Source organism: Streptomyces sp. NPDC008001 (assembly GCF_042958085.1).
In the GTDB taxonomy this organism is placed as follows: domain Bacteria; phylum Actinomycetota; class Actinomycetes; order Streptomycetales; family Streptomycetaceae; genus Streptomyces.
Map to the genome: position 1 here is coordinate 671734 of NZ_JBIBIZ010000001.1, position 460274 is coordinate 1132007.

Sequence of the window (460274 nt, forward strand, 5' to 3'; positions counted from 1 at the left end):
GTGATGCCCGACAGGACGGCCCTGGACTGCTCCAGGACGTTGGGGAGCACCACCTTGTCCAGGAAGATCTTGTCGACCTTGCGGGGCGCGTCGGCGGTGGCCTTGAGGGGGTTCAGGCTGAACAGGCCCGTGCCGGACGTCGTGGCCTGGACGTCGACCGTCACCGCGATGTCCTCCTCGACGGGGTTCCCGCCGCCGGAGTCGACCTTCACGTGGACCAGGGGCAGCCGCACCTGGAAGGTGCTCGTGTCGAGCGAGTCGCGCAGAGCGGCGACGTGTTCCCCCAGTTCGGCCTCGGTGAGCCGGCCGGCGGCTCCGCCCGTGGTGAGTTGTGCCCGTAAGGCGTCCTCGGACTGCGCCGGCGGGGTCAGATGGAAGACCGGGGCCTCCTTGACGTCCCAGGACACCGTGAACGTGGTGCCCTCCACGTCGAACGGCTGGGAGCCGGTGAAATACCGCGGATAGAGCTGCCCGTAGACCTCCCTGGACGTCTCGTTCACGATGCCGACATCGGCTCCGACCATGAGGTCGTAATTCATGTCTGCTCCTTTTTCGAATCTTTGTCCGAGGTGGGGGTGGGGTGCGCAGGAGAAAAGCCGGATCGCGGGGGGCGAACCGGCAACTCCGGGCGTTCTCCGGGTATCACCCGGCGGCTCAACAGATCATCGAACGATGACGCGGGCCGGGCAAGACCGCGTGAATTCGGCCCGCTGCTTGGCGAAATATCGCCCGCGGCTTGATTTCACGGGCGCGCGGTTACGCGGCTCCGCCGGCCGGTCGTTGTTCCGTCAGCCGCTGCGCGTGGACGTCCTCGCCCTTCTGCCGCATCAGGTCGTCCAGGACCTCCTCGGTGCCCTGATAGCCGCAGACGGTGCCGGACAAGGCTGGTGCGGGGCGGGGCCGCCGCGAAAGGTGGGAGAGGGGGCGGAAGATCGTTCCTTGCCACGCGACGCACGCGGACGAAACAGGCCGCCGACCGCGGGGCGCCGCCGGAAAAACTATTGGAACGCATGATCTACGCATCGCTAAAGTGTGCTGTGCGGGGGCGGCTCCGCAGGCGTGCTTCCTTCTCACTCTCCGACATCCGTAGCGCGCCCACTCTCCGCCCCCGCCCTCACATTCCACGACCCCCCGGGGGACCTGCTTGTCCGTGCCGTCGTCGCTCGCGCCCGTCCTGTTCCGCCGTCTCCGGACGGTCTACGTCGACAGCGCCGGGCCGCGACCCGGCGACGCGCCGACCACGGAGGGCCTGGTCGCCCTCGAAGCCGAGCTCCTCGACCGGGGTTTCACCCTCACCGCAGCCCTCCACTCCGCCCTCGCCTGGCTCGGCCCGGCGGGCCTGGCGGAAGCGGGCAAGGAGCTGCTCGGCATCATCGACGCCGAACTGGGCGCCGACCGCCCCCACATGCCGCTCTTCCGCAGCTTCCCGGCCTCCGTGCCCGACGACACCTTCCGGCTCTACGTCGACCGGGTCTTCACCGTCCTCCTCCAGTGGCCCGAGCAGCCGTGCGTGCTCTGCGGCACCAGCGGGTCCGTGCACGCCGTATCGCCCTGCGCCCATCTGGTGTGCCGCAGTTGCCGGGACGGTGCCGACTACTCCGGCTGCCCGATCTGCCACCGCCGCACCGACCCCGGCGATCCCTTCCTGAAACCGTCCCCTCCCGCCCGGGCCGTCGAGACGCCCGGCGGCCCGCTGCGCCCCCTCGTCCGCGGCATCGACGCGACCGCCGACGCCGCCCGCGCGCTCCGGCGCCTGCTGGCCCGCCGCACGCCCCTGCCCCCGCAGGACCGTGCCGACGCGAAGGTGCTCCTCGCCCACACGCCCACGGATCTCGGCTGGCTCCCGGACGACATCCCGGTGCGGGAGACCAAGGCCCTCGTCCTGGGCACCCTGTTGAAGGACCGGCGCACCCGCGCGACCGTACGGCCCCTGCTGGCCGAACGGCTGACGACCGCCACCGACGTCCTGCGGCTGCTCGCCGTCTGGTCCGGCGGCGAGGCCGGCCTCCTCGACGACCGGCCTATCCGCTCCCTGCCCCGCGCGCTGCGGCGCGACCTCCTCGCCGTCCTGGACGGCCTGGACCCCGCCTCCCTCGTCGAAGACGTGCTGCGCCACTCCGTGCGGTGGAAGCGCGCCGCCGAGACGCTGCACCCCTACGAACAGTACGCGCGCCATCCGAAGGCCGCCCTCGCGTTCGCCGTGCTGCGCGCCACCGACACCTCCGCCGGACCTCTGGGCGCCGCACTGCTGCGCACCGCCGCCGCCCACCCGCGGGCGGTGCGCGCCGACGGCAACCGCATCAAGGCCGCCACCTGGCTGGGCCGCGTCGAGCAGGCCCTCGCCGGCCACGACCCTGACGCCGCCGTCGCCCTCCTCGCCCGGCGCCCCGGCGAACTGCTGCGCCGCCTCGACCACGTGCTGCGCTCCTCGCCCGGCGGCGCGCCCACCCCCGTCCTCACGGCGGTCCTGGCCGACGGGCTGGCCGCCGCAGGCCCGGGACCGCTGCTCGCCGCCCTCGGACGCCTGAGGATCCGGCACGTGCCCGGCGGGCGGAGGGTGTTCTTCCCGCGCGGCCGGGTCACCCACTCGTACACGACCGACGACACGCGTGCCCCACTCCCCGCCGCCACCGTCGAGCAGGTCTGCGGACTCCTGGAGCGGGAAGTGCTGCGCCGCCTGGGCCGCGGCAGCGAGGACGGGCGTGGCGGCGGGCGTTACGACATGGCCGTCCTGGACGAGGCGCTGAGCGGCCTCGCCGTGCCGTCCGCGGAGGGCGCCGCCGCCAAGACGCTAGTCTCGTTGCCCCGCGGCAGCACGCAACCGCTGCCCGCCGGCGAGGTGCTGCGGATGTTCCTGCACTGGACCGAGCCGGCGAAGACGCGGGTCGACCTGGACCTGTCAGTGGCGTTCTACGACGCCGACTGGTCGTTCGCCGGCCTCTGCGACTACACCAACCTCGTGTACGGGGAGCGAGCCGCCGTCCACTCCGGCGACCTGACCTCCGCGCCCGCCCCGCGCGGCGCGACCGAGTACGCCGACCTCGACCTGGCGGCGCTGGCAGCGGCCGGGGTGCGGTTCGCCATGCCCATCGTCTTCAGCTTCAACAACATCCCCTTCGAGCGGCTCCTCGACGCCTTCGCGGGATTCATGACCCTGCCCTCGGCCGGGAACCGCGACGCCCGGTACGACCCGCGGACCGTCCGCCAGCGCTACGACCTGGCCGGCGACTCCCGGATCCACGTACCGATGCTGGTCGACCTCCAGCAGCGCACGTTCCTGTGGACCGACCTCCACCTGCCGCAGTCCGAGGGCTTCCACAGCGTGTACCGGCACAGCGCCGACCTGGGCCGGGCCGGAAAGGATCTCCACCAGTACTTCACGGAGGGCCGCACCACGCTGTGGGACCTGGCCGTCTGGCACGCGAGTGCGCGGGCGCCCCGGGTGGCGGTCCTGCGCGGCGACGACCTGTGGCGTTACGAACGCGGCCCGGACGAGGACGCCGCCGGCTTCGCCGCACGGATCCGGACCCTCGCCGCACCGGACGCCGTCGAGCCCGCGGATCCGCAGTGCGCGTGCGGCCGCCGGGTGTTCCTCGCGCTCGTCGAGGGCGACTTCGCCCTCACGCAGGCCGAGGGCACGGTCTACCGGCTGCTGCCCGGCCCGGTGGACGGCTGCGGGCTGGACCGGGTGACGGCGGGCGATCTCGTCGCAGCCCTCGGCTGACCGTGCGTTCAGCCTCGCGACCGCGACGCGGAGAGGGGCGCTGGCTCCGGCGTTCGGCGGTGGAGTCGGCGCAGCGCGAGGAGGCCGCCGATGCCGGGGACGAAGGCGCTCGCCTTGGTGGCCGGTGAGGCGCCCGCGACGCGCCACGTCGCCACGACGACGAACAGGTACGCGCAGCCGTGGGTGGGCCCCATCAGGGAGGAGACGGGGCGCAGGTGGACGGTCGCGAGGTTGGCCAGCATGACGACGAGTGAGGCGAGTTCGGCGTTCGCGGCGATACGGAGGGGGCGGAGGTTCACGGTCACGCTCCTGTGGTGGAGCCGGGGCGGATGACCATCAGGACGGTGACCGTCGCCCACAGCAGGTTGAAGATGCCGGTGTGCATGGCCAGCCGGCCGGTCGTACGGCTGACAGGGCTCGCGACCGGGGATATGGCCGGGCTCGCGGCCGGGCTCCCGAGCGGGGGCGTTTTCGGGGGCGCGGCCGGGGTCGTGACCGGGCCGGAGTGCGCGTCCTGCACGGAGGCGAGTTCGCGCTCCTGTGCGGGCAGGACGAGCAGGGCCAGGACGCCCGCGGCCGCGGCGGTCAGGGCGATCGAGACGATCAGCCAGCCGCTGCCCAGCACGCCGAGACTGCCGGCCGTGGCGAACCCGAAGACGGGTACGGCGATGCCGGCGACGGCGTACACGCGGCAGATGCGGTGCAGCAACCGCAGCGTGGCGAGCGACGGGCGGCCGTCGCCGGCCTCCTGGCGGGCGCGGCGCAAGGCCGCCGGGAACATGCTGGCCGCCACGGTGACGGGCCCGACGGCCACGACGGCGGCCAGCACGTGCAGGGAGAGGAAGAGCTTCGTCATGTACCGGCCTCGGCTTCGGCTTCGAACATCATGGTGCTGGGCATCCTCGATCGTGGTTCACAGGCCCACCGGCACCGGACCGCTCGCCCGCCAGACCGTGCCCCGCCGCTCGTGGGCGAACAACTCCTCGACGGCGTGGGCGATCCGGGGGCCGGTTTCGCGCTCCAGCAGGTACAGGGCCAGGTCGAGCCCGGAGGTGACGCCGGCGCCGGTGACGAGGTCGCCGTCGTCCACGACGCGGGCGCGGACCGCGTGGGCGCCGGTGGCGGCGAGCGCGTCCATCGCCGTGTGATGGGAGGTCGCGTAACGGCCCTCCAGCAGGTCGGCCATCGCCAGGAGCAGGGAGCCGCCGCAGACGGTGGCGACGAGCACGTCCGTACGGTCCATCGCCTCCTTCAGCAGGCCGGGGAGGGCGGTGGTCAGGGCGCGGCCCAGCAGTACGGAGATGAATTCGTCCTGCCGTTCACCTGTACCCGCGCTGCCGGCTCCGGGCGCTTCGCCGTGCGCCTCGCCGAGTCCGCTGGGTTCGCCCAGGCGGCCCGAGGCGCCGGGGACGAGGATCAGGTCCGCCCGCGCGGGGTCCAGTGCGGCTGTCGCGCGCAAAGGCGTGCGCCCCGTGCCGCTCACCACCTCGCGCGGCCCTTCGGCGGACACCAGCTCCACGCTCACGGCTCCGCCCGACGCCGCGCCCCCGGCGTACAGCACCTCGTAGGGCGCGATGACATCGAGCGGATCGAAGCCGTCGAACAGGACGATCTGTGCGTGCATGGAATGTCCTTCATGTGAGGTGACGGCCGGTCCGTCCCGGCCCGGACCCCGACGATAGGCAAGCGCCGCAACGCCTCCCAGTGGCGGGAGTGACACCTTTCAACGGAAAATTGCCAGGCCGGTCGCAGCCAGGAATCGGCCTGACAGACCCGGTAGCAGCCCGGTCGGCAGGCTTCGGGACTGACCGCGCCGCACGGCGGTCACGTATGTTCCTGCCATGCACACCGTCGCCGTACTCGCGCTGGACCGGGTCATCCCCTTCGACCTGTCCACCCCGATCGACGTCTTCGGCCGCACCCGCCTGCCGGACGGACGCCCCGGCTACCAGGTCCGGGTCTGCGCCGCGCAGCCGGAGACCGACGCCGGGGCCTTCGCGCTGCGCGCGCCGTGGGGCCTGGAAGGACTCGAGGGCGCCGACACCATCGTCGTGCCAGGCACCACCGACCCCGCGGCGCCGCTGCCCGCGGACGTGCGTGACGCGCTGCGCGCGGCGGCCCGGGCCGGTACGCGCATCGCCTCCATCTGCACCGGCACCTTCCCCCTCGCCGCCACCGGCCTGCTCGACGGCCTGCGCGTCACCACCCACTGGATCGCCGCCGGCCTGCTGGCCGCCACCTACCCCGGGCTGTCGGTCGACCCGGACGTGCTGTACGTCGACAACGGGCAGTTCCTCACCTCGGCCGGAGCCGCGGCCGGCCTGGACCTGTGCCTGCACATGATCCGCCGCGACTACGGCTCCGCCGTCGCCGCCGACGCCGCCCGGCTGTCCGTGATGCCGCTGGAACGCGAGGGCGGGCAGGCGCAGTTCATCGTGCACGACCACACGTCGCCCGCCCCGCAGGGCTCCGCGCTGGAGCCCCTGCTCGCCTGGCTCCACGACAACCTCGCCCGCAACCTCGCCCTCGACGACATCGCCACCCACGCCGGCATGAGCACCCGCACCCTGATCCGCCGCTTCCGCGAGCACACCGGCACCACCCCGCTCCAGTGGCTCCACCGCGCCCGCATCCGCCGGGCCCAGCACCTCCTGGAAACCACGCAGCACTCCGTCGAACGCATCGGCACCCAGGTCGGCTTCGGCTCCCCGACCGCCTTCCGCGACCGCTTCAAACGGACGACCGGCGTCAGCCCCCACACGTACCGGCGGACCTTCAGCTGACGCCCGGCGAGACGACTCCGCAACGGCGAGGCACAGCAAACAGCAAACCAGAGCAAGGGAAGGCGGCCCGGCCCGTGCTGCGAGGCACCCTTGCGCCACGCACCGGCCGTGTAGTCCGCTGATTCCCATGGGGAAGAAGAGCATTGCCGCACTCGTCGCCGCCCTGACCGCAGGAACCCTCCTCGCAAGCGCCCCGGACCCCGCGGCCCGGGCCGCCGCCGGCCCCGGCAGCCCGCAGCCGGCCGGTCCGTTACGGGCCCTCGGCATCGACCTCGACACGGTCACGATTCCCGAACTCCAGACCCGCATGGCCGGCGGTTCCCTGACCTCGTCGGCGCTCACCGCCGCCTACCTGCAGCGGATCGAGGACGTCGACCCGAAGATCAACGCGGTGCTGCGCACCAACCCGGCGGCGCTGCGCCAGGCCGCTGCCAGCGATGCCCGGCACCGGCGCGGCGCCGCGCGCGGTCCGCTCGACGGCATCCCCGTGCTGCTCAAGGACAACATCGACACCCGCGACCTGCCGACCACGGCCGGATCGCTCGCCCTCGCCGGGCGCCCTCCGGCCGAGGACGCCGCCCTGGTGACCCGGCTGCGCGACGCCGGGGCCGTGATCCTCGGCAAGACCAACCTGTCCGAGTGGGCCAACTTCCGTGCGGCGAAGCCGACCTCCGGCTGGTCGGCTGTGGGCGGGCAGACCCGTAACCCGTACGTCCTCGACCGGAACCCGTGCGGGTCGTCCTACGGATCGGCCGCCGCCCTCGCCGCGTCGCTGGCACAAGTGGCGATCGGCACCGAGACGGACGGCTCCATCGTCTGCCCGGCCGGAATGAACGGGGTGGTCGGGCACAAACCCAGTCTCGGCCTGGTCAGCCAGTCGGGCGTCGTGCCGATCTCCGCCGAGCAGGACACCGCCGGGCCGCTTGCCCGCAACGTGACCGACGCGGCGCTCACTCTCGCGGTGCTCAGCGGCCGCAGCGCGTCCAGCGCCATCGGGCTCGACGGCCTTACGGGCGGTCCGGTGAGACCTGGTGGTCTCCGCGGCAAGCGCATCGGCCTGTGGCGGCTGCCCTCCCTCGGACCGCAGGTCGACGCCCTGATGACCCGTACGGCGCAGAAACTGCGCAGCGCGGGAGCCGAAGTCGTCGAGGTGACGCCCCCGCACCAGGAACGGCTCGCCCAACTCGAATACCCCGCCCTGCTCAGCGAGTTCCACCGCGACATCGACACCTATCTCGCCACGCGCAACGGCCCCCGCAACCTCAGGGAACTGATCGACTTCAACCGCACCCACCCCGCGGAGCAGACGTGCTTTGCCGGCCAGGAACTGTTCGAGCAGGCCCTCACCGCGCCTCCGACTACCAGCCGGGAATACCGGGCGATGCGCGCCGAGCTGAAGGACCTCTCCCGGCGCTCCCTGGACGAAACCCTCGCCACCCACCGCCTGGACGCCATTGCCTCGCCCACGAACCCGCCCGCCTGGACGACCGACTGCGCACGCGGCGACAACGACGTGATCCCGTCCTCCACCCCCGCGGCCGTGGCCGGCTACCCGTCACTGTCGGTGCCTGCCGGTTTCGTGAACGAGCTGCCCGTAGGCATCCTCCTCATGGCCGGCAACCACCAGGACGCCCGCCTCCTGTCGCTGGGAGCCGCAGTGGAACACCACCTGCACGCCTGGCGCGCCCCGCGCTACCTCCCTTCCGTGGGAACAGACCTGTAGCAGCCTGATCCGCGCCGCCGGGCCCCGGAAAATTCCTTGCCGGCCGTGCTCTGGGGCAGGATGTGCCCATGAGCATCGTGAAGATCAACGCCCTGACCGTCCCCGCCGAGCAGCGCGAGGTGCTGGAGCAGCGTTTCGCTTCCCGGGCGGGCGCCGTGGAGGGCTCCGACGGGTTCGAGTGGTTCGAACTGCTGCGGCCGCTCGAGGGGACCGACCAGTACCTCGTCTACACCCGGTGGCGCAGTGAGGAGGACTTCCAGAAGTGGATGGAGGGGCCCATGAAGGCTGCGCACCAGGGCGGTGGCGAGGGCGCGCCCAAGCAGCGCCCCGCGGCGTCCGGCTCCACCGTGTGGACCTTCGAGGTCGTCCAGCAGGCGGCACCCAAGAAGAGCTGACCTGCGGCCGAGTCCGCCTCCACACCCCATGGTTCGGTGCAGTGCTGCGGGGGTAGGAATGCTTTTCGATTCCGGTCCGGCAGTCCGATGGCACAGAACCCGGGAGGGCTCATGCTGTGCGCTTTTGGCTTCGAGCGTGTCGGTGTGGTCGCAAGCGACCTCTATTTCGTCGACCCGAACCCGATCCCCGGCCAGGAGGGCGCGGAGCGAGGCGTGCGCCTGGAGGTACGTCTGCTGGAGCGGGGGCCGCTGACGGGCACGATCTACGCCGCCCGGCCCATCGTCATCGACCGTCCCGTGTGGCGGGCCGACCTCCTGGGGTCCGCCTCCGGGCCCGCCGGCAATCTGGATCGCGCCCATCACCACCCGCGGTTCGACGACTGGAACCCGGGCGCGCGCGTCTTCGGCGAGGAGCTGTCGGCGGATCCCCTGAAGTGGGTGGCCGGCCGGCTTTCGGACCTCGACGGGCTCCTGGCCGAGGCGGGCGTCCCCGGCGGTCAGGCCGGCCCGAACGACCCGGCCCAGCTGCGCAGCGCGGTGCCGGACATCATGGCAGCCGTGCACAGGCTGCTGGACGGCGTGGCGAAGGGAGAGCTCGCGGTCCCGCCGGCCGAAGCCGCGAGCGGTCAGCTGACCAGCGCGCGCGTGAGCTGGCTGTGAGCCGGATGAACCGGATGTGCCGGGTGGACGCGGCGGCCGAGTGGCAGGGACCCGGGAACGGTCAGCCCTCGTCCAGCAGGTGAAAGTCCTCGAAGGCGAAGCCCGGTGAGACGACGCAGCTGACCAGGACCTCGTCGTCGCCGGCGGGCTGAGCGCGCTGCCAGGCGCCGGGGGGAACGACCGCCTGCAGTTGCTGGCCCCGTGACAGGTCGGGTCCCAGCACCACCGTGGAGGGCGCGGCATCCGGCTCCTTCCCGGTGCCCCCTATGTCGAGGTGCAGGGGTCCGCCGCGATGCCACAGCCAGATCTCGGCAGAGCGCACCGTGTGCCACCGGGACCGGTCTCCTGCTTCCAGGAGGAAGTAGATGGCCGTGCAGGCGCTGCGACTTCCTGGATAGCCCTCCGGGCTGACCTCCACATCGCTGCGCCAGGTCTCCCGGTACCAGCCTCCTTCCGGATGGGGACGGAGGTCCAGCAGTTCCGCGGTCGCCGGTCGGTGACTGTCCGTCATGGACGACTGCCCTTCGTGGGACGACTGTCCTTCGTGGGACGACTGCCGTTTATGCGCGCCCGCCCTCCCTCAGTGCTCGCGGAAGCCGCCGAGGAAGCGGCGGAAGAGGCCGCCCTCCCGGGGCAGAGGGGCGGACGGCGGGGGAGCGGTGGGCCGCTCGCGGGCGATCGGCTGGTCGTAGTCCGTCCGGGCGATCGCGTCGACGGTCCGGTCGAGGTCGAAGCTCCCGGAGTCCTCGATGGCCGGCACGAAGCCGACCAGGACGCCGTCCCGCATGACCTGCGCCTCAAGAGCGGCGGTGTCATCCGTATCCCAGACGGCCTCGCGGCCGTCGTGCAGGACCACCCGCACGCCGATCCGGTAGACGCCCTCGCGGGCCAGGTGGGCGTTGATGCCGCGCTCCCGCAGCGCGTCCACCACCCGGAGCGCTCGGTTCTCCTCCATACGGCCACGATAACGCCGCCCGGGCGGCGATACGACGGGGCTCGGAGGGCGGAGGCCTGCAGGCGCTGTCCCGCTTCGCCGGCGGGGCCTGCCCGTTTGCGCACGGCAAGCGCCCGCCTGGCGGAAGGAGTTCAGTGCGTACGGGTGAAGAACTCCAGGTTGTGCCCGTCGGGGTCGTTGACGTAGAAGCCGCGGCCCCCGTTCATGTTGTTCAGCTCCTGCGGCTGCTTGTGGTACGGGTCGGCCCAGTAGGGCAGTTCGCGCTCCTGGACGCGGGCGAAGATCGCGTCGAACTCCTCGTCCGAGACGTGGTAGGCGAAGTGCTGCATCTGGATCTGATCGGCCGGAATGAAGTGGTCGGCGTAGTCGATGGTCACGCCGTTGTCGAGGCGAATGGCGGCGAAGGGGCCGTTGACCTCGGGCTCGGACACTCCCAGGAGCTCCGTGAGGAAGCGGGCGCCTTCGAAGCGGTGGGTGCTGTTGACGACGGTGTGGTCAAGGCGGATGGGCATCCGGAGCTCCTCGGAGAATGTCTGAGGTAAGGGTCAGTATCGGTGAGCACCCCTGACATTAGCCAGCCCGCCACCCCGGCGCATCAGACCTTGGGCCTAGGTCCACTGCTCTGACATGGGAACTTCGAACTGCCCGCCCGCGCAAGGCATTCGCTTGTCCGGCAAGGCGTCAATCCCGGCGCCCGCTCACTCCCCGTACTCCGGGTTCTCCCCCGCGACCCGGCGGCGGACCTGGTCCTCCTGGGCGAGGCGCCGCAGCAGTTCGACGACGGGGGCGGTGAGGGCGAAGACGACCACGGAGTGCTCGGCCAGGGCCGCCGGGTCGTCGATGGCGGCCGCGTGTTCCAGGTCGAGGCGGGCGATGGAGCGGGCGAGCTCCGCATAGGCGACGAGGCCGTCCGCCTGGTAGCCCGCGCCCGCGCCGAGCCGCTTGAGCTCCTTCAGCGCCGTGGTCAGCCCCAGGGCGTGGGGGGAGGTCTCGGGGACCTGCCAGTCCATGGCGGCGATCAGCTCGGCGACGTCCGCCTCGGCCGCCGCCCGGGCCTCCGCCTCCCGGTCGCCGTCCCCGGTCGGGGACTCCGCGATGGGGACGGGCAGGGCGTAGCTGATCGCCCCGAGGGTGCCTTCGGTGGTGTGGGCCTTGTCGACCGCGGCCAGGGCCTCGCGCGTGGCGGCGATGGACAGGCCGCCGAGCGTGGTCAGTGCCTTGATCAGCCGCAGCCGCTGGACGTGCTCCTCCCCGTACTCGGCCAGCGTCGCGGCCGTCGCCCGGCCGGCGGGCAGCAGGCCTTCGCGCCGGAAGTACTTGATGCTGGCGACCGGCACGCCGGTTCTGCGGCTGAGCTCCGAGATCTTCATGCGGCTTCCTCGCTGGTGGTGCGACCGGGCGTCCCGCTGCGACGACTGGACACCTCATGCTAGATACTGCAACTATCTAGCAGCTGGATATCCTCACTATCTAGTTACTCATAGTAACCCTCCGGAGCGTCAATGCCTTCCCCCCAGCCCCCTTCCGTACTCCGCAGTCCCCGGCTGTGGATCGGCACGGGCCTCATCCTCGCGGTGATCGCCGCCCTGTTCTCCCTGCTCTATGTGGGCGGCAACGTGAACCCCAAGGGCAACCTGCGGGACCTGCCGGTCGCGCTGGTCAACAGTGACGCCGGCGCCGAGGTCAAGGGCAAGCCCCTCAACCTCGGGGACCAGGTCGTCTCCGGCATCAAGAAGTCCGCCGAGAGCAACCACAGCTTCTCCTGGCAGGTCATGAGCCGGCAGGAGGCCGACAAGAAGCTCGGCCAGGGCAAGGTGTTCGGCGCCCTCGTCGTGCCGCGCAACTTCACCGCCGCCGTGGCCGGGCTGTCCGCTCCGCAGCAGACCAAGGCCGTCCGGCCGGCCCTGACCGTGCTGACCAACCAGTCGGCGGGCAGCATCGGCTCCTCCATGGCCAGCCAGGCCACGCAGAAGGCCGCCCACGCCGCCTCCGCCCAGCTCGGCAAGGAACTCGTCGGCCGCGCCGAGAGCCAGGGAGCCAAGCTCGCCCCGGCCGCCCAGCTGATGCTCGCCGACCCCGTCACCGTGCAGGTGGAGGACGGCCACCCGCTCGGCACGCACAGCGCCATGGGCCTGAGCGCCTTCTACTACGCGCTGGTCCTGGTCGTCTGCGGCATGCTCGGCGCCAACGCGATCACCTCCCAGGTCGACACCGCCCTCGGCTACCTGCACACCGACTTCGGCCCGTTCCGCCAGCGCATGCCCCTCCGGCCCACGAGCCGGGTGCGCACCCTGGCCGTCGGCAGCGTCCTCATGCTCGGCCTGTCCGTCCTCATGGGCTCCCTGGTGGAAGGCGCCACGGTCGGCATCCTCGGCATGGACGCCTCCCACCTCGGCCTGCTGTGGCTCTACTCCGTGGGCACGATCGCCGTCGTCGGCGTGAGCGCCCTGGCGCTGCTCGCCGCCTTCGGCACCCCCGGCATGCTGATCTCGACCATCGTCTTCGTCGCCATGGCCGTTCCCTCCTCCGGAGCGACCGTGCCGCTGCAGGCGCTGCCCGACTTCTTCCGCACGCTCTCGGAGTTCGAGCCGCTGCGTCAGATCACCGGCGGCACGCGCGCCATCCTCTACTACGACGCGCAGGCCGACGCCGGCCTCTCCCGTGCCTGGATCTCCATGGGCATCGCCTTCGCCGCCTCCGTCCTCTTCGGCTTCGGCGTCACCCGCTTCTACGACCGCAAGGGCCTGCACCGCCACCCGCGCCCCGAGGAAGCGGCCGAAGGGACCGGAGCGGACGAGGCGGCCGGATCCGCCGACGCCGCCCCGGCACCCGCCACGGCCTGAGCCGTACGAGCGGCATCCCGCCGCTGAACCGCACCCCGTGAATGAGCGCCGTGCCCTCCGCACGGCGCTCATTCGCGTCTCCGCCACCGCGCGTGCGACCCCGGCCCATTCAGGCCCCCGGCCCATTCGAGCCCCCGTCCCATTCGGCCGCCCCCGCGTGGCGGAGCCCGTACGCGCGCTGAACGATGCTGCGCGCAGGCGTTCAACGGAGCCGGGCGGCACGCGGCAGCGGCGGCCCAGTCGGGAGACACGGTGGCGGACGGCAGCCCGAACAACGACAGCCCGCCCGGGCGCGGCCGGCACGCACGGTCGCCCCGGGGCCTCGCCCAGTGGTGGCGCCGGAGGTCCGTCATGCACCGTCGGTTCCTCGTGGCGGGCGTCTGCATGGCCGTGGGCGCGGTCGGCCTCGGCGGACTCATGACCCTCCGCGGGCTCGGGGCCCCGAGCGCGACCTGCGACGACAAACCCACCGACATCACCACCAGCGACTACGCGCTGGACTTCGCCGTTCCCTCGGGCCTCATGCCCGACCCGCAGTTCAACGGGCAGAAGGCGCAGGTGCAGGTGCACCGCGTGCAGCCCGTGTACGAGCACGGCAGGTGCGAGCAGACGCCCGCCCGGGCAGCGGTCCTCATCCACGGCCGTACGGTCACCGGATCGGTGGTCTTCGACCTCAAGGGCAAGGACCAGGACAACAACAAGCTGAGCCTGCAGCGGGAGCTGGCGGCGGCGGGCATCGACTCCTTCGCACCGAGCCTGCTGGGCTACGGTCAGTCCACGCGGTTCGCCAACGGCCTGGACGACCCCCACAACGCGAGCCTGAGGGCCTACAACACCGACGGCAGCTGTGCCTTCCCGGAGGGGTGCGACCGTACCCACAACCCCGTCTTCCCGCTCGACGACCAGGGCAAGAAGCTCGCGACCAACCCGTTCGCCGGGCAGAGGTTCCCCCACTCCAGCAAGGTGCGCTTCGCGACCACGGACACATGGGTGCGCGACGTCCGCCAGGTCATCGACGACGCCATCGCCAAGGCCGGGCCGACGGACGGCAAGGTGACCCTCCTGGGGTACTCGCTCGGCGGGAACCGCGTCGGGCGGACCCTGTACGCGGCCAACCCCAACCCGCTGCTGCCCAACAGCGCGGCCACGATCGCGAAGGTCAACCGTGCCGTCTTCGTGTCGTCGTTCTACGGCGGGCCGACCGAGGAGACGACCCCGGCGCAGGGATTCGTGTCCTTCCCCCTCACGCTCACCGACCGCAAGGGGTCGGACAGCGGGTGGAACCTGGCCTCGGGGACGAGCGAGGCGGACTGCTCCGGCCACGTCGTGGCGGGCAGCCAGGACGAGACCTGGAAGGAACTCATGCAGGAGGACGGCGCGGGAAGGGACTGGGGTGGCGACGATTCCCACCACCCCGCCGGCCTCTTCCGCTCGCCGACCTTCTCCACCTTCGGCTGGAACGACACGGTCGCGGGGCAGCTGTCCGTACCGACGCTGGTCATGCACGGCATCGACGACGGCATCCTGCCCGTGAGCACCTCGAACTCCCTCTACAACGCTCTCCCGGCGACGATGAACAACAAGGTGCTGGTCCAGGTCAAGTGCGCGAGCCACTCCTGGCCGGCCGAGGGCTGCACGGGCAGCCGCTGCAAGCCTGCGGCCCCCGCAACGGTCTACGGGCAGGCGCCCGGCACGTCATGGGCGGGGCCGCACGCCACGCTCAAGGCGGCCCTGATCGAGTGGATGACGAAGGGCACCTTCAACGGGAAGGCGAACGGCAAGTTCACGGTGGACAAGAGCGGAGTGGTCCAGTAGCCGCGGGCGGTGCCGGGCCGTGACCCGTACGGTGGCGGCGCGCTCCGCCACCGTACGGGACGGCTGTGCTCACCAGGTGACGGGCAGCCCCGCGGGCATGATGGCCATGCGGTTGGGCACCCAGGGGACCTCCTCCGCGGGCACCGCCAGGCGCAGGTCCGGCAGATGGCCGAGCAGGGTCAGGAACGCCGTCTCGGACTGGCGGCGGACCAGGTGCGCGCCCGGGCAGTGGTGGCGCCCGTAGCCGAAGCGCAGATGGGGGTTGGGCGACCGGGTGGGGTCGAAGTCCTCGGGGTCGGTGAAGGCCTCGGGGTCGAAGTTGACGGCGTCGAGGGCGAGCAGGAGCAGGTCGCCCTCCTTGACGGCCGCGGTGCCGAGCTTGTCGTCCTGGGTGACGAAGCGCGGGATCGCGTTGCCCAGGACGACGCTGCAGCGCAGCAGCTCCTCCACGCACTGCGGCATGAGCTCCGGCCTGGCCCGCAGGGCGGCCGTGAGCTCCGGGCGCCGGAGGAGGTTGAGGGCCGCGACGCCGAGGAAGCTCGCGAAGTCCTCGTAGCCAGTGACGAAGAGCATGGCCGCGATGTTGGAGAACTGCTTCTCGTCGAGCGCCTGCTGCCTGCCGTCGAGCTCGTCGCGGTCGTTGAGGTCGGCGAGGCGGTCCAGGAGGCCGCGGGGCCGGGCCGGGCGGGCGCTGGTGTACTCGTGCATGTAGAGGCGGAGCTCCTCCCAGTTGCGGGCGAGCTCCTCGTCGGTGGGCGTCTTCATGGTCAGGTCGAGGTCGGCGCGGGCGGCCAGCCAGTGGCGGTCCTCGAAGGGCAGGCCGAGCAGGCGGCACATGCACTGCGCGGCGACCCATTCGGCGAAGTGGTGCTGGAGGTCGCCGGGGGCGCCCTCGTGGACCATCGCGTCCAGGCCCTGGACGGTGACCTCGGCGACCCAGTCGGCCGGCAGGTCCGGCTGCTTGCGGCTGAGGGCCTTCAGGATCTCGTCGCGCAGCCCGGCGCGCTGCAGGTGGTTCATGGCGTCCAGCAGCTCGGGCGCGAGGATCGGGGCGTCCTGGGTGGGGCCGCCGGGCACGCCCAGCACCGAGCGGGCGAACTTGCGGTCCCGCAGCACCTGCTGGGCGAGCTCGTAGCCGGTGATCAGCCAGGCCTCGCCGCCCGCGTTGGTACGGACCCGGGCCACGGGGCAGCGGCGCTGGAGGTCGTGGAGTTCGGGAGCGAGCCGGTCGCCCCGGTCGCTGAAGGGGTAGTGGGGCAGAGCCTGTTCCGGTACGGACACGGTGCTGGTCACCTTTCGAGGGGCGTTCGAGGGCGGTACGGACGAGGGTGGGCTCCGGGCGCGGGCGGCATCACCAGCGGACGGGCAGCCTGGCCGGGGCGCGCAGCGGAGTGGACTCGTCCCAGGGCAGGGAGTCCGCCGGCTCGGCGAGCTCCAGGCCCGGCAGCTTCTCCAGCAGCACCTGCAGGGCGACGGACAGCTGCAGCCGGGTCAGATGGGCCCCGGTGCAGTAGTGGGGCCCGTAGCCGAACGCGGTGTGGGCGTTGGGCGAGCGGCCCAGGTCGAGCCGGTCCGGGTCGGGGAACGCGGCCGGGTCGCGGTTGGCGGAGGCGATCACCGGGAGGACCGCGTCACCGGCCCGGATCCGCTGGCCGTGCAGGGTGAAGTCCTCCAGGGCGACGAGGACGTTGATGGCGTTCATCAGCGGGACGTACCGCAGCAGCTCCTCCACTGCGATGTCGATGCCGTCCGGGTCGTCGCGCAGCCGACGGAGCTGACCGGGGTGGGCGAGCAGCGCCAGCAGGGCGTTCCCGGTGTGCTGGATGTTGGTCTTGTAGCCCGCCATGAGCATGGTGACGACGAAGCTGACGACGTCGTCGCGGGTCAGGTCGCCGCCCTTCCGCCGGCTCTCGGCGAGGAGGAGGCAGACGTAGTCGTCCCCGCCCTCCTTCTCCTTGCGGTCGATCAGGCCGGACGCGTAGTCCTGGAGGGCGTACAGCGCCGCGAGGATCTCCTCCATGGGCAGGCCGGCGGCGCTGAGCAGGGTGAGGGTGTGCGGCAGGTAGAGGTCGCGGTCCTCGTGCGGCAGGCCGGTCGTCTCGCACAGCACCCGCAGCGGCAGGGGCTCGGCGAAGGACGCCACGAGGTCCGCCGTCCGGTCCTCGGCGCCGCGCACCATGTCGTCGACGAGCTCCTCCGCCATGGCCCGGATCCGCGGTGCCATGAACTCCAGCCGCCGGCGGCCGAAGAGCGGAGACACGGCGCGGCGGACCCGGCTGTGGTGCTCGCCGGTCATCTCCAGGAAGGTGGGCAGGCACGGCGGCGGGGCGTCCGCGCCTTCCTGCGGCGGCCAGGCGGAGAGCAGGGGCCGGGTCAGCCGGGGGTCGGCGAAGGCGGCGCGCACGTCCTCGTGGCGGCTGATGAGCCAGCCGGTCTCGCCGTTGGGCATGAGCGCCTTGACGACGGGCTGCTCGGTGCGCAGGCGTGCGTAGGCGCAGGGCGGCCCGGGGTCGGCGGGGTCGAAGGCCGGGACGGGCATGGGGTCACCAGTGGTGCCGGTGGCGCCGCCGGTCTCTTCGATGGCTGTCGTGTCGGTCATCTCATGCCCCCTCGGAAGCCGCGCGTTCGGGCCGGGCGATGTAGCCGGACGTGAAGAAGTACTCCAGGTAGCGGTCGAGGAGGGCGGCGTCGACCGGCGGGCACTCCAGCCCGCTGCCGGCCAGTGCCTCCTCGGCGTTGCGCCGTCCCAGCACGGGGAAGACGCCGTTCAGGTACATCTCCTTCACGGAGATGTCGGCCTTGTTGCTCCGGTCGACACACAGGGAGACGAACGGGGCCGTGGGGCTGGTGGGGTTGCGGGCGACGTGGCGGACGAGTTCGCCGACCCACTGCTCGTACGGCAGCGTCCGTAACGCGAAGCCTGCCGCCCGCATGCGGTCGAGGACGTCGGCCAGGGTGGCCGGGCGGGGGTTGGTGACGTGGTGGACGCGGCCCGTGGCCGGGCGCTGCGTGGCGATGTGCACCACGGCCTCGGCGAGGTGGTCCACGGGCACGAAGTCCATCGGGAGGTCGATGTCCGGCGCGAGGCCCGTCTCGGCGATGGTCTTGAACAGCGAGCAGATGGCCGTCTCGGTGTTGCAGGCGCCGTGCTGCCGGTCGCCGGTGACCTCGTACGGCCGGTACACGGCGGTCGGCAGGCCCTGGGCCGCGGCGTTCCGCAGCACCTCTTCGGCGACCCACTTGCTCTCCGCGTAGCCCATGGTGAGCCGGTCGGCGTGGTCCAGGGGCACGTCCTCGTCGACCGTGCGCACACCGGCCGTGCCGAAGCCGGCGAGGACGGCGACGGTCGAGAGGAAGTGGACGGGGACGCGCCGGGGCGCGGCGAGCCGGACGATCTCGCGGGTGCCGTCGACGTTGGCGGGGCGCAGGGCCTCGTACGGGTAGAGGAAGTTGACCCGTGCGGCGTTGTGCACGATGAGGTCCAGGCGGCGCGACAGGTCGGCGGCGTGGCCGGGGTCCAGCCCGAGGCCGGGGGCGGCCAGGTCGGCGGGGAAGCACCGTACGCGCCGCCAGGCCGTCGCGTCCGGGCGGAGGCCGTAGCGCAGGAGGCCGGCCTTCACCCGCCGTTCGGCGTGTGCGGGGCTCGACGCCCGGACGGGGCAGTGGATGCGGGCGGTGGTGGCACGCAGCAGCCGGTCGAGGAGGAACGCACCGACGAAGCCGGTGGCGCCGGTGAGCAGCACGTCGTCGGGGCGGCCGGGCCGGGGCGCCGGTCCCTCGGCGGGCGGGAGCCGGAAGCCCAGCTCGGCCTCGCTGCGGAAGTCGACGGCGGCAGGGGCGGTGCGGGGCGTCCCGGGCGTGCTGCTGCCGGAGCGCACCTCGTGGACGGCCGAGGCGAATCCCGCCAGCGTGGGCGCCGCCAGCAGGGACCTGACGAGAGTGGAGCCCAGGCCGGCGTCGAGCTGCAGGACGGCCAGGGTGCGGGTGACGGCCTCGGCGGCCAGGAGGGAGTCGCCGCCGAGGGCGAAGAAGTCGTCGCCGGGTGCGGGGCGGACGCGCAGCACCAGCTGCCACACCTCGGCGAGCGCGTCGATCAGGCCGGCGACGCCGGGGCCGGTTGCCGCGGGCTGACCGGTCCCGCCGGTTCCACCGGTTTGAGCGTGTCCCTCGGCTTCGCCGTAGGCGGCGGTCGTGTCCGCTGCCAGCCGGCTGCGGTCCGTCTTGCCGCCGCTCGTCACCGGGAAGGAATCCCTGGCCACGAGCGCCGGGACGGCCTGGGCCGGCAGCCACTGTGCACAGTACGTGCGTATGGCGGAGAGGGGGAGGGGCCGGCCGGGCTCCGCCGGGGTGACGTAGGCGGTCAGGGCGCCCGCCTCGATCTCGACGGCGGCCTCGCCGACGTCGGGGTGGCTGCGCAGCCGGGCCTCGACCTCGTCCAGTTCGATGCGATGGCCGCGCACCTTCACCTGGCGGTCCAGGCGGCCGCGGTACTCCAGGGTGCCGTCGGCGGCCCGTACGGCCAGATCGCCCGTGCGGTAGAGCAGGCCGTGGGGCTCGGCCGCGGGCACGCTGACGAACCGCTCGGCGGTCAGCTCCGGATGGCCCGGGTACCCGAGGGCCAGCCCGTCCCCGCCGACGTACAGCTCGCCCTCCTCGCCCGGTGCCGCGGGGGAGCCGTCGGGGCGCAGGACGTGGCAGGTGGAGGCACCGAAGGGGCGGCCTATGGGAACGCTCGTGGCGTCGGCGGGCAGGGAGCGCAGCACGTGGGCCGTGGAGACCACGGAGTTCTCGGTGGGGCCGTAGAAGTTGACGACCGTCGTGTCGGGGCAGGCCTCCAGGACGGCACGGGCGAGGGCGGGGTCCATGGCTTCGCCGCCGGCCGAGACGAAGCGGAGGCGCTTGAGCGCGCGGGGCCGGTTGCGCGCGACGAGGTGGAAGACGCTCGTCGTCAGATAGGCCACGGTCACGCCGTGCGCGTGGAAGACCTCCTCCAGCGCCGCCGGGGACAACAGCTCCTCGCGGTCGGCGAGGACCAGGCAGGCGCCGGTGAGCAGGGCTCCCCAGATCTCGATGGTGGACGCGTCGGAGGAGAGGCCGTAGGCGTGCAGGACCCCGTCGCCGGGGCCGGGCGGCGGCAGTTCGGGATCGGAGAACACCAGGCGGACCACTCCCCGGTGCGGGACGGCCACCGGCTTGGGCCGGCCGGTCGACCCGGACGTGAACATCACGTAGGCGCAGTCGGTCGCGGGAACAGCCGTCGTGGGGAGGGCGGTTGCCGCGTCGGGCGTGTGCGGGGCCGCCGCTTCCGTGCCGACGGCGTCGACCTCGATCCAGGTGAGCAGCCCGCGCACGCGTCGTCCGCTGCCGGGGAGGACGGCGGCCGCCCGCAGGCCCGCGTCCTCGGCCATGGCCCGCAGCCGGGCCGGCGGGAGCTCCTCGTCCAGCGGTACGTAGGCGCAGCCGGCCTTGAGGATGCCGACGACGGCGACGAGCGCTTCCAGGGAGCGGCTGCCGCACACGCCCACCGGCGATCCGGGCTCGATGCCGTGGGCGAGCAGGCGAGCGGCGAAGTCATCTGAGCAGGCGGCGAGTTGACCGTAGGTCAGAGTGCGGTCGTGGTGCCGGGCCGCGAGGTCGTGCGGCCGGAGGGCCGCCTGTGCTGCGAACAGCTCGGCCAGGCTGCGCTCCCTCGGATAACCGTGCGGGGTAAGGGGAGCGGGGTGCGCCGGGACGTGCGTATCTGCCATGAGTGACTGCTCGCTTCCGGGAAGGGTGCCATGTCGTTCATCGCTTGCATCGCTTGCATCACTTGCGCCGTGTGCATCACGTGCGTCGCTTGCTCGTCGGGTGTCTCCGGTCTGTCACGTCGCATGTCCTTCACCCGTCCCGGTCCGGCCGGTCGGCCTCGGCGAACTCCGCGGCGAACGCGGCGAAGTTCGCGGTGCGCCAGCGCTGCGGTCGCATGCGGAAGGTGATGTCGTCCACGAGCTGGTCGGCAGTGGACTTCAGATAGGCGCGGGCCTCTTCGGGGTCGAGGTACCGGTGGGCGATGGTCTCGCGCTCGTCCGGATCCGCGGGGTCGGTGACCGAGGTGATGGGGCCCTCCACGCTCACGTACCGGTAGGGCGGCTGCTCGTCCTGCACGCAGAGGCTGAACCGGCCCGCCGCCCGCAGCAGCCGGGCCTTGACGGTGTCCCGGCCGGTCTGCACGACGACCTCGCCGCCGGGCTCGTACCGGTACCAGACGGGGACGAGCAGGGGCGCGCGGTCGTCACCGGGGTCGGTGATCCCCAGCACGCCGACGTGCAGGCCGGCCAGGAAGAGCCGGCGTTCTTCGTCGGGCATCGCAGGCACCATGAAGGGCTCCTTGTGTCGTTGCGGGTCGTTGCGGGTGTTGCGGGGTGTTGGATCAAGGCCGGATGTCGGATGGACAAGCCCTCCTGCACCCGATTGACGACTTCTTAGCGCGCTATATGCGGTTAAGGCGGGCGGCTTCGGCTTGCTCGTGTGACTGGTGCGGTCAGGGTTTTGTGCGGTGACCCGTCTTTGCACAGGTCTCCACGCAAAACCCCACGCAGATGCACAGGAACGCGCACATCCGCAGCCCGTCTACGCGCGGATACCTTGTATCTCACCCATGGCAGGGGGCGCGGCAGGTGGCAAACCAGCCATGAACGAAAACGAGCCGGACCGGCGTAGGGCGACAGTGGTGCAGGGCACGCAGCCCGACGGGGCCGGGCCGGGTTGCGGTCGCCGGGTGGCGGGCGTGAGCTGGAGGTACCGGCACGGCACGTACCGGCACTACTCCGTCATGCGGGAGGCACCGTCATGGGCAGGGCACGAGCCAAGGCCAAGCAGGCCAAGGGTGCGGTGAAGGAGACCCTCGGCCAGGTCGCCCGCGACCCCAAGCGGGAAGTCGAAGGCCACGTCGAGAAGCTCGAAGGGAAGGCGCAGGACGCGGCAGCTGCTGCCAAGCGTCGCAAGCACGCGAAGTAGAAGAATCAGAGGCAGAAAAGCAGGGGGGCGCATTGACGCGGCCCGGCCGACATTCGGCCGAGCCGCGCACAAGGCTATGAGACCTCAGGCACCCTCGGGCGGCTCCGAGACCTCGCCGGCCGTCCCGGGAGACCGAGCCTCCATGGCCGGTCCCGCAGGGACCCCACGGCGACCCTCACCAGCGATACCAGCGACCTCCGCCGGAACGCGCCAGGAAGCCGAGCAGCCAGATGACCAGGACCGCCAGGGCCACCCACCACAACACCTTCACCGCGAACCCCGCGCCGAAGAGAATGATGATGAGGACCAGTACCAGGAGCAACGGCACCATCTTGAACACCTCCTGCCGGCGGCCCGTCGCGGGTTGCCGGGTCGTCTTCCAGTGTCTCCCTCTCGCCCCGATTTGTCTCCCTCATCCCGGATAGCGGCCCGCCGGGCCCCGGACGACACTGGGCAGGACGAGGAAGGGCGGAGCCGTGACCGGTGCCGAGGAACGCTACGACGCCACCCCCTACGTGCCCCCGCGCGGCGGACTGAAGGCGGTCCGGGAGGCGGCGGCCGGCTGCCGGGGCTGCCCGCTGCACCGGGAGGCCACCCAGACCGTCTTCGGCGCGGGCGAGCCCTCGGCCCGCTTCCTGCTCGTCGGGGAGCAGCCCGGTGATCAGGAGGACCGCAAGGGCCGGCCGTTCGTCGGCCCGGCGGGCGGGGTGCTGAACCGGGCCCTGGAGGAGGCCGGCATCGACCCGGACGACACCTACGTCACCAACGCCGTCAAACACTTCAAGTTCGTGCAGTCCGGCCCCGGCAAGCGCCGTATCCACAAGGCCCCGGACCTGCGCGAGATGCGCGCCTGCCGGCCCTGGCTGGCCGCCGAGCTGCGGCTCGTCGACCCGGAGGTCGTGGTCGCGCTCGGCGCGACGGCGGGCAAGGCGCTGCTCGGCCCCTCGTTCCGGGTGACCCGCGACCGCGGCGTGGCCCTGCCGCTGCCGCCGCTGGACGGGGGCGAGGAGAGCGAGGGCGTCGTGGTCGCCACCCTCCACCCCTCCGCGGTGCTGCGTGCGGACGAGGAGCAGCGGGCGCAGGCGTACGCGGGCCTGGTCGCGGATCTACGGGTCGCCGGGCGCTTGCTGTCCTGACGCCTGCGGTCCCGACACCTGCTGCCCTGACGCTCGCCGTCCCGACGCCTGCCGTCCCGGCGCCGGCTGCTCCGGCGCCTCCCTCCCCGGCGGCCGGACGCCCCGCGTGTGACCTCCCGCACCACGCCCTGAGCAGGGCTTTTGCGCCGGGTGACCCACCCCACAGCCGCTGCGCTTCCCCGGCCCGGGAAGCGCTTGTGACGATGTTGAGGACATCGGAGCGCCGCCGTAAGCGTGCATGTGGGTGCCTCGGTGTCCTCCCGGCCCACGCCCCAGGGTTTCGTCGCCCTGCGGGCTCCTCGCTGCCCGGACAGGGGCGCGAACGTGCCGGCCCGCCGCCCCCGACCCCCGGACCGGACCCTTGCGCTTCCCCTTCCGCCAGCCCGCCATGTCTCCCGTGCCTGCAGACGCCGCAGACGCCGCAGCCGTGCGCCCCGTCCGTGCGCTCCTCGGACGCCGCTCGGCGACCGGTGACCGCTCGCCGTGGCGCTGCCTGCGCAGTCGCAGCATGCGGTGGTGGTCCGCCGCGAACCTGGTGTCCAACCTGGGCACCTGGATGCAGCTGACCGTGCAGAACCTCCTCGTCCTCCAGCTCACCGGCTCGGCCGCCGCCACCGGCCTGTCGCTGTCGGTGCAGGCCGCGCCCGGTCTGCTGTTCGGTCTCCTCGGCGGTGCCGTGGTCGACCGCTGGCCCCGGAAGCTGACCGCCGGGGTGAGCCAGGCCCTGCTGGCGCTGGTGGCCTTCACCACCGCCGTGCTGATCGGCCTCGGCATGCTCAGCGTCCCGGTGCTGATGGGCCTCGCGGCCGTCACCGGCCTGATCGCCACGGTGGACGGGCCTGCGACGTCACTGCTGGGCAACGACCTGGTCCCCGAGAAGGACGTCCCCTCGGCGATCGCCCTGGGGTCGGTCGTGCACAGCGTGGGCCGGCTCGCCGGTACCGCCCTGGCGGCCGTGGGCATCGCCGCGATCGGCACCGCCGGCGCCTATGCGGTCAACGGCCTGTCGTTCCTCTTCGTGACCGCCGTCATCCCGTTCCTGCGGCTCCATCCGGACGCCGCCGCGGTGGTTCCTGCCGAGCCGCAGGAGCGGAGCGCGGGCGGCCGGGCCGGCCTGGCCTTCTTCCTCGGCCGCAGGGGCCTGGTGGCGCTGGCCGTGATCGGTGCGGTGAGTGCGGTGCTCGGCCGTAACTACCAGCTCACGCTGGCCACGCTCGTCACGGGCCCGCTGCACGGCGGTGCGGGGGCGTACGGCGTGGTGTCGGCCCTGCTGGCGATCGGCGGCATCGTCGGCGCCGTGGTGGCCGGACGCCTGCAGCGGCCCACGGTCCGGCTGGTGGCGCTCCTGGCGGCCGCCGGCGCTGTGCTGCAGATGGTCGCCGGGCTCAGCCCGGCCCTCGCGATGCTGCTGGTGATGGTCGTGCCCATGGCCGTCGCCGAGTCCGTGGCCGACACCGCGACGGCCACCGTGCTGCAGACCGACCCGCCGCCGCACATGCGCGGCCGCGTGCTGGGCGTGTGGCGCAGCCTGAGCACCTCCTGGAGCCTGGCCGGGCCGCTGCTGCTGGGCCTGCTGGTGCAGGGCGCCGGTGAGCGCGGCGCGCTCGTGGCCGGCGGTGCCGTGATCGTGGCGGTCATCGGTGCGGGCGCCCTCGTCCACCGCCGGGCCCGGGTCCGGCCCGCCCCCGTTCCCGCCCTGGAGCCGGCCTTCCAGACGGCGGCCTAGGCGCTCCGCAGGGACTGCGGTCCGGTCGGTCCCGGGGCCGGTGGCCGGTGGAGGCCCGGCCGTGATCACACGATCGCGGCCCAGATGATGACGGTGACGGCGAAGAGCAGCACCATGGTGCCGATGACGATGACCGGCCCCTTGGCCCAGCCCCGCGAGAGGTCGTCGCGCGGGCCCGCGCCGCCGGTGCTGTCCTCGCCGGGCGGGGTCTCGCCGGGCGGGACTCCGCCGCCGGGCTCCAGACCGGGTGTGCGCTCGGGATCGGGATCGTGGACCGAAGCCATGGTGGTGCCCCGCTCTCTCGGGTCGAGGGTCCGTACGGGCCCGGGTCGGCCGGCCGCCCGGGCCGGGCCGCCCCATCGGGTGCCCCCTCCGTTTCCAGAGTGCCTCTCCGGCCGGTCCGGTGCAGTGCGTAGGAGGGGTGCGCACGCCCGGCACATCGAACAGTGCGTTGAAGAGCTATTCCTCACGGGCCGCCGCCATGACCCCCCGCGCGGCCGTGACGACCTCCGCGATGCCGATGCGCAGGAGGAGCGGGTCCGGTTCTCCGCCGTGCGGGTCGCCCGGCGGGCCCGCGTGCCAGAGGGCCGCGTGCCTCGGTGACGGCGGGGGACCCCACAGGGCGGGCGACACGGGACCGAAGAGCGTCACGCTGGGCGTTCCGCAGGCGACCGCGAGGTGGGCGAGGCCGGTGTCGCCGCTGATCACCGCCGACGCGTGGGCGACCAGGGCGGACAGCGTGCCGAAGGGCAGCTCGCCGCCGAGCGGCTCGGCCCCGGGGGAGGCCACGGCGCTCACCAGATCCTCTTCGCCGCGGCCACCGGTCACCACGACCCGGTGGCCGCGGCGCAGCAGCTCGCGGACCACGGCGGCGTAGCGCTCGGCCGGCCAGCGCCGGGCGGCCGAGGCGGCCCCGGGGTGCACCACGACGACGCCCGGCGCGGGCGAGGCCGCGGGCGGGTGCGGCAGGGCCAGGTCACGGGCGTCGGCGGGGATGCCGTACGCCCGCAGCAGCCGGCACCAGCGCTCGCGTTCGTGCTCGTGCGGAAGCCAGGGAGGGCCGTCCACCTCGGGCGTGCCCGGGTGAGCGAAAGCCAGCAGCCTGCCGGGGCCGAGCCGCTGCAGCAGCCGGTGGCTGGGCGGGCCGTTGCCGTGCAGGTCCACGGCGACGTCCGGCGGCGGGCCGTGCCAGGGCAGGGCGCTCGGCACGGCGCGCCCGGGGGCGGCGGCCGGGAGCAGCGTGTCCACGGCGCCGGTCGCCGCTGCGGCCTCGGTGAGCTCCTGCGGTGCCGCGAGGATCAGCTCGTGACGGGGGTAGGCGCGCCGCAGTGCCCGCAGGGCGGGCACTCCGGCGAGCAGGTCGCCCAGGCCGAGGGCCCGGAGGACCAGCACCCGGTGCCTCATGAGGCCCTGCGGCCGACGGCCGCCCGCGTCGCGAGCAGCGTGCTCGACCGCCCGTCGACGTACGGCAGCAGCACGGCCTGCCCGCCCCATGCGGACAGCTGCGCGGCCTCCGGCATCTGCTCCACCGAGTAGTCGCCGCCCTTGACCCAGACGTGCGGGCGCAGCTGGGCCACCAGCCGTTCCGGGGTGTCCTCGTCGAACGCCACGACGGCGTCCACGCACTGGAGGGCCCGCAGCACCCGGACGCGGTCGGGCAGCGGGTTGATGGGCCGGGACGGCCCCTTGCGGCGCCGCACCGAGGCGTCCGAGTTGAGGCAGACGATCAGGCAGTCGCCGATGCCCCGGGCCTGCTGGAGCATGCTGACGTGCCCGGCGTGCAGCAGGTCGAAGCAGCCTCCCGCCGCGACGACCGTGCCTCCGGCGGCGCGGACCCGGCGGGCCAGCTGGATGCCGTCGTCGGTCCCGGGGCCGTCGTGCTCCTGCCCCGCGGTGTCCTCCGGGGAGAGCGCCTGGACGGCGGCGCGGGGCCCGCCCTCGGCGACGTAGCGGGTGGCCGCGGCCACCGCGCCCTGCACGGCCTCCGCGGGCAGGGCGCCGTCGCCGAGCAGCCCGGCGGCCGTCGCCGCGAAGCAGTCGCCGGCGCCGCAGGCGTCACCGCCGTACCGGGCGGCCGCAGGGACGAGCAGGGGGCTGTCCCCGTTGGACAGCAGCGCGCCCCGCGCGCCCAGGGTGACCGCCACGCCGGCGGCCTGCCAGCGTCGTACCAGGGCCGCGGCCGTACGGGCCACGGTCCGCAGTTCGTCCCCGTCGCCGTCCCCGTCACTGTCCCCCTCGCCGTCTTCGTGGCCGGCGATGTGACCGAGGAACCGGCGGGCCTCCTCGCCCGTGGGCGTCACCAGCCGCGCTCCGGGGACCGGGGGCCCGCCGCGCGGGTGCGGGTCCCACACGAGCGTCGCGCCGCGGGCGCGGGAGGCGAGTTCGTCGCGCAGGACGTCGGCGGTGCCCCGCGCGTAGTCCGCGACGAGGAGTGCCGCCGCCTCCGCCACGGCCCGGCGTGCCGCGTCACTGGTCCCGGAGGCCCGGCCGGAGCCCCGGTCGAGCCGCACCACGGAGCGGCCGTCCGCCATGACCCGGGTCTTCTCGGGGAGTTCGCCGTCGAGGGGGAGTGCCGCCACGGTCACGTGGGGTTCCAGGAGGGCGCGCACGCGCAGGCTCGCCGGGTCCGAGCTGAGGGCGGTGACGAGCGTGACGGGGCGTCCCCCTCGTGCGGCGAGGTACGCGGCCAGGGCCGCGCCGCCGGGACGGAGGTGTTCCGTGCAGTCCTCCAGGACGGGCACGGGGGCGTCGGGCGCCAGCCGCTCGGCGGTGCCCATGAGGTCCCGGTCGAGCAGCGCGTCCCCGACGACCACCAAGGGAGTCGTCTCACTCGTACCCTCCATGGCAAGCAGTCCCTTCCTGGCTTTCCTGCGGTCGTGTCACCGGTCGTGTCAGATGCCCAGCGCCGCGTCGAAGGCGCCGCACATCAAGTGCACCGCCACCAGATGCAGTTCCTGGACGGTCGCGGTGGTGGCCGCGTCCACGCTCAGCGCCTCGTCGCCGGCCGCGGCCAGCGGGTTGGGGGCGGGGCCGGTCAGCGCCCAGACGCGGGCGGCCGATTCGTGCCCGGCCGCGGCGGCGGACAGCAGGTTGGGGCTGGCGCCGCTCGTGGACATCAGGATCAGCACGTCTCCGGGGCGGGCGTGCGCGCGCACCTGGCGCGCGAACAGCTGGTCGGCGCCGTAGTCGTTGACGATGGCGGTGCAGCTGGAGGTGTCGGCGTGCAGGGCGATCGCCGAGAACGGCGCCCGGTCCGTGCGGTAGCGGCCGACGAGTTCGGCGGTGAGGTGCTGGGCCTGGGCGGCGCTGCCGCCGTTGCCCGCCGCGAGCAGCCGGCCGCCCGCGAGCAGGGACGCGGCCAGCCGCGACCCCCAGCGCTCCGCGGTCGCCGCCTGCTCGGCACGGAACCGCTCCAGGGCGGCGAGGAGGCGGCCGCAGTGGTCGCTCTCCGGTATCGCGGCGGACCGGGTCGTACGCGTGGCGGTCATCGGGCACCTCCGGAAGGGACGGTGGCGGGGGCGGCGACCCGGTCGTAGACGCTCTCCACGCCGTCCGCCACCCGGCCCCAGGTGAACCGGTCGAGGACGCGCGTCCGCCCGGCGCTGCCGAAGCGCGCCAGCCGCTCGGGAGCCCCGAGGAGGTCCCGCACCGCTGCGGCGAGGAGGTCGGGGCGGCCGGGCTCGATCAGCAGCCCCGTCTCGCCGTGCGCGACGGTGTCGCGGTGGCCGCCGACGTCCGTGGCGATCACCGGCACGCCGCAGGCCATGGCCTCCAGCGGCACGATGCCGAACGGTTCGTAGACCGGCGTGCACAGGACCAGGTCGCTGCTGCGGATCAGTGCGGGCATGTCCTCGTGCGGCACGCAGCCGAGCAGCACCAGCCGTTCGGCGACGCCCAAGTGCCGTGCGAGGCCCAGCAGCCGGGCCGCTTCGGGATCCTCCAGGACGCAGTCGGCGGGCGGGCCCCCGGCCACCACCAGCTCGGCGTCCGGGATGCGGGCCAGTGCGCGCAGGGCCAGGTCCACGCCCTTGCGGGCGACGAGCCTGCCGATCGTCAGCAGCCGGTACCGGGCCCGGCGGCCGGGCGTGAGGGCGATGCGGCCGCGCGGGGAGAACTGGTCGGTGTCCACGCCGCAGGGCACGACGGAGCAGTGGTACGAGGGGATGCCCATGGCCGTCAGTTCCCGCACCTCGTCCGAGCAGGTGGCCAGGACCCTGGCGCAGGACATGCCGATCCGCCGCTCGATGTCCGGGCGTCCCGGCGGGCTGGTGTCGGCGGCCCCCTGGTGGCGCCGCTTGACGGTGCCCAGCGCGTGGTAGGTCTGCACGACCGGCACCGTCAGGTGGCTGGTGGCCAGCATCGTGGCGAGGCCGGACATCCAGAAGTGGGCGTGTGCCACCTCGGGCGGCTCCTGCTCCCACCTCCTGGCGAGCTGGGCGCCGAAGCAGGGCATGTGTTCCAGCAGCTCGTCCTTGGGCACCGCCCGGGCCGGGCCGGCCCGCACGTGTTCGACCACGGCACCGGACGGCAGTGGCACCCGGTCGGGCAGGTCGTCGTCGTCCCTGCGGGTGTAGACGGTCACTTCGTGGCCGCGGCCGGCCAGCCGGTCGGCCAGGCGCGCGACGTACACGTTCTGGCCTCCCGCGTCCGTCCCGCCGAGCGTGGCGAGCGGACTCGCGTGTTCGGACACCATGACGATCTTCATCCGGTCACCTCCTTGAGCAGCCGGTCCCAGTCGTCGAGGAACCGGGGCAGGCCGTAGCGCGCGAGCGCCGCGGCGCGTGCGGCCCGGCCGGTCTCCCGGGCCGTGCCGGGGTCGGCGATGAAGCCGCGGACGGCGTCGTGCAGGACGTCGAGCCGGTTGGAGACCACGCCGGCGCCCGCCGGGACGGCCTCCGTGACCTCGGTGGTGGCCAGGGCCACCACCGGCATGCCGAGGTGCATGGCCTCCAGGAGCGACAGGCCCAGCGAGGTCCACCGCACCGGGTGGAGGTACACCCTGCGCTCGGCCAGCGCCCGGTGCAGCCGGGACTGGGTCAGCTCCTCTCCGCGGCACCGCCCGGCGGGGATCCCCAAGCGCTCGGCCAGGTGCTCGGTGCCCATGCCGAAGACGTCCAGGGGGGCCGCTTCCGAGAAGTAGCCGAGCAGGTCGGTGCCGGTCGTGCGGCCCCGCCGCAGCGGCTCGTTGACGACGACCGCTGCCCGCTCCAGGCGTCCGGTCCACAGCGGCCCGGGGTCGACGATGCCGTGCTCGATGACGGTGGCCGGTGTCGTCCCGCAGTCCCACAGCAAGCGGTTGAAGTGGGTGACGTGGACGATCGTCAGGTCCGGCCGGTCCGCGGCCGGATGCCGTGTGTCGGGCACCGGCCCGCCGGGGGCGTTGTGCTCCAGGTAGACCGTGGGCACGTCGCGGCCGGGCACCCGGCCCAGCCACTGCCGGGCCAGCTCGAACTCGTGCGGGCGCTGCAGGACCAGCACGTCGATGCCGGTCTCCCGCAACTGCTCCGGGGTGAGCTCGATGACGGAGGCGGGCCAGTCGAAGGTGGCGGCGCGGCCCAGCCCGTCGGGCCCGCGGTCCTCCGTGACCGGCACCAGGTAGGTGTGCGGGCCCTGGACGAACGCCGTCGTCCACGAGCCGTGCACGTGCCACAGCAGGATCCTCATGGCGTCCACTCCGTTCGCTCCGCCTGTCCCGCCCGCTCCGGGCGGGACTCGAGTCCGGGGGCGCGCCCGGTGAGCTTCTCCACGGCGGCCAGCACGTCCTCCGGCGACACGGTGCCCAGGCACGGGTGCCCCACGACGGGGCAGACCCGTGCGCGGGTGCCCGCGCACGGGGCGTCGGGGTCGCCAAGCAGCACGTGCGGGACCCCGAAGGGGGCCCACCGCTCGGCCGGCACCACGGGTGCGAAGAGCGACACCACGGGAGTGCCCACCGCGGCGGCCAGATGGGCGGGCCCGGTGTTCCCGGCGACCACGGCGGCCGCGCGGGAGAGCACCCCGGCCAGCTCGTCCGAGGTGGTGCGGCCGCCCAGGTCCAGGGCCGCTCCGTTGGCGACGGCAGCCGTCAGCTCCCGTTCGCCGGGGCCGCCGGTGACGACGGTCCGGTACCCGGCCCGCTGCAGCAGCCGCACGGCGGCCGCGAAGCGCTCCCGCCCCCACTGACGGGCCGGCACCGCCGCACCGGGATGGACCACGACGTAGTCGTCCTCGCCGACCGGGTCGCCGAGGCCGGCCGGCCTTCGTACGGCCAGACGCCCGTCGTCGCCCTGCGGCAACGGGAAACCGGCGGCCTCGGCGAGGTCCAGGGAGGCCTCCACCTCGTGCCGGTGCGGCAGCCGGTGGTGCCGCAGGTCCAGCAGCGCACCCGGGTAGTCCTCGCAGTCGGCGGCCAGCCGCCGCACACCCGCCATGCGCAGCAACAGCGCCAGCGGCAGCGGGCTCTGGTGGAAGGACGTCAGGATGAGCGCCGCGTCGGGCGGATCCTGGGCGATGCGCCCGACGAGCCGTGCCACGTCGGCCTCCTCCACCGGCGGCGGGTCGAAACCCACCCAGGGCGCGTCCCACACGATCACCTCGTCCACGCCCGGCAGCATCCGTGCGGCGGGGGCGCCGAGGGGACCGCACAGCAGCGTCGTGCGGTCGGCGCGGGCGGCGACGGCGCGTACCGCCGGCCCGGCGAGCAGAACGTCACCGAAGCTGTCCAGCCGTGCGACCAGGGCCTTCACCGTCGCTCACCGTCCCCTGCCCCGGCGGGCACGCCCTCGCCCAGGACGGCGCGCACCGCGGCCGGCAGATCACCGGCCGACCGGAGCGCCCGGGCCACCTCCTCGGCACGGGTGACCGGGGTCGGCACCAGCACGCCCGTGGCTCCCGCCGCTGCCGCCGCATCCATGTCGCTGCCGATGTCACCGATCAGCACACACTCGCCCGGCGCCACACCCAGCCGCCGGGCGGCCGCCAGCACCAGCCCCGGCGCCGGCTTGCGGCAGCCGCAGCCCGCGTCCGGACTGTGCGGGCAGACCGCCCACACGTCGAACGGACCGAGGAGCTGCTCCACCCGGGCGTTGACCGCCCGCACCTCTTCCGCCGTGAGCAGCCCCCGGCCGATGCCCGACTGGTTGGTGACCACGCCGGTGCGCACCCCCCGCCGCCGCAGCGCCTCAAGGGCCCGGCCCACGCCCGGCAGCGGGACGACCCGGCCGGGGTCCCCGTTGTAGGGCACGTCCTCGACCAGCGTGCCGTCCCGGTCGAACAGCACGGCGGCGGGCAGCCGGCGGCCGCTCATGCCACCGGGCCCTTCTGTGCCGCCGGCCGCTCCGGGCACACCGGGGCCGGTGCGGACGGCTCCACCGGCAGCGGCTGCTGCCCGCGGTGACGCCAGGCGCCGCGCAGCCGGTGCCAGACGGCCAGCGGCGGGACGGCGACGCTCGTGGCCGCCATGGCGACGACCTCCCGGGGGGTACGGGGTCCGGGTGCGATCCGTGCCCACGCGAACTCGGTGGTTCCCACAGCCCAGACCAGCGCGGCAGCCGTGCTCGTTCGCGGCCGGCGGGCCAGGGTGAACGCGGCTGCCGCGGCCCCGGCCGCGGTGACCGCCGCGTGCCGCCGCAGCCTTCCCCGCGGCGCCTCCGCCCGCTGCCACCAGTCCCGTCCGTGCAGCCGCACCATCAGGGCGTCGTCGGCGTTGCCGGCCTGCTGACGCAGCGAAACCCAGGGACCGGCGGGCCGCACGGGGTGCCGCGTGACGCGCGTCCCCCGCTCCAGCAGCCAGCCCGCGGCCATGACCCGCAGGGCCAGGTCGGCGTCCTCCCGGAACGCCCGCGGGAAGCGTTCGTCGAAGCCGCCCGCACCGGCGAGCGCGGCCTTCCGGTACGCCATGTCGGCCGTCGCCCACCGGGCTCCGGCCAGCCCCGCCGTGCCGCGCTCCCAGTCCGTGGGGCGCCGGCCGGCGGGCAGCGGAACGTCGAGGACGCCCTGCACCCCGCCCACCCACGGCGGGACGCCGCTCAGGTCAGCGCCGAGCCGCTCCCGCCACGCGGGGGTGACCCGCACGTCGTCGTCGAGGAAGACCACCCACGGGGCGGAGACCGTCCGCCAGCCCGTGTTGCGCGCGGCGGCCGGCCCGCGGCCGCCGCTGCGCAGGAGGCGCGCCCTGCCGCGCAGTTCGCCGAGCGCCTCCAGGGACAGCGGCGGAAGCACGTCCGGGGAGCCCGGCCGGTCGTCCACGACGACCACCTCGTACGGCCCGGGGCCCGCCGAGCGGGCCAGCGCGGCGAGGCAGTCGCCGAGGCACGGGCGCCCGATGGTGGGGATGACGACCGCGTAGGTCGGTGCGGTGCTCATGACGCCTCCCGCGTCGCGTACGCACGGCTCCGCCGCACCGCGTACGGGCCGATCGCCAGCAGGTCCACCGGCGCCGAGCCGAAGCACTCCAGCGCGTCCCGGGGGTCGTCGACCATCGGCCGGCCCGCCGTGTTGAGGCTGGTGTTGACGACCACGGGCAGTCCCGTGCGCCGCTCGAAGGCGGCCAGCATCCGCGCCACCAGCGGCTCCCGCGCCGGGTCGACCGTCTGGATCCGCGCGGTCCCGTCGACGTGCACGACCGCCGGGATCCGGTCCCGCCACGCCCGCGTCACCCGGTGCACGAAGAGCATGTACGGGCTGGGGACGGGCCCTTCGAAGATGTCCGCCGCGCGGTCGGCCAGGACCATGGGGGCCACGGGACGGAACTCCTCCCGGCCCTTGACGTGGTTGAGCCGTTCCAGGTTCTCCGCACGCCCCGGGTGGGCGAGCAGGGAGCGGTGCCCGAGGGCCCGGGGCCCGTACTCGCTGCGGCCCTGGAACCAGGCCACGATGCCGTCGCGGGCCAGTTCCCCGGCCACCGTCTCGGCGATGTCCGGCGGGTGCTCGTACGGGATGCGCGCACGCTCCAGCCAGTCCCGCAGTTCCTCGTCCGACCACTCCCGCCCCAGGTCCGCTCCCTCCATCGGATCGGGCAGCCTGCCGCCGGACGCCGCGAGCTGGAGCGCTCCGCCCAGGGCGGTGCCGGCGTCGCCGGCCGCGGGCTGCACCCACATGCGGTGGAACGGGCCCTCCTCGGCGATCCGCGAGTTGGCCACGCAGTTGAGCGCCACGCCGCCGGCCAGGGCGAGCGACTCGGCCCCCGTCCGCCCGTGCAGCCAGCGCACCAGGTCGAGCAGCACTTCCTCCAGGCAGGCCTGGGTGCTCGCGGCCAGGTCGGCGTGGTCCGGCGTCCACTCCTGCCCCGGGACGCGCGGTTCGGTGAACGACTCCCACGGCACGCCGCGGGCCACGAACCCGCCGTCCCCCGTCGCGTGCAGGTAGCCGCGCAGCTCCGTCAGGAACCGGGGCTTCCCGTACGCCGCGAGAGCCATCACCTTGTACTCGTCACTGCTGCGCAGGAAGCCCAGATGCTCCGTCAGGTCTTCGTAGACCAGGCCCAGCGAGGACGGCAGCTCCTGGGCGGCCAGCACCGTCAGGTCCCCGCCCCGGTACCGTCCGGCCAGGTGCGAGGCGCATTCCCCGCGCCCGTCCAGCACCAGGACGGCGCTGTCGCGGTAGGGCCCGGCGAGGGCGGCGGAGGCCGCATGGGCGACGTGGTGGGGGACGAACCGGACCCGTTCCGGGTCCAGGCCCGGCAGCGCGTCCGCCAGGAAGTGCGGAGCTTCCCTCGCGTAGGTCTGCCGCAGGGTGTCCCACGGATCGTCCAGCCCCAGCGACGGGGCGGGACGGGCCAGCGCCGGATCGTAGGAGAAGGCGACCGCGTCGAGATCCGCCGGGCGCAGGCCCGCGCGCTCCAGGCACCAGGCGGCGGAGAGGACCGGCTGCTCCCAGGCCGCGAAGGGCACCGGCCGCTTGCCGTGCTTGCGCCGCGAGAACCGCTCCTCCTCGGCGGCGGCGACGGTCCGTCCGTCGATGACCAGGGCCGCCGCGGGGTCGTGGAAGAGGGCGTTGATTCCGAGGATGCGCATGGCCTTGCTCCGTCTCCGATGAGGACGAGTGCTCCCGCTCCGATTGCGGACGGGTGCTGCCGGCGAGGGCGCGTGCTCCGGCTGAGGACGAGCGCCCCGGCACGATCAGCGCGCCGGTGATCAGGGCGCCGGCGGTCAGGGCGTGAGGGACCGGGCGAACCACTCCACGGTCCGCTTGAGCCCTTCGGCACAGTCCACCCGTGGTCGCCACCCCAGCAGCCGGTGCGCCTTCGTGGTGTCGGGCCGGCGCTTGCCGGGGTCGTCCGCGGGACGGTCCACGAAGCGGATGGTGGACGCCGAGCCGGTCAGCCCGATGATGCGCTCGGCCAGTTCGAGCACGGTCGTCTCGTCGGTCCCGCCGATGTTCACGGGTCCCGGATGGCGGCTGGCGGCCAGCGCGAGGATGCCGTCGACCGTGTCGTCGACGTAGGCCAGGGACCGCGTCTGACTGCCGTCACCGGTGACCGTCACCGGATCTCCGGCCAGGGCCTGGCGGATGAACGTCGGCACCGCGCGCCCGTCGTCGGCCCGCATCCTGGGCCCGTACGTGTTGAAGATGCGGACGATCGACGTGTCCGTACCGTGGGTGCGCCGGTACGCGCTGACCAGCGCCTCGGCGTAGCGCTTCGACTCGTCGTACACGCTGCGCGGCCCCACGGGATTGACGTTGCCCCAGTACCCCTCGTGCTGCGGGTGTTCCAACGGATCGCCGTACACCTCGGAGGTGGAGGCGAGCAGGAAGCGGGCGCCGTCACGCCGGGCCAGGTCCAGCGCGGCGCGCGTGCCGCTGCTGCCGGCCTCCAGCGTCTCGATCGGCAGGCGGAGGTAGTCGGCGGGCGAGGCCGGGCACGCCAGGTCGAGTACCAGGTCGACCGGTGCGGGTGCGGCATCGAGGCTGCCGGGCCGTGTGACGTCCTTCTCGACGAAGCAGAACCGCCGGTCGCCCGTCAAGTGCCCGATGTTGGACCGGGAACCGGTGGCGAGGTTGTCGACGCAGAAGACTTCGGTCCCCTCGGCCAGCAGCCGCTCACAGACGTGCGAGCCGATGAAGCCGGCCCCTCCGGTCACTACGGCGCGCTTCCAGCCTGCACCCATGACGGCCCTCCTTCGGACGGCGGCCGGCAGAACCGGTGCGCAAGGGGCGGAACTCGTGCCCGGACCCCGTGCCGGATCTGTCGACGAAGCGGAGCAGATGACAGCCGTGTCCTCGTGCGTATCCCTGTCTCGGGGGCTCTGCAGGGTCTGCAGGCTCTGCGGGAGACGGCCCGGCTTCCGCCGCTTTCTCGGGAGGCTGCTCACGGACTGTGGCGTCCGGTCTGCGCAGCAGAACAACTCCTAGAAGCTTCGCACAGGGCACCGGACGTCTCCACCGGAGACGCGGCCTGCCCGGGCGCCCCTTGGGATGCCCGGCGCACCACCGGCCCCGATTGCCGTTCCGCGTGACCGGGGCGAGCCTGAAGCAGCGACCGTTCACCGGGCGGAGCGGAAGAGGACCGGGGGACAACCGGGGGACAGGAGAGGAGGGCGGGGACCATGCGTCTGTCCGTCATCGGCTGCGGCCACCTGGGCATCCCGCACGCCGCCGCCATGGCCGAGATCGGCCATGAAGTCGTCGGCGTGGACCTCGACCGCGCCAAGACCGACCGCCTCAACTCCGGGCAGTGCCCCATCCACGAGGACGGGCTCGCCCGGCTGCTGGCCACCCACACCGCGACCGGCCGTCTGCGCTTCACCACCGGCATCACCGAGGCGGCGGCCTTCGCCGACGTCCACTTCCTCGCGGTCGGCACCCCCATCGACGCCGACGGCCGCAGCTACGACACCGGGCAGGTCTTCGCCGCCGCCCGTGCCCTGGCCCCGCACCTGACCAGGCCGTGCGTCGTCATCGGCAAGTCCACCGTCACCGTCGGCACCACGGGACGCCTGGCCGCCCTCCTCGCTCGCCTGGCGCCCGCCGGTGACGGCGTCGACGTCGCCTGGAACCCCGAATTCCTGCGGGAGGGCCACGCCATCGAGGACACCCTCCGCCCCGACCGCATCGTCGCCGGCGTCTCCTCGCAGCACGCCGAGGATGTGATCCGCGCCGTCTACGCGCCCCTGCTCGCGAACAACGTCCCCTTGTACGTCACCGATCCGGCCACCGCCGAGCTGATCAAGGGCGCGGCCAACGCCTACCTCGGCATGAAGATCTCCTTCATCAACGGTGTCGCCGACATGTGCGCCGCCGCCGGGGCCGACGTCCAGCAGCTCGCCGAAGCCCTCGGCACCGATCCCCGCATCGGCCGCGGGAGCCTCGGCGCCGGCCCCGGGTACGGCGGCGGCTGCCTGCCCAAGGACCTCCGGGCCTTCACCGCCTCCGCGGAAGCGCTCGGCGCCCACGACGCCGCGGCCCTGCTCCGGGCCGCCGGACAGCTCAACGACTCCCGCCCGGCCGCCGCCCTGCGGCTCGTCGAGGAGACCCTCGGACACGGCGTCGGCGGGGTGAAGGTCACGGTGTGGGGCGCGTCGTTCAAGGCCGGCACCGAGGACGTCCGTGAATCGCCTGCCCTGGCCGTTGCCGCACTGCTGCACCGGCGGGGCGCCGCCGTGACCGTCCACGACCCCCTCGCGGGGCCCACGGCGCTCGCCGGCCACCCCGGCCTCGACTACGAGGAGGACCTCGAAGCGTCCGTCAAGGGCGCCGAACTGGTCGTACTGGCCACGGAATGGCCGCAGTTCCGGGAGGCCGACCACGAGCGCCTGGCCGGGCTCGTGGCCCGTCCCGTCCTGGTGGACCTCCGCAACCTCGTCGACGCCGGCACCTGGCGCGCGGCCGGCTGGACCGTGCGGCAACTCGGCCGCCCCGCCCACCGGTCCGCGCGGCGCAGCCCCCCGGCGCCCGGATGATCAGGCCAGCGGCGTACGGAGCGAACTGCTGCCCGACCTCCAGGCGCCGAGCAGGTGATCGGCGAGGCGGTCCTCCAGCCATACGGTGGCGGCGATCCCGAAGGCCACGTCCGGGGCCAGCGCGGGTTCCCCGGCCAGCAGATCACCGATGATGTCGTGGCGGACGAGCTGCTCGTGGACGGCGTCCGCCTCCACGTGCTCGGCGTAGAAGCGGACGGCCGCCGGCCCCGCCCCCAGCCGCCGCAGCGCCTCGACCAGCCGGCGCGAGCCCGGGGGAGAGGTGCACTCCAGGACGGCGAAGTGCCCGGCGAGAGCCCCCCTGCGGGCGCGGTGCAGGCCGAAGAGCGACATCAGGTTGACCGTGGCCAGGGTCACGGCGGGAGCGGCGTCCAGGTAGTGGCCGTAGGCGTCGTCGAGGTCCAGGTCCCGCAGCAGGTCGGCGAAGAGCTTCGCGTGGACCCGGTCGGCCCGGCCGGCGCCGAACTCCTCGTACTCGACCGTGGCCATCGCGGCCTTGGCCCGCCCGGTCAGCCGGGGGATCACCCAGGCGTGGGGATCGGCCTCCTTGAGCTGGTAGAGCGACCGGTGGGCCGCGTACTCCCGCACGTGCCACCGCTGTCCGTGGTCGCGCAGGAAGTGCGTGACCCCCCGGCCGTTCACCGGCTCCACGACCAACTGCTCCAGTGCGGCGCCGGCGTCGCCGTCGCACGGAACGTCGGCGCGCAGAGCCGCCAGGAAGCGCTGTTCGAGGGCCCGGCGCAGGCCCAGCAGCTGCGGATCCCACTCCCAGGCCTCGTCCACCCCCGCCCAGCCCCGGTAGTGCAGCTCGTAGCAGAGGTAGAGGGCCAGCTGGAGGTCGTCACCGTAGGCATCGGCCGTCCCGGCGAGCGTCTCCGCCGGGAGCCGTCCGCGGCCGGGACCCCGCACGAGGGCCTCGGTGAGCGCGGTGGTCAGCTCCCCGCGAGCGGGTGGGCAGGGCGCGGCGCCGGCCGGGCCCGGGAGCGCGCAGCCGGTGACGGTTTCAGGGCTCGTCATCAGTCCGTTCCGTCCGTTCCTCCGGAACTCAGGGGCACATCCGGTACCGGGTAACCGCATGCCTGCCCGCTGAAACCCTCAGGCGAGCCACGCCGGCCCGGGTTGCGCGAGGTTCTCGTCCGCGGGCGGCCGCGGGCCGGATCATGGCAGTGTGCACGAGAACCCGGAATGCGGCGGTGCCGAGCCCGCGGACGCCCTTGAGGTGGCGCCGACAGCCCGGACGGCGGTGGCGTGGCTGCCGCCGCAGGAGCTCTGGCCGGCGATCCAGGACATCCGCTGGGAGCACGATCCGCAGGTGCGGCGTTGGCCGCCGCACGTGAACCTGCTGTTCGGCTTCGTACCGGAGGAGGAGTTCGCACGGGCCTTGCGGCTGCTCTCCGCCGGGGCGGCGGAGTGCGCGGCGTTTCCGGTGCGGCTGGCCGGCGTGCGGTACTTCCGGCACCGGCACTACGCGACGGTGTGGCTCGATCCGGCCGCGGCGGACCCCGCACCGTGGGCCCGTCTCCACCGGGCGCTGGGGCTGCGGTTCCCGCTCTGCCGCGGGCGCGGCGGCCGCTTCACCCCGCATCTGTCCCTCGGCCGCACCCAGGACCCGCAACGCCTGGCCGCCGAGTGCGCCGCCCGGCTCGGCGCGCTGCCGGCCGTGGTCGGGGAAGTGGTCCTGCTCTCCCGGCGCGGCGAGGGCCCCATGCGCCCCCGGGCCACGATCGCCCTGGGCACGGGAGAGGTCCGCCGGCTGCCGGAGGAGGAGCGATGAGGCCGAGTATCCCGGCGACCGAACGCCGGTGCACGTGTGCCGGAAGCGGCGGCCGAAGGGGTCGGGAGGCGGCACCGGGGTAGGCCTGCTCGGGACAGGCACGGATCGTCGTCGAAGGAGTACGGCCACATGCGCACCCTGACATTCGTCGTCGGTACGGGCCGCAGCGGATCGACCGCCTTGTCCGGCATCGTCAACGAGCACCCGGATGTGCTCAGCCTCAACGAGCTGCTGTCGTCGGTGCAGAGCCGGGGCTTCCCGGAAGGCCTCCTCACCGGTGAGGAGTTCTGGCGGCTCCTCGCCGACCCCAACCGGCTGTTCGAGCGCATGATCCGCAGCGGGGTGCCGATGCCGGAGTTCGTCTACACGCGGCGTCCCGGACGGTTCGCGAGCGAAACCACCGGCATCCCCGCCCTGTGCCTGATGGTGCTTCCACACCTCACCGACGACCCGGACGGGCTGTTCGACGAGCTCGGAAAGCAGGTGTGCCGCTGGCCCGGCCGCACGGCAGCGGCCCACTACGAAGCCCTGTTCGGCCTGCTGTGCGCGCGATTCGGGCGCACGGCCGTCGTCGAACGGTCCGGCTACTCCCTGGACCGGGTGCCGCTCCTGCGCAGGGCCTTCCCGCAGGCGCGCTTCGTGCACCTGTTCAGGGACGGGCCCGACTGCGCCGTGTCCATGAGCCGGCACACGGGCTTCCGGCTGATCTTCCTCATGAGGGAGATCCTCGCGCGGACCGGTGCGGAGCGCGTCGAAGACCTGACCGAGGACCAGGTTTCCTCCCTGCCGTCCGAGCTGTCGGAGTTGCTGGCCGAGCGATTCGACCCCGCACTCGTGCTGGACCGCGACCTGCCGCTGACCGGATTCGGGGCGCTGTGGTCGGAACTCGTCACCCGGGGCGTCAGCCATCTCGGCGAGGTTCCCGCCCACCTGCGGACCACGCTCGCCTACGAAGACCTGCTCGACGAGCCCCGCGAGGAGCTGACACGACTGGCCCGCTTCATCGGCGTCGAGCCCCTCCGGCAATGGCTCGACGCCGGAAGCGCCCGACTCGACGCCGGCCGCCGCGGCGCCTCCCGGCGCCTGCCGGCGGATGAATTCGCCGCACTGCGCGAGTGCTGTGCTCCCGGCATGCGCGCGCTGGAAGGCGGCGAGAGGTCATGACGAACCCCGCAGCGCGGTGGTTGTCTTCCGGTCGTTGGTGGTGATCTGTGCCGGTGGAGGCGGAACCGTGCTGGTAACAGGCCGACTCCGCCTACGGCGGCGAACCATGAGGGCCCGCCGCAACTGCCGCGACAGCTTCTGACGGACAACGGGCCCCATAGCTGATCACGGTCGGCACGGGTGCCGGCCGTGGCGGAACATCCGGCAGCGCTTCCGCGTGGCGCAGGCCCTTGGCCCGGTCCGCGGACGCGCCGGAAACCGGAAAATGCAGCTGCACGAGCGAGCGTGCCGCGCTAGAACCGACTCATGGACGACGAGCAGCGTTTGCCCGGCGGCAGGACAGTGGGAGCGGTGCGCCGTGGTGGCGCGGTCCACCGGCCCGTCCAGCCGTGGACGCCCGCAGTGCACGCGCTGCTGCGCCATCTGGAGGCCGTCGGCCTGGAGGGCGTGCCCCGGGTCCTGGGAACGGACGGCCAAGGACGTGAAGTCCTGACCCACCTCGACGGCGAGACGGCGGGCGAGGACCTTCCCTGGCCCTCCTGGGTGTACTCGACGGCCGCGCTGGAGGACGTGGGCCGGTGGGCCCGGAGGCTGCACGATGCGACCCTCTCCTTCGTCCCGCCACCGGACGCGCGCTGGCTCGCAGGGCAGTCGTGGCGGCCCGGCCTGGTCATCGGCCACCATGACGCCGCCCCGTGGAACGCGGTCTGGCGCGACGGGCACCTGGCGGGCTTCTTCGACTGGGACACCGCCGGCCCGTCAACGCGTGAGTTCGACCTGGCCTTCATGGCGTTGACCTGGGTTCCCCTGCACGCGCGCCGGCTCGCCGAGCGGACCGGCTTCACCGCCTTCGAAGACCGCTCGCGGCGGCTGCACCTGCTGCTCGACGCCTACGGGTACGAAGGGGACCGCTCGGCGTTCGGAACCGTGGTGGCCGCGCGGGCGAGGACCAACGCGCAGGTCATCCGCCGCATGGCCGCCGACGGCGACCCGGTATACACGGCGCTGGAGCCGGTTGCCGCCGACCTGGACCAGGCCGCCCGTGAAGCCGGCATGCTGCCCGCCTCCTTCTGGCTCCCTCCGGTCGAATGCTTGCCGGCGGAGAAAATGCGGTGAGTGCCGGCACCATGCTGGTCAGACTCGCTGACATGACTGAGAAGATCACCCGCATCAACCCCGAGCAGCTGCATGAGACACCCGGCTACCACCACATCACCGTGGTGGAGGCAGGCCGTACGGCCTATCTGGCGGGGCAGTGCCCGCTTGATCGGAAGGGTGACCTCGTCGGTTCCGGTTCCCTTGCGACGCAGGTCGACCAGGTCGTCGCGAACGCGCTTGCTGCCCTGGCAGCGGTGAATGCCCGGCCTGAACATGTGGTGCGGTCAGTGATCTACGTGCGGAGCGATGAGAGGGACACTCTCGGAGCCGCATGGCGTCGGCTCACCGAGTCTGCCCTGGGTCCGGCGTTCACCACTGCCAGCACGCTCTTGGGCGTCGCCCAGCTGGGCTTTGAGGGACAGCTCGTCGAGGTGGATCTCACCGTGGCGCTGCCTGACTGACTTCGAACGGCGCATCGGACTGCGTAGCCCGGCTGGGCATTCGCGGGACGCTGGGGCGGCAGCTCGTGGTGCCCCGGTCCTCGCCGCCGCACGCCGGCGGCGAGCAGGCGGGCTACGGCCTGGCGGCTGTGCGCGTCCAGAGGGTGAGGTCGCTGCTGGTGGCGACTGCGAGGGTGTGGCCCGACGGGGAGAAGCCCGCGGCGCGGAACTCGGAGTAGTCCGCGTGGAGGACGTGCCACCAGTTCTCCTCGTGCGCTCCCCGGGGGAGACCGCCGGCCCTGGCGAGCAGGACCCGGTGGCACGGCCATTCGGGGCTGACGACGGTCACGGTCCACCCGTCACCCGTGCCCGCGTGGAGGCCGCCGCCGAAGAGGCCGGCGATGTGGATGCGGCTCCCCGCGACCGGACCGAGGCCGGGGCAGGTGAGGTCCGGGGTGTCCTCGGGCGTGCAGGAGTCGTCGGCGGGGTCCCGGTCGCGGGCGATCTTCTCGCCGGTGACCGCGTCGAAGAGCCCGTGACCGCTGGTGGAGACCGTCATGACCAGATCGTGGCCGCTGCGGGGATCGACGGCGAAGCCGATGCCGAGCAGCCCGCCGACGGCTATCCGGTAGTCGTACACCTGGCGCCAAGGGCTCGGCGCGGGTACGACGGGGGCTTCGAGGACCTTGTCGTGGAGCTTCTGCTGGTACGCGCTGATCAACGGTTCGCCTCGGCGTGGTCGTGGGACTCGGGCACTCTATTCTGCCCCGATGGCTGAAACAGATATGAAGGCATCTCAGGGCGGGACCGTGAGCCGCGGTGGATACCTGGTGTTCACCTTCGCCGTGGTGGGGCTCGGCTGGGCGATCGCGGCGGTCAACACGGGGATTTCCTACCTCGCACTGGGCACGGGCCTCGTCCCCATCATCACCGGCCTCGTCGGGTGCTTCGCCTTCGTGGTGGCCCTGCGCGTCCTCCACTGCGCGTGGTGGCTCGCCTTCCTCTCCTTCCTGCCGGCGCTGTTCGTCCTCGTGGGCTCGGTCCAGTACGCCCCTGAGGCCGCGCTCGACGACCGGGGCATACGCGAGACCGTCCGCGTCGCCGGCGACAGCGCCGCTGACGGGGGGACGGGCCACCACTTCACCCTCATCGGCCCGGCGGGCAAGCTGAAGGAGACCCTGGACCACGACGGGGACCACCCGAAGTGGAAGGTGGGCGACCGGATCGAGGTCGTCCACGACCCGCAGGGCGTCGTCCCGCTGGAGGCGGCCTCCGACGTCGACCCGGACACGCAACTCGGCTGTCTCGCCATGGGAGTCACGGGCTGGACGGGCATCACCCTGCTGGCCGGCCGGCGCGGTTTCGTGCGGCGCCGCGCCGGCCGGCGCCCCGTGTTCGAGGATGACTGAGCCGGCCCCCTCCGCGCCGCCCGGGCGTTTCTGCCCCGGGCGCGGGCGGATACGGTGGGTGATCCGGAGGAGGACCCTTCGGGATCGTGCCGGGATCACCCGTGAGGAGACGCGTTGGAGACCACCGGGAACGGTCCGGTGCGGTTGCCGCACCTCAGGCTGGACGAGTTACTGGGAGAGCTCCAAGCCCGGCTGGACGCCGCACGCGGCACCAGGGACCGGGTGCACAGCCTGCTGGAAGCGGTGCTCTCGGTCGGCCGCGGGCTGGACCTGGAGCACGTGCTGCGCCGCATCACCGAGGCGGCGGTGACGCTGGTCGACGCCCGGTACGGCGCTCTGGGCGTCATCGGGCCCGACGGGCGGAGGCTCTCGCAGTTCCTCACGGTCGGACTGACCGGCGAACAGATCGAGGCGATCGGGCCGTTCCCGTCCGGCCACGGTCTGCTCGGCGAGCTGATCCGGCACCCCGAGCCGCTGCGGCTGCCCGAGATCTGCGAGCACGCCTCCTCGTACGGCTTCCCGCCGAACCACCCGCCGATGCACAGCTTCCTGGGCGTCCCCATCCGGGTCCGCGACCAGGTCTTCGGAAACCTGTACCTGACCGAGAAACGCGGCGGCGCGGACTTCGACGGCGAGGACGAGGCAGTGCTCTCCACCCTCGCCGTCGCCGCCGGGGTCGCCATCGACAACGCCCGCTTGTACGAGGAGTCCACGCGGCGCGAACGCTGGCTGCGGGCCAGCGCCCAGGTCACCACCAGCCTGATGTCCGGCAGCCCCCGGGAGAACGTGACCGCGCAGATCGCCGAGCTGGCGAAGGAGATCACCGAGGCCCGGCTGGCCACCGTGTCGCTGCCGCTCAAGGACGGCTCCGCCCTGACCGTCGACGTCGCCACGGGCGAGCCGGCCGATGCCCTCCGCGGCCTCGCGCTCCCGGTGGAGGGCACCCTGGCCGGGGCGGCCTTCTCCGGGCGCGCACCGGTGTGCAGCCCGGGCGTCGCGGAGGATCCGAGGGTGACCGGGGTGCCCGCGGCGGTGGCCGGGCTCGGGCCGGCGGTGGCAGTGCCGATCACCTCCGGCGAGACGGTGAAGGGCGTGCTGTTCCTGGCCCGGGGCCTGGGACGGCCGGTGTTCACGGAAGCGGAGGTCGAGCCGCTGCTGCGGTTCGCCGGGCAGGCGGCCCTGGCCATGGAACTGGCCGAGCGCCGCATGGACGCCGAGCAGCTCACGCTCCTGGAGGAGCGCGACCGGATCGCCCGGGACCTGCACGACCTGGCGATCCAGCGGCTGTTCGCCACGGGCATGACGCTGCAGAGCGCCGACCGCTTCATCGAACACCCCGAGGCGTCGGAGCGCGTGCAGCGCGCGGTGGGCGACCTGGACGAGACCATCAAGATCATCAGGTCGACGATCTTCGGGCTGCGGTCACGCGAGACCGCGCCCCAGCACGGGCTGCGCTCGCGCGTCGTCCGGACGGTCGGAGAAGCGGCCGCGCCCCTCGGCTTCACGCCCAGCCTCCGGATGGAGGGCCTGCTGGACACCGAGGTGCCCCCTGCCGCCGCCGACGACGTGGTCGCCGTACTGGGAGAAGCCCTGGCCAACGTCGCCCGGCACGCGCGGGCGGCCTCCGCGGACGTCGCTGTGGTCAACGACGGCCGGTCCCTGGTGCTCACGGTCGCCGACAACGGTGCCGGCATGCCGTCCGGAGGCCGCCGCAGCGGCCTCCGCAACCTCGCCGAGCGGGCCCGGCACCACGGCGGCCACTTGCGGCTCGGTGCGCGACCCGGCGGCGGCACGCTGCTGACCTGGCAGATCCCCTTGTCCGCGGACGGCACGGAGACGGACCACCCCGGCACACGCGCAAACACGGCCCCTGACCCTGACCCTGACCCGGGTCCGGGCCGGACCGGGCAGGGCGTCCCGCACTGAGCGGCGCGCTCAGCAGCCCCCCGTGCGCTCGTCACCGGTGGCCGCGCCGGCCCCCGCGGTCCCCGCAGGCGTCCGCAGCCGCGTCCGGCGGGGCGGTGGCGGCCTGTGCGGCGATGACGGCCGCCTGGATGCGGCGCTCGACGCCGAGCCCGGCGAGCAGCCGTGAGACGTGGTTCTTGACGGTCTTTTCGGACAGGAACAGCTTCTTGCCGATCTGGCGGTTGGTGAGCCCGTCGCCGATGAGGGCGAGGATGTCGCGCTCGCGCGCGGACAGACCGGCGAGCCGCTCGTCCTCCCGTCCGCCGTGCCCGTCGCCTCCCCGCAGGCTGCCCATCAGACGCGTGGTCGTGGCCGGGTCGAGCATCGACTGCCCGGAGGCGACGGTGCGGACGGCCGCGACGAGATCGGCCCCCTTGATCTGTTTCAGGACGTAACCGGCGGCTCCGGCCATGACGGCGTCCAGCAAGGCGTCATCGTCGTCGAACGAGGTCAGCATCAGGCAGGCGAGCCCGGCCATCCGCGAGCGCAGCTCCCGGCAGACCGTGATGCCGTCGCCGTCCGGCAACCGGACGTCCAGGACGGCGACGTCGGGGCGGAGGGCGGGCCCGCGGGCGAGGGCGTGGTCGACGGTGCCCGCCTCACCCACCACCACGATGTCGTCCTCGGCCTCCAGCAGATCGCGGATGCCCCGCCGGACGACTTCGTGGTCGTCCAGGAGGAAGACCCTGACCGGCCTGCCCGGGGAGAACCGCCCTGTACGGTCCGGAGCTTGGTTCGTCACCTGGTCCACGTCCACAACCGGCTCCCGTCCGCCGTCGGCGCAGTGCTGCCTGCTTCGACCATGGGCCACGAGAGCCGGCGTCCGCCATGGGCCGGACGGCCCTGGGCGCCTGCTCCACCGCCCGGTTGAGGGCCGAGCGGCCCCCGCGCAGGGCCGGCCGGCTCATGGGGAGGGCGGCTGCTGCCGGGCACCCTGGGTCATGCCGAGCCCTGCCGTGGAGGACGTGGGCTCCGTCCGGGCGCGGGTACGCGTCGTACAGAGAAGCGCGCAGAAGCCGGCCCACAGGAAAGGAGGAGCCCGGAATGGACAGGCTGGACGAAACCGGGACGGAGGCGCCCCGGACGGACCGGGCCCAGGAGTCCCGGACGGAGGAGCCCCTGATGAAGCACACCCCGTACACCGTCAGCGACGTGATGACGCAGACGGTCGTGGCGGTCAGCCGCGCCGCCCCGTTCAAGGAGATCGTCAAGACGCTCGCGCAGTGGAAGGTCGGCGCCCTGCCCGTCCTGGAGGGCGAGGGCCGCGTCGTCGGAGTGGTCTCCGAAGCGGACCTGCTGCCGAAGCAGCAGTTCAAGGACCGCGACCCCTCGCGCATGGAGCAACTGCGCCACCTGGACGAACTGGTGAAGGCCGGCGCCGGTACGGCCGAGGAGCTGATGACCACGCCCGCGGTGACCGTCCACGGGAACGCGACGTCGGCCGAGGCCGCCCGCACCATGGCGCGCCGGCACGTCAAACACCTCCCGGTCGTGGACGACGAAGGGATGCTGGTCGGCATCGTGAGCCGCAGCGACCTGCTCAAGGTCTACCTCCGCGAGGACGAGGACATCGCCGCCGAGGTGCGCCGCGAGGTGATCGGCCACTTCTTCCCCAACCGGAAACCCACGGTGGAAGCCCGCGTGGAGGAAGGCGTGGTGACCCTCACCGGGACGTTGCACGACACGGCGCTGATCCCCCTGATGGCACGGCTGGTACGGGCCGTCGACGGCGTGGTGAACGTCGAACTCCGGCTCTCCGGCCCGGTCCGCCGCCACCGCCTCCCCGAGCCCCCGGTGGTCGGGCCCCAGTTCTGAGAGGAGGTGCCGGGACAGCTCTGAGAGGAGGTGCCGGGTCAGCCGGCTTCCGGGGGCGTGCCGGAGGCGAGCGAGGCCGCGTGGTCCGGGACGTGGGTCTGCTCGTCCCGCGGCGGCCGCCGGTATCCCGTGGACGGCGGGCGCGGAGGCAGGGTCAGCTCGGGCCGGGGCACCTCGCGGTACGGCACCGAGGACAGCAGGTGAGCGATCATGTTGATGCGGGCGCTGCGCTTGTCGTCGCTCTCGACGACGTACCACGGTGCCTCGGCGATGTCCGTGTGCACGAACATCTCGTCCTTGGCCCGCGAGTACGCCTCCCAGCGGGTGATGGACTCCAGGTCCATGGCCGACAGCTTCCAGCGGCGCGTGGGGTCCTCCAGCCGGCTGCGGAAACGCTGCTCCTGCACGGCGTCGCTCACCGAGAACCAGTACTTGCGCAGCAGGATGCCGTCCTCGGTCAGCAGCCGCTCGAAGACGGGGCACTGCCGCAGGAAGCGCCGGTACTCCTGCTCGGTGCAGAAGCCCATGACGCGCTCGACACCGGCGCGGTTGTACCAGCTGCGGTCGAACAGCACGATCTCGCCCGCCGTGGGGAGGTGCTCCACGTAACGCTGGAAGTACCACTGGCCGCGCTCGCGATCGGTCGGCACGGGCAGCGCGACCGTCCGTGCGACGCGCGGATTGAGGTGCTCCGTCACCCGTTTGATCACGCCGCCCTTGCCCGCGGCGTCCCGCCCCTCGAAGACGACGACGAGCCGGGCTCCCTCGGCGCGCACCCACTCCTGGAGCTTGACCAGCTCCGTCTGGAGACGGAACAGCTCCCGCTCGTACGCCTTCCGCGGGAGCCGCCCGCCCGGTGCACCGGCCCGTCCGCCGGCTTTCGCGTCGCCGTCCACCGTCTGTCTCCTTCGTCTCCCTGCCGGTGAGGGGCCGGTACGGGTCTCCCCGCTCCTCAGAGTCTGCGCGGCCGTGCGCCCGTCACGCCATCCGGCGCGCGGCGGAGGCGATCAGGTGTGTGCGGCCCGCCGGTAGAAGTCGAACTGGGTCACGCCGTTGTAGCCGTAGCTCTCGGGGTGCAGTTCGTGCAGCGCGACGCCGGACCGGGGGAGCGGACCGAGGACGTCCGAGAGCAGTTCACCGGCTTCGGCGATGAACGCCGCCTTCTCCGCGGCACTGTTCGTGCCCGCGGTGATGCTGGCCTCGACGTGCGCGTCGCGGCTCCCGGCCAGGGCCCGCCCGCCGACGTAGTAGCTGCCGGCCGGCACCAGGTTGATGTGGACGACGGTCCTCGCGGCGGACTTGCCCAGGGCCGAGACGGCCAGCCGGGTCAGCCCCTCGGCGAGGGCGCTCTGAACGTCGGCCGGAAGGCCGGGGTCGGGAATGGTCACCCGGATGTACGGCATGTCTCTCCTCCGTGGGCGCTGGGCCCGTCTCCGTCCGCCGGGGACCCGGCGGCACGGAGCAAGCCTCGCCGACCTGGCACGATGGATCCAACGCATGAATGTCATACGCATATGAGGCCGACGCATGACCGTGAACCTTCCCCAGCTGAGGGCCTTCCTCGCCGTCGTCGATGCGGGCGGCTTCAGCGCGGCAGCCGCTGAACTGGGCATGAGCCAGTCGGCGGTGTCGCACGCCGTCGCTTCCCTGGAACGCGAACTGGCCGCCCCGCTGCTGCTCCGCACCACTCCCGCCCGGACCACGGCGCTCGGGGAACGGGTGCTGCCCCACGCCCGCACGGCACTCGCGGCGGCCCGGTCGGTGGAGCGGATCGCAGCCGATGCCGCCGGCGCCATGACGGGGATCGTGCGCCTGGCCGCCACCCCGACGGTCTGCCAGGGGCTGGTCCCCGGCCTGCTGCGCCACTGGCAGGAGGAGCAGCCGCGGGTCACGGTGCGCGTGTTCGAGGGGGACAGCGCCGAAGTGTCGGCCTGGCTGGACGAGGGAACGGCCGACGCCGCCATCCTGATCGACCCGCCGCCCGGCCCCGGCACCCTGCTCGCCACGGACCACTACCGGGCCCTGTTGCCGCGGGATCATCCCCTCGCGGGCGAGCCGTCCGTCGACGTCCGTGACCTGGAGGACGACCGGTTCCTGATCTCGCCCAACGGTTGCGAAGCCCGCATCCGCACCATTTACGAGATGGCGGGGCTGCGCTTCACCCCGGACCACCGGGTGCGGGACCTGGCGACCCTGATCAGCATGGTGCAGGCCGGCATCGGCGTGACCATCCTGTCCGAGGTCTCCCGCCCGCTGATCCCCCCGGACCTGGTCCTCCTCCCGCTGGAGCCCCGGACCTCGCGCCGCCTCGTGCTGACCGGGCCGCAGGGCCGCGCGTGGCATCCGGCGATCCGCGCCCTGGCGGAGTCCGCCGCAGGCCACCCGGTTCCGGTGGCCACGGTCACCGGAACCACGGCGGTGCTCGGCTGAGAGGCCCCGCGGGCCGTCCTGCGGCTCGGTACGGTGCGTGTGTCCTGCGGCGCGTGTGTCCTACGGCTCGATGACGAGGACGTCGCGGACGGGGCGCCGGTGCGTGACGGGGCCTTTCGGGCCGTATCCGATGCGCAGGATCATCTGCACCTGTCCCGTGCCGGTGACCGGGTCGCGCAGGGGCCAGCGCAGGTCCGGCCATTCGAGGGCCTGGGTGGAGAACGAGGTGACGAGCCCCTTCGCCGTGGCCAGGAGCAGCACGCGCTCCATGGCCTGGCCGGCGACCAGCCAGTCGCGCGGACCGTCCTCCGCCGTGGTGAGCACGGCCAAATGGGGGTTGCTCTCGAAGGGCGTCGACCCGAGGCCGGCCGCCGGCTTCCCGCCGGAGTAGTCGCGCATGGGCGCCCGGCCGCCGTGTTTACGGGGGCCGAACGCGTAGTCGGGGACGCCGTCGGGCGCGGTGTCGGACTCGCCGGGCCCGGTCCTCGTCCAGCGGGCGAGGTCCTCCCCGCTGCCCTCGTCGGTGAGGTTGCGGGCCTCGGCCTCCTCGGCGAGCTCCTGCACCCAGTCCAGGTGCCAGGAGGCCGGGAACGCCAGGGCGGCGCCCTCTGCGGCGGCGGCGTCCACCAGGGCCGCCCGGAGGTTCTCCGGGATGTCGGTCTCCGCGAACGGGTACCGGCTGGTGTGCCGCTCGCGGATCGCGGGGTGGAGCAGCCTCAGGCCGGCGTCCTGCTCGTCACGCGCTGCCTCGTCACCCGCTGCGGTCACCCGCACGGCCGCGAGCAGCGACGGCTCGGAGGCATCGGGCAGCAGGGCGACCTCCGGGTGCAGGCCGGCGTTCGCGACGGCGACGCGGAGGTTGAACAGGGCGGCGCCGCATCCCAGGCGCAGGGCCCGGCCCTCGGGATCGGAGTGCGGCATGATCCGCTCGAAGTCGGCGTACACCCGGAAGGTGCCGCTTCCTCGCGCGTAGCGGAAGCGCCACGGCTGAGCGTTGTGCATGGACGGAGCGGCCGCCGCGTCCCCCACCAGTTCTGCCACGGAGGCGTCGTCCAGGGGCGGTGCTGTCACCGGAGTCTCCCTTCGGACGGCCGGGTGCCCGGCCGGGATCCCTTCCATGGTCCCTCCGCCGTCCGCTCGCGGCAGCGGCCGGGCGTCCCTCCCTTTGGGCCGACCGGCTCATTCCCCTGCCGTTCCGGCCCGGCGAGCCCGTTCCGGCGCCCGGGGCCGGCGGCGTGCACCGCGGCGGCGAGCAGCGCCGCGCCCGCCACGGAAACGGAGGCCAGGACCGCCGTCACCGCATCGGTGAGCAGGAGCAGCGCGGCGGCCAGGCCGGACGCGGCGACCGTGCCCAGGAGGGCCAGGGCGAGGAAGCCCCGGCGAGCGGTCGCGGTGTCGGGCGCGGGGGGAGTCCCGCGCAGCGCCGTCCAGCAGGCGTCCGCCTCGCGCCGCTCCCGTACGAGATGCGTACGGGCCCGGACGCGCAGCACGGCAGTCGTCGCGGCGCCGCCGCCCGCCACGGCGCACAGCGCCTCCCACGGCACCTGCCACGGCGCCGGGACGAACAGCAGCAGCCCGGCCGCGGCGGTGGCCGCCCACCCGGTCAGGCACGCCCGGGCGGCGAGCCGCCGGGAGCGCGGCCGGTCGTCACCGGCGCGGAGGTCCGCGACGGCGGGCAGGTACCAGGCACTGCCCGCCAGGCACAGCGCCGTCACTCCGACTGCCAGGACGACGTGGGACATGCGCTTACTCCTCGGATGGATATGGATTGCGCCGGACGTATGGGCCGGAGGGGGAATCCCGGGCCGGTCGCCTCAGTGCCGAGCCGGTTCGAGCGCCGCGACGCCGGGGTGGTGCAGGTCGAACGCCGGGGATTCGGAGCGGATGCGCGGCAGCGAACGGAAGTTGTGCCGCGGCGGCGGGCAGGACGTGGCCCACTCCAGCGAGCGGCCGTAGCCCCACGGGTCGTCGACTTCGACCCTCTTTCCGTACTTGGCCGTCTTCCAGACGTTGTAGAAGAAGGGCAGGAACGACATGCCGAGCAGGAACGAACCGATCGTCGAGACCGTGTTGAGCGCAGTGAAGCCGTCGGCGGCGAGATAGTCGGCGTACCGGCGGGGCATGCCCTGCGCACCGAGCCAGTGCTGTACGAGGAACGTGGTGTGGAATCCCACCGTGAGCGTCCAGAAGGTGATTTTCCCCAGCCGCTCGTCCAGCATCTTCCCCGTGAACTTCGGCCACCAGAAGTGGAATCCGGCGAACATCGCGTACACGACGGTGCCGAAGAGCGTGTAGTGGAAGTGCGCGACGACGAAGTACGAGTCGGAGACGTGGAAGTCCAGCGGGGGTGCGGCGAGGATCACGCCGGTCAGGCCGCCGAAGACGAACGTGATGAGAAAGCCCGTGGCCCACAGCATCGGGGTCTCGAAGGACAGCGATCCTTTCCACATGGTGCCGATCCAGTTGAAGAACTTCACACCGGTCGGGACCGCGATGAGGAACGTCATGAAGGCGAAGAACGGCAGCAGCACGCCGCCCGTGACGTACATGTGGTGCGCCCACACCGTCACTGACAGACCGGCGATCGAGATCGTGGCCGCGATCAGGCCCCAGTAGCCGAACATCGGCTTGCGGGAGAAGACCGGGATGACTTCGGAGACGATGCCGAAGAACGGCAGGGCCAGCACGTAGACTTCGGGGTGGCCGAAGAACCAGAAGAGGTGCTGCCACAGCAGCGCACCGCCGTTGGCCGGGTCGAAGACGTGCGAACCGAATTTGCGGTCCATCTCCAGCGCGAAGAGCGCGGCCGCCAGCACCGGGAAGACCAGGAGGATCAGGACGGCGGTCAGCAGGACGTTCCAGGTGAAGATCGGCATGCGGAACATCGTCATGCCGGGCGCGCGCATGCAGATGATCGTGGTGATGAAATTGACGGCGCCCAGGATGGAGCCGAAGCCGGACAGGGCCACACCCATGATCCACATGTCGGCACCGACGCCGGGGGAGTGCACCGAGTCCGACAGCGGCGCGTACGCGAACCAGCCGAAGTCCGCCGCGCCCTGCGGGGTGAGGAAGCCGGCCGCGGCTATCAGGGAGCCGAAGAGGAAGAGCCAGTAGGCCAGCATGTTCAGCCGGGGGAACGCCACGTCGGGCGCGCCGATCTGCAGGGGCGTGAGCCAGTTGGCGAACCCGGTGAACAGCGGCATCGCGAACAGCAGCAGCATCACCGAGCCGTGCATCGTGAACGCCTGGTTGAACTGCTCGTTCGACATGATCTGCGTGCCGGGACGGGCGAGTTCCGCCCGCATCAGCAGGGCCATGAGGCCGCCGATGAGGAAGAACGCGAACGCCGAGACGAGGTAGAGCGTCCCGATCTTCTTGTGGTCGGTGGTCGTCAGCCACTCCACCACCGGGCTGCGGGGAGCCCCGCCGGTTCCCCCGGCGCCCGCGCCGGCCACGGGGGACCCGTCCACAGGCACCTTCCCCTTCGTACGCACCGTGTCCACTGGACGGGGACCTCCGCTCTCGTGTTGCTGAAGACGGCGGCCGGGAAGGGCCCTGTGCGAGAGAGCCGTTGCTCTTCCCGGCCGCCATCACATGATCAGCCGCGACGGAGGGCCGCCGGAGGGGCCGGACAGGCCCCCGGTCCGGGGCCGATGGTCCCTGAGGGGTCCCGGGGACGTGAAGGTCCCGAGGGGCGGGCGCCGGGGGCAAAGGGCAACGTCCGCCCCGGACGGGACGGACGGGACGGACGGGACGGACGTTGCGGGTGGGGACGGCTGCTACGGGTGGGGGACCACCGCGACGGGGCACCGCGCGTGATGCAGCGCGGCGTGGGTGACCGAGCCGATCAGCGGCAGATCGCCGGGGCCGGGGATGCGGCGCCCGACGACGATGAGGGACGCCCGGGCGCCGTGGGTGAGCAGGACCTCGGCCGCGCTGCCGACCTCCGCGTGCTCGGCGACCGCCACCTGCGGGTACTTCTCGCGCCAGGGGAGCAACGCCTCGGCCAGCTGCTTGCGCTCCAGGGGTTCGAGGCCGCCCGCCTCGTCGGCCAGGTACATCGACCCCGGGCTCCAGGCGAAGACCGGCGGTACGCTCCAGGCCCGTACGGCCCGCACGCGCGCGTTGCGCGCCGCCGCCGTCGCGAAGGCGAACTCCAGGACGGGCTCGGCGGCTTCGTCCAGGTCCTGGACGCCCACCACCACCTCGCCCCCCTCCGGCCGGAGCTCCTGTCCACGGGGGTTCCGCACCAGGACCAGTGGCGCTTCCGCCCGGCGCAGCACCTTGAGCGCCACCGAGCCGATCAGGAAACCGACCGCCGCACCGTGGCCGCGCGAACCGAGGACGAGCATCTCGGACGCGGCCGCCGCGGCGATCAGGGCGGGCACCGGGTCCTCCGGCAGCAGTTCGGTGGTCACCGACAGATCGGGGGCGCCGGCCGTGACCCGTTCTTCGGCCTCGCGCAGCACGTCCACGGCCCACCGCCGCTGCACCTCGGCGTCCGTGGCTGCGGGGACCTCCAGGGGACGCCACACCCAGGCGTACACCAGGCGCAGCGCCATGCCGCGGCGCCGGGCTTCGGCGGCCGCCCAGTCCGCGGCGGCGAGGCTGTGGTCGGTACCGTCCAGGCCGACGGTGATGGTGCCGGGCATCGGAGCCTCCAGGAAGAGCAGGAAGGGGAGGGGAGAGGGAGCGAATGGGAACACTCTCCGCCGGTCCTCCGCCGCGTGGTCAGGGACCGAAGGTCCCGGGCGGCCGGACGAGGGTCCCTCGCGGAGCCGGCGGGCGTCAGGCGGACAGCCTCCGCGACCACTGCGGTTCGACGACTTCCCACTCCGCCGCCCAGTGCTCGTACCGCTTGCGGTCGAACCTCGCGGTGACCGCGGCCCTGGCGCCCAGGAAGACCAGGATCAGCAGCAGGGCCGTCACGGCGCCCGTGAACCAGGCCGCCTCCACGGCGGTCCGGCGCTCCAGCGGAGGCCGCGTCGGTTCACCCGAGGCGTCCGCCCAGATCCTCACCCGCTCGCCTAGGGCCGTCCCCGTGGGAACGTCCGCGAAGCCCATGCGGGACACGCCCCGGTCATCGGTCCACCGGACCGGCGCCGACTGGGTGCCGGAGCGGGACACGGTCCCGTACGCGTCCCCGGCCGACCGCACGGTGATCCGGTGCTTCGCCGCCGTCTGCTCCCGCACCGTGTGCATCTGCGCCTCGTAGGCGCCTTGGGCAGCCAGGTACGGCACGCATGCCAGTGCCGCCGCGAGCAGGAGCAGCAAGCACGCGCGGAACTCCCGCTCGCAACGGTCGCAGGGCCGCCGGGAAGGACGGCTGCGCTTCCGGCGGGCCGGGGAAAGGAACGGCCTGCGAGGACGCGGTGTGCGCTCCGTGGTCATGATGCGCCTCCGGGGGAAAGGAGCCGTCCGGCTCGCTCTCCCCACCATCGGTTCACCGCCGGACGGCGGTCACGGGGCCGAAGGTCCCGCGGCACAGGTCCGGAAGGGGGCGCCCGGCGCGCGGCGGCCACCGGGCACCGATGCCCGGCGCGCCTTTCTAGACCGTGTCAGGGGCCACCGGGTGGGAGCTGGTCCGGTAGCGGCTGCGGAACTCCGCCAGCAGTTCGTCGGTCACCTCGGCGCCGGCGCTGACTGCGGCGTGGACGTCGCGGAAATAGTTCTCGTAGCCGGCGGGCGTGTAGAGGCACAGGGCACGCGCGGGCACCGTGCCCGCGTTGCGGAATCCGTGCGGGGTGCCGCGGGTGGCGGCGAGCAGGTCGCCGGGGCCGGCCGTGACCTCGCCGTCCCCGGTGTGGAGCGTCAGCTCGCCTTCGAGGACGTAGAAGTACTCGTCGTGTCCTTCGTGCACGTGCGGCCTGGCTCCGATCGTGCCGGGAGCGAGGCTGAACTCCTCGAAGGAGAAGTGCCCGTCGGTGTGCTCGCCGGTGAGGCGGAAGAAGTGCGCGACACCGGCGACGTCTATGAGTTCACCGTCCTGCGGGCGGCGCAGCAGCGGACGGGCGGGAGCCTGAGCTTGATCGTCATGGGTCATGGGCACATTGTGGCCCAGGGGCCCGCCCGGTGGATCATGAACAGGGACCCGTGTCCGCGTCCTGCTCGCCCCCTTCCGCCGTGAACGACGCGAGCCCGCCCCTCAGCGTGCCGAGGGTCTCCTCCGCCAGGTCGTGGAGGAACGCGGGGCACACCCACGCGTCCAGCGGCTCCTCCTCACCCTCCTCGTCCTCGTCCTCGTCCTCTTCGTCCCACCCGTAGTACTCCGAGATCTCGGCCCGGCCGCCCGGACTGCGCAGCAGGTAGCCCACCTGGTTGGTGTAGTCCGGATCGCTGGTGTCGGGGTGCTCGCCGGGGGCGTGGGTGCACGGAGCGTCGCCCAGCAACGGGACCGCCGCCTCGATTCCCTTGATCATCGCGTCGAGCACGGCCCGGTCCGTGATCCGCTCGGACGTCGCGTACCAGCACGTGGCGTTCATGGTGACGAGGAATCCGGCCAGCGTTCCGCGGGTCGGCCGGGCGGCGGTGAGGACGGACTCGTCGATCAGGGCCTGCTGCGGGTCGACGTACGGGTAGTCGTTCACGATCCCGGAGAGCGTGCTGATGCAGCTCTGGTGGTAGCGCGGTGCGCCGACGGGTATGCGGCGCACGGTGAACGGGGAGATCACGTCCGCGGCGAGGCGGGCCCATCCGGCGACGTTGCCCGGGCAGAGGAGCCTTTCCTTGTCGCTGTCAGGGATACGGTCTTGCCCTGCGAGTCCGAGGGCCGGCAGGCCGGTGCCGGCGTTCCAGACCTCGTCCTCCAGCGCATCCATCTCGGCCTGGTACGGGTGGTCGCTGTGCGAGCAAGACCTGCTGCCCAGCGCGCCCACCGCGGCGTACAGGGCTTCGAGGGCGGCGCGCTCGGCCGTGGGACCGGGCCGCCAGGAGAGGTACTCCGACATCATCACCAGCCCGGAGACCCACACGTGGGCCTGGTCTCCGCCCGGGTCCGCCGCCAGCCTGCCGGCGCAGTCCAGGACCAGGGGGTCCGCCTCCTCCGCGGCGGACGTGCTGCTGACGCGCTGCCAGGCGTCCGTGAGCTGGGCAAGGCGGGGGCTGGTCATATCGATCATGATCTGCATGACGGACTGTGCGCGCGTGCGGTTCCCGCTCACGCCGGAGCGGTCCCACCGCACGGCGCCCGCCCCGAACGTCCGCCTGCCGCAGACCACGCGGCGGGGGCGCGGGCAGGCCGGCCCGCCGCTGCCCTGTTCGTCGTGTGCCCGCCGCAGTAGGGTGCGGCCCGCGTCTCCAGCGGATCCCGTGGGTCCGTCGGCTCGTGTACCTCTCTGCAGCAATCCGTACCGATCGCCGCCATCACGCACCTCCCGTAGCTCTCTGCGCAGGAAGGGCAGTCGTATGAGGAAGATGAGGAAGCGGCACAGACGCACGGTCCCCATGCTCCGGCTCGTCGTGCTCGCCGCCGTCGCGGCGCTGCTGGCGGCCCTGCCGGGGGTCGGGTCGGCCGCCGCCCGTACGGGGCCGGTCGCGCCGTTCGCCGTGTTCGGGTCGTCGATCGCCGCGGCCCGGAACGCGGACGGGCGGCTGGAGTTCTTCGGGACCAACCCCGGGGACGCGGTCTTCCACCGCGCCCAGACCGGCACCGTGGGCGGCGCCTGGACCGGCTGGGAGCAGTTCGACGGGGCACTGCGGGCCGTGGCGTCCGAGACCAACGCGGACGGGCGCGTCGAACTGTTCGGCGTCAACAGCGCGGGTGGCATCTTCCACCGCTGGCAGACGGCGCCGGGAGCCGGCTGGTCCGGGTGGCAGCAGTTCGACGGGAGCCTGACGTCGATCGCCGCGGCCCGGAACGCCGACGGGCGCCTGGAGATCTTCGGCTCGAACAGCGCTGGGAACATCTACCACCGCTGGCAGACCAGCATCGGTGGCGCCTGGTCGGCCTGGGAGCAGATGGACGGCCTGCTGACCCAGGTCGCCGCGGAGACCAACGCCGACGGACGCCTTGAGCTGTTCGGCGTCAACAGCGCCGGCGGCATCTTCCACCGCTGGCAGCTGGGACGGCCCGGCGGCCCCTGGTCCGGGTGGGAGCAGTTCGACGGGGGCCTCTCCTCGATCGCCGCGGCCCGCAATGCCGACGGGCGCCTGGAGATCTTCGGCGCGAACGGCGCCGGAAACATCTACCACCGGGCCCAGAACCAGATCGGCGGGGGCACCGGCTGGACGGGATGGGCGCTGATGGACGGCGGCCTGAGCCAGGTCGCCGCGGAGACGAACGCGGACGGGCGCGTCGAACTGTTCGGGGTGAACAGCGGCGGGTACATCTACCACCGCTGGCAGACCGCCATCGGCGGGCCCTGGTCGAACTGGGCCCAGTTCGACGGCGTCCTCCGGGGCTGACCGCCCTACGGCCACCAGGAACGGCGGGCCGGGCCGCTCCCGGGCGGCCCGGCCCATGCGGTCTAGCGAGGGTTGAAGATGACGCTGGCGAAGCGCGCGCGGCTCGGGGCGGCCTGTCCCGGGGCGAGGCGCGTGGGAGAACCCTTGCACCGCTTCCGGGGGTAGACGACGACCGTCTGCCGGGTGGCGTTGTGCGCGCCGCGCGCTTCCTGCCCCAGGTCGAAGCACTTGTTGTCCGGCGGGTTCTGGATCGAGTACGTCCTGCCCTCGGGCCCCACCCAGGCGAACGTACCGCTGGCGGCGTCTGCGGAGACCGTGCCGGAGACGGCGAGGACGAGCCCGCCGAGCGTGACGACGAACGGACGGAGAACATGCATGACGATGATGCCCTTCGTGAGCGGCGAAACCACTGATACCTGGACCAACGGTTCAGCTGCTCCGGGGGAAACGGTCTGATTCCGGCCGTGCGGTGTGACCCGGTCGTGCGGTGTCTTCAGCCCGGGTACCCGGACCTGGGGCGGAGTCCCGCCATCCGCCAGATGCGGATCTCCCGGACGATCCCGGGGAACTCCTTCACCAGGATGCCGAGCGTCACCGCACCGGCCACCACGGCCTGGGCGATCAGCAGTCGTCTGGCCATCGGCCGCCCTCCTTCCTTCGTCTCATTGCCGCGTCTCATTGCCGCGTGGTGCGACCGGTCCGTGCTCAGCCGGGCGGGATGTTCGGCATCGTCTCCGCGACGGCGTTGTGCTTCTTCCAGTGGATGCCCGTGGACTTCCGGGCGTCGGCGGTGCCGTCCTTGTGGTGCCCGGTCTGCCGGGTGCGCGGCCCCTTGTTGCCTTCGTGGATGCCCCGGACGTGTGCCGGGGCGTCGGGCTTGACGTCGGCCTTGCCGACGCGGATGCGGCCCATGATCTCTCCTCACTGCCGGGGATCCTCGCCTTGTGGGGCGAGGTCCGAGAAGAAGCGCTCGACGGCCGGCCAGATGCGGCCGCCGCCGGACAGGCCGCGCCACTCCTGGCGGACCAGGGCGACCAGCCGGAAACAGTCGTCGACGGGGGTGATCCAGTGGTCCTGCCGGCCGCGCGCGGTGTTGACGAGCAGGGCTTCCACGTCGGGGACGAGCGTGGCCAGCGGCGGGCACCGGCCCACGGTCTCGCGCCAGCTCTCCGGGGCCACGTCCCACTGCGTCGCTCCGGCCGGGCTCGGGTAGTGCGCCGTCACCTCGCCGCCCGCGCGGACGACGAAGAAGGCGAGTCCGACGGGCACGCCGAGACCGTCGGTGGGCAGCGGGGCGAGCCGGATCCGGCGCTGCGGGACCAGCCGGTAGTGACCGTCCCCGGCCGCCTCCCGGTTGAAGAGCAGGGCGCATGCCCGGCAGGCGCACAACACCTCGGCCCGTGCGGTGTCGTACAGGTGCCGGTGCCCGTCCTCGGCCGGGGCGGCGCACACATCGCAGTGCTCCGCGTCCCCGGCCGGCCCCGTACCCGGCCGGCGGGCGATGACGCGGGCCAGGGCGCCGCCGGTCGTGCCGGTCACCCCAGCCGCGTCCGTTGTGCCGGCCACCCCGGTCACCTCCGTCATGCCTGTCACGTCCGTCATGCCCGTCACGCGGGGCTCCCGGCGGCCGCCGGCCGGACGCGGACGGTGTCGAGCGGAACGAAGGCGCTGCGCCGGTCCTCCTCCGGCGCCTGACGGACGTCCGACAGCTCGGGCGCGAGGGCGAGGACGGCGTCCCGGACGGCGGCCGCGGCGCCGGCCGCCGTGGAGGGGCAGCCTCCGGCCTTGAGCCGGACGGTGGCGATGCCGCCCTCCACGCCGACCAGTTGCAGGTCACCGCCCCGCTCGCGGACAGCGGGCCGGAGCCCGTCGACGGCGCGGGCCACCCGCCGCTCGACGGGTTCGGGGTGCAGCCCGTGGAGCACCAGCAGGTGCCCGACGAGCTCGTCGTCGGCGAGGCGCCCGGCGAGCGCCGGACCGGCCGCGTCCACCACCCGGGCCAGGGCCTCGCCGTACACCTCGGTGAGGGCCCGCACGGACTCCAGCCCGGCCTGTGCCGTGGGGCCGGGAAGGGCTTCCAGCCGCCCGAGCAGCTCATCGGCGCGGGCGAGCAGCCGGACGGTCTCCGCGTCCCCGGAATCCTGCGCGTCAGCCATGGTCGGCTCCGAAGGTCGGGGAGTGCACCGTCCGCAGCTCCTTGCCACCGCCGAGATACATGTGCACGCCACAGGGCAGGCAGGGGTCAAAGCTGCGCACGGTGCGCATGATGTCGACGCCCTTGAAGTCGTCCGGGCCGTTCTCCTCGAAGATCGGCTGGCCCTGCACGGCGTCCTCGTACGGGCCGGGGGTGCCGTAGATGTCGCGCGGGCTGGCGTTCCACGGAGTGGGCGGGTACGGGTGGTAGTTGGCGATCTTCTTGTCCTTGATCACCAGGTGGTGGGAGAGGACGCCGCGCACCGCCTCGTGGAAGCCGCAGCCGATGGCTTCGTCGGGCACCTCGAAGTCGGTGAACGTCCGGGTCTCGCCGGAGCGGACCAGGCCCATGGCCTTGTCCAGGAAGTCGAAGGCCATGGCGGCGGCGTAGGCCACGAAGTAGGGGCGGGCCCGGTCGCGTTCGATGGTGTTGCTCCACTGCGGGATCGACCACTCCAGCGTCGTCTCCGGCAGCTTCTCGCTCTTGGGCAGGGAGATGCGCACGCTGTGCCCGGTGGCCTTGACGTAGGGCGTGTCGACCAGGCCGTTGAGCGCGGTGGACCACAGCCGCGCCAGCGGGCCGCCGCCGGTGTCGAGGGCCAGGTGCTGCCCGCTGCTCCCGTCGTACCAGCGGGGGCTCATCACCCAGCTGTAGTTCCCGGCGAAGTCGCGCTTCTGCGGTTGGGGCAGGGTCGTCTGGTTCCACGGGTGGCGGATGTCGACGGGGTTGCCGAGCGGGTCCTTGCTGACGAAGGGCTCCTCGGCGGTCCAGTCCTCGTAGAAGGAGCTGCCCAGCAGGACGCGCAGGCCGAGGTTGATGTCGACGAGGTTGTTGGTGACGAGCTTGCCGTCGACGATGACGCCGGGGGTGACGTACATGGCCTTGCCCCAGTCGTTCATCGTCTCGTAGCGGTAGTCGCAGACGTCGGGGTTCTGCCAGGCGCCCCAGCAGCCGAGCAGGATCCGGCGCCGTCCGACCTCCTCGTAGCCGGGCAGGGCCTCGTAGAAGAAGTCGAAGACGTCGTCGTTCATGGCCACCGACTGCTTGATGAAGTCGGTGACGCGCAGCAGCCGGGAGAGGAAGTCGGTGAAGGTCGTGGGGGTGGGCTGGGTGCCGACGCCGCCGGGGTAGAGGGTGGAGGGGTGGACGTGCCGGCCCTCCATGAGGCAGAACATCTCCCGGGTGATCCGGCTGACCTTCAGCGCTTCCTTGTAGACCTCGCCCTCGAAGGGGTTGAAGGCGCGCATGACGTCCGCGATGGTGCGGTAGCCGTGGACGCGTCCGTTCGGCGCCTCGGTCCGTTCCGCGCGGGCCAGGACGCCGGGGTTGGTGGCCTTGACCATCGCCTCGCAGAAGTCCACGAAGACCAGGTTGTCCTGGAAGATGGTGTGGTCGAACATGTATTCAGCGGCTTCGCCGAGGTTGACGATGCTCTCGGCGAGCGGGGGCGGTTTGATGCCGTAGGCCATCTGCTGGGCGTAGCCGGAGCAGGTGGTGTGGTTGTCCCCGCAGATGCCGCAGATGCGCGAGGTGATGAAGCCGGCGTCCCGCGGGTCCTTGCCCTTGAGGAAGACCGAGTACCCGCGGAACAGCGACGAGGTGCTGTGGCACTCGGTCACCTCGCGGTTGGCGAAGTCGATCTTCGTGTAGATGCCGAGGTTGCCGATGATCCGGGTGATCGGATCCCAGGACATCTCCACGATCTGCGGGGGCTTGCGCGCCTCCGTGGACCGGTCCGCGGTGGACGTCATGTCAGCTCTCTTCTCCTCATGTCAGCTCTCTTCTCCTCGCGCGTCCCTTGCCCCGGCCGCGCGTGCCGCGCGGCCGCCAGGTGGGGTCGTAACCCGTGGTGAGCTCGGGGCCGTTGTGGTGCCAGCGGGGCTCCCGGTTGACGGCCATGTTGGTGATGCCGCGCAGCCGCCGGACGAGCGCGCCGTACGGCTTGACGAGCACCGAGGAGACGGCGGCGCCGGCGGGCTCGTCCATGAAGGGCATGAAGGCGTCGGGGAACCCCGGCATGGTGCAGCCGATGCAGATCCCGCCGACGTTCGGGCAGCCGCCGACCCCCGACATCCAGCCCCGCTTGGGCACGTTGCAGTTGACCACCGGACCCCAGCAGCCCACCTTGACCTGGCACTTGGGCGAGCTGTAGTCCATGGCGAAGTCGGCCTGCTCGTAGTAGGCCGCCCGGTCGCAGCCCTCGTGCACGGTCCTGCCGAACAGCCACTGCGGGCGCAGCATGTGGTCGAGCGGCGGCGGAGGCGCCGATCCGGCGGCGTGCTGGAGCACCCACGTCAGGGTCTCCATGAAGTTCTCCGGCTGGATCGGGCAGCCCGGTACGTTCACGATCGGCAGTTCGCCCTGCGAGGTGTAGTCCCAGCCCACGTAGTCGGCCAGGCCCATGCAGCCGGTGGGGTTGCCGGCCATGGCGTGGATGCCGCCGTAGGCCGCGCACGTCCCGGCCGCGACCACCGCCCACGCGCGGGGCGCCAGCTGGTCGATCCACCAGTTGAGGGTGAGCGGCTCGCCGGTCTCGGGGTCGTTGCCGAAGGACGTCCAGTAGCCGTCGCCCTCGATGACGTTCTGGTTGGGCACCGAGCCCTCGATCACCAGGATGAAGGGGGAGAGGTCTCCCCGGGCGGCGGCCCGGAACGGGGCGAGGAACTCCTCGCCGCCCAAGGTGGGGGAGAGCACCTTGTTGTGCAGGTTCACCTTCGGCAGACCGGGGACGAGGCCCAGCACCAGGTCCTCGATGGAGGGCTGATCGGAGGCGGTCATGGAGACCGTGTCGCCGTCGCAGCTCATGCCCTCGGAGATCCACAGGATGTCGATCTCCTCGATGCCCGGAACCCCTTCGGCGCCGGCCGGTTGCTTTCCCGGGATGCCGGAGGTGCCGGGAGTGCCGGAGGTGCCAGGGGCGTCCGTGGCGTTGTCACCGGTCATGGTCGGGGCCTCCTCGGGCGGTGCACGTGGTGTCCGCTGACAGGGGCCGGACCTCGTCCGGCCGGAAGTAGTGGAACCGGCCGTACCAGCCGTGCAGTTCGGCCGCCGGATCGTCCTCGACGGTCACGGCCAGCTGCACCCCTCCGTCCACGTCGTGGAAGACCGCCGCCACCACGGCGGTGCGGCCTTCGAGGAACATGTCCTGCGCGTCGGCGCCCCGGCCGCGCGGCGCCAGCAGCACCCTGCTGCCTGCCGTCACCGTCACCCCGCCGACGAGCGTGGTGTCCGTGGCCGGGCACAGGCCGTCGTCCCCGCCCTCCCGCCACCAGGGGACCGGCTCCTGCCCTGCCGCGGCAGCCGGGCGGGCCGGGCTCGCCGGGCGGGCCGGCGCGAGCGAGCGGATCGCGCCGTGCAGGCGGCCGAAGACCTCCGGCGGCATGGTGTCGACCCGGTCGAGGATCGCCGCCGCGCGCCGGTCGGTGGCCCGGGCCTCGCGCTTCTCCTCGTCGGTCAGGAGCATCGTGCGCAGGGTGAGGATCTCGTCGATCTCCGCGGCGTCGTGCAGGTCGCCCGGGCTCTCCGGCGCCACCTGCGGGTGGTCGGGCAGGATGATGGGGGAGGAGAGGACCACGTCGCACGAGCCCGGCCCGCCCGCCAGTACGGGGAAGGTGTGCAGGTTGTGGCACTGACCGGCGTGCGCCTGTGCCCAGCGGGGCGGATCGAGCAGGGACAGGAAGCACAGTCCGTCGCCCCCGAGGAGCGTGTGGGTGGCGACCAGCGCGTGGCGCAACGCCTCCTCCCGCGGGCTCAGCGGCCCGGCCGCTCCCGTGTTCTCCGTGCTCAGCCGCAGCCTGAACAGGCTCCGCGCGCCGTCGAGTTGCTTGGCCCGCAGCAGCGCCCGGGCCCGCAGGGGGAGCCGCTCCCGCACGACCCGCCCGGCGCCCGCACCGAGCTGCTCGGTCGTGGTGCCGCCGGGCGCCGCCACGGGGAACTCGCGCTCGCGTACGAGGAGGTCGCGCAGCGGGACGGTGATCTCGCACTCCTGCGGGACGGCCTCGTCGAAGGACAGGTGGACCGTCCCGTCCGCCTCCAGGCCCTCGACCGGGACGTGGCCGCCGGTCTCCGTGCGCCGCTCGACCCGCTTCCGCTGCACCTGCAGGAACCGCACCCGTACGCGCACCAGCGGGTCGGGGGCCGTCACTCGTACCAGGCACTCGGTCCGCTGCCGCCACGCGTCGCAGGAGCCGGCGACACCGGGCACCTCGGGTCCCTGTGCCTCGGCCCAGTCTCGCGGGGCGAGCACCCCGAACTGCCAGCGCACCCGGTTCTTGCCCGAGGACCGGCGGTAGGGGTAGAGGAGGTAGCCCTCGTAGAGGACGGCGTCGGCGACCGGGCCCACCCGGGCGAAGGCGTCACTGCCGTCCGCCGGCCGCGCAGGGCCGGTACGGGTGCCCACCGGGTGCTGCGGCATACGGTCTCCTAGGGCTCCCTGGCGCTCCCTGGCGTGGCGCGACTCGTCCCACTTTCACACGGTTCGCTGCACCGTGCGCGTTGTGGCGTTCAGGGGTGTGACACGTGCTCGGGCACGCGGCCGGCCGAGCAGGCCTCCCACTTCACGAGCGCGTGCGTTCGTGCTCTTCACCGGGATGCCCCGGGCAGAACCGGAGCGCCCCGGCGGACCGGCGCTGTCAGCAGATCCGCGGCAGCTGTTCCCCGTCCGGCAGGTCCACCACTCTCGTCCCGCCGAGCCCCGTGCGGGCCACCACCATGCCCGGGTGTTCCGCCACGCACTCGCCGATGACCGCGGCCCCGGCGCCTTGCGGGTGCGCGCGCATCGCGGCGAGGACCGCGTCGGCGTGCTCGCGGGGGACGAAGGCGACCAGCCGGCCCTCGTTCGCCACGTACAGCGGATCGAGGCCGAGGAACCCGCAGGCGTTCGCCACCGCCTCCGGCACCGGCACGGCCTTCTCGGTGAGCACGACGCCCGTGCCGGAGGCGGTGGCGATCTCGTTCAGGGCCGTCGCCACGCCGCCCCGCGTGGGGTCGCGCAGCACGTGCAGATCGCGGGTGACGGCGAGCATGGCGGCGACCAGGCCGCCGAGGGGCGCGGTGTCGCTGGCGATCCCGACGCCGAACTCCAGGCCCTCGCGCACGCTGAGCACGGCCACCCCGTGCAGCCCGACGGGGCCGCTGACGATGACCACGTCGCCCGGCCGCGCCCGCTGCGGGCGGATGTCGACCCCGTCCGGGACGAGCCCGATGCCGGCGGTGGTGACGTAGATCCCGTCCCCGTGGCCAGCGTCGACGACCTTGGTGTCCCCGGTGGCCACGACGACCCCCGCGGCCGCGGCTGCCGTGCCCATCGCCCGCGCGACCCGCTCGACCACCGCCAGCTCCGTGCCCTCCTCAAGGACGAACGCGCAGGACAGGTACGCCGCCCGGGCCCCGCTCATGGCGAGGTCGTTGACGGTGCCGTTGACGGCCAGGTCGCCGATGCAGCCGCCGGGGAAGAACAGCGGCCGCACCACGTAGGAATCGGTCGAGAAGGCCAGGCGGGCCCCGCCCAGGGACAGCACGGCCGAGTCCGCGAGCCCGGCCAGGATCTCGTTGCCGTAGGCGGGGGCGAACACGTCGGCCACGAGCTCGGCCGACAGCGCCCCGCCTCCGCCGTGCCCCAGGACGACGACGGGCCGGTCCCGCAAGGGGGCCGGGCAGCTCCACACCGCCGGGTCGGGCAGCGCACCCGGCAGCCCGGTCGTCCCACCCGGGACCCCGATCGCCTCGTCCGGCGCCCCTGCCGTCCCGCTCGGCGCCCCTGCCGTCTCCGCGATGCCGTCAGCCAACGGAAGTCGCCTCCTTGCCGGTCGCCGCCGCTGCCGGATCCCGATCCGGATCCGTGCCCGGGCCCGGACTCAGGCGGCGGTAGAGGTAGTAGGCCGCGCAGGCGCCCTCATTGGAGACCATCGTCGCCCCCAGGGGCGTGCGCGGGGTGCAGACCGTGCCGAAGGCCGCGCACTCGGACGGCTTGAGGAGGCCTTGCAGCACTTCGCCGCTGCGGCAGGCCGCGGGCTCCTCGGTGCGTACGTCCGTCACGTCGAAGCGGTGCTCGGCGTCGAACTCCCGGTAGGCGCCGGACAGCCGCCAGCCGCTGGCGGGAATGGTGCCGATGCCGCGCCAGGCGCGGTCCGTCGTCTCGAAGACCTCGGACAGCATGCGCAGCGCGGCGGTGTTGCCCTCGTCGCGGACGGCGCGCGCGTAGGCGTTCTCCACCCGGTGCTCGCCGCGTTCCAGCTGGAGCACGGTGCGGCGGACGCCTTCGAGGATGTCCAGCGGTTCGAAGCCGGTCACGACGACCGGCACCCGGAACTGCTCGGCCAGGGCCGGGTACTCGCCCGTCCCCATCACGCTGCACACGTGCCCGGCGGCCAGGAAACCCTGCACGCGGCAGTGCGGCGAGCGCATGATCGCCTCGATCGCGGGCGGCACCCGCACGTGCGAGACGAGCAGGCTGAAGTTGCGAATGCCCAGGGCGCGCGCCTGGTGCACCGCCATGGCGTTGGCGGGCGCCGTCGTCTCGAAGCCGATGGCGAAGAACACCACCTCCTTCTCCGGGTTGCGGCGCGCGATCTCCAGCGCGTCCAGCGGGGAGTACACCACCCGTACGTCGCCGCCCGCGCTCTTGACCCGGAACAGGTCCCGGCCGCTGCCGGGAACGCGCAGCATGTCCCCGAACGAGCAGAAGACCACCTCCGGGAGGGAGGCGATGGCGAGCGCCTTGTCGATCACTTCCAGCGGCGTGACGCACACCGGGCAGCCGGGGCCGTGGATCAGCTCGACCTCGCCGGGCAGCAGCTGGTCGATGCCGTGCCGGATGATCGAGTGGGTCTGGCCGCCGCACACCTCCATCAGCGCCCAGGGCCGGGTGACGGTCGCGTGGATCTCGTCCAGCAGCCGCCGGGCCAGGGCGGGGTCCTGGAACTCCTCCAAGTACTTCACCGCGGCACCTCCGGCTCTCCCGCCTCGGCGGCCGCGCGGCCCCACGCGTCACCGAACTCCTCCTCCAGCGCGCCCATCCGGGCGAACAGCTCCAGCGTCGCCAACGCCGCCTCCTCGTCCAGACGTTGCAGGGCGAAGCCGACGTGCACGATGGCGTAGTCGCCGACCTCGATCTCCGGCAGATAGGCCAGGCACACGTCCTTGACGACGCCGCCGAAGTCCACCTTGGCCATGCGGGTTCCGTCCCGCTCCTCAACCCCGACCACTTTCCCGGGCACTGCCAGGCACACGGTCTCCTCCTTCCGCGCAGCCCCGTGCGGCGGGTGTCTGCGCATGGTCACCGGCCCTGGCCGCCACGAGCAGCTGGCCCAGAGCCAGCCCCCCGTCGCCGCAGGGCACGAGGCGGTGCCGCACCACCGTGAAACCGCCGCCGGCCAGCCGACTGCCGCACGCCTCCTCCAGCACGGCGTTGGCGAAGACCCCGCCGGTCAGCGCGACCGTGCCCACCCCCGACCACCGGCGCACGGCCGCGCATACGGCCAGGACCGCGTCGGCGACGGCGAGGTGGAAGCGGGCGGCCACGAGCTCCACGGGCGTTCCGGCCCGTACGTCCGCGACGACGGCGCGGAGCACGGGCGCCGGATCGATCAGGCACGGGCCGTCGCCCGCCGCCCCGCCGCCGCGCAGGGCGAAGGCGTACGGGCGGCCGCATCCGGCGTCCACGCCCCGGGCCGCGTACGCCTCCAGCTCCATCGCCGCCTGCGCCTCGTACCCCGCCCGGTGGCAGACGCCGGCGAGCGAGGAGACGGCGTCGAAGAGCCGCCCCATGCTGGACGCCGGCACGCACGCCACCCGGCGCTCCAGCTGCCGGTCCAGCAGCCGGAGTTCGCCCTCGCCGCAGGCCGCGACGGCCGGGAGCGCCTCGTCCCAGGGGACTCCGGCGGTCCGCAGGTGGGCGAGGGCCATGCGGTACGGGTTGCGGACGGCCGCGTCCCCGCCCGGCAAGGGCACGTACGCCAGGTGGGCGCAGCGCCGGTAGCCGGTGTAGTCGGCGAGCATCACCTCGCCGCCCCACACCGCGCCGTCGTCCCCGTAACCCGTCCCGTCGAAGGCGACGCCGATGACGGGCGAGGTGCCGTCCAGGCCCGCGTCGGCCATGGCCGACGCGATGTGCGCGTGATGGTGCTGCACCAGCCTCAGCGGGCGGCCCCCGGCGCGCTCGCGCGCCCAGGCCGCCGACCGGTAGCGCGGATGCTTGTCGGCCACGAGCAGTTCCGGGCGGACGCCGGTGAGGTGGGCGAGGTGGTCGACGGCCCGGCCGAGGACCCCGGCGGCGGCCGGGTCGCCGAGGTCGCCGATGTGCTGGGACAGCCAGGCCGAACGGCCGCTCCCCAGACAGAAGACGTTCTTCAGGTCGCCGCCGAGGGCCAGGGCGGGCGGCACCTCGAAGGGCAGGGGGAGGGGCTCGGGCACGTAGCCGCGAGAGCGGCGCAGCGGCAGAGTGCTGCCGTCGGCACGAACCCGTACCACCGAGTCGTCGCACGGCACGTGGATCGGCCGGTCGTGCGCCAGACGTGCGCCGGCCAGCTCCGACAGCCGTGCGGCGGCCTCCGCATCGTCGGTGACGATGGGCTCGCCCGACCGGTTGCCGCTGGTCATCACCAGCATCCGCGGACCGGGCGGGTCGCCGGGCAGCCCGAACAGCAGCCGGTGCACGGGGCTGTAGGGGAGCATCACACCGACGCCGGGGCTGCCGGGGCAGACGGAGGGGGCCGGCGGCGTGGTGGACCGGGTGGACAGGGTGGTGCGCCGCAGCAGGACCACGGGCGCCCGCGGGCCGCTCAGCAGCCGTGCTTCGGCCTCGCTCACGGGAGCAAGGCCGCGGGCCGTCTCCAGGTCCGCCACCATGACGGCGAAGGGCTTGCCACCCCGCTCCTTCGCCGCCCGGAGCCGGCCGACCGCGTCCTCGTTGCCCGCGTCGCAGGCCAGGTGGTACCCGCCGACGCCCTTGACGGCCAGCACCGCACCCCGCGCGAGGAGCGCCCGGGCCTGCGCCACGGCGTCCGCACCCTCGTGCACGGTGTCCGCGCCCGCGTGCTCCAGCCGCAGCCGCGGCCCGCAGGAGGGGCAGCACACCGGCTGTGCGTGGAAGCGGCGGTCGGCGGGATCGGCGTACTGCGCGGCGCACCGCTCGCACAGCGGGAAGCCGGCCATCGTCGTACGGGGACGGTCGTAGGGCAGGCCGGTGACGATGGTGAACCGCGGCCCGCAGTGCGTGCAGGTGATGAACGGGTGCCGGTGGCGGGCGTCGGCCGGGTCGGCGAGCTCCGCGAGGCAGTCGGCGCACACGGCCGCGTCGGGCGGCACCCCGGTGCGCCCGGCACCCGCCTCGGACGGCAGGATCGAGAAGCCGTCGCCGCCCAGGACCGGCAGGTCCAGCTGCGCGACGGAGGCGATCACGGCCAGCGGGGGCGGTGCCGCGGCGAGCCGCTCGCAGAAGGCCCGCACGGGCTCCGGCGCGCCCTCCACCTCGGTGACGACGCCTCCGGTGTGGTTGACGACGTAGCCGGAGAGGCCGAGTTCGCCGGCCAGACCGTGCACGAACGGACGGAAACCGACCCCCTGCACCGTGCCGCGCACGACGAGGCGGCGCCGGACGAAGGGCTGCCTGTCACGGGCCGTGGTCACGGCCGGGGGACCGCCGGGTCCTCCGGGGCCGGGAAGGCGACGGGGGTGGGGTCCGGCGGCTGGTGGGCGTGAACGTGCACACCCCCGCCGACGGGTCCCGCCGCCGCCATCGCCGGCCGGTGGACGCCGCCTCCCCGCACCACCGCCAGCACCCGTTCCACCAGCGCCTCGACGCCCTCCCCGGTCCGGGCCGACGTCTCCACGACGTCCACCCCCGGATTGATCCGCGAGACGTTCCGTACGAAAGCCGCCCGGTCGAAATCCACGGCCTGCGCGATGTCGGTCTTGGTGAGCACCACCAGGTGCGCGAGCCCGAAGGCCGCCGGGTACTTGAGGGGTTTGTCCTCGCCTTCCGTGACCGACATCAGCGTGATGCGCAGCGTCTCGCCCAGGTCGTAGGAGGCCGGGCAGACGAGGTTGCCGACGTTCTCCACGTACAGCACCCGGGTGCCGGCCGGCAGCCACCCCTCCAGGTGGGCGCGGAGCTGCGCGGCCTCCAGATGGCACAGTCCCCCGGTCAGCACCTGTTTCACGGGTGCCCCGGAGCGCGCCAGCCGGGTCGCGTCGTTCTCGGTGGCCAGGTCCGCCGTCAGGGCCGCCGCGGGGACGCCCCGTGCGGTCGTGCGGGCCAGGACCTGTTCGAGGAGCGCGGTCTTGCCGCTGCCCGGACTGGACAGCAGGGTCACGACGACCGTGCCCCGGGCGGCGAGTTCCTCGCGCAAGGCACCGGCCAGGGCGTCGTTCTTGGCCAGGACCGCCTGCCGTACGTCCACCACACGGCACATCACACGCCCGCCTCCTCGAGTTCGACGGCGACGACTTCCAGCTCCCGTCCGCCCACCAGCTCCTGCGACGGCCGGTCGCACCGCGGACACCACATCAGCGGCGGCGTCCCCACCGCGAAGTCGGTGCCGCACGGCGTGCAGCGGGCCCGCGCCGGGATCTCCTCCACCAGCAGGCGGGCCGACTCCAGGGCCGTGCCCTCCCGGGCCACCTCGAAGGAGAAGCGCAGAGCGTCCGGCACGGCCCCGGCCATCTCGCCCACCCGCACCCGTACCGCCGCGACACGGCCGCCGCCGTGGAGCCGGGCGGTTTCCTCCGCGTGTTCGACGATCGCCGTGGCGATGGACAGCTCGTGCATCGGCCAAGGTGCTCCCGTCGTCCTGCGGCCGCCGGCGTGCCCGGCACGGCACGTACGCGCTCCACAGTGCGGGGGCATCCGGGCCGCCGGACCGCACGGCGCGTCCGGAGCGGTCCATGCGGCCGTGTGCATTCACCTGCGCGGCGCAATCACGGGTGTGCCTGCGGCCGCGCACCACCGGGCGGCGGGCGGTGGTCACTGACGATCAATCAGGACAGCGACCGGTCGGGGACGCACCGCACCGGTCACGGACACGCCACGAGGAGACGGCCACCGTGCGCATTCTGCTTGTCGCCAGTGCGTTCAACAGCCTCACGCAGCGGGTCTTCGCCGAGCTCGGCGACCGCGGGTACACCGTCGCCGCCGCCGTGGTGGACGGTGAGGAGGCCGTGCGCGCGGCGGTCCGCCGCCACCCCGCCGACCTGGTCATCGCGCCCATGCTGCGCACGGCCGTGCCCCGGGACGTCTGGTCCCGGCACACCTGCCTCGTGGTCCACCCGGGGCCGCCGGGCGACCGGGGCCCGTCCTCCCTCGACCGGGCCCTGCACGACGGCGAGCGGCAGTGGGGGGTGACGGTGCTCCAGGCCGAGGAGGAGATGGACGCCGGAGCCGTCTGGGCGGACACCGGCTTCGCCGTGCCCGGCGACGTGGCCAAGAGCGACCTGTACCGCGGCGAACTGGCCGACGCCGCCGTCCGGGCCGTACTCCTGGCGGTGGAACGCTACGCGTCGTCCGGCTGGACGCCCCGGCCCCAGGACGGCCTGCCCGTACGGACCCGCCCGTACCTGCGGCAGGAGGAGCGGCGCATCGACTGGCGGACCCGGACGACCGCATCCGTGGTGCGCGCCCTGCGCGCCGCCGACTCACAGCCGGGCGTACGCGACGAACTCCTGGGCGGCGAATGGTTCCTGCACGGCGGCCACCCCGAGGACCGGCTGCGCGGCACGCCGGGGACGGTGCTGGCCACGCGAGCGGGCGCCATCTGCCGCGCCACCGCGGACGGAGCGGTGTGGATCCCCGAACTGCGCCGCTGCCGCACGGAGACCGACCCGCCCGGCATCAAACTGCCCGCCACCCTGGCCCTGGGCGAGCGGCTGCCCCCCGTCCCCGAAACGCCGCCGCCCCTGGAGCCGCCGCCCGGCAGCCGCACCTGGAGCGACATCCGCTACACCGAAAGCGGCGCGGTCGGTTTCCTCCGGTTCCGCTTCCCCGGCGGCGCCATGAGCACGGCCCACTGCCGGCGCCTGCTCACCGCCTACCGCCACGCCTGCCGGCGGCCGACCTCCGTCCTGGTGCTCGGCGGCGAACGGGACTTCTTCTCCAACGGCATCCACCTCAACGTCATCGAGGCCGCCGCGGACCCCGCCGCCGAGTCGTGGGCCAACATCAACGCCATGGACGACCTGGTCGAGGCAGTGCTCACCACCACCGACCGGCTGGTCGTCGCGGCCGTCGCCGGCAACGCCGCCGCGGGCGGCGCCATGCTGGCCCTGGCCGCGGACGAGGTGTGGTGCAGGGACGGCGCGATCCTCAACCCGCACTACCGGCTGATGGGCCTGTACGGCTCCGAGTACTGGACCTACACCCTGCCCCGGCGCGTCGGCGCGCAGCAGGCCGCGGCGCTGACGGAACAGGCCGCGCCCGTGAGCGCCGCCCGCGCGCTCACCCTCGGCCTCGTCGACCGCCTCGTCGCCGCCCCGCCCGGGGAATTCGGCACCGCCACCGCCCGCATGGCCACCGAACTCGTCCGCCACACCGACGTACCGGCACGGATCGCCGCGAAGAAGGCGGCTCGCGACCGGGACGAGCAGACCAGGCCGCTCGCCTCCTACCGCGCCGAGGAACTCCGCCGCATGCACGCGACGTTCTTCGCGCCCGACGCCCCCTACCACGCGCTGCGTTCGGCCTTCGTCCGCAAGCGGCCGGCGCCGGGCGCGGACGAACGCCTGGACACCCTCTCGGAATTGCGGTCCCATCCGCGCCCGGTGCGCAGGGCCGCGGAGCAGTCGCTGTGATCCCGCCGGCCGCCTCACGCGTCCTCGTCGCGGGCATCGGCAACATCTTCCTCGCCGACGACGCCTTCGGCCCGGAAGTGCTCGCCGTCCTGCAGGCCCGGCCACTGCCGGAGGGCGTGGATGCCGCCGACTTCGGGATCCGCGGCATGGACCTCGCCTACCGGCTGCTGGACGGCTACGATGCCGCGGTCCTGGTGGACGCCGTACCGCGCGGCGGCACCCCGGGGACCCTGTACGTCCTGGACCTCGACGGTACGGAGCAGGACCTCGTCCCGGCGATCCCCGAGGCGCACGGCATGGACCCGGTCAACGTCATCGCCATGGCACGGGACCTGGCGCGGTGGGAAGACCTCCCCTTCCCCCGCGTCGTGCTCGTCGGCTGCGAGCCGCTGATCCGCATGCGCGGCGACGAACCCGACGTCGTCTGCGGGCTCAGCGACCCGGTGCGCGCGGCGGTCGACGAGGCGGCGCGGCTGGTGGAGTCCGTAGTGGGAGACCTGCTGCAGCGCACGGGCGAACAGCTCCCCGGCTGACGCCGGCGGCGGGGACGGAGGTGACCCGGTGGATTTCGATGCCGTCGCCGACGAGCTGTACGGGATGCGGCCGAACGAATTCACCGCCGCCCGCGACCGGCACGCGGCCGCCGCGCGGGAGGCCGGCGACCGGGCGCTCGCCAAGAGGATCAAGGAATTGCGCCGGCCGACGGCAGCGGCCTGGGCCGGGAACCTCCTCGTGCGCCGGAGCCCCGAGCAGGTCGACGCCCTGCTGCGGCTCGGCGAGAGCCTGCGCCGCGCCCACCGGGAACTCGACGGGGCCCGTTTGAGGGAGCTGAGCCGCCGGCAGTACGCCCTGGTCACGACGCTTGCGCAGCAGGCCCGGCAGCTGGCGGCCGAAGCCGGGACACGGATCGGCGACGCGGCGCAGCGAGAGATCGAGGCAACGCTCCACGCGGCCCTCGCCGACCCCGGGGCGGCGCAGACGTGGGCCGCCGGCCGCCTGGACCGAGCGCTGAGCGCACCGGTCGGATTCCCCGGGGTTTCCAGCCTGTCCGGCGTCCCAGGCGCGGCCGCGGGCCGCCCCTTGCCGACCTCGACTCAGGCCCCGGCCTCCGCCACCGCGGCTCGCGGGCGGCGGCGGGCCGGCCGTACGGAACACGGCGGCACGTCGGCGGTGAGCGAACTCGAGGCCGCCCGGGCACGACGGCGGGAACGTGAGAACGCCGAGCGGAAGGAGAGGGCTGAGCAGAAGGAGCGGGAGGAGAGGGCCGAACGGATCGAGCGGGCCCGTCGTGACGCCGGCCGGGCCCGGGCCGCGTGCCTGCCCCCTCAGCAAGACTTCGACCGGGCCGTGCTGGCCGTCCGGCAGACCGCCGAGGAGATCGAGAACCTCAAGCAGCGCCTCGAAGAAGCGCGCACCCGCCATCGTGCGGCCCAGGACGACGAACGACAGGCGCGCGGACGCCTCAGGGAAGCCGAACGAGCAGCGCGCAAGGCGGAGCGGCACGCCGAAGCTGCCGAGGCCGGAGAGCACGAGGAATAGGCGGCGTGCGCGTGCGGCCCAGGAGGCATCCGTGGTCGTACCGGGGGAAACTGGAGTGAGGTGAGTGAGGCGACGATTTCGCGGGAGAGCAGCCGTGAGTGCCAAGGGGAACGGCAAGGAGAGTGACAAGGAGCTCGTGCGGGCGCTGATGCGCACGCACGGGCGGACCTTCGCCGAAGAGGCGGGCATCCGGCTCAAGGACACCCCGCAGCCGCTGTACCGTCTCCTCGTGCTGGCCATGCTGCTGAGCGCGCGTATCCGGGCCTCCGTCGCCGTCGAGACGGCACGCGCCCTGGCGGCCGCGGGGATGAAGGACCCCCGCCGGATGGCGTCCGCGACCTGGCAGGAGCGGGTGGACGCTCTCGGCGAGGGCGGCTACCGCCGCTACGACGAACGCACCGCGACCCAACTGGGCGACGGCGCCGAGCTGTTGCTGGACCACTACGGCGGTGACGTGCGGCGCATGCGCAAGAAGGCGGACGGCGACGTCGAGCGGCTGCGCAACGTGCTCAGGGAGATCCCGGGCGTGGGCCCGACGGGTGCGGACATCTTCCTCCGCGAGGTCCAGGGCGTCTGGCCCGAGGCCCACCCGTATCTCGATGCCAAAACGCTCCAGGGCGCCAAGAGGCTCGGCCTCCCCGCCGATCCCGGTGCACTGGCCCGCCTGGTGAAGCGGGAGGAGACCCCCGCCCTGGCCGCAGGCCTCGTCAGGGCGGCCCTGGACAAGGCGGTCGCCGAGGAGATCCAGGCGGCGGCCCGTTCGTGACGGTGGCCCGCTCGTGACGGCGATCCGCTCGTGACGGCGGCGCGCGCGTCCTAGGATCGGGCCCCATGGGCCCCTACCGCCGTGATCGCCTCGTCAGCTGGCACGCCCGTCTCCCCGAGCGCCGGCTCAGCACCGTGACCATGGTCGTGCTGCACGCCACCGAGCTGCCCGACCTCGAAGCGGCGGTGAAGGAGGCGGACAAGACGGCCCGGGAGAGCGAGAGCGGCCGCGGCATGTGCGGGCACCTCTACATCGACCGGGACGGATCCGTGGAACAACTCGTCCCGCTCGAACGCGTCGCCCAGCACGTCCGGGGGCACAACACCCCGTCGATCGGCATCGAACTGGTCAACCTCGGCCGCTACCCACGGTGGTTCGACGCCGACCACCAGACGCCGTCCGAGCCCTTCCCGGACCTCCAGGTGCAGGCGCTCCGGGACGTGCTCCGCACCCTGCGCGACACCTGCCCCGGACTCACCGACCTGCGCAGGCACAGCGACCTCGACACCGAGCGGATCCCCGCCGCGGACCGTCCCGAGGTACACGTCCGCCGCCGGATCGACCCCGGCCCGCTGTTCCCCTGGGCCGAGGTGTCCTCGTACTGGGCCGGACTCACCAGCTGACGAACCTCCGGACCCACCCTGTCAGCTGATCGGGTGGACTCGCCGTCGGCCACTCCGTAACTGTCCCGGGGGCGGACAGCCGAGGGAGACACTGCCATGTGTTCGAGCCCTTCAACGGACGGTTCGGAGGGTGACCGATGGCAGGCGAGGCTCCGGACGTAGCCCTGCTCCACGCCACGCTGCGCTTCTGCTCCGAGCGGCTGAAGTCCCTCGACCACGCTCTCGCTTCTCCGCGGGCCCTGGCCGACGCGCTCGGCTTGACCTTGTCCACCCCGGCGGCCACCGGGGTGGACGGCCCTCTGCAATCGGCGCGCGATGCCGTCGCCGGCCTGGCAGGGGACGTCGCCGCGGGCCTGCCGTGCCTGAACGACGCCGTCACCTATCTCGCCACGGCTGTTCGGCAGATCGACCTCGCCGCGCGCGCGGCGGATCCGGGCAAGGGGGCGGCGGACGTCCTCGGGCTCGCTCTCACCGGCTCCCTTTCGCCAACAGGGCCCATCGGCGAGCTCCTGGGCACGGTGACGCTGAGCCCTGGACAGCTCACCTGCGCCGACGGGCGGTTGACGTTTCTGCTGAAGACGACGAACAGGAAATTCTCCGCCTTCTTGAACATCGCCGTCGTGTCCCTGACCACCCAGCTGCTCTACGACGAGATGCAGGGGACGCCATCGCTCCGGGTCGACCTGAAGGCCACCGGTGCGCAGGTCAAGGTGCCCGTGAGCAGCCTGCTGACGGCCATCGGCGTGGCGGACACCTTGGCCGCCACGGACGTGTCGGTGTCCGTGAACTCCGCACACGGCGGCCTCACCTTCGGCGGCATCACGGCGGGCAACGCCGCATCGGGGCGTGTCGCCCTTCCTGCGTCCGCGCGAGGGAAGCCCGCACGCCCCGGGCTCGTCACGATCAGGGGCATGGTGCTGGCGTTCCCGGAGTCGGCACCGGGCTCGCTGGACCTGCTCCTCCTCGTGGAAGGCGGACTGGGCTCCGCCGTGCGGCTGCTGGTGGACGGGGCCGGAGTGCGTATCGGCTTCGCTTCCGGGAAGTCGCTGACGGTCGGCGGGCGGCTACCGGACGGCTTCGGGGTCGTCATCAAGGCCGGCCCCGTAGAGGGCGGCGGATACCTGCAGATCCGGCCCGACCAGGGCGCAACGACCGGCACACGCTACGGCGGGGTGTTCCGGCTGCGGCTCGGTCCGGTGGACGTCAAGGCGTTCGGGCTGCTCACGGACCGCGCCGACGGTCACTCGTTCGTCGTCGTGATGTCCGTCGAGTTCGCCCCGCCCATCGAACTCGGGCTGCTGTTCACCCTCAACGGCATCGGCGGCATCGTCGGCGCGGACGTCTCCGCGGACACCGAGGCGCTGCGCGCCGGCCTGCAGAGCGGTGCGACCGTGCGGCTGCTGTTCCCGCCGGATCCGGTCCGGGCCGCTCCCGCCCTCCTCGATGCCCTCGGCGCCTCTTTTCCGCCCCGGCCCGGCGGGTTCGTCGCCGGCCCGATGGTCAAGCTCGGATGGGGCCGCCCGGTCACCTTGGTGACCTTCGAGCTGGCGCTCGTCCTCTCCCTCCCGGACCCCAAGGTGCTGCTGCTCGGTCGGCTGCGCATGGTTCTTCCTACGCAGCGACTGGGCCTCATCGTCCTCAACGCCGAGATCTACGGGGAGTTCTGCGCCGACCGCGCTCTGGTCATCGCGTCGCTCGTCGACTCCTACGTGGGCCTGTCCGCGGTGAGCGGTGACATCGGCGTCCTTCTGCGCTTCGGCGGCGATCCCCTCCTCGCGATCAGCGCGGGAGGGTTCCACCCCCGCTTCCGGCCACCGGACGAGCTGGCCGGGCTGCGGCGGCTCACCGCGGACCTGGCGCCTCCGGTGGGCTTCCAGTTCCGGCTGGAGACGTACGTCGCGCTGACGCCCAGCACCCTGCAGTTCGGCGGCCGGCTGGAAGCGGTGTACGGGGTCCCCTCGGCCGCGGTGCACGGCCATCTCGCCCTCGACGCCCTCGTACGGTTCCTGCCGCACTTCGGGTTCGAAGCCGACGTCACGGCGGGCGTGTCCATCAGGGCCTTCGGCCTCACGATTGCGGCGGTGGAGCTGCGCCTCCGTCTGGAGGGCCCGTCACCGTGGCGCGCCTGGGGCACCGGGCGGGTGAGCCTGCCCTGGCCCCTGCCGGACGTGTCCATCGACGTCGGACCGATCACCTGGGGCGAGGACGCGGCAGCCCCACCGGAGAGCGTGGTCCCGCGGAAGGCCGTGAGCTCCGCCCTGTCCGAGCCGGCCGCCTGGTCCGCGCCCCCGGCGCCGGGGCTGCGTCCTCCCGTCCAGGTGCGTGACGAACCCGTTCCGTCCGCGCACGCCGACGACACCGCGGTGCTGGTCGTGAACCCTTGGTCGCTGTTGCAGGCCACCCAGGGCGTCGTGCCGCTGGACACCGACATCCAGCGGGTGGGAGGCGCCTCGGTGCCCGACGGCGAGGGCCACGTCACGCTGGGGGCGCCGTCCTTCGTCACCTCCGGCGGAGCCGCCGCGGGTGCGGTCGCCGCCTACTCGAAGGCTCCCGAGAAGTTCGCGCCCGGCCAGTACCTCGACCTTCCCGACGAGGAAGTGCTGCGGCGCCCGTCGTTCGAGGACTTCCCCGCGGGGGTGCGGATCGACCCCGGCGGCGTGAACGCGGGGGCCACCACACCGGTCCAGGCGGAACTGGCCTACGAGACCTCTTTCCCGCACCACCCGGGCCGGCCGCGTGGCGACGCGCGGCTCTTCACGCTGGTGCACGAGAGCGGGCTGGTCCTCTCGGCGACCGCCGCCGGCAGCAGCGACCTGCGGGCGGACGACCGGTACGCCGTGGCCGCCGCACCGCTGCCGATGACCGGCCCCGAGCACGTCCTGGTGCGCGGCACCGCGGACCTCGCGACCGCCGCCGGATTGCCGGACGGCCCGCTGACGTGGACCCACGCCGCTCAGACGGTCTCCCGTGCGCTGGCCGACGACCCGGACCGGGCAGGGACCCTGCAGGTCGTCGCACTCGGAGCCGCCCGATGAATCCGCAACCGGCCGCCCTGGACCCCCAACTGGTCCAGGACGCCTTCCGCCTCCACTCGCCGGTGCCGGCGGAGCAGGTCGTCCTGGGCACGTACACCTTCCTCCCGCACCACCGCACGGGCATCGCCGCGGCGCTGGGCACGCCCTTCACCACAGCCGCACCGGCGCGCGGAAGAGCCGCCCTGCGCATGCCGGTCCAGTCGCCCGGCGGCGAGGATGCGGTGGAGGTCACGCTGGAGGTTCGCGGGCCCGGCGACGTGACCGGCCTCGATCCCCGGCAGATCATCCGCCGCTGGCCGGTGCCGGGCACCGCGGACGCCGACCCCACCGAGTTCGCACACATCGAGTTCGACGCCCCCGACCTGCCGTGGATGTTCACCCCGGCAGCCCCGGACGGGGACGGCCACCTGCCCCCGTGGCTGCGGCTGATCGTCGTCGAGGCGCAACACGCGACGCTCCACCTGCCCGCACAGGGTGGACTCGCGCAGCTGTCCGTGCCCCGGACCGAACTCCCCGCCGCCCCGGACGCATGGGCCTGGGCCCACGTCCAGGTCCTCGGCGAGGCGGCAGGCACGCCCGGTCTCGCCGACCGGCTGGCACCCACGAGCCCGGAGACCAGCCTCTCCCGGCTGATCGCCCCGCGCCGGCTCCTCCCGCACTGCGACTGGATCGCCTGCGTCGTGCCGACCTTCGCGGCCGGGGCCCGGGCCGGCCTGGGCGCGGGCGGGCCGGCCGACCAGGACACGCTGGCCTGGTCGTGGGGAACGGAGGACACGGTTGTGCTCCCCGTGTACGACCACTGGACGTTCTCGACGGGCGAGGACGTCAACTTCGAGACGCTGGCCGGGCGGCTGTACCCGGTCGAGCCGCCCGGCACCGTGGGCGTGCGCGAGGTGGACACGTCCCGGCCGGGCAACGGCATCCCCGGCCTGCCGCCCGGTGCCGCCGGACGCACCCGGTCCGTCAAGGGCGCCCTCACCCGCGTAGGAGCCCCACCGGACGACGCCGCGTGGCCGGCCGCGACCACCCAGGCACTCCGCCTCCAGCTGGAGGCCCCCGACCGCCACCGCCACACCGGCAGTGAGCCGGCCGGCCGGGGCAAGGAACCGCCGGCGGTGGCACCGCCCCTCTACGCGGGCGCACACACCGGCCGCGCCCGCGTCGACGACACCGCACCCGCCTGGTTCCGCGGCCTGAACCTCGACCCCGCCGACCGGCTCGTCGCCGGGCTCGGCACCCGCGTCGTGCAGATGGACCAGGAACCGCTGATGGCGAGCGCCTGGGCCCAGATCGAGGGCGTGGAAGCCACCAACCGCCAACTGCGCGCCGCCCAGCTGGGACGCTATCTGTCCGAGTCGCTGCACCGCAGCCACCTCGCGCGGATGTCGCCCGCAGCGCTCCTCGCCGTCACCGAACGGGCCACGAGCCGCCTGCTGCACGCACCCGGGCAGACCGTTCGGGCCTACCTGCAGGGCAGCGTCCTGCCGGTGGCCGCCGCGGCCGGAACGCTGCGGCGGCTTGCCAGGCCGCGAGGGCCCCTCGCCCGCTTCGTCCGCCCCGAGGCGCAGCGCCCGGCCGGGGAGGCACGGGTCCGCGCCGTCGAAGGGCTGCTCGCCGACGGGACCGGGAACGTCCGCGACTGGGTCCGCCGGTACGCCGATCCCGACGCGGTCACCGCGCTCGCCGGCGCAACCGTCGGCCTGCTGCCGAAGGAGTGCCGGCAGCCCGTCACCGACGCCATGAACGGGCTCAGCCGCGTGCCCGCGCCCGAGGCGCTGCGCGACGCCGCCCTGGACGGGTCGCTCGCCGGCCGAGTGGCCGGGTTCGTCCAGCAGATTCCTCCCCGGAGCCTTTCCGACGCCCTTGAGACCCTGCTCGCGGCCCTGCCCACGCCGGAGGACTGTGCGCATGACCAGGAGGTCGCCGAGTACCTGACCGACCTGGTGCCCCAGGTACGCGCGGTGACGGACGAGAGCCACCAGCGTGGAATCACCGACTGGACCGTCCGCCGTGCCACGGCGGAACGGCTCTCCTTGAGCGAGCCACTCACGGAGGCCTCGCCCCTCGTCCGCCTCCACGCCGCCGACGTGCGGAACCTGCTGGCCACGTACCAGGGCATCGCGGAGCGGTGGGGCATCTCCCTTTCCTCCGAGGCCGACGCCGGCCTCGCGCGGCGGCTCCGGGGCCTGGCCGAGGTGACCGCGGACGACCTCGCCCGGGACCTCGGCGATCTCGCCGGCGTCCTCGTGCCGGCCGGTGGCCCCCGCGACACCGAGCGGACCGCCCGGACGGTGGCGGACCTGGACCTGCTCGCCTTGCTCCATCCCGCCCGCACGGTGACGAGACGGGTGCTCGCCCGGCTGCCGGAGCGTGAGCAGTGGCCCCCGTGGCTGCCGGCGGACTGGTTCGACGACAACAGGGCGGAACAAGTGCGGGCCGCACCGCGCTTCCCCCATGCGATGTACGAGGCACTGGACCGCTACGACCGGTCCTGGCTCATGCCCGGCGTTGAGGCGATCGAGCAGACGGACATGGTGACCCTGCTCCAGACCAACGCCCGCTTCGTGGAGGCGTTCCTGATCGGCCTCAACACCGAGTTCGCGCGCGAGCTGGTCTGGCGCGGCTACCCCACCGACGGCAGGGCCACGTCGTTCCGGTCCTTCTGGACGCCCGCCGACGAACTGCAGAACCCGGTCCACGCGCTCGGGGAAGGCGCCCTCGGAAGCCACCTCGACCCCCGGCTCGACGGCGCCGTCGTCCTGCTCGTCCGCGGTGAGCTGGTCCGCCGCTTCCCCAACCTGCTGGCGCACGCCGTGCAGCAGACCGACGGCGCCGACCCGCCCCAGAACTTCGCCCTCACCCCGGCCACGACGCTCTTCCGGCTCAATCTCGACCCCGACCTGCTGCTCGTCGGATTCCAGGAGACCGCGGCCGACATGACGGCACCGGCAACGGGGGTGGGCGCCTGGTGGTTCACGCTGAGCGAGCACGTCGGACAGCCGCGCTTCGGGCTCGACAAGGGACTCGGCGAGGGCCCGGACGAGGGAACGGCGCATCCGGCGGGCACGCTGGTGAAACGCGACGACCTCAGGTGGGGCGACCTCGCCTACGACGGGCAGATGCTCCGCGCGACGACGCCCCTCGTCGACCTCCAGCCCCCCTTCCGCGCGGATGCGGCGTACATCGCCTGGCTGCTCTTCCAGCAGCCCGCTCGCGCCGCGTTCAGCGCGGCGGACATGATCGGAAAGTTGAGCTGATGCCTGAGACGGACCCCTGGGAAACGGTGAACGCCGAGGTGCCGTTGCTGTTGCTCCCCGTGCGGGTCGAGACCCGGTCGGGCGAGGGCGGGAGCGTGCTGCGCGTCCGTATCTATCCCGACGACATCAGCGTGGACGCCTTCGACCCGGGACTGACGGAGGACAGCACAGCAGCCGACGGGAGTGTCGTACCCGGCGAGCGCACCGCCGGCATGGAGTACTGGAAGGCGGTGTGGCCGCACAGCCAGGACCGGGACCGGAACACAGACCAGGCGCAGGGTTCCGGCCCGGCCGATCCCTGGCGGGCGCTCGTCACCCGCGTCGGTCCCCGGCGGGCGCCGTGGGTCGCCGCAGCCCTGACCCCCGTCAACCTGGGCGGCACCTCCTCCGGCTCCGGTCCCGAATTCCCGGACACCGACCCACCGCAGCGCGGGGGCACCCGGGCCCGCCTGCTGCCGGACTGCTTCCTCGTGGTCGTCCGCCAGGGGACCGAAGTCCGCCGGCAGACCGGCAACCCCATCCCGCGCGAAGGGCTTGTGCTCGGACCCGAGAAGGGGGACCTGCGCCTCGCCGCAAGCCTGGCGGACGGCCTCGGCACCGCGGGTCGTGGCAGCGGTTCCGGCCGGGGCGCAGCCTCAAATAGGGGCACGGGCATCGACGCCGGCACGGGCACGGACACCGACGAGGACGTGGCAGCCCTGCGCGAAGCCACTGCCTGGCTCACCGACTACGAGAAGGCATGGAACGCGGGGATGGCGGTCACGGTGACCGGGCTGAAACCGGGAGAGCGGATCGACCGCCTCTTCGTCCTCGGCGTCCGGTCGTCCGACGCACCGGAGGACACGGCCGGGCACTTCGAGGAACTGCTGCGCGCCCACGCCTACGGGGACGGCCTGGCCTTCGTCCCTCCGGGCACCGCCACCAACAACACCGCCACGACCCGGTCCGCATGGAGCCGTCCGCCCGCCCTCCCGGCCCCGCCGTCCACCGAACCGGCCACCGCCCCCGGCGCCGGCACCAACGCGCAGGTCCTTGCACGAGCTCTCGGCATCGACCCCCTGCTCCTGGCCGGCCTCGACGGCGCAGACCGCACCGACCAGGAACAGGCCAAGGCCATGGCCACCGCGCTGTGGCCGGTGACCTGGGACACCCTGCTCGACCGGATGCTCACTTCGAACGCCGTCGGCGGCACGGTGCCGGCCCGGACCCGCGACGACGTCCGCGCCCACGCCGTCGCCCACGTCCGGGGCCGTGGGCCACTGCCCGCACTCAGAGTGGGCCGGCAGCCCTACGGGATCCTCCCGGTGACCTCCCACGGCACGTCCTGGCCTCCGGACGCGGAAGGCGGAGCCGCCGTCGGAGCGCTGGCAGAGCTGCTCGGCAGGATCCGGCCACTATGGCAGGAAGGCGCGAGGAGCGTGCCCACGGTCACCTCCGGCGACATCGAGAAGGACCTGCCGGACATCCTCGGTCAGACGCCCGTCTCCCGTACCCTGCGCGTCCGCTTCGTCCTCACCGGCTCACCCACCAGCCCCCTGCCCTACCGCGGCATCGCCGGCTCGGGCAACATCACCGCGCAGGAAGCCCTGGCCCGGGCGACCGACGCCCTCCTCGGGCTGCCGCCGGGGTCCACCCGGGGCTACGACCTGCTCGGCCAGGACGCGCGCAACCTCGCCCTGCCCCTCGCCCACGCCAGTGATCCCGACTTCTGCCGGGCCCTGCTCGAGCACGCCCCCCTCCAGGTCCTCGAAGTCCGCAGTGTGCTCCAGGCCCTCCTCGCCCTCTCCGAGGCCCGAGCACGGTACGAGGTGGAGCAGTTCGCGGCCGAACCCGCGACCGGCGAAGGATGGGGCCTGCTGCACGAGTGGCTGATCGAGGGCGCCCGGGAAACCATGCAGGGCACGCTGGACCCCGGCCCCGCATCCGAGCTGCTCGACAACCTCCGCAACCGGCGCTGGGACCGTCTGGAAGACTGCGCCGAGCAAGCGGAAATCATCGAAGAAAAGGTGCAGCCCCACGATCGCGTGCGCTTCGCCGCGCGCTTCCCGTTCGCCGGCCTCCGGCCGAACCTCGTCGAATGGGCGGCGGGGAAATCCCCCGAAGCACGCCTCCGTACGGTCGCCGCCGCACTGCGCGCCGGTGAACGCTTCGCCGAACTGCGCGCGGCCATCGGCACCCTGGTCGGCGTCCCCACGGAAGACGAGCGCGCGCTCCTGCTGGCGGAGACGCTCGACTGCGCCTCGCACCGGCTGGACGCCTGGCTCACCTCGCTGGCCACGTGCCGCCTGACCGGAGCCCGCACGGCAAACCCTCAAGGGCTGGTGATCGGCGCCTACGGCTGGCTGGAGGGCATCGAAATCGACACCGCGCCCGCGGAGAAGAACGCCGAAGGCGTCCCCTCGGACATCACGGAGCCGGTCTTCCGGGCGTACCACGACGGCGGCCACGTCCTCGCCCCGGGCCCCGCGCACGCCGCGACCGCCGCCGTCCTGCGCGGCGCCCGGCTCACTCACGACCCCGGCGACAGCGCGAACGCCGCCCTCGACATCGACCTGTCCAGCACGCGCGTGCGGCAGGCACTCGCCGTCCTGGACGGAATCCGGGCCGGTCAGCCGCTCGGGGCGCTGCTCGGTTACCGTCTCGAACGCAGCCTGCACACCACCTCCGCCGACGGCAAGCCGCTCGACCGCTTCATCTACTGCCTGCGCTCGCTCGCCCCCTTGGCGGCGGCGAAGGCGACCGACCGGGTCGCGGGCGCGAACCCGGCCCCGGCGGAACTGGAGTCGACCGCCGCGGCGGAAGTCGTCGACGGCGTCCGGCTGCTGGAGCTCCACCGCGCGGACGCCGCCACCTCGCAGCCCTTCTCCCAGGGGAAGATCGCGCAGCGCCTGTGCGAGGGACCGCGCGACTACGACCGGTACCTCGCCGGGACGGCATGGGCGGCGCCGACGACGGATGAGCTCCAGGCCGTGGCCGACGCGATCGGCGGCCTGGAGGGCCTCAACGACGCCGTCGCCGACCTGCTGCTCACCGAATCCGTCCACCAGCTCGTGAGCGGAAACGCCGGCCGGGCCGCCGCGGCCATGGACGCCCTCGCCGGTGACGGGCCCCCGCCCGAGCCCGACGTCGTGCGGACACCACGCTCCGGCACCGCACTGACCCACCGGCTGACCGCCCTGTTTCCCGGCCCGGACAAGGCGGGGGAAGCCGGTGGCTGGACCACGAGCCCGCGGGCCTCTGCCGACCCGGCGCTGGAGAACTGGGCACGATCCGTACTCGGCGACGCCTCACGCGTGCTCCTCCATGCCGGCGGCGACGGCGCTCGGCCGGTCACCCTGGCCGATGCCGGGCTCTCCGCCCTGGACTTCGTCAACGCCACCGCAGCCGTACAGGACGGTGGGAAGGACCGGAAGCCACCGGCCATCTGGGCCGTGCTGCGCCGGCGTGTGCCCGGACTCGCCGGCATCGCCGAGCCCTGGGACGGCGATCCGGCACAAGCGCCCGCCGGTGACCACATCACCCTGAGGTCCGCATGGGTGCTCGCCCGCTCCGTACGCGGCCTGCTCGCCGGCTGCCGCGCCCTGCTCCCGGCCGATCTGCTCGGCCCCGGCAGCACGGGAGGAGCGGGCGGAAAACCAGCCGCCGTGGACGGACTCGTGGACAGGGACGAGCTCCACCGGCGGGCGGTGAACGCCGTGGCAGGCCTGCGCAAACTGACCGATGAGGACCCGCCCCGGGACATGGCCGGTGCCGTGCAGCAGGCCGACGCATACGCGAGCTGGGGCCTGGCACCGGCCGAGGATCCGACGACGCTGTCCCAGGACGACCTGACGGCGCATCTGAGCGCCTTGCGCGAGGCGGCGCTGCACAGGCTCGGAACTGCGGACGCCGCGATGAAGGCGTACGACACGGCGTCGGCCGACCCGTCGCTGACGGATGCGGCCGTGGCGGCACCACTCACCGAAGCGATCGCAGCAGTCTTCGGCGACCGGCTGCCCGTGCTGCCCGTCCTGCAGCCCCGGACCGGTGACCCGTTCGTTCGAGCGGTCACCTCGGACACGACGGCCACCTCCGGCACGCAGCAAACCCCCGACGGCGGTGCCATCCGGCCGTGGCTGACACGCGCGTCCCGGGTGCGCCCCTCCGTACGCCGCTACAACGAGGTCCTCCTCCTGCGCGAGGCTCTCGGCCGCTGCCGGTCGCCGCTGAAGGTGGCGCAACTGCCCGCAGCGGCGTTCTCGAGCTGGATCGGGCTGCCGTTTCCCCAGGGCACCCGGCCCGAGGAACCGGTCACCGGCTATGTCGTCGAGGGCGCGGGCAGCGTCGGCCAGGCTGCGAAGTTCTGCGGGCTGATGTTCGACGAATGGGCGGAGATCGTGCCCCGGCGCGGCCCCGTGGGCACCGCAGGCACCGGCTGCTCCACCACCGAAGCCCTGGACGTCCACACCGCAGGACTTGCCCTCAACGCCCCCGGGCCCTCCGCCCGGGCACCCCAGGCCCTCTTGCTGGCCATGAGCCCCGGCGGGATGCCGTGGACGCCCGACAAGGTCGTGGAAATCCTCGACGACACCCTCGATTTGGCACGGGAGAGGGCCGTGACGCTCGAACGCGTCCCGCTCGCCGGCCGGCTGCTGCCCGCCACCTACGTGCAGGACTGGTCGCTCCAAGGCGAGCCCGCCCTCGATATGCGGCGGCTGATGGACACTGCCGACCGGTCGGCCGTCCTGACCCACGTCCTCGAAAAGAGCTGACCCATGCCCGCTGTGATCCGCGCCGACCGTCGCTGGCAAGCGGAGTCCACCGGCGTGCCGATGCTGTCGCCTTCGTGGACGCGCCTGGAGCCGCAGTCGTGCTCCGGCGACCCCGGGCCCGGACTCGCGGCGCAACTGCACGACCCGCTGTGGACGCTCACCCGGCAGTGGCAGTTCGGCGAGTTCGCCGGGGTGGACGCGGGAACTCCGCTGGCCGTACGGGTCGACGCCGTCGCCGCACCCGTGACTCAGTGGCAGCCGGGGGACTGGACCGCCGAAGCAGCCGCACCGGTACGGGAACTGCCGCCGGATCAGCCACTGGACGTCCTCGTGGAACGCGAGCCCGTCCACGGCCGGCCCGGCGCGCGAGCGCGGGCCGAGGCAGGGGCGGCCCTGCTCGCCGCACTGAGGGACGCGGGTCTGGACGACGCGGCCGATGCGGTCCTGCTGCGGAACCCCCTGCCGACCGGGGACACGACGGACAGCCCGGAATGGACGGACGTGGCGCTGGCCCTGGCCGGGCATGCCGCCGACGCCCACGAGGTCTGCGCCGCGTTGGAGGCGGAGCAGGGGGAGACGGGAACGGGAGCGGGGTCTCTGCCAGACTGGCTGCGGGACGCGATCCCGCAGGGCCGCCGGGACGACGCACAGGAGATCATCGCGCGCTGGCTGGCCTGGTACCGGCAGGAGATCGAACCGCAAACGGACGATTCCAGCTGGGTGGGTCGCCACCTGGAATACCGTTTCTCGGTCGCCGTCCACAGGACGGACGGCGACCACACCTTGCGGGCGCCGGAGTTCGGCGGCGCGGAAGTGGACTGGTGGACGTTCGACCTGGACACGGCAGGCTCGTCCGCGTCATCGTCCGAGTCGGCCGAACTTCCCGCGGCAGAGGTGGAGTTCACCCAGCGATGCCCGGCCACGCCCCTGCGCTTCTCCGGCATGCCGGCCGACCGATTCTGGGAGTTCGAGGACGAGCAGGTCGACTTCGGCAGCCTGGAAAGCGACCCGCACGACCTCGCCCGCCTGCTCGTCGCCGAATGCGCACTCGTCTACGGCTGCGACTGGCTGGTCCTCCCGCTCGACGTCCCGGCCCGCTCCCTGGTCACCGTCCGGTCCATCACTTACCGGACGACCTTCAACGAGACGCACCTGGCCTGGCCTCCGCCTCCCGGGACGCAGCGCAGCCGGTGCCGGATGTTCACGGTGTCGGAACCGGAAGCGGTGGGCAGGGCCGTGACGAAAGCCGAAGCCGGCACGTCCCGTACCGTCGAGGGCCTCCTGGTGCCCCCGCCCCTGTTGAGCCGCATCGAAGGCCCGGCCGTGGAGGAAGTGGCCTTCCTGAGGGACGAGTCCGCCAACCTCGCATGGGCCGTCGAGCGCGTCGTTGAGAACACCGCCGGCGAGCCCCGGCTCCGCGAGTCCGAGCGCTACGACACCGCAGTCACGACCGACGACCGACCGGAGGCGGAACTGAACTACCTCCTGCAGACCTCGGTGCCGGACTGGTGGATCCCCTATCTCCCGACGACGCGCGGCTATGCCACGTCGGAACTCGTCCGCAGCGTGCTGCTCCGCTTCGGCAACGATGCTGCCGGCGACAGTGAGGGCAAAGGCGTGGAACCCCAAGGCCGTCTGCTGAAGGAGGGCGGCAACGACGTGATCGCCGACGCCGAGATCCCCCGTGAAGGGCTGAGGATCCGGCGCGTCCCGACCCTGGCACGCCGGACCGACGGCTCCTACGACCTGTGGACCGCCCGCCGCGTCACGGTCGGCCGCGGCGAGGGCCGAAGCGGCCTGGCCTTCGACTCGGCCCTGCCGCGCTGAGCCACCACTCGACGCCGAGCCGTCACACGACGGCCGAGCCGCCGCGCGCTCACCGGGGCCCGGGAGAGCGGGGCCGATGCCGTGAGGCGCTTGCACACGTTGCCTGCACTTCCCCAATGCCCCCATGCCCCGGTGGCACTCGTTCCGGTGATTGAGGCCCGCGGGCTGCTCGTCGACGCTGGGCCCGGGAGAAGTGCCGTAGCGGGACGAGGGGGGCAATGCGGATGCCGGTCACCGCCGACGGAGCCGGTTCCGTGCCGGTGACCACACAGCACAACGACAACCGGCGGACCGGCGCCAATCTTCACGAGACCACGCTCACGCCGCTCACCGTGGGCCGCGAGACCTTCGGCAAGCTGTTCACCCGCGCCGTCGACGGCCAGATCTACGCCCAGCCCCTCGTCGTCCCCGGTGTCCATGTGCCCGGGGCGGGGCGGCGTGACGTCGTCTACGCGGCGACGATGCACAACAGCGTCTACGCCTTCGACGCCCACGACCCCGGCGCCGCGGCCCCGTTGTGGCGGACGTCGCTCGGGCCGTCCGTCCCGCTGCCCGACCCGGAGATAGGCCCGTCCGGCTACCGGGACATCGCCGCCGAGGTCGGGATCGTCAGCACCCCCGTCATCGACACGGCGCGCCAAGTCCTCTACGCCGTCGCCTTCACCAAGGACGCCGACGGCCACCACCACACCCTGCACGCCCTCGACCTCGCCACCGGCCGGCCGGTGCTCGGCGGCCCGGTCCGTATCGCGGCCGACGTCCCCGGCACCGGAGAAGGCAGCAGCGGCGGCCGGATCGCCTTCGTCAGCCGGCGGCACGTCCAGCGGGCCGCGCTGACGCTGGCCAACGGCCGGGTGTACATGGCGTTCGCCTCCTACGGGGACCGCCGCCCGTACCACGGCTGGGTCCTCGCCCACGACGCCGCGACCCTGTCCCTCGTGGGCGCCTATGTGACCACGCCGGGCACGCGCATGGGCGGGATCTGGCAGGCGGGGCAGGGCCTCGCGGTCGACGGCAGCGGCTGCCTGTACTTCATGACCGGCAACGGCGGATTCGCCGCCGACGGCAGCGAGCTGGGCGACAGCGTCGTCAAACTCACCCCGGACCTCACCGTCGCCGACTGGTTCTCGCCGTACGACAACGCGGCGCTCGACGCCCGGGACGCCGACCTCGGCTCGGCCGGCCCCCTGCTCCTGCCCCGCACCTCGCTGCTGCTGGGCGGCGGCAAGGAGGGCAAGTTCTACCTGCTGGACACCGGCAGGATGGGCCATTTCCACGCCGGAGCCGACACCCAGATCCCGCAGAGCTTCTACGTCGTGGCCCCGGACGACGAGCGCCACCACATCCACGGCGGGCCGGTGTACGGGGACTTCCCCGGCGGCCCGTGGGCCTACGTCTGGCCCGAGAACGCCTTCCTGTGCGCCTACCGCTTCGACGGCCGGTCCTTCGCCACCACCCCCGTGTCCACGAGCACCACCACCGACCCCACAGGAGTCCCCGGCGGCTCCCCGGGCATGCCCGGCGGCATGCTCTCCCTCTCCGCCCGTGGCCCCGACCCCGCCACCGCTCTGCTCTGGGCCACGCACCCCTACCGGGACGACGCCAACCAGGCCGTGGTGGAAGGCGTCCTGCGCTGCTACCGGGCGGCGGACCTCACCCGCGAACTGTGGAACAGCAAGATGAACGCCGCCCGTGACGACGTGGGCCTGTTCGCCAAGTTCGTGCCGCCCACCGTCACCGGCGGAAAGGTGTACGTGGCCACGTTCTCCGGAGGGCTGCACGCCTACGGACTCCTCACCCGGCCCTGACGACGGCCCCCGGAAGGCGCTCTGTGCTCGATCCGAAGGGTCAGCTGCACTGCCACGTGAACATGGCGCGGTCGAAGCGGCGGGCCGCCAGGTCCTCCGGGCGTATGAGCCAGTAGAGGGCGCCGCAGTCGCCCCACATCATGTCGGCGTCGTCGTCCGAGTCGAACTGGGCGAGGAGGACCCAGCGCAGCGCTTCCTCCTGGATGCGGGGGTCCGACCACGGCGGGTTGCCCAGGGCGCCGCGGGCGACCTCGGTCTCCACCTCGTCCTGCACCGGATTGGCGTGGCCGCCGATGCGGTGCTCGGTGCCCTCCGAGAGTTCCCACACGGCCTCGCGGAAATCCTCGTCCCACAGCGGGTGGTCGTCGGGCATCGGGTCGAACTCCCCGTACACCACCGGGTGCCACAGGTACGGCGCCGTCGGCTCCGCACGCGCCGTCAAAGACACCTCCGGGTAGGGCTGGATGCCCTCCGGCGCCGCCCGCTCCGCGACGGCGACGCCCGCCGGCACGTACAGCACGCGCGCGCCCGCCCAGCTGCCGGGCTCGTAGGGCGAGACCAGCGCGTCGCCGTCGTCCACCTGCCCGTCGAAGTAGAAGAAGGCCAGCGTGCCGTCCGGAGGGAGGGCGATGTCGAGGGCGGCGGACGGGAGAGCGGCACAGTCGAGCGAGGCGACGAAGGACAGCGGGCCGTGCCCTTCCCACACGGGCCACTCCTCGTTCTCCGGCAGCTCCGGCAGGCCCCCGAGCCGGCCGACGACCGGTGCACCACCCGCAGCCGAACCCGTGGCCCCGCCCTCGGTACCGGTCTTCTCCAGGCGCAGGCTCGGTCGCATCAGGCCGATCCATCGCTCGGCGATCCCGGCGGGAAGGTGCTCGCGGGCGAGCGTGTGCAGGGGGTGCGGGGCATGCGCGGCGTGCGGAGCGTCAGCGGTGCTCTGTGTCATGCCGGTGATGATGCACGAGGCCACTGACAACGAGTGACAACGACTAGGGACGGTGCGGGCCTCGGGAGTTACGCCGCCGCGCCGATCCGGTGCAGCGTCACGTCCCGGAGGCTGCCGCCGGTGACTTCCGCGGTCATGAAGGTGTGATGGGGCTGGCGGCGCCGGTCGGTGGGGGAGCCCGGGTTGAGCAGGCGCAGCCCGCCGGGAGCGGTGGTGTCCCACGGGATGTGGCTGTGGCCGAAGACGAGCACGTCCGTGCCCGGAAAACGCTCGGCGCAGCGCCTCTCCCGCCCTTGTGCGGGCCCGGTCTCGTGGACCACGGCGAACCGCAGCCCGCCGAGCTCGGCGCGCGCGACCTCGGGCAGCCGTGCCCGCAGCTCCGGTCCGTCGTTGTTGCCGTACACCCCGATGAGGCGCGCGGACCGCTCGGCGAACAGGTCGAGGGCCGCCAGGTCGACCCAGTCCCCGGCGTGGATGACGACGTCGGCCCGGTCGACGGCCGTCAGGAGTTCCCCGGGCAGAGCGCGGGCGCGCTTGGGCAGGTGGGTGTCCGATGTCAGGAGCAGTCGCATGCCGGTCATCTTGCCGAGCGCGTGATGCCGATGCCGGCCGGGGCGCGCTGCGGCGCCCCGGGTCATCGGTCCGGCGGCCCGGATCCACCCGGACATGCCCGAGTGAGGCCCTTCGCCTCGCCCGCGGAGCCCACGCTCTCGGGTCCGGCTCGTAGTGGCCGGAAGCCGATGCCATGTCCATGTATGTCGTTGAAGCCTCATCAGCCGGTTGACTACGGTGGCGTTTCGGCTCAATTACGGCATGGTCACCCAGGGGGAGCCAGTTGGGCAGCAACGGGGCCAAGAGGATCATTACCGCGCACCGCAGAGACGGTGCTCCACCCGGCCGGGAGGAGCGCGCGTGGTCGCTCGTCCCGGTGGCGCTCCTGCGCCACGCAGGGTTCCCCGTCTCCCTTCTCCGGCACCTCGCCGACCCCGCGGCCGCGGATGGCGCCGACGCGGTCATCGCCTGTTACGACGCGGTGCGCAGCCTCGCGCAGCAGGTCAAGGCAGAGCTCCGGGGCGCACGGGCCGGGCGCGAGGGCGATCTCGCCTCCGGCGTCGGGATGATGCGCCCCTTCCCGGAAGAAGCCCTCGCACAGCTCGGCGCCTGCCTCTCCGCGCCGGCCATGCAAGTCATCGAGCGCTACCAGTCCGCGGCGCTGCTCCTGGACCGCACGTGGCGGGCCTTCGAGGAAGGTTTCCCCGCCCGGCTCGGCGGCACCAGGCGCCACGTCGCCGGGCTGTTCCGCGACCCGGCCCTGAAACAGGTGCTCCTGCTGTCGAACGACGCCCGTTTCGCCGAGTTCGCGGCCTGGCTCGACGGGGGCTCCGGCGGCTCGGACGGCCACGTCCGGCGCATGACGGACCTGCTGGCGATGTACCTGCAGCGGGTGGCGACGAAGAACGAGACCCACTCCCACTTCGGGCCCCTGTCCGTGGCGCGCCTGGCCCCGGACGCCGACGGCGTCTCCTGGACCGAACGGCCCCTCCGCCGGATCGCGTTCCTGAGCCACTGGGCGGGGGAGCGGCTGGCGGAGGTGTTCAGCCGGCGGCCGGAGGTGTTCGAGCACGTACGGCCCCGCCGCCGTCCCCTCGCCTTCGCCGACGGCGCGGACATCTCCCTCTACGCCTTCGAGACCACGACCGGCATGCCCGGCGACTGGCGCTTCGTCGCCGTCACCACCGGCAGGCTCGACCCCGGCCGGTTGTGGCTGTGGGAGCGCTGTGACGGCGAGCACACGGTCGCCCAGCTGCGCGCCGCATGGGCCGCGCGGGCGCCCGAACGCACCCCCGCACCAGCCCGTGACCAGGACTCCTCGTTCGACGCCGCCCTCAACGAGCTGATCGCCGAGGACTGGCTCGTCGGCCGCTGGGAGATCCCCATCGGCTCCGCGGACCCGCTGAGCGTCCTCGAAAGCCACCTCCTCCGCGTCCCCGGCGGCGGATCGTCCGATCTCGCCACCGTCCACCGCCTCCGGACGGGGCTGCGGGAATTCGCGGAAGCCCCCGGCGACGAGCGCGCACCGCGGCTCGCCGAGATGAAGGAGACCTTCGAAAAGATCACCGGGACCGCGGCCAACCGCGCCGACGGCATGCACTACGCCGACCGCAGCATCTTCTACGAAGAGGCGTACAGCCCGGTCGCCGGCCTGCGGTTCGGTCGGGACGTCGCGGACCTCATCAGCCGCGAGCTCTCCCTCGTCTACGAGACGGCCCTCCTGGCGCCGCGGCTGCGGATCCGCCGCGAGCAGGACATCCTCCGCCGCTGGGTCGAACAGCGCTTCGGGCCCGGTGTGCCCGTACCTCTGCAGCACTTCTACGCCGGCTTCTACGCCGACAAGCCCGCCCTCGCCCGCGCCTGCGAGGACGTCGACCGGGAACTCGCCGCCCTGGACCGCGAGCTCACCGCCCTCCTGCTCCAGGGACACACCGAACACACCGAAGACACGGGGCACACCGGACACGCCGGAGGCACCGGACGCGTCGGCGGCGGCCACGAGGTGCTGGTGGAGCGCGACCGCCTCGAAGAGCTGCTGGACAGGTACCCGGCGGCGCCGCCCGCCCTGTGCAACCCCGACGTCATGATCGCCGCCCCGGACACCGCGGCGATCGCCCGCGGGGACTTCCTCGCCGTCGTCGGCGACTGCCACGCCGTCCGGGAAGTCCTGACCCACTCCAGCTTCGCCCCGCTGATCGAGGCCGAGGCGCCCGAGGTGCTCGCCGAGGTCCACTCCCGCTACCTGAGCCTCCTGGACGAGGACGAGGAACTCGTCGACCTCGCCCGGTCCCACCCGGACAAGACCGGCGCCCAACTGCTCTACCCCTGCCCCGACCTGGAGGTCTACGGGCTGTCCCCGAAGAGCCGGGACCGGGTGCTCCAGCCCCGGCAGCTGTACGTGACGGCGCGCGACGGCAGGATCGAGCTGCGCGCGCACGGCACCGGGAAACGCCTGAAACTGCTGGCCCCGCTCGCCGGCGGACCCAGCATCCGCCAGGACCCGCTGTCGCCGTTCGCCTTCCCCCGCCACTTCGGCGGCATCGGGCTGCGCGGCGTGGACCACGACCACCTGCCCAGGATCCGCTGCGGCCGCGTCGTCCTCCACCGCGAGCGCTGGCGGATCCCCGCACGGGCCTTCCGCGGCTGGAGCCCCGGCATTCACCGGGCGAACGGTGACGCCGCCGAGTTCACCGCGGGCCGCCGGCTCCGCCGCGGCCTCGGCCTGCCGGAGACCGGCTTCGCGAAGGTCCCGGGCGAGCCCAAGCCCGTCTACGTGGACTGGGGATCGCCGCTGCTCGTGCGGCAGCTCTTCCGGCTCGCCCGGAGGAGCGGGGGGACCGGATCCCCGGTCGAATTCACCGAGATGCTGCCCTCGCAGGACCAGCTGTGGCTGGACATCGGGGGACAGCGCCACACCAGCGAGCTGCGCTGCGCCGTCTTCTCCCGAGGCCGGTCATGACCCGGCTCACCGGTCACCACCGGCTCCGTCACCTCACCGGACACCACCGGCTCGGTCACCTCATCGATCACCACCGGCTTGATCACCTCACCGGCCACCACCGACCCGTCTCACCCACCACCGATTCCCCGTACAGGGGGCACCATGATCAAGAGTTGTATCGTCCAGTTGCCCTTCCCGTCCTCCCATGACCCCGATGCCCGGCTGTCCGCTTACTACGAGGACTACGACCGGCGATTCCGGGCCTTTCTTCCCGAATACTTCATCCCCTCCGACGGCCTGTGGGAAATGCCGCTGTGGGTGGCCCACCTGACCGCGCTCCTGGACACCGCCGGCATCGACTCCGGCTTCCAGGACCTCTCGCGGACCCCCGCCGACGCCGAAGCCTGCTGCGACCCGCTGCTGAGGGCGACGGCACGGGGGGACCTGGTGCTGATATCGCCGCTCGCCCAGAACTTCCGGCTCGCCCTCGACATCGCCGCGCGCCTGGAGGGCGCGGGGCGGCGCGTCGTCCTCGGGGGCAACATGGCCCCGCTGGCGCCCGAGGGGGCCGTGCACACCGTCCACAGGGGCCAGCTCGACGCCGGCCTCGTGTCGCGGCTGGTCCGCATCGCCGCGGCGGAGGGCGGCCGCACCGAGAAGCCCGCCGAGCGCGGGCTGTCGGCCGAGCGGATCACCTGGGCGCCGGACTACCGGCACCTGACGGGATACACCGGCAAGGTCCCGATGCTGCGGGTCAACGCCAGCCACGGCTGCCTCTACCAGTGCGCCTTCTGCGGGGACGCGTGGAGCAAACAGCTCACGCTCGTGGACCGCGACGCCCTGGCCGCCGAGGTGGACGAGCTCGCCGCCCGTTTCCCCGGCACGCGCCTCGTCTACATAGGGGACAAGACCTTCGGCCAGTCGCGCGAAGCCGTCGCCAACCTCCTGCGGGTCTTCCGCGACCGCCCCGGATACCGGTTCATCGTGCAGACCCACGTCATGCAGGTGAAGGAATGGATCATCGACGCCATGCACGAACTCGGCGTCGCCGCCGTCGAACTCGGCTTCGAATCCGCCGATTCCCAGATGCTCAAACGGCTGGGCAAGCTCTCCCGCGGCCTCGACGACTACACCGCCAAGATCCACGCCCTGAGCGACTCCGGCCTGAAGGTCGTCCTCAACATGATGGGCGGACTGGACGAGGAGACGGAGGAGGCACACACCCAGACCGTCGACTGGCTCCAGGAGAACAGCCGGGCCCTGTGGCTCTTCAACCTCTACAACTTCGTCCCGTACCCCCTCACCCCCGACTTCCCGCGCCTGCGGGACCGCATCTTCGACTGGGACTACGCCCACTGGCGCGAGGACGCCCCGGTCGTCTACCGGCCCCGCCACCTCACACCGGAACGCAGCTGGGAACTCTTCCAGGAGAAGATCGCCGCCGCCCACCGCATCGTCCGCACCTCCGCACCAGCCCCCCACGACCGGCCCGCACAGGAGAGCGCATGACCCGGCTGCCCGACCCGCCCGACCTGCCTGAGCTGCCCGACTTCGAGGCACTGCACCACAGCGTCAAACCGGAGGACTTCGAGCAGGACCCGCTGCCCGGCTGGGCCGGAATCGCCACCCTCTTCGGCGCCCCCGCCATCTCCGCCGCACTCGCCGACGCCGGCGAGGACGGCTGGGTGGCCGCCGGCGTCCCCTTCGACGCCACGGCCAGCTCCCGCCCCGGAGCCGCCGAGGGCCCCCGGGCGATCCGGCAGGCGAGCCTGGTCTTCTCCAGCTACCTGACCAGCCTGGGGCAGTGGCGGATGCTGGACACCCGCAGCGGGGCGACGTTCCGCTACCGCGCCCCGCGCGTGGCCGACGCGGGCGACCTGCACGTCTATCCCACCGACACGATCCGCACCTTCCAGGCCGTCGCCGCCGAGAGCCGGCGGCTCAGCGGGGCCGCCGGCCGCCTCCTCTTCCTCAACGGTGACCACTCGGCCACCTTCCCCACCTTCGCCGGCTTCCGTGCCGGCCGGCTCGACCGCGGCGCCGCACGGGTGGGCTTCGTCAACATCGACCACCACTTCGACTTCGGCAACTGGAGCACCCTCCACGGGCCGCTCTATCACGGCTCGAACTCCCGCCGGATCAGCGAACTGCCCGGCATGCGCCCAGAGGACATCGCCTTCGTCGGCGTCGGCGACGTCACCAAGTACGACCAGTTCAGGGACCTCCTCGACCGCGGATTCCATGTGGTGCCCGGCGCCCGCATCGTGCGCGACGGAGCCGCCGCGGCCCTGCGCCGGGTCGTGGAAGAGCTCGGCGAGCGCTGCGACACCGTGTACGTGTCCCTCGACATCGACGTCCTCGACAGCGCCGTCGCCACCGGCACCGGCCACGTCACCATGGGCGGCATCGGCACCGGCCACCTCCTCGACGTCTACGAAGAGCTGCGCGCCCTCCCCGTCGGCGGCCTCGACGTCGCCGAAGTCGCCCCCCGCTACGACCCGTCCGGCAGCACGGCACAGATCGCCGCCCGGCTGCTCTTCGAGTTCCTCTTCCGCACCGACTGCGAGGCACCGCAGCTCGCGCCCTGGACGGACCCCCTCCCCGACGGCTCCCCGGCGCGGACCGCCCCGGACAGCCCCCGGGAGGAGCAGTGAGGTTCGCTCCCGCCGAGGCCCAGCTCGACTGCGCCGAGCTGCTCGCCGGCCCGCCCGCCCGGCGCGCGGCCGCACTCGACCGGCTCGCCGCCGAAGCCGCCGGCCACCTGCACCGCACCGGCTTCGCCGTCTTCCGCATCGGCCGGCTGCGGCAAGGAGTCGAGGACAGCCGCCGGCTCGCCCGCGCCCTCGCCGAACGCCTCCGCGACGCCCTGGTCGCCCGCGGCGCCCCGGCCGGCATGCGCCTGGAAGCCGACAAACCCCAGCAGACGTACGTGCCCGAAGGCTTCCCCACCCGCACCCTGCTCCCGCACCACGACGGCCAGCACTGCTCGTACCTCACCCCCAGCCTGCTGGACGCGCCCGACTGGGACCCCGCCTGGCGGGAGTTCGGCACCACCGGCTACACCACCACCCCCGCCCACAAGATGTACCAGGGCATCTTCCTGTCCGCCCCCGGCGAGGGCCTCAGCGTCACCACGTACTACGACTGGCTCGGCATCGTCGAGGACGTCCTCGACCGGCGCGGCGTCCCCACCGGCGACGACCCGGCCGGCACGGCGGCCCGCTGGATCGGCGAGAACCTGCGCACCGCCCTCGCGCGCCAGCCCGAACACGGCTGCCCGTACCCGTCCTTCGGCGCCATGCTGGGCCTGCAGGAACCCCTGTGGCACGGCCTGTCGTTCCACCACGGCGAGGCGGACCTCACCAAGAAGGACCGCACCCGCCACCCCGCCGCCGTGCCGCTCGCCGCACGGTGCACCTGCGGGGAGTGCCGGGGCGAGGCGGCCCGCCTGTTCTGCCACCAGGTGGTCATGGCCACCGGCCTGACCTGGAGCGGATTCCGGGCCCGCTGGGAAGTGCTCGTACCGGGCGACCAGTGCGACCTGATCTTCGGGCACAACCTGACCACGCTCCACGGCGGCCTGGCCGGCGGGCCCGGCCGCGTCATCGAACCGTACTGCCTGGTCATGGACACCCCCTCCGGGCCCGGCTACGAGCGCTGGCTCGCCGCGTCCTGGCGGCGCTCCCTCCCGGAGGCCGGATGATGCCCGGCGTCCCCGCGCACCGTGCCACCCCCGCCGACCTGCACCTGCACACCCGCTGCTCCGACGGCGACGAGCCTCCGGAGGAGGTCGCCCGCCACTGCCTGGCCGCCGGCCTGCGCGCCGCCGCGGTCACCGACCACAACACCATGGCGGGCGTCGCCGCCTTCGCCCGGACCGCCGGCGACGCGCTCACCGTCGTCCCCGGCTGCGAGGTCACGGCCGAATGGCGGGGCGAAGAAGTGCACTGCCTCGCCTACTTCACCGACCCAGCGGACCGGCTCTTCCGGCGCAGGATCCGCCGCGTTCACGACGCCGAGCTCGACTGGTGGCGCACCTGGACCCACCGTGTCCAAGCCATCGGAGTCCCCCTCACCTGGGAGCTCGTGACCGAACGGCTCGGCGGGGACCGGGTCGCCTACGTCGGCGACTACCTCGCCCTGCTGGCCGCCACCGCGGGCGACGACCCCAGGTTCACGCCGTACGCCCCGGCGGCGGACGACCGCATCGCGGCCGACTGGTGCCGCCCGGGCCGGCCGCTCCACGTCCCCCAGCCCTGGCGCCCGGGCCTCTTCGACGTCCTGACGTGGATCACCGACGCGGGTGGCGCCGCCGTCCTCGCCCACCCCGCCCGCGTCCTGGACACCGAGGACGAGACGGAGTGCACCGCCCTGCTCAAACCCCTGTGCGACGCGGGACTTTCCGGGCTCGAAGCGTGGACCAGCTGGCACACCCCGGCCGAGAGCAGCCGCCTCGCCCGGGTCTGCGCCGCGCTCGGCATCGTGGCCACCGCCGGCTCGGACTACCACGGCCCGCGCGTCAAGTCCTGGGTCCGCAGGCCCGGTCTGCTGCCGGCACCGCCCGCCGACCCCATGGCGGTCCTGGACGCGCTGTACGAGCGGGCCTCCGCGCCCGGCGCACCGCCGGGGCCCCCGCCGCCTTCTCCCGTGTCCACGACGCCCGCCACGCCTCCTACGCCCAGGACGGGACCATGACCTCCGTGACTGCTCCTGACCCCGGCCCCGACGCGGACGCCGGCACCGGGCACCGTCCCGCCCCCGCCGCCCCGCCCGCACTCGCCGACCGCGCCTGGCACCTCGTCCCCGTCGTCGTCCTCCGCCAGGCCGGCTACCCGATGGAACTGCTCGCCCCGCTCGCGGACACCGCCGCCGCGGCGGAGGCCGACGCCCTCATGGACCGCCGGGCCCGCCTCACCGCCCTCGCGGACGACGTGAAGGCCCTGCTCCGGGACCACCGCGTGCCGGGCCGGCAACGGATGTCGTCATGGGTGGGCCAACTGCGCCCCGTCCCCGAGAGCGAGCTCGCCGGGCTGCCCGGCGACGCCGCCGGCACCCTCCGCGCGTACCAGGAGACCGCCGCCGCGCTCGCCGCCCAGTGGTCGGCGTTCGCCGCCCGCCACCGCGAACGCCTGGACGCGGCCGGCGCCGCCGTGGCCCGCGCCTTCGCGGACGAGCCGTCCCTGCGGGACGTCCTCCTGCTGTCCAACGACGCCGCCTACCCCGGATTCGCCGCCTGGCTCGACTCCTTCACCGGCGTCACCGGGCGGCGCACCCGCAAGATGACCGACCTGCTGGCCATGTACCTCCAGCGCATCACCACGAAGAACGAGACGCACGCCCACTTCGGGCCGTTCACCGTCGGCCGCACCACGACCGCCGCCGGCGAACCGGGCATCACCTGGTCGTCACGGCAGCCCCTGGAACGCCGCGCCTGCTTCACCCACTGGGCCGCGGAACGCCTCGCCGCCGCGGCGGGGGAGATCCCGGGGCTCGGCGACTGCGTCCGCCCCCGCAGGCGCCCCCTGGCGTTCCTCCGCGACGGGCGCATCGACCTGTACGCGTTCACCACCCGGGACGGGCTCGACACCGACTGGGACTTCCGCCACCTCGGCGGCGCCGCCGTCTCCGCCTCCGAGGCCTGGCTGTGGGAGCACTGCGACGGCGAGCGCACCGTGGAGGAACTGCGCACCGCCTGGGACGCCGAGCACGGCCCCGGCGAAGGCCCCGGCATCACCTCCTTCGACCGGGCCCTGAGGCGCCTGACCGACCACGAATGGGTGATCGCCGAGTTCGAGGTCCCCGTCGGCGATTCCCGGCCCCTGGCCGCTCTGCGCGAGCTGCTGTCCGGCGCGCCCGAAGAGCTCGCCGGCCCGCTCCTCGCCGCGATCGACCGCTTCGAGCAGGATCTGGTCCGCTTCTCGGCGCTGCCCCCGGCCGGGCGCCCCGCCCTGCTCGCCGACGCCAAGGACCGGTTCGAGAAGCTGACCCGCGGCCCGGCCAACCGCCACCAGGGCCTGCACTACGCCGACCGCAGCATCCTCTTCGAGGAGGCCCACAGCGAGCTGGCCGGCCTCACCGTCGGCCCGGACATCGCCCGGTTCATCACCGACGAGCTGTCCGTCGTCTACGAGACCGTCCTGGCGGGCCCCCGGCTGCGCATGCGCCGCGAACTCGGCATCCTCACCCGCTGGGCGACCGCCCGGTTCGGCACCGGCGCCGTCATTCCCCTCGACCGGCTCTACGCAGAATTCTTCCGCGACCGGGACCGGCTGGCCGCCGACTGCGCCGCCGTCGACGCCGAACTCGCCGCCCTCGACGCCGAGATCACCCGCGCCCTGCTCGGCGACGACACCGGCCGGCCCGAGACCGTCGTACCGCGCGAGCGGATGGAAGCCGTCCTCGGCGCCCACCCGGCCACCCCGTCCGCCCTCTGCAACCCCGACATCCTCTTCGCCGCCGAGAGCCGGGAGGCGCTGGCCCGCGGCGACTTCACCGCCGTCATCGGCGACTGCCACGCCGTGCGCGAAGTCGTCACCCACACCAGCTTCGGCCCCCTCGTCCAGGAACGGACCCCCGAACTCCTCCCCGAGGTCCACCGCGGCTACCTCTCCCTCCTGGACGACGACGAGATCCTCGTCAACCTTTCCCGCGGCCACCCCGACAAGTCCTCCACCCAGCTCTGCTACCCCTGCCACGACCTGGAGGTGTACGGCCGCTCCCCGCAGACCCGCGACAAGGTCCTCCAGCCCTCCCGGCTGTACGCGGTCGTGGCCGGCGGCCGCCTCGAACTGCGCGCCCACGGAGTCGGCGGCAGACTGCGTCTCATGGCCCCTCCCGCCGGAGGCCCCAGCATCCTCCAGGACCCGCTCTCGCCCTTCGCCTTTCCCCGCCACTTCGGCGGCGTCGGCCTGCGCGCGGAAGCACTCGACCACATCCCGCGCATCCGCTGCGGGCGCGTGGTCCTGCAACGCGAGACGTGGCGCATCTCCGCGGACGCCCTGCGCGGGCCCAGCCTGTCGGGCAGCCGCATGGCCGCCGACGACGCCGCGGAGTATCTCGCCGCGCGCCGGCTGCGCACCGCCCACGGCCTGCCCCGGCACGTCTTCGCCAAGATCCCCGGCGAGCCCAAGCCGCTCTACGTCGACTGGGACGCCCCCCTGCTCGTACGCCAGCTCAGCAGGCTGGCCCGCGGGACCGGCGGCACGGTGGAGATCTCCGAGATGCTGCCCGCCCCCGGCGAGCGCTGGCTGGAGGTCGACGGCCGCCGGTACACCAGCGAGCTGCGCTGCGCGGTCTTCTCGCCCGGACGGCCGCGATGACGACCGGCACCACCGGCACGACCGGACCGGCCGCACCCGCGGGCTTCGGCACCGCGTACCACCGGCTGACCGGCGCCGCCGGGATCTCCGCCGTCGGCGACGGCATGCGGTTCGCCGCCCTGCCCCTGCTGTCCGCCGCCCTGCTCCACGAAGCGTTCCAGGTCTCCGTGGTCACCGCGGCCACGACCGTGCCCTGGCTGCTGTTCGGACTCCCGGCCGGCGCGTACGCCGACCGGTTCGAAAGACAGCGGCTGATGGTCCTCGCCGACCTGCTCCGCGCCGGCACCCTGATCGTCACCGCCGTCCTCCTCGCCACCGGCCGGCTGACGTTCTGGCCGCTCGTGGCGGCGGCGTTCCTGCTCGGCGTGGGGGAGGTGCTCTTCGACTGCGCCTCCTTCGCGCTCCTGCCCGGCGTCGTCCCCAAGGACCGGCTCGAAGCGGCCAACGGACGCCTGTTCGCCGTCCAGACCGTGGGCCGCGACCTGCTGGGCCACGTCCTCGGAGGCATCCTCTTCGCAGCCGGCCGGGCCGTTCCCCTGGTGCTGGACGCACTGTCCTTCCTGGCCTCCGCGGCGCTGCTCCGGGGCGTCCGCGGGCCGCGCCCCGCGCCCCCGGCGGGCCGGCCGCACCTCCTCGGGGAGATCAGGGAGGGCCTGGAGCACGTGGTGCGCGACCCCCTGCTGCGCGCCCTGACCGTCTCCGCCGGGCTCATCAACGCCGTCTACCTCGGCCAGGTGGCCGTCTTCGTCATCCTCGTGCGCGACGTACTGCACCTCCCGTCCGCCGCGTACGGGGCGCTCGTGGCGGCCGGCGCAGTCGGCGGCGTGATCGGCGGAGCCACCGCGAGCCGCATCAGCCGCGCGGCGGGCCGCGTCCCCACCCTCCTGGGCGGCCTCGTCCTCATCGGCGCCGCGGGAGCGGCCGTGGCCGCGACCGGCAGCGTCGCCGTGGTCGCGGTGGCCTACAGCGCGAGCGGATTCGCCCTCATGCTGTGGAACGTCGTGGCGGTGTCCCTGCGCCAGGGCCTCATCCCCGACCGGCTGCTGGGGCGCGCGACGGGCGTGTACCGCCTGTTCGCCTGGGGCACGATGCCCCTCGGCGCCCTGCTCTTCGGCGCGCTCACCGAGGCGACCGGGCCGCGCACGGCCTTCGCGGCGGGCGGCGCGGTGATACTGGCCCTGGCCCTGGCGGTCGCGCCCGTCCTGTTCCGGGACGGCCGGGCCCGGTACGAGACGACAACCGGAGCGACCGGAGCGACCGGAGCGACTGAAGCGACTGGAGAATCCGCAGCGAACGAATCCGGGCTGACGCCTGAACCAGCATCCGAACGAGACGACTGAACGGAGCACCGCGCCCCGATGACCCGCCCCACCGATCTCCTCGGCAGTCTGGCCGAACGCTGGAAGCTCGACGACCTGACGCCGGTCGGCAGCGGCCTCGAATTCTCCGTCTACTCCGCCCGGGACCGGGACGGCCGGGACGTCGCCCTGCGGCTCGCGCACCGCCGCTTCGACTCCAACGCCAACGACCCGCAGGTCGACACGAGGGCCCTGCTGGTCCAGGAGTACGAGATCACCCGCCACTTGGCGGCCCACGGCTTCCCGGTGGCCGAGCCGCTGGAACTGCACCTCGCCGACGACCCGGCGTCCCCCGACGTCCTCCTGTCCCTCTACGTCCCCGACGACGCGTCCCGCGTGGACGGCTTCGGCCTCGGTGAGCTCCTCGCCCGCCTCCACCGCCTGCCACCGCCGCGCAGGCTCGTCCCCGTGGCGTCGGAGGGCCTGACCACCCGCCAGGTGCTCGCCACCCGCATCCGGCGCAGGTGGGTGGAGACCGGCCGGTACGTGGCCGACTGGCCCGCCCCACCGGACCCCGCGCTCCTCGCCCGCCACCTCTCCGGCATCACCGAGTCCGCACTCGTCCACCTGGACGTCCGCAGCGCCAACATCCGGCGCCGCGAGAGCCGGGTCGAGGCCCTCCTGGACTGGTCGAACGCCCTGCTCGGCGACGGCACCCTCGAATTCGGCAGACTCACCGAATACGCCCGCTATCCCGAGAACCAGCTCGACCCGGAAGCCCTGCGGGCGGGCTACACGACCCTGCGCGAAGCACCACCGGCCGCCACCGACCCGGCCGTGCTGGCCTGCCGCCTGGACACCGCACTCATGCTGGCCCTGGTCTTCCTCTCGGAAGCCCCGGACCCCGCTCGCGGCCCGTCGGCAGCGGACCACGCACGCGAACTGGCGGACGCCCTCACGAAGCAGGGGTGAGCCGGGCCGGCGGCGGCGCCCGGTGGCCGCCGCCGGCGTGGATCAGGCCTCCGCCACGGCTTCCAGCGGGCTCAGGGCAGCCGCCCGGCGGGCCGGGACGGCGGCCGCGACCGCGCCGACCGCGAGGGACACCAGGCACACGAGGAGCAGCGTCCCCCACGGCAGCGCGAGGGAGTACTGCTCCATCGCGCCGTTGGCCAGCGAGCCGACCGCCCAGGCGCTGAACAGCCCGCCCGCCAGGCCGAGGAGGGTGCCGAAGGCGGCGACGGTCACCGCTTCCAGGCGGATCATCCGCCGGATCCCGGCGCGGTCCAAGCCGATGGCGCGCAGGACGCCGATCTCGCGGGTGCGTTCGGCGACCGACATGGCCAGGGTGTTCACGATGCCGAGGGCGGCGATCACGACGCCGATGGCGAGCAGCCCGTACATCAGGGTCAGCAGGTCTCCCATGGTGCCGGCGGCCTCACGGACGAGTGTCTTCCGGTCCTGCACCTTCAGCAGCGGGTTGTTGCCCACGGCGGTGCGCAGCCGGTCCTCGGTGTTCTTGGAGACCGCGCCGTCCTCGGTGCGGACGAGGATCCGCTGGACGGAGCCGGGGTTGAAGCTGTTCTTCGCCACCTCGGTACGGGCGCCCAGCGCGCCGTGCGCGATGGGGTTGTCCTTGTAGACGGCCACGACCGTGTACTTCTTGAAGTCCTGGGAGCGGCCCATGCTGGCGTTGATCCTGCCGCCCGTGCTCACGCCGTTTTCCCGGGCGAGGGAGCTGGAGAGGGCGATCCGGCCCGGGCCGAGGTCCGCGAGGGAGCCGCTCGTGAGGTCGAGCTTCATGACCTCCTTCACGGTGGCGGGGTCGACTCCGGAGATCTCCCGGACACTGCCGCCGGCGAACAGGGTGGAGTCCGTGACGGCGGTCGCGGTCCGTACCCCGGGGGTGCCGGCCACGCGCTGGACGGCGGCCGGGTCGACGGTGAGGGTGGGGGTACGGGTGCCGATCACGTAGTCGGCGCCGAGGCCGGCCGCGGCCTGGTGGTCGAGGGCCTGCCCGGTGGAGTTGCCGATGACGGCGAGCCCGGCGACCAGCGCCGTGCTGATCATCAGGGCCGAGGCGGTGGCGGCGGTGCGCCGCGGGTCGCGCAGCGCGTTCTCCTGCGCAAGACGGCCGGTGACCCCGAAGCGGCGGGTCAGCCGTCCGGTCAGCCGCAGTACGGGGGCGGCGAGCAGCGGCGCCAGCACGATCATGGCGACGACGAGGGCGACGCAGCCGAGCATCGCGGTCTGCAGGTTCGCCTCCGAGGCGTCCTTGGCCCCCGTGAGCGAGATCAGCAGGCCGGCGCCGAGGGCGAGGAGGGCCAGGCCCGCGACGGCGCGGATCCGGGACCGGGTGGCGGAAGGCGGCTGCTCGGCCGAGCGCATCGCTTCGACGGGCGCGACCTTCGCTGCCCTGCGGGAGGGCAGCCAGGCGGCGAGCACGGTGACGCCCACGCCCACGCCGAGCGCCGCCGCGACGGAGCGCGGGCCGATCACGAGGGGGCCGCGGGGCAGCGGGTCCGAGCCGGTGCCGAGCACGTCGGGCAGCACGGAGGCGATGCCCAGGCCGAGGACGAATCCGGCCGCCGACGCGGCGAGGCCGACCAGGAGGGCCTCCAGCAGGACGGAGCGGACCACCTGGCGGCGCGAGGCGCCGATCGCCCGCAGCAGCGCGATCTCACGGGTGCGCCGGCTGATGAGCATGGTGAAGGTGTTGACGACGAGGAACGAGCCGATGAACAGGGCGACCCCGGCGAAGATCATCGGCATCTTCTTGTAGCCACGGGTCTGCATGTCGACATTGGTGGCCTGCTGGGCGGCCTGCGCGCTGCCGCTCGTGGCCACGGCCTTGTCGGCCGGGAGCACAGAGGTGACCCGCTGGGAGAGCTCGGCCTGGCTGGTGCCGGGCGTGGCGGACAGGTCGATCCCGGTGTAGTGGCCGGGGGTCGCGAAGAGGTGCTGGGCGGTCGCCTTGTCGAACAGGGCGAGCGTGCCGCCGGCGGTCACCCGCGAGTCCTTGGTGCTGACGATGCCGACGAGCCGCTTCGTCATGACCGGGCCGTCGGTGGCCAGCGTGACCATGTCGCCGATGCGGAAGTGACCGGCGGCCGCGGTGCCGCTGTCCACGGCCAGTTCGCCGCCGTTCGCGGGGGCGCGGCCCTTGACCAGCGGATAGCGGCTGTCCTTGCTGTCCTTACCCGGCACGTAGGCGGCGGCCGGATGGGCCCACGCCTTGTCGGCCCGCATCGGAGTGCCGTCGGCGGCGTTCAGAACGGCCGAGCCCTCGGCCGAGGGCCGTACGGCGGCGACACCGGGCACGCCCGCCAGTTTCCGCGCGAGGGCATCGTCGAGCACGTCGGCGTGCTCGTTCGCGGCGGTCCCCGGCGGGGGCTCCTTCGCGGTCACCGTGACCGCGACGCCCGCGAAGCTCTTCGACGCGGCGGCGCGGTAGGCCGCGGCGGACGAGTCCGCGAAGACGAGGGTGCCGGAGACGAACGCGACGCCCAGGCAGACCGCGAGGACGGTCATGACCAGACGGGCCTTGTGCGCCAGGACGTTGCGCAGGGCTGTTTTCAGCATGGGCAGCTTTCGGGAACGGGGAAGGACGAGGACGAACGGCGCGGGCGCGGGTCAGCCGGTGTGCGAGCGGGGGCCGGAGGCGGGGGCCTCGGCGCGGTTGTCCCGGGAGAGTCCCGCCATGCGGTCCAGGACCCGGTCCGGGGTGGGCCGTGTCATCTCGTCGACCAGGCGTCCGTCGGAGAGGAAGACCACGCGGTCGGCGTAGCCGGCGGCGACGGGGTCGTGGGTCACCATGACCACGGTCTGCCCCAGCTCCCGGACCGAGTCGCGCAGGAAGCCGAGGACCTCGCTCCCGGCGCGGGAGTCGAGGTTGCCGGTGGGCTCGTCGCCGAAGACGATCGCGGGGCGGGAGACCAGGGCGCGGGCCACCGCGACCCGCTGCTGCTGGCCGCCGGAGAGCTGCGCGGGCCGGTGGCCGAGGCGCTCGGAGAGGCCGACCATGGCGACCACGCGGTCCAGCCACTGCTGATCGGGCCGGCGCCCGGCGATGGAGAGCGGCAGGGTGATGTTCTCCAGCGCGGTCAGCGTCGGCAGCAGGTTGAAGGCCTGGAAGATGAAGCCGATCCGGTCGCGGCGCAGCTCGGTGAGCTGCCGGTCGTTGAGCGTGCTCAGTTCGGTGGTGCCGATGCGCACGGAACCGGAGCTGGGCGAGTCGAGCCCGGCGGCGCAGTGCATCAGGGTGGACTTGCCGCAGCCGGAGGGGCCCATGATCGCGGTGAACTCGCCCTCGCGGAAGCCGATGCTGACCCGGTCCAGGGCCACGACCTGGGTGTCGCCGCTTCCGTAGACCTTGGTCAGATCGGTGGTGGCGGCCGCGATCCCGGGCGTCGTGTGCGTCGCGTGCGGGGGAAAGGGGGCGGGGGCGCTCACAGGGACTCCTCTTCGGTGCGGAAACGTGCACTTCGAAGGGTGTCCGGGGAACGTATCGGGGCCTGGGCGGCCGTGTATCGGCGCCCGCGCCGGTTCGTAGCAGTTCTGTAGGTACTGAAGGTTCCGGAGGTTCTGCAGGGGTGGGGGCGGCAGCCCTCAACGGATGGACGCGTGCCGGGGCGGTCAGTCCGGCAGGTGCAAGGTGGCGACGGCGCCACCGTCCGGAGCGTTGTCCAGGCGCAGCTCGGCGCCCAGGAGCCGGGCCTGGCCCAGGGCGATGGTCAGGCCCAGGCCGTGGCCCGAGCCGCGCTCCGCCGCGCCCGTGTGGAACCGGCGCGGGCCGTGGAGCAGCAGGTCCGCCGGGTAGCCGGGGCCGTGGTCGCGGACGACGACCGTACGGCCGCCGACGCCGACCTGTACCGGGGTCGCTCCGTGCCGGTGGGCGTTGACGACGAGGTTGCTGACGATCCGCTCCAGGCGGCGGGGATCGGTCTCCACGGTCGTGGCGTCCTCGTCGCGCTGCGCCCCGGCATGGGTGTCGGCGCCGGTGACGGCCCCGGCTGCGGTGACGGTGACCTCGGTGTCGAGGCCGGTGCGCGCCACGGCCTCGGCGACGACCGCGCCGAGCGGGACACGGGCCCGGACCGGCTGTTCGGCGCCCGCGTCCAGCCGGGAGATCTCCAGCAGGTCCTCGACCAGGCCGCGCAGATCGCGCACCCGGGCCCGGACCAGGTCCTCCGTCTCACCGGGCGGCAGCAGGTCGGCGGCGGCCAGCAGACCGCCGACGGGGGTGCGCAGCTCATGGGCCACGTCCGCGGTGAACTGGCGTTCGGTGCGCAGTCGCCGGCCCAGGCTGTCGGCCATGAGGTCGACGGTGGCGGCGATGTCGGCCACCTCGTCGTGCCCCTTGGTGGGCCCGGTCCGGGCGTCCAGGTCACCGGCGGAGATCCGGCCCGCGGTCTCGGAGACCCGCCGCAGCCGGCGGCCGAGCAGCCCGGCGCCGTAGGCCGCCAGGGGCACGGCCGCTGCGAGCGCGATCAGCGAGGCTACCGCCATGCTCATGTCGAGCCGGCGCAGCCCGTAGAGCTCCGAGCTCATGTTGACCTGGACGGCCAGCACCCGGCTGCCCGGGCCGCCGGTCCGCTGGGCGGCCCAGACGCTCGGCCCCAGGTTCCCGTCGACGCGCCCGTCGTAGGCGGTGTGCCGGTCACCGTCGGCCGGGTGACGCAGGGCGGCGGGCAGATCGGGCGGATCGAGCTCGGCGCCGTTCGTCAGCGTTCCGGTGCGCCGGTAGACGTCCATGGCCGAGTAGATGCTGTTGAATGCCTGTTGATCGGCCCGGTCGTGGATGTCGCGCGCGGTCCACAGGTGCACGAGCACGCCCACCGCGATCGCCACCAGGCACGCCGTGGCCGCGGCCAGCGCGGCGATCTTCCAGCGCAGGGACGCGCGGGCCGGCCGCAGCCGGTGGAACGAACGCACCGCTCTCAGCGCCTGAACTTGTAGCCGAAGCCGCGGACCGTCTCGATCCGCTCCCGCCCCAGCTTCCTGCGCAGCCGCTGCACGCACAGGTCCACGACTCGGCTGTCACCGTCCCAGCCGTACTCCCAGACGTTGCGCAGCAGCGTGTGCCGCTCCAGCACCATGCCTGGGTGCGCGGCGAACTCGAGGAGCAGCTTCAGCTCGGTCGGGGTCAGCGCCACCGGGCTCCCGGAGACGGACACCTCCATGCCGCCGGTGTCGATGGCCAGGTCCCCGAAGACCAGCACCTCTCCTCCGGAGGATGACGGGCCTTCGGCTGCGGCGCGCCCGGGTTCCGGGGCGGCCGCGTAGGTCGCCCGCCGCAGGAGCGAACGGATGCGGGCCACGAGGACGTAGGTGTCCACCGGCTTGACCACGTAGTCGTCCGCTCCGGCCTCCAGGCCGGCGACGACGTCGAGCCCGTCGCCGCGCGCGGACATCATCAGGACCGGCACCAAGCTGGTCTCCCGGACCCTGCGGCACAGGCCGATCCCGTCCAGACCCGGCAGCATCACGTCCAGGATCAGCAGGTCGAAGGCTTCGTCCCGGAACAGTTCGAGCCCCGTGAGACCGTCGGCCGCGGCCTTCATCTCGTAGCCGTAGCGCTCCAGGGCGACGGTGAAGGACCGGCGCATCAGGTCGTCGTCTTCCACCAGCAGCACGCGAACGGGGGGCGAAGGGGCCCCGGCCGGGGGAGACGAGGACACGGGCGGGCAGCTCCTGTTCGGACGGTTCAGCGGTGCGGGTGAGACGCCGGCCCCGGCTGTACGCCCAGCCGGCACCTGAAAGGAACGATACGGCAGACACCGGGCGCGGCGGCCGTGTCGCAAGGGTCGTACGGGTCGTGCGGAGGGACACGCAGGGCGTTCCCTCCCGCCTGGCTCGCGCCCGCGAATACGCAGGTCAACTGGGGTGGGCGCCAGCCCGGACAGCAGGAGGGGACAGGGCGCTCCGGCGTCCTGCGCCGTGGGGCCGGCGCACCGATTCGATGGGCAACCAAGCGCTGCCTGATACCTGCCGGATACAAAACCCGCGGGGTGGTGCGGCGCGTCGATGATGCGCCCCAGCCTCCGCAGCCGATGGGGCGTGCATGCATGTCCATCGCACGCATCTCTCAACTGTGTTTGTTCGTCAGGGAATTGCCCTGTCGTACCCGTAGGGGGTCAATGCCGGGGACGTGATCACGAAGGAGGATGAACATACGGGCTGTTCGTAGCGCCAGCAGTTTTTCCTACGCAAGACTCGTTCTTGCCAGAGATTTTCCCCTGGCTTACCTCCCCCCTTCCACCTTTTGGAGAGAACCATGAGCATCCGCAAGGCCGCCGCCGTGACCGCACTCGCCGCTGCCGCCCTCGGTGCCGGCGCTGTCGCCGCCAGCGCGGACGGCCAGGCCGTCGGCGCCACGCAGAACTCCCCGGGCGTGGCCGCCGGCAACGTGGTGCAGGTCGCCCCGCGCGTCTCCCCGAACATCGGCGGCAACGTCGTCTCCGTGGTCGGCGTCGGCAACAGCAGCCACGACAACGCCCTGATCAACAAGTAAGCCCCGGTTCCAGCCGCCGAGGGGCCACAAGGCGAACAACGCCTGTGGCAGGCCGCGCGCCCTCCGACCTCCCGTCGGGCGCGCGGCCTTTCCGTCGTTTCCGCCGGTTGCTTTGTGCGTTTTCCCGGTTGCTCTATCCGTTGCCCTATACGGGGAGAACCTGTTCCGCCGTCTCCCGGATCGCGGCGGCCAGTGCGCCGGGAGCGGTGAGGTGGGCGACGTGCCCCTGGCCGGCGAGCGTGACGGTCCGCGCATGCGGCAGGGTTGCCGCAAGATCGGACAGGCGCTCGCGCAAGTGGGCGGGGCTGAGGTCGCCCTCGATCAGGGTCGCCGGCGTCGCGAGGCCCGCGAAGCGGTCGATGCCGACGCCGAGCGCGTCGATCGCCTCGTCGTCCGCGATCTGCGCCGTCGCGTAGGCGCAACACGCCGCTCGCCCCGCCTGGTCGGCGAAGATCGCATCGACCGTGCTCGCCGGCATGCGGACGATGTCCCGCAGGTGGATCCGCATCGCCTCGATTGGGTCGCCCCCGTCCAGCGCGGCCCGGGCACGGACGCCCGCGGCCCCGGCGATCGGCTCCCGGGTGGGCAGGGGCGGTTCGTAGAGGAAGAGCCCGGCGAACGCCGACGGGGCGAGCAGCGCCGCTTCAAGCGCGGCGACGGCACCCGAGGAATGCCCTACGAGAAGCACCGGGCCGTCGAGGAGCTCCGCGACGCGCACGATGTCGGCTGCCTCGACGGCCATCGAGTGGGGAAGTGCAACGTCCGCTCCGGGGGCGTATATCCGCCGGTTGACCCTGACGACGCGGAAGTCATCGGTCAGGTGACGGGTGACACCGTCCCAGGTCGTGGCGTCGCCGCCACCCGGGTGGACCACCAGCAGGTTGGGCCCGGACCCGTCGTCGAGAGCGGTGACGGGGCGGACGTCGTCGGGTGCTGCGAGAAGCTGGGTCATGCGCACCATCTTGTACGTGGCCGCCGACATCCCACCGGCAGGCCGCCGACACCACTGCGAGTGACAGCCGGACACCCACCGCATCTGGCGCTTTCTGCCGCCCAAAACATGAAACATGGCGCCTAGACTGGGTTCTACTTCCCCTCACGGAGGAGGTCGCCCCATGTCCACAGGGACACTTCTCGCGATCGTCATTCCCATCGTGGTGGTTGTCGCCCTGGTTGCGACGGGAGCCCTGCTGATCACCCGGCGGCGCCGTCTCCGCGACCGCTTCGGCCCCGAGTACGAGCGGACCGTCGAGGCGTCCGGCGGCCGGCTGGCCGGCGAGCGGGAACTCCGGGCCCGGGAGAAGCGCCACGACTCGCTGGACATCAAGCCCCTGCCGGATGCCACCCGGGGCCGGTACGCCCGGGAGTGGACCAGCGTGCAGGAAGAGTTCGTGGACCGGCCGGAGCAGGCCGTACACGATGCGGATCGCCTGGTGACCTCGTTGCTGCACGAGCGCGGCTACCCCACCGAGGGGTTCGAGCAGCAGCTCAAGGACCTGTCGGTCGAGCACGGCCGCACCCTCGGGCACTACCGCGACGCCCATGAGATCGAAACGCTCAGCACCCGGAGCAAGGTCACCACCGAGCAGCTGAGGGGGGCCATGGTCCACTACCGCGCCCTCTTCGACGAGCTGCTCTCCGACGGGGGACGGGCCCAGCGCGCCCGCACCTGACGCACCCGCTCACACCCGGCCGGAACAGTCGGGACGGCCGGGGCGGAGGAAGCCATGCGAAACAACGACGACCTGCCGGACCGCGAGGAAAGCGGTCTGTCGACCGATGATCTCGCCCAGCCGGCCGCCCGGCCGGCGGATACGGGAGCAGCGGATACGAAAGCGGAGGAGGAGAACAAGGTCCCGACCTACCCGGGCGAAGCCACGGGAACGGCATACGGACGGACCGAAACGGCATACGGGCGAGCCGAGCGACCCGAGCGAGCCGAGGAGCCCGCCGAAGCGGAGACGACGGAGGAGGAGACTCCCGCCCTGCTCTCCGGGGAGGACGAGAAGGGCTTCCGCGAGCGCTGGCAGCAGATCCAGAGCCGGTTCGTCGACGACCCCCGCGACGCCGTGCACGCCGCCGACTCCCTCGTCGCCGACGTGATGCAGAATCTGGCCGCCACGTTCGCCCAGCACAAGCACGACCTGGAAGGGCAGTGGAGCCAGGGCGAGCAGGTGGACACCGAGGACCTGCGCAAGGCCCTGCGCCAGTACCGGTCGTTCTTCAACCGGCTGCTCAGCACCTGACTCCGGACAGCGGCGGTGCGCCGGACCGGTCGGGCGTCCGAGGCCCCGTGGTCAGCCCCCGCAGCCGCCGCACCCTCCTCCGCACCCACCGCAACTGTGGCCCCCGCAACTGCTGTGGCCACCATCGTGCCCGCTGCTCGTGCCGCACCCGCTCGGGCCCGAGGGCGTGTACCCACTGGCGTAGCCGGCGGCCGCCGCGCCCGTGGCGGTGGAGGCGGCGGTTGCCGACCGCCGGGTGCTCTTGCTCGTCTTCCGGGTGCTCGTGCTCGTCTTCGCGCTCGTGTTGGTGCTGGTGGCGGCAGCCGCGAATTCGCTCAGGAGCGTTTGCACCTCACTGTCCTCCATGCCCGGAACGTGGTCGGTACTGCCCAGGGCGAAGGGCTCGAGCCTGGGGCCGATGGCCGCATCGAGCCCCACGTCGTGCGGATGCCAGGCTTCGTCGCCGCCCAGTACGGACGCGAGCCATTTCCGGCCGTCGGCGCGGCTCCTGCCGGTGTCCGGATCCCGGTAGCGGATCACCGCTGCGGAACCGAGCGCGAGCAGGAGGAGGAAGGCGAGCAGGGACCACACGCCCCCGCTTCCGGTCGTCTTGGCGGTGAGCGGTACGGTCACGACGCCGACGACGAGCGCCGCCACCAGCATCCAGCCGTGGAACGCGCGCGACGCGCTCAGCTCGCGGTACTGGTGCAATCCGACGGGCCTGTGGAGCAGCCCCGCGCGGTCCAGCCGTGCGCCGATCGCGCGGATGGCCTCGCTCGTGCGCACGCTGCGGGCCAGATCGCGCAGAGGCCGCTGACGGGTGGGCCCGGCCGCGTCGATGATCGCGGCTTCGACGGCGTTGCGCGGGTGGGGATCCGTCACCGTGACCGTGCCGGAGCGCGACACGATCAGCCGGCCATCGAGACGCATGGCCACGAGAGCGGTCACCGCCGCACGCGTCTGGCCGCCGGACAGGTAGGCGGCGTCGTACAGGGAGAGTTCCTGCGCCCGGAGGTCACCCGGAGCGGAGGCGCGCTGCAGGGACCGGAAGGTTCGGCGCAGGCGCCATGCGCTCGTGGCCACGAGCGCGGCGCAAATGAGGAAGGGTATGGTCCACATGAGTTCCCCTCGGTCCTCCGGGCGGTTGGTGCCGCGGATCAGTGTGGTGATGCCCGGTGGGCGGACGTTCACGCGTGAGCGGAGGAGGAGTGCATCACAGTGAGAGCCGGGCATTCAATTCAAATCCGGGCAGGACGGCGCTCTGTTCCCCTGCCGCATCCCCCTGGAGCGCCGTCCGGATCATTCCCAGTTCACCGGCCAGTTCGCGGGGCGGGGGATAGTTGCCGTCTCTCTCCAGCAGCACTCCAGGAGGTGTGATCCGCTCGCACAGCTCCGCCAGCAGGTCCAGTACCGGCCGGGTCAGGGCGTGTTGATGCGTGTCGTGCCACACTCCGTCGATCAGCCGGCCGCCCGCCACATGGACGTAGGAGATCGCCTCCACCGGCAGTGCGGCGATCTCGGCTACGGCGTCCATCCCCAGATTGACCTGACTGGTGTAAAGGTTGGCGACGTCGATGAGCAGCCCCACACCCGTCCGGTCGACCAATTCGGTGAGGAACTGCGCCTCGGACAATTCCTCTTGCGGCCAGGAGAAAAGCGGGGCGATGTTCTCGAGCGCAAGCGGCACAGGCAATTCCTGCTGGGCGATCCGTACGTTCTCGGCCAGTACGTCCAGCGCCTCACGTGTACGGGGCACCGGCAGCAGGTGTCCTGCCTCCATCCCTCTGCCCCTGACAAAGGCCAGGTGCTCCGTCACCAGCGGGGCGTCCAAGGCCGCCGCGACCCGGGCCAGCCTGTCCAGCCGTGCTTCGTCAGGAAGGTCCGCGCCGCCCAGGCCGAGCGTCACGCCATGAGGGATGACAGGGACATCGCGCCGGCGCAGGAGCCGGATCGACTCCGGCAGGTGGTCCGGGCAGATGTTCTCGGCGACGACCTCGACCCATTCGACGCCCGGGAGTTGCTCCACGACGACGTCGATCTCGTCCCGCCAGCCGATGCCCACCCCGAGCGCAGGCCAGGCCCCAGCAGATCCGTCCACCACCATCCCCCTTCGACCTCGCCCGCTCCGCCGAGACGGCTCCGGCCGTATGCCGGCGGCCGCAGGCGCCTTGCCGGCCTTTGAGGGCCGATGGGAACAGACTGCACGAGAAGCCGGTCGGGGACGAGAGCCCAGCCGCCATCGGCTGTGACCGCAACCGTGAGCGCGTACGAAGCCGCCGCCGTCGCGCCTCGAATTGGCAGTTGTGACCTTACGCCCCGCCGCACCGTACGCTCCGCCCCTCCTGCTTCGCATCGCACTGCACGGCTGCACAGCTTTTCGATCGTTGTACGTGCCCCGGAGTTGGGTACGACTGGGACGGGGCGCGCGGCCGGCCGTGACATCCGGGCGGCCCGGCCCGGGGAGTCCGACGATTCCGGGGGAATTCCGCAATGAACGAGCCCGTCCACGCATTCCCTGCGACCGCATTCTGCGGTGACCCGCCTCCCCTGCCGCAAGGCCCCGTCTTCCGGGCCCGCCTGCCGGGCGGCGACCTGGTGTGGGCGGTCACCGGCTACGACGAGGTGCGGGCGGTACTCAACCACCCCCTCCTCGGCCGTGACGTCACCGCCGACGACCCCCATATGGGAGCCGAGGCCACCATGGCCGGTGCCCTGCGCGACCGCAGCCTCCTCCTCGACGGGCCGCCGCACGCCCAGCTCCGCCGCCTGGCGGCAAAGCCACTGGCGGCCCGCAGAGTCACGGAACTGCGCCCCCGCATCCGGCAGCTGACGGATGAGCTCCTCGACGGCATCGAGGAGGCGGGGCCGCCGGCGGACCTGGTGGCGCGGCTGGCCTTTCCCCTCCCCATCGCCGTGATCTGCGAACTCCTGGGGGTGCCCGCCGAGGACGGCGCCGGATTCCGCGAGTGGGCGGACCGGGTGACCGCGATCGACGGGGCCACTCAGGACGAGGTGTTCGCCGCCCTCCAGACGATGTTCGAATACTTCGCCGAGCGCCTGGAAGAGAAACGCCACCGACCCGGCAGCGACTTGCTCAGCGCATGGTCGGCGGCGCAGGAGGCCGACGACCGGCTGACCGATTCCGAAATCGTGCAGCTCGCCTTCAGCGTCCTCTTCGCCGGTTACGAATCGACCGCCGCAGCCATCGGCGCGTGCCTCTACGGACTTCTGCGCCGGCCCGCACAGCTCCGCGCCCTGCAGACGGAACCGGAACTGGTCCCCAACGCCGTACAGGCACTCATGCGCTTCCAGCTGGCCACTCCGTACTACCGCGTCCTCGTGGCACGCCGGGATTTCGGCCTCGCGGGTGTCACCATCAGGCGCGGCGAGGGCGTCATGCCACTGACGTGGGCCGCCCAGCGCGACCCGGTGCGGTTCCCGGGCTGCGACACCCTCGACGTCCGGCGCAGTGACAACAGCCCGGACTTCGTCTTCGGCCACGGCCCGCACGCCTGCCTGGGGGCGGCCCTGGCCACCGCCCAGGTCGACACGGCCATCAGCGCGCTGATCCGCCGCTTCCCCGGCCTGCGCCCGGCGGTACCGCTGTCGTCCCTGGCCTGGCACACCGACCGCTTTCCGGGCGGTGGACTGAAGGAACTTCCTGTCTGCTGGTGACCTGCGCTTTGGTGCGTGTTGTCCGAGATCTCCGGCCACGTCGACGTGACGACGGGGCACCCCCTTGACCGATGAGGCCAATTCGGCCGGGGATTGGCCCGAGGGTCCGTGACGCGACAACCGCAGCGTTGTGTTCGGCCCTGGAACGGAGCGCTAACGCGGGACTTCGATCTTGTGCAGCAGGATCTTCTCGGAGACGTACCGCGCGGCCGCTTCCGGATCCGCCGCCTTGCGAGCCCGCATGCGGATCTTGCGGAGATGGTCGGCCGCCTCGGGAGTCCGATGCCTGACCAGGTCGGCCAATGGCGGGAGTTTGAGGTACTCCGGCCAGGTGACCCGGTCGACGCCGGCGACTGAGCGCAGGGCCTGGACGACCGCCGGGGGGACCCCGTCGGTGGCCAGGCTCGTCAGGTCGCCGTCCGTCAGCTGGAAGTGGTGGGGAAAGTCCGGGCTCGCCTCGGCCAAGTGCCGCTTGATGTCCTCCTCGGTGAGGTCGGAGCCGAACGGATGTGCGGCGTACCGCTCGCTGCCGCCCCCGGTCCCGTGGAACGTCTTGATCGCATGTTCGTACTGGAAGGGCGCCCTCGCGTAGGGGCTGCTGTTGAACCATGCGACGACGGAGCCGACCGGAGCCTGCTCAAGGGCATCGTGGTCGGGCTCCTTGAGCTCTTGTGCCTCCAATCCGACTGTTGGCGTTCCGCGGCCACCGCCGGTGCTGAAGCCGGCGAACTTGGTGTTGAACACCGGCTCCGGCAAGAGCTTCCTCCAGGCGTAGAGCTGGGCGAGCTGCGTGTAGAACAGGCACTCGCACGTCCACCGGTCCAGGTGCTGAAACAGCAGTTCCACGGCGCGGTAGGGGGATGAACCCTTGGGCACGAAGCGCTCCTGCCCCATGAACTGGTTCAGGCCCGTCTGGGACGAGCCGAAGTGCTCGGTGTCGGACCTGAGCTCACCCGGTCCCGGGAACGCGCACCCTCCGGCACTCTTGGACTTCTCCAGGAGACCGATCCCCTCCCGCATGGCCTCCTCCCACTGCTTGCGGAACGACTCGTCGTTGAGGTTCGGCGCCGCACTCAACCCTCCCGAGGGGGCGATCCGCCCTTGCATCGCCGCGGCGAAGCCTCCCTCCACCTGAAGGTCGAGCACGCGAACGAGCCGAGCGCGTTCCGCGCGGCCGAACGAGTCGTGCAGTTGCTTGGCCGTCACTCCATCTGCGGAGAAGACGGCGACGATGTCGGGCTTGAGACTGCGCTCCAGAAGAGTGAGGATCGCTTGGGCGTCCCCTGTGCTCACGCTGCCCAGATACAGCTCGCGCACCAACAGCTTCTTCAACCCGGGATCGAGGACGATCGACCGGTCGCCCGCCGCCCAACCGGCGATGAGTGCGCGCGCCTTGTTGTCGCTGTCGTAAGCGTCCTCCGGCTTCCCCGTGCGCCGCAGCTTCTCCAGGTACCTCTGGATCTCCTCCGGCTGGAACGTGCCCTCGGCGAAGAGGCGGGACGCCGCTTCTGCCGGCCCTCGGGTGAAGACATCCTTGAAGACGTCTTTGACGCCCTCGAGGAAGCCGAGCGGCCCGGAGCGCTGCACGAGCACCGGGCCCCCGGGCAGGGGTGCGGGGGCCTGCTGCACGACGTGGGCGAGCTCGTGAGCGAGCAGGAGCCTGCCGTGCGGTGTGTCGGGCCGGTAGTGCCCGGCGGCGAAGACGAGATGCCGCCCGGCCGCGTACGCCGCAGTGCCGAGCAGTCGTGCGGACGCGTCGGCGTCGGCACGGGTGTGGACGCGCACCCGGATGAAGTCGTAGCCGTGGTGCGACGCCATCGCCCTGCCCACGGCCGGATCGAGCGGGCGACCGGGGGAGCTGATCGCCCGCGTGATCGCCTGGGCCACGGCAGTACCGGAGGACTCAGTGAAGCCGGCGGGTGCCCCGGTGGTGCCGGGAACGACGCGTGGGACGCGTGGCAGTCCAGTACGCCTGCGCGCGGCGGCTGCCCAGGCCTGTTGTTCGTGGACGTCACCCGGCCGGCCGAGAAGGACGGAACGGCTGCGGGGAGGCGTTGTCTCGGTCCGTGTCGTCCGGGGCAGGTGCTCGGCCACGCCCTCAGTATGTCCACCGGCTGTCTGCCCGCCACCCGGTGACCGTGTCCGGTTGGCTGCCCGGTATCGCCCCTGCGGGTTGCGGTGACGCCGAGGCGGAGGACACCTCGGCTGAGCAGAGGCCCGCTGCGGCACGGCCTGCCGGGCGTGGCAGGCGCGCAGGCAACCGCCAAGCGTGCCGGCGCGGCCGTCGCGGGCGCCTGGACCCCACCGGCACCACCGCCTTGACCACTCGGCCGCCCGGGACCCGGGGGATCCCTTCGGAACGCGATGGCATGGTGCACAAAGGGGATGGGCGTCCGAGGGGGGCCTAGGCGGAGGGCTGTGCCCATCGTTTGACGATGTGCGGCTGCGAGTACGGCGCCGGCCAGGCCTGCAGCCGGAGCTGCTCCGTGGTCTCAGGGGCCTTGTACGAGTCGATGTCCGCGCGGGCGGCAGCGGCCAGGTTCCGTCGGGAAGCCCGTATGCGGACCCATCCGGCGGGCAGGTCGAACCGTGCCGCGTCGGGGAAGTAGTCGGTGCAGCCCAGGACCACGAGGCGTCCTGACATCAGGTTGAGGCTCGCCTCGACGACGTGGTCGAAGTCGTCGCTGTCATCGGCGGGCTGTGCCTCAAGGATATGGACGGCGACGGCCACGGTGACGTTGACGGCCGTGCCAATGGCCAGGGCGTCTTCGGTGACGCCGAGTCCGTCGAGGATGCTCTGGTCCGTCCACACGTCACTGAGGTCGCCGTCGGCCTCGTCGTCCAGAAGGTGAATCTGGAAGTAGTCCGCGAAGAGTGCAAGATTTGTTGCCACGGGCTCATCATCGCTGCTGCCTTCGCCGCGAACGCCGACGGGGTCCGGGCGGCGCCGGCTCCACCACCGCGGGAAGCCTGTGGGCAGAGGGCGCCGCTCCCGATCACGCGGAACGGGCTATCTGCATACGCACCCATTCAGGGTCGGGATTGACGTGCGGCCGGCCCGCGACGACGACCGTCGGCACGGTCTCATCGCCCCCATTGGCAGACCTCACCACTGCCGCTCCAGCCGGGACGCGCCAGATGTCGACCCAGTGCATCTGACGGGCGCTACGGCCCAGCCGGATGCGCAGCCGCAAGCAGTACTTGCAACCCGACCGCCAGAAGACCACCGGCCGACCGTCGACCGCACTGCGGCGTTCTGCCTCCAGGGCACCGATCGACTTGGGGAAGGCGAGAGGCGAATTCACGGCCGCGAGCAGCACGAACACCAACAGGAGCAGTGCGGCTGTGCCGGGACTCCCACCGGCGATCAGCCCAGCCGCGAGGACCGACCCGCAGAGAACGAGCAGTACCGGCAATATCCAAGCGCGCGTCATGAAGACGAAGGCTATCGATGAGCGAGATCCCCCTCGACGGGCGAGGCCCGCCGGGGCCGACCACGGCACCCCACGCGCCCGCACCCCGTTCCACGCTCCTGTCCGTGCGGTGCGGGATCCGCCCACCCCCGAAGTCGCCGCAGAATCACTCGTCTGCCTCGGGCGGCCGTCGCGGTGCTCGGGAGGGCGTGGTGCTGAGGTGGGAGGGGCCGGTACCTGCGTCAGCACAGTCCAGGGGAGACCGAGAGATGGAGCAGCATCCGCTTGTCACCAGCAGGGACACAGACTTCGACCGTCAGGACATCCGGCTCGCCGTGGTCATGAACGGCGGCGTGAGCCTGGCCGTCTGGATCGGTGGGGTGACGCTGGAGCTGCACCACCTCGCCATGGCCCGCCGCTGGGACGAGACGACGTACAAGCCGCTGCTCGACCTGCTGCACGCCGATGCGCGCGTGGACGTCATCGCGGGCACGTCGGCCGGCGGCCTCAACGGTGCCTTCCTCGCCCTGGGCCTGGCCCGCGGCCGCGACATCGCCTCGGTGTGCGACCTGTGGCGGGACAAGGGCAGCCTGGGCGCTCTGCTGCGTGATCCGCTGGAGAAGGCGCCGCCCTCGCTCCTGAAGGGGGACGATTACTTCCAACCGGCAGTCCGTGAGGCCCTCCGCGGCATCCTCACGTCCGCGCCTCCTCCCGGCCGCGCGGAGGAAGGAGCCGAGAGGCCGGTCGAGCTCATCCTCACCGGGACTCTGTGGGGCGGCCGGCGGACGTCCTTCTCCGACGACACGGGGGTGCGCATCACCGAGGTCGACCACGACGCCAGGTTCCGGTTCGGTGCCCGCGTCGCCGGGACCACCGCCGGTGGCGACCTGACCGGAGACCAGGTGATCGACGAGCTCGCGGCCGCGGCGCGGTGCAGTTCCTCGTTCCCGGCCGCCTTCGAACCCCACTGGGTCGAGGTCACCTCCGACGACGGCCGGGAAGGCGACAACGGTCGTTTCGGTGACCGTTTCTGGACGTCGACGGCCGGACCGGCCAACTTCCAGGCGTCGCAGTACGTCGTCGACGGCGGCGTCCTGCTCAACAAGCCGATCCGTCCGGCGCTGGAGGCCGTCTACCGGCAGACCGCCGAGCTCCAGGTCCGCCGGGTGCTCACCTACGTCGTGCCCGACCCGGGGGAGGAGGAGCCGCCCCCCGGGGACGAGGGCCCGCCCGACGCCCCCGGCGTTCTTCTCGGCGTCCTCACCCGGCTCCGCTCCACCGATTCCGTCTCCCGTGAACTCGCCGAGATCGGCCGCCGGAACGAGGAGTCGCGGATGCGGCGCCGGGGGAGGGACCGGTTCGCGGCAGCCATGTCCAGGGCCGCCGAGCCCCTCTCCGAGGCCGGGTGGGAGGCCTACATCGACGTACGGGTGGACACGGCCGCCCGCACCATCGGGCATCTGATCGCGACCGGACAGAACACCGAGGGACCGGGCAGGTGGAGCGAGCGCGAGCTCGTCGACCAACTGTGTCCGGTCCTCCGGGAGGGGAGGAACCGGCCGGATTCCTTCATTCCGCGGTCGGCGAAGCTCGCCGACGCGATGAACCGCCCGGACGAGGACTGGGACTGGGGCCAGACCACGGTCCGAAGGCTCCAGGACATGACCTTGGACGTGCTCAAGCGGGCGGTGTGGCTGGCACCGATGGGCTCCGCGCAGCGAGCGAGGATCGTGGAGGCGCGGGGAAGCCTGCGCCCGGTCTGCGAGGGGATCCAGGCGGACTGGGACGCTCTCGAGAAGTACTGGCTGACGGCCCCCGTCCAATCCCGCATCCCCATGCCGGCACGGAAGGAGGACGCACCCGGCACGGCGGACCAGCGGAGCATCCAGAGCCTGAGGGCCTGGCTCCGGGACGTCCTCAAGGACCGGAACGCGGCGGAGGCCGCAGACGGCGGTCTCGACGCCCGTCGTCAACGGCAGTCCGGGCAGGCCATGCAGCTAGCGTCCTGCCTGCACGACTGCGCCGAGGCGCTCCGCGACATCGTCCGGGCGGAGAACCCGGCGCTCGACCAGGGCAACGCGGAGAGGGAGCGCCTGGAAGCACTGACCGGCTATCTGGTCGCAGAAACCCCGAAGACCACGCTGCAGCACATGCTGCGCCTGGACGTCGTCCAGCTCGCCTACTCCGGCTCCCGGCGCGACGTCGAACAGGAGGTCGAACTCCTCCAGTTCTCCTCTCGGAACCCGGACCTCCTGACCGGCAGACAACTCCATCACTTCGGTGCCTTCTACCGCCCGTCCTGGCGGATCAACGACTGGATCCACGGCCGTATGGACGGCGCCGCCCACATCGTACGGATGCTGATGTCGACCGAACGGCTGCGGCAGATCGCGTCCCACCGCGACGACGAGGCCGCCACCGCCGCCGGGATCGCCGGGCTGATCCGCGCCTGCGCCGTGTCGGCCGCCGACAGCACGGACGGCGAATGGCTTGCCAAGCGGTGGGACCAGGGGTGCGCCGAGGCCTGCCTCGGCTTCGTCACCGACCACGTCGTCGGCGGGGGAGCCGCCGATCCGCTCTCCGCACAAACCGACCCCCGCCTGCACCGGTGCCTGGAGGCGGTCACGTACGGCCTTCAGACACACATCCTGAGGCAGGACCTCGGCCGGCTGGCCGACGCGGTGCGCGGCGAGGGCGCCGACCGCCCCCGGGCGAGCACCGCATGGCTGAAGGACTACGAGAGCGCCAACACCGGCACGGACCCCCTGCCGCCGGCCGACCTGTGGAAGCTGTGGCAGGGCGCCAAGAAGATCGGAACCCAGCGCATCCGTGAAGAGGTGGGCGGGGACCTCCTCGCGGACACCGCCGCCCGTACCGCGGCCGTCGCGGTGAGCGCCTTCGCCTCGTTCAAGCGCCCCAAGGTCGTCACCACGATCCTCGGCGCACTCCACGGCTACACCCTTGCCGTCTGGGCGATGGTCGCCTTCCTCACCCGTCCCGGCCGCTTCGGCAACCGGCTCGTGCAGCTCGCCGTGGCCACGGGAGGGGTGCTCCTCGCCACGTCGCTCCTGGTGCCGGGCCTGCCGCCCTTCTTCACGCTCGCGGGAGTCCTGGTGCTCCTGGCCGGCTGGTCGGCGGCGGCACTGCTCAGCAGGCGGGCGTGGCACGTCGGCCTGAAGCTCGCCATCGCCCTGGCGGTCACGGTCGGCGCGTTCGTACTCCTGTACGTGGGCGGGGGCGTCGAGGCACCGTCGGAAGCCGACGCGTGGCGGCTCCTGGCCAAAGCGGGCGTGGGGCTCCTCGTCGTCCTCATGGGGTGGTGGATCGCGTGGACACCGCGACGCAAGGAGCAGCCGTCCCGGCCGGGAGGAGACTGACCCCGGCCGAAGCCGTGCGTGGCCCCGGACCGCATGAGCAGGTGTATAAGCAACCGCATAAGCAGGTGTATAAGCAAAGGTGGACGTGTCGCCCGGGCCCACCCCGCCGGAGGTCGCCGTGAGCTTCGCCGACGGCTCGTTCTGCTCGGCCCCGCCCGGCGCGGAGCGGACCACCACCATCGGCGCGCAGAAGGCAGCCAACGACCCTGCTCGCCGCGCCCGACGAGGACACGTTCGTGGCCCAACTGCTCGCCGCCCGCGGCGCCCGGGACCTCGCCGTGCTGGTCGGCGGCGCCGGCGACCGGGCGAAGGCGACCGGCCACTCCCTGGAGACCGGGCCGTGACGACCCCCGCCCCCGCCCACGCGACCGGACCGGCCGCAGGCGGGCGGGATCCGGCTGGGTCTGCGCGCGAACGTCGCCTCTGAAGCCCCCCGCCCGCACCCGGAGTCGGCTGCATGCCCACACTGGGGAGTGCAAGCCGAGGTCCCTGCCCTGACGTGGTGTTTTACAGTGGCTCCGATCAGTTCTGGCGACACGACCTGTGAGGTATTCGCGAACATGCCGACTGAGACGTTTGAGTTTCAGGTAGAGGCCCGTCAGCTGCTGCAGCTGATGATTCACTCGGTCTACTCGAACAAGGATGTCTTCTTGCGGGAGCTCGTCTCCAACGCCTCGGACGCGCTGGACAAGCTGCGCCTCGAGAAGCTGTGGGACGACTCGCTCGCCGCGGACGTGTCCGACCTGCACATCGAGATCGACGTGGACGGGGACGCCCGTACCCTCACCGTGCGGGACAACGGCATCGGGATGTCGTACGACGAGGTCGGGCGGCTCATCGGCACCATCGCCAACTCGGGCACGGCGAAGTTCCTCCAGGAGCTGCAGGAGGCCAAGGACGCGGCCGGGGCCGAGGGGCTCATCGGCCAGTTCGGCGTCGGGTTCTACTCCGGCTTCATGGTGGCGGACGAGGTCACCCTGCTGACCCGGCGCGCCGGCGAGGACCTGGGCACCCGCTGGACGTCGCGCGGCGAGGGCACGTACACGCTGGAGACGGTCGACGACGCGCCGCAGGGCACCTCGGTCACGCTCCACCTCAAGCCGGCCGACCCGGAGAACCAGCTCCACGACTACGCCTCCCCGTGGAAGATCAGGGAGATCATCAAGCGGTACTCGGACTTCATCACCTGGCCCATCAGGATGGTGCCCGAGCGCTCCGCCGCGGCGGGCGAGGGCGACGAGGCGCCGGAGCCCGAGACGCTCAACTCGATGAAGGCGCTGTGGGCGCGGCCGCGCGACGAGGTGTCCGACGACGAGTACCACGAGCTGTACAAGCACATCGGCCACGACTGGCGCGACCCGCTGGAGACGATCCGCCTCCAGGCGGAGGGCACCTTCGAGTACCAGGCCCTGCTGTTCCTTCCGGCGCACGCCCCCCACGACCTGTTCGCCCGGGACTCCAAGCGCGGCGTGCAGCTCTACGTCAAGCGCGTGTTCATCATGGACGACTGCGAGGCGCTGCTTCCGCCGTACCTCCGCTTCGTGAAGGGCGTCGTCGACGCCGCGGACCTCTCGCTCAACGTCTCCCGCGAGATCCTCCAGCAGGACCGCCACATCGAGATGATGCGGCGACGGCTGACGAAGAAGGTCCTGTCCACGGTCAAGGACATGATGGCCAAGGACCAGGAGCGCTACGGGACGTTCTGGCGGGAGTTCGGCACCGTCCTGAAGGAGGGGCTGGTCACCGACCCGGAGAACCGCGACGCCCTCCTCGCCGTCGCGTCGTTCGCGACCACGCACCACGACACCGAGCCGACCACGCTCAAGCAGTACGTGGAGCGGATGAAGGACGGGCAGGAGGACATCTACTACCTGACCGGCGAGTCCCGGCAGAGCATCGAGAACTCCCCGCACATGGAGGCCTTCCGCGATCGCGGCATCGAGGTGCTGCTGCTCACCGACCCCGTCGACGAGGTGTGGGCCGACGCCGTCGGCGAGTACGAGGGCAAGAAGCTGCGGTCCGTCGCCAAGGGCCGGATCGACCTCGACGCCAAGGACGAGGACACCCCCGACGAGGAGCGGGAGAAGCAGACCGAGGAGTACGCGGGGCTGCTCGGCTGGATGAAGGAGCAGCTGGACGAGGACATCAAGGAGGTGCGCCTGTCCTCCCGGCTCACCGTCTCCCCGGCCTGCGTCGTCTCCGACGCGCACGACCTGACCCCGGCGCTGGAGAACATGTACCGCGCGATGGGCCAGGAGGTGCCCCGCGCCAAGCGGATCCTGGAGCTCAACCCCGGCCACCAGCTGGTGAAGGGCCTCAACCAGGCGTACAAGGAGCGCGAGGACCGCACGGCGCTCACCGAGACCGCCCAGCTCCTGCACGGCCTGGCCGTGCTCGCCGAGGGCGGTCAGCCGAAGGACCCGGCCCGGTTCGTGAAGCTGATGGCGGACCGCCTGGAGCGCGCCCTGTAACCGGCTCTACCACAGACGCCGGCGGCCTGCCCAGCAGACAGGGGCGGGCCGCCGCCGTATGTGAAGCCGCAGCAGCCCGGCGACGCCTCGATCGGTGGCTCCTGCTGTGCGTCCCGGCATTGAGGGTGCCACGGTGGGCACATGCAGAATTACGGGCACGAGAGACGAGCACGGGAAAGGGGGACCGACTTTGCTGCCCGGCCATGGCCGCCATCACGGATCAGGAGAGCGAGATGAGCCGACCGGCCCAGCAACAACGCGTACCCGGGACCGAGAAGGAACTGCGCCCCCAGGCCGACCACGGTGAAGAGAGCTACCGGGGGACGGGACGGCTGAAAGGGAAAGTCGCCGTCATCACCGGCGGGGACAGCGGCATCGGCAAGGCGGTGGCGATCGCCTTCGCGCGGGAGGGCGCCGACGTCCTCATCTCCTACCTCAAGGAGCACGAGGACGCCCGCGACACCGCACGATGGGTCGAGGAGGCGGGCCGGCGCGCCGTGCTGGTGCCCGGAGACCTCGCCGAGGCCGGCCACTGCCGTGCGGTGATCGCCAAGGCGGTGGAGGAATTCGGGCGCGTGGACGTGCTGGTCAGCAATGCGGCGTTCCAGATGACCCACGAGACCTTGGAAGAGGTCTCGGACGAGGAATGGGACCGCACGCTGGCCATCAACCTCAGCGCCATGTTCCACCTGTGCAAGGCAGCCCTGCCGCACATGGGGGCGGGCTCCTCGATCATCGGCAGTTCCTCGGTGAATTCCGACATGCCGCGGCCGCAGCTCCTGCCGTACGCCGTCACCAAAGCGGGCATCGCCAATTTCTGCGCCGCCCTGGCACAACTCGTCGGAGAACGCGGCATTCGCGTCAACAGCGTGGCTCCCGGGCCCATCTGGACACCGCTGATCCCCTCCACCATGCCCCCGGAGAAGGTCGAGCGCTTCGGCGACGACACCCCGCTGGGCCGGGCGGGCCAGCCCGCCGAGGTGGCACCGGTGTACGTGCTGCTGGCCTCCGACGAGGGGAGCTACATCTCGGGCGCGCGGGTGGCGGTCACGGGCGGCAAGCCCGTCCTGTAGGCGAGCCCGTCCGTCGCCGTGCGGGAGGCGGAAGGAGCAGAAGGAGCAGAAGGAGCAGAGGGAGAGGAGAGCTGATGCGCGCGCTGACCTGGCAGGGGCGGCGGGACGTCCGGGTGGAGAGCGTTCCCGACCCGCGCCTCGAAGAACCCACGGACGTGATCGTGCGGATCACGTCCACCGGCATCTGCGGATCGGACCTGCACCTCTACGAGCTGCTCGGTCCGTACCTCGATCCGGGTGACGTCCTCGGGCACGAGCCGATGGGGGTCGTCGAGGAGGTGGGGCGGGAGGTGACCTCGCTCGCTGCCGGCGACCGGGTCGTCGTCCCGTTCAACGTCTCCTGCGGCACCTGTTTCATGTGCGGGCAGGGACTGCAGTCGCAGTGCGAGACCACGCAGGTGCGTGCCCACGGCAAGGGCGCGGCGCTGTTCGGCTACAGCAAGCTGTACGGACAGGTTCCCGGCGGGCAGGCGGAGCTGCTGCGGGTGCCCTTCGGCGACACCTTGCCGATCAAGGTGCCGCACGGCCCGCCCGACGAGCGGTTCGTCTACCTCTCGGACGTCCTGCCCACCGCGTGGCAGGCGGTCGAGTACGCGGCCGTACCCCCGGGCGGCACGGTCGCCGTCATCGGCCTGGGGCCGATCGGGGACATGGCGGCACGGATCGCCCTGCACCGCGGTGCGGGCCGGGTCATCGGCGTGGACCTGGTCCCGGAGCGGCTGGCGAGGGCGAGCGCCAGGGGAGTGACCGTCCTGGACGTCGGCGAGCTCGGCAAGGGCCTCGCGGGAGCCGTGCGCGAGCTGACCGGTGGCCGGGGCCCGGACGCCGTGATCGAGGCGGTCGGCATGGAGGCGCACGGCGCGCCCGTGGCCCGGGCGACCCACCACTTCGTCGGGGTGCTGCCCGATGCGCTGGCGGAGAGGCTGATGGAGCGTGTCGGTGTCGACCGCATGGCCGCCCTCTACTCCGCGATCGAGATGGTCCGCCGGGGCGGGACGATCTCCGTCGTCGGCGTCTACGGCGGGATGGCCGACCCGCTCCCGTTGATGACCATGTTCGACAAGCAGGTGCAGCTGCGGATGGGCCAGGCCAACGTCCGGCGCTGGTCGGACGCGATCCTTCCCCTGCTGACCGAGGACGACCCCCTGGGCGTGGAGGGCTTCGCGACGCACACCCTTCCGCTGGAGGAGGGGCCGCAGGCCTACAAGACCTTCCAGGCCAAGGAGGACGGCATGGTCAAGGTGCTGCTGACCCCATGAGCCCCTCACGTGAGCCCCTCACCCACTGCCCCCTTAACTCCTGACCCCTGACCCGCTGGTGCGCGCACCGGCGCGAGGAGGAGCCCCATGAACCGCACATCTCCCCGCCGGACGGCAGCGGGCCGTTCCGTCCGGCCCGTCCGGCCCGTCCGGTCCGCCGGAGCCGGCTCCGGCGGGATGGCAGGGCAGTCCGCGGTCGTCACGGGCTCCTCCCGTGGCCTGGGGCTGCTGATCGCCCGCGAGCTCGGTCGCCGGGGCTGCCGGGTGATGCTGTGCGCCCGCGACGCGGAGGAGCTGTCCCGGGCCGAGGCCATGCTGCGCGGCGAGGGCACGGAGGCCCGCTCCCTGGCCTGCGACCTCACGGACGAGGACGCGCCGCGCCGGCTGGTCACGGCGGTCCGCGACGCGTTCGGCGGCGGCCCCGACATCCTCGTCAACAACGCCGGCGTGATCCAGGTCGGCCCCCTGGACGCCATGGCGGAGAACGACTTCCGGCAGGCCATGGAGACGATGTACTTCGCGCCGCTGCGGCTCGTCCTGGAGGCGCTGCCCGGCATGCGGGAGAGGGGCGGCGGCCGGATCGTGACCGTCAGCTCCATCGGTGGCCGGGTCGCCGCCCCGCACCTGCTTCCCTACGTCGGCGCGAAGTTCGCCGTGGCCGGGCTGTCCGAAGGGCTGCACGCCGAACTGGCGGCGGACGGCGTCAGCGTCACGACCGTCTTCCCCGGCCTGATGCGCACGGGATCCCACACGGCCGCGCGGTTCAGCGGCCGCCCGGAGAAGGAGTACAGCTGGTTCGCCGTCGCCGCGGGACTCCCCGTGCTGTCGATGGACGCCGAAAGGGCTGCGCGCGCGATCGTGCGCGCGGCTGAGCAGCGGAAGCCCGAGCTGGTGCTCACGCCCGCGGCCAAGGCCGCGGTCCGGCTGCACGGTGTGGCCCCCGCGACGGTGACACGCTGCCTGACACTCGGTGCCCGGTTGCTGCCCACCGCCGGCGAGAAGCCCGAGCGCAACGTGCCCGGACACGTGGCCGCCCGCTCGGTCCGCCCTCGCCTCGTCCACCGGCTCACCCGGCTCAACGACCGTGCGGCGCGCCGCTTCAACCAGCGGGTTTCCTGACCAGCGGGTTTCCTGAATCGAGGTGGCGTTTGCTCAGGGGATCGGGGGCTCGGATTCGGATTCGGGTTCGAGGGGTGAGGGGAAGTCGTCGATGACGTGCATGGCGGCTTCTTCCGCGGAGGCGGCTCCGCCGTCGATGCCCACGTCCCGGGCCACGACGTCGTTGCTGTGGCGGGGCGGGCCGTACTCCGCCTCCACCATCCGCCCCGCGCGTTCCCGGCCGGCCAGAGGGTCCACCACCTCGCCGTCCGTGCCGATCTGATCGCCGATGCCGTCGCCCTCGGGCGACGCGATGTCCGGGACCTCCCGGGCCAGGCGCTGCTCAAGGCTCTCGCGGTCGTGCTGTTCCTGCGCGGCGGTGCCGTGCCGGTCGACCGCAAGGGGCTTCTCCGGCGGCGAGTAGCCCTCGTCGAGGACTTCGTCCAGCCCGTCGCCGTCAAGGGCGTTCTCCAGGTCGAGCTCGTTCGGCTGATCCCAGAGGTCGGAGCCGGCCGGCTGGTACACCTCGTCTCCCATCGTCTCGCCGGACATGGGCCGGTCTCCTTTCTCGCCCCTTCGGGGGAGTGCCGCAGTGGGCAGCTGGTGCGTCGTGGGGCGTTTCACGGCCGTCAGGGCGCGGGGGCAAGGACCAGGTCCGTCCCCGGCTCCGCCGGAGTCTGCGCCTGGGGCTGCGCCTGTGCCCGGGGCTGAAGAAGGGGTTCCGCGGGGGCCCGGACCGGCCGGGTCTCCGTCTCCTTCCGCATCGCCTCCGCCGGCTCTTCTACCCGCTCTCGCGCGGATGTACGGATACGGGGTACGAGGGGGCGAGGGAGCGGCCCCGCCGGGTACTGGGTGCGGAGAGTGAACCAGACGGTCTTTCCGTCGGGCAGCGGCCGGACGCCCCAGCTGTCGCTGAGCGCCGCGATCATCGCCAGTCCGCGCCCCGGGGCGGCGGTCGGTCTCACGCCGAGCAGCGCTGCCAGGTCGGTGTTCCGGTCCGTCAGGGAGACCGTCAGCTCCCGGCCCGACCGGTGCAGTTCCAGGGTGCATCTCTTGTCGGGGCCGGCGTGCCGGTGGACGTTGGCCAGGAGTTCCCCCACGCCCAGCCGCACCGGTCGCATCAGCGGTTCCAGTTGCCAGTAGCGCAGGTGGGCGGTGACGATCCGCCCGACCTGGGGCACTCGCCCCGCGCGGGCCTCGGTGTGCAGGATGTAGCGGTGGTCGGCTTGGGCGTTCATGGTCGTGACTGCCTCCTTCGCCGCAGGGAGACCGCTGGGTGCGGTCCCCGCACCTTGCCGGAGGGGCAAGAGGTGTCCCCGGCGCGCGCCCTCGGCCCTGGCCCGCACCGGCCTTCCTCGCCGGCCGCCGCCGACGGCCGACCTCACCGGCTGTCTTCGTCCGGTGCCTTCCGGGCAGATGCCGGATACCGGATACCCCAGGGTCACCCGGCCCCCACTTTCCCGCAACGTCACGCCCGTGCCCTGCGCACCGTGACCCCCGCCGCTCCCCCCGCCGGGGAGGTTCCTCCAGCTGGTCCAGCTGGTCCGGCTGGTACGGCAGCGAAGGATGCGCAGGGTCGGCATGGAGTGCCGGGAAGGGGGTATCCGCTCCGCGCTGCGGTAGTCACTCGCTGTACGAAGGAGATTTCCCGATGCTGATGGCCCACCCCCTGGTTCTGAGCAGCCTCCTGGAGCAGTACGAGGCGCTGGCGGTGCTCAACGCGGGAGAGGGCGGTGCGAACGTCCGGCGGCGCATGGAGGACGTCGCCTACACCTTGTGCGTGTCAACCGGTACGCGCGACATCGAATCCGCGCTTGCGGCCGCACGGCAGCAGCTCGCCCACGCGGTCCCCATACGCCGGAAGGCGCCCGGCTCCTCGGAGGACCGTGCCGGAGCGGTGCCGGCGTAGGACGGCCCGCCGGAGAGGCCTGCCGCGGACGGGCCGCCTTACGGCGTGGGGCCCTGCCCCATGACCTCGGAAGCGGTGGGGGCTCCCGCAAGAAACCGCTACGTAGTGTGACGCTCTCGAATGTCTTAAAATCCATATATGTCCGTGCATCTGCAGGGGTCGCTGTTCGACCTCGCGGACGACATCGAGCTTCGGCGTCCACTGGACGAGGCCCGCCGTACCGAGCTGACCGAAGGGGCCTGGATCGACGTGCTGCCCGGCTGGCTCGGCGGGTCGGGCCTGCTCTTCGAGGCGCTGCTGGGCACGGTGCCCTGGCGCGCCGAACGCCGGCACATGTACGACAACGAGGTGGCCGTTCCCCGGCTGCTCGCCTTCTACGGTGCGGCGGACGTGCTTCCGCACCCCGTGCTCACGGCGGCCCGTGACGAGCTGAGCACGCACTACGCCGCGGAGCTGGGGGAGCCCTTCCGGACCGCAGGGCTGTGCCTCTACCGCGACGGCCGCGACAGCGTCGCCTGGCACGGCGACCGCCTCGGACGCGGCGCCGCCGACCGCACCATGGTGGCGATCCTCGCCCTCGGTGAGCCGCGCCCCCTCGTGCTCCGCCCGCGCGGTGGCGGCGGCGCCCGCATCCGGGAGCCGCTGGGCCACGGCGACCTGCTGGTCATGGGCGGCACCTGTCAGCGCACGTGGGACCACGCCGTGCCCAAGACCAGGAAGCCCGTCGGCCCCCGGATCAGCGTCCAGTTCCGCCCGTCGGGAGTGGGCTGACGGCGGGGCCGCCGCCCGGTTTGCGCAGCGCAACCAGCGGTTAACGGACCCCGAGCAGGGGAGCACGTCGGCTGAAGGGTGACGATGACCAGGACCTCACCCGGTACGGAGCACGGTGCAGGGGCTCTCGCGCCTCAGCCGTTGCGGCAGTACGCCCTGCTGGCCGACGGCGAGCGCGGCGTCCTCGTGGGCCCCCGCGGCGAATACGCGTGGATGTGCGCTCCCCACTGGGACTCGGGCGCGGTCTTCTCGACCCTGGTCGGCGGGACCGGCGTGTACGTCGTCACTCCCGTAGCGCGGTTCGTATGGGGCGGGTACTACGAGGAAGGGACGCTCATCTGGCGCAGCCGCTGGGTCACCGACGACGGCATCGTCGAGTGCCGCGAGGCGCTCGCCTTCCCCGGCGACCCGCACCGCGCGGTGCTCCTGCGGCGGATCATCGCCCTCCGGAACACCGCGCGGATGTCCGTGGTCCTCGAACCCTGCGCCGCCTTCGGCCGGTACCCGCTCCGTGATTTCTCCCGCAAGGCCGACGGGGTGTGGGCCGGACGTGCGGGCGGGCTCTCGGTGCGCTGGTCCGGCTGCGCCGCCGATCCCCGGCCGACGGATCCTCAGGGACACAGGCTCGCGATGGAGCTGACGGTCGGGGCCGGGGACTGCCAGGACCTGGTCCTGGAGATCAGCGACCGGTCCCTGACCGAGGAGCCACCGGACCCCGATGTCATGTGGCGCTCCACGGAGGAGGCGTGGCACAAGGCGGTGCCACCGCTGGACAACACGGTCGCCCGCACCGACGCCCGCCGGGCCTACACGGTCCTGCGCGGGCTGACGGGGGCGTCGGGCGGCATGGTGGCCTCGGCGACCACGAGCCTGCCCGAACGGGCCAAAGAAGGCCGCAACTACGACTACCGCTACGTGTGGATCCGTGACCAGTGCTACGCGGGCCAGGCGGTCGCCGCCGCAGGAGACACGGCGCTGCTGGACGACGCCGTGCGGTTCGTCACGGCCCGCCTGCACGACGACGGGCCCCGGATGGCCCCCGCCTACACCATGGACGGGCGCAGGATCCCCGACGAGCGCGAGCTCGACCTGCCGGGCTACCCCGGCGGCTTCGACCGCGTCGGCAACAAGGTCAGCAGGCAGTTCCAGCTCGACGCGTTCGGCGAGGCCCTGCTCCTGCTGGGCACCGCCGCTCGCCACGGCCGGCTGGGCGCCGAGGACTGGCAGGCGGCCGTCATCGCCGCGGACACCATCGCCCGGCGCCGGGACGAACCGGACGCGGGCGTGTGGGAGCTCCGCCCCCGGTGGTGGGCGCACAGCCGGCTCGTGTGCGCGGCCGGCCTGCGACGCGTCGCCGCCGCCGGCGCGCCCGGCGGGCGAGCGGCCGAATGGAGCGCGCTGGCCGACCGCCTGGTGGCCGACACCGCTGCCCGGTGCCTGCACCCGTCGGGCCACTGGCAGCGTTCCCCCGAGGACGCGGGACTGGACGGCGCCCTGCTCCTGCCTCCGCTCCGCGGCGCGCTGCCCGCCGATGACCCCCGGACCCGGGCAACGCTGCGCGCCTACGTCGCCGACCTCACCGAAGACCACTTCGCCTACCGGTTCCGGCACGGCAACCAGCCGCTGGAGGCCGCCGAGGGAGCCTTCCTGCTGTGCGGCTTCGTCACCGCGCTGGCCGAGCACCAGCAGGGCCGGGAGACCGCCGCGTTCCGCTGGTTCGAGCGCAACCGTGCGGCCTGCGGGCCGGCCGGACTGTACTCGGAGGAGTACGACGTCGCCCAGCGCCAGTTGCGCGGCAACCTGCCCCAGGCCTTCGTGCACGCACTGATGCTCGAGTGCGCGGCCCGGCTCGTCGACCCCTGGCCCGGGACGTGACCGCAAGGCCGCACGCTCAAGGCGGCGGAGCACCACCGTCACCCTCCGCGCCGCCGCCCCTGCTCCGCCGGCCGCGCCGGGCCGAGGAGACGGCGCGGGCCGCGGCGATGGTCGACGAACTGAGCAGGGCCGCGAGGTAGCCGCCGAAGACGTCGTGCAGGAGGAAGTCGAGGGCATCGCAGAGGGCTCTGGGCATGCAGCCACCGTGCACGCTCCCACCGTGCCGCCGGACGCCCGGGAACGCGGCGGCGACTTCCCGAACTTCCGGGGCACGACGGCCGGTGAACTGAGATGATCCGGGACGGCAGCGAACGGTTCCGAACACCGGGAGAAGAGGCATGGGGCGTTCGGGTCGGTTACGGATGCCGGACCTCCCGCCGGGTGCGCGCCACCGGCTCAAGGCCCGGTTGCACGAACTGCACCTCAAGGCGGGAGCACCGTCCATCGCGCAGATCGTCAGGGAGACCTCTGCGGCGGAGCGGTACTCGCGTGCTGTGGTCCATGGCGTCCTCACAGGGACAGCCGTGCACCAGCGGGACCAGGTTGCGGCCGTGTCCGTGACGCTGGCCCGCCGCATCCGGCACGCGGACGTCGAGGAGCTGACCGACGAGATCCACGCGCTGTGGGAGGAGGCGTGGCAGGAGGAAGCCGGCCTGCCCGCCGACCGGGCGGTCACGCCGCAGCCGGAGGACCGGGCCGAGGACCGGGCCGGGGACCCCGCCGAGCCGGCCGGCCCGGCGGCGCGGCGCCGCCCGAACACCCGCCTCGCCGACGTCTTCGCGCTCACGGGATGGACCAGGTCCGAGCTCGCGGGCATGGCGAACCGCCAGGCAGCCGTCATGGGCCATCCCCATGTGGCGACCGACGTCTCCAGAGTGCATCGGTGGATCGATGGGGGAGAGACACCACGGGAGCCCCTGCCCAGGGTACTCGCCGTGCTGTTCACCGAACGGCTCGGCCAGGTGGTGTCCATGGAGGACATCGGGTACGGCCACGTGGCGAAGACGAGCAGACGAGCTCCGGAGGACGGGTGGCCCTGGCCCGCCGAGCGGACCGCAAGTGTCCTCACGGAGTTCACCGGCACGGATCTGAAGCCCAACCGCCGTGGCCGCCCGGTGAGCGGTGCACCGAGCCCGAGGAGCGGCTCCGTGGTCATGGAACTGCTGCCGGCTCTGCTGCCCCGGCCGCGCGGGGCGGTGGAACCGGGCTCGGGGCCGGGGCCGGAACCAGGACTCTGCCTCATGTGCGGAGGAGCCCCACGGCCGGGCAGTCCACTGGCCCTGCCTCTGCCCATGGCCGTCACAGGAGGGCTCGTCGTCCCGCCGCCGAACGAGCGGCGCGAATGCTGCCTCGTCTGCGGAAGGCCGTCCGAGGAGATGCTGTTACGCATTTCCCCGGCACGTGGCGGGGTCTGCCGTACCTGCGCCCGAGGGCTGGGTCACGCGGCCCGGCGGGCGGACGGCATGTGAGGCGTCCCCCGCCGTCGGGTGACCTCAGGAGCGTTTGACGGTGATGGCGCCGCTGCTCGTGGTCAGGTCGAGCCGGTGCGGGCCGGACGGGTCGTTGGTGACGCCGATGTCCGTGCCGCCGCTGCCGGACTTCGTGGTGACCTGGTACGCCGCGTCCGGCACGGTGAGCGTGACGGCGCCGCTTTCGGCCTCAACCCGGACGTCCTGGGGCGAGGATGTGGCGAGTTCGACGGCACCACTGGAGGACTTGGCCTTGACGGGGCCGCCCTTGAGGCCGTGTCCGGTGATCGCGCCACTGGTGGACCGGATCGCGACCGTGCCGCTGATGTCGTTCAGGTCGATGGCTCCGGAGCTGGTCGCCACCTGCACCGCGCCGGTCCTGGACAGGGTGACCGCGCCGCTCGAGGTCTCCCCAGTCACCGGGATGCCCGCTGGCAGGTCGACGGTGTAGGCCACCGAGCAGTCATCGCCGCAGCCGCCGAGCACGAGGACACCGTTCTCGACGCGGTGTGTCGCCCCCTCCGGGCGGTCACCGTCGTACTCCACGTACCTGTGCAGGTCCACCTTGGTGGCGCCGTTCTTCCCGCGCAGGGTGACTGCGCCCGATCCGCTCTCCAGGCGTACGGAGGTGATCTTCTGCGACAGCGCGGTGTCGTCCTCGAAGTTCTTCCGCAACATGCCGCAAGCACTGAGCCCACCGACGGCAACGCCCGTCGTCGCGAGAGCGGCAAGCAGACGGATACGTGCACGCATATGAATATTTCCCACCCGTTTTTGAGGTCTTGTCAGCCGCCTCCTCACGGAGGCGTTCGACAAGGTTATGAGCCGGGTGAGGAGGGCAACCATGGGGTAAACCCCCGGGTCCGAGGTGCAGGCAGTGCCAAGTCTCGCTTCCGTCCGTGCCCCCGGGCGGTCGCGGCTCGCCGCGGTTCACTTCTCGGTGAAGATGATCTCTTCCGGCTGGTGGGTCATCTTCACGGTGCGGCCGTTGGTGACCTCGATGACGTGCTGCAGGCCGGTGATGGGCTTCGAGGACTCGGACTGGATGCGGAACTCGTCCGCGGCGCCGCCGAGGAAGGCGGGGAAGCAGGCCACCGACGGGTCCGCCGGGTTGAGCTCCAGGTAGTCCTTCAGCCGGCGGAACAGCTTGGGGAGGATGACCGCCCCGCCGTCGGCCGTGAGCGAGGACATTCCCGTGACCTCGAACCCCTTCGTGGTCACGTCGGCGTCGTCGGCCCAGACGCCGGCCTTTGCCGCCCTCGCCGTCTGGGCGGCGGCGCTGAGGACGTCGCGCAGATGGGCGGGCAGGCCCGCGTAGAAGGTGGGGTAGGCCAGGCCGAGCGAGAGCAGGTGGTAGTTCGCGGTGTTCCTCAGCAGCTCGTCGCCGACGCCGATCTCGTAGCCGCTGTAGGCCGGCGGGACGTGGCGGCCGACGAAGGCCACGCAACGGCCGAAGACGTCGGTGCCGCGCGTGAGGATGAAGCCGGGCACGCTGGCGGGGCTGGTGGTGACGGTCTCGTCGTCGTGGCGCTCGACGGTGGTGAAACCGAGCCACTTCAGCAGTTCGTCCGCGGCCTGGTGCGCGAGCTTCAGCGGCTGGTGCTGCACGGACGGCTTCTGGCCGTAGTGGGTCTCCAGCGCGTCGATGCCTTCCAGCCGGATGTCGGCGTGGCCGTCCGCCCCGGGAAGGATCTTCTTGTTCCCGGGGACGAGTTTCCACTCGGCCACGTCGTCCGGGACGAACGGGACGGTGTCGCCGTCCGGCTTGGCCCTGTCCGACACCTTGAACGAGCCTCTGATCAGCAGCATCGACATGGCGACTCCCACGGCAGTCATCACTGTGCGTCCGGCTGTCACTAACGGTACACAGCCGGGTGCGGTGCCGTGGGCGTCCCGCGCCCGGATCCCGCCCGGATCCCGCCCGGTTGGCGGCCGGGCGGGATCCGGGCGGCGAGAGCGCCGGCGTCAGCAGTACCGCGTCGCGGTTGCCGGTTACACGCCCCAGGCCTTCCAGTAGATCTGGGGCTTCTTCACCAGGTAGGAGCCGTAGGAGGAGCAGTAGGCGTACGCGGTGGTTCCGGCGTAGGTGGTCGCGGTATAGGCCCACTTGCCATTCGTGCACAGGGCACGTGCCTCGAAGGATCCGCCGCCGGTGCACTTGATGCCGGCGGTCCGGTCATCGCTCCACGTCACCTTGCAGGACGGGCGCGCTTTGGCGCTTTCGGCGGCCGAGGCAGGAGCCGACAGGGCTCCCAGGCCGAGGGCTGCGAGGGTGCCCGTGGTGGCCAGGGCGGCGCCGAGCTTGCGTACACGCATTGCGTTTACCTTTCCCCGTTCCGAAGTGCGCCGGCTGTCCGGCGCACGACAAAAGCTAGGGGAAGCAAGTGAGCCGGGAATCAAACCCTGAGTTGAATGTGCTCCTGCAACTCAGGGGGCAGCCTCGGCGCGTCGTCTCCACCCGCCGCAGTAGCGACCGCCGGCCGCGGTCGCGGGCCGTTGAGGCGCTCGCTACCCGTACGCGGCGGCCGCAGCATGGACGAACGAGCGGATCAGGGGGTTCGCGTCGCCCGCCTTCCAGACCGCCACCACGCGGCTCGGTGGCATGTCGAGCAGTGGCACCACAGTGAGTCCTTCCGTCGGCTCGTGGTCCAGGGGAGTCATGCCGACCGTGCCGTTCCAGAGAACGACTTGCCGGCATTCGTGGATGGCGCGCACCACAGGGCCCTCGCGCGCCTCCCCGCCGTTCCAGTACGCCTGCCAGAGGGGATCGGTACCTTCCGGGAACAGGAACCAGCGACGGCCGGCCAGATCGGCCAGCTTCAGGCTGTCACGGCGCGCCAGCGGATCGTCGGCGCGCAGTAGCGCGCCCACCGGGTCGGCGCCCAGTTCGTGCACGGTCAGGCCGGTCTCGTCGAACGGTCCGCGGGTCAGGGCGACGTCGACCAGTCCGGCGCGCAGCCCGCAGGTGGGATCGGTCAGGTCGGTCTCGCGGATGCGGACCTCGACGCCCGGGTGCCGCCGCCGGTAGGCGCCGGCCAGCCGGGTCATGCCCGGGCCGGTGCTGCCGCCCAGGACGCCGACGGTGAGGGTCGCGGCCCCGGCCGCCGCGGCCACGCGTGCGCGTACCCGCTCGGCGTGGCCGAGCAGGGCGCGCGCCTCGTCGAGCAGGACCGCCCCCACAGCGGTGAGCGTGACACCGGCCGAGGACCGGTCGAACAGCGTGGCACCGACCTCGGTCTCCAGCTGCTTGATCGCCCGGCTCAGCGGTGGCTGGCTCATGTGCAGCCGGGCGGCGGCCCGGCCGAAGTGGAGTTCCTCGGCGACCGCCACGAAATAGCGCAACGTCCGTAGCTCCATGGCGCGCCACGATACCCGTACGGTATTGACGTCACGGAATGGGTCTTGGACAGCCGTAGCGCCCCGGCAGTGGAATTGCGGCATGACCGACGAGCCGAAGGCCGATGAGCCGATGACAGATCCTGATAGAGCCACTGCCGTAGCCCCTCCCGTAACCGCCGCCGTATCGGTGGTCGGTCCGGGCGACGGCGAGACGATCGTCCTGGGCACCACGCGGCTGCGCGTCCTCGAAGACGGCAGCAACACCGGGCACCGCCTCGGGATCGCCGAATCCGTCCTCGCCCCGCACACGCCCGGACCACCGCAGCACCGGCACGCTCAGCACGACGAGGGCTTCTACGTCATCTCCGGCACGGTGCGGTTCACGGTCGGAAGGAAGGACTACGACGCGACCGCGGGAACGCTCGTGATGGTTCCGCCCGGCGCGCCGCACACGTTCGCCAATGTGACCGACCAACCGGCCGTCATGCTCAGCACTTTCACGCCGGACCTCTACGTGCAGTACTTCCGGGACCTGCAGGACATGATTGCCGGTGGCCGGGCGCCGACCCCGCAGGCGAGCATCCGGACGATGAGCCGTTATGCCACCGAGCCCGCCACCGAATTCGCCGAGCAGCCGGAAGGATGACGCCCCTCCTGTAATCCGTAACCCGTAACCCGCACCGGGGCGAGGCCTCTCGCAGCGTGCGGGGCCGTGACTCAGACCAGTTCGGGTTGCGGTTCCGGTTCCGGTTGCGGTGCCGGTGCGGCCTTCGGCTCCCGCGGTCCGGTGGTTCGTACGTAGCCGTAGACCACGGAGCCCATCGCCAGAAGGAGAAGCGGTCCGGACACCCACGGGTGCCGGGCCATCTCCACCGGCAGAAAGCGGTACGACACCAAGAGCGCAGCGAAGACCGTGGTGCCGTAAGCGACCAGCTGGATTCCGGGCCGGTCCCAGCCGCGGTCGAGCGAGCGCAGAGCCGCCTCGATCGTGAGCGCGAACACCACGCCGGCAACGAGGTCCACGCCGTAGTGGTAGCCGAAGCCCAGTGTCGCGGTGAGCGTGGCAACCAGCCAGAAGGCCCCCGCGTAGCGCAGCAGGCGCGGGCCCTTGCGGGAATGAATGAAGATCGCGGTGGCCCATGCGGTGTGCAGGCTGGGCATGCAGTTGCGGGGGGTGAGCCCGTCGTACGGGACCGGGTGCGGGATGCCGATCGACGGCGGTGTGTGGGGCCACAGGTCGGCCACTGCCCACTGCACCCCGCCCGTGCCGGAGGCGCCCGGGCCGAAGGCGAAGACCGGTCCGACCACCGGGAAGATCATGTAGATGGCCGGCCCGAGGAGGCCGATCACCAGGAAGGTCCGCACCAGATGGTGGCGGGGGAAGCGCCGCTCGGCGGCGACGTTGCGCAGCTGGTACAGCGCGACGACGACCGCGGCCACCGCGAGCTGGGCGTAGACCACGTCGAGAAGATGGGTGCCGACCGGGCCGGTGGCCCTGAGCGCCCGGCCCACCAGCCACGACGGGTTGCCGAGCGCGTGATCGGCGGTCGCCACGTACTGGTCGAGCACCGTCGTGCGGGTTTTCGCCGTGATGAGCAGCCAGGTGTCGCCGGTCTTGCGGCCGGCCACCAGCAGCAGGCCCAGGCCGACGCCCTTCAGGAGCAGGGTGCGTTCGCGGCCGGTGCGGCGGGTGACGGCGATGACCGCACAGCCCAGCATCACCCACAACGCGCCGTTGCCGAAGAAGTGGCCGTCGGGCACCTCGGCACCGACCGCCCACCGCACCAGCACGAAGACGACGTCGATGCCGATCGCGGCACCGGCCGCGATGAACCGCTGCCGCCAGGTGAGCACCACCATCATCAACGCGAGGCCGCCGTACAGCGGCCCCGGTTTGGGGGCGAATATCACCTCTCGTGCCTGGTTGGTGATCGGACCCGGCACGCCGCCGTAGTGGCGCGCGGTGATCTCCAGTGCGATGAGGAATCCCAGGGTCACCACGCCCGCCGTGGCCCAGAGGATCGCCCGTGGCCGGCGCCATTCGGCGAACTTAATCCTGCACTTTATTCGCGAAAACACCCGCCGTATTATATGCATCAATTATTTTGCCCGATTTGTTGAGAGGGCGGCCGAGGAGATCACCCTCCGTGTCGGCGAGCCGGGGCCCGGCGGGTGCCCGCCGGGCCCCGGCATCGGTTGGATGACCGATGTGCGGGAACCCCGTCCCGGGGCACAGTGATCCCGCTTCCCGGCCGGTTCCGTGGAAGCCCTGTCAGCAGCCTTCAGCAGATCGGACATCGCTGTGCCCGGCACCCCCGCAGATCTCGTCTTCGTCAACGGCTCGGTCCTCACCGCCGACTCCCGCTTCACCGTCGCCTCCGCCCTGGCGGTCACCGGCGGCCTCGTCAGCGCGGTCGGCGACCGCGCCGAGGTCATGGCCCACGCCGGCCCCGCCACCCGGATCGTCGACCTCGACGGCGGAACGCTCCTCCCCGGCATCAACGACTCGCACCTGCACGGCTGCGCCTTCGGCCTGACCATGCCCCCGCTGTCCGTCGACGTCTCGCACCCCGCCGTCCGGTCGCTGGCCGACGTGGCCGAAGCCGTGCGGAAGGCGGCCGGGACGACCCCGGCGGGGGAGTGGATCAGCGGGCACGGGTGGGACCTGGGCTACCTCGCCGAGTGCGTCGCCGACCCCTCACGGCTTCCCACCCGGCACGACCTGGACGCCGTCAGCCCGCACCACCCCGTCCTGCTGTACTCCGCCACCGGCCACGCCACCTGGGTCAACTCCATGGCGCTCGCGCGGGCCGGAGTCGACCGGAACACCCCCGCCCCGCCCGGGTCGGTCATTGTCACCGACGCGGCCGGCGAACCCACCGGCCTCCTCCAGGAAGGCGCCCAGGACCTCGTCCACCGCGCGCTGCCCGCCCTCTCCCCGGAAGTGCGCGCCGACGCGATCCGCGCCACCCTGCGCACCCTGGCCCGGCTCGGCATCACCAGTTACACCGAGCCCGGCCTCGGGCCGGGCGGCGACGCCCTGATGCGCGGAGCCCTCTCCCACAACACCCTCGACGTCTACCGGCGCCTGCTCGCCGACGGCGAACTCACCGCACGGGTCGGCGTCCTGCTGCTGCCGGCGGGGATGGCCGGCACGGCCGAGGAGTTCGTACGGGTGCTGGCGGCCATGGACGAGCCGCCGTCCGCCGACCCCCGCCGGCTCGCCGTCCTCGGCGTGAAGCTGTTCGCCGACGGCATCCCGGTCAACAAGACGGCGTGGATGCACGAACCGTACGTCGGCGGCGGCTGCGGCTCGCTGTGCGTCGGCGGGGACACCGACGACGAACGCGTCGCCCAGATCACGGAGATGATCCGGTACACCCACGCCGCCGGATACCAGGCCGGCGTCCACGTCACCGGGGACCGGGCCATCGACACCGTCGTCGACGCCTTCGCCGCGGCCGCCGCGGCCCACCCCCGGCCCGACACCCGGCACTACGTCATCCACGGCGACTTCCTCACCGCCCGCAGCATGCGGACGCTGGCGCGGCACGGCTTCGGCGTCAACATGAACCCCACCATCAAGTGGAACGTCGCCGACCTCGAAGAGGAGTTCGTCGGCCCGCAGCGGGCCGCGTACGAGTGGCCCTACCGGGACGCCATCGACGCCGGCGTGACCGTCACCAGCGGCTCCGACGCCCCCGTCACCCTCCCCGACTGGCGCCAGGGCCTCTCCACGATGATGCTGCGCGAGTCCCGGGCCAGCGGCCGCGTCAGCGGACCCGGCCAGCGCATCCGGCTCGCGGAGGCCCTCCGCACCTACACCTCCGACGCGGCCTGGCAGGACTTCGCCGAGGACTGGAAGGGCACGCTGGAGGTGGGCAAGGTCGCCGACGTGTGCGTGCTCGCGGGCGACCTGCTGACGGCCGACCCGCACGACATTCCCGCCATGCCCGTGGTGTTCACCGCCGTCGGCGGCGAAGTCGTGCACGACGAACTGACCGTTTGACGCCCGGACACGGACGTTTGACGCCCGGACGACGGATGATCATTCTGACCGGATGGAAGCCGAGCAGACGCCCATGACAGCGCAGCCGGGCACGACGGACGTCCGGAACACGACGGACGTCCTGAGCGCGGCCCTGGACGTGCGCGAGGCCGCGCGCCGTGCCGTACGCGGAAAGGACGGCGCCGACGCCGTCCTGACCGCCCTGTCCGCGGTGATCGACCACGACCACGCGTCCCTGTCCCGGTGGGACCCGCTGCGCCACCGCCACGTCACCTTGGCCGGCAGCTACCCGGCGGGCCCCGCCCGCTACATCGAGACCCGTCTGCAGGACGACCCGGGCTTCGCCCTCATCCGGCACTCGCCGGAGGCCACGAGCTGGTGGAACGACGTGCCCGCTCCGGTGCGGGAGGCATCCACCGGGTTCCAGGAGGTCCTGGAGCCCCTGGGCGTCCGGGACGGCGTGGCGCAGTGCCTGTTCTCGGCGGACGGCAGGTACGTGGGCATCCTCAACGTCAGCACCACGCGGGCACGGTGCGACCAGCCGGTCGTCCGGTCGGTGATGGCGCTGCTGGGCGAGTGCCTCGCGGCCGTCGCCGACCCGCTGGCCGGGCACCGGTCCCCGGGACCCGGAGCCGGCGGTCACACCTGTGTCGTGCTCCTGCCGGACGCCGAGGAGCCCGAGGGCGCACCTCCGGTCATGGTGAGCGGGGAGCCGCTGCCCGGCCTCACCGAGGCCGGCTCCCCGCTCGCGGCCCTGCTGCGGAGGACGGCCGGAGGGCGGGCGCTGCCGGCCACCGTGCTGGTGCCGTACCGGCAGCGGATGCTCGAACTGCACCTGAGCCGCCGGGGGGACCGCACGGTCGCCGTGTGCCGTACCGTCGCGCGCCCCGCAGCGCTCTCCCCGCGCGAGCTGGAGGTGCTGGCGGAACTCACCCGGGGCCGGACCAACCGGGAGATCGCCGACCGCCTGTACGTCAGCCCCCGCACCGTCGCCACCCACATCGAGCACATCCTCGCCAAACTCGGCGTCCCCAACCGCGTGGCCGCCGCGGGACGAGCCGTCGCCTGGGGCCTCGAACCGGCTCCTTGACCGGCGCCGAGCAGGAGCTGCGGCGTCCCCCTCGGCTGCTCGCAAAGGAGCTGCGGCGTCCCCCTCGGTCTCCTCGCAGTGGCGCACGGTGCGCAAGGTAGAGTTTCACGTCGCTGTCCCGGGGCCGATGGCGCCCCCGGCGAAGATCCGATTGCGGGGCCGTCCGCGGGTGCCGACCCGGCTCCTCCGCGACCTCCCGCACGCCCCGGCCCGCCGCGTGGGCGTGCCCGAGCACGACAGGTTCCGTTCCCTTTGTCTTCTGCTGCGTCCGCCGCGTCCCCGGCCGTGTACCTGCGCCGTCTCAAGCCCGGCTGGCTGCGTGACCCGAAGGTCTGGCGCACCGAGGTGCTGGCCGGTCTGGTCGTCGCCCTGGCGCTGATCCCCGAGGCGATCTCGTTCTCGGTCATCACCGGCGTCGATCCCGCGATCGGGCTGTTCACCTCCTTCACCATGGCAGTGACCATCGCCGTCGTCGGCGGCCGCCGGGCCATGGTCTCCGCCGCGACCGGTGCCGTCGCCCTGGTCATCGCCCCGCTCAACCGCGAGCACGGCATGGGCTACCTGCTGGCCGGCGTCATCCTCGCCGGCGTCTTCCAGATCGCGCTCGGTGCGCTCGGCGTGGCGAAGCTGATGCGGTTCGTCCCCCGGTCGGTGATGGTCGGCTTCGTCAACGCGCTCGCCATCCTCGTCTTCATGGCCCAGGTGCCCGAGATGCGGAACGTGCCGTGGCCCGTCTACCCGCTGATCCTCGGCGGGCTGGTGCTGCTCGTGCTCCTGCCGAGGATCTCCACCGTCGTGCCGGCCCCGCTGGTCTCCGTCGTCGTCCTGACCCTCATCACCGTGGGCGCGGGCATCGCGGTGCCGACCGTGGGCGACAAGGGCGAGCTGCCGTCCTCTCTGCCCGTGCCGGGTCTGCCGGACGTGCCCCTCACGCTCGACACGCTGACCACCGTCGCCCCGTACGCCTTCGCCACGGCGCTCGTCGGGCTGATGGAGTCGCTGATGACGGCCAAGCTCGTCGACGACATCACCGACACGCGCTCCTCCAAGACCCGCGAGTCCATCGGCCAGGGCATCGCCAACATCGTCACCGGCTTCTTCGGCGGCATGGGCGGCTGTGCCGTCATCGGCCAGACGATGATCAACGTCAAGGTCTCCGGCGCCCGCACCCGCCTGTCGACCTTCCTGGCCGGCGCGTTCCTGCTGGTGCTGTGCGTCGCCTTCGGCCCGGTCGTCTCCGAGATCCCCATGGCCGCCCTCGTCGCCGTCATGATCATGGTGTCGTTCGCGGCCTTCGACTGGCACTCCATCGCCCCGAAGACCCTCAAGCGGATGCCCGCCGGGGAAATCGTGGTCATGCTCACCACCGTGGTCTGCGTGGTCGCCACGCACAACCTCGCCGTCGGTGTCGTCGTCGGCTCCGTCACCGCCATGGTCATCTTCGCCAAGCGCGTCGCCACCGTCGTCGAGGTCACGGCCGTCACCGAGCCCGACGGCTCGACCGTCGTCTACCGGGTCACGGGAGAGCTGTTCTTCGCCTCCTCCAACGACCTCGTCGGCCGGTTCGACTACGCCACCGACCCCGGCAGGGTCGTCATCGACCTCTCCGCCGCGCACATCTGGGACGCCTCCTCCGTGGCCGCCCTCGACGCGATCGAGACCAAGTACGCCCAGCGCGGCAAGACCGTCGAGATCACCGGCCTCAACCACCCCAGCGCGCACCTCCACGGCAAGCTCACCGGCGAACTCACCCCCGGAAGCTGAGCGCCGCCCCGCATACCCGCGCGTCGCCGGCCTCCTTTCGCTACTCGCTGCTCGCCGGCGGCGGTGACCCGGCCGGTGTTCTCTCCCTCGACGCCGACCTCGATGCCGACATGATCCAGGCAGCGCTGTATCGATTCACTTCGATGCAAGGCTGTGTCCGTGGATCGATGGATGTCAACATAGAGGCATGTCGAATCAGGAATTCGTGGTGCTCGGGCAGGACGGCCCCGACGGGTGCTGTCCGGGTCTGCTGACCGCACCGCTGGCCGAGGAGCAGGCGGCGGAGCTGGCCAGGGTCTTCAAAGCCCTGGGCGATCCGGTGCGGCTGCGGCTGCTGTCGATGATCGCCAGCCGGGCGGGCGGCGAGGTGTGCGTCTGCGATCTGACGCCGGCGTTCGACCTGTCGCAGCCGACGATCTCCCACCACCTCAAGCTGCTGCGGGAAGCCGGGTTGATCGCCTCCGAGCGGCGTGGGACGTGGGTGTACTACCGGCTGCTGCCGGAGATGACCGACAAGCTCGCCGCCATTCTGACGCGCCCGGCCGGACAGCCGCTCCCCGAGCCGGCCGAGGCCCCCGCGTGACCGGCCCGGCCACCGCCCCGCCGGCGGCCCGGCTGACGTTCCTCGACCGCTACCTGGCCGTGTGGATCCTGCTCGCCATGGGCGCCAGCCTCGGGCTGGGCCGCCTCGTCCCCGGCCTGGGGGACGCGCTGGCGAAGGTGACCGTCACCGGCGTCTCGCTGCCGATCGCGCTCGGCCTGCTGGTGATGATGTACCCGGTGCTGGCCAAGGTCCGCTACGACCGCCTCGGCACCGTCACCCGCGACCGGCGGCTCCTGGTCCCGTCGCTGCTGCTCAACTGGGTCGCCGGCCCGGCGGTCATGTTCGCGCTGGCCTGGCTGTTCCTGCCGGACCTGCCCGAGTACCGCACGGGACTGATCATCGTGGGCCTGGCGCGCTGCATCGCCATGGTCGTCATCTGGAACGACCTCGCCTGCGGCGACCGCGAAGCCGCCGCCGTCCTCGTGGCGCTCAACAGCGTCTTCCAGGTGATCGCCTTCGCCGGCCTCGGCTGGTTCTACCTCTCGTTCCTGCCCGGCCGGCTGGGCCTGGAGCAGACCGCCCTCGACGTCTCCGTGTGGGAGATCGCCCGCTCGGTCCTGATCTTCCTCGGCGTCCCCCTCGCCGCCGGCTACCTCACCCGCCGCCTCGGCGAGCGGGTCAAGGGGCGCACCTGGTACGAGACGAGGCTGATCCCCCGCATCGGGCCGTTCGCGCTGTACGGGCTGCTGTTCACGATCGTCGTGCTCTTCGCGCTCCAGGGCGACGCGATCACCTCGCAGCCGTTCGACGTCGCCCGGATCGCGCTGCCGCTGCTGGTCTACTTCGCCGTGATGTGGGCCGGCTCCATGGCGCTCGGGCGCGCGGCCGGGCTGGACCACGCCCGGGCCACGACGCTGGCGTTCACCGCCGCGGGCAACAACTTCGAGCTGGCCATCGCCGTCGCCATCGCCACCTTCGGCGCCACGAGCGGCCAGGCCCTGGCCGGGGTCGTCGGCCCGCTCATCGAGGTGCCCGTCCTCATCGGCCTCGTCCACGTCGCGCTGGCCGCCCGCCGCCACTTCCCCCCACCCGGCGCCGCCCTGCCGGCCACCCCCTCGGAAGGTTCCGCCCGTGTCTGAGACCCGCAAGCCCTCGGTGCTGTTCGTGTGCGTCCACAACGCCGGACGCTCCCAGATGGGCGCCGCGTTCCTCTCCCACCTCGGCGCGGGCCGCGTCGAGGTCCGCTCCGCCGGCTCCGCGCCCGCCGAGACGGTCAACCCGGCCGTCGTGGAAGCCATGCGGGAGGCCGGCATCGACATCTCCGCCGAGACCCCCAAGGTCCTCACCACCGAGGCCGTGCGGTCCTCGGACGTGGTGATCACCATGGGCTGCGGTGACGCCTGCCCGGTCTTCCCCGGCAAGCGGTACCTGGACTGGAAGCTCACCGACCCCGCCGGGCAGGGCGTCGACGCCGTCCGCCCGATCCGCGACGAGATCGAGCAGCGCGTCCGCGCGCTCCTCGCCGACCTCGGAGTGGAGGCCGGCGCCCGACGCCCTGATGCCTCGATGCCCTGATGTCCTGATGCCCTGGTGTCCCGAGGCCCGGCCGGCGAAGGGATGCGTGCCCCACACAGAAAAGCGAAGCGTCATGCTTTCTTGTGAAGTGGAAGGCCCTGGGGGTCGGTGCCTGTCGCCCGGGCAGGCGAGTGGCAAGGCCGTCCGCCGCTCACGCGAACGGCTGTGACCTGGGAGGTCACCGGCACGCACCACGCGCTGCGGGCGGCGTGGTCCGTCACAAGGAGGTGGAGGGGCATGGCCACAGATCCCTCAACGGGACTGCAGGGCATCGATCCGGGCGTCTGGAAGCAACTGGCCCAGGCCGTCAACGAGTACCAGAAGGGCAGCGGTCCCTGCACGACGGCCGAGGAGCTGAAGCAGCACTACATCGCGGAAGCCCAGCGCTTCGAGGACCAGGGGGTGGCACCTCCCGAGGCCACGCAGAGCCTTTCCGGCGAGACCGGCAAGTGGGATCCCTGGGAGATCAGGGTCATCGGCCCCGTCAGCGTCTACGGAGGCATCGAGTTCTCCGGCGGCGAGAACTGGGTCGCCCGCGCGGAGGCGGGCATCAAGCTCTCCGGCAAGGTGATCTGGTCCGAGGGCTTCAACCTCAACTCCAAGATGAACAGCATCAACTGGGAGAAGAGCCTCGGGGTCGTCTGGGGCAAGCTGAGCGTGGGAATCCACGGCGACGACAAGTGCCTGACCGTCAGCGGCGAGGGCTGCTACTGGTGGGGTAAGTGGCACTGCGCCAGCTTCAACGAAACCCTCGGTTGTTTCGCCTGACACCACGCGATGCACCGGCCGGGCCGGACACCGTGCCGGCCCGGCCGGTCCACGCCGCGAGCCCCTACGGCAGACACCCCTGCGCCTGCCTACGACCGGCGCCGCGCGTCGTACAGTTCCCCGATGCCCTCGGCGAAACCGATCGGTGGGACGAAGCCCAGGTCCCGCTTGGCCGCGGCGATGTCGAACCAGTGGGGGCTGGTGAGTTCGGCCACCAGGAAGCGGCTGAGCCGGTGCGTCCCGGTGCGGCGCAGAACCGGCGTCAGCACGTCGCACGCCGTGGCCGCGGCACGGACCGCCCCGGTGGGCAGGGTGTGCCACGTGGCTGCCACCCCGGCGGCCGCCAGCAGCAGGGTGACGAACGTGCGCAGCGGCCGCGGTTCGTCCTGGCTGATGAAGTAGGCGCGGCCGCCGGGCATCCGGCGGTGGTGGAGGCGGTCGAGGGCCAGCAGGTGGGCGTGGGCCGCGGTGCGCACGTGCGTGGTGTCGAGGAGGTGCGTGCCGTCGCCCGGCATGAAGAGGTGGCGGCCGATCGCCGCGCGCAGGAGCGCGGGCAGGAAGTGCGGGTCTTCCGGTCCCCAGATGATGTGGGGGCGCAGGACACAGGTGGCCGTCCGGGGGCCGTCGGCGGCCAGGACGAGCTGTTCGGAGCGGGCCTTGGTGCGGGGGTAGGCGGCGAGGTGACGCCCGGGGTAGGGGGTGCTCTCGTCGGCGTGGTGGAGGCCGCCCGGGCGGAAGACCACGCTGGCGGTGGAGGTGTGGACGAGCGTGGGTATGTGGTGGGTCCGGCATGCGGCGAGGACGTTGCGGGTGCCGTCGACGTTGGTCGTCCAGTACGGGCCGGGCGGGCCGGCGACACCGGTGAGGGCAGCGGTGTGGACGACCGCGTCGCAGGCGGCGACCGCCCGTGCGACGGCCACCGGGTCGGCGAGGTCGCCCTGGTGCTGACGGACACCGAGGCGGGCGAGCGCGGTGCTGGGGCGGCGGGCGAGGCTGTGGGTCTCGGTGCCCCGGGCGATGAGCAGGCGGCAGATCTCGCGGCCGAGGAAGCCGCTGCCGCCGGTGACGAGAACATGGTCAGGCCCCGTCATCGTCCCTCGTCCGTTCTCCGGCCGGCCGCCCGTTCCCCGCCCGCTGCCCGTTCCTCGCCGGCTTCCCGCTCCTTGCCCGCTGCTGCGCCAGCTGCCCGCCCTCCCCTCGTACGCCGCAGGCGCCGTGCCGCCCACACGGCCACGCGCGCCCGGTCGGTCTTCGAGTTGTGGCGGATGTCGGTGGGAAAGCCCGGGTGGAGCAGGACGGCATCGACGCGGGCGCCGTCCGGATGCCGGTCCAAGGCGTCCCGTAGGGCCCGGAGCAGTTCTTGCCGCCGCCGGCGCCCTCCCGGCCGTTCCGGTTCGGCGCACAGCACGGCCCGCTGCCGTCCGGGCGGGCCGACGCCCACCAGGGCTGTGCGCCGTACGCCCGGCACCGTTTCGGTGGCCGCTTCGATGTCCTCCGTGGTGAGGGTGAAACCGTCGCCGGTGACGCGCTGGGCCTTGCGTCCGTGGAACCACAGGCGGCCCGACGCGTCGAGCCGGCCCATGTCGCCGGTGCGGTGCAGCAGACCGCAGCCGGCCGGGGACTTGGCGGCGGCGGTGGCGCCGGGCCGGGCGTGGTACGCGGGGCTGACGTTGGGGCCGGCGACGGCGATCTCCCCGACGCCCGCGGAATCGGAATCGGGCTCGTGCCCGGCGTCGAGGATGCGGACGTGGACGCCGGGGACCGGCCTGCCCAGGCACGTCCCCGGCCGCGGACCGGCAGCGGTCGCCCGCAGGTGTTGCGCCTCCGGTGCGGTGATGGCGCTGACGGGCAGGCACTCGGTGGCGCCGTAGACGCTGAGCACCTCGGCGTGCGGGCTGAGCACCTGCGCGAGGGCCGCGGCGAGCCCGGGGCGCAGGGCCGCACCGAAGGACACGACGCGCTCGACGGAGGGCAGGGACACCTGTTGGCGTGCGCAGTGGCCGGCCAGGAGCCGCAGGACGGCGGGGGAGGCGGCGACGACGGACGCCCGGTGGGTGAGCAGGGGCCGCAGGATGCGCTCGGGCCGGGTGCGGGCAGGGGCAAGGTGGTTGACGGCCGGGGCGAGCGTCGTCAGGCCGAGCGCGGGGCCGAGCAGGACGACCGGCAGGAAGCCGGACAGCAGGACGCCCCCGGCCGTTCCGCACAGGAGCGGGGCCAGGGCGTCCACCTGTGCCGCCAGGGTCGCGTACCGGTACTCCGCGCCCTTGGGCACGCCCGTGGAACCGGAGGTGAACGCGATCATCGCGAGGTCCTCCGCGGGCGGTTCCCCGGCCGTGGCGAACGGTCCGCCTCCGGGCGGGACGACCGCGGTGAGCGGCCGCCCGCATCCCGGCAGCCGGCCGCCCGTCAGCAGGGGTACCCGTACGTGCCCCCGGCCCCACCCCAGGGCCCGGCGCCCCGCATGGGCCAGGGGCTCTCCCACGAAGACGTGCGGCGCGACTTCGCCGAGGCACTGGTGCAGGTGCCCGCGAGGCAGTCGCGGCTCCACCAGGACGGGGACCGCGCCGAGGGCCAGCAGGGCGTAGACGACGGTGACGAAGTCGTACGGGTCGCGCGTCATCGTGACGGCCTTGTGCCCGCGGCGGACCCCGGCTGCGCGCAGGGCTTCGGTCATGGCGTGCACGCGCTGGGAGAGGTGGCCGTAGGTGATCCCGGGGCCGCCGCGGTGGCCCCGGACCAGCGCGACGGCGTCCGGGGCGTCCCGGGCCCGGTTCTGGACGCGGGTGAAGAGACCCGGGGTACTCAACGGCCCTCCGTCTCCAGCAGGAACGCGCGCAGGTCGTGGACCAGGGGACCGGCCGCGTCCTCCATCACGTAGTGGCCCGCGTCGTAGCGGTGGACGCGGGCGCCGGGGAAGCGCTTGCGCCAGGCGTCCAGGACGAGCGGCGTGAAGACCGGGTCGTGCAGCCCCCAGCCGAGGAACACCGGCAACCCCTCCAGGTCTGCGAGGCCGTTCTGTCCGCCGGCAGCGTGCAGCAGGGTCCAAGCGGGGTCGTGTGCGTCGCGCGGGATGGAGCGGACGTAGGCGACGACGGCCCTGCGGTCGCGCAGGCGCGCGTACGGCAGGAGCAGGGCGCGCCGCTCGGCCGAGGCGATGGGCCGGACGACGCCGAGGCGGGCCACGGCGTGCGGGAAGGCTCCCGTCAGGTGGACGAGGGCGGCGACGGGGGCGTGGTCGCGGATCCAGCGGAGGTAGAAGGGCAGGCGGTAGCCGGGCGGCCAGGGAAAGGCGATGGTGTTGAGGACCACGAGCCGGGTCACGACGCCGGGCCGGCGCAGGGCCCAGGCGACGCCGAGCGGTCCTCCCCAGTCGTGCATCACGAGTGTCCAGCCGCTGCCGGGGAGGCCCCGGTCGGTGGTGAGGTGGGCGAAGAGGTCGTCGAGGGCGTCGAGTTGGCCCGTGTAGCGGTCGAGGGGGCTGCCGGGCACGGGCGGCCGGGGCGAGAGGCCCAGACCGGGGAGGTCGGGGGCGAGGCAGCGCACGTGCGGCGAGAGGACCGGGAAGAAGTGCCGCCAGACGTAGCTCCAGGACGGGTTGCCGTGGAGGAACAGCACGGGGGAGCCGGTGCCGGTGTCGACGTAGTGCTGGCCGGTGGCGGGGACCCGGTGCCAGTGCCGGGGGCCGGGGTAGCCGGGCAGCAGGGCGGGGGGCACGGCGGGGCCGGGGCGTGTGGCGGCGTCGGGCCGTAGACCGTCGGCGTCGGGCCGTGCACCGGTAGCGCCGGGTCGTCCGTCTGCGGTGTCGGTCCGGGGCCGTTCCCGGCGGGCCGTCACAGCCGGATCCTGGCGAGGCCGTAGCAGGTGCCGCTGGCCAGGCCGATCAGGCCGACGGTGTCTCCCGGCTCGACGCGCTCGGACTCCCGCGCGCGGACCAGTTGCAGGGGCAGGGAGGCCGCACCGCAGTTGCCGTGCTCGGTCACGGTCGCCAGGCACTGGCCGGCCGGCAGGCCCAGCTTGGCCGAGGTGTCGTGGAACTGGGGCACCGAGATCTGGTGGAAGGCGATGAACGCGCACGCGCGGACCGCTTCCAGCTCCTGAGGTGCGGTGTACTGCAGCACCGTCGGCAGGTAGTCGAGGTCGTTGCGCAGCAGGTTGCCGTGGAGCTGGAGGGTGGTGTGCTCGTCGTCGGTGGAGCGTCCGTGCATCGAACCGCCGCCGGAGACGGTGCAGGCCTCCCACGCCGTGGGATTCCCGCCGAAGGCCATGGAGAGGACCCCCGGGTCGTCGTCGCCTCCTGGCCCCGCGGTCAGGACGAGGGCCGCCCCCGCGTCGGAGACCGTGTACCCGGGCATGGAGCGCAGGAACGCCTCGTGGTCGGGCAGCCGCAGCCGGGCCGTCTCGGTGAGGGTTTCCCCGCAGCAGACCAGCACGGTGCGGTAGCGGCCCACGGCGATGAAGGCGCACGCCGTCTCCAGGGCGTTCAGAACGCTGTTGCACGCGTTCTTCACGTCGAACACGGGACAGACGATGCCGAGTTTGGCGGCGACGATGTGCGCGGTCGCCGGTTCGAGGAGGTCGTGACTGGTGGCCGCGAACAGCAGGAGGTCCACCTCGTCCCTGTCCGTCCCCGCCTCCTCGAGTGCCTTGACGGCGGCCGCCGCCGCCAGGTCGGAGGCCTGCACGCCCTCGTCGCGGACGTGCACTCCGCGCACACCGGTGAGGTCCTCCAGCAACCCCGGCGGAGGCACGTAGGCGCCGCCCGAGGCGGCGATGCGTTCCCGGATGCCTTCCATGGTCCGGTAGCGGAGCGGCAGCTGGACGGCCGTCGCCAGCAGGCGGGCGCGTGGGGTTCCGGACACCACTCCAGCATCACGGCGTGGAGAGCCAACTTCCATATGATTCACCGTAGTTCACGACAATATGTAGATGGTCATGTGAGTTCCGTACGGGCTGGGTATGCCTGTTGTTCCGCAATCGGGCCGGTATGCGGGTCGGTACGCGGGTCGGTTTCCTCACAGGGGAGCGGAGGGCGGCGATGGAGCCTTCGGACCGCGCGGTGGCCGTGGTGGGCGTCGGTCTGCGGCTGCCCGGCGGCATCTCGGACCTGACCGGGCTGTGGGACGCACTGTGCGAGGGCCGCGACCTCGTCGGCGAGGTCCCGCCCGACCGCTTCGACACGTCGCGCTTCTTCGACCCCGGTGCCGTGCGCCCCGGCCGGAGCTGCACGGCCGCCGGGGGCTTCCTGGCCGAAGTGGCCGGCTTCGACGCCGCGTACTTCGGCATCGCCCCCAAGGAGGCCCCGTTCGTCGACCCGCAGCAGCGGCTGCTGCTGGAGATGACGGCCGAGGCCCTGGACGACGCGGGCATCCCGGCGGAGTCGCTCGCCGGCACCGACACCTGCGTCTTCGTCGGGATCTCCGATCCCGCGTACGGCCAGTTCGTCATGTCCCAGGAGAACCACACCAGCCCCTACGGGATGAGCGGCAGCACCCTGTCGATCGCCGCCAACCGCCTGTCGTACTGCTTCGACCTGCGCGGACCGAGCATGGCCATCGACACCGCCTGCTCGTCGGCCCTCGTCGCCCTCGACCGCGCCTGCCGGACGCTGTTCGACGGCACCAGCCGCACGGCCCTCGTCGGCGGCATCAACCTGCTCGTAAGCCCCTACTCCTTCGCCGGCTTCTCGTACGCGGGCATGCTCTCGCACCGGGGCAAGTGCGCGGCGTTCTCCGCGGACGCCGATGGTTTCGTACGGGCCGAGGGTGGCGGCGTCGCCGTCCTCAAGCCGCTCGCCGACGCGCTGGCCGACGGCGACCGGATCCACGCGGTGATCGCCGGCACCGGCGTCAACACCGACGGACGCACCCAGGGCATGGCCCTGCCCAGCTCCCGCGCGCAGGAGGAACTGCTCCGCACGGTGTACGCGCGGGCCGGGGTGGAGCCGGACGACCTCGTCTACTTCGAGGCGCACGGCACCGGCACCCCCGCGGGCGACCCCGCCGAGACGGCCGCCATTGGACGGGCCCTGGGACAGCGCCGCACGGCCGGTCCGCTGCTGATCGGGTCGGTCAAGTCCAACCTGGGCCACCTGGAACCGGCCGCCGGAATGCCGAGCCTGTTCAAGGCCCTGCTGGTCCTGCGGCACGGCACCGCCCCGGCGACACTCCACGCCCGGCCGCTCAATCCCGCCATCGACTTCGCGGGCCTCAACCTCGCCCCCACCGTCGAACCCGTGGCCCTGCCCGGGCACGAACGGGCCGCGGTGGGCGTGAACTCCTTCGGTTTCGGCGGCGCCAACGCCCACGCCGTCCTCACCGCCGCCCCCGCGCCCCCGCCCCCTGCTGTGCACGACGGCCGTGCCCTGCCGGTCGTCGTCTCGGCCCGCTCGGCCGAGGCCCTGCGGGAACTGGCAGGGCGGTTCGCGGTGCGGCTGAGCGAGGCCGCGCCCGAGGAGTTCCCCGACCTGGCCCGCACCTCGGTCCTGCGGCGCAGCGCCCACGCGCACCGCGCCGCCGTCCTGGCCCGCACCCCGCAGGAGGCCGCCCGGGAACTGGAGCAGCTCCTGACCGGTGCGCCTGCCGCGGGGGCCCTGATCCGCAAGGCGTCCCGGGGCGCCGTCGCGTTCGTCTTCTCCGGCAACGCCTCGCAGTGGCCCGGCATGGCGGCCGGGCTGGCGGCGGCCGAGCCCCCTTTCCGGGGCGCCGTCGAGGACGTGGACGCCGCTCTGGTTCCGCACCTCGGCTGGTCGGTGGTGGGGGAGCTGGCCGAGCCCCGGGCGGCAGCCTGGCAGTGCACCGAAGTCGCACAGCCCCTCCTGTTCGCCGTGCAGGTGGGCCTCGCCGCGCTGCTCGCGGCGCACGGGGTGCACCCGTGCGCGGTCGCCGGGCACAGCGTCGGCGAGGTGGCCGCCGCGCACGTCGCCGGGGCGCTGACCCTGGACCAGGCGGCCCGGGTGATCGCCGCCCGCAGCCTCGCCCAAGCAGTGACGGCCGGCGCCGGGCGGATGGCCGCGGCCGGGCTGCCCGAGGCGGCGGCCCGCGAGGCGCTGGCCCGCTACGAGGGGGCCCTGGAACTCGCCGGCATCAACAGCGACCGCGACGTCACCGTCGCCGGTGACCCGGACGCCCTGGCGGCCCTCGGCGCCGAACTCGCCGCCCGGGACGTCTTCTTCCGGGAACTGGACCTCGACTACGCCTTCCACAGCCGGGCCATGGACCCCGCCGCCGGCCCTCTGCGCAGCGCACTCACCGGACTCACCCCGAGCGCCACCCGCGTCCCGTTCGTCTCCACCGTCACCGGCGGCCCGCTGCCCGGCGAGGCCCTCACCGCCGAGTACTGGTGGCGCAACGTCCGCGAACCCGTCCGCTTCGCCGAGGCCGTCGCCCACCTCGCCGACGGGTCTGCGCGCAAGGCGGACGGAGGCCGTACGGACATTCCGGCCGGCGGCCACACCGACATTCCGGCCGACGGTCACACGGACATCCCGGCCGGCGGCCCCGCGGGCATTCTCGCCGAGCTCGGTCCCCACCCCGTCCTGCGGCCCTACCTGCGCCGCACCGACGCCGTCTACGTGCCCACCCTGCGCCGCAACGGAGACGGGCCGCGCGACGCCGCAGCGGCGGTCGCCGCGCTCATCGCGGCGGGCGCGGACACGGACCGGTCGGCCCACTTCCCCGGCCCGGGCCGGGTGGCCGACCTGCCGGCCTACCCCTGGCAGCGCGAGCGGTACTGGCACGGCGGCCCGCAGGACGTGGTCCTGCACACCAGCGGGACGGGCCTGCTCGACCACCCCCTGCTGGGCGAGCGCCTGCCCTCCCCCCACGCCCTGTGGGAAGGGACCGTCGAACCCCAGCTCGTGCCCTGGCTCGGCGACCACCGCATCGCCCGGACGGTGCTCATGCCGGCCGCGGGCTACCTGGAGATGGCCCTGTCGGCCGCACAGCGTGCACTGGGCCGTCCTGCTGAGGTGCGGCACCTGCAGATCATGCGCCCCCTGGCTCTGGGCTGGCCCGACCCCGAGGGCCTGCGCCTGCAGACCTGCGTGGTCCCCGAGGACGGCGCACTGGCCATCAGCAGCAGCACGGGCCGCGGCGCCCCGACCGAGACCGTCGTGCGCGCCGAAGCCCGCACCCTGCTCGGCACGGCCCCCGCGCCCCTCGACCCCGCCGCCCTGCGCACGCGGTGCCCCCGCACCCTCAGCGGCCCGGACTTCTACGCCATCTGCCACCGCGTCGGACTCGAAGTCGGGCCGGCCTTCCAGCTCCTCGGCGAAGTCCACGTCGGCGACGGCGAACTGCTCGCCTCCTACCGGTACGACGCACCGGGCGCCCCGTACACCGTGCACCCCGTCGTCCTGGACGGCCCGCTGCAGGCCACCGTCGCGCTCGTCGAGGAGCGCATGGACAGCGGCCGCGCCTACCTGCCCTCGGTGTTCGACGCGGTACGCGTCTGGGACACGCCGGCACCGGCGGGCCTCGTCCACATGCGGCAACGCTCGCACACCGAGAACGAGTACTGCTGGGACATCACCTACGCCGACGAGGACGGCACCGTCCGTGCCGAGATCGAGGGCTGCCGCACCCGGCGCATGGACAACACCGACCGCACACCGCTGACGGTCCAGCACACGGTCCTGCGCGCCGCACCGCTCCCGCTCTCCCCAGCCGCTCCGTCCCCCCTTCCGCCACCCGCCGTTCTGGCGGCGGCCGCCGGGCCACGGATCGCCGCGGCGCTGGAGGCGCTGCGCGAGAGCGGCCACGACCGCTTCGCCGCCGCGGCCGAGGAAGCAGGCGCCCACTGCTGGGCCGCCGCCCTGACCGGCCTGCTGCCCGACCCGGCCGCCGAGTTCGGCATGCCCGGCCTCCTCGCCGGCGGCCTGCGCCCCGGGCACCGCCGCCTGGTCCGGCTGATGCTCCCCCTCATCGCGCGCCACGGCCTGGCCGAACCCGCACCCGAGGGCCGCTGGAGGCTCGCCGGCCCCGCGCCGCACCCCGCCGGGCTGCTGCGGAGCCTCGTCGAGGACCACCCCGCCTTCGCCGCCGAGTCCGTCCTGCTCAACCGGCAGCTGCGCCACCTCCCCGACGTGCTGCGCGGCACCGTGGACCCGGAAACACTGCTGCCGCCCGGCGACACCACCTGCGTGCAGCTCGACGCGACTGCGCCCGACCGCCGCTGCGCGCACCGCATCGCCGCGGCCCTCGTGGCGGAAGCCGTCCGGCAGTGGCCCGCCGACCGGCCGCTGCACGTCCTGGAGGCCGGAGCCGGCACCCACGCCCTCACCGCCGCCCTGCTGCCCCTGCTCCCGGCCGACCGCACCCGCTACACCTGCACCGACGCGAGCGCGGCCGGTTTCTCCGCCGCCGAACACCGCTTCGGCGAGTACGACTTCGTCACCTACCGCACCCTTCTCCTCGACCGCGAACCCCTCTCGCAGGGCTTCACCGACGGCGGGTTCGACCTCGTCGTCGCCGGGGACGCCCTGCACACCGCCACCGACCTGACCACCGCTCTCGGCCACCTCCGCACCCTCCTCGCCCCCGGGGGCCTGCTGCTGGCCACCGAACCGCACGACGCGCTGCGGGCCGCGCTCCTCCTGGGCGCCACCGAGGCGTTCTGGCAGCGCGGCGACCACGCGCTGCGCCCGGAGAGCAGGCTCCTCGCCCGGGACCGGTGGCTGCCGCTCCTGGACGCCTGCGGGTTCACCGGTGCGGTACGTACGGGCACGGCCGGGCGCTCGGCGTTCCTGGCCTCGGCCGAGCGGCCGCCGGCCGCCGAGCCCGCGCTACCGGCGCCGGAAGCGGGCACGTCAGGAGCAGGTGTGCCAGGCGCAGGCACGTCGTGGGCCGTCGTGGCCGAGGATCCCGGCGATCCGCTCGCCCAGGAGCTGTCCGGGCTGCTGGGCGCGGCTCCCGTGGTCCCCGCCGCCGGCGTCCTCACCGACCCGGCCGCCGCCCTCCCGCCCGGCGGCGCGCTCCGAGTGGCCCTGCTGACGGCCGCGGACAGCAACGCCGCCGCCGACATCGCTTCCCACGACATCGCTCCCGATGACGCCGTCCCCCATGACGTCGTGGCCCTGACGACCCGACGCGCCGCCGTCCTACGAGCCTTGAGCACGTACGAGGCGACGGCCGGCGACGGCACGCCGCCCCGGCTGTGGCTGATCACCCGCCCCAGCGGCCTGTTCCCGGCACCCGAGCGCCCCGCCTTCCCCGCCGACGCGGCGGTCTGGGGCGCCGCCCGCACCCTGGCCAACGAGCAGCCCGCCCTGTCCCTGCGCCGCGTCTCCCTGGACCGCGGCGACGACCCGGCGACCGACGCCCGCCGCCTCGTCCGCGAACTCCTCGCACCGGACGACCCCGGTGATGCGGATGACCCGGGCGACCGGGGAGCGCCGGAGGACGAGGTCGTCCTCACCCGGGCCGGCCGCTTCGTGCCGCGCCACCGGGAGCGCCCCGCCGGCCGGCCCGCCCCCGAAGCCGACGGCCCCGGCCGCGACCCCTGCCGCCTGGAGGTCCGCAACCCCGGGCTCTCCCGCCGCCTGGTCTGGCGCCGCATCCCCCGGGAGCGGCCGGGGCCCGGCGAAGTCCTCGTCGAGATACGGGCCGTGGGGCTGAACTTCCGCGACCCCATGCGGGCGAACGGCCTCCTGCCGCCCGAGGCCGTCGAGGGCACCCCCCTCAGCCGCGGCCTGGGCACGGACGGCGCCGGGATCGTCCGCGAGGTGGGCCCCGGCGTGACGCACCTCGCACCCGGCGACAGGGTCTTCGGCCCCATGGCCGCAGCACTGTCCTCCCACACCGTCACCCTCGCGGCCATGCTCACGCCCATCCCCGACGGCATGAGCACGGCCGAGGCCGCAACGTTCCCCGTGGCCTTCCTGACCGTCCACCACACACTCGCCGACCAGGCCCGGCCACTGCCCGGGGAGACGGTCCTCGTGCACGGCGGCGCCGGGGCCGTGGGCATGGCCGTCCTGCAGTGCGCCCGGCACCTCGGACTGCGGGTCATCGCCACGGCCGGCACCGACGTCAAGCGCGACCTGCTGCGCACGCTCGGCGCCGACCACGTCCTCGACTCCCGCAGCCTCGACTTCGTCCCGCGCGTGCGGGAGCTGACCGGAGGCCGGGGCGTCGACATCGTCGTCAACTCCCTCAGCGGCGAGGCCATCGCCCGCAGCCTGGACCTGCTGCGCCCCAACGGCCGCTTCATCGAACTCGGCAAGCGCGACATCTTCCTCAACAACCCCCTGCTGCTGCGCCCCTTCCACCGCAGCCTCACCTTCCTCGGCTTCAACCTCGACAGCGTCCTCTTCGACCTCGTGCGGTGCCCCCCGCTGCTACTGGGAACCGCAGAGCGCATCGCCGAAGGCACCTACCGGCCGCTTCCCCACACGGTCCACCCCGCCGCCCGCGTGGACGAGGCGTTCCGGCTGCTCCAGCACTCCCAGCACACCGGGAAGGTGGTCATCTCCTTCGAGCCGGCGGACGCGCCGCTGGACGCACCTCTGCCCGTCGAGCCCGCCCCCGCCGTCCCCGCGCTGGATCCCGGCGGCACCTACCTGGTCACCGGCGGGCTGGGCGGCTTCGGCGCCGCCACCGCCGACTGGCTCGCCGACCGCGGAGCCCGGCACCTCGCCCTCGTCTCCCGCCGCGGCGCCGAGGCCCCCGAGGCGGCCGCCACCCTCGACCGGCTCGCCCGGCGCGGCGCGCACGCCACCCCGTACGCCGCCGACGTCACCGACGAGGGCGCCCTGCGGCGCGTCCTGTCCGGCATCGACGGCAGCGGGCACCCGCTGCGCGGGATCGTGCACTGCGCCATGCACCTGGACGACGCCCCGCTCGCCGACCTGACGGACGACCGGTTCGCCGCCGTCCTCGCCCCCAAGGCCGGCGGCGCCCGCCTCCTGGACCGGCTCACCGCCGACCGCGACCTGGACCTGTTCCTGCTGTACTCCTCGGTCAGCGCGAACACCGGAACCCCGGGACAGGCCCCGTACGCCGCCGCCAACGCCTACCTGGAGGCGCTGGCCCGTGCCCGCCGCCACGCAGGGCGCACGGGCACGGCGCTCGCCTGGGGCCCGATCTCCGGTACGGGGTACGTCGCCCGCCACGATCTGGGCGCGGCCATGGCCGGCCTGGGCTTCGAACCCGTCGCCCCCGCCGAGGCCCTGGCGGCCGCCGACCACCTCGTCGCCACGGGCACCGGCGTCGCCGGCGTCGGCCGCTACCGCTGGGGCCGCGCCCGCCGCGTCCTGCCGGCCCTGGCCGCCCCGCGCCACGCGGACCTGGTCCCGGCCGGCGCCGGCGCGTCGGACGACGCCCGCGAGGAGTTCCTGCGCTCGCTGGCCGCGATGTCCCCCGACGACGCCGTGCGCACCATCACCGAGACCCTCAGCCAACTCCTCGCGTCCGTACTCAGGGCCGACCCCGCCGGGCTGGACGCGGGCCGCCCGCTGGAGGAGTTCGGCCTGGACTCCCTGATGAGCACGGAATTCCTGCTGCGCGCCCGTGAGCACTTCGGCGTGCAGCTCTCGCCCACCGAGCTCATGGGCGGACCACGGACGCTGACGCACTTCGCACAAGTGGTGTACGGGCGGTTGGGAATCCACCCCGCAGGCTGAGGCCGGTGAGGCCGGTGAGGCCGGCCCTCCGGCCGAAGCCTGCCCGGGCTACATCTGCCGCAGGTGGTCGCGGAGGGTCCGGGCCACCTGGGCCATGAGGGCCTCGGCCCCCGGCTGGGCGCCGGCCGGGACCAGGGACTCGGTGAGCACGGCGACGGCGAAGACCTGGCCGTCGGCGTGCTCCACGACACCGACCTCGTGCCGCAGGTTGAGGAGCGTGCCCGTCTTCGAGAACCAGGTGCTGGCGTCGGAGCTGAAGTCCGGGGCGAGCCGGTGCCGGAGCAGGTTGTGCGCCATGAGGTCGCGGACCCGCTCGGCCACCTCCGGATGGATCGCCGAGGGCGTCCACAGGGCCTGGAGCAGGTCGACGTAGGCGCGGGCGCTGCCGGTGTTGGCGCGGGTGGTGTCGAGCTGCGGCACGCGGTGCCCGCGGCCGCTGGTGCCGGCGTCGATGGCCAGGGCGTGCGCGAGGTGCGCCTGCCCGGCGTCGAAGCGCTCGACGGGGGTGTCGCTCAGCTCGCCCGTGGTGTGCCGCACGGTGATGCCGCCGAGGCCGTACTCGTGGAGGATGGCGGCGACCCGGGCCGGCGGGGTGAGGCCGAACAGCGCGTCGGCGGCGATGCCGTCGCTTATGCAGGTGCTCAGGTAGAGCAGGTCGTCGACCGCGATCCGGACGGGGTGACGGAACCGGCTCAGCCCGGTCGGGCCGGGGGTGGTGATCCGCCCGGGCAGCACGTCCAGCATCGTCGCTCCGTCGAGCTCGCCCCGGCGGATGCGCTCCACCGTCGCCAGCGCCAGCGGGACCTTGACGAGGGACGCGGAAGGCAGCTGCGTGTCCGGGTCGATCCCCAGCTCGTCGCCGGTGTGCAGGTCGCGGACGAGCAGGCAGCCGCGCAGACCACCCTCGTGCAGCTGGCGGCGCAGGTCGCGCAGCAGGGCTTCGGTGCTCATGCCGCCGGCCCTTCCACCGGGGCTTCCATCGGCGCCGGCCCTTCCGCTGGTGCTGGTTCTTCCGCGGCGTCTCCGGGCCGGCTCGGCCGGGCCTCCACGCTCGTCCGGGTGGTGCCCGCGCCGAGGCAGCGGGCGATGGCGGCGCCCAGGCGCGCCCGGATGTGCTGCGGATTGCCGTCCGCGGCCGCTGTGAGGGCGAACCCGCGGCTGAGGGCGAGCTCCCCGACGGGGCGCCAGTGCAGGCCGAGTTCTCCGGCCTGTGCCGGGGAGCACAGCAGGAGGTCGCGGGTGCTGAGGACTTCGGCCGCGGCGGACGTCAGGTCGTCCGCGACGGCGAGCTGTGCGGGACGCAGGCCCAGTGCGTCCCGCAGCCGCGTCAGCGGATCGCGCAGGTGCGGCACGTCGTCCTCCGGCTGGAGCCACACCCGGCGGGCCGGGCCGGGGGCACCCCGCCCGAGGCGCAGCGTCTCCAGGTAGACGCGCTTCACCCCGGGATCCTCGGCAGCGGCCAGTCCCAGGGGGACCGACCACGTCGCATCGTCCGCCGGTACGGCCAGCAGCGCGGCGCGTACCTGCTGGGCGTGGACGAGTTCGACGCGTTGCGCGGGCGCCGCGACGCGGAGGTCGAGGGTGAGACCGTGTTCTCGCGCGTCGGCCACCAGGCGGGCGAGGGCGACCGTGGAACAGGTGCCGGGCACCGCGAGCCGCAACGGCTTGCTCTTGGCGGCCTGCGCCTCGTGCAGCAGGACGTCGGCGGCCTGCACGAGGTGCCGGGCCGCCGGAAGCACGTCCCGGCCGAACGGGGTCAGGACGGCCCGCCGCGACGTCCGCTCGAACAACTGCTCACCGAAGCGTTCCTCCAGAGCGGCGACACGGCGGCTGGCCACCGGCTGCGACATCCGTGCAGCGGCCGCACCCACCGTGAAACTGCCGCGCTCACTGACGCTGACGAACGCACGACACGCCCCCACAAGATCCACATGCCCCACCCTATGTCAGAACCGCATGGAGTCGCCCACAGGTGTATTGGACCGCATAGCCGTACGGGGGTGAGGGTGGTTCTCGCACTCATGACCACCCATCGGGACGGAGCCGTGTCCTGCTCCGTCCCCTATGCCGCCCTGCCCTGCGGGCGGGGCACCCGGAGGTACGGATCCATGCGACAACACAACCCTGTTCGTGCCGGTAGCCGCCCCCGTCGTACTGCCGTCGGTGCGCTCGTCACCGTCCTCGCGCTGGTCCCGCTGGCGGCCTGCGGGCCGGGTTCCGGAGGACCCGCGGCTTCCTCGTCCTCGTCCGGCACTTCTCCCGCCTCGGCGAGACCGGGCACCGCCGTGAAGCCGTACGCGGACCAGTTCAAGGCGCTTGAGCGCAAGTTCGGCGCGCGGCTGGGCGTGTACGCCGTCGACACCGGCACGGGCCGGGAAGTCGCTTACAACGACGGCGAGCGGTTCGCCTACAACTCCACGTTCAAGGCGCTGGAGGCCGGTGCGGTGCTGCACAAGTTCTCCCTCGGCGGGATGAACAAAGTGATCAAGTACTCCCGGGACGACCTGGTCGCCAACTCTCCCGTGAGCGAGAAACACGTCGACACCGGGATGAGCCTGGCCGAGCTGTGCGACGCGGCCGTCCGCTACAGCGACAACACGGCGGCCAACCTGCTGTTCAACGAGCTCGGCGGGCCCAAGGGCCTCGATGCCATGCTCGCCGGGATCGGAGACGACGTCATCAGGATGGAACGCCCCGAGCCGGAGCTGAGCAGCTGGGTCCCCGGCGAGCAGCGGGACACGACCACGCCCCGGGCCATGGCCAAGGACCTGCGCGCGTTCGTCCTCGGAGACGTCCTCGGCAAGGACGAACGCGCACAGCTCACGAAGTGGCTGCAGACCAACACCACGGGAGACGAACTCATCAGGGCCGGGGTGCCCAAGGGCTGGAAGGTGGGGGACAAGACCGGAACCGGCACCTACTACGGCGCACGCAACGACATCGCCGTCGTGTGGCCCCCGGACTCCGCTCCGATCGTCATGGCCGTCTTTTCCCACCGCAACAGCAAGGACGCGGCTTTTGACAACAAGCTGATCGCGGAAGCGGCATCCGTGATCACCGGCGCGTTGTCGTAGTGGTGCGTAGTGGTGCGTAGTTGCCGTAGGGGAGAGGGCGGCTGCTGCCGGCCCCCGCTACCGCCCGGCCGGCTGTGCGCGGTCAGCCGGCGGGGCGGACCGGCTCCGCTCCGGTCTGAACGAGGAAGTCGGTCAGGGCTGCGGCGAGTTGCTCGGGCTGGTCCTCGGGAACCAGGGTGGACGAGTCGCTGATCTCGACCAGCCGGCCCTCCGGGTACAGCTCCGCCAGCCGTGGGCCGTGCTCACGCGGCATCAACGGGTCCTCGGTGGCCCAGACGACCAGGACGGGGCGGTCGAACTTCCTGAGCCGCTCGGTCCAGGCCAGCAACGTCTCACGCTTGGGTGCCGACGTGGCGAACTTGGCGAAGTCCCTGCGAATGGCCTTGCTCCGGGTCGCCGGAGCGAACCATTCCGCCATGATCTCGTCCGGAACGCCACGCAGGCTCATCCCTCCGTAACCCTTGGGATGGGCCCGGACCGCGGGGATGCGCATCAGCTGAGTCAGAAGCCGGACGCCGCCGGGGACCCTGCAGACCATGGCCAGCGCCTTGCCCGGCCCCGGCGGAAAATTGTCGAACGCCTCGCAGGCCACCAGCACCAGCCGCCCGACCCTCCGGCCCTGTTCCTCCGCGACCAGGAGCTGGCCACCGCCCCAGTCATTGAGGACCAGGGTCACGTCGTCCAGCCCGAGCCGTTCGAGGAACTCGCCCAGCAGCCGGGCAACACCGGGGTGGGTGAGATCGGCGTCCGGCTTCATGGGCCGGCGGTGACCGCCCAGCGGCAGCGTGGGCAGGATGCAGCGATACCCCTCCAGCAGCGGCACCACTTTGCGCCACTGCTTCTCGTTCATCGGCACACCGTGGCCGAACACCAGCACCGGCCCCCACCCACCGGTGTCCTGATAGTCGATCGATCCGGATGACAGCTCGATTTCCGGCATCACACCCCCTTGATAGATCGTTCTACTGTAATTTAGTGGACGTGGCCGGGGCACGCCAAGGCCCCGGCACAGAAGGGGAGATGGGCCATGGGAGAGGGGCAGCCGGACACGCGGACCCGGATCCAGGATGCTGCCGCGGTGCTGTTCCGCCGCAACGGCTACTCGGGCACGGGCCTGAAGCGGATCGCGGCGGAAGCAGACGCACCCTTCGGATCGATCTATCACTTCTTCCCCGGCGGCAAGCAGCAACTGACCGAGGAGACGGTCCGCACCGCCGGAACCGCGTACGGCCGCATGGTGCTGGAATTGCTCGACAGCCTTCTCGACAGCCTTGCGGACGACCCGGTCGAGTCCGTCGCGAAGGCCTTCGAGGCGGCCGCCGACGACCTCGCTGCGACCGGGTACGCCGATGCGTGCCCGATCGCCGCGGTGGCATGGGAAGTCGCCAGCACCAACGAGGCCCTGCGCGTCGCCACGGCGGACGTGTTCGGCGAGTGGGTCACCGCCGGTGAGCAGTGGTTCGCCCGCTGGGTCCCCGACCGGGACGCGGCACGGTCGCTCGCCCACTCGCTGGTCATGCTCCTGGAGGGAGCGTTCGTGCTCTCCCGGGCCGCCCGCGACCGTGAGCCGCTGCTCCTGGCCGGCCAGTCGATGGCCACGTTGCTGCGCACGGCCATCGAGCGCACCGACCGGGCCTGACCTCCGGGCCCGGTCCGGCGGGCGGCGTCAAGTGCGCTGCGCCAGCAGGGCGTCCAGTTCGGATGCGAAGAACAGGGCGGTGTCGAAGCCCATGTTGGCGAAGTGGCCGGCGAGCTCCAGGGACAGGATGCCGTGCAGCCGGGTCCAGAAGGCCAGAGCGCGGTGGAGGGCCGCGGCCGGGGCGGGGTGACCGTCAGCCCAGTCCCGGTGGTCCTCCAAGTGGGCGGTGAACGGAGCCGGGGGGCCGTCCGAGGCGACCGCCGTACGGGCGTCGACCGTCGTACAGGCGTCGAGCGCCGTGGCCGTGTCGAGTGCTGTGCTCGCGTCGAGCAGGATCGCCATGATCTCGGAGGAGATGCCGGTGATGTCCTCGGGCGCGCGATAGCCGGGGACGGGGGTGCCGTAGATGAGGAAGTACCGCTGGGGGTCGTCCAAGGCCCAGCCGCGCAGGGCGTGTGCCAGCCCGTCGAGACCGGCGCCGGAGGCGGAGGCCATGCGAAGGGTCTCGGCGAGGCTTCGGTACGCCTCCCGGATGAGTTCGGTGATGAGCTCGTCGCGGCCGGCGAAGTAGCGGTAGAGGGCGGGTCCGCTCATGCCCATCTGCTTGGCGATGGCATTGAGCGAGAGCGCTGACGCTCCCGCCGTGGCGATCTGCTCCCAGGCGCGCTCCTTGATCTCCGCGCGCACTTGGGTGCGGTAGCGCTCCCGCGGGGTCCCCGCGTCCGCTTTCGCCACGATGTGCCGCCTTCCGCATCCATGGAGCTACAGCTTCAAGGTTTCGTTAGAGGCTATCGCACAACCTGTTGACCCCTCATGTCGCACCCAGTTATAACTTCTAACGAACGCGGGTGCTTCTAACAGGCGGCCGCTCACCCACTCACCGACTGCCAAGGGGAACCCATGCCCGGCATCCGCAACCTCCGCAATGGCCGCAACCTCCGCGGCATCTGCAACCGCGCTGCCCTGCTCACCGCCCCGCTCGTCGCCATCGGCGTCCTCGGCGGCGCCGCCGCACCGGCCGGGGCCGCCACCCCTCACCCCGCCGAGTCCCTCACCTGCCGCGGGGAAGGCGTCGACCCCCATGCGCTCGTCCGCTACCGCACCGAGACGGTGATTCACGCACCGCTGCGCACCATTTGGAAGCTGCAGACCGACGTGGAGCGCTGGCCGTCCTGGCGGGGCGCCGCCACGACCGCAGACCGCCTGGACCACGGCCCGTTCCGCAAGGGCTCGGCGTTCCGGTGGACGACCCCCGTGCCTCCCAACCCCACCACCCCGGCCACCAGCCTGGAGATCACCTCGACCGTCGAGCAGCTCAAGCACGACTCCTGCATCCGCTGGACCGGTCCCGCGGTCGCCGAAGGAGTGCACATCGACGGCGTCCACGTATGGAACTTCACGAAGGTCAAGGGCGGCGTCCGTGTGAGCACCGAAGAGACCCACACCGGTGCCGAGGTCGAGGCGGACGTCCCCGCCGCGACCAAGATCCTCGGCCAGGGCCTCGAAGCATGGCTGCGGGACCTCAAGAGCGCCGCTGAAGCCACCGCCCACGGCCGGCCGCAGTGACATTGCGCCGGCCGGCTTCTGCGGGACCGGTCATGCCTTGACGGTGCGGTCCAGCCGCGTGGCGATTCCCCCTGCTCGAGCGGACAATGGCGGCGAGAGCACATGGAGGCGGCAATGCGGCTGACCAATCTCAGGGGGGAGCCGGCCGAATACGTCCGCGCCCGCGAAGAGCTGCGGCAGGCCGAGATCGAGCTGATGCGTCACCGCGAACGCGTCGCCGACCAGCGTCGCCGGCTCCCACCCGGCCCCGTCGTCGACGACTACGTCTTCGAGGAAGGCCCCGCCGACCTGCAGGCGGGCGACGAACCGGTGACGAGCGTCCGGTTGAGCGAACTGTTCACCGGCCCCGGCCGCGACCTGGTCGTCTACCACTTCATGTACGGCAAGCGGCAGACCGATCCCTGCCCCATGTGCACGATGTGGATCGACGGTTTCAGCGGAGTCGCCCACCACATCGCGCAGAACGCCGATCTCGTGATCGTCGCCGCGGCCGGCCCGCCCGCTCTCCGCGCATACGCGCGGAGCCGGCAATGGACGAACCTGCGCCTGCTCAGCGCCGCGGCCGGCACCTTCAAGTACGACCTCGGCAGCGAGGACGCCGAGGGAAACCAGGACTCGACCGTGTCGGTCTTCAGCCGTGACGACGACGGGCTGGTCCGCCACTCCTACTCGGCGCATCCCCGGATGGCCGACGACATCGACCAGCGGGGCATCGACCTGCTCAGCCCGGTGTGGCACGTCCTCGACCTCACTCGCCGGGGCCGGGGCGAGTGGTTCGCCGGGCCCTGACGCGGTGGTCAGGCGTCCACCGGTGCTGTCGCCTTCGTTGCTGCTCACGGTACGTGCCGGGTCGGCCGGCGGGCGCCGTCACCCGGACGCCCGCCACGACACGCTCAGCCAGTTCCGTTCCCCGGTCCGGACTGTGCGAGGAGGCGCCGGAGCCAGCGGGTACGGGCGTCGCGCGCGTCCTGGCTGAGGGCGGCGCGGGGCGCCAGGCCGTCGAAGCCGTGGTAGGCACCGGGCCACACGTGGAGTTCGGCCTGGCCGCCGGCCTGCCAGATCCCGTTCGCGTAGGCGACGTCTTCGTCGCGGAACATCTCGGCCGACCCGACCTCGATGTAGGCCGGGGGCAGCCCCGAGAGGTCCGTGGCGCGGGCGGGGGCCGCGTAGGGCGCCAGGCCGGCAGCGCCGTAGCGGTCGCCCAGCAGCGCCTTCCACGCGGTCGCGTTGGAGGTGAGGTCCCACAAGCCGAGGCCGGACATCTGACGGCTGGAGAAGGTGGCGTTGCGGTCGTCGAGCATCGGGCACAGCAGCAGTTGCCCGATCGGTGCCGGTCCGCCCCGGTCACGAGCCAGCAGGGCGAGGGCTGCGGCGAGTCCGCCGCCGGCGCTCTTCCCCCCGATGACGATGCGGTCCGGGTCGATGCCCAGTCCGGTCGCGTGCGCAGCTGCCCAGACGAGTCCCGCGTAGCAGTCCTCCAGCGGCGCCGGGTACTGCGCCTGCGGCGCCAGCCGGTACTCGACCGAGATGACGGCCAACTCCAGTGGGAGGGCCCACTCGCGGAGGATCCGGGGGAGCACGGACCACGCGTTGCCCATGATCATGGCGCCGCCGTGCATGTAGTACAGCAGAGGCAGAGGTCCGGAGAGCCCGGCGGGCCGTGCGCTCACGAGGGTGACGTCCGGCCCGTCCGGCGGACCCGGCACACGGAACTCCGTCACCTCGAAACGGCCGTCGGCGCGAAGGTCTTCGGCCGTCGGTCTGGGCCGGGCCGTGGCATCCCGCTCCTGACGGACCGCAAGGTTGTCCGGAGTGACCGGTTCCCACGGCTCCGGGCCCATGGCAGCCAGCACGGCGCTCAGTTCGGGATCGAAGGGGGGTGCGGAGAGGGGCGCGGCCTTCGGTGCCGGGGTGCGGCCGGGCTCCGAAGGCGTCCGGCGGACGCTCATGCCCCACCCTCCGGCCGGGCGGCGGGACGCCACCCGGCGCCCCCGCGGAAACAGCTCGGCTGCATATGTGTGCCACTAGGGAACGCTCGTCTGAGACCCATGAGCCGTAGCCAATCACACCGCAACCGGCGCACCGCCGCGCATGCCCGCCGCGGCGGTGGGTACGCCACCTCCCGTACGGTACGGGGGAGTCGCGGAAGCGGCCGAGGGACGAAGGGTGTCGGACGTGATTCGAAAGCTGCAGGCGGTCGCGCTGGACTGCGCCGATCCGGTACGGCTCGCGGAGTTCTACGCCGAACTGCTCGGCGGCCGGGTGGTCGTGGACCCTGATGATCCCGACTGGATCGAGGTGCGCGGGTTCGAGGGAACGCCCCTGGCCTGCCAGCGGGTGGACGGCTACCGGCCGCCCGAATGGCCCGGCCAGCAGCACCCGCAGCAGCTCCACCTGGACTTCGACGTGGACGACCTCGACGGGGAGGAGGAGCGGGCGCTCGCGCTCGGCGCGACCGTGCTGGAGCGGACGGACCAGCTCCGGCCCGAGGCCAACTGGCGGGTGTACGCGGATCCGGCCGGCCATCCGTTCTGCCTCTGCCGCCACTGAATGCAAACTCCGGTGCCACGGCTCAACGTTCACAACACGCTCTGGTGACTGGGCGTGACAAGAGTCTCCGGCACCGGCTGATCTGCCACCACCTACGGCCGGGGGCGGCCGCCGGAACGCCGCCTCCCGGCCGTCGCCGGGACTGATGGTCACCCCGGCCGACGGCATCACTTGCCGGAGACGAGCTCGGCCAGATGCTGCAGCGAGTTGGTGAGGTGCTCGGGGCCGAACGGCGGGAACTTGATGTACTCCCGGATGCGCTGCGGCACCGCCGACCAGTCGTAGGTGAGCGTGACCTCGGTCTCCGACGGCCCGAGCGGCACGAGGTCGTAACGCCACATCCAGCCGCCGAACTCCAATTGGCCGTCGGCCTTCTCCTGCCCCGTCAGCCAGCCGATCGCGTGCGGCGGCTCGAACACCTGGACCTTGTTGGCCACCTGGTAGTCACCGTCCGGATGGTTGGGGTGATACATGTCCATCCGGAACACCTGACCCTCCTCGGTCAGCGGCGCGCGGTCGGCGGCTTCCTGGACCCAGCCGGTGCCGTCGATCGCAGCATGGGTCGTCGGATCCGCCAGCACCGCGAACACCCTCGTGGCGGGCACGGCGACGGTCAGGGTGGCACTCACGTTCTCCTGGTCCACGATGTGCACGCTCCTTCTCATCTCGTCCCGGGCCTTCCCGCAGGTGCGGAAGGGAGACGTTCCCATATGCGTCCCGCGACACGCCACTGCAGTTGTGTCCACGCGCATGCCGTGCCGGGAGGTCACGCCTTCACGAACAGCCTGTCCAGGTGCTGGTCGATGGCGGCGAGCGCGTCCTGGGGGCGGATCACGTTCAGTTCGATGAGGGGGGTGAAGCCGGTGAGGGCGAGGAGCAGATCGGTCTCCACGGCCGGGTCGCGCTCGGCGCTGATGCAGCCGTCGGCGATCGCCTGGCGGACGAGTTGCTCGACGAGGGCGCGCCCTTGGAGCATCCCCTCGCGTGCTCGCGCGCGGACGTTCTCGTCGTGCAGTGCCTCCAGCACGTAGGCGGCGCTCATCCGGCTGGTGGCGCGGGCGTCGGGGTGCAGCGGGAGGGTCTCCGTGAGCATCAGCCGGAGCACGTCGCGGGGGTGCGGCCGGTCGCCGAGCTCCTGGACGCCCCGGCCGACGCGCAGCGCGGTCTGCTCGGCCGCGAAGTCCATCGCGAAGGCGAGCATCGCCTCGCGGGAGGCGAAGTAGTGCTGCACCGCCCCGTGGGAGAGGCCGGCCTCCTGCGCGACCTCGCGCATGGTCAGATGCACCGCGCCGCGCCGCTCGACCACCCGCCACAGTGCCCGGGCGATCGTCTCGCGGCGTTCGCGGTGGTCCACCTGCTTCGGCATCGTCGGCCCTTCCGTGGCTCTCCTTCTCGGCCGTCGCAGTCTACCCGCGTTTTCTTACGGTTGACATAATACAGTTGGCCGATAACGCTGGAGCCCTTCGCAGGAACGATCGGGGAGGGGAAGCAACATGCCTGAACAGCCATGCGTGCGCACCGCGGAGGGCCTGGTCGAGGGCCGCCGGCGCAAGGGACACGCGGTGTTCCGCGGCATCCCGTACGCCCGGCCGCCGGTGGGAGCGCTCCGGTTCGCCGCGCCCGCCCCGCTCCGGCCCTGGGACGGGATACGGCAGGCGGCGGAGTTCGGCCCTCCGGCGCCGCAGTCCGTTCCCCTCCCCGGCCCGCCCGCAGCAAGTCCGGCGGCGGGGACCGACTGGCTGACGCTCAACGTCTGCACTCCGGACCCGGGAGCGGCGGGGCTGCCGGTGCTGGTGTGGATCCCCGGCGGCGCCTACGTGGCGGCGGACTCCGGCGACGCGATGTACGACCCGGCGGCGCTGGCCGCCGCGGGGCTCGTCGTGGTGAGCATCAACTACCGGGTGGGCGCTGAGGGATTCGTCCTGCTCGAAGGCGCGCCGCCCAACCGCGGTTTCCTCGACCAGATCGCGGCGCTGGAGTGGGTGCAGCGGAACGTCGCCGCGTTCGGAGGGGACCCGGGCCGGGTCACCGTGGCCGGGCAGTCCGCCGGGGCCGGATCGGTCGCCGCCCTGCTGACGATGGAGCCCGCGCGCGGGCTGTTCCGGCGGGCCATCGCCCACTCGGTCCCGGGATGGCACTGCACGCGCGCGCTGGCGGAAGACGTCGCCGCCGCGCTCGCGGACCGGCTCGGCACGGCTCCCACGGCCGAGGCGCTGTCCGGCGTCGATCCGTGGCGCCTGGCCGGAGAGCTCACCGCCCTCAGCGCCGGCCTGCCCGGCCGCCGCGAGAGCTGGGGGCGGCTGGCCCGGGCCGGCATGGCCGTGTGCCCCGTCGTCGACGGCGAAGTCCTCCCGGAAACGCCCTGGCCCGCGCTGGCCGGCGGCCGCGCGAGCGGAACCGGACTCCTGGTCGGCCACACCCGCGATGAATTCCGGCTGTTCAGCGTCATGACCGGACGGCTGGGCACCTTCACCGACCAGGACGCCCGTACCGCCCTGGAGCTGTTCGCCCCGGCACCCGAGGGGGCGGCCGCCTACCGGGCCGCCCACCCGCACGCCACCGCGGAGGAACTGCTGGAAACGGTGTACTCCGACGCCCTCTTCCGGATGCCCTCGCTGAAGCTGGCCGAGGCGAACACCGCGGCCGGCGGCACCTCGTTCCTCTTCGAGCTGCGGACGGGCTCGCCGGCCATGGGCGGGGCCATGGGCGCCTGCCACAGCCTCGACGTCCCCCTCGCCTTCGGCACCCTGGACAGCCCCACCGGCAAGGGGCTCGTCGGCGACCGGCCCACCCCCGAAATCCTCGCGGTCTCGGAGGAACTCCGGCAGGCGTGGATCCGCTTCGTCACCACCGGCACCCCGGGATGGGCCGCGCACCGCCCGGACGAACGGCTCACCCGCGTCCTGGAAGGCGAATCGAAGACCGCGCCCTACCCCGAGGAGGCCTCCCGCCGGATCTGGGAGGGGCACGCCCCGGCCCCCTTCGACCTCGTACAGCCGTCCGGTGACCGCGCCGGTGCGGACAGGGCGGCCGGCGCGTTCGCCGGCGGCTTCACGAACCCGAGGTGAGGTGCAGGGCCACCACGACTGCCGCCAGCACCCCGGCCAGCGCCGCGATCAGGACCGAGGACGTCACCACGTACGTGGTGGCGATGCTCGCCGTCACTCCGTTCACGAGCGCCACGACCTCTGTGGAGCCGGTTGTTCCGCCAGGGTGCCGTGGGCCGTCATTGCGCCTCATGAGTGCCTCGCCTTCGTCGGGACTGTTGTCCAGAAGGGGCGGAACGCACCGTTCCCGTGCAAGTGCTGCGGGCCGGCGGGCCTTTGCACACTTCCGGTCCCCCACGGACCAATAAGGGTGTGACCGACCCGGAGGAGGTGGCTGCTTGAGCCCCCAAGGAGATCGCGGAGTCGAACCCGCCGAGGTGCCGGGTTTCGCCGAATTCTTCACAGCGGAGTATCCGCGGGTCGTTCACAGCCTGATGAGAGCCGGTGCGACTTTTGAGGAAGCCGAGGACGCCACGCAGGACGCCATGCAAGAGCTCCTGCGCACGTGGGCGGACTGCAAGAACCCCGCGGGCTGGGTCCGGACGGCAGCGTGGCACGCGTACTGCAAGAAAGCCGAACGCAACCGCAGGCGCCTGGCTCTGGAATCCCGCAACGCCCGGCTGGCGGGCTCGCCCCTGCCGGCCCGGCCGGAACCGGACGAGCACCAAAAGGTGCTGGAGACCCTGCGCGGACTGCCCCCTCGGCAGGGACAGGTCCTGGCCCTGCACCTGGACGGCTACTCCGCGCAGGAGATCGCGGCGCTTCTCGGCGTGAAGGCGAGCACGGTCCGCAGCAACCTGCGGCACGCGATCGCCACACTGCGGAGCTCACTGGAGAACTACGAGGAAAAAGAAGGAGGTTCGCATGGCCGCAAGGGATGATCACGGTCTCGCCACACGCAAGGCCCAGCCGAAGTCCACCAGAGTCGCCACGCAGCACGTGCACCCGGCGTTCGAGCGATTCCTCCGGACCGTCCGGGCCGACATCGAGAGCCGGCTCGCCCCGGACGAGGTGGAGGAGCGGCTGCGCCGCCTGGTCGCACCGGCGCCGCCCGCACCGGCCGCGGATCGCACCCGGAGGGCCGGTGTCCACCGCTTCGAGTCCCAGGCCGGCTGGGCCGCTTACGGTTATCACGTCATCCGGCTCTGGCTGCTCGCCATCGCCGCGGCCGGCCGCCCCCGCGCGCGTCTCCGGCGGGACGACATCGACGAACTCGCGGTGGAGACGGTGGCACGGGCACTGAGCAGCTTCCGCGACCAGGAACTGCACCCCCTTCCGGAACCGCAGGCGGCCGATCCCGCGCTGAAGACCGCTTTCCTCACCGAGTGCGTGCGTCACCTTCCCTACGTCGATCGAAGCCTTCACCTGATGACCGAGCAGGTTTCCTTCGAGGAATTCGAGGACACGGACGACAACGATCTCGTCGGCGCGCTGTGGGACTGCGTGACCACCGGACAGGCGGAGGAACTGCGCCGCGCGGCCCGGGATGCGGACCGGGAAAGGGAAAAGGAAAGGGAAGGGAAAGGGGATGCGAGTGGGGACGGGGATGGGGACGGGGACGGGGATGGTGAAGGCGGCGCCGACGAGATCGTCACGCTGACCCCCATCGCCATCCGCTCCGCAATCCAGCAGTACCCGGAGGCAGTGGCCCCCGGCTCCCTCACCTGACCCCCTCACATGACCTGTCTTCACCTGCCCCTCCCTCATCTGCTCCTCTTTCGCCCGACCCTTTTCCATCGGCGCACCACCGGACGCAAGGTGGCACATGAACGTGAACGTGCACGACGTGAAAGTGCGGCAGATCCTCCGGCGCTCGTACGAACTCGACCACGAGCACTACGCGGTCGGCATCGAGATCCAGCCGTACAAGCTCACAGGAGTCGTTGTCGCGGCCGACGGCGCGGTGCTGGCACGCTCGCGTCGGCACCTCACGGTCATGGACTCGGCAGAGGTGGTGAAGCGCGTGGCCGAGCTCGCGGAGAACCTCGTCGACGACAGACTGGGGTGCGCCTTCCCCAGGAGCAGGGTGTGCGTGGGGGTCCAGGTCGGCGGGCCCGTCGACCCGGACTCGGGAAGGGTGCTCCACCTGGTCAACGGCCCCGACGACCACCGGCACGAGAAACCTCCCCCGTACGAGTGGGAGGACGTCCCCCTCGGTGCGGAACTGGCCTCCATGCTGGGCTGCGCCACCTCGGTGGAGAACGACGCGCACGCCTTCGCCGCGTACGAGCAGAGCCTCGGCGTGGGCCGCATCGGCGCGACGTTCGGGGTCGTGCTCGTCCGCGACGGCGTGGGCGCGGGAATGGTCGTCCGCGGCGAGCGGCTGGCCGCCCCGGTGGAGTTCGGACACCTTCAGGTGTGGCCGAGGGGCCGCATCTGCGACTGCGGGATGCGCGGGTGCATCGAGAGTCAGGTCGGCAACCGGGCCCTGACCGCCGTGGTCAAGGAACGGACCGGCCGGGAACTGGACGGGCTGGAGGCCGCGATCGCGCTCGCCGACAGCGACGGCGTGCAGGCGCGCGAGGCGGTGGCGGCCTTCCGCAAGGCGGGAACCTCCATAGCCCGCGGCATCGCCACGCTCCTCACGCTGTTCGGGCCCACCCATGTCGTGGTGTACGCGTCGGAGGGCCTCATCGGCGGCGGGCCCGGGCGCCGGGCGGCGAACTCCTTCCTCGGCGCGATGCGGAAGTTCCCCGCGTACACGTTTCAGATCAGCAGGGACTGTCAGCTCGTCACCAAACCGCTGGATGCCGTCCGTGGCGCGCACGGCGCCGCGCTGATCGCTCTGCAGAGTCGTCTCGGCATCCGGCTCCAACCCCGGTAGGAGTGCCCTCATGCGCCCACGACTCCCCGACGGCGGCCGGCTCGCCGTCGGACTCGACATCGGCGGAACGAAGATCGCAGCAGGAGTGGTCGACGCGGAGGGCCGTGTCGTCGACCGCGTCCCGCCCGTGCCCAGCCCCTCCGACCAGGCGGCCATCCTCAAGTCCGTCTCCGTCCTGGTGGAGGAACTGCGCTCCCGGAATCCGGGGATCGCCGCCGTCGGAGCGGGGGCGGCAGGACTCGTCGAGTGGCCCGAAGGCCGCATCCGGACGGCCCCCAACACCGCCTACCACGACGTGCCGCTCCGGCGGCTGCTCCGGGAATCCACCGGGCTGCCGGCCGTCGTCGAGAACGACGCCAATGCCGCCTGCTGGGCGGAGTACCGCATGGGGATCAGCGCTTCCCACATGGCCTTCATCACCGTGGGCACGGGTGTCGGCGGGGGCCTGGTCCTAGGCGGCCGCCTCTTCCGCGGGCGCACCGGGATCGCCACGGAGATCGGGCACATGATCGTCGATCCGCACGGCAGCGAACGCTGCGGCTGCGGCACCGTCGGCTGCCTCGAACCACTGGCCTCCGGGCGGGCCCTCGGCCGCTACGGCACCGCGGCGGCCGCGGCCGACCCCGGCGGGACACTGGCCGCGCTCGCCGCCGGTTCCGGCGGGGTGACCGGGGAAGCGGTGACCGCAGCCGCGCGCGCCGGTGACCCGGCGGCGCGGGCCCAGCTCGAGCGCCTCGGCCACTGGCTCGGCATCGGCGTCGCGACGCTCGTCAACCTCTTCGACGTCGGGCTGGTGGTGGTCGGCGGCGGTGTCGCCGAAGCCGGCGAGCTCCTGCTGGCCCCCGTCCGCGCGAGCTTCGCCCGCTACGTCACCGCCGCCGCCCACCGCGAACTCCCGGCCGTCGAACCCGCCCGCCTCGGCCCGGAGGCCGGATGGATCGGCGCCGCCCTCCTGGCCCTCGACCACGAGAGGGAGGACCCGGCCGGCGGGGAGTGAGGCCCCCGGTGTCCGTCCATCGGGTGAGCGTCCGCGTGTCCGGTGCCGCACCGGGCGCCGGACCGACCACTCTTCCTGGACAGGTCCGTCCGCGGGCGACGGGCGGCGGACCCGTCCGGGCACCCGGGCCGCGCGGGAGCACGACCGTGCGCAGCGCGCCGCGGGTGGCCGGAGGAGGGACTGTGAGCGGAAGCGGCGGATGGGCGGTGGCTGCCGTGGCCGCCGTCACCGGGGGATACGCGCTGGTCTCCCGGTCTCCGGCCACGAGCTTCGTGTCGGCGCCGATGGTGTTCACCGTTGCCGGGGTGCTCATCGGCCCGGCCGGCCTGGGCCTGCTGGACCTGGAGCGCGACTCCGGGCCGGTGCTCGCCCTCGCCGAAGCGGCCCTGGTGCTGGTGCTGTTCACCGACGCCGCCACCGTACGGTCGGAGGAGTTCCGCAGCGGCTGGTTCCTCCCCGTCCGTCTCCTCGTCGTCGGACTGCCGCTGACGATCGCGGGCGGTGGTCTGCTCGCGTGGGCGCTGCTGCCGGGGCTGACGGGCTGGGAGCCGGTGCTCGTCGGGTTGATCCTCGCGCCGACCGACGCGTCGGTGAGCAAGGCCGCCGTGTTCGCGCCGCGCATCCCGGCGGTCGTGCGGCACGGGCTCAATGCCGAGTGCGGCCTGAACGAGTGCCTGGTCCTGCCGGTGTTCGCCGTCCTCCTCGCCACTCTGCCCGGGACGCCGGCCTCCCACCAGGGGGTGACGGGGATCCTGCGGCACGTGCTGCTGCTCAGCCCCCTGCTGGGTCTGGTGGCCGGGGGCCTCGGCGGGATGCTGCTGAGCAGGTCGTGGGCCGCGGGCTGGGTCACCCGCGACTGGCGCCCGATTCTCCCTCTGGCGCTCGCCGCGGGATCGGGGGCGCTCGCGGCGGCCATGGGCGGCAGTCCCTTCGTGGCGGCGTGGGTGACGGGCTTCGCCTTCGCGGCCGCCCTGCGCGCGGGACCGCCACCGGGCTCCGTGCCGGAGGCCGGGGACGACACCCTCGGCCCGGTGGAACACCTTGCGGCGCTCCTGGCCTCGCTGGGCTTCCTGGTCTTCGGCGCGGTGCTCCTTGGGCCCGCGCTGGCGCACCTGGACCCGCACGTGATCGCCTATGCGGTGCTGAGCCTGACGGCCGTACGCGCCCTGCCCACGGCCCTCGCGCTCGTGGGCAGCCGGTTGAGTCCCGCCACCGTGGCCTACACCGCCTGGTTCGGCTCCCGTGGCCTTCCGTCCATTGTCCTCGGGCTGGTCGTGGCGGCCGAGGAGGCGCCCGGAGCCCGGGCCATGGGCACCGCGATCGCCGTCACCGTCGGCCTGGGCATCCTCCTGCACGGGGCGTCGTCCGTTCCGCTGGCCGAGCGGTACGGGCGGTGGTACGCGGCGGCCGCGTCCCGCCGGCCGTCGCTGCGGGAGAGCGTCGCCGGGAGCCTGCCCGGCGAGCATCCCCTGCCCGAGTGGCGGAGGCGCTGACGCCGGACCGGCGGCGCGGACACGCCGGACCCGGGTACGTACGACAGACCCGGGTACGTCCGTCGCACCCGGGAACGTCAGGCGCGCCGGGCCACGACGCGGCCGCTTCGTACGGCTTCGGCGAGGGCGCGGAAGTCCTGTTCGTTGCGGTCGGCGCAGGCCTCGGCGAACTCGGCCAGGGCCCGTTCGAAGGCGTCACCGCCGCCCAGGTACGAGGCGATCGCGATCCGGTCACCGGACCGGGCATGGGCGCGGGCCAGCGTGGCGCCGCACAGTTCTCCGTAGGCCTGCAGCCGGCCGGGCGGCATCGTCTCGGGCCGGGCCGTTCCCTTCCAGTCGCGCAGCTGCCGGACGTAGAAGTCGCGCTCCTGCCCGTCGAACCCGGCGGCGCGTTCCCAGCCGAGGAGGATGTCGCTGACGGCCTGCATCAAGCGCTGCCCGCAGACCACGCGTTGTCCCTCGTTGGCGTAAGGGCTCGGGCGCACGTAGGGCGCCAGCACCGACGGGGACGCCTCCTTGGCCTGCAGGATCAGTGGATCGTCGTCGTCCCGGCCGAGCATGAGGACGATCCAGCAGCGGGTGCCCACGCTGCCGACGCCCACGACCTTGCGCGCGGCGTCGGCCATCCGGAACTGCTCCAGGAGGTGCCGGCGGTCGGAGGCGAGGCTGCGGCCGTACCGCTCGACGAGCAGGCGGAGGCGTTCTTCGAGCTCGGCCCGGGGGTCACCGGCCATCAGGTCGCTCAGCGGAACGATCAGGGGCGGATCGGCGGCGATCCGCCGGGCGCCGTCGACGACCACGGTGAGCTGCCGGAAGGCGTGCAGGTGGTCATGGCTGCGAGCGGACTCCAGCCTCCGGGACATCAGGCGGCGTCCCTGCTTGCCGAGCCGGTCGGCGAACAGCACGCGCAGGCGCTCGGTGTCGAAGTGCGCGTACCACACGTCGAGGTTGCCCATCCCGGCGAAGCCGCGCATCGCCTCCCGGTAGGCGCGCACGGTGCCGCGGACGACCTCCCTGCGCCGCTTCTCCGGGAAGCCGTTCTCCCGTCCCGCTACGGCCAGACTGGCGGCCAGCCGCTTGACGTCCCACTCCCACGGCCCGGGCAGGGTCTCGTCGAAGTCGTTGACGTCGAAGACCAGGTGGCGCTCGGGCGAGGCGAAGAGCCCGAAGTTCAGCAGGTGGGCGTCGCCGCACAGCTGCGCCTCGATGCCGGTGGCGGGCCGGCCGCCCAGGTCCGCCGCCATGACCGCGGCGGCACCGCGGTAGAAGGCGAACGGCGACTCCAGCATCCTGCCGTAGCGGAGGGGAAGGAGTTCCGGCACGCGGTCGGCGCCCTGCCGTTCGAGGACCTCCACCGGATCGGCCCCACTGGTCCGGGGCCCGAGGCCGGCATGGGCCGAGCGCGGCAGCCGGCGGCGAACGGCCTTGCCGCGCGCCGCGCGTTCGTAGGGTGACGGATGGGCTTCCCGGGCACTCACGGCAGTCTCCGTTCCTCCTCGCGCCGGCGGGACCGGCGGCGCACGAACCAGAGGGTCGCCCCGAGCAGGGAGGCCGCGACGAGGACGATCAGACAGGTGCCCCAGAACCCGCCGGCCAGCCGGAACCCCGCCGCTGCCGCCGCTGCGGCAGCGGCGAAGGGCGCCAGCGCGAGGGCGAGCACGCGCAGAACGGCGGCGAGGCCCACCGTCCCGGGCATGTGGGCGAGCCGCTTCCGGTGCCGGAGCCGCTCCCCTGCGGCACCCGGGGTGTAGTACTGCGCGGCCTTCGTCGCGAGCCGGAGGGTGTTCTTGCGGTAGAGCACCGCGAGTGCGGGCACCCAGATCAGCGGCAGCACCATGCCGACGAGGAACAGGACGACGATCGGGGCCGTCGACACCACCCTCTGGAACGTGCTCTGTTTGCCGCCGCCGCCCACGAGGCCGAGGATCTCCGCCATCCGGACGATCAGCGACCACCGGGTCCGCCGCGGGATCCGGCCGTGGCTCCCGGTCGGATGGCGCTTCACCTTGCTCAGAGCTTCGGTGGCCGCCTCCGTCGACGGGTACACGTCCTGGAGGACCAGCAGGTCGGCCACGCGTTGCTCGCTTCGGGGGTCTTGGCCGGCGAGGACGGCAAGTTCGAGCACCATGCGGGCCTGGGAGAGCAGCGCCGCGACGAAACTGACGGGCATGAGCACGATGAACGGGCCGCCCAGCACGGCGCCGTCGGCGATCGTCATGTGCGTTCCGTGGGCGATGACGTCCTGACGGAGTTCGTCGTCCTTGGCCTCGGGGCTGTTCTGCCGGCGGCGGGCCACCGAGGTGGCGGCCCGGGGTCCGAACCTGCGCACCGCGAAGAAGGCCAGTTGCTCGGGCATGTGCTGCGGGTCGGCCCAGATCATCGGCAGCAGGGCCTGGGCCTGGACCGTCGCCGACCCGGCGGTACGGTCCGGCCGCGATCCACCGGTGGTGCGTTCGCCGCCGTTCATCAGCCCCACTGTGGGCCCGGCGTGCCGGGTCCGCCTCACCCGTTCCGGGTGAGGGTGGCCGCCCCCGCGGGCGGCGACCATGGGCGGAAGGGGCCGAGCCGTGAGCGCTGGAGGTGCCATGGGGCAGTCAGCCGGCCGTGGTGGGGCCGGGAAGCGGTGGAACGCGCGCCTGGCGCTCGTGTCGGCCGCCGGCGCGGCGGTGCTGCTGCTGTGCGTGGCGGGCCTCCGGAGCGTGGCGCTGGTGGCCGTGGGAGCGGCTGGCCTGGCCGTTGCGGCAGCCGCCGGGTGGTGGGCGCTCTCGCACCGGGGCGTCGTGAGGGGCATCGCCCTGGTCCTGGTCGTGGGAGCACCGGTGGCCGTGCTCGTGTCGTACGTCGCGGCGCGGCTCCTCTGGCTCGTCCTCGTCTCCCTGGGACTCTGGGCGCTGGCCGCCGCCGCGGGCTGGGCGGCGCTGAGGAAGGACACGGCCGCCCCGGGGACGGCCCCCGGTCGTCCGGTCCCGCCGCCCCGGCATGCCTGCCTCCTCATGAACCCGCGCTCGGGCGGCGGGAAGGTGGAACGGTTCCGTCTGCAGGAGAAGGCGGAGGCGCTCGGCGCGGAAGTGGTGCTGCTCGGCCCCCGATCCGGGGACGTCGCGTCCCTCGCCCGCGACGCCGTCGCCCGGGGCGCGGACCTGCTCGGTGTGGCGGGCGGCGACGGGACGCAGGCGCTGGTGGCGGAGGTGGCGGCGGAGCACGGGGTGCCGTTCGTGGTGGTGCCGGCCGGGACGCGCAATCACTTCGCCCTGGACCTCGGGCTCGACCGGGAGGACCCTTCCCGGAGTCTGGAGGCGCTCACCGACGGGGTGGAGCTGCGCGTGGACCTCGGGCGTGTGGGTGGGCGCGTCTTCGTCAACAACGCGTCCTTCGGCGCGTACGCGGAGGTCGTGCAGAGCCCCGCGTACCGCGACGACAAGGCCGGCACGCTCATGCGGCTGCTGCCCGCCGTGCTGACCCATCAGCACGGCCCCCGGCTCACGGTGGGCGCGGGGTCCGTCACCGTCGACGGCCCGCAGGCGGTGCTGGTGAGCAACAACCCGTACCGGGTCGGCGACCGTGCCGGGCTGGGCCGGCGCGACCGGCTCGACGGCGGAGTGCTGGGGCTGGTGAGCGTCAAGGTCGACAGTGCCGTCGAGGCGGCCGATCTGCTCCGCGGCCGGCACGCGCCCGGCCTGGTCACGCTCGCCTCCCGCGAGGTCGTCGTCGACGCCGACGGGCCCGAGGTGCAGGTCGGCGTCGACGGCGAAGCGCTGGCGCTTCCCACCCCCGTGCGCTGCGTGTCGGAGCCCGGTGCGCTGCGGGTGAGGGTGCCCCGGCACCGCCCGGGGGTCCCGGCGGCGCGACCGCGGCTGGACTGGCGGCGCCTGTGGGGGCTCGCGTTCGGCGCCGGCCCGTGACCTACCCGTCGTCGGCGGGCCTGCGGGCAAGGGCTGACTGGACGGCCCCGACGACGACGTGGGCGGCGACGCCGACGAGCAGGACGTCGCCCACCATCTGCAGCATGGCGACGATCCGCGCCGGCTCCGAGCGGGGCGTGATGTCGCCGAAGCCGACGGTGCTGAACACCGTGAGCGCGAAGTACAGGGCGTCGGTCCGGTCAAGGGGCTCGCTGAACCCGCCCGGATCGGCCTGCGCCATGACGTGGTACGTGGCCGCGAAGATCAGCAGGAACAACGGCACCGTGGTGGCCAGCGCCTGGACGGCCCGCAGGCGCGGCCGGGGAGACCGCAGGATCGACCGGATCTGCCAGGTGAACAGGGCCGCCACGGCGGCCAGGCCGAGCACGAGGCTCACGGCGGTGCTCCCCTCGAACCTCTGGTCCAGGGGGAGGAGGTAGTAGGCGAGGACGAGGCCGCTCGACGTGCCCAGGGGGCGCAGGACCGCCCTCACCGGGCGGCTTCCCTGGTCAGCCGCTCGGCCGGCAGCCGGCGGGTGAACGGGAAGGCACCGAGAGGGATGGCCGCGGCGGCCAGCACGGCGGCCTTCAGGGCGTTGAGCTGCGCCGTGGCGTAGGAGTCGACGAGCGCGTCGGTCTCCGACGGCGGGAGCGAGGCGCGTCCGGCGGCGGCGCGCACCTGGTCCGTGCTGACGAAGCTCACTCCCGCTTCCATGGCGATGCCTGCCTGGTGGCGTACCGCGTCCGAGATCTTCGGGTTGTCGCCGATCTGCGTGGTGAACGCGTGGACCAGGGCGCCGATCAGCAAGGAGCCGATGAGCGCGGTGCCCAGGGAGGAACCGAGGTTCTGCGCGGTGTACTGCAGGCCGCCCGCCTCGCTGCGTTCGGCCTCTCCCACGCTGGACTGCACGACGTTGCCCAGCTGGGAGGCGAGGAGGCCCATGCCCAGGCCGAGGACGGCCATCGCCAGGCCGAAGGAGAGGTTGTCGATCCGTGGCTCGATCGTGGCCAGGAGCCACACCGCCGCAACGACGAGCACCAGCAGGCCGCAGCGCACCACCGTCCTGGGGGCGGCGATCCGGCCCAGCAGCGGTCCGGCCATGGCGGACAGCAGCATGGTCACGGACACCGGCAGCAGGCGCAGTCCGGTCTCGAAGGCGTTGAAGCCCTGGACGACCTGGAGGTACAGCGGGATGACGAAGAACAGGCCGAGCAGGACGAGGTTCTGGCAGAGCAGCATGGTCAGCCCGGACCGCAGCGGCGGGACCGCGAACAGCGACAGGCGCATCAGCGGTTCCCTTCCCCGTGCCTGCTGCCGCCGTTCCCAGGCGCAGAACAGCCACAGCAGCACGCCCCCCGCGGCGATGACGAACACGGTGGGGGAGAAGCCGACGACGGTGAAGGGCGGGTTGCGGGGTTTCAGCCATCCCCAGGAGCTGCTCTGCAGGACGCCCAGCACCACGAGGGCCAGCCCGGCCGCGGACAGGGCCACGCCGCCCTTGTCCAGGGGGGTCCTCGGCTCCTTCGGGACGTCCGGGATCCACCGGACGACGCACAGCATGGCGATGACCACCACGACCTCGCCGGCGAACACCAGCCGCCAGGTCAGGTACGTCGTCACCCAGCCGCCGAGCAGCGGCCCCACCGCGATGCCGGCGCCGGCCAGCCCTCCGATGACGCCGTAGGCGATAGCCCGTTCCCTGCCGCGGTACGCGCCGGCGACGAGCGCCGCGAGCGCCGGCAGGACGAGCGTGGCGCCGAGCCCCTCGACCACCGACCAGCCGAGCGCCAGCACCCACAGGGACGGCGCCAGGGAGGTGACGGCGGACCCGGCCCCGTAGACGACCAGCCCGGCGGCGAAGGCCCGGCGGCGTCCGAGCGCGTCGCCCAGCTTCCCGCCTGTGATCATGAAGGCGGCCATGACCAGGGTGTAGAGCGTGATGACGGCCTGGATCGCCGTGACCTCGGTGTCGAAGTCCTCGACCAGCTTGCTGATCGACACGTTCATCACCGACGTGTCCAGCACCATCAGGAACTGGGCCGTCCCGAGCACGATCAAGGCCCGCCATCGTTTCACGCCTGCACCCTCTTCGCTGTCGGTGCGCCCGGTGGGGACGAGCGGCCCCTTGATCGCACCCTAGAACCGCACGCGGGCGGACCGGCGTCTTGGGCGGGGCGTGTCGCCGGTCCGGCCCGGAGGCCGGACCGGGCCCCGTGTGCGATCACCGGCCGTGCGTGGTCAAGATGGAGGGAGCGGTCCGCCGAGGCGGACCGGCCGCAGGTGAGGGCACTCACAACGGCTCCCCATGGCACGGCGGTGATCGGATGCCTTCGACCGGACTCCCGCCCCCCGGCGACGGGTGCGGAACGAGACTGGCCTGGTCGGGCGACCCCCTGCTCGCCGCGAAGTTCACGGTGCCCGCGGCTCCTCCCCACCACGTCCCCCGGCCCCGGCTGCTCGGCAAGGTCAGTGCGGGCACACGGGGGCCGGTGACGTTCGTCACCGGCCCCGCGGGCGCGGGGAAGACCACCGTCGCCGCCGCGTGGGCGCGGGACGGCGAGCCCCCGGGACCCGTGGCGTGGCTGACCCTCGGCACCCACGACGGAGCGCCGGGCGTCTTCTGGAGCTACGTGGTGGAGGCCCTGGGACGCGTCTCCCCCCGGCTGCGCGACGGGGTCGCCATGCCCGCCCGTCCCGGCAGCGTCGGCACGTCCCTGCTGACCCGCCTCGCCGCCGCGACGGAGCGCCTGCCCGGCCCCGTGGTCCTCGTGCTCGACGGCTTCGAAAAGGTGGCGGGCCGGCGCGTACCGGCCGGCCTGGAATTCCTCCTCGACCACTGCGGGCCGCTGCTCCGGCTGGTCGTGACCAGCCGGATGGACCCCCTGCTGCCGCTCCACCGCTACCGCGCTGAGGACCGGCTGACGGAGATCCGCGGCGCCGACCTGGCCTTCACCCCGCACGAGACGGCCGCCCTGCTGCGCGGGCACGGCCTCGGGCCGGGGAGCGACGTCGCCCGGGCCCTGACGCGGCGCACCGGAGGCTGGGCCGCCGGCCTGAGGCTGTGCGCCCTGGCCATGGAGCGCACCGGTGATCCGGACGGCTTCACGCGCTCGTTCACCGGCACCGAGCAGGCGGTCTCCGGCTACCTGCTCGCCGAAGTGCTCGACGCCCTGCCGCCCGCCACCCGGGAACTGCTGCTGCGCGCGAGCGTCCTCGACCGCCTTCACCCGGACCTGGTCAACGCGCTGACCGGACGCAAGGACGCCGAGGCGGTCCTGGCCGGACTGATCCAGGAGAACGCCTTCCTCGACCCCGTCCCCGGCACGCCCTGGTGCCGGCTCCACCCGCTGTTCACCGAAGTGCTCCGCGCCCAGCTGCGGATCCGGCACCCCGGCCTCGTACCGCGGCTCCACGCCCGTGCCGCCCGGTGGCTGGCCGGCGAAGGGCGCGTCACCGAGGCGCTGGAGCACGCCGCGGAGGCCGGCGACTGGCAGTACGGCGCCTCCGAGGCCGTCCGCCACCTGCTGGCCGGGGCCCTGTTCACGGCCCCGGAAGGCGAGCGGGTCGAGCGGGTCTTCTCCCGCATGCCGCCCTCCGTGCCGGGTGCCGAACCCGCCCTGCTGGCAGCCGCCTGCCGGCTGGCGCGTGATGACCGGGCCGGCTGCCGCGAGCACCTCGCCGCAGCCGAACGCCACCTGCGCGGCAACGGCACGGAGCCGGACCCGGAGGCCGGGCTCACCTGCGCGCTGCTGCATCTGCTGTGCGATCCCCGGATGGGTAGTGGGGCGGAAGCCCGTGGTAGGGATGGCGGGGCCGGAGCGGCCGAGGAAGCCGCGCGTGCCGTCTCGGGCCTGATGCGGCGGCTGCCGCCCGAGCGGATCCGGCAACATCCCGAGATCGAGGCGCTGCGGCTGTACGGGCTCGCCGGCGCGTTTCTGGCATGCGGTCGCCTCGCCGACGCCCGCCGCCTCTGCTCCGAGGCCGCCGACGCCTGCACCTCGGAGGAGTCGCTCCCCGTACGGCACAGGTCCCTGGGACTGCTCGCCCTGGCCGAGAGTGCTGCCGGTGCCCTGACCGCCGCGGAGGATCACGCGCTGCTCTCGCTGCTGATCGCCGACCAGTACGGCGCCGGGCCGGACCGCCGGGCCGGTGCCGCCTGCCTCGCCCTGGCCGCGGTCGCGTGCGAACGGGACGACCAGGAAGTGGCCCGGCGCCGGCTCGCACAGGCCCTCGCGTGCCGCGACGTGCACGACGACCCGCTCCTGGCGGCCGAGGCCGCGGTGCTCCGGTCCCGCCTCGAACTGGCCCGCGGGTGCTGGGAAACGGCCCTCGCCGCCCTTCCCCGGCCGGGAGCGGACGACGCGCCGTGGCCCGCCCAGCGGCTCGCGCTCGCACGGTCGGCCGCAGCGCTGGCCCGCGGGGACCACGACGCCGCCCTCGCCGCCGTGCACGGCATCCGTGCCGACGGGCCCGCACCCCTCGTCGCCCTCGCCCGCTCCCACCTCGCCGCCGGACGCACCGACCGCGCTCTGCGGCTGCTGGGCCGCGCCGGGGACTCCCCGGACCTCAGCCTGCCGGACCGCGTGGGCGTCCGGCTGCTGCAGGCCCGGGCCGCGCTCCTGGCCGGCGACCGGGCCACCACTGAGCGCCTGCTCAGCCGGGCACTGGACGCCGCCGGACCCGAACGGCTGCGCCGGCCCTTCCGCGACGCCGGCCCCTGGCTGCGCCACGTACTGGACGGCTCGGGCGGCACGAGCCTCCCGAACACCCACGGCGCCTGGCTCACCCTCCGCGAGGGCACGGACCTCCCCGGCCCGGCCCAGCCCCTCAGCGCCCGTGAACGCGACGTGCTCCTGTGCGTGCAGAGGATGATGTCCGCCGACGAGATCGCCGGCGAGCTGTCCCTCTCCGTCAACACCGTCAAGACCCACCTGCGCAGCGTCTACCGCAAGCTGAGCGTCTCCCGCCGCCGCGAGGCCGTGGAGCGGGGCAGGGAACTGCACATCCTCTGAGGCGGCACATTCTCTGGCGCGGCACATCCTCTGTCGCACCGGCGGCCCCTCGCTTCCACCTGTTCCGGGTGGTGGCAGCGGCGTCCGGCCGCCGCACCCTGGCACCGACGGTGTGCCCCGACAGTGGGAGCGGTGCGACCATGCGCTACGAATTCCGCGTGACCGGCAGCGTTTCCCGTCTCATGGCGGAGGCCTTCCCGGAGCTGAAGGCGGAACCGGTGCCACGGCAGACACTGCTCTCCGGCACGGTCACGGACGAAGCCCATCTGTACGGACTCCTCGCCCGCTTCCAGGACCTCGGCCTGAGCGTGCAGGAAATGCGCCGCCTGCCCGAGTGACGGACGAGGGCCCGTTCACCCGCTGCGGGTGATGCGGCCCGCGCCGCCGGTCGGCCAGCCTGCCGGTAGATCAGCCCGTCGAGCGTCGGTCACGTGCCCGTTCCGGTCGGCACGCGCCTCGCCCGAGGAGGGAGCAGGCCATGAGTCCGCCTCGCGCACCGGGTCCGCAGGGCCCCGGCCCGCTGTACGGCGAAGGCCCCTTGACCCCGAGCGAACGCCGCGACTACGCGCGTCTGCGCAAGCACGAGGCCATGCACCACCGGCGGCTGCGGTACGCGGTGACGTCCGTCCTGCTGCTGCTCGCCTTCGTGCTCTCGCCGCTCGCCGTGGTGGCGGCCTGGGCGAACAGCCAGGTCTCGGACACCGACCGCTACGTCCAGACCGTCGCGCCCCTGGCCAGGGACCCGTCCGTGCAGCACGCCGTCACGGACAAGCTGACCACCCGGGTCGTCGACAACGTCGACGTCAAGGGCATCACGGACGCCCTGAGCAACGCGCTCGCCAAGACCGACGCGCCACCGGGGATCGCGGACAAGTCACACATGCTGGCCGGCCCCATCAAGAACGCCCTCACCACAGCGGTCCACGACGTGGTCGACAAGGTCGTCACCAGCGACCAGTTCGCCGAGCTGTGGGACGGCGCGAACCGGCGGGCCCACGCGGCCGTCGTCAAGACCCTCACCGGCGAGGGGAACAGCGCCGTGCAGGCCAAGGGCGACGCCGTCGTCCTCGACCTGGGCACCGTCGTCGACAAGGTCAAGGCGAAGCTGGTCGACGAGGGCTACGAGAAGGCCGCGAACATCCCGGACACCGACAAGACGATCACCCTGTTCCGGACCGACAAGCTCGACGACGCCCAGGGCGCCATGCGCCTGCTCGACGTCGTCGGGACGTGGCTGCCCGTCACCGCGATCGTCCTGGCCGCTCTCGCCGTGTGGGCGGCGCCCGGCCACCGCGTGGCCCTCATGGCCGCGGCCGTCGGCATCGGCGTGATGATGATCGTGCTCCTGGTGGGACTCGTCGTCGCACGGCGCATCTATCTGGACTCCGTCCCGGCCGGCGTGCTGCCCCCGGACGCGGCCGCCTCGATCTACGACACCTTCGTCCGCTTCCTGCGGAACAGCACCCGCACGGTCCTCGTCACGGCCGTCATCACAACCCTGGCCGCGTACCTCTACGGCCCCGGGCGCGGCGCCCGGTTCGTCCGCTCGGTGAGCGCCCGGGGCACCGGCGCCACGGGCAGGGCCATGGCCCGCTCCGGCCTGCGCACCGGCGCCACCGGCCACTGGCTGGAGACGCACCGGCGCTGGACCACCGGCATCGTCATCGCGGCGGCGGCCGTGGCCCTGATCCTCTGGAACTACCCCACGGCGGCGGTCGTCGCCCTGGTCCTCGGCATCGCCGTCGTCGTCCTGGCCGTCCTCGCGGTACTCGGTGCCGCCTCCACCGTGCACGGCACGGAGAAACGAGAGAACCGATCATGAACCATGACGTGTATCTGGCCTACGACTACCCTCTCCTGGGTGCGTTCTGGACCATTCTGTGGATCGTCCTGTGGGTTTCGTGGTTCATCCTGCTCTTCCGTGTCATCGTCGATGTCTTCCGCGACGACACGCTGAGCGGCTGGGCCAAGGCCTGCTGGCTGCTCTTCACCATCCTGCTGCCCTTCCTCGGCGTCTTCGTCTACGTCCTCGTCCGCGGCCGGAGCATGGGCGCCCGCGAGCGGCGCCATCTGCAGGCGCAGCAGGAGGCGTTGGACACGTACGTGCGGGAGACCGTCGGCGACACGGGCCGCAGGAGCGAGGCCGACGAGCTCATGAAGCTCTCGGAGATCCGGGCCAGGGGAGACATCTCCGACGAGGAGTTCCGCCGGGCGAAGGAGAAGATCCTGCACTGACGAAAGGCCGGTGCGGAATCTGCTCCTCCGCGGGTCAGCCGGTCTGCCGGCCCCCGGTCCGCTGGTGCGCAGCGGCCCGGGGTGTCGGCATGCCAAGCGGCGGGGTCAGGCGGCGGCCGCGAAGGCCGCTTCGAGGCGGGGGACGAAGTCCGTGAGGTCCTGGGCCCAGCAGGAGTAGCTGTGGCCGCCGTTGCACTGGCCCCAGCCGGCTCCGTTGCCGTAGTCCACGTAGTGGTAGGGATATCCGAGGCGGTCCAGGCTGTCCTTGGCGTGTTCCGTCGCCGACTGGACCCAGAACTCCGGATCGGCGGGCCGGCCGTTGCCGTTGCCGGTGTAGAGGGAGATACCCATGCCGGCCAGCCGGTCCATGTGTGCGGAGGGATCCACTTCGTTCCAGCGCCAGTCGGCGTTGAAGACGGGATACGGCGAGCCGAAGGCCGCGTCGCTGGACACCGCGGGCCCGAAGTCGAGAGAGCAGGCGGGGTTGCTGGTGCCGCAGAGCGGGGCGCCCACGTTGGTCAGCGTGGCGACCACGGCGGCCCGCATGACGGCGTGGCGCACGGAGAGGTCGGCCGCGGGGGAGAGCGCACCGACCTGGCTGAACAGCTCGGGATGGGCCTGGGCGTAGTGCAGGGAGCCGAACCCGCCCATCGACAGGCCGGCGATGGCCCGCGCCTTCTTGTCCGCGAGGGTGCGGAGGTTGGCGTCGATGAACGGGATCACCTGGTTGATGTGGAAGTTCTCCCAGTTCTGCGCACCGGCGGCGGTGCTCTGGTCGAGCCAGTTCGCGTACCAGCCCCGGCGGCCGCCGTCCGGAATGACCGTGATCATCGACTTGGCCGCGGTGAGGGCGGGGTAGGCCAGGTTCGGGTTGGCCGGGTCGTCGGACGCGCCGTGCAGGAAGTAGAGCACCGGATAGCGCTCGGCGGGGTTCGCGGCGTAGTCGGCGGGCAGCAGGATCCGGATCCGGTGCTCGCCCTGGACCTCGGGCGTCTTCACCGTGACCACGAAGTTGGTGGCGGTGCCGGCCGGGGCGCCCACGCGGGTCAGACCGAAGCCGTCGGCCATGTCCGGCGGGCCCGGGGCCGCGGCGTGTACGGAAGGAGCGCCCAGGAGGAGAAGGGCGGCGGCCAGGGAGGCAACTGCCGCCTTGGCGCGCGGGAACCGGGCGGGCACGAGCCGGGCGGGCAGTAGCCGGGTGGGCAGGACTGATCTCATCAGCTGTCCTCGGGATGGGCCGGATGTTCATGGGAAGGGTGGTTCGGCGGGTCACCGGAAGTCTCAGCGCAGCGCTCTGCCCAGCGCCATACGGGACGGTGGCGCACTTGAGCCACTGGCGCAGGTGCGCCACCCGCCGGCCGGGGACGGTACGACCACCTCGCCGACCGCGTCCTGACCTCCTGCGGGCCATGCGCCCACGGCCGCCCGGCCGTTCAGGCGGCGGCTGTCGTCCCGCCCGGCTCCGACGCCGTGTCGATCACCTCGTCGAGGATGTCGCGGGTGCGGAGCAGATCGGCGATCATCCGGTCGATGCGCTGCCGCTCTGCGGCCAGTTCGGCGACCAGGAGCCCGGTCGCCCGTTCCGACGGACCGCCGTCCGGGTCACGCATGCAGGGCAGCAACCGGCCGATCTTCGTGCTGTTGAGGCCCGCGGCGAGGAGCACCTGGATCCGGATGACCCGGTCGACCGCCCACTCGCCGTACTCGCGGTGCCCGCCGGGCGTCCGCTCGGAGGTCAGCAACTGCTGCTTCTCGTAGTAGCGCAGCGATCGCTCGCTCACACCGGTCCGCCGGGCCAGTTCACCGATCCGCACCCCGGCCACCCCCTCCCGCCCGCGACCGGCTGCCCGAGGGCACCGGTCAGGACTTGAATCTGACACTGATGACAACTTCTACCGTACGGGCATGACGAACGCACCCGTAAACACCGGTCTCTTCGCCCCCTTCCGCCTCAGCTCGCTGCACCTGCCGAACCGCCTGGTCATGGCCCCCTTGACGAGGAACCGGGCCGGTGCCGACGGCGTACCGCAGCCGATCATGGCCACCTACTACGCGCAGCGCGCCTCCGCCGGCCTGATCATCGCCGAGGCGGCCACCCCGAACGCCGTGGGACAGACGTACCCGAACATCCCCGCCATCCACCGCCCGGAGCACGTGACCGGTTGGCGTCAGGTCACGGACGCGGTGCACGCCGCGGGCGGCCGGATGTTCCTGCAGCTGCAGCACGGCGGGCGGGTCGGTCACCCGGACAACAGCGGACTGATACCGGTCGCGCCCTCACCGGTCGCGCTTCCGGAGACCATCCACACGCCCGCCGGACGCCGCCCCTCCGTCGTACCCCGCGAGATGACCACCGGCGACATCCGCACCACCGTCGCCGACTTCGCGCAGGCCGCCCGCAACGCCGTGGCGGCGGGCTTCGCCGGAGTGGAGGTGCACGCCGCGAACGGCCTCCTCCTCCACCAGTTCATGGCGCGGAACACCAACCACCGCACGGACGCCTACGGCGGCCCCGTCGCCAACCGCGTCCGCTTCGTTGCCGAGACGGCCCGCGCCGTGGCCGACGCGATCGGCCCGGAGCGGGTCGGCCTGCGGATCTCGCCGGCGAACACCGTCAACGGCATCGACGAGGGCGACACCCACCGCATCTACCCGGCCCTCCTGGACGCCGTCGCGGACATCGGGCTGGTCTACCTGCACGTGGAGTTCGCCGACCCGGACGACCTTCTGTTCCGGCAGCTCCGCGGCAACTGGCCCGGCGTGCTGATCGCCAACCCCGATCTGCGCCGGTCACGAGCGCTGCCCGCCGACGGCGGGCGGAGCGCCGGCGAACGCCTGCTGGCCTCGGGGGCCGACCTGATCTCGCTGGGCCGCGCCTTCATCGCCAACCCCGACCTGGTCGAGCGCCTGCGCACCGGCGCCCCGCTCAACCCGCTGCGCGAGCAGTACTCGATGTACGTGGGCGGAGAGACCGGCTACACCGACTACCCCGCCCTGAGCGCCGCCGAGCACCGGGAGCGGCCCGTCCTCGCCGTCACGGGTGGACGCTCAAGTGCGTGAAGGCGATCGTGTGCCGGATGCCGTCGGCGAGCACGCAGTCGGTCGGCAGGCTGCCGGGCAGCGTCTGGATGGTCTTCTCGGCGACCGACCCCTTGCCGCGCCCGGCGACGACGACGCCGCTGAGCACCGCGGTGTTGACGCCCGCGAGCCGGACGGAGGGGCCGGAGCGGTACGCGATGACGGTCGTGCTGCCGTCCGCGTAGTGCAGGGTCTCCTCCGACCGGTTCCCGGCGAGGAGCAGGCAGTTGCCTCCGGTGGTGCCCTCGGTGTGGTACGTGGCCGTGACGGTGTGCCCCGGGGCGTCCGTGCAGTGGTACGTGCCGTCGACGCTGACGGCCGCGGGGCGGGAGGAGAGACCGAGCCCCGGTCCGTAGGTGATGCTCTCCCGCCCCGTGCAGTCCTCGGCCGCGTGGGCCCGGGCCTCCGGCGCCCCGCCGATGCCCGCCGCGACCAGGGCGAGGGAGGACAGAGCGATCCCGACGCCACGCTTGCCGACCATGGCTACCCCTTTGCTGTGCTTCCTGTCCTGCGCGTGCGCCGGTCATGGCGCGGGTGACGGCCACTTGGCTACCCAGGGCATTCCGGGTTCCACCGTCTTCACCGGGGGCTCCGAAAGCACCGGAGTCCCCGCGCGTCGCTTCGCGCCGCACGACGCGCTCTCGCGCCCGGCCTCAAGCCCTGCCGCACGGGCCGGGCCCGCGTCACCGTGGGCTCCCCGTAGCGAGCAGACGCGGTCACCGGCACGACCGCCCAGGGAGGCCTGATGAGCAACACGAGCCCAGCGCCCCGGGTGGCCTCCGCGGCGGTGGCCGCGCCCCCGCACCGGCACCGTCAGCGGGACATTGCCGCCGTGTTCGCCGAGGCGTTCCTCTCCGCCGGCACGGCCGTACGCCGCCAGTTCACCGGCATCGCCGCCCACACGGGCATCGCCTACCGCAACCTGTCCCTGCCCCTGGCCGAGTACACCCGGCCGCGCACGTTCACCGAGTACAACGAGGTGTGGACCGCCACCGCCCGCCAGGTCGGGCCGGACGCCCTCGAACAGGCCCTGGCGACGGCGGGCGTACGGCCCGGCGACGTCGGTGCCGTCGTCACCACGACCACCACCGGGGTCTCCGTCCCGTCCTTCGACGCCGAACTCGTCCAGCGGGCCGGCCTGCCCCCTCACGTGGCCCGCATGCCGCTGCTCGGTCTCGGCTGCGCGGGAGGCGCCGCGGGGCTGTCGCGGGTGCACGACTACCTCAGAGGCCGGCCCGACGACGTGGCCGTCCTCGTCTCCGTCGAACTGTGCTCGCTGAACTTCCAGTACGCGGACACGTCCGCCGCCAATCTCGTCGCCACCAGCCTGTTCGGCGACGCCGCTGCCGCCGTCGTGGTCCTGGGCGGCCGCCGCGCCGGGGAGGCGGCCGGCCCCGCGCTGGTCGCGACCCGCAGCCGCCTGCACCCGGGGACCGAACACCTCATGGGCATGCGCGTGGGCACCGGCGGCTTCGCCGCCTACCTCTCCCCGGAGGTCCCCGGCTTCGCCGAGAAACACCTCCCCGGTGAGATCCACGACTTCCTCACGGGCCATGGGCTGACCACGGAGGACATCGCCGCCTGGGTCTGCCACCCCGGCGGCCCGAAGATCATGGAAGCCCTGGACCGCGGACTCGGCCTGCCGCCCGGAGCCCTCACCCATTCTCGGGACTCGCTGGCCGAGCACGGCAACATCTCCTCCGCCTCGGTCCTCGACGTCCTCCGCAGAACCCTCACCACCCCACCCACCCCCGGCTCCCCCCGGCCTCCTCCTAGCCCTCGGCCCGGGCCTCACGAGCGAACTGATGCTTCTGGGCTGGTGACGGGGGCTGCCCACCGGCCCGGGGACACCGGCACCAGGACGACCCCAAGGCCATCCCGGCGTTGGGGTGTGGCACCGTTGCCCACCAGGATCTACGCTCGATGATCCGGCCCCGATCCCGTCGTAGGCTCAGAGCGTGGGGATCACTTCTGCCTGGGCGATCAGTGCACACAGCGACTCGGTTATCGACGAGCTCGCACCGCGGGTCGTGCCGCTCATCGCGGCCGAACGCCAGGACAGGCGTGCGCAGAAACGCTGGCGCGCGTGGCACCGTTCACCCTTGCCGGATCACCGCACTTGGTACAGCGCGACAGCCGCGGACGAACCACTTGCCGAGGCTGTCACGTCCTTCCTGCGTCTGACGGCCGGTGGGGAGCACGTCCAGCAGCTGTACGACGGCATGAGCCCTGATGACGATTTCCACCTGGTCCGCGACGTGTGGGAGCGGGACGAGTCTCCGGAACGGATGTTCCTCTCGATCCATTCCAAGGATTACGCACTCTCGTCCTTTTTCCACGCCATCGGCCCTCACCGCGCCGCCCTGATGCCCGGCTGGTGCGGCAACTTCCTGCTGACCGCGGCGGAGGTCCGCAGCACACTGCCCCAAGTCGAACGCGCCCTGTCCTTCACTCGCGAAGAACAGGCCGCGGCCGAGGCGCGGGACTGGCTCGACTACACGCCGGACGAAGAGAGCGTCCTGACCGGCCCTCTGCGTCAATGGCGCCAGGCGGCCGAGGCAGGACTCGGCCTCTGCGGCGTCAGCCTTCTCATCTATTGACCCGTGCGTCGGCGTTCGTTGCCCAAGCAACGCGGCGTCAGCCGCGGCCTGAGCGACTCTTGCAGAGGAACCCGCAGGGCAATTGGGTGACGAGGCGGCGTTGTCAGTGGTGGGTGGCAGGATCCGCCGCATGGACAATTCACGACCCCTCAGCCGCTACACCCCGTCCAGTGATGAGCCTCTCCCGCCGCGCTCGTGGTACGTGCCGGCCAGGGTGCCGCACACCGCCGAGGTCGGCAGAGGACCGGAGACACGCATCCTGCTGACGGGCTGGGAGGTGTGGCCCTCCTCGCTGGGCATTCGGCTGAGCGTCTTCAAGCGCCGGGCCGATGACAACCGCGGTGGCGGCCGGGACGGGCTGCGCTTGAGCCTGTTGTTCTCCGACGGACGGCGCATCAGCACGCTGGAAGACGACTCGCGTTATGCCGACCGCCACAGAAGGGAGCCCAGCCTGGAGCTGCTCGACGGCTCGGCCGGCCTGTTTCATTACGGCCTCGAGCTGTACCTGTCGCAGCTGCCACCCGAGGGGCCGCTCGTCCTGGTCACCGAGTGGCCCGCGATGGACGTCCCGGAAACCCGTACGGAGTTCGACGGCACCACGCTGCGGGCAGCGGCGGCCCAGGCCGTGGAGATCTGGCAGGACCTGCCGCCGTGGCAACCGCGCGAAGGCGAAGAAGGCGGATACGCCTACTTCACCACAGGCCCCGGCGAGATCATGGCGCACCCCGAGCTGCCCCTCTTCCCACCCCCGCCCCCACCGGCCCGGGGCCCCGTCGAGAAGGACCGGGCGGACTGGGACTACATGGGTAAAGAAGGCTGGTCCGACCCTGAGGTGGTACGAGCTCGTCTGGCTGCCGGCGCCAACCCCGATGATTCGGAAGCGTGGCCCCTGCACCGGGCCGCAGCTGCCGGAAGCCCCGAGTCGGTGACGGAGCTGGCGAGACTGGTCGCAGACGTCGACCGGACTGACGAGCAAGGTGAGACAGCTCTGTGGCAAGCCGTGTGCCACGGGGCCGAAGGGAACGCAGCCGCACTCCTGGCCGCCGGGGCGGATGCCTGGACTCCCCGTATCGGGCGTTGGTCACCGGGCCGACTCGCGCTGACCACCCGACTGGCTCCGCTGTTCGCCGCCACCGCACCGGAGCATGCCCGACTCACCCAGGCCGAAATCGCTGCGTTCGAGGCCGCCGACGAGCAGGCCGCGGTCTTCGGCGATGACCTGCACACGGAGGGGATCTCCGTGGCATTCGTTTCGGGAGTCGGCCTGGAGGAGGCCGTTCGCCGGCTCGGCGCCGACCCGGTCGTGCTGGACCAGGATGAGTACGACCCCTATGACGACTGGGATCGCAGCGTCCGGGTGGTGGCCGTGACCGCGGTGCCGGGCGGCTGTGTGCTGGTCCAGCACACCTTTTACGGGACCTCCTCCGACAGCTGGCTGACCGCCCTGACGACCGGCGGCGGCCGGGCGTACGGCCTCTACTTCAACCCCAAGGGCGGCACATTCGGCACCTTGGCCGACAACGGCCGCGTACTCCACTACGAGGAGATCGGCCTACGGCCGGGACACGAGGAGCCGGAAGGTCACTGGGTTCACCGTTTCTGGCTTCGGGACAGCCTGGCGCGGCGCTGGGGCGGCGACGAGCTGGCCTATGCCTGCAACCAGGCAGGTCTGACGATCCGGGACCGGTGCGTGATCACCGGACCCTACGACCGATGGGCTGAGATACCCGAGGAGAGTCCACTGCTTGCATGGTGAGTGCAGAAACCCACCGCTGACGACCCCGGAGGCCGGCAGCGCCCGGGGCCATGGCCGTGGACTCAGCTGTTCTCCGGTTCCCGGCCTGCGAGCAGCCGCGCCGGTGCCACCCGTACCGGCCACCTCGTCTCCTCGCCCGCTACGGCAGTCCGCTCCCCGTGACAGTACGCGTCGCGTACCTGCCCGTAGCCGGGCACCCGCACCGCTGCAAGCAGCCTGCCCCAGGCTGCGGCGTTCGCCTCCACGGCCCGCGCGGCCGTCTCCCGCTCCCGTTCGTCGCGGGCGGCGGCAAGCCGCTCGGCGTAATGCCAGGCGTTCTGCCGCCACAGCACCAGCAGCTCGCGCGCTCCCAGCCGGGCCACCGGGTTCCACCGTCCGTCGGCTACCGCGAGCAGCGGATCGTAGTGGGCCGCAATGTCCGCCACTGCCGACGTGTACGCACGGTCCAGAACCTTTTGTGCGCGGTCGAAGTCTCCCTCGCGGGAGAGACCGTCCCCGGCAGACAACCCCAGCGACGCCAGGACGTACGGCATGTCGCGCTGGATGTGGGCGTTCGCGCCCAGCAGCGCGTCCTGTCCGGCGTTGGTGTCGCCCCCGCGCGCCGCGGTAAAGGCGATGCGCCACGCCTCCGGCACCGCCCGTCCCTCCCGGTCGTCCTCGTACGCGCGCAGATAGGCCTCCACGAAGGCCGCGTTGAGGTCACCGCCCGTCCATGACGGCTCGGCGAAGACCGGGGGCCGCTCCCGCATCGTGTCGGCCAGCGCTTCCTGCACCCGCACGTACAGTGCCGCGAACGGCGCCCGGTGGTCGCAGCCCAACTGCTCCCGGACCGCCGTCAGCGCCCGCTCCCGCACCGCGACGCATTCCATCACCGCCCCCCGGCAGGAGGCCGGTGGCCGCCCGCCCGGCACCGCTGCGCCCGCGGGCAGCCCGCCGCCGGCCCACAGCGCGGCCGTCGCCACTGCCGCTGCACCCGCCCGCACCAGTCCGTTCAGCCGCATGCCGGACACCTTCCGCGCCAGGAGAGGAAACCCGGGGCAACCCCCGGCCCTGCCCAACGACACGGGTCCTGCCGGGCAACGCGCGGGCTGCGGCGGCGGGCGCCCGCGTTCAGGCGTGGTCGGCCAGCTGCGTGTAGCCCTTGACCCGCGCGCAATGGGCGCAGCAGAAGAACATCCCGTCCGTCTCCAGGCCGTGCCCGAGGATGCGGCACCCGCACGCGTCGCAGATCGGCGCGAGCTTGTGGGCGGCGCATTCGAAGCTGTCGAAGACGTGTACGGCTCCCGCGGCCCGCACTTCGAAGGCCATTTCGTAGTCGTTGTCGCAGACCTCGCACACTGCCATGTCGCTCATCCCTCTACTGATTGCCCGGCCGGGACACCGCAGCGGCGCCCCCGGTGCCGCGGCGCTGGGCCGCCAGCATGCAATACCGGCGGCCTCCTGCCCCGGCAGCGCGGGGCAACGCGCCGCCCGCATCGCCCACCGGGACGAACCGGGAAACGGCGGCCGGTTCGGCCCCATCGGATCCCCGAGGCCTCACCCGCCGTCGTCGACGCGCAACCGCACCTGCTCCTCCAGCCGCTCCAGACTGCTCTCCAGCGCTGCGTGCACGGTCTCGGCGCCCGGGTCGTGGCCCTCGTCGAAGAAGGACAGATGCAACGTCACCTCGCTGGCCCCGCTGCCAATCCCGGCCACCTGCAGCCATCCGGCGTAACTGCCGTCCTCACGTGTGCCCCACTCCAGGCGCATCTGCTCCGGCTCGGCACGGAACAGCGCGGGCGCGTCCTGGCCGGTGGCGTCCTCATGCACGGTGACGGCCGGCAGGTCCCCGGCCCGCACGTGCAGCTCCGGCGGCATCCAGCTTTCCAGCCGGTCCACATCACCCGCCTGGTCGAAGACGTGCTCCGGCAGCGCCGGCATCGTGCGGGAACGCTCGTATTCACTCATGGGCCCAACCCATCCTCGCCTCGGTGACCTGCCAGTGCTCCTGCCCGGTGGCAGCGCCCCGGCAGCGCACAACCACCCGTTTGCAAAGCAGGGAGCCGTGAATGCGTCTCATCGGAGCATCGGAGCATCGCCGCGCTTTCGCCCGCGACCAAGCGGCGGGCGGCGTGATCGAAGCGGACCAGCCGCACGGCAGGCTTGGGAGGAAGGCCGAGCTGCGAGCGGAACCTGGACCACAGCGCCTGCGGCTCAATCCGAAGTCCGGCGGCCCGGCAGCAAGAGAGGGGGTAAGCCGCCTCGCCCGGCGGCTTACCCCCTCTTGCCCGTCACCACGCCGCGCGTCGGCGATGCCGCCCGCGGCTCGGTGAAGGCCATGACCTGCACAACGTCAAACGTTCAGCGTCCCGGTCTCACTCGGGAAGGGCTCGGCCCGCACCCTCATGCAGCTATTTCAGACCAGCTCGGGTTGCGGCTGCGGTTGCAGCAGTGGCGCGGCCTTGGGTTCCCACCGCTTGGTGGTCTGTACGTAGCCGTATATCACCGAGCCCATCGCAAGGACGAGAAGAGGTCCGAACGCCCACGGGTGACGGGCCATCTGCATCGGCAGATAGCGATAGGAAACCAAGAGCGCGGTGAAGACCGTCGCGCCGTAGGCGGCCATTTGTATTCCCGACCGGTCCCAGCCGCGTTCGAGCGAGCGCAGTGCTATTTCGATCGTGAGCGTAAACACCACACCGGCGATGATGTCCGTGCCGTAGTGATAGCCGAAGCCCAGGGTCGCGCCGAGGGTGGCAATCAGCCAGAACGCGCCGCCGAATTGCAGAATGCGTGGGCCCTTGCGGGAATGAATGAATATCGCAGTGGCCCACGCCGTGTGCAGGCTGGGCATGCAGTTGCGCGGGGTGATCTCGTTGAACGGCATCTCGTGCGGAGCGCTGAGCGGCGGTGGCGTGCCCGGCCACAGGTCGGCCACCGCCCAGTGCCCGCCGTCCGCGCCGTAGGCGAAGATCGGGCCGACCACCGGGAAGATCATGTAGATGCCCGGCCCGAGGAGGCCGATCACCAGGAAGGTGCGTACCAGGTGGTGGCGCGGGAAGCGGCGTTCGGTGGCGACGTTGCGCAGCTGGTACAGCGCGACGAGGACCGCGGCCACCGCGAGCTGGATGTAGACGTAGTCGAGAATGTGGTCGCCGATCGGGCCGGTGGCCTTGACCATCCGGCCTACCAGCCATGACGGGTCGCCCAGCGCGCGGTCGGCGGTCGCCACGTACTGGTCGAGCACCCCCGGGCGGGTCTTCGCCGTGATGAGCAGCCAGGTGTCGCCGGTCTTGCGGCCGGCCACCAGCAGCAGGCCCAGGCCGATGCCCTTCAGGAGCAGGATGCGTTCCCGGCCGGTGCGGCGCGTGAGGGCGATGACCGCATATCCCAGAACCACCCACAATGCGCCGTTGCCGAACATCATCTTGGCGTCGACCGCCCACCGCACGAGCCAGAAGACGACGTCGATGCCGACTGCGATGCCTGCCGCGATGAACCGTTGCCGCCAGGTGAGCACCACCATCATCAACGCCATGCTGGCGTACAGCAGCGGTCCCGACTTGGGGGCGAATATCACCTCTCGTGCCTGATTGGTGATCGGCCCGCGCATGCCGTAGTGGCGCGCCGTGATCTCCAGCGCGATGAGGAACCCGAGGGTCACCGCACCCGCCACGGACCACAGTATTGTCCGTGGCTCGCGCCATGCGACAGACCTGATTCTATTATTTATCCGCGAAAATACCTGCAATGCGATGGATATCAATTGTTTGGCCGATTTGTTAGACGTCGGTTAAAGGGATCGGTCTTCGTGTGGGACGGCATGGTTTCCGGTGAGGGGTGGACGGTGAAGTTGATCGTTGTGAGGTCGAACATGCTATCGGAGTGGTGTGGGGCTGTTTCGTTGGCCATGGATGGTGCGAAGGCCTGCTGATCCGGACGGGTGGGCCGGTGGAGTCCATGAGGAGCCTGGCACCTGTTGCCGCAGCGCTGCTGTACGACAGGCGAGGGAGAGACAAGTCGTACGCCGCGGGTCATCCGGCTGCCTGACACGTCGTGCGCTGCCGGGGCCCGGATGTGAGCGTGGCAAGTACAGCGTTGGAGCCGAGTACCGGAGGAGGCGATCGTCGTGGCCGGACCGACCTCGACGGGTGGCCTCACGTGCGGCCTGGTCATTCCACTCGCTCGCGCCGCGCCGCAAGCAGCAGCTCACGGCGGTGCGCGCCGGACAGAAGATCATGGTGCTGCACCCGCTCCCACCGGCGCCCGCCGGACCCGCCGCGCCTGCGGCACGAAGAGCCGCGGCAGCGAGGCGCGGCTCGTCGAATCCCCCCGCACCCTCTCCCACCATGGCCTCGGAGGCACCGCATGCCCGAGCACCACCCCGGTCCGGGCCGCCCGCATCCCCCCACAGCGGCGGCCGTCGTCCTCTCCCTGCTGACCGTACTCACCCTGCTCGTCGCCCTTCCCGGAACCGCCACCGCGGCCGACGGGTCCCACAGCCGTCCGCCCCATCCCGAGGAGGACTGGATGGGCTCGACCGTCCGCGCCCACGAGGGCGAGCAGGTCCCGGCCGCCAAGGGCTCCCAGCTGCCCGGCCTCGCCCTGTCGGGCTCCACGGTCGAAGGCGTGGACGTCAGCAGCCACAACGGCAACGTTTCCTGGTCCAAGCTCTGGAAGAGCGGGATCCGGTTCGCCTACGCGAAGGCGACCGAGGGCACCAGCTACACCAACCCCTACTTCGCCCAGCAGTACAACGGCCCGTACGACGCGGGGATGATCCGGGGGGCGTACCACTTCGCGCTGCCGGGCAACTCCGGTGGCGCCGCACAGGCCGACTACTTCGTCCGCCACGGCGGGGACTGGTCGGACGACGGCTGGACCCTCCCGGGCGTGCTCGACATGGAGTACAACCCCTACGGCAGCCCCTGCTACGGGCTGAGCACGGGCCGGATGATCGACTGGATCGAGGACTTCCTCGACGCCTACCGGGGCCACACCGGGCGGGACGCGACGATCTACACCTCGACCGGGTGGTGGAAGAAGTGCACCGGCAACTACGGCGGATTCGGCAAGTACAACCCGCTGTGGGTTCCGCGCTACGGCTCCTCCTCCGGTGAGCTCCCGAACGGCTGGGACTTCTACACCGTATGGCAGCACACGAGCACCGGGCCCACCGTCGGTGACCACGACCGCTTCAACGGCTCCTACCGCAGGCTGGAGGCGCTCGCCTACGGCTGACCGGGGCCGGTGCGGCCCCTGGGTGAGTGGCACCGTCTTACCGGCCCGGCGGCATGCCCGCCTCGCCGGCCAGGACGCCTCTGGTCGCTTCGTCGTGGCAAGAAGCGTGAACTGGCCCGATAAGCCCACAAAGCACTCTTTAGAGGTGAACTTATGGACGGGTGCTAGTCGGCGTTGACAAGTCGCGCTGTCATATGACTGCCCTCCCCGGAGGGGGCCGGATGATCCGGCCATCTGCTCGTCGCACCCCACGACGGGAAGGCAGGACTATGAGCAGACTCAAGTTCGCGACCACGGCATCGGCCCTGACACTGGCCGTATCGGGGTTCCTCGGCGCCGCCGCCGCTACGGCCCAGGCGGATGCCGCGTACGACAACATCGGCATGTACAAGCAGGAGAAGACCCAGTGGTGCTGGGTGGCCTCCGGCCTGACGATCGCCAAGTTCCACGGCTACGGCTCCACGCAGACCGACTTCTGCACCCGGGCCAATCCGGCCTACGGCTGCAACAACCAGCCGGCCACGCTCGACGACATGGCCCGGGGCTGGGGCAGCCTCGGCATGTCCCACACGGGCACGGGCCTGAGCCGGGCGGCCACCTTCAGCGAGGTCCAGACCGAGGTCCGGGGCCCGCGGCCCGTCGGAGCGCGCATCGGCTGGACCTCCGGCGGCGGGCACATGAACGTCGTCTACGGCTACGACACGTCGAACAACACCATCGGCGTGGGCGACCCCTGGCCGGACACGGCCACCTACACGTGGTGGAACTACAACGACTACGTGAGCAACAGCTCGTTCAAGTGGACCCACTCCCGGATCGGCATCTCCGGCTAGGAGAGTGACATGCGCGACCAAAGAACGTCCACCACGCGGCGGGCCGCTCGCTTCTCCCGCCTCCCCGTCACCGTCGCACTCGGCGTGTCCGCGCTGCTGGCCGTGGCCGGTCCGCCCGCCGCGGCCAAGGGCCCGGCCGACCTCCCCAACCTCCAAGCGGCCCTCGACGCGCTGAAGTCGACCGCCACCCGCGACGCCGTCTGCCGCTTCCTCACCGCGCCGGTCCCGAACGGATCGACCGGCGCAGCGGTGACGATCCCCGCCAAGACCGACCCGTGCGAGGGGGTGCCGGCCTTCACCATCAAGGACCCGGTGGCCCTGAACGAGATCGCGCCGGCCTTCGTCACGGGCACCGCCCAGCCCACGCTCGCCGACGCGCTCAAACTCGCCTACGCGGTTGCCGGGGTGACCACCTCCGGCGGACGCACCGCCACCGTCATGCTCGCCCCCACCGGCACCACCGGCTGGCACCTGGCCGCCGTCCGCGAAGGTGACACGGACGCCACTTTCGCCGGCAAGGCCGACCTCACGGCGACGGTGTTCTCCGAGCCGCAGATCCGCGGCTTCTACCAGCTCAAGCTCACCACCGTCGAGCCGCTGAACGACGCCGCCCGGCAGGGGCTGAACGGTCAGGCGTCGGTGTCGCTCGCCGACTACCAGAAGCTCGTCAAGGCGCGTTACGCCGACAAGCAGCCCGGGTCGGAGTACGACACCAAGGGCTTCTCCAGCGGCCTCGGCACCGGCCGTCCGCCGTCCTCGCCGTCCACGACCCCGCTGATCATCGGCGGCTCGGGCACAGCGCTCGCCCTCGCCGGCGGTGCGGTCGTCCTCCGCCGGCGCAAGCGGGCACAGTCCGGCTGACACGCACGATCACGCGTACACCCCCCACTTCGCCCCGGTCTCCAGCTATCCATGGCCAGGCCGGGGCGAAGTCACATGCACAGCCGTACGCAACGCGCACCGCCACCGGGCACACCCCACCCGCACCCGTCTCCTGCCCGAGCCGGAGGACCCTCGCCAGGTGACCGGGCGTCCGCCGGGCCGGGGCCGGGACGTCTTCGTCCGCCGTGGCCGTGAGGAGGTCGCCGATGCGCTCGTTGCGATCGGCGACGAGCCGGGCGGCGCGGACGAGGAGTTCGGCGGCCGCAGCGCATCGAGGGGCTCGTTCTGCAGGGACGCGAACATCCACAGCAGGCTCGTGCACGCGGCTTTGGGCGTGACCAGGTACAGCACCTTCCAGTGCGGTAGCACGATCGCATGCGTCTCGGGCAGCGGTGGTGGCACGGTCACGCGCTCCCTCCTCCGCGGTGTCGGTGGCGGTCCTGCGACGGCTGTCGGCGGCGCTCGGCTTTCGCGAGGACGTCACCGCCGTACATCCGGTGGACCTGGGCGGAGGTTGGCGACGCCCAGGGCCGGCCCTGCGGCGCCGACAAGAGCGCGGTGCGCGGCCGAGTGGTTTTCGGGCAGCGCCGTCCGGCCTTGGGCAGGCGGAAACCTGCTCTGCCGTTCGAGTGAACGTGGTGGGCGGGTTCTTCGGGCCGAACACCGCCTGGCCTGACACCGCCCCGGCGGCCGTCACCGCCCGCCCCCGCCGCGTCCTTTCGATGCCGAAGCTCACGGAGGGGTCCGGCCCGGGGCACCGGGTAGTACCGGAGGGGAGGCGAGTGCTGTGGCTGCTGATCACGGGCCGGAGGCGGCGCGGGGGGATTTCTGGGCGAGGGGATGGGCCGCCTACGAGCGGCGCCATCCGTCGGATTCACTGGTCATCGGGGAGGTGCTGCTCTGCTCGGGGATCCCGCCGACCCGTGAGGACCTGCGGAGGATGGTGACGGCGGTCGGTGCGATGGTTCCGGTGTCCGCGGGGGCGGGGCCCGGGCCGGCCGAGGATCCCGACCGCTATTTCCACGAGGCGAGTGCCGGCGCGGGAAAGGGGGAGCAGAGCCTGCGCGCGGTGCTGAGTCTGCTGGCGGTCGCGCCGTTGCCGCCGGCGGGTGCTGACATGTGGCTGGTGCGGGGGCACGAGCCCGGTGCGTTCGCCCTGGTGCTGAGGGCTCATCACTTGGTGGCCGACGGAGTGGGGGCGAGCGGGATCGTCTCCCGCGTCGCCGGGGACTTGAGTGGTGCCGGGACTCCCTCCGCGGAGGTCCGGCCGCCGGAACCGGAACGGGACGCCGGGAGGCCGCCCGGCGGACCGGCGGAGCTGCTGGGAGGCGTGCGGGCGGTCCTCCTGCTGACCGACTTCGTCCTCGGTGTCCCGCCCGCCGCACCGGTGGCGCCGGTGCCCCACCGGGCCCGGACCGGCGCGCCGCGGCACATGTGGGCGTACGCACGCGCCGCGCAGTTACGTCGTGCTGGAGCCGCATTCGGCGCCAGTGTCAATGACGTCTATCTGGCGTGCCTGGCAGGGGCGTTGCGGGCGTGGTACGGGGAGCGGGGCGGCCGGCCGCGGGGTGCGGTGATGGCCGTGATGCCGGTCACCATCCGCGCCGCTGAGGAGGGGCTGTCCGCGGGCAACCGGTTCGTGGGGGCCAGGGTCCGGTTGCCGGTCGGCGAGCCGGACCCCGTGCGCCGGCTCGCGGCCGTGGCGGCGCGGACCAGCACGGCCCGGCGGTGGGCGTCCCGCGCGGAGGCCGAGGCCCTCCTGCGCCGCTGCCCGGAGGCTCTGGCTTCCTGGGTGCTCCGGCGCAGCATCCATCCCCGGTTGTGTTCCCTGCTGGCCACGAGCGTGCCGGGGCCGCCGGGAGGGCTGCGGATGTCCGGCTGGCGGGTGGACCACGTGGTTCCGTTGTCGTTCCTGCCCGCCGGGCACGCCGTGGCGGCGGTGCACATGGACTACGGCGGCGAGGTGTGCGTGTCGTTCACCGCGGACCGGTCCCTGCCGGAGGCCGGGGACCTGCCGGGCCTGTGGCTGGCGGCGCTCCGTGAAGTGTGTGCGGCGGCCGGCCTGGCCCGCTGACCGGCAGGACGGCGCCTCGGGACCCCGGGAATCAGTCCCGGCCGGGGGCGAGCCCTCGTGCGAGGTAGCCGGCATCGACCGGCGGGGGATCGGGCGGGACTCCGGGACAACTCAGCAGGTGGGTGCGGTCGTAGGTGCGCCGAAGGGCGGCGTACCCCAGCAGGTCGCCGTGCGTCTGCCGTACGTGTGTCTCCAGGGAGGTCGGGTCGGGGACGGCCGGAGTCAGCTCCACGACCAGTCCGGGGTGGCTCGACTCGAAGGCCCGCGCGATGGTGGTGGTGGGCGTGTTGACCGGGTGGGTGACGTGGACGGTGAGGACACCGGGGGAGCGGTGGGCGGCCGCGGCGCCGATCATGGCGCGGACGGCGTGGTCGGCCGGCACCAGGTTGAGCGATCCGCCGGGCGGGGCGGGGAAGCGGAAGCGCAGCACTCCGGCGACCCGCCCCCCGGCGAGGGACCGGTCACTTGCCGGGGTCCTCGCGCGGAGGGCTTCGCGTACGAACCGGGCGAGCGTGCCGAAGGGGTGCTGCGCGAGCCCGTCGGGCACGAACCGGTCCTCGACGACCACGCTGGGGCGGATGACGGTGACGGTGCGGCCGTGCGCGGAGGACCAGTGGCGGACGATCCGTTCGGCGGTGAACTTGCTCTCCTCGTACGGAGTGTGGAAGCCGGCCCGCTCGCACAGGTCGCTTTCCAGGACGTGCCCGGCCGTGCGGCGCCCCGCCACGAAGGCGGTGCTCAGGTGGATCACGTGGGCGTCCGGAGCGTGATCGGCGAACTGCAGGACCCCACGCGTGCCCAGGACGTTGGCCCGGTGGATGGTCAGGGGGTCGCCGTACTGGGCGGTCGAAGCCGCACAATGCCACACGGTGGACAGGCCCTCGGTGGCGAGTGCCAGTTCGCCGGCGCTCAGGCCGAGTCCCGGCCGGGACACGTCCACTTGCAGGCAGTGGATCCGGCCGAAGGCGTCGGGGGGCAGGGCGCCGGGGACGTCGAGCCATTCCACGGCCTTGCGGATCCGTTCGCCGAGCACGGCGGGGGTGTCGCGTCCGAGGAGGACGAGGGGCTCCCCGCCTGTTTCGGACAGCAGACGGTGCAGGATCCGGCTGCCAAGGAAGCCGGTGGCGCCGGTGATGGCAATCGTCACGGGAACTCCCTTCCGCCGGGCCGCGGGAGGCGCGCCGGCGTGCGGGCCGGCGGCGGCGCCCGCTTCCCTGCGTGAGAGGTGCACGTCCCGGTCAACTCCCGTACAGGGTGGGCGATGTCACCCGCCCGGCGCGGGCACCTCCTGCGCTTTCACCCGTGCGGGTGAGTCCTGGAGTGCTCAGGATTGATTCCCTCCGGCGAGTGAAGAATCGGGTGGGGACATCAACGGAGGCCGGTCGAGACGTGGGCGCGGCCGCTCCGGTCGCCGCTTTCCTTGCTCGAACCGGAACTCGGGTCGTCGAGGAGAGGGGTGGTCGTGGGCGGGATGCGCGAGCAACGCGAGCAAAGGGCCGCCGAGGAGCGGGGCATCGCCATCGTGGGAGTCTCCTGCCGGTTCCCGGGCGGCGTCAACAGCCTGCCGGAGCTGTGGGAGGCCCTGGAAGGCGAGCGCGACCTGATCACGAGAGTGCCGCCGGACCGGTTCGACGCAGACCGGTTCGTCGACACCGCGACGCCGCGCCCGGGCATGAGTTACACCGCGGCCGGTGGCTTCCTGGATGACTTCGCCGGTTTCGACGCCGCTTACTTCGGCATCTCTCCCGCGGAAGCGCCGTACATCGATCCGCAGCACCGGTTGCTGCTGGAGCTGACCGCCGAGGCGCTCGACGACGCGGCCGTCGCCCCGGAACTGCTCGCCGGTACGGACACGGCCGTCTACATCGGCATCTCCGACAGTTCCTACCTCGCGGTGCAGGACCAGCGCGAGTTCGGCCCCCACACCATGACCGGTGTCGCCTCCTCCATCGCGGCCAACCGCATCTCCCACGCCTTCGACCTGCGCGGGCCCAGCATGGTGATCGACACCGCCTGTTCCTCGTCCCTGGTCGCCCTGGACCGGGCCTGCCGCACCCTCGCCGAGGGCACGAGCCGCACGGCGCTGTGCGGCGGCGCCAACCTCCTGCTCAGCCCCTGGAATTACGTGGGCTTCGCCCAGGCGTCCATGCTGTCCGCACGCGGCCGGTGCGCCGCCTTCTCCGCCCACGCCGACGGATTCGTCCGGGCCGAAGGCGGTGCGGTGCTGCTCCTCAAGCCCCTGGCCGACGCCCTCGCCGCCGGCGACCGGATCCACGGGGTGATCCTGGGCACCGGCACCAACTGCGACGGCCGCACCCCGGGCCTGGCCCTGCCCAGCGCCGAGGCCCAGGAGGATCTGCTCGGCCGCGTCCATGCGGAGGCGGGGGTCCGCCCCGACGAGCTCTCCTACTTCGAGGCCCACGGCACCGGCACCCCCGTCGGTGACCCGGTCGAGGCCACCGCGATCGGCCGGGCACTGGGAATGCGCCGGATCACCGGCGAGTTGCCGATCGGCTCCGTCAAGACCAACCTGGGCCACCTGGAGCCCGCCTCCGGCATGGCGGGGCTGTGCAAGGCCCTGCTGGTCCTGCGTCACCGCACGGTGCCCGTCTCGCTGCACGCCCAGCCCCTCAACCCCGGCATCGACTTCGCCGCCCTGGGTCTGCGCCCGGCCACCGAGAAGCTCGCCCTGCCCCCGGGCGAACGCCCGGTCGCCGCAGTCAACTCCTTCGGCTTCGGCGGCGCCAACGCCCACGTCGTCGTCGCAGCCGACCGGCCGCGACACACGCCGCCCCCGGCACGCCGGCCCCGGGCGGAGCTACCGGTCATCGTCACCGCGCGGTCCGGCACGGCACTCAAACAGGCGGCCCAAGCGCTCGCACGGCACCTGGAAGGGATCGCGCCCCACGAGTTCCCCCACGCGGTCGGCACCGCCTGGCGCCGCGGCCGGCACGAACACCGTGCCGTGGTGCTGGCCGGCACCGCCCTCGACGCCGCCCGGCGGCTGTCCGAGCTCGCCGCCGACCCCCCGCCCGGCACGCAGCACGACAGCACCGGATCCGCCGAGCGCCCCGCCCCCGCCGGCGCGCCGGGAGCCGTCGCCCGGGCCGTCGGCCGCGGGAGGACGGCGTTCGTCTACTCCGGCAACGGATCGCAGTGGGAAGGCATGGGAGCCGGCCTCTACACACACGACCCGGTGTTCCGGGCCGCCGTGGACGAACTCGACGCCTGCCTGCTGCCCCACCTGGGCTGGTCGGTCGCCACGGCCCTGACCGCACCGCCGGACACCTGGCGCCTGAACGCCACGGAACGGGCCCAGCCACTGCTGTTCGCCGTCCAGACCGGCATCACGGCCGTCCTGCGCGAGCGCGGCATCACCCCCTCCGCAGTCCTCGGGCACAGCGTCGGCGAAGTCGCCGCCGCCCACACGGCCGGGGCCCTGGACACCGCGGCCGCCGCCCGCGTCATCGCCGCCCGCTCCGCCGCCCAGGCACCGTTCGCCGGCAGCGGACGCATGGCAGCGGTCGGCCTCGGCGCGGACGACGCGGCCGACGCCGTCGCCGCGTACGCCGGGGAACTGGAGATCGCCGGCGTCAACAGCCCCCGGGACGTCACCATCGCCGGGCCGGCCGACTCCGTGCGCGCCTTCGGCGAGGAGATGAGCCGGAAGGGGATCTTCTTCCGCGAACTGGACCTGGACTACGCCTTCCACAGTGCCGCCATGGCCGGCTGCGAACACCCCCTCGCCCACGCCCTGCAAGGGCTGAGCGCGGACAACGCCACCATCCCGTTCTACTCCACCGTCACCGGCACCCAGCTGCGCGGCGACGAACTGGACGCCGCCTACTGGTGGTACAACGTCCGCAGGCCCGTCCGCTTCGCCGATGCGGTGACCCTGGCACGCGAGGACGGCGCCGACGTCTTCCTCGAAATCGGGCCCCACCCGGTCCTCGGCACCTACCTGCGCAGGTGCCTGAGCGACGGCGGCCGCGAACACGTCGCCGTCCTGCCCACCCTGCGCCGCCACCAGGACGGACCGCACACCCTGGCGACGGCCGTCGCCACGCTGCTCGCCACCGGGGCCGCCGCCGACACCAGCCGCCTCCTGCCCTCCGGCACCCGCGTCACCGACCTGCCCGCCTACCCCTGGCAGCGGCAACACCACTGGATCGGCACACCGCAGTCGTGGCAGCGCACGTCCGGCAACGGACTGCTGGAACACCCGCTGCTCGGCGAACGCATGCCCGCCCCCCACCCCACGTGGCACGGATCGCTCGAACCAACGGTGGCCCGGTGGCTGCCCGACCATCGCATCCGTGGATCCGTCGTGATGCCGGCCACCGGCTACGTGGACATGGTGCTGGCCGCCGGCCGCGCGGCCCTGGGCGGCACGTGCCTGGAGGCCGACCACGTCCTCATCACCAGCGGCCTGGCCATCCCCTGGCCGGACGCCTCCGCGGTGCAGCTGCAGCTGGCGCTGCGACCCGAGGACGGCACCGTCACCATCACCAGCACCCACCTGCACAACCCCACCCCACGGCCCCACGTCACCGCCCGCGTCCGTACCCTCACCGCGCCCCGCCCGGCCCCCGTGGACCTCGCCGGGATCCGCGACCGTTGCCCCCGGCTCGTCGACGCCGCCGACTACTACCGTGCCGGCCCGGCCCGGGGCCTGGACTACGGGCCCGCCTTCCAGGTCCTCGCCGGCCTCCGCCAGGGAACCGGGGAGATCCTGGCGACCTACCACCACGAAGCCCCGGGCACGCCGTACGTCGTCCACCCCGCAGTACTGGACGGCGCCCTGCAGGCCGGCACCCAACTGCTCGCGGAGCGGCTCGAAGCGGGCCAGGCCTACCTGCCGTCGAGCATCGCGAGCGTCCGAGTGTGGCGGACGCCGGCCCCCACCGGCTCGGTGTGGGTCCGTGAACGCTCCCGCACCGAAGACGAGGTCCGCTGGGACCTCACCCTCACCGACGAGGACGGCAACGTCAGCGTGCGCGTCGAAGGCTGCCGCCTGCGCCGCCCCACCATGGCCCTGGGCACCCCCGTCACCCTGCACGAAACCGTGCTGCGCGCCGTGCCCCTTGCCGGAGATCCCTGCACGTCACCGCTGCCGCCTCTGACCGCGCCGCGAGAGCTCGTGGCCGCGGCCGGGCCCCGGATCACCGCGGCGAGAGGGAAGGCCGGGGAACCCCCGGGCCGAGCCGACGCCCTGGCCGCGCTCAAGGAGTTCGCCGCACGGCATCACACCCGCGCCCTGGCCGCGCTGCTGCAGGCCCCTGACGCTCCCTTCGCCCCGGACGACCTGCCCGGAGACGACGAAATGCCGGCCGGCCACCGTGCCTGGCGCCTGCAGATGCTCGACCTCATGCGGCGACACCGGACCGTCACCGCACTCGGCGACGGCCGCTGGCAACTGACCTCCCCCGGCGACCCCACGGAAGCGGCACGCCGCTGCCTGGCCGCCGATCCCTCCCTCGGTGCCGCCCTCGCGCTGGCGGCCTCGGCGGACCGGCACTGGAGCGGCACCAGAGATCCGGCGCCGGCCACCGCCCCCACTCCCGTGGCCGACTCCCTCCCCGGCCTCGGAGCCGGATACCGGACCGCCCGCCTCCTGCTGTCGGAACTGGTCCGGCGATGGCCGGCCGACCGGCCCCTGCGCGTGCTCGAGGCCGGAGCCCCCACCGGTGCGCTGACCGCCGCCCTGCTGCCCGTCCTGCCCCCGGAACGCACCCGCTACCGCGTCACGGGCGTCCCGCCGTCCGCACTGCCGGCCGTCCAGGCCCGCTTCACCGCCTACGACTTCGTCTCCTTCCATGCCGCGGCCGCGGAGGGGGACGGGAACGCGGGCGTGGATGCGGGTGTGGATGCGGGCGGCGACGCCGCCGACCGGGAAGCCGCCGGGGAACGCTTCGACCTCGTGGTGGCGGACGGCCCGGACATGCTGCCGGCCCCCGCCGCAGTGCTGCGCCGGGCAGCCACCCTGCTGGCCCCGGGCGGCCTGCTGCTGACGGTGGTCTCGCACGACCGCGACCTGCGGGCATCGCTCCACGGCCCGGCGGAGCACGCCGACGCCTCGCCCGACGCCCCACCCGATGACACCGGCACGCCGGACGGCTCGCCTCCGGACCGGGCCTGGGCCGCCCTGCTCCGGCAGTGCGGCTTCACGGAGGTCACCCGGGCGCAGGACGGCGAACCCGAGGCGCACGGCGGACACTCCGTCCTGCTGGCCGCCACCGACGCCACCGACGTTGGGGACACCGCCACCCCGCTGCCGTCGCCCGCCGTCCCCGTCGCCCCCGGCTTCCTGGTGCTGACGGACGACGACCCCGCGGAGGGCCCCCTCGTGCGCCGTCTCGCCGCGGCACTCGCCGAACGGGGATGCGCCCCGGTCCGCACCGGCCGAATCTGCGGTACCGCCGATGACTGGCGGGCCCTGCTCGATGCCGCCCGGCCATCCGGCCCGGACGGCGACACGACGGCTCTCCACGTCGTGCTGGTACCCGGCCGCACACGCGGTGCCGGCCCACGGGCCGGCACCGAACGGGCCGCCCGCGGCATCGCCGCCCTCGGAGCCCTCGCCGCGGCCCAGGAACACCGTTCCACCGGCCCGGAGGTCCTGCTGCGGCTGGTCACCCATCCGCACGATGCCGTTCCCCTCGCCGGGACACCGGCGACCACGGACCCCGCGGCGGCCGCTCTGTGGGGAGCCGCCCGGACGCTGGCCAATGAACACCCGCAGATGCGCTGCCGGCGGACCGTACACGTCCGCACCGGAGACGCGGCCGCCGACGCACGCCGGCTCGCCGCGGAGTTGCTGCCGCCCGGCGGTGAGGACGACGAGGACGAGGTCGTCCTCACCCCGTCCGGCCGGTTCGCCCCCCGCGAGCGGCCGTACACGCCCGGCCGGCGGCTGCCGGTGGGGACCACACCCTTCGGCCTGCAGGTCCGCGACACCGGACTGTCCTACCGGCTGTCCTGGACGGAGATCGAACCACCCCGCCCGGGGCCCGGCGAGGTGGCGCTGGAGGTCCGCGCCGTCGGCCTCAACTACCGCGACATCATGCAAAGCTCCGGCCTGCTGCCGACCGAGTTCATCGAGGGCACCTTCTCGGAACGCGGACCGGGCATCGAATGCTCGGGCGTCGTCACCGCGTGCGGCCCCGGTGTGACCGCCTTCCGGCCGGGGGACCGGGTGATGGGCACCGGCCCCGCCGCGCTGGCCACCCACTGCGTCCTCAAGGCCGACTTCGTCCAGTCGCTGCCCGACCGCACGACCTTCGGCGGAGGCGCCGCCTCGGTGATCGCTTCCCTGACCGTCTCCTACGGTCTGGGCCGGCTGGCCGGGCTGCGGGCGGGGGAGACCGTGCTCGTTCACGGTGCGGCCGGGGCCGTGGGGCTGGCCGCCCTGCGCTACACCGAGATCAAGGCAGCGCGTCTGATCGCCACCGCGGGCAGCGAACGCAAGAGGTCCTTCCTGCGGGCCCTGGGCGTCGAGCACGTCCTGGACTCCCGGAGCCTGGACTTCGCCGACCAGGTGCGCGACCTCACCGGCGGCCGCGGCGTGGACGTCGTCCTCAACTCCCTCGCCGGGGAGGCCATGCACCGGAGCATGGAACTGCTGCGTCCCGGTGGCCGCTTCATCGAGCTGGGCAAACGCGACATCTACGAGAACAAGCCCCTTCCGCTGCGCCTGTTCCGCAACAACGTCGCCTTCTTCACCATGGACGTCTCCGAGCTCGTCAACGACCTCGGGACGTACCGCCAAGTGGTCGAGGACCTGTCGGCCGAGTACGCGTCGGAATTCCCCGGCCTGCCCCACACGCCCTTCCCGGCCGCCCGCGTGGAGGAGGCGTTCCGGCTGCTGCAGCACTCCCGGCACATCGGCAAGGTCGTCATCACCTTCGACCCGCTCGACGAACCCCCTCTCGTCGAGCCGGCCCCCTGCCCACCCGCGCCGGACCCGCGAGGAACGTACCTGGTCACCGGCGGCACCGGCGGCTTCGGAGCCGCGACGGCGCGATGGCTCGCGGACCGGGGGGCGCGCCACATCGCGCTGGTCAGCCGACGCGGCCCGGAAGCACCGGAGGCGGCCGCGGTACTCGCCGACCTGGCCGGGCGCGGCGCCGAGGCCACCGCGCACGCCGCCGACGTCACCGACCTCAAGGCCATGCGTCGCCTGGTCCGGGCCATCGACCGCACCGGCTTCCCGCTGCGCGGCGTGGTGCACGCGGCCATGTGCCTCGACGACGCCCAGCTCACCGAGCTCGACGAGGACAGGATCGCCGCCGTGCTGGCTCCCAAGACGACCGGAGCGGCCGTCCTCGACATCCTGACCCGGGACCGAGACTGCGACCTCTTCCTGCTCCACTCCTCCGCGACTACCACACTGGGCAACCTCGCCCAGGCCCCCTACGTCGCCGGGAACCTGGTCCTCGAAGCCCTGGCCCGGGAGCGGCGCCGGCGGAACCGGGCCGGACAGGCCGTCGCCTGGGGAGCCATCGCCGACACCGGATACGTGGCCCGCAACGACCTGACCGGCAACCTCGCCTCCCTCGGCATCGAAACCCTCACCCCCCGCGAGGCGTTCGCCGCCGCCGGCGGCCTGCCGGGCACCCCCGACGCAGTGGGTATCGGACGCTACCGCTGGCCCCGCGTGGCCGCCCTGCTGCCCGCAGCCACCGCTCCCCGCCTGCGCGGCCTCGTCCCCGCCGACGCGGGCGACGACGTCCGCACCCGCGAGGACTTCCTCGGCGAACTCAGCCGGCTGCCCGCCGACGCCGCACTCCAACGCCTCGTCACGGAACTGACCGCCCTGATCGCCGGCACCCTGCACATCAGCCCCGACGACCTCGACCCTCACACCCGCCTCGACGCCTACGGCATGGACTCCCTCCTCGGCACCCAGCTCCTGGCCGCCCTCCAGCAGCGCTTCGACGTCCGCATCCCGCCCATGGAACTCCTCGGATCCGGCGCCACCATCACCGGCTTCGCCCAACAGGTCCATCAACGCCTCGGCCTAGGCCAAGACGCCACTCCCACGACCGAAACCCTGCTGCCGGCCGACGAGCAGGGACCGCCGCAAGCGCAGACGACGCAACCGAACGGGCCATGACCCGGCTCACCGAGGACCAAGGTCGCCGCTGCCGCTCGCCGCGTCGCTACGGCCTTTCGCCGCTCAGCCGAGGGACGTGGGGAGCGATGCTCCCTCGGGAGCCGGGTGTTCCGGGCGCGCGTTTTGCCATGCTGCCGCCAGTTCCGCGGGGAAGCGGCGGTTGCTGCGGGTGAGTACCACGCCCGGCGTGAGTTCGACCTCGTCTCCGGGGCCGAACCGCCGGTCCTGCCGGGGGGACAGCCGGCGCCAGGGGCCGGGCCGGCCGTGGCGGTCGGTCGTGCGCATGCGCGTGCCGTAGGTGCTCACATCGTGGACGAGGAGGATGCCGCCGTCGGCCGAGACGACGACGTGCTCACGGCTGATCCGCGCGGCGACGGCCGGTGAGAGCAGGCCGTACAGCGCGATACCGCCGGCGGGTTGGCGGCCGACACCGGTCCGGGACCCCTCCTCCACCGTGTAGCGGCCCTTGCACTTGCCGTCCACCATGACTTTGAGCTGGGCCATGGCCGGGCGGCGGCCCGCGTCCGCCAGGGAGAGGGAGTGGAGCTCGCAGGTCGGTACGCCGTTGTGCATGCGTGGGAGCAGCACCCGTCCGCCACGGGCGTCGTAGGCGGAGCAGCGTGGTTCCGGGCAGCGCCAGAACCGGTTGACCACCTCGGTCAGTGGCTGGTCCGACCGCTTCAGCAGCCCTTGCTTCTTGAACGCCGCCAGCTCGTCGGCGCGCGAGATCTCGCCCTCCGTGCAGACACCCATGACGCGAGGGATCAGCCGCACCGTGCCGGAGGGGCCGGCCACCGGTTTGAGGAACCGGTCGGTGTTTCCCTGAACCCAGGGGTACTCGCGCCGGTGGGCGGTGAAGCGGTCGCCGGTGACGGCCCGGGTGCGGGCCGCACCGGTCATTTCCATCAGCTCCAGGATGCGCTGATCGGCGTCACCGACCTGCTCCACGAGACCCTCACCGATCCAGCGGCGCAGAACGGTCACCTCCGCACGATCGGCGAACTCGCCGACCGGGCCGAGCAGGCTCCGGTCGGCCACGGGGTAGACCTGGACACCAGGGTCTCCGGTGAGGCGCGCCAATGCCTCGACGGCCAGGCGGAACCGGTGCAGGGATCGGGCTGCCGGGCCGCCGAGGCGGCGGTCGCGGACGACGTTGGACAGGTCTACGAGGAACCCGGCCTGATCAGCCGCACCCGGCAAATTGTGCTCCATCAGTCCTCCGATCGTCCGCACAACAGGGTTTTCGGTCACTTCGGCCCGGCCGCGTCGCTAGCATCGCACCCCTCAGCTCACCGAGGAGGGGATTCGCATCAACAGCACAGGAACTCAGAGCTACTTGAGACCGCTTCGGACGGACGACCCGCCCGAGGTCGCCGGCTACCGGCTCCTGGCCCGCATCGGCGAGGGCGGCATGGGGTCGGTGTTCCTCTCCCGCACCCGGGGGAACCAGCCGGTCGCGCTCAAAGTGATCCGCGGCGAGTTCGCGGAAGAGGAGGAGTACCGCCTGCGCTTCCAGCAGGAGGTGCGCGCCGCCCGCCAGGTGCGCGGCTATCACGTCGTACCGGTCGTCGACCACGACACCACCGGGGAACGGCCCTGGCTGGCCAGTACGTACATTCCGGGATTACCGCTGCACACCGCGCTCGAGACCTTCGGGCCGCTGCCGGTACCGGTGGTCCTCCAGCTCGTCGGTTGCGTGGCGGAGGCCTTGCGCGCCGTGCACGCCGCCGGAATCATCCATCGTGACCTCAAGCCCAGCAACGTCCTGCTCGGCTCCGAAGGCCCCTGGGTGATCGACTTCGGCATCGCCCAGGCCGCCGACTGCACTCAGCTCACCCGCAGCGGCAAGGTGGTCGGCACTCCGCAGTACATGTCTCCCGAGCAGGTCGCGGGGCTTGCCCTGACGCCGGCCGCCGACGTGTTCTCCCTCGGGCTGCTCGCGGCCGTCGCCGCCACGGGCGACCATCCCTTCGGCGAGGGGCAGGCCACGGCCGTGGCCCACCGGATCGGCAACGCCGCAATCCGCCCGCCCGACCTCAGCCGCTACCCCGCCGAGCTCCGCTCGGTGCTCGACCGCTGCCTGGCCGCCGAGCCCGGGGACCGTCCGGCTCCTGCCGAACTGGCCGCCCTGTGCGAGAAGGCCTGCGGGCACGGACTGCGCGACTTCGACGGCTGGCTCCCCGCTCCCCTCGCCGCCGAGACGGCCCGCAGGGAACAGGCGGTACGGGAGCTCCCCGACGTCCCGGTCGTGCCGGCACAACACACCTATGGGTCGTCCCTCGGCCCGGACGCTCCCACGCATCCGCCGCAGTCATACGGTTCGTCGCCCGGCCGGTGGACCGGTACCGGCCCGGAGCCCGGCTCCCGGCCGGCCACCGGGCCGGGCGCCTCGCCGGACACCACGCCCGCGGGGCCTTCCGCCGCACGGCACCGCCGCAAGTTCTTGCTCGCTGCGGTCGCCATGGCCGCCGTCACGGGGCTGAGCGTGGCCCTGTACGCGTGGCCGGGTGGCGGCAGCCCGAGCCATCAGGCGCAGCAGCCCCCGGTAACCAGCCGCACTCCGGCATCCGCCCCACCGTCGCAAGCCGTCTCCCCGGCGCCACCCTCCGCGGGAGCCGTCCCGGCCACTGCGCAGGCCCCGGCCGCCCCCGTCTTCTCGGCCAGACCGCTGACGCTCCGCCCGCCGAGCGGCAACACCCTCTTCGCCGACTTCGACATCCCGCAGACCACGACCGACAACTCCAGGACAGCCGGCGTGACCGAACTGCGGTACGACAACGTGGAAGGGGCGGCTGCCGACGTCTACCAAAGCCTGCACTTCGTCACGCCCACGGGCGTCAGCAGTGGCACGACCTACCAGGAGTGCCTGGCCGGCGCCCAGACCAATGTCCTGCCGACGGACATCGCCAAGAAGGACCTGATCGACCACACCACCCTTCACGAGGGCATGGTGCTGTGCACGCTCACCACGGAGCACAACCTGGCCATGCTCGAGATCAAGAAGGTCACCGGCCAGAACGACATGCCCGAGTTCGACACTCTCCTCACCCTTTGGAGGACGCGCAGCTGACGGGCGCGGCGCGGGACGGCTCCCGGGAGTCCGCGGCTCCCGGTCCGCGGGGGGGCACAGGGCTGGACGGGCCCGGGATCAGCGCACGAACTTCCAGGTGATGCCGTTGACCACGCCCCGGTCGAGCGGTGCCAGCTTCTGGAAGGCCGGCCGGCCGAGGTCGATGTGGGTGCGGTCGCACGAGAGGCACTTGTCCCTGACCGGCACCCTGATGGTCTTGCCGTTGTAGCTGACCTCGACCCATATGCCCTTGCAGAGAGGGTCGTTGTTGGGATTGGCGGAGGTCCACCACGAGGGCGAGACCGCGACCAGGTCCTGGGAACTCGCGTCGATGGCTGTCCCGCAGGCGCCGAATCCCTTGTCGGTGTAGTACGTCATCTTTCCGTTCACCGGCCGGCCGATCGGAACGTCGGCGGCCGCCGGTCCCGCGGCGACGGCAATTCCGGTGGCCGCGGCGGCCAGGACGACGGCCGCGGAGCGCGCAGCTCTGCTTCCACGCATGCTCTCTCCTCGTTCAGGGGTAATGGCGGGCGGGTGTGCTCCAGCGGGCCCGTGGAGCGAGCGCCCCGGTAACCGGCATCGCGGAGCCGTCACGGCTCGCCGGTGAGGAAGTCGAAGGACAGCGGCATTTCTTCGGCGCGTGTCCGACTTCGGGTCCATGAGTGCCATGCGGCACGATGCCGGCGCAAGTCCCTGAAGCGACAGTTGTCCGGAACCGTATGCCAAATGCACCTTGTTCGGCCGCCCGCGATGCATGTCGTTGACAACGAAGTTGAAGGGTTATTCACTGCGCAAGAGTGACCGGCCGCACCGTCTTCGGCCGGTCCTGTCGCGTTTCGAGCAAGCGAGTGTCACCCAGCGATCCGACCCCGCAGGAGCCGCCGTGAGAAGAAACCGCTTCGTCACCTTGCTGCTGGCCGTACTGGCTCTGGTCGGTGCGGCCCTCCTCGTGCCGTCCGGCACGGCGAGTGCCGCCGGCCCGTGCGACAACGCGCCCAACTGGACGGGCGGCACCTGGTATCCGGCGGGCACGGTCGTCCGGTACACGGACGGCAAGTACTACGTCGCCGAGCACGACAATCCCGGCTACGACCCGGTCATCAGCACGTGGTACTGGGACCCGTACACCTGTCAGGGGGGCGGGAACCCGGGGGCCGGGAAGTTCCCCGTGACGCAGTCCCAGTTCCAGCAGATGTTCCCGGGCCGGAACGCCTTCTACACGTACGACGGGCTGATCGCGGCCCTGGCCGCGTACCCGGGGTTCGCCAACACCGGCAGTGACCAGGTCAAGCGGCAGGAGGCCGCGGCCTTCCTGGCCAACGTCGACCACGAGACCGGCGGTCTGGTCCACATCGTGGAGCAGAACACGGCCAACTATCCCCACTACTGCGACCGGAACCAGCCCTACGGGTGCCCGGCCGGCCAGGCCGCCTATTACGGCCGCGGTCCGCTCCAGCTCAGCTGGAACTTCAACTACAAGGCGGCGGGCGACGCCCTCGGAATCAACCTGCTGAACAACCCGTCGCTCGTCCAGACCGATGCGGCCGTCTCCTGGAAGACCGCCCTGTGGTACTGGAACACCCAGCGCGGCCCCGGCACCATGACGCCGCACGACGCGATGGTGGGCGGCCGGGGATTCGGGGAGACCATCCGCAGCATCAACGGCGCCGTGGAGTGCAACGGCCGCAACCCCGCCCAGGTGCAGAGCCGGGTGAACAGCTACCAGCGATTCGCCCAGCTGCTGGGTGTCGCTCCGGGTGGCAACCTCTACTGCTGAGCCCCGGTATAAGGACGCCCGGGAACGGCGAGGTCTGGTGGCCACTTCCCGGTTGAGTGTAACTCCCCGGCAGCGGCTAGGCTTTGGCTGTTCTTGGGAAGGGGCGCTGATGGGCACCAGGTTTATCGAGGTAGACGAATCGCGGCAAAGCGAGCCGGGCGTGCGGAAGGGGGGCAGGACATTGACGGTGGGAGACCAGTCCGTCACCCATGAGACATGGGTGAAGGTCGAATCTTACGACGACCTCGATCCGACCGTGACCGAGGACGTCCACCTGCACACGTTCGCAGTCCCGGGTATGGAAGTGCGGGTCGGGGCCGCGAAGGACGACGAGGACGGGAGCAGCGATTTCGAAACCAGGCTGGTCCCCTCCGTCCAGTATTACCAGATCGAGCTCGGCCCCGACTCGCTGAATAAGCTCCACGACGCGCTCAAGCCCTTCATCGCGGCCGCGCAGGAATGCGAGCCGCCGAAGGGCCGAAAGATACGCTCCAAATAGCCCGCAATGCCCCCTCCGCGAGGGGGCATTGTCGTCGGTCCGCATTGTCGTCGGTCCGCATTGTCGTCGGTCCGAAACCGCGTCGGCTACTGGTGCTGCGGGCGCCATTCGAAGAGCAGGATGGTCGCGTCGTCCCGCAGCCGGTTGCGCTGGTAGTCGAGGATGGCGTGGATGAGCAGCCGCAGCACCTCGGCCGGGCGCTGGCCGGCAGCGGAGGAGCGGATGATGAAGTCGGTGAACCGGTCGAGGCCGAACTCCGCACCGTCCGCGTCGCGGGCCTCCACGACGCCGTCGGTGTAGAGCAGCACGCAGTCGCCCGGTTCCAGTGTCGTCTCGTGGACCTGCCGGGCTGCCGGAACGAGTTGGCCGGCCAGACCGAGCGGCGGTTGCGGAGGGCTGTCCAGCACCCCGCCGAGCACCCGCTCGTCCCGGATCAGCAGCGGCGGGGGATGACCGCAGTTGATCCAGCGCAGCACCCCGGTGACCGCGTCGAGCCGGCACAGCACGCCGGTGCAGAAGTGGTCGGGCAGCCACTGGGCGAGCGCCTGGTCCACGGACCCGACGACGTCGGCCAGGTCGCCACCGCCGCGACGGGCGTTTCGCGCCGCCGCCATCGCGACCGACGTGGTCAGGCCGGAGACCAGGTCGTGACCCATGGAGTCGAGGATCATGGTGTGCAGTATGTCCTTGACCACCGAGTGGTCGAAGGCGTCGCCGGCGACGTCGTACGCCGGCTCCAGGACCGCCGTCGAGACGCACCTCCTGCTGCCGATGGTGTGGGACGGCAGGAAGGCCCGCAGCATCTCGGTGGGCAACCGCATGGTCGCGGTGCGGGCGCGGGCAGCGAGCCAGTCGCTGTAGGCGCGCTTGGAGGTGATCAGCATGGCGAACAGAAAAGCCAGCATCCGGCTGCGGCGCATCCGCACCCCGTCGAGCGAAGGGGTCCGTACCGCCAGCACGCCCAGCCGCTCCGCACCGTCGACCATGGGCATCCAGACGATCACGTCGTCGCCCGCATCGGCCACTCGCGGAGTGACCGTGCGGTACGCCCAGCCGGCCAGCGAACGGTCCACCGGCAGCGGCTCCAAGGCCTCGTCGAGCGGGATCAGCAGCTGCTGCTGCAGGTCGACGAGGTAGAGCAGCGCAGAGTCCAGGCCGAGGGCCGAGGCGCACCGGTTCGCGAGGACGGGCAATTCGAACGGCAGGGCCGTTTGCGCCTCGACGATCAGCTCTTCCAGCAGGTTCTCGTCGACGGCGGTGTCGGGCCCCGCGGACGCATGCGATGGGTCCGGCACGGGGATCACCCCTTCCGCTCCCAGTCTCACACCGATCCCGGCCGCTCTCATGTCGGCACGCTCGTGTCACATGCCGGGCAACGTCGCGTGTCACGTCGGCCGCGTTCGCGTCTCGTGCCGGGCTCGCTCGCGCGGGTGCGGCCGCGTGCTCAGATCCCGTGGGTGTTGCCCGACGCTGCCAGCATGAGCTCCCTGACGCGGTCCAGGTACTTCGGAACGCCCGCCGCGGCCTGCTGGGTGTCCGGCATGCTGATCACGAGGTCGGCCCGGTCGGGGAACCAGTTCAGCCACAGCGACACGCCGCCGGCGTTGTCCGGGCCGGTCAGGACCGTCGCGTTCGCGCCGGGGTAGTCGCGGGCGCCCGGCGCGGACCGTCCGTCCACGTACGACGCCATGGGAGGGATGCCGGGAAGGCCGCCGTCTCCGTCCTCGAGAAGCAGCTGAAGTGCCCGGTGCAGCGGCACGTCGTATCCTTCGCGGGCCCGCTGGAAGCCCTGCTGCGCGACGGGGATCGCGTCGGCGAGGGCGGGCGAGCCGGAAAGCCGGTAGGACAACGGCACGAGGTTGACGAGCCAGCCGTGCACGCGGAGCAGCCGGGGATATGACCTGGTCGACACGGCGGTCAGTACGCGGTAGACGTCGTTTCCGGTGAACTCCCACTGTGCCACGGCCAGCGCGGCGAAGAAGCCCGCGCCGAGCCCGCCGCCGTGCCGGGCGCAGTAGGCGCGGAACGCGCGTGCCTCGTCTCCGGTGAACACCGGATACTCGAGCCGGGTGGCGGGCAGCAGTTCGCCGGAGTCGTTGCCCAGCTCGACGGGGAAGGCGGGGAAGCCGCCGTCCTTCGCGGCCAGGAACTCCGACCAGGCGGCGAGCTCGGGCGCGGTTCTCGTCAGTGATGCGGAGCGTTGCCGTTCGCGGCGGTTGTGGTCCAGGTAGCCGGGTGCCGGAGGCAGGTCGACCGGGGTGCCGGTGCGGGCCGCGTGGTAGCGGGCGCGGAGTTCGTGGAAGAGCAACGCCAGGGAGTGGCCGTCGGTGTAGGCGTGGTCGATCGCGAAGTACACGGTGGACGCCGTGTCGCGCCGGATCACTCCCGCCAGGAGTCCCAGACCACTCACCGAGGTCTGCTCGTCGATCCGCCGGTGCACGTAGGCGCGCAGGTCGGCCGAGCCGGCGAAGTCGCCCACGCGCGCCGGGCGCATCGTGAGGGAACCGGGAGGTATGCGGAACCCCCTCAGCTCCTCGGCCTCAGGCTCGTACCAGGTGTGGAACGCCTCGTGCCGGCGGACGAACCCTTGCCACGCCTGGGCGAGTGCGTCGGGATCGGCCCGGCCCTCCAGGTCGAACGTCATGGCCACCCACGGCGACTGGCGTCGTCCGGCGGCGCGGTGGGCGGCCGCCAGGCGCAGGTGGGCCTCTTGGAAGTGTGATGCGGGAACGTCGTGCGGTACGGGTGCCTGGTCGGCGACCGGTGCGAACTCGACCACTTCGCCCGGCTCGGGTCGCCAGTCGAGGATCTGGGTCATGCGCACAGCGGGGTCTCCTTCTCCATGGGGTACCGGCTCCTCGGGGAACGGGTGGTCAGGCGGGCGCGGGCAAGGCTTCGGCCCGGTGGCCATCGGCGGCGCGGGTGGCGGTGTGCGCGGCGGCCCGGACGAAGCGTTCGACGTTGGCGCGCGCCACGGCCGTGTCGGGGAAGCGCACAGACAAGTGCACGCCGCGGTCGCTTCGGGTCAGCCACACGTACACCTCGGCCGGGCCGTGGATCCGGCTGCGCAACATCGTGTCCCCCGGCTGGGGCGGGGTGCCCGGCACACGGCGCACGTCGAGGTAGGACACGACGAACCGGGGGTGGATCTCCCGGCGCAGCATCCGGCTGATGTGGGGGAGTGAACTCCCCGGCCCCGGCGCTCGGCGGCGCAGTTCGGCGGCGGCGAGGGCGACGGTGCCCGCGAAGTCCGCCCCGGGATCCGCCGGGATCCGCACCGGGTGCAGGCCGACGAACCAGCCCGGTGCCGAACGCCACATCCCGGGCCGGGCGTTGGCGAGGCTGATCACGGACAGGTGCCGCTCGCCCGACACCCCCGCCGCGGCGAGCGCGAGGCAGGCGAGGAGACCGGCGGCGGTCGTGCCTCCGGCCGCGCGCGACGCGGCGGCGAACCCGGCCGCCGCCCGCCCGTCGAGCAGCCAGCGGTAGGCGCTGCGCTGCGTGTCCGGCACCTCGGAGGCGCCGAGGGGCAGCGGAAAGGCGGGCGTGCCGCCGCGGGTGTCGCCGAGCAGCGTCCGCCAGGGGGCCGTGTGCTCGGGCCCCGCAGGCAGCCGGCGGATCAGGTTCCGTTCCTCGGCCCCGAAGTCCAGGTAGGTCGGACCGGCCGGGTCCTCGGCGCGCCCTTCCAGGGCGTCCCGGATCTGCCCCGGGATCATGGCGAGCGTGTAGCCGTCCATGACGCCGTGGTCCGCCCCGGCGAACACCGTCGTCCCGTCCGCGCCGTGGACGGTCGCGAAGACCACGTGCGGCCAGCCGAGGGGCCGGGCGTTCCGGTCGAAGAAGGCCTCGATCTGCCGCCGGACCGAGGCGCCGTCGGCGAAGACGCCGACGTCCTCCTGCCGCAGCGTGACGGCGCACGCGGGGAGCGTACGGCGCAGGCAGCGCCCGGGGGCCGGTACCAGGCTGCTCCGCAGGTGCTCGTGTCCGCGGAGCCAGGCCGAGAGCGCGGCTCCGGTCCGGCGCCGGCCGGCCCGCCCCACCGCGAACGACACCCCGATCCAGGCCGGGGCCACGTGCCCCGGTCCCCGGGCGGCCGCCGCACGCACGTGGTGTTCGTGGACGAGCGCGGGCGTCCGCGGGTCGTCCACCCAGGCCGAGGCCGGGGCGGACGGTGTCCAGAACACCAGCCGGCCGGAGGGAACCGCGCTCCCGCCCAATTCTGTGAATTCCAACGTCTTACCGGCCCGGCCGTATATGACGTCGGTCTCTCGGCACCAGCACGATTCTCTCCTCGATAAATTTCCGATGCGACCTGCGGGAAGCTATCCGGAGGCGATGAAAGAAAAATGAAGGAGCGGGTTTCCGCTGATCACGAAGCCGGTGCGGCCGGTACGGGGGACATCTCCCTTGTTGCTCGTCAAACGCACTGCTAGCGTCTGCCCCCGTCATTCGATCCGCACCGCGCCATTTCTTTGACCGGCCGACGGAGGCCCATTCATGAATGCACGAGCAGACACCGGATCCGTCCGCTTCACGGATGAAGCGCAATCGTACGAAATGCAATCGCGCGAAGCGCGGCCAATCGAAGTGCCACCATTCGAAGCGCAACCCTCCTCGGATTACGCCGCGTTGCGCCGTGACCCGGAATACGCCGAGCTGAACCGCGCACTCCTGGACCTGGTTCCCGTCGGCTCCGCGCCGGCCGTGCTCGACCTGGGGTGCGGGGACGGGGCCGTCAGCGAGCGCCTGCTGTCGCGGGACGCGGCCATGTCCCTGGTCGGCGTCGACCCCGACCCGGCCCTGGTCGAGGCGGCGCGGGCCCGGCTCGGCGACCGGGCCCGGTTCGCCGAGGGCGACGCGGCCTCCGTGTCGCGGCTGTTCCCCCCGGACTCCTTCGGCGTCGTCGTACTGGCCAACTGCATCCACCTCGTCCCGGACCTCGCCGAGGCGCTCGACGCGATCGGGCAGGTCCTCGCCGAGGGCGGACGCCTGGTATTCAACTCGGCGTTCTACTCGGGCGCCGAATCCCCGGCCGACCTGCCGCTGTACGCCGAGCTGGTCGGCACGGCCCGGAGCACCGCCCGCAGGCGCGGGCTCCCGCTGACCCGGTCGGCGGCCGGGCGGCCTTCGGGGCTGCGCAGGACCGCCGGGGACTACCGGGCCGCCCTTGCGGCGGCCGGTTTCACCGGCACCGTCACCACCGAGCGGGAGTTCACCCTCGGCCCGCGCTTCCTCACCGCATTGTGCTCGACCCCGATGTTCGCCACCGCCGCGCTGCCCGGAGTCGACCGGCACACCGCCGCGGAACTGCTCACCGAAACGATGCAAGAACTGTACGAGCGCGCTCCGTTCACCATCACGCGGCGCTGCGCGTACTTCTCCGCGACCCGGGCGTGAAACACCCCCCGGGGCGTGAAACACACCCCCGAGCGTGAAACACCCTCCGGGCGTGAAACACACCACGAAAGGAATCGTCATGACCGAGGTATGGAACGTGGTCAGCCGGGCCATCACCGAAATCCGGCCGGACCTGGACGAAGCCGGGACGGCCGTCACCCGCGACTCCGCGCTGTTCTACGCCGCTGACCCCGACCAGCCGGTGCTCGGCCTCGACTCCATGGAGGCGCTGGAGCTCATCACCGTCCTGGAGCGCGAATTCGGGGTCGAGCTGGCGGACAGCGGCATCCGGATCGCCGACCTCCGCACGGTCGGCGACGTGGTCGACGCGATGGCGGGAGCGCTGTGACACCGGCGGTGCGCCACCGCGTGCTGGTGACCGGCATCGGCGTCGAGTCGTGCGCGGGCGGAACACCGGACGAGTTGTGGGACGCCCTCGCCGCGGGGCGTCCCGCGATCTCGCCACTGGAGCTCGAACAGCCCCTGCCCTGCCAGGTCGCCGGCGTGATCCGCGGGTTCGACCCCCGTGAGCACATGTCCGTCCAGCAGGTCCGCCGCACCTCCCGCTTCCAGCAACTCCTGTTCGCCGCGGCGATGAAAGCGCGGGAGGACGCACGGCTGCGCACGGCGCCGGGGGCCTTGTACGTAGGCACCGGTGGCGGCGGCCTCGACGAGACAGCGCGGCTCGTGACCGTGCTGAACCGGAGCGGGTGGCAGCGGATGGACCGGCTCGGGATGCTCCGGCTGCTCCCCAACCAGGCCGCCGGGCTCGTCGCCCAGGAACTGGGCATCACGGGCCCGGTGCTCACCCTCTCCACCGCCTGCGCGGCCTCGACGGACGCCATCGGAGCGGGCCTGCGCGCGGTGCGCGACGGCATCGCCGACGTGGTCCTCGTCGGCGGCGTGGAGAGCTGGCTGGACATACCCGCCCTGGCGTCGTTCCGCCTGCTGGACACGCTCTCCCAGCGGCCCGCGGCGGAGGCGGCGGTCGCGTCCCGGCCGTTCGACCGCGACCGCGACGGCATGGTGCCGGCCGAGGGCGCCGCCGTGCTCGTACTGGAGTCCGAGCGGTCCGCGCTGCGCCGCGGCGCCACCGTGCACGGCGAGGTGCTCGGCGCCGCGTCCACCTGCGACGCCCACCACCCCGTGGCGCCGCGGGCGGACGGAGCGGTGGCGGCCAGGACGATCGAGCTGGCCTGTGCCGACGCCGGCCTCGACACCGCCGCGGTGGATCTGGTGAGCGCGCACGGCACCTCGACACCGCTCAACGACCGGGCCGAGACCGCGGCCGTCAAGCGGGCGTTCGGCGCTCACGCGCGCCACGTCGCCATCACAGCGCCCAAGTCGGTCATCGGGCACGCGTGCGGCGCGAGCGGGATCCTGGAGAGCGTCGGGGTGCTGCGTGCCATCCGGGAGAAGTACGTGCCTCCCACCGCGAACCTGGAGCACCCCGACCCCGACTGCGACCTGGACTACACCCCGGTCGTGGGCCGCCCCGCCGCGATCGACGTCGCCGTCAAGCAGAACTTCGGATTCGGCGGCCACAACTCGGCGGTGGTGTTCGGCGCCGCGTGACGGGGCTGCCGGGTGGTCCGCCGGGTGGTGCTGTGTGACGGTCCTGTGTGACGGAACGTCGTCATGGGGGCGTGGCACCGCCCGGCCCGGTGGACCGCCGGGTGGCGCCACGCGACCGGTACCTACGGGCGAGGTGGTCCTGAAGGCGGGCGTGGCGGAACTGGTAGACCGCACCGGCCTGCCGGAGCACGCCCCGCCGGTAGGCGTCCTCGAGGAAGGCGACGACGGACCAGGGCAGCCGCCCCGTCAGCGGCAGCCAGATCCGGGAGAGCACGACCCACTGACCCCAGGCGGTGAGGGTGAGGGCGTAACCGAGGGCGCAGCCGAGCCCGCTGATGAGGCCGAGCTTGAGCGAGGACCCGGGACTCCACACGAGCGGCCCCAGGAACAGCGACATGGGCGGGACCGCCAGCGCGGAGCCGAGGCCGGCCAGAAGCCCGAAGGCGGGTACCCAGACGAGGAACTGGGCGATGACCGTCCGGCGGTTCGTCCGCAGCAGGCCGGCCGGATTGACGGCGGACCCGATGTCGAGAGGGGTCTCGAGGAGCGTGAGGAGGCCCAGGGTGGGGCCGCCCGCCAGCGTGAACACGAACCCGAAGAACGCGGCGTCGGAAAGGCCGAAGTACAGCACGGACAAGGGTCCGGTGCCCCACAGGAGGCCCTTGAGCACCCCGTGCTCGAATCCGTAGCCGACGCCGAAGACGAGCCCGCAGAGCAACCCCAGCACGACGCGGGCGCCCGTTCTCCGGCCGGGCGTGCCGGCTCCGCCGAACATCTTCATGCGCACTCCGGAGGGTGCCACCGCCGTGTTCCTGCCCGCGACCAGGAACCAGTAGGAGAGCGCGCTGATGACCCCGGCGAGGAATCCCGTCGTCAGCCCTTCCGCGATCTGGAAGCTGAGGGTGTCGAAGAGGGTGCCGACGACGCAGTCGACGACGCCGACGACCAGGCAGGTCACCAGCGCGGTCACCAGGGTGCGGGTGGGGCGGCGCAGCCCTGAGCCCAGTCGCCACCACTCCAGGTCGGGGGTGTCGAGCCGGGTCAGGTGGTGGGCGAGGTAGCCGAGCCAGTACCGGGCGCGCTCCGGGGCGAAGCCGTGGTGCGGAGCGCTGTCCGGGCGGTGCCCCGGCCGGAGGCGGTAGGCGGTGGTGGTGAAGTTCTCGAGGAGGTGGTCCTCCAACTCCTCGGCGCTGCCGAACCGGCGGGTGTCCAGGAGGGCGGCCGGGTCACGGCCCGGGGCGTCGCTGTAGACGGCGCGGGCGAGCGTGACCATCAGCGGGGTGGTCAGCACCTCGGCGAGCTGGTCGCCGCCCCGGCTTCTCGGCTGCTCGCGCAGCGCGCCGAGCACGGGGTCCCAGGCGGTCGTCGCGGCGTCGCCGCCGCGGGACTTGCGCGTGGTGCGCGGCAGATAGTCGGCCAGATCGTCCAGGGTGAGGTCCGTCAGCTCCACCGCGGCGGCGGACGTGAGCACGTCGGTCTCCGCCACGGCGGTGGTGTACTCGGCCGGACGGCTGGTCAGCAGCAGCGGGAGCGTGGTGGCGTTGAGCGCCTCCATCGCAGGGCGGTGCAGTCCTCCGGCGATCTCGTCGAAGCCGTCGAGCACGGGGAGCACCCGGCCGGCCTCGACCAGCGCGGCGGCCAGGCTCCGGCCGCCGGGCGCCGCACCGGCGAGACCGGGATGGTCGCGGATCAGCTGGGCGGTCAGCCAGTCCCGGAACGTGATGGCGGTGGGGTCCCAGGTGCCGATGCTGAAGATCACCGGTACGGGATCGGTGCGGGTCCGCGACGCGATGTGGTCCAGGACGAACCGCGTGGTGAGGATCGACTTCCCGGAACCGGGCCGGCCCAGCACCACCAGCCGGCCGGAGGGGATCCGCCGGTACACCTCCACGATGCCGTCCAGCCGCCCGCCGAGGTCCAGCGGACCGTGCGTGCCCCGCATGCCTCCGGCGGGCAGGCGCCGGATGTTGGCCCAGTGGTCGGTCAGCTCTTCGGGGACGGCCCGCCAGCGCAGGGGCAGCGGGTACGGGTCGTGCACCTGCCGTTGTTCCTCCTCGCGGTGCCAGCGCGAGGCCACCGCGTGGGCGAGCTGCTCGGAGACGTCGGCCAGGGCGCCGTGCAGGGCTGAGGGAGGGTGACCCACGGCCGGTTGGAAAGAAGGAGGGTGGCCGGGGGCCGATTGGTCGGAGGGAGGGTGGCCGGGAGCCGGCTGCCCGGTGGCGGGATCGGTGAGGCCGGGCTGTTCGTCCGGCCGGTCTTCCGGCCGTTCGCCGGGCCGGGCCGCGGATCCGGGCCGGGCTGTGGACCCGGGTTGGGCCGTGGATCCCGGCTGGGCCGTGGACCCGGGCCGGTCCGTGGACCCGGGCCGGCGAACGGCGGCGGCCAGAAGCTCCTCGCGCTCCGCCGGGGCCAGCCCGAGCGCCTCGGCCAACAGCCGCACCGTGGCCACCCGGGGGTCGGCGCGCTCACCCGTCTCCAGCCCGCGGATGGTGCGCACCCCCACCCCGGCACGCTCCGCCAAGGCCTCCTGCGTCATTCCCGCCTTGCGGCGCAACTGCCGTAACAGCGTGCTGAACTCACTGGCCACCGGTCACGGCCTCCCCCTCGTACATGTGTTTCCCCAGGTGACGGACTCTAGCGCGGCCACCGGCCGCAAACGGCCGGTCCCGTGGCCTGTCCGTTCTCCGGCCCGGGGACCAGCGTCAGCGGTGATCCGCCGCGGACAGCGGCCCGATGCTCGGGGAGCCACGATGCCGATCACCACGACCACCGGCCGGCAGGCCGTCACCACGCTCGGACGCCAGGAGCGCGACGTTCTCTACGCGGTCGGCTGCGGTCTGAGGGACGACGAGATCGCCGCCGCCCTCGCCCTCTCCGAGGAGGCCGTGGCCGGCCACCTCGCGAGGATCCTCGCCGTGCTCGGGTTGCGCGACCGGGCCGCCGCCATCGTCCACGCCTTCGACTGCGGCCTGGTTTCCCCCGGCCGTGGCCCCCGCAGACGGCCCGCCGGCCCGCTGCCACGGGCCGCCGCCCGCACCACCCCCGGACCGCGCCTGCGCATCTCGGTGCTCGGCCCGCTGCGGGCGTGGCACGACGGACGGCCCTTGGACCTGGGGCACCTGCGCCAGCAAGCCGTACTGGCGGCGCTGGCCGTGTGCGCGGGCCGGTCGGTCAGCCGGCAGGAGCTCACCGACGGGGTGTGGGGGGAGGAGCCGCCGAACACGAACGTGGTGCCGGTGTACATCTACCGGCTGCGCAAGATCCTGGATACGGGAGGCGGCCCGGACTCGGTGATCGAGCGGGACCGTAGCGGCTACCGGCTGCTCCCCGGCGCGGTCGTCGTGGACCTGACCCGGATGGAGGCGCTGATCGCCGCGGCCGGCGCGGCCGAGCGGGCGGGCGATCTGGCCGAGGCGGTCCGTGCTTGTTCCCAGGCGCTGGAGCAGTTCCGCGGCGAGCCACTGGCCGGCCAGCCGGGGCCGTTCGCCGAGCTGGAGCGGCTGCGGCTCACCGAGCGCAGGACCCTCCTCGTCCAGCGGAAGCTCGACTGGCAGCTGCGGCTGGGCCGGCACGCCGAGGCGATCGCCGAACTGTCCGCCCTGACCGTGGCGCAGCCCCTGAACGAACCCGTCGCCGCGATGCTGATGCGCGCGCTGTACCTCAGCGGCCGGCAAGCCGACGCGCTGACCGTGTACGACCGCGCCCGCCGTCGTCTGGCCGACGAGCTGGGGGTCTCCCCGGGCCGGTTGCTGCAGCAGGTGCACCGGACGATCCTGCAGGGGGACGACCTCCGCCCCGGCCTCACCGGAACCACGCGGTGAGCGACCCGGCGCGGCGTACGTCCAGCGAGGAGCTGTTGCTGGCGAGGATCTCGGCGGCGGCAGGCCGCGAGCGGCTCGGCAGGCGGCGTGCCACCTACGCGGCGGCCGCGCACACGGCACGCAGGGCGCGCGGGAAGGCCCTGACGGCCCCGGGAGTCCGCGGACTGCTGGCCCTCGTCCGCCCCGGCGGGTTCACCAGGGCGGCGGGTCCGCGCGACGCTGCGCGAGTGGATCTGTACGAGAACGGAATGACGATTGCCGTCAAGCGCCGGATCCACGTCGTCCGCTACGACACGACCTCCGTGTCGCGAACGGAACCCATGCGTCCGGGCGGTGGGGGCCGCGGGGGCGCGGCCTCGACGCTCACCGACGTCGACGGGGAGCGGGTCGTGCTGCGCTGCGAGCCGGAGCACGGTGAGGCACCGGAATGGTGGCCGGAGGTCGAGCAGGAAGTCATCCGCGCCCAGCTGCCCCGGGCCTTGACCGCGCTCGCCGGGGGCGAGCGCCTGGCCTTCGGCGCCGTCTGGCTCACCCGGGAGGAGATCGGGTGGGGGGAAGTACGCGCGGGGTGGCCACGGGTGCGGCGGTTGCGGAGCGGGCCACGTTCCGTCGGACTCGACATCGACGGAACGTGGCACGACCTGGGACCCGGGGGCCCCGGCATCGTCAACCTCCCCGTCCTCCGCGCACTGGTCGAGCGCCTCGGCCGGGGGCCCGGCGAGCGGTTTCACCACGAAGCCGAGGGCAGCACGTAACCCGGCGAGCGGTCGGCCCCTGGCTCAATGGAAGGCTTCGGCTCAGCCGTTGACCAGCGTGCGGTCGAGGAGGGGGAGCAGGCGGTCCCAGTGGAGCTTCAGCGCGGCGGGGTCGAAGGCGTCGGTGTCGGACATGGTGAAGCCGTGGACGGTGCCGGGGTAGATCTCGGAGGTGTAGTCGAGACCCGCGGCGTCCAGGGCCCGGTTGAGCTCGCCGAGGGACTCGGGCGTCAGGTCGGATTCGGCGTGGCCGAGGTGGACTTGGGCGGTGATCGCGGAGAGCAAGCGGTGCAGGCCGTCGGGCCCGTCGGCGCTCACGGGGCCGTGGAATCCGGCGACGGCGGCCACCTGGCCGGGGTGGGCCGAGGCAGTGTGCATGGCCAGGAGGCCGCCTATGCAGTAGCCGGTCACCCCGACCGGCCCGGCACTGACCTCGGGCTGAGCGGTGAGGAACCTGAGGTAGGCGTCGGCGTCGCGCACGATCCGTTCGGTGGTGTGCGCCCGGATCAGGGGCATCACCTGGGCGATCATCGCGGGCCGGGCTTCTTCTCCGATGTGCTCGGGAAGTTCGAACAGCGGTGCCGGGCCGTGCCGGTAGAAGAAGTTGGGGACGAGCACGTAGTACCCGTGCCCGGCCAGTTCGCGGGCCATCTCCCGCACCACGGGCCGGATGCCGAAGGCGTCCGCGTACATCAGCACCCCTGGGTGCCGCCCGCCGCTGTCGGGAAAGGCGGCGAAGGCATCCGCCCGGCCGTCCGCGGTGGGTATCTGCAGCATCTTGGTGAGAATGGTGGGTCTTCCTTCCTCGGAGTTCGCCGAACAACGCTTGTGGCACCAACGTTTCGGCATGAACGACCGTACATCGTGAGCCGTCCACCGCAGCGACATGGTCGGCGTGCTCAACGAACTGGCCCGAGCGAAAGCTCGTCGAGCGGCTACCGGATCCCGCCGACCGGCGCCGCACCATCATCACGATCTCCGCCCGCGGCGGCCGTCGCCTGCCCCGCCTCGACAAGGCCCTGGACGACCTCCGTGCGGAACTGCTCGCGCCGCTGAGCCCGGCCGAACGCGACCAGCTCGTGCAGCTGCTCACCCGCTCGCCGGACCACCACGCCCGGACCTCCTGAAGGGAGCCCGTCAGCGGTGGGGCACGGTCCGGGTTAGGCGCGCGGAGATGCGCCGGGCGGCGAAAGCCGTACCGGCCACGAACCGCAGCATCGGCCCGAACATCGGCGCCGCCAGTGAACCGGTGAAGTACAGCCCGTCGACCGAGGACTCGAACGCCGCGGACAGCGACGGCGACCGGGAGCCGGTGACGCAGGCCACCGCCTCGCGGAGCCGCGGGGAAAGGAAGGGGAGGGCGTCGAGGTCGATGCGGTAGCCGGTGGCGGCCAGCACATGGTCGACGGCCATCTCCGCCCGGCCGTCGACCGTCCGGTCGTCGCTTGCCCCTGACACGCGCAAGAGGGCTTCGCCGCCGTGGAGTCGCGCGTGCTCGATGCGCCGCCGGGTGCGGATGGGGACGATGCCCTCGACGCGCTCGCGCAGCCACCATCCGCCCGACGGGCCCAGCGCCCGGCGGAAGACCAGCATCCGAGCCGGTGCGGGCAGGCAGCGCACCGCGTGCGGCGCGCGGCACAGCCCGGCGAGGGCCCACCCCGTACCCAGCGGAGAAGCCGGCCGCACGAGGCGCTCGGCGAGCGACCGGTCGAGGACCGGGACGGCTCCCCACCGCACTTGGGCGGCGCGCACCAGGACCTGGACCTGCGCGCCTGCCTCGTGCAGCAGGGCCGCGCTCTCCAGCGCCGACTGCCCGCCGCCGACAACCGCCACTCGCTGCCCCGCGTACCGTGACAGGTCGGTGTGGTGGCTGGTGTGCGAGAGCGCGGCTTCGGGCCCCGCTCCGTGCGGCGCCAGAGTCAGCAGGCTGCCCGGGATGTAGGCCAGGGGAGCGAGGCCGGTGGCGACGACCACCGCCGCAGCGGCTACCCGCTCACCGTCCTCCAGTTGCACGCTGAAGGCGGCACCGGCGCGTTCGACGAACACCACCCGCGTCGGTTCGACCTCACCGACGAACTGCTCGGCGAACCACATCCCGTACCCGACGAACACCTCGCAGGGGATCGGCGTCAGCTCCGTCAGCTCCGGTTCACCCTGCTCCTGGCAGAAGTCGGCCAGCCGCCCGCCCGGCACCGGAGCCGACAGATCCGTGGCGGCGGGAGTGGACTTCAAGAACATGCCGGTGGCCATCGCATGCCGCCAGCTGCCCATGACCTCCCCGAAAACCCGCACCCGGGCTCCTGCGGCCCGCAGATGTGCGGCCACCGACAGCCCGTACGGGCCCGCCCCGATCACCACCACCAGGTCACCCGGCCCGCCGGACACGCGTTCAGCGTGCCGCCCCGGAAGCGACTGCGTCACGTCATTCCCCCCGTTCGCCGGCGCGCCCTCCCCAGGACGCGCCACACCATCCGGAACGGCGCCCAGTCGGCAGCCCGCAGGCGCCGGGAACCCCCGGACCAGTTTGCCGTGCCTGCCCCTGCCTGCAGGTGATTTCGGCGAAACCGGCCCGATCTGTACCGCTACCGTCCCCGGCGCCCCGCGCCTGGACGGCCTGGACTTCGTACCGCTGTGCGTGGGCCGGAGAGCAGCATGACCGGCAATTGGCGCGGCGCGCCTGGCATCTGGTGCGCCACCGGGGCCGGGTGGCCCTCCCCGGTCGCCGGCTCTCCCGGCTCTCCACCGACCCCGACCCCGCCACCGGCTCGGCCGGCATCCGGGCCCGCTGCCGACGAGGCCGGTGCCCCGGCAAAGGCCATGTCACCGATCGGTCATGGACATGTCTTGAAATGGTATGAGGGTCCTTTTTCAAGATCATCCGCTGATAGGTTCCCGTTTCGCCGGGACCAAGATCATCAGGGCTCGGCTCGACCATCTTGAGGAGAACAAGTGAATTCCGTAATTCGGGGGAAGAGCGCGGGCAAGCGTGCCGCTGCGGTGGCGGGCCTGCTGGTCGCCGCCACGCTGGGCGGCGCGGCTCTGGCGGCGCCGGCGTACGCCGACGACGTCTACGGCCACTGCACGGGCGAGGGCGTCCGCATCCGCGCCGCCGCCAGCACGTCCAGCTCGGTCGTCGGTCTCTGCTACAGCGACCACCGCCTGGCACACCGTGATGTCTCGGGCGACGGCCAGTGGGACAAGGTCTACGACGCGACCACCGGCGTCTCCGGCTGGATCTCGCACGGCTACTGGAGCTGGTAAACAGCGGCAGGGGGCCGCGGGGCACTGCCCCGCGGCCCCCGGGGCTCTTCATGCCAAGTCAGGCGGCGCCCCGGTCATGCCACTCGTCAGCTCATGATGAGCAAGCGCGTGTGCGGCACCAGCTTCCGGTTCACACTGGTGCTCTGCACGAAGATCGTGAAGTCGTCGTTGTGGTCCGGCTTGACGCGGACTTCCGTGTCCGGCAGGCCGAGCAGGGCCCGGGCCTCCGGGCCCGTGTACACGCGGTCGGTCTTCTTCTCCAGCACCGCTATCTGCTTGCGCGCCTGGACCTTCTCCGACTTGCTCAGCTGGTAGAACGCACAGCCGGTGCGGTAGGTGTGCCCGGATTCGACGACCCAGTCCCGGATCGCCGCTTCGCGGTCCACGGGGATCAGCTGGTATTCCGACGGATCCACCGGGGTGAGACCGGCTGCCTTGATGGTCTCCTGGTTGACCGCCTCCGCACCCGTGGAGAACACCGCCCGCGTTCCCCGGATGCCCTGGGCGCGGCCCACCATGAACTTCTCGGTGGCCTGCTGGATGACGTGCCCGGCCTCTTCCAGCCCCTGCGTGCTGGTGGCGTCCCAGACGGCGATGTTGTCCTTCGGGAAACCGCACTGCATGGCCTCGCGCTTGCCCATCTGATCCGGAACCAGAACGGCCAGCGTCCAGTTGTCCTGCTGCGTCTCGATCATCTCGGCCACGGCCCGGACCAGCGCACGCGGATCCCTGGCAGGGGCGTCCGGGCAGTGGTGACTGGCGTTCTCCTGACCGTCGGTCAGCACGAATGTCAGGAAGCTGTGGTCCCCGTACAGCTGAGCCGTCTGCGCCAGCTCCCGCTGCGACTTCAGCGTGGCCGCCAGCAGAGCCGTCATTCCCCCCACCCGGTACAACTGCTTCAGGGACGGCATCCGCAGCACGTCCTTGTCGTAGATGACACACTCCACCTGGTCGGCGAAGACGTACACCGTCACGCGGGTCTCCTGGTCCAGCTCCTCCGACCGGCGGGCCAGGTAGGCGATCTGCTGGTCGGCGACTTCGACGACCTTCCGGCTCAGGTGCGACATGGACGAACTGGCATCCAGCACAAGGGCAACGTGGTTGATGTAGTTCTGGTTTCCGGACATGGCTGCTCCCCGTTCTCCGACTCGATGCTTCGATCGTCCCACCCACCACTGACAATCGATCTTGAGCTTCAGGAGCGCCGCCCGGATCCGGGTGAGCGCCCGGCGGAGACGCCGAACGAGGCTACGGGTCATGATGACGTCGGCAGGCCGGCCGGGCACCGTCGTCGGCGGTGGCACGTAGTGCCCGTGCGACGGCACCGGGAGCCGGGTGCGGCATCACACCGCAACATTCGGGTCAGGCTGCCGTCGGACACACGTTTTAAATTCCCCGGGCGGCGTTGCCATGCGCGGTGGAAATCCGAGCGGAAGCCCGCCCTCACCGCAATGACCCGGTGGCCGGGAAAGGCAGCGATCGTGCCGGTGGCCGAACCGCGCCCTGGCCCGTGCAGCGGCGGATTGCGAAGGATGGGCGGTCCGTCCACGCAACGCCGGGAGGCGGGCGGTGGCCTTGCTCCCCGGCCGTCGGAAGGGAGGGCGTACCCATGGACGCACAGCACAGCGAAGCCGCAGCCACGGTGGCGCGTCCTCATGAACTCCGGCGGTTTCCACGGCCGCCGTCCCGGCCGGGACGGCCTTCGAGCACTACGCGCTGCCGGACGTGAAGAAGACGGCGCACCTCGCTGCACCGCACCGAACCGACCACCGACAGGAGACGAGGATGGCTTCCACGCCCCGGCACGTCAGCGGCCGCACGCCGGCCGAAGTGATCGCGCTGCTCTCCCGCACCACCGACCCCGAGCGCCGCCTCTCCGTCGAGCAGCAATTGTTCCCCGACCTCCTCAACCTCGGCACGGCCGAGAACGTCCTGCTCTTCCAGCAGCTGAACGACAAAGCCTTCAGCAAGCTCCGGGGCCTGACCGAGGAGGACCTCCGGTACCCCGTGCCCCCCTACGGTACGGAGAAGATGCGCCACGACATCGCCGTGCTGCTCCGCCCGCGGTTCGGCACCGAGCTCGGCCCCGACGACATCTTCGGCACCTCGGGCGTTTCGGCGGCGCTGGAGTGCCTGGCCTTCGCGCTGAAGAGGACCGGCGACCTCGGCACCGGCGACCGGGTGCTGCTTCCGGCCCCCTTCTGGCAGGGCTTCAAGTGGTGCTTCGAGCAGAGGCCCGGGCTGGAGTGCGTCCCCGCCTCCCTCGGCACCGACTTCCGGCTGACCCTCGACGTCCTCCAACGGACCTACCACAGGCAAGCGGTGCGGCCAAAGCGACGAGATGTACGCGCACTCCCAGCTCACGACCGCGCGGCCGCCCTTCGTCAGTGCCTTCGAACTGGACGCCTACCGCAACCTTCCCGGCGCCAGGGACCGGGTGCACGTCGTCTGGGGGTTCGCCAAGGACTTCGGGCTCTCCGGCTTCAAGGCCGGCGTCGCCCTCACCCGCAACGCCGCGGTCAAGGACGTGCTCACCGGCCTGAACGCACTCGACGGCGGCGGCGAACCGTACTCCTGGTTCAGCCCCCTCGACTCCCTCAAGCATTACGTCATCGGCAGCCTGCTCGAAACCCAGGACTCGGGCCGGAGCTTCGCCGCCGAGCTCATGGACGAGTACCGGACGGTCCTCACCGACGCCTTCGAATCGGCCCGGACCGCCCTCGACGAGGCGAAGAACATCCCCTACGTCTTCCACGAGGGGCAGAACAGCGCCCAGTTCTTCTGGCTCGACCTGAGGGAATACCTGCGGCCGGCCGCCACGGAAATCCCCTACGAGCGGGGCCCGCATTTCCCGCACCACGAGCATCCGCACCACGCGAGCGGCAACGGAATCGGCAACGGAAGCGGCACTGTCTCCGGCTCCGGTAATGGCTCCGGCAACACCGAGGAGGGCAGGTCCGGTGCGCCCCGCCTGCCGGTGCTTTTCCCCGAGATCGGCACGCCGGAGAGCGATCTGTTCCAGTACATCAAGAACGAGGCCCGCGTTCAGCTGCTCCCGGGCCAGACGCTCTCCACCCATGAGCAGGGCTACTTCCGCCTGTGCTTCACCGCCTTCCACAAGGACACGATCCGCGAGGCGATCCAGCGCATCTCCCAGGCACTGGCCCACCGTTCCCACTGAGCCCGTCCGGCAAAGGCGGCAGCGGGACCGACCGGCTGGTAGGCCCCTGCCGCCTCTGCCCGGCCGAACGCCGGGAGCCCCCGGATGCCGGGTGCGCACGAATGCCGGAACCGTCGAGCCCGCGCCGTCAGCTCACCCCTTCAAGGTGTAGAAGTGGATCGGCGAGTTCGGCCGGAAGCCGATGCGCGGGTACACGGGGGCGCCGGCGGCCGTCGCGTGCAACGTGGCGCGGGTCAGACCGGTCGCCCGGGCGCCCTCGTACAGCGCCTTGCGCGTGACCGCCTCGCCGTAGCCCCTGCGCTGCCACTCCGGGTCCGTTGCGACGAGCACGACGAAGAGACGTCCCTCTGCTGCGACCGTAGCGGCGCACGCGACCGGAACGTCGCCACGCATGCCCAGGTAGGCATGTACCTCGTTCTTCCAGAGCGCCGACCCGGCGAGTCCGTCGCGACCGTCCTCCAAAGGAAATCCGTACGCACGCGAATTGAGGTCCGCGTAGGCCTGCAATTGCTCGTCGGACGTCACGCGCACGAATGTCAGGTCCGGGTGGACCGGATCGGGAATGGGGAGCAGGTCTCCGGCCATGCCCGTTCCGGGAAAGGCGTACTGAAGGCCGGCCCGCTCGGCCGCTGTCTCCAAGGCGGTGCGCGCCCCGTCGTCGAGAAGGTCTTCGAAGAGCCACAGGAATCCCGGGTGCTTCTTCGCGCGCATGATGTCCGCGGCCTCGCCCAGGCGTCGGCCGAGGAGCTCCGCATCCGCGCCTATGTCGGTCAAAGTGATGCAGTTCCAGAAGGCGAACCGGCAGTCGGCCCAGCGAACCGCGATGCCCGGCAAGTCACGCACATCCGCACGTGAATCGCGGTCGAGCGCCATGGCACGCCAAACCGTGGCGAGCTGCTCCATGGATTCGACGGACTCCGCGAGATCAGTCACCGTGGCCTCACACATCATTGCGTTTGAAGGGGTGTTGGTCAGGTCATACACGACCCTCGACGTACCCGAGTCCGTGCGGGCCTACTCGCGGCCGCCGGATACCGGCGCCGGAACACCCGGCCGTAGGGGTGCAGGCCCTGGCGCATTCCCGCCCGTGAACGATCGGTGTCGTTGACCGGCGGACCATCCGCCGGTTGGCTCTGCCTGGCCGATCGAGCGGCAGCAGGCGCACGTCGGCCTGACCGTACACGTCGGCCCGACCACAGGGGAGGACTGATCATCGTGAGACGGACGGACGGCGGTACCGGACGGCGGTGGCAGGTATGCGGGGGCGGCGTACTCGCGGCCGCCCTGCTGCTGGCGGGTGCGGCGCTACCGGCGCAGGCAGCTCCGACGCGGGGCGACATCGTCCAAGTGGACCTCGGGCTCAACGGCGCCCAGCCCGACAACTGGTCGGAAGCACTCGGGGTGAGTGCCAATGGCCGGTACGGTCTCTTCACCTCTCTGGCGGCCAATCTGGTGCCGGGCGACACCAACCGCCTGTACGACATCTTCGTCCGGGACCTGCACACAGGGCGCACCGAGCGCGTCAGCGTGGCCGATGACGGTTCGCAACTGGACGGCTCCACCAGTGCGGCGGCCATCAGCGGTGACGGCCGGTACGTGGCGTTCGGCTCCGACGCACCCGGTGTGGTGCCGGGGCAGCGGGCGGACGGTGACCGGAAGGTCTTCGTCCGGGACCGCGGGACCGGCCGCACGGAGCTGATCACGACCGGCACCCGGAACGCCGATAGCCCCGCCATCAGCGGAAACGGCCGGTACGTGACGTACACCGCGGACCGACACGACATCTACGTCACGGACCGCTGGAAGGGAACCACCCGCCTGGTCACGGCCGGTACGGACGGCTCCCGGGCCGACGGCGATTCCGCCGATCCGGTGATCAGCGAGGACGGTTCCGTCATCGGATTTCGTTCCAAGGCCACCAACTTGCTTCCCCGCGACCAGGACCGGGCCCCTGCGGCACAACCGCGCGAGGCGCACACCGCGCTGGCGAAGGAGGTGGTTGCCCCGGCACCCGTCGCACCTGCCCCCGCCGGATCCAAGCCCCCGCCGCCCCGCCGGACCTCCCGTTCTACGCGTACGACGCGCGCACCGGGCGCATCCACGGCGCCGGCATCGACTCCGCGGGCGTGCTGCGAGACGCGCTCCCGGACTCGACCCTGAGCCCTGACGGGCGGTACGCCCTGTTCAGGGTTTTCGAGGCGAACGGGAATGGTGCGGGCGGCTCGCACACCGAGCTCTACGTCCGTGACCTACGGCAGGGGACGTCGACGAAGGCCGGCTCCCCGCTGCCCGGCACTCGGGCCATCCACGAGACGTACCGCGGCAGCATGACGGCCGACAACCGCTGGGTGATCTTCGGTTCCGACGCCGATGCCGACGGCCTCGTGCCCGGTGACACCGTTCAGCCTGCGGACATCTTCCGACGCGACTTGCGGACCGGCCGGGTCGAGCGGATCAGCATGGCGGGAGCCGGTACGGAGAACCTCTGGTTCCCCAACACCCTCTCCATAGACGGCCGTGGCACCACCGCCCTCTTCGGGGCAGGAGGCAAGGTCTTCACCCGCCGGCTCCCGGCCGCCGCCTGACGAAGGTGCCGCCGAGAACCCGATGTTCCAAGGAACTGCCGGTTCACACGCTCGTGAGGAGATCGTTGAGCGGTGCGGGTACCTGTCCGGGGGCAAGGGCGTCGACGAGGAGGCGGCCGTAGCGGATCTTGCGGCCTTTCTTCGTGCCGAGGAAGCGCCGCAACTGCTGGTGCCGGGGCCGCCCGTGCTGTGCGGGCTGGTGCAGGAAGGTGTGCCAGGCGCGGAAGTCGCCTTCGGCCCGGACGACCTCCTCGGCTCGCGCTGTGCCCAGCGCGCGGATGAGCTCGTCCTCCAGGTCCGACACGCAGACGAAGAAGCCCCCGTGCGGCGCCCGTGCCCGCTTCAGGCCGCGGTCGTAGAAACGCTGCTCTCCTTCGTCGCACAGTCCCGCCAGGCGCAGGCCGAGACCGGGCGGCCCGAGGAGACCGGCGTAGCGGCCGATGCTCATCGCCCCGCCCATCGGCACGACGCACACTCCCTCGGCGGCAAGGTTCCGGCCGCGCCGTGCGGCCAGCGCTTCGACGGCGGCGAGGTCGCTCGGCCCTTCCAGCAGCACCGCCGTCCGGACCCCCAGTCGCGCGGCCAGATCACTCGCCGGCCCGCCGGGGCCGCCGTTCGCCCAGCCCTTCACCGCGTCTCGGAATGCCTGCATGTCCGCCATGGAGCGAGTCTGCACCTCCGCCGGCTGCAGGGCATGCCATATTCGACCACCCAGCCACTTGACTCGCACCTGAACGGGCTCGGCACCGGCGCTACCTGGGCCGCTCGCCCGCGGGCCGCCGCGCCCAGGCCCGGCACACCCCAAGCCGATCGCACCCCAGGCCCGGGGCACAGCTGGCTAGGTCCGTAGTAGTCACTTCTTCTGCGGGGGCGACTGCAGCTCGGCGTGCTTGACGGTGTAGCCGCCCTTGACGACGGGTGCGTAGGGGGCTGGGGCCATGCAGGTGCCGACGGGGGAGTCCTCGCCCTTGTCGGTGAGGTTCACGCCGTCCCAGGAGAACCCGACGCGGTCGGGCTCGCCCTTGCCCCCGTCGTAGACGCTGAGGCCGATGCGCTTGCCGACCATGTCCGCCGGCATGCCCGGGCTCACCTCGGTGACGATCGCTGTCACGGTCGCGGTGTGCGGGCTGGTGACGAGGCAGTCGACCTTGGCTTCGGAGGTGTAGGTGACGTTCCGGTCGGCCGAGTAGTGCGAGACCTTGATCGTGCCCTTGGCGTCGGCGGGCAGACCGGCGGATGCGCCCGGCAGCGGGCGGGTGTACGGGGCGCCGTGCGCGTCGAAGGTGAACGAGCGGACGTCCTTGTCCTTGTAGAAGGGGAGCTCGAACGTCGCGCTCCCGGTCACGCTCGCCGTAGCGCTAGCGACGGCGGACGTGCGCGCCTCCTGGTGATCGGTGTAGGCGGACGCGGTGGCGGCACCGGTCAGGGTGACGGTCACGGCGAGCGCGGCGAGCATGGCGGCGGTCCTGCGACGGGAGGAGATCACTGTGGCTCCTGGGGAGTTGTTCCTTGTCCGACGTGATCCATCCTGGCTGCCGCACAGCCCTTGATCATCGCCCGCGAGGACCGATCCGCCTCCGCCGCACGGGCGAACCGACCTCCCCCCCCAGGAACGACGCGCTCGAGGCAGCGACCCTCTCACGGGTCTTCGGGGGCTCCACGCCCCCGGTCACCGCTCCCAAAGGCGTCATCGGCCACTCCCTCGGTGCAGCCGGGGCCATCGAGGCCGCCTACACCGTCCTCGCACTCCGCCACCAGACAGTGCCCCCGGTGGCGAACTTCCGCAACCAGGACCCGGACCACGAGATCGACATCGTCGCCGGAGACCCGCGCCCCATCAGCGCGGACACCGCCCTGAGCTTCTCCTCCGGCTTCGGCGGACAGAACGCCGTCCTGCTGCTCGCGGCTCCATGAGCATCGGTTCGCCCATCGGGTCGAAGACCGGCAGGCAGACGAGAATCGAGGCCTCCATCTCGTTGTGCGAAGCGGTATTTCGTGCCCTCTTCTGCATGCCCTTACGGTCGGATTCATGGAGTGGAACTTTTCGACGGCCGAAGAACTTGCGGCTGCCTTGCGCGCGGGCAAAGTGACTTCGGCGGAACTGACCGACGAGGCGATCGCCCGTATTGAACGGGACGACGATGCGATCAACGCGATCTGTGTGCCGGACTTCGACCGTGCACGGGCCGCCGCGCGCGATGCCGACCAGGCGCGCGCCCGCGGTGAGGACCGGCCGCTGCTGGGCATTCCGGTGACGGTCAAGGAGTCGTACGACATTGCGGGGCTGCCCACGACCTGGGGTATGCCGCCGCACCGGAACTACGTGCCGGCCGAGGACGCGGTGCAGGTGTCGCGGCTCAAGGCCGCAGGCGCGGTGGTACTGGGCAAGACCAATGTGCCCTTGGGGCTGCAAGATATCCAGAGCTTCAACGAGATCTACGGCACCACCAACAACCCGTGGGACCACCGTCGTACGTCGGGCGGATCCTCCGGCGGATCAGCGGCGGCCCTGGCATCCGGATTCGGCGCGCTGTCCATCGGCTCCGACATCGCCGGTTCGTTGCGCACCCCCGCGCATTTCTGCGGCATTTACGCGCACAAGCCGACACTCGGGCTGGCGGCGAGCCGCGGCATGGTCCCGCCGCCCGGGCCGGCCCTGCCGGTCGAGCTCGACCTCGCCGTCGTCGGGCCGATGGCGCGCACCGCTCGCGACCTCATGCTCCTGCTGGACGTCATGGCCGGACCGGACCCGCTGACGTTCGGTATGGCGTACCACCTGGAGCTGCCGCCCGCGCGCCACGAACGCCTCCGCGACTTCCGGGTCCTGGTCCTCGACGAGCATCCGCTCCTTCCGACCGGGTCCGCCGTGCGGGCGGGCGTGAACCGGGTGGCCGACGCGCTGGCCGACGGCGGCGCTCGCGTCGAGCGGCACAGTCCGCTGCTGCCCGATCTGGCCGAAGCGGCGACGCTCTACATGCAGTTGCTGATTTCGGGCTCCGTCGCGCGTTTTCCCATCGAATCGTACGAGCAGCTGCGGATCCGCGCCGCCGGGCTGAGCGCGGACGACCGGAGTCTTGACGCCGAGCGGCTGCGCGCCATGGTGTTCAGCCACCGCGACTGGATGGTGGCGAACAACCGCCGCGAGGCCCATCGTCACGGCTGGCGCCAGTTCTTCGCCGAATTCGACGCTGTGGTGTGTCCCATTACGCCGACGCCCGCGTTCCCGCACGACCACAACCCCAATCCGATGGAACGGCGCATCGACATCGACGGCGCCCAGTACCCGTACTTCGACCAGCTGGTCTGGGCCGGCCTGGCCACCATGCCCGGCCTGCCCGCAACCGCCATACCCACGGGCCGTTCGCCCGAGGGTCTGCCAGTGGGAGTACAGCTCATCGGCCCGATGTTCGAGGACCGCACCCCGCTGCGGCTGGCCGAATTGCTCGAGCAGGAGATCGGCGGCTTCCAGGCCCCGGAGTAGGGCATGTTGTTAGGCGTTGTAAGGCGCGTCCGAGAGCTCACGTGACGCGTGCGGATCAGCCGCCCTGACCGGCGCTTCCGATCGGGCCGACCTTCACCGGGGAACCGGAGCCGTCCGTGACCGGCAGCGTGGCGGCGCCCGGCCAGGTGAGGCTGACCGACTTCGTCTCGTTCGGCGGAGTCACCACCAGCCCCGTGATGCGGACGCCGGAGCCACCCGACTTGTTGAACGGGTAGTTGATGCCGAAGAACGTCGACTGCCCGTTCTTCAGGATGGTCGAGGGGGCCTGCTCACCAGTGCGCTTCGCGGACAAGGACCCCGCGTTCGTCTTGAGGTCGACGCCCGCGTATCCGGAGATCGCACAGCTGTGACCACTGTGGTTCTTCAGCTCCACGACGACGGTTCCGTCGGGGTCGCCGTCGATGGTGTGGTCCTTCGCCGTGATCTGCAGCTCGTCGGTGCGGCACTTGGCGGTCTTGCCGTTCTCCTGGGAGCCGGTTCCGGCGTTCGTGGCCTGCCCGCCGGAGCTCTTCCCGGCCGATCCCTTGCCGGCAGGGGCCTTCCCGGCGGAGTCCTTTCCGCCACCCTGATCCGAACTGCCCGCGTCCGAGCCGCCGGAACCCTGCCCACCGCCCGTGGCGGACGCGGAGGCCGGGGACGACGGAGCGCTTTGCGCCTTGCCGTCATCGTCGCTCTGGCAGGCCGTGAGCGTAAGACCCGCGGCGACGGCCAGGGCGGCGAAGGTCAGCTTTTGAACGCGCATCGTTTGTGCCTCACTATCGGTCGGGGGTGTCGGCCACTCGGTACGAGTCGGTACGAGTCGGCATGAGTCGGTACGAGCGAGCGTCTCTGATCACCAGGATGCACCCGGCCGGGCGAATCGTTCCGCCCGACTACCCCTTAATACATTCCTGTTACACGCACAGCCGGGTCGCGCCGCAGGAGGCCGGCGGGGACAGCCCCGTAACCCGGCGGCACTTGACCCCGACCGGGGCATGCCCTCCTCGCCCGTCCCGCTGCCGTCCGGAGCAGAGGGGCACGCCTTAGTTCAGCCCGGCGATGAACTCGCCGAGCAGACGGTTCGATGAGCCGGACTCAAAGGGGCAGGACGGCGCAGTCGATTCCGTTGTGCAGCAGGAAGTCTCCGACGGTGAGTCCGGTGACTCCCGCTCCTACGATCACCACGGCGGTGCGCTCGTGCGCTTCGGTGCCTCGGGTGCTGACCGGGGTACTTCGGCCGGTTGTGTTGTCATGCCTCCGTCCGAGCTCCGCCAGCGTCGAAGGAGCCGCGGGTTCGGCGTGGAAGAGGTCCGTAACCGCTCGGAGGCGGTCATCGGCCGGCTCCGGAAGGTAGAGAGCTTCCTCGGAAACGTCGACGAACTCGTCGACGGCCACCTGTCGGAGCCGGTCCTGCGCGTCCGGCCGCAGCTCGAGACCGTTGGTGAGGAGCGGCAGCGCTTCCCGCAACAGCGGTGAGACAGCGAAGACCACGGGCCCGGTCCGGCAACGAAGCGCTCAGCGCGCGGGACACCTCCACCCCCTGCACCTCCGTCTGCCCGTACACGCGGTGGTAGCGCTCGAAACCCGTGGTGACGAGAACGCCCGCCGAGGGATACAGCAGCTGCCCGTCCGCATGAGGGTGAGGCGCCACACCGTCCCCATGAGCGAACGGCCCGCGCTTGTCCTCGACCACCGCGACGAGGAGGGCTTCCGGCGGATGTCAGGCACGCTTTCGAGCCTACCGATCCGCGTAGTCCACCCCTTGCCGCGCGGCCCGGAGGCGACGGGTGATGACTGGTGATCCGAGGCGGAGTTCGTGGGTACACAGGGAAATGGGCGAAGGAAAGGACGAGTCCCTGTGAATCCGCGCAAGCCGAGGAATCGTCTGCGCGCCGTGCTCGCGGCGGCCGGACTGATCGCGCTCGTGCCCGCGGTGGCCGCCTGCGGCACCAAGGCCGCGTCAACGGAACCCCGGGCGTCGGGCAGTGGTCCCGTGGACCGGGCCCACGCGGACGTGTTGTTCGTCGGTGCCCATCCGGATGACGAGTTCCGGTCCCTGGCCACCTTGGGGCGGTGGAAGGAGCAGAACGGGCTCAGCAGCGCGGTCGTCACCATCACCCGGGGCGAGGGCGGCGGTAACGCCGCCGGTCCGCAGGAGGGCGCTGCCCTCGGCATGATCCGTGAGACGGAGGAGCGCAAGGCCGTCGGCATCCTCGGGATCCGCGACGTCTACTACCTCGACAAACCGGACTTCTGGTACACGCTCAGCGCACCGTTGGCCGCCAAGGTCTGGAACAAGGCGCCGCAGAAGGAGACGGACACCCTCGAACGGCTGGTCCGGCTGATCCGGGCCACCACCCCGAAGACCGTGGTCACCATGGACCCGCGGCCCTTCAACCAGCACGGCGCCCACCAGCAGGCCGGGCGCCTCGCGGCCGAGGCTTTCGCCCTGGCCGGGGACCCGGACGCGTTCCCCGGACAGATCAAGAACGAGAAGTACAAGCCCTGGAAGCCCGGCCGGCTCCTCACACAGAGCTGGGGCTTCAAGGCCGACCCGGGGCCGCAGTGCGACGGCAAGCGGATCGACGACGAGAAGACCAAACTGCCCGTCCTCGGCGTATGGCCGGGTGGAAAGTCCGCCGGCGGGAAGACGTGGGCCCAGCTGGAACGGGACGCGGCTCGCACGTACGTCACGCAGGGCTTCGGCTCGCTGCCGGAGAACGTCACCACGAAGCCGGACAAGCTGCCCTGCGAGTGGTTCACGGTGATGGCAGAAGGCGGGAAGCAGCTGAAAGCCGAGGAGCGGGCGCAGTCGGGCCTGCGTCCGCAATACGCCGAATTCCGCGACTGGGCGCGGCGGATGAAGATGCCATGGCTGGCGAACGAGGCCCAGCCCGCCTATCCGGACCGCCCCTCCGCCACGGCCCCCGAGGTGGCCAAGGCACCGGTCGTCGACGGCAAGGCGGGCCCCGGCGAGTACCCGGGGGAGGCGCTGAGGCTCACGCACTGGGAGGGCACGCCCTGTTCGTCCGCGAAGGACTGCGCGGCCGATGCCCGCTTCGCCCGCAACGGTGACGACCTGTACGTCCTGGTGCGCGTCACGGACGACAAGAAGGGCGCCGCACTCGACCGCCAGACCGACTGCAAGCGCCACTGGCGCACGGACTCCGTCGAGGTCGACCTCGACCCGCAGGGCCGCTCCGACGACACCTCCACCACCTTCAAGGCCGCCGTCCTGCCCTACACGGCGAACGGCGGCGGCCCCTGCGCCGAGCGCGACGGCGACAACCGCCAGGGCCCGGCGGCCGCGACCGCACCCGGCATGGTCGTGGCGTCCACGGTGACCGAGCCGTACACGGGCTACACCGTCGAGGCCAAGATCCCGCTCGCCGGCCTGCCCGCACCCGTCGACCCGGACCGCCTCACCGCCAATGTCCTCCTCTACGACTCCGACACCCAGGACAAGACGGGCCACTCCCGGCTCGCATGGTCGGCGTACGGCAGCGCCCAGGCCGACCCGTACGTCTGGGGCACGCTGCGCCTCCCCGCGTACGTTCCGCCGCCCGGGCCCCCGACGCAACCGGCCGACATCCCCCTGGAAGCGGCGCAGAGCAAGGACTCCAAGGCATCCGTCGACCAGTCCCGCCGCACGGGCGTGCCCATGGCCGGCGGGCCGCGGCAGTAGGACGCCGGTAGCGCCTACGGCGGCGTCGGCACGGGCCGTTCTGGGCGCGGCTTGCCGGGAGGTGGGCCTGGATGGCTCGGGTGCTGCTCTGCTGCGATTGGGTTCGAATGCCGTGTTCCGGCTGGCGAGGGTACCGGTCGTGGTTGAGGACCGCCTCCCACGGCTTGCACCGGAACAGGCGCTGCGGTCGGTGCAGGTCGCGCGATGATTCGCGGCGGAGGGCTTTCCGGCGACGCGGGTGTGGGCCGGCGTGTCGCAGCCCGACGGGAACCGGTCAGGCCAGTCTGGAAGAAGGGTTCTTGACCCTGGTCTTGGCCGGGCCTCGACCGTTCCCGTCACCGCCCATGAGGACTTGGTGCGCCGGAACGTGATGCCGTGGAGGTCGAGCAGGCACTGTAACGCCTCGCGGCCGATGCGGATCACGCGGTCGTGCACTTTGCGCAGGTAGGCGGCGAGCTTGCGGATCGACCAGGGGGTGAAGGGCTGGCCTGGCTTGGTTGGACGGGTGATGGCCGTCCGGCCGACGAAGTCCTCGTCGTCAGGACTGAGCAGGCGGGGACGGCCTTGCTCCGGCGCACGATCTGCTGCAGCTTCTTCCCCCTTCTGGCCGGTCAGTTGTGACTCCGGCTGATAGATGGCCAGGGCGTTTATGGAAACCCAGGTCAGAGGGCCGTCACGATTGGTAGTCGGCCAGTCCGTCGACCGATAGTCGGCCAGTCCGTCGGCCGATAGTTGGCCAGTGCCGGTCTTGGTCTGTTTCGCCAAACACCGCGCTCATTAGTAGGCATCGCGGCGATCTGGGCAATTGGAGAGGCGGTGAGAGACTCACCGCCCGCGCGCCGCCGCAGCAGGGTGTGGAGCATGTCGTCGGTGATGACCGAGGACGGTCAAAAGGCTTGCCCCTGAGTCGCCCGTGTGTCCCGGTCTTCGCCCGCGGTGATGGATCCTGCCGAAACGGACCGTCCCGTCCGCCGGCACCACCGCCAGGTCCTCGGTCGGGAAGACCCCGAGCATCCGCACCCAGCCCCACAGCACCGCGAAGTCGAGCCGGTTGGCCGGCGACCGCTTCGAGCGGGCCGCCTCCAGTCCCGGTGCGTCCAGGCGGAAGAACTGCTCCAGCTCGCCGGGCGTCGGCTCGGCGGCGAACCGTCCGTAGCGGGAGACCTGATCGTCCCCCTGAAATACGGGAGGGGCCCGGTGCTCACTAGGCGTTTCGCCCCAGTTTGAATCGCAACAGTGGCCCCTGGAGTCCCTCTCATTACTCCAGCGATGCGGTAGGCCCGATGTGTGGGGAGCTCCTGGTCCCACCTGCTTCCCGGTCAGGCATCGGGTATGGCGTTCAAGGTGCGTTGGGCTGTGGTCCGGAGGTGGTGGATGACGTCGGGGTCGGCGTCGAGGGTGTAGTCGGCGTCGAGGCCGGCGAGGGTCTGTGCGATGCGGGGGAGGTGGTCGTCGGAGGCGTCGACGCGGCAGGTGTGCTCGTCGACCGGCGTCAGGCGGGTGGCCAGGCCGGGTGTGCGGGCGCGGATGCGGTCGGCGGGGGCGTGGACGGTGGCGATGGCGCGGTGGCGGGTGGGGGCGGTCGCAAGGCGGGTGGCGACGTAGGCGGCGGGGTTGTCGCCGGGGACCGGGCGGGGCGGGACGCGGCGGCCGGTGGGGGTGGCGCCGGTGATGCGGTCGAGGCGGAACAGGCGCCAGTCGTTCTTGTCGGTGTCGTGGGCGAGGAGGTACCAGAGGTTGCCGGAGGCGACCAGGTGGCAGGGCTCGGCACGGCGGCGGGCGGCGGTGCCGTGCCGGGTGGTGTAGTCGAAGGCGATGAGCTCGTGGTCCCGGCAGGTGATGGCGAGGACTGCGAGGAGTGCGGGGTCGGCCTGCGGTCCCCGCGCTTCCCAGGTGATGCCGGCGAGCGAGTTCTGCAGGGCGGTGACCTGGCCGCGCAGGCGGCGGGGGAGGACCTGTTCGAGCTTGGCCAGGGCCTGCAGGGCGCTGTCCTCCATGCCGGACAGTCCGCTGCCGGCGGTGGTGCGCAGGGCGACGGCGATGGCGACGGCCTCGTCGTCGTCGAGGAGCAGGGGCGGCAGGTCGGCGCCGGGGGCGAGACGGTAGCCGCCGGCGTGGCCGCGGGCGCTGTCGACGGGGTAGCCCAGCTCGCGCAGCCGGTCGACGTCGCGGCGGACGGTGCGGACGGTCACGTCCAGGCGCTCGGCCAGGTCGGCGCCGGACCATTCCCGCCGGGTCTGCAGCAGGGACAGCAGCCGCAGCATGCGGGCGGTCATGTCGCTCGTCATGATTTCCATGATGCCGGTGCCAAAGGACACATGCTGTCCTCAAAGCCTCTTAGCGTGGGTTGGGTCCGCACGGAACAAACCAGGAGGTTTTGCCATGAAGATCACCGTTCTCGGAACCGGCGGCGGTGCCCGCGCCCACATCGCCAGGCTCGCCGGACTCGGTCACGAGGTGCACGTCGGCACCCGCGACCCGCAGGCCACGCTGGCCCGCACGGAGCCCGACATGATGGGCACCGTGCCGTTCAAGGAGTTCCTGGCCGAGCACCCGGGCATCGAGCTGCACACGTTCGGTGACGCCGCGGCCGCCTCGGACGGCCTGGTGATCAACGGCATCGACGGGCACAACGCCGTCGCCGCCCTGTCCGCCATCGCCGATGAGCTGGCGGGCAAGACGCTGATCGACTACGCCGTGTCCTACATCTACAACCCGGACGTCGAGCACCCCTGGCCGACCCCGTGGGGGATCATGCCGAAGCTGGAGCCGGTGGACACCGACAGCCTCGGCGAGCAGATCCAGCGCGCCCTGCCCGGCGTGAAGGTCGTCAAGGCGTTCGTCACCCAGGAACAGTCCACGGTCGTCAACCCCAAGACCATCGGAGGCGGCGACCACACCATGTTCATCGCCGGCGACCACGCCGACGCCAAGCAGCAGACCACCGAGCTGCTGAAGTCCTACGGCTGGAGTGACATCCTCGACCTCGGCCCGCTCGTGTGCGCCCGTGGCATGGAGATGTACGCGCACATGCACTCCGCCATCGGCTTCGGTCTGGGCCAGCAATTCGGCGGCCACTTCGGCATCAAGGTCGTGCGCTGAAGACCCGCCCCCCACCAGCCCCCAGGGTGCCGGGCGGCGGGCCCCCGTCCGGCACCAGCACATGACCTCCGTGAAGGACAGCGCCATGACCAGCACCAGCAGCCCCCGCCCTCCGGCAGGGAAGATCATCTGCCACGCGATGTGGGCCCCTGACGGCCGCGCCCTCGCCGGCTTCTACGCCACCGCCCTCGGCACCACCGTCACCGAGACCTACCCCGACGAACACGGCGACGACACCGCCTTCGGCTTCTACGCCGACGGGACGATGTACCTCTTCTACACCTCCGCCTCCTTCACCCCACCCAACTGGCCCCAGGACGACCTGCCCTTCCACATGGACCTCGCCTTCGACGATGCCGCAACGGCGGAGGAGCAGTTGCTGGCGATGGGCGCGACCAAGCCCGCGCATCAGCTGGGCGGCGAGCACTGGACGGTCCTGCTCGACCCCTCCGGCCAGCCCCTCTGCATCCACACCAGCCACTGACCGCACGGCCTTGGCCGCACGGTCTCGCCAGCACCTTCCGCCCGCAGGTTCGCCGCCGGCCGCTCCCGCAGGCGATACCCGACAGGGCACCGCTGCGGACGGCCGCACTGGCCCCAGCGGAGGCAGCGAATCGATACAGCTACCCCACAGGAAAGGACTCGCGCATGCGGGGCCGGTCCCGCGGGCAGCAACGCTGTCAACATCCTGGGCATCGCACAGGTCGGCTGCCGGCAGGACTAGCCGCTTGGCACCCGCCGGCCGACATCGCTGTGTCTGTGGCAGCCGAAGCGGCCAAGGCGTCCAGACCGAAGAGCGGAGGCCGGTCAGAGCCGCTGGAGCCTTCCCAGGCCGGTGAAGCACCCAAGGAATACGTGACTTCCGATTACGCGAGGTCGCCAGTTTCACACCCCTACCGCGAGCGCGGTAGAAAGCTGCCATATCTCCCGTGACGGGCCGTCGGCGCCTAGTGCCGTGTCAGGCAACGTTTGCCTCGTCTGCCAGACTGCCGGGATGATCGTCAGAGTCGCGCGAGAGCAGGACTTCCCTGGACTTCTCGGCTTGGCAGCCCAGGTCGAGCACTGGTTCGGCCCGATGGTTGAGGATCCCGGCTTCCAGAGCGCCGTGGAAAAGCACATTCGCCGGTCCACGGCGCTCGTCGCCGTGTCCTCGGGATCAGATGTCCTCGGCGGCCTGCTCTTCGGCGCCAAGCCCCCCATCTACCGTGCCCACTGGCTCGTCGTCTCGGAAAGGGAACGCGGGAAGGGCATCGGCCGGGCGCTGATGGCTGACGCAAAGCGCAGGTTCGTGCTGGGCCCGGGCAGCATTGAGGTGGCCACCTTCGGAGCCGACCACCCCGGCGCCGTTGCCAGTGGTGCACGCGTCTTCTACGAGCGCCTCGGTTTCACGCCGGCTGAGGCCGCCGATCCGGGCCCGGAAGGCGGCTCACGGCAGATCTATCGTCTGGACGTTGCCTGACTCAGGCGACGTTGGTCCTGGCGACTACCTCGCGGAGGCGTTCGTCGGCGGCGTGCTTGTTCCGCCGGATGATGTAGCGGCGGATCATGCTGCCCTGCTCCTTGTGGCTGGCGTGGTCGGTGCCGTCGAGGGCGAAGTAGCGCAGGGCGGTGAACTGCGCCTCGATGCGGTTCAGCCAGGAGCTGTTGGCCGGGGTGTAGGCGAGCTCGACATTGCTGGCTGCGGCCCGGTCGCCGACCCGGGTGTCCCTGTTGGTGGTCAGGTGCGGGGAGAAGTTGTCGAGCACGATCGTGATGCGGATCTGCGGCGGGTAGAGGCTGCGCAGGTAGCGGCAGAACTCCAGGAACCTGATTCGGTTCTTCTTCGGCTTGATGTGGCCGTAGAGCTTGTCCTTGCCCAGGTCGTAGGCGGCGAACAGGTGCCTGACCCCGTGCGGGCGGGTGTAGGCCGCCCGCCTGCGGGGCCTCGGATCCCGGTCGGGGTCCTTGTGCCGTCCGCCGCGCTCGGCTCACTGCTGCCCGGGATGGGGCTGGAGGTTGAGCGGGCCGAACTCGTCCAGGCACAGGACGACTTCGGGCTCGCCGTCCTCGGCTATGACCTCGCCGTCGGCGATCGCATATAGGTGCTCGACACGGGCCTTCTTGGCGGCATAGTCCGGGTCGAGGGAGGTCTTCCAGGTCTTTACACGTGGAAAGGACACGCCCTCCTCGCGGAGCAGGGCCCGAAGGCTCTCGTGGCTGATGTCGTCGACCACCCCCTCGGCGACCAGGAAATCGGCCAGCTTGGCCAGACTCCAGGTCGAGAACGGCAGACCGTGCTCGGCCGGCTTCGACTTGGCGATCTTCTTGATCTCGCGGCGTTCCGGGAGGGTGAACGTTCTGGGCCGGCCGCCCTTGTATTTCGGGTAGAGCGCCTCAAAGCCGTCGGCGTTGAAGTTGTGGATCACGTCCCGGACCCGGTCCGCGCTGGTGAACGTCACCTCGGCGATCTTCGCCACCGGCATGCCCTGCGCGGACAGCAACACCATCTGGGCCCTCCGCCAGGTCACCACAGACCCGGTGCCTCTACGGATGATCCGCAGCAGGCGCCGCCCCTCGTCGTCATCGATCTCGCGGACGCGTACTCGTTCTGCCACCCGGCCAGCCTGGCGACACCGCGCCGCCCGCACCAACATCCGGACGGCGCGTCACGTCACTACGGGGCAAAGCATCTCTGATCCGGCACTAGTTGCTCCGCCGGCAGACGCGGCTACGCGCTCGCCTCCGTCGAGGGGTAGGACTGTGCCGGACTGGTCGGGTGTGGGGTGGTGGGCTGATCGCCCCAACCGGCTCGGTCGATCAGGTCGTACCAGTCCGGCAGCGTCCCCGGCGGGAGGTGGCGGCGCAGCAGTTGTCCGGGGAAGCTGAGCGGGCCGGCCTTGGCGGGGTTGGCCAGTGCCTGTCCAACGATGACGTCGGTCATCGCGTAGGCGAGGTTCTCACGGGGCAAGGTGTCATGTACGTGGTCGGCGAACCCCTCGGGCAGGGACTCCCTGCCAAGACCCAGGACGTCCACAGAGATGCCCGCGTGAGCCAAGGCGACCTCCGGGCCTTTGCGGGAGGCCAGGCCCTCCGAAGTGTGCAGGGCGATCGCGTCCCAGACCACTGTCACGGCCTGATCCGTCGCACCGTGACCGCGCAGGAATTCGGCGGCCAGGTCGGCACCGTCCACCTCGAACCGCTGGTTCCCGTTGCCCTGCTCGGACAGCCCCAGGTCGTGCAGGACGCAGCCCAGGAACAACAACTCGTCGTCGAAGTCCGCCCCGGCCCGCATACCGCGATGGTCGGCAAGAGCCCGGGCGAAGAGATAGCTGCGCACGCTGTGCCGAAACAGGAACCCCGGCTCCACCTCCTGGACGTAGTGCAGTGCGTGGACGGCCAGTTCCGTCCGGGGCAGGTCGAACTTGTCACAGCCGGCGGGCAGGGCAACATCCATCGCAGACGCTCCTCAGACAGCGGAAAGGGATGCACTGGTGAAACGGGACATCCTTGATCCTGCGGCCTTCCGCACCCTGCGACCAGTGGCCGTAATGACGAACTGCGCTAAGTTCTGGCCATGACACATGTGGTGGCCGTTCTCGCGCTCGACGGCGTCCTCCCCTTCGAACTGTCCACTCCCGGCCAGGTCTTCGGCACCGCCAACCAAGCCGCCGGCACCCTGCACTACGAACTCCGGATCTGTGCTCCTGGCCGCAGCACAACCACCTCCGCGGAGCACGGAGCCTTCCGGATCCACACCCCCTACGACCTCGACGGCCTCGCCGACGCCGACACCATCGTCATCCCCGCCCACGCGTGTTTTCTGACGCCGCCGCCCGGGACGGTCATCGAGGCGCTACAACGAGAGGCGGAGCGCGGGGCGCGCCTGGCCTCGGTGTGCGTGGGCGCCTTCACCCTGGCCGCCACCGGACTGCTGGACGGCCGCCGCGCCACCACCCACTGGCAGTACGCCGACGAACTCGCCCGACGCCACCCGCACATCAACGTCGACCCCGCCGTCCTGTTCGTCGACCATGGCAACCTGATCACCTCAGCGGGGGTGGCCGCCGGACTCGACCTCTGCCTCCACCTGGTGCGCCGCGATCTCGGCGCGGACCTCGCGGCCGCCACCGCCCGCAGGACGGTCATGCCGCTCCAACGCGACGGCGGCCAGGCCCAGTACATCGAACGTCCCCAACCCCCGACCGACGACACCGCCCTCCAGCCCGTTCTGCACTGGATGGAGCGTCACCTTCACCAGCCCCTGGCCCTCGCCGACATCGCCGGCCACACCAAGGTCAGTGTCCGTACCCTCAACCGCCAATTCCGCGCTCAGACCGGCACCACCCCGCTGCAATGGCTCCTACGCGCCCGCATACACCGCGCCCAGGAACTGCTGGAGACCACCGACCTGCCCATCACGCATATCGCCGACCGCACCGGCTTCGGCTCGCCCACCACCTTGCGTCACCACTTCACCCGCCACACCGGAACCTCCCCTTACGCCTACCGAGCCTCCTTCCGGCAGCGCCGCCGCACCGACGCCTCCACCACCGCGAGGAACGCAAAGCCGAGCCCGTCCTTGCCTTCCTCGCACTCGCCGCAGCCCTCTGCCGCTACGAACGCCTGACCTGCCTGGCCACACAGGACACGGTCTTGGATCTGCGGGTCAGTGTGTCCCCGAGGAGTGCTGGGCCCATCTCACTGGCGAACGGTCTTGCCGCTGCGATCACAAGCTGAACGTTTCGCAGAGCGCCAACGTCGAATCGCTGATCACCATGCAGACGATGATGCCGGCGCGCCGGCCTCGACCAGGCGTCTCATGTGGATCCCTGCTGGCCGCTGTCAGCCGACGGCGCCTTCGCATCGGCGATCCTGTTCCTGGGGAGTTCTCCCGGAGAGGAAAAGTCGCCTTGCCCGGAATTGAGTGGAGGGCTTCGTGGTGGGGAGCCGATACTGCCCAGATGATCACTTTTGACAAGCGCCGCGACTGTCCTGGGCGGCTGCTGGATGCATCCTGGGTGCGGTGGCAGCAGCGCACTTGGCCACTTCCGGAGGACGCCCCGCTGCACGGCCGACTGGTCTACGAACCGGTGACCTCGGGATTCGAGCGCGGTCATCACCGTACGTACGAGGACCTGCTGGCCGACCGCGGCCCCCTGCGAGAGCGGCGCCGCCCCCAGCGGGAGGAGATCCAGCAGCTGACGGCTCGCCTGATGGCGGCCGGCTCCCGGGCGGTACCGAGCGTCTGCCTCGCCCTGACCCGCTTCCTGTCCGGCGCACAGGCCCGCTGGGCGGTCGAGCCCAAACGCGTACTCGCGGAGTGCTCGCTGGGTGTGCGCATGGCATGGAGCGCCCACGGTGTCCTCATCGAGTGCGGCCATGAGCTGGTTGCCGAGACCCGGACGGACCCGGTGGTCCTCGCGGCGGTCGGCGAGGCGCTGGAACGCTGGACGACGCAGGCGGATGTCTTCTGGGAACCGGCCCGGGCCCTGTCCGAGGCCACCATCGCAGCTGTGCACGCTCTCGGCGGCTGGCAGCAGGCCACGGACGCGGAACTGCGCGCCTGGGCGGGGGCGGATTCAGTACAGGAGTGGGCGTTGTGCGACAGCTTCGATGTTGAGGACTGCGAGATCTGCCTGCCCGACCACTTCATGGCCGATGTGCTCTGCGAGGACGACACAGCCCGCTGACGGTGGCCAGCTGTGGCCCACAGCTTGGCCGTGGACTTCTCGGGAACTGGCGACAGTTGAATACGCGAGCCCACCAGTACGGGCCAGCATCGGCCGGACCATGATCACAGGCTTAGCGTTACCGCTGTACCAATGTTCCCCGAGGCCGTCATCCGGAAAAACCACCCCTGCTCCATCCCTGAACCCTGGGAGGTCGGCACCGCCGCAGTGGTTGAGAGGTGTGGTGGCGGGGAGCTGAAGTACGTCGCCACTGGCGTGTGCGGGTGATGAGGTGGTAGCGCCGCGCGCCCCGGTGCGCTGGTTGGCGCAGGTGTCGTCGCTGGAGGGTGAGCCGATGACCACGATGCCGCCCGCGGCGGCGGGCGAGGCGTTGAGCATCACGGCAACGGCAGTCATGACGCCGGCCAGGGCGAGGGAGCGGATGGCAGCAGCCAACTTGGTCTCCTGATGGGAAGCAGATGGAGAAGCTGCTCCGGCCTGCGCTTCGATGCCCTCGACCGTCCACTCGACGCCGTTGAGCCGCATCCCGGCTCCTGGCGCCAACGCCAGTATCCCGGCCCTCATCCGGCTGCCCGCCCGGCGCCCGCCCAGGCCGGCGTCGCATCGCTCAGCGGCTGGGCCAGCTCGATCGCGAGCCGTCCGTGCCAGATCAGGTGCAAGGCGTGGGCACGGGCCACCGCAGGCAGCCGAGTGGCCTCCACCAGATCCCCGAAGACCCGCGACCTACCCGCCACAGCACCGAGCAGCTCACCCTGGAGACCGAGCGGATCCTCCAGAGGACGGCGCTGGGCCGACAGAGCATCGAGTACGGAGATCACGTGCGGCCGCCAGCCGGGCACCACCGCATAGTGCCACCCACACGCTGCCGCGACCTTGGCAGCCGCGGCGAACTTCAGCCCGTCCCCCTCACCGATCCGGCACCGCGGCCGGACATCCATCAGCCACCAGGTGCCATCCGGCAGGCCAGCCAAAAAGTCGGGAATGTGCCCCACCCCGCCCAAGGAATGCCCGAAACCCAGTCGGAACGGCTGCGGCAGCACCTCGGCCACCCGCAGAAAATCCAGCGCCAGCAGCAGCCGCCGCTCCTCCAGCGACTCGAACTCGTGATGCCGTCCGGTGGATACAAGGAACTGCAGCCCCGGCCGGTGCTGCTGCCGGGAGAAATCGACGCCACCCTGGTTGCCGCCCACATACCCACTCACACAGCAGACCGGCGTCCGACCGCCCAGTGCCAGAGAAGGCCGGCATTGAGCACAAAACCGTAGAGCGCGACCGCTCATGAGAGCACTGGCCAACTAGAAGTCGAGATGGCCATCTATCGGTCGACGTCACATCAGTCTTCGTACACGGACAGGCTCAGCCACCACACCCCCAGGGACCGGATCGGACGTCACCGCACATCCAACCGCCTCGGCGGCTGTCAGCGCCGACCGTTCCCGGTCAGAGCATTACTTCTCGCGCAGGCTCTCGGCCTCGGCGGCCAGCACGGCCATGTCGCGGACATGCGTGTAGTACCTGGTCGCGTACTCGTCGTCGATCGCCGGCAGGACCTTGTCGAACACCGCCACCAGCCGCGTCAGGCCTGCGCGGTGCTGTTCGGTGAGAGGTCCTTCGAGGACGCTCGTCGCGTAGCCGTAGGCATCCGCGTCGAGCATCACCATGTCCTGGTCTCCGATGTCCAGGCCGCGGAAGCCAGGCGGGAACGGCGAGGCCATGTGCTCAGCGGTCATCCGCGACAGTGCATCCATTTTCTCTTCGAACATGTCAGCGATCATGCCGGGCATACTCAGGCATGCAGGCGCGGTTCGCATCACCCGGTGAACCAATGTGGTCACAGCACTAGTCGGCCGACCTGCCTGAGTCGCTCGTTCCAACTGAGCCCGTATCAGTGCGAACGGTCCGCCTCGCCCTGGGCGAGCGACTGTGTCAGGCGTTCCAGGCGCATGGCGAAGGCGGCGGCCTCACCCGGCGGCCACGTCGCCATCTCCTCCGCCACGAAGGACTCCATCGCCCCGCGCAAAGCCGTGACCGCCTTCTCGCCCTCAGTGGTGAGGACCAGCCTGGTCGCACGGGCGTCGGCGGGGTCGGGGCTACGGGTGATCAGCCCGGCCTCCTGCAGCCTGGTCGCGTAGCGGGTGGTGACGGTGCGGTCCATCCCGATCGCCTCGGCGAGCTTGGTGGCGGTGGCGGGCCCCACGCGGGCGAGCCCGGACAGCACGGGATAGGTGGTGGCGTCCACGCCCTCCACCCCGGAGGTCAGCCGGCCGTAGAGCCCGGCACGGGTGGCGCGCAGGGTCAGCGCCCCGATGGCTGCGGCCACGCGGGCGGCGGACGTGCTGTCAGGTGTCGTTTTACTCACCCCTCCATGATACGTGCAAAAAACACGGAGTCCTGCTAGCTTGATCTGCGTGCAGAAAGCACGTACATCGAGCACGCAAAGGACAGTCATGTCGCATTCGTCTTCGCACCAGCACCAGCCCGCCGTGCGCCCGGAAGATGTCCTGCCCGAGGGCGTCGACTCGACCGCGATCAACGGGCTGACCGTCCGCAAGGGTTCGGTGGCCGCATTCGTCGCCAACGCCCTGCGACTGGACGAGCTCACCGAGGGCACCCCCGAGTACGCAACCCTCGTCGCGCAGATGCGGGAACTCGCTCCCGCCCTGCGCGCCATCGGCCTCAACGATGTCTTCCGGCCTCGCTCCCCGGCGGTGGAGCGGATCCTCGCCGAGGCCGCGTAACGCGGCGCGTGTGGCCGGCGGCCGTCCGGCGGGACTGCCCCTCCGGGGCTGTCCCGCCGGGCTTGCCCCACGTGGCCTGCGACCGCCCTGGTGCCGCCCCGCCGCGAGGGAGGCGGCCATCAGCTCCGCTGGGCGGGGCCTGTGAAACCGAGCGATGTCTGAACTCCCCACTGCTGCACAGCGCGTCGGCGTCTGCCTCATTTGACAGCATTTAGAGGCATTGGGCGGCGCTTGAAGCGGGCAGCGGGAACACGCAATTGGACAAGAATGAGAGGAAGTGGCCGCCATGCTCGACGTGCTCATCGCCGGAGCCGGCCCGGTGGGGCTCTGGCTCGCCGCGGAGTTGCGCCTGCAGGGGGTGGAGGTGGCCGTCGTGGAACGCCGGGCGGCACCGGACGGACGGTCGCGCGCGGTCGGCATGCAGGCCGGCACGCTGGACACCTTCGCCACACGCGGCCTCGCGCAACGGTTCATCGAACGCGGAACACCGGTGCCGACCGGCCACTTCGGGGCGGCGACCACCCGGCTGGACTTCTCCACCGTCGGGGCGGCCCACCCCTACATGCTGGCGCTCGGCCAGTCCGTCACCGAGCAATTCCTGGAAGAGCACGCGGTCGCCGTGGGCGCCCGGGTGCTGCGCGGGGAGGAGGTCGTCTCGCTCACTCAGGCCCCTGACGCCGTCGAGGTGGTGATCCGGTCCGGCGGCACCCACCGGACGGTGCGGGCCCGCTGGGTGGTGGGCTGCGACGGCACCCGCAGTGCGGTGCGCCGGGCGGCCGGCATCGACTTCCCCGGCCAGGACACCACGCTGACCGGATGGCTCGCCGACGTAGAACTCGACGATCCGCCCACCGCGCCGCTCGCCGCCGCCGGGCCGGCCGGTTCGTTCCTGGCGGCCCCGATAGGCGACGGCGTCCACAGGCTGGCGGGCCTCTCCACGGCCACCATGCACTACGGCGCCGGCGAACCGCTGACCCTGGAGGAGGTTCGCGAGCAAACCCGCACGCTGCTGGGGCGGGACCTCGGCATCCGCAACCCCCGGTGGCTGTCGCGCTACGGCAACGCCACCCGCCGGGCCGCGCGGTACCGGGCCGGACGGGTGCTGCTGGCCGGGGACGCGGCACACATGTTCTTCCCGGCCGGTGGGCAGGGCATGAACCTCGGCATCCAGGACGCCACCAACCTGGGCTGGAAGCTGGCCGCCACCCTCCAGGGCCGGGCACCCGACGGACTGCTCGACAGCTACGACACGGAGCGCCGGCCGGCCGCCCGCGCCGTCATCGACAACACCCGCGCGCAGCTCGCCCTGTTCGCCGCGGCGAGCCCGGAGCAGATCGCCCTGCGCGAGGTCTGGTCCGCCGCGCTTGCCGAACCGCAGACCAACCGCCAGTGGGCCCGCCGGATCGCCGGCTTCGACGACCCGCTCCCTGCCGACACCCCACCCGGCGCGCACCCGCTGATCGGCACCCGACTGGCCGGCCTCGCCCTGGACACGCCCGCCGCACCCACCGCCCACCCGTTGATGCACCACGGCCGACCACTGTTGCTGGACCTCGGCGCGACACGGACACCGTGCCTCACCGATGGCCTGGAACAGCGGGCGGTAGCCGTGAACGCCGAGGCATCGCATGCGATCTGGCGGGACGTCGCTGCCGTCCTGATCCGGCCGGACGCCCGGATCGCCTGGGCCAGCACTGACACCGACCCGCGGCACCGAGCCGCGGACTGCCTCACCACCCTGCGCACCCTGAGCCGCTGAACGCCGCTCGACGAGCCCACCCGCCGGCCACGCCTACCTGCACACTGCCCTGGATCAGGGCCCTGGATCAGGCGAGGGCGGTGGCCCGGGCGCGCGTGCCGTCCGCGGCGGAGGACGCAGCCCGCAGCGCCGCGGCCGTCTCGGCGATGCTTCGTACGGGCAGAGCCTCCGGGTCTCGTCGGCCCGTACGCAACTTCTTCGCATTAAGCTGGGCGCATGAGTGCTCGAGCGACCACACGTCCCGGCGGGCGCAGCGCCCGCGTCCAGCAGTCCGTGCATCAGGCCGTCCGTGATCTGGAGGCGGAGGTCGGGCGGGACGCGCTCACCGTGCCGCTGATCGCCGCCCGCGCGGGAGTGACGCCGTCCACCATCTACCGGCGCTGGGGGGACCTGCGGGAACTGCTGTCCGACGTGGCCGTCGAGCGGTTGCGCCCCGATGCCGCGCCGGCCGACCTCGGCAGCCTGCAGGCGGACCTGGAGGCGTGGGCGGTGCAGTTCGCGGAGGAGATGTCCTCGACGGCGGGCCGCACGTACATCCGCGACGCCCTGCTGGGTGACCCCGAGCAGGGCAACGCGGTGCGCTGCTCCGATTACGCCGTCGAGCAGTTGAAGGTCCTCGGCGTTCGCGCGGCCGGGCGCGGGGAGGCCGTGCCCGATGTGGAGACCTTGCTGGACGTTGTCGTCTCGCCCTTGATGTACCGCATCCTCTTCCGTCCCTCGGATCTGTCGGCGGCCTACACCGACCGGCTCGTGGCGGCGGCGCTCGGCCGGTGCCCGCTCCCTCCGGCGGCCAAAAGCTAAAGATTTGCGTTTCGGGTGACAGGCAGCCTATTGTCTCTAACGCAAAGCGTTGGCCTTTAGGTGTGAGAGGTGCTCCACGCTCAGCGTCCCGGCCTTGCCGTCCTCGCCGAGCACCAGCTGACCGGGTCCTCCCTCCCACCGCACCGCCCCATCCGAAAGGACCCACCGATGAGCACTGCCGCGCCCCGTCAAGCCACTCCCTCCGCTCGTACGGGATGGAGCCTCGGCGACATCGCCGTACGCCGCGTCGACGAGATCGAACTGCCGCGCCAGACCGGCCCCTGGCTGCTGCCGGACGCCACCAAAGAGGTGCTGGACGAGGCGTCGTGGCTGCGCCCCGACTTCGCCGACGCCGACGTCCCCCGTCTGGCGAGCCACAGCTTCGCGGTGGAGGCGGGCGGGCTGCGGATCGTCGTGGACACCGGCATCGGCAACGCCAAGCCGCGCGCCAACCCGGCCTGGAACGGTCTCGACACCGACTTCCTGCAGCGCCTGACGGCGGCCGGCTTCCCGCCCGAGTCCGTGGACCTGGTGATCACCACGCACCTGCACACCGACCACGTCGGCTGGAACACCCGCCTCGCCGGTGAGGACTGGGTTCCCACCTTCCCCAATGCGCGCTACCTCACCAGCCGCACCGAATGGGACCACTGGGCCGCCACTGACCTGGACGAGGCCCGCCGCCAGATGTTCCGCGACTCCGTCACCCCCGTCCGCGACGCCGGACAGTACGACCTCGTGGACGTGCCCGATCAGGGGCACGAGGTGGCGCCGGGCGTCCTGCTGGTCCCTGCCCCGGGACACACCCCGGGGCAGGTCGCCGTGGAACTGCGCGGCAGCGAGCGCCGCGCGCTGATCACCGGCGACAGCATCCACCACCCCGTGCAGCTGTCCCACCCCCACGTGAACAGCTGCGTCGACATCGACCCCGCCCAGGCGATCCGCACCCGCGCCCGGCTGCTCGACGCCCTGGCGGACACCGACACGCTGCTCCTGGGCACCCACTTCCCGCAGCCCACGGCCGGCACCGTCCGCCGGGAGAACGGCCGTTACCGGCTGCTCACCGAGCACGGCACCGAGATCCCGGCCACCGCGGCCTGACCGCACACCCACCCCCGCACACCCGCCCCGGCTCGGCCGCTCCCGCACACCCGCCCCCGCTCGGCCGCTCCCGCACCGGCCGCCGAGCTGCCGCGGCATCTGCAGCTGTCTAAAGCGAATCCTTAGCCTTCAGGGCTCCGGTCACACCGCCGCTCCAACCTCCACTCCAACCTCCACCAAGAGGGAGAACATCCATGTCCGCCATCGAACTCACACCGCCAGAGGCCGCCCGCTGGGCCGCCCGCGCCGGACTCGAGCTGCCCGCCGAGCGGCACGCCGAGGTCGCCGCGGTCGCCAACCACATCCACAGCGTCGTCTCGGTCCTGCGCGAGCTGGACTTCGCGGACGCCCCGCCCGCCGCCGCCTACCACGCCGCCGCCTACCACGCCGGACAGGAGAAGCACGATGGAGCCGCATGAGCTGTCCCTCGCCGCCGCCGCGGACGCGATACGGGCCCGGCGGCTGTCCCCCCTCGAACTGGTCGACTCCGTCCTCGACCGGATCGAGAAGACCGAGCCGCACCTCGGCGCCTACGTCACGGTGGCCGCGGAGCAGGCGCGCCGGGCGGCGGGCGAAGCCGGACACGAAGTGGCGCAAGGCCGTTACCGGGGACCGCTGCACGGCATCCCGATGGGACTCAAGGACCTCATCGATGTCCGGGGGATGGCCACTACGGCCAGCTCCCGGGTCCGTGCCGGCCATCGCGCGACAGCGGACAGCACGGTCGCCGCGCGACTGAGCGCAGCCGGCGCGATCCTGCTCGGCAAGACCCACACCCACGAATTCGCTTTCGGCCTGACCACCCCGCAGACCCGCAATGCCTGGGACCCCGGCCGGGTCGCCGGCGGCTCCAGCGGCGGCTCCGCGGTCGCCGTCGCGTCGGGCGCCGCGACCTTCGCCCTGGGCACCGACACCGGCGGGTCGATCCGGGTGCCCGCCGCGCTCAACGGCGTCGTCGGCCTCAAGCCGACCTACGGCCTCGTCCCCCGTCACGGCGTCACCTCCCTGTCCTGGTCCCTGGACCACGTCGGCCCGATCACCCGAACCGTCGAGGACGCGGCCCTGGTCCTGACCGCACTGGCCGGACACGACCCGCGCGACCCCGCCTCCCTCTCGGTGCCCGTCACGGACTACCGGCCCGGTGCCGGCACGGACCTGACAGGGCTGCGCATCGGCCTGCCGCGCACCTACTACTTCGACAACGTCCACCCCGAGGTGGAGACCGCCGTCCGGCACGCCATCGGGCAGCTGGAAGCCCTGGGCGCACAGCTCGTCGAGGTCGACATCCCGATGACCCGTTACATCCAGGCCACCCAGTGGGGCCTGATGGTGCCGGAGGCCGGCGCCTACCACGAAGGCAGCCTGCGCACGGTCCCCGGGCTGTACCAGGAGGACGTCCGTGTCCTTCTGGAGGCGAGCGAGTTGATGAGCGCCGGTGACTACATGCGTGCTCAACGCTCCCGCACGCTCATGCGCGCCGAGTGGGCCCGGATGCTGGAGGAGGTCGACCTGATCGCCGCCCCGAGCGTCCCCATGCCCGCGGTCGGAGCCGGCGAGGAGACGGTCACCTGGCCCGACGGCACGGAAGAGAGCGTCTCCGACGCCTACGTGCGCCTTTGCGCCCCCGCCAACATCACCGGAGTGCCCGCCCTGACCGTTCCGGTCGGCCACGACGCGGCGGGCATGCCCATCGGAATGCAGCTGCTCGGCCGGCCCCTCGGCGAGCCCGCACTCCTGCGGGTCGGCCACGCCTACGAGCAGACGCAGCCCGCCCGGGAACTCGCCACAGTGGCCTGATCGTCCGCGCCACCTGGCCAACGCACCGGACGCCGTTGGCCAAGTGGCGCGCCCGCGCTCCCGGTTGCCGGGCGAGGAACCGGGCGCAGACATCCGGAAGCCCGCGTAACGTCCCTTCCGCCGTCCCCGGAGGGATCCGTCGGCACAGTCACGGCTCCCCCCGGCCCCGGGTGATTCGGACGGACGGCTGAGTTCCGGCCTTAATGGGGGACTAGGGAAATTCGGGTATCACCAGTCATACGGTCGCCTTTGGTTTCCGAAAAGAGCCGAGGTGGTGACCATGCACGACCAGAGCCCGCTGCGAGCCGAGACTTGGCCGATGTCGCGGACCTGCCCGTTCTCCCCGCCGCCGGACTACGCCGCTCTGCGCGAGCACCCCGGCCTGCCCAGGGTGACGGGCCCGAGTGGACGCACCGTGTTCGTTGCCGCACGCCATGAAGACGTCCGCGCTGTGCTCGGCGACGCCCGGTTCAGCTCCGACCGCTCGCACCCGGACTTCCCGCGGATGCGCGTCGGCGAGACCGTGTTCCCCGGCTTCAGGCCCTCGCTGGTCGAGATGGACCCGCCCGAGCACGGCCCCGTTCGTCGTGCGGTCGCCGGCGAGTTCGCCGTCCGCCGCATGCGAGAACTGCGCCCCAAGATCCAGTGCATCGTCGACGGTCTGCTCGACGATGTGCTGGCCGGCGCCGGACCCGCCGACCTGGTGTCCGCGCTGGCCGTGCCGATGGCCGGTCTGGTGCTGTGTGAGCTGCTCGGCATCCCGACCGGTGACCGGGAGGAGTTCACCACCAACACCACGGTGCTGACGGCCCACGACTCCGCTGCTGCGGATCGCGCCGAGTCCTTCCGCTCTCTGATGGCGTATTTCGACGCGCTGTGCGCCGTCAAGATGACCGAGCGGCCCGAGGACCTGCTGGGCAGGCTGGCGGCCCACCAGCTCTTCAGCGGTGGCGAGAGCCGCCGGTCCATGGTCGAACTGTGCATACTCCTGCTCGTCGCGGGCCTGGAGACCACCGCCACGATGACCGCACTCGGGGTCCTGGCCCTCCTCGAACACCCCGACCAGCTCGCCCTCCTCACCGCCGACCCTGGCCTGACCCCGGCAGCGGTGGAGGAACTGCTGAGGTTCTTCTCCGTCGCCGAGCTGTCCCTGATGCGCCGCGCCACGGCGGACGTCGAGATCGGCGGCACTCTGGTACGGGCGGGCGAGGGCGTCGCCGCCCTGTCCGCCGCCGCCAACCGCGACCCCGCGGCCTTCGCCGACCCGGACACGTTCGACATCACCAGGGACAACCGCAGGCACCTGGCTTTCGGCTCGGGACCGCACCAGTGCCTCGGCAAGAATCTGGCCCGGCTGGAACTGCGCATCGTCCTCGGCACTCTGTTCCGGCGCATCCCCACCCTCCGCCTGGCCACGCCGCGCCACGAACTGCGCTACGTCAACGGCTCCGGGTTCTCGGTATCGGCGCTCCCGGTCACCTGGTGACGGAGACAAAAAGCGTCGGCCGTCAGTCATACGTTTACCGAAACTGGATCTGCTGCGCGTCACGGTAGCGGCAGAAATCCCTGCCAACAGGCCGAAGTCCCTAGTGAAATCCCCAGACTTTGGCCGGCTGAAGGTGTTGTGTTCAACGAGTCCGGGTGCTGATCATATTGATGCACCTTCAATTTATCGGCGTTTGGTCAGATGGTCGCGAGTTCGGTGAATGATTTTGCGCCCATGGCAGCCGACAAAACCCAAACTGCTCTGGGAGGGCACCGGATGCCGGGCGAACCGATTGCGATTGTGGGAATGGCGTGCCGCTACCCGGGCGGAATAACCGACCCGGAAGGGCTCTGGCAAGTGGCCAGGGACGGGATCGACGCGATCGGCGAGTTACCGGACGACCGGGGCTGGGACCTCGCGGCCCTCTACGATCCCGACCCGGACCGGCCCGGTACCTCCTACGTCCGGCACGGCGGCTTCCTCTACGACGCCGGCCATTTCGACGCCGAGTTCTTCGGGCTCTCCGCCCGCGAGGCGTTGACCACCGATCCGCAGCAGCGCCTCCTGCTCACGACGGCGTGGGAGGCCCTGGAGAACGCGGCCATCGATCCCACCTCGCTGCGGGGCAGCCGCACGGCCGTGTTCGCCGGCTCGATGATGCACGACTACGCGCCCCGGGTGCACACCGTCCCGGACGGGCTGGAGGGTTACCTGATCACCGGGAACACCTCCAGCGTGGTCTCCGGCCGAGTGGCCTACGTGCTCGGCCTCAACGGCCCCGCGGTCACGGTGGACACCGGCTGCTCCTCGTCGCTGGTGACCACTCATCTCGCGGTGCAGTCACTGCGTCTCGGCGAGTGCGACCTGGCCCTGTCCGGCGGGGTGACGGTGATGGCCACCCCGGAGATGTTCGTGGAGTTCTCGCGGCTGCGGGGCCTCGCCCCGGACGGCCGGTGCAAGCCGTTCTCCGAGACGGCGGACGGCACGGCCTGGTCCGAGGGCGTCGGAATGCTGGTGCTGGAACGGCTCTCCGACGCCCTGCGCAACGGGCACACCGTGCACGCGCTGGTGCGCGGCACCGCGGTCAACTCGGACGGGGCCTCCAACGGGCTCTCCGCACCCAGCGGGCCGGCCCAGGAACGGGTGCTGCGGGCGGCGCTGGCCGACGCCGGACTGTCCGAGGCGGACGTCGACGCGGTGGAGGCGCACGGCACGGGCACCGCGCTCGGCGACCCGATCGAGGCACGGGCGCTGCTGGCGGTGCACGGCCGGCAGCGGGCGCGCTCGCTGCTGGTGGGGTCGGTCAAGTCGAACATCGGGCACACGCAGGCCGCTGCCGGGGCGGCGGGCATCCTGAAGATGGTGCACGCCATGCGCGACGGCGTGCTGCCGCGCATCCTGCACCTGACCGAGCCCAGCCCCCACGTGGACTGGGAGTCCGGCGGTGTCACCCCGCTCGCGCAGAACACGCCGTGGCCGGAGACCGGACTCCCGCGCCGGGCCGGGGTCTCCTCGTTCGGCATCAGCGGCACCAATGCCCACGTGATCCTGGAACAGGCGCCGGAACCCCCGCCCGCCGCGGCACCGCAACCGGCCTCCGCCGTGCCGCTGCTGCTGTCCGCACGGTCGGCGGAGGCGCTGCGGGAACAGGCCGGCCGGCTGGCCGAGCGGCTCCGCCCGGACCGGGTCGGCCTGCTGGACGCCGGATTCACGCTGGCGACCGGCCGGGCCGGGTTCGAACACCGGGCCGCCGTCCTCGGCCGGGACCGGGACTCGCTGGTGCACGGACTGGAGGCGCTCGCCGAGGGCGGTCCGGCACCGGGCGCGGTCGTCGGGTCACCCTGCCGGGACACCAGTCCGGTGCTGTTGTTCCCCGGCCAGGGCACGCAGTGGACCGGGATGGCCACGGGGCTGCTGGAGTCCAGCCCGGTCTTCGCCGAACGCATGGCGGCCTGTCAGGACGCGATGGCGCCGTACGTGGACTGGAACCTGAGCGACGTGCTCACCGACGCGGACGCGCTGCTCCGGGTGGACGTGGTGCAGCCCGCGCTGTGGGCGGTCATGGTGTCGCTGGCCGGACTCTGGCGGGCACACGGGGTGCGGCCGGCCGCGGTGGTGGGCCACTCCCAGGGCGAGATCGCGGCCGCGACCGTAGCCGGCGCGCTGTCCCTGGACGACGGGGCGCGGATCGTCACGCTGCGCAGCCGCGCCTTGCGGGCGCTCTCCGGTACGGGCCGGATGCTGTCGGTGGGGCTGCCGAGAGCGGCGGTCGAGGAGTCGATGGCCCGCTGGGGCGAGGACCTCTCGGTGGCCGCGGTCAACGGGCCGAGCGCGACGGTGGTCTCGGGCACCGTCCAGGCGGTCGAGCAGTTCGCCGCCGCACTGGACGCCGAGGGCAAACGGGCGCGCCTGTTGCCGGTGGACTACGCCTCGCATTCGGCGCAGGTCGAACTGCTGCGTGCGGAGCTGCGCGAACTGCTGGCGCCGGTGACTCCGATGGCGGCCGGGATTCCCTTCCACTCGACCGTGACCGGCGGTCCGGTGGACACCACCGGGCTGGACGCGGACTACTGGTACCGCAACCTGCGCGCCACGGTCGAGTTCGAGGCGACGGTGCGCGGGCTGGTCGCCGCCGGGCACACCACGTTCCTGGAGTCGAGCCCGCATCCGGTGCTCGCCGGCGGCGTGCGGCAGATCCTCGGCGACTACCAGGAGGATCACGACCCCCAGGAGGACCACGACGGGGGCGGCGTGGTGCTGGAGACCCTGAAACGGGACGAGGGCGACGCCGACCGCTTCCTGCTCGCCGTGGCCGAGGCAGCCGTGCACGGGGTGGACGTGCACTGGAACGGGCTGTTCGACGGCGCCCGGAGTGTGGAGCTGCCGACCTACCCGTTCCGTCGGCAGCGGTACTGGATGCTGCCCACCGCCTCCTCCGGGCCCGTCGCCGGGCATCCGATGCTGGACTCGGTGGTCCAGCTCGCCGGCGGTGGCCTGGTCGCCACCTGCCGGCTCTCGCTCACCCGGCACCCCTGGCTGGCCGAGCACGAGGTGCGCGGCACCGTGCTGCTGCCCGGGGCCGCGTTCGCCGAACTGGCGCTGCACGCGGGTGAGCGGGCGGGGCTGCCGGTGCTGGACGAACTCGTGCTGGAGAGCCCGCTGGTGCTGCCCGAGCGGGGCGAGACCGAATTGCAGATCGCGATCGGCGAGACGGACCCGGGCGCGCTGGCGATCCACGCCCGGTCCGCGCCGGACGCGCCGTGGACCCGGTACGCGACCGGGACGCTCCGGGCAGCGGGGTCCGGCGGTGAGACCCTGACGGAGTGGCCGCCGGCCGGTGCCGAGGAGATCGACCTCGACGGCGAATACGCACGGCTCGACGAGCGGGGTTACGAGTACGGGCCGGCCTTCCAGGGGTTGCGGCGGGCCTGGCGGCTCGGTGCGGAGCGCTTGGCCGAGGTCGAGCTGCCGGTCGATCCCGGGCGGTTCGGACTGCACCCGGCCCTGCTCGACGCCGCATTGCACCCGCTGCTGCTGGATGCGGAGGACGCGCCGGTGAGGCTGCCGTTCTCCTGGAGCGGGGTCGCACTCCATGCGGTCGGGGCCACGGCGTTGCGGGTGCGGCTGACTCCGCAGGGCAACGACTCGTTCGCCGTGGCACTCGCCGACGCGGCGGGGGAAGCGGTGGCCACGATCAGCGCGCTCGCGCTCCGGCCCGTGGGGCCCGTGCGGCCGGGGCCGGCAGGCGTGGACCGGGCGCTGCACCGGCTGGACTGGGTGCCGGTCGCGCAGCGGCCCGCCCCGGCGATCGTGGACGCGCAGATCGTAGACGCGCAGATCGTGGACGTGGCCGGGCCCGGGGAAGCACTGGCGCGGGTCCGCGAGTTCTTGGACACCGACGACGAGAAGGCGACGGGCGGGCCCCTGATCGTGCGGACCCGTGGTGCGGTCGCGATCGCCCCGGAGGACGACCAGGACCCCGACGCCGCGGCGGTCTGGGGCTTGGTCCGCTCGGCACGCACCGAACATCCCGGCCGGTTCGTACTGGTCGACCTGGACCACCCCGGCGACCCCGAGGACGCCGGCTCCGCCCTGGAGCTGGCGTTGGGCGCCGGTGAGCCGGAGATCGCCGTCCGGGACGGGCAGGCGTTCGCGCCGCGGCTGGCCCGGGTACTGCGCCTTCCCGGGGGACAACCCCCGGACCCTCGGCCGGAACAGCAGGCCACCGGGGTCACCAGGACGGACATCACGCGGGAAACGCCGGAAACGCGGACGGGGGAGCGGCCCGACCTTGCCGGAGGCACGGTGCTGATCACCGGCGGGACCGGCGTGCTCGGCCGGGAGCTGGCCCGGCACCTGGTCACCGAGCACGGGGTGCGGCACCTGGTGCTGGCGGGGCGGCGGGGCGGCTCGGTGGCGCTTGAGTCCGGTCTTGAGGACCTGACCGGCACCGCCGAGATCACGGTCGTGGCGTGCGACGTCGCCGACCGGGCCGCCCTCGCCGAGCTGCTGGCGGCGATCCCCGAGCACCGCCCGCTGACCGCGGTGATCCACGCCGCCGGGGTGCTGGACGACGGCACGGTGCGTTCCCTCACCGCCGAACGTTTGAACGCGGTCCTGCGACCGAAGGTTGAGGGCGCACGCAACCTGCACGAACTGACCGAACACCTCGACCTGGCCGCCTTCGTGCTGTTCTCCTCCGTAGCCGGTGTCCTCGGCACGCCGGGGCAGGCGAATTACGCGGCCGCCAACGCATGGCTGGACGGACTGGCGCAGCACCGCCGCTCGCGGGGACTGCCCGCTTCGTCGATGGCGTGGGGACTCTGGGCGCAGGACACCGGCATGACCGGGCGGCTGGACGACACCGACCGGGCCCGGCTGCGGCGCACCGGGCTCGTGCCGATGTCCCGCGAACACGGGCTCGCCCTGTTCGACGCGGCGCTGGGCACCGGCCTGGCGTGCACCGTGCCCGCCCGTTTCGACCTGGCCAACGTGCGTGCGGCAGGCCCGGAGCGGGCTCCGGTATGGGCCGGGCTGCTCGGCGTCCGGCGGAGCGCGGCCCGGCCGGCCGCCGTGGCCGCGGCGCCCGTGTTCGTCTCCGGCGGCGAGCGGTCGGTGCTCGATCTCGTGCTGGCCACGGTGGGCTCCGTGCTCGGCGTGGAGCGCCGGGTGGACCCGGCGCGGGCGTTCCGCGACATCGGCTTCGACTCGCTGTCCGGGGTGGAGCTGCGCAACCGGCTCTCCGCCGCGACCGGGGTGCGGCTCCCCGCCACCGCGGTGTTCGACCACCCCACCCCCACGGCCCTGGCCGGCTACCTGTCCGGGCAGCTCCCCGACGCGCTACCCGGCGGCCGGACACCGGTCGCCGGGCCCGGCCCGCAGGACATGGACGACCCGGTGGTGCTGGTCGGCGCGAGCTGCCGCTTTCCCGGCGGGGTGTCCACCGTGGACGAGCTGTGGGAGCTGCTGGCCGACGGACGGGACGCGATCACCGAGTTCCCGGCGGATCGCGACTGGAACCTGGACGAGGTCTACCACCCGGAGCCGGGCCGCGGCGGGCGCAGCTACGTGCGGCACGGCGGCTTCCTGGACGGGATCGCCGAGTTCGACAACGGCTTCTTCGGCGTCGCCCCGGCCGAGGCGGTCTCGATGGACCCGCAGCAGCGCATCCTGCTGGAACTGGCCTGGCACGCGCTGGAAGACGCCGGGATCGACCCGACCGCGTTGCGGGGCACCCGCACCGGTGTCTACCTCGGGCTGATGGGCAACGACTATGCGCGCCGCGCGCACCGGACGCCCGAGGACCTCACCGGCGACGTTTCCATCGGCAACGCGGGCAGCGTCGCGTCGGGGCGGCTCGCCTACACGTTCGGCTTCCACGGCCCGGCGATCACGGTGGACACGGCGTGTTCCTCCGCGCTGGTGGCGATGCACCAGGCCGCGCAGGCGCTGCGGGCAGGTGAGTGCACGGTGGCGCTGGTGGGCGGCATCACGGTGCTCACCACGCCGACGCTGTTCGTGGAGTTCTCCCAGGTGGGGGTGCTCTCCCCGGACGGCCGCTGCAAACCGTTCGACGCGGCCGCGGAGGGCACCGCGTGGAGTGAGGGCGCCGGCCTGGTGGTGATGGAGCGGCTTTCCACCGCGCGCGAGCGGGGCCACCGGGTGCTCGCCGTGCTGCGCGGCTCGGCACTCAACTCCGACGGCGCGTCCAACGGGCTGACGGCGCCGAACGGATCGGCCCAGCAGCGGGTGATCCGGGACGCGCTGGCCGTCGCGGGGCTGGCGCCCGGCGAGGTGGACGCGGTGGAGGCGCACGGTACCGGCACCCCGCTCGGTGACCCGATCGAGGCCACCGCGCTGCTGGCGACCTACGGGCAGGACCGGGAGCAACCCGTGCTGGTCGGGTCCGCGAAGTCCAACCTCGGGCACACCCAGGCCGCGGCGGGCATGGCGGGGGTGCTCAAGATGGTGCAGGCCATGCGGCACGGCCGGTTGCCCCGGACCCTGCACCTGAACGACCCGAGCCCGCACGTGAACTGGGACGACGGCGCGGTGCGGTTGCTGGACGAGCCGGTGGACTGGCCGCGCGTGGACCGTCCGCGGCGGGCAGCGGTGTCCTCGTTCAGCCTCAGCGGCACCAACGCGCACGTGATCCTGGAGGAGCCCGAGCCCGAGCCCGGACCGGAGCCGGCGACCGCCGAGGCTCCGCCGCTGATCCCGTGGGTGCTCTCCGCGGCCACCCCGGAGGCGCTGCCCGCGCAGGCCGACGCCTTGCTCCGCCGAATGGCCGACGGGGACGGGAACGGCTCGCCGTCCGCGCTGGACGTGGCGTACTCGCTGGCCACCACGCGGGCCCGGCTGCGTGCCCGCACGGTCGTGCTCGGCACGGACACCGGCGAGCTGACCGCCGCGCTGCGAGCCGGGACCGGCAGTACCGGAGTGGCGGCCGACGGCGCGACCGCGTTCCTGTTCCCCGGCCAGGGCGTGCAGTACGCGGAGATGGCCACGTCGCTCCGGGACCGCGTACCGGCGTTCGCGGCGGCCCTCCGGGAGATCGCCGCCGAGCTGGACCCGCTGCTGGACCGGCCGCTCGACGAGATCCTCCGGGACGGCCCCGGTGAACGCACCGACCATGCGCAGGCCGCGGTGTTCGCGGTTCAGGTGGCGGTGTTCCGGCTGCTCACCACGTTGGGGGTGCGGCCGGACGCGGTGGCCGGGCACTCGGTCGGCGAAATCGCCGCGGCGCACGCCGCGGGCGTGTTCTCGCTGGCCGACGCCTGCGCCCTGGTGGCCGCGCGCGGGCGGCTGATGCACGAACTCGCCGGCGAGGGCGTGATGGTGGCGGTCCAGGTACCGGAAGCCGACGTGCCGGAACTGCTGCGCGGCCTCGAGGACCGGGTGGCGCTGGCCGCGGTGAACGGGCCCGCCTCGGTGGTGCTCGCCGGGGACGCGGACGCGGTGCGGGAGATCTCGCAGCGGGTGACCCACGTGCACCGCCTGGCGGTGCGGCACGCGTTTCACTCCCACCACATGGACCCGGTTCTGGACCCCTTGCGGGAGGTGCTGGCCGGACTGGACTTCCGTACACCGGTGATTCCGGTCGTGTCTTCGGTGACCGGCGCACGGGTCACCGAAGAGCTTCGTGACCCGGAGTACTGGGTCCGGCAGGCGCGGGAAACGGTGCGCTTCCACGACTGCCTGCGTGCTCTGGACGCGGCGGGTGCCGGCACCTATCTGGAGCTGGGACCGGGCGCGACGCTCAGCGCGCTCGGCCAGGAGGCGCTGGGCGGGGACGGTTTCCTGCCGCTGCTGCGCCAGGATGCCGACGAGGTGCACGGCCTGCTGACGGCGTTGGCGACCGCGCACACCCGCGGGGTCGACGTGGACTGGGCGGCCTGGTGCGCGGGCGGGCGGGCGGTGCCACTGCCCGGCTACGTGTTCACCCGGCAGCGGTTCTGGCTGCCCGACGACGACGAGGCCCCCACCGATCCTCTGCTGCACGGTGTCGAGTGGCCGCTGCTGCCTGCCTCCGGCACGGGCGCCGACGCGCCGGGGCCGTGGCTGGTGGTGGCCCCGCCGGGCGCGGAGTGGGACCGGCTCACCGAGGACGTGGCGGGCGTGCTGGGCGAAGGGATCCGCACCGTGCGCGGCGACGCCGTGGACGGCGAGCACTGGAACCGGCTGCTGCCCGACCTGCCGGGAGGCGGCATCGTGTCCCTCCTGGCGATGGCCGAGGGCCCGGACACGCCACAGGTGCCGACCGGCCTGGCCGCCACCCTCGCACTGCTGCGGGCGCTGCTGTCCAGAGGCGCGGACACGCCCCTGTGGTCGATCACCAATGGCGCCGTACGGGCCGACCCGGCGGACACCGTGCCGCATCCGGAGCAGGCCGCCGTGTGCGGGCTGGTCCGGGTCGCGGGCATGGAAGCGCCCCGGCTGCACGGCGGCCTGGTGGACCTTCCGCCGCGACCGGCCGTGGAGGACCTGGCCGCGCTGCCCGCCGCGCTGGCCGCCCGAGACGAGATCGCGATCCGGGCCGGGCGGCTGCACGCCAGGCGACTGGTCCCGGTGTCCCGCACCGAACCCGCCACGACGGAGCCCATCGGCACCGTGCTGATCACCGGGGGACTGGGCGGCATCGGCGCGCACATCGCCCGCCGGCTGGCGGCCCGGGGAGCGGACCGCCTGCTGCTCGTCGGCCGCCGGGGCGTGGACACTCCCGGCGCGACGGAACTGCGCGCCGAACTCACCGCGCTGGGTACCGACGTCGAAATCGCCGGCTGCGACGTGGCGGACCGCGAGGCGCTCGCCGGGCTGCTCGCCGGGCGGTCGCTCACCGGTGTGGTGCACGCCGCCGGGGTGCTCGACGACGGGGTGCTGGAGGCGCTGTCCGAGGCCCGGCTGGCGCGTGTGTACGCGGCGAAGGCGGACGGCGCGCGGTTCCTGCACGAGCTGACCGCCGGCCATCCGCTGCGCTTCTTCGTACTGTGCTCCTCGCTGGCCGGCACCGCGGGTTCGCCGGGGCAGGGCAACTACGCCGCGGCCAACGCCGTCGTGGAAGCGCTCGCAGCCCATCGGCAGGCCGGCGGCCTGCCCGCGACGAGCCTGGCTTGGGGCCCCTGGCTGGACACCGGGATGACCACCTCCTGGCCCGCCGGCTCGCAGTCGGACAGCGGCGCCACGCCGATGCCCGCCGACCGGGCGCTGGACGCGCTGGAGCGGGCACTGTCCGGCGGTGCGGCCCAGTACGCGGCCGGTGCCGTGGACTGGCCGAGGTTCGCCGCCGCACGGCCGGGGCGCCTGTGCTCCGGACTGCCGGGCGTGGGCACGGACACCGGGACCGAACCCGCGAGCGCGTTGCTGGAACGGCTGGCGGCCACCGCCCCGGAGCAGCGGCCGTCGGTGCTGCTGGAGCTGGTCACCGCCCGGGTCGCCGCCGTTTCGGGCCGGCCGGCCGGAGACCTCGACGCGCACCGGCCGTTCCGGGAGCTGGGTCTGGACTCGCTGGCCGGGGTCCGGCTGCGCAACCTGCTCGGCGCGGACACCGGAGTGCCGCTGGCGGCCTCCGCGGTCTACGACCATCCCACCGCCGCCGCGCTGGCCCGGTACCTCGGCGACGCCCTCGGTGTCGACGAGGGCGACCCGGCCGAGCGGGTCGTGCTGGACCGCCTGAGGGAACTGGAGGCGGCCCTGCTCCGGAGGCGTACATCCGCGCCCCTCCCCGAGGAGATCACCACGACCCTGCGGCGACTGCTGCGCAGCCAGGAAGACGGCACCGCCGATGAACGGACCGCGGTGCCCGACCTGAGCGGTGCCACGGACGACGAGATGTTCGCGCTGATCGACGGAGTGCTCGACGACGCGCAACCCAGCACCGGTCGCGTTGCCGGCCGTGCCACGGAGAGGAGCTAGCCCATGTCAGAGCCAAGCCGCCCACCTGCCACCGTGCTCGACAACCCGCTGCACGCCCTGCTCGACCGGGAGGTGCTCGCGAACCCCTACCCGTTGTTCGAGCGGTGGCGGGAGGAAGGCCCGATGTGGACGCCGGACGGTTCGCTGCTGCTGAGCGACCACGCCAGTTGTATGGCGGTGCTCAAGAGCCACACGACCATGGGCAGTGACACGTTCAACGCGCCGGGGATGCGGGAACTCTTCGGCGACCGCGGGGACGAGCCGGTGCTCAACTCGATCTTCTTCATGGACGATCCCGGACACGGGCGGCAGCGGAACCTGGTCAGCAAGGCCTTCACGCCACGGATCACCGCGCGCTTCGAGCCGTGGATCCGCGAGATCGTGGACGAACTGCTCCGCGACTGCCTGGCCGACGGCGAGTTCGACGGCGTGCAGGACCTGGCCGCGGTCCTCTCGCTGCGGGTCATCGCGACTCTCCTGGGCATCCCGGCCGAGGACATCCCGATGCTGCGGGAGTGGTCCAGCGACATGGCGCTGTCCACGGAGCTGCCCACGCTGGTGGCCAGCTTCCACTCCACCGCGATGTTCGACCGCGAGGAACTCGTCCGCATCGTCCGCACCACCACCGAACTGCACGGCTACTTCGCGGACCTCATCCACAAGCGCCGCCGCAACCCCGGCGAGGACCTCATCTCCAGCCTGCTCTCCACGCAGGAGGACGGGCGCGGGCTGAGCCGGCGCGAGGTGACGAACGTCGTGGTGACCGTGTTCACCGCGGCCCACGAGTCCACCACGAACCTGATCACCAACGGCCTCCTCGCGATGTCGCGCCACCCCGAGCAGTTCCAGCTGCTCCGGCAGAACCCGGCGATCGCCGGCGACGTGGTCAGCGAGGCGCTGCGCTACGACTGCCCGATCATGCTGACCGGCCGTGTCGCGCTGCGGTCCGACCGGATCAACGGCATCGACATCCCCGAAGGCTCGGTGGTCACCCTGGTCCTCGCGTCCGGCAACCGGGACGAGCGGGTGCACCCGAGGGCGGATCAGTTCGTCGCGGACCGGAAGCCGGCCGCGATGAACCTCGCCTTTGGCGCCGGCGCGCACTACTGCCTCGGCAGCAGCCTGGCCCGGCTGGAGGCGGAGATCGTGTTCGGTGAACTGGCCCGCCGGCTGCGCGGCTTCCACGTGCACGAGGACTCACTGAGCTACCGCAGGCACGTGGTCGTCCGCGGCCTCGACACCGAACGCATCACCTTCCAACTCTGACCGGCCATCCGTCGCAGGGAGTCGTTCATGCACGACGAAGTCAGCACGCTCCGGCAATACCTGAAGAAAGTCACCACCGATCTGTTACGCACCCGGGAGCAGTTGCGTGACGTGACCGAGCAGTCCGCCGAGCCGATCGCGGTGGTCGGCATGTCGTGCCGGCTGCCCGGCGACGTGGCCTCGCCCGCCCAGCTGTGGGACCTGGTGGCCGCGGGCACGGACGCCATTTCGGCCTTCCCCGAGGACCGGCACTGGCCGATCGAGGAGCTCTACGACGCCGATCCGGAGTCCCAGCAGGCGCGGCGGTCCTACGTGCGCGAGGGCGGCTTCCTCAGCGGGGCGGGCGATTTCGATCCCGCGTTCTTCGGGATCTCCCCGCGCGAGGCGCTGGTGATGGACCCGCAGCAGCGGTTGGTGCTGGAACTCGCCTGGGAGGCACTGGAGTCCGCGGGCATCCTGCCGGACTCGCTGGTGGGCGAGCGGGCCGGGGTCTTCGTCGGCGCGTCCAGCAACGACTACGAGATGCTCTGGCAAGGCACCGACCAGTTCTCCCAGTACGGCATCACCGGCAACACCATGAGCGTGATCTCGGGCCGGATCAGCTACGCCCTGGGTTTCCACGGCCCGGCCCTCACGGTGGACACCGCCTGCTCGTCCTCCCTGGTCGCCACCCACCTCGCGATGCGGGCCCTGCGCGCCGGCGAGTGCCCGATCGCGCTGGCGGGCGGTGTGACGGTGCTGAGCACTCCGGAGACGTTCGTCGAGTTCTGCGGCCAGGGCGTCACCTCCCGGGACGCCCGGATCAAGGCGTTCGCGGCCGGGGCGAACGGCTCGATCTGGGCCGAGGGGGCGGGTCTCCTGGTGCTGGAGCGGCTGTCCGACGCGCGGCGGCACGGCCATCAGGTGCTCGCCGTGCTGCGCGGCTCGGCGGTCAACTCCGACGGCACCAGCAACGGGCTCTCGGCACCCAACGGCACCGCGCAGCAGGAGGTGATCCGTACTGCGCTCGCCGACGCCGGGCTGTCCACCCAGGACGTCGACGTGGTCGAGGCGCACGGCACCGGCACCCCGCTCGGCGACCCGGTGGAGGGCACCGCGCTGGTGGCGACCTACGGCCAGAACCGGCCGTCCGGCCGGCCGCTGCTGCTGGGCTCGCTGAAGTCCAACATCGGGCACACGCAGGCAGCGGCCGGAGTGGCCGGCATCATCAAGATGATCATGGCGATGCGGCACGGGCTCGCGCCGAAGACGCTGCACGTGGACAGCCCCACCCCGAAGGTGGACTGGGGAGTGAACGGCGTCAGCGTGCTCGCCGACGCGATGCCCTGGCCGGAGACCGGGCGAGCGCGCCGCGCCGCCGTCTCCTCCTTCGGGATCAGTGGCACCAACGCCCACGTCGTGCTGGAACAGCCCGTCGAGCCGGAGGCGCCGGAGCCCGGCGTGCCGTCCGCCGGCCTGGTGTGGACGGTGTCGGGCCGGACCGAGGACGCGCTGCGCGACCAGGCGGCCCGGCTGCTGGCCTTCGCCGAGTCCGGCGACGCTCCCTCCGCCGAGGGGCTGGCGCACGCACTGGCCACCCGCCGCACCCACTTCCGCCACCGGCTGGCCGTGCCCGGCCGGGACCTGGCCGACCTCACCTCCGCGCTGCGCGGCCACCTCGGCACCGGCCGGGCCCCCGATGTGGCGGTGGGCGCCGCGGCTGGCGGCGGGCTGTGCATGCTGTTCACCGGTCAGGGCGCGCAGCGGCCCGGCATGGGGCGGCAGCTCGCCGCCTCCTTCCCGGTGTTCGCCGAGGCGTTCGACGAGGTGTGCGAGCTGTTCGACCGGGAGCTGGAGAAACCGCTGCGGACCGTGCTCGAGGGCGAACCGGACCTGCTCGACCGTACCGACTTCGCCCAGGCCGCCCTGTTCGCGGTGGAGGTCGCGCTGTTCCGGCTGATGCGCTCCTGGGGCGTGCGCCCGGACCTGCTGCTGGGGCATTCGATCGGGGAGATCAGCGCGGCGCACGCGGCCGGGGTGTGGTCGCTGCCGGACGCGGTCCGGCTGGTGGCCGCCAGAGGCCGCCTGATGGCCGCGCTGCCCGAGGGCGGCGCGATGCTGTCCGTGCAGGGCACCGAGCAGGACCTGGCCCCCTGGCTGGCGGGGCGCGCGCGGCGGGTGTCCGTCGCGGCGGTGAACGCCCCGGACGCGGTGGTCGTCTCCGGTGCGGACGAAGACATCACGGAACTGGAGGCCGACTGGGCGGGCCGGGGACGGCGGACCCGGCGGCTGCGGGTCAGCCACGCGTTCCACTCGCCGCTGATGGAGCCGATGCTGGCCGAGTTCGGCACGGTCCTGGCCGGGTTGACGACGCACGATCCGCACATCCCGGTGATCTCCAACCTCACCGGCGAGATTGCCACGGCCGAGCAGTTGCGCTCGCCGGAGTACTGGACCGCGCACGTCCGGCAGGCGGTGCGGTTCCACGACGGGCTGCGCACCGCACGCGAGGCCGGTGCACGCGTCCTGCTCGAACTGGGACCGGGCGCGGTGCTTTCCGCGCTGGCGGGGCGGGACGCCGGGCCGGACGAGGCGAGGGTGCCCACCCTGCGCGGGGCCGATCGTGACGAGACCAAGGACGTGCTGCTCGCCCTCGGCGCGCTGCACACGCAAGGCGTGGAGGTGGACTGGCCCGCCGTGCTGCCCGCCGCGCCCGCCAGGACGGCCGACCTGCCCGCCTACGCGTTCCAGCACGAGAGGTACTGGCTGGTGCCGGACGGGAACGGCCTGAACCTGCGTTCCACCGGGCTGCTCCCGGTGGGCCACCCGCTGCTGGGCGCCATGCTGTCCGCGGCCGAGGGCGACGGCACGCTGCTCACCAGCAGGCTGTCCCTCCAGTCGCACTCCTGGCTGGGGGGCCACCGGGTGCGCGGCATCCCCCTGCTGGCCGGCACCGGCTTCGTGGAACTGGCACTGGCAGCGGGCGAGCAGGTCGGCTGCGACCTGCTCGAACAGCTGACCGTCGAGGCGCCGCTGGTCCTGCCGGAGCACGGCGGGGTGTCGGTGCAGGTAGTGGTGGGCGGCGCCGAGGAGACCGGCCGCCGCCCGGTGCGGGTGTACTCCCGGCCGGAGGGCGTGGGCCGGGCCGAGCCGGGCCCATGGCGGTCGCACGCCTTCGGCTACCTGGGCATCAGCACCGCCACGCCGGACACGACCCTCGCGCACTGGCCGCCCCGGGACGTGCGGGAGATCCCGGTCGCGGACGTCTACGACGAGGTGGTGGAGGGCAGGCACTTCAGCTACGAGGGCGCGTTCCGAGGTCTGCGGACCCTCTGGCAACGCGACCACCCCGACGGGACCTCGGAGATGTTCGCCGAGGTCGCCCTGCCCGCCGAAGCGGCGGGGGACGCGAAGCGCTACAGCCTGCATCCGGCGCTGCTGGACGCGGCCCTGCACGCGGTCGGTCTCGGCCCGCAGCTGGACGGGATCGACGAGGGCAACGGCTCGATGCCGTTCTCGTGGTCGGGACTGTCACTGTTCCGGGCCGGAGCCTCGACGGTGCGGGTGCACGTCACCGGCGGGAACGGCGACGTGGCGATCACGCTGGCGGACGAGACCGGTGCCACCGTGGCCAAGGTGGACTCCCTGGTGTTCCGGCCGCTGCCCGCCGACGAGTCCTACCTGCTGGGACCGGCCGAGGACGGCGCGGAACTGCTCGCACAGGACTGGGTGCCCGTGCGCCGGCCCTCCGCAGTGGACGATCCCGGTGAGTGGCACGACCCCGGGACCGGCCGGCTCGACCTCGCGGCGCTGGCGGACGCGGAGGACCCGGTGCCGCCGGTGGTGGTGCTGCGCCCGGCCCGTCCCGCCGGGGACGACGTCACCGCACGGGTCCGCGCCGCGCTCACCGAGCTGACCGGGCACCTGCGCGTGTGGCTCACCGACCAGCGGTTCGCCGGTTCACTGCTGGTGGTCTGCACCGAGCGCGCGCTCGGCGTGCGGGCGGGCGACGAACCCGACCTGGCACTGTCCGCCGCCCACGGGCTGGCCCGCTCGGCACAGAGCGAGTACCCGGGCCGCGTCCTGCTGGTCGATGCCGACGAGCCGGCCGGCACCGCGTTGCGCGACGCGGTCGCCGTCGCGTCCGCGGCCCGTGAGCCCCAAGTGGCGCTGCGCGCGGGCGAGCTGCTGGTGCCCCGGCTGCACCGCGACGACAGTCCGGCGCAGAGCGACGGGGGCCCGGCCGCCCGCACGCCCGATCCCGACGGCACCGTGCTGATCACCGGTGGGCTCGGGGCGCTGGGCCGCACGCTGGCCCGGCATCTGGCGAGCCGGGGCGCCCGCAGGCTGCTGCTCCTCTCGCGCCGTGGCGCGGAGAGCCCCGGCGCCGCGGAACTGGTCGCCGAACTCGGCCGGCTCGGCGCGCACGCCGAGCTGGCGCGCGGCGACGTCGCCCGGCGGGAGGACGTCGCCCGGGTGCTGGCCGAGGTGCCCGCGGCACACCCGCTCACCGCCGTGGTCCACGCGGCCGGTGTGCTGGACGACGGCCTGGTGGAGTCGCTGACCGGCGGGCAACTGGAGAACGTGCTGGCGCCGAAGGCCGACGGAGCCTGGCACCTGCACGAGCTGACCCGGGAGCTCGACCTCGCCGGGTTCACGTGTTTCTCCTCCGCCGCCGGCGTGTTCGGCACCGCGGGCCAAGGGGCCTACGCCGCGGCGAACGCCTTCCTGGACGCGCTCATGAACCAGCGGGCCGCCGCCGGGCTCCCGGCCCGCTCGCTGGGCTGGGGCCTGTGGGCGCCCGACAGCGGGACCAGCACGAGCGACGGGATGGGCGGCGGGCTGGCCGCCGCGGACCGGGCCCGCATGGACCGCACCGGGATCCGCGCGCTGACCGTCGAGCAGGGCCTGGCCCTCTGGGACACCGCGACCGGCTCGGACAGGGTCCACCTGGTGCCCATCGGGCTGGATCTGGCCACCGTGGCCGGTCTGGGAGAAGAGGGCATACCGCCGTTGCTGCGCGACCTGGTCCGCCCGGCCCGCCGCCGGCGCTCCGCGCGGTCCGCCGCGCCCGCCGAGTCCCCGGCGGATCTGGCCCGCAGGCTGGGCGGGCTGAGCCCCGCCGAACGGGACCGGCAGCTCCTCAACCTGGTGCTCGGGCAGATCGCGGCCGTGCTCGGCTACCCGTCCGCGGACGGGGTGCCCGCGGACGGCCCGTTCGGAGACCTCGGATTCGACTCACTGAGCTCGGTCGAGCTCCGCAACCGGCTCAACACCGCCACGGGTCTGAACCTGCCCGCCACCTTGGTGTTCGACCACCCCACTCCGGCCACCCTCGCGGCGCACCTCGGCACGGAGGTCGCGCCGGACGCCGCCGGCGCGGAGGAGCCGGCGGACGGCCCTGCCGAGCCCGGCCCGGATCAGCTCTCCGGACTCGCGCAGGCGGTCGAGGAGGCGCTGGCCGGCGAGGACGCGCAACGCGACGCGTTGCGCGGACGACTGCGGGCGGCGCTGCGCGCGCTGGACGGCGAGCCGGCGCCCGGGGCGGACGAGCTGAGCTCGGCCTCCGTGGACCAGCTCTACGCCTTCGTGGACCGGGAACTCGGCGATGCGTGAACCAGCAGCCGGGACCACCCGGCCGACCGGAGAGGAATCGAAAGCCGTGGGCGAGGACCCGAAGCTCCTCAAGTACTTCCAGCGGGTCACCGCGGAACTCCAGCGCACCCGGGAGCGATTGCGGCAGCTGGAGAACCCCGCCGACGACCCGGTCGCCGTGGTCGGCATGGGCTGCCGGTTCGGCGGCGGGATCGGCTCGCCGGAGGAGCTGTGGGAACTGCTCGCCGCGGAGCAGGACGTGATCACCGGGTTCCCGGCCGACCGCGGCTGGACCGAAGACCAGATCTACCACCCGGAACCGGGCACACCGGGCCGCTCCTACGTCCGGCACGGTGCCTTCCTCGACGACGCGGCCGACTTCGATGCCGAGTTCTTCGGCATTTCGCCGCGCGAGGCGCTCAGCATGGACCCGCAGCAGCGGATCGCGCTGGAGGTCACCTGGCAGGCGCTGGAGTCCGCCGGCATCGATCCGGCCGGGCTGCGCGGCAGCCGCACCGGCGTGTTCCTCGGACTGTCCAACGCGGACTACGCCACGGCGATCCGCGAGATGCCCGAGGACATGCTGGGCCAGCTCTCCATCGGCAACGCGGCCAGCGTGACCTCCGGTCGGCTGGCTTACGTGTTCGGCCTGCAGGGGCCCGTGCTCACGGTGGACACCGCCTGTTCCTCGTCCCTGGTCGGCATCCACCTGGCCGCGCAGTCGCTGCGCGCGGGCGAGTGCACCCTGGCGCTCGCGGGCGGGGTGACCGTCCTGTCCAGCCCGCTGCTGTTCATCGACTACGCCCGGCAGCACGCCTTGGCGCCGGACGGGCGGTGCAAGCCCTTCTCCTCGGCCGCCGACGGCACCGCGTGGGGCGAGGGCGCCGGGATGCTGGTGCTGGAGAAGCTTTCCGACGCGCGCCGCAACCACCACCCGGTGCTCGCGGTGCTGCGCGGATCGGCGATCAACTCCGACGGCACCTCCTCCGGGCTGACCGCCCCGAACGGAACCGCGCAGCAGCAGGTGATCGCCGACGCGCTCGCTTCGGCCGGCCTGTCGCCCGCGGACGTCGACGCGGTGGAGGCACACGGCACGGGCACCGCGCTCGGCGACCCGATCGAGGCGCAGGCCCTGTTGGCCGGGTACGGCCGCCACCGCGGCGACCGGCCGCCGCTGCTGGTCGGCGCGGTGAAGTCGAACCTCGCCCACACCCAGGCCGCGGCCGGAGTCGCCGGCGTGGTGAAGATGGTGCTGGCCATGCGGCACAGCACGCTGCCCAGGACCCTGCACACCGGCACGGCGACCCCCCGGGTCGACTGGGCGCAGGGCGGGGTCGAACTGCTCACCAGCGCGGTCCCGTGGCCGCGCGACGGGCGCCCCCGGCGGGCGGGCGTGTCCGCGTTCGGAGTCGGCGGCACCAACGCGCACGTGATCCTGGAGGACCCGGAGCCCGGCCCGGACACCGAGCCCGGCGACCGGGCCGTCCCGCCACTGCTGGCCTGGACCCTGTCGGGCAGGACCGAACAGGCGCTGTCCGCGCAGGCGGCCGCGCTGCACGAGCACCTCGACCGGGCGCGCCCGGATCTGCTGGACCTGTCGTGGTCGCTGGCCACCACCCGGGCGCACCTGCCGCACCGCGCGGTGGTGTTCGGCTCCCGCCCGGCCGACCTCGCCGCCGGCCTGACCGCGCTGAGCACGGGCCGGAACGACACCGGGAGCGCCACGGTGGTGCTCTCCGGCACCGCCGTGCGCAACGGCACCACCGCATTCCTGTACCCGCACGAGTGCACCCCGGCCGTGGTGCGCGCGCTGGCCGCGCAGTACGCCGAGGCCGAGCCGTTCGCCGAGCACCTCTCCGCATGTGAGGCCGCGCTGGCCGGGCCGGCCGGCTGGTCCCTGACGGATGTGCTTCGCGGTGCCCCGGACGTGCCACCGCTGGACCGGCCGGACGTGCTGGCCCCGGCCACGCTGGCCGTGCTGACCGGTGTGACACGAGTGTGGTGCACGTCAGGGGTGCGCCCGGCGGCGTTGGCGGGACACGGATCCGGCCTGTTGGCCGCGTCCTGGGCGGTCGGGTGGCTGTCCCTGTCCTCGGCGCTGCGGATCGCGGCCGGGTGCCCCGCGGGCGTCGAACCCGACGTCGTGGAGGTCCCGCCCCCCGCGCCCGGTGTGCCGGTGCTGTGCGGGGACACCGGCCGCTGGCTGCGGGACCGCCCGGCCGAGGACGACTACCACACGGTGCCGGCCGCCGCATCCGACTCGGTCGCCCGCGAGCTGCGGGCCGACGGTCACCGACTGCTCCTCGTGTTCGGCGGGGACACCGCGGGCATGGCCGCCGCGCTGCCCGACGGCCCCGCCGTGCTGGCCGTGCTGGCCGTGCCGGGGGAGACGGGAGAGACGGGGGAGACGGAGAGCGCGGTGGCCGGTTCAGCGGCGATCGTGCGCGCGCTGGGCCGCGCGTACGTGATGGGTGCGCCGGTGGACTGGCGTGCCGTCCTGGCCGGCACCGGTGCGCGGCGCATCCCGTTGCCCGGCTACGCATTCCAGCGCAGCCGGTACTGGATCGAGCGCGAGTGGACCATGCCGGTGCTGATCTCCGGCGACCCCGGGACGCGCGAGCCCGGTCGGCGCTCGCCCGCGGCTCTGCTGTGGGCACTGCCCGAGCAGGAGCGCAACGGTCACGTCGAGACGCTGGTTCGCGCGTGCCTGAACCGGGCGCTGGGCAACGGACCGGATGACAAGGTCGACGCCGAGGACACGTTCCGCGATCTCGGGATGGACTCGCTGGGCGCGGAAGGCCTGCGCGAGCAACTCACCACCGGTGCCGGCGTGGAGATCGAACTCGCCGACGTGCTGAACTATCCCACGGTGGTCGACCTCACCGAGCGCGTGCTGGAAAAGCTGGCCGCCCGCGCCGAGGAGGGCACGCTCGACGAGCTCGTAGGGACCGCCCGGTCCGGGAACGAGGTCCCGGAACCCGGCACCGGGCCGGTGGACCCGGCGCCCGAGAACGCCGACGAAAGCGACGGCAGCCTGGCCTCGTTCTACATCCGGGCGATCCGCACCGGCCGGATCAACGTCGCCCTCCGCCTGGCCCGCGCGGCCTCCGAGACCCGCGACACCTTCGACCGGGACGATCCGCGCGATCTCGCCGAACTGCGCCGGGTGGGGACGGGCGCGGGTGGCCCCACGATCGTCGGCCTCACCCCGCCGATCTTCCCCAACCTGGACCTGCCCTACTCCTACCTGCACGCCGGGCTGGACCCCGCGTCCGACGTGTGGTCGCTGTGGTCGCCCGGATTCGCGGGTGAGGCCCCGCTGCCCGCCGACCGTGCCGCCCTGGTGCGGATGCTGGCGAAACCACTGCGCCGTGAGCTGGCCGGCACCCCGCTGATCATCGCGGGCTACTCCTCGGGCGGCTGGCCGGCGCACGACCTGGCCGCGCACCTGGAGCAGACCGGCGTCCCCGTCACCGCGCTGCTGCTGCTGGACTCGTACCTTCCGGAGGAGGAGATGGACCAGACCGAGACCCGCAGCGAGTTCATGCGCGAGCAGATCCGGCGACGTGACCTCATGGGCATGTCGCTCGACCGTCCGGACCGGACGGTGACCACCAGCGGCCAGATCGCGGCGATGGGCGGCTACAGCAGGATCTTCAGCGGATGGCGGCCCGGCCCGCTGAAGGCACCGGTCCTGCACCTGCTCGCCAGCGAGGTCGTCGCGGGCCTGCCCACCAGTTCGGAGGACCACCCGTTCCCGGCCGAACTGGCGCACCGCGTGCGCAGGCTGCCCGGCGATCACTTCACCATCCTTTCCCAGCACGCCGACCTGATCTCGGCGAACCTGCACGACTGGCTGACGGAGGTGCAGCCCGCATGACGCCCCTTCCCGATCTTCCCGGCGCCGCAGAGGCACTGGAACACTTCCCCTTCGACGACGGCCGCGGCATCGAGGTCCACGAGCGGTTCCGGGAGCTGCGGCAGCGCAAGGGGCTGCTCCGGGTGCGGCTCGCCTACGGCGAACCCACCTGGCTCGTCACCCGCTACGCGGACGCCCGGCTGGTGCTGGGCGACGCGCGGTTCAGCCGCGCGATGTCGGTCGGCCGGGACTACCCGCGCCAGGAAGAAGCGACGGACCTGGCCGGCCTGATCACCATGGACGCCCCCGAACACACCCGGCTGCGCACGCTGTTGCTCAAAGCCCTCACCAAATCCCGTATGGAAGCGCAGCGCCCCACGGTGCACGCGGCGGCGGACGCCCTGCTGTCGTCGGCGATGAAGGCCGGGCCGGGCATGGACATCCTGTTGGACTACGCGCAGCCGATGAGCGTGCTGACCATCTGCGACCTGCTCGGTGTGCCGGCCTCGGACCGGGAGGTCTTCGAGTCGATCAGCGAGGCGCTGCTCCCCGGCAGCGCCGTCGGCGCCGAGGACATGATGCGGCGGTTCGGTGCCCTGCGCACCTGCACCGAGCGGCTCATCGCCGAGCGCCGGGACCGCCCCCGCGACGACCTGATGACGGCGATGGTCCAGGCCCGGGACGAGGAGGACCGGCTCACCGACAACGAGCTGATCGACCTGGTCGTCACCATGCTGCTGGCCAGGTTCGAGGCGATCATCACCCAGATCCCGAACTGCGTCTACGTTCTCACCCGGGGCGACCGCGCGCTCTGGAACCGGCTCCGTGCGAATCCGGCCGAGCTGCCGGCGGCGGTCGAGGAACTGCTGCGCAACAACGCCTCCGCCGGTGCCGGCCTGTTCGTCCGCTACGCGCGGGAGGACGTCAACGTCGGCGGCACCCTGGTGCGCGCGGGCGAAGCCCTGACCATCGCCGTCGAGTCGGCCAACCACGACCCGGCCCGGTTCGAGGACCCCGACGCGATCGACTTCACCCGGCCACCCGGTGGACACCTCACCTTCGGCCATGGCGCCCACTACTGCGTCGGCGCCCAGCTCGGACGCATCGACCTCCAGGAGGGCCTGCGGGTGCTGCTCACCAGAGCCCCGGAGCTGACCGTCCGCAACATCACGTGGAGAGAACGGCCGCACATCCGGGGGCCGGAGGCGATGCGGGTGACTTGGCAGGGTGGCCCGGAATAACCGCCAACGGCAGGGGACGGGGGGCCTGCCGGCTTCCGGTGGGGTGGGGAGTGGCAGGCCGGCCGGCGCGATCGTCTGACCCGCACTGAGCACAGCCGGGACGCGGCATCGCGCCCCTGTCTCCTTACCGATGCTCGAGCCTTTGGTGTACCCCGTCCGTGCCGGCGGAAGCTGCGCCATCAGCTGCCGGGTCACCCACCTGCGGTGACCCGGTAGAGGCCGGCGGGTGGGTGGCCGACGGGCTGGTCCGTCCACACCTCGCCGTTGGTGGCCATCTCGTGCATCAACGTCCCCTCGTCTCGCAATCGGCGTCGCTCCAGGCCCGAAGGGCGTAGCAGCGCATAGTGCCCACGTTCGTGGCACGGACCGTGGACCACAGGCCGGTCAGCAACTCCTCTTCGGCACCGGTGATTCCGACCGAGGCCAGGTCCGGAGGGAGAGAGCCGGCCAAGGGCGTGACCACCCAGAAGAGGCCACCCGGGGCGAGGAGACCGTGGACACGGGACAGGAAGCCCGGTTTGTCCTTGATGAACGCGAAGACGAGCCGGGCGGTGATCAGGGCGTAGGACCGCCGGGGCAGGGACGGCGGCTGCGGGGCTTCGATGTCCTGGCAGACGTAGCGCACGGCCCCCTCGCTCGGCTCGGCGAGAGCGGGCGCGGCCGGGGTGCAGTCGAGTCCGGTCGCCTGGTAGCCGAGGCCGGCGAGGTAGCGGGCCAGCGCGCCGTCGCCGCACCCGATATCGAGGGCGAGGCGCCCGCGGCCGGGACCCGCGTGATGATCGAGAAGCGCGGCTTCGGTCTCGGTGAGCGGGCTGTACCGGCGGCCCGACGCCCACAGCTCGCCCCAGTAGGCGGCAGGGTTCTCGATCATCACGCTGGTTCTCCTTCCGGAGCGGGCGGCCGGGGCACAGACGAGGCGCCGGGGACGCGGTGCAGGGTGCGGATCGAGGAGGCGAGGAGCACCAGGAACGGGATGGCGAGGGCTGCGGTGCCGATGGCGAGGGTGTTCCACAGGCCGAGCCAGGCCCCGGCGGCTCCGGCGAGGAGGGCGGCGAGCGGCCGGGTGCCGTAGGTGATCCACTGGCCGGTGGCGAGCATGCGGCCCTGCATGCCGCGGTCGCATACGGCCTGGCGGATGCTGCGCTGGGTGGAGCCCTGTGCGGTGGAGGCAGCCAGCTGGGCGAACATTCCCGCGGCGATGGCCACCTGCCCGGCCCGGCCGGGCCCGACCAGCAGGAGCGGCAGTTCGGTGATCGGGAGGACGGCCAGGGCAGTGAGCATGACGCGGGCCGGCCCGTACCGGGTCACGAGCGGGCGGACGGCGAGTGCGCCGGCGACGCCGCCAAGCGCAGCCACGCTCAGCAGCACGCCCAGCGCGGTCGCCGAGTAGTGGAGTTCGCGCAGCAGGTACACCGACCACACGGTGGTCAGGAAGGCGAAGACGGCCGTGAACGCGGTGCCGGTCAGCAGCAACGGCCGGATCGTCGGGTGGCGCACCACGTACAGCACGCCCTCCTTCATCTCGTCGCGCAAGGTGGCCGTCTTCGCCGGCCGTTCCGGGGCGGCTTCCGGCGTGCGGATGCTGCCAAGCAACAGGGCGCACGCCAGATAGGAAGCGACGTCGAAGTAGATGGCGCGGGCCGCGCCGAGTACCGCCACGACGGAGCCGCCGAGCTGGGCACCGGCGCTGTCGGCCAGGGACGCTACGGCACCGGCATGGGCGTTCGCTTCCAGTAGTCGCTGACGGGGCAGAAGTGACGGCAGGTAACTGATGCGGGCGGTAGAGCCGAACACGATCGCCGTCGAGTCGATCAGCGCCACCGCGAACAGCAGCTCCAGCGACAGGCGGCCGGTGGAATCGGCCAACGGGACCATCGCGAGGGCCGCGCCGGAGACGAGGGTCGCGGCGATCATCGTGGGGCGTTTGCGGTACCGGTCAGCCAGGGCCCCGGCGGGAAGGGAGAACAGCAGCGGCGGCAGCCGCTCGGCGAACGCCAGCAGCGAGGCCTCCCACACCGAGACGTGCAGCGCGACGACGGCGATCATCGGCAGGGCCACGGACGTGACACCGCTGCCCACGAGGTCGACCACGTTCGCGCTCCAGTACCGCACGAAGTCCCGGTGCCCCCACAGACTCCCCTCTCCCACCGGGGCGCTGCTCATCGCGCGTCACTCCTCTCCGCCGCATCAGCCGGGTGGCGCTGGCTGGGCAGAGCGGCGTCCCGGAACTGCCGGGCCTGCATCTCGTACAGGGTGCGGAAGGCGCCGTCGGGCAGAGTCAGCAGTTCCTCGAAGGTGCCGGACTCGCGAAGCTCGCCCTTGTCCAGGACGTGGATGAGGTCGGCGTGCCGGACGGAGGCCAGACGGTGGGTGATCAGGATGACGGTCCGGCCGCCGTCGGCGAGCTTGCGGATCTGCTCGAACACCTCCAGCTCGGCCTTCGCGTCCAGAGCGGCCGCCCCGGCAACTGCCTCGAGCACCTTCTCGTCCAGCGGGCGTTCCGGGCGGCCGATGGCGATGTTCATGCGGAAGGTGAACGGCCAGCGGTGGAAGTCCTGGCTGACCATCCCGACGCGGTGGAAGAGCTGCGCGCGGTCCAGTTCGCGGGCGTCGGTCCCGTTCCACCGGACGCTGCCGCTGTCGGGCTGGTAGAGGCCGGCCAGGAGTTTGGAGACCGTGGTCTTTCCCGAGCCGTTCTCGCCGACCAGGGCCACGATCTTTCCCACGGGCACGTCGAGTGAGACGTTCTTGAGCGCCGGCCGCTTCTCCTGCTCGGTACGCCTGGGGCCCTCGGAGTACTCGTCGCTGTCGTCGGGGTACTGGAAGGTGACGTTCTCGAAGCGGATCACGGCCAGGTCGCTGGGGACCGGCGCGCCGCCTTCCGGGATCTGGTGGCGGGCGGCCTCCTGGAAGAGGCGTTCGAGGTCCTGGACGTAGCAGGCTTCCTCGTAGAGGTTGTTGACCTGGAGTACGAGGGTGGAAAGGCTCTGCCCGCCGGTACGGATCGCCAGCACCGCGGTGCCTGCAACCGACAAGGCTATCGCCCCGGTGGCCAGCAGCACCCCGAGGGCGGTGTAGGTGAGGGCCGCGGCGACGCCGGTCAGGGCGGAGGCGGCCAGGCGGACGCGGGCGCGGCTGTCGGCCAGGCGGGACTGCTCGGCCTCGGACGCCTCCGACATCTGCCGGAAGTGGTGGAGCAGGAGGGGGCCGACCTTGTGCACCCGGATCTCCGGAGCGGGATCGGTGCGCATGAGGGTCTGGCTCAGCAGCCGCCCGGCCCGCGCGTGCTGCATCCACTGAAAATAGCTCCCGTACCGGGCCCGGGAGTTGCGCAGCGATGCCCAGGAGCGGGGCACCGTCATCAAGGCCAGGATCGGTAGCAGCGCCGGGTGGAGCACGGTGAGAACCCCCGCGGCGGCCACGAAGCTCACCAGGGAGCCGACGACCCCGGTGCACTGGTTGACCATCCGCCGGGCCGCACCGGCCCCGAACTGCGCGGAGTCCATGAGGCGATGGAAGTCGGCATTCTCGATCGCGGCGAGTTCGACCTTCATCACGTGGGCCAGGTACATCTCGGTGGCGACGCGCTCGACTTTCGGCTCCAGCCGGCCCGACCCCGCCGTGGAGGCCGCTGTGGCCAGCGCGCCGAAGATGCCGGTGACGGCCACGCCGATCATCGCGGGGACCGCGGCCTGGACCCGGTACTCGATGCTGCCGGTGGCCAGAACGGTGGCCAGCACGCTGTTGATCGCGATCAAGCCGATGGCCTGACTCACACCACGGGCAAGCTCCCCGGCACCGACGACCCACAGAGCGCGGCGTTCGGCGCGCCGGGCCAGGCGCACGGTGAACGTGACCAGACGCGGCAGCTGCAGGGCCATCGCCCACAGCGACATCGTGAAGTACGCGTTGTGGTGCTCGGCCCAGCGCGCGTTGTGCAGCAGGGGTCCGCCGAACAGCAGCCGCTCCGACTCAGACCCCTCCGGCTCGGCCGGATCGGACTTGGATTTGAGCTTCACGCGGCGCCTCCCGGGGTGGTGGACCAGCCGTGCGTGGACAGCAGGGCGCCGGAGCAGAAGCGCTCCAGGACGGCGGCGGTGTAGGGCACGCAGTCGGACGGCGGCCGGGCGGGGTCCACCCACACCAGAGCGGAGCACTTCTCCGGCTCTCGGTTGACCGGCTCGCCCGTCCACCGCTGTGCGGTGAACACCATCCCCATGCGGCCCTCGCCTTCGGGGCTGCGGTGGTGGATGGCGTGGCAGAACTCCAGATCCCGGGGCGCGATCGTGACCCCGACTTCCTCGGCGACCTCGCGCAGGGCGCCGGCGGTGACGGGTTCGTCTTGCTCCAGGTGTCCGCCGGGCGGGCACAGCAGCCCGGAGGCGTATACCTGCCCGGCCCGGCGAAGCAGCAGGACCCGCCCGTCGCTGCGGACCATGAGCACCATCACGTCGACCACGAGCCGGTAGCGCGGCGGCTTCGTCACGCGTGCCTCCCCGTGGCCGCCCCAGCGCGGCGACCGGCCGCCCGGCCGTGTTCGAATCTCAAACGCACCCCCGTGGCATTGGTGAACCGGTCCTGGCGGTGATGCACTACGCCTCCTCATTGACGAGATGGTCGGACGAGTGATCGGAAAAACGGCCCCCGGATGGGTGTGGTCACGGCCCCTCGGGGGCGCTTTGTCGTTCAGGAATTCGAGTGGGCGTCAATCGGCCCCTGGGTACTGGGCGGGCGGCCCGCCGGTCGGTGTGCGATTCACTCCGGCGGGGCCGCTCACCCGATTCGGGACTTGCGTTGCTGACGGAAACAGCTGGGCCTATGCCTCTGCCCGCCTATCGCCGGGCAGGCGGTGGTTACGGATTTGCGCATCGACGGGTGACGCTCACGGCACTGCGCGCGCCGACCCCGGGTCGGCTGCTGAGGCGCAACAGGCTGTCGCGGCGTCGACACGCGGACGGTGCTGCTGGATCTGAGGAGCAGTGACTTGGACATCACCCGCCGGCAGGCCCTGGCCGGCACGGCCTCCTCGCTCGCAGGGCTCGCCCTGCCCGGACCCCCCTGGTGGGACGACGCCCACCACCAGGTCCGCACCCGCCCACCAGCCTCCGCGCGCGTCGTCGGGGCCGCCGACGTCGAGGCCATCCGGGAGATGACGGCCTTCTTCTCCCGCCACGACCAGCGGCGCGGCGGTGCTGATGGGCGGCCCGCCGTCGTCGCACACCTGCGCTCGAGCGTCGCCGCTGTCCTCAGCGCCACCTTCCCCAGCGAAGACCTCCGCCGCGACCTCTTCTCCGCCGCCGCAGAACTCACCTACCTGAGTGGATGGATGGCCTTCGACGCACTCCCGCACGAACCGCCCGCCCCGCGGTTACCTGAGGGACTTCCTTCACCACCAGGACGAAGCCAGCCGCGGCACGACCACCCTCTCGCGCTGCTCGCCACGGCAGCAGGTTCACGTACGAGCCCGCCGACGGACACGAACGGGGAACGGCGCCTCCACGTGCCGACCGCAGCAGCATGGCAACTCCGGACGATCCTCTATGAGCACGGCCGCGTCGACGGCCTGGCTTAGCCCGCGCGGGGTGCGGTCGTTGAGCCTGAAACGCCGCGCGGGTTCGCGCCTGGACAGAGCCTGTTTTCGGACTACTCAAGCTCGCGAGTCCGGCATCTGACCCGCTCGGTGAGCCGAGGACGCTAGCCTGAGGATTTGATCATGGTCATGGCAGGGGTAGGGGTCCGGCGTGGCCTTCGTGGAACGGGAAGAGCGGTAACGATGGCAACTGGCACGGTCAAGTGGTGGAACGACGCCAAGGGATTCGGGTTCATCACTCCGGAGGGCGGGGGTGATGACCTCTTCGCCCACTTCTCGGAGCTCAGGGTTGAGGGGTTCAAGACCTTGCAGGAGAACCAGAAGGTCGAGTTTGAAGTCAAGACCGGCCCGAAGGGCCTGCAGGCCGCAAACATCAGGCCGATCTGAGTAAGTTCCCTCTTAACCCCTCGTCCGACTCGTCCCCCTTGTACCCGTGTGGCCGCTGGGCCCGAGCGGGCGGTGAGGCCAGGCGATCCGACAGCTGGAAGTATCCCTGGCCCGGCCCTCAGACGCCTGCTGCCACCGTGGCGCCCAGTCCCAGCAGGACGAGGCCGGTGGTCACGCGGAGTCCCCGCAGGACAGTGGGCCGCGACACCAGGGAGCGTCCGCGGCCGACGGCCCAGGTGAGCAACGAGTACCAGGAGACGCTGACGAGCGCCCACAAAGCTCCCAGAGCCACGGTCGACAGGAACACCGGGCCTTTCGCCGTCACGAACTGGGGCAGCACTGAGACGGCGAATACGCCCGCCTTCGGGTTGCCGAGGTTGGTGCTCAGGCCGGTGAGGTAACCGCCTGCGAACCCGGTGCGGCGCCCGCCCTCATGGTGCGGACCGGGGGAGACGGCGGTGAGCGCGGTCCGCAGCGTGTTCACGCCGAGGAACACCAGCACGATGCCGCCGGCGATCCGGAGTACCGCGTAGGCGTGGGGGTTGGCCAGCAGAACGGCGGACAGCCCGGCCGCGGCGGCCGTGGACCACAGCAGGAAGCCGCTCGCGTTGCCCGCGAGCGTGCCTCGGAGCGTACGTCGGCCGCCTTCCAGAACCTGACGAATCATCAGGGCTTGGCTGGCGCCGGGCAGCATTGCCAGCAGCAAGGTGGTGGCAATGAAAACGGGCACGTGCGTGGGCATGGGGAAGAGACCCTTCCGGGGATTGCGGGTGATGGATGTGCTCCAGACTTCCTCTCCGGCGCCCCTAAGAGAAGTTAAAAGAGAAGGGTGCAGCGTTAGGATTAGTGAATGGTGATGGATCCGGGACAGCTGCGGCTTCTCGCGCTGATCGAGCGGCACGGCTCCATGACGGCGGCGGCCCACGCCCTCCAACTCACACCCGCGGCGGTCACCCAGCAGGTGGCCAAAGCCGAACGCGACTGGCAAGTACCCCTCGTCATCCGTGGTCCTCGCGGAGCGACGCTCACCCCGGCCGGCACGCTGCTCGCCTCCCACGGCCGAACCGTGGAGGAGACATCGGACAAGGCCGAGGCCGAACTGGCCGCACTGCTCGGCCACCTCTCACTGCGCCTGCGGATCGGAACGTTCCAGGCAGCTGCCCTGCACCTGCTGCCACCGGCCCTGACGGCTCTGCGGCACCGCCATCCGGACGCCGACGTCTCCGTCGTGGACGTGGTGTCCGGACGCGGAGCGGACGAGATCAACGCGGGGCGCCTGGACGTGGCCCTCGTCGCGTCCTGGGGCAAGCCGCTCGCACCGTCCCCGCAGGTACGAGCCCACCCGCTGCTGCTGGACCCGATGGTCGTGGTCCTTCCCGACGACCACCCACTGGCCATCGGACAGCCCGCGCACACCGAACTCCGCCTGGAACAGCTGCGCGACGAATCATGGGTCTCCATCCTGGCCGGCCACGCCGCCCGAAAACAGTTCCACGACGCCGCCCGCGAGGCCGGCTTCACTCCCACAGTGCGGTTCGAGACCGAGTCCTACGACGTCGCCCAGGCCCTCGTCGGCACAGGCATCGCAGTGGCCCTGGTCTCCCGCCTGGCCCTGACCCACGCACCCGGCACCACCCATCGCGAACTGGCCCACCCCAGGCCCTACCGCCAGATCTACGCCGTGACCAAAGCCGACGCCGGCCTCACACCCCTCGCGGACAAGCTCATCGACCTCCTGCGCGACGTCGCCCGCGACACCACCGCCACCTGGGACGCACCCCTGCAAGACCACAACGCTCACCGAACCCACCTCACGGAACCTGCCCAGCCCCCGGCTCTGCCGGGGGTCACGGTGTCGAGAGCCACGTAACGGTCTTCGGAGACCGAGACGGCCTCGGAAGCGATGATCAAGACATCGCCGGGTTCAATCCGGGAAACCCGGAAGCAGTGCGCCGCGATCCGGATCAGCGTGCCATCGAGACCGCCCAGGACAAGGAAGCAGTACCGACGCCATGAGTGACCCGCTGTCGTGCCCGGAGTTCCTCCAAAACCCCTACCCCTTCTACGACGAACTCCGGGCGGCAGCTCCGGTGCAGCAGGTGAAAACCGGTTCCGGGGGCAGGCCCAGCTACCTCGTGACCGGTTACGCCGAAGCGAAGGCAGCCTTCGGCGAACCGGGGCTGTCCAAGGACACCGCCCGGTTCTTCGCAGGCCGCTCCTCCGGCCGCAACCTCCACCCCGCGGTCGCCCACACCATGCTCGCCACCGATCCTCCCGAGCACACCCGGCTGCGCCGCCTGGTGACCAAAGCCTTCACCACCGGCGCCGTCACCCGCCTGCGCCCGTACATCCAGCACACCGTCGACCGTCTCCTCGACGCCCTTCCGAAGGATGGTGAGGCCGATCTCGTCGCCGGTCTCGCCATCCCGCTGCCGGTCACGGTGATCTGCCAGATGCTCGGAGTGCCCGAGGCCGACCGAGCTCAGGTGCGCACGTGGTCGAACGACCTCTTCGCCGCCGGGCAGCCCCAGCGGATCGACACGGCCTCGCACGCCGTGGCCGGCTACATGACCGGTCTCATCGAGGACAAGCGACGCGCTCCGGACGGCAGCCTGCTGTACGACCTCATCGCTGCTCGGGAGGACGGCGAACAACTCGGCGAGGACGAGCTCGTCTCCCTGGCCGTCCTCCTGCTCGTCGCCGGCCACGAGACCACCACGAACTTCATCGGCAACGCCGTCCTGGCCCTCCTCCAGCACCCGGAGCTCCTCGACCGCGCACGAACCCAGCCCGGCCGGCTGAGCAGCATGTTGCACGAACTGCTGCGCTACGACTCACCGGTCGGCATCGCCACCTTCCGGTACACCACCCGACCGATCACCGTGGGCGAGACCGAAATCCCCGCCGGCGTCCCCGTGCTCATCTCTCCCGGAGCAGCCAACCGGGACCCTGCCCAATACCCGGCTCCCGATCGCCCCGATGCCGAACGCGATGCCAGGGTCCATCTGGCCTTCGGCCACGGAATCCACCGATGCCTCGGCGCGCCGCTCGCCCTGGCCGAGGCGGAGATCGCCCTTCGCGCGCTGCTGATCCGGTTCCCCGCGCTTCGCCTCGCCGTAGCGGCCGAAGAACTCCGGTGGCGCCGCACGCGACTCATGCGGGGACTGGAATCCCTGCGGGTATTCACTCGCTAGAGCGGCTCACCGACCGCGGACCCGGCACCCTTCGGTGGTGAAGCGCATCACACCCGGGTACCGGAGGGGGTATGGTCTGGCAGAGTTTTTGTGCCGGCCTCCGGGTCGGGATCTCGGCATCCGTCCCCATGCATGCCGATCACGGTGGGCCCGTTGCCGCGTCGAGGGCCGCTGCCATTGCCCCGATGGTCGTTGCGGGATCTGCTCACGTCGAAACGCAGGCCATGACCGGTGAGCACGGGGCTCTGTGCGTCGCGACTCTCCCGCGGGAAGGCATCCCGCTGCCGGTGATGTGGCTGCTTGCCGTCGCCATCTTTGCGGCGGTTGGCATCCGGGCACTCCTGCAGCGGCACCGCGCGGCGGGAGGCGCGGGGCGGCGCGCTTCCCCGGGTGGTGGACGCGACCTGTTGCTGAAGGTGTGCGTAGCGCGGAACTGACAGGCACCTCGCCCCCGCCCGTTGTGCGGGCAGGCTTCGAGCCATGTGTCCTGATCATCCGCGTGCCGCTGAAGGCGCGCATACTTCGAAGGTTTCTGTGGTGTCGTTCACTTCTCGTATTGCTCCCCGTCGTCGCAGCCTCGCCGCGGCCGGCACGGCCGTCGTCCTCGCGGTCGTGCTTGCAGCCTGCGGCTCGTCGAAGGACTCCGACTCGTCCATGCCGGGCATGGACCACGCCTCCAAGCCCTCGCCTCGCCCTCGGCCGGCATGGATCACGATCACGGTTCGATGCCCGGCATGGATCACGGCAGCATGGGCGATGGCTTGGCCGACGCCCAGGACGGTTACAAGCTGACCTCCATGACCACCGAGCTGCCGGCGGGCAAGGACACCGCTTACAAGTTCCAGATCATGGGCCCGGACGGCAAGCCGGTCACCGCCTTCGCGGCCGACCAGACCAAGAAGATGCACTTCTACGCCATCCGTTCGGACCTCGCCGGCTTCCAGCACCTGCACCCCACCATGGCCGGCGACGGCAGCTGGACCGCCGGCCTGTCGTCCCTCGAGCCGGGCACGTGGCGGACGTACGCGTCCTTCATCCCGGACAGCGGCGAGGGCAAGGGCAAGGACCTTGTCCTCAGCCGCACCGTCACCGTGCCCGGCGAGGCCAAGAAGACCCCGCTGCCGGAGGCTGCCTCGAGCACCGAGGTCGACGGCTACACCGTCACGGTCAAGGGCGTACTGATGGCCGGGATGGCGCACCCCACGACGGTGAGCATCAGCAAGGACGGCAAGCCCGTCACCGATCTCCAGCCCTACCTCGACACCTACGCGCACCTGACCGCCTTCCACGAGGGCGACCAGGCGTTCGCGCACCTCCACCCGGAGACCGAGACGAAGGACGGCAACGGCGGGCCGGACCCGGCGTTCCAGGCCTTGCTGCCCAAGCCTGGTAGCTGGCGGATGTTCCTGCAGTTCCGGACCGGCGGGAAGCTCCACACCGCCGCGCTGACCTGAACGTCAGCTGACGCGCGGCTGGGGGTGGCGCCATGGTGTCACCCCCCACCCTCGGCCCCGCCCCGGCCTTGACGCCTGCCCTGGTCTCCGCCGTTTCAATACTGATCATTGCCTGCCCCTGCCCCTGCCCCTGCCCCTGCCCCTGCGCCTGCGCCTCCGTCGTCACCAACTCCTCCCGCCTGGGCCGCTGGCACTCGGCCACCCGGCGCACGTAGCGCGCGAGTAGCCAGGCCGGACTCGGTACATGAGGCAGCGATGGCGTGAAGCTCACCGCCCCCGCAATATCCCGCGGCCCTACGTGCTCGACCTGCCACCCCTTCCGAGATACCCCCGGGGGGTATATAGTTGCGTTCAGCAGGAGGCGCCGGGCACCTGACCCGGGGCTCCTCGGACATTCCGCGCACCGACGAACGTGAAGGAAGCAGCCATGACCTCCCAGACGAACTCCGGCTCCTGCTGCACTCCGGGCGGCGCTTGCGGCTCCGCCTCCCAGGCCGATGTCCAGGTCGGCATCACCACGGTCTACAAGGTGACCGGCATGACCTGCGGCCACTGCGAGGGTGCGATCTCCCAGGAGGTTTCCGCGATAGCCGGTGTCACGTCCGTGAAGGCCGTGGCCGCCACCGGGCTGGCGACCGTCACCTCCACCGGCCCGCTGGACGACGAGACCGTGCGTGCGGCCGTGGACGAGGCGGGCTACGAGCTCGTCGGCCGCGCCTGAAATACCCCGCCCCCGTATCACCCCTCCCGTATTACCCCCGTGTTTCCCTGCCAGGACCGCGCCGCTCCACTGATATGGACGCCGCGCGGTCCGGCCCTCCCCAGGAGTACGCGATGACCAGCACGGCCCCCGAGAAGACGGCGACGCCCGCCGTACCCACCGCCGAAGTCGAGCTCTCCGTAGGCGGCATGACATGTGCCTCGTGCGCCGCCCGCATCGAGAAGAAGCTCAACCGGATGGACGGCGTTACGGCAACGGTCAACTTCGCGACCGAGAAGGCCAAGGTCGCCTACGGGCCGGGCGTGGAGGTCGCCGATCTGATCGCCACCGTCGAGAAGACCGGCTACACCGCTCAGGAGCCGCCCAAGCCGACGGCCCGCGCGGAAGCGGAGACGCCGCAGGAGCAGGAGGCCGGCCACGGCGGGGGAGAGGTCGGCGCGCTGCGGCAGCGGCTGCTGGTCTCGCTCGTCCTCGCGGTGCCGGTCGTGTTGATGGCCATGGTCCCGGCCCTGCAGTTCGACAACTGGCAGTGGCTGTCCCTGACGCTGGCCGCGCCGGTGGTGGTGTGGGGCGCGCTGCCGTTCCACAAGGCGGCGTGGACCAACGCCCGGCACGGGGCCGCCACCATGGACACCCTCGTGTCGATCGGTACGCTCGCCGCGCTCGGCTGGTCGCTGTGGGCGCTGTTCTTCGGCCACGCAGGGATGCCGGGCATGCGGCACGGCTTCGACTTCTCGGTCTCGCGGGCGGACGGCTCGTCCTCCATCTACCTGGAGGCCGCCGCCGGAGTGACCGCCTTCATCCTCGCCGGGCGCTATCTGGAGGCGAAGTCCAAGCGCAAGGCGGGTGCCGCGCTGCGCGCGCTGCTGGAGCTGGGCGCCAAAGACGTGACTGTGCTGCGCGAAGGGCGCGAGACCCGCATACCCGTGGCCGAGCTGGCGGTCGGTGACCTGTTCGTCGTACGCCCCGGGGAGAAGATCGCCACGGACGGCACGGTCACCGAGGGCGGTTCGGCCGTCGACGCCTCCATGCTGACCGGCGAGTCCGTGCCCGTGGACGTCACCGTGGGCGACGCCGTCACCGGTGCCACCGTCAACGTCTCCGGCCGCCTGGTCGTCGAGGCCGCCCGCGTCGGCGCCGACACCCAGCTGTCCCGCATGGCCAAGCTCGTGGAGGACGCGCAGAACGGCAAGGCCGCTGTCCAGCGCCTGGCCGACCGCATCTCCGGGATCTTCGTCCCCGTCGTCCTGCTGATCGCCCTCGGCACGCTGCTGACCTGGCTGCTGGTGACCGGCGACACGGCCGCCGCGTTCACCGCCGCCGTGGCCGTGCTGATCATCGCCTGCCCGTGCGCCCTGGGCCTGGCCACCCCGACCGCCCTGATGGTCGGCACCGGGCGCGGCGCCCAGCTGGGCATCCTCATCAAGGGCCCCGAGGTCCTGGAGTCCACGCGCCGCGTCGACACCGTCGTCCTGGACAAGACCGGCACCGTCACCACCGGCCGCATGGCCCTCCACGAGGTCATCACCGCCCCCGGCGTCACCGAGCAGGACCTGCTGCGCCTGGCCGGCGCGCTGGAGCACGCCTCCGAGCATCCCATCGCCCGCGCCATCGCCGACGGCGCCACCGAACGCACCGGCACCCTGCCCGCCTCCGAAGGCTTCGAGAACATCGCCGGGCTGGGCGTCCAGGGCGTCGTCGAGGGACACGCGGTCCTCGTCGGGCGGGAGAAGCTGCTTTCGGAGTGGGCGATCGAGCTTCCCGCCGAGCTCGCCGCCGCCAAGGCCACCGCCGAGGCCGAGGGCCGTACCGCCGTCGCCGTCGCATGGGACGGCGAGGCACGAGGCGTCCTCACCGTCGCCGACGCCGTCAAGGACACCAGCACGGCCGCAGTCGCCGAACTGCGCCGCCTCGGCCTCACCCCCGTCCTCCTGACCGGGGACAACAAGGCCGTCGCCGAGGCCGTGGCCCGCGAGGTGGGCATCGACGAGGTCATCGCCGAGGTCCTCCCCCAGGACAAGGTCGACGTCGTCAAGCGGCTCCAGGCCGAGGGCCGTTCGGTCGCCATGGTCGGCGACGGCGTGAACGACGCGGCCGCCCTGGCCACCGCCGATCTGGGCCTGGCCATGGGCACCGGCACCGACGCCGCCATCGAGGCCGGCGACCTCACCCTCGTCCGCGGCGACCTGCTCGTGGCCGCCGACGCGATCCGGCTCTCCCGCCGCACCCTCGGCACCATCAAGGGCAACCTCTTCTGGGCCTTCGGCTACAACATCGCCGCTCTTCCCCTCGCGGCCGCCGGCATGCTCAACCCGATGATCGCCGGCGCGGCCATGGCCTTCTCCTCCGTCTTCGTCGTCACCAACAGCCTCCGGCTCCGCCGCTTCCGGTAGCCCCGGGACGTGAAAGGCGCCCGGCCTTTGGCCGGGCGCCTTTCACGTGCTCGCAGGGGACCTGACGGGTCCACCGCGGGCCCCGGCGGCGCAAGCCCGGCAAGCTCCACGGCGTCAAGGGCTACGACTACTCTCACCTGCGACGATGATTCACGCGAGCGCGGTATCACCCACCGCATCGCCCACAAGGGAGTCGAGTCCTCGCGACGGTTGGTCCGCCACCGCTGGACCGTCGAACGCACCATGGCCTGGCGCGCCGGCTGCCGCCGACTCCACCGACGCTACGCATGCAAACGAAGCCGCCCGCTTCCTCGCCTTTGCCGGCGTCGCGTGAACCCTCGTCTGCTGCCGCAGACTCGGCGGCCTCCCGCCACGGTAATTCGATGGCGCACGTGAAGCGGTGTGATCATCCTGATCCAGTGACAGAACCCAGGCATCAGATCCGAGCCCTTCACACGGACTCCACGATCACCGTCTACCAGGCGTACGCGCCGGAGATCGGTCTGGCGGCAGCCCGGGACGGGCGCTTCCCGGCAGTGTGGAAGCGGGACCGGATGACGTGGATCAAGCCGTCATTCCTGTGGATGATGTACCGCTGCGGGTGGGGCACCAAGAAAGGCCAGGAGCATGTCCTCGCCGTCGAGATCACCAGGGAAGGCTTCGAGTGGGCACTGCGGCACGCCTGCCTGTCGCACTACGAGCGTGGACTCCACAATGACCGCGACGCGTGGAGACGCCGGCTGAAGCGGGCTCCTGCCCGCGTGCAATGGGACCCTGAACGCGACCTGCATCTTCAGCCGCTTCCCCACCGATCACTCCAGCTCGGCCTCGCCGGTGAAGCCGCCCGCCTCTACGCCGACGAGTGGATCGTCTCCATTACCGATGTCACAGCGCTGGCCCGCATGATCCACACCCATGTCCAAGGCGGAGAGCTGGAGGTTGCCCAGCAACTCCTGCCGCATGAACGCCCCTATCCCATGAGTGATGAGGTTCTGACTCACCTGCACCGATAGGACACCGTTAGGCAGAAGTGCCAATGGGGATGACGTCCATAGACATAGTCCGTCACAGCATCGCGCACGCCCTTTCGAGCTCTTCAGGTGTATCGATGGCGATCCCGCTGTCGGATACGGCCAGCATCTGGACTTCATGGGCGTGTTCGATCAGATGAAGCGTCTCTACGCCCTCGGAGCGTTCCACGGGGCCCTGTCCGAGTGACAGTCCGCGCCCGTCATGGGTGAATCCCTAAAGGCCGGGCTACCGCAAGTAGTTGGGACGGTGGCTTTTCGGATCGGATACGGGATCGGCTGCCGGGAGAACATGAGCGCCTTGTCGTTGCCGCCGACGACGATCTTGACGATGTTGTGGTCGAGGAGGGGCCCTGCCGCACCGCGCCCGACCGCGGCCGGGGCTCTGCTCCTGGCGGGAGCGCTGACGCTCCTCGGGCTCCGGTCACGACTCGCGGAGTTCCGCTGAGGCCGGCTACCAGGTGCATCCGGCGGACGCTGCGAGGGCCCCGGTGAACCGCGCACCGAGGCTAAGGCAGCGCTCGGGGTGCAACGGCGCGCCCTGGCCGTCGCCGACGATCGTCCGGCCCGGATCGCCGGAGAGGCTGTGACCGCGGTCGGCTGCTTCGCCGTCGTGCGCCTGCTGGCCGCCCTCGCTCACCTTGTCGCCGCCGATGACGCCGCCCGCCGAGAGTACGGCGTTGCGCCCGTAATTCGTGTCGCGCGCTGCCGCGCCGGGGGAGGTAGACCTCGTCACCAGCGTGACAGGGGGAGGACAGAGCCGTTGACTCAGCGCCGTGCGTCACTCGATGTGAGCAGAATGACCAGGTCGGAGACCGCCTCCGGGGAGGGCTTGAAGCATCGGCGGACGTGTCCTGCCGGTGAGCACGTGGCGGCACAGATAGGTGTTCTGCGGTCATGAGGCCGACCCGATTCACTGCCCAATTGCTGGTACCGCAGGCACCGGCACCCGATTGCGTCACAGAATCCGTGCGGCCCCCCGTCGGATTTGACCCTGGCCGCTGCCCGGACACGGTCCGCCTCGGCCGACACGTTGGCCGGTCCCCGTCACATGGCGCGGATGTCTTCGATCAATGGCGGCCAGATCCCGGCGGGATGGGTCATGCAGTCGGGCTCGACTTGGGTGAGGTCGGCTATCAGCGCATCGAGTACGGCATCGATGTCGTCAGGCCACACGGCGAACTCCTGGTCTTCGAGGAAGCCGAGATGCTGCCGCACTGCTCGCAGGGCGTGGGCCAGTGACAACAGATCACGGTGGGCCGGCCGGGTGACGGAGTCGGCAGTCCGGCAACCCCTGCCAATGGCGTGGACGGTGCCGGTGGTGCCGTCGAGCGCGTACGGGATGTCCATGAAGTGCCCGAGAAGCAGCCACTCGCCGCACCGGGCCGGGAGCCCTCGCAGTTCCTCGGGGCACAGTTCGGCGAGCGTGCGCATGCCCGTGGAGAATTGCTCGTCGGGGACGAACGGCGACATGTCGATCTCGGGCAGGCCGACCCCGCTCAGGAACTCCCGCGTGGCCGCATCGGTGACGCCGGGCGCGATGGCGTCGGGCGGGATGCGGACGAGGTCGCGGATGTCGAAGTACTGCTCCATCCAGTCTCTGACGGTAATGGCGACGGACATGGCCTTCCCCTGTTCATGGCTGCGGCCGAACACCCGGAATGCGTCGGCAGACAGCCCATGGTGACTTACGCCGGCGTCTGGACGTTCCGGGGGCTCGGCGGTCCTACGGCCTTCCGTGCTTCCGTAGCCGTGTGCCCCGGGGAAGACGGATCCCCTGAACAGCGGAGAAGCCCTCGAAAGGTCAGCCGGGGCGGAATGCGACGCGGACACCCGCATCCGCGGGAAGGACCAACACACTGCCCTGCCTGGTGCTCCAGCCCTCGGGGATGATGAACATCCGGTTGCTGGACTGCGCGAGCAGCCGCAGTCCGTGGTAGCGGAACTTGAAGCACTGTCCGGGGCCACCGTCCGGCAGGGGCGCCTCCTGCACGTTCGTTTAGGGGCATCGGCCTCCACCGGTGGGAGCAGCCCCGCGCCGCCGAGCTCCTCCAGGAGTCCGTTCCGAAGTGAGGGCAGGTACTCCCGGGGCAGACGTTGTTCAGGGGCGGTGGCCAGCAGCTCCAGCTGCATGTCGTCCGCGCCGAGCGGCTCGAAGTCGGCGACGATGTGCGCGTACGGCCTGCACCGACCGATGTTCTGCCGAACGTGGACACACACTCCCTGGACCGGAACGGGAAGGGGAAGAGCCATGAGGGCCACCCTGAATTCCGTGGCTGGAGTCCGCCGGCGCTTATAGGGTCGGCCGATGCTGCTCGTCACTGAACCCCTTTTCACCGACCGCCTGTTGCTGCGTCCTTTCACCTCCGAAGACATCGACGACGTTTGGGCCTACCAGCGGCAGCCGGTAGTGGCCCGCTACATGCGATGGGAGCCGCGTGACCGCCGGCAGTCCCAGGAGTCCGTCGACCAGATGTCCGGCGAAGTCCGGCTGGCCGGGGAGGGCGACTGCCTCAGCCTGGCGGTGGTCTCGCCGGACCACGGCAAGGTCATAGGCCAGGTGGAATTGGTATGGCTCGACAAGGAAGACCGTCAAGGGGAGATCGGATACGTCTTCAACCCCGACTACCAGGGCAAGGGCCTGGCCACGGAGGCCGCTACGGTGGCCCTGCGGCTCGGTTTCGAAGATCTGGGTCTGCACCGGATCATCGGGCGCTGCCACGCCGGGAACAGCGCTTCGGCCCGGCTCATGGAACGGCTGGGCATGCGTCGTGAGGCGCACTTCATCGACACCGGGATCTTCAAGGGCGCCTGGCGCGAGGAGTACGTCTACGCGATGCTGCGCCGTGAGTGGCGGGCGCGCCATGGCGGCGAAGTCGGCCCGGCGGGCAGGAGCTGACGTAACGGCAGTGGTCAGCGCGGAAGAGGGCGTCAGCGAGGGCGGCCGCGCCCGGGTGGTGGGCCCGGATGTGTCCGGCACGCGCCGGCAGTGCCGACGGGTCGTCCGTCCGCCGTCATGGCGAGCAGGCCGCGGTCCATTTCGAGTGCCGACCACCACAACCCACCGCTTTCCTCGGCCGGGGAGCGGCTGGGCCCACGGCGGCTGGAGGCGGCCTCGATAACGCTCCACCGGCACGTGGTCAGGTACCGATCCTGATCGCGGGGAGGTCCTCGAAGTCCAGGCTCCGGGGCACGCCCAGCCCCCAGGCTTCCAACTCTTGAAGTACGCGTCCCGTGCGATCGTCGGCCTCGACCAGTCCTTCGACGGCGAAGCCCTTCGTTTCATGACCGTCCGGGTGGAGCGGGTCGTATGAGCAGACTATGCGGCCATCCACTGCACATGTCAGCAACGAGGCCGTGTTGATATTCCGGCGAAAGGCGATCAGCCGGGTGCCGGCCGAGGCGCGCTCGACGAGGGCGCGGGCGTTCAGCGCAGCGCCGAAGCTCTCGATGGCGTATGCCCACCCGGGTATCTCGCCCGCCCGGGCCACTCCGCCGCCATCGGCAACGAACCCGTCGCATTGGAGTTCCTCCAGGTCGAGGCCGGCACTTTCGAGGTAGTCCTCGTCCTGGTAGTGGTTGAACAAGTCGATGGCCTCTGCCTGCTCCCGGCTCATTTCCCGTACCGTCGCACCATCCGCTCCCAGCCTGTGCAAGAGCCCCTCGGGGGTTTCGCCTGCACAGAAGATGACAGTGAAACCGTCACTGTAGGACTCGGTCAGCCAGGCGATCCCGTCATGCGCACCGTTCATGAACGGAGACTACGGCTCGACTCCTCCATGAGGAAGTGAAGGAAATCGCAGGGGTGGCCGGTGCCTGATCATGTTTGTGCGTCGGCTTTGGAGGCGTAAACCCGGACAGGATCGAGGTGTAGTTCATGCGGGCCCATGCAGTCGGCGACGAGGGTGGCCACGAGGGCCCCGCACACACACGCCATGTTGCGTCCGCCGGTTCCCAGTGGTCCGCAGCACCCTCGATGGATACCGAGGGACCCAATCAGTTGCAGGTGAGGTACGTCCTCGGGGTGCACAATCACAGAGTTTCTGGGCCCGGCAGGCATCATGCCCGTCATCTTGGGCGGCATGAGGAGAGCCCGGTGTCCGTTCGTCCCCGCGGTATCGGTGCCTGGGCCAGGGGCTACGAAAGGCGCGCCCCAGGGCTCGGGATCGATGGCGTAGTGGCCGCGAGCGACAGTCGACGGCGCAAGCCGAGTCTTGCTGTGACGGTCCCGGTCGCTTCCGGGGGGCATGCCTGTGTCAGTGCCTGATGGGAGGGTGTGTGACGCGGTGACTGTACCGGCTGCCGCATCGCATGGGAGGGGAACAGCGTGGCACCACAGGAAGGCCGCAGCAGTGAGAGCGCGGATCGGCAGAACGACGAGGGGCTACGGGAAGCCGTGAGCGGTGCCGGCCCGGTTACCGGAGGCTCGGGCACACCCTTGCGTCAGGTGGTGCCGTTCGAGGCAGCGCAGCCCGAGGACGAAGAGTTCGCCTGGTATTTCGAGGGCGAGCCGGTGGGCGGCACGATCGGTCTGTGGCAAGTGCTGATGGATGATCAGCTGGAGTTCGCGGAGGAGCTCGTCGCGGACGGAGCCGATCCTTGGCAACCGGTGCTCGGTGGCTGGTCCCCGGGACGACTCAGCCTGGCCGGCCCCGTGCCGGGCCTGTTCGAGGTACCCGAGGGAGAACGGGGGCTGAGCCCTGCCGAGCACGCGGCGGTGCACGAGGCCCAACGCCTTCGCACTGCCCTGGCAGACTCCCACCACGAGGGCCTGGGCCTGGCGTGCGTGGCCGGCATCGACGCCGAAGAGGCCATACGCCGCCTCGATGCCGCACCTTTGAGGGGCCACAGGCTTCGTGTACTGCAGGAGGCACCCTGGGCCGGAGCCGACTTTGACCACCGCCTCCGGATCGTGGGCGTGACCACCGTGCCCGGCGGCTGCATCGTCACCCAGCGCTGGGGCTACACCCCACAGGCCTCCGGTGTGCAGCAACGGCTATCCGCCGGGACGGCCTGCTACGGCCTGTACGCCAACGCCAAGAGCGGCAACCAGGGCAGCTTCGTCCGCGATGGCGTCATCGAAGGAGGGGATCTCCACCCCGGAGGTGGCCCGAACCCCTTCGACACGGTCACGTCCGAAGACGTCCTGCTCGCCTACCTCTACCGCGGCCACCCCGTAGCCCACGCCTGCGCCTGGGTGGGGCTGCGTCCCGCTGACGCATGCGCCGTCACAGGGCAGCCCGACGCCTGGGTGGAACTACCCGACCGTGACTACTGGACGAGCTGACGGCCTGAGCGGTCGAGCGGGCGCAGGGACGGCACGTGGATCGGCACGGGGAGAGCGTCGAGGCCCGCCGGCCCGGCCCGGTTCGGCGATGTCGCCCGGCCCGCAGACCCGGGAGTTCAGTGGCGCGCGTCCGAGCGCGGGCGTTGCAGGGTGAAGGTGTCGACGGGCGTCAGGTCGCCGTGGGGGCCGTCGAACGTGTAGTAGGTGACCCGCATCCGGGTCAGGCCCTCGCGGCGGTCGCCGGGGTCGACGTCGAACGCGGCGAAGCCGCGGTTGTACTTGCGGTCCTGAACGGCAGCCCAGGGCGCCTCCTCGGGGATCCACACCGCCTCGCGGTGGCCGGAGGAGGACTTGTCGTCCTTGAGGCCGACCAGGACCCGGGCCTGCGGCGTGTCGAAGAGGTCGTCCTGGCTCGTGGCGATGTTGCCGCCCGCGCCGATGACCATGTGGACGGTGCCCTTGCCCGTGTCGACCAGGTCGGTGCGGGTGGAGACGGGAACGGGGGTGCGGGCCTCGTTGGGCAGGGTGCCGCGCACCGGGTGCGACCGCTCGTAGTGGTGCTCGTGTCCGCTGACCACCAGGTCGACGCCGTACGCGTCGAACAGCGGGCCCCAGGCCCGGCGCACGCCCAGGTCACTGCCGGCGCTCCGGTGGCTGGAGATCATCGGCTGGTGCATGCACACCACGACCCAGTCGATGCCCCGGTCCGCCCGCGCGGCCTTGAGCTCGCGCTCCAGCCAGCGGCGCTGGGCGCCGCCGGAGTAGCCGCTGATGTAGGTGTCCCCGCCGTCCTGGAGCGCCACGTCGTCGTTGGCGAGGCTGATGAAGCGGACCGAGCCGACCGTGAACGCGTACCACATGCCCCGGGTCTCCTCGTCGGAGGAGGCGGACGAGGCGGGCAGTGCGAAGTAGGTCTGGTAACCGGCGGCGCCGATGGGCCCGTTGCCCTTCTCGTTCTCGTGGTTCCCCGCGCAGGGCATCCAGGGGCGCAGCCGGGTGGAGCGGCTGTTGTTGATGAACCAGTCCGCCCACGTCGCCGTCCGGCTCGTTCCCCACGCGCCGGCGATCGCGGCGTAGCACAGGTCGCCGTTGACGAAGTTGAACAGCGGGGCGACCCGCTCGACGGCGGAGACGATGTCCGCGGAGGCGGGCGAGCCGACCTGGCTGCTGGTGTGCAGCGGGTAGCGGTTGACGGGGGAGGGGACGCCGTCCGGGAGGTGGATGACCCGGCGCAGGTTGGGCGTCGCCTGGTCGCCGAAGCTGGTGAAGGTGAAGGCGGCGCGGCCGCGTGGCGCCGTGGTGAACGAACCGGTCTCCGGGGCCGCGCCGTCGTGCCCGGCCGCGTACAGGTACGTGGTCGAGGGGTGCAGGCCGGTGATCCGGGCGTGGTGGACGTACACCTCCTCCTTCGACAGCCCGTCCCGGTAGGTGCGCGTCTCGGCGTCGACGACCCGGCCGCCGTGCCCGCCCGCGGGCGAACCGAGCTGCACCTGCGGCCGGCGGACCGACTGCGGCGTGATCCACGAGACGGTCATCTCCGACGACGGGTCCGAGCCGAACTGCAGGTGGACGCCCAGCACTCCGGGCGCGCCCAGCCGGTGCGGTCGGCTCTGCAGCAGCGGCCCGGGCGTCGGTGCTGCTGATGAAGAGGAAGCGGCGGCCTCCCCGGCGGCACCGGCGACGAACGGGACGGCCGCCGCGGCCGACGAGCCCTTGAGTACGGATCTACGCGTGATCGCCATGAAATGCCCTGTTCCTGTGGGGGAGTTGACAGTCCTGGGGCACTGTAAGTGATCAAGGTTTGTTCTGGCGCGGCGATTTTGCAGGAATCCTCACCCCAGCAGGCTGCCGGGAAGGCTATGGCGGTGCTGCGGTGACGCGGGCCCGGCTCAGGCGGAGACAGGAGTCCTGGACAGGGCGGTGCGCAGGGCGAAGACGCCGAGCAGGCCACCTGATGTGAACCGCTGGGCGGTCATGGCGCGGGGCCGGGCGGCCAGAAACCCCGAAACCCGTGCTGCGCCCAGCATGATCAGAGCGTTCACGGAGATCCCCACGATGATCTGCACACCACCGAGCTGGAGCAGTTGCCCCCAGGCCGGACCCGCCTGCGGGTCCAGGAATTGGGGCAGAAGGGCGGCGTACATAAGAGCGATCTTGGGGTTGAGCAAGTTGGTCAGCAGCCCCATCGAGAACAGGCGGGCATCGGAGACCGGAGGCAGGTTCTGGGCCGGAGCGAAGGGCGAGCGGCCGCCGGGCTTGAGCATGCCCCACGCGAGGTAGGCCAGGTAGGCGGCTCCGGCAAGCTTGACCACCATGAACGCCACCGGCACGGCGGCGAACAACGCGGACAGGCCCGCAGCCGCGGCCAGCAGGTAGCACACGAACCCCACGGCGGTCCCGCTGAGGCTGATCAGGCCCGCCCTGCGGCCTTGGGTGATCGCACGGGAGGCGAGGTGGATCATGTTCGGTCCCGGAGTGAGGGCCATGCCCAGTTCGACCAGGGCCACTCCTCCGACTGCGGTCAGAGTGATCAACGGTCAACCTCCTGGTCGTTCGTCGGGCACCTGGCACGGAATGGGTGGCCCGGCTGCAACGGACGGCTACGACACATCAGCAGGCCCGTCCGGCCCGCCAAAGAATACGGTCTTGCCACTCGGCATCTTCATGCACCCCGGCAGGGACCGCTCGCCCATCCCTAATGTCTTGTGGCCGGGCCGTCCGGCGTGGTGGGGCGCAGCGGCCATATGCCGCGAGTCAGCGCTGGATACGAGCCTGCTGCCGCTCGCGTATGACTGCGATCGCGTGCTCGCACCAGTCGCGGTTTCCTTGTTCGAAGGCGAGGCCGCGTTGGCACGTCAGGTACGGGCCGATGCGGTCGCCGTGGCGCAGGAAATCCTCCTCCGTACGGTCGCCGCGCATGGTGCGCAGCAGTTTGCCGAAGAGGTCGATCCTGGATCGGGCGAAGGCGGCGCGTTCGGTGAGCTGCGCGATGAGGGCGTCGGTGTCGACGTGGTCGGCGGCCTGGACCTTGACGAGCAGGTCGTCGCGGATGAAGGAGGGTTTCGCGGCGGCGGCCGTGAACCTCTCCAGCTCCGCCATTCCAGCGTCGCTCACCTGGAACAGGCGCTTGTTGGGGCGGGATTCCTGGACGACCTCGCGGCCTGCGATGAGTCCGTCCTTCTCCAGCCGGGCCAGCTCGGCGTAGAGCTGCTGCGGCTGGGCGTGCCAGAAGTTCGCCACGCCGAGGCCGAACGCCTTGGCCAGCTGATACCCACTCAGCTCACCGTCGAGCAGCGCCGCCAGCAGGGCGTGCCGTAGTGCCATGGGATTGCCTCCTCGCTGTCCTGCCTCGTCCATGTCCCTGTCGGTGGAGGCACGTTCCATGGTAGTCATGAAAATGACTAGTCACATTCATGACTATGAAGCGACTGTACAGAGACTCATGAAGAGGGGCGAAGCAGACCCATGACCACCGCCGATCGATTCCGTGCCGCTGTCGACCAACGTGACCTCGCGGCTCTGGAGGACCTGTTCACCGAGGACATCTGCCTCTACAGCCCCGTGAAGTTCACCCCGTTCGTGGGCAAGCCGATGGTGCTGGGTCTCTTCGGGGTCCTGTTGCGGACCTTCGAGGACTTCCACTACATCGGTGATTACACCGGCACCGCACAGACCAGCGCCGACGGCACGCCCGCCTCTTCGGCGGTGCTGCTCTTCCGTGCCAGGGCGGGCGGCAAGGAGGTTCACGGCATCGACCTGCTGCACTTCGCCGACGACGGCAGGATCAAGGAATTCACCGTCATGGTCCGGCCCCAGTCCGCCGTCCACGCCCTCGGGGAAGCGGTCCTGGCCGGACTCGTCGAGGACGGCCTGGTGGCAGCCGAGGGGTAGGAGAGGCAGGGAGGTCGGCCACCACCGGCACCAACTGCACCGGCAGGAGCGCCGTACGGAAGCGCCGTACGGAGGCGTCGCACCAAACCCCGTACGGAGGCGTCGCACCGAGCCCCGTACGGAAGCCCCGTACGGCCCGGTCCCGGGCGGTATTGAGCCGACCCCCGGCACCCTGTACAACTTGGCGAGCGCTTCCGGGCACGGTCGAGCGCCGATGAGCCCGGAGCCGCCCCGCGCTTCCGCAGGTCAGGACCGCCGGGGGAGCATTACATCACCTTGGCCGGAAAATCCCCGTTACCACAGGTCATTTCGTCATCTTTCCCGAAGTGACGCTGTGTGCATGCCATGATGCCGCCGGTGCACGGAAGCCGTTCGCCGTTCCTCCGAGGCCGGGGAGACCCATGGCGCTCTCGCTCAAAGAACTGCTCGATCTCTTTCCGGACCCCGGCGGGGTGTTCTCCCTGCCGGGCGAGCTGATCGGATACATCCCCGGTGTCGGCCCGCTGTTCGAGCAGTGGCTGATGTCCGCGGACCTCACGGTGGGTGGCGCGATCCCCGACCGCGCGACGTACGTCGTGGAGGGCACCCTCGCCTTCACCGTCGTCGACGGCCCCTGCCCTGTGGTCGTCGAGTTCGCCGTCGACTCACAACTCCAGACCGTCACCGGTGTCACCCTGGACTTCACCCTCCCGTCGACCGAGGACGACTCAGGCGAAGCAGAGGACACCTTCGCACCGCACCTGCGGCTCTCCGCCCTCGCCACCGGGTTCGGCGCCGCCCTGCTCATCCCCTTCACCGGCGCCGACGGCACGGCCAAGACGATGACGTTCGGCGCCGGGCATCAGGACGGCGTCCTGACCGGCGAGCTCTCCTCCGAGGACGGCATCTCCTGGGACGACGTCGCCCACGCCCTGGGCACCGCCCCCGCCGACCTGCCGCCCGCGCTGGTGCCGGTGCTCACGCACGTCGCGTTCGCGTACGAGAAGAGGAAGCGGGCGTTCGTCTTCTCCGCGCGCACCGAGTACGTCCAGCTCGCCTACGCCTCCCTGCCGCACCGGGCCGGCACCGGCAGCGCCGGGCCGCGCCTGCGTGCGGTGCTGCTCCAGGGCACGTACGAGGCCGGGCTCGCCGACCTGCCCTCGATCGGCGAGTACGCGCCGGTCGAGGACGATCTGGTCTTCGCCGGGCTGCAGGCGTTCCACCTCTCCGCGGCGCTGACGGTGCGCAAGGTCAAGTCCCTCAACGACCTCATGGCCAACGCCGGTGTGCAGCTCGGGCTGCCCACGCGCAGCCTCACCGCCGGCGCCTCGCTGGCCGTCACCGCGGCGACCGCCTTCTCGGAGAAGAACCACGGCATCCTCGTCTACCCGCTGCGGCGCAAGACCCAGCCCGGCCCGACCCCGCCCCCGCGCCTCGACGCGGTCGCGCGGCCGTTACGGGACGAGGAGGACGTCCCCGCGCAGGCGAACATCCCGCTGGGCCTGGAGTCCGGCCCGCTCAGGATCGCCGAGCTCGGCCTGTCGTACGCGGACGGCGCTGCCCGCATCACCCTCGACGCCACGATCGACGCCGGCGGTATCCAACTGAGCGCATCCCGCCTGGGGTTCGCCGTCCGCTTGGCCGACGGCGACTGGAGCTTCCGGCCCACCCTCGACGGGCTCGGTCTCGCCTTCGACCGGCCACCTGTGCGCATCGGCGGCGCGTTCCTCGTCAAGGAGTCCCAGCCGCCCTACGACATGCTGTTCGCCGGCATGGCCGTCATCGAGGCCAAGGTGGCGAGCGTCAAGGTGCTCGGCGCCTACGCCCGCGCCGAGGGCGGCTACCCCTCCCTGTTCCTGTACGGCGTGCTGGCCGGCCGCAAGGGCCTGGGCCCGCCGCCCTTCCAGGTGAAGGCGATCGCGGCGGGCTTCGGCTACAACAGCTCCGTCCGCGTACCCGCCCCCGCCGACACGCCGTACTTCCCGTTCGTCGCCGAACTGGGCAGCGAGAGCGAACGCCCCCCGCTGGAGGTCCTCGATTCCCTCCTCGACGGCGCCGACGGCCGGCCCCCGTGGCTGAGCCCGGCCGAGGGCCAAATCTGGTTCGCGCTCGGCGTCGGCTTCACCGTCTTCCAGTTCGTCGACGGCAAGGTGCTCGCCCTCGTCGAGTTCGGCGACGAATTCACCGTCGCCGTCCTGGGCCTGGCCACCGCCTCGTTCCCGCTGCGCCGCGACGGCGACTCCGCCATCGCCCGCGTCCAGCTCGCCCTCCAGGCGCTGTACACCTCCCGCGACGGCATGCTCGCCCTGGCCGCGGAGCTCACCCCCGAGTCGTACGTCCTCGACCCCGAATGCCGGCTGACGGGCGGGCTCGCCTACCGCACCTGGTTCGGTGGCGACCACGAGGGCGACTTCGTGTTCTGCCTCGGCGGCTACACCACGGGCTGGGACCCGCCCGGCCACTACCCCGACGTCCCCAGGCTCGGCTACACGTGGGGCATCTCCAACTGCGTCACCGCCCGCGGCGAGGCGTACACCGCCCTGACCCCCTCGGCGTTCATGGCCGGCGGCAGGCTGGAGGTGGCGTTCCACTCCGGCATCGTCGACGCCTGGCTGACCGCCCGGTTCGACGCGTTCATCCAGTGGAAGCCGTTCTGGTTCCGGCTCGGCATCGGCGTACGCATCGGCTTCGCCGTCGACCTGTGGCTGTTCACCGTCCGCGGCGAGGTCGGCGTCGACCTCGACCTGTGGGGGCCGCCCGTCGGCGGCATCGCCACCGTCCATCTGTGGTGCATCGACTTCGACGTGTCGTTCGGCGCCGGCCCGGGCGGCGCCCGGGAGGTGGGCTGGGGCGAGTTCCAGGAACAGCTGCCCGCCCGCGACCGGATGCTGCGCATCACCCCGCTCTCCGGCATCCTGCCGGAGGACGAGGCCACCCGCGCCCGCCGCCGGAACGCCGGTGACGACCGCTGGGTCGTCTCGGCCGACGGGTTCTCCTTCTCCACCACGACCGCGCTGCCTGCCTCGAAACTGACCGTCAACACCACCCGGATCCCCGGCGGAACCCCGCTCGACATCCGTCCCATGGGCGCGACCGGCCTCGCCTCGGAACACCGGCTGACCGTCGTCCTGGGCGACGACGAGGGCTTCGACCCCGTCGGGCGGGGGTGGCGCATCGATCCCGTCACCACCAACGTGCCGCGGGCCCTGTGGGGCACCGGCGAGCCCTCCGTGCACAGCGACGACGAGGCGCTCCTGCCCGGCCGCGTCATCGGGTTCACCGTCACCGTGCCCCCGCCGAAGGACGGTTTCACGCCGGGCGAGATGACCGACGTGGCGCTCGGCTTCGAGGAGCTCGGCACCAGCGACACCCTGCCCGTCACCCCGCTCGACCCGCCCACCGGCCCGGTTCCGCGGGCCTGGCAGCCGGGCCAGGACCCGACCGGCATCGGCATGATCGCCGACGGCATCGCCACCACCACGGTCGCCGCCCGGGACGCCCTGTACGCCGAGCTCACGGCGCTCGGCATCGCCCCGCCCGGCCACGACCGGCTGGACGGCTTCGCCGCCCTCGCCGCGGCGGGCGCCTTCACCGCCGAACCCTTGACGGCCGAAACCCTGGTGGCCGAACCGGCGGCCGAACCGATGACGATCTGAACCGCGAGGGAAGCCACATGACGCAGCCCGCCGCTGCCGGGGCCACCCCCCGGTTCAGCGTCCACTTCCACGACAACCACACCGCCACCCCGGCCGGGTTCTACACGGTCACGCTCGACCACCTCGTGTCCGGCGAGAAGGTCGGGAGCGACCAGCTGCCCGCCGCCGGGCAGACCTTCGAGATCCGTGCCCCGCAGTTCACCCTCGACGGGACCTTCGTCCACGCCGTCCACCCCGCACCCGCGGCGAGCGGCGCCTTCGAGTACGTCCTGCCGCACATCACCCTCAACCGGCTGATCCTGCCCTGGGAGCGCGCCCTCGACGCGGCCGTCCCCGAACTGCCCTGGCTCGCCCTGCTCCTCTTCGCCGAAGGGGAACTCCCCGACGACCCCAAGGCCCAGGGACACACCCGGACCCGTACCGTACGGGAACTCCTCACCGCCACCGACGCCCTCGTCCCCGACATCACCCTCGAAGCAGAAGTACCACCAGAGCTCCACGACAGCACCTGCACCACCCTCGACGTCCCCTCGGACGTCTTCGCCGCACTCGTGCCCCGCCGCGCCGACCTGCCCCACCTCTGCCACGTCCGCAAGGTCAGCGACCGGCAGGCCGCCCGCGTCCGCCGCGCCGGGGAGGAACTGGAGGCCGGCGACTACGCCGTCGTCGTGGCCAACCGCTTCCCCCGCACCGCCGGCCGCTACGCCGCCCACCTCGTCTCGCTGGAGGGCTTCGCCGACCACCTCGACGGCAGCCGGCCCGACCCGTCCGTCGTGCGCATGGTCTCCCTGCACGCCTGGTCCTTCGAGGCCAGGCCCGACGCGAACGCCCACTTCGCCACGCTCATCCAGCGCATGGCGGACGACCCCGGCGGACTCGGCCTGCGGCTGCGGCCGCAGCCGGCGCGCACCACCACGCCGACCGCCGCCACCCGGCGCCTCGACCTCGGCCACGTGCCCGTGGACCACGTGCTGCCCTCCGGCGAGCACACCGTCGCCTGGTACCGCGGCCCCTTCACCCCCGTGGTCGCACCCGCCGTGCCCAAGCCCGCTTCCGGCCACTGGACCAGCGCCGACGAAGCCCTCGTCTACCTCACCGACACGGGCGTGTTCGACGTCAGCTACGCCGCCGCCTTCACCCTCGGCAGGACGCTGGCCCTGTCCGACGCCAGCCTGGCCGCCGCCGTCTCGGCCTTCCGCGGCCGCGCGCGGCGCATCGCCCAACGGACGCTGCTGCGGTCCCGCACACAAGCCCACCCGGCCCACGACCGGTTCCACGAGCTGATCGAGAACGGGCTCGGCGCCCGCATCCACACCGCCGCCACCACACCCTCCCGGGCGCGTACGGGCCCCGCTCCAGCGCCCCGGCGCCATACCGGCGGCGTACCCCGGCCGCCCGCCCTCACCGACCTCCACACCCGGCTCCGCACCACCGCCACGCGCGATGTGCTGCGCAGCGCCCTGAGCGAACCCCTGGCTCCGCTGATGACCGTCCTCGACCAGGTGACCCTGCTGGCCGCTGCCCCGCTCGGCCATCTGGTGCCCGACGCGCGCATGCTGCCGCCCGAGAGCCTGCGCTTCTTCCACGTCGACCCGCAGTGGTGCGAGGCCTTGCGCGACGGAGTGCTCAGCACCGGCCTCGGCACCTCGCTCGACGCCGCCGTCAACGACCTCGCCCGCGAGGCCCTGGAACCGCCGCGGCCGCTGTCGGGGCTGCTGATGCGCTCGGCTCTGGTGAAGGGCTGGCCCGACGTTGTGATCGAACCCCGGCGCACCGGCACCGGCGGAACCCCCGAGCTGATGGACATCGTCCACCGCACGATCACCGGCCCGGACCTCCTGCTGTGCTTGGTGGACGGCGTGCCCGACCAGGCGGTCTTCCGCGAGCCGTACGAAGGCGTCCACTTCGGCGTCGACACGCTCGACGGCACCGACCGCATCAACCTGCGCCGCCCCACCGATCCGGTGGGGGAGTCGCTGGACCAGTGGTTCCCGCCCGAGGGCGAAGAGGGCATCAGCCGCTTCCTGCGCACCGCCACCGGCACCGGAACGCCCGAGGTCCTCGACGTCGCCGACGGCGGCACCCGGTCCCTGGTCGACGGCCTGGCCACCGCCCTGCGGGCGGCGGGCCATCTGGGCCCCGGCGAGGAGCTGTCCCCGAGCGTCCTGGCCGTGGAGCTCGTCAACGCACCGCACCGCATCACCTTCGCCCCGCAGCAGGCAGGCCGGCAGTGAGGAACCCACGCGTGAACCCCGAGCCACCTCTGACGAACCCCGAGCCGTCTCTGACGACCCCTGAGCCGTCCCTGAGGAGCCCAGAGTCGTCCCTGACGAACCCCGTCCCGCCCCTGCTCGTCCCCGTGCAGGTCGACGCGCTCCTGGTGAACAAGCGCGTGCGCGACAACGAGACCTGGCGCCGCTGGTACGCCGACTTCGAGCGGCTGGACGACCGGTACGCCCCCGAGCCGGACCCGTTCACGTCCTCCGCCTCCGACAAGCCCGGCCACGGCATCCACCTGCAGTGGACTTTGCCCGACGCGCTGCGGCGCGGCCGGCAGGACGGCCCGGCCGGAAAGGTGGAGTTCCCGCTGGTCCCCAACCGCTGGCTCGTCGTCCGCCACAGCCGGCCGGCGGCCGAGCCCGGCGCGACGCCCGTCGCCGCAGGCTGGATCGTCGACAGCGACTACCTGGACTACGACGAGGGGACGTCGGCGTTCCTCGACCCCCGGGCCGCGCGCCTCACGCCCGAGTACATCGGCCGGGCCCACGACCTCGCCGACGGCCCCTGGGACGAACCCACCGGCCGCGAGCCGTTCCTCACCGCCGCCGGCCCCGGCCTTCCGACGTTCTCCATGTTCCAGCCCTACAACCAGAACGTCTTCTCCCTCCACGACCCGCTCTCCGGCCTCGACCAGCCGTCCCTGATCAGCTACCTGGTGGCGGGCTGGTACTCGCAGGAGGACTGGGACATCCTCCGGCGGGAGCCCGGCAACGACGTCCGCCAGGTGCTGGACACGCTGCGCTGGGCCACCACCGACAGCGCCTTCCGCCCCTCCCGGTCCCTCTACGCCGGGACCGCCCTCGGCCTGTCCTGGGACTTCGACGGCGACCGCCCCGCCTCTAACAAACCCGGCGACAGGGAGGACGACACCGCGATTGACGTCGACGTCGCCCTCGGGCACATCGCCACCGACGCCGAAACCGCCCTCCACCCGGCCGCCCTGGACGACCCCGAAGCCGCGCGCCTATGGGAGGCCTTCTCCTACGACCTGCTCGACGTCCTCGACGGCGAGGACGAAACCGCGCTCGACCAGGCTCTCCGCCGCACCTGGTTCGGTGCCGAACAGGGCGGCTACACCTGGCGCATCGTCGACCGGCCCACCGACGACGTCGACGGGCCCATCGACGGCGTAAACCGGCCCGCCGACGGCGTAGACCGGCCTGCCGGCCATGGCAGCCCGCGGCCGGCGCTCACCCCCGAGCAGACGGCCGCCGAACAGCAGTGGCTCGCCGAGCTGAACGCCACCCAGGCCGCACACGACGCCGCCGCCCGCGAACTGGCCCACCTCCAGCGCCGGCTGTACGGTCTGTGGTGGCTGAGCGGCCGCCCCACCCGCCCCGGGCCCGAGTGGGACGCCGCGTGCGAAGCACAGCTCAACCCCTCCGGCGAGGGCAACCTCGCCCACCAGGTGCGGGACAAGCTCGACGAGTTGTTCCGCGAGCCCGGCGACTCCTCCTCCGACGAGGGCGGCCTGCGGCACCGCATCCCCTGGGGCGACGACGCCGACCGGCTGGCCGAGGCAGTCGCATCCTACGCGGCCGAGCACGGCCTGGCACCGGGCCGCGAACTCCAGCGGGTCGCCGAGCCGCCCTTCCACAGCACGCCCGACCCGTCGGTCGTCGTCCGCGGCGCCAGGCTCGACCGGCCGCTGACCGACGAGAAAACTCTGCTCTGCCGTACCCCCGGCGAGACGGTTACGCGGATCCGGATCGGCGGTGACATGATCCCCGCGCCCGACCGGCCGCCCGCCCCCGACCTCAGCGGCCTGCCCGAACCGGCCGCGCTGGACGCGCTCCTCGCCGAGTTCTTCCTCCTCGGCCTGGCCGCACTCGCCCCCGGCAGCGCGCCGGACCGCACGGCCCTGCAGGACGCACTGGACGACGACACCGGCGGGCACGTGGAGGGCGTCGTCGCCCGCTGGACGCGCCAGTGGCGGCAGCCCTGGTCACCGCTGCACCTCATCTGGAAGATGAACTGCCACCCGACCCCCTACCGGAGCGACGGCAGGGACAACTGGCGTTTCGACGGCACCCGTTACCGCTGGGAGAACCGCGACAGCGCCGAACCGCCCGCCACCCTCACCGGCCGCGCCCTGCTCAACCCCCTGATCCCCTTCAACACCCGGGCCCGCCTCGCCCAGCACGCCGACACCCGCCCCGGCGCGCCCGTGGCCGAACTCCGCGAACTGCGCCGCCGGGCCGAGGAATGGGACCTGCTCTCCCAGCGCATCGACGGTGTCAACGACTGGCTGGCCCAGCACACCGTCGCCACGAACATCGCCCCGGCGGACGCCCTGGCCGAACTCGTCGACAACCGCACCTCACGCGTCTCCCTGAGCGAGGCCCCCGACCCCGGCCCCGCCTCCGGCGGCGACGACCGTGACTTCCGGCCGGTCCGGGCGGCCCAGTTCGCCTTCGAGCAACTCCACGTGGTCGACCGGTTCGGCCGCTCCCTGGCCGTCATCAGCCCCGACAACGCCGAGCGCTTCCCCGTACAGCGGGCCGACAGCGTCACCCCCGTCATGGCGGTGAACCCCGAGAACCCCTACCGCTACGTCGAACTGCCCCCGCGCCTGCTGCAGCCCGCCCGGCTGCGCTTCGACTTCGTCTCCGCCACGGACGACCACGACCGCGTCGACGTCGAGGCCGGCCCGGCCGAGGCGGCGGGCCGCACCCCCGTCTGCGGCTGGCTGCTGGTCAACCACCTCTCCCGCTCCCTGCTCGTGCACGCCCCGGACGGGCGGGCCCTGGGCGAGATCCGCGTGGCCCTCGACACCGCACACCGGCAGATCACGGACTGGGACGCTCTGCCGTACTCGCCCTACCCGGACGTCGCCGTGGACACCGGCTCCGGCCGGGCCTTCGCCGCCGAGCTGCCCCACCTGCACGGCTTCGTCAGCAAGCTCCTGGAGGCGGGCCCGGACGCCTTCGCCGAACTGCTGAGCAGCCTCGACCACAGCCTGGCGACCACCGCGCCGGGCGAGGACGACGACAGCCTGGCCGGCCTGGCGGGCCGCCCGGTGGCGCTGCTGCGGGCCCGGCTGCGGTGCGAACTGAACGGGCCGGCCATGACGTCCTCGTCCTGGGACGACGTCGTCAGCCCGCCCCCGCCGGAGTTCACCGACTACCTCTGGAACGTCCGGCTGGGCGCCGGTGACATGCTCGGCGACGGCCTGGCCGGCTTCTACCTGGGCTCGGACTACACCCGTCTGCACGCCGTTCCCGAACCCGCGCCCGAGCGCACGGGGTACGTCGTCCCGATCGACGGCCACGAGGTCCGCGTCCCGGCCCGGCCCGTGCTCCCGCCCGCTCGCGCCCGGGAAGCCGACACCGCCGCGGCCTGGGTGACGCTCCTCGCCGACCCGTGGGCCGCCGTGCACGCCGTCACCGACATCCTCCCCGTGGGCCGGCTGCTGCTGCCGTCCACCTGGGTGCGCGAACCGCTGAGCCGGATGAAGCTCGCGTTCCGGGCCGGCCCGCTGCTCGCGGGCACCCGCCCGGGGACCGGCGACCCGGGCGACCCTGACGGCACACCCGTCGCACACCTGGTCGCCCCCGGGCCCTCGGGATGGCGCGGCACGTGGGAGTGGGCCGAACCGGCCGCCGGGCCCGCGCAGTGGGCGTCGTACCCCCTCGCCACGCCCGATCCGGCGCTGGCCCTCACCGACGGCCCCGCCGCCGCCCGCCACGGCTTCCTCCTGCTCTCCGGCGCGCTCGGCGAGGAGGCGGAGGCCGGGGCGGGGACCAGGTCCGGGTCCGGGCCTGGGGTCCGGACCGGGGCCGCCGCACGGCGCACACCCCCGCCGACCGCCCCCGACGAGCAGCCCGGGAGCCCGTCATGACCGCCGCCCTGTCCTACGCCGTCCACACCGACCCCGCACCGCTGAAGGTCAGCACGGACAAGGCCGAGTCCCGGGCCGTGCTACGGGTCACGGTGACCAACCCCGGCCCCGGCCCGGTCGCCTGTGAGCTGATCACCCTCACCCTGCCGACCGGGAACGGCACCGGCGCACTGACCGCCACGCCCGAGACGATCACCGCGCACGTGGAGGGTGGCACCGGCTGGCAGACCGAGCACGCGGGAGGCGGCGTCTTCCAACTCCGGCCCGCTGACCCCGGCGCCGAGCTCAAGCCGGGCGAGAGCTTCGTCATCAGGCTCGACGGCATCGTGGTGAACCGGGCAGCGGGCACCGTCACACTCGGGGTCGCCGACACCACATCCGGGATCGCCGATACGACGGCCGGGTCCCCGGCCGCACCTCCGCGTACCCGCACAGCCGGCAGCTGGAGGCTCGCCAAGGCGCCCACCGGTACGATGCTGGAGGACTTCCGGCCCGACCGCACCAGCGTGCCCAACGGCGAGACGGTGACGCTGACCTGGTCGTGCGTGGACGGGCCGGACTACGAGCTGTTCTACGGCGACCAGCGCGTGACGGTGAACGACCGCATCGTCGACGGCCACGGCAGCTGGACCTCCCCGTGCCTCCACACCGCCACCGCGTTCATGCTGCTGGGTTCCACCGAGCAGGACGGCGCTCCCGTCACCTACGGACTGACCACCGCCGTGACCGTCGACGTGCCCGATCTGGAGGTCGGCAGCCTCGACGCCAACGGCACCGTCCGGCTGTTCGGCGAGATCCAGGAGATCGCCGGGGGCGTCGGCAGCGGCACGTGGACCTACCGCGCGGCCACCGACGGCATCATCACCGGCTACATCAAGACCAACCAGACCGGGACGCCGGCCACCCTCAACGTCTTCGTCACGCCGCCGGACACCAAGCAGCGGAAGTTCGCCGCCCAGTCCTGGGACGCGCAGGGCGGTATGGAGAACCGGGAGGCCGGCCTGCTGGTTCCCGTGTCGCGGGGCTCGGTGGTCAGCGTGGTGCAGAAGTCGGACGGCGGCGGCTTCACGGCGGAACTGACCTGGTTCCCGTTCGGGTCGGGACCGCTTCAGGTGGTCGAGCCGTGAACCCCGCCGCACCGTCCGACGCCTCCTGCGCCGTTCCCACCGCGCCGCACCGACCGGAAGGACCCTTCTGATGAGCGGAACCAGCACCGATCTGACCCCCGCCGGGATCGACGCAGCCTTCAGCGTCCCCGACTCGGCGGACGCTCCCGCCGCCGTCTACCTGCTGCGCGCCGGCTGGGCCGTCCACCACGACGCCGCGTCGACCGCCCCGCCCCGGCGCGGCGCCGCCCTCCGCGAGCTGTGGCCGCAGCTCCCCGCCGCGTATTTCGGCGGAGTCGACGCCACCTGCTCGACCGACACGCAGCGCGTCTACTTCTTCAAGGGCGCGACCTGCGTGCTCTACGACGTCGCCGCGAACGCGCCGGTGGGCGGCGCGGCCCCGGTGCCGATCGGCGACAAGTTCCCCGGCCTGCGCAACGGCGCGCCCGACTTCACCCAGGGAGTCGACGCCGGCATGGCGGCGTCCGACGGCACCGTCTACCTGTTCCGGGGCGGCCAGTACGTCAACTACGACCTGGAAACCGACGAGGTCCTCGAACAGGGCACCCTGGAGAAGGACTGGGCGGACCCCGGCCACCCCGACCCCGGCGTCCTCGGCGGCGTCGCCGCCGCGTTCAACCACCCCGCCACCCGCAACGGCTACCTGGTCGCCCCGGACGGCACGCGCTACGCCGAGTGCGACACCGAACCCGAAACCCACCACGTCACCTCCGGCCTCAAGGCCCTGCGGGACCGGTGGCCGTACCGCACCGTCGTCTCCGTGGTCGACGACACCGAGGGCCACCTGTGGGTCTTCGACGCCGCCACCGGGCAGAAGATCCGGCAGACGGTCGCCGGCTCCTACCCCGGCGGTGTCGCCCTCTCCGCCGACGGGTTCCGCGCCCTGGTGCCCGTCAGGTCCTCCGGCGGAGGCAACGGCAGCCTCGCCCTCCTCGACATCACCGCCGGCACGCCGCGGTCCGTGCAGGTCGACGACACGTGGCCGTACCGGGTGGCGCCGCTGCCCGACGGTTCGGCGGCCTATGTAGCCACCGTCTTCGGCAGGGACGTCCACGCCGTCGACCTCACCACCGGCGCGGTCCGCTCCGTCGAGATCGGCGAGGAAGCCTCCGGCGTCGCCGCCGCGCCCGGCAGCGACGTGGTCTACGTCAGCTGCCGCACGAAGGGCCAGGTGGCAGTCGTGGACACCACGACTGCCACCGTGACCCGCTGGCTCGACGGCGGTTCCAAGCCGACGGAGCTCGCCCTCACCCCCGACGGCACCACACTGGCCGCCACCAACCCCGACGGCGGCAGCAGCTTCGTGGCCCTCGCCATGACGGCCGGCAGCGGGGCGCCCCGGCTCGTCCCCGTCGGGCGGGACGTCATGGGCATCGCGGTGTCGCCGGACGGGCGGCAGCTGTACGTCGCCGACCTGGACTGGAAGATCAAGGTGATCGACCTCGCGAGCGGGAGCCACGTGGGGGACGTCCGGGGGCAGGAGGGCCGGCGGCTGTCGGCGGTCGCCGCCTCCCCGGACGGCGAGCACCTCTTCGTGACCGACTACCTCGGCACCTCCGTACAGAAACTGTCGGTCTCGACCGGCGAGCCCGTCGCCGAGTTCCCCCTCGGGATCGCCCTCACTCAGTACGCGTACGTCACCGCAGGCCCGGCCTGGGGGTGACGCGGACCATGACCGTACGCCGCCCCGAGGACAGCACGTGCGTCCTGACCTACGACGTGACGTCCGTCCCCGAGCCCATCCAGGTCTCCCAGGGCTCCACCCCGGCGAAGGCCACGCTCCACCTCACCGTGACCAACCACCGGCAGGCCGCCGTCCACCTGGAGAGGGCCCGCTTCACGTTCCCCGTGGGCAGCGGTCCGGACGACCTCACCCCGAACCCGGGCAGCGCCGAACCGCAGATGGAGGACTCCAGCAGGTGGCGCTTCGAGCAGGACACCGACGCGCCAGGCACCCTCGTGCTCAGCCCCAGGCGCGCCAGCACCACCCTGCCCCCCGGCAGCCAGCTGGAACTGGCTGTCGCCCACATCGAGATCGGCTCGGCAGTCGGCACCAGCAGGCTCACCATCGAGGAACACCTCAAGGACGCACCGGAGCCCGGCACGGAGGTATGGCCCCTGGCCAAGGTTCCGGCCGGCTTCACCGTCGGTGACTTCCGGCCCAAGCGCATCCTCGTCCGCAGCGGTTTCCCGGCCGAGCTCACCTGGCGCGGCGAGTCGCGTCCCGGTGCCACCTACCGGATGCTGCACGACGGCGAACCCCAGGACGTCACGGACGTCCGCTACTGGCCGTCGCCGCCCCTGCACCACGACACCGCTTTCGCGCTCGTGGTCACGGTGACGGAGGGCGGCGGCACCGCGGAGCACGCGATGACGACGGCCGTGACGGTCGCCCGACCGGACCTGACCGTCAACGACCTCACCGTCCAAGGGCACACCCTCCTCACCCGCGTCCCCGAGCAGTTCGACCTCGGCGAGCAGCCGGGCCGCACGTACACCGCCGAGACCGACGGCTTCCTCGTCGGGCACGTACGGGCCGACCAGGACGTGCCCGACACCGAGGACCCCGCCCCCACCCTGACCGTCACGGTCGCCACCGGCGGCGCCGTCCGCGTCGCCAGCGTCCAGTCACGCCTGGCCGAACGGCAACCGGGCGACCCCGGCAGCGCACTCACCGCCGTCGTCCCCCGAGGATCCACCGTCACCATCACCCGCGCCGGCACCACACCCAGCACCCACAGCCTGCGCTGGTTCCCTCTCGGCACGGGCCAACTGAAGGAGGCGGGGGAGAGGTAGCCCCTCAGCACCACCGCAGCGCTAGCTTTGCGGGACGTCCCTGACGAACACGATCCCGTCGATTGCGACCAGGTGGGCCGGGGCGAGCGGGGAGTAGCCGAACCAGGGAGACACGAGGGGCGCGGGCAGTGCGTCACCGAGGGTGGTGGCCAGGCGCGGGGCGTCGATGACGCAGTGGTCCTCCGGGAGCGCGTACATGAGGCCTTCGAGGCTGTCCGGCGGTGGGGTGCCCACTCCCCGGTGCCGGATCGTGCCGAGGGCCGTGGCCACGAAGGCGTACCCCTCGCCGAGCCGGGCACTCACCAGCGCGCCGGCGCTCCACCATTCCACCGGCCCCTGCCACATCTGCATCGTGCTCTTCTCCCGCTGGAGATGGGAGTTGTGGGCGTGGACGAGCGCCGGGCCGCGCCCGGCGATGGCGAGGAGGTTATGGGCCATCATCGAATCCCGCAGCGCGCACAGCCGGGTCATGCGCGCCGGTGAGGTGTCTGCCATCCAGAAGTGGTAGCGCAGCAGGCCCGTTGCGGTGCGCCCGTACAGGCGTGCTCGGTCCCAGTCCTCACGGTGAGCGCCTGCCACAGGTCTCCGGCGTCCGTGCCCCGCCCCGGCCCGGCCAGGCGCGGGCCACGATCGGTCAGGTGGACGGGCAGGCTGACGCCGATCCGCTCGCCGTGCCGGGCGATTGCCGTGGCGCACCATCGGAGGTCGGTCAGGGCGCTGCGGCCGAGGTTGAAGCGGGCGCATCCGGTGGCGAGGACCCGTTCGAGGGCGGCCTCGTCGTCGACACCGGCCCGGCACATCAGCTGGACGCCGATGCTGACGGCCTCGATGACACGCCGAGCCTGGGGCTCCGCCACCTGGCCGTCTCCGACCCGGTGCACCACGCGGCCACCGGACACGTGCACCGATGGAAAGAGCTCGGACCGGCCCCTGGCGGCCTCCTGCGCCTGCGAAACTCGCTGCGCCCCCACTAGCGCGCTCCTCCCGAACTGCGCCGAAGGACCTCACCCATGCGTCTGATAGCACGTTAGAGGCGTTCCGTCCCGGCCGTATACGACGCGAACCGGGAAGCGCTCTCGTACGGCGGTGTGAGGCGGCCGGGCGGATGGCCGGCCGACCGGGGGCCGGCCGCCTTCGGTCATCGCGACGGGCGGACGCCAGCCTGGCCTCTCCGCACTCGAGCCGTAGCGCATCAGCAGACCGCGTGTGGCGGCAGTCCCTGAAGTCACCGCCGCGGCCGTGGGAGCTGGCCGCAGCTGTCACCCGGCGCCGGGGGAGCCCCCACCGCATGTCCGGATGTGACAGATCACCGTCATTGCGGTCATGGGTGGTGGCGACGACGATGAGTCCATGCCCCTTTCGCACCGTGTCGTCATCGCGGTCTTCCCGGACGTCGATCTCCTCGACGTCGCCGGCCCGGCCGAGGTCTTCGCGCTGGCCAACCGGGAGACCGCGGGCCGTGCCGGCTACCGGGTCCGCCTCGCCGGGCCGGCGGCCGGTGAAGTGCGGACGTCGGCAGGTGTGCGGCTGCTGGCCGATCTGGCCTTCGACGAGGTCGGCGGACAGGTGGACACCCTGCTGGTGCCCGGCGCGGTCGACATGACGGACGACGGCCCCGTCGCCCGTATCGACGCCGGCGTCGTGGCGTGGGTGAAGGAAACCGCCACGCACGCCCGGCGAGTGGCATCGGTGTGCGTGGGCGCGCACCTGCTGGCGGCGGCCGGGCTGCTGGACGGGAAGACCGCGACCACGCACTGGTCGACCGCTGCCCAGCTGGCCGCGGAGCACCCGGACGTCACGGTCGACCCGGATCCGATCTTCGTCCGGACCGACCGCGGCCGCCTGTGGACCGGCGCCGGCATCAGCGCCTGCCTGGACCTCGCGCTTGCCCTGGTGGCCGAGGACCTGGGCGAGGACGTCGCCCTGGCCGTGGCCCGCCAGCTGGTGATGTACCTCAAGCGGCAGGGCGGGCAGAGCCAGTTCTCCGTACCGCTCAGTCGGCCCGCCCCCGCCCGCCGTGACATCGACGAGCTGCAGGCGTGGATCGCCGACCACCTTGACGAGGATCTGTCGACGGAGAGGCTGGCGGCCCGGATGTGCCTGAGCGAGCGGCACTTCGCCCGCGTCTTCAAACAGGAGACCGGGGTCAGCCCCGCTTCCTACGTCGAGGCCGTCCGCGTCGAGGTGGCCCGCCGCCTGCTGGAGACCAGCGACGAACCGCTCGACCAGGTCGCGGCCGCGGCCGGGCTCGGCTCGGTGGAGACCCTCCACCGAGCGGTCAAACGGCAGCTCGCCACGACTCCCGCCGCCTACCGCCGCCGCTTCCGCACCCGGGCCACCTGACCCTCACCCGCCCCCTCCACCCACCGACATCTCCCAGCACGCAGGCAAGGCGGACAGCTACGCCATGCCGTCTTCCCCTCCCCGTTACCCCTGGAAAGGCACCACCGTGAGCAGTAACCAGCCGTCCACGACCCTGCGCGACATCATCGGCCTGGACAACCAACCGCCCAGGCTCAGCGACTCCGTCCTGGTCATGGTCGATTTCCAGAACACCTACCGCACCGGCGTCATGGCCCTGGAAGGCGCCGAGGAGGCCCTCGCGGCCGGCGCCCGCCTCCTGGAGCGCGCCCGCGCCGCGGGCACGCCGGTCATCCACGTCATCAACGACGGCGGCGCGAACACCCCCTACGACATCCGCGCCCGCATCGGCGCCATCAGCGACGAGGTCGCCCCGGCGGCCGGCGAGGCGGTCGTGGTCAAGCAGTTCCCCAACGCCTTCCACCTCACCGACCTGGAGAAGACCCTGACCGGCCTGGGTGCCGCCCCGGGCAGCGGCAAGGACCTCGTCATCGGCGGCTTTATGACCCACATGTGTGTCAGCTACACAGCCCAGGGCGCCTTCAACCTCGGCTACCGCCCCACTGTCGTCGCCGAAACCACCGCCACCCGCCACCTCACCACGCCCGACGGCACCGTCCTGCCCGCCGCCACCCTCCAGGCCGCCGCCCTGACCACCATCACCGACCTGTTCGGCACGGTGGTCCCCGCCGTCGACGCTCTACCTCTCTGATCGGGCTCCTCCGCGGCTATGCCGAGGACTGCACGTTGCCCATGTCCGTCTTCAGGGCGTGCATCGAAAGTGCCTGGTGAGGATGGCGGAGAGTCCATGTGTGATCCAGAATGACTGGATGGTCACGCTTGAGACTCCCCGTTTGATCCTGCGCCGCTGGCGCGAGGAAGACGTTGCGCCCATGGCTGCCGTCAATGCCGACCCCGAGGTCATGCGGTGGATCCGTGACGGCAGCGTCCGTGACGAACAGCAGACTCGCGGCGGGATCCAGGCGTGGGAGAGCGAGTGGGAGTCACAGGGCTTCGGCCTGTTCGCCGTGGAGATCCGGTCCACTGGCGAGCTGGCCGGATTCACCGGCCTTTCGGTGCCCCACTTCTTGCCGGAGGTGCTTCCGGCGGTCGAGGTCGGCTGGCGGCTGGGGCGTTCCCACTGGGGGCAGGGCTTGGCCACCGAGGCCGCTGCGGCCGCTGTACGGTTCGCGTTCGAAGAGCGAGGGCTGGAGCGGATCGTCAGCATCGCTCAAGTGGGCAACGATGCCTCCGAGCGGATCATGACCAAGCTGGGGATGCATCCGGTCCGTGAGACCGTCAATCCCACCAGCGGTCGGCGAGTGCGGGTGTTCGAGTTGTCGTCGGACCAGTACGTCACCACTACTGGTTGATGGCGGCAACGCCCTGGGGTTGGGAGCGACCCTGGGGCGCATTCGCGCTGATACGCCATTGAGGCCGGCCGTGAAGTGCTCCGTCGGCCGGCCGCAGGACGTTCCTAGGGGACGACCCTGTAGCTGAGGGCCGGGTAGGTGAAGTTGGCCCAACTCAAGCTGCCGAGTCCGTAGTACCAGTCGCTGGGCTTGTCGGGGAGGCCGGTCCGGCAGTCGTGGTTGTAGTAGACCTTGATATTCGAAGCCGTGAAGTTGACCGCGGAGAGCGCGGGTTCCGGGAGGGTCTGGCAATCGGTGTTGCCGATGTCGACCGGCATCTTTCTCCCGCTCAAGTCCGTCCCCGCAGAGAAGTACGCCACGGAATCGTGAGGCAGGCCGACTGCCGCAGCCGGCTGGGCGACGACAGCGCCCACCAGTAACGCGGCACCGGCGATGGCGAGCGCGCTGCCCGCCAGGTGCTTCTTCCGGCCTATGGCCATGGAGTACTCCTCCTTGTGAACGACATCATCGGAGCAGCCTGTGGTCCGGCCAGAGGGGTCGACGGATGGAATCGACCATCGGCCATCGGCGGTGACGTCGTCCCGGCGTTCTCCGCCGCACGCGCGCCAGCGCGGGTCAGCCGACAACCGACACCTCGGAGCAGAGGAGGCCGCCCGCACCGCCGCGCAGGTCAGCAGCGACGTCGGCCGATCTGCACAACCACGTCCTGGCGAAGAGCCGAGAGTGGCGAACGGCAACCGTCCCAAGCGGGCCGAGGCCCTGCGGAACCCGCCCTCCTCCTGTGTGCACCATGAAGGATCGATCACCCGTGTCGTCGGCTGGCCCGGGCCGTTGATGAGGCGTGGCTTATGATCCGACGGTCCCAAAAGAGGACCACGCTCTCCGCCGGCACAGCCGGAAACGGTTCTGGTCGCTGCTGGCCCCCGCCGTCGTCGTAGCGGGCGGCGTACTCGCGGCCGAGGCGTCCGGCGCGATCGCCGCTTCCGTGGCCGCCTCCGGGGAGGCGTTCAAGGTGTCGGGTGACCGGCTCAGCGGCTCCGGATTCACCGCCGTTCCCGGCGTGAACACCGATCCCGGCAGCGGCGCGCGGCGCCCGGTGGTCGTCGTCACCGCCCGGCAGGCCCAGCTGACGAACCTGTGCGTGAGCGTGCTGGTGAAGACCCCGCTGGGTCCGGTGACCGTACGGGTGACCGCAGGGCAGGACGAGCCGGTCAAGGCCACCGGGCTGGTCGTGGACAGCGATCAGCTGAACGCGGACCTCGACTTCACGAACGTGCTCGCCCAGGCGACGGACAGTGCCGGATTCTTCGCCCGCACCGGCCGGCTGAGCGTGAAGAACCCCCGATTCGTCGGCTGGCGCGGCACGGCCGGCTCGTTCCACCTCACCGGCCTCGGCATGAGCCTGGTACCGGGACGGCACGAATGCTTCTGACACCGCGCGTGCTCCCGCCGCGCCTGCGCACCTGGTGCCGCCGGCGCCCGCTCGCCGGTGCCGTGCTCGTCACCGCCGGCGGTGCGGAGGTGATGCTCCTGCCCTTCCTCGGCGCACCCGCAGCCGTCCTGCGCCCCGGCGTGGCCGACGCCGCCGGACTGGGGGTGAGTTTGCCGCTCCTCCTCGCCGGGATCGTGCTCTTCCGCCTGCCGCAACTGCACGCGATCGCCGGACCGGCCGCCGTCGCCCTGGCCGTACTGGCTCTCATCACCTGCAATCTCGGCGGGCTGCTGCTGGGGACCGCGCTCGCCATGGTCGGCGGTTGCCTCGCCTTCGCCTGGACTCCGCCCCCCACCCCCACTGTCTGAAAGCGACGTTCCCGCCCATGCCCGCGATCCGCGATCACGCCGCCATCGACGATCCCGCACTGCGTGCCGCCTACGACACCTGCCGCCGCCTGACGAAGGCGAACGACCCGGACATCTATGCCGCCAGCCTGCTGATGCCGCCCCCACTACGGCCCGCCTGCTGGGCCATGTGGGGCGCCGCCCGGGTCAGCGACGACCTCGCTGACACCATGGACAGCACCCCTCACGAGCGTGCCGCTCGTGTACGGGCCTGGGTCCGCGCCCTCATCACCGAGCTGCCCACGGGCACCAGCACCGACCCCGTACGCCGCGCCTTCATCGACACGGTCCACCGCTGGAACCTGGACCTCGACGGGCTGGCCGACTCCCTGGCCGGGACGTGTGACGACGCGTACGGGCGCCGCTTCGCCGACTGGCAGGAATGGAGAGCCTGGGGCCGCACCAACATCTTCCCCTGGGGCCGCCTGCTCCTGACGCTTCTGCAGCAAGTGGGGGTGCCGCTGCCCGCGAGGCTCGACCGGCATGGCAGTTACCTGCGGCTCGTCGACGGCTACCGGCTCACCGAGGTCCTTTCCGACCTCGCCGACGACCTCGCCCGCGGCGACCTACTCCTCCCCGACGAGGTGCTGGACCACTTCCCCGACGCCGCACAAGCCCTGCGCGAACGCCTCTGGACACCGGGTACCACCGAGCTCGTCACCCATCTCACCACGCTGGCCCGCCGCTGGCTGCACCAGCCGGACCTCACCCGCGGGATGCACCCCGGCCCCTTGGCACTGCTGCGCGGGGCGACCCGAGGGACCCTCGCTCAGCTCGACGCCATCGACGCAGCGGGATCCAACCTGCTGAAGAGGACGCCGCGTCCGCCCGCCCTGGTGCGCTGGCGCGTACTCGCCCCGGCTCGTACGCGGGCAGCCCTCGCCTGGCGCCTGACCCCCCTCGACGCGCCCCCGGCCCGCCCGGTTTCCCGAGTCTCCCTCTCCGCCCCCGCCCGCCCGGTCCTGCCGCCGCGCCCGCACCCCAGCGGTGCCCGGCCGCCCCGTATCCCACCCGAGCAGATGCCCCGCCACGTGGCCGTGATCATGGACGGCAACCGCCGCTGGGCCGTCGCGCACGGCCTCCCGGCCACCGAAGGTCACCGCCGCGGATTCGTCGCTTTCCGGGAAATGGTCCATGGAGCCCTGGAGATCGGCCTGCAGAACCTGACGCTCTACGCCTTTTCCACCGAGAACTGGAAGCGGGACGCCTGCGAGATCGACTATCTCTTCGAAAGCCTCCGCGACGAGCTGCGCGACGAGGACAAGGAGCCGTACGGGGTGCGCTTGCGCTGGTCGGGACGGCCGGACGGACTTCCCGCCGATCTAGTCGACCACCTCACACGCGCGGAGGAGACGTCACGGCACCAGACCAAGCTCACCCTTACGCTGTGCATCAACTACGGCGGGCGCGCCGAGATCGTGGACACCGCGGCCGCCCTCGCCCGCGCGGCCATGGCCGGTGACCTCGACCCCGGCCGCATCGGCGAGCACGACTTCGCCCGGCACCTGCCCCTGCCGGGCATGCCGGACGTGGACCTGCTCTGGCGCACCAGCGGCGAACACCGCACCTCCAACTTCCTGCCCTGGCAAGCCACATACGCGGAACTCCACTTCACCTCCGCGCACTGGCCCGACACCGACCGCCTCGACCTGTGGGAAGCCATCACCGAATACACGCGCAGGGAACGGCGGCACGGAGGCGCCACGGCAGCCCGGCCAAGCACCAAGGCGCTTACCTGATGCGAATGCGGCGAAGGTGCGAACGTCCCGGCTCGATCGCTACATGCGGCTCGGTCAGGCGACTTCGTGACAGGCGTCGAGCAGCGTGGCAAGGCCGCGTGCGGTGGCCTTCGCGCGGACCGTCAGGTACGTCGGCATGGTCGGCGCGGGCTCGGTGAACGGGCGGAAGACGATACGGCTCGTGGGCAGCACGGCGGCCTGAGTGGCGTAGAAGACGGTACAGTGGGACCCGGCCGTCTTCCTGCACGGCCGTCTCGACACCCAGATCCCCGTCGAGGTCTCCCGGACGCCGGCCGCCCTGGGACCGCACAGAGGGTTCGAGGTCATCGAGGACGCCGCCCACATGCCCCACCAGGAGCAGCCCGCCGCCTTCGACGCCAGGCTGCGGGCGGCGCTGGACCGTCTGATGGGTGGCGCTGGTGGCCGCGTCGTCGAAGACGTAGCAGTTGCCATTGCCCGGCGACAGTCCGCTTGTATGGAGACCCTTTGAAGAGGCTTCACTTGATTCCACTCATACGGAGCATGTGGGTACCTGGCCACCCACCACCTCAGGGGGATCATGCGGTCGGCCTCTCCCGTGCTGCCTCAGCCAAGCCTGCCGCCCCTCACGGCACAGTGACGGCTTAACGTCACTCGGCTGAAGAGGCTGGGGCTGCGGTCATCACGCACCGTCGTGCTACGGGTGGCCGGTTCTGCATTGCGGGGATGAAGGGGTGCACAACCTCTTTGGGGTGTGGCGTGTCTGTGTGGGCACGGAGACGGCCGTCCCACGTACATCCGTCCGCACATCCGTCAACCGGCACCATGCGACTTCCACGGAGGGCACAGTGAAGCGTATTGACCGCCACCGCGTTGCAGGAGCTGCGCTGCTCGCCGCCACCACCGTCACCGCCCTGGTGGTGGGCACCGGAACGGCCGGCGCCGCTCCGGCTCCCGCCGCCACGTACAACCGGGAATGCGGCAGCGGATACGTGCAGGTCAACCAGATCCCGATCCCCGGCCGCGGGTCTGTCCTGCTGGCCTACAGCGCCGCCACCGGCAAGAACTGCGTGGTCACCAAGCGGAACACCTCGACCGGCTCGCCGCTGTGGGTGGGCTCCTGGATACAGCGCAACCAAGAACTGAAGTCGAAGCAGGAACAGTACGGCTTCTACACCTCCTACGCGGGGCCGGTCTACCTGGACGCCAAGGGCAAGTGCGTCGACTGGGGCGGCGAGATCGACGGCTACGTCGTGGCCCGCTACAAGACGAACTGCGGCACCCTGGCCGGGGCGGTTCGGTAGCCGTCAAGCCCGGGCTCCCACACGCCGGCGCCGCATGCACGGTGAAGCTCCGGACGGCGCATGCACGATGCACCCCATCTCCGCTAGCGTGCATGCTCTGAGCAGCCGGGGAGCCCGGGCGCCACTGCGCGCCCGCTCGGGCTCCCGGTCGAAGGAGGTCGTGCGCGGATGGACACCGTTGAGACTGCCCTGGAGAAGGCAATGGCAATCAGCGGGGCCACCGGTGTCGCCATAGTCGATTTCCACCAGCGCAGGGTCTTGGGCTGGCTCGACCGCGGCAGCGGGCTGGACATGGACAAGGTCGCCTACGGGGACAGCGATGTCATGCGTGCCAAGCTGTACACGCTTGAGCTCCTCGGCTATCCCCCGGACAGCGTGGAAGACATCCTGATCACGCTGGACAGCGAATTGCACATGATCCGGCCCCTGCCGCGGCTGCGCGAGGGAGGCATCTTCATCTACCTCGTCCTGGAGCGCGACCAGACCCCGTCCCTGGACGAGATCCGCCGGCAGCTCCGCGCGCTGGAACCCCTTTTGACGCTATAGATACCGTGCCAGGCACCGTGCCCTCATGCAGGAGGGCCGGTCGGAGGGCGCTGCGCACCACGGCGGCGCATGCCCTATCGGGGCTGCTCTTGCCGGGTGACGGCGGCGATCAGGGGGTGGGTCGTGTCGTCGCCGGGCTCGGTCTCGTGTGCCTCGGCAGCCTCGGCGCTGCGGGGGAACATGGCCTGCTCGTATTCCATGAGTGCGGCCTCGGTGTCGCCGGGGTGCGCGGCGAGGGCCTTGCCGAGTTCGGCGCCGTCGAGCATGGCCAGGTTGGCGCCTTCGCCGTTGGGGGCCGAGAGGTGGGCGGCGTCGCCGAGCAGGGTCACCCCCGGCACCCGGTCCCACCGGTGGCCGGTCGGCAGCGCGTAGAGGGGGCGCAGGACCGGTGCGACGTCGCTGTCGGTGATCAGCGCGGTGAGCTCCGGCGCCCAGCCGTCGAACTCCTTCGCGATCCGCGCGGCGGCCGCGGCGGCATCGGTGAAATCGATGGCGGCGAACCACTCCTGCGGCTCGGACAGCCCCACGTAGGCGTGCAGGGTGTCACCCCTTTCCCGGTGAGCGAAGAGCTCCCTGCCCGGGGTGGGCACCATCATCGACCCACCACCGACCGTTTTTGCGGCGGCCGGATGCCGGGTGTCGGCGTCGAACAGGTAGGTTTCGACGACCGACTTGCCGGTGTACTCGGGCAGGGCGGTGGAGAGCAGCGGACGGACCCGTGACCACGCGCCGTCCGCGCCGACCAGCAGGCTGGTGACGACGGTGCCGCCGTCGGCGAACGTCACCTCGTGGCGGCTTTCGCCGAGGGTGCGGGTGCCGGTGACCTTGTGCCCCCAGCGGACGGTGCCGGACGGGAGCGAGTCGAGCAGCATCTGTCGCAGCTCGCCGCGCTGCACCTCGGGGCGTCCCCCCGAGCCGTCGTCGGCTTTGTCGAACAGGACGGTCCCGTCCGGGTTGAGGACCCGCAGTGCCTGGCGGCCCTCCAGGATGAGACCGCGGAACTCGTCCATCAAGTCGGCTGCTTCAAGGGCGAGTTGTCCGTTGTAATCGTGGATGTCGAGCATCCCGCCCTGCGAACGCGCAGCCGGGGAGGACTCCGCCTCGTAGACCGTGGCGGGTATTCCGTGGACGTGCAGAACGCGGGCGAGCGCGAGGCCGCCGAGCCCGGCGCCGATGATCGTGACATCGGTGGTCATGGGAGATTCCTTCTTGTTCTTGGACCGCTGTGCGGACGCCCGGCAGTCATGCCGGGAGCGCCGTTCCAGTGAGCCGGGACGATGCGTTGCGGTGGCCGGTGCCGTTGACGGCTGGCATCGGCCAACACCAATGTCCCGGTGGCCGTCGACAGATCAGCGATAGGCCACCGACAGCTCACCGACCACCGCCGACGCCACCGACAACCACCCGACAGGCCACCCGACAAGTGCCTGCGGACTCGGAGGCCGGCCGGGCCGTGGTGTCCCGGGTGGCGTGAGCCGCGTCCGGACGGGCGACCTCACTAGCAGTCGGTGGATCGACGTCCGGTCGGTGCCAGGGGCTGCCACCAGTTGCCGATCGAGAACAGGCGGGAGGGGTGGGTGCGTGTGCCCTCTGCGAGAGGTGGTTGCTCCGTGATCTCGGCGAGGGGCCCGGCGAGCTGGTAGCGGCAGGTGGACAGGCTCCAGTCGAGGTTGGCGCGGATCCACTGGCTCATCGAGGTGAGGTATCTCCGGGTAGAGCTGCCGGTCAGGGAGGCGGTGCGGTCGCGCAGCTCCATGAAGCGTGCGAGGAGCAGGTTGCGGAGGGCGATGGCTTCGTCGAGGGCCTCGTCCATGCCGATGCGGTATTCGGCGGCGAGAACGTCGACGAGGTTCTGCCGGTCCGAGGTGTGTTGTTCCTTGGCGCGGGAGAGCAGATCGTTGTCCCAGCCGACCAGGAGCGAACACATCTCGGTGAGGGCCTGCAGGGCGGGGAGCAGGAAGTCCTCTTCCGGGACCTCGTATCCGCCGCCTACGTCCAGAAGCGTGACGGTGGTCATGACCGCACCCCCGTGGATCCGCATGAGGGCGTATTCGTCCAGCCCGGGCGTGACGTGGCTGCACCGGTTCGAGGCCTTCCACACGAGGCTGAACAGGTAGGCCCGCATCGCTGTGAGCCAGCGCCGGAACTGGGCGGGGCCGGCGAGAGCGGTGAGCTGGTGGGTGATCTCGTGCAGGACGCTTTCGAAGGCGGTGGCGTCGGGGGGCAGTGCGCGAGTCTCCAGGACGCGGACGAGCCGGGCGCAGGTGGCCGCCATGCGGGCCGGGTTGGGTGGCGTGACCACTTCGTCGTAGTGACGGTCATCGAAGACGAACAACCATGCGAAGAATCGAGCGATGGTGACGAGGCGGTCGGTCGGCGCGCCGGGGAGGATCTGCCCGGTCAGTCCGGCAGGCAGCGTGCCGGCCAGTTTGTCCAAGTGCTCGGGTCGCGGACACATCCCGCTCCGGGACGCCCATTTGATGATCTCCGTTTCGACCTGTGCGGCTTCCGGGTGCGTGGCCGGCGGGATCGGGCAGTAGATGGGGCGCGTCATGGTCGGCGGCCTTGGCTCTGGCCCTGGCTGTGGCTGTGACTTTGGCGTTGAGGGAAAGGGAGCAACAGCGTCAGGGGGGAGGCCACCATGTGCTGCACGTTCAGAAACCTCCCGTAGAGGCCCGGGTTTCTGGGGATGCGGCGCAGCAGGTACAGGAGAACGCTCCGGCCGGCTCGGGCGGACAGAGGGGCCGGTTCCGGGCTCCAGCCCCGGTCGAGGCTGGTGGTCATGAGCCACGGCAGCAGCAGAGTGCGTACCGCGTGCCGGTGGTAAACGCCGCAGGCCCCGTCCAGGGAGTGTGCGGTGATGGCGTTGCGCAGGAGGAGGGCTTGCCGGGCGGCGACGGTCATGCCGTGGCCGTAGAGGGGATTGAGTGCGCACAGGGCGTCCCCGACGACGGCGAGGCGACGCAAGGGAGGTGCGAGACGGTCGTAGCGGTTCCAATGGCCGCCGAGGCCGGAGTAGCGATGGATGGCGCCGATGGGCCGGCACTCCGCCACGACCTGTTGCACATGGGGGTTGGCGAGGGTGGCGGCGTAGGCGTCGAAGCCTTCGGGCGTTGTGGGGGCGGAGATTCCGCCGGCGCCGAAGAGGCAGACGAGCCAGCGGTCGTCCTCGATGGCGATGACCGTTCCGCCGCTGGGGGTGGTGGGGGCGACGGTGGCTTGCAGCGATGCCTGAAAGCCCGGGTCGCTGCCCGGCGGACGCCGGTACAGGCGGGAGGTGTAGGCCAGTTTCCCGTCGACTTGGAGCCGTCGGGCCGGCGGGCGGTCCGCTTTCTCCAGCCAGCTCGGCAGCCGCGAATGGCGGCCGTCGGCCACGACGACGAGATCCGCCTCGCGTGCGGCGGTCCGGCCCGTGCTTCTTGACCGGGCCACGACTCCGGTGACGCGGCTGCCCTGGACGAGGAGAGCTTCCGCTTCGGTGGCGGCGTGGAAGCTGACGTTGGACAGCGCCTGCACACGGCGGCGGATGAGGAATTCCAGCAGGGGACGACTGAAGGTTTGCAGCACGAGCCCTGTCCGGACCGTCGGCGACCATCCGGTGGGGTACAGCATGGGGAAGTGCCCGAAGTCGGAGACGGGCGCGCCGTGCCCGGTCAGTTCCTCCCGCAGTCCGGGGAAGAGGCCTTCCAGGAGTTCGGCGCCGCGGGCGAGCAGCGCGTGGGGGTGCCGGCTTTGCGGCGTACCGGGCCGGTGGGCCGCCCGGTCGGGAAGGGCGTCCTTGTCGAGGACACTCACCTCGTCGAAGAGGCTGGCGAGGGCGCGCGCGGTGACGAGGCCTGCGTAGCCGCCGCCGACGACGAGCGCGTGACCGTGCTTGGTCACTCTCATGTCCCAACGCGCCGTGTCACACGCAGGAAGAGCCTGCGTGGCCGGTAGAAGGCGGCCAGCGGCACGGGCCGTACGTCCGGGTCCGCGACGGTCTCCACCTGCCAGTGCCGCGCGATGGACGCCAGGGCGAGGACGCATTCGCCCGTTCCGTAGGTGTCGCCGATGCACTTGCGCGCACCTGCGCCGAAACCGGCGAAGGCCCCCCGCGGCAGTTCGGCGGCGCGCTCGGGGAGCCAGCGGTCGGGTTCGAACGCGTCGGGGCGCGAGAAGACGGCCGGGTTGCGGTGCACGGGCACGGGGGTGATGACGACCGTGGTACCGGGCTCGAGGTAGCGTCCGGCGAGCTCGGCGCCGGCCGACGCGACCCGGGTGAACAACCAGCCGGGCGGATACAGGCGGATGGTTTCCGTGATCACCCGGCTGGTGTAGGAAAGGCCGGGAATCTCCTCCCACTTGGCGAGCGGGCCGGTGAGGCGGGAGTCGGCTTCCTGCTGGAGCGCGTCCTGCGCATCGGGGTCGCGCGACAGCAGGTACAGACTCCAGGTCAAGGTCGAAGCCACGGTCTCGCTGCCGGCAGCAAGTACGGTGACGATGTGGTCGCGCAGTTCGGAGTCGACCACGGTGGCACCCTCGGCCCGGTGCGCCGCCAGCAGCGCACCGAGGACGTTGCTGTCGTCCTGATCCCCGCGCGATTCGGTGACGACGCGCTCCACGGCGCCCCTCAGCAATGCGAGCGCCTCGGCGTGGCGCCGGTTCGCGGGCAACGGGAGCCGGTACGTCCACTGGGGGAGGAACATCTGCCGGAAGAAGGTGCCGAAGGCGACGTCGAATGACCGGCGGATGTCCTCGGTGATGTCGTCGTCGACGTGGGTGGAGAACAAGGTGCGCGTGACGATCCGCAGCGCCAGCCCGTACAGGGCGGGGTAGGCGTCGAAAGTGCAGCCGGCTCCCCAGGTTTCCGTGAGGGCGACGATCTGCTGTTGCATGACAGCGGCGTACTTGACCAGTTGCGTCTCGGCGAAAGCGGGTTGCAGCAGGCGGCGTTGTCGCCGGTGGTCCTTGTGGGCGCAGGTCGCGATTCCGTTGCCCGCCATCTCCCGGGCCTTGTCGTAGTACTTGCCGCCCTTGTCGTAGGTACGGTCGTCCGCGAGCGTCCGGCGTAACAACTCGGGATGGGTGGGAACGTAGACGGTTGTCGGGCCCAGACGCATCCGGACCAGGTCACCGTGCCGTGGCAATGACGCGAGGAACCCGAAAGGATCCTTGAACAGCGGCCACGCATGCCCGAACAGGGGCCATCTGCCCGGTACCGCACCGTAGGTGAACTTCTCGTCAGGCATAGATCACTCCAAAACTTGTGATCTTCAAAAACTATCGTTTTCCGAATACTGCCCGCCGAGGCCGCCGGGACGCGGCCGGGCTCTCAAGAACGGTTAAAGAACAGAGGGTTCAGCAATTCCGGACCGTTATTATCGGACAAGTTCCCGGGTGGTGGCCGCCCTCGAATCTAAAATCTTTGGAAGAGCCCGTCATGACGGCTGGGTGAGCCTTTCCTCTCCTGACGGGGCAAGGGGGGCCATGTAGCGGTGGGTGTCCCGGCACCAGTCGTAGTGTCCTCGGATCCATGCGCGCAGTACGCGCGCGTAGTCGGCCAGGCGCGGATTGCCGGTGGCGATGGCTGCTCGCTCGGCCCGGAGATAGGTGCGCATGGTCGTGTCGTGGATTTCGGCAGCCTGAGCCATCGCCTGCTGCGGGGTGAGCCCCTCAGCGGCCAGAGCGCCCGGCAGGTGGGTGATGTCCTTGCTGGTCTTCGTTTCGTGGTCGCCGGAGTGGATGTCGTTGCACCAGGCCATCTCGTACGCGGCCAGGTGCCCCATGAGCACGGCGTAGGGATGAGCGAGGTCCTCGGCGGTCGCCGAGCAGTCCGCGACGATTTGCGCCACGGTGACGTACGGCAGGGAAGCGATGTTGTAGACGCGGTTCGCGCAGAACCCGGCCAGGCCGACCCGGTGTCCGGAGGCGCGGACCAGAGGCTCGTAAAGATGGCTGTACCACCACAGCATCATGTGGGTGCGCAGCCGTTCGAACATGTCGGGCCTGGCGATGGCGGCGGTGCGCTCCAGCAGGTCGCGCATGACCGGCACGTGGTGTTCGGTGTCGGTGTGCGCGTACACCGGTGCTCCGCCGGTTCCTCCGGCCGGCGTGCAGGCGGAGATCATGACCATGACCGCCTCGGCGACGGTGGCGGCTTCGTTCGTGGTGGTGGACTCATCCATGAACTGGCCGTCGTAGGAGAAGCCGAAGGCCGGCCACTCGGTGTAGAGCTTCATCCGTTCCAGGGGAATGCCGGGGTGGGGACAGGTACGGGCGGCGAAGGTGCCGAACTCTGATGTCTCGTGCCGGATGACTTGCCGGGGGTTGCGTAGAGGTGGTTGTCCGCCGGCCACCGGGCGGCGTGCTCGTTGAGGATGTCGGCGCTCTCGCTGATGGCGGGTGGAACGGGCAGTACAGAGGGGGGACGGGGGCGGTCATGGAGACTCCCGGTGTGGCGTTCCGTGTTGTTTCACTTTCAGAGGCACCTTGATGGCGCCGGAGACTTCGGCGGTGGTGAGCTGACCGAGGTGCACCAGGCCGCCGACGGGAATGGCGGCGCCGGCACCCGGGCGTTCAGCTGCCGCGTCGGCGGATTCTTGCCGGTCGGCGGAGCAGTCGGGTGCGGCGGCGCACCGGAGCGGTGGGCCCTGGGAGGGGCGGTCCGAGGCTCGGCGGTGTTCATCGAGCCCTCCCGGGTACGGCCGGGGAGCCGGCGGAGGCGGGTTCGTCGCGTGGCGGCATTCCGTCGCGAGCGCGCAGGACGGTGCGGGTGATCGCGTCCGGGGTGAGGCCCGCCTCGGTGAGCAGCCGGTGCCGGGGGCCGTGCGGAAGGAAGGCATGGGGCAGGCCCAGGCCGACGACGGGAGTGGTGACGGCGGCGTCGGCCATGACCTGGGCCGGGAGACTGCCGAGTCCTCCTGTGCGGGTGTTGTCCTCGACGGTGACGGCCAGCCGGTGGCGGGCTGCCAGACGGACGAGGGCGGGGCTCACCGTGTCAGCCACCGCGGGTCCACCACGGTGGAGCCCACCCCGTGCCGTTCGAGTTCGTCGGCCGCCTGCAGGACCGTTTCCGCAGTGGTGCCCGCCGCCACCAGGAGAACATCCAGCGGGTGGCGGGCGCTGCGGTGAAGCACATCGATCCCGTCCAGCCGCGCCAGCGCCGCGGCATCCGGTGCGGGGTCGATGACGCCGACGGCGTGGAAGCGGCCGGCCTCGTCGGCCTCGGCCGGAGGGTAGCCCTTGCCCTTGACCGTCACCACGTGCACCACCACCGGGCACTGCCGCGATCGTGCGCGGCGCAGAGCGCCCGCGAGCTCGCGCAGCGCCTGCGGCGAGGTGACATCGCGCAGCGACACCGAAGAGGGCTGAGAAGCGGTTCCAGAGGGAGAGTTCATGGGTTCCTGCCAGGGGACCAGTCGGTACGGGGGCGTCCGGTCACAGGGGGAGTGGGGGACACCGGTCCGGGTCCGACGGGCCTCGGCCGGCAGGGAGGCACCGCGTCCCCGAACTGCGGCGACGTAGGGCTACTTCTGGCCGCTGCGCAATTTTCCAGGCCTGAAATCGCCCCCCGGGCAGGGGCGCACAGGGGCATTTGGAGTGCATAGCTCCGCTTGGTGGTACAACTGCCGCCTCTGCAGGCCGCATGCGCCTCCTCTGCGAAACCTGCGAGGAGTGTGGTAGGGCCGCCCCGTAATCCGGGTGCTCCCCTCCGGACCGCCCGGTAGCCTGCGCCGACATGGCACCGGAACTGAAACGCCCGCCGCTCCGAGCGGACGAACGCACCGCACTCATCGGCTGGCTGGACCTGCAGCGGCAGATCCTGCGCTGGAAGTGCGAGGGGCTGACCGACGAGGACGCGCACCGCTCGGTCATCCCGACCTCACCGGCCATGACGATGGCCGGCCTCATCTCCCACATGCGCTGGACCGAGCACATGTGGCTGGAGGTGCTGTTCCTCGGCGGTGACGAGAAGCAGAACCCGTCGTTCGACGATGCGAGCGAGGACGCCGACTGGCACACCGACGGCCGCCCCCTCGCCGGGCTCCTCGCGGAGTACGAGGCCCAGTGCGCCCGCAGCAACGAGATCGTCGCCGCAGCTTCCCTGGACGACGCCGGCCGCCACCCCGGCTTCCGCTCGGGTGGTGCCAACCTCCGCTGGATGCTGATCCACCTCGTTGAGGAGACGGGGCGGCACGCGGGCCACGCGGACATCGTCCGGGAGCTCCTCGACGGCGCGAAGGGCTACTACTAGGGCGGTCCCGGTGATGGCTGGACGGTCCCTTGTGAACCCGGTGCGTACTCCGCCTCCGCGTCGGCTCCGCAGGCCGGCGGAGCGGCGCATCGTGTGGCGGATGATACGTCTGGAGCAGCCACCGCTGGTCTGAGCATCGGCCCGTGTCCGCCGGGAGGGAGCCGCCCTGTCCGCTCACTGTGAAGGAAGGGATCGCACTGGTCACGGGGCCGCGCCAAGGCTGAACGAAGGTTCGAGCGTGATCCGTCAGCGACACCGGTGGGCGTTGAGCCGGGCGGCCTGGCGCGTCAGGTGATCGCGCTCGGCGAGGTTGGGTGCCTTGCGGGCCGCCTCGGCGTACAGCTGTGCTGCTCGCGCCAGGTCGCCGTTGCGTTCGTGGAGATATGCCGCGACCGCGGCGTAGCGGGGCAGTGAGGCGTCCAGCGCCGCGAGTGCCGCCAGGCCGGCGCGCGGTCCGTCGGCCTCGCCGACGGCCACCGCGCGGTTGAGCCGGACAATGGGGTTGTCGGTCAGGCGCGCGAGCTCGTCGTACCACTCGACGATCTGCACCCAGTCGGTCTCTTCGGCGGTGGGCGCGTCGGCGTGAAGGGCGGCGATGGCGGCCTGGGCCTGGAACTCGCCCAGCCGGTCGCGGGCGAGGGCCGCCTGGAGAATCGCGACGCCCTCGGCGATCGACTCGGTGTCCCACCGGCTGCGGTCCTGCTCGGCGAGCGGCACCAGGCTGCCGTCGAGCGCGATCCGGGCGGCGCGCCGGGCATGGTGGAGCAGCATGAGAGCGAGCAGCCCCGTCACCTCCGGATGGTCGACGTGGGCCGCGAGCTGACGGGTGAGCCGGATGGCTTCGGCGGCGAGGTCGACGTCGCCGGAGTAGCCCTCGTTGAAGACGAGGTAGAGGACGCGCAGCACGGTGGCGACGTCGCCGGGCCGGTCGAACCGCACGCCGGACACGGTGCGCTTGGCACGGCTGATCCGCTGCGCCATGGTCGCCTCGGGCACCAGGTAGGCCTGGGCGATCTGGCGAGTGGTGAGCCCGCCGACGGCGCGCAGCGTGAGCGCGACGGCGGACGACGGCGTCAGTGACGGGTGGGCGCACAGGAAGTAGAGCTGGAGCGTGTCGTCCACCGCGGGCGCGGGCCCGGGCGCCGGCTCCTCGTCGACGAGGTCCTCACGCCGGCGGCGGGCGGCGTCCGACCGGACCTGGTCGAGGAACTTGCGCCAGGCCACGGTGACCAGCCAGCCCTTCGCGTCCCGCGGCGGGTCGGAAGGCCAGACACGGACCGCCTCGACGAGCGCCTCCTGTACGGCATCCTCGGCCGCCGCGAAGTCGGCTCCGCGGCGGACGAGGATGGCGAGCACGCTCGGCGTGAGGCTGCGGAGCAGGGCCTCGTCCATTGATGAGGTCACTCCGTGATGGTGGGCGGGCACGCCAGGAACGGGCGCACCTCGAGCCACTCGTGGATCGGCTTCCCGCCCGCCCCGGGGGCGGCCGACAGCTCCCCGGCCAGCTGGACGGCACGCTCGTACGTGTCGACGTCGATCACCATCCAGCCGGCGATGAGGTCCTTGGTCTCGGGGAACGGGCCGTCGGTGACCGGCGGCCGCCCCTCACCGTCGTACCGGACCCACGTCCCCTCGGGCGCGAGCGCCTGGCCGTCGACGAACTCTCCGGTCTTCTCGAGCCGGGCGGCGAAGTCGTTCATGTACTGCATGTGCGCCGAGATCTCCTCCGGCGTCCACTGGTCCATGGGCACGTCGTTGACCGCTGCCGGGGCGCCGCGGTAGTGCTTGAGCAGCAAGTACTTGGCCATCGTGATTCTCCTAGGTCCTGGTGCGACCCATTGTGGTCGCGTTCACCTCGGGGACGGAGCCGGCCACGGGTTCTCGACATCGCCGCCCAAGATTTTTGGGCTTTTGTGGATGAGCCTGGGTGAGCCGGCCGACTCGGTGGGCTTGAGCCGGTCCGGGCAGAGTCCGGTGATCTGCAGCTCGCGGAATCTTCAGCGGGCGCAGCAGAGGCACGTCTACCCACCGGCAGCGGCTGCCCCCGGCCTGGGGTTCCCTACTGCCTCGGTCAACGGCGACGGGTACTGGCGTGGTAACGGTAAGGGGGTGAGGCGAGAGCGAGGGCGGATCGGCGCGGAGTTCGACCGGCGGGCAGCGACGTACGACGCCAGTGCCATGCACCGGTGGCTGGCGCAGGAAGCCGTCCGCCCGGCCGCACCTCGCCCGCGCACATGGGTCCTCGACGTGGCTACCGGGACAGGGCTGGCCGCGCGGGAGGCCGCCGCGCTGACGGGCGGACGCGGCCGTGTGATCGGTGTGGATCTCTCGCCCGGCATGCTCCGCGTCGCCATCGAGCGTTCACCGGGCAACTGCTTCTACGCGGTCGCCGATGGCCACCAGCTTCCGTTTGGTGCGGACCGGTTCGACCTGGTAAATGTGCGTCTCCTCCGTCCTGGGGCGGTGATCGTGTTCACCGTGCCGGCAGCCGAGGGCGTCAGCGTCAACCGTTTGGTGTGCCGGGCCGCGGAGGCTGCTCGAACTGGCCGGCCGCCTTGATCTGGAGGTTGAGGACATCCAACGGGTGACATGGGAGGATCCCGAGCCCCTGCGTGACCCTGCAGAAGCCTGTCAGCGCACCCTCGACTACGGCTTCGGCGAACCACTGAAAGCCGCTGACCCCGCCGCCCGCGAACGGGCACGGCGCCGCTTCATCGAGCGGGAACCGCTCGTAATCCCCAAAATTCCTGCGAGGGCCGCGAGTGCGCCTCAAGTCTCCCACCCGACGGGACGGCGCAGGCCGGCGGCGGCAGCAGCGGACGGAGTGCGCGAACGAGAGCACCGTGCCCGTCTCGGCACTCACTCACCTTATGGGCTTCGGCTCCAGCCCCGTCTCGGTCATGACCGAGCACACGGTCTCCTCCAGCGCGCTGCTCTGCTTGATCAGCGTCTCGCTCATGCCGTCGAGCAGATCGGCTCGCCGGTACCAGCCGCGCATCTCCGCCTCCCCGAACGCTTTGGCTTCCGGCCGCGTGGCGTGCCGGCGCAGCGTCTCGGAGAAGGAGACGTCGAAGTAGAAGAACCGGCTCGTCCCGCGGTGCTCGGTGGCCAGTTGCCGCAGGAGATCACCCCACCGGGCGGCGGTGAGGATCCCTTCGAGGACGACGTGGAAGCCTTCGTTCAGGCACTGGCGGGTGATGACGTCGATCAGTCCGGGCGTGGCCCGTACCGGGCCGTGCGCCTCGCACAGGATCTCCCGTCGCACCGTGTCCTGGCTCACGATCGCCAGACCGCTGCCGTAGCGCGCGCGGACGGCGCGGGCCGTGGTGGTCTTGCCCGAGCCGGAGTTGCCGCGCAGCACCATCAGCCGCGTCTCCGTCGATCCCACCGGTCCTTGCATGATCGTCAGCTCTCTTTCAGCAGCAGGCGGGCAGCGTCGCGGAGGGTGGCGACCGTCCGGAAGGGCTGCGGCCCGACCTGCGGCAGCGGGCGGCCGTGCGAGATCCACACGGCGGACAGCCCGGCGGCCAGTGCCCCGCCGACGTCCGCGGTGAGGGAGTCGCCGACCATGACGACGTGCGGCCTCGGCTCGGTTCCCAGTGCAGTGGCCGTGCAGCGTTGCCAGGGTGGCCCGTTCGACGGCGAGCGCGTGGCACCGGTCATCCGTCACCTCCCGTCGCGGGCGTGGCCTGGTAGGCAGCGGCCTGGAGGGTGAACATCTGCTGGTACTCGCCCGGCTGCCCGTCGGCGCCGGTGTGCTTCATCAGCTCCTGGTGGGTGCCGGACTCGATGATGCGCCCGTCGCGGAAGACGTAGATCGTGTCGCAACTGGTGACGCTGCTCAGCCGGTGGGAGATCAGGATGGTGATGCGGTCCGGACGCCGCTCGCCGTGCAGGACGGCCTCGTAGACGGCGTGTTCGGCGCGGGCGTCCATGCTGGCCGTCGGTTCGTCCAGGACCAGCACCGCGGCATCCTGATACAGGCCCCGGGCCACGGCCACCTTCGCCCAGTTCCCGCCGGACAGCTCTTGCCCGCCCTTGAAGCGCTTGGACAGTGGGGTGGCCCACTGTTGCGGCAGGCCGGCGATGACGCGGGCCGCACCCGACTCGGTCACGGCCGCCAGGGCGCGCTGCGGATCGGCCTCGGTGATGGTGCCGGCGCCGATCGTGACGTTGGCCAGAGCCGACAGCGGCCAGGCCACCGGATCCTGGAGCACCATGGCGACTCGGGCCTGGATGCTCTCTGCATCGACCTCCCGCACCTCCACGCCGTCCCAGCAGATGCTGCCCTCGCTCGGCGTGTACAGCCCTGCCAGGAGTTTGGCCATCGTCGACTTCCCGGACCCGTTCGCCCCCACGAAGGCCACGGTGGAGCCCGCTGCCAGCGTCATCGACACTCCCCGCAGCGCGTCCCGGCCGGCCTCGGGGTAGGAGTAATGGACGCCGGATACGGTGATGGTCTTCACCCGGTCCGCAAGGCGCCGACCCGTACGGTGCGGCTGCAGGGCCCGGCAGCGCTCCAAATGCCGCTCCAGGTCGTCGATCCACAGGGCGTGTTCGTACATCTGGTGCATGGCCAGGACGACGTTCACCAGCGTGCCCCGGCTGGAGCGGATCGCCAAGAACGCGCCGCCACCCGCCGCCAGCGGCAGCCAGCCGTTCGTCGTCATCCACGCCAGCACCGCATACGTGCCGCCGACCGCCAGCCCGCCGACCGCCCGGCCCCACAGTGCGACGTTCGCCTCCTGCCGCCCCAACCGGGCGTCCTCCTCCTCGATCCGCCGGGCGAAGAGCTCGTGCTCCTCCAGCAACGCCCGCTGCGCCGTGGAGGCGCGCACCTCCGGTGCGGAGTCGCGGTCGAGAAGGAGCCAGGTGAACAGCCGGATCCGGCGCTGGAGAGTGCTGTAGCGGCTGTGGGAGAGGAACTGCGCCCGCGCCGAGCGCACCGCCGCGTACCCCTGTGGAACCACCGACAGCACCAGAAGAGGGAGCAGGGCCGGGTGCAGGACGGTCAGCACGCCGGCGGCCCCGAGCAGACCGAGGACGGCGTGCGCGAGCTGGATCAGCTGCGGCACGGCCTGACGCATGTAGTACAACCCGCGGTCATTGGCCTTGTGGGCCTCATCGGCGAAGGCCGCATCATCGACCGCTTCGAGGCGCACGTGGCAGTTCAGCCGCAAGAACTCCTGCTCCACCGCCCGCCGGACCTTCGGCGTCAGCGCAGCCTGCCCGCGGGCGACACCGAAATCGAGCAGGCCCTGCACCGCCATCAGCCCGGCGACCAGCGCGAGCGAGGGAAGGGCGTGGTGGATCCGCTCGGAGGTCGCGCCCTGGGCGAAGAGCGCCGAGAGCACCCGCACCGAGGCCAGCAGCCCGAAGGCGCTCATCAAGGCCGAGGCGAGCTGCAGCACCACCACCATGACCGTAGCCCGCGCGTCGGCCCGGTAGGCCAGACCGAGCACCCTGCGGCTGATCGCCGGCAACCGGCCCAGAATCCGCCACACACTCGTCCTTGCGGCCTCACCGTCCCACTGCATCCAGTACGCGCTCTTCAGCTCGTCACCCACCTCCTCACCCTCGGGCGCCGCCGCAGCCCGCGACGGCGGCAGTTGCAGAGGCATGGGGCGCGGAGCAGGCACCGCACCACCGTCGGACTCCGGCCCGTGGGCATCCGTCTTGCTCACGCGCGCCTCCCCTCGGGCGCGGGCTGCCGCCAGCCCATGTCGGTGTAGGACCAGCCGGCCGCAATCCCCTCCAGCGCCACCTCTGTGTAATCGACGATCGGGTCCGGCAGGGCCACGCGCGGCCACCAGGCCCAGGCGGTGCACCGGTCCGGCTCCTTGAGCTGCGGCTCGCCCGCCCACCGGTGGACACGGAAGACCATCTGCATCCGCGGGCTGCCGTCCTCTTCGCGCAGGTGCACCACGTGAACGAGCTGTAGATCGTGCTCGCGGACGCTGATACCGAGCTCTTCTTCGCTTTCGCGCACCGCGCAGCGGCGGGCGCTCTCTCCGTCCTCGACGTGGCCTGCAGGAAAGTGCCAGGTGTCCGGCGCGAACGCGGCTTCGGGGGATCTCCGCCCCAGCAGTACGTGGTCGGCGCGTTCGAATAGAAGGTGGGCTCCGATGACGGTTAAAGCGTGGCTCAACGGTGCTCCTTGATTGACGAAGCTTCGGACAGACGATCGGAGAACGAGCCCGGCCCTACTCCGTCACGGGGGTATTCCTCGTATGTATGTGCGATCTTGCGTCTGGGGAGGGTGATGGCCCCGGAAGTACAAGGAAGAGGCGTCGCCAGGCCTTGTTCGATCTCACCCGTGTGGTGTCGGCGACCCTTTCGGGGGATTGCCTTGTGCGCGGCGCCCGAGTGGCGAAGCCGGCCGGTACCGAGGGGATCCCTACTGCTGTGCAGGCATGGTCCGACCGTGGTGAAGCAGCCGTAGCCGTCGATCCCGTACCACTCGGTGAAGTTGCCGGTCGATCCCGAGGTCAGGGCCCTGAGCGAGCGCCACGCCCGGCCGGCCGGTGCTGCCCCCATCCGCATCGTCCATGAAGGTCTCGTCAGGCAGGCGATTCACCGCCCCTCAGCCGAGCTGACCCGAGCAGAAACCGCAGTGGGTTTCGGCGGGTCATCGCGTTGATGGTGTCGTCGTCGACGCCCGCTGCGCGTACCTTCGGCAGGAATGAGCGGAAGAGGTGCCCGTATCCGTGGCCTTCTCGGGGCCATCCTCATCTGGTCCCGGCGTTGATCCGGTGCGGTCAGAGGTGGAAGATCCGTCGGGCGTTGCCGGACAGGAACAGCTCGGTGGCCTCCTCGTCCAGGCTCAGTTCGCCGAGGTGTTCCAGGGCCTGAGAAGGGGTGATCATGGGGTAGTTGGTGCCGAACAGCACCTTTCTGCGCCCCCGGCCGCGCAAGTAGTCGACCAGCTCGGGCGGGTAGCGGCGGGCGGTGTAGGCGCTGGTGTCGATGTAGACGTTCGCGTGCTTGTCCGCCACTGCGATCATTTCCGTGGTCCATGGGTACCCGATGTGCCCGCACACGATGGTCAGCTCGGGGAAGTCGAGCGCGACCTGGTCGATGTAGGGGATGGGGCGGCCGGTCTCGGAGGGGCGCAGCGGGCCGGTGTGTCCGACCTGGGTGCAGAAGGGGATGCCGAGATCGACGCAGGCTGCGTACAGCGGGTAGTACAGCCGGTCTGTGGGCGGAAGTTGCCACAGCCAGGGCACGATGCGCAGGGCCACAAAGCCGAGTTCCTCCACGGCACGGCGCAGCTCTCGCACAGCCCGGACCGGCCGGGTGAGATCCGCGCCGGCCACCCCGCGCAGCCGCCCGTCGGCCTGGGCGACGAATCCGGCAACGTCGTCGTTGCTGATCAGCGGCCCCCGGGGCCCGTACCAGGCAGCCGACAGTCCGATCTCAACACCGGCCGCAACCATCGCGGCCACCGTGGCCTTGACCGGCAATGGCTCCTCCAGCAGCCCCTGCCCCGTCCACCGGCGTAACGACTCGAACATTTCGTGGTTGGAGTGACGGAGGGTGGGATGCTGCATCCACGCATCGATGACCTGCATTGGCTTTCCTGCCTCTCTGCCGGCGTTCTGGCCGTGCTGCGACGGAAGCGGCTATGGGTCACTTACCTGAACCTAACTGATAGGTATCGCTCGCAAACCGTTCCGCTGCTGCGCGGGCATGACCCGCCGCACCGACTTTTCAAGGCCTCTTCAACGGCCGCCTCCGAGCTGCCGAACCGCGAGCCCGGAGACCAGAGACCGGCACGGGTCGGGAGGCCGGCGCGAGGCCGGCGGCCGGCCTGCGCGGCTCTGCCGGTCCCCGCACGCCGGAGATCCGTGCTGTATCAGGACGGGGCGGATGTCGATCGCGTGTCCGGCGGTTGGGGCGATGGTCCTACCTGGAGGAACAGTTCCTCAAGCGCGTCGGGAAGAGCAGGCGGCCTCCCAGGCCGCCTCGATCATCTGGAAGATCTCGTCCACCGCGCCCTGCGGATCGGCTGCTTCACGTGCCAGCGAGTAGGCGTCGATCACGAACCTCGCGATCGTCCGGCTCGCCGTTGTGGTCTGTGACAGTCCAGGATCGGCGGCAATGGCTGCTGCCAGCGTCTCCGCATGGCGCAGCCTCATCGACTCCTCGTACCTCCGCAGGGCGGGTGATGCGTCGATCATGCGCCAGATCGGGGCGGCGCTGTCCGCCGTGCAATGCCGCACCAGGGCCCGGATCTCGCGGTGGAGTGCAGGGATGAGCGGCTCGTGCGGTGCCCGGCCGGTGACCGCGAGCGCGAGGCGTTGCTCGAAGTCTTCGTCCTGCTCGAACACCAGGGCCTCTTTGGAGGCGAAGTGGGAGAAGAGCGTGGTGACGGCCACGTCGGCCTCAGCAGCCACTTCGCGGATGCCCACCGCGTCGTACCCGCGTTCCAGGAAGAGCCGCAGTGCGGTGTCAGCGATCTTCTGGCGGGTCGCGGCCTTCTTACGTTCGCGGCGTCCGGGCGGCACGGTCATGATCGGACACTATCAGGTGTGAAGCCGAATCAACTCCAAAAAGCTAACCGTTAGTGCTATGGTGCCCGCATGAAGATGGTGAGCTTCGCCGAATTCGGCGGTCCGGACGTTCTGCACCTCATAGATGCCGAGGAGCCCCACGCGGGCCCCGGTCAAGTACGCGTCGCCGTGCGGGCGGCCGGCGTGAATCCTGTGGACTGGCGGATCCGCGAAGGCCAGGTCCTCAAGGCCCATCCGGTCGAGCTGCCCGCAGGGGTCGGGCAGGACGCCTCCGGGGTGGTGGACGAAGTCGGCGAGGGCGTCGAGGGGGTCGAGGTCGGCGACCACGTGTTCGGCAGGGGTTCGAGCACCTACGCCGAGTTCGCCGTGCTGTCGGTCTGGGCCCGCATGCCCGAGGGGCTGACGTTCGAAGAGGCCGCCGGATACCCCTCCGTGGTGGAGACCGCACTGCGCATCATCCGCGAGGTCGGTGTGCAGCCCGGGCAGACGCTGCTGGTCAGTGGTGCGTCCGGGGGAGTCGGATCGGCGGTGCTGCAGATCGCCCGCGACCGCGGCATCACGGTGATCGGCACGGCCGGGGCCGCGAACCAGGACTACCTGCGCGGCCTGGGTGCCGTCGCCACGACGTACGGCGACGGCTGGGTCGAGCGCGTGCGGCAGCTCGGCCGAGTGGACGCGGCTCTCGATCTGGCCGGCTCGGGCGTGATCCGCGAGCTCGTCGAGCTGACGGGGGATCCGCGGAAGGTGGTCTCCATCGCCGATCTCACAGCCCCGCAGTTCGGTGTCCGGTTCTCCGGCGTGACCGGGAACGTGCCGGACGCACTCGCCGAGGCCGCCGACCTCATCTCACGAGGAAAGCTGCACATTCCGGTCGAGAAGTCGTACGCGCTTGCCGAGGCCGCGGCGGCGCACGTCGACAGCCAGGCCGGTCACACGCGCGGGCGCCGGGTCGTGGTCGCCTGAGCTGTTCCCTGTGCAGTCGCGTGGCACCTTCGGCAACGCCAGGGAGTTGAGCTGCCGTCACCGGAAGGGCAGCACACAACGATCTCACCGCAGTCGTGATCGCGTTTGCCGGCTGCCGATTGCCCGTTGCATCCAGGTACCTTCAGCCAGGCTGAAAGAAAGCGAGCATTTTTCGGCCGGCGTCCGGTGACGCCAGGATTTCTTGAACGCGCGCGGACTGCCGACCGGCGGCACTGGTGCGTTCGAACATCTCGCGTTCGTATTCCTTGACGGCGGCGGAAAAGTCGCCCGGGTGCGCGGCCAGCGCCAGGCCGAGCAGGGCGCCGTCGAGCAGCGCCATGTTGGCGCCCTGTCCCACCGGCGGCATCAGATGCGCGGCATCGCCGATCAGCGTGACGCCTGGCGTCGACGGCCAGGTCAGGCCGACCGGGAGAGTGGTGATCGGCCGTGGCAGGACCGTGTCGTCGCAGGCAGCGATCAGTGCGGTGAACCGTGAGTCCCAGCCGGTGAACAGGTCGATCAGCCGCGCCCGGGCGGCGGCCGGATCACCGAACGAGATCCCACTGGTCGCGAGCCAGTCCTCGGCGGAGTTGTAGAAGCTGAGGTACACGCGTACGCGGCCGTCACCGTTGCGCTGCGCCGCCAGGGATTGTCCACTGCCGAGCACCCAGTAGTTGCCGCGTCCGACCATCGCCGCCAGGTCGGGATGGGTGCGGTCGATGTCGGGAATGCCGAGCTCAACGGTGTTTTGGCCAATGTGCGCTGGTCGGGCGTCGGTGAGCAGCGCCCGGACGCGGGAGTTTGCGCCGTCGGCGCCGACCAGTAGGTCACACGCTGCGCTGCTGCCGTCGGCGAAGCGCAGCAGGCCATTGTCGGCGGATTCAAACGTGTGGCCCCAGCGCACCGCGCGTTCGGGGAGAGAGTCCAGTAGCAGGTTGCGCAGATCGGCTCGGTCGACCTCGGGTCGCTCGAGCGGGGCGTCGTCGGCGGTGTCCTCCTGGAGCAGCAGAGTGCCGTCCGGCTCGAGAAGACGCATGTCCTGCCCTGCGCGCCGGGCAATCGCGTGGAACTGGTCGATCAGGCCGGCCTCGCGCAGCGCCCGTTGCCCGGTCCCGGAGTGCAGATCAAGCATGCCGCCCTGACCACGCGCGTTGCGCGACGGCTCGCTTTCGTACACGACGGCGTCCATGCCGTTCACGTGCAGCACACGGGCGAGGGCAAGGCCGCCGAGGCCGGCTCCGACTATGGCGATGGTCATGACTGCCCCTCCTTCAATACGCCGTACTGATCGCACACTCTATGGGGCTACATCGCCGGGAAGGAGGCGTTGTGTGCTCGATTTGTTGGGTGAGGCCGCCCACCTGATGGTCGACGCCGCCCATGCCGAGACGTGTGGCCGAAGGGACGGATCAGCCACAGGCGTTGAGGTGACGCGACCTCACCAAGCGCGCGAAATCGTCTCACCGGCCCAGGCGGGCGGCCCTGATGGCCCGTTGCGCGAAGACACTCTCCCGGCGGTCTTCCATCTGCCGCAGTGCATCCTTGCGGTCCCGTTTGGGCAGTCGGTCGAGATACGTGTGACCGAAGAGGTGATCGGTCTCGTGCTGCAGGCATCGGGCGAAGTAACCCGTCCCTTCGATGGAGACCGGGTTGCCGTCCTTGTCGAACCCGCGAACAACAGCCTGATCAGTGCGCGGAACCGTCATGACAGCGCCGGGAACGGACAGACAGCCCTCGCCGTCGTCGATGAGCCGACGGCTACCCGGTTCGGGCAAGTCCAGCACCGGATTGATGATGTGACCTACATGCCGGATCCCGCTATCGTCCGGGCAGTCGTAGACGAACAGCCGCAGGTTGACGCCAACCTGGTTGGCGGCCAGGCCGGCTCCTTCGGCCACGTGCATGGTCAGGAACATGTCGTCGATCAGCGCCGACAACTCCGGAGTCCCGAACTCGGTCACTTCCTGGCACGGACGGCTCAGGACCTCCTCACCCACCACTGTGATCCTGCGTACCGACCCCCGTTCTGCCTCCGGGGACAGAGCCGGATATGAGTCGACGGGCCGGCCCTGCACACGGACTCTCCGGTCGACCGGACGGGACTGGTCATGACGAACGGACATCGCTGTCTCCCCCTTCCACGCACGCTGCGCACGCAACACATGCCAACACCCCGGACAGCGCTGCGACCTGATGCTTCGAGCAAGACCCCTTGCGAAGCGCTTTGCAAAGTAGCAGACTTTGCAAAGTGACTGAAGAAGACCTCAGCCCTCCGGGCAATCAGACAGGAGACGCGGGCGCCGGGCTGCGCGAGCACGAGGTTCGTACGGCCCTGCTGGATCTGCTCGCTGAAGTCGGCACCGTCACGGCGACCGAAGCCGCCACCCGGCTGGGCTACAGCTCCGGACTCTGCTCGTTTCACCTACGGCAGCTCGCACGCCACGGACACATCGAAGAAGCCCCCCACAGCGGGGGCCGCGCACGCCCCTGGCGTCTGAGGCAACACGTCCCCGACGCCGATGCGTTCGCTGAGGATGGGTTCGGGGGCCTGGCCCGGGGACTGGAGGACGAGAGCTGGCAGCGATGGCTGGCCCAGCGAGGCCAGGCGCCCGCCGAATGGCGCCATGACGAAGCCTTCAGCGCCGTCGCCTACCTGACGCCGGATGAGATGAGCCGGGTCGCGTCCGCGATCCGACGGACGCTCGCGCCCTATCAGGACCGTGAACACCGCCCCCTTGCCCGGCCTGACGGCGCTCGGCCGGTGGCTCTCATCACCCGCCTCTTCCCTCTGCTTCCTCATGGAGCGGACGAGACGGATCAGGGCTGAGAAGCCGAGGTCTTCGATGCGGATACCCGGGCACTCGCACTCCGATCACGATGCCGAAGGCGACATCAAGTCGACCATCGGCCTACGAAACACCGGTCAGTGACCTGTTATGGCACGCCGCAGCCCCGGTTTCCACACCGACCTCCGCACTGACGGAGGCCGTAGACACTCTGCTGGACTCTCCGGCCACCGAAAATGCCGGGGCCCGCGGCACCTCCACCAGGATCACCCCGGCCGCCATCGCCGAAGGCGACCCGGCCACTGTCGATGCAGGCCGGAAACACGCCCTCGACGCGCGCTGCGTCACGTGAGAAGGGCCGTCGCTCCTGCCGCTGGCGTACGGTTCGACGACTCCACCCCAGCAGACCAACGGCCGTCGCCCCCCTGTACCCTCCTGGGCCACCTGGGCAGCCACGCGGTCCACCAGCCGAGCTGGGCCCTCCGCCCGTCCACGAGTGCGCTGGCAGCCCTCCTGCAAAAACTCACCCTCGAACTGACACATGGGCAAGGGCGCCGACTGCCCGCACCGCCGACAGGATCAGCCGTGCCCCTCGCGGCACCCGCGCTGCCCCACACCCGCTCCGGACAGCCGCTGGGCGCACGCCCGTCGGCGAGCGAACCCGAACAGAATCCGGCCGCACGGATCAAGAGGTTCTGCCATGCCCGTTGTGGCCAGGTCGGCGTCGCGAGCCTGCCGTGACAGACTCGCTGGAGCTCCTACGGTCGGGTGATCGCCCGCCGAATGGGGCTCTTCTTCCCGGTCGGCAACGACGACATCGACCGCGCCGTGGAGTCCCCGACAACATGGCATCTCCCACGCCGGGTCGGATCAGATGCATGGCCAGATACCGCCTCAGAAGCAGGTTGGCCGGTTTCAAAGCCCTGATGTTGCCGGGGAGTTAACACGGGGACATGATCACTGCTCGTATCCACCCGATCACTCATCCGGGAGTCGATAAGTGATACGCAGAACCGTTCTCCGAACCGTCTCCACCGTTGCCGTGACCGCGGCCCTCGCCCTGCCCCTCGCCCAGGAAGCCCGGGCGGCCACCCCGGCCACGACCGCCCCGGCGGCCGCCGCCACCCCCGCCACGATCAGTGCGGGAGACGACAACCCCTTCCGCTGGATGGAGCTGGACGGCCTACGGGCCGACTTCCGCTTCATGTGTCCCGCGGGCCGCTGTGTGGGCTTCTGGTCCCTGGTCCTGACGGACGACATCGCGCGGCAGAAGTTCGAGGGCGGCAAGTTCTTCGTCTACGCACCGGCCACGGGTGAGTTCAGCTTCTTCCTCGACACGGACATCGCCGTGCGTACGGTTGACCACCCCGGCCAGGTCCGCCTGGTCGACACCGAGTTCATGCGTTCCCACCCGCGCGTCGAGGTCCGCTACGGCAACCCCGGCCACCCGGGCCGGGCCCGCGTTGTCGCTTCGGCGACAACGCTGATGTAGCGCCAACGGTCGTAGACCCCTCCCGGCTCGGCCGACCAGCCCATGACGGGCCGGTGACCGAGTCGCGCCGGCCCGCCCGGCGACCACCACGGCCATGAACGGCGACGAGCGCACCGCCACCGCCGCTCCCGTATCACTCCACCCCTTCCACCTCGCGGCGGCGGCCTTCCTGCCGTGGGCGTAGCGACGCAGGACAGCGCGGATTGCCATTGCCAAGGCCCTGAACCGCAAGTCTCCACAAACCCCCTCCAATGCGTCGTGCCCTCGCACGCTCGCGTTCCACGAGGTCCACCACAAAGGAGTTGCTGATTTCATGTCCAAACACCGGAGATTCCTCACCCTCGCCACAGCGAGTGCAGTCATATGCACCGGAGGATTCATCCCGTCGGTCAGCCAGGCCGCAGGCAGCAGCGGCAAGGAAGAGAAGGAGTCCTACGCCGAAACACACGGCTTGACGGCGGATGACGTCAAGAACATCAACGCACTCAACGAAAGCGCCCTGACCGCAGGGCAACCCGGCAGGCCTCCGGGCGCCATGCCTCCGGGCGCCGGCTCGTCCTTCCGGGCCCCCGGAACCACCGACGACAGGGAAACCCCTCCGGCCGAGCCGCTCGACAGGATGCCCGATGCGTACCGGCCCTACGGAGGCAGGGCCACCACGATCATCAACAACTACATACGCAAGTGGCAGCAGGTCTACAGCCACCGCGACGGCAAGAAGCAGCAAATGACCCAAGAGCAGCGAGAGAAGCTGTCCTACGGTTGCGTCGGCGTCACCTGGGTCAATTCGGGCCCCTACCCGATGAACAAACTGGCGTTCGCGTACTTCGACGAGAACAAGTACAACAACGACCTCAAGAACACCAGCCTCCGCCCCGGGGAAACACGGGCAGAGTTCGAGGGTCGCATCGCCAAGGACAGTTTCGACGAGGAGAGGGGCTTCAAGCGGGCGCGTGACGTGGCGGCCATCATGAACAAGGCCCTGGAAAGCGCCCACGACGAGGGGACGTACATCGACAACCTCAAGACGGAGCTCACGAACAAAAATGACGCTCTGCTCTACGAGGACACCCGCTCGAACTTCTACTCGGCACTGAGGAACACACCGTCCTTCAAAGAAAGAGACGGAGGCAACTACGACCCGTCCAAGATGAAGGCGGTGATCTACTCGAAACACTTCTGGAGCGGCCAGGACCAGCGGAGCCCCTCCGACAAGAGGAAGTACGGCGATCCGGAGGCCTTCCGCCCCGACCAGCGTACCGGCCTGGTCGACATGTCGAAGGACCGAAGCATCCCGCGCAGTCCCACCAGCCCCGGCGAGAGCTGGGTCAACTTCGACTACGGCTGGTTCGGGGCCCAAACAGAAGCGGATGCCGACAAAACGGTATGGACCCACGGCGACCACTATCACGCGCCCAATAGTGGCCTGGGCCCCATGCACGTGTACGAGAGCAAGTTCCAAAACTGGTCTGCCGGGTACGCGGACTTCGACCGCGGAACCTACCTGATCACGTTCATACCCAAGAGCTGGAACACGGCCCCCGCCAAGGTGCTGCAAGGCTGGCCGTAACAGAACCGGGCAGGAGGGCCGGGACGCCCGGCCCTCCTGCGCCCCCCGCGGAGACGCCCTGCCCCCGGTGATCCGCTCCGAGTAAATCCTCAGGTGCGTCCGGGACGAGGCCGTGTCACGAGTTCTCGACGCCCTCCGCCGGTCCGTGATCGACCGAGGGTGCCTACATCGAAACGATGACGCTGTCGGATCAAAGACGGATCGCGTATGCCCGGGTCTCCAAGAACCGTACGGTGCTGTCGTAGGAGCCGCTCGGCCCCACCGGGAAGTAGCCCGTCTTGATCGAGCACGAGGGACGGGCTCCTGATTGCCGCCGGCGCCCCGCGACCCGGTCGTACAGGTAGCGGCCGTGGCAGAGGCGTTGGGGCGAGGCCTCGAACAGGAGCAGTGCGCCGCCTTCCTGCCGGCCGTCCGAAGGCCGCGGTGAGAGCCAGGGTTTGGTCTGCAACTTGGTTAGGACGTCGCAGAGTTCGGGCTCGCTGGTAGGCAGCGCCTTCGGGGGCCTTCTTATCGCCTGGGTGAGGGCCGAGGCGTGGTGCGGGCTCGGCCGAGATGGCAGAAGGCGGGCGGCTCAGCAATCTCGGTTGAGATCGGCCCGGCAATCGGAGACATTACGTCGTTAGGTCGGAGGTGTGACGAAGACCCGAGTCGACTTCTACTGGGGCCACGCCTGCTCCTCCGCCCGGATCACCGCACAGTGACTGAACAGGAGCCATCCGTGGCCAACACTTGGCAGGCCAGCCCCGACGCTCGTGTCGAGGACCGAAGCAGGCAGGACCATCCGGATCACCCCGTGGCCTTCGGCGACGCGGCGATACGCCAGGCCCGCAACTCCGCCGCGTTCTGGGCCGCACTCGGAAACTCCCGCGACCACGAGGTGATCCGCCGACGCAGCTTCCTCGCCGTGGTCGGCGGCCAGCGCGCCGGGACACGCATCCTGCTGCAGGAACCCGACCCCGACGCGCACGAGCTCGCCGAGCTGACCGAGTTGGTCGGCCGATCGACCGGGCCGGTGGATGCTGAGGATCCGTTCAGTTCCACCGACCTGAGTCCCCTCGGCATGCGCAACTGGCAGATGCCGATCATGGTGCGTCCCCCTGGCCCTGTCCCCGCCCCCGCGATAGAGGTGATCCGAGTTGAGCGGACGCAGGAGCTCCAGGCTGCCGAGCGGATCTTGATCGAGGGCTTCGAGCTGACCAGATTCAGCCCCTACAGCCCCGGAGAGATGTTCCCCGCGACACTGATCGAGCAGCCAGGCGTAGACGTCTTTCTCGCGGTCCTCGACGGTGAGGCGGTCGGAGCCGGTGTCACCGTCGTGCATGACGGGTTCGGCAGCCACTACTGGGTCGGCACCGCCTCGGCGCACCGCTCCCGTGGTGCCGGGCGGGCCGTCATGCTCGGCTCGCTCGCGCCCCTGGCGAACCTGCCGGTGACACTCACCGCCTCACGGCTCGGACGGCCGCTGTACGAGTCGCTGGGCTTCACCGCCGTTACCCCGTCGACCTGGTGGTCCTCACAGTGACCACCACCGAGGCGTGACTTACGCCCCTGGTCGGCCCTGGCACCCCTCGCTGATCTCAAGTGGTGCGCAGGGCCGGCTGGACAGTCACCTGGACCCGTAAAGCCCTCGCGGGCATCGAAGCCGTCGAAGCCCGACCGGGAGACGGCCCCGGCTACGCCCTGGCGTGCTCCCACCCTTCGACCAGTTGGTCCCGACCGCTCGGCACCGGGCCGAGCGGCACCATAGTGTCGGGTAACAGGGATGCGTTGCGGTACCTCCACCCCCTCAGAACCATGCGTGCGTCTCTCGACGTACACGGCTCAAGAGGCCGTAAGGAGCCGTACCACTGCTCCCTTTTTCTCCTTCCAGAACATGCGGGCCATGGCTAGAACTTCACTATCAGCCTCATATCCTCTAAAGGGACTGATTCCAGGAAAACTTGGGAAGTTTGTGGCCAAGTATGTGAGTGAGTAGCAGTTCTCAAGGGGGATTCATGCCGGACGAGCAGGCGAGCTCCGCGGTGCGCGAGGGGAGCCCGGACTCTGCAGTCGACAGGGTGGCCGACTTCTACGGTGCCTACATCGACGCCGTCTTCGACGGAACCGATGACCTGGGCTCGGAGCTTCGCGCCCACTACCTCACGGAGGACCTCCGTCAACGGCTGGCCGCCTGGGAGGAGGCCAACCACGCCGATGGGGTGCTGCGCGCCCAGGACGTGCCCACCCACTGGGAGGTCCGCTATCACGACTCCGGGGCTGGGCACCTGTTCACCACGGTCACACTCACCTGGGGCACCGGCCCGGACGCTGGGCACACCCGGCTGGCCGTGCAGAGCGACCTGAGCACCAAACTCATCTCGGACATCGAGGAGGGATGACTCGGGTCCCCGCGCGAGCGCGATACAGCTGGGGGAGCAGGGCAGGCCGCGCGCCCACCAGCCTGGCGACAGAACGAACTGGGGGCCAACGGACCCGCAGCTCTAGAGCGATGCTGCGGGCTCCAGGGGCCTCCAGTCCACCCAGTCGTTCGGCGCGGTCAGGCCGAGACGACCGACGGGGCTTCGGCGGACATCCCGCGCAGATGGGTAATGCTCTGGTTCAGGGCTGCTTCCAGGCGTTCCAGGCTCCCCGTCGTCATGAAGATCATCACTCCGCCTTGGATGCTGGCAAGGAGGGCCGCCGCCTCGCGGTCGGCGTCCAGTTCGGGAGTGACCTCGCCGATGTCCTGCATGCGGCGGATGCCGGCTGCGAGCTGATCCTGCCAGTGCCGCAGGAGTTCGCGGGCCACGGCCAGCGGCAGTTCTTCCTTCCCGCCGGGGAAGTAGTGGAACAACTGGCTCTTGCTGGTCGCCGTACGGTCCATGACGTCCTCGAGGCGCAGGGAGAACAGGCGCGGTCTCGTCCGTGATGCCGTCAGGCACCTTGACCAGCGAATCGGCCGGCATGGCGAGCAACTCGGCGTAGCTGACCGGATGATGATGAGGCTCTCCGGAAATGGCTCTGACCGCGATTCCGTGAATCACCGGCACTTGGCGTGACTAGCCAGCCAGCCGGCCGGCCCGCCCCTGCCGCTCGTCTTCGAGGGCCTGGGTTACGTCACGATCTCGCTGCCGGAACCGTCTGGTGCGCCGGGAGATCCGGGGCTGGTGAGGGCGAGTGCCGTGTCGAGAAGTGCGGAGGTCAGGGCGGGGAGTTGGCCGGGGGATTCGGACAGCAGGAACAGCCAGGCGAATACGGGGCCGACCAGCAGGGCGTTGAGGGTGGCCGGGTCGGGGCGGGTGGTGAGTTCGCCGCGTGCGGTCGCGCGGTCCAGGATCTCCGTGAGGGTCCGGCGCTGGGCTCCAAGGTATTTCTCTTCGAACCGGTCACGCAGTGCGGGGTCGGCGTGGATGTCGGCCAGCAGGCCCGGGATCGTTCCCTGCGGCGGAAGGGTCATGCTGTCCGCGATCTCGGCGAGCACGGCGGCCAGGTCGGCGCGGAGCGATCCGCGGTCGGGTGCCACGGCCAGGAACTGATCCGGCAGAAGAACGTCAAAGATCATTTCTTGCTTGGTGGCGTGACGCCGGTAGATCGCCGCCTTGCCCACGCCCGCTCGCGCGGCCACCTCGGCCATCGTGAGCCGCATGTATCCCACCTCGGTCAGCAGCTCTCGGACGGCGGAGGCGACGGCGTCATCGACGCGGCTGTCCCGAGGGCGACCCCCCTGGTTTCCGGCTTGCTTTCGCGCATGCATGGGTGCATCATACGAAACCAAGGGTATCGAAACCAACAGTTCCGGAACTAGTGGTTTCGCATTATGGGTGCAGCCGTCAGCCGGCTGCACCGATGGCGTGGTCTACAGCGCCGACCCCGTCCCGACCGTCGATGCGGTGATGGCCGGCGACACCACCGGTGGGGCCCGGCCCAACCGACAGGGCACAGCCGCTCGGAAGGAATGGCCGATGCGAATCCCGAAAGCCGCCCATGCCGAACAGCCCTGGCGGATCCACGAGTTCACTCACGACTTCCGGATCGAGGACGTGTGGTCCTTCCGCGCGCCAGACGCCGGGTCCGACGACTTCCCTGTGATGATCAAAGTGCTGAAGACGGCGTACGACAGCCGAAGGGAGCCCGCCGCGGTCCGGTTCCTGTTCGCGGTGCGCTGGAAGCTCGGGGCCCTGCTCGGCTGGGACACACCCCGGGCGGGTCTGGGCGAGCGGGTCGTCGCGCTGCGCGACCGCCTCCCCGGCGACCTCGCCCGGACCGCGAACGACGCCGCCCCCTGTACCGACCCGTTCTCCGACGTGTACCAGCTCGACAACGAAGCGGCTCGCGAACTGGCCAACAAAACCGTCCACATCATCATGCACCTGGGCTGGGTGGCGACCGACGGCGGCGGATACGAACTGCGCATGGCGGCGCTGGTCAAACCCAACGGACTGTTCGGACGGCTCTACATGGCCGCCATCGCACCGTTCCGGTACCTCATCGTCTACCCGGCGCTGACCCGCCGATGGGAACGAGCCTGGCTCGACCACAGCCGCCCGCGGTGGCGGGCGGAGACGCCGCACGAAGAGAAACCGCCGGCCCGGATCGACCCGCACCACGACCGAACGACAACCACGTGAAGCCGCACGGATCCACATCCGCAACAGCTGGGAGGATTCCGATGATCAAATGTGCCGGCTGGCTCCTTGTGTTCTTGGGAGCCGTGCACACGCTCCTCGCCCTGACGGCGGAGGGAGCGGCACGCCACGCCGGGGAGTGGTTCAGCGGGGCGCTGTGGGGCGAAGACTTCTCCGATATGAGCCCGGCCAACAGCGCGCTCTGGCTGTCGTTGGAGAGCTTCGGCCCGCCGCTCGTCGTGGTCGGCCTGATCGTCCTGTGGCTGGACCACCGCGGCATCACACCACCGCCGTTCATCGCGTGGACGCTTGGGATCTGGGGCGTGGTGGACGCCGTCATCCTCATCACCACGCCCTGGCCGCTCTTCCTGCTCGCGAACATCCTGCTGCTGGTCGGAGGCCGCCGCGCCGCCCGCCGCGGCAACCCCGCGCCGCCTCACGCCGACGCGAAGCGGATGCCGTAGGAACCGTGTGGCGGGTGTATGCGGTGGCCCTGTCCCGGCAGACGATCGTGAGGGCAGACTCTTGAAAGTGGCTGAGCGCGCGAAGTCGTGCCCGGCGTCGATGCCCTGTCGTCGCCGGGAGAACGCCAACGGCGTTGATCACGGTGCACCGTACACACGCACCCGGACGTCGAATTGCCACCATCCGGGATGTCAGGGCCTGCAGGCCGCGGAGCGGGGCGCACTCGATCCCCGGCACCTTGCTGTACTGGGCAGCGGCGGAGAGGGACGCACTGCGGTGGAGACGGTAGGCCACGGTGCCGATGGTAAGAGCTTCGGGGGCGAGTACCGTACGGGCGCGCGAGGAAGCAGGCAGCTGCGCGCGGTGACCTTCCGTCGCCCTCTTCCTCGCCCATCAGCAACGGCTGACCCAGGTGTTTGCGATGGGGGATGAGCCGAGCCGCGCCGATGTAACTCCGTCCCCGAGTCCGGTCACACCGTGCCGGGGTCCACTACCCGCGGGCGTCGGCCGTGATGCCGGGCACCGGCCGGGCAGGCTCCGGATCGAGCAGCGGGCCCCAGGCACATGAGCACCAGCAGCACCCGCTCGCCCAATGGCAGAGACCACGGCGGCCGATTCGCGGATCTGGAGGTCGGGCTGGAACAGCCTCAAGGCTCCGGAATGAAGGCGGGGTCGATGCCCATCATGGCCACTCCCTCGCGCACGGAGTGGTTGAAGTGCTTGATCGCCGCTACGAGATCCTCCCAGGCCACGGGTGACGTCCAGAAGTCGGGTGTGAAGGTGGAGCCGACCCGCCAGCCCTCATCGGAGCTCACGATGCGGATCGTGCCGGGATCCGCCTGCATCGAGTCGAGCGCGAAATCCTCATGGCCGGCAGCCGCGCTCCGGAGCCAGAGCGTCAGGTGGTACGCCAGCTCGGCCACGGGGAACGCCGTCTCGGACCACACCTCCCGCCCCTGCTCCCGGATGGATAGCTCCGCGTCGATGTCGAGGAGCAGCACGTCCAGGGGCGCCTCCTGCGGGGCGATACCGCGCCGCAGCATGTCTGACAACCCAAAGTTCCGACAGGTGAGCTGCACCGCCCGGCCTCCGTGAGATCCGAGGCCCGCTGAGTGGTCAGGCCACCCCTAATATGGAAAATCGTACCAACAGAGGGCGCCTCGGCGTGGACCTGGATGGCTATTCGGCGCATGATCCGTCCTGGTCGAGAACGAGGTGCCCGTGGAGGTGACCGGGTGCACTGCTTCAAATGACCTGGCAGGGAGCCTGGACAGGCGTGCGGAGCGCGGCGGGGGCGCGCACTGTCTTTTTCTGCTTCCTGGTTCGCGGTAGTTGTACCACCTTGGGCGCCTTGGCGCCGTCTGGAACCGTTGTGCCCATGACCATCAGACGCATTCCGGCGACGCGCCTCGGTCGCCTGGCCCTGACCGCGGGGGCTGCCCTCGCGCTCTTCACAGCACTGCCCATGAGCAGCGCCTACGCCACCGCCGGCACGTTCTTCTACCACTCGTCAGTGGGGGACTTCCAGATCACCGAACCGCCCCTCGGCGTGTGCCAGCCCCTCCACGATGGCGCGACCAACGCCTCGAACCAGACCAACGCCACTGCCACGCTCTACTTCGACGGTAACTGCGGGAACTCCTGGGGCAGCCTGCAGCCCGGCCAGTTCACCGACTTCTTCGGCGACCTCCCCCACAGTGTGAGATTCGGTTCGTAGCCACCTCCCCGCGACGGCGGAAGCCGCTCACCCCCACTGAGCCAGGAGGTCGGTGGAGGGGGCAGAACCGGCCGCCGGTAGACCGAAGGAGTTGGTCTGGACCCGACGCGGCAGTTGCGAGTGTCACCGAGCCTTCGCGCCGTACTGCAGGCAGCCTCAGCTGACAGGGGGGGTGCCAGGAGAAGGAGCTGGCGTCCCGGCGCTCTGCTGTCAGCGCATGTCACCGTAGGCCACCGGCCTGGTAGACGCCCGCCGACGAGGATGCCCGGAGCAAGCCGAAGCGCTACCCCCGCGCCTGTAACCAATTCACCTACTCGCGCCTCCACATGTTCCGGGCGGGCGAGAAGGTGGTGGTCCGGCCCGTCCCTGGGCGTGGGGCATCCCGTACGGCGCCGGCCGCCGCCCAGGCCGTCCCCGTCCCGTGGTCGTCCTGACCGGGATTGCCGGCTTGCCGGATCAGCTAGGGCGCTTGGCCGAGGTGGCCGGGGGAACGGGCACCAGCAGGCTGCCCAGGAGGTGGGGCGGGGGATACCTGTGCTCTCGCTGGTCGGCGCCCACGACTCCCGAGCGAAGGGGCGACCACCCTGGGCGCATCCGGGGTGGGCTTGGTCGTTGTCCGGGTTAGGCGACGACGCAGTCGACTCGAGCTCTGCGGCAATGGGTCCGGGCTGTCGGGTCAGACTGAACTCAGCGACTTTCGAGGGGACGTAGCTGCGGGCAGTGACCGGGGCATGGGGGACCCGGCCAATGGGCGCGGGAGGGACTTCACGAGGGTGTGCGGGTCGCAATCGTAGAAATGGACCAGCGAGGTCAGCTCTTCGGACGGGGCGTCGAGGGGCGGGACTACCGGCACGCGGTGGCGGTCGGCGCACCAGCGGCCGCCCGGCCAATGAGCCATCAGATCACCGATTAACGGTCAGGGATTCCGGTTCGTAAGGGGTGTTCTGCCAGCCGCTCTCCTCCGTGTGGACCTGCAGGCCGCCCCTGCCCTGCCGGCGGCGTGCTGGTGGGCAGGGTTGACCGTGGAGTTGACGGTGACGGCCCACTCCACCTGGCCCATCGCGTCGTCGCGGACCTGCACATGCTCCAACAGCCTTGCCCACGTGCCATCCGCCTCCCAGCGGGCGAACCGCTCCTAGACCGTCTGCCATGGCCCATACGGCTCGGGCAGGTCACGCCACGGAGCCTCGGTTCGCAACCGCCACAGCACACCGTTGACCACCTGCCGGTGATCACGCCACGGCGGAACGCGCCCATCCACTTGCGGCAACAAGGGCTCTATCCGCTCCCACGCTGCGTCCGTCAACCCACCTCGACCTGCCACAAGATCAATTACCGGAGAACCAGGTCAGGACACCGCACTCGACTGACTTCATTGGCAACGGACAACGACGCCGGGCGGCCTGGCCCCGCGTCAGAGCGGTGTTCCCATACCGCACGTGCGGTCACCCGGTACGGAGCGGCTCAGCGCTGCTTGGGACTACCGCGCATCGGTAGTCCCCGGAGCCGGTCCCCGCCCCGCCTCCCGTCCCCTTCCGCCGCGTTGGGGGCGTCCTGCTTGCTTTGCGGGTTCACCCCAGTCTAATCTCGTCATCATGACGATAACCGCTCAGTGGCCCCCGCTCCCTGCGGGCATTGACTCCAGGGGCCTCGATCCGCCGCCGCGCGCACGGCCGTGACGTCGAGCACGAGCCCGGAGCCATACCGGCGCGCGCATCAGCCGCCCGGCGGCCGCCTGCCGCCGGACCACCAGCAGAGATCGACACAAGGCGGTCCCCATTTCAACGCTGCGGCACCCCAGCGCCTGATCCCTGATGCGCGATCCCTGCTCTCCGATCCACCGCTCGTGCACTTCAAACCCTCGAAGACTCCGGCGCTCGTGGCGCCGCGTGCCGACGCGAAGAAGCGCGTCGATCGAAGTGCGGACTCGGATGGCGCACCCCCTCTCCTCCCGGAGAAATCCACCCGCTAGGAGCGCTTCGTGCGCCACGCCAGCCCCCTCCGCCCCCCCTCCGCCACGCTGCACCCTGTTCTCCTCCACGGCCACGGTGGCATCGACAATGACCTCAAGACGAAAAAGTGAGCATGTTCGCAATTCCGGTTAATCCCTTCGACCTCTCCGAAGAAACGCTGAGCCGAATATCCGCCGATGGCTCATGGGCCCCGACCGAGTCGAAGATCCCACACGTCGATGCCAGGGTGATTCGCCATTTCCTCACTCCGGCTGAAGTGGAGGTCTTCGCGGCCGAACTCGCTGCCCAGCGCTTTGTGCCGGTGGGTCTGGACGGCATCGCCGCCAACTACGCAGAGGGAGATCCGGTCGGCTCTCTCCGCGCCACGGCTGACTCTAAAGTCTTGGCGGCAGAGTTCTACCGCAGGCTGCGGCCGTTTCTGTCGCGTGAAGTAGGGCCGGGCGATCCGACGGATTCAGACGGACGGCACTGGAAGCCGGCGGCCGTCAATCCGCGTATGCGCTTCATCACGTACGAACACGGCGGATTGCTTGTCCCGCACTACGATTCGCCCTATTTCGCCCCCGATGGAACGCGAACTCACCTGACGGTCGTCGTCTACCTGTCGTATGAGGCAGTGGGTGGAGAGACACGATTCATCGCCGACAAGCAGAACGATCTTCCCTTTGCGCAACGCGACTTCTCGGACTGGCCCCGGCTCGCAGAGCCTGAGGAAATAGTGAGCGCCCACCGCCCCGAACCGGGCGATGCCCTCCTCTTCTGGCACCGGACGCTTCACGACTCGGCCCCGATTCTTGAGGGGACGAAAACAATCCTCAGAACCGACGTGCTCTACGAGCCCATAGATGCGCCTTGAGCAACAGCAAGGCAACCGTCGCACAGGTGATCATTTGCAGACACCGCCTAGGACCGGCAAGACATGGTCGTGGCCGGTCGTGGTGTGGTTTGGACGCAGGCTCACAGACCAGGTCTCCACCAGGCCGGGCGATGGGGCCGAGCGCGGCGGGAGGCACAAGGATCCCGATTTTCGCCGCTTACGACTTGGGCAGGACAAGCTCTACGGTCACATCAAGCCGACGAAGAACCGCACGAAGTTCCTGGAGACCTGTCGCTACCTGCGCAGCCTCTATCCGCCGTCGATCCGCGTCTCGATCGTGCTCGCCAACTTCTCCCCGTACCTGCCCTCGAGGAATGACGGCCGGGGCGGCGACTGGGCCGTAGCGAACAATGTCGAGTTCGCCTAAACGCCGACCAACCGCTTCTGGCTGAACCGCAGTGAGGCTCAGTTCACTGCCTTGCGCTACTTCACCCTGGATGGCACCGGCATGCCGGCCACAAGGAGCCAACGGGCAGCATGATCCGCCGATACATCGTCTGGCGGAACAACCGCGCGGCCGGCGAGCACCTACGCAAGGTTCGTGGCCGTGGCTAACGTTGTCTGGCGTTCACGAGTCAGCAGACGGCCAACGGCCCATCACCTCGCGGCGAGGTGGTAGGGCTGTTGGCCGTCGGACATGTCAGGAGTGGGTCCTCTCCTCAAGGCGGCTGCCTTGCGGCAGGGTGACGCTCAGGATGTCGCCCGGGGTGACCAGTTCGATGCGGTGCCAGCGCCCGCGCGGCACGATGACTGCCTTTCCGGCATCCAGTTCGACCTCCTCCTGCTCCCCGCCCGGCTGCACGGATCGCAAGCAGAGGCGGATCCGGCCCGTGAGGCAGGAGACGACCTCGTCCGCGTGGGGATGGATCTCCCAGTGGTCAGCGTGGACGTCGGCGTCGGTGGCGACATGGAACGCCATGACCTGCCAGCCGTCCCTCTCGGGGTCGAAGGTCGGCTGTTCGGCCCGCACCCGGCCATCGGGCCGAAGATGCAGGAAGGACTCGAAGAGGTCGATCGTGGCGGTGGTCATGTCGGAATCTCCTTCTCTCCGTGAAAGCTCATCCCTGGCTACGGCCATCTCTTCAGGCCAGGGCACGGCGCAGGACTGCGCCGAGTTCGTCGATCTGCCGCTGGGACACCTCGGCGGATACCGCGGCCTGTGACCCGTGGAAGGTGCCGGCCCACTGGTGCAGGTCGACGGGTACGCCCGCCTGCAGCATCCGTAGCGCGTAGATGATGGCCTCGTCGCGGTTCGGGTCGAACTGCGCGGTGGCGATGTGGGCGGCCGGCAGGCCGGACAGGTCGGTGGCCCGTGCCGGGGCGGCGTACGGCGAGACGGACGCCGGGTCCGCATGCGGGCCCAGGTAGTGCCGCCAGGATGCGGCGGCCTTCTCGCGTGTCATGAATGGAGTCGCGGTGAAGTGCTGTGCCGACCACGTCTGTTGGCGGTCGTCGAGTGCGGGTTGGTTGAGGAGTTGGAAGCGGATGGGCGGTCCCTGCCGGTCGCGTGCCTGGAGTGCGGCGGCGGCAGCGAGGGTCGCGCCGGCGCCGTGGCCGCCGACGGCGATCCGCGCGGGGTCGACGCCGAGTTCGCCGGCGTGCTCCGCCGTCCAGGTCAGTGCGGCGTAGGTGTCGTCCAGGGCGGCCGGGAAGGGGTGCTCGGGGGCCCGGCGGTAGCCGACGGAGATCACCGCGGCGCCGGAGCCGTGGGCGATTCGGACGGCCCAGGGGTGCTCGGTGTCCAGGTCGCCCATGACGAAACCGCCGCCGTGCAGCCAGAGGATCGCGCCGTGGGCCTTGCGCGGGCGGTAGATCCGCACCGGCACCCGCGGGTCGGCGTCCACCGTGCGTTCTTCGATCTCCAAGCCGGTGGTGTCGGGTATGGGGGCGGTGGCGGCCAACCGGGCTAGGCCGTTGCGCGCGGCGACGGGATCGCTCAGGTCGGCCCGAGGGAACGCTGGGACGGCGGCTTCCAGCTCGGGATCCAGGCCGGTCAGCGGCGCACTCGCCAGTGCATCGAGATCGTCGGGCAGTCGGGTATGGCAGTTGATCGGGTGGTTCATGGCGACCCTCCCTGAGAAGCTGAACCACGATGTGAACGTTGTTCACGGTGAACGTTGTTCACGCTAGGAGTAGGGTGAAACCCTGTCAAGAAGTGGGCGGACACCCAGCACAAGTGGCCGTCCGGAGAAGAAGGGATCAGCGCATGCTGCTGCGCCTGGCCAACGTCGTGTCCGGGGCCCTCGACCTCCTCGATGCCGAGGGACTCGACGGCCTGACCATGCGCAAGCTCGGCGTCGCGCTGGACGTCCAAGCCGGCGCGCTGTACCGCCACGTCCCCAACAAGGAGGCGCTGCTGGACGCGATGGCCGACCAGCTTCTGGAGGGGGTCGGTGCGCCGCTGCCGTCCGATCTCCCCTGGCCCGATCAGCTGGAGCTTCTGGGTGAGCGGTTGCACACAGCGCTGCTGAGCCGCCGCGACGGCGCCCGGGTGGTCTCCGGCACCTTCGCCCCCGGACCGCACACGATGGCTGCGAGCCGGCGTGCGGCGCAGGTGCTGACCGATGCCGGGTTCCCGCCGGATCGCGCCTGGGAGATCACCTTCGCCGTGTTCTACTTCGTCCTCGGCCACACCATCGAGGAACAGGCCCAGTCCCGCATGCCGGCCGTCGACAACTGGACTGCACGCCTGACGGCCGCCGGGCTGGACGCCCACGACCCGCTCGCAACGGGACTGAAGACACTGGCCGCCGCCGACCCCGGCGAGCGGTTTTCCTACGGCCTGCGTGTCTTCCTCGCAGGCGTCCAGCAGTACGCACCCGAGGGCGGACGCAGCGGGCCCGAATGAGGCGGAGAGCAGTTGCGAACATCCGCAGGAGGACGGTTACAGCTGTGTCTTCACGCTGCCTTGCCCCCGAATGGGGGCCGCTCGGTCACGCGGTAGGTGAGGTATGGCTGCCCCGATCGCTTGGCGCTATGAGCCAGCCGTAGTGGACCCGTACTGCGACTGGCTCATGCTTGCTGGACGGCTGAAGAGGATGTGGCTTTGTGTCAGGCAGTGAGTGCCTTGTAGACGGCTTGGAGAAGTGTGCGGCTGCGTGGGTCGGCGAGGCCGTGGTGGCTCATCCGGTTCATGACGTAGGCGAAGGTCATGCCTGTATCGAGATCGTTGACGACGAGTGATCCGCCTCGTCCGCCCCAGTAGCACGTATGGCGATTCGTCGTGTGGACCGGCGCGTCCTCGGCCGTGAGGGCATAGCCCATGCCGAAACGCAGGGGGATGCCGAGCACGAGATCGACGTCATGGGACTGTTCGTCGAATACCGTGCGGCGGATAGCCTCCGAAAGAAGGCCAGCCGAGGCCCTCCGGCCTGCGGAGGTGAGGAGGGATTGGACGGCGACGGATCGTGCGTTTCCGTAGCCGGCTGCGGCGGGGATTTCGGCGCGGCGCCACTGAGCACTCCAGGTGTCCTGGGTGGTGACGTAGGCGCCGACCGGGATGGTCACCCGCGGGTTGGGCTCGGGTGCGGGGCCGTCGGCGGGGATGGCGTCGGAGACGCGATGATCGTGTTCGGCTGCGAGTCCGATGTGGAAGTCGGCTCCCACGGGGCCGGCGATCTGGGGTGAAGAAGGCGCCGATCGACTGCCCGCAGATGCGGCGTATGACCTCGCCGATCAGGAAGCCGTGGGTGAAGCGGTGGTAGCCGGACCTGGTGCCGGGTGCCCAGCGGGGCGTTTGACGGGCCAGCAGCGTGGTGGCTTTCTCCCAGTCGCACAGGTCGTCGAGCGTCATGGGCTGGTCCCAGTCGGGGAGGCCGGCGGTGTGGCCGAGCAGATGCCGGATCTCGACGTCTTCTTTTCCTGCGCTGCCGAACTCGGGCCAGTACGTGGCGACCGTTGCGGCGAGGTCGAGTTCGCCGCGATCGGCGAGCATGAGGGCGCACAGCGCGGTCATTGTTTTGGTGGTGGACCAAACGTTGGTGATGGTGTCGCGCTGCCACGGCCGGGTACGGGCCTGATCGGCGTACCCTCCCCACAGGTCGACGACGAGCTCGCCGTCGAGGAAGACCGCCAGCGACGCGCCGACTTCTTCGCTGCGCAGGGAGTCGGTGAATGCCTCCCGTACCCCGCTGAACCGTTCGTTACAACTGCCGTGAATCTCCATACCGGGCAAGCTCTCCGATCTCGTGGAGGACTGGCTTCAGAGGGTTCCACGAGGTCGGACCGGCTCAGTGACTGGGGGATCCTGCAGGCTTGTTCGGGCTGTTCTGCAGCTCGCGTTCGGCTGATGTGAACTGGGGATCGGTCCACTCACGTGGCGAGCCGAGAGGGCAGAGGAGAGCTGCAAGCAGCGTGCTGGGGTGGAAGCTGAGGAGCCGAGTGGGCCTGAAGAGCCGGAATGCCGGTCAGGGAACCCCGCGACGATCGACCTCACACCCGCGTCCTACGTGGATTAGGGCGGTGACGGTAGCGAGGGCGGCCGGGGCGGTGACTGTGATAAGGGAGGAATCCGGCGAGGCAGTGTGGCGAGTGGCACCGCCCGGAGGCCGGGGATGCCACTCGACGTCACGGCGCGAGGCAGCGGGTGACAGGAACTTCCCCGGGCAACCCCGGCGCGCTCGGGTCGATGACAGACGTGACCTCTCCCGCAGCGCAGGAGACGAGAGTCACTGGGTCGGCCACAGCACTTGCCGGTGTGGCGGCGAAGCCGAAGAACGCGAGGGCACCGAGAAGGACAACGAACAGACGGCGCATGAACACCCCTAGTGTTAAGCACAGTTGCGTTGACACTGACTCTCCCCTCCAGCGGACAACCGCAAGCTCTTTGTCACCCGCACGAGTGGTCACCGCGCGAATCACCGCCGCGCGGCCTCCAGCTGCTCCTCGTTCGCGTCCGGACTCCACAGCTTGGTGACATCGCCGCGAACGATCTGGTCGGCGAAGTCGACCGCCTGCCCGTCCACCAATAGTCCAGGAGCGGCCGTGTACTTGCCGATCAACGGCCGCATTCGCGCCGGGCGCTCGTACATCTCAGCGCCCCCGAGCCGAGCCGCTGCGTCACCTCCGCCCACACGGCCACGGACGCCGATTCACCCAAGCCGGGCCACCGACCACGCCTCCACGCCATCGACGACGGCAGAGAAGAGACTGTCACCGTCGCCGCGCTCCTCATCCAGCCGCGATCACGAAGCCGCAGGCAAGAGAGCAGCAATTTCCCCCAGCACTCGGGCCGCTGGTGCCGGGTCGACCAGCCACTTCAGGTGGCTACTGGTGAGCGTACGGACGTCGTAGGGGTTCTCCGGCGTCAGCGCGTCACCCTCGCGGATCATCCGGTCCTGCATGGCGAGCGGCACACTGGTGTCTTCGGTCAGCCGGACGTACGACTTGGGGATCCGACCCCAGCTGTCGGCCTGTGCCCGGACTTCGGGCGTGCCCACGTCGAGGTTCTCGTCGGGCTGGAAGGTGTTGAGGACAGCCATGAACTCCTCGTCCGTCCCGTCAGCGAGGAAAGCCGCCTTGAAGGCCGCGAGGACGCCGGGGTCGGCGGTGCGAAAGTTGGCCCGCAGCAGCCCGAGCTCGGCAGGGTTCCCGACCATCGCCGATGCCAGCCCTGTGGCGTCGACCGTGGCCATCTCGGGCTCGGCGTAGTAGGCGCTGACGTCGAGGTCGACGGGGCACCAGGCGGAGACGTAAACGATGCGGTCGATCAGGTCGGGACGCTGGTTGGCCGCGACGGTGGCCGTCATGCCGCCGCGGCTGTGGGAGACGAGGATGACGGGCCCGTTCCGCTTGGCCCGCTCCAGTATCCCGATGAGGTGCGCGGCGTTGTCGGCGAGTGTGACACCCTTGATGGCCCCGGGCGCGGTGGCGAGCCCGTCTAGGTCCTGCGGCGCCTGGTAGGCGTGCGGGTACGTCGCGGCGAACCCGTGCCCCGGAAGGTCGACGGCGACGGAGCGGTGTCCGAGGAGGCCGAGTTCGGCTTGGAGCGGTGCGAAGGAGAAGGAGCTCGCGAAAGCTCCGTGAACCAGTACGAACGTGGGTTGCATTGATCTGCTCACTTCCTGTCCTCTGCGGCGTCGGTGGCACGGTGCGTCGCCCGTTCCGATGCCGCGAACCACCTCGCGGCCGAGGACCGAGTCGTCGTCCTGCGGCACACCGCCCCCGCCGCAGAGAACGTCTTCGTGCATGGCAAGTGCCGGCGGTCAAGTGCGGGGTCAACAGGGCAGCCTACGGATGGCTGCCCAGCTATTCGGTGGTTCACAGTACTCAGTGAAAGATCACCGCACTACTCGGACGAACTCTTCCCTCGCTGTGCCCGCCATTGCCGGCACGCTGGTGGTCTTCGCGGCACTTCAGGTCGCGGTCCCCACGCTGCTCCGCCGGCGCTATCAGGCGCCGACACCCATCTTGGTGCCGCTCACCGCCGACCTGATCGGCCGCCTGGCGAAGATCGGCTCGTGCGGCGACTCCGGCGGCCTCCACATTCCCGGACCCTGGGTCATCGACACCAGCCCGAACCTCCTCTCCGCGGGCGAGGAGGTCGGCTGCGCCGTCTCGCGCCTGGTCGCGGCGGGAAGGTGCCAGCCGGGTGACTCACAATCCGGCGATGTCAGAGAGTTGCCGCCGGCCGCCCGAACCAGCGCGCGAGGGTCTCCCGCAACTCCTCCGCGGCCGTGTCTGCAGGTGTGGAGGGCGCTCCGATCCACGCTGCGTGTCCGTCCGGACGGACGAGGATCGCGTGGGCGCGCTCCAGGGCGTGCGGGTGGGTACGGGCGGTGGTGACCCGGTCCGCCCATGGGCTGGCGACGGAGGAGAGGGCGTGCGAGCCGGCCGCGCCGTTGAGCAGCAGTACGCCGCCGGGCATGCGGGCCAGCAGGGCCGTAAGACTGTCCTCGCCGTCCTGTCCTATCGGGATGTCCGGCACCATGCGTCCCGTCCATGGGTGTCCGGGGTCTCCGGAGGCGGAGTAACGGGTGCTGACACCTGTGATTGCTTCGGCCAACGGCCCGGCCGTGTCCCCGGACTCGGCCAGCTCGGAGAGCAGATCGCGGACGGGTGTCAGGTGGTCGTCGTCCCCGTTCGCCTGGGCGAGCACCGCCTGCGCGCGGGTGTTGCGGAGCAGACGCCTGCCGGCCGCGTGGCGCTCGTCGTGGTAGGTGTCGAGCAGTGTGTCCGGCGCCTGCCCGCGCGCCACCAGGGCGAGCTTCCAGCCCACGTTGACGGCGTCGTCGATTGCTGCGTTGACGCCGATGGCACCGGCCGGGGGGTGGATGTGTGCGGCGTCCCCGGCGAGCAGCACCCGGCCCGCCCGGAACCGTTCGGCGAGCCGCGCCGCGTCCCCGAACCGGGTCAGCCACAGGGCCTCGGCGATCTCGGCCCGGTGTCCCAACGCGGCATCGATCGCGCGCTGGAAGGATCCGAGCGTCACCGGTTCGTGCGGATCTGCGGGCGGTTCCGGGTCGGCGGTGACGAGACGGACGTAGCCGGGACGCGGGATCGCGAACACCGAGCGGCCACCGGGCCCGGTATTGGGGCCGAACGGGACGACCGACGGGTCGGCGAGTACCACGTCCCCGAGCAGGGTGAAATTCCGTGCGGGCGTGCCGGGGAAGCCGATCCCGGCCGCCTTCCGCACTGTGCTGCGGCCCCCGTCGCAGCCGACCAGCCATCGGCAGCGCACGATGGACGGTCCGTCCGCGCCGTCCACCTCGACCGTCACGGCGTCACCGTCCTGCCGCAACCCGGTGAGACGCCGGCCGAGGGCTATTCGCGCACCCGACCCTACGGCCCACTCGGCGAGCAACTCCTCCACGCGCGTCTGGGGGATACCCAGGGCGTAGGGGTGTTCCGTGCGCATGGCGACGAGGTTGAGGCGGGAGGGGCCGACGAACGTTGTCGCAGGGACGGTCGGTCCCTCGGAGAGGAAGCGGGTGGCAAGGCCCCGGCGGTCGAGCAGCTCCAGGCTCCGGGCGTTGAGGTTGAACCCGCGGCAGAAGCCCGGTGGATCGGGATCCCGCTCCAGCACCAGCGCCCGCACGCCCGCGCGCGCCAACTCTCCGCCGAGCGTCAGCCCGGCGGGCCCGGCACCGGCGATCAGGACGTCGACGACTTCGTCCTGGGATGCGTTGTCACTCATCGTCGGTCCCCTCCGGCCACGTCAGCGTCCCGCGCTCGATCTCGTCGGCGGTGCGCTCGACCCAGGCCAGCTCGGCACGTGCCATGGCGGCGGCGTACTCGGCCTCGATGACGAACAGGCGCGGCGCCTTGTGCTCCTCGCGGGCCGCGCGATAGCCCGCGGCATCCTCCGCGATCCGCTCCCGCAGCGCGGCGGCCCGCTCGCGCAGCGCCTCCGCCGCACGGACGCGGCCCAGCGCGCCGAGGTACCCGACGGCGGAGAGGAACCGCGGGTATTCGGGCGAGGGCTCTCGGATCAGCTCGTCGAGCCAGTCGGTGAAGCCGTCCCGCCCAGCGCGAGTGTGGCGGTAGACGGTACGGGCCGGACGGTTGCCGACCTGCTCGGTGCCGTCCGCCTCGATCCACCCGTCCCGGGCGAGCGCGCGGACGGTGTCGTAGAGCGATCCGGTCGTCAGCTTGAACGCGCGGTCCATGCCGCGCTCGCGGAGGGTGCCGGCCATGGCATGGGGGTGCATCGGCTGTTCCAGCAGCAGCCCGAGTACGGCGAGGGCGAGGGCGTTGGCGGGGCGTTTCGGGGACTTCTGGACGGCAGGGGATGGACGGGCGGGCATGGAGCTCCAGGGCGTCGTCTGCTTAGTGAAATGCTTGGTATCAATTACTTGGATCCGAGCATATGGGTGGGAGGTGCCGGGTGCAAGGGTTGTAAGCCTTGGGAGCAGATGCAGCGACGGCGGCTGGAAACATTTGCCTGGACGCGGAGCGCGCTGAGTTGGCCACGTTCTCCGCGGCGGATGTGCGACCCGGCTCGTCCACCTGCAGTCCGCGCACGGTGCCCGGCAGGCCATGACGGCCCCTTTGAAGCCGGCACCAGCCCAACCGCGGGCGGGACGAGACCGAGCCTGGTTGTCCGGGCCATGAGAATGGCGGCATGAGGACCGAAGAGGACACCCCAGTAGTCGAACGCGTTCTGGCCATCGAGGGCCGTGCCGTCAAGACTGCTCTGGCGACCATCGGTCAAGGGCTTCCCCCGTGCTCCGCGAGCGAGCAGGTCCTCTTCCTGTCTTACAACTATGCGGACGTGCCAGTGGGGAGAAGGTTCGACTGCTGCTTCCGACGCTCCGATGAGAGCGATGTCGTGTGGGTGGCGACGACTGTCGTGGCGGTCACCCAGCAGTTCGGGATCGGGTGGGATGTGATCCCTCACGGTTGGAAGACGCTGGCTGTGTTGAGATTCGAGCCAGAGATTCCCCCCTTGATTCGTGACCTTGCAACTGCCGGTTTCCCGGCTGCCCAGTTCGCCTCATGCTTGGGTCTGGGGTGCTTCGAGACGGCGCAGATCAGCTATCGCCTCTTGGGCGCTGCACTGCGGTGGCGGGCTCCTCGCCTGCTCGGTCGGCGGGTGACCGCATCGTCCCGCCGGTGCAGAAGACGCAGCCCTCCCAGTACGGCTGGGCGTCCAGAACCCGGTGGCGGACGCACGAGGCGGTGACGGCCATGTCCGGGCCCGGGAAGACCTCCTTGTCGACAGGGTGCGGTGGCGGGGTGAAGGCTTCGACCGCCACTCGGTACTGCTGCAGGTATCCGGGTACGTACGGCGGCTCATAGCTCAGTTCGTCCCAGCGGTGCCGGTCCAGCGCGAGGTCGATCACCTGCAGTACGAAGTCCTTGGCCCGTGCCCGCTCGGCCGGGGTGGCGCCCCAGTCGATGTCCTCCAGGTCGAATCCGACGACCCCGCGCCCCATGACGGTCTGGTCCTGCAGGGCCAGGAGCGCGGCGAACCGGAAGTCCCACGGCCGGCGGGCGAGGTCCGAGACGGCCAGCCACAGCACGTCGAGGAAGGCAGCCGTCCCGCCGTTGGACAGGTACAGGTCGTTACTCGTGCCGCCACTGCCGAAGACGTTGCCCATCGCGACAGCCTATGGAACTCCGGTGACGGTCGTGATCCGCCCCCGGACAAGGTTGCTCCTCAAGGATTTGGGCTACCCCGAGGGGCCAGGGGCAGCCTCAGGGAACGTGAATCGTCAGGAATGTGCAGGCGAGCCGTGCTGGTGAGGTGCGAGGAGGAGCGTGTCACCCATTCGGAGCGCATCGGTCCGGTTTCGTACCCGGTCGCCGAAAGCTTCGTTTGGAGATACGTCTCTACGGTAGGGCCGCGCGCTAGGGCACTGTGCCTTCCAGCTGCTGCCCACATCCCAACGGAAGGGCTTAATGAAGCTCGCCTCCTTCGGACGGTCGATCACCGCGCTCACTCTGACCGCTCACTCAGCTCGTCCTCCACGGGTATGACGCCACCTTCGACGGCAACCACCATTACTCCCCAGCCAGCGCGCACAACTCGGTCGGGATTCCCTAGCGGTCAGCGCGCGCACTCCTCCTGACGGCCGACTCGGCACCTGCTCGGGATGCAGCAATCTCCCGAGCGGGTGTTGTGCCTCGTGGGCTCCTCAAAGAGCCCAGAGAAGCCATACCCGCGGCGGCACCGCGCACCTCGTCGGCGGTCGTGCGCTCGATGGTGTGAGACCGGAAGACCGAGCCGGAGCCGGGAGTCGGACAGGCCGTGGTGGTGGGCGGCGTGCTCGATCCGGGCTGCTCGCACCGCTCGGGAAGGGCTCCGATTCGCTGCACACATGGTGACCGCATCTCATTGCCCTCACGCCGTGCCCTTCGCGGGCCGAGACCGGTTAGTCACGGGGGCTTCTTTACTCGGGTGCATCTGATGGGGGGGATAGCGCCGTGTCTGACATCGTCTTGATGTGCGATCCGCGCGTTGCGGCGATACCGGTCCGCGAGTGCGGCGAAAAGTTGGTGGACGTGCGCTACAGCCGCTTGCTGGTCGACGACAGTCGGCAAGATCCGGAGGGAGTGTTCGCGCACGTCCGGGAGGGAGTGCTCGACCGGCTCCTACGGGCGCAGGCGGCGCTTCCTGACGGCGTGCGGTTGCTGCTCGCGGAGGGCTACCGGCCGCCGGCACTCCAGGAGCAGTACTTCACGCAGTACGCCGGGGAACTGCAGGCAGCGAATCCGCAGTGGACGAGCGACCAGGTGCGCCGGGCGGCCAGCCGCTTCGTCGCTCCGCCGGAGATCGCACCGCATACTGCCGGGGCCGCCGTGGACATCACCCTGGCCGACGCGAACGGCCACGAGCTCGACCTGGGCACAAGCACGAACGCCACGCCCGAGGAGAGCGACGGTGCCTGCTATATGAACGCGAAGAACATCAGCGCCAAGGCGCGCTACCACCGGCGCATCCTCGCCTCGGTGCTCGCCGGAGCCGGACTCGTGAATTACCCCACGGAGTGGTGGCACTGGAGTCTCGGCGACCGCTACTGGGCGCTGATGTCCCACTCGCCCACAGCACAGTACGGGCCGGCAGCGCCTCCACCGCAGCTGTGACGGGTACAGACACCGTGACGGGTACAGACATCGAGCCCTCACCCCGGCCTTCGAGTCCACCCCGAAGCGCCAGTGCCGCGATGGAGAGGACGACACGTTGACCTCGCACCCGAAGCTTCCCCGGGCCGAATGGCTCGCGGGCCGCGCGCGCATCCTCGAGTGCGCTGCATCCTTCGTACACGACGCCGAGCACCGGATCATGCTGCTGCACACCTCCTGGGGCGACGCCTGGCAGTGGCCCGGTGGCGGTCACGACGAGGGCGAGGACCTGTGGCAAACCGCCGTGCGCGAGACGTACGAGGAGACGGGCCTGGCCATGCCGGAGGTGCCGGAACTGCTGGCCGTCGACTGGGGTCTGCACCCCGAAGGTGTCCCCGAGGTGTTCACCCTGTTCAAGGGACCGCTCGTCGACGCGAGCACCGTCGAGGTGAAGCTGTCGGACGAACACGACGCCTGGAGCATGCGCACCGCCGAAGAGTGGGCGCCGCTGGTGCCGTCCGAGCAAGCCCGCGTCCTCGCGATCGCGACCGAGGTCCTGCGCGGCGGACGGTGCCCGTACCTGCGAGAGGCCAGCCACCTGGCCAACACCCGTCGGCCCCGTACTGGCCGACCGAGGAGTCCGGGGGCCGTCTCGCCAAGCTGATCACGCTCGGTCGGTATTCGGCCCGAGCCCCGAGCCCCGAGCATCCGAGCGTCAGGAGGACAGCCATGCAAGAACCAACGGGCACAGCAGCTCTGATCATGAATTCGCGCGGGGAGTACCTGCTGCATCTGCGCGACAACATCCCCGGCATCTGCGATCCGGGCACGTGGTCGCTGCTCGGCGGCGGCCGGGAGGGCGAGGAGACGGCCGAGGCGGCGATCGCTCGGGAACTCAAGGAGGAGGCGGGCCTCGTCCTGCCTGAGCTGAAGAGGTACATGACCGTGTCGGCCCACGTGCCGGCCGACGAGAGCGATCAGATCACGGTCTTCCTGGGGCACTGGGACGGCGAGGCGGAGACCCTGCCCCTCACGGAGGGGGTCATGCTGCGCTGGTTCCCCGCTGACGTGATCCCCCGGCTCGTGATGTGTCCATGGGCGAATGCTGTCATCGAGCGGCACCAAATCGACACGGGAAGCGACACCACGTGATCGCGTAAGCGTGCCGGCAAGGCACCGAAGACGGGTGTTCAGGCGTCGGTTCACCAGTCTTCGGTGCACCCGCCGCAGACGGATCAGGGCTTCTCGCTTCCGAGTGACACACCGATCCCTGGCTGCGCGACCGCCTGAGACCCTCCCGAGGTGCCGACGTCAGTTGATGCGGTCTTCCACGACCGCCAGGTGCCTCGGCTCGGTTTCGCCGGCCGTTACGGCTTCGCCAGAAGGGCGATTCGCGTCTGTTGGAGCTGTGGCTGCCGGTTGGTGTGCGGAACGTGTGGTTGATGTCGCGGGGGTGCGATAGCTCCCGCCGGGAGCAGCAGCACATCGACGAACCCACCAACTGGGAGGCCGATGTCGACGAAGAGCCCAGTTGCGCCCGGATTTGGCACCGCGGCTACTGTCCCGGAAAGCCTCTGCCCCAACCGCAGGTCTCTTCGGGCCCGGACCCACTCTTCGGTGCTGACCATGCGTCCATCCTCGCAAGGTCGTCGCCGCTAATGCGACCTGATGTCGCACGCCAACGGTTGGCCGTTCGGGGGTTCGGCGGCTGTGAAGGGGCCTTCGCCGACGAATCGTCGCAGCCAGATGGCGAAGGCCCGGGCGTCGGCCTGTGACCAGGAGGCGAGGGAGTCTTCGATGCGAGCGGCCAGGCGTTGCCGGGTGGTGTCCACTACGTCGCGCCCTTCTCCGGTGAACGCGAGCAGGGTTGCGCGGCGGTCGGTGGGGTCGGGGTCGCGCCGCAGCAGGCCAGCGTGCTCCAGCCGGTCGGCGCGGCGTGTGACGGTGGTGCGGCTTTAGCGTGCGCCGAGCACGCTTTTTCGTATGAGAAGCGTGCTCCACGCACGCATTTGTTGGTTCGTCCCGCATGCCTGAGGAGTCCCATGACCCGCACCGGGCCCCACCCTGTAGTCCCCAGCCACAATCATTTCGTGTCAGTCCCGGTCCGCGTAACAGTCCGGTCGCCGTGCTTGCGGGATCACGCTCTGCCGGAGCGGTGGACCAGCAAAGCGATCTGCACGCGGTTGTTCAGGCCGAGCTTGGCCAGGATGTGTGAGACGTGGGATTTGACCGTGGGGAGACTCATGTAGAGGTCGGACGCGATCTGGGCGTTGGTCCTGCCTTGGCCGATGGCGACTGCGACGTCCAGCTCACGCTCTTCGAGGAGGCCGAGCAGGCGCTGCGCTTCACCGTCCTGAACCGGTGCCGGGTGCGGTTGTCGGTGTCGGCTTCGGCGCCGAGGCGGGCGCGGGGGAGGCCGCTTCGGACGAGCCGGCGGTGACCGTGCTGATCAGTTGGTGCAGGGCTTCGGGTGACATGACCGGCTCGCCGGCCGCGGCCCGCCGTACCGCGTCGATGATCCGGTCGGGGTGGGTGTGCTTGAGGAGGAAGCCCGCGGCCCCGGCCTGGAGGGCGCGCAGGACGTAGCCGTCGGTGGTGATGGTGGTCAGCACCACGACCTCCGGTGCTTCGGGGCGGGCCCGCAGCCGGCGGGTGGCGTCCAGGCCGTCGACGGTGGGCATCCGGATGTCCATGAGGACGAGGTCGGGGGAGTGCCGGTCCACCAGCGCCTCCACTTCGCTTCCGTCGGCGGCCTCGGCGACGACCTCGATGTCGCCGGCGGAGGCGAGCATCATGCGCAGACCCGCGCGGACGAGGGCGTCGTCGACGAGCAGGATTCGGATCATGCGGGCCATGGCAGCCGTGCCCGGACTCGGTGGGACTTTTCGTGACGGCCGTAGGTGAGGGCACCGCCGACCAGGGCTGTGCGCTCCTGCAGGCCGATGAGGCCGAGCTCGCTGCCGGGTACGCAGGGCTTGGTGCCTTCGGGCACGGGGTTGCTCACCTCCACGGTCAGCCCCGAACCCGGTGCCCCGTCCACCCTGACGGTCACGGGCTGTCCGGGTGCGTGCTTGCGGGCGTTGGTCAGGCATTCCTGCACGATCCGGTACGCGGTCCGCCCGGTGGCAGCGGGCGCCTTCTCCCCGTCGGTGACGGACTCGTCCAACTCGATCCGCATACCGGCCGTGCGTGACTCCTGGACCAGGTCGGGCAGGTCGGTCAGCACCGGCTGGGGTGGTTCCGAACGCGTGGTGTCGGTCAGCGGTGCGCGCAGGACGCCGAGAACTTCCTGGAGGTCCTCCATCGCCTGGTGAGCGCTGGAGCGGATGACCGCCGCTGCCTGTCCGACCTGTTCGGCGGGCGCACGGGGATTCACCTCCAGAGCTCCGGCGTGCTCGCTGAGCAGGGACAGGCGGTGCGCGAGGACGTCGTGCATTTCGCGTGCGAGCGATTCCCGTTCGCGTTGGCGTACGTGGTCGGCGCGCAAGGCCGCCTCCATTCTGGCGTGCTCGGCGTTCTCCCGCGATACGCGTACGAAAAGGCCCCAGCCAACGGCTGCGCCCACCAGCACCCCCACCAGCACGATTCCCGTGGGTGCTGCCGGCGGGATATCCACGCCGACAAGGTGCGCGTGCGTCGCCAAGTACAGCACATAGGGCAGCAGCGCGACCGCCGTGACCACGGCGGTGGTCCGCCAGGGCCGCATGGCGGCAGCGGTGAACAGGGCGATGAGCGCCGAGGGAATCAGTGGCCAGATGGCCGACAGGAGCGCCAGTGCCACCGCGAGCGGAACCGGCCACCGGCGCCGCCACCGCAACAGCGCACTGCCCACCAGCGGCATCAGCAGATCCGTGCGGCCCTTGAACGCGGAGGAAGGACACGGTCCAGCGCCATGGCGACGACCCCGGTGAGCCGGGGATACAGCCATACGCCTTTCGTCCGCGCGTAGCCCACTGCCAGGGAGAGAACCGCAGCCCCGACCACCACCGTCGCATCGATGACGCGACCACGACGGGCGAGGTCGTTTTCTTTCCGGCTCACATCACCGAAGCATACGTCGCCACCCGCCCCGCATATCTCTTGGCGCCGCTGTGAACTCGTCGGCATGCCCATTCCTGTACTTAAGTACATCGCTCCGCCGACGACTCATCCGTTCGGCACCGCACAGCTGCCTACTTTTTGCCGATGCGGCGAGGAATTTTTGCCCCTAACGTTTCTTTCATGAGCTGTTCCAGGAATTTCATCGCCGCTCGATACGCGTCCCGCACCCGGAAGCGTTCGCATTCGTGATGCGCATCGCTTTTCTGTTGCACAACGCCTATGCCATCGGTGGCACGACCAGAACGACGTTCACCCTGGCCGCGTCCCTCGCCGAGCGGCACGACGTGCGCCTCGTCTCCGTCTTCCGGCACCGGGCGGCCCCGCTGCTCGAACCGCCGGCGGAGGTGCCCCTCACCACCCTGGTGGACCGCCGCGTTACCTCGGCGGTCACGGAGGACCCACGCGCCGGGCAGCCCGGCAGGTACTTCCCCGCGGGCGAGAGCCGCGTCGGCCAGTACCACCGCCTCGCCGAGCAGCGGATCATCGACTGGCTGGCCGAGACCGACGCGGACGTCGTGATCAGTACCCGTACCGGGCTCAACGTCCTGCTCGCCCGTTTCGGTCCTTCCCATGCCCTGCGCATCGGCCAGGAGCACCTCACGCACGACACCCACCCGCACCGTCTCCGCCGCCGGCTGCGCCGCTGGTATCCGCACCTCGACGCACTGGTGACGATGACCCGGGCGGACGCCCGGGCCCACCGCACCGGCCTGCACCTCCCGCACGACATGGTCGAGGCCATCCCCAACAGCGTGCCAGGCACTACCGTGCCCCCGGCCGACTGCACGGCCAAGGTCATCGTGGCAGCCGGGCGCCTGGCCCGGGTGAAGCGGTACGACATGCTCATAGAGGCCTTCGCCCGTATCAGCACACAGCGCCCCGACTGGACCCTGCGCATCTACGGCGGGGGCCCCGAGAAAGACCGGCTCGCGGCCGACATCGAACGCCTGGGCCCGGGCGGCCGCGTGCAGCTCATGGGGGCCAGGACGCCGCTGGATCCCGAGTGGGCGAAGGGGTCCATAGCCGCGGTCACTTCCGCGCACGAGTCCTTCGGAATGACGATCGTGGAGGCGATGCGCTGCGGTCTGCCCGTGGTCAGTACGGACTGCCCGCACGGCCCGCGCGAGATCATTCGCGACGGGATCGACGGCCTCCTGGTGCCGCGCGACGACGTCCGCGCGTACAGCGAAGCCCTCCTGCGCCTCATGGACGACCAGCAGCTGCGCACCCGGATGGGAACAGCCGCTCGCGAACGCGCCGCCCGGGCCTTCGCCCCTCACGACGCCGCACGCCGCTACGACGAGTTGCTCAACGCCTTGCGCAGCCGCCACACCGGCCTTCCGTCCGGCGTACCCTCATCGCCCCGCGGCAACCGGCTCCTGGGGGCGGCCGCGCTGTACCGCGCCACCGGCACCCTCCTCGCACGCGGAGCACTACGCCGCCTGCGCCGCGTCGTGCTCAGAGCGCGCATGCGGTAACAACCGCGCACTGCGTTCCGGAGCCGGCCCGCGACGTTCCGCGGGGATCACACCAAGGGCCGGCAGAGCTTCCGTCGCCTGCGGCAGTAGCGGAGCTGGAATATCGCCGGCACCTCCGGCCGCCGGGAGACCGACGGTCGGTTGGATGACGAATGGGTGGCCTCGTCGGTCCTGCTGCTGGACGACGGTACGGCTAGCCGCTTCTGGCTCGGCAATGGCCTGGTCGCTGGTGCCGCAGTGCGATGGGGGTACGTGTCCTCCTGGTACTGGGCCAGGCGATCATTTGATCCCTTGGGGCAGGCGCCGTGATGATCAACGGCGACGGCAGCGCCGATTGCGACGCGGTTAGCATGGCGGGATGAGCGACACCACTTCCGGCGACGACATCCCGAACCGGTCAGCGGCCTCAAGGCCCAGCAGGCCCATGTCGCTGCGTACGCTCAGGCGCGCGACCCGGTGGGAGACGTTCGCTCTGCTTGCTGTGTTGCTCGTCGTTGTCTTCGCATTCGCCTAAGGCTTGGCCCTGATCGTCATGGGCGCGATCACCCGAGCCGAGAAGATGCCGGTCAGGGCGATCGCGAGGAAGCTGGGATCTCCAGGAACACGGTGCGGCAGGCGGTGGCCAGTTACGCGCCGCCGAAGAACCAGCGGGCTCCGAAGGGCTCGATCGTGGACGCGGTCGAGCCGGCCGTCCGCGAGTTGCTCTCGCAGTGGCCGGACATGCCGGCGACCGTGATCGCCGAGCGGATCGGCTGGAACCGGAGCCTGACCGTGCTCAAGGACCGCGTCTGCGAGCTGCGGCCGGCGTATCTGCCGGTGGAACCGGCCTCGAGGACGGTCTATAAGCCGGGCGAACTCGCCCAGTGCGACCTGTGGTTCCCACCCGCGGAGATCCCGCTCGGCTTCGGCCAGACCGGCTCCCCGCCAGTGCTGGTGATGGTCTGCGGCTACTCGCACTGGATCACCGCCCGCATGCTCCCCTCACGCAATGCGGCCGATCTGATCGCGAGGCACTGGCGCCTGCTGACCGAGCTCGGAGCCGTCCCCAAGGCTCTGGTCTGGGACAACGAGGGCGCCGTCGGGTCCTGGCGGTCGGGCGGCCCGCAGTGGTTCGGGTCAGCCAGCCGAATGGGTTCGGGTCACCGTGAGTAGCAACGGTGTGCGGATGCCGAGTGAGGCGGCGGTGTCGGCGATGGTCTCGGCCAGCCAGCCGACCGCGTCGCACGACCACTCGGTGAGTTCTCCGCGCAGCACCATGCCGTGCAGGGGCGGGCCGTTCCAGAAACTGTCGTCGAACGGCGGGACGAGGACGGCGTCCTGGCCGGCGAGGTCATGCGAGCCGTAGGCGAAAACCGGTTGGTCCAAGTGGCGAAGGCAGTCTGCGATCCGTTCGGCGACGTCGGGGACCGAGGTGTCCCGGCCGCTGTTGATATTGACCTCAACCGGCGTCTTCGACCGTGGGTTGCGCCGGGCGAACCAGTCGGCCGTCAGCATCGTCGGGAGGGGCGCGTACGCGGGGCGGGCCGCGGCGTCGAGCCCCTGAACAGGCAGGAGGAGTTGTACGGCTGTTAGACGCAGTGTGCCGGTCTGCGCGGTCGCACTCTCGGCACACTGCAGGAAGGGCCGTACGGGCAGCGGCCGGTCATCGGCGACGGCACTGGCCTCGACCTGGAACCACGAGACCAGGCCGGCCCCGGAAACCTTGGAGGGATCGTTCCACCCGGCGTCGTTCATGGCCCACAAACCGGGGGCCCGCCGCAAACGGTCCTCGGAGCCGCCGCCGGCCGACCTGTCGTCGAGCCATCCCAGGGCGAGCGACCGCTGGAGGAAGAGCGAGTAGGCGTCATGCTCGACGCCAGGATCGCTCCAGGCGTGCGCAACGAGTTCACCGTGCAGGGCGGCGAACATGGTGCCTGCGGTCCGTCGGGCCGCAGGCACCATGCCGGGCTGATCTGTGGCGCTCTGCTCCGGCACGCCGAGTCCTCTCTGTTCGCTGTGCATCGCAGCCGCGCCGTTCTCCGTCTGCTCGTTCTGCTCGATCTGCTCGTTCTCAGAACACCTGGCAGGCGACCGCGGCCTGGCGGTACGGGCGCTCGCCCGTGTCGCCCTCATCGATCACATCGACGTCCACGTGGTTGCGCCACGATGCCTCGCTGGTGTTGGTGCAGTCGTGACGTGCTGCCGTGCGGTTGCTGCTCCCGCCTGTGCCGGGCTTGAGCGTTTCCTTTTCCGAACACGCTTTCCTGCGCCAGGTGTTGTCCGTGTACCACTCGTAGAGGCAGTTGTACACCTTGGCGCGGTCCTTGGTGCACGTTCCCTTGCCCCACCATCCGTGGCCGGACACCGCCACTCCGGTGGCGGACCGGTGCGGATTGTCTCTCCCGCTCACAGGTGTGCAGGCTGCCGCCAGTGACGTCTCGGAATCCACGTTCGTCGGGTTCCCGGTGGGGAGTACCTTTCCGTTTTCGTCAAGGTACACCGCGGTGTCGTCGATGCCCTGCGGCGCGACTCCCGGTACGGCGTCCCCTTGGTGGATGCGCTCCGACGCGCCCACAACCGGTACGGACGCGGCCATCGCGGGCGTCGACGCGCCTCCGATCGCCAGAGTCATGAAGACGGCTGTGACAGCACGACGTAATTTCATGCTCAACAAGGCATTCCCCCATCATGCGAGCGGATCCGGCCTAGGTCGCCACATGATTACCTGCCTTTCAGGGGCGGGACCACCTGACATCCGGCCAAGCCGCACGGGTGTCGCGGGGCCACTCGAACGGCGTACCGGGGCGGTCTCTCCCTTTAGCTGGCGGAGCTCTCGTCGAGGAGTGGGGCGAGGCCGTCGAGGAGGCGCTGGAGGCCGAACTCGAAGAGGGCGTCGAGGTCGAGGTCGTACCCGGCCGTCGCGAGGCGCGAGAGTGCGGGGAACCGGCCCGTGGCCAGAATCGTGAGGAGTGCGGGCTCCTGGGTGTCCATCCACTCCTCGCTGTCGAGGCCGCTGTACGCCTCGGCTTCCCGTTCCGTTTCCAGGTTGACGGCGATTCCACGGGCGTAGTTGAGCAGCGTGAGGTGCGCGGTAAAGGCGGACTGCAGGTCAAGTCCGTGCCCGTGCAGGGTGGCGAGAATCCACTCGCTGTACGGCAGCGCCGATGTGATCATCTGGGGTCGGGTCACCGACAGGGCCGGAGCGAGCCACGGGTGGCGGCGGAAGAGACCCCAGAGCTGCCGGGCCGCCAGCTCGATCGCCTCCCGCCAGCCCGCCGGCGGGTCGGCAGGCAACGGATGCTCCCCGATGACCGCGTCCATCATCCGCGTGAGCAGGTCGTCCTTGTCGGCCACGTGCCGGTACAGCGACATGGTCGCCACCCCGAGGTCGGCGGCCACCCGGCGCATCGAGACCGCGGCCAGCCCCTCCGTGTCGGCGACAGTGACGGCGGCACCGACGATCCGTCCGAGCGTGAGCGCCGCCTGGGCCGCGGACGCGCCGGACGGCCCGCCCGGGGGCGCGACGGCAGCGGGGCGGGCGGTCCGCACCGGGCGGCTCGGGACCGCCACGACCGTTCCGACGCCCGGAACGGCGCGGACCACACCCTCGCGGCGCAGTTCGGTGAGCACTTTGGTCGCGGTCGCCATGGCGACGCCCCACTGCTTGGTGATCTCGCGGGTCGAGGGCACGCGATCGCCCGGCGCTAGTTCGCCCGTCTCGATCCGCTGCCGCAGTTCGGCGACGATCTGGCTGTAGCGAGATCGAGATACGGCCTGTCCGTCCACCGATACTCCTCCGCACTAGTGCGCCTGAATGGGCTTGATACTAGCTGCCGATGCCGGCCGATCTCCGCGTACGAGCTCGTTCCCCGCCGCTCCGCACTAGTGCGCCACCGCCCAAGTCATGGTGCTGGCAAGCAAGTTCATGCTTGCATGCCCCGCGGTGTACGCCGTACTTTGGCATCATGAAGACCAACGAGATACTCATCTGCGGCGCCGGCATCGCAGGACCCGCACTGGCGTACTGGCTACGCAAGGGAGGCTTCGCGGTCACGATCGTGGAGCGTGCGCCGGAACCCCGGCCGGGCGGGCAGGCCGTGGATCTGCGCGGCGCCGGCCGAACCGTGATCGAGCGGATGAGCCTGATGGATCGGGCCAGGGCGGAGAGCGTGGAACAGCACGGCCTCGCGCTCGTGGACGCATCCGGCCGGATCACCGCCCGGGTGCCCGCCGACAGCTTCGGGGGCGAGGGGATCGTCTCCGAGATCGAGATCCTCCGCGGCGACCTCGCCCGTCTGCTGTACGAGGCCACCCTGCCGGACACGGAGTACCTCTTCGACGACACCATCACCAAGATCGATCAGGACGAGGACGGTGTCACCGTCACCTTCGAGAAAGCGGCGCCGCGCCGGTTCGCGCTCGTCATCGGCGCGGACGGGCCGCACTCAACGGTGCGCGCGCTGGCCTTCGGCCCGGAGCGGGACTTCGTCCACCCGATCGATGTCTACACGGCCTGGTTCACCGCCTTCGACGACCTGGACCTCGGCGGCTGGTTCCAGATGCACAACGCGCCCGGCGGCCTGGTCGTCTCCGCCCGGCCCGGCCGCCTCCCCGGCGAGATCAAGGCCGGCTTCAGCTTCCGCTCACCACCGCTCGCCTACGACCGCCGTGACTCCGCCGCCCAGCAGAAGCTGATAGACCGGCGCTTCGCCCACGTGGGCTGGGAGACCCCTCGCCTGCTGCAGGCGATGCACTCAGCCCCGGACTTCTTCTTCGACTCCATGGGCCAGGTCCGCCTCGACAACTGGTCGCGCGGCCGCGTGGCGCTGCTGGGCGACGCCGGATACTGCGCGACCCCGCTGACCGGCCTGGGGACCAGCCTGGCTCTGGTCGGCGCATACGTACTGGCCGGTGAAATCGCCGCTGCTGAGGGCAACCATCACATCGCCTTCCGCCGCTACGACGAGGTGATGCGCCCGTACGTGAAGCAGGCCCAGCAACTCCCGCCGGGCGGCGCCTCGGGATTCGCGCCATCTGGCCGGCTCGGCATTCGCCTACGGGACCTCTCCATGCGGCAGATGACCCGCTGGCCGATGCGGAACCTGCTCGCCGCGCAGTTCGCCAAGGCCGGAGACATTGCACTGCCGGAATACGGTCTCGCGTCATACGGTGAGCGGCCTCAGCCCCAGCCCCGGCCGCGGGTCAGTGGACGTATGGGCTAGGGGACCGCCGTCACGGAGCGCTCAAGACGTCATCTCATTCGGCGAGGATCCGTCACACGGCCGTCACACGCTCCGGGGCGGGGCGGGTCGCGAGGTACATGAGCAACCGGTTGGGATGCCTGCGTCGGAATGCGATGACCGACGGCACCACGTACACGGCCACGATGACGACGCCGATGGCAATTGCCTCGAACGGTCCTATGTCGCTGAACATCGGCTCAGCCTATCCCGGTGCTCCTGCTGTACGGCCTGGCTTCTCTCGCCTCCGGCCCGTTCCCCCGTAACTGCGTGCGGCTCTTGGAAAACGCGGACCGCCGGCTTCGCCGAAGGCCGGCCGCGCAGACAGGTGGCCATGGACCAGGCCCTGTGTTCGGACCGGCCCCTGCGTTTGGTGTCAGGCGAACAGTGCGGCGGCTGCCGCCAGCAGATCGTCGTTGCTTCCGGTGATGTCACGCTTCGTCAGCCGGTGCAGTTCGTCCGCCTGCACGCCGAGGTCCTCGAAGGCACGTCGACGTTGCCACGTGCCCGCGTGGCGCGCCGCAGGGCCACCCGGAATCCTGCGCCGCGCGGCAGGTCGCCGAGCAACTCGGGCAGCCATCCGCGGAGCAGTTCGTGTGTCCATACGTTGGCGCCGCCGGCACCGGTGTCCAGGGCGGTCCCGAGGACGGGCCCGAGACCGTTGTCCTGGAAACCGGCGGCGAAGATGTCGGCGGCCGAGTAGGACAGGGCGTCGGTGATCAGGACCTTCGGGCCGGCGTAGCGCGGCAGGCCGGCGGTGATCGCCCCGGGGTCGGTGAGGGGGAAGGCCTGCGAGTACAGCTCGCCCGTTTCCACGGCGGCGCGGATGTGTTGTAGGTGAGGTGGTTGTGCAGGTCGATCAGGCCGGGGAGGATCAGCGCGCCCGTGTCGATCCGCGGTGCGGCCGAGAACCCGGCGGGCGGATCCTGCCCGGCCGGCCGCACCGCCGCAAGGCGGCCGTCGTCCCCGACGTGCACGGCACCGGGGTCCAGGATCCGGTGGTCGCTGTCGAACGTGACCACCGTGCCCTGCAGGACGAGCGCCATCAGCTCGGCGCCTTCCAGATCAGCGTGTGCTGGTCGTCCGGCGACGGGCGGCCGACGGAGTTCTGCGCCCCGCTCGGCCCGGCACGTACCCAGGCGTCGTCGCCCAGGAACGCAGGGGCGCCGAAGGGCAGGTCGCAGCGGGGGATCGCGCTGTAGTCGGACTCCTGGAAGTCGGTTCCGTAGTTGGGGCCGGTGTTGTCGCCGTCGTCGTCCGGTGTCACGACCGCGCGCAGTTGTACGACGGCGTCGCGCCAGGCGTTCAGCAACTCCGCCGTGTCATGACTGGACGGGTGGGGCACTTCGCAGAGCGTGACCTGGGGCCGTGCGCTCCACAGCCGTACCGCTTCCTGGGCCATGAAACCCATTGCCACGACGGCCTGCAGCGCCGTGTCCGTCGCCCCGTCGAAGACGGCGTTGCGCCACTGCATCTGCTCCGGTTCGTCGAGCCGGTCCTTCATCGCGAAGGCCTGACTGGGGTGGACCGCATACGTCCAGGAGTTGAGACAGACGTAGGAGCGGGTCAGCCCGAGGTCTTGACGGGCGGCTCGGGCACCTCGGCCAGGAGATCGGCGAACTGCTCCGTGGGTCCGCGATCGAACTCCGGCATCGGTCAGCACCTCTTCCCCGGGCGGGTGGCGAGCGGTGTCAGCCTTACGAGCCCGGGGGACTGCTGCACGCCCGGGACACGCGTCCTCGCCCCTCCGGCAGCCAACGTCATATCCAACCGGCGACGTCTCGTAGCCTGGCCTCGGAAACGAACCAGAATGCTGTTTGTCGTTCCTGGCACCTATTGCCAAAGGGAACATGCTGATTCGGGCTCCGCAACCGGTGGGAGCGGCCACAGGACTTGCTTGAACGTACGAGCGAAACGGCAGCGTCAAGCCTGGCGTGATTCGTCACGTAATACGGGCACCCGCCACGGCATCGGCCCGCCGCTTGACTCGTTTTACGGCCGGAGCGCACGCTGAGGATAAGAGGTACTAGGTGCGCATCGGATGTGGATGTAAGCGTACGCACCACGTATGCATGTGCCTATGGGTACACACCCATTCGTTCCTCCGTTTATTCGTCCACTTGTCGCGAGCGCGCCGTCCCCGGCCAGGTCGGCATGGCCGAGCTCCGAGCCCGACGGCGCCCGAGAGGGGCCCGTCATGTCCAGCGAGTACACCATCCTGCGTGTCCGCGTCACGGCCAAGGACGCCGACACCTTGCGCGCGTTGTTGCGCGACGCCCGCCCCGACGTCGGCGGCCAGATCCACCAGAACGAGGACGGCAGCCTCACCTTCGACGCCTACGTGTCCCCCGAGCATGGCGAAACCCTGGCTCGCGAGGGCGTGTCGGCCGAGGTCGTCGAGGACGCCACCGCCACCGGGCGTGCCCGCCAGGCCGAGGTGGGCGAAGGAGACCGGTTCGCCTCCGAGGACGCGGTTCCGCAGGGACTCGCCCTCAAGGTGCGGGACAGCTAGGAGGGACGCCATGCCGTACCTGAACATCACCGAGGTCGAATCCGGCGTGACCAGCCTGGCCGCCGCGTTCCCGACGGCGGACCTCATCGAGCTGCCCGAGCGGACCTTCGAGGGCCGGACCTGCCACGCCCTGCGGATCGGCACCCACCGCCCGGAGCCGAAGCCCGCCGTCGTCCTGATCGGCGGCGCACACGCCCGCGAGTGGGGCAGCTGCGAGATCCTGGTCAACTTCGCCGCCGACCTGTTGCACGCACACGCCGGCGGTACCGGTCTGGCGTACGGCGGTACGAGCTTCACCTCCGCCCAGGTCCGAAGGATCATGGAGGAGCTCGACGTCGTCGTCTTCCCGCTCGTCAACCCGGACGGCCGGCACTACAGCCAGACCGTCGACCCCATGTGGCGGCGGAACCGCAATCCGGCCCAGTCCGGCGGCAATCCGGCCGCGGTCGGCGTCGACCTCAACCGCAACTACGACCACCTCTTCGACTACCGGACCGCCTTCCACCCCTCCGCCCCGGTCCAGGTCTCGGACGACCCGGCCAACCCCGACCAGGTCTACCAGGGCCCCGAGCCCTTCTCGGAGCCGGAGGCCCGCAACGTGCGCCGGCTGCTGGACCACTTCGACCGCACCCGTTGGTTCGTCGACGTCCACAGCTACACCCAGAAGATGCTCTACGTGTGGGGTGACGACCAGAACCAGTCCGTCGACCCGGCCAAGAACTTCCGCAACCCCCTCTTCGACGGCAAGCGCGGCCTGAAGGACGGCCAGCTGTACGCCGAGTTCATAGAGGAGGGAGACGCCGACGACTCCGCCGTGCTCGCCGAGCAGTTCTGCGAGGCCCTGAAGGGCGTACGCGGCAAGGAGTACACCCCCGAGCAGGGCTTCGACCTGTACCCGACCTGCGGAACCAGCGACGACTACACCTACGCGCGCCACATCCTCTCGGGCCAGGAGGACGAGAAGATCCTCGCCTTCACGATCGAGTGGGGGATGGACTTCCACCCACCGTGGGCGGAGATGAAGAAGATCGTCCTCGACGTCGACGCCGGCCTCGTGCGGTTCTGTCTGACCGCTCTCGCCTAGGGGTTGCCGTCAAAGTGTCACGGCAGCATCCATAGCCAGGACCGGTGACGCTTAGGTCCCTGTCTGGGGAAGCCGGGCATGAGCCCGAGGCGCTGGCAGGGCGGGGGCGTTCGAGAGCGTCCGCAGTCGGGAGGTACATGTCCACGGTGAGGGAGACGACGTCGGCGCGGGCGTAGTGCCCACGGTGAGCGGTATACGCCCGGGCGACATGGCGGGCATCTCCCGGCTCGTGCACCAGCCGACCGTCTGCGACGTCGGAGAACGACAGAGGTCCGTCAAAGGCCTCGTTGAATGTCTCGTCAGGGCGAAGTCCCCCCGTCTCCGGGACTCCTCGGCGGCGGTCCGCTGGACGTGGCTCGTGATCGCCGCCCGTATCCAGCTCCGCCTTGCCCGTCCACTGACCTTCGGCGCCCCTGGGAGAAGCCGACTCCACCGGACAAGCTCACCCCGGCGCGAGTCCGGCGAGGTTCAGAACCTCCGTGCGAAAGGGCCGTCGCCAGCGCGTGCACCGAAACCGTTGCGGCCCGGCCCTGGACGTCCATCCGGCTCGAAGAACCGACGGCCCGCCACCCGCCATGACGTGGGACGCGTCCTCGCCACCGGCCAAGCGCGGAGGGGGCAGGTGGCCGAAATCTTGCCCGCCTCGTGGGCCCAGCGGTCCCGAAGACCGTCAGCCCTTTGGTGCGAGACCCAGTGAAACGACGAGTTGGGTCAGTTCCTCGTGGAAGAGCTTCTCCGGGTTCGCGGTCTGGTTGTGCAGATGGCCGTAGATCTCCAGTGATACCAGGCCGTGGAGGTGACCCCAGATGCGCAGTGCCAGGGCCACGCCGGCCGGGGGAAGGTGGGGGAAGGCGGGGCGGACCTTGTCGAGGAGGCCGGCGTCGAAGTCGGACCACTGGAAGTTGCTGTCCGCGTAGAGACGTTCGGCATGCGGCCAGGCTGCGGCCGCGAGGCCGGTCAGGGCCGTGCAGACCCGTTGCGCGGCATCCGGGGCGGCGCCGCCCTCGGGAGCGATGTAACCGGGCACCGGGTCACCGTAGATGAGGCGGAAGCCTTCGGGGTTGACCAGCGCCCAGTTACGAAAGGCATGTGCCCATGCCCGGATCCGGTCGGCCGGATCCTTGGCGGGGGTGGCGTCCCAGGCGGCGTCGACCGAGTCGGCGAGCGAGGTGTACACGTCGTTGATGAGCGTGGTGACCAGGTCGTCGCGGGTGGCGAAGTAGCCGTAGATGGCGTTGGGGGTCATGCCCATCTCGCGAGCGATGGCACGCAGCGTGATCGCTCCGGGGCCTCCCGAGGCCATCAACTCCAGTGCCACGCTCTTGATTTCGGCAGTCGTCTCGGCCCGCAGCCGCTCACGCCGTCCCTTGGTCCCGGTGCTCGCCATGTGATCAGTTTACAGCGTCACGACATTGATTGCCGTATCGAAACTTCACGGCGTATAGTTTCCGCACGCCGTCCAATCGTGCGGCGATGGCCAGTACGTCCGGGCATGAACAAGGGGAGAGCCATGCACATCGGAGTGATCGGGGCCACCGGCACCATCGGCAGCAGGGTCGTCACGGAGGCGCTCGGCCGCGGGCATCGCGTCACGGCGCTGAGCCGCGATGCCTCGCAGATCGAAGAGAGCCGAGCGAACGTCACCTGGGCGAGCGTGGACGTCCTCGACCCTGCGAGCATCGCCGCGATCCTGCCCGGCCTGGACGTGCTGATCAGTGGGTTCCAGCCGGGCAACGCAGCCAGGGACCTTGCGGACACCGTGCGTCGGTCCATAGCCGACCCCACGGTCCATTCCATTGCAGCCCGGGCGCTGCTCAAGGCGCTGGAGAGCCACCCCAGGACCCGGCTCATCGTGATCGGCGGGGCCGGCAGTCTGGAGACAGCGCCCGGAGTGGTTCTCGCTGACGATGTTGACCGGATGCACGAGACCCTCGATCAGCTGGGGTTGCCCCGCGAGTACGCGGCTGCGGCGCGCGGCGCCCGGGACGGCCTGAACGTCCTGCGCACGTCGAACCGACTTTGGACCTACTTCAGCCCCGCCGAGGAGATCGCCCCCGGCGAGCGCACCGGTCGTTTCCGGGTCGGCGGCGATCAGGCGGTCAGGGACGCTGACGGCCGCAGCCGTATCTCCGCGGAGGACGCCGCCGTTGCCTTGGTTGACGAGGTGGAACTGCCCCGCTTCGTCCAACGCCGCTTCACTATCGGCTACTGAAACACCGCCGCAGTGGCCTCCAGGATCCCATTGGGGATCTTGGATGGCCGGCGTGTACTGCGGGGCGGTGGGCAAACGGGCGAACTGCCAGGTCGCGGTGAGTGTGCATGCCGCCACCGACGCCGCATCCTGTCCGCTGCACTGGCAGTTGTTCCTGTCGGAGGAATGGACCGGTGATCCTGCACGCTGCCGAGCGGCCGGTGTCCCCGACGGCACCGGCCACCGGGAGGAGCGGCGGCCGGCCGTGGACCTGCTCGATGAGCTGGCCGCCTGGGAATCGGCTGAGCCGTTCTGGCCTGTCTATGGCGGGCTGGCGCCTCCGACACTGCTGCGATACCGCACGCCGCATCAGCCGGTGTCCCGTCTGGCCGCAGGCATGGAGGGGTCTGGTTTCACCGAGGTGACCTGGCGTGAGGGCAGCAAGGGGCCGATGACCTCGCGCTTCGGTGTGCTGGGGTGAGGCCGGCGGGTAAGCAGACCACGAAGGCGGCCCAGGAGGCGGGCGGCAGCCGGCGCCGCCTTCGGCAAGGAACGCCCTACGCCGAGGCGGGGCGGTCGTCCAGGAAGCGAAGCAGCACATCGGCCTCCGCGCGGAGCTGCGCGACCCGGTCTGCGTGAGCGGGCGCGGTCAACTGTGCGGCGGCGTCCAGCCGTTCGTTGACCTCGGCCCGCACGATGTCTGCCACGGCCGTCTCGCTCAGCTCACGCCGCGCCGCCTCGGTGGCACCGGCACCCACCGGTGAATGCTCCAGCGCCTGGCTGCCCAACGCGGCTTCGTCCACCGGTACCGCTCCCGCGTTGTCCAGTGCGGCGAGGGTGGCACGTATGGCGCTCACCGCGGTCTTGTCGCGGGCGCGCATCGCTTCCGGGAGGGTTTGACGCATTCGAACATATAGAGACATGACCGGACCCTATGTCGGCGTTCGCAGTCCCACAACGAGATATCTCCGGGGAGGCCCGGCGCAAATGCCTTTGCTCTCGGTCGCTGGAGCCCCATGGCCGAGTGCCTGCGGTGATCTGTGATGATGAGGCAGCTACGTACCTTCGCCCGCGAGGTGATTTTTTGAGGCAGGTGGCACTGCGTCCCTACGCATTGTTGCCTCGGCAGTACGACGACCGGAAGGTCCTGGTCACCACGGTGGATGCGTGGGGCAGAACCCTCTGGCTGCTCTGCCCGGATGCGGAATCCGTACCGAACCCGTACGGAAGGCCGTGGCCCCGCCCCCGGGGCTATCCGTACGACGCGCTTCTCGTGATCAGTAACGCGGGAGACGTACGGGAACGAGTCCTGCGGGACGTGACGCTGCTGCCGCAGAAGCTGGACGCATTGCCCAACGGCCGGCTGGTCCTGCAGGGCTACGGGGCCGTGGGGGAGCGGAACGCGCAGATATACGGCCGTGACGGGCGGCGGCGACGCACGTTCGCCATGGGGCGGGCGATCGAGTTCATGGTGTCGGACCGGCGGAACAACCTGTGGAGCGCCTACTCCGACGAAGGGGTCTACGTCGACCCCATCAGCGCCGCGGGACTGGTCCGCTGGGACAGCGGAGGCAACCAGCTGTGGGGCTATGCGCCCGCGCAAGGGGTTGAATACATCGACACCGTTTATGCCTTCAACGTCCTTGACGCTGTTGCCTGGGCCGTTTACTATCCCACGTTCCCTCTCATCGAAGTGCACGCCAACGGTCACGTCCGATTGCGGAAGAACCCCGTCCGCAGTCCCTTGGGCATGGCAGTCCGCGGCGATCAGATCCTCATGCTCGGCGGCGGTCCCCGTGATCGGAGGGACTGGCTGCACCGCTGTCACATCACCGCCGACGAAGTGGTCGTCGTCGAGGAGGCGGAACTCACCATGCCCAACGGTGCTCCGCTCAAGCAGTACGCACGCCCTGTCGGGCGGGGAGAGTGCCTCTATCTGCGGGGTACGTCTCCCAGGCAGTGGTATGTGCTGAATTTCTCGGTCTAGTCCGGAAGCGGTTGGTCGCGGGGGCCGGCGTTGGAGCGCCTCGGGTTCGGGGGATCGTGCGGTCGCCCAGGGACCGGCGCTGGCCCGACGGATTGCTGCGGTGCAGGGGCTGCTGGATGCCGCGGTCCGCCCTGTCGGGCTCTCCGGCAACCCACCTCCGCAGGCGCTTCCTCAGCGTGCCCGGCGCGACACCAGGCGCCTGCCGTCGTGCGTTCCGTGCCGGGCCGGGTGCGTGACGTCGATGCTGTGTCGCGTGAGCGCCCACAACACGAGCCCGAGGAAGCTGAACCCGGCTCCCAGGGCGCAGACGGCGCCCCAGCCGGCCATGGCGTAGAGGGAGGTCGCGGCGATGGCGCCGGTGGCGCTGCCGATCGAGTAGAAGACCATGTATCCGCCGATCAGGCGGCTGCCCGCCTCCGGATGCAGCGCGTAGATCAGGGTCTGGTTGGTGACGTGGACCGCCTGGACGGCGAGGTCGAGGAGGAGCACTCCCGCGAGCAGGGCCCAGAGCGAGGTGCGGGTGAAGGCCAGTGGCAGCCAGGAGGCGGTCAGGAGGGCCAGGGCGATGCCGGTGGTCCGCCGGGAGAGTCCGCGGTCGTTGAGCCGGCCTGCCACGGTCGCGGCCAGGGCGCCGGCGACTCCGACCAGCCCCAGCGCGCCGATCGCGCTGTGGGACAGGAAGTACGGGGCCTCGCTGAGCGGCAGCGCGACGCTGCTCCACAGGGTGCTGAAGGCGGCGAAGACCAGCAGGCAGAACAGGGCCCGGAGCCGCAGCAGCGGTTCGCGCGCGAACAAGGTGAGGGTGGAGCGCAAGAGCTGTCCGTAGTGCAGGGTTGCCGGCCGAGGCTCGGCGGGGCGGGGCAGGATCCGGTAGAGGACCAGCGCGAGCACAGCGGTCAGTGTTGCGGAGGCGAGGTAGACGGAGCGCCAGCCCGCGAGGTCGGCGATGAGGCCGGACGCGGTGCGGGCGAGCAGGATGCCGGTGACCACGCCGCTGGTGACCAGGCCGACGATCCGTCCGCGCTCGGTGGGAGGGGCCAATGACGCCGCGAAGGCCACCAGCGTCTGGGTGACGACTGCGAGGAGTCCCGTAGCGGCCATGCCCGCGAGCAGGACCGCTGCCGTGCGGGCGATAGCCACCACGGCCAGGGCCGCCACCAGGAGCAGCAGTTGGGTCACGATGAGCCGTCCGCGGTTGGCCATGTCGCCCAGCGGTACGAGGAAGAACAGCCCCAGCCCGTATCCGACGTGCGTGAGGGTGACCACGCTGCCGACCAGTGCCGGGCTCATGGCCAGGTCGTGGCCGATGGTCACCAGGAGCGGCTGGGAGAAGTAGACGTTGGCCACCGCGGCCCCGCAGGCGACGGCGAACAGCAGGACGACGCCACGGGACAGGACGGACGCGGCACCTTCTTCCCCTTCTTTCTCTTCTGCCGCGCTTCGGGACTCGGTCTGTCGTGTCACGGCCTCACGGTTGCTGCCGGGCATGGCGCTCCCCACCCATTCTGGTTTCAACTTGCTACCAGTGGCGACGGTAGCTTCCTTGGTAGCATGTTGCAACCATCGTGAGAGTGAGGGATGAGGGACGTCATGGTGAGCAGGACGCGCTTCGACGACAGCGAATGTCCCGTCGCACGGTCGGTGGACGCGATCGGCGACTGGTGGTCCCTGCTGATCGTGCGGGACGCCTTCGACGGAAGCCGGCGCTTCGGGGAGTTCCAGCGCAGCCTCGGCGTGGCGAAGAACATCCTCACCGCGCGCCTGCGCACCCTGGTGGCCGGCGGTGTCCTCGAATCCGTTCCCGCCTCGGACGGCAGCGCCTACCGCGAGTACGTACTGACGTCGAAAGGCAAGGCGCTCTTTCCCGTCATCGTGGCCCTGAGGCAGTGGGGCGAGGAGAACTTCTTCGCCCCCGGCGAACCGCACTCACAGTTGGTCGACCGCCGCCAAGGACACCCCTTGCGCCCCTTGCAAGTGCTGTCCGCGGACGGGCGACCGCTCGACCCCGATGACACCACTGTCCACAAAGTCACCGTCCCGTAACTCCGGTCGGGGGCCACCACCCTCCACCCCTCCGTGTAGGAGCCGTGTACGGGCACGGAAGCGCCCGGCGAGACACCCGACCCCCCGCCCCCGAAGTCTCCGAGGCCCCGAGGCGTCACCCGTCACCCCAGCACGATCTCCTCGCCCACCGACTGCTCGCGGGCGGCGGCGACGACCAGTGCCGCGGCCACGGCGTCCTGCACCGCCACGCCCACCGATTTGTACAGCGTGATCTGGTCCGGCGACGTGCGCCCCGGCTTGCTGCCCGAGACGAGCTCGCCGAGTTCGGCATGCACGTGTTCGGCCGTGATGACGCCGTCGCGGATCGGCGCCAGCAAGTCGTTGCTGCCGGCGGGGAAGGGGGCGAGCGCGGCCTGCCGCGTTTCGACGCACACCAGTGCCTCGGCGACGGTGGCGTCGTCGACCTCGCGGCCGTCCGGGTTGTAGCCCACCGACGTCACGTGCACGCCGGGGGCGAGCCACGGGCGGCGGACCACGGGTTCGAGGGCGTGCGTGGTCGCGGCGGCGATGTCCGCGCCGTCGAGAGCCTCCGCGTAGGTGGGCACCGGCCGGACGTCGGCGTCCAGGACGGAGGACAACTCCTCGGCCAAGGCGGCTGCTTTCGCCGCGTCCCGGCCGGCCACCCGGATCTGCCGGATCGGGCGGACCCGGCAGATGGCGTGGGCGTGGGCGCGGGCCTGCACGCCCGTCCCGAGCAGTGCCAGCACCGCCGAGTCCGCGCGCGCCAGCAGGCGCGCCGAGAGCGCGGAGCAGGCGGCGGTCCGAGCCGCGGTGATGGCAGTACCGTCCAGGAAGGCCACCGGCTCGCCGGTGTCCGGGTCGAAAACGACGATGACGGCCTGATGGGTGGGCAGGGCCGTCCCGGCGTTCTGCGGGAAGAGGGAGACCAGCTTGCTCGCGAGCGCACCCGTCGACGGCACGTAGCCCGGCATGGCCGCCAGGAGCCCCTGCCGCTCGGGCACCATGGCGGCGACGCGGTCGGGCGCCGAGGCGCTGCCCTCGGAAAGGTCCGCCATCGCCGGGCCCAGGGAGTCGATCAGGGTATCCATGTCGAGCAGGGCCTCGACGTGCGAGCGTCCGAGAATCAGCATGCGTCGCGTCCTCCTGTCTGCGGGCGGTCTTCCGGCCGGGGAACAGGCCATCCGTACCACACTTGCGCATCCGTGCGGCCGGCAGAGGTGATCGACGCGGACCACGGCGCACACACACCCGCTTCCGGCTCTGCCGACGCCCCAAGACCTGCCGGCCGGCCTAGTTCTGCGCGGTGGGGCGGACGACGATGTCACCCACGTCGACGTTGTCCGGTTGCTCGATGGCGAACGCGATGGCGCGCGCGACGGCCTCGGGCGGGATCGCGATCCGGCCCAAGGACTCGTCGATCCGGGCCTTCATCTCCGGGGCCATGGAGTCCGTGAAGTCGGTGCGGGTGGCGCCCGGCGAGACGACCGTCACGCGTACGCTGTCGCCGGCCTCCTGGCGCAGGCCCTCGGACAGGGTGCGCACGGCGTTCTTGGTGGCGGCGTACACCGACTGGAGCGGGACGATGCGCAGTCCGGCGGTGGAGACGGTGTTGACGAAGTGTCCGAAGCCCTGTTCACGGAAGACCGGCAGAGCGGCGGCGATCCCGTACAGGACGCCCTTGAGGTTGACGTCGACCATCCTTTCCCAGTCCTCGACACGGAGGTCGTCGAGAGGGGAGATGAGGCCGATGCCGGCATTGCTGACGAGGGTGTCGAGCTTCCCGAACCGGCCGCGCGCCAGCTCGACGAGCCCGGTCAGGTCCTCGCGCACAGTGACGTCGGTGCGTGTCCACGCGGCTTCGCCACCGGTCCCTTCGATGCGGGCGACCAAGGCTTCGAGCCGCTCCGGCCGGCGCGCTCCGAGAACGACTTTGGCACCTCGTTCGGCGAGCAGGAGGGCGGTCGCCGCACCGATGCCACTGCTGGTACCCGTGATCGCTACGACTTTGCCCTCGATACCCGGGGTTCCCGCCCTTCCTCCCCTTCCCGCAGTTCCCGTCCTTTCTGCCGTTCCTGCTGTCTCTGCGGTCTTCTCGGTTCCCGGCATGATCGGCAGTCCTTCCAGGGGAACGGGGGCAGGCAGAGCCGTGCCCTACAGTGAAAGCGGAGGCGCCACCACTTGGGTTCAGGCTAAGTGGGCGCGCCTCCGTTTATCAACCTTGAAAGGGGACGGCGACCGCAGATGGTCCGAGACGAAGAGCGCCCGTTGAGGGCCGATGCCCGGCGCAACAGGGACAAGATCCTCGCCGCTGCGGTGCGCGTGTTCGCCGAGGAAGGGCTGAACGCCCACCTCGAGCGGATCGCCAGGGAGGCGGGTGTGGGGACCGCGACGCTGTACCGCAACTTCCCCACCCGGGAGGCGCTGGTCGAGGCCGCCCACCGCAATGAAGTGGCCCAGCTGTGCGACGTCGTGACCGAACTCCTGGCGGCGAAGCCGCCGTACGAGGCCCTGCGTGCGTGGACGCGGCTCTTCATGGACTACGCCACGGCCAAGCTCGGCATGGCCGACGCCCTGCGCGCCCTCGCCGCATCGGGGGGCGACCCGTACGCCCGCAGCCATGACATGATCCGGGACGCCATCGCAACGCTGATGGACGCATGCGCCGCTGCGGGCGCGATCCGGGCCGACATCAGCCCGGCGGACATGTTCGCCGCCCTCGCCGGCATCGCCCTCACCTCGGCCAAGCCCGAACAGCGCGCGCAGGCGGAACGCCTTCTCGATCTCACCCTGGACGGGCTGAAATCCGCTCCGGCATGACGTCCGGGCGGTCCGCGACGAGCGTTCGGCGTGACGTGGGAGCCGCGGTGTGGGCGCGGCCGGGCGGGCGGGCGGACAGGCGGGCGGGCGAACGGGCAGGCGGGAATGCTTGACGCTCCATCACACCGTGGATCTACGGTGTGCTCATGTCTGCTGCCCACCGCATCCCCTCCCTCCTGTACTACGCGGGCTCGTACAGCCTGCTGAAGGAAGTAGCCGTACGCCTGCGCGTGATCGCACCCGGCGAGTCCGTCCCCGAGAGGCTGCTGGACAAGAACCGCACCGTTCGCTGGTACGCGAAGGAAGCGGCCGAGGACGAGGAGAAGGCGGGCCGGCAAGGCAACTGGGTCGATGACCTGTTGTGGGACCCGCAGCAGGCGTACGCGCGCAAGGCCACGGGCTTCACTCCCGGTTCCATGGCCGGGTTCTTCACGCGCTCCGACTGGCCGCCCTTCATGACGTCCTGGCGCGACGGCGAAACCGACTGGCCCTTCGCCGGCGCCCCCTTCCCCCGCGACTTCATCCTGACCGACGATCCGTTGCTGCGGCTGCGCGCCCTGCTGCCCGACTGGCCGGAGCCCGGCTACACGCGCGAGCGCATCCACCTCGACGCGGGCGAGCAACTGGCCGCCGGGCTCCTGCTCGCACGCAGCGACCGGTACGACCTGCTGGGACAGGTCGTGGAGGCAGGCGACCGGGCGCTCCTCGACGAAGTGCGCCCGGTCTTCGAGGCCTCCCTGCGCGAGAGGAGCATACGGGCCCTGCGTGAGGCCCTCGCCCATGACCGGCGGCGCCGCGACCACGTCTTCAGCACGTACGCCGCGGAGCCCGACCCGGACCCCGGCCAACAGTGGATCACGGTCGACTGGGAGGCCGTCCGGCGTGCCGTGGATGCCGGCGAAAAGGACCTGCGCGACCAGTCTCCCAAGCTCGCGGCCCACCCCGAATGCCCCCTGGACGTGCGCGTCCTGCTGGCCACCAAGTGGCCCGACCGCAACTTGTGGTCCCGGCTCCTCTCGGACCGCCCCACGGGGCTGCACCTCCTGCGCACGCTGCCGATGCAGTCGGACCGCTCCCTGGCCATGCCCCTCTCGTACGTGAGCGAGGGCGGCGTCGGCGTCAGCGACATCCTCGACACGGCGCGCCCCGCCGATCTCGTGCTGCGGGACGCGGCCGGGCTGCCCGGCATCGTGCGGCGGGATCCGAGGCAGTGCGTGATCACGCGTCAGGACGAAGAGGGGTCGATGCGGCTGCTCCGGGGCATCACGAAGCTGGCCGATCACCATCTGGGTGACGATCCCGGTGCCTGGACCATCGGCTGCCGCCTCGTCGAGGGCCGCCGCTTCACCGGCCCGGTCAGCGAACTGCTGCAGCGGGCAGGAGCGAGAAGGCCCCGGTGAACACCGCGGCGCTGATGGGCAGTGCACGCCGGGGCAGTGCCCGTGCCCGTGCCGGTGCTGGTGCGTGGTGCCGGCCGCGGCCTAGCCCTGGGTGCCGTTCTGGTCGACGGGGTACAGGCCGAGCTTGCCCTCGGGGTCGGCCGGGTTCGTGCCCTTGACGTCGCCGACGTAGAGGCTGACGCGTGCCTTGTAGCGGTCGAGGGCGGCACGGTCGCCCATGAACGTGCCGAGGCCGAGCGGGTTCATGTTGTCGTAGTCGAAGATCCCCTTGCGGCCGGCCGGGGCGGCCACGTCGGTGCGGGCGCTCCAGCCGTAGGAGCGCTCCTGGTACTGCTTCGACAGGATCCAGCTCATGTACAGCTTGGCGGCGGCCTTGTGCGGGGCGTCCTTGAGGATGGCGCCGGTCTGCGGCCAGGCGACCCACGGCGACTTCTGCGGGATGCTCGTCGTCGACAGGCCGCTGGAGCTGCCCGAGCTGCCGAAGTTCGCCACGTAGCCGTCCTTGCCGACCTGGGCGGAGGCGTCGGCGGTGCCGCGGACGAACTTGGGGTTCTGGGCGCGCAACTTCTTCAGGTAGTCGAAGCCGTACTTGTCGGTTAGCTGCTTGAAGTAGTAGAGGACGGCGTCGTCGTCGTTCGGGTACGTGAAGACGAGCTTGTCCTTGAACTCGGGCTTCAGGAAGTCCTGGGCCTCGACGGGAGCGTTGCCGCCGAGCGTGGTGGCGGTCACGTTGGCGAAGCCGATGAAGAACAGGCCGGTGTAGTAGCCGTCCTTGTCCTTGATCTTGTCGTAGACCTTGTTCCAGCCGACGGGCTTGTACTGCTCCAGCGCGCCCTCCTTCTTCCAGCGAGGGAAGTCGTCGAGGGTCTGCAGGTGGACGACGTCGGCGACGACCTTGTGCTCGGCGATCTGGTTGTCGAGGCGTGCGTCGTGGTTCTTGCTGAAGTCGACGACGGTGTCGACCTTCATCTTGGGGAACTGCTTGAGGAAGGCGTTCTTGAGGTAGTCGGCCTGGCCCGGCTTGTCGCCGCCGGCGTAGACGACCAGTCGTCCGCCTTCGGCCAGGGCGTCCTTGTACAGCTTCTGCAGCTGCTGGTCCTCGCCGGCGCCCTGCGTCGCGCGGGCGGGGGAGGGCGCGGCGGCGGCGACGCCGGCTCCGCTCGCGGCGACGACGCCGAGGGCGACGGCTGCGGCCCAGGCCTTGCGGATGGACTTCACGACGACTCCTTCATGGGGATGCATGGGAGACGCATGCATGGACGCATGCATAGGGGACGGGAACATCTTGAAAGTTCAAGAAGATCGAGGCTCACTCTAGAACGGAACTGTTTGAATGTTCAATAATGGTCTTGCGATGCAACGATCCGTCGGGCATGCCGAAGGCCGCCTCGACTCCTGTCGTCGAGGCGGCCACCGGGTGGGGTCGCGGACGTCACCGGCGTACGGGCGGACGCCGGTGACGGTTCTACCCGGGGAAGCGGGACCCCAGAGCGATCGCCATACCGAGAGCCGGCAGACCGCGGTTGCGGTCCCCGAATTCGATGTCGGTGCGGTTGCGGTACTCGCGGCCGTCGATCAGGACGGGAGGAACCGAGCGGCCGGCGAGGTTCTCGGCCAGCATGCGGGAGAGCCTGCTCCAACTGGTTTCGAGCTCCGCGCCAAAACGACCGAGGGTGGTCTGCCGGCCGTTCTCATCGTTGTCGTAGCCGTACCGGATCGTGTTTCCGATGCGGTTCTGGATCCACTGGAACCGGGTTGCTTCGGCCACGGCCGCGACAACGGAGGTGAGCGTCCGCCCGGCGGCCAGGGCCGGCGGGGTGTTCTGCGCGGGAGCGCGGGCCGGCAGGTTGACGAGGTAGTCGATGTCGCCGCGAAGCGAAAGGAAGGAGTCGTTCATCCGCCATGCATCGTCGGAAAAACTGTTGTAGTTCTCCCCGAACGGGAGCGACTGGAAGTCGCTCGCCGCAAGGCGATTGTTGGGGAACACGACGTTGTAGGCAGCCCGCACCGGAGCCGACTCCTGGTCGTGGAAGATGTACCTGCCCCGAGGGGTGAAGTAACCCATCACGTACAGGTTGTGCGCGTCCAGGATCAGGGAAAGGCGGTGCTCGTTGGTTTGTGTGTGGTCGATCAGCGCGACCTCGACGTAGTTGTAGTTGGCCGGCCCCCTGCTGGTGGCGCTGTGCGGGAAGTTGGGCGCCACCGCATGGCCGACGGTGCGCCGCAATTCGTCGATCATGGCGTCGTAGGCGACGCCGGCCGGGAAGCTGCTGGTGCCCGGCCGCAGGTTGGTGATGTCCCAGTTGATACGGGTCCAACGACTCACGGGGTCGGCGTGGGCCTTCGGGGACAACCCTTGCGTCAGGCCGACGGCGGCCATCAGCGCCAGGGCGAGGATCAGGACGCGGCTCATGAGCCGGTGGGCGGGCAACGAAAGCCTCATGGGGAAAGGTGCTCCTGGAGAAGGGGAAGACGAGCGGTCGGTTGTGCGGCGGAACCTCATGCGAGGAGTCCGTGCGCAGGGCAACGGACCGGGGCCGGGTGGGGCCGGCTCTCCGGTCCGAAGCGCCTTCAGCCAACCGGAGGGAGAAGGGGCGAACCAGGCGGTTTCACCGGCAGAAGTAACGTCTTGTCATAATTCTGCCGGGCGGGCCCGGTGTTCTGCCGGAACCAGTTCTGCCGGACCCTACGAACCAGGGATTATTTGAGAATGAGCACCGGTACAGCGGCCACCGGCGGGTTCGGCGAGCGCCTGCACGGTATGCGGACGGCCGCCGGGCTCAGCCAGGAGGAACTGGCGCACGCGGCGGGGGTGAGCGTACGGGCGCTGTCGGACCTGGAACGCGGGCGCGCCCGGGGACCGCAGCGCCGTACGGTGGAGGCCTTGGCAGCCGCGTTGAAGCTGGACGCCGCCGGTGCCCGGGAACTGGAGCGGGCCGCGAGCCTGGGCCGCCCCCGCTCCCGTACTCGGTCGGCCGCGGGATCCGCCACCGAGTCGGCCACCGGGCACACCGCCGGACAGACGGCCGGACGGGCCGCCGGGCCGGGCACCCGGCCGGCCTCCGGCTCGGGTACGGGGCCGATCGCGGTGCCGGTCGTGCCGCACGCCCTCGCGCTGCCCCGCGATCTGCGCGACTTCACCGCCCGCGGCCCGGCCCTGGCCCGGCTGCTGGCGCTGGCTGACGAACTCGATCCGGCCCACCCGCCGGTCGCGGTGATCTGTGGACAACCGGGCCTGGGCAAGACCACCTTCGCCGTCCACGCCGCCCACACCCTGGCACCCCACTTCCCCGACGGGCAGTTCGCCGTCGACCTGCGCGGCATGGACCCCAGACCGGTTCTTCCGCGCGATGCCGTCGCCCGGCTGCTACGGGCTCTGGGCGTGGCAGACAGTGCCGTCCCGGCCGGTACCGATGACCGCTGTGGTCTGCTCCGCTCCGTGCTGCACGACCGGAGGGTGCTGCTTTTGCTGGACAACGCCGCCGACGAGGAGCAGGTACGTCCGCTGCTGCCCGCTCACGGCCCCTCGCTCACCCTGATCACCAGCCGTCACACCCTGGCCGGTCTCGAAGCGGTCGACCGCACCGAACTGGCACTGCTGCGCCGCGAAGAAGCGGTCGAACTGCTCACCCGCATCATCGGCCCCGAGCGCGTGCAGAGGGAAAGCCAGGCCGCCCGCGACCTCGCGGACCTGTGCGGGCACCTTCCCCTGGCCGTCCGTATCGCCGGGCAGCGCCTCGCCTCCCGGCCCGGCGAAAGCATCGCCAAGCTCGTCACCCAACTCGCCGCACACGAGCGCCGCCTGGACACCCTGCGCGCCGGCTCCCTCCAGGTGCGGACCGCCTTCGACCTGTCCTACCGGCAGCTGAGCCCGGCCGCCCGTACCGTCTTCCGCCGCGCCTCCCTCGCCGCAGGACCCGACTTCAGCCCCGAGACCGTCGCGCTGCTGGCGGACCTGCCGTTGCGTCAGGCCGCGCGATGCGCGCAGGACCTGGCCGATGCCGGGCTGCTCCAGCCCCACCCCACCGCCGACCGCTACCGCTTCCACGATCTGCTCGCCCTGTTCGCCGGCGAGCAGGTGGCCGAGGAGGACGAGCCGGCGCAGGTCACCGCCGCCCGGGACCGGGCCGACCGGTGGACACTGCGGCGGGCGACCGCCGCCGCGCTGCTTTTCGACGCCGAACACCATCAGGACACCACTGGCTCGGACCCCGATCCGGCCACCGCGCCCGCCGATCGCGAACGGGCCCACGCCTGGCTGGAGGCGGAGCGGGCCCAGTGGCTCGCCGCCCTGGGCCGAGCCCAGGCGGCGGGCCGACACCGGGAGATCGTCGAGGCGGCCGAGGCCATGCACTGGTTCTCCGACCGCACCCTGCACTGGGAGCTGTGGGCACAGGTGTTCCGGCGGGGCGTCGACTCCGCTCGCGCGCTGGGCAGCAGGCGGGACGAGGCCGTCCACCTCAACTATCTGGCCTGGGCCTACAACACCTGCCTCTACGACCACACCTCTGCCCTGAACACGGCCGAAGCTGCCCTGGACGTGGCGCGCGAGATCGACGACCGGCTTCAGATCGGCTGGGCGCTGAACTACGCGGCCGAAGCACTCCACCGGCTCGGACGCTTCGAGGAATCCATCACCCGTCTCCACGAAGCGGCCGACCAGCTCAGCCGGCGAAGCGACGCGCAAAGCCGCCTCGCCGAACTCTCCACTCTCAACAACCTGGGCCGGCATCTGCGCCAGGCCGGCCGCGCCGACCAGGCTCTGATCACGCACCGGCGAAGCGAGGCCATCTGCAGCGCCGGCGTACCAGGGAAGTCCCCCGACCTGATCGGCCTCTATCTCGCGTCTTCCCGGCAGCACATCGGCAACGACCTCGCGGCGCTGCACCGCTGGGACGAGGCCGAAGCCCCGCTGCGCTTCGCGGTGGCCCGCTTCGAGACGGCGCGGATGCCGGCCTGGTGCGAGCCGGCCCGTCTCGATCTGGGCCGCGTCCTGCGCCGGCTCGGCCGTCACCAGGAAGCCTGGGAAACCCTGACGGCCGCCCACGAGGCCCTCGCCCGGATGAACCACCCCCGCCAAATCGAAGCCGCCGCCGAACTGCGGGAACTCGACGAGCTCCCCGAAGACGCGGACCCCGTGAACCCCGTACGGGGCCGGTGACCGTCCGGCAACGGACGACCGTCCCGGACCCGCGGCCGTCCGGGACCGCTGCCTGCACGGGCAGCCGTTTCGGGGGCCTTGGCCTGAGGCCCGACCGGCCCGAGGCGCGGGGCCCCTATGCAGTTCGTCAAGGCGCCGGGTTAGGTTGCCGGTGAGACCAGCTGGCTGGAGGAGGATGCGGTGGGGGCGTCAGGCGAACGGTCGGAGATACGGCCTGTCGAAGAATGGCAGGACGTCCATGACCTGCTGGCCGCTGTCCGACAGCGGCCGAATGCGTGGGTGCGGAACGGCTCGTTGGAAGAACTGGCAGTGATGATGTTCGGATATCACCTCGCCCTTCAAGTCCACCATGTCGGTGAGACGTTCGAGTTCCACCATGGGAGTGGAGGGTTCGCCTCTTGGCTCAGCCGGACCCGTGGGTGGTCCATGGCGACCGGGTGGGACGGCGCGATCATGGAGAACTTGCCGGACGAACCTCCGCTGGACGCCTTTTTCCGGCTCCTGGACGAGTACCGCGAGAGTAAGTGCCGCAGCGGAGTATGACGAAGAGAAGGCGCGAGCCCCACGTAGGCAGTGAGGTGGCCTGCGGACGGGAATGTGCTGCCGTCTCCGACCTCGGTCACGATCCGGGCTCCGGTCCTGACGCCCACTCCCGGCGTGGACGTCAGGACCTTCGGACGTCAGGACCTTCGAAGGAGGGTGGGCAGCCTCCAGAAGCCCCTCGATCCGCCCAGCCAGCAGTTTGCGCTGGTCAGGAACTGCGGCCAGGGATCCGGCCAGGTCGGGACGATCAGTGCGGCCGCGCCCGTGCCGGGAACGGCGACGGTCTGCTCACCCAGGGTGGCGACGGCCTCTTCGATCAGCCGTTCGGCCATGCTCGACGCCTTCGGTCGCAAAAGCGTGACCAACCGTCGGCCGGCCCTGTGGGCCTGGGCCGGAGACCCGAACCGCTCCTGCAAGGACAGAACAGCCGGGTGCGTGCTTTATCCGGTCTTCGGCGACTCGTCGAAGAACCTGATGATCCGGGGCAGGGCTTGCCGTACCGATCCGTTGTGGTCGTAGTCGCCGACGTCGGTCAGCCGGCTTGCTGCACCGTTCCTCGTCAACTGGCCGGCGCAGTAGGTTGCGTGACTGAAGTCGACGTCCTTGTCGCCCCGGCCGTGGAAGATGTTCACCGGTACGTTCGGCCGCCAGTCGCAGGTGTTGTCCATCGGGCGCAGCTTGTCCTTCAGGACACCCTCGGGCTTGCGGATCTTGTTCAGGAAGTCCTCGGTGAACAGGTCCTTGGAGGCCGCCGGAAGTTCGCTGACGATCTGCTCGGCGGTGTGTTGGCCGTCGAAGAGGCCCTCCACCTTGCGGTCATAAGGGGAGCGGAAGGCGTCGCCGGGTGATGTGTAAAGGCCGTACATCTTGTTCCAGGCGGTGACGAAGTAGGCGAGGTAGATGCCGGATTTGGCGATCTTGTCATCGGCTGCGGCGGCCTCGAAGGCCGAGAGGTTGTAGGGGCCGCTGACCGGGGCGAGTGCCCCAAGCCGGAAGTAGCGGTCGGCGCCGTCCTGCTGAAGCGCCCGGCCTACCAGCATGGTCGCGGGGCCGCCCTGCGAGAACCCGCTGACCTGAACCTTCTGCTTCAGCTCCCGGCCGTTCCGGTGGGCGACGGTCCGGGCCGCGCGCAGGCCGTCCACCGAGGCCGTGATGGTGGCACGAGGGTCACCGTAGGGGTGGAATCCCTCGCCCGAGCCGAGGCCCACGTAGTCGGGCGCCGAAACGGCGCGCCCGGTCGAGGCGAACAGCAATGCGGCGAGCCGGTCGCTGGACTTCGGATTCTCCGAGGCGACGTCCTTTCGGTAGACGGTGGTGCCGTGCAGCCAGGAGACGGTGGACAGGCGGTGCGCCTTGTTCTTGGGCAGGGCGACGAGCTGGCTTGCAATCGTGGGAGAGCCCGCGCTGTCGGTGGTGCGGTAGGTGACCCGATAGGCGGTCACGCCGTAGCGGACCTGGGACGAGTCGATTTTTCCCCGGAGTTCCCCGGACACTTCTTCCGCTGTGAGGTCGGCCACTTGCTCGACGGAGACGACTGCCCCGCCTTGTGCCCGCTCACTGGGGGAGCCGACCGCCGCCGAGGCGGGAGCGGCCAGGGCGGACACACTGCCGAGGACCGCCGCACCAGCCAAAATCCGGGTTTTTGTTCGTCGTGAAGTCATGGATGGATCATGCGCCTCGGCCGCTCCGCCGGGACATGGAGCGACCCCCCGGGGCCGCAAGGGGGAGAACCCCCTCAGGGCCCCCTAGGTAGTGCCCGACGAGTCTGGTGGCTGGGCGGTGTCCATGTCGCTGCGACCCTCGGCCGGCATCCCGGGCCGTCACCGGAACCTCGCCCGAGGGCACACGCACACCACCGTCGGCGTGATACGTCGCCGGCCCGCGAGCTTGTAGGCGGGTGTGGCGAACAGGTGGCGTGTCCGAGAGCTCCTCCGGCTCGTTCTTGTTTGCAAAAGCCCGGCTTGCCCGGAATTGACTGAAGGAGTCTGGATGCGACGAGTACTCGCGGTGACTGCCCTGGCTGCGGCCGCGCTGAGCGCAAGCGTCACCGGCCCGGCCGCCGCTGCCCATGCCGCGGGCAGGACGCCGAGCATCGACCTGGTCGGCAAGGGCGTCGACCCGGAAACCGTGACCGGGATGGCGGACGATGCGCTGGAGGAGGCAACGGCGGGACTGGGCCGGACGGCCGGCGGCGAGCTCGGGCGGACCCTGTCCGTGCTCGGCAGCGCAGGCGGCGGCACCCTGAGACAGTCGGTCTCCGGCGTCCAGCGGTCCCTCGGACAGACGGCGGGATCGGCGGCACAGTCCATCGGCAGCTCCATGGCCGCGGGGGCGAGGGACAGCCTGCCGAAGGGGAGCCTGCCGGAGCCGGGCTCGGCCCCCGGATACTGAGGGCGGGCCGAGGCGTTCAACTCCTCTTACTGGGATCCGGCGGTGCCGGGTTCCGCCTTGCGATGCTGTGAACCTCGCCGAGGGCCGGAGCTATCCGGCCGGGTGCAGAGTTCGTACGCCAAGGAGTCTTCTTCGCTATTGGCCTCGTATTGGCGGCGCTGCCGCAACCCTTGACCATATTTAGAGGTGTCTCTAATTTTAGAGTGCTCTCTAAGTTTTGGGGGAGGGTGTGAGCGTATGCAGACGGTCGAAGGTGGGCTGCGTGAGCAGCACAAGGCCCGGCGACGGATCCGGATCCTTGAGGCGGCGCGCGAACTCCTGCGGCAGGGCCCGGAATCGGTGATCAGTACCGAGCGGATCGCCGAGCGAGCGGAGGTCGCGCCGGCCACCGTGTACAACCTGATCGGATCGCGAGACAAGATCTGGGAGGCGCTCGCCGCCGGGTTCATGGACGAACTGGAGCGCCGCCTGACGGGCGTGGCAGCCGGTGATCCGCGGGAGGTCGTCCGGCTGACCGTCCGGCTGTTCGTGGGCGACCCGGTCGTGTCGCGTCGCATGGTGCGTGAGTGGGAGGAAAGCGGCCTCGTACTCGACCGCAGTCCGCTCGTCCAGCTCCGTCAGGCGATGGCGGATGCACGGACACGGGGCCTTCTGCGCCCCGACATCGACACTGACGCGTTGGCCGCCGTTGTCGGCACCGCGTGCGTGGGCGCGCTGCACCAGTGGGTCGTCGGCCTGATTGACGATGAGCGGTTCCTCGCTCGTGCACTGTTCGCCCTGGATGTCGCGCTCGCCGCGGCGGCTGCGGATCCGTACCGCGACCAGTTGCTGGCGCCACTGCGCACCCGGGGCGCGGTATGACGGCCGACGCATCACCACGCTCCCGGAGCTTCGTAGGCAGCGGAGGGACCCTGCTCGCGGCGGATGAGTGGGGCGCAGCGTCCTCGCCGCCCCTTGTCCTGCTGCACGGCGGCGGCCAGACGCGGCGTGCTTGGTATCGGACCGGTCCTCGGCTGGCCGGGATGGGGTGGCGGGTCATCGCCCCGGACCTGCGCGGGCATGGCGCCAGCGAATGGTCGGCCGACGGTGACTACGACCTCGATCTGTTCGCCGAGGACGTCCGGGAGCTCGTTGCCGAACTCGGCCACCGGCCGGTACTCATTGGTGCCTCGCTCGGGGGCCTCAGTTCACTGCTGGCCGCCGGAGAGGCACCCATGGCGCGGATTCGCGCTCTCGTGCTCGTCGACGTAGCTCATCGACCGGACCCCCGCGGTGCTCGCCGGATCGTCGAGTTCATGCGTCGTCGGCCGGAGGGGTTCGCGAGTGTTGGCGAAGCGGCAGCGCTCGTGTCCGACCTTCTGCCGCATCGCGGGCGTCCGGACGATCCTGAGGGCCTGCGGAACAACCTGCGGCGCCATGGTGATCGCTGGGTCTGGCACTGGGACCCCCGGATGCTGGACAGCTTCGAGGGCCGGATGGACCCGCCCGGCATGGCGGATCGTCTCCTCGGCGCCGCGCGTCGCACCGACGTGCCGATCCTGCTTGTCCGTGGCGGAATCAGCGATGTGGTGCGCGAAGACATCGCCGAGCAGTTCTGCGACAGGGTTCCCAACGCGCGGCGCGTAGACGTGGCCGACGCGGGGCACATGGTGGCCGGTGACCGGAACGAGCACTTCATCGATGCGATCGTCCCGTTCCTGGAAGGGATCGAGCGGGCGTAGGGGTAAGGCGCAGCCGGTTTCAGGGCGGGCCCGCGTGGCGGCTTCGGGAACCGCGCGGGGCGGGGAGGCCGTCCAGATCGACGGCTTCTTCATCCTCGTCCAGCGCCGCGCTGGAGGGTCCAACCGGCGAAACTACTCGGGCAAGCACCGCCGCCACGTGGGTGCGGCCGGGGGCGGGCGGCAGCGTGCCGCCGGCCTCGGAGCGGTGGCCGACCTCGGCTACCGCGGCCTGGACAACGACGTCCGTGACCCCGTGATCATCACCGGCTTCACCGCCGGCCGCGCCCACAAGCTCACCCTCAGTCAGAGGACGCCAACCGCGTCCTCGCCATCAGACGCGCGCCGGTCGAGCACGGCTTCGCCCGCCTCAAGAACTGGCGGATCCTCGCCAAGCTCCACACCAACCCCGCCCGCGCGACGCGCCTTCTGCGCGCCCTGCTCGTCCCGACGAACCTCGAAATCGCACGCCGGCGGACGATCTTCCCCGCAGATTGCCGCCCACGATCAGCGTGAGGACCTCGACAGATCGGCACACCAGCCCTTGACCTGCGATTTCAGGTTGGTGGAGGCTCAATGTGCTCATCAGTCCTGGGAAGGGAAGGAGTAGTCGTCCCACAGGGCGCGCTCCTTCTCCAGCGGGGCGCGCTCGACGCGAGGCGTCAGGTTCCAGATGAGGGTGGCACGGTCCGTGGTCCGGTACGGGCGCCAGCCGGGGGTACCGAGGCGGGCGAACGCCGTCCAGGCGCCCGTCATCGCGTGCGACAGGCGCGTCAGCGCGGGCCGCTGGGCAGCGACGGCCGCGGATCCGCGCGGCACCCACCCGAGGTCGAGGTTGCCGAAGACGAAGGGCATCTCCAACTGGTGCATGGCACCCAGGTTCTGGGCCTCCGGCACACCCGTCGCATACGGAACATGCCAGTCGAATTGGTAGACGTACGTGGGGCGCCAGCGGGACTGGGCCTCGGCCAGCCGGAGCGTGGGCACCCGCTCCAGCTGGTCGGTGAGCATCGCGTTCACCACCCGGCCCTCGCGCAGCCCGGGACGGTCCGCGGCGTAGACGTCGTACATCCGCTGCTTGCGGGCCGCGAGCACGGGCGGGAAGAAGGGGTAGGCGCGGAGCGGGAGCTCGATCAGGCCGGGGGTGAACAGCGCCCAGAAGTCCGTCTCATTGGTGTTGGTGCCGGCCATGACGTCGACGTTGCGGGCGCTGCCCGCGGTGATCCGGTCGACGACGGGGCCGGGGACCAGCGAGCCGTCGATGTACGGCGCGAAGAACACGGCGCCGGCGAATCCCGGCAGGCCGGCCCGGGTCTTCTTCTGGAGCTCCAGGATCTGCCGCGTGGACAGGGCTTTGAGATCGTCGACGCCGTGGATGCCGCCGAGCGTGAAGACGCGCTCGGCGGCCGTCCGTGCCGAGTGGGCGGTTTGCACGGCGTTCGCGGGGCCGCTCTCGGCGATGGCGCGGCGGAAGAGGCGCTCCGGCCGGTCCCCGGCGAGCAGGGCGTCGATGGAGACGGCGCCCGCCGACTGGCCGAAGACGGTGACGTTACCCGGGTCGCCGCCGAAGTCGCGGACGTGGTCGTGCACCCAGGAGAGCGCGGCGACCTCGTCCCGCAGGCCGTTGTTGCCGGATCCGGCGTACGAGCGGTCCAGACCGCCGAGTTCCGTCCAGCCGAGGATCCCCAGGCGGTAATCGGCCGAGACGACGACCGTGTCGCCGCGTGCCGCGAGAGCGGCACCGTCGTCGAGGGCGTCGCTCGCGGACTCGTAGATGTCCTCGCCGCCGTGCAGGAAGACCATGACGGGCTTGTGACCACCGGGTGTGCGGGAGGACCACACGTTGACGTGCAGGCAGTCCTCGACGCCGCTGCCGTCGCCGTCGGAGAGGTCCTGCGGGCACGGCGGCTTCGCCTTGTCGGCCAGGAGGGTGCCCTGCCAGGCGACGGGCGGCTCGGGGGGCCGGAACCGGCGGGCGCCGGTGGGCGGCGCGGCGTACGGCACACCGAGGTAGGCGCACACACCGCTCTTCTGGGCACCCCGCACCGCGCCGAGCGAGGTCCGCGCCCGGCAGCCGGCCGGGGCGTCGCCGCCGCTGCCCGCCGCGGGGGCGCTCACCGCGGCGGTGAGCGCCAAGCTCATGACGGCCACGGCAAGGCGGCGGCCGTACCGCCGGCTGTTCCTCGGGAACACCAGATCTTCTCCCTCGACCGTGCCACGCTCTCGCGTGGAGGCCCCCTGCCGGACCGCCGTCCGCCTTCGTCCAGAATCGGTTGACGCGCCACCCCGGACCATCACCTGTACGGGGGAATCCGGGGCATAGTTCGCCCTGGCGGCGCGTACGGAGCCGACGTGCCCTCACCCACAAGGAGCCACTTATGGAAAACGCCGCGGTGGCGCCCCGCCGTGCCCTGTTGCGGATGATCACGTTCGGCGGGCTGGTGACGGCGGCCGGGTCCCTGTCGGCGGCCTGCGGCAAGGGCGGCGGCAAGGCTTCGGCCGCGTCGTCCGACTCCCGCGCCGGCGCGGCCGGTTCCGGGCGGGACGCGGACATGATCATGATCATCCGGCACGGCGAGAAGCCGAAGGAGAACGGCAAGAAGTCACCCTTCGGCATCACCGAGGACGGCGAGCGGAACGACCACGCCCTGCTCGTGCGCGGCTGGCAGCGGGCGGGCGCACTGGTGACGCTCTTCGCCCCCGAGGGCGGTGAGCCGCGCAAGGGTCTGCGGCGACCGGATGCCGTCTATGCCGCGGGCCCGCACCCGGGGGCGAAGGGGCTGCGGCCGAGCGAGACGGTCGCGCCGGTGGCGGCGAAGCTGGGGGTACGGACGAACGTCACGTACCGCACCGGCGACGAGAAGGCACTGGCCAGGGAACTCGCCGCGCGGCACGGCCGCACGCTGGTCTCGTGGGAGCACCACGCCATTCCGGAGATCGTCAAGGGGCTGGGCGGGGAGGTGCGGCCCTCCCCGCCGAAGGACTGGCCCGACGCACGCTTCGACCTGGTGTGGGTGCTGGTGCGGTCAGGACCGGGATGGACGTTCACACAGGTGCCGCAGCTCCTGCTGGCAGGAGACAGCCAGGACCCGGCTTAAGGAGGTTGCCGGCAGGCAAATTGCGGACCTCCATGCCAGAAGAACCCCGCACCTGGTACCAGGTGCGGGGTTCTTCGTCGTCGTTCGGCAAGTTGGCGGAGCACGTAGTGCGCTGTCCTGGCCGGAGCCCTCACCGTGAACGCCGCCGAAGGACCCGGCGTCCCGCCGCTGGACGGCGATGCCTGGTGCCAGCCTGAGCCGTCAGGTCCGGCAGCGGTCCGGGCATGCCCTCGCGCCGGGCATGCCGTCGCCGCCCGCCGGATGTCTGTGGCGACGGTCCGGCCGGGCGGCGACGGGGTTTGCGGGGCTGCCAGGGGGGCGCCCGCCGCGGTGGCTCAGCCCCGGCGGGCACCGCCGTGACGGTTTGTCGTCGGGCGGCCCGCCGGTGAGTAGAACCGGGCCGTTCGGGAGGACACCGGGGTCCGGAACGGTGCGACCGTGCGGTCGGTCAAGGCAGGATCTCGACGTACCCGTCGGTTCCGTGCACGCGGATCCGCTGCCCGTCCCGGATCAGCCGGGTGGCCTGCTCCACGCCCACGACGGCCGGCAAGCCGTACTCCCGGGCGATCACTGCGCCATGGGTCATCAGGCCGCCCACCTCCGTCACCAGCCCCGCGATTCCGACGAACAGCGGTGACCAACTGGGGTCCGTGAAGGTCGTGACCAGGATGTCGCCCGCTTCGAGATCGGCCTCCGCCATGTCCAGGATGACGCGGGCCCTTCCCTCGATGGTCCCGGCGGAGACCGGCAGGCCGATCAGGGCGCCGGACGGCACGTCGTCGCGCCGGTACGCCCCGGTGACGGCCTCACCGTCCGAGGTGAGCACCCGGGGCGGTGTGAGCGCGTGGTACGACCGAAACGCGTCCTTGCGCTGCTGGATGAGCTGCCCATCCACCTGGTTCGAGCGCGCGACGCCGTGTTTCGACCGCACTGCGCCGTGGTTCGACCGCACGACGTCGTGCAACTCCTGGAACGTGAGGTAGAAGGCGTCCTCCTTCTCACGAAGCACGCCTGCCTGTACGAGGCGCTCGGCCTCCTCCAGCAGGGCCTGCTTGTAGATGAAGTAGCGGCTGATGATGCCGTACTTCGGGTACTCCCGGTACCCGATGAAGGTTCTGACCCGGTCGATCATCTTCTTGGTCTCGGCGGCTTTCCGGTCCCCGTCCGGCAGGGTCCGCAAGCGTGACAGCACGTCCTGTTCCTTCTCCTGCGCCTTCTGCCGGCCTTGCTCGAAGCGCCGCTCGGCGGCGCCCGGCTCGAAGATCCTCACGTTGTCGAGGATCACGGGCACGAGCGTGGTGGGGCGCTCGCGCCAGCGCGGCCTCGTGATGTCGATCTCGCCGACGCAGCGCATGCCGTACCGGTCGAGGTAGGCCTCTATGGCGTCGCGCGCTTCGGTCCCGCCCGGGAGCTTCGCCAACCGGTCCAGGAAGTCCTCGTCTTCGACGCCCTGCAGGAACGCCACCACCTCCGGATGCGGGCGGATCACGTCTGCGACGTCGAGCAGCGCCAGACCCATCTCCGACGTGACGTTGCCGGGGGCGGACAGGGTGAGCGTGTCGGCCGCGTTCTTCTCGCCCAGCCACTCCTGCAGCTTGTCGTTGAGCCACCATGTGGCCTCCATCGCCGCCATGATCGCCTGAAGGTTCAGCGGATCACTGAGGACGCGCTTGTGCTCCTCGAAGGCCTCCAGCAGGAAGTCGAACAGCGCCGGTCCGCTCTTCGCCCGGATGTCACGCTCCAGGGCGGCGATGGACGCCCGGCTGCGCTCGATCAGCTCGGTGACGACGGCCGGATCGGTCTCGATCGGGGCGGACGCACCGCTGGCCGGCGGCCCGCCGGGGCCCGCGTCCGGGAGCGAGGGGACGAAATCGTCGTGGTCGAGGACGGTCTCCAGAGCGTCCCTGGTCAGCGGATCGCCTCTCCCGATGAGGTCCAGGAGGCCGGCGCGGCCGGCGGGCGTGGCCAGGCGCCGGGTGACGTCGACGAACAGCCTCCCGCCGGCCTCGTGCATCGGCACCATGGCCGTCAACTGCCACATGGAAAGGCCCAGGGGCTTGATGGGGTCGGTCATCATCTGCCCGTGACCAACGGATACGTAGACGTGATTCTCCTGGTCACCGGACTCGGGAACGGGGAACAGCGTCGTGATCGGCCGGCTCTGAACGAGCCGGAAACCGTCGTCGACCAGGCACCACTCGATGTCCTGCGGACGGCCGAAGTGTGCTTCGATCCGCCGACCGAGCTCCACGAGCCGCACGACCTGCGCATCCGTCAGTGCCGGCTGCTCCTGCCGCTGCGGGTCGATCGCCACTTCCCGCGTACCGCCGGCCGGCAGGGCGCGAACCGCACACTGTTTGGCGGCGATCGACTTGGCGATGACTTCGCCGTGTCGCACCGTGAAGACGTCCGGGTTCACCAGGCCGGAGACCAGGGCCTCGCCGAGTCCGAAGCCGGCGTCCACGGTGGCGACCTTCCGGTTGCCCGTGACGGGGTCGGCCGTGAACAGGATGCCGGACGCATGCGGGACGACCATGTGCTGCACGACCACGGCCATGTGAACCGTACGGTGGTCGATGCCGTTCCGCTGGCGGTAGGTCACGGCCCGCTCGGTGAACAGCGAGGCCCAGCACCGGCTGATGTGCCGGAGGACCGCCGCCGGTCCCACCACGTTCAGGTACGTGTCCTGCTGGCCGGCGAAGGAGGCCGTCGGCAGGTCCTCTGCCGTCGCGCTGGACCGGACGGCGTAGGCGGCTTGCTCGCCGAGCCGGGCGAGCGCGCGGGTGATCGCCGCCTCGAGATCGCCCGGGATGGCAATCCCTTCGATGGCCCGCCGGATCTGTGCGCTGAGCGTGCGGATCGCCTCCCGGTCGTCCGGGTTCAGGCGCGTCAACTGATCGAGCCGGTCGCCGATCGACGGAGCTTCCGCCATGATCCGGCGGAAGGCGTTCGTCGTCACGCAAAAGCCATCCGGCACGCGGATGCCTGCGATCCGTGACAGCCCGCCCAGGTGCGCGCCCTTGCCGCCGACGAGTGCGACCTGCGACTCGTCAACCTCTTGAAGATCCAGCACGTACTGCTCAGTCATCTCAGCCTTCTCAGTCATCGCGAGGCCTCCGAGGCAGTCGTGCTTCGGTGCCGGCCGGCTGACGAGCCGGCCGGCCGCTCCGCCCGGTCACCGCGTCCCCCATACGTCGACATCAACACATGCACGTCTTGCCCCCGTTTTCTGCAGCTTGTGGCATCGGCCGACGATTCTGCGCTATGACCGGGGCCTTGCGGCAAGCCCCCCAGTGTGTTATACGTTGAGAGTGGCAAGGAGAGGTTTCTCCTTGCCTTTGCTTTTGCTGCCGCCACTTGCGCCGCCGCAGCTTGTTGCGAGCAGGCGGCCCCCATGTGTCGACCCGTGCCCGTGGCCGTGCCAGGGGCGGGTAGGCGAGCCGCATGGGAGACACATGCACAACGCGCAACACGGATTCAACGGCTGCCCCCGGCCGCATCCTCATCGGCACGTGCTCGTGGACGGACCCAGCGCTCGTCAGCAGTGGCTGGTACCCGCGAGGGCGGCGCGACGCGGAGGGACGGCTTCGGCACTACTCCGAACAGTTCCCCGTCGTGGAGGTCGACTCCACCTACTACGCGCTGCCCAGCGAGCGCAACAGCCGCCTGTGGACCGAACGCACCCCACCGGGCTTCCTCTTCGACGTCAAGGCGTTCTCGCTGCTCACCGGCCATCCGACGCGCGAGAGCACCCTGCCGCTGGACCTGCGCGGCCGCGACGGCCGTGATCCGGGGTTCCTCGACGAGGTGGGGAACCGCTTTCGCGGTGCCCTGCAGCCGCTGCGCCGAGCCGGTCGGCTGGGCGCGGTGCTGTTCCAGTTCCCGCCGTGGTTCTCTCCCGGCCCACGGGCGGAGACCTTCCTCCACCGCACCAGGCAGCGCTTCTCCGGGTGGCCCATGGCCGTGGAGTTCAGGCACCCGGACTGGTGGCGGGACGATCGGCGGAACAGTACTGCCGCCCTGCTGACGGACCTGGAGGCCACCGCGGTGGCCGTGGACATGGCCCAGGGGCTGCCGGTCTCCATACCTCCCGTCACCCCCGTCACGTCTTCCGGTCTCGCAGTGGTCCGGCTCCACGGACGCAGTCCCGCCTGGGGCACCGGCAGTAAGGAAGACCGGTTCCGCCACACCTACACAGTGGGCGAACTGGAGGAGTGGTGCCCCCGGCTGAGTTCCCTGGCGGCAAGGGCCGCGGAGGTCCACGTCCTGTTCAACAACTGCTGCGCCGACGCCGCCGTACGTGCCGCCGAGACCCTGAAGCGTCTGACGGTTGCTTCCGGCGGGCATGGCGAGTCCGTTGCCGCACGGGGGATCGCCTGCGGTCCCTGAGACCGCACGTAGAGACGACGACGCCGGGATGCCTATCGGCATCCCGGCGTGAAGTCGAGGGCGAGGAAAGCGAAAGAACTAATTCAAGGAGTTTGGAGAAGGAAGTCCTCTCATGGCCTCGCCGTGGTCAACATTAGCAGTTAGCCGGGGATCAGGTCGCGCAGGTTTTCCGGGGTGACGATCCGGGAGTCCGGGTGCAGGCCGTCCGGGCGCTCCAGGCCGATGTACGTTACGGGGCCGTCCGGTACGGTCGTGCCGTCCCACAGCGTGGTGGCGGTGGCGCTGCCGGCCATCAGGCCGGTGAGGTACCGGACCGTGAGGTGGTCGCGCTCGACGATGCCGCGCAGCAGCGCGGCGACCGACACCCTGTTTCCCTCGACCCGGTTGGCGCTCGGAGTTCCCTTGAGGTACAGGTGCAGCCACTTGGCGCGCCAGCGGCCGTCGTCGTCGCGCAGGAACGCCAGCGGCAGCGCGACCCTGCCCGGGCCGCGCAGCTCCGACTTCATGCGCACCGTGCGCGCCTCGAAGGGGCGGCCGCCCTGTTCGGCGTCGCGCAGCATGAAGCCGAAGAACGACTCCTCCACCTCCTCGAAACCCTCGCCCGAGAAGATGTTGACCTGAGGGACGATGAACGAGCCGCGCACCGCGCCGAGACGCAGGTTGATGAACTCCGAGGCGCCCTCGGGTGCCTCGGTGATGTCGCCGGAGTGCTCGCCCTCCACCTGGGTGAGAGCGGTGTAGGAAAGCCAGGAGTGGGTGGAGTAGTCGGCGTTGAGCATGAGCGCCGACAGGTCGAAGTCGGTGTCGCGGCGCGTCTGCTTCCAGTGGACGAAGAAACGCAGCAGGTCGCCGTCGACGGGGGAGAGGGAGCCACGGGGCAGCACGCCTAGGCCGGCGGCCGTCGCCTTGCCGCTGAGCGGGAGCGCGACGTCGAGGACGTCCGGGTCGATCAGCAGGTGCCCCGGTGCCGGGAGACGACGGGAGACCTCGGCGTCCAGAGCCGTGACCAGGCGCTCGCACTCGGGCGGCAGTACGGGCCCGCGCGCGTCGGTGGTGACCCAGGCGCGGCCGAGACGGTTGACGAAGACGCGGCGCCCGCCGGGTTCCCGGGTGCGGTTGTGGAAGTGCTCGCGAACCGACAGCAGCACCCGGCCGGAGACCTGCGGGGCGGCCTGCTCGGCGGCCTCCACGACGGTGTCGCGCTCCTCCTGGGTGCGGCAAGCGCGCAGCAGGCGGTCCAGGGAGCGGAACAGCTTTCCGGGGGCGGCCGCCAGCAGGCGTACCGCGCCGGTCACGTCCTGCGCGCCGAGCAGCTCCTCGACCTGGCTGTCGATGGACCGGGCCTGCTTCTCGCCGCGAGCGACGGCGAACACGTCGGCGGCGTGCGGCCACCGGGCCCGGTGCTCGTGCGGGTGGAGGCGCTCCCCGAGGCGCTTGAACATCTCGCGGTGCGCGGTGACGTCGGCGAGCTTGGCGGGCGATGTCGCGACGACCGCGTCCAGCGCGGCGAGCAGGGCGCGGCGGACGGGCCGGGGCAGCGTGCGCAGGCGGGTGGGTTCGGTGAGCGTCACGTCACCGCCGGACAGGGCACAGGCCAGGCGCAGCACGTCGGTGACGGTGTCCACCAGGAGCTCCGCGCCGGTGTCGAGCCGGGCGAGGTTGACGACCGCACGGTTCTCGCGGACCGGGATCGCCTCGGGCTGGGGGCCGTCGACGCAGTGCCCGGCGAGCAGACGGAGGTCGCGCAGGCCCTCCTCGCCCAGCGGGGTGGTACTGCCCGCCAGGGCCAGGTACAGCGCGGTGACCTCGTCGTCGAGGGCGCCGCCCAGGTGCAGGAGCGTCATGCGGTCGCCTGCGGCGGCGATCAGCTCGTCGTGCGCGGCGAGCATCTCGGCGTAGGTGTGCTGGTAGGTGCCGTACGACGGGAGCGTCAGCAGGTCGACCACGCCGGTGCTGAGCTGGGCGAGTGTGTTCTCGCGCGAGAGGTCGTCGCCGAGCGCCTTGGTGATGCATTCCGTCCAGAAGGCGACCGTGTCCGGCACGTTGGCCGGGAAGTCGACGAAGTAGACGTTGTGCTGGACGTGGTCACCCACCATCTCGCGGACCGTGGCGAGCGTGCGCACGGCCGTCTCGACGACCGTCTCCTCGTCCAGTTCCGACAGATGCTCCAGCAGTTCCGGCGAGAGCTTGAAGCCCACGGACATCAGCGCGGAATCGAACTGCCGCGCCGCGGCGCCACCCCGGCCGGAGGGCCCGCCAGGAGCGGGAAGACGGTGGGAGTGGCGTATGACCAGGGGTTCAAGACGGTTGACCATCGGGTGATGATCTCAGACTGCCGCGAGCTCCCGCACACGGATATCTCGAACACGGCGGGCCTCCGCACCGGGGGTGCCTTTGGAGGAGAAGCGGGGCGGCGGCAGGCGTGGCCGTGAGCCGTTCGGGGTTTGCCGCATCGGTGGCCGGTGTGTGTCCGGTGAGCCGGATGAGGGGGCGGGCTCGTGCCGGTTGAGTCGCTTGGGTTGCTTGAGTCGGTCGAGCCGCAGCGCCGGGGCGAGGACTCCGACGCCGTCAGGAGCTCTGTGCCGCGTACGAATCCGCCACCAGGTCGTCCCAGTGGGCGGCGAACTTCGCCCAGTCCGTCGCGTCCGCTCCCAGGCACGCCGACACTTCGGTCGGCGGCTCGGGAGCTGTCGTCCTACGGGTGACCACGTCCTCAGGCTCCGCCGTTCCCCTGCCCGCCCCATCACCACACCTCGCGGACGGAGCCCTGTGGCCTGCCACCCGGGACGGCTCACTCGGGCTCCGGACTCTCGGCAGGCTCGGAGACCGCTGTCCGGCACAGCGGTACGACGACGTGGGGCGAGTACCGGCCACGCGAGGACTTTGAGCCCGCGGCACGGGCCAGGGCACTCTCCGGACCGGTGCGGTTTCACCTCCGCTGTGGCTTCACCATGGGCGTGTACCGGGCCGGTGGGGGAAGCAGCACATCAGTGGACCACCGAGAGGGGACGGCTGGAATGCGTAGCGTCGGGGTGGAAGAAGAGCTGCTGCTCGTGGACCGGAGCAGCGGGGAAGCATTGGCCGTGTCGGAGGTGGTGCTGGCCGGGGCCGACGACGAGGCCGGGCTGGAGAAGGAACTGCAGCGGGAACAGGTGGAGACCGCCACCCGGCCCAAGCGGTTGATGGCCGATCTCGCGCGGGAGGTCCGCCAGGGGCGCGCCGTGGCGTCGGAGCGGGCGCGGGAGGCGGGAGCGGACGTGGCTGCCCTGGCCACGTCCGTGCTGGCCGCTGACCCTTCGCTGAGCCCGGGACGGCGGTTTCGGCAAGTTGCGTCGACGTACGGGCTGACCGCGCAGGAACAGCTCACCTGTGGGTGCCACGTTCACGTCGAGGTCGCCTCGGACGAGGAGGGGGTGGCGGTGCTGGACCGGATACGGCCGTGGCTGGCCCCGCTGCTGGCACTGAGTGCGAACTCTCCCTTCTGGCAGGGGACGGACACCGGCTACGCCAGTTACCGCAGCATGGTGTGGGGACGCTGGCCGTCGGCGGGGCCGGTGGAGGCCTTCGGATCGGCGCGGAACTATCACGAGCGGGTTGAGAGCTTGCTGGCCACGGGGGCGCTGCTCGACGAGGGCATGATCTATTTCGATGCGCGGCTTTCCCGTCGTTACCCCACAGTCGAGGTACGGGTGGCCGACGTGTGTCTGGAGGCCGAGACGACGGTGCTGGTCGCGGCCTTGGTCAGAGGCCTGGTGGAGACGGCGGCCCGCGCGTGGCGGGCCGGCGAGCCGACGCCGGACGTGCCGGTCGGGGTGCTGCGCCTAGCCGCCTGGCGGGCGGGGAAGTCGGGGCCGGCCGGTGAGCTGGTCCATCCGTTGACATGGAGGCCGGCGCCGGCGCGGATCGTGGCGGAGACGTTGGTGGAGCAGGTGGCCGACGTGCTCGCGGAAACGGGGGACCTGCCGATGGTCGAGGAATCACTGGGCCGACTGCTGGGTCATGGCGGCGGGGCGGGCGTACAGCGGGAGGTCTTCGCGCGCTCCGGCGACTTGCGGTCGGTCGTCCGGGAGGCCGTCGCTCGGACAGCGGCCTGAGTGCTGGGGGTACTGCTGGGGCTGACGGCGGGGCCACGGCGGCCGCTGAATCCGTCACCCCCGGACGCGGCCCGATCCCCTCCTTGCAGGGTCCTTCCTCCCTGGCTTGGTGAGCCGTTGCGCCAAGGCGTGTACGGCACCTGCCGTCACCGGGAACAAGGCGAGGGAGAGAGCCGGGGAGACGGGCGGAATGCCCGCGCGGCGCAGGTGGGTGAGGGCCCAGATGCTGTAGGGGATGACGACGGTCGGGGAGGTCGCCACCCCTGGGGTGTAGCCCCGGTAGGCGGCAGCCTGAGCCATGTGCACCAGGCCATGGAGACCGAAGCCGGTCAGAACCGTGCGGAAGACAACGCTCTGGCCACGGGTGCGGGCACCCTCTGCGGCGGCGGCCGCCATCAGAAGGGCCATCAATCCGATCGCGGTGCTGGCATGGGGCTGGGTGACTTCCATCCGGGACCAGACCCGGTCCGGGACGCTCGGGAAGCGAGCCTTCAGCCGCGGGACTGCGGCGCGGGACCAGGGCGCCATGGTGAAGATCTCTTCGATGTCGTTGGCCGCCCAGGCAGCGAACAGACCCCAGGAGACGAGTGCGGGTACGGCGCCTGCGTCCCCGGCCGCCGCTGGGCCCGAGGTCTTTCTGCGTGGTGTGCGTGTCATGACCCCTCCTCAAAAATGCAACGTAACGTTGCGTTGTGTTCTAGGCTAGTCTCATGCGAGAACGCACCACGAGCAACCTCCGAGCCCAGGCGGCGAACAGGGGCCCGCGCGCCGCCGAGCGCATCTACGAAGCGACCTTGGAACTGCTCACCGAGCACGGCTACCAGGGGCTGACCGTAGAGGCCGTCGCAGAGCGATCCGGGGTCAACAAGACGACGATCTACCGGTGGTGGCCCTCCAAGGCGCCACTGCTGCGGTCGGCCCTGCTCCACTCCCGGGTGCTGGACGTCGAGATCCCCGACACCGGCACCCTCCGCGGAGACCTCATCGCGCTGGCCGGGCAGATGATGCGCCTCGTCGGCGATCAGCGAACCGGCGCAGTCGCCCGCGCCATGCTGAGCGACGGTGCACAGGGCGAACTCGCCACCGTCGCCCGGGACTTTTTCGCCGACCGCCTCGAACGCGAAAGGCCACTGTTCGCACGCGCCGTCGCGCGCGGCGAACTCGCCGCGACCGCTGACCCCGTATTGCTCATCGACCTCATCGCGGGAGCCGTGTGGATGCGGGTGCTGCTACGGCAATCCCCGGCCGGGGAAGGGTTCGTGGAGTCGGTGGTGGACGTGGTACTGGCTGGTCTGCGGGCATGACGAGACGGCCGCGCTGCCGCCCGGTCGGACCTGACGCCGGCTACCTGCGGGACGCGGTGTCGGAGGGCAGTTCGGCGAAGCGGCCGCGGTACTCGGCTGCGAAACGCCCCAGATGGGAGACGCCCCACCGGTAGGCGATCGTGCCGACGGGATCGGTGGAGGCGAGGATGTCCGCACGGATCCGGTCCAGCCGCAGGTTGCGGACGTACGACAGGGGCGAGAGTCCCAGCCGGTCGCGGAATGCGGAACTGATGGTGCGTGGGCTGCATGCGGCGGCCTCCGCGATGTCACCCAGGGTGATGCGCTCGGTGAGGTGCGCCTCGATGAAGGCGAGGGCCGTGCGCAAGGAGCGTGGGTGGCCCGGGTGCGGACCGTCCCGCAGATCGCCGGTGTGCGAGTGCGGCTGGGCCAGGAGCAGGGCGGTGACGATACATCGCAGCTGGCTTCGCTGCAGCTCCTGGCGCTGGAACAGGGGGTCTCCCGAGTCCAGTTGTTCCAGCAGCGAACGCACCAGCAGCCGCACCGCCCGGCCCTTGGAGGCGGCCACGTCGAGCGCGAAATCGAATCGAATGGTGGATACCGGCGGATGCCCGGTCAGCGCGGTGAACTCCTGCTCCACGAGTGCGGCGTCGATCCGCAGCCCCACGAACCTCGTCCGGGTGCTCCGCACGGGCCGGAGCTCCTGGGTGTCGCCGGGATTGACGATTCCCGCCGTCGTCCTGTCGAGGGTCGCCGACAGGCTGCCGCGCGATGCCTTGACCGCGCCGGTCACGCCGATGTTGACGAAATAGGAGCGGCGGCCGCCGGCGGAGGCGACGCGCACATCGAGTGGCGAGGCGAAGCAGCCGACCGCGAAGTCATCGGCGACCACGCCGTGCAGTTCGTGATCCGCGCAGCTCAGACCGCTCAGGCCGCTCAGGGGTGACGTGGTGATCGAGCCGCCGAACAGCCGGGTGGCGGCGTTGAGCAGGTCTACGGGGTTCCGGGACTTGGCCATGAGGTAGTTGCGCAGCGGCTCCGGCACGGCGTTCACCTCCCTTGGGGCCCTACCGCGGTGCTGAGGAGTGGAGACGGCGGACAAGCGGAACCCAGTGTGTCAGGCTCTCATTTGGTTGCCGCGGCGGGCGCTGTCACATCGGCGGGGCATCGAACAGCCCCGGGTCGGCGTCGTTGTGGGACTTGGCGGCGATGAATTCGTCCATCTCGTTCGCCGTGCCCCACTGATCCGCGTTGGCGGGTTCGCGCAGGTCGTAGACGTGCGGGTGCCAGGTGTCCTCGTCGAGGACCTCCAGCTCTGTGGTGTACTCGACGGTGTTGCCGGCCCGGTCGAGAAAGTAGCTGAAGGCGTTGTCACCGGCACGGTGCCGCCCCGGTCCCCACAGACGCTCGATTCCCAGGCGCCCCAACCGGCCGGTGCCACGCATGAACTCTTCGATGCCGCGCATCTCGAAGGAGGCGTGGTGAAAGGCCGCATGCGGTCCGCGCACGATGCCGAAGCTGTGGTGGAAGGTGTTGCACCGCAGGAACCAGATGATTTCGCCGCGGCCGCCGAGGCATATGGTGTCCGAGAGACGGAAACCCAAGTGCTTGATGTACCAGGCAACCGTGGCCTCGGGGGTGGGAGAGTTCATCAGCACGTGCGATAGCCGCACCGGGACCGGCTCGCGGGCCTCGATCCTGCGGTGCCGACGCGGGGTGACGCAGGCGGAAACCTCCACCACACGGCCCTCGTTGTCGAAGAACCGGACCCCGTAGCCGCCCCCCGGGGTGTCCAGCGGCTTCGGCTCGTGGACGAGCCGCACGCCCCCGGCGGTCAGCCGCGCGGCCAGGGTGTCGACGTCGTCCGCGCCGGCGGCACCAAAAGCGATGAGGTCGGTGCGCTTGCGGGTGTCCTCGCGCAACCGCACCACGTACTGTTCCGGTGAGCCCTCCGCGGCCAGGAACGAGACTCCGGTGTCACCGGCTGTCTCCGTCAATCCCCACAGCTCGGTGTAGAAGCGGCGCTGCTCGGCGAAGTTGGGCATGGCGATGTCGATGTGCCGCAGGTGGGTGATCAGACTGCTGTTGGTCATGGTGCACTCCACTCCCAAGGTGCGCGGGTCAGCTCTGTTCTCAAGTCAGCAGTTGCGTGCTGGTGATCCTTCCCGTTGACCAGCAGCAGTTGGCAGCAGTACGGCAGCTTCAGGACACCACCGGTCGAGCAGCGACAGCTCCGGGCGGCGCGCGACGTGGCCACTCAACAGTGCCGCCGCCGAAGATGGCTTCGGGAATCCGTAGCCGAGATGGAGCTCCTCGTCATTACGCGGGTTCGGCCATCTGCTGGTGGCAGGCGTCGACCAGCGCGTACGCGTCGTGGTGGCGCTGCGCCTGCTCCAGGCCGGCGATCGCCACAGAGGTTTCCACGACCGTCCGGCACCGCTGCCGGCGCCGGACGGTGAACGCCTCAAGCCCTTCGCCGACCGACTCGTGCCGTCCCAACTCCTCTGCCAGTACCAGCCCGTCCTCGATGGCCAGTGCCGCGCCGCTGGCCATCTGTGGGGCGGGCGCATGCGCGGCGTCACCGATGACGACGCCGCTGCCGCGGTGCCAGGGACCTTCCAGGAACGTCGTCCGCACCGGGCGGCGTACGACCGAATCCGACCCGGTCAGCAGTGAACGGAGTTCCTCGACCCGGCCGGGAAACGGCTCCAGTAGCTGCTGCAGCCGCTGGGCGAGCCCGGCATCCGGGAGGAAGCTCTGGTCCACCCCGTTCTCGGTCAGGAACACATACGCCAGGTTGCCCGAGATGGGTACGAGGCCGGCCGTGTTGGTCTGCCCTGCGAAGTGGTGGATCCCGGTGGCCCACGGCGGGCGCGGCAGCAGCGCCCGCCACACCATCTGCCCGTGGTAGTCGACCGAGGCGTCGAGGCCCAGCAGGGTCCGCGCCGACGAGCCGATCCCGTCCGCCCCCACGATCAGCCCGGCCTGTCTGACCGTCCCGTCCGACAGCCGCACGCGGACCGGCTCGGAGGTCTCGGCGGTCGCCCGCGCGCTCTCCGCTTGCTCCACTGCCAGGACCGTCAGTCCCCGGTGCACCACCACGCCGCACCGTTCGGCTTCCGCATACAGGATGCGGTGCAGTACGGGGCGCGCGATGCCCGCCATCGCCGGCTGCCGCGCACCTATCAGGCGCGGCAGCTGGACACGGTCCACGACGTCACCGGACGCGTCCACATGCGTGACCGTGGCCATGCCGAGTCCTGCGGTCAGACATGAGTCCGCCAGCCTCAGTTCTGCCAGCGCGCGCAGCGAAGGACCGGTCAGGCACAGACCCCAGCCGGAAGTCGCCTCCGCCGGGCTGATCTCGACGATCTCGACTTGCCACCCGCCACGTGCCAGCGCGGTGGCCGCCGTCAGCCCGGCAATGCCCGCCCCTACCACCACGGCCGTCCGTGCAGCACGACTGCTGTCCATATACGCCTCCCGAGCGCCGATTGCCCCGAAACCGTAGAGGCGATCGGTCCCCGGTCCTATCCGATTCGGGAGACGAGCATCCGATGTCGGTAACAACTTGCGGGCCCTCCTCGACGACAGCCAGAGGACCCGGTGCTCCCGGCCCGGCAGCAAGGCCCGCCGCGAGTACGAGAACCGTGTGAGCGTCCTCTCAGGTCGGCAACCCCGGCTTGAGAGACGCGCCGAGACTCAAGCTACGAGCAGGCGGAGGCCCCGACCGGGCCCGGGCACGGCGACGTGGCCTTGGCTGTCCTGCGGCGTCACCGTCGCGTGCTGGAATTCGCCGAAGTCCCCCGTTCCGAAGTGCGCGGATCTTGGGGTGACAGGGACGGATCACGCTGGAAGCTCAGGCCGTCATGTGCCGGGCCCACCGAGTTGGCGGGCGGGCCGAAGTTGGTGGTGTGCCTGGCGCCGGCGCATCCGGATCACGGGGGCTGACTTGCGGTGTCTTGCCGGCGTACTCGGCAGTGCGGAATGCCATCGATCACCTGTCGGTGGCCCCGCCAGCGGCCGCAACGCTTGTTGCCGACCGGCCGGAACGGCTGCAGCCGTTCCCGCTCCGCGTCACTCGGATTGCCCCGCCCCATGGCAGGAAGAACGACCCGGACCCACGTCAGTCGTAAGATCACGCGAACGTTGACCCCTACTCCGTGACGAAGGGTGCGTATCCGACCGGGACCTCGCTCACCTGAAGGTCCGAGAAGAGCAAGGTCAGGTTGTGTGCGTTGGTCTCCATGCGTACCTCATGGAAGTCGACCCCGAGGGCGTTCGACCAGCGGCGGGTCGCCTCCGACCCAGGGAGAAGCCTGGCTCCCGGATAGAGACTGGGCCACTTCACGCCCCAGACGTATCCGTCGAGGTCGACGCCGGTCTTGGACTCGATGAGCCGGTCGTCCAAGGAAACCCGCTGCGGGATCCGTAGTTGCGTAGACGAAGTCTTCGTAGTCACGCATGTAGTGGGTGTGTCCGTGGTGCACGACAGCGTGATCGAAGGTCTCGTCCAGCAGCTGTTCAAGAAGGGCGGTATCCATGCCGTCCTTCTATCTCACTCGGCGAGACCTTCGACAACGAGATTCACCCTTGCCCGGCACCGTCGATTCAAAGATCGCCCGGGCAAGTCCTGACCGCAGTCAGCGCTCTTCGTATTTGGCGAGCGCCAGTCCCAGGCCGAAGAACGTGGGCGCCCACTCGCCGACGAAGATGCCCCATCGGTCGGCCCGGTCGGTCCCGGCGGACTCGCCCTTGACGGAGCCGAGCCATGTCAGGAAGGAGAGACCGATCGAGGCTACCGCGGCGGTGTAGGCGTGCTCACTGCGCAGGCCTGCGTCATGAAGCTTCTTGATCATGATCAACCTTTGTGTTCGGAGTGGTGTTGAGGGACCTTCCCACCATCGCCGTAGCCCGGCGGGCGAGCCACGGCGACTAGGCCGAATGGGTGAGGTGATCGCGCCGATGACGACCCTGGTCGTCCCGCGTCAGGCACTTGCCCAAGCCACTCTGACCAGGCCGGTACGGCTGCTCCGGCTGCTTCCGAACCCGGCTTGTGCACAGCTGGTCAGTGGACATATGCATCGCGTCATCCATCCGTCGTGATCGTGATCGTGGTCGTGAGCGGGTGGCGGGTATGTGCCGCCGCAGGGCCTCCCAGCTTGGCGGTCGGCCGGTCCCTCGCACTGCTGGAGCCCCTGCACCCACAGAACTAACGGCAAATTCAGTCGACGTCGTTTCTCATGGTGGGGGAGTTTGGGGCCCGAGTAGCCTCATGTCGTTCACCGGTCGTTGGGAACTGACGAGTCGATCCTGGGCGTTGGCGGGTCATGGTGATGATGTCGGGCTTGCTGTTCATGACAGTGCTGGTGATCGTGCCGTTCATGTTCGCCTCTGTCCGGTATGTGGTCCTGCGGTCGGGGCGCCCCTTGTGGCTGTGCCGCCGGCTGGCTGCGCGCTCGCCGCGGAGCGGTGTCGGCCTGGGAGCAACGGTGACCGAGGAACTGCACGTGTTCATGAATGCCAACAAGCGTGTGCAGATTGAGCAGCGGCACGTGGAACTGGTGCTGCGGGACGATGTGCAGGGAGCCGCGCCACCGCGCATGGGCATCGACCTGGATGCGGGGACGGCAGTGTTCCGTCGGCGCGGGGAGCGGTCGACCTCATGAGGTGAGCCGACGGTATCCGATGAGGGTTGCGGCTATGCCGACGAAGGCGAGGGAGTGTGCTGGTTTGCGCTCGTAGCGACGGTGCAGGCGTCGGCACCCGGCCAGCCAGGAGACGGTCCTCTCGACCACCCAGCGGTGGTGGCCCAGTCGGGAGGAGGACTCGATGCCTTTGCGGGCGATGCGATGGCGGATGCCGCGTTGGCGGAACCATCTGCGCAGGTGGTCGTAGTCGTAACCCTTGTCGGCGTGAAGCTTGCGGCCATTCTCTACAGGTCACCTCACCCTCGATACGCCTGAGGAGGAAGGCACGCGACTGGGGTCCTCTTCACTTCATACCGCGAGCAGTCGGAGCATCTCCCTCATAATCCCGACTGGCAACGACGGATTCGCCGCCGCGGTCTCGGCGGTCTCGCCGTCGCGCAGGAGCTGGATCAGGACGCGTGCGGGCAGGCCAGGATGCAGTGCTGCCGCCCGGCGTATGCGTCCGCTCGGATCGTCGAGCAGCCGGACTGCGGACGCGGCGGTCAGGCGTGGGTCCTGCGCCGCCCGCAGGCGCACCTCCTCGTCCGTGTCACGGCCGAACCGCTCTACGAGCTCGACACTGGACGCGGGGTCGTCGAGCGCCAGGCGGCGCATGCGTGGATCCGGGGCGTCGGCGTACTGCAGTAGACCTTGGCGGGGGAAGTTGGGGTGGCTGCGGGGCCGGTCGGGGTGGCTGAGGCTGCCGGTCCACCACTGCCACACGCGGAGCAGCATGTCGGCGGGCGCGTCCTCGCAGGACTCGGCAAGGAAGAGCTGGACGACGCGATCCTCGTCCCGGGCGAGCAGTGCCACGACGTCCTCGGGGAGCCGTTTGGCGCGGGCCACGCTCTTGCGTACCACCGGGTGGGAGGACGCCGCCAGGCGCCGCATCGCCTCGGGGTCGTCGTGGAGCGCCACCACCCAGTCGAGGGGATATATACGGGCGTCCGGATCGACATTGATGCGGATGTCCGCCCGCTGGGCTTCGGTGAGGTCGGGCCGTACGGAGACCATGTACCGGACGCCGTCGTCGGGGTCGCGTGCGAGGAGGGTGGTGAGGTCCGGATCGAGATACGGGTTGTCTGCGAGCATGCGGCGTTGGTCCGTGGTGCCTCGCCGGGCCAGGCTCTCGGCGAAGTCGCGGTCGAGGCGGCAGTTCTGCAGCGCCGCGGCTTTGAGGCCTTCGGCCTCGAAGGCCGCCCGGGACAGGGGGAGTTCCTCGTGGTGTCTCAGCAGGGCCGTGGTGCGGACCTCTGGGTCGGAATCGGTCAGCAGCCTCTGCCGGGCAGATTCGTCCAGGTATGGCCAGGCGGGCCGGCAGGCCGACGCCCGGACGGTGGGCTCGGGGTCGGCGGCCAGGGCCGTCAGCAGCGGGGTGGGCAGACCTGTGAGTCGGGCGGCTTCTGCGCGTGTCTGCGCGGCAGGGTCCGTGGCGAGTTGCTCGTAGGCGGGGCCGGTGAGCTCTTCGCGGCGGTCCGCCGCGAGCATCGCGAGGATCCAGCGCTGCCTGGGGTCCTGTTCCGTGAGGACGAGGCGTGTCCACTGCTCGGGGGTGATGGGGCGCTCAGCATCCAGGAACGGGGCGCGTATCCGCCACTCCGGGTGCGTGAGCCCGGCGTCCACGACCGACGGCGGCAGGTCCTTTCGCCAGGGCAGGTAGTGCGAGTGACCGAGCAGGCCCTGCAGGACGTCACCGGTGGCGGCCGGGTTGTGGGCCAGCCCTGCTGCCCATTTCTCGCCCAGCGCCTTCATGAGCCTCGACGCCCGGAAGTTCGCGGTCCCCGCCCCCCGGAAGAACGACGCCCAGGCCGCCTCGCGCTCCTGAGGTGTCTCACCGGCCTCGGCTTGCGCGGCCGCCTCCCGCTGCCGGTCGAACCCGACCACGGAGACGATCCAGACCTCGTACTCCTCGGTCGTCATCCCCAGCAGGGTGTCCCCGTCGGCCGACAGGGTGACGAACTCCGGCTGCCCGGCGTGTTCGCCCAGTGCCCCGGCCAGGTCCCACTGCGAGGTGAGCCGGACGCGCGTCCAGCCGCGGGCTGCCGGGCCCCGCCGACTCCCCGCAACATTGATCAGGAACGAGCCGTCGGCGCCGATGAGCCCGTGCTCGGTGGCGAGCCGGTACCACTGTGCGTTGAGTTCCGCGACGAGACCGGGGTGGTCTCGCCGGACGGCGACGGCCGGAACGGCATCCGCCGCGATGACGGGCCGCCAGGCGGCCCGGGGTCGGAGGAGGACATCCTCGACGGTCCCGGCATCCCCTGCTTCCAGACCTGCGCCGGCGAGCAACTACGCGAAGGCGGCGTCTTCACTTCCCCCTGACATGGGACACCATTCTGCCGGACGGACCGACGGCGCCGGACAGCCCGTCCGCCGCCGGATGGCAAGGCCTTGCGCATGTCCGGGGTTTCCGCGCTGTGGTCACCTGCGCAGTCGAGGGAAGCCGACCGGCTGGTCGACAACTGTCAGCGCCGGTGGCCATCATCTGTGGGCCGGATCACTGCGCCAGCGTGCCGTCATCAGCGGGTGTCGAAGCTCGCTGGTTCCCGGCTCGGGGGAGGGGAGAGCAGCCTGGCAATAGGCCCGGGTGACCTGGTCTGGGGGCGCGCTGACCATACGAGAGCAGCGGATGCAGGTACCAGGGCCGTGACGAAGGAGTTGCGCCCTCCCGGATGCACTGTTCGGTTTGGCTCGTCGCAGCGGTCGGCCTGCGGCGCTCCCTCTGCCCCGCTGCCCCACCACCAGCCTGATGCCGCCTGCCTCGGTCAGCTCCAGGGATCAGGGATGAGCTGGTCTTCCGTTGAGCGCGCGGGCGCCAGGGTCAGGCGCTGCGCCGTGCCGGCGGCAGGGTCGGCGACGAGTACGTCGGGAACGTCCCACTCGAGGAACCGCAGGTAGCCGATGGTGCCGGAGGTGGTGGTGCGCGCGGCGAGCCACTGTACGAGTTCGCGCAGCTCGTCGAATTCGTCCGGGTGAACCTCCTGCCGCACGGTCAGCGCCCAGCCCTGTGCGCTGCGTGCGAGGTCGCCTATGAGTGTTCCCCCGATCCGCTGTGCAGGTCCCCGGGCGGAGAGCAGGGGGTAAGCGTCGGGGGCCCGGAGCTCCTCGCTCCCTTCTCCGAGGTGCCCACGCAGCAGTGCGAGATCGGAGTCCGTGAGGGAGCCGGGCAGGTCGAGGGTCAGCTGAAGTTCGTACAAGTCACTCACGGCGGCAGGCTACGCGGACTTCCGCCGGGAGCGTTTGCGGCGGTAGGGCGGGGGTGACGACGGGGGACCGGAGCCAGGTGGACTGACCGGGACCGCAGCAGCGTGGCCGTCTCCAGCAGGCCGACGACCTTGCCAGCTCGCACGCGACCCGAGCAGAGAAACCGGCTTTGCCCAGCCCGGGCGATGGGTTAATGCAGGATTGCTGTGACGACCCCGCCGCCGACGGCTGTGCCCGCCTCGCGGATGGAGAACCGCATGCCCTTCTCCATGGCGATCTGCTCGGCGAGCCGCACCGTCAGGGAGGCAGGTCCGCCCCGACACACGTCGAGGTCTTGGCCGCCCTGTCGGAGGGCCGTGATCTCCCCGGTGACATCCGTCGTGCGGAAGTAGAACTGGGCTCGGCGTCGCGCGAAGGTCACGTCGCGGCCGCCGTCGTCCTCCGGGAGGACGTACACCTCCGCTTCGAAGACGCTATGCGTGGTGGCCGTGCCGGGGGCGGCGAGGACTTGGCCGCGTTCGACGTCCTGGCGGGTGACGCCGCGCAGTTCGAGACCGACGTTTTCCCCGGCCTCCGCCGTTTCGAGGTACTCACCGAACTTTTCGACAGCGGTGACGGTAGCGGTCCCCGAAGCGCGCAGACCGACGTACTCCACCTCGTCGCCCACCTTCAGGACGCCGCGCTCGATCCGGCCGGTGAGGACCATGCGCGGGTGGGGACCGGAGCGCGTGAAGACGTCCTCGACCGGCATCAGGAAGGGCATGTCGCGCTCATGGGGCGCGGCCGGGAAGCCGGCCGTGGCGGCCAGCAGCCTCTCGACGTCCGCCTCCTGACGTGCCGAGCCGAAGATGATCGGTACCTCGTCGGCCGGGTACGCGTGCCGCCGCAGCAGGTCGCGGATCTCCAGTGCCAGGACCTGCCGGAGCTCCCGGTCCGGCAGCAGGTCGGACTTGTTCACGAACACGGCCACGTGCTCCACGCCGACGGCCCTGGCGAGCCGCAGCAGCTCCCCGGTGGCGGACGTCGGTCCGTCGGTCGCTGACAGCACGAGCACCACGGCGTGGCGATCACCCCGGGTCAGCTTCATGGCACCGCTCGTGCGGGGCGGCCAGTCGAGTGCCGTGAAGTGCTGCGTCATGGGGACATGGCCCGTGACCCGGGCGATCGCCTCGATCAGCGTGGTCGTGCCGCTACCCGGAAGGCCGACGTACTCCACCTCTCGGCATGATCTGATCATTGTCTCGTCCATCGGCCCATTGTGGACGGCCGGTCGTTCAACGGAACAATCGAGAGGTCGGCGATCACGCAGGTCGCCGGCCGGGATCAGATGCTCGTACCCCTGTAACGGCTCGCGCGCATCTCGCGGTAGTGATCGAGCCGCGGGCGTGGAGAGCCGACCCGTGGGAGTACGTGCATCAGCCAGTGAAGTCCCGGGCCTGAAGGTCGGAGTGCAGGGGAGTGAAGCGGGCGGCGCGGAGGTCGTCGCGGGCCTGTGCGCGTTGGACCTTGCCGCTGGTGGTGCGGGGGACGGTGAGCGGGGCGACGATCAGCACGCTCACCGGCAGGCGGAGTTCGTGGGCCAGGCGTTTCCTGAAGACGCCCGCGAGGGTCGCGGGGTCGCGGCCGTGGAGATGGAGGGGCCGGATCTCCTGGAGCAGGACGATGCGTTCGTTACCAGAAGCGTCGGGCAGGGCGAAGGCGGCGCAGGGGCCGGTGGCCGGGCCGGCGCTCTCACTGTTGCGCTCGATGTCCTGGGGATGGATGTTGCGTCCGTTGACGATGATCAGGTCTTTGGCCCGGCCGGTGACGTACAGTTCGCCACCTTGAAGGAAACCTAGGATCGTCGGTGCGCAGGAAAGGCCCGTCACCGTCGGCCGTGCGGGCGGCGAAGTGTTCCACGGTGGATTGTGGGTCGCCGAGGTATCCCTCGGCGACGCAGTCACCGGCCACCCAGATCTCACCGATGTGACCATCTTCCAGAACGCATGAAGTGACGGGATCGATGATGCGGGCATCGGCGCCGACGGGACGGCCGCAACCCACGAGGTCGGCGCCGCCCGGGGCAGGCAGGGCGCGGCCGGCCTCTAGCACGTCCCGGTCGAAGCTGCTCCTTCTCCACCACACCGCCTCCCACACCGCCCGAGCCCTCCGAGACGAGCTCACCACCGCCGCGGCCTGAGGGACCGATCCCCACCAGCCGGGAAACACTCGCACACGGATGCCCTGCCGGAGATGCGGTCAGGTGAGCCGACGGCCGCCGCCGCAGCCGGACGGGGCCTCGGGACGGGCGCCGTCCGGCCGTTCGGGGTGGTGCAGGGCGGCGAATTCGGTCACGGTTTGCCCGAGCGCGGACAAGAGCTGAAGCGGCCAACGGCGACCGTCATAGCCCGTTCGCAACCCAGCCGTGCACCGATCTTCCGCGTCCGCACACAGCGGATCGACCCGGGAATCGCGGAAGCCGTCGAGCGGCAGACGAAGGCGATGCGCGAGCTCAGCCACCGTGCCTTGCGCAAGCTGAGCATCTTGTACGGGCCGGAGGCCACGTCGGAGTACGAGACGCTTGTCGGTCGCCCCCGCCCCCGGGCGCACCCCGCCGTCGAGGTTGATCAGGGAACGGACGCCTGCTCCCTGCGGCCGGCCCTCGGGCGCAGGGAGCGTACGTGCCACCGGGCTGCGGTTCAGCAAGCGCTGAAATCGAAGGAGAGGTCGCCGGTGTTGGTGTCGTAGTCGGAACTGGTCCAGTACGGCCCGTTCATCGTGACGCGCAGGGTCACACGGTACGCGCCGCAGCCGACGTCGGAGCCGCTGTAGATCTCCTTGGTGACGTTCCGCTCCGTGGCCGTCGTCGCCATGTGGCCGCTGCCGGCGATGGAGCGGCCGTCACGCGGTCAGGTTGACGGACCACATCTCGATCAGAGCCTCGTTGGAGCTCGACGCGCTGTACCAGGCTCCGCCCCAGTAGTACGTGACGCGCTCGAACTTGATGTACGCCCTGCTCGAGGCGGGGTCCACGCAGGGCGTGACGTCCAGGTACGTGTACTGGCCCTTGCCGTAGAAGCCCTGCGTCGCGGCGCAGTACTCGGTCCCGGCGGCACCGCGCGGCGCGGCCGCCACGGCCGGGGCGAGCGCCAGGCCGGAGACCGCGAGGGCCAGGGCGGACAGCGCCGCGCCGGCCGTGCGGGATCTCCTGGAGCCGACGGACGGAGTGACGTCTCGGATATCTCGGATGTCCCGGACGTCTGGGGTGTTCGGGGATGTCGCCTTCACCTGGCGTGAGAGCCGCATGAGTCGCCTCCTTGGGCGCGGGGCGCGTCAAGGACAGTACGGGCGTGTCAAGCATCGACACCCTCTATGCCGATAACTCGCCCATAAGAGGAGTCCGGCTGCTCGTCCCTGTCCCACCAGCCTCATCGGGCGCACGCCCCTGCGTGCGGGGGCTCTCCGCCACCGACCGCCGCGCGGGGAGGTGGACCGCATGCGGGCCTTCCACATGAAGAAGTCCCTCGGCTCCGGGATGCCGAGGGACTGCCCGCTCACGTCACTGGGCTGACGAGCGGGCCCGCGTCGCGACATCGGAGACGTTCAAAAATCCTCGCCGTGTGGTCCACCATCGGCACCCACTGTGGCGAGAGACCGAGGGGTACGTTCAACCCCTCAGTCGAGACAGAACTCGTTGCCCTCGATGTCCTGCATCGTGATGCACGACTCGTTGACGCCATCGGCGCGCTGCGTCAGCACGTGTTTCGCGCCGAGCGCCATCAGCCGTGCGCATTCGGCTTCGAGCGTGGCCAGGCGCTCGTCACCCACGAGGCCGGTGCCGACCCGCACATCGAGATGCACGCGGTTCTTGACGACCTTGGCTTCGGGAACTCGCTGGAAGAGCAGGCGCGGGCCCACACCCGAGGGATCGGTGCACGCGAAGTAGATCTCATCCTCAGGCGGCAGCGAGTGGTGGTACTCCTCCCACGTGGTAAAGCCCTCCGGGACTGCCGGTACGACGTACCCCAGCACCTCGCACCAGAAGGCGGCGAGGCGCGCAGGTTCGGCGCAGTCGAAGGTGACTTGGAACTGTTTGATAGACGTCATCGGTTCACCATAGTGCGTGTGTAAGTCTGCCGGTATCTCGTGACAGCAATGGCTAATCCACTGCGAGTAACGTTTGCCCGAGTGGGGCCACGGCTCTGGTCAGTGGCCGCCGCTGGGGGTGTCGCACCCGGAGTGGTCGGGGTAGCCACCGAAGGAGTCCGCCCGGGTGGAGTCGCGGTTCATCGTGCCCTCCACACACAGCGGTGAGGTGTCGACCTCTATGAGGAAGCCCACCCCGGTGGGGCCGTTCTCGTACGAGCGGACCTTCTCGGCGGGGTAGCCGAGACCGGTGAGTGCGCTGCGGGTGTGTTCCGGGGCGAAGTCGCCGCGCCGGCGGAGTGGTTCGAGCGCGGCCTGGATGCGTCCGACGGCCGCCAGCCCGTCGCAGCGGCGTCGGCCGTGCAACGGGAAGGGGACCCTGAAACCGTGATTCTCGGCGTAGTGGTCACCAGGCGCAGCCGACCCCGTCGTACCTGCCGTCCGCGGAGGCGTCGGCGTGGGACTCTCACCCGGACACGGGAAGTCAGCCGGTGTGCTTGTCGTCGCGCTCCCGGTCGGCGTGGGATGCGAACTCCGGTATGCGTCGGCGGTATCCCCAGGCCGCTCTGTTCCGCATCCCACCGCCAGCACAGCCAGCACTGCCACCGGCAGCATCCCGCGCCGGAGCCCCGTCGTTGTCCTCTTCGTCATCATTCGCCGATCCTCTCCCGCTCCGAGGCGGGCGTCATGAGTCCTCGTACTCAGAGGGGCCGCGACTACACCGGTCGATGTGGGCATCACAGGCCATCGGCCGGCATGTTCGGGCCGGAGTGGTCACCGGGCGAAGTCAGTTGCTGGACAGGCGCAGGTCCCCGGCCCAGGTCTCACATCGGACGCGGCCCGATTCGAAGGTGAGCTCAAGCGCGAGTCGGCCGGTGTCCGGGGCTGCTTCTTCGTGTACCGCCAGGACCGTCTCGCCGATATGGTCTGCGAACGGGGTCTCCCTGTGCACCGGCGCCACTTCTACGCGGCCGGACTCCGCCATGTCGTATCCCTCCACGGGGACCGATGTCTCTACGACCAGGCACCAGTCCGATCCCGTCGTCACGTGGGTGGCGGCTTCCTCGTTGTCGATCATCCACACATCCAGCGGGCCGGTCCGGGGCTCCGTACCGTCCAGGTGCCACGACACAAGCACGCGTTCAAGGCGTCTCCCGATCAGGTAATCAGGACGCACTCCGGCTCCGTGCAACGGGCACTCGTTCACCCCCTTCGACTCCACCCGGCGACCGTACCGTCAGACAAAGCCACAGGTCACGCGCTTATACGGGACAAGCTCTCGGACACGCCAGCGGGTCGCGACTACGACGCGGGCGACGAGGAGCTCGAGAGATGCCGCCCGCCCCCGTACCCTCTGCGCTTCCCGCGCGATCCGTGAGTAGCTTCGTAGCCGCAACGTCCGTGCGGTCAGCCCGCAGCCCGCAGCCCGCAGCCCGCAGCCCGCCGACCGGGGCGGCCGCCCTTTGCGGCGAGGGCGCGCCCGCGGGCTCCCGCCAGCCTTCGACGTTGCGGTCTGCATGCACCGAATGGGGAGAGTTGTTCAAAAACCCTCAAGCTTAGACGGGCGGCAGCAGATCACTCTCGCTGACGGTGTACGTCAGCAGGGGGTAGACGAAGTCCGTTTCTTTGTTCTCACGGCGCCGTAGTTGGTAGAACTCGCGCCTCTGCTCATCGTCGGCCGACGTGAGGCGTGCACCCTGCGGGAGGTATGCATGTCCGTCGCGAAACTGGACGAAGGTCTTTGATGTTCGAAACGTTACACCCAGCCATTGGTTGTCCACGGCCTTGACGGACGTGTCCAGTACGATCTTGTGTCTGAGTCGCCGATTCGAGTCGGTAGAAAACACGACGATGCTGTTGTGGGCGAGGGGGACCTCGAACTGCTCGCCCGCTGACTCCTTTGACTCGAAGACCAGCTTCCTTGGTGGGCTCGCTTCGGGGTGTTGGTAACAGGAGAAGACGGCGATGAACGACTCGCCGGCCAGATCGAGGGCTTGGTCGGAATGGCTGCCCATGGTGGTGTAAGCGTTCGTGTAGCTCTCGATGAGAGCGTTGTTGAAGCCGACCGGGAGTGCCGCACGCTCCTGAACCTGTTGCGCCAGCCGTTCGTGCACCGTTCGGAAACGCTGTGTCGGGTTGCTGTACCGAGTCGTGGTGCGTACGAGAGGCACGCCACCCGATTCGTCGACCTTGGTGAGCGTGGCGCCTCGCCGGCCTTTCCCTACCTCTTCCCAGCGAACAGACGCGGACAGCTCCGCGAAGAGATCATCACCGGTTGGCACATCGTACGAGAGGACCTCGTCCGAGATCCTAGGCTCGGGGGGCAAGGTAATCTCCCGTGTTCATGCTGAAGAGGAATTTGTCGCCGTAATCAATGAAGGACGAGGTCCTGTTCTCCTCGGCGTACAGCTTGCGCAGCTCGTCCATGCCGGCCGGTGTGGGTGGCCCCAGCTTCGTCAAATTTCCGGCCACCTTGAGGAACGTGTGGCCGTTCTTGTGAACGGCTTCGGCGCTCGAACAGCGCACCACGTAACCCAGGCGGGTCGGGAGTAGCTCGGCTTCCAACGACGAGGGCCGAATTTCGTGCGTGTACAGGCGGTTGGTGGACAGCGGCATGAAGAATACGGAGCCGGGGTAGAGAGTCAGGGTGAACTGCTCGGGGAGGGCAATCCCATCGCGCTTTTCGGCCGGCTCCTTGAGGCGGAAGTGGAGTTTGGTCAGCGCGCTGACACCCTTCATGCCGTAGTCGAAGGCGTCCTCGGCCAGGGGCTGCAGCTTGTCGAGCCGGTCATAGAAGGTGCAGAAGGCCATGATGCCATTGACGGGCATGTCCTTGGTCTTGTCGGCGTGAGCCGAGATCTTGGCCTTGGACTGCTTGCGCTCTGCTGTGGCAAGGGTGTTGTGGTAGATCTGAGCGAGGACGTGATTCAGCGGTGCCTGGTCCCGGAAGACGGTGGCCGCCTCACGGTTCAGAGCCTCGACGATGCGCGTGTCGGTCGGACCGAAGCTCTCCGTCGGCCCCGAGAGATTCGTGGAGCATCGAAGCAGGCGGAAATGCAGTTCGTCACCGTTTCGTGTGACGGGCGTCAGATAGATTCCGCTGCGATGGGCCGCTCCAGGTTTGGTGGACTCCGTCAGGGACTGGAACGCGTGCTCCGTGCGGATCCGTTCGAAGTGATCGGTGCCGAGTCCGAAAAAGTTGCGGTAGTACATGCCGACGCCGTGTACGCGGATGGGAACCCGGCCGAGGTCGACGAGGGGCCAGGGTTTGTGGACGTCCTCGTGATAGCCGTGTGACAGCTCCCGGACAACGAATACCCGGGCAGCCGCGCGCAGTTGACGGCTGCTGATCCCGGATATGTCGCCACACAGGTAGACGGTCTTCTGTGTGAGGTCGGGCGAACCGGAAGCAAGGTCCTCCGGCGTGATGACGGAACCGAAGAAGTCCCTGATCAAGTCGTTGTCCTGCAGCGTCGAAGGCGCAACCAAGGTGTTGCTCGAATCCTCGATGCGGGCTTCTGTCGCTTCTCTTGTGCACATCAAACGGTCCCCGTCCGTCATTCACAGATCTTGTGGACTTCTCAAAAGTGTGGGCACGACAATGGCCCGCACTCTTTCATTTGCGTTGCGCAACAAAAATGAAAGGTTGACGGACCGTTGAACCTTGATGCTCTCACGGGGCCCGACGGCGGGCAACGGGGTTCTGCTGTACGGACCGTGTACGCAACTGTCAGCCGGCTCTCCGGCCTGGAAGCGACGAGCCGGCCTCGGGCGCCGGCGTCCACCGCGCCCGCGCAGCCGTGGCCGAAGCGCGCGGCGTCGGCCACGGTGCTGCTCACCCGAGTGTCGCCCCAAGGGACCGTTATGTCCGAGGGGACGGCTTCGGGGCTTCCCAGGCGGGGCCGACGGAGACGTAGGTGGTGCGGTGGATGAGGTCCCCGGCGCTGAGCTTCTGCGTTCCCCACGGCAGGCCGTCGTTCCGCGCCGTGTCCACGGCCTCCAGAACATGGAACGCCTGGGTGTCGATGATCAGTCGCCGGCGCCAGGTATCGGCGTCCAGCTCGACGACCGTGCCGACGCGCCCGGTGCTGTCCTTGACGCGCTCCGTCACCCGTGCCCCGGGGATCCCGGTGAGGACCTCGAAGAGCGCGGCCCGCAGCCGTGGTTCGGCGGGGGAGCGGGCGAGCAGGTCCTCGATGCCGTTGAAGAGCCCCTCCTCGGCCGACTCTCCGGTGGCCTTCCCGACGAGCCGGTCCCGCAGTGCCGCCGGGTCGGTGGGCAGCTCCTTGAGGCCGTCCCACGTGACCGGCTTGTCGCAGATCACGTAGGCCACCCCTCCCGTGTCCTTCTGGGAGTATTCGTAGACCGGGCCGTCACCGCGCTGCTCGAGCGTGCCGCTCCGGCTCAGCCAGACGGTCTCGTACGACCCGTCCGGCCGCTGGGCCTTGTCGCTGCTCCGGCTCCACTGGAGCATCCGCACCTTCCAGTACGGTGCCGTCTCCGTCCGCTCGCCCGCCGCCGCCGGGGAGCTCTGCGCGCCTCCGGAGTCCGACCAGGGCTGGAACGCGACACCCAGCGCGATCACCACGACCGCCGCCGCCGAGACGAGCACCGGAAGGCGCCGCCGCCACGTCCGCACCGGGACGACCGCGGCCACCGGCTCCCCTCGGAGCTCGACGGCGGGCCCTTCCGCCTCCTCCCGGCCCGCCTCCGATCGCACCGCGGCCAGCGCCGCGGCGATGGCGCCCGCCGAGGGCGGCGGAACCTTGCCCGCGGCCTTCAGCTGCCCGGCGCCGGGGAAGTCGAGGAAGTCCGTGCCGTCCGTGCTGCTGTCCTGCCCGGTCATGCGAGGTCTCCTGTCAGGGAAAGCGAGGCGGAGGGGCCGAGCGCCGCACGCAGCCGGGTGCGCGCCCGGTGCAGCCGGGACCTGGCCGTGCCCGCGGGGATGCCGACGACGGCCGCGGCCTCGGTGGGGCTGAGCTGCTCCCACGCGATCAGGAGCAGCAGCTCACGCTCGACGGCCGGCAGCTCGGCCAGGGTCCGGCGCATCAGCGGAGCGACCGCCGCCGCGTCCAGCCTCCGGTCGACGGCGTGCCACGGGTCGCTGCTCGCCTCACCGGTGAGCGCGGCGGCAGCGGGCCGTTCCTGCCCGCGCCAGTGCGCGGCCAGCACGTTGCGAGCCACGCCGAAGAGCCACGCCCGGACCGGGCCGCGGGCCGCGTCGTACGTGCCGCGTCCCGCGTAGGCCCGCAGCCACGCCTCGGCCAGCAGATCGTCCGCCGCGCCGGGCGCCCGGCGGGCAAAGTAGCCGTGCAGCGCCCTCGCATGGCGCTCCACGAGCGGTTCGAAGGCCGACGCGTCGGTTCCCGAGCGCGCCAGCAGTTCCTCGTCCGTTGCCACGGACCTCCCCTTCCACGGGCCACGCCGTCCGCGGCCCCGTCCCCTTCTTGTCACCGCCCCGCAAAAGCGTTCGCGCCCCAGGGGCCGGACGCAGGCTGCGACGTCCCGTCAGGCCACTGGGCGAACATTTCGGGTGCGGGAAGGCGTCCAGCTGAGCGCTGGGGGCTCCTGAGATCAGACGCCTGATTCACTGCGCACCAGCCGTCGGCCCGCCGCGAGGGCGTTTTCATAGCGGATGAGGGCGTGCTGTGCGGCAGGTGTAGCGTTCCGGTATGACGTCAGCAGTGCCTCGCTTTCCGGTGCATCCGATCCGCGGTGTGCGTGTGCTGCATCAGAGGCAGAACTGCGCCCCGCATTTCGCGGAGATCACGGTGGATTTCGAGCCCGCAGCCGAAGGGTTCACGTTCGAGGTCGCCGAAGAACTGATGATTGAGCACGACTCTTGTGCTTACGGGGATCTGCAGGGCCTTTTCGCCGCGGCCGCTGCCGGGATGCAAGAACAGTTGGCACAGCCCGAACATGGCCTCGTCATCGCCACGCACGTGGTCCTGCGGCAGGCCCGAACCCAGTCGTTCGGCTCCCACGAACTGGCATTCAAGATCGCAGGGTATCTGGCTGCCCGCGAGGCCCTGGCACGTGCCCTTGGACGCGATCACCCGCTGGAACCCGACGGGAGGCTGGTGCACTCGCCTGCCGCCGCATCCGAACAGGGACAGGACAGGGCAGCCACCTGACGTCAGCCACCGCGGATGCGTTCTCCTCGGCCGCGTGGCGGGAATCTCTCGTGACGCCGAGCGCCGCCGCCCTTGGCAGAAGCATCGAAGGCCCAGCCGGGCACAGGCGTCGTCAGGCGTGCCGTCCTCGGGCCGAGCAGAACCAGCCCGCGATGTTCCCGAAGAACGCGCACGCCCACCACAGGAGCACTACGGGCGCGATGTAGTAGGAAGGCCACAGCAGCCAGGCCACGCCGCAGCCGGAGCCGACGGTGACGAGCAGCGGGACCACCGCGTACCAGCACCGCCCGGTGCGGTGCATCACCCGCACCGCGCCCCTGCCGGTGAGGAACGCGGCGAGCGCGAAGACGGCGAGCACGACGAGGCCCATGAGCGGCGAATCCATGTCCCGACGTTATCCGCTCCGCGAAGCGGATCAAGAACAGCCCCCGCTCGCAGCGAGAGCGACCTGATACGGCCGGCGCCGCGGGGTGGTGCCGGACCGGGCCGCGCACCGCAGCTCTCCTCAATCGAGCGAATCGAGCGAATCGAGTCAATCGAGCAGGGGAAAGCGGCGCGGGGCCAGAAAGAGCGCGGCTACGGCGAGGGCCGCCGCCGCTGCGGCGCCCACGTAGACCCAGTCGACTGCCGTGGCGACGGCATCGCGCAGTGGCCCGGCGGCAGACGGGGAGGCAACAGGGGAGGACAGCGAGTCGAGGGGTGCGCCCCCGGTGGACGGGAGGCCGGAAGAAGTATCCCGGAGACGGGAGGTGAGGATGGCATTGGCCAGGGCGCCGAAGACGGCGGCACCGACGCTGGAGCCGAGTTGGCGGCAGAAGAGGAGGGAGGCCGTTGCCGTACCGCGTTCCGACGGGGGCACCGTCGACTGGACTCCGACGATCAGGGGGAGCTGGGTGATTCCCAGGGCGGCGCCGAGGGCCAGCGAGATGAGGGCCGGGTACCAGGCGTTGCGGGCGCCGGAGAGGGCGGGGAACGCCAGGAGAACGGCGCAGGCGGCGGCCATTCCGGTCATTGCCGACTGGCGGAATCCGATGCGCCGGTAGACGTGCTGGCTGAAGGCCGCCGAGACGGGCCAGGCCACCGACATGACGGCCAGCACGAAGCCCGCCCGCAGGGGGTCGAGGCCGAGCACGGTCTGGGCGTAGGTGGGGAGGAAGACCGTCGGGGCGATGGTCAGCACGCCGAGGGCCGCCATGGCCAGATTGGCGGAGGCGATGGTACGGCGGCGCCACACCCAGCCGGGGAGGACGGGATCCGCCGCGCGCCGCTCGATCATGACCGTGGCGGCCAGCAGTGCGGCGCCCGCGCCGAGGAGGGCGAGGGACGGCGCGGAGAGCCAGGGCCAGGCGTGCCCGCCCTGGACGACAGCGGTGAGCAGGGCGCAGCCGGTCAGGAAGAGGGTCAGTGCGCCCGCCCAGTCGATGCGCGGGCGCTCGGCGGCGGGTTTCCGGGGCGACTCGTGCAGGCGGCGTGTCAGCAGTACGAGGCAGACCACGCCGAGCGGGATGTTGAGCAGGAAGACGAGGCGCCAGTCGGCCCAGGTGGTGATGAGGCCGCCCACTGCCGGGCCGAGTACGGCGGAGCCGGCCCACACGGAGGAGATGGCGGCCTGGATCCGCGGGCGTTCCTCCAGGGGGTAGAGGTCGGCGGCGAGGGTCTGGACGGTGCTTTGGATCGCGCCTCCGCCGAAGCCCTGGACGATGCGGAAGACGATCAGCGCGGCCATGTTCCAGGAGCCCGCGCACAGCGCGGAGCCGGCCAGGAAGAGGGTGATGCCGGACAGGAGGACCGGCTTGCGTCCCAGTGTGTCGCTGAGCTTGCCGTAAACCGGCAAGGACACCGTTCCGGCGAGCAGGTAGCCGGAGAAGAGCCAGGAGAAGTACGAGAATCCGCCGAGGTCGGCGACGATTTGCGGAACGGCGGTGGCCACCACCGTACTGTCGAGGGCCGTCAGCGCCATCGCCGTCATCAGGGCGACGGCGACGGCACGGCGGCCGGGCGGTGCGGCAGTGCCGTCTTCCGTCCGCCGCGGGCTCGCGGTGCGGGGTTTCCCGGAGTCGTTCACCGGAGGGCCCCCGTGCCCTCCAGGTCGCCGTGACCGTAGTTGCCGTTCATCAAGCTGCCAGTCATCAAGCTGCCGGTCATCAAGGGGACGCCGAGCAGTGGTTCCAGGCGGCTCAGCAGGCGCTCGGAGGTCTGCTCGACGGCCGCCCGCCCGGCGCCCTGGACGATGAACCGGGCCAGCGCCTGGCCCCGGGCCACTTCGCTGCCGGGGCCGGTGCGGTACTCGCCGAAGCCGATGACCTCCTTCACTGAGGGGTGCTCGGCAAGCGGGGCCAGGGTCGCGCCGGGGGCGAGCCGGCCACCCTCGCGGGGGATGACGACGCGGACCGCGGTGCAGCCGGCCCGGAAGGACGGTGCGGGGACGTCGTCGGCCCCGGCGAGGATGTCCAGCAGCGCGGTGTAGATCTCCTGCCCGGTGGCGTGGCGGTACGCGGCGGGCAGCCCGCCGCCCATGACCCGGGGGTTGAACTCGACCAGGACAGGACCCCGCGGGGTGACCATGAGCTCCAGGTGGAACACCCCGACGTCGGCACCGATCGCCGCGCAGACCTGGCGGGCGTACTCCCAGCACGCGGTGGCTCGTTGCGCATCCAGGTCGGCGGGGATGAACGAGCCCAGGGCGGTGACCCCGTCGCCCGCCCAGCGGAAACGGCCGCTGATGCACAGCGGGAAGAACCGGTCGCCCCGCACACCGAACTCCATCGAGACCAGCTCCCCGGCCAGGAACTCCTCGATGAGGACGCCACGCCGGAACTGCCCGCGCCAGTCCTCGGGCACCGCGTCGAGGCCGTGCTGCAGCGCGTACCAGGCCGCTCGGGCCTCGCCCGCGTCGTGGACGACGCGGGCGAGCATCCCGGCCGCCCCGGACGGCGGCTTGAACACCACCGGGTAGCCGATTCGCTCCGCCGCCGCCAGCGCAGCCGCCTCGTCGCCGGCGGTCGCGAAGCGCGCGGAGGCCAGGCCCGCGGCCTGAAGCGCCGCCCGGCAGCGGTCCTTGCGCCGGGCGACGAGCACCGCCTCCGGGCAGGTGCCCCGCAGCCCCAGCGCACGGCAGGCCACGGCCACGGCCTCGGCGGACATCTCGTGCTGCGTGGTGACGAAGTCGATGGGGTGTTCCGCGTGGCACTCGGCCAGTGCCCCGGTCACCACGTCGTGATCGGTGGTGACCAGCCCGTCGACGAGACGGTCCACGGACGAGACCAGCGCCAGGTTGGCGTCGGTGAGCGGGTACTGGGTGTGTGCGGACTGCAGATACGTGACTCGGTGTCCGGCTTCTTTGGCCAGCCTGATGGCCTGCAGGGCAGCGGGGTTGGAGTCGACGAAGGCCAGGTGCATGGAATTCCCGGTGGTTGCCGGTGGGACAGGGCGGTCTGGGGGAGTGGGAGATGGTCAGCGGTAGTGGGTGACGCCGTTCCTGACACGGTAGGCGTCGCGCTCGAAGAGCTGGAACGCGACGGCGTCACGGCCGTGGAACAGCGCGCCTGCGGCAGCCATGTTGCGCCGCAGGAACCCCCGGGCGTAGCTCTCCGGATCCTCGTCGGTGAGCGATTCCAGATAGGTCCGGTGCTGCAGCACCGCCTCGACGGCACGATCCTCGGCGCCGGCGACCTCCACGGCATGCGTGGGGTAGGGCGAGCCGGCGACGCCCATCCACCGCACCCCTTCCCAGGGTTCGAGGCCGTCCTCGGGGAAGACGTAGCGGTTGCCGGCGTCGGCGACGGCGTCCAGCGCGGCCCGGCCGACGACACGGTGGTCCGGGGTGTTCCAGGAGACGCCGCGCCAGTGGTCGTGATGGTTGATGGTGAGCACGATGTCCGGCCGGTGGCGGCGGATGGCGGCGGCGAACTCCCGGCGCAGCGCCAGGGAGTCTGTGATCAGCCCGTCGGGGTGGGACAGGAAGTCCACCGAGGTCACTCCGGCGACCGCTGAGCTCGCGCGCTGCTCCCGCTCCCTCAGCGGCGCGGCCTTCTCCGGGGCACACCCGTCGATGCCCGCCTCGCCGCGGGTGGCCAGAACGTACGCGATCTCCTTGCCGCTGCCGGTCCAGGTGATCACCGCCGGTCCCATGGCGTACTCGATGTCGTCGGGGTGCGCCACCAGCGCCAGCGCGCGGGACCAGGCGGTGGGCATCTCCTCAAGCCGTGCCGTCATCGTTGCTCCCTGCTCTCTGTGTGCCGGCGCCGCCCTCGGCGGCGGTGGGGGTGGCCGGCCCGGCGGCGGTGGGACGGCCGGCCAGTACGGTCTCGATGCGCCGCAGGCCCTCCGCCAGGACGTCCGGATCCCGGGCGAAGGTGAGGCGGATGCCGTGCTCGGCGCCGAACACCTCGGCCGGCATCAGCAGAACGCCCTGCCGGTGCAGCACATCGCGGCAGAACTCCAGCGAGTCCGGCAGTCCGGGGGTGTGCAGCCAGGCGTACGGGGTGCCTTCCGGCTGCCACATCCGCAGCGTGCCGCGGTGCCGGTCGACCCACGGCTCCAGCGTCCGCAGCCCCTCGGCGATCAGCTGCCGGTAGCGCCGTACGTGGTCCTCGCTGCGCTCCAGCATCCCGGCGGCCAGCCGTTCCAGGAGTACGGAGTTGGTCACGGTGGTGAAGTGCTTGTACTGCATGGCCGCGTCCACGACCCCGGGCGGGCCGCACATCCAGCCGACGCGCAGCCCCGGGGCTCCGTAGACCTTGGAGACGCTGGATACGGAGATGGCGTGCTCGTACGCCCCGACCAGGGAGTCGGCGCCGAGGTCGGCGACGTACTCCTCGTCGAGGAGGAGATGGCCGCCGTGCGGTCGCAGCGCCTCGGCCAGGTCCCGGAGGCCGGCTGCGGTGATCTGCCGGCCGGTGGGATTGCAAGGCGAGTTGACCACCACGGCCCTGGTGCGAGGACCGATCCGGCGGAGTGCTGCGGCGACGTCCGGTCGGCCGTCGGGGGTGACGCCGACGGCGTCCACCCGGCATCCGGCCCGGGACAGCACCGGCTCCGCCTGCTCCCAGCCGGGGGTGAAGACCACGGCGTGGTCGCCTGCGGAGAACAAGGTGCGGTAGAGGAGGTAGAGGGCTTCCTGCCCGCCGTGGGTGATGCCGATGTGGGACGGGTCCCGGCCGTAGAGGCGGGCGACGACGCTGCGCAGTGGGGTGGTTCCCCGGCCGTTGCCGTAGTCGAGGAGGCAGTCGGCGGGCATGGTGTGGTCGGAGAGGCGGCTGCCGCCCACGTAGCTGTCGCCGAGGTCGATGTCGTAGTGGCCGTGGGCCTCCTCGAAGTACCACTGCCGCATGGTGATGGCGGGCGTGCGGCCGACCGTCATGAGGCCAGCCGCCGGCGGAATGCCGGGGTCCACCGGCCGGTCACGACGGGCCGGGCGGGGCCGGTCAGGGTGACTTCGCCGGTGCCGGAGATGCCGATGGCGAGCGTGCCGCCGGGCATCTCCACGGTGACCTCGGGGCCGGTCAGGCCGAGGGTGTGGGCGGCGACGGCCGCCGCGCAGGCGCTGCTGCCGGAGGCGAGCGTGTAGCCGGCGCCCCGTTCGTAGCACTCGATGCGGATGCGGTCGGTGGCGCGCACCTCCATCAGCTGGACGTTGATGCTGCCGGGGAAGCGTTCGTGGCGGGCGAGGAGGGGGCCCAGGCGCCGGGCGTGCTCCTCGGTCACCTCGCTGCCGTCCAGCGGGAGGACGCAGTGCGGGTTGCCCAGGAAGACACAGGTGGCCGTCCACTCCTGCGCCAGCGCGGGCAGGGTCTCGTGCAGCATCTCCCGGCGCGGGCCGGTGGCGCCGATCAGCTCGCTGTCGAGGGAGGCCCGCCCCATGGAGACGCGTACGGGGGCGGGGTCGCCTGCGGCGGCCGGCGCGTTCGGGGCAGTGTCCATCAGCTGCACGGTGACCGGTCCGGCCAGGGTGTTGACGGTGAACTCCGGCTCCTCCGTCCAGCCGTGGTCGTACAGGTGACGGCCGAAGATGCGCAGGCCGTTGCCGCTCTTCTCGCACTCGGTGCCGTCGGAGTTGAAGGTGCGCAGCCCGAATCCGCCGTCCGCGGGGAGGGGGCCGTAGAGGATTCCGTCGGCGCCGGGCCCGTAGTGGCGGTCGCAGATCAGCCGGACGTTCTCCGGCGTCGGCTCCACCTGACCGGCGGCCGGGGTGATGACCAGGTAGTCGTTGCCCAGGGCCTCGTACTTCACGAAGTCGTGGCCGTCGTGCACCGCTCCGCGAGGGTGCGGCAGGAAGTCCGTCACGTCCTCTCCCTCAGGCTTCCGCGCCGACCGCGACGGGGGACCGGTCCCGCATGCGCCGCAGCAGTTCGTCGAGATAGTCCTGGGAGGTGTTGAGCCTGATCATCGCCCCCAGGGCGATGTCCCGGCCGATCCGGGCGTCGCCGTCCACCAGCGGCGCCACGACGTTCTTGAACCAGCCGGAGGCGTGACCGGCATCGACGCCGATGTGGAGGTCGTGGTAGGTGATGCCGGCTTCGTGCAGGCCCAGCTTGCGCCAGGTGTCGACCACGCAGCGGAAGCGGCGGGGCGCCAGGTACTCCGTCACACCGAAGTAGCCCACGGCTTTGTAGTAGTGCCGGCGGGCGAGCCCGAGGCAGGCGGAGAGGTTTCCGGAGATCCCGGCCTCCAGCATGAAACTGTCCCGGATGAAGGCGCGGTCCGCACCGATGGCATCCAGGGTCCGGGCGAAGAGGCTGGTGTGGACCAGCCCTGTGTCGCCGTTGCCCATCTCGTCCCAGTAATTGGCGGCGATCTCCATCTTCTCGCCGCCGGTCCGGCCCATCTGCATCGAGGCGAGGATGTCGTCGAAGCGGGGGTCGAGGTTGGTCTCCTGGGCGAGCAGCAGCCGCAGGTCCTCCCGGGTGCCTCGCTGTGCGATGTGTTCGTGGTAGAGCGGGTGCCATCCGGCGGGGTGTGCGTTGACGAGGTCCTTGAGCCAGCGGACGTACTCCGGTCCGGACCGGGGGTGTCCCGTGACGGTCTCCTCGTCGATGCGGGAGAGCTCGTGGCCCAGCATGGCCTGTTCCAGGATCGCGGCCACGTCCCGCAGGAGGGGCTGCCGTTCGTGGTCGACGTCGGTGATGTCCACACCGGTGAAGTCCCGGTCGTAGACGTGGGCGAGGAGCTCGTGCACCTCGGCGAGCGCGGTGCGGTCGTTCTGCCCGTACGCGCGCTCGGCGATCTCCTTGCACGCGGTGGCCAGTCGGCTGCGGAACGCGTAGTCCTCGGTCAGCAGGGCCAATTCGCCGGCGGTACAGGACTCCAGCGCGCGAACCGCGGACAGCGGGCCCGCGGCGAGCAGGTTCTTCCGGTTTTCAGGCATGCGGAATCAGCGCAATCTTCTCGGTGAGGGGTGATGGTGGGGGAGGAGGGGCGGGGCCGGGGTCAGCCGGCGTCCTCGGACAGGGCGGCGGAGTCGTGCTCGTCGCCGTACCACTTGTGCCGCCAACGCGAGAAGGCGACGATCACGATGTCCCGGTGCCCGGGCCGGCCGTCCGCGGAGACCACGTCCGTCACGTCGTGGGCGATGGCCTTGTCGTCGAGGAGCACGGCCTGGCCCGCCTGCAGCGTCCCGGACCAGAAGGGCTCGTCCGCACCGGGGTTCCACAGCCGGGTCCGGCCGCCTCCCACGTTCTCCCGGCGCAGCACGGCGATCATGACGAACTCGTGGCCGTCATGGTGCACGCCCTCGGGAGTCAGCGGCCCGGGGCGGCCGGCCTCGGCCCGCGTGCGGTTCTGGTGCACGTTGATCTGCCAGTCCTCGCCCCGGTCGAGGCCGAGGGCGGAGATCCCCGTGGAGATCAGGCCGGTGAAGTCGGCCTTCACGGGCTCGTAAACCCTGCGGATGCCTCCGGCGGCCTTGTTGAACTTCTTGTACGCCGTGTAGTCCCGATGGGGCAGCAGCTCGAAGTTCCAGTTGCCGCCCTCGGCGGGGGACAACCGGTACTGCGAGAACCGTTTGAAACGTGTGCCGTTGCCCATGTACTCGTCGACCGGAAGGTCGTCGTAGCTCTCCAGGAGCTCCGCGGGTGCGGCGGGCAGGTCGATGACGGTGAATCCTCGGGTGCTGATCGGCATGGGTGCTCCCTCGTGAGGAGGTGGTGATCCGTGTGAGTGGGCGTTGCGGGGTGGCCGCTGCCCGGTGGTTTGGTCCTGACAGCGCTTCTCGGCGCGTGCATGGGCGGGCGTCCGGCCGGCCGGTGACGGCATGGGCAGCAGCCCGGCGGAGAGCACATCACCGCCCTCGGGGCCCGCGAAGCAATCCACCCGCGCCTCGGCATTTTTGCCGTGAAAGCAAATTCTTGCGAGTGACCGGTGGCGCGCTCACAAGTTCGCTGCGGAGCTTGAATCCAAAGCGAATCCGAGCAGTTGCGGCGGCGAACTCATGGCAGTTTAACGGGCGTTGGGGCCAATCGCCCTTGTGGTCTGTGTCACCACGGACCTCGGGAACCTGGGCGCGAGGATTTACCGGCATGGCATGTGGCATTTTGCAGAGGTCATGAGGTAGTCGTAGAACCCGGGGAGCCGGGCAGCCGGAAGATGTGCAGCAGCCGGCCGTGAGATCCGCACGAACACCGTTCACGAGCGGCTCTGGTCACCCTTGAGCCGCTCTGCGAGGGCCCTGCGGTCGACTTTGCCATTGCTGTTCAGCGGAAGGTCTTCCACGGCGGTGCAGCGGCGCGGGATCTTCATCGGCTCGATCTGCTCGCGCAGCAGGGTGAGGACCTCTTCCGGCGCGAGGGAGGAGACGACGACCAGTTCCGCCGTGCGTTCGCCGTCCGGAGGGAGGACCACCGCCCTGTCCACTCCCGGCACCCGCCGGGCCGCGGCCTCCACCTCCGTGGTGCTGACACGGAACCCGCGTTCCTTGTAGAGGTCGTCGCGCCTGCCGACGAAATACACATAGCCGTCGGCATCGATCCAGCCGTAGTCACCCGTGCGCAGTTCCGGAAAGAGGCCGTGCCGGCGGGGGAAGCGCGCAGCGGTCAGCTCGGGGCGCTGCCAGTAACCTGCCATGACATGCCGTCCACGCACCGTCAGCTCACCGATCTCGCCCGTCGGCAGTTCTTCCCCGGCCTCGTCGCAGACGACCACTTCCGTGCCCGGCAACGGCAGTCCGCAGGAACCGGGCCGTTCCAGGTCGCCGTCGGCGGGCATGATGGTGGCCCGCTTGCACTCGGTCAGCCCGAACATCACATGGACCGCTGCCCCCGGCAGCGAGGCCCGGAGTTCCGCCAAGGTCTTCGCGGAGACGTGCGCACCCGTGTTGGTCAGCATCCGCAGATCCGGACACCCGCCCGAGGAACGGCGCAGCAGCCAGGCCAGGTTGTCGGCGACGGACGGCACCATGGGCAGGACGGTGGCCCCGCAAGCCACCAGCCTGCGCAGGAGGGCCGGACCTGTGTCGCGCTGCCCGCCGAGCCGGACGTGGGCACCCGAGCAAGCCCCCAGGAACACCTGATAGAGGCCGTAGTCGAAGGAGAGCGGCAGCGGGCAGTAGACCACGTCGTCCGCCCTGTACCCCAGGACTTCCTGGATTGCCGTGACGGCGAAGACGGCCTGGTCATGGGTGCTCACGACGGCCTTGGGGGCCGAGGTGGTGCCGGACGTGTAGATGAGGCACACCGGGTCGGCTGAAAGAGGCCCGGCCATTCCCTCGGCGGGCTGGCCGTGTCCGCCTCCGCCGTCCGGGCCGGCGGCGTCGAACCCGGCCGGTGTCACACCCGCGATTCCCCGTTCCGCCGCGGCGGCCAGGGCATCGTCGTCGTCGGAGACCACGAGCGCGGGCCGGCAGTCGTCCAGCACATGGGCCAGCGGTACGCCCCGTACCTGCTCGTGCAGGACGGAGAACGCCACCCCGAGCCGCGACGCGGCGAACGCCAGCGCCGGTATCAGGGTGCCGGTGGGCAGGGCCAGGACCATCCGGTCGCCGCGCCGAAGGCCCAGGGCGTGCAGGGCGGTGGCCAGGGTGCGGCTGCGCCGGGCCAGTTCGGCATGGGTGAGCGAGGTCTCGTCGTCGGACACCGCGACCCGGTCGGGCCACCGGCGGCCGGCCGCGTCGAGGAGGTCGTGCAGAAGCGTGGCAGGCCCGGTCACCGTGCGGCCTCCGGGGTCTGCGGTACGGCCCGGTACCTGGACACCGCGGAGACGGGCAGGACCAGCGTTCCTTCTCCCCGGCAGACGAGGACCGGCGGGTCGAGCAGCTCGGCACGCGACGGGCCTTGGTCGTAGCGGGAGGCGATCACCTTGTGCGCCTCGAACTCGATGAAGCAGCGCAATCGGGCACGGCGGACCAGCCGGGCGGTGGCATCGATGAAATCGCCCGGGTACACCGGCGCGGTGAACCGCAGCCCCGTGTACTCGGACAGCAGCCCTTCGTCGCCGCAGGAGCGGATCCCGATCTCGGTGGCGAGGTCCCCGAAGATGCGGAGCACGCGGGCACCGTCGACCAGACCGCCGCCGTAGTGGGCGTCCTGCTGCCCCAGTCGCAGCCGTGTCCGGGCTGTGATGTCGGAGGATGTTGGCATTGAGGTTGTCACTCCAGGATTGGGTGGGTGAGCGCGACCGCGATGACGAGTCCGTTCTTGTGGGCGATCGACACGGCGAGCCCGCCGACACCGGTCTCCGCGGCGTGGCCGGCGGCCCGGCCGGAGAGCCGCACGACCGGCCCGCCGTCGTCCAGGCGGCCGATCTCGATCTGCCGCGGTGTGATGCCCCGGCCGAAGCCGTGGCCGAGCGCCTTGACGACCGCTTCCTTCGCCGCGAAGCGGCCCGCCAGGAACTCGCGCCTCCGGGCGGGCCCGAGCGTGTCGGCGAAACCGCGTTCCCATTCGCTGTAGGCGAAGCCGAGGAACCAGGGGCGGGCCGACAGCCGGTCCAGCTCGCCGACGTACAGGACGTCCACGCCCGGCCGGGCGTGGATCTCCTGCCTGCGTGCCGCCGCCACGGCTACAGCTCCACGAGCCGCTGCGGCGACAGCAGGTCCTCGACGGTGTCCCGTCTGCGGACGAGATGGGCACGGCCCTGGTGGACCAGGACCTCGGCGGGGTAGCCGTGGCTGAGAAAGCGCCCCGGTGAAGCGGTCGGACCATAGGCGCCCGAACAGGCGACGCCCAGCAGGTCGCCCGGCCGGACGACGGGCAGCTCCACCCGTTTGCCCAGGACGTCATTGGGCGTGCAGAGAGGACCCGTGACCGTGTAGCGCGCGGTCGTCGGCTGCCCCAGGCGGTTGAGGACCCTGATGGGGAAGTTGCGCCGGACGAAACTCCCGACCCCCACGGCCGCCATGTGATGGTGGGTGCCGCCGTCGGCCACCACGAACGACTCGCCCATGGACTCCTTGACGTCGAGCGCCCGCACGACGTACGTCCCTGCTGCGGCCGTGAGCCAGCGTCCGGCCTCCATGATGAACCGGCAGCCCGGGTGGTTCCGGGAGAAGTCGTCCACCGCCTCGTTGACGCCGGAGACGAGCTCTTGGACGTCCGGGTCCTTCTCGTTGTCGAAGTAGGCGACCCCGACGCCCCCGCCGAAATCGACGGTTTCCAGCGGCAGCGCCAGATCGGCGGCGAGCCGTGCGGCCTCGTCCAGGATGCCGCGGGTGTTGTGGACCACGTGCTCGTGCCGCAGGAACCGCGTCCCCACGTAGGCGTGGATGCCCGTGATCCGGACATGGCGGAGGGCGGACAACTCGTCGCGGGAACGGCGCACCGTGTCCGTGTCGATGCCGAACTGGCGCGGCTTGCCGCCCATGGCCAGACCCGAACCCGGGGCGGAGAAGCCCGGGTTGATCCTGAGCATCACCGGCACGCGCCCGGCGTCGCCGGCCTCCGCCGCGAGGCTGTCGAGCAGTCGCAGCTCCCCGAGGGATTCGCACACCACCGCGCGGATGCCGGCCCGTATGCACGCCCGGAGTTCCCGGCGGGTCTTGCCCGGGCCGAGGAAGATGATGTCGCACGGTGCGACACCCGCCCGCAGGGCGGTGACCAGCTCCGCCTCCGAGGACACCTCCGCACCTGCGCCGAGTGACCGCAGGTAGGCGCAGACGCTGATGTTCGGATTGGCCTTCAGCGAGTACATGATGTCCACGGCCGGGCGGAGGCCCTCCCGCAGCCTCCTGTAGGCCGCTCCGACGACATCCGTGTCGTACACGAAGAGGGGGGTCCCGAACTCCTCGGCGAGGGCCGAGACCGCCAGCCCCTGGACGTGGAACTCGTGCTCGTTCATGCCGGGTCCTCCTCACTGCCCGGGCGGCAGCCTCCGGAGGGCAGGCCCGCGGCACGCCGGTCCGCCCGCTCGTCGCGTCGGGGGCCGCGGAGGGCCAGCAGGTCGGCGCGCTCCGGACGCAGGGCGTCGGTCTCGCACAGCACGACCTGGTCGTACGAGCCCGCCCAGTCGGCGTGCCGCTCGGCGAGTTCCCGCCAGACGCCCGTGCTGTACCCGGGCCGGTCGACGCGGTGCACGGCGATCCCGTCCGGTATCTGCAGGCCGGGGGAGACGTGCGGGCCGAGTACGGCCAGGGTGCGCGGCGTGCTTCCTTCGGCCCGGTACCGGGACAGTTCCCGGCTCAGGCATGCCGTCGCCTGCGCCTCGTTTGCGGCGCGAACGGCGGATACCGCGTCGATCCGCAGGCCCGCGTGCTCGCCGTCACCTTCTGCGCTCAGCACCAGGAGAGCCCCGGAGTCGGTGGGACCGGCGCGGTCGAGAGCCGCGTCCCGCGCGGGATGGGTGCTCTGCTCGACGATCACGACGGCCGTGGTGCGGGCCCGCCCCGACCGGTGGAACGCCGAAGCGATCCGCAGCGCGGTGAACGGTGCGGAGGCCCCCTGCTCCGAGACTGCGAAGCGCAGGCCGGTGCCTCCGAGCCGGTGCAGCACGTACGGGGACACCGGGGTGAACGGATGGAGGTCGGGGAGGCCGTGGGCCACCACGACGAGGTCCGCGTGCTGCGCCGTTGCGGTGGTGCCCGGGTCGTGCTCCAGCAGGAGCCGGGCCAGGTCCGTGTGGCTGATCCCGGCGCCGGACTTCAGCAGGCCTTCGTCGGCGCGGATCCCGAACGGCCGGTACAGGTCCTGGATGTACATCAGTTCTTCGGGGGCCGGGACCCAGGCCTTGTGGGCCGTTGGGGCAACCGCCGCGCCGGCCTTGATGCGCAGCCCTGTGGTCATGCCCGCTCCTCCCCGGCCGGGGAGGCCTGCAGTTCGCGCAGC

General features: G+C 71.5%; 392 protein-coding genes and 19 pseudogenes (2 of these 411 only partly in view). 185 read left to right on the forward strand and 226 right to left on the reverse strand.

The window, feature by feature from the left end; translation table 11 throughout:
* A protein-coding gene (locus tag ACFZCD_RS02505) for a hypothetical protein (RefSeq protein ID WP_391827048.1) crosses the window boundary here: on the reverse strand, positions 1-539 show its start. 754 nt of this gene lie to the left of the window's left edge; the window shows 539 of its 1293 coding nt (coding positions 1-539); its start codon is at positions 537-539; its stop codon lies off the left edge, out of view.
* Between the two features lie 217 nt (positions 540-756).
* Positions 757-882: a hypothetical protein gene (locus ACFZCD_RS02510; protein WP_391827050.1), complete on the reverse strand. Its 126-nt coding sequence runs from the start codon at positions 880-882 to the stop codon at positions 757-759.
* 268 nt (positions 883-1150) lie between these two features.
* Between ACFZCD_RS02510 and ACFZCD_RS02515 the strand changes: the two genes are divergently transcribed.
* Positions 1151-3724: an MXAN_6230/SCO0854 family RING domain-containing protein gene (locus ACFZCD_RS02515; protein WP_391827052.1), complete on the forward strand. Its 2574-nt coding sequence runs from the start codon at positions 1151-1153 to the stop codon at positions 3722-3724.
* An 8-nt stretch (positions 3725-3732) separates the two neighbouring features.
* Here the strand turns inward: ACFZCD_RS02515 and ACFZCD_RS02520 are convergent, their stop codons facing one another.
* From ACFZCD_RS02520 to ACFZCD_RS02530, 3 genes are read right to left on the reverse strand one after another with little or no spacing between them, the layout of a single operon-like run.
* The gene (locus ACFZCD_RS02520) at positions 3733-4023 is read right to left on the reverse strand and encodes a DUF3817 domain-containing protein (protein ID WP_391827054.1); all 291 of its coding nucleotides are present in this window, start codon (positions 4021-4023) and stop codon (positions 3733-3735) included.
* A 2-nt stretch (positions 4024-4025) separates the two neighbouring features.
* On the reverse strand, positions 4026-4580 hold the full coding sequence (locus ACFZCD_RS02525; RefSeq protein ID WP_391827055.1) for a hypothetical protein: 555 nt from the start codon (positions 4578-4580) through the stop codon (positions 4026-4028).
* A 57-nt stretch (positions 4581-4637) separates the two neighbouring features.
* A complete protein-coding gene (locus ACFZCD_RS02530) occupies positions 4638-5348 on the reverse strand; it encodes a DJ-1/PfpI family protein (RefSeq protein ID WP_391827057.1) in 711 nt (236 codons plus the stop codon).
* Between the two features lie 217 nt (positions 5349-5565).
* Here ACFZCD_RS02530 and ACFZCD_RS02535 point away from each other — a divergent pair, with 217 nt between their 5' ends.
* The 4 genes from ACFZCD_RS02535 (at position 5566) to ACFZCD_RS02550 (ending at position 9285) form a co-directional block, all read left to right on the forward strand.
* The gene (locus tag ACFZCD_RS02535) at positions 5566-6507 is read left to right on the forward strand and encodes a GlxA family transcriptional regulator (RefSeq protein WP_391827059.1); all 942 of its coding nucleotides are present in this window, start codon (positions 5566-5568) and stop codon (positions 6505-6507) included.
* A 127-nt stretch (positions 6508-6634) separates the two neighbouring features.
* Complete coding sequence (locus tag ACFZCD_RS02540; RefSeq protein WP_391827061.1) at positions 6635-8230, forward strand: amidase; 1596 nt, start codon at positions 6635-6637, stop codon at positions 8228-8230.
* Positions 8231-8298: 68 nt separating this feature from the next.
* On the forward strand, positions 8299-8625 hold the full coding sequence (locus tag ACFZCD_RS02545) for an antibiotic biosynthesis monooxygenase family protein (protein WP_391827063.1): 327 nt from the start codon (positions 8299-8301) through the stop codon (positions 8623-8625).
* A 144-nt stretch (positions 8626-8769) separates the two neighbouring features.
* A complete protein-coding gene (locus ACFZCD_RS02550; RefSeq protein WP_391827065.1) occupies positions 8770-9285 on the forward strand; it encodes a hypothetical protein in 516 nt (171 codons plus the stop codon).
* Between the two features lie 61 nt (positions 9286-9346).
* Here ACFZCD_RS02550 and ACFZCD_RS02555 read toward each other — a convergent pair whose 3' ends face one another.
* From ACFZCD_RS02555 to ACFZCD_RS02570, 4 genes are all read right to left on the reverse strand, one after another.
* Positions 9347-9796 carry a cupin domain-containing protein gene (locus tag ACFZCD_RS02555; RefSeq protein WP_391827067.1) on the reverse strand — a complete coding sequence of 150 codons (450 nt, stop codon included), beginning with the start codon at positions 9794-9796 and terminating at the stop codon, positions 9347-9349.
* Positions 9797-9865: 69 nt separating this feature from the next.
* Positions 9866-10240: a hypothetical protein gene (locus ACFZCD_RS02560; RefSeq protein ID WP_391827069.1), complete on the reverse strand. Its 375-nt coding sequence runs from the start codon at positions 10238-10240 to the stop codon at positions 9866-9868.
* Between the two features lie 131 nt (positions 10241-10371).
* A complete protein-coding gene (locus ACFZCD_RS02565) occupies positions 10372-10752 on the reverse strand; it encodes a VOC family protein (protein WP_391827071.1) in 381 nt (126 codons plus the stop codon).
* Between the two features lie 186 nt (positions 10753-10938).
* The gene (locus tag ACFZCD_RS02570) at positions 10939-11610 is read right to left on the reverse strand and encodes a MerR family transcriptional regulator (RefSeq protein ID WP_391827072.1); all 672 of its coding nucleotides are present in this window, start codon (positions 11608-11610) and stop codon (positions 10939-10941) included.
* A 132-nt stretch (positions 11611-11742) separates the two neighbouring features.
* Here ACFZCD_RS02570 and ACFZCD_RS02575 point away from each other — a divergent pair, with 132 nt between their 5' ends.
* Entirely contained in the window at positions 11743-13083 is a 1341-nt protein-coding gene (locus tag ACFZCD_RS02575) for a YhgE/Pip domain-containing protein (RefSeq protein ID WP_391827074.1), read from the forward strand.
* 351 nt (positions 13084-13434) lie between these two features.
* The gene (locus ACFZCD_RS02580; protein WP_391827076.1) at positions 13435-14898 is read left to right on the forward strand and encodes an alpha/beta fold hydrolase; all 1464 of its coding nucleotides are present in this window, start codon (positions 13435-13437) and stop codon (positions 14896-14898) included.
* A 69-nt stretch (positions 14899-14967) separates the two neighbouring features.
* On the opposite strand, the gene ACFZCD_RS02585 is transcribed toward ACFZCD_RS02580, so the two are convergent.
* The 4 genes from ACFZCD_RS02585 to ACFZCD_RS02600 all read right to left on the reverse strand — a co-directional run bounded on the left by ACFZCD_RS02585 (position 14968) and on the right by ACFZCD_RS02600 (position 21255).
* Entirely contained in the window at positions 14968-16191 is a 1224-nt protein-coding gene (locus tag ACFZCD_RS02585) for a cytochrome P450 (protein ID WP_391827078.1), read from the reverse strand.
* Between the two features lie 58 nt (positions 16192-16249).
* The gene (locus ACFZCD_RS02590; RefSeq protein ID WP_391827080.1) at positions 16250-17497 is read right to left on the reverse strand and encodes a cytochrome P450; all 1248 of its coding nucleotides are present in this window, start codon (positions 17495-17497) and stop codon (positions 16250-16252) included.
* Between the two features lies 1 nt (position 17498).
* Positions 17499-20645 (reverse strand): amino acid adenylation domain-containing protein, encoded by a 3147-nt coding sequence (locus ACFZCD_RS02595; RefSeq protein ID WP_391827082.1) that lies wholly within the window; start codon positions 20643-20645, stop codon positions 17499-17501.
* A 130-nt stretch (positions 20646-20775) separates the two neighbouring features.
* A complete protein-coding gene (locus ACFZCD_RS02600; protein WP_391827083.1) occupies positions 20776-21255 on the reverse strand; it encodes a pyridoxamine 5'-phosphate oxidase family protein in 480 nt (159 codons plus the stop codon).
* A 471-nt stretch (positions 21256-21726) separates the two neighbouring features.
* Here ACFZCD_RS02600 and ACFZCD_RS02605 point away from each other — a divergent pair, with 471 nt between their 5' ends.
* On the forward strand, positions 21727-21894 hold the full coding sequence (locus ACFZCD_RS02605) for a CsbD family protein (protein WP_391827085.1): 168 nt from the start codon (positions 21727-21729) through the stop codon (positions 21892-21894).
* 175 nt (positions 21895-22069) lie between these two features.
* On the opposite strand, the gene ACFZCD_RS02610 is transcribed toward ACFZCD_RS02605, so the two are convergent.
* Positions 22070-22225, reverse strand: a complete 156-nt coding sequence (locus tag ACFZCD_RS02610; protein ID WP_391827926.1) for a hydrophobic protein — start codon at positions 22223-22225, stop codon at positions 22070-22072.
* 145 nt (positions 22226-22370) lie between these two features.
* Between ACFZCD_RS02610 and ACFZCD_RS02615 the strand changes: the two genes are divergently transcribed.
* On the forward strand, positions 22371-23030 hold the full coding sequence (locus tag ACFZCD_RS02615; protein ID WP_391827087.1) for a UdgX family uracil-DNA binding protein: 660 nt from the start codon (positions 22371-22373) through the stop codon (positions 23028-23030).
* Positions 23031-23418: 388 nt separating this feature from the next.
* Complete coding sequence (locus tag ACFZCD_RS02620) at positions 23419-24756, forward strand: MFS transporter (RefSeq protein WP_391827089.1); 1338 nt, start codon at positions 23419-23421, stop codon at positions 24754-24756.
* Between the two features lie 65 nt (positions 24757-24821).
* Here the strand turns inward: ACFZCD_RS02620 and ACFZCD_RS02625 are convergent, their stop codons facing one another.
* From ACFZCD_RS02625 to ACFZCD_RS02675, 11 genes are all read right to left on the reverse strand, one after another.
* The gene (locus ACFZCD_RS02625) at positions 24822-25040 is read right to left on the reverse strand and encodes a DUF6480 family protein (protein ID WP_391827091.1); all 219 of its coding nucleotides are present in this window, start codon (positions 25038-25040) and stop codon (positions 24822-24824) included.
* Positions 25041-25215: 175 nt separating this feature from the next.
* A complete protein-coding gene (locus ACFZCD_RS02630) occupies positions 25216-26160 on the reverse strand; it encodes a glycosyltransferase family 9 protein (protein WP_391827093.1) in 945 nt (314 codons plus the stop codon).
* Positions 26157-27599 (reverse strand): D-glycero-beta-D-manno-heptose 1-phosphate adenylyltransferase, encoded by a 1443-nt coding sequence (rfaE2, locus tag ACFZCD_RS02635; RefSeq protein WP_391827095.1) that lies wholly within the window; start codon positions 27597-27599, stop codon positions 26157-26159. Before rfaE2 ends, ACFZCD_RS02630 begins: the two co-directional genes overlap by 4 nt.
* Positions 27600-27647: 48 nt before the next feature.
* Positions 27648-28244: an SIS domain-containing protein gene (locus ACFZCD_RS02640; RefSeq protein ID WP_391827097.1), complete on the reverse strand. Its 597-nt coding sequence runs from the start codon at positions 28242-28244 to the stop codon at positions 27648-27650.
* Entirely contained in the window at positions 28241-29461 is a 1221-nt protein-coding gene (locus ACFZCD_RS02645) for a glycosyltransferase (RefSeq protein ID WP_391827099.1), read from the reverse strand. Before ACFZCD_RS02645 ends, ACFZCD_RS02640 begins: the two co-directional genes overlap by 4 nt.
* Positions 29458-30420, reverse strand: a complete 963-nt coding sequence (locus ACFZCD_RS02650; RefSeq protein ID WP_391827101.1) for a glycosyltransferase — start codon at positions 30418-30420, stop codon at positions 29458-29460. The genes ACFZCD_RS02645 and ACFZCD_RS02650 overlap by 4 nt, the downstream gene beginning before the upstream one ends.
* Positions 30417-31481, reverse strand: a complete 1065-nt coding sequence (locus tag ACFZCD_RS02655; protein ID WP_391827102.1) for a glycosyltransferase family 9 protein — start codon at positions 31479-31481, stop codon at positions 30417-30419. Before ACFZCD_RS02655 ends, ACFZCD_RS02650 begins: the two co-directional genes overlap by 4 nt.
* Positions 31478-32041 carry a D-glycero-alpha-D-manno-heptose-1,7-bisphosphate 7-phosphatase gene (locus ACFZCD_RS02660; protein ID WP_391827104.1) on the reverse strand — a complete coding sequence of 188 codons (564 nt, stop codon included), beginning with the start codon at positions 32039-32041 and terminating at the stop codon, positions 31478-31480. The genes ACFZCD_RS02655 and ACFZCD_RS02660 overlap by 4 nt, the downstream gene beginning before the upstream one ends.
* On the reverse strand, positions 32038-33099 hold the full coding sequence (locus tag ACFZCD_RS02665; RefSeq protein ID WP_391827106.1) for a glycosyltransferase family 2 protein: 1062 nt from the start codon (positions 33097-33099) through the stop codon (positions 32038-32040). The genes ACFZCD_RS02660 and ACFZCD_RS02665 overlap by 4 nt, the downstream gene beginning before the upstream one ends.
* A complete protein-coding gene (locus ACFZCD_RS02670; RefSeq protein ID WP_391827108.1) occupies positions 33096-34748 on the reverse strand; it encodes a carbamoyltransferase in 1653 nt (550 codons plus the stop codon). Before ACFZCD_RS02670 ends, ACFZCD_RS02665 begins: the two co-directional genes overlap by 4 nt.
* Positions 34749-34883: 135 nt before the next feature.
* The gene (locus ACFZCD_RS02675) at positions 34884-35843 is read right to left on the reverse strand and encodes a UDP-glucuronic acid decarboxylase family protein (protein ID WP_391827110.1); all 960 of its coding nucleotides are present in this window, start codon (positions 35841-35843) and stop codon (positions 34884-34886) included.
* A 438-nt stretch (positions 35844-36281) separates the two neighbouring features.
* Between ACFZCD_RS02675 and ACFZCD_RS02680 the strand changes: the two genes are divergently transcribed.
* Positions 36282-37634: a UDP-glucose dehydrogenase family protein gene (locus ACFZCD_RS02680; RefSeq protein ID WP_391827112.1), complete on the forward strand. Its 1353-nt coding sequence runs from the start codon at positions 36282-36284 to the stop codon at positions 37632-37634.
* Here the strand turns inward: ACFZCD_RS02680 and ACFZCD_RS02685 are convergent, their stop codons facing one another.
* Positions 37635-38669, reverse strand: coding sequence for an iron-containing redox enzyme family protein (locus tag ACFZCD_RS02685; protein ID WP_391827114.1), 1035 nt, complete (start codon positions 38667-38669; stop codon positions 37635-37637).
* A 151-nt stretch (positions 38670-38820) separates the two neighbouring features.
* Between ACFZCD_RS02685 and ACFZCD_RS02690 the strand changes: the two genes are divergently transcribed.
* The 4 genes from ACFZCD_RS02690 to ACFZCD_RS02705 all read left to right on the forward strand — a co-directional run bounded on the left by ACFZCD_RS02690 (position 38821) and on the right by ACFZCD_RS02705 (position 42149).
* Positions 38821-39426, forward strand: coding sequence for a 2'-5' RNA ligase family protein (locus ACFZCD_RS02690; protein WP_391827116.1), 606 nt, complete (start codon positions 38821-38823; stop codon positions 39424-39426).
* A 129-nt stretch (positions 39427-39555) separates the two neighbouring features.
* Positions 39556-40590 (forward strand): sulfotransferase, encoded by a 1035-nt coding sequence (locus ACFZCD_RS02695; RefSeq protein ID WP_391827118.1) that lies wholly within the window; start codon positions 39556-39558, stop codon positions 40588-40590.
* Between the two features lie 306 nt (positions 40591-40896).
* The gene (locus tag ACFZCD_RS02700; RefSeq protein ID WP_391827120.1) at positions 40897-41706 is read left to right on the forward strand and encodes a phosphotransferase; all 810 of its coding nucleotides are present in this window, start codon (positions 40897-40899) and stop codon (positions 41704-41706) included.
* A 32-nt stretch (positions 41707-41738) separates the two neighbouring features.
* Positions 41739-42149: a RidA family protein gene (locus tag ACFZCD_RS02705; protein WP_391827122.1), complete on the forward strand. Its 411-nt coding sequence runs from the start codon at positions 41739-41741 to the stop codon at positions 42147-42149.
* 112 nt (positions 42150-42261) lie between these two features.
* Here the strand turns inward: ACFZCD_RS02705 and ACFZCD_RS02710 are convergent, their stop codons facing one another.
* A complete protein-coding gene (locus ACFZCD_RS02710) occupies positions 42262-42849 on the reverse strand; it encodes a hypothetical protein (RefSeq protein WP_391827124.1) in 588 nt (195 codons plus the stop codon).
* A gap of 49 nt (positions 42850-42898) precedes the next feature.
* Here ACFZCD_RS02710 and ACFZCD_RS02715 point away from each other — a divergent pair, with 49 nt between their 5' ends.
* Complete coding sequence (locus ACFZCD_RS02715; RefSeq protein WP_391827126.1) at positions 42899-43537, forward strand: hypothetical protein; 639 nt, start codon at positions 42899-42901, stop codon at positions 43535-43537.
* Between the two features lie 114 nt (positions 43538-43651).
* Positions 43652-45463, forward strand: a complete 1812-nt coding sequence (locus ACFZCD_RS02720; RefSeq protein WP_391827128.1) for a GAF domain-containing protein — start codon at positions 43652-43654, stop codon at positions 45461-45463.
* Positions 45464-45494: 31 nt separating this feature from the next.
* Here the strand turns inward: ACFZCD_RS02720 and ACFZCD_RS02725 are convergent, their stop codons facing one another.
* Positions 45495-46253, reverse strand: coding sequence for a response regulator (locus ACFZCD_RS02725; protein WP_391827928.1), 759 nt, complete (start codon positions 46251-46253; stop codon positions 45495-45497).
* 371 nt (positions 46254-46624) lie between these two features.
* Here ACFZCD_RS02725 and ACFZCD_RS02730 point away from each other — a divergent pair, with 371 nt between their 5' ends.
* Entirely contained in the window at positions 46625-47317 is a 693-nt protein-coding gene (locus tag ACFZCD_RS02730; protein ID WP_391827930.1) for a CBS domain-containing protein, read from the forward strand.
* 38 nt (positions 47318-47355) lie between these two features.
* Here ACFZCD_RS02730 and ppk2 read toward each other — a convergent pair whose 3' ends face one another.
* Both ppk2 and ACFZCD_RS02740 read right to left on the reverse strand, forming a co-directional pair.
* A complete protein-coding gene (gene ppk2, locus ACFZCD_RS02735) occupies positions 47356-48213 on the reverse strand; it encodes a polyphosphate kinase 2 (protein WP_391827130.1) in 858 nt (285 codons plus the stop codon).
* 111 nt (positions 48214-48324) lie between these two features.
* Positions 48325-48720, reverse strand: a complete 396-nt coding sequence (locus tag ACFZCD_RS02740; protein WP_391827132.1) for a 4-oxalocrotonate tautomerase family protein — start codon at positions 48718-48720, stop codon at positions 48325-48327.
* 124 nt (positions 48721-48844) lie between these two features.
* Here ACFZCD_RS02740 and ACFZCD_RS02745 point away from each other — a divergent pair, with 124 nt between their 5' ends.
* Entirely contained in the window at positions 48845-49747 is a 903-nt protein-coding gene (locus tag ACFZCD_RS02745; RefSeq protein ID WP_391827134.1) for a LysR family transcriptional regulator, read from the forward strand.
* 60 nt (positions 49748-49807) lie between these two features.
* Here the strand turns inward: ACFZCD_RS02745 and ACFZCD_RS02750 are convergent, their stop codons facing one another.
* From ACFZCD_RS02750 to ACFZCD_RS02780, 7 genes are all read right to left on the reverse strand, one after another.
* On the reverse strand, positions 49808-50818 hold the full coding sequence (locus tag ACFZCD_RS02750) for an Acg family FMN-binding oxidoreductase (RefSeq protein ID WP_391827136.1): 1011 nt from the start codon (positions 50816-50818) through the stop codon (positions 49808-49810).
* Positions 50815-51489 (reverse strand): hypothetical protein, encoded by a 675-nt coding sequence (locus ACFZCD_RS02755; RefSeq protein WP_391827138.1) that lies wholly within the window; start codon positions 51487-51489, stop codon positions 50815-50817. Before ACFZCD_RS02755 ends, ACFZCD_RS02750 begins: the two co-directional genes overlap by 4 nt.
* Positions 51490-51561: 72 nt before the next feature.
* Positions 51562-53205 (reverse strand): cytochrome c oxidase subunit I, encoded by a 1644-nt coding sequence (gene ctaD / locus ACFZCD_RS02760; RefSeq protein WP_391827932.1) that lies wholly within the window; start codon positions 53203-53205, stop codon positions 51562-51564.
* Between the two features lie 324 nt (positions 53206-53529).
* On the reverse strand, positions 53530-54456 hold the full coding sequence (locus ACFZCD_RS02765) for a universal stress protein (RefSeq protein WP_391827140.1): 927 nt from the start codon (positions 54454-54456) through the stop codon (positions 53530-53532).
* An 82-nt stretch (positions 54457-54538) separates the two neighbouring features.
* The gene (locus ACFZCD_RS02770) at positions 54539-55024 is read right to left on the reverse strand and encodes a hypothetical protein (protein WP_391827142.1); all 486 of its coding nucleotides are present in this window, start codon (positions 55022-55024) and stop codon (positions 54539-54541) included.
* Between the two features lie 274 nt (positions 55025-55298).
* Positions 55299-55793, reverse strand: a complete 495-nt coding sequence (locus ACFZCD_RS02775) for a cupin domain-containing protein (protein ID WP_391827144.1) — start codon at positions 55791-55793, stop codon at positions 55299-55301.
* Positions 55794-55827: 34 nt separating this feature from the next.
* On the reverse strand, positions 55828-56859 hold the full coding sequence (locus tag ACFZCD_RS02780; RefSeq protein WP_391827146.1) for a hypothetical protein: 1032 nt from the start codon (positions 56857-56859) through the stop codon (positions 55828-55830).
* A 295-nt stretch (positions 56860-57154) separates the two neighbouring features.
* Between ACFZCD_RS02780 and ACFZCD_RS02785 the strand changes: the two genes are divergently transcribed.
* Positions 57155-58153, forward strand: coding sequence for a tectonin domain-containing protein (locus ACFZCD_RS02785; RefSeq protein ID WP_391827148.1), 999 nt, complete (start codon positions 57155-57157; stop codon positions 58151-58153).
* A gap of 62 nt (positions 58154-58215) precedes the next feature.
* On the opposite strand, the gene ACFZCD_RS02790 is transcribed toward ACFZCD_RS02785, so the two are convergent.
* From ACFZCD_RS02790 to hypA, 14 genes are all read right to left on the reverse strand, one after another.
* Positions 58216-58530 (reverse strand): hypothetical protein, encoded by a 315-nt coding sequence (locus ACFZCD_RS02790; RefSeq protein WP_391827150.1) that lies wholly within the window; start codon positions 58528-58530, stop codon positions 58216-58218.
* 116 nt (positions 58531-58646) lie between these two features.
* A complete protein-coding gene (locus tag ACFZCD_RS02795; protein ID WP_391827152.1) occupies positions 58647-58793 on the reverse strand; it encodes a hypothetical protein in 147 nt (48 codons plus the stop codon).
* Between the two features lie 65 nt (positions 58794-58858).
* A complete protein-coding gene (locus tag ACFZCD_RS02800) occupies positions 58859-59065 on the reverse strand; it encodes a hypothetical protein (protein ID WP_391827154.1) in 207 nt (68 codons plus the stop codon).
* A 9-nt stretch (positions 59066-59074) separates the two neighbouring features.
* On the reverse strand, positions 59075-59737 hold the full coding sequence (locus ACFZCD_RS02805; RefSeq protein WP_391827934.1) for a DUF5947 family protein: 663 nt from the start codon (positions 59735-59737) through the stop codon (positions 59075-59077).
* 23 nt (positions 59738-59760) lie between these two features.
* Positions 59761-60309, reverse strand: a complete 549-nt coding sequence (locus ACFZCD_RS02810) for a NifU family protein (protein ID WP_391827156.1) — start codon at positions 60307-60309, stop codon at positions 59761-59763.
* On the reverse strand, positions 60302-62098 hold the full coding sequence (locus ACFZCD_RS02815; protein WP_391827158.1) for a nickel-dependent hydrogenase large subunit: 1797 nt from the start codon (positions 62096-62098) through the stop codon (positions 60302-60304). Before ACFZCD_RS02815 ends, ACFZCD_RS02810 begins: the two co-directional genes overlap by 8 nt.
* A 16-nt stretch (positions 62099-62114) precedes the next feature.
* Positions 62115-63290: a hydrogenase expression protein HypE gene (locus tag ACFZCD_RS02820; RefSeq protein WP_391827160.1), complete on the reverse strand. Its 1176-nt coding sequence runs from the start codon at positions 63288-63290 to the stop codon at positions 62115-62117.
* Entirely contained in the window at positions 63280-64761 is a 1482-nt protein-coding gene (locus ACFZCD_RS02825) for a hypothetical protein (protein ID WP_391827162.1), read from the reverse strand. The genes ACFZCD_RS02820 and ACFZCD_RS02825 overlap by 11 nt, the downstream gene beginning before the upstream one ends.
* Before the next feature lie 217 nt (positions 64762-64978).
* A complete protein-coding gene (hypE, locus tag ACFZCD_RS02830; RefSeq protein ID WP_391827936.1) occupies positions 64979-66028 on the reverse strand; it encodes a hydrogenase expression/formation protein HypE in 1050 nt (349 codons plus the stop codon).
* Between the two features lie 97 nt (positions 66029-66125).
* Positions 66126-67286 (reverse strand): hydrogenase formation protein HypD, encoded by a 1161-nt coding sequence (gene hypD / locus ACFZCD_RS02835; RefSeq protein ID WP_391827164.1) that lies wholly within the window; start codon positions 67284-67286, stop codon positions 66126-66128.
* The gene (locus tag ACFZCD_RS02840; protein ID WP_171078247.1) at positions 67283-67576 is read right to left on the reverse strand and encodes a HypC/HybG/HupF family hydrogenase formation chaperone; all 294 of its coding nucleotides are present in this window, start codon (positions 67574-67576) and stop codon (positions 67283-67285) included. The genes hypD and ACFZCD_RS02840 overlap by 4 nt, the downstream gene beginning before the upstream one ends.
* Positions 67539-69974, reverse strand: a complete 2436-nt coding sequence (gene hypF, locus ACFZCD_RS02845; RefSeq protein ID WP_391827166.1) for a carbamoyltransferase HypF — start codon at positions 69972-69974, stop codon at positions 67539-67541. Before hypF ends, ACFZCD_RS02840 begins: the two co-directional genes overlap by 38 nt.
* The gene (gene hypB / locus ACFZCD_RS02850) at positions 69971-70759 is read right to left on the reverse strand and encodes a hydrogenase nickel incorporation protein HypB (RefSeq protein WP_391827168.1); all 789 of its coding nucleotides are present in this window, start codon (positions 70757-70759) and stop codon (positions 69971-69973) included. The genes hypF and hypB overlap by 4 nt, the downstream gene beginning before the upstream one ends.
* A complete protein-coding gene (gene hypA / locus ACFZCD_RS02855; RefSeq protein WP_391827170.1) occupies positions 70759-71115 on the reverse strand; it encodes a hydrogenase maturation nickel metallochaperone HypA in 357 nt (118 codons plus the stop codon). Before hypA ends, hypB begins: the two co-directional genes overlap by 1 nt.
* Positions 71116-71390: 275 nt before the next feature.
* On the opposite strand from hypA, the gene ACFZCD_RS02860 reads away from it, so the two are divergent.
* From ACFZCD_RS02860 to ACFZCD_RS02905, 10 genes are all read left to right on the forward strand, one after another.
* The gene (locus ACFZCD_RS02860) at positions 71391-73130 is read left to right on the forward strand and encodes an enoyl-CoA hydratase-related protein (protein ID WP_391827172.1); all 1740 of its coding nucleotides are present in this window, start codon (positions 71391-71393) and stop codon (positions 73128-73130) included.
* A complete protein-coding gene (locus tag ACFZCD_RS02865) occupies positions 73127-73663 on the forward strand; it encodes a hydrogenase maturation protease (protein WP_391827174.1) in 537 nt (178 codons plus the stop codon). Before ACFZCD_RS02860 ends, ACFZCD_RS02865 begins: the two co-directional genes overlap by 4 nt.
* A 28-nt stretch (positions 73664-73691) precedes the next feature.
* On the forward strand, positions 73692-74669 hold the full coding sequence (locus ACFZCD_RS02870) for a hypothetical protein (protein ID WP_391827176.1): 978 nt from the start codon (positions 73692-73694) through the stop codon (positions 74667-74669).
* A gap of 148 nt (positions 74670-74817) precedes the next feature.
* Positions 74818-75435, forward strand: coding sequence for an endonuclease (locus tag ACFZCD_RS02875; protein ID WP_391827938.1), 618 nt, complete (start codon positions 74818-74820; stop codon positions 75433-75435).
* Between the two features lie 65 nt (positions 75436-75500).
* Entirely contained in the window at positions 75501-76058 is a 558-nt protein-coding gene (locus ACFZCD_RS02880; protein WP_391827178.1) for an N-acetylmuramoyl-L-alanine amidase, read from the forward strand.
* A 137-nt stretch (positions 76059-76195) separates the two neighbouring features.
* Entirely contained in the window at positions 76196-79093 is a 2898-nt protein-coding gene (locus ACFZCD_RS02885) for a DUF6603 domain-containing protein (RefSeq protein WP_391827180.1), read from the forward strand.
* Complete coding sequence (locus ACFZCD_RS02890; protein ID WP_391827182.1) at positions 79090-82350, forward strand: hypothetical protein; 3261 nt, start codon at positions 79090-79092, stop codon at positions 82348-82350. The genes ACFZCD_RS02885 and ACFZCD_RS02890 overlap by 4 nt, the downstream gene beginning before the upstream one ends.
* Positions 82350-87101: a hypothetical protein gene (locus tag ACFZCD_RS02895; protein WP_391827184.1), complete on the forward strand. Its 4752-nt coding sequence runs from the start codon at positions 82350-82352 to the stop codon at positions 87099-87101. Before ACFZCD_RS02890 ends, ACFZCD_RS02895 begins: the two co-directional genes overlap by 1 nt.
* Before the next feature lie 3 nt (positions 87102-87104).
* Positions 87105-88928, forward strand: coding sequence for a hypothetical protein (locus tag ACFZCD_RS02900; protein WP_391827186.1), 1824 nt, complete (start codon positions 87105-87107; stop codon positions 88926-88928).
* 254 nt (positions 88929-89182) lie between these two features.
* A complete protein-coding gene (locus ACFZCD_RS02905; protein ID WP_391827188.1) occupies positions 89183-90736 on the forward strand; it encodes a hypothetical protein in 1554 nt (517 codons plus the stop codon).
* Positions 90737-90776: 40 nt separating this feature from the next.
* Here ACFZCD_RS02905 and ACFZCD_RS02910 read toward each other — a convergent pair whose 3' ends face one another.
* Complete coding sequence (locus ACFZCD_RS02910; protein WP_391827189.1) at positions 90777-91682, reverse strand: YwqG family protein; 906 nt, start codon at positions 91680-91682, stop codon at positions 90777-90779.
* Positions 91683-91750: 68 nt separating this feature from the next.
* Complete coding sequence (locus ACFZCD_RS02915) at positions 91751-92254, reverse strand: metallophosphoesterase family protein (protein ID WP_391827191.1); 504 nt, start codon at positions 92252-92254, stop codon at positions 91751-91753.
* A 263-nt stretch (positions 92255-92517) separates the two neighbouring features.
* Here ACFZCD_RS02915 and ACFZCD_RS02920 point away from each other — a divergent pair, with 263 nt between their 5' ends.
* The 8 genes from ACFZCD_RS02920 to ACFZCD_RS02955 all read left to right on the forward strand — a co-directional run bounded on the left by ACFZCD_RS02920 (position 92518) and on the right by ACFZCD_RS02955 (position 104764).
* A complete protein-coding gene (locus ACFZCD_RS02920; protein WP_391827193.1) occupies positions 92518-95193 on the forward strand; it encodes a lantibiotic dehydratase in 2676 nt (891 codons plus the stop codon).
* A gap of 144 nt (positions 95194-95337) precedes the next feature.
* Positions 95338-96684 (forward strand): B12-binding domain-containing radical SAM protein, encoded by a 1347-nt coding sequence (locus ACFZCD_RS02925; protein ID WP_391827195.1) that lies wholly within the window; start codon positions 95338-95340, stop codon positions 96682-96684.
* Positions 96681-97829 (forward strand): arginase family protein, encoded by a 1149-nt coding sequence (locus ACFZCD_RS02930; protein WP_391827197.1) that lies wholly within the window; start codon positions 96681-96683, stop codon positions 97827-97829. Before ACFZCD_RS02925 ends, ACFZCD_RS02930 begins: the two co-directional genes overlap by 4 nt.
* A complete protein-coding gene (locus ACFZCD_RS02935) occupies positions 97826-98878 on the forward strand; it encodes a hypothetical protein (RefSeq protein ID WP_391827199.1) in 1053 nt (350 codons plus the stop codon). The genes ACFZCD_RS02930 and ACFZCD_RS02935 overlap by 4 nt, the downstream gene beginning before the upstream one ends.
* Positions 98878-99870, forward strand: coding sequence for a PHP domain-containing protein (locus tag ACFZCD_RS02940; protein WP_391827201.1), 993 nt, complete (start codon positions 98878-98880; stop codon positions 99868-99870). Before ACFZCD_RS02935 ends, ACFZCD_RS02940 begins: the two co-directional genes overlap by 1 nt.
* A gap of 5 nt (positions 99871-99875) precedes the next feature.
* The gene (locus ACFZCD_RS02945) at positions 99876-102494 is read left to right on the forward strand and encodes a lantibiotic dehydratase (protein WP_391827203.1); all 2619 of its coding nucleotides are present in this window, start codon (positions 99876-99878) and stop codon (positions 102492-102494) included.
* A complete protein-coding gene (locus ACFZCD_RS02950; RefSeq protein WP_391827205.1) occupies positions 102491-103834 on the forward strand; it encodes an MFS transporter in 1344 nt (447 codons plus the stop codon). The genes ACFZCD_RS02945 and ACFZCD_RS02950 overlap by 4 nt, the downstream gene beginning before the upstream one ends.
* Positions 103835-103852: 18 nt before the next feature.
* Positions 103853-104764 carry a phosphotransferase family protein gene (locus ACFZCD_RS02955; protein WP_391827207.1) on the forward strand — a complete coding sequence of 304 codons (912 nt, stop codon included), beginning with the start codon at positions 103853-103855 and terminating at the stop codon, positions 104762-104764.
* A 42-nt stretch (positions 104765-104806) separates the two neighbouring features.
* Here ACFZCD_RS02955 and ACFZCD_RS02960 read toward each other — a convergent pair whose 3' ends face one another.
* The 4 genes from ACFZCD_RS02960 to cseB form a co-directional block, all read right to left on the reverse strand.
* Positions 104807-107371: an ABC transporter permease gene (locus ACFZCD_RS02960; protein ID WP_391827209.1), complete on the reverse strand. Its 2565-nt coding sequence runs from the start codon at positions 107369-107371 to the stop codon at positions 104807-104809.
* Positions 107372-107422: 51 nt separating this feature from the next.
* Positions 107423-108241, reverse strand: a complete 819-nt coding sequence (locus ACFZCD_RS02965) for an ABC transporter ATP-binding protein (RefSeq protein ID WP_391827211.1) — start codon at positions 108239-108241, stop codon at positions 107423-107425.
* A gap of 183 nt (positions 108242-108424) precedes the next feature.
* The gene (locus tag ACFZCD_RS02970; protein WP_391827940.1) at positions 108425-109732 is read right to left on the reverse strand and encodes a sensor histidine kinase; all 1308 of its coding nucleotides are present in this window, start codon (positions 109730-109732) and stop codon (positions 108425-108427) included.
* Positions 109729-110469 carry a two-component system response regulator CseB gene (gene cseB, locus ACFZCD_RS02975; protein ID WP_391827213.1) on the reverse strand — a complete coding sequence of 247 codons (741 nt, stop codon included), beginning with the start codon at positions 110467-110469 and terminating at the stop codon, positions 109729-109731. Before cseB ends, ACFZCD_RS02970 begins: the two co-directional genes overlap by 4 nt.
* A gap of 596 nt (positions 110470-111065) precedes the next feature.
* On the opposite strand from cseB, the gene ACFZCD_RS02980 reads away from it, so the two are divergent.
* Positions 111066-111302, forward strand: coding sequence for a chaplin family protein (locus ACFZCD_RS02980; protein WP_391827215.1), 237 nt, complete (start codon positions 111066-111068; stop codon positions 111300-111302).
* A gap of 145 nt (positions 111303-111447) precedes the next feature.
* Here the strand turns inward: ACFZCD_RS02980 and ACFZCD_RS02985 are convergent, their stop codons facing one another.
* Entirely contained in the window at positions 111448-112254 is an 807-nt protein-coding gene (locus ACFZCD_RS02985) for an alpha/beta fold hydrolase (protein WP_391827217.1), read from the reverse strand.
* Positions 112255-112417: 163 nt separating this feature from the next.
* Between ACFZCD_RS02985 and ACFZCD_RS02990 the strand changes: the two genes are divergently transcribed.
* Positions 112418-112975, forward strand: coding sequence for a hypothetical protein (locus ACFZCD_RS02990; RefSeq protein ID WP_391827219.1), 558 nt, complete (start codon positions 112418-112420; stop codon positions 112973-112975).
* Positions 112976-113029: 54 nt separating this feature from the next.
* Entirely contained in the window at positions 113030-113548 is a 519-nt protein-coding gene (locus ACFZCD_RS02995; RefSeq protein WP_391827221.1) for a hypothetical protein, read from the forward strand.
* Positions 113549-113599: 51 nt separating this feature from the next.
* On the opposite strand, the gene ACFZCD_RS03000 is transcribed toward ACFZCD_RS02995, so the two are convergent.
* Together ACFZCD_RS03000 and ACFZCD_RS03005 are read right to left on the reverse strand one after the other, a co-directional pair.
* Positions 113600-114646 carry a TIGR04222 domain-containing membrane protein gene (locus ACFZCD_RS03000; protein ID WP_391827223.1) on the reverse strand — a complete coding sequence of 349 codons (1047 nt, stop codon included), beginning with the start codon at positions 114644-114646 and terminating at the stop codon, positions 113600-113602.
* Between the two features lie 139 nt (positions 114647-114785).
* Positions 114786-115631: pseudogene (locus ACFZCD_RS03005) on the reverse strand (DUF692 domain-containing protein); the annotation flags it as partial.
* 386 nt (positions 115632-116017) lie between these two features.
* Between ACFZCD_RS03005 and ACFZCD_RS03010 the strand changes: the two are divergent.
* A complete protein-coding gene (locus tag ACFZCD_RS03010; RefSeq protein ID WP_391827225.1) occupies positions 116018-117202 on the forward strand; it encodes a cytochrome P450 in 1185 nt (394 codons plus the stop codon).
* 153 nt (positions 117203-117355) lie between these two features.
* Here ACFZCD_RS03010 and ACFZCD_RS03015 read toward each other — a convergent pair whose 3' ends face one another.
* The 3 genes from ACFZCD_RS03015 to ACFZCD_RS03025 all read right to left on the reverse strand — a co-directional run bounded on the left by ACFZCD_RS03015 (position 117356) and on the right by ACFZCD_RS03025 (position 120636).
* Positions 117356-119089: a DUF4157 domain-containing protein gene (locus ACFZCD_RS03015; protein WP_391827227.1), complete on the reverse strand. Its 1734-nt coding sequence runs from the start codon at positions 119087-119089 to the stop codon at positions 117356-117358.
* A gap of 517 nt (positions 119090-119606) precedes the next feature.
* Positions 119607-120095: a hypothetical protein gene (locus tag ACFZCD_RS03020; RefSeq protein WP_391827229.1), complete on the reverse strand. Its 489-nt coding sequence runs from the start codon at positions 120093-120095 to the stop codon at positions 119607-119609.
* Between the two features lie 103 nt (positions 120096-120198).
* Positions 120199-120636, reverse strand: a complete 438-nt coding sequence (locus ACFZCD_RS03025) for a glutaredoxin domain-containing protein (protein WP_391827231.1) — start codon at positions 120634-120636, stop codon at positions 120199-120201.
* 248 nt (positions 120637-120884) lie between these two features.
* Here ACFZCD_RS03025 and ACFZCD_RS03030 point away from each other — a divergent pair, with 248 nt between their 5' ends.
* The 5 genes from ACFZCD_RS03030 to ACFZCD_RS03050 all read left to right on the forward strand — a co-directional run bounded on the left by ACFZCD_RS03030 (position 120885) and on the right by ACFZCD_RS03050 (position 129914).
* Complete coding sequence (locus ACFZCD_RS03030) at positions 120885-123992, forward strand: patatin-like protein (RefSeq protein ID WP_391827233.1); 3108 nt, start codon at positions 120885-120887, stop codon at positions 123990-123992.
* Between the two features lie 560 nt (positions 123993-124552).
* The gene (gene htpG / locus ACFZCD_RS03035) at positions 124553-126463 is read left to right on the forward strand and encodes a molecular chaperone HtpG (protein ID WP_391827235.1); all 1911 of its coding nucleotides are present in this window, start codon (positions 124553-124555) and stop codon (positions 126461-126463) included.
* A gap of 233 nt (positions 126464-126696) precedes the next feature.
* Entirely contained in the window at positions 126697-127536 is an 840-nt protein-coding gene (locus ACFZCD_RS03040; protein ID WP_391827237.1) for an SDR family oxidoreductase, read from the forward strand.
* Positions 127537-127610: 74 nt separating this feature from the next.
* The gene (locus ACFZCD_RS03045) at positions 127611-128795 is read left to right on the forward strand and encodes a zinc-dependent alcohol dehydrogenase (protein ID WP_391827239.1); all 1185 of its coding nucleotides are present in this window, start codon (positions 127611-127613) and stop codon (positions 128793-128795) included.
* Between the two features lie 87 nt (positions 128796-128882).
* Entirely contained in the window at positions 128883-129914 is a 1032-nt protein-coding gene (locus ACFZCD_RS03050) for an SDR family NAD(P)-dependent oxidoreductase (RefSeq protein ID WP_391827241.1), read from the forward strand.
* A 33-nt stretch (positions 129915-129947) separates the two neighbouring features.
* Here the strand turns inward: ACFZCD_RS03050 and ACFZCD_RS03055 are convergent, their stop codons facing one another.
* Together ACFZCD_RS03055 and ACFZCD_RS03060 are read right to left on the reverse strand one after the other, a co-directional pair.
* Positions 129948-130445 carry a DUF5709 domain-containing protein gene (locus tag ACFZCD_RS03055; RefSeq protein ID WP_391827243.1) on the reverse strand — a complete coding sequence of 166 codons (498 nt, stop codon included), beginning with the start codon at positions 130443-130445 and terminating at the stop codon, positions 129948-129950.
* Between the two features lie 77 nt (positions 130446-130522).
* On the reverse strand, positions 130523-131131 hold the full coding sequence (locus ACFZCD_RS03060; RefSeq protein ID WP_391827245.1) for an ATP-binding protein: 609 nt from the start codon (positions 131129-131131) through the stop codon (positions 130523-130525).
* A gap of 413 nt (positions 131132-131544) precedes the next feature.
* On the opposite strand from ACFZCD_RS03060, the gene ACFZCD_RS03065 reads away from it, so the two are divergent.
* From ACFZCD_RS03065 to ACFZCD_RS03075, 3 genes are all read left to right on the forward strand, one after another.
* A complete protein-coding gene (locus tag ACFZCD_RS03065; RefSeq protein WP_391827247.1) occupies positions 131545-131802 on the forward strand; it encodes a DUF5133 domain-containing protein in 258 nt (85 codons plus the stop codon).
* A 138-nt stretch (positions 131803-131940) separates the two neighbouring features.
* Entirely contained in the window at positions 131941-132573 is a 633-nt protein-coding gene (locus ACFZCD_RS03070) for an alpha-ketoglutarate-dependent dioxygenase AlkB (protein WP_391827249.1), read from the forward strand.
* A gap of 84 nt (positions 132574-132657) precedes the next feature.
* Positions 132658-134448, forward strand: coding sequence for a glycoside hydrolase family 15 protein (locus ACFZCD_RS03075; RefSeq protein ID WP_391827251.1), 1791 nt, complete (start codon positions 132658-132660; stop codon positions 134446-134448).
* 16 nt (positions 134449-134464) lie between these two features.
* Here ACFZCD_RS03075 and ACFZCD_RS03080 read toward each other — a convergent pair whose 3' ends face one another.
* Positions 134465-134644 carry a hypothetical protein gene (locus ACFZCD_RS03080; protein WP_391827253.1) on the reverse strand — a complete coding sequence of 60 codons (180 nt, stop codon included), beginning with the start codon at positions 134642-134644 and terminating at the stop codon, positions 134465-134467.
* A 142-nt stretch (positions 134645-134786) separates the two neighbouring features.
* Here ACFZCD_RS03080 and ACFZCD_RS03085 point away from each other — a divergent pair, with 142 nt between their 5' ends.
* The gene (locus ACFZCD_RS03085) at positions 134787-135917 is read left to right on the forward strand and encodes a hypothetical protein (protein ID WP_391827255.1); all 1131 of its coding nucleotides are present in this window, start codon (positions 134787-134789) and stop codon (positions 135915-135917) included.
* 24 nt (positions 135918-135941) lie between these two features.
* Here the strand turns inward: ACFZCD_RS03085 and ACFZCD_RS03090 are convergent, their stop codons facing one another.
* The 4 genes from ACFZCD_RS03090 to ACFZCD_RS03105 form a co-directional block, all read right to left on the reverse strand.
* The gene (locus ACFZCD_RS03090; protein WP_391827257.1) at positions 135942-136595 is read right to left on the reverse strand and encodes a DUF4097 family beta strand repeat-containing protein; all 654 of its coding nucleotides are present in this window, start codon (positions 136593-136595) and stop codon (positions 135942-135944) included.
* 252 nt (positions 136596-136847) lie between these two features.
* On the reverse strand, positions 136848-137753 hold the full coding sequence (locus ACFZCD_RS03095; protein ID WP_391827259.1) for a nuclease: 906 nt from the start codon (positions 137751-137753) through the stop codon (positions 136848-136850).
* A gap of 156 nt (positions 137754-137909) precedes the next feature.
* A complete protein-coding gene (locus ACFZCD_RS03100; RefSeq protein WP_391827261.1) occupies positions 137910-138233 on the reverse strand; it encodes a hypothetical protein in 324 nt (107 codons plus the stop codon).
* A gap of 192 nt (positions 138234-138425) precedes the next feature.
* Complete coding sequence (locus tag ACFZCD_RS03105; RefSeq protein WP_391827263.1) at positions 138426-139274, reverse strand: LysR family transcriptional regulator; 849 nt, start codon at positions 139272-139274, stop codon at positions 138426-138428.
* 82 nt (positions 139275-139356) lie between these two features.
* On the opposite strand from ACFZCD_RS03105, the gene ACFZCD_RS03110 reads away from it, so the two are divergent.
* Positions 139357-139902, forward strand: a complete 546-nt coding sequence (locus tag ACFZCD_RS03110) for a cupin domain-containing protein (protein WP_391827265.1) — start codon at positions 139357-139359, stop codon at positions 139900-139902.
* A 71-nt stretch (positions 139903-139973) separates the two neighbouring features.
* Here ACFZCD_RS03110 and ACFZCD_RS03115 read toward each other — a convergent pair whose 3' ends face one another.
* A complete protein-coding gene (locus ACFZCD_RS03115; RefSeq protein ID WP_391827267.1) occupies positions 139974-141353 on the reverse strand; it encodes a phosphatase PAP2 family protein in 1380 nt (459 codons plus the stop codon).
* Positions 141354-141558: 205 nt separating this feature from the next.
* Here ACFZCD_RS03115 and ACFZCD_RS03120 point away from each other — a divergent pair, with 205 nt between their 5' ends.
* The 7 genes from ACFZCD_RS03120 to ACFZCD_RS03150 all read left to right on the forward strand — a co-directional run bounded on the left by ACFZCD_RS03120 (position 141559) and on the right by ACFZCD_RS03150 (position 149006).
* The gene (locus tag ACFZCD_RS03120; protein ID WP_391827268.1) at positions 141559-143265 is read left to right on the forward strand and encodes an amidohydrolase; all 1707 of its coding nucleotides are present in this window, start codon (positions 141559-141561) and stop codon (positions 143263-143265) included.
* A gap of 73 nt (positions 143266-143338) precedes the next feature.
* Positions 143339-144355, forward strand: a complete 1017-nt coding sequence (locus ACFZCD_RS03125; protein WP_391827270.1) for a LuxR C-terminal-related transcriptional regulator — start codon at positions 143339-143341, stop codon at positions 144353-144355.
* 252 nt (positions 144356-144607) lie between these two features.
* The gene (locus ACFZCD_RS03130; RefSeq protein ID WP_391827272.1) at positions 144608-146119 is read left to right on the forward strand and encodes a SulP family inorganic anion transporter; all 1512 of its coding nucleotides are present in this window, start codon (positions 144608-144610) and stop codon (positions 146117-146119) included.
* 187 nt (positions 146120-146306) lie between these two features.
* A complete protein-coding gene (locus ACFZCD_RS03135) occupies positions 146307-146702 on the forward strand; it encodes an ArsR/SmtB family transcription factor (protein ID WP_391827274.1) in 396 nt (131 codons plus the stop codon).
* 77 nt (positions 146703-146779) lie between these two features.
* Positions 146780-147802, forward strand: coding sequence for an ACR3 family arsenite efflux transporter (gene arsB, locus ACFZCD_RS03140; protein ID WP_391827942.1), 1023 nt, complete (start codon positions 146780-146782; stop codon positions 147800-147802).
* The gene (locus tag ACFZCD_RS03145) at positions 147795-148238 is read left to right on the forward strand and encodes an arsenate reductase ArsC (protein WP_391827276.1); all 444 of its coding nucleotides are present in this window, start codon (positions 147795-147797) and stop codon (positions 148236-148238) included. The genes arsB and ACFZCD_RS03145 overlap by 8 nt, the downstream gene beginning before the upstream one ends.
* A gap of 237 nt (positions 148239-148475) precedes the next feature.
* Positions 148476-149006 carry a hypothetical protein gene (locus ACFZCD_RS03150; RefSeq protein WP_391827278.1) on the forward strand — a complete coding sequence of 177 codons (531 nt, stop codon included), beginning with the start codon at positions 148476-148478 and terminating at the stop codon, positions 149004-149006.
* An 89-nt stretch (positions 149007-149095) separates the two neighbouring features.
* Here ACFZCD_RS03150 and ACFZCD_RS03155 read toward each other — a convergent pair whose 3' ends face one another.
* The 4 genes from ACFZCD_RS03155 to ACFZCD_RS03170 all read right to left on the reverse strand — a co-directional run bounded on the left by ACFZCD_RS03155 (position 149096) and on the right by ACFZCD_RS03170 (position 153865).
* On the reverse strand, positions 149096-150097 hold the full coding sequence (locus ACFZCD_RS03155) for an NAD-dependent epimerase/dehydratase family protein (protein WP_391827280.1): 1002 nt from the start codon (positions 150095-150097) through the stop codon (positions 149096-149098).
* Positions 150094-151812 (reverse strand): AMP-binding protein, encoded by a 1719-nt coding sequence (locus tag ACFZCD_RS03160; RefSeq protein WP_391827282.1) that lies wholly within the window; start codon positions 151810-151812, stop codon positions 150094-150096. Before ACFZCD_RS03160 ends, ACFZCD_RS03155 begins: the two co-directional genes overlap by 4 nt.
* Positions 151809-152720: an alpha/beta fold hydrolase gene (locus ACFZCD_RS03165; RefSeq protein WP_391827283.1), complete on the reverse strand. Its 912-nt coding sequence runs from the start codon at positions 152718-152720 to the stop codon at positions 151809-151811. The genes ACFZCD_RS03160 and ACFZCD_RS03165 overlap by 4 nt, the downstream gene beginning before the upstream one ends.
* Before the next feature lie 116 nt (positions 152721-152836).
* On the reverse strand, positions 152837-153865 hold the full coding sequence (locus ACFZCD_RS03170) for a 3-oxoacyl-ACP synthase III family protein (RefSeq protein WP_391827284.1): 1029 nt from the start codon (positions 153863-153865) through the stop codon (positions 152837-152839).
* Positions 153866-154041: 176 nt separating this feature from the next.
* On the opposite strand from ACFZCD_RS03170, the gene ACFZCD_RS03175 reads away from it, so the two are divergent.
* Entirely contained in the window at positions 154042-161625 is a 7584-nt protein-coding gene (locus ACFZCD_RS03175) for an SDR family NAD(P)-dependent oxidoreductase (RefSeq protein WP_391827286.1), read from the forward strand.
* Positions 161626-161673: 48 nt separating this feature from the next.
* Here the strand turns inward: ACFZCD_RS03175 and ACFZCD_RS03180 are convergent, their stop codons facing one another.
* Both ACFZCD_RS03180 and ACFZCD_RS03185 read right to left on the reverse strand, forming a co-directional pair.
* Positions 161674-162576 (reverse strand): serine hydrolase, encoded by a 903-nt coding sequence (locus ACFZCD_RS03180; RefSeq protein WP_391827288.1) that lies wholly within the window; start codon positions 162574-162576, stop codon positions 161674-161676.
* Complete coding sequence (locus ACFZCD_RS03185; RefSeq protein WP_391827290.1) at positions 162573-163556, reverse strand: LysR family transcriptional regulator; 984 nt, start codon at positions 163554-163556, stop codon at positions 162573-162575. Before ACFZCD_RS03185 ends, ACFZCD_RS03180 begins: the two co-directional genes overlap by 4 nt.
* A gap of 177 nt (positions 163557-163733) precedes the next feature.
* Here ACFZCD_RS03185 and bla point away from each other — a divergent pair, with 177 nt between their 5' ends.
* Positions 163734-164699, forward strand: a complete 966-nt coding sequence (bla, locus tag ACFZCD_RS03190; RefSeq protein ID WP_391827292.1) for a class A beta-lactamase — start codon at positions 163734-163736, stop codon at positions 164697-164699.
* A gap of 82 nt (positions 164700-164781) precedes the next feature.
* Here bla and ACFZCD_RS03195 read toward each other — a convergent pair whose 3' ends face one another.
* Positions 164782-165639, reverse strand: coding sequence for an alpha/beta fold hydrolase (locus tag ACFZCD_RS03195; RefSeq protein WP_391827294.1), 858 nt, complete (start codon positions 165637-165639; stop codon positions 164782-164784).
* Between the two features lie 87 nt (positions 165640-165726).
* On the opposite strand from ACFZCD_RS03195, the gene ACFZCD_RS03200 reads away from it, so the two are divergent.
* Complete coding sequence (locus tag ACFZCD_RS03200; protein WP_391827296.1) at positions 165727-166338, forward strand: TetR/AcrR family transcriptional regulator; 612 nt, start codon at positions 165727-165729, stop codon at positions 166336-166338.
* Positions 166339-166365: 27 nt separating this feature from the next.
* Here the strand turns inward: ACFZCD_RS03200 and ACFZCD_RS03205 are convergent, their stop codons facing one another.
* Complete coding sequence (locus ACFZCD_RS03205; protein WP_391827297.1) at positions 166366-167073, reverse strand: TetR/AcrR family transcriptional regulator; 708 nt, start codon at positions 167071-167073, stop codon at positions 166366-166368.
* 165 nt (positions 167074-167238) lie between these two features.
* On the opposite strand from ACFZCD_RS03205, the gene ACFZCD_RS03210 reads away from it, so the two are divergent.
* Together ACFZCD_RS03210 and ACFZCD_RS03215 are read left to right on the forward strand one after the other, a co-directional pair.
* Positions 167239-167904 (forward strand): SRPBCC family protein, encoded by a 666-nt coding sequence (locus tag ACFZCD_RS03210; RefSeq protein ID WP_391827299.1) that lies wholly within the window; start codon positions 167239-167241, stop codon positions 167902-167904.
* Positions 167905-168018: 114 nt separating this feature from the next.
* Entirely contained in the window at positions 168019-168693 is a 675-nt protein-coding gene (locus ACFZCD_RS03215) for a DUF899 family protein (RefSeq protein WP_391827301.1), read from the forward strand.
* Between the two features lie 104 nt (positions 168694-168797).
* On the opposite strand, the gene ACFZCD_RS03220 is transcribed toward ACFZCD_RS03215, so the two are convergent.
* Positions 168798-169853, reverse strand: a complete 1056-nt coding sequence (locus ACFZCD_RS03220) for an alpha/beta hydrolase (protein WP_391827303.1) — start codon at positions 169851-169853, stop codon at positions 168798-168800.
* 226 nt (positions 169854-170079) lie between these two features.
* On the opposite strand from ACFZCD_RS03220, the gene ACFZCD_RS03225 reads away from it, so the two are divergent.
* Positions 170080-170454 (forward strand): VOC family protein, encoded by a 375-nt coding sequence (locus ACFZCD_RS03225; RefSeq protein WP_391827305.1) that lies wholly within the window; start codon positions 170080-170082, stop codon positions 170452-170454.
* A gap of 167 nt (positions 170455-170621) precedes the next feature.
* Here the strand turns inward: ACFZCD_RS03225 and ACFZCD_RS03230 are convergent, their stop codons facing one another.
* Both ACFZCD_RS03230 and ACFZCD_RS03235 read right to left on the reverse strand, forming a co-directional pair.
* On the reverse strand, positions 170622-171098 hold the full coding sequence (locus ACFZCD_RS03230; protein ID WP_391827307.1) for a polyketide cyclase: 477 nt from the start codon (positions 171096-171098) through the stop codon (positions 170622-170624).
* 122 nt (positions 171099-171220) lie between these two features.
* On the reverse strand, positions 171221-171820 hold the full coding sequence (locus tag ACFZCD_RS03235; RefSeq protein WP_391827309.1) for a TetR/AcrR family transcriptional regulator: 600 nt from the start codon (positions 171818-171820) through the stop codon (positions 171221-171223).
* 127 nt (positions 171821-171947) lie between these two features.
* Here ACFZCD_RS03235 and ACFZCD_RS03240 point away from each other — a divergent pair, with 127 nt between their 5' ends.
* The gene (locus tag ACFZCD_RS03240; RefSeq protein ID WP_391827311.1) at positions 171948-173522 is read left to right on the forward strand and encodes a carboxylesterase/lipase family protein; all 1575 of its coding nucleotides are present in this window, start codon (positions 171948-171950) and stop codon (positions 173520-173522) included.
* Here the strand turns inward: ACFZCD_RS03240 and ACFZCD_RS03245 are convergent.
* Positions 173506-173637, reverse strand: coding sequence for a hypothetical protein (locus ACFZCD_RS03245; protein ID WP_391827313.1), 132 nt, complete (start codon positions 173635-173637; stop codon positions 173506-173508). The two genes, ACFZCD_RS03240 and ACFZCD_RS03245, sit on opposite strands and share 17 nt — an antisense overlap.
* Before the next feature lie 241 nt (positions 173638-173878).
* Here ACFZCD_RS03245 and ACFZCD_RS03250 point away from each other — a divergent pair, with 241 nt between their 5' ends.
* The 5 genes from ACFZCD_RS03250 (at position 173879) to ACFZCD_RS03270 (ending at position 178815) form a co-directional block, all read left to right on the forward strand.
* A complete protein-coding gene (locus ACFZCD_RS03250) occupies positions 173879-174382 on the forward strand; it encodes an RNA polymerase sigma factor (RefSeq protein WP_391827944.1) in 504 nt (167 codons plus the stop codon).
* Positions 174366-175169: a hypothetical protein gene (locus tag ACFZCD_RS03255; RefSeq protein ID WP_391827315.1), complete on the forward strand. Its 804-nt coding sequence runs from the start codon at positions 174366-174368 to the stop codon at positions 175167-175169. The genes ACFZCD_RS03250 and ACFZCD_RS03255 overlap by 17 nt, the downstream gene beginning before the upstream one ends.
* 97 nt (positions 175170-175266) lie before the next feature.
* Entirely contained in the window at positions 175267-176325 is a 1059-nt protein-coding gene (locus tag ACFZCD_RS03260) for an ROK family protein (protein WP_391827317.1), read from the forward strand.
* A 10-nt stretch (positions 176326-176335) separates the two neighbouring features.
* Positions 176336-177322 (forward strand): ROK family protein, encoded by a 987-nt coding sequence (locus tag ACFZCD_RS03265; protein ID WP_391827319.1) that lies wholly within the window; start codon positions 176336-176338, stop codon positions 177320-177322.
* 182 nt (positions 177323-177504) lie between these two features.
* On the forward strand, positions 177505-178815 hold the full coding sequence (locus tag ACFZCD_RS03270; RefSeq protein ID WP_391827321.1) for a cation:proton antiporter: 1311 nt from the start codon (positions 177505-177507) through the stop codon (positions 178813-178815).
* Between the two features lie 77 nt (positions 178816-178892).
* Here the strand turns inward: ACFZCD_RS03270 and ACFZCD_RS03275 are convergent, their stop codons facing one another.
* Together ACFZCD_RS03275 and ACFZCD_RS03280 are read right to left on the reverse strand one after the other, a co-directional pair.
* Positions 178893-180293 carry a DUF2252 domain-containing protein gene (locus ACFZCD_RS03275; RefSeq protein ID WP_391827323.1) on the reverse strand — a complete coding sequence of 467 codons (1401 nt, stop codon included), beginning with the start codon at positions 180291-180293 and terminating at the stop codon, positions 178893-178895.
* Positions 180290-181282 (reverse strand): hypothetical protein, encoded by a 993-nt coding sequence (locus tag ACFZCD_RS03280; protein ID WP_391827325.1) that lies wholly within the window; start codon positions 181280-181282, stop codon positions 180290-180292. The genes ACFZCD_RS03275 and ACFZCD_RS03280 overlap by 4 nt, the downstream gene beginning before the upstream one ends.
* Positions 181283-181400: 118 nt before the next feature.
* Here ACFZCD_RS03280 and ACFZCD_RS03285 point away from each other — a divergent pair, with 118 nt between their 5' ends.
* The gene (locus ACFZCD_RS03285) at positions 181401-182717 is read left to right on the forward strand and encodes a diacylglycerol/lipid kinase family protein (RefSeq protein ID WP_391827327.1); all 1317 of its coding nucleotides are present in this window, start codon (positions 181401-181403) and stop codon (positions 182715-182717) included.
* Position 182718: 1 nt separating this feature from the next.
* Here the strand turns inward: ACFZCD_RS03285 and ACFZCD_RS03290 are convergent, their stop codons facing one another.
* Together ACFZCD_RS03290 and ACFZCD_RS03295 are read right to left on the reverse strand one after the other, a co-directional pair.
* Positions 182719-183210 carry a potassium channel family protein gene (locus tag ACFZCD_RS03290; RefSeq protein ID WP_391827329.1) on the reverse strand — a complete coding sequence of 164 codons (492 nt, stop codon included), beginning with the start codon at positions 183208-183210 and terminating at the stop codon, positions 182719-182721.
* Complete coding sequence (locus ACFZCD_RS03295; protein WP_391827331.1) at positions 183207-184793, reverse strand: MFS transporter; 1587 nt, start codon at positions 184791-184793, stop codon at positions 183207-183209. Before ACFZCD_RS03295 ends, ACFZCD_RS03290 begins: the two co-directional genes overlap by 4 nt.
* 248 nt (positions 184794-185041) lie before the next feature.
* On the opposite strand from ACFZCD_RS03295, the gene ACFZCD_RS03300 reads away from it, so the two are divergent.
* The 4 genes from ACFZCD_RS03300 to ACFZCD_RS03315 all read left to right on the forward strand — a co-directional run bounded on the left by ACFZCD_RS03300 (position 185042) and on the right by ACFZCD_RS03315 (position 189964).
* Positions 185042-187729, forward strand: coding sequence for a LuxR C-terminal-related transcriptional regulator (locus tag ACFZCD_RS03300; protein WP_391827333.1), 2688 nt, complete (start codon positions 185042-185044; stop codon positions 187727-187729).
* Positions 187730-187869: 140 nt separating this feature from the next.
* Positions 187870-188067, forward strand: a complete 198-nt coding sequence (locus ACFZCD_RS03305; RefSeq protein WP_391827335.1) for a hypothetical protein — start codon at positions 187870-187872, stop codon at positions 188065-188067.
* A 140-nt stretch (positions 188068-188207) separates the two neighbouring features.
* Complete coding sequence (locus ACFZCD_RS03310; RefSeq protein WP_391827337.1) at positions 188208-189551, forward strand: hypothetical protein; 1344 nt, start codon at positions 188208-188210, stop codon at positions 189549-189551.
* Positions 189548-189964 carry an SHOCT domain-containing protein gene (locus ACFZCD_RS03315; RefSeq protein WP_391827339.1) on the forward strand — a complete coding sequence of 139 codons (417 nt, stop codon included), beginning with the start codon at positions 189548-189550 and terminating at the stop codon, positions 189962-189964. Before ACFZCD_RS03310 ends, ACFZCD_RS03315 begins: the two co-directional genes overlap by 4 nt.
* Before the next feature lie 105 nt (positions 189965-190069).
* Here ACFZCD_RS03315 and ACFZCD_RS03320 read toward each other — a convergent pair whose 3' ends face one another.
* Positions 190070-191182: an alpha/beta hydrolase gene (locus tag ACFZCD_RS03320; protein ID WP_391827341.1), complete on the reverse strand. Its 1113-nt coding sequence runs from the start codon at positions 191180-191182 to the stop codon at positions 190070-190072.
* Positions 191183-191397: 215 nt separating this feature from the next.
* Positions 191398-191778, reverse strand: coding sequence for a MerR family transcriptional regulator (locus ACFZCD_RS03325; RefSeq protein WP_391827343.1), 381 nt, complete (start codon positions 191776-191778; stop codon positions 191398-191400).
* 91 nt (positions 191779-191869) lie between these two features.
* Here ACFZCD_RS03325 and ACFZCD_RS03330 point away from each other — a divergent pair, with 91 nt between their 5' ends.
* A complete protein-coding gene (locus ACFZCD_RS03330; RefSeq protein WP_391827345.1) occupies positions 191870-193024 on the forward strand; it encodes an alkene reductase in 1155 nt (384 codons plus the stop codon).
* Here ACFZCD_RS03330 and ACFZCD_RS03335 read toward each other — a convergent pair.
* Positions 192999-193523 (reverse strand): hypothetical protein, encoded by a 525-nt coding sequence (locus ACFZCD_RS03335; protein WP_391827347.1) that lies wholly within the window; start codon positions 193521-193523, stop codon positions 192999-193001. The two genes, ACFZCD_RS03330 and ACFZCD_RS03335, sit on opposite strands and share 26 nt — an antisense overlap.
* A gap of 264 nt (positions 193524-193787) precedes the next feature.
* On the opposite strand from ACFZCD_RS03335, the gene ACFZCD_RS03340 reads away from it, so the two are divergent.
* The 3 genes from ACFZCD_RS03340 to ACFZCD_RS03350 all read left to right on the forward strand — a co-directional run bounded on the left by ACFZCD_RS03340 (position 193788) and on the right by ACFZCD_RS03350 (position 197398).
* Complete coding sequence (locus ACFZCD_RS03340) at positions 193788-194969, forward strand: type III polyketide synthase (RefSeq protein WP_391827349.1); 1182 nt, start codon at positions 193788-193790, stop codon at positions 194967-194969.
* A 31-nt stretch (positions 194970-195000) separates the two neighbouring features.
* The gene (locus tag ACFZCD_RS03345) at positions 195001-195642 is read left to right on the forward strand and encodes a hypothetical protein (RefSeq protein ID WP_391827351.1); all 642 of its coding nucleotides are present in this window, start codon (positions 195001-195003) and stop codon (positions 195640-195642) included.
* 130 nt (positions 195643-195772) lie between these two features.
* Complete coding sequence (locus tag ACFZCD_RS03350; RefSeq protein ID WP_391827353.1) at positions 195773-197398, forward strand: ankyrin repeat domain-containing protein; 1626 nt, start codon at positions 195773-195775, stop codon at positions 197396-197398.
* A 62-nt stretch (positions 197399-197460) separates the two neighbouring features.
* Here the strand turns inward: ACFZCD_RS03350 and ACFZCD_RS03355 are convergent, their stop codons facing one another.
* From ACFZCD_RS03355 to ACFZCD_RS03375, 5 genes and pseudogenes are all read right to left on the reverse strand, one after another.
* A complete protein-coding gene (locus tag ACFZCD_RS03355; protein ID WP_391827355.1) occupies positions 197461-198399 on the reverse strand; it encodes a DUF5995 family protein in 939 nt (312 codons plus the stop codon).
* Positions 198400-198508: 109 nt separating this feature from the next.
* Positions 198509-198742 carry a hypothetical protein gene (locus tag ACFZCD_RS03360; protein WP_391827945.1) on the reverse strand — a complete coding sequence of 78 codons (234 nt, stop codon included), beginning with the start codon at positions 198740-198742 and terminating at the stop codon, positions 198509-198511.
* A 192-nt stretch (positions 198743-198934) separates the two neighbouring features.
* Positions 198935-199345 carry an SRPBCC family protein gene (locus tag ACFZCD_RS03365; RefSeq protein ID WP_391827357.1) on the reverse strand — a complete coding sequence of 137 codons (411 nt, stop codon included), beginning with the start codon at positions 199343-199345 and terminating at the stop codon, positions 198935-198937.
* Positions 199342-199581, reverse strand: a pseudogene (locus ACFZCD_RS03370) (hypothetical protein); the annotation flags it as partial. The pseudogene ACFZCD_RS03370 and the gene ACFZCD_RS03365, both read right to left, overlap by 4 nt.
* A 212-nt stretch (positions 199582-199793) precedes the next feature.
* Positions 199794-201065 (reverse strand): phosphatase PAP2 family protein, encoded by a 1272-nt coding sequence (locus ACFZCD_RS03375; RefSeq protein ID WP_391827946.1) that lies wholly within the window; start codon positions 201063-201065, stop codon positions 199794-199796.
* Between the two features lie 680 nt (positions 201066-201745).
* Here ACFZCD_RS03375 and ACFZCD_RS03380 point away from each other — a divergent pair.
* From ACFZCD_RS03380 to ACFZCD_RS03395, 4 genes are all read left to right on the forward strand, one after another.
* Complete coding sequence (locus ACFZCD_RS03380; protein WP_391827359.1) at positions 201746-202618, forward strand: lysozyme; 873 nt, start codon at positions 201746-201748, stop codon at positions 202616-202618.
* A 269-nt stretch (positions 202619-202887) separates the two neighbouring features.
* A complete protein-coding gene (locus ACFZCD_RS03385; protein ID WP_391827361.1) occupies positions 202888-203451 on the forward strand; it encodes a papain-like cysteine protease family protein in 564 nt (187 codons plus the stop codon).
* Positions 203452-203460: 9 nt separating this feature from the next.
* The gene (locus tag ACFZCD_RS03390; protein ID WP_391827362.1) at positions 203461-204312 is read left to right on the forward strand and encodes a hypothetical protein; all 852 of its coding nucleotides are present in this window, start codon (positions 203461-203463) and stop codon (positions 204310-204312) included.
* 808 nt (positions 204313-205120) lie between these two features.
* Positions 205121-206407 carry a WS/DGAT domain-containing protein gene (locus ACFZCD_RS03395; protein WP_391827364.1) on the forward strand — a complete coding sequence of 429 codons (1287 nt, stop codon included), beginning with the start codon at positions 205121-205123 and terminating at the stop codon, positions 206405-206407.
* A 31-nt stretch (positions 206408-206438) separates the two neighbouring features.
* On the opposite strand, the gene ACFZCD_RS03400 is transcribed toward ACFZCD_RS03395, so the two are convergent.
* A complete protein-coding gene (locus tag ACFZCD_RS03400) occupies positions 206439-207554 on the reverse strand; it encodes an SDR family oxidoreductase (protein WP_391827366.1) in 1116 nt (371 codons plus the stop codon).
* 324 nt (positions 207555-207878) lie between these two features.
* Here ACFZCD_RS03400 and ACFZCD_RS03405 point away from each other — a divergent pair, with 324 nt between their 5' ends.
* Positions 207879-215522 (forward strand): SDR family NAD(P)-dependent oxidoreductase, encoded by a 7644-nt coding sequence (locus tag ACFZCD_RS03405; RefSeq protein WP_391827947.1) that lies wholly within the window; start codon positions 207879-207881, stop codon positions 215520-215522.
* 63 nt (positions 215523-215585) lie between these two features.
* Here the strand turns inward: ACFZCD_RS03405 and ACFZCD_RS03410 are convergent, their stop codons facing one another.
* Positions 215586-216734 (reverse strand): FHA domain-containing protein, encoded by a 1149-nt coding sequence (locus tag ACFZCD_RS03410; protein WP_391827368.1) that lies wholly within the window; start codon positions 216732-216734, stop codon positions 215586-215588.
* A gap of 124 nt (positions 216735-216858) precedes the next feature.
* On the opposite strand from ACFZCD_RS03410, the gene ACFZCD_RS03415 reads away from it, so the two are divergent.
* Positions 216859-218592, forward strand: coding sequence for a protein kinase (locus ACFZCD_RS03415; protein ID WP_391827369.1), 1734 nt, complete (start codon positions 216859-216861; stop codon positions 218590-218592).
* Between the two features lie 78 nt (positions 218593-218670).
* Here ACFZCD_RS03415 and ACFZCD_RS03420 read toward each other — a convergent pair whose 3' ends face one another.
* A complete protein-coding gene (locus ACFZCD_RS03420; protein ID WP_391827371.1) occupies positions 218671-219093 on the reverse strand; it encodes a cysteine/serine endopeptidase inhibitor in 423 nt (140 codons plus the stop codon).
* A 382-nt stretch (positions 219094-219475) separates the two neighbouring features.
* On the opposite strand from ACFZCD_RS03420, the gene ACFZCD_RS03425 reads away from it, so the two are divergent.
* Both ACFZCD_RS03425 and ACFZCD_RS03430 read left to right on the forward strand, forming a co-directional pair.
* The gene (locus ACFZCD_RS03425; RefSeq protein ID WP_391827373.1) at positions 219476-220369 is read left to right on the forward strand and encodes a glycoside hydrolase family 19 protein; all 894 of its coding nucleotides are present in this window, start codon (positions 219476-219478) and stop codon (positions 220367-220369) included.
* Between the two features lie 109 nt (positions 220370-220478).
* Positions 220479-220868 (forward strand): hypothetical protein, encoded by a 390-nt coding sequence (locus ACFZCD_RS03430; RefSeq protein WP_391827375.1) that lies wholly within the window; start codon positions 220479-220481, stop codon positions 220866-220868.
* Positions 220869-220954: 86 nt separating this feature from the next.
* On the opposite strand, the gene ACFZCD_RS03435 is transcribed toward ACFZCD_RS03430, so the two are convergent.
* The 3 genes from ACFZCD_RS03435 to ACFZCD_RS03445 all read right to left on the reverse strand — a co-directional run bounded on the left by ACFZCD_RS03435 (position 220955) and on the right by ACFZCD_RS03445 (position 225052).
* Positions 220955-222214, reverse strand: a complete 1260-nt coding sequence (locus ACFZCD_RS03435) for a PP2C family protein-serine/threonine phosphatase (protein ID WP_391827377.1) — start codon at positions 222212-222214, stop codon at positions 220955-220957.
* A gap of 98 nt (positions 222215-222312) precedes the next feature.
* Positions 222313-223686 (reverse strand): condensation domain-containing protein, encoded by a 1374-nt coding sequence (locus ACFZCD_RS03440; protein WP_391827379.1) that lies wholly within the window; start codon positions 223684-223686, stop codon positions 222313-222315.
* A 55-nt stretch (positions 223687-223741) separates the two neighbouring features.
* Positions 223742-225052 (reverse strand): hypothetical protein, encoded by a 1311-nt coding sequence (locus tag ACFZCD_RS03445; RefSeq protein ID WP_391827381.1) that lies wholly within the window; start codon positions 225050-225052, stop codon positions 223742-223744.
* Positions 225053-225497: 445 nt separating this feature from the next.
* Here ACFZCD_RS03445 and ACFZCD_RS03450 point away from each other — a divergent pair, with 445 nt between their 5' ends.
* From ACFZCD_RS03450 to ACFZCD_RS03460, 3 genes are all read left to right on the forward strand, one after another.
* The gene (locus ACFZCD_RS03450; protein WP_391827383.1) at positions 225498-226265 is read left to right on the forward strand and encodes a class I SAM-dependent methyltransferase; all 768 of its coding nucleotides are present in this window, start codon (positions 225498-225500) and stop codon (positions 226263-226265) included.
* A gap of 79 nt (positions 226266-226344) precedes the next feature.
* A complete protein-coding gene (locus ACFZCD_RS03455) occupies positions 226345-226614 on the forward strand; it encodes a phosphopantetheine-binding protein (RefSeq protein WP_391827385.1) in 270 nt (89 codons plus the stop codon).
* Positions 226611-227840 carry a beta-ketoacyl-[acyl-carrier-protein] synthase family protein gene (locus ACFZCD_RS03460; protein WP_391827387.1) on the forward strand — a complete coding sequence of 410 codons (1230 nt, stop codon included), beginning with the start codon at positions 226611-226613 and terminating at the stop codon, positions 227838-227840. The genes ACFZCD_RS03455 and ACFZCD_RS03460 overlap by 4 nt, the downstream gene beginning before the upstream one ends.
* Positions 227841-227901: 61 nt before the next feature.
* Here the strand turns inward: ACFZCD_RS03460 and ACFZCD_RS03465 are convergent, their stop codons facing one another.
* The gene (locus ACFZCD_RS03465) at positions 227902-230427 is read right to left on the reverse strand and encodes a helix-turn-helix domain-containing protein (protein WP_391827389.1); all 2526 of its coding nucleotides are present in this window, start codon (positions 230425-230427) and stop codon (positions 227902-227904) included.
* Between the two features lie 163 nt (positions 230428-230590).
* Between ACFZCD_RS03465 and ACFZCD_RS03470 the strand changes: the two genes are divergently transcribed.
* Both ACFZCD_RS03470 and ACFZCD_RS03475 read left to right on the forward strand, forming a co-directional pair.
* On the forward strand, positions 230591-231661 hold the full coding sequence (locus ACFZCD_RS03470) for a BTAD domain-containing putative transcriptional regulator (RefSeq protein WP_391827390.1): 1071 nt from the start codon (positions 230591-230593) through the stop codon (positions 231659-231661).
* Positions 231658-232416, forward strand: a complete 759-nt coding sequence (locus ACFZCD_RS03475; RefSeq protein WP_391827392.1) for a hypothetical protein — start codon at positions 231658-231660, stop codon at positions 232414-232416. The genes ACFZCD_RS03470 and ACFZCD_RS03475 overlap by 4 nt, the downstream gene beginning before the upstream one ends.
* A gap of 42 nt (positions 232417-232458) precedes the next feature.
* Here ACFZCD_RS03475 and ACFZCD_RS03480 read toward each other — a convergent pair whose 3' ends face one another.
* The 3 genes from ACFZCD_RS03480 to ACFZCD_RS03490 all read right to left on the reverse strand — a co-directional run bounded on the left by ACFZCD_RS03480 (position 232459) and on the right by ACFZCD_RS03490 (position 234801).
* Positions 232459-233193 (reverse strand): dienelactone hydrolase family protein, encoded by a 735-nt coding sequence (locus ACFZCD_RS03480; protein ID WP_391827393.1) that lies wholly within the window; start codon positions 233191-233193, stop codon positions 232459-232461.
* Positions 233194-233351: 158 nt separating this feature from the next.
* Positions 233352-233528 (reverse strand): hypothetical protein, encoded by a 177-nt coding sequence (locus ACFZCD_RS03485; RefSeq protein ID WP_391827395.1) that lies wholly within the window; start codon positions 233526-233528, stop codon positions 233352-233354.
* A 25-nt stretch (positions 233529-233553) separates the two neighbouring features.
* Positions 233554-234801 carry an FAD-dependent oxidoreductase gene (locus tag ACFZCD_RS03490; protein ID WP_391827397.1) on the reverse strand — a complete coding sequence of 416 codons (1248 nt, stop codon included), beginning with the start codon at positions 234799-234801 and terminating at the stop codon, positions 233554-233556.
* Between the two features lie 564 nt (positions 234802-235365).
* Here ACFZCD_RS03490 and ACFZCD_RS03495 point away from each other — a divergent pair.
* Positions 235366-235677: an SH3 domain-containing protein gene (locus tag ACFZCD_RS03495; RefSeq protein WP_391827399.1), complete on the forward strand. Its 312-nt coding sequence runs from the start codon at positions 235366-235368 to the stop codon at positions 235675-235677.
* Positions 235678-235763: 86 nt separating this feature from the next.
* On the opposite strand, the gene ACFZCD_RS03500 is transcribed toward ACFZCD_RS03495, so the two are convergent.
* Positions 235764-236804 (reverse strand): vWA domain-containing protein, encoded by a 1041-nt coding sequence (locus ACFZCD_RS03500; protein ID WP_391827401.1) that lies wholly within the window; start codon positions 236802-236804, stop codon positions 235764-235766.
* A gap of 658 nt (positions 236805-237462) precedes the next feature.
* Between ACFZCD_RS03500 and ACFZCD_RS03505 the strand changes: the two are divergent.
* Together ACFZCD_RS03505 and ACFZCD_RS03510 are read left to right on the forward strand one after the other, a co-directional pair.
* Positions 237463-237936: pseudogene (locus tag ACFZCD_RS03505) on the forward strand (aminotransferase class I/II-fold pyridoxal phosphate-dependent enzyme); the annotation flags it as partial.
* Positions 237937-238018: 82 nt separating this feature from the next.
* A complete protein-coding gene (locus tag ACFZCD_RS03510) occupies positions 238019-238858 on the forward strand; it encodes an aminotransferase class I/II-fold pyridoxal phosphate-dependent enzyme (protein WP_391827403.1) in 840 nt (279 codons plus the stop codon).
* Positions 238859-238990: 132 nt separating this feature from the next.
* Here ACFZCD_RS03510 and ACFZCD_RS03515 read toward each other — a convergent pair whose 3' ends face one another.
* On the reverse strand, positions 238991-239791 hold the full coding sequence (locus ACFZCD_RS03515; protein WP_391827949.1) for a GNAT family N-acetyltransferase: 801 nt from the start codon (positions 239789-239791) through the stop codon (positions 238991-238993).
* A 282-nt stretch (positions 239792-240073) separates the two neighbouring features.
* On the opposite strand from ACFZCD_RS03515, the gene ACFZCD_RS03520 reads away from it, so the two are divergent.
* Positions 240074-241018, forward strand: a complete 945-nt coding sequence (locus ACFZCD_RS03520; protein WP_391827404.1) for a TolB family protein — start codon at positions 240074-240076, stop codon at positions 241016-241018.
* Positions 240985-241443, forward strand: a complete 459-nt coding sequence (locus tag ACFZCD_RS03525; RefSeq protein WP_391827406.1) for a hypothetical protein — start codon at positions 240985-240987, stop codon at positions 241441-241443. Before ACFZCD_RS03520 ends, ACFZCD_RS03525 begins: the two co-directional genes overlap by 34 nt.
* 43 nt (positions 241444-241486) lie before the next feature.
* Here ACFZCD_RS03525 and ACFZCD_RS03530 read toward each other — a convergent pair whose 3' ends face one another.
* Both ACFZCD_RS03530 and ACFZCD_RS03535 read right to left on the reverse strand, forming a co-directional pair.
* Positions 241487-242104, reverse strand: a complete 618-nt coding sequence (locus tag ACFZCD_RS03530) for a TOPRIM nucleotidyl transferase/hydrolase domain-containing protein (RefSeq protein ID WP_391827408.1) — start codon at positions 242102-242104, stop codon at positions 241487-241489.
* Between the two features lie 192 nt (positions 242105-242296).
* Positions 242297-242929, reverse strand: coding sequence for a hypothetical protein (locus ACFZCD_RS03535; protein WP_391827410.1), 633 nt, complete (start codon positions 242927-242929; stop codon positions 242297-242299).
* A gap of 32 nt (positions 242930-242961) precedes the next feature.
* Here ACFZCD_RS03535 and ACFZCD_RS03540 point away from each other — a divergent pair.
* The 3 genes and pseudogenes from ACFZCD_RS03540 to ACFZCD_RS03550 all read left to right on the forward strand — a co-directional run.
* Positions 242962-243213, forward strand: a pseudogene (locus ACFZCD_RS03540) (3-oxoacyl-ACP synthase); the annotation flags it as partial.
* Positions 243214-243357, forward strand: a complete 144-nt coding sequence (locus ACFZCD_RS03545; protein WP_391827979.1) for a hypothetical protein — start codon at positions 243214-243216, stop codon at positions 243355-243357.
* A gap of 115 nt (positions 243358-243472) precedes the next feature.
* Positions 243473-244924, forward strand: coding sequence for an amidase (locus ACFZCD_RS03550; protein ID WP_391827412.1), 1452 nt, complete (start codon positions 243473-243475; stop codon positions 244922-244924).
* A 55-nt stretch (positions 244925-244979) separates the two neighbouring features.
* Here ACFZCD_RS03550 and ACFZCD_RS03555 read toward each other — a convergent pair whose 3' ends face one another.
* Together ACFZCD_RS03555 and ACFZCD_RS03560 are read right to left on the reverse strand one after the other, a co-directional pair.
* Positions 244980-245687, reverse strand: coding sequence for a DUF4232 domain-containing protein (locus ACFZCD_RS03555; protein WP_391827414.1), 708 nt, complete (start codon positions 245685-245687; stop codon positions 244980-244982).
* Positions 245688-246019: 332 nt separating this feature from the next.
* Entirely contained in the window at positions 246020-246415 is a 396-nt protein-coding gene (locus tag ACFZCD_RS03560; protein ID WP_391827416.1) for a hypothetical protein, read from the reverse strand.
* Between the two features lie 367 nt (positions 246416-246782).
* Here ACFZCD_RS03560 and ACFZCD_RS03565 point away from each other — a divergent pair, with 367 nt between their 5' ends.
* Complete coding sequence (locus ACFZCD_RS03565; protein WP_391827418.1) at positions 246783-248609, forward strand: sugar-binding protein; 1827 nt, start codon at positions 246783-246785, stop codon at positions 248607-248609.
* Between the two features lie 348 nt (positions 248610-248957).
* Here ACFZCD_RS03565 and ACFZCD_RS03570 read toward each other — a convergent pair.
* The 3 genes and pseudogenes from ACFZCD_RS03570 to ACFZCD_RS03580 form a co-directional block, all read right to left on the reverse strand.
* Positions 248958-249173, reverse strand: a pseudogene (locus ACFZCD_RS03570) (IS630 family transposase); the annotation flags it as partial.
* 261 nt (positions 249174-249434) lie between these two features.
* Positions 249435-249917, reverse strand: a complete 483-nt coding sequence (locus ACFZCD_RS03575) for a DUF4158 domain-containing protein (protein ID WP_391827420.1) — start codon at positions 249915-249917, stop codon at positions 249435-249437.
* 11 nt (positions 249918-249928) lie between these two features.
* Complete coding sequence (locus ACFZCD_RS03580; RefSeq protein WP_391827422.1) at positions 249929-250897, reverse strand: helix-turn-helix transcriptional regulator; 969 nt, start codon at positions 250895-250897, stop codon at positions 249929-249931.
* Between the two features lie 94 nt (positions 250898-250991).
* Here ACFZCD_RS03580 and ACFZCD_RS03585 point away from each other — a divergent pair, with 94 nt between their 5' ends.
* From ACFZCD_RS03585 to ACFZCD_RS03595, 3 genes are all read left to right on the forward strand, one after another.
* On the forward strand, positions 250992-251711 hold the full coding sequence (locus ACFZCD_RS03585) for an NADPH-dependent F420 reductase (protein ID WP_391827424.1): 720 nt from the start codon (positions 250992-250994) through the stop codon (positions 251709-251711).
* Between the two features lie 85 nt (positions 251712-251796).
* Positions 251797-252195, forward strand: a complete 399-nt coding sequence (locus ACFZCD_RS03590) for a VOC family protein (protein WP_391827426.1) — start codon at positions 251797-251799, stop codon at positions 252193-252195.
* Positions 252196-252705: 510 nt separating this feature from the next.
* The gene (locus tag ACFZCD_RS03595) at positions 252706-253170 is read left to right on the forward strand and encodes a GNAT family N-acetyltransferase (protein WP_391827428.1); all 465 of its coding nucleotides are present in this window, start codon (positions 252706-252708) and stop codon (positions 253168-253170) included.
* A gap of 1 nt (position 253171) precedes the next feature.
* On the opposite strand, the pseudogene ACFZCD_RS03600 reads toward ACFZCD_RS03595, so the two are convergent.
* Together ACFZCD_RS03600 and ACFZCD_RS03605 are read right to left on the reverse strand one after the other, a co-directional pair.
* Positions 253172-254305: pseudogene (locus ACFZCD_RS03600) on the reverse strand (IS630 family transposase).
* 113 nt (positions 254306-254418) lie between these two features.
* The gene (locus ACFZCD_RS03605; RefSeq protein WP_391827430.1) at positions 254419-255144 is read right to left on the reverse strand and encodes an HD domain-containing protein; all 726 of its coding nucleotides are present in this window, start codon (positions 255142-255144) and stop codon (positions 254419-254421) included.
* Between the two features lie 120 nt (positions 255145-255264).
* Here ACFZCD_RS03605 and ACFZCD_RS03610 point away from each other — a divergent pair, with 120 nt between their 5' ends.
* Both ACFZCD_RS03610 and ACFZCD_RS03615 read left to right on the forward strand, forming a co-directional pair.
* Complete coding sequence (locus tag ACFZCD_RS03610; RefSeq protein ID WP_391827432.1) at positions 255265-256317, forward strand: GlxA family transcriptional regulator; 1053 nt, start codon at positions 255265-255267, stop codon at positions 256315-256317.
* Between the two features lie 334 nt (positions 256318-256651).
* Positions 256652-257380 (forward strand): hypothetical protein, encoded by a 729-nt coding sequence (locus ACFZCD_RS03615; RefSeq protein WP_391827434.1) that lies wholly within the window; start codon positions 256652-256654, stop codon positions 257378-257380.
* On the opposite strand, the gene ACFZCD_RS03620 is transcribed toward ACFZCD_RS03615, so the two are convergent.
* The 4 genes from ACFZCD_RS03620 to ACFZCD_RS03635 all read right to left on the reverse strand — a co-directional run bounded on the left by ACFZCD_RS03620 (position 257270) and on the right by ACFZCD_RS03635 (position 259739).
* The gene (locus ACFZCD_RS03620; protein ID WP_391827436.1) at positions 257270-257944 is read right to left on the reverse strand and encodes a chaplin family protein; all 675 of its coding nucleotides are present in this window, start codon (positions 257942-257944) and stop codon (positions 257270-257272) included. The two genes, ACFZCD_RS03615 and ACFZCD_RS03620, sit on opposite strands and share 111 nt — an antisense overlap.
* Positions 257941-258570 carry a hypothetical protein gene (locus tag ACFZCD_RS03625; RefSeq protein ID WP_391827438.1) on the reverse strand — a complete coding sequence of 210 codons (630 nt, stop codon included), beginning with the start codon at positions 258568-258570 and terminating at the stop codon, positions 257941-257943. Before ACFZCD_RS03625 ends, ACFZCD_RS03620 begins: the two co-directional genes overlap by 4 nt.
* Before the next feature lie 258 nt (positions 258571-258828).
* Positions 258829-259143 carry a hypothetical protein gene (locus tag ACFZCD_RS03630; RefSeq protein ID WP_391827440.1) on the reverse strand — a complete coding sequence of 105 codons (315 nt, stop codon included), beginning with the start codon at positions 259141-259143 and terminating at the stop codon, positions 258829-258831.
* A 122-nt stretch (positions 259144-259265) separates the two neighbouring features.
* Positions 259266-259739 (reverse strand): MarR family winged helix-turn-helix transcriptional regulator, encoded by a 474-nt coding sequence (locus ACFZCD_RS03635; protein ID WP_391827442.1) that lies wholly within the window; start codon positions 259737-259739, stop codon positions 259266-259268.
* Between the two features lie 88 nt (positions 259740-259827).
* Between ACFZCD_RS03635 and ACFZCD_RS03640 the strand changes: the two genes are divergently transcribed.
* From ACFZCD_RS03640 to ACFZCD_RS03695, 12 genes are all read left to right on the forward strand, one after another.
* Positions 259828-260118 (forward strand): hypothetical protein, encoded by a 291-nt coding sequence (locus tag ACFZCD_RS03640; protein ID WP_391827444.1) that lies wholly within the window; start codon positions 259828-259830, stop codon positions 260116-260118.
* 286 nt (positions 260119-260404) lie between these two features.
* Positions 260405-261877, forward strand: coding sequence for an FAD-dependent monooxygenase (locus ACFZCD_RS03645; RefSeq protein WP_391827446.1), 1473 nt, complete (start codon positions 260405-260407; stop codon positions 261875-261877).
* Between the two features lie 216 nt (positions 261878-262093).
* Complete coding sequence (locus tag ACFZCD_RS03650) at positions 262094-262678, forward strand: TetR/AcrR family transcriptional regulator (RefSeq protein ID WP_391827448.1); 585 nt, start codon at positions 262094-262096, stop codon at positions 262676-262678.
* A gap of 168 nt (positions 262679-262846) precedes the next feature.
* Positions 262847-263779, forward strand: a complete 933-nt coding sequence (locus ACFZCD_RS03655; protein WP_391827450.1) for an MBL fold metallo-hydrolase — start codon at positions 262847-262849, stop codon at positions 263777-263779.
* A gap of 194 nt (positions 263780-263973) precedes the next feature.
* Entirely contained in the window at positions 263974-264198 is a 225-nt protein-coding gene (locus ACFZCD_RS03660) for a hypothetical protein (RefSeq protein ID WP_391827451.1), read from the forward strand.
* Complete coding sequence (locus ACFZCD_RS03665) at positions 264185-265576, forward strand: amidase (RefSeq protein ID WP_391827453.1); 1392 nt, start codon at positions 264185-264187, stop codon at positions 265574-265576. Before ACFZCD_RS03660 ends, ACFZCD_RS03665 begins: the two co-directional genes overlap by 14 nt.
* Before the next feature lie 280 nt (positions 265577-265856).
* Entirely contained in the window at positions 265857-267062 is a 1206-nt protein-coding gene (locus ACFZCD_RS03670; RefSeq protein WP_391827455.1) for a cytochrome P450, read from the forward strand.
* A gap of 216 nt (positions 267063-267278) precedes the next feature.
* Positions 267279-276974 (forward strand): SDR family NAD(P)-dependent oxidoreductase, encoded by a 9696-nt coding sequence (locus ACFZCD_RS03675; protein WP_391827457.1) that lies wholly within the window; start codon positions 267279-267281, stop codon positions 276972-276974.
* Between the two features lie 3 nt (positions 276975-276977).
* A complete protein-coding gene (locus ACFZCD_RS03680; protein WP_391827459.1) occupies positions 276978-278240 on the forward strand; it encodes a cytochrome P450 in 1263 nt (420 codons plus the stop codon).
* A 27-nt stretch (positions 278241-278267) separates the two neighbouring features.
* Positions 278268-283835, forward strand: a complete 5568-nt coding sequence (locus ACFZCD_RS03685; protein WP_391827461.1) for an SDR family NAD(P)-dependent oxidoreductase — start codon at positions 278268-278270, stop codon at positions 283833-283835.
* A 46-nt stretch (positions 283836-283881) separates the two neighbouring features.
* Entirely contained in the window at positions 283882-287694 is a 3813-nt protein-coding gene (locus tag ACFZCD_RS03690; RefSeq protein ID WP_391827463.1) for a type I polyketide synthase, read from the forward strand.
* Positions 287691-288914, forward strand: coding sequence for a cytochrome P450 (locus ACFZCD_RS03695; protein ID WP_391827465.1), 1224 nt, complete (start codon positions 287691-287693; stop codon positions 288912-288914). The genes ACFZCD_RS03690 and ACFZCD_RS03695 overlap by 4 nt, the downstream gene beginning before the upstream one ends.
* 283 nt (positions 288915-289197) lie before the next feature.
* Here the strand turns inward: ACFZCD_RS03695 and ACFZCD_RS03700 are convergent, their stop codons facing one another.
* Genes ACFZCD_RS03700 through ACFZCD_RS03715 form a run of 4 tightly spaced genes read right to left on the reverse strand, consistent with a single transcriptional unit; the run spans position 289198 to position 293400 of the window.
* The gene (locus ACFZCD_RS03700) at positions 289198-289785 is read right to left on the reverse strand and encodes a class I SAM-dependent methyltransferase (protein ID WP_391827467.1); all 588 of its coding nucleotides are present in this window, start codon (positions 289783-289785) and stop codon (positions 289198-289200) included.
* Positions 289785-291077, reverse strand: coding sequence for an MFS transporter (locus ACFZCD_RS03705; RefSeq protein ID WP_391827469.1), 1293 nt, complete (start codon positions 291075-291077; stop codon positions 289785-289787). The genes ACFZCD_RS03700 and ACFZCD_RS03705 overlap by 1 nt, the downstream gene beginning before the upstream one ends.
* Positions 291074-292933: an ATP-binding cassette domain-containing protein gene (locus ACFZCD_RS03710; RefSeq protein WP_391827471.1), complete on the reverse strand. Its 1860-nt coding sequence runs from the start codon at positions 292931-292933 to the stop codon at positions 291074-291076. Before ACFZCD_RS03710 ends, ACFZCD_RS03705 begins: the two co-directional genes overlap by 4 nt.
* Complete coding sequence (locus ACFZCD_RS03715) at positions 292930-293400, reverse strand: NUDIX domain-containing protein (RefSeq protein WP_391827473.1); 471 nt, start codon at positions 293398-293400, stop codon at positions 292930-292932. The genes ACFZCD_RS03710 and ACFZCD_RS03715 overlap by 4 nt, the downstream gene beginning before the upstream one ends.
* A 498-nt stretch (positions 293401-293898) precedes the next feature.
* On the opposite strand from ACFZCD_RS03715, the gene ACFZCD_RS03720 reads away from it, so the two are divergent.
* Together ACFZCD_RS03720 and ACFZCD_RS03725 are read left to right on the forward strand one after the other, a co-directional pair.
* Positions 293899-294486: a hypothetical protein gene (locus tag ACFZCD_RS03720; protein WP_391827475.1), complete on the forward strand. Its 588-nt coding sequence runs from the start codon at positions 293899-293901 to the stop codon at positions 294484-294486.
* Between the two features lie 201 nt (positions 294487-294687).
* Positions 294688-294891, forward strand: coding sequence for a cold-shock protein (locus ACFZCD_RS03725; protein WP_391827477.1), 204 nt, complete (start codon positions 294688-294690; stop codon positions 294889-294891).
* Positions 294892-295009: 118 nt separating this feature from the next.
* On the opposite strand, the gene ACFZCD_RS03730 is transcribed toward ACFZCD_RS03725, so the two are convergent.
* On the reverse strand, positions 295010-295633 hold the full coding sequence (locus ACFZCD_RS03730) for a LysE family translocator (RefSeq protein ID WP_391827479.1): 624 nt from the start codon (positions 295631-295633) through the stop codon (positions 295010-295012).
* A 108-nt stretch (positions 295634-295741) separates the two neighbouring features.
* Here ACFZCD_RS03730 and ACFZCD_RS03735 point away from each other — a divergent pair, with 108 nt between their 5' ends.
* The 7 genes and pseudogenes from ACFZCD_RS03735 to ACFZCD_RS03765 all read left to right on the forward strand — a co-directional run bounded on the left by ACFZCD_RS03735 (position 295742) and on the right by ACFZCD_RS03765 (position 303666).
* Positions 295742-296761, forward strand: a complete 1020-nt coding sequence (locus ACFZCD_RS03735) for a LysR family transcriptional regulator (RefSeq protein ID WP_391827481.1) — start codon at positions 295742-295744, stop codon at positions 296759-296761.
* Positions 296762-296903: 142 nt separating this feature from the next.
* The gene (locus ACFZCD_RS03740; RefSeq protein ID WP_391827482.1) at positions 296904-298085 is read left to right on the forward strand and encodes a cytochrome P450; all 1182 of its coding nucleotides are present in this window, start codon (positions 296904-296906) and stop codon (positions 298083-298085) included.
* A 749-nt stretch (positions 298086-298834) separates the two neighbouring features.
* Entirely contained in the window at positions 298835-299539 is a 705-nt protein-coding gene (locus ACFZCD_RS03745) for a hypothetical protein (protein WP_391827484.1), read from the forward strand.
* 427 nt (positions 299540-299966) lie between these two features.
* Positions 299967-300260, forward strand: a complete 294-nt coding sequence (locus ACFZCD_RS03750; protein WP_391827486.1) for a heavy-metal-associated domain-containing protein — start codon at positions 299967-299969, stop codon at positions 300258-300260.
* A gap of 113 nt (positions 300261-300373) precedes the next feature.
* The gene (locus ACFZCD_RS03755) at positions 300374-302653 is read left to right on the forward strand and encodes a heavy metal translocating P-type ATPase (RefSeq protein ID WP_391827488.1); all 2280 of its coding nucleotides are present in this window, start codon (positions 300374-300376) and stop codon (positions 302651-302653) included.
* 77 nt (positions 302654-302730) lie between these two features.
* Positions 302731-302987, forward strand: a pseudogene (locus ACFZCD_RS03760) (IS5/IS1182 family transposase); the annotation flags it as partial.
* 49 nt (positions 302988-303036) lie between these two features.
* On the forward strand, positions 303037-303666 hold the full coding sequence (locus ACFZCD_RS03765) for a DUF4291 domain-containing protein (RefSeq protein WP_391827490.1): 630 nt from the start codon (positions 303037-303039) through the stop codon (positions 303664-303666).
* A gap of 52 nt (positions 303667-303718) precedes the next feature.
* Here ACFZCD_RS03765 and ACFZCD_RS03770 read toward each other — a convergent pair whose 3' ends face one another.
* The 3 genes from ACFZCD_RS03770 to ACFZCD_RS03780 all read right to left on the reverse strand — a co-directional run bounded on the left by ACFZCD_RS03770 (position 303719) and on the right by ACFZCD_RS03780 (position 305304).
* Positions 303719-303853 carry a hypothetical protein gene (locus ACFZCD_RS03770; RefSeq protein ID WP_391827492.1) on the reverse strand — a complete coding sequence of 45 codons (135 nt, stop codon included), beginning with the start codon at positions 303851-303853 and terminating at the stop codon, positions 303719-303721.
* 282 nt (positions 303854-304135) lie between these two features.
* Entirely contained in the window at positions 304136-304417 is a 282-nt protein-coding gene (locus ACFZCD_RS03775) for a hypothetical protein (protein ID WP_391827494.1), read from the reverse strand.
* Between the two features lie 311 nt (positions 304418-304728).
* Positions 304729-305304, reverse strand: a complete 576-nt coding sequence (locus ACFZCD_RS03780) for an SUKH-4 family immunity protein (protein WP_391827496.1) — start codon at positions 305302-305304, stop codon at positions 304729-304731.
* Between the two features lie 685 nt (positions 305305-305989).
* Here ACFZCD_RS03780 and ACFZCD_RS03785 point away from each other — a divergent pair.
* Entirely contained in the window at positions 305990-306580 is a 591-nt protein-coding gene (locus ACFZCD_RS03785; RefSeq protein WP_391827497.1) for a GNAT family N-acetyltransferase, read from the forward strand.
* 241 nt (positions 306581-306821) lie between these two features.
* Here ACFZCD_RS03785 and ACFZCD_RS03790 read toward each other — a convergent pair whose 3' ends face one another.
* Entirely contained in the window at positions 306822-307433 is a 612-nt protein-coding gene (locus ACFZCD_RS03790; protein ID WP_391827499.1) for a DUF6461 domain-containing protein, read from the reverse strand.
* A gap of 575 nt (positions 307434-308008) precedes the next feature.
* Between ACFZCD_RS03790 and ACFZCD_RS03795 the strand changes: the two genes are divergently transcribed.
* Complete coding sequence (locus tag ACFZCD_RS03795; protein WP_391827501.1) at positions 308009-308968, forward strand: ankyrin repeat domain-containing protein; 960 nt, start codon at positions 308009-308011, stop codon at positions 308966-308968.
* 116 nt (positions 308969-309084) lie between these two features.
* On the opposite strand, the gene ACFZCD_RS03800 is transcribed toward ACFZCD_RS03795, so the two are convergent.
* From ACFZCD_RS03800 to ACFZCD_RS03810, 3 genes are all read right to left on the reverse strand, one after another.
* Positions 309085-310710: a purple acid phosphatase family protein gene (locus ACFZCD_RS03800; protein WP_391827502.1), complete on the reverse strand. Its 1626-nt coding sequence runs from the start codon at positions 310708-310710 to the stop codon at positions 309085-309087.
* 147 nt (positions 310711-310857) lie between these two features.
* Complete coding sequence (locus ACFZCD_RS03805) at positions 310858-311502, reverse strand: LysE family translocator (protein ID WP_391827504.1); 645 nt, start codon at positions 311500-311502, stop codon at positions 310858-310860.
* A 220-nt stretch (positions 311503-311722) separates the two neighbouring features.
* Positions 311723-312292 carry a PadR family transcriptional regulator gene (locus ACFZCD_RS03810; RefSeq protein ID WP_391827506.1) on the reverse strand — a complete coding sequence of 190 codons (570 nt, stop codon included), beginning with the start codon at positions 312290-312292 and terminating at the stop codon, positions 311723-311725.
* A 141-nt stretch (positions 312293-312433) separates the two neighbouring features.
* Here ACFZCD_RS03810 and ACFZCD_RS03815 point away from each other — a divergent pair, with 141 nt between their 5' ends.
* The 7 genes from ACFZCD_RS03815 (at position 312434) to ACFZCD_RS03845 (ending at position 326538) form a co-directional block, all read left to right on the forward strand.
* Positions 312434-312859, forward strand: a complete 426-nt coding sequence (locus ACFZCD_RS03815; RefSeq protein WP_391827508.1) for a nuclear transport factor 2 family protein — start codon at positions 312434-312436, stop codon at positions 312857-312859.
* 401 nt (positions 312860-313260) lie between these two features.
* On the forward strand, positions 313261-316494 hold the full coding sequence (locus tag ACFZCD_RS03820; protein WP_391827510.1) for a DUF6603 domain-containing protein: 3234 nt from the start codon (positions 313261-313263) through the stop codon (positions 316492-316494).
* A 17-nt stretch (positions 316495-316511) separates the two neighbouring features.
* Positions 316512-318728, forward strand: a complete 2217-nt coding sequence (locus ACFZCD_RS03825) for a hypothetical protein (RefSeq protein ID WP_391827512.1) — start codon at positions 316512-316514, stop codon at positions 318726-318728.
* A gap of 11 nt (positions 318729-318739) precedes the next feature.
* A complete protein-coding gene (locus ACFZCD_RS03830; protein ID WP_391827514.1) occupies positions 318740-322615 on the forward strand; it encodes a hypothetical protein in 3876 nt (1291 codons plus the stop codon).
* Entirely contained in the window at positions 322612-323742 is a 1131-nt protein-coding gene (locus ACFZCD_RS03835; protein ID WP_391827516.1) for a hypothetical protein, read from the forward strand. The genes ACFZCD_RS03830 and ACFZCD_RS03835 overlap by 4 nt, the downstream gene beginning before the upstream one ends.
* A gap of 70 nt (positions 323743-323812) precedes the next feature.
* Complete coding sequence (locus tag ACFZCD_RS03840) at positions 323813-325405, forward strand: cell surface protein (RefSeq protein WP_391827518.1); 1593 nt, start codon at positions 323813-323815, stop codon at positions 325403-325405.
* Between the two features lie 8 nt (positions 325406-325413).
* Positions 325414-326538 carry a hypothetical protein gene (locus tag ACFZCD_RS03845; RefSeq protein ID WP_391827520.1) on the forward strand — a complete coding sequence of 375 codons (1125 nt, stop codon included), beginning with the start codon at positions 325414-325416 and terminating at the stop codon, positions 326536-326538.
* Between the two features lie 21 nt (positions 326539-326559).
* Here ACFZCD_RS03845 and ACFZCD_RS03850 read toward each other — a convergent pair.
* A pseudogene (locus ACFZCD_RS03850) lies at positions 326560-327102 on the reverse strand (erythromycin esterase family protein); the annotation flags it as partial.
* Positions 327006-327422: a hypothetical protein gene (locus ACFZCD_RS03855; protein WP_391827981.1), complete on the reverse strand. Its 417-nt coding sequence runs from the start codon at positions 327420-327422 to the stop codon at positions 327006-327008. The pseudogene ACFZCD_RS03850 and the gene ACFZCD_RS03855, both read right to left, overlap by 97 nt.
* Before the next feature lie 466 nt (positions 327423-327888).
* Between ACFZCD_RS03855 and ACFZCD_RS03860 the strand changes: the two genes are divergently transcribed.
* From ACFZCD_RS03860 to ACFZCD_RS03870, 3 genes are all read left to right on the forward strand, one after another.
* Positions 327889-328881: a GlxA family transcriptional regulator gene (locus ACFZCD_RS03860; protein ID WP_391827522.1), complete on the forward strand. Its 993-nt coding sequence runs from the start codon at positions 327889-327891 to the stop codon at positions 328879-328881.
* A gap of 106 nt (positions 328882-328987) precedes the next feature.
* A complete protein-coding gene (locus tag ACFZCD_RS03865) occupies positions 328988-329611 on the forward strand; it encodes an isochorismatase family protein (RefSeq protein ID WP_391827524.1) in 624 nt (207 codons plus the stop codon).
* A 118-nt stretch (positions 329612-329729) separates the two neighbouring features.
* Positions 329730-330272, forward strand: coding sequence for a GNAT family N-acetyltransferase (locus tag ACFZCD_RS03870; protein ID WP_391827951.1), 543 nt, complete (start codon positions 329730-329732; stop codon positions 330270-330272).
* Between the two features lie 104 nt (positions 330273-330376).
* Here the strand turns inward: ACFZCD_RS03870 and ACFZCD_RS03875 are convergent, their stop codons facing one another.
* On the reverse strand, positions 330377-330751 hold the full coding sequence (locus ACFZCD_RS03875) for a hypothetical protein (protein ID WP_391827526.1): 375 nt from the start codon (positions 330749-330751) through the stop codon (positions 330377-330379).
* 362 nt (positions 330752-331113) lie between these two features.
* On the opposite strand from ACFZCD_RS03875, the gene ACFZCD_RS03880 reads away from it, so the two are divergent.
* From ACFZCD_RS03880 to uppS, 3 genes are read left to right on the forward strand one after another with little or no spacing between them, the layout of a single operon-like run.
* Entirely contained in the window at positions 331114-331704 is a 591-nt protein-coding gene (locus ACFZCD_RS03880; protein ID WP_391827528.1) for a DUF6230 family protein, read from the forward strand.
* Positions 331695-332072 (forward strand): DUF6114 domain-containing protein, encoded by a 378-nt coding sequence (locus ACFZCD_RS03885; protein WP_391827530.1) that lies wholly within the window; start codon positions 331695-331697, stop codon positions 332070-332072. The genes ACFZCD_RS03880 and ACFZCD_RS03885 overlap by 10 nt, the downstream gene beginning before the upstream one ends.
* Positions 332073-332089: 17 nt before the next feature.
* A complete protein-coding gene (uppS, locus tag ACFZCD_RS03890; RefSeq protein WP_391827532.1) occupies positions 332090-333850 on the forward strand; it encodes a polyprenyl diphosphate synthase in 1761 nt (586 codons plus the stop codon).
* A 54-nt stretch (positions 333851-333904) separates the two neighbouring features.
* Here uppS and ACFZCD_RS03895 read toward each other — a convergent pair whose 3' ends face one another.
* Positions 333905-334042 carry a hypothetical protein gene (locus ACFZCD_RS03895; protein ID WP_391827534.1) on the reverse strand — a complete coding sequence of 46 codons (138 nt, stop codon included), beginning with the start codon at positions 334040-334042 and terminating at the stop codon, positions 333905-333907.
* A 635-nt stretch (positions 334043-334677) separates the two neighbouring features.
* Here ACFZCD_RS03895 and ACFZCD_RS03900 point away from each other — a divergent pair.
* Entirely contained in the window at positions 334678-335133 is a 456-nt protein-coding gene (locus tag ACFZCD_RS03900; RefSeq protein WP_391827535.1) for a spore-associated protein A, read from the forward strand.
* A gap of 168 nt (positions 335134-335301) precedes the next feature.
* Positions 335302-335679, forward strand: coding sequence for a hypothetical protein (locus tag ACFZCD_RS03905; RefSeq protein ID WP_391827537.1), 378 nt, complete (start codon positions 335302-335304; stop codon positions 335677-335679).
* A gap of 74 nt (positions 335680-335753) precedes the next feature.
* On the opposite strand, the gene ACFZCD_RS03910 is transcribed toward ACFZCD_RS03905, so the two are convergent.
* From ACFZCD_RS03910 to ACFZCD_RS03940, 7 genes are all read right to left on the reverse strand, one after another.
* Positions 335754-336875, reverse strand: coding sequence for an FAD-dependent oxidoreductase (locus ACFZCD_RS03910; protein ID WP_391827539.1), 1122 nt, complete (start codon positions 336873-336875; stop codon positions 335754-335756).
* A 302-nt stretch (positions 336876-337177) separates the two neighbouring features.
* Positions 337178-338233, reverse strand: a complete 1056-nt coding sequence (locus tag ACFZCD_RS03915) for a hypothetical protein (protein ID WP_391827540.1) — start codon at positions 338231-338233, stop codon at positions 337178-337180.
* Positions 338230-339561: an FAD-dependent oxidoreductase gene (locus tag ACFZCD_RS03920; protein ID WP_391827545.1), complete on the reverse strand. Its 1332-nt coding sequence runs from the start codon at positions 339559-339561 to the stop codon at positions 338230-338232. Before ACFZCD_RS03920 ends, ACFZCD_RS03915 begins: the two co-directional genes overlap by 4 nt.
* 2 nt (positions 339562-339563) lie before the next feature.
* Entirely contained in the window at positions 339564-340907 is a 1344-nt protein-coding gene (locus ACFZCD_RS03925; protein ID WP_391827547.1) for a cytochrome P450, read from the reverse strand.
* Positions 340908-341096: 189 nt separating this feature from the next.
* The gene (locus ACFZCD_RS03930) at positions 341097-341897 is read right to left on the reverse strand and encodes a hypothetical protein (RefSeq protein ID WP_391827549.1); all 801 of its coding nucleotides are present in this window, start codon (positions 341895-341897) and stop codon (positions 341097-341099) included.
* A 442-nt stretch (positions 341898-342339) separates the two neighbouring features.
* Complete coding sequence (locus ACFZCD_RS03935; RefSeq protein WP_391827551.1) at positions 342340-342663, reverse strand: transketolase C-terminal domain-containing protein; 324 nt, start codon at positions 342661-342663, stop codon at positions 342340-342342.
* On the reverse strand, positions 342648-343055 hold the full coding sequence (locus ACFZCD_RS03940; RefSeq protein WP_391827552.1) for a transketolase C-terminal domain-containing protein: 408 nt from the start codon (positions 343053-343055) through the stop codon (positions 342648-342650). The genes ACFZCD_RS03935 and ACFZCD_RS03940 overlap by 16 nt, the downstream gene beginning before the upstream one ends.
* Positions 343056-343396: 341 nt before the next feature.
* Here ACFZCD_RS03940 and ACFZCD_RS03945 point away from each other — a divergent pair, with 341 nt between their 5' ends.
* On the forward strand, positions 343397-343912 hold the full coding sequence (locus ACFZCD_RS03945) for a DinB family protein (protein WP_391827554.1): 516 nt from the start codon (positions 343397-343399) through the stop codon (positions 343910-343912).
* 246 nt (positions 343913-344158) lie between these two features.
* Here the strand turns inward: ACFZCD_RS03945 and ACFZCD_RS03950 are convergent, their stop codons facing one another.
* Positions 344159-345304 carry an RNA polymerase sigma factor gene (locus ACFZCD_RS03950; RefSeq protein ID WP_391827953.1) on the reverse strand — a complete coding sequence of 382 codons (1146 nt, stop codon included), beginning with the start codon at positions 345302-345304 and terminating at the stop codon, positions 344159-344161.
* Between the two features lie 8 nt (positions 345305-345312).
* A complete protein-coding gene (locus ACFZCD_RS03955; RefSeq protein WP_391827555.1) occupies positions 345313-345720 on the reverse strand; it encodes a YciI family protein in 408 nt (135 codons plus the stop codon).
* Between the two features lie 370 nt (positions 345721-346090).
* On the opposite strand from ACFZCD_RS03955, the gene ACFZCD_RS03960 reads away from it, so the two are divergent.
* On the forward strand, positions 346091-346471 hold the full coding sequence (locus tag ACFZCD_RS03960; RefSeq protein ID WP_391827557.1) for a methyltransferase domain-containing protein: 381 nt from the start codon (positions 346091-346093) through the stop codon (positions 346469-346471).
* A 304-nt stretch (positions 346472-346775) separates the two neighbouring features.
* Here ACFZCD_RS03960 and ACFZCD_RS03965 read toward each other — a convergent pair whose 3' ends face one another.
* The 7 genes and pseudogenes from ACFZCD_RS03965 to ACFZCD_RS03995 all read right to left on the reverse strand — a co-directional run bounded on the left by ACFZCD_RS03965 (position 346776) and on the right by ACFZCD_RS03995 (position 352425).
* Positions 346776-347312: an AAA family ATPase gene (locus ACFZCD_RS03965; protein ID WP_391827559.1), complete on the reverse strand. Its 537-nt coding sequence runs from the start codon at positions 347310-347312 to the stop codon at positions 346776-346778.
* Between the two features lie 5 nt (positions 347313-347317).
* Entirely contained in the window at positions 347318-347575 is a 258-nt protein-coding gene (locus ACFZCD_RS03970) for an HAD family hydrolase (RefSeq protein ID WP_391827561.1), read from the reverse strand.
* Positions 347572-349596 (reverse strand): ABC transporter ATP-binding protein, encoded by a 2025-nt coding sequence (locus ACFZCD_RS03975; RefSeq protein WP_391827563.1) that lies wholly within the window; start codon positions 349594-349596, stop codon positions 347572-347574. The genes ACFZCD_RS03970 and ACFZCD_RS03975 overlap by 4 nt, the downstream gene beginning before the upstream one ends.
* Positions 349593-350060 (reverse strand): NUDIX domain-containing protein, encoded by a 468-nt coding sequence (locus ACFZCD_RS03980; protein WP_391827565.1) that lies wholly within the window; start codon positions 350058-350060, stop codon positions 349593-349595. The genes ACFZCD_RS03975 and ACFZCD_RS03980 overlap by 4 nt, the downstream gene beginning before the upstream one ends.
* Positions 350061-350472: 412 nt before the next feature.
* Positions 350473-350625, reverse strand: a pseudogene (locus tag ACFZCD_RS03985) (phosphotriesterase); the annotation flags it as partial.
* Between the two features lie 45 nt (positions 350626-350670).
* Positions 350671-351483 carry an amidohydrolase family protein gene (locus tag ACFZCD_RS03990; protein WP_391827567.1) on the reverse strand — a complete coding sequence of 271 codons (813 nt, stop codon included), beginning with the start codon at positions 351481-351483 and terminating at the stop codon, positions 350671-350673.
* A 354-nt stretch (positions 351484-351837) separates the two neighbouring features.
* Positions 351838-352425: a TetR/AcrR family transcriptional regulator gene (locus tag ACFZCD_RS03995; RefSeq protein WP_391827569.1), complete on the reverse strand. Its 588-nt coding sequence runs from the start codon at positions 352423-352425 to the stop codon at positions 351838-351840.
* A gap of 69 nt (positions 352426-352494) precedes the next feature.
* On the opposite strand from ACFZCD_RS03995, the gene ACFZCD_RS04000 reads away from it, so the two are divergent.
* Positions 352495-353388 (forward strand): NADP-dependent oxidoreductase, encoded by an 894-nt coding sequence (locus ACFZCD_RS04000; RefSeq protein WP_391827571.1) that lies wholly within the window; start codon positions 352495-352497, stop codon positions 353386-353388.
* Between the two features lie 142 nt (positions 353389-353530).
* Here the strand turns inward: ACFZCD_RS04000 and ACFZCD_RS04005 are convergent, their stop codons facing one another.
* Positions 353531-354646 carry an FAD-dependent oxidoreductase gene (locus tag ACFZCD_RS04005; protein ID WP_391827573.1) on the reverse strand — a complete coding sequence of 372 codons (1116 nt, stop codon included), beginning with the start codon at positions 354644-354646 and terminating at the stop codon, positions 353531-353533.
* A 202-nt stretch (positions 354647-354848) separates the two neighbouring features.
* Entirely contained in the window at positions 354849-355511 is a 663-nt protein-coding gene (gene def / locus ACFZCD_RS04010) for a peptide deformylase (RefSeq protein ID WP_391827575.1), read from the reverse strand.
* A 125-nt stretch (positions 355512-355636) separates the two neighbouring features.
* Between def and ACFZCD_RS04015 the strand changes: the two genes are divergently transcribed.
* The 5 genes from ACFZCD_RS04015 to ACFZCD_RS04035 all read left to right on the forward strand — a co-directional run bounded on the left by ACFZCD_RS04015 (position 355637) and on the right by ACFZCD_RS04035 (position 361614).
* Positions 355637-356215 carry a helix-turn-helix domain-containing protein gene (locus tag ACFZCD_RS04015; RefSeq protein WP_391827577.1) on the forward strand — a complete coding sequence of 193 codons (579 nt, stop codon included), beginning with the start codon at positions 355637-355639 and terminating at the stop codon, positions 356213-356215.
* Between the two features lie 1001 nt (positions 356216-357216).
* Positions 357217-357666 carry a hypothetical protein gene (locus ACFZCD_RS04020; protein ID WP_391827579.1) on the forward strand — a complete coding sequence of 150 codons (450 nt, stop codon included), beginning with the start codon at positions 357217-357219 and terminating at the stop codon, positions 357664-357666.
* A gap of 313 nt (positions 357667-357979) precedes the next feature.
* On the forward strand, positions 357980-359236 hold the full coding sequence (locus ACFZCD_RS04025; RefSeq protein WP_391827581.1) for a protein-glutamine gamma-glutamyltransferase: 1257 nt from the start codon (positions 357980-357982) through the stop codon (positions 359234-359236).
* A 718-nt stretch (positions 359237-359954) separates the two neighbouring features.
* A complete protein-coding gene (locus ACFZCD_RS04030; protein ID WP_391827582.1) occupies positions 359955-360758 on the forward strand; it encodes a GNAT family N-acetyltransferase in 804 nt (267 codons plus the stop codon).
* A gap of 472 nt (positions 360759-361230) precedes the next feature.
* Entirely contained in the window at positions 361231-361614 is a 384-nt protein-coding gene (locus ACFZCD_RS04035) for a hypothetical protein (RefSeq protein WP_391827583.1), read from the forward strand.
* Between the two features lie 158 nt (positions 361615-361772).
* Here ACFZCD_RS04035 and ACFZCD_RS04040 read toward each other — a convergent pair whose 3' ends face one another.
* Both ACFZCD_RS04040 and ACFZCD_RS04045 read right to left on the reverse strand, forming a co-directional pair.
* Entirely contained in the window at positions 361773-362171 is a 399-nt protein-coding gene (locus ACFZCD_RS04040; RefSeq protein WP_391827955.1) for a hypothetical protein, read from the reverse strand.
* Between the two features lie 156 nt (positions 362172-362327).
* Positions 362328-362969, reverse strand: coding sequence for a TetR/AcrR family transcriptional regulator (locus ACFZCD_RS04045; RefSeq protein ID WP_391827584.1), 642 nt, complete (start codon positions 362967-362969; stop codon positions 362328-362330).
* Here ACFZCD_RS04045 and ACFZCD_RS04050 point away from each other — a divergent pair.
* Both ACFZCD_RS04050 and ACFZCD_RS04055 read left to right on the forward strand, forming a co-directional pair.
* The gene (locus ACFZCD_RS04050) at positions 362968-363843 is read left to right on the forward strand and encodes a DUF2867 domain-containing protein (protein WP_391827586.1); all 876 of its coding nucleotides are present in this window, start codon (positions 362968-362970) and stop codon (positions 363841-363843) included. The genes ACFZCD_RS04045 and ACFZCD_RS04050 overlap by 2 nt on opposite strands.
* A gap of 41 nt (positions 363844-363884) precedes the next feature.
* Complete coding sequence (locus tag ACFZCD_RS04055) at positions 363885-364304, forward strand: DUF6463 family protein (RefSeq protein WP_391827588.1); 420 nt, start codon at positions 363885-363887, stop codon at positions 364302-364304.
* A 648-nt stretch (positions 364305-364952) separates the two neighbouring features.
* Here the strand turns inward: ACFZCD_RS04055 and ACFZCD_RS04060 are convergent.
* Positions 364953-365348, reverse strand: a complete 396-nt coding sequence (locus ACFZCD_RS04060) for a hypothetical protein (protein ID WP_391827590.1) — start codon at positions 365346-365348, stop codon at positions 364953-364955.
* A 335-nt stretch (positions 365349-365683) separates the two neighbouring features.
* On the opposite strand from ACFZCD_RS04060, the gene ACFZCD_RS04065 reads away from it, so the two are divergent.
* Positions 365684-366022, forward strand: a complete 339-nt coding sequence (locus ACFZCD_RS04065) for a hypothetical protein (RefSeq protein ID WP_391827592.1) — start codon at positions 365684-365686, stop codon at positions 366020-366022.
* A gap of 943 nt (positions 366023-366965) precedes the next feature.
* Here the strand turns inward: ACFZCD_RS04065 and ACFZCD_RS04070 are convergent.
* Positions 366966-367346 (reverse strand): annotated as a pseudogene (locus ACFZCD_RS04070) (IS5 family transposase); the annotation flags it as partial.
* A gap of 761 nt (positions 367347-368107) precedes the next feature.
* Between ACFZCD_RS04070 and ACFZCD_RS04075 the strand changes: the two are divergent.
* Together ACFZCD_RS04075 and ACFZCD_RS04080 are read left to right on the forward strand one after the other, a co-directional pair.
* A complete protein-coding gene (locus ACFZCD_RS04075) occupies positions 368108-368851 on the forward strand; it encodes a 2OG-Fe(II) oxygenase (protein ID WP_391827594.1) in 744 nt (247 codons plus the stop codon).
* Between the two features lie 184 nt (positions 368852-369035).
* Positions 369036-369427 (forward strand): annotated as a pseudogene (locus ACFZCD_RS04080) (IS630 family transposase); the annotation flags it as partial.
* Between the two features lie 85 nt (positions 369428-369512).
* On the opposite strand, the gene ACFZCD_RS04085 reads toward ACFZCD_RS04080, so the two are convergent.
* Positions 369513-369902 carry a cupin domain-containing protein gene (locus tag ACFZCD_RS04085; RefSeq protein ID WP_391827596.1) on the reverse strand — a complete coding sequence of 130 codons (390 nt, stop codon included), beginning with the start codon at positions 369900-369902 and terminating at the stop codon, positions 369513-369515.
* Positions 369903-369954: 52 nt separating this feature from the next.
* Positions 369955-370860: an alpha/beta hydrolase gene (locus tag ACFZCD_RS04090; RefSeq protein WP_391827957.1), complete on the reverse strand. Its 906-nt coding sequence runs from the start codon at positions 370858-370860 to the stop codon at positions 369955-369957.
* Positions 370861-371078: 218 nt separating this feature from the next.
* On the opposite strand from ACFZCD_RS04090, the gene ACFZCD_RS04095 reads away from it, so the two are divergent.
* Positions 371079-371720, forward strand: a complete 642-nt coding sequence (locus tag ACFZCD_RS04095; RefSeq protein WP_391827598.1) for a TetR/AcrR family transcriptional regulator C-terminal domain-containing protein — start codon at positions 371079-371081, stop codon at positions 371718-371720.
* Between the two features lie 203 nt (positions 371721-371923).
* Here ACFZCD_RS04095 and ACFZCD_RS04100 read toward each other — a convergent pair whose 3' ends face one another.
* From ACFZCD_RS04100 to ACFZCD_RS04130, 7 genes and pseudogenes are all read right to left on the reverse strand, one after another.
* Positions 371924-372478 (reverse strand): serine hydrolase, encoded by a 555-nt coding sequence (locus ACFZCD_RS04100; protein WP_391827600.1) that lies wholly within the window; start codon positions 372476-372478, stop codon positions 371924-371926.
* A 76-nt stretch (positions 372479-372554) separates the two neighbouring features.
* Positions 372555-373037: pseudogene (locus tag ACFZCD_RS04105) on the reverse strand (serine hydrolase domain-containing protein); the annotation flags it as partial.
* Positions 373038-373728: 691 nt separating this feature from the next.
* Positions 373729-373872 (reverse strand): hypothetical protein, encoded by a 144-nt coding sequence (locus tag ACFZCD_RS04110; protein ID WP_391827602.1) that lies wholly within the window; start codon positions 373870-373872, stop codon positions 373729-373731.
* A gap of 183 nt (positions 373873-374055) precedes the next feature.
* Positions 374056-374919 carry an alpha/beta fold hydrolase gene (locus ACFZCD_RS04115; RefSeq protein ID WP_391827604.1) on the reverse strand — a complete coding sequence of 288 codons (864 nt, stop codon included), beginning with the start codon at positions 374917-374919 and terminating at the stop codon, positions 374056-374058.
* Positions 374920-375482: 563 nt separating this feature from the next.
* Complete coding sequence (locus ACFZCD_RS04120) at positions 375483-377009, reverse strand: FAD-dependent monooxygenase (protein ID WP_391827606.1); 1527 nt, start codon at positions 377007-377009, stop codon at positions 375483-375485.
* A complete protein-coding gene (locus tag ACFZCD_RS04125; RefSeq protein WP_391827608.1) occupies positions 377002-377619 on the reverse strand; it encodes a PadR family transcriptional regulator in 618 nt (205 codons plus the stop codon). Before ACFZCD_RS04125 ends, ACFZCD_RS04120 begins: the two co-directional genes overlap by 8 nt.
* Before the next feature lie 726 nt (positions 377620-378345).
* Entirely contained in the window at positions 378346-378915 is a 570-nt protein-coding gene (locus ACFZCD_RS04130) for a hypothetical protein (RefSeq protein ID WP_391827610.1), read from the reverse strand.
* An 826-nt stretch (positions 378916-379741) separates the two neighbouring features.
* Between ACFZCD_RS04130 and ACFZCD_RS04135 the strand changes: the two genes are divergently transcribed.
* The 3 genes from ACFZCD_RS04135 to ACFZCD_RS04145 all read left to right on the forward strand — a co-directional run bounded on the left by ACFZCD_RS04135 (position 379742) and on the right by ACFZCD_RS04145 (position 381532).
* Positions 379742-380401: a M15 family metallopeptidase gene (locus ACFZCD_RS04135; RefSeq protein ID WP_391827612.1), complete on the forward strand. Its 660-nt coding sequence runs from the start codon at positions 379742-379744 to the stop codon at positions 380399-380401.
* Between the two features lie 97 nt (positions 380402-380498).
* Positions 380499-381044, forward strand: coding sequence for an NUDIX domain-containing protein (locus ACFZCD_RS04140; protein ID WP_391827614.1), 546 nt, complete (start codon positions 380499-380501; stop codon positions 381042-381044).
* 65 nt (positions 381045-381109) lie between these two features.
* Positions 381110-381532 (forward strand): NUDIX domain-containing protein, encoded by a 423-nt coding sequence (locus ACFZCD_RS04145; protein WP_391827616.1) that lies wholly within the window; start codon positions 381110-381112, stop codon positions 381530-381532.
* A gap of 503 nt (positions 381533-382035) precedes the next feature.
* Here the strand turns inward: ACFZCD_RS04145 and ACFZCD_RS04150 are convergent.
* The 3 genes and pseudogenes from ACFZCD_RS04150 to ACFZCD_RS04160 all read right to left on the reverse strand — a co-directional run.
* Positions 382036-382323, reverse strand: a pseudogene (locus ACFZCD_RS04150) (MarR family winged helix-turn-helix transcriptional regulator); the annotation flags it as partial.
* Between the two features lie 194 nt (positions 382324-382517).
* Positions 382518-383226 (reverse strand): annotated as a pseudogene (locus ACFZCD_RS04155) (response regulator).
* Positions 383223-384221 carry a histidine kinase gene (locus tag ACFZCD_RS04160; protein ID WP_391827618.1) on the reverse strand — a complete coding sequence of 333 codons (999 nt, stop codon included), beginning with the start codon at positions 384219-384221 and terminating at the stop codon, positions 383223-383225. Before ACFZCD_RS04160 ends, ACFZCD_RS04155 begins: the two are co-directional and overlap by 4 nt.
* Positions 384222-384669: 448 nt before the next feature.
* Here ACFZCD_RS04160 and ACFZCD_RS04165 point away from each other — a divergent pair, with 448 nt between their 5' ends.
* Positions 384670-385959 carry a glycosyltransferase family 4 protein gene (locus ACFZCD_RS04165; protein WP_391827620.1) on the forward strand — a complete coding sequence of 430 codons (1290 nt, stop codon included), beginning with the start codon at positions 384670-384672 and terminating at the stop codon, positions 385957-385959.
* Positions 385960-386491: 532 nt separating this feature from the next.
* A pseudogene (locus ACFZCD_RS04170) lies at positions 386492-387057 on the forward strand (IS21 family transposase); the annotation flags it as partial.
* An 18-nt stretch (positions 387058-387075) separates the two neighbouring features.
* Here ACFZCD_RS04170 and ACFZCD_RS04175 read toward each other — a convergent pair.
* The 3 genes from ACFZCD_RS04175 to ACFZCD_RS04185 form a co-directional block, all read right to left on the reverse strand.
* The gene (locus tag ACFZCD_RS04175; RefSeq protein ID WP_391827622.1) at positions 387076-387933 is read right to left on the reverse strand and encodes a hypothetical protein; all 858 of its coding nucleotides are present in this window, start codon (positions 387931-387933) and stop codon (positions 387076-387078) included.
* A 76-nt stretch (positions 387934-388009) separates the two neighbouring features.
* Positions 388010-388603 (reverse strand): hypothetical protein, encoded by a 594-nt coding sequence (locus ACFZCD_RS04180; RefSeq protein WP_391827624.1) that lies wholly within the window; start codon positions 388601-388603, stop codon positions 388010-388012.
* 152 nt (positions 388604-388755) lie between these two features.
* On the reverse strand, positions 388756-389724 hold the full coding sequence (locus tag ACFZCD_RS04185; RefSeq protein ID WP_391827626.1) for a TetR/AcrR family transcriptional regulator C-terminal domain-containing protein: 969 nt from the start codon (positions 389722-389724) through the stop codon (positions 388756-388758).
* A 179-nt stretch (positions 389725-389903) separates the two neighbouring features.
* Between ACFZCD_RS04185 and ACFZCD_RS04190 the strand changes: the two genes are divergently transcribed.
* Positions 389904-391160, forward strand: coding sequence for an FAD-dependent monooxygenase (locus ACFZCD_RS04190; RefSeq protein ID WP_391827628.1), 1257 nt, complete (start codon positions 389904-389906; stop codon positions 391158-391160).
* Positions 391161-391212: 52 nt separating this feature from the next.
* On the opposite strand, the gene ACFZCD_RS04195 is transcribed toward ACFZCD_RS04190, so the two are convergent.
* The 3 genes from ACFZCD_RS04195 to ACFZCD_RS04205 all read right to left on the reverse strand — a co-directional run bounded on the left by ACFZCD_RS04195 (position 391213) and on the right by ACFZCD_RS04205 (position 392682).
* Complete coding sequence (locus ACFZCD_RS04195) at positions 391213-391374, reverse strand: hypothetical protein (protein WP_391827630.1); 162 nt, start codon at positions 391372-391374, stop codon at positions 391213-391215.
* 245 nt (positions 391375-391619) lie between these two features.
* Positions 391620-391994, reverse strand: coding sequence for a S41 family peptidase (locus ACFZCD_RS04200; protein WP_391827632.1), 375 nt, complete (start codon positions 391992-391994; stop codon positions 391620-391622).
* Positions 391995-392223: 229 nt separating this feature from the next.
* Entirely contained in the window at positions 392224-392682 is a 459-nt protein-coding gene (locus ACFZCD_RS04205; RefSeq protein ID WP_391827634.1) for a hypothetical protein, read from the reverse strand.
* Between the two features lie 693 nt (positions 392683-393375).
* Here ACFZCD_RS04205 and ACFZCD_RS04210 point away from each other — a divergent pair.
* The 3 genes and pseudogenes from ACFZCD_RS04210 to ACFZCD_RS04220 all read left to right on the forward strand — a co-directional run.
* A complete protein-coding gene (locus tag ACFZCD_RS04210; RefSeq protein ID WP_391827636.1) occupies positions 393376-393690 on the forward strand; it encodes a hypothetical protein in 315 nt (104 codons plus the stop codon).
* A gap of 10 nt (positions 393691-393700) precedes the next feature.
* Positions 393701-394774 carry a M14 family metallopeptidase gene (locus tag ACFZCD_RS04215; protein WP_391827638.1) on the forward strand — a complete coding sequence of 358 codons (1074 nt, stop codon included), beginning with the start codon at positions 393701-393703 and terminating at the stop codon, positions 394772-394774.
* Positions 394775-395087: 313 nt separating this feature from the next.
* Positions 395088-395471: pseudogene (locus ACFZCD_RS04220) on the forward strand (hypothetical protein); the annotation flags it as partial.
* On the opposite strand, the gene ACFZCD_RS04225 reads toward ACFZCD_RS04220, so the two are convergent.
* Entirely contained in the window at positions 395445-396161 is a 717-nt protein-coding gene (locus ACFZCD_RS04225; RefSeq protein WP_391827640.1) for a TetR/AcrR family transcriptional regulator, read from the reverse strand. The pseudogene ACFZCD_RS04220 and the gene ACFZCD_RS04225 overlap by 27 nt on opposite strands.
* A 123-nt stretch (positions 396162-396284) precedes the next feature.
* Here ACFZCD_RS04225 and ACFZCD_RS04230 point away from each other — a divergent pair, with 123 nt between their 5' ends.
* Together ACFZCD_RS04230 and ACFZCD_RS04235 are read left to right on the forward strand one after the other, a co-directional pair.
* Positions 396285-396986, forward strand: a complete 702-nt coding sequence (locus ACFZCD_RS04230) for an NAD(P)-dependent oxidoreductase (protein WP_391827642.1) — start codon at positions 396285-396287, stop codon at positions 396984-396986.
* 43 nt (positions 396987-397029) lie between these two features.
* Positions 397030-397446, forward strand: a complete 417-nt coding sequence (locus ACFZCD_RS04235) for a transposase (protein WP_391827644.1) — start codon at positions 397030-397032, stop codon at positions 397444-397446.
* Between the two features lie 76 nt (positions 397447-397522).
* Here the strand turns inward: ACFZCD_RS04235 and ACFZCD_RS04240 are convergent, their stop codons facing one another.
* Positions 397523-397846 (reverse strand): hypothetical protein, encoded by a 324-nt coding sequence (locus ACFZCD_RS04240; RefSeq protein ID WP_391827959.1) that lies wholly within the window; start codon positions 397844-397846, stop codon positions 397523-397525.
* A 212-nt stretch (positions 397847-398058) separates the two neighbouring features.
* On the opposite strand from ACFZCD_RS04240, the gene ACFZCD_RS04245 reads away from it, so the two are divergent.
* A complete protein-coding gene (locus ACFZCD_RS04245; RefSeq protein ID WP_391827646.1) occupies positions 398059-398952 on the forward strand; it encodes a hypothetical protein in 894 nt (297 codons plus the stop codon).
* 171 nt (positions 398953-399123) lie between these two features.
* On the opposite strand, the gene ACFZCD_RS04250 is transcribed toward ACFZCD_RS04245, so the two are convergent.
* Positions 399124-400440: an MFS transporter gene (locus ACFZCD_RS04250; RefSeq protein ID WP_391827648.1), complete on the reverse strand. Its 1317-nt coding sequence runs from the start codon at positions 400438-400440 to the stop codon at positions 399124-399126.
* A 102-nt stretch (positions 400441-400542) separates the two neighbouring features.
* Here ACFZCD_RS04250 and ACFZCD_RS04255 point away from each other — a divergent pair, with 102 nt between their 5' ends.
* Positions 400543-400995: a winged helix-turn-helix transcriptional regulator gene (locus tag ACFZCD_RS04255; protein WP_391827650.1), complete on the forward strand. Its 453-nt coding sequence runs from the start codon at positions 400543-400545 to the stop codon at positions 400993-400995.
* A gap of 122 nt (positions 400996-401117) precedes the next feature.
* Here the strand turns inward: ACFZCD_RS04255 and ACFZCD_RS04260 are convergent, their stop codons facing one another.
* Both ACFZCD_RS04260 and ACFZCD_RS04265 read right to left on the reverse strand, forming a co-directional pair.
* Positions 401118-402107: an ornithine cyclodeaminase family protein gene (locus ACFZCD_RS04260; protein ID WP_391827652.1), complete on the reverse strand. Its 990-nt coding sequence runs from the start codon at positions 402105-402107 to the stop codon at positions 401118-401120.
* Positions 402108-402267: 160 nt separating this feature from the next.
* Positions 402268-403083, reverse strand: coding sequence for an SDR family oxidoreductase (locus ACFZCD_RS04265; protein ID WP_391827654.1), 816 nt, complete (start codon positions 403081-403083; stop codon positions 402268-402270).
* Positions 403084-403218: 135 nt separating this feature from the next.
* Here ACFZCD_RS04265 and ACFZCD_RS04270 point away from each other — a divergent pair, with 135 nt between their 5' ends.
* Together ACFZCD_RS04270 and ACFZCD_RS04275 are read left to right on the forward strand one after the other, a co-directional pair.
* Positions 403219-403794 carry a TetR/AcrR family transcriptional regulator gene (locus ACFZCD_RS04270; RefSeq protein WP_391827656.1) on the forward strand — a complete coding sequence of 192 codons (576 nt, stop codon included), beginning with the start codon at positions 403219-403221 and terminating at the stop codon, positions 403792-403794.
* A 146-nt stretch (positions 403795-403940) separates the two neighbouring features.
* Positions 403941-405194: a hypothetical protein gene (locus ACFZCD_RS04275; protein WP_391827658.1), complete on the forward strand. Its 1254-nt coding sequence runs from the start codon at positions 403941-403943 to the stop codon at positions 405192-405194.
* 81 nt (positions 405195-405275) lie between these two features.
* Here ACFZCD_RS04275 and ACFZCD_RS04280 read toward each other — a convergent pair whose 3' ends face one another.
* Together ACFZCD_RS04280 and ACFZCD_RS04285 are read right to left on the reverse strand one after the other, a co-directional pair.
* A complete protein-coding gene (locus tag ACFZCD_RS04280) occupies positions 405276-406412 on the reverse strand; it encodes an ABC transporter substrate-binding protein (RefSeq protein WP_391827660.1) in 1137 nt (378 codons plus the stop codon).
* 247 nt (positions 406413-406659) lie between these two features.
* Positions 406660-407637, reverse strand: a complete 978-nt coding sequence (locus ACFZCD_RS04285; RefSeq protein ID WP_391827662.1) for a ribosome-inactivating family protein — start codon at positions 407635-407637, stop codon at positions 406660-406662.
* A gap of 267 nt (positions 407638-407904) precedes the next feature.
* Between ACFZCD_RS04285 and ACFZCD_RS04290 the strand changes: the two genes are divergently transcribed.
* Complete coding sequence (locus ACFZCD_RS04290) at positions 407905-410355, forward strand: ATP-binding protein (RefSeq protein ID WP_391827664.1); 2451 nt, start codon at positions 407905-407907, stop codon at positions 410353-410355.
* A gap of 189 nt (positions 410356-410544) precedes the next feature.
* Here ACFZCD_RS04290 and ACFZCD_RS04295 read toward each other — a convergent pair whose 3' ends face one another.
* The 3 genes and pseudogenes from ACFZCD_RS04295 to ACFZCD_RS04305 all read right to left on the reverse strand — a co-directional run bounded on the left by ACFZCD_RS04295 (position 410545) and on the right by ACFZCD_RS04305 (position 412559).
* A complete protein-coding gene (locus ACFZCD_RS04295) occupies positions 410545-410733 on the reverse strand; it encodes a hypothetical protein (protein WP_391827983.1) in 189 nt (62 codons plus the stop codon).
* Positions 410694-411332: pseudogene (locus tag ACFZCD_RS04300) on the reverse strand (transposase); the annotation flags it as partial. The gene ACFZCD_RS04295 and the pseudogene ACFZCD_RS04300, both read right to left, overlap by 40 nt.
* Before the next feature lie 6 nt (positions 411333-411338).
* Positions 411339-412559, reverse strand: a complete 1221-nt coding sequence (locus ACFZCD_RS04305) for a lipase family protein (RefSeq protein WP_391827666.1) — start codon at positions 412557-412559, stop codon at positions 411339-411341.
* A 328-nt stretch (positions 412560-412887) separates the two neighbouring features.
* On the opposite strand from ACFZCD_RS04305, the gene ACFZCD_RS04310 reads away from it, so the two are divergent.
* From ACFZCD_RS04310 to ACFZCD_RS04325, 4 genes are all read left to right on the forward strand, one after another.
* Entirely contained in the window at positions 412888-413289 is a 402-nt protein-coding gene (locus tag ACFZCD_RS04310) for a hypothetical protein (protein ID WP_391827668.1), read from the forward strand.
* Between the two features lie 237 nt (positions 413290-413526).
* Positions 413527-414150 carry a TetR/AcrR family transcriptional regulator gene (locus ACFZCD_RS04315; RefSeq protein ID WP_391827670.1) on the forward strand — a complete coding sequence of 208 codons (624 nt, stop codon included), beginning with the start codon at positions 413527-413529 and terminating at the stop codon, positions 414148-414150.
* Positions 414147-415010, forward strand: coding sequence for an alpha/beta fold hydrolase (locus ACFZCD_RS04320; protein WP_391827672.1), 864 nt, complete (start codon positions 414147-414149; stop codon positions 415008-415010). The genes ACFZCD_RS04315 and ACFZCD_RS04320 overlap by 4 nt, the downstream gene beginning before the upstream one ends.
* 330 nt (positions 415011-415340) lie before the next feature.
* Positions 415341-415523, forward strand: a complete 183-nt coding sequence (locus tag ACFZCD_RS04325; protein ID WP_391827961.1) for a hypothetical protein — start codon at positions 415341-415343, stop codon at positions 415521-415523.
* 69 nt (positions 415524-415592) lie between these two features.
* Here the strand turns inward: ACFZCD_RS04325 and ACFZCD_RS04330 are convergent, their stop codons facing one another.
* Positions 415593-417149: a carboxylesterase/lipase family protein gene (locus ACFZCD_RS04330; RefSeq protein WP_391827674.1), complete on the reverse strand. Its 1557-nt coding sequence runs from the start codon at positions 417147-417149 to the stop codon at positions 415593-415595.
* Positions 417150-417385: 236 nt separating this feature from the next.
* Here ACFZCD_RS04330 and ACFZCD_RS04335 point away from each other — a divergent pair, with 236 nt between their 5' ends.
* The gene (locus ACFZCD_RS04335; RefSeq protein ID WP_391827676.1) at positions 417386-418105 is read left to right on the forward strand and encodes a hypothetical protein; all 720 of its coding nucleotides are present in this window, start codon (positions 417386-417388) and stop codon (positions 418103-418105) included.
* 448 nt (positions 418106-418553) lie between these two features.
* On the opposite strand, the gene rph is transcribed toward ACFZCD_RS04335, so the two are convergent.
* Positions 418554-421193 carry a rifamycin-inactivating phosphotransferase gene (gene rph / locus ACFZCD_RS04340; protein ID WP_391827678.1) on the reverse strand — a complete coding sequence of 880 codons (2640 nt, stop codon included), beginning with the start codon at positions 421191-421193 and terminating at the stop codon, positions 418554-418556.
* Positions 421194-421549: 356 nt separating this feature from the next.
* Between rph and ACFZCD_RS04345 the strand changes: the two genes are divergently transcribed.
* Positions 421550-422494, forward strand: a complete 945-nt coding sequence (locus ACFZCD_RS04345) for a DUF72 domain-containing protein (protein ID WP_391827680.1) — start codon at positions 421550-421552, stop codon at positions 422492-422494.
* 140 nt (positions 422495-422634) lie between these two features.
* Here ACFZCD_RS04345 and ACFZCD_RS04350 read toward each other — a convergent pair whose 3' ends face one another.
* On the reverse strand, positions 422635-424809 hold the full coding sequence (locus tag ACFZCD_RS04350; RefSeq protein WP_391827682.1) for a hypothetical protein: 2175 nt from the start codon (positions 424807-424809) through the stop codon (positions 422635-422637).
* A 253-nt stretch (positions 424810-425062) separates the two neighbouring features.
* On the reverse strand, positions 425063-425203 hold the full coding sequence (locus ACFZCD_RS04355; protein WP_391827684.1) for a hypothetical protein: 141 nt from the start codon (positions 425201-425203) through the stop codon (positions 425063-425065).
* 308 nt (positions 425204-425511) lie between these two features.
* On the opposite strand from ACFZCD_RS04355, the gene ACFZCD_RS04360 reads away from it, so the two are divergent.
* Positions 425512-426588 (forward strand): glutamate--cysteine ligase, encoded by a 1077-nt coding sequence (locus tag ACFZCD_RS04360; protein ID WP_391827686.1) that lies wholly within the window; start codon positions 425512-425514, stop codon positions 426586-426588.
* A 54-nt stretch (positions 426589-426642) separates the two neighbouring features.
* Here the strand turns inward: ACFZCD_RS04360 and ACFZCD_RS04365 are convergent, their stop codons facing one another.
* Complete coding sequence (locus tag ACFZCD_RS04365) at positions 426643-427245, reverse strand: HXXEE domain-containing protein (protein WP_391827688.1); 603 nt, start codon at positions 427243-427245, stop codon at positions 426643-426645.
* Between the two features lie 53 nt (positions 427246-427298).
* On the opposite strand from ACFZCD_RS04365, the gene ACFZCD_RS04370 reads away from it, so the two are divergent.
* The gene (locus ACFZCD_RS04370; protein WP_391827690.1) at positions 427299-427892 is read left to right on the forward strand and encodes a TetR/AcrR family transcriptional regulator; all 594 of its coding nucleotides are present in this window, start codon (positions 427299-427301) and stop codon (positions 427890-427892) included.
* 40 nt (positions 427893-427932) lie between these two features.
* On the opposite strand, the gene ACFZCD_RS04375 is transcribed toward ACFZCD_RS04370, so the two are convergent.
* The 5 genes from ACFZCD_RS04375 to ACFZCD_RS04395 all read right to left on the reverse strand — a co-directional run bounded on the left by ACFZCD_RS04375 (position 427933) and on the right by ACFZCD_RS04395 (position 432733).
* Entirely contained in the window at positions 427933-428916 is a 984-nt protein-coding gene (locus ACFZCD_RS04375) for an AraC family transcriptional regulator (RefSeq protein WP_391827692.1), read from the reverse strand.
* Between the two features lie 106 nt (positions 428917-429022).
* Complete coding sequence (locus tag ACFZCD_RS04380) at positions 429023-429964, reverse strand: VOC family protein (protein WP_391827694.1); 942 nt, start codon at positions 429962-429964, stop codon at positions 429023-429025.
* Positions 429965-430190: 226 nt separating this feature from the next.
* A complete protein-coding gene (locus tag ACFZCD_RS04385; RefSeq protein ID WP_391827696.1) occupies positions 430191-431345 on the reverse strand; it encodes an FAD-dependent monooxygenase in 1155 nt (384 codons plus the stop codon).
* Positions 431346-432027: 682 nt separating this feature from the next.
* The gene (locus tag ACFZCD_RS04390) at positions 432028-432333 is read right to left on the reverse strand and encodes a hypothetical protein (protein ID WP_391827698.1); all 306 of its coding nucleotides are present in this window, start codon (positions 432331-432333) and stop codon (positions 432028-432030) included.
* Between the two features lie 181 nt (positions 432334-432514).
* Positions 432515-432733: a hypothetical protein gene (locus ACFZCD_RS04395; protein WP_391827963.1), complete on the reverse strand. Its 219-nt coding sequence runs from the start codon at positions 432731-432733 to the stop codon at positions 432515-432517.
* Positions 432734-433228: 495 nt separating this feature from the next.
* Between ACFZCD_RS04395 and ACFZCD_RS04400 the strand changes: the two genes are divergently transcribed.
* A complete protein-coding gene (locus tag ACFZCD_RS04400; protein ID WP_391827965.1) occupies positions 433229-433540 on the forward strand; it encodes a DUF6191 domain-containing protein in 312 nt (103 codons plus the stop codon).
* Here ACFZCD_RS04400 and ACFZCD_RS04405 read toward each other — a convergent pair.
* From ACFZCD_RS04405 to ACFZCD_RS04480, 16 genes and pseudogenes are all read right to left on the reverse strand, one after another.
* A pseudogene (locus tag ACFZCD_RS04405) lies at positions 433535-433813 on the reverse strand (transposase); the annotation flags it as partial. The gene ACFZCD_RS04400 and the pseudogene ACFZCD_RS04405 sit on opposite strands and share 6 nt — an antisense overlap.
* 57 nt (positions 433814-433870) lie before the next feature.
* Positions 433871-435850, reverse strand: coding sequence for a PE-PGRS family protein (locus ACFZCD_RS04410; RefSeq protein WP_391827700.1), 1980 nt, complete (start codon positions 435848-435850; stop codon positions 433871-433873).
* 476 nt (positions 435851-436326) lie between these two features.
* Positions 436327-436767 (reverse strand): hypothetical protein, encoded by a 441-nt coding sequence (locus tag ACFZCD_RS04415; protein ID WP_391827702.1) that lies wholly within the window; start codon positions 436765-436767, stop codon positions 436327-436329.
* A gap of 188 nt (positions 436768-436955) precedes the next feature.
* Entirely contained in the window at positions 436956-438014 is a 1059-nt protein-coding gene (locus ACFZCD_RS04420) for an EF-Tu/IF-2/RF-3 family GTPase (RefSeq protein WP_391827704.1), read from the reverse strand.
* A 166-nt stretch (positions 438015-438180) separates the two neighbouring features.
* Positions 438181-438633: a hypothetical protein gene (locus ACFZCD_RS04425; RefSeq protein ID WP_391827985.1), complete on the reverse strand. Its 453-nt coding sequence runs from the start codon at positions 438631-438633 to the stop codon at positions 438181-438183.
* 61 nt (positions 438634-438694) lie between these two features.
* Positions 438695-438979, reverse strand: a pseudogene (locus tag ACFZCD_RS04430) (hypothetical protein); the annotation flags it as partial.
* A gap of 24 nt (positions 438980-439003) precedes the next feature.
* Entirely contained in the window at positions 439004-439264 is a 261-nt protein-coding gene (locus tag ACFZCD_RS04435) for a hypothetical protein (protein ID WP_391827706.1), read from the reverse strand.
* A 179-nt stretch (positions 439265-439443) separates the two neighbouring features.
* A complete protein-coding gene (locus ACFZCD_RS04440) occupies positions 439444-439617 on the reverse strand; it encodes a hypothetical protein (protein WP_391827708.1) in 174 nt (57 codons plus the stop codon).
* Between the two features lie 28 nt (positions 439618-439645).
* Entirely contained in the window at positions 439646-440050 is a 405-nt protein-coding gene (locus ACFZCD_RS04445) for a hypothetical protein (protein WP_391827710.1), read from the reverse strand.
* A 369-nt stretch (positions 440051-440419) separates the two neighbouring features.
* Positions 440420-440851 (reverse strand): VOC family protein, encoded by a 432-nt coding sequence (locus ACFZCD_RS04450; protein WP_391827712.1) that lies wholly within the window; start codon positions 440849-440851, stop codon positions 440420-440422.
* A 99-nt stretch (positions 440852-440950) separates the two neighbouring features.
* Positions 440951-441256 carry a hypothetical protein gene (locus ACFZCD_RS04455; protein ID WP_391827714.1) on the reverse strand — a complete coding sequence of 102 codons (306 nt, stop codon included), beginning with the start codon at positions 441254-441256 and terminating at the stop codon, positions 440951-440953.
* A 421-nt stretch (positions 441257-441677) separates the two neighbouring features.
* Positions 441678-441968, reverse strand: coding sequence for a hypothetical protein (locus ACFZCD_RS04460; RefSeq protein WP_391827716.1), 291 nt, complete (start codon positions 441966-441968; stop codon positions 441678-441680).
* Positions 441969-442446: 478 nt separating this feature from the next.
* Positions 442447-443217 (reverse strand): alpha-ketoglutarate-dependent dioxygenase AlkB, encoded by a 771-nt coding sequence (locus tag ACFZCD_RS04465; protein WP_391827718.1) that lies wholly within the window; start codon positions 443215-443217, stop codon positions 442447-442449.
* A complete protein-coding gene (locus ACFZCD_RS04470; protein WP_391827967.1) occupies positions 443201-444430 on the reverse strand; it encodes a hypothetical protein in 1230 nt (409 codons plus the stop codon). The genes ACFZCD_RS04465 and ACFZCD_RS04470 overlap by 17 nt, the downstream gene beginning before the upstream one ends.
* A gap of 322 nt (positions 444431-444752) precedes the next feature.
* A complete protein-coding gene (locus tag ACFZCD_RS04475; RefSeq protein ID WP_391827719.1) occupies positions 444753-445736 on the reverse strand; it encodes a hypothetical protein in 984 nt (327 codons plus the stop codon).
* Positions 445733-446290, reverse strand: coding sequence for an RNA polymerase sigma factor (locus ACFZCD_RS04480; RefSeq protein ID WP_391827721.1), 558 nt, complete (start codon positions 446288-446290; stop codon positions 445733-445735). The genes ACFZCD_RS04475 and ACFZCD_RS04480 overlap by 4 nt, the downstream gene beginning before the upstream one ends.
* A gap of 272 nt (positions 446291-446562) precedes the next feature.
* On the opposite strand from ACFZCD_RS04480, the gene ACFZCD_RS04485 reads away from it, so the two are divergent.
* On the forward strand, positions 446563-447024 hold the full coding sequence (locus ACFZCD_RS04485; protein ID WP_391827723.1) for a hypothetical protein: 462 nt from the start codon (positions 446563-446565) through the stop codon (positions 447022-447024).
* A gap of 112 nt (positions 447025-447136) precedes the next feature.
* Here the strand turns inward: ACFZCD_RS04485 and ACFZCD_RS04490 are convergent, their stop codons facing one another.
* The 14 genes from ACFZCD_RS04490 to ACFZCD_RS04555 form a co-directional block, all read right to left on the reverse strand.
* Positions 447137-447409: a hypothetical protein gene (locus ACFZCD_RS04490; protein WP_391827725.1), complete on the reverse strand. Its 273-nt coding sequence runs from the start codon at positions 447407-447409 to the stop codon at positions 447137-447139.
* 147 nt (positions 447410-447556) lie between these two features.
* Positions 447557-449089, reverse strand: a complete 1533-nt coding sequence (locus ACFZCD_RS04495; protein ID WP_391827727.1) for an MDR family MFS transporter — start codon at positions 449087-449089, stop codon at positions 447557-447559.
* Positions 449086-450423: an acetyl-CoA carboxylase biotin carboxylase subunit family protein gene (locus tag ACFZCD_RS04500; RefSeq protein WP_391827729.1), complete on the reverse strand. Its 1338-nt coding sequence runs from the start codon at positions 450421-450423 to the stop codon at positions 449086-449088. Before ACFZCD_RS04500 ends, ACFZCD_RS04495 begins: the two co-directional genes overlap by 4 nt.
* A 54-nt stretch (positions 450424-450477) precedes the next feature.
* Positions 450478-451239, reverse strand: coding sequence for a PIG-L deacetylase family protein (locus tag ACFZCD_RS04505; RefSeq protein WP_391827731.1), 762 nt, complete (start codon positions 451237-451239; stop codon positions 450478-450480).
* Positions 451223-452386: a pyridoxal phosphate-dependent aminotransferase gene (locus ACFZCD_RS04510; protein ID WP_391827733.1), complete on the reverse strand. Its 1164-nt coding sequence runs from the start codon at positions 452384-452386 to the stop codon at positions 451223-451225. Before ACFZCD_RS04510 ends, ACFZCD_RS04505 begins: the two co-directional genes overlap by 17 nt.
* Complete coding sequence (dapF, locus tag ACFZCD_RS04515) at positions 452383-453309, reverse strand: diaminopimelate epimerase (RefSeq protein WP_391827735.1); 927 nt, start codon at positions 453307-453309, stop codon at positions 452383-452385. The genes ACFZCD_RS04510 and dapF overlap by 4 nt, the downstream gene beginning before the upstream one ends.
* A gap of 10 nt (positions 453310-453319) precedes the next feature.
* Positions 453320-454390: an iron-containing redox enzyme family protein gene (locus ACFZCD_RS04520; RefSeq protein WP_391827737.1), complete on the reverse strand. Its 1071-nt coding sequence runs from the start codon at positions 454388-454390 to the stop codon at positions 453320-453322.
* 62 nt (positions 454391-454452) lie between these two features.
* Positions 454453-455145, reverse strand: coding sequence for a 2OG-Fe dioxygenase family protein (locus ACFZCD_RS04525; protein ID WP_391827739.1), 693 nt, complete (start codon positions 455143-455145; stop codon positions 454453-454455).
* A gap of 501 nt (positions 455146-455646) precedes the next feature.
* The gene (locus ACFZCD_RS04530) at positions 455647-457164 is read right to left on the reverse strand and encodes a class I adenylate-forming enzyme family protein (protein WP_391827741.1); all 1518 of its coding nucleotides are present in this window, start codon (positions 457162-457164) and stop codon (positions 455647-455649) included.
* The gene (locus tag ACFZCD_RS04535) at positions 457161-457595 is read right to left on the reverse strand and encodes a 3-aminobutyryl-CoA ammonia lyase (RefSeq protein ID WP_391827743.1); all 435 of its coding nucleotides are present in this window, start codon (positions 457593-457595) and stop codon (positions 457161-457163) included. The genes ACFZCD_RS04530 and ACFZCD_RS04535 overlap by 4 nt, the downstream gene beginning before the upstream one ends.
* A gap of 8 nt (positions 457596-457603) precedes the next feature.
* Positions 457604-458014, reverse strand: a complete 411-nt coding sequence (locus ACFZCD_RS04540; protein WP_391827745.1) for a holo-ACP synthase — start codon at positions 458012-458014, stop codon at positions 457604-457606.
* A 2-nt stretch (positions 458015-458016) separates the two neighbouring features.
* Complete coding sequence (locus ACFZCD_RS04545) at positions 458017-459291, reverse strand: diaminopimelate decarboxylase (protein WP_391827747.1); 1275 nt, start codon at positions 459289-459291, stop codon at positions 458017-458019.
* Complete coding sequence (locus ACFZCD_RS04550; RefSeq protein ID WP_391827749.1) at positions 459288-460232, reverse strand: hypothetical protein; 945 nt, start codon at positions 460230-460232, stop codon at positions 459288-459290. The genes ACFZCD_RS04545 and ACFZCD_RS04550 overlap by 4 nt, the downstream gene beginning before the upstream one ends.
* Positions 460229-460274, reverse strand: the 3' end of a protein-coding gene (locus ACFZCD_RS04555) for an acyl carrier protein (RefSeq protein WP_391827751.1). 230 nt of this gene lie beyond the right edge of the window; only the last 46 of its 276 coding nucleotides appear in the window; its start codon lies off the right edge, out of view — the gene reads right to left on this strand; the stop codon is at positions 460229-460231. The genes ACFZCD_RS04550 and ACFZCD_RS04555 overlap by 4 nt, the downstream gene beginning before the upstream one ends.

Coding starts and splice junctions, on each gene's coding strand:
- ACFZCD_RS03615 (WP_391827434.1), top strand. CDS start 256,652: ATGATCACTTTTGACAAGCGCCGCGACTGTCCTGGGCGGCTGCTGGAT.
- ACFZCD_RS03455 (WP_391827385.1), top strand. CDS start 226,345: ATGACCGAGGTATGGAACGTGGTCAGCCGGGCCATCACCGAAATCCGG.
- ACFZCD_RS03330 (WP_391827345.1), top strand. CDS start 191,870: ATGACGAACGCACCCGTAAACACCGGTCTCTTCGCCCCCTTCCGCCTC.
- ACFZCD_RS02535 (WP_391827059.1), top strand. CDS start 5,566: ATGCACACCGTCGCCGTACTCGCGCTGGACCGGGTCATCCCCTTCGAC.
- ACFZCD_RS03595 (WP_391827428.1), top strand. CDS start 252,706: ATGATCGTCAGAGTCGCGCGAGAGCAGGACTTCCCTGGACTTCTCGGC.
- uppS (WP_391827532.1), top strand. CDS start 332,090: ATGCCCGCGATCCGCGATCACGCCGCCATCGACGATCCCGCACTGCGT.
- ACFZCD_RS04510 (WP_391827733.1), bottom strand. CDS start 452,386: ATGACGGTCGGCCGCACGCCCGCCATCACCATGCGGCAGTGGTACTTC.
- ACFZCD_RS03925 (WP_391827547.1), bottom strand. CDS start 340,907: ATGCCTGACGAGAAGTTCACCTACGGTGCGGTACCGGGCAGATGGCCC.
- ACFZCD_RS04475 (WP_391827719.1), bottom strand. CDS start 445,736: ATGACCGGGCAGGACAGCAGCACGGACGGCACGGACTTCCTCGACTTC.
- ACFZCD_RS02885 (WP_391827180.1), top strand. CDS start 76,196: ATGGCAGGCGAGGCTCCGGACGTAGCCCTGCTCCACGCCACGCTGCGC.
- ACFZCD_RS02575 (WP_391827074.1), top strand. CDS start 11,743: ATGCCTTCCCCCCAGCCCCCTTCCGTACTCCGCAGTCCCCGGCTGTGG.
- ACFZCD_RS03150 (WP_391827278.1), top strand. CDS start 148,476: ATGGCCACAGATCCCTCAACGGGACTGCAGGGCATCGATCCGGGCGTC.
- ACFZCD_RS02580 (WP_391827076.1), top strand. CDS start 13,435: ATGCACCGTCGGTTCCTCGTGGCGGGCGTCTGCATGGCCGTGGGCGCG.
- ACFZCD_RS03095 (WP_391827259.1), bottom strand. CDS start 137,753: ATGACTGCCGTGGGAGTCGCCATGTCGATGCTGCTGATCAGAGGCTCG.
- ACFZCD_RS03730 (WP_391827479.1), bottom strand. CDS start 295,633: ATGCCCACGCACGTGCCCGTTTTCATTGCCACCACCTTGCTGCTGGCA.
- ACFZCD_RS02985 (WP_391827217.1), bottom strand. CDS start 112,254: ATGACCCAGCTTCTCGCAGCACCCGACGACGTCCGCCCCGTCACCGCT.
- ACFZCD_RS04360 (WP_391827686.1), top strand. CDS start 425,512: ATGCGTAGCGTCGGGGTGGAAGAAGAGCTGCTGCTCGTGGACCGGAGC.
- ACFZCD_RS02700 (WP_391827120.1), top strand. CDS start 40,897: ATGGACGACGAGCAGCGTTTGCCCGGCGGCAGGACAGTGGGAGCGGTG.
- ACFZCD_RS04535 (WP_391827743.1), bottom strand. CDS start 457,595: ATGCCAACATCCTCCGACATCACAGCCCGGACACGGCTGCGACTGGGG.
- ACFZCD_RS03960 (WP_391827557.1), top strand. CDS start 346,091: ATGCACCGGTGGCTGGCGCAGGAAGCCGTCCGCCCGGCCGCACCTCGC.
- ACFZCD_RS02950 (WP_391827205.1), top strand. CDS start 102,491: ATGACGACCGGCACCACCGGCACGACCGGACCGGCCGCACCCGCGGGC.
- ACFZCD_RS04035 (WP_391827583.1), top strand. CDS start 361,231: ATGCCGGACGAGCAGGCGAGCTCCGCGGTGCGCGAGGGGAGCCCGGAC.
- rfaE2 (WP_391827095.1), bottom strand. CDS start 27,599: ATGGAGGGTACGAGTGAGACGACTCCCTTGGTGGTCGTCGGGGACGCG.
- ACFZCD_RS02980 (WP_391827215.1), top strand. CDS start 111,066: ATGAGCATCCGCAAGGCCGCCGCCGTGACCGCACTCGCCGCTGCCGCC.
- ACFZCD_RS03660 (WP_391827451.1), top strand. CDS start 263,974: ATGTCCGCCATCGAACTCACACCGCCAGAGGCCGCCCGCTGGGCCGCC.
- ACFZCD_RS04205 (WP_391827634.1), bottom strand. CDS start 392,682: ATGAAGGACCGGCTCGACGAACCGGAGCAGATGCAGTGGCGCAACGCC.
- ACFZCD_RS03650 (WP_391827448.1), top strand. CDS start 262,094: ATGAGTGCTCGAGCGACCACACGTCCCGGCGGGCGCAGCGCCCGCGTC.
- ACFZCD_RS03740 (WP_391827482.1), top strand. CDS start 296,904: ATGAGTGACCCGCTGTCGTGCCCGGAGTTCCTCCAAAACCCCTACCCC.
- ACFZCD_RS03335 (WP_391827347.1), bottom strand. CDS start 193,523: ATGGTCGGCAAGCGTGGCGTCGGGATCGCTCTGTCCTCCCTCGCCCTG.
- ACFZCD_RS03610 (WP_391827432.1), top strand. CDS start 255,265: ATGACACATGTGGTGGCCGTTCTCGCGCTCGACGGCGTCCTCCCCTTC.
- ACFZCD_RS03620 (WP_391827436.1), bottom strand. CDS start 257,944: ATGAGGGCCGGGATACTGGCGTTGGCGCCAGGAGCCGGGATGCGGCTC.
- ACFZCD_RS03955 (WP_391827555.1), bottom strand. CDS start 345,720: ATGGCCAAGTACTTGCTGCTCAAGCACTACCGCGGCGCCCCGGCAGCG.
- ACFZCD_RS04525 (WP_391827739.1), bottom strand. CDS start 455,145: ATGCCGATCAGCACCCGAGGATTCACCGTCATCGACCTGCCCGCCGCA.
- ACFZCD_RS03825 (WP_391827512.1), top strand. CDS start 316,512: ATGACGCAGCCCGCCGCTGCCGGGGCCACCCCCCGGTTCAGCGTCCAC.
- ACFZCD_RS02795 (WP_391827152.1), bottom strand. CDS start 58,793: ATGGCCAGACGACTGCTGATCGCCCAGGCCGTGGTGGCCGGTGCGGTG.
- ACFZCD_RS03350 (WP_391827353.1), top strand. CDS start 195,773: ATGGACAATTCACGACCCCTCAGCCGCTACACCCCGTCCAGTGATGAG.
- ACFZCD_RS02995 (WP_391827221.1), top strand. CDS start 113,030: ATGCGAAACAACGACGACCTGCCGGACCGCGAGGAAAGCGGTCTGTCG.
- ACFZCD_RS03910 (WP_391827539.1), bottom strand. CDS start 336,875: ATGACCACCGATGTCACGATCATCGGCGCCGGGCTCGGCGGCCTCGCG.
- ACFZCD_RS02630 (WP_391827093.1), bottom strand. CDS start 26,160: ATGAGGCACCGGGTGCTGGTCCTCCGGGCCCTCGGCCTGGGCGACCTG.
- ACFZCD_RS04335 (WP_391827676.1), top strand. CDS start 417,386: ATGGAAAACGCCGCGGTGGCGCCCCGCCGTGCCCTGTTGCGGATGATC.
- ACFZCD_RS02545 (WP_391827063.1), top strand. CDS start 8,299: ATGAGCATCGTGAAGATCAACGCCCTGACCGTCCCCGCCGAGCAGCGC.
- ACFZCD_RS03050 (WP_391827241.1), top strand. CDS start 128,883: ATGAACCGCACATCTCCCCGCCGGACGGCAGCGGGCCGTTCCGTCCGG.
- ACFZCD_RS02685 (WP_391827114.1), bottom strand. CDS start 38,669: ATGACGAGCCCTGAAACCGTCACCGGCTGCGCGCTCCCGGGCCCGGCC.
- ACFZCD_RS04370 (WP_391827690.1), top strand. CDS start 427,299: ATGCGAGAACGCACCACGAGCAACCTCCGAGCCCAGGCGGCGAACAGG.
- ACFZCD_RS03815 (WP_391827508.1), top strand. CDS start 312,434: ATGACCACCGCCGATCGATTCCGTGCCGCTGTCGACCAACGTGACCTC.
- ACFZCD_RS03265 (WP_391827319.1), top strand. CDS start 176,336: ATGCGCCCACGACTCCCCGACGGCGGCCGGCTCGCCGTCGGACTCGAC.
- ACFZCD_RS03685 (WP_391827461.1), top strand. CDS start 278,268: ATGCACGACGAAGTCAGCACGCTCCGGCAATACCTGAAGAAAGTCACC.
- ACFZCD_RS03965 (WP_391827559.1), bottom strand. CDS start 347,312: ATGCAAGGACCGGTGGGATCGACGGAGACGCGGCTGATGGTGCTGCGC.
- ACFZCD_RS04470 (WP_391827967.1), bottom strand. CDS start 444,430: ATGTGCACAAGAGAAGCGACAGAAGCCCGCATCGAGGATTCGAGCAAC.
- ACFZCD_RS03940 (WP_391827552.1), bottom strand. CDS start 343,055: ATGAACTCTCCCTCTGGAACCGCTTCTCAGCCCTCTTCGGTGTCGCTG.
- ACFZCD_RS03390 (WP_391827362.1), top strand. CDS start 203,461: ATGCGCGACCAAAGAACGTCCACCACGCGGCGGGCCGCTCGCTTCTCC.
- ACFZCD_RS04315 (WP_391827670.1), top strand. CDS start 413,527: ATGCAGACGGTCGAAGGTGGGCTGCGTGAGCAGCACAAGGCCCGGCGA.
- ACFZCD_RS04265 (WP_391827654.1), bottom strand. CDS start 403,083: ATGCCGGGAACCGAGAAGACCGCAGAGACAGCAGGAACGGCAGAAAGG.
- ACFZCD_RS03060 (WP_391827245.1), bottom strand. CDS start 131,131: ATGAACGCCCAAGCCGACCACCGCTACATCCTGCACACCGAGGCCCGC.
- ACFZCD_RS02880 (WP_391827178.1), top strand. CDS start 75,501: ATGGGCCCCTACCGCCGTGATCGCCTCGTCAGCTGGCACGCCCGTCTC.
- ACFZCD_RS03705 (WP_391827469.1), bottom strand. CDS start 291,077: ATGAGCAGCGCCCCGGTGGGAGAGGGGAGTCTGTGGGGGCACCGGGAC.
- ACFZCD_RS02900 (WP_391827186.1), top strand. CDS start 87,105: ATGCCCGCTGTGATCCGCGCCGACCGTCGCTGGCAAGCGGAGTCCACC.
- ACFZCD_RS04005 (WP_391827573.1), bottom strand. CDS start 354,646: ATGACCATCGCCATAGTCGGAGCCGGCCTCGGCGGCCTTGCCCTCGCC.
- ACFZCD_RS03105 (WP_391827263.1), bottom strand. CDS start 139,274: ATGGAGCTACGGACGTTGCGCTATTTCGTGGCGGTCGCCGAGGAACTC.
- ACFZCD_RS02660 (WP_391827104.1), bottom strand. CDS start 32,041: ATGAGCGGCCGCCGGCTGCCCGCCGCCGTGCTGTTCGACCGGGACGGC.
- ACFZCD_RS02605 (WP_391827085.1), top strand. CDS start 21,727: ATGGGCAGGGCACGAGCCAAGGCCAAGCAGGCCAAGGGTGCGGTGAAG.
- ACFZCD_RS03810 (WP_391827506.1), bottom strand. CDS start 312,292: ATGGCACTACGGCACGCCCTGCTGGCGGCGCTGCTCGACGGTGAGCTG.
- ACFZCD_RS04045 (WP_391827584.1), bottom strand. CDS start 362,969: ATGCATGCGCGAAAGCAAGCCGGAAACCAGGGGGGTCGCCCTCGGGAC.
- ACFZCD_RS04050 (WP_391827586.1), top strand. CDS start 362,968: ATGGGTGCATCATACGAAACCAAGGGTATCGAAACCAACAGTTCCGGA.
- ACFZCD_RS04215 (WP_391827638.1), top strand. CDS start 393,701: ATGCCGTACCTGAACATCACCGAGGTCGAATCCGGCGTGACCAGCCTG.
- ACFZCD_RS04125 (WP_391827608.1), bottom strand. CDS start 377,619: ATGCCCGCCCGTCCATCCCCTGCCGTCCAGAAGTCCCCGAAACGCCCC.
- ACFZCD_RS04000 (WP_391827571.1), top strand. CDS start 352,495: ATGAAGATGGTGAGCTTCGCCGAATTCGGCGGTCCGGACGTTCTGCAC.
- ACFZCD_RS03725 (WP_391827477.1), top strand. CDS start 294,688: ATGGCAACTGGCACGGTCAAGTGGTGGAACGACGCCAAGGGATTCGGG.
- ACFZCD_RS03875 (WP_391827526.1), bottom strand. CDS start 330,751: ATGGCCATAGGCCGGAAGAAGCACCTGGCGGGCAGCGCGCTCGCCATC.
- ACFZCD_RS03040 (WP_391827237.1), top strand. CDS start 126,697: ATGAGCCGACCGGCCCAGCAACAACGCGTACCCGGGACCGAGAAGGAA.
- ACFZCD_RS03670 (WP_391827455.1), top strand. CDS start 265,857: ATGCACGACCAGAGCCCGCTGCGAGCCGAGACTTGGCCGATGTCGCGG.
- ACFZCD_RS03305 (WP_391827335.1), top strand. CDS start 187,870: ATGCGCTACGAATTCCGCGTGACCGGCAGCGTTTCCCGTCTCATGGCG.
- ACFZCD_RS03870 (WP_391827951.1), top strand. CDS start 329,730: ATGGTCACGCTTGAGACTCCCCGTTTGATCCTGCGCCGCTGGCGCGAG.
- ACFZCD_RS03580 (WP_391827422.1), bottom strand. CDS start 250,897: ATGACGAGCGACATGACCGCCCGCATGCTGCGGCTGCTGTCCCTGCTG.
- ACFZCD_RS03220 (WP_391827303.1), bottom strand. CDS start 169,853: ATGAGCGTCCGCCGGACGCCTTCGGAGCCCGGCCGCACCCCGGCACCG.
- ACFZCD_RS03750 (WP_391827486.1), top strand. CDS start 299,967: ATGACCTCCCAGACGAACTCCGGCTCCTGCTGCACTCCGGGCGGCGCT.
- ACFZCD_RS03680 (WP_391827459.1), top strand. CDS start 276,978: ATGTCAGAGCCAAGCCGCCCACCTGCCACCGTGCTCGACAACCCGCTG.
- ACFZCD_RS02590 (WP_391827080.1), bottom strand. CDS start 17,497: ATGACCGACACGACAGCCATCGAAGAGACCGGCGGCGCCACCGGCACC.
- ACFZCD_RS02800 (WP_391827154.1), bottom strand. CDS start 59,065: ATGGGCCGCATCCGCGTCGGCAAGGCCGACGTCAAGCCCGACGCCCCG.
- ACFZCD_RS02560 (WP_391827069.1), bottom strand. CDS start 10,240: ATGGAGGAGAACCGAGCGCTCCGGGTGGTGGACGCGCTGCGGGAGCGC.
- ACFZCD_RS03915 (WP_391827540.1), bottom strand. CDS start 338,233: ATGACGCGCCCCATCTACTGCCCGATCCCGCCGGCCACGCACCCGGAA.
- ACFZCD_RS03905 (WP_391827537.1), top strand. CDS start 335,302: ATGGACACCGTTGAGACTGCCCTGGAGAAGGCAATGGCAATCAGCGGG.
- ACFZCD_RS04310 (WP_391827668.1), top strand. CDS start 412,888: ATGCGACGAGTACTCGCGGTGACTGCCCTGGCTGCGGCCGCGCTGAGC.
- ACFZCD_RS04065 (WP_391827592.1), top strand. CDS start 365,684: ATGACCATCAGACGCATTCCGGCGACGCGCCTCGGTCGCCTGGCCCTG.
- ACFZCD_RS03255 (WP_391827315.1), top strand. CDS start 174,366: ATGGCCGCAAGGGATGATCACGGTCTCGCCACACGCAAGGCCCAGCCG.
- ACFZCD_RS03125 (WP_391827270.1), top strand. CDS start 143,339: ATGACAGCGCAGCCGGGCACGACGGACGTCCGGAACACGACGGACGTC.
- ACFZCD_RS02745 (WP_391827134.1), top strand. CDS start 48,845: ATGACCGTGAACCTTCCCCAGCTGAGGGCCTTCCTCGCCGTCGTCGAT.
- ACFZCD_RS03420 (WP_391827371.1), bottom strand. CDS start 219,093: ATGCGTGGAAGCAGAGCTGCGCGCTCCGCGGCCGTCGTCCTGGCCGCC.
- ACFZCD_RS03555 (WP_391827414.1), bottom strand. CDS start 245,687: ATGCGCGTTCAAAAGCTGACCTTCGCCGCCCTGGCCGTCGCCGCGGGT.
- arsB (WP_391827942.1), top strand. CDS start 146,780: ATGGGCGCCAGCCTCGGGCTGGGCCGCCTCGTCCCCGGCCTGGGGGAC.
- ACFZCD_RS03155 (WP_391827280.1), bottom strand. CDS start 150,097: ATGACGGGGCCTGACCATGTTCTCGTCACCGGCGGCAGCGGCTTCCTC.
- ACFZCD_RS04450 (WP_391827712.1), bottom strand. CDS start 440,851: ATGACGTCTATCAAACAGTTCCAAGTCACCTTCGACTGCGCCGAACCT.
- ACFZCD_RS03695 (WP_391827465.1), top strand. CDS start 287,691: ATGACGCCCCTTCCCGATCTTCCCGGCGCCGCAGAGGCACTGGAACAC.
- ACFZCD_RS04115 (WP_391827604.1), bottom strand. CDS start 374,919: ATGCAACCCACGTTCGTACTGGTTCACGGAGCTTTCGCGAGCTCCTTC.
- ACFZCD_RS02755 (WP_391827138.1), bottom strand. CDS start 51,489: ATGTCCCACGTCGTCCTGGCAGTCGGAGTGACGGCGCTGTGCCTGGCG.
- ACFZCD_RS04225 (WP_391827640.1), bottom strand. CDS start 396,161: ATGGCGAGCACCGGGACCAAGGGACGGCGTGAGCGGCTGCGGGCCGAG.
- ACFZCD_RS04255 (WP_391827650.1), top strand. CDS start 400,543: ATGGTGAGCAGGACGCGCTTCGACGACAGCGAATGTCCCGTCGCACGG.
- ACFZCD_RS04320 (WP_391827672.1), top strand. CDS start 414,147: ATGACGGCCGACGCATCACCACGCTCCCGGAGCTTCGTAGGCAGCGGA.
- ACFZCD_RS03135 (WP_391827274.1), top strand. CDS start 146,307: ATGTCGAATCAGGAATTCGTGGTGCTCGGGCAGGACGGCCCCGACGGG.
- ACFZCD_RS03700 (WP_391827467.1), bottom strand. CDS start 289,785: ATGATCGAGAACCCTGCCGCCTACTGGGGCGAGCTGTGGGCGTCGGGC.
- ACFZCD_RS04490 (WP_391827725.1), bottom strand. CDS start 447,409: ATGGATTCGCCGCTCATGGGCCTCGTCGTGCTCGCCGTCTTCGCGCTC.
- ACFZCD_RS04295 (WP_391827983.1), bottom strand. CDS start 410,733: ATGGTGGAACTCGAACGTCTCACCGACATGGTGGACTTGAAGGGCGAG.
- ACFZCD_RS04365 (WP_391827688.1), bottom strand. CDS start 427,245: ATGACACGCACACCACGCAGAAAGACCTCGGGCCCAGCGGCGGCCGGG.
- ACFZCD_RS03590 (WP_391827426.1), top strand. CDS start 251,797: ATGACCAGCACCAGCAGCCCCCGCCCTCCGGCAGGGAAGATCATCTGC.
- ACFZCD_RS02790 (WP_391827150.1), bottom strand. CDS start 58,530: ATGCATGTTCTCCGTCCGTTCGTCGTCACGCTCGGCGGGCTCGTCCTC.
- ACFZCD_RS03315 (WP_391827339.1), top strand. CDS start 189,548: ATGAACCATGACGTGTATCTGGCCTACGACTACCCTCTCCTGGGTGCG.
- ACFZCD_RS04440 (WP_391827708.1), bottom strand. CDS start 439,617: ATGGCGACGACGGCCACGGAGCGGAACGTCACCAAGGAGATCTACAGC.
- ACFZCD_RS03440 (WP_391827379.1), bottom strand. CDS start 223,686: ATGACCCAGATCCTCGACTGGCGACCCGAGCCGGGCGAAGTGGTCGAG.
- ACFZCD_RS03860 (WP_391827522.1), top strand. CDS start 327,889: ATGCCCCTTTCGCACCGTGTCGTCATCGCGGTCTTCCCGGACGTCGAT.
- ACFZCD_RS04350 (WP_391827682.1), bottom strand. CDS start 424,809: ATGGTCAACCGTCTTGAACCCCTGGTCATACGCCACTCCCACCGTCTT.
- ACFZCD_RS03380 (WP_391827359.1), top strand. CDS start 201,746: ATGCCCGAGCACCACCCCGGTCCGGGCCGCCCGCATCCCCCCACAGCG.
- ACFZCD_RS03840 (WP_391827518.1), top strand. CDS start 323,813: ATGAGCGGAACCAGCACCGATCTGACCCCCGCCGGGATCGACGCAGCC.
- ACFZCD_RS03055 (WP_391827243.1), bottom strand. CDS start 130,445: ATGTCCGGCGAGACGATGGGAGACGAGGTGTACCAGCCGGCCGGCTCC.
- hypA (WP_391827170.1), bottom strand. CDS start 71,115: ATGCACGAGCTGTCCATCGCCACGGCGATCGTCGAACACGCGGAGGAA.
- ACFZCD_RS02570 (WP_391827072.1), bottom strand. CDS start 11,610: ATGAAGATCTCGGAGCTCAGCCGCAGAACCGGCGTGCCGGTCGCCAGC.
- ACFZCD_RS03310 (WP_391827337.1), top strand. CDS start 188,208: ATGAGTCCGCCTCGCGCACCGGGTCCGCAGGGCCCCGGCCCGCTGTAC.
- ACFZCD_RS02895 (WP_391827184.1), top strand. CDS start 82,350: ATGCCTGAGACGGACCCCTGGGAAACGGTGAACGCCGAGGTGCCGTTG.
- ACFZCD_RS02705 (WP_391827122.1), top strand. CDS start 41,739: ATGACTGAGAAGATCACCCGCATCAACCCCGAGCAGCTGCATGAGACA.
- ACFZCD_RS02675 (WP_391827110.1), bottom strand. CDS start 35,843: ATGGGTGCAGGCTGGAAGCGCGCCGTAGTGACCGGAGGGGCCGGCTTC.
- ACFZCD_RS03605 (WP_391827430.1), bottom strand. CDS start 255,144: ATGGATGTTGCCCTGCCCGCCGGCTGTGACAAGTTCGACCTGCCCCGG.
- rph (WP_391827678.1), bottom strand. CDS start 421,193: ATGACTGAGCAGTACGTGCTGGATCTTCAAGAGGTTGACGAGTCGCAG.
- ACFZCD_RS04400 (WP_391827965.1), top strand. CDS start 433,229: ATGACAGTGCTGGTGATCGTGCCGTTCATGTTCGCCTCTGTCCGGTAT.
- ACFZCD_RS03800 (WP_391827502.1), bottom strand. CDS start 310,710: ATGGCGATCACGCGTAGATCCGTACTCAAGGGCTCGTCGGCCGCGGCG.
- ACFZCD_RS04445 (WP_391827710.1), bottom strand. CDS start 440,050: ATGCGGCTCTCACGCCAGGTGAAGGCGACATCCCCGAACACCCCAGAC.
- ACFZCD_RS02625 (WP_391827091.1), bottom strand. CDS start 25,040: ATGGCTTCGGTCCACGATCCCGATCCCGAGCGCACACCCGGTCTGGAG.
- ACFZCD_RS02565 (WP_391827071.1), bottom strand. CDS start 10,752: ATGCCCATCCGCCTTGACCACACCGTCGTCAACAGCACCCACCGCTTC.
- ACFZCD_RS03340 (WP_391827349.1), top strand. CDS start 193,788: ATGAGCAACACGAGCCCAGCGCCCCGGGTGGCCTCCGCGGCGGTGGCC.
- ACFZCD_RS04240 (WP_391827959.1), bottom strand. CDS start 397,846: ATGCGCGCCCGCGACAAGACCGCGGTGAGCGCCATACGTGCCACCCTC.
- ACFZCD_RS03365 (WP_391827357.1), bottom strand. CDS start 199,345: ATGAGTGAATACGAGCGTTCCCGCACGATGCCGGCGCTGCCGGAGCAC.
- ACFZCD_RS04075 (WP_391827594.1), top strand. CDS start 368,108: ATGTTCGCAATTCCGGTTAATCCCTTCGACCTCTCCGAAGAAACGCTG.
- ACFZCD_RS03995 (WP_391827569.1), bottom strand. CDS start 352,425: ATGACCGTGCCGCCCGGACGCCGCGAACGTAAGAAGGCCGCGACCCGC.
- ACFZCD_RS02600 (WP_391827083.1), bottom strand. CDS start 21,255: ATGGTGCCTGCGATGCCCGACGAAGAACGCCGGCTCTTCCTGGCCGGC.
- ACFZCD_RS03480 (WP_391827393.1), bottom strand. CDS start 233,193: ATGCTGCAGATACCCACCGCGGACGGCCGGGCGGATGCCTTCGCCGCC.
- ACFZCD_RS04290 (WP_391827664.1), top strand. CDS start 407,905: ATGAGCACCGGTACAGCGGCCACCGGCGGGTTCGGCGAGCGCCTGCAC.
- ACFZCD_RS03835 (WP_391827516.1), top strand. CDS start 322,612: ATGACCGCCGCCCTGTCCTACGCCGTCCACACCGACCCCGCACCGCTG.
- ACFZCD_RS03240 (WP_391827311.1), top strand. CDS start 171,948: ATGCCTGAACAGCCATGCGTGCGCACCGCGGAGGGCCTGGTCGAGGGC.
- ACFZCD_RS03990 (WP_391827567.1), bottom strand. CDS start 351,483: ATGCAGGTCATCGATGCGTGGATGCAGCATCCCACCCTCCGTCACTCC.
- ACFZCD_RS04165 (WP_391827620.1), top strand. CDS start 384,670: ATGCGCATCGCTTTTCTGTTGCACAACGCCTATGCCATCGGTGGCACG.
- ACFZCD_RS04055 (WP_391827588.1), top strand. CDS start 363,885: ATGATCAAATGTGCCGGCTGGCTCCTTGTGTTCTTGGGAGCCGTGCAC.
- ACFZCD_RS04260 (WP_391827652.1), bottom strand. CDS start 402,107: ATGCTGATTCTCGGACGCTCGCACGTCGAGGCCCTGCTCGACATGGAT.
- ACFZCD_RS04385 (WP_391827696.1), bottom strand. CDS start 431,345: ATGGACAGCAGTCGTGCTGCACGGACGGCCGTGGTGGTAGGGGCGGGC.
- ACFZCD_RS03010 (WP_391827225.1), top strand. CDS start 116,018: ATGAACGAGCCCGTCCACGCATTCCCTGCGACCGCATTCTGCGGTGAC.
- ACFZCD_RS03280 (WP_391827325.1), bottom strand. CDS start 181,282: ATGAACGGCGGCGAACGCACCACCGGTGGATCGCGGCCGGACCGTACC.
- ACFZCD_RS02805 (WP_391827934.1), bottom strand. CDS start 59,737: ATGACGGAGGTGACCGGGGTGGCCGGCACAACGGACGCGGCTGGGGTG.
- bla (WP_391827292.1), top strand. CDS start 163,734: ATGCGACAACACAACCCTGTTCGTGCCGGTAGCCGCCCCCGTCGTACT.
- ACFZCD_RS04460 (WP_391827716.1), bottom strand. CDS start 441,968: ATGATCGACAACGAGGAAGCCGCCACCCACGTGACGACGGGATCGGAC.
- ACFZCD_RS02915 (WP_391827191.1), bottom strand. CDS start 92,254: ATGCGACTGCTCCTGACATCGGACACCCACCTGCCCAAGCGCGCCCGC.
- ACFZCD_RS03410 (WP_391827368.1), bottom strand. CDS start 216,734: ATGGAGCACAATTTGCCGGGTGCGGCTGATCAGGCCGGGTTCCTCGTA.
- ACFZCD_RS03950 (WP_391827953.1), bottom strand. CDS start 345,304: ATGGACGAGGCCCTGCTCCGCAGCCTCACGCCGAGCGTGCTCGCCATC.
- ACFZCD_RS03085 (WP_391827255.1), top strand. CDS start 134,787: ATGGGGCGTTCGGGTCGGTTACGGATGCCGGACCTCCCGCCGGGTGCG.
- ACFZCD_RS03945 (WP_391827554.1), top strand. CDS start 343,397: ATGGCACCGGAACTGAAACGCCCGCCGCTCCGAGCGGACGAACGCACC.
- ACFZCD_RS03585 (WP_391827424.1), top strand. CDS start 250,992: ATGAAGATCACCGTTCTCGGAACCGGCGGCGGTGCCCGCGCCCACATC.
- ACFZCD_RS02925 (WP_391827195.1), top strand. CDS start 95,338: ATGATCAAGAGTTGTATCGTCCAGTTGCCCTTCCCGTCCTCCCATGAC.
- ACFZCD_RS03175 (WP_391827286.1), top strand. CDS start 154,042: ATGGAGCCTTCGGACCGCGCGGTGGCCGTGGTGGGCGTCGGTCTGCGG.
- ACFZCD_RS04145 (WP_391827616.1), top strand. CDS start 381,110: ATGCAAGAACCAACGGGCACAGCAGCTCTGATCATGAATTCGCGCGGG.
- ACFZCD_RS02890 (WP_391827182.1), top strand. CDS start 79,090: ATGAATCCGCAACCGGCCGCCCTGGACCCCCAACTGGTCCAGGACGCC.
- ACFZCD_RS02955 (WP_391827207.1), top strand. CDS start 103,853: ATGACCCGCCCCACCGATCTCCTCGGCAGTCTGGCCGAACGCTGGAAG.
- ACFZCD_RS03030 (WP_391827233.1), top strand. CDS start 120,885: ATGGAGCAGCATCCGCTTGTCACCAGCAGGGACACAGACTTCGACCGT.
- ACFZCD_RS03110 (WP_391827265.1), top strand. CDS start 139,357: ATGACCGACGAGCCGAAGGCCGATGAGCCGATGACAGATCCTGATAGA.
- ACFZCD_RS02825 (WP_391827162.1), bottom strand. CDS start 64,761: ATGCCGCAGCACCCGGTGGGCACCCGTACCGGCCCTGCGCGGCCGGCG.
- ACFZCD_RS03285 (WP_391827327.1), top strand. CDS start 181,401: ATGGGGCAGTCAGCCGGCCGTGGTGGGGCCGGGAAGCGGTGGAACGCG.
- ACFZCD_RS03885 (WP_391827530.1), top strand. CDS start 331,695: ATGCTTCTGACACCGCGCGTGCTCCCGCCGCGCCTGCGCACCTGGTGC.
- ACFZCD_RS03320 (WP_391827341.1), bottom strand. CDS start 191,182: ATGAGATCAGTCCTGCCCACCCGGCTACTGCCCGCCCGGCTCGTGCCC.
- ACFZCD_RS03385 (WP_391827361.1), top strand. CDS start 202,888: ATGAGCAGACTCAAGTTCGCGACCACGGCATCGGCCCTGACACTGGCC.
- ACFZCD_RS02555 (WP_391827067.1), bottom strand. CDS start 9,796: ATGACGGACAGTCACCGACCGGCGACCGCGGAACTGCTGGACCTCCGT.
- ACFZCD_RS03845 (WP_391827520.1), top strand. CDS start 325,414: ATGACCGTACGCCGCCCCGAGGACAGCACGTGCGTCCTGACCTACGAC.
- ACFZCD_RS02530 (WP_391827057.1), bottom strand. CDS start 5,348: ATGCACGCACAGATCGTCCTGTTCGACGGCTTCGATCCGCTCGATGTC.
- ACFZCD_RS02810 (WP_391827156.1), bottom strand. CDS start 60,309: ATGGCTGACGCGCAGGATTCCGGGGACGCGGAGACCGTCCGGCTGCTC.
- ACFZCD_RS02645 (WP_391827099.1), bottom strand. CDS start 29,461: ATGAAGATCGTCATGGTGTCCGAACACGCGAGTCCGCTCGCCACGCTC.
- ACFZCD_RS03665 (WP_391827453.1), top strand. CDS start 264,185: ATGGAGCCGCATGAGCTGTCCCTCGCCGCCGCCGCGGACGCGATACGG.
- ACFZCD_RS03435 (WP_391827377.1), bottom strand. CDS start 222,214: ATGAGAGCGGCCGGGATCGGTGTGAGACTGGGAGCGGAAGGGGTGATC.
- ACFZCD_RS02930 (WP_391827197.1), top strand. CDS start 96,681: ATGACCCGGCTGCCCGACCCGCCCGACCTGCCTGAGCTGCCCGACTTC.
- ACFZCD_RS04545 (WP_391827747.1), bottom strand. CDS start 459,291: ATGAACGAGCACGAGTTCCACGTCCAGGGGCTGGCGGTCTCGGCCCTC.
- ACFZCD_RS03075 (WP_391827251.1), top strand. CDS start 132,658: ATGACCAGGACCTCACCCGGTACGGAGCACGGTGCAGGGGCTCTCGCG.
- ACFZCD_RS03755 (WP_391827488.1), top strand. CDS start 300,374: ATGACCAGCACGGCCCCCGAGAAGACGGCGACGCCCGCCGTACCCACC.
- ACFZCD_RS03790 (WP_391827499.1), bottom strand. CDS start 307,433: ATGAACGGTGCGCATGACGGGATCGCCTGGCTGACCGAGTCCTACAGT.
- ACFZCD_RS04275 (WP_391827658.1), top strand. CDS start 403,941: ATGTCTGCTGCCCACCGCATCCCCTCCCTCCTGTACTACGCGGGCTCG.
- ACFZCD_RS03530 (WP_391827408.1), bottom strand. CDS start 242,104: ATGGCGGACATGCAGGCATTCCGAGACGCGGTGAAGGGCTGGGCGAAC.
- ACFZCD_RS04195 (WP_391827630.1), bottom strand. CDS start 391,374: ATGTTCAGCGACATAGGACCGTTCGAGGCAATTGCCATCGGCGTCGTC.
- ACFZCD_RS03470 (WP_391827390.1), top strand. CDS start 230,591: ATGCCGATCACCACGACCACCGGCCGGCAGGCCGTCACCACGCTCGGA.
- ACFZCD_RS04060 (WP_391827590.1), bottom strand. CDS start 365,348: ATGCTGCGGCGCGGTATCGCCCCGCAGGAGGCGCCCCTGGACGTGCTG.
- ACFZCD_RS03640 (WP_391827444.1), top strand. CDS start 259,828: ATGTCGCATTCGTCTTCGCACCAGCACCAGCCCGCCGTGCGCCCGGAA.
- ACFZCD_RS04285 (WP_391827662.1), bottom strand. CDS start 407,637: ATGAGGCTTTCGTTGCCCGCCCACCGGCTCATGAGCCGCGTCCTGATC.
- hypB (WP_391827168.1), bottom strand. CDS start 70,759: ATGTGCCGTGTGGTGGACGTACGGCAGGCGGTCCTGGCCAAGAACGAC.
- ACFZCD_RS03820 (WP_391827510.1), top strand. CDS start 313,261: ATGGCGCTCTCGCTCAAAGAACTGCTCGATCTCTTTCCGGACCCCGGC.
- ACFZCD_RS03645 (WP_391827446.1), top strand. CDS start 260,405: ATGCTCGACGTGCTCATCGCCGGAGCCGGCCCGGTGGGGCTCTGGCTC.
- ACFZCD_RS02785 (WP_391827148.1), top strand. CDS start 57,155: ATGAGGAAGATGAGGAAGCGGCACAGACGCACGGTCCCCATGCTCCGG.
- ACFZCD_RS03550 (WP_391827412.1), top strand. CDS start 243,473: ATGGAGTGGAACTTTTCGACGGCCGAAGAACTTGCGGCTGCCTTGCGC.
- ACFZCD_RS02610 (WP_391827926.1), bottom strand. CDS start 22,225: ATGGTGCCGTTGCTCCTGGTACTGGTCCTCATCATCATTCTCTTCGGC.
- ACFZCD_RS04330 (WP_391827674.1), bottom strand. CDS start 417,149: ATGAGCTTGGCGCTCACCGCCGCGGTGAGCGCCCCCGCGGCGGGCAGC.
- ACFZCD_RS04025 (WP_391827581.1), top strand. CDS start 357,980: ATGTCCAAACACCGGAGATTCCTCACCCTCGCCACAGCGAGTGCAGTC.
- ACFZCD_RS04235 (WP_391827644.1), top strand. CDS start 397,030: ATGGCCGGCGTGTACTGCGGGGCGGTGGGCAAACGGGCGAACTGCCAG.
- ACFZCD_RS03780 (WP_391827496.1), bottom strand. CDS start 305,304: ATGTCCGTCGCCATTACCGTCAGAGACTGGATGGAGCAGTACTTCGAC.
- ACFZCD_RS02990 (WP_391827219.1), top strand. CDS start 112,418: ATGTCCACAGGGACACTTCTCGCGATCGTCATTCCCATCGTGGTGGTT.
- ACFZCD_RS02730 (WP_391827930.1), top strand. CDS start 46,625: ATGAAGCACACCCCGTACACCGTCAGCGACGTGATGACGCAGACGGTC.
- ACFZCD_RS02680 (WP_391827112.1), top strand. CDS start 36,282: ATGCGTCTGTCCGTCATCGGCTGCGGCCACCTGGGCATCCCGCACGCC.
- ACFZCD_RS04180 (WP_391827624.1), bottom strand. CDS start 388,603: ATGAAATTACGTCGTGCTGTCACAGCCGTCTTCATGACTCTGGCGATC.
- ACFZCD_RS04095 (WP_391827598.1), top strand. CDS start 371,079: ATGCTGCTGCGCCTGGCCAACGTCGTGTCCGGGGCCCTCGACCTCCTC.
- ACFZCD_RS04420 (WP_391827704.1), bottom strand. CDS start 438,014: ATGGACGAGACAATGATCAGATCATGCCGAGAGGTGGAGTACGTCGGC.
- ACFZCD_RS03200 (WP_391827296.1), top strand. CDS start 165,727: ATGGGAGAGGGGCAGCCGGACACGCGGACCCGGATCCAGGATGCTGCC.
- ACFZCD_RS03930 (WP_391827549.1), bottom strand. CDS start 341,897: ATGAAGCTCTACACCGAGTGGCCGGCCTTCGGCTTCTCCTACGACGGC.
- ACFZCD_RS04160 (WP_391827618.1), bottom strand. CDS start 384,221: ATGCCGCTGGTGGGCAGTGCGCTGTTGCGGTGGCGGCGCCGGTGGCCG.
- ACFZCD_RS03430 (WP_391827375.1), top strand. CDS start 220,479: ATGGGCACCAGGTTTATCGAGGTAGACGAATCGCGGCAAAGCGAGCCG.
- ACFZCD_RS03260 (WP_391827317.1), top strand. CDS start 175,267: ATGAACGTGAACGTGCACGACGTGAAAGTGCGGCAGATCCTCCGGCGC.
- def (WP_391827575.1), bottom strand. CDS start 355,511: ATGTCCGTTCGTCATGACCAGTCCCGTCCGGTCGACCGGAGAGTCCGT.
- ACFZCD_RS04085 (WP_391827596.1), bottom strand. CDS start 369,902: ATGACCACCGCCACGATCGACCTCTTCGAGTCCTTCCTGCATCTTCGG.
- ACFZCD_RS04230 (WP_391827642.1), top strand. CDS start 396,285: ATGCACATCGGAGTGATCGGGGCCACCGGCACCATCGGCAGCAGGGTC.
- ACFZCD_RS03765 (WP_391827490.1), top strand. CDS start 303,037: ATGGCGCACGTGAAGCGGTGTGATCATCCTGATCCAGTGACAGAACCC.
- ACFZCD_RS02940 (WP_391827201.1), top strand. CDS start 98,878: ATGCCCGGCGTCCCCGCGCACCGTGCCACCCCCGCCGACCTGCACCTG.
- ACFZCD_RS02595 (WP_391827082.1), bottom strand. CDS start 20,645: ATGGCAGATACGCACGTCCCGGCGCACCCCGCTCCCCTTACCCCGCAC.
- ACFZCD_RS04550 (WP_391827749.1), bottom strand. CDS start 460,232: ATGACCACAGGGCTGCGCATCAAGGCCGGCGCGGCGGTTGCCCCAACG.
- ACFZCD_RS04270 (WP_391827656.1), top strand. CDS start 403,219: ATGGTCCGAGACGAAGAGCGCCCGTTGAGGGCCGATGCCCGGCGCAAC.
- ACFZCD_RS02715 (WP_391827126.1), top strand. CDS start 42,899: ATGGCTGAAACAGATATGAAGGCATCTCAGGGCGGGACCGTGAGCCGC.
- ACFZCD_RS02525 (WP_391827055.1), bottom strand. CDS start 4,580: ATGACGAAGCTCTTCCTCTCCCTGCACGTGCTGGCCGCCGTCGTGGCC.
- ACFZCD_RS03025 (WP_391827231.1), bottom strand. CDS start 120,636: ATGACGCGCGCTTGGATATTGCCGGTACTGCTCGTTCTCTGCGGGTCG.
- ACFZCD_RS02910 (WP_391827189.1), bottom strand. CDS start 91,682: ATGACACAGAGCACCGCTGACGCTCCGCACGCCGCGCATGCCCCGCAC.
- ACFZCD_RS03630 (WP_391827440.1), bottom strand. CDS start 259,143: ATGTTCGAAGAGAAAATGGATGCACTGTCGCGGATGACCGCTGAGCAC.
- ACFZCD_RS02820 (WP_391827160.1), bottom strand. CDS start 63,290: ATGACCGGTGACAACGCCACGGACGCCCCTGGCACCTCCGGCACTCCC.
- ACFZCD_RS02695 (WP_391827118.1), top strand. CDS start 39,556: ATGCGCACCCTGACATTCGTCGTCGGTACGGGCCGCAGCGGATCGACC.
- ACFZCD_RS03100 (WP_391827261.1), bottom strand. CDS start 138,233: ATGCGTGTACGCAAGCTCGGCGCCGCCCTGGCCACCACGGGCACCCTC.
- ACFZCD_RS02740 (WP_391827132.1), bottom strand. CDS start 48,720: ATGCCGTACATCCGGGTGACCATTCCCGACCCCGGCCTTCCGGCCGAC.
- ACFZCD_RS03745 (WP_391827484.1), top strand. CDS start 298,835: ATGGGCGATGGCTTGGCCGACGCCCAGGACGGTTACAAGCTGACCTCC.
- ACFZCD_RS02620 (WP_391827089.1), top strand. CDS start 23,419: ATGTCTCCCGTGCCTGCAGACGCCGCAGACGCCGCAGCCGTGCGCCCC.
- ACFZCD_RS03000 (WP_391827223.1), bottom strand. CDS start 114,646: ATGTGGACCATACCCTTCCTCATTTGCGCCGCGCTCGTGGCCACGAGC.
- ACFZCD_RS03045 (WP_391827239.1), top strand. CDS start 127,611: ATGCGCGCGCTGACCTGGCAGGGGCGGCGGGACGTCCGGGTGGAGAGC.
- ACFZCD_RS04120 (WP_391827606.1), bottom strand. CDS start 377,009: ATGAGTGACAACGCATCCCAGGACGAAGTCGTCGACGTCCTGATCGCC.
- ACFZCD_RS03500 (WP_391827401.1), bottom strand. CDS start 236,804: ATGTCCGGAAACCAGAACTACATCAACCACGTTGCCCTTGTGCTGGAT.
- ACFZCD_RS04380 (WP_391827694.1), bottom strand. CDS start 429,964: ATGACCAACAGCAGTCTGATCACCCACCTGCGGCACATCGACATCGCC.
- htpG (WP_391827235.1), top strand. CDS start 124,553: ATGCCGACTGAGACGTTTGAGTTTCAGGTAGAGGCCCGTCAGCTGCTG.
- ACFZCD_RS02540 (WP_391827061.1), top strand. CDS start 6,635: ATGGGGAAGAAGAGCATTGCCGCACTCGTCGCCGCCCTGACCGCAGGA.
- ACFZCD_RS03195 (WP_391827294.1), bottom strand. CDS start 165,639: ATGCCGGAAATCGAGCTGTCATCCGGATCGATCGACTATCAGGACACC.
- ACFZCD_RS03735 (WP_391827481.1), top strand. CDS start 295,742: ATGGTGATGGATCCGGGACAGCTGCGGCTTCTCGCGCTGATCGAGCGG.
- ACFZCD_RS04305 (WP_391827666.1), bottom strand. CDS start 412,559: ATGACTTCACGACGAACAAAAACCCGGATTTTGGCTGGTGCGGCGGTC.
- ACFZCD_RS04345 (WP_391827680.1), top strand. CDS start 421,550: ATGGGAGACACATGCACAACGCGCAACACGGATTCAACGGCTGCCCCC.
- ACFZCD_RS03970 (WP_391827561.1), bottom strand. CDS start 347,575: ATGACCGGTGCCACGCGCTCGCCGTCGAACGGGCCACCCTGGCAACGC.
- ACFZCD_RS03355 (WP_391827355.1), bottom strand. CDS start 198,399: ATGCGGCTGAACGGACTGGTGCGGGCGGGTGCAGCGGCAGTGGCGACG.
- ACFZCD_RS03210 (WP_391827299.1), top strand. CDS start 167,239: ATGCCCGGCATCCGCAACCTCCGCAATGGCCGCAACCTCCGCGGCATC.
- ACFZCD_RS04500 (WP_391827729.1), bottom strand. CDS start 450,423: ATGCACCTGGCCTTCGTCGACTCCAACCCCGCTGCCCTGCAGGCCATC.
- ACFZCD_RS03070 (WP_391827249.1), top strand. CDS start 131,941: ATGTCCGTGCATCTGCAGGGGTCGCTGTTCGACCTCGCGGACGACATC.
- ACFZCD_RS03235 (WP_391827309.1), bottom strand. CDS start 171,820: ATGCCGAAGCAGGTGGACCACCGCGAACGCCGCGAGACGATCGCCCGG.
- ACFZCD_RS02780 (WP_391827146.1), bottom strand. CDS start 56,859: ATGACCAGCCCCCGCCTTGCCCAGCTCACGGACGCCTGGCAGCGCGTC.
- ACFZCD_RS04210 (WP_391827636.1), top strand. CDS start 393,376: ATGTCCAGCGAGTACACCATCCTGCGTGTCCGCGTCACGGCCAAGGAC.
- ACFZCD_RS04190 (WP_391827628.1), top strand. CDS start 389,904: ATGAAGACCAACGAGATACTCATCTGCGGCGCCGGCATCGCAGGACCC.
- ACFZCD_RS03510 (WP_391827403.1), top strand. CDS start 238,019: ATGTACGCGCACTCCCAGCTCACGACCGCGCGGCCGCCCTTCGTCAGT.
- ACFZCD_RS03360 (WP_391827945.1), bottom strand. CDS start 198,742: ATGGCAGTGTGCGAGGTCTGCGACAACGACTACGAAATGGCCTTCGAA.
- ACFZCD_RS03080 (WP_391827253.1), bottom strand. CDS start 134,644: ATGCCCAGAGCCCTCTGCGATGCCCTCGACTTCCTCCTGCACGACGTC.
- ACFZCD_RS02775 (WP_391827144.1), bottom strand. CDS start 55,793: ATGACCCATGACGATCAAGCTCAGGCTCCCGCCCGTCCGCTGCTGCGC.
- ACFZCD_RS04485 (WP_391827723.1), top strand. CDS start 446,563: ATGACGTCAGCAGTGCCTCGCTTTCCGGTGCATCCGATCCGCGGTGTG.
- ACFZCD_RS02650 (WP_391827101.1), bottom strand. CDS start 30,420: ATGAGGATCCTGCTGTGGCACGTGCACGGCTCGTGGACGACGGCGTTC.
- ACFZCD_RS03405 (WP_391827947.1), top strand. CDS start 207,879: ATGCGCGAGCAACGCGAGCAAAGGGCCGCCGAGGAGCGGGGCATCGCC.
- ACFZCD_RS03090 (WP_391827257.1), bottom strand. CDS start 136,595: ATGTTGCGGAAGAACTTCGAGGACGACACCGCGCTGTCGCAGAAGATC.
- ACFZCD_RS04520 (WP_391827737.1), bottom strand. CDS start 454,390: ATGCCTGAAAACCGGAAGAACCTGCTCGCCGCGGGCCCGCTGTCCGCG.
- ACFZCD_RS03115 (WP_391827267.1), bottom strand. CDS start 141,353: ATGCATATAATACGGCGGGTGTTTTCGCGAATAAAGTGCAGGATTAAG.
- ACFZCD_RS03655 (WP_391827450.1), top strand. CDS start 262,847: ATGAGCACTGCCGCGCCCCGTCAAGCCACTCCCTCCGCTCGTACGGGA.
- ACFZCD_RS03300 (WP_391827333.1), top strand. CDS start 185,042: ATGCCTTCGACCGGACTCCCGCCCCCCGGCGACGGGTGCGGAACGAGA.
- ACFZCD_RS03065 (WP_391827247.1), top strand. CDS start 131,545: ATGCTGATGGCCCACCCCCTGGTTCTGAGCAGCCTCCTGGAGCAGTAC.
- ACFZCD_RS02640 (WP_391827097.1), bottom strand. CDS start 28,244: ATGACCGCCACGCGTACGACCCGGTCCGCCGCGATACCGGAGAGCGAC.
- ACFZCD_RS04250 (WP_391827648.1), bottom strand. CDS start 400,440: ATGCCCGGCAGCAACCGTGAGGCCGTGACACGACAGACCGAGTCCCGA.
- ACFZCD_RS02875 (WP_391827938.1), top strand. CDS start 74,818: ATGCGCACGCACGGGCGGACCTTCGCCGAAGAGGCGGGCATCCGGCTC.
- ACFZCD_RS04130 (WP_391827610.1), bottom strand. CDS start 378,915: ATGGGCAACGTCTTCGGCAGTGGCGGCACGAGTAACGACCTGTACCTG.
- ACFZCD_RS03180 (WP_391827288.1), bottom strand. CDS start 162,576: ATGAGCACCGAAGCCCTGCTGCGCGACCTGCGCCGCCAGCTGCACGAG.
- ACFZCD_RS02670 (WP_391827108.1), bottom strand. CDS start 34,748: ATGCGCATCCTCGGAATCAACGCCCTCTTCCACGACCCCGCGGCGGCC.
- ACFZCD_RS03785 (WP_391827497.1), top strand. CDS start 305,990: ATGCTGCTCGTCACTGAACCCCTTTTCACCGACCGCCTGTTGCTGCGT.
- ACFZCD_RS02815 (WP_391827158.1), bottom strand. CDS start 62,098: ATGACGTCCACCGCGGACCGGTCCACGGAGGCGCGCAAGCCCCCGCAG.
- ACFZCD_RS02665 (WP_391827106.1), bottom strand. CDS start 33,099: ATGAGCACCGCACCGACCTACGCGGTCGTCATCCCCACCATCGGGCGC.
- ACFZCD_RS04505 (WP_391827731.1), bottom strand. CDS start 451,239: ATGACGGCACGGCTTGAGGAGATGCCCACCGCCTGGTCCCGCGCGCTG.
- ACFZCD_RS03215 (WP_391827301.1), top strand. CDS start 168,019: ATGCGGCTGACCAATCTCAGGGGGGAGCCGGCCGAATACGTCCGCGCC.
- ACFZCD_RS02960 (WP_391827209.1), bottom strand. CDS start 107,371: ATGCTGAAAACAGCCCTGCGCAACGTCCTGGCGCACAAGGCCCGTCTG.